This is a genomic window from Cellulosimicrobium sp. NPDC030954, from assembly GCF_055571305.1.
The window spans coordinates 113428-574800 of the sequence record NZ_JBVIFN010000002.1 but is presented as its reverse complement, the minus strand read 5'-3'; the positions used below and the strand labels follow the sequence as shown (position 1 = coordinate 574800).

At 73.7% G+C, this 461373-nt stretch carries 397 protein-coding genes, 6 tRNA genes, 1 other RNA gene and 5 pseudogenes (2 of these 409 cut by a window edge); 165 read left to right on the top strand and 244 right to left on the bottom strand.

Annotated elements, in window-relative coordinates; genetic code table 11:
- On the bottom strand, positions 1 to 98 hold the start of the coding sequence (locus ACZ402_RS07570) for a hypothetical protein (protein WP_375824937.1). Its footprint begins 139 nt before the window's first position; only the first 98 of its 237 coding nucleotides appear in the window; its start codon is at positions 96 to 98; the stop codon falls past the left edge of the window.
- Positions 99 to 137: 39 nt separating this feature from the next.
- On the opposite strand from ACZ402_RS07570, the gene ACZ402_RS07565 reads away from it, so the two are divergent.
- The 7 genes and pseudogenes from ACZ402_RS07565 (at position 138) to ACZ402_RS07535 (ending at position 8746) form a co-directional block, all read left to right on the top strand.
- Positions 138 to 926: an MHYT domain-containing protein gene (locus ACZ402_RS07565; RefSeq protein ID WP_375824936.1), complete on the top strand. Its 789-nt coding sequence runs from the start codon at positions 138 to 140 to the stop codon at positions 924 to 926.
- Positions 927 to 1261: 335 nt separating this feature from the next.
- Positions 1262 to 2005 (top strand): annotated as a pseudogene (locus ACZ402_RS07560) (ABC transporter ATP-binding protein); the annotation flags it as partial.
- Between the two features lie 11 nt (positions 2006 to 2016).
- Positions 2017 to 2886: a hypothetical protein gene (locus tag ACZ402_RS07555; protein ID WP_375824935.1), complete on the top strand. Its 870-nt coding sequence runs from the start codon at positions 2017 to 2019 to the stop codon at positions 2884 to 2886.
- A gap of 64 nt (positions 2887 to 2950) precedes the next feature.
- Positions 2951 to 3724 carry a hypothetical protein gene (locus tag ACZ402_RS07550; RefSeq protein WP_375824934.1) on the top strand — a complete coding sequence of 258 codons (774 nt, stop codon included), beginning with the start codon at positions 2951 to 2953 and terminating at the stop codon, positions 3722 to 3724.
- Positions 3725 to 3755: 31 nt separating this feature from the next.
- The gene (locus ACZ402_RS07545) at positions 3756 to 5216 is read left to right on the top strand and encodes a sensor histidine kinase (protein ID WP_375824933.1); all 1461 of its coding nucleotides are present in this window, start codon (positions 3756 to 3758) and stop codon (positions 5214 to 5216) included.
- Positions 5213 to 5902, top strand: coding sequence for a response regulator transcription factor (locus tag ACZ402_RS07540; RefSeq protein ID WP_375824932.1), 690 nt, complete (start codon positions 5213 to 5215; stop codon positions 5900 to 5902). Before ACZ402_RS07545 ends, ACZ402_RS07540 begins: the two co-directional genes overlap by 4 nt.
- An 84-nt stretch (positions 5903 to 5986) precedes the next feature.
- A complete protein-coding gene (locus ACZ402_RS07535; protein WP_375824931.1) occupies positions 5987 to 8746 on the top strand; it encodes a cation-translocating P-type ATPase in 2760 nt (919 codons plus the stop codon).
- 10 nt (positions 8747 to 8756) lie between these two features.
- On the opposite strand, the gene ACZ402_RS07530 is transcribed toward ACZ402_RS07535, so the two are convergent.
- The 3 genes from ACZ402_RS07530 to ACZ402_RS07520 form a co-directional block, all read right to left on the bottom strand.
- A complete protein-coding gene (locus ACZ402_RS07530) occupies positions 8757 to 11417 on the bottom strand; it encodes a winged helix-turn-helix domain-containing protein (protein ID WP_375824930.1) in 2661 nt (886 codons plus the stop codon).
- A 99-nt stretch (positions 11418 to 11516) separates the two neighbouring features.
- The gene (locus ACZ402_RS07525) at positions 11517 to 12935 is read right to left on the bottom strand and encodes a hypothetical protein (RefSeq protein ID WP_375824929.1); all 1419 of its coding nucleotides are present in this window, start codon (positions 12933 to 12935) and stop codon (positions 11517 to 11519) included.
- Between the two features lie 10 nt (positions 12936 to 12945).
- Positions 12946 to 13329, bottom strand: coding sequence for an SHOCT domain-containing protein (locus ACZ402_RS07520; RefSeq protein ID WP_375824928.1), 384 nt, complete (start codon positions 13327 to 13329; stop codon positions 12946 to 12948).
- Between the two features lie 183 nt (positions 13330 to 13512).
- Between ACZ402_RS07520 and ACZ402_RS07515 the strand changes: the two genes are divergently transcribed.
- Positions 13513 to 14106 carry an SHOCT domain-containing protein gene (locus tag ACZ402_RS07515; protein ID WP_375824927.1) on the top strand — a complete coding sequence of 198 codons (594 nt, stop codon included), beginning with the start codon at positions 13513 to 13515 and terminating at the stop codon, positions 14104 to 14106.
- Between the two features lie 317 nt (positions 14107 to 14423).
- Positions 14424 to 18320 carry a PQQ-dependent sugar dehydrogenase gene (locus tag ACZ402_RS07510; protein ID WP_375824926.1) on the top strand — a complete coding sequence of 1299 codons (3897 nt, stop codon included), beginning with the start codon at positions 14424 to 14426 and terminating at the stop codon, positions 18318 to 18320.
- Between the two features lie 133 nt (positions 18321 to 18453).
- On the opposite strand, the gene ACZ402_RS07505 is transcribed toward ACZ402_RS07510, so the two are convergent.
- The gene (locus tag ACZ402_RS07505; RefSeq protein WP_375824925.1) at positions 18454 to 19599 is read right to left on the bottom strand and encodes an FUSC family protein; all 1146 of its coding nucleotides are present in this window, start codon (positions 19597 to 19599) and stop codon (positions 18454 to 18456) included.
- A gap of 165 nt (positions 19600 to 19764) precedes the next feature.
- Between ACZ402_RS07505 and ACZ402_RS07500 the strand changes: the two genes are divergently transcribed.
- Together ACZ402_RS07500 and ACZ402_RS07495 are read left to right on the top strand one after the other, a co-directional pair.
- On the top strand, positions 19765 to 21048 hold the full coding sequence (locus ACZ402_RS07500; RefSeq protein WP_375824924.1) for an amino acid permease: 1284 nt from the start codon (positions 19765 to 19767) through the stop codon (positions 21046 to 21048).
- A 94-nt stretch (positions 21049 to 21142) separates the two neighbouring features.
- Positions 21143 to 21724, top strand: coding sequence for a CueP family metal-binding protein (locus ACZ402_RS07495; protein WP_375824923.1), 582 nt, complete (start codon positions 21143 to 21145; stop codon positions 21722 to 21724).
- Positions 21725 to 21832: 108 nt separating this feature from the next.
- Here the strand turns inward: ACZ402_RS07495 and ACZ402_RS07490 are convergent, their stop codons facing one another.
- Positions 21833 to 23278: a ThuA domain-containing protein gene (locus tag ACZ402_RS07490; RefSeq protein ID WP_375824922.1), complete on the bottom strand. Its 1446-nt coding sequence runs from the start codon at positions 23276 to 23278 to the stop codon at positions 21833 to 21835.
- Positions 23279 to 23575: 297 nt separating this feature from the next.
- Here ACZ402_RS07490 and ACZ402_RS07485 point away from each other — a divergent pair, with 297 nt between their 5' ends.
- The gene (locus ACZ402_RS07485; RefSeq protein WP_375824921.1) at positions 23576 to 24346 is read left to right on the top strand and encodes a response regulator transcription factor; all 771 of its coding nucleotides are present in this window, start codon (positions 23576 to 23578) and stop codon (positions 24344 to 24346) included.
- A complete protein-coding gene (locus tag ACZ402_RS07480) occupies positions 24339 to 26033 on the top strand; it encodes a sensor histidine kinase (protein ID WP_375824920.1) in 1695 nt (564 codons plus the stop codon). Before ACZ402_RS07485 ends, ACZ402_RS07480 begins: the two co-directional genes overlap by 8 nt.
- A gap of 141 nt (positions 26034 to 26174) precedes the next feature.
- On the opposite strand, the gene ACZ402_RS07475 is transcribed toward ACZ402_RS07480, so the two are convergent.
- The 4 genes from ACZ402_RS07475 to ACZ402_RS07460 all read right to left on the bottom strand — a co-directional run bounded on the left by ACZ402_RS07475 (position 26175) and on the right by ACZ402_RS07460 (position 27944).
- A complete protein-coding gene (locus ACZ402_RS07475) occupies positions 26175 to 27347 on the bottom strand; it encodes an RtcB family protein (protein WP_375824958.1) in 1173 nt (390 codons plus the stop codon).
- A 118-nt stretch (positions 27348 to 27465) separates the two neighbouring features.
- Positions 27466 to 27541: transfer RNA gene (locus tag ACZ402_RS07470), tRNA-Arg, on the bottom strand.
- Between the two features lie 44 nt (positions 27542 to 27585).
- Positions 27586 to 27657 (bottom strand) — tRNA-Arg (locus ACZ402_RS07465).
- A gap of 155 nt (positions 27658 to 27812) precedes the next feature.
- Positions 27813 to 27944, bottom strand: coding sequence for a hypothetical protein (locus tag ACZ402_RS07460; protein WP_375824919.1), 132 nt, complete (start codon positions 27942 to 27944; stop codon positions 27813 to 27815).
- A 325-nt stretch (positions 27945 to 28269) separates the two neighbouring features.
- Here ACZ402_RS07460 and ACZ402_RS07455 point away from each other — a divergent pair, with 325 nt between their 5' ends.
- The 3 genes from ACZ402_RS07455 (at position 28270) to ACZ402_RS07445 (ending at position 30789) form a co-directional block, all read left to right on the top strand.
- Positions 28270 to 29097, top strand: coding sequence for a metal-dependent hydrolase (locus ACZ402_RS07455; RefSeq protein ID WP_375824918.1), 828 nt, complete (start codon positions 28270 to 28272; stop codon positions 29095 to 29097).
- 286 nt (positions 29098 to 29383) lie between these two features.
- Positions 29384 to 30325: a serine protein kinase RIO gene (locus tag ACZ402_RS07450; RefSeq protein ID WP_375824917.1), complete on the top strand. Its 942-nt coding sequence runs from the start codon at positions 29384 to 29386 to the stop codon at positions 30323 to 30325.
- A gap of 62 nt (positions 30326 to 30387) precedes the next feature.
- The gene (locus ACZ402_RS07445) at positions 30388 to 30789 is read left to right on the top strand and encodes a hypothetical protein (RefSeq protein ID WP_375824916.1); all 402 of its coding nucleotides are present in this window, start codon (positions 30388 to 30390) and stop codon (positions 30787 to 30789) included.
- A gap of 62 nt (positions 30790 to 30851) precedes the next feature.
- On the opposite strand, the gene ACZ402_RS07440 is transcribed toward ACZ402_RS07445, so the two are convergent.
- The 4 genes from ACZ402_RS07440 to ACZ402_RS07425 form a co-directional block, all read right to left on the bottom strand.
- On the bottom strand, positions 30852 to 31133 hold the full coding sequence (locus tag ACZ402_RS07440) for a hypothetical protein (RefSeq protein WP_375824915.1): 282 nt from the start codon (positions 31131 to 31133) through the stop codon (positions 30852 to 30854).
- Between the two features lie 166 nt (positions 31134 to 31299).
- Positions 31300 to 34992, bottom strand: coding sequence for an error-prone DNA polymerase (locus tag ACZ402_RS07435; protein ID WP_375824914.1), 3693 nt, complete (start codon positions 34990 to 34992; stop codon positions 31300 to 31302).
- Positions 34985 to 36724, bottom strand: a complete 1740-nt coding sequence (locus ACZ402_RS07430) for a DNA polymerase Y family protein (protein ID WP_375824913.1) — start codon at positions 36722 to 36724, stop codon at positions 34985 to 34987. Before ACZ402_RS07430 ends, ACZ402_RS07435 begins: the two co-directional genes overlap by 8 nt.
- Positions 36721 to 37770 (bottom strand): hypothetical protein, encoded by a 1050-nt coding sequence (locus ACZ402_RS07425; RefSeq protein WP_375824912.1) that lies wholly within the window; start codon positions 37768 to 37770, stop codon positions 36721 to 36723. Before ACZ402_RS07425 ends, ACZ402_RS07430 begins: the two co-directional genes overlap by 4 nt.
- Positions 37771 to 38118: 348 nt before the next feature.
- Here ACZ402_RS07425 and ACZ402_RS07420 point away from each other — a divergent pair, with 348 nt between their 5' ends.
- Complete coding sequence (locus tag ACZ402_RS07420; RefSeq protein ID WP_375824911.1) at positions 38119 to 38700, top strand: YbaK/EbsC family protein; 582 nt, start codon at positions 38119 to 38121, stop codon at positions 38698 to 38700.
- 80 nt (positions 38701 to 38780) lie between these two features.
- Here the strand turns inward: ACZ402_RS07420 and helR are convergent, their stop codons facing one another.
- From helR to ACZ402_RS07390, 6 genes are all read right to left on the bottom strand, one after another.
- A complete protein-coding gene (helR, locus tag ACZ402_RS07415; RefSeq protein ID WP_375824910.1) occupies positions 38781 to 41102 on the bottom strand; it encodes an RNA polymerase recycling motor ATPase HelR in 2322 nt (773 codons plus the stop codon).
- 209 nt (positions 41103 to 41311) lie between these two features.
- Positions 41312 to 42313, bottom strand: coding sequence for a siderophore-interacting protein (locus tag ACZ402_RS07410; protein WP_375824909.1), 1002 nt, complete (start codon positions 42311 to 42313; stop codon positions 41312 to 41314).
- An 80-nt stretch (positions 42314 to 42393) separates the two neighbouring features.
- Positions 42394 to 44598: an iron ABC transporter permease gene (locus tag ACZ402_RS07405; protein WP_375824908.1), complete on the bottom strand. Its 2205-nt coding sequence runs from the start codon at positions 44596 to 44598 to the stop codon at positions 42394 to 42396.
- Positions 44599 to 44681: 83 nt separating this feature from the next.
- Positions 44682 to 45680, bottom strand: a complete 999-nt coding sequence (locus ACZ402_RS07400; RefSeq protein WP_375824907.1) for an ABC transporter substrate-binding protein — start codon at positions 45678 to 45680, stop codon at positions 44682 to 44684.
- 128 nt (positions 45681 to 45808) lie between these two features.
- A complete protein-coding gene (locus ACZ402_RS07395) occupies positions 45809 to 46669 on the bottom strand; it encodes an ABC transporter ATP-binding protein (RefSeq protein WP_375824906.1) in 861 nt (286 codons plus the stop codon).
- An 80-nt stretch (positions 46670 to 46749) separates the two neighbouring features.
- Entirely contained in the window at positions 46750 to 47634 is an 885-nt protein-coding gene (locus tag ACZ402_RS07390) for an endonuclease/exonuclease/phosphatase family protein (RefSeq protein ID WP_375824905.1), read from the bottom strand.
- A gap of 116 nt (positions 47635 to 47750) precedes the next feature.
- On the opposite strand from ACZ402_RS07390, the gene ACZ402_RS07385 reads away from it, so the two are divergent.
- The 3 genes from ACZ402_RS07385 (at position 47751) to ACZ402_RS07375 (ending at position 49822) form a co-directional block, all read left to right on the top strand.
- Positions 47751 to 48383, top strand: a complete 633-nt coding sequence (locus tag ACZ402_RS07385) for a nucleotidyltransferase family protein (RefSeq protein ID WP_375824904.1) — start codon at positions 47751 to 47753, stop codon at positions 48381 to 48383.
- Between the two features lie 82 nt (positions 48384 to 48465).
- Positions 48466 to 48915 (top strand): SRPBCC family protein, encoded by a 450-nt coding sequence (locus tag ACZ402_RS07380; RefSeq protein ID WP_375824903.1) that lies wholly within the window; start codon positions 48466 to 48468, stop codon positions 48913 to 48915.
- Between the two features lie 202 nt (positions 48916 to 49117).
- A complete protein-coding gene (locus ACZ402_RS07375; RefSeq protein WP_375824902.1) occupies positions 49118 to 49822 on the top strand; it encodes an esterase/lipase family protein in 705 nt (234 codons plus the stop codon).
- Between the two features lie 9 nt (positions 49823 to 49831).
- Here the strand turns inward: ACZ402_RS07375 and ACZ402_RS07370 are convergent, their stop codons facing one another.
- Together ACZ402_RS07370 and ACZ402_RS07365 are read right to left on the bottom strand one after the other, a co-directional pair.
- The gene (locus ACZ402_RS07370; RefSeq protein ID WP_375824901.1) at positions 49832 to 52060 is read right to left on the bottom strand and encodes a HelD family protein; all 2229 of its coding nucleotides are present in this window, start codon (positions 52058 to 52060) and stop codon (positions 49832 to 49834) included.
- 101 nt (positions 52061 to 52161) lie between these two features.
- Positions 52162 to 53043, bottom strand: a complete 882-nt coding sequence (locus ACZ402_RS07365) for a TrmH family RNA methyltransferase (protein WP_375824900.1) — start codon at positions 53041 to 53043, stop codon at positions 52162 to 52164.
- Positions 53044 to 53133: 90 nt separating this feature from the next.
- Here ACZ402_RS07365 and ACZ402_RS07360 point away from each other — a divergent pair, with 90 nt between their 5' ends.
- The 3 genes from ACZ402_RS07360 (at position 53134) to ACZ402_RS07350 (ending at position 56795) form a co-directional block, all read left to right on the top strand.
- On the top strand, positions 53134 to 53385 hold the full coding sequence (locus ACZ402_RS07360) for a type II toxin-antitoxin system Phd/YefM family antitoxin (RefSeq protein ID WP_087472263.1): 252 nt from the start codon (positions 53134 to 53136) through the stop codon (positions 53383 to 53385).
- Positions 53382 to 53795, top strand: a complete 414-nt coding sequence (locus tag ACZ402_RS07355) for a type II toxin-antitoxin system VapC family toxin (RefSeq protein WP_375824899.1) — start codon at positions 53382 to 53384, stop codon at positions 53793 to 53795. The genes ACZ402_RS07360 and ACZ402_RS07355 overlap by 4 nt, the downstream gene beginning before the upstream one ends.
- 84 nt (positions 53796 to 53879) lie before the next feature.
- A complete protein-coding gene (locus ACZ402_RS07350) occupies positions 53880 to 56795 on the top strand; it encodes a cation-translocating P-type ATPase (protein ID WP_375824898.1) in 2916 nt (971 codons plus the stop codon).
- Here the strand turns inward: ACZ402_RS07350 and ACZ402_RS07345 are convergent.
- Entirely contained in the window at positions 56704 to 57867 is a 1164-nt protein-coding gene (locus ACZ402_RS07345) for a glycosyltransferase (protein WP_375824897.1), read from the bottom strand. The two genes, ACZ402_RS07350 and ACZ402_RS07345, sit on opposite strands and share 92 nt — an antisense overlap.
- Entirely contained in the window at positions 57867 to 58940 is a 1074-nt protein-coding gene (locus tag ACZ402_RS07340; RefSeq protein WP_375824896.1) for a phosphodiester glycosidase family protein, read from the bottom strand. Before ACZ402_RS07340 ends, ACZ402_RS07345 begins: the two co-directional genes overlap by 1 nt.
- 152 nt (positions 58941 to 59092) lie before the next feature.
- On the opposite strand from ACZ402_RS07340, the gene ACZ402_RS07335 reads away from it, so the two are divergent.
- The 3 genes from ACZ402_RS07335 (at position 59093) to ACZ402_RS07325 (ending at position 61817) form a co-directional block, all read left to right on the top strand.
- Complete coding sequence (locus ACZ402_RS07335) at positions 59093 to 60859, top strand: FAD-dependent oxidoreductase (protein ID WP_375824895.1); 1767 nt, start codon at positions 59093 to 59095, stop codon at positions 60857 to 60859.
- Complete coding sequence (locus tag ACZ402_RS07330; protein WP_375824894.1) at positions 60856 to 61215, top strand: rhodanese-like domain-containing protein; 360 nt, start codon at positions 60856 to 60858, stop codon at positions 61213 to 61215. The genes ACZ402_RS07335 and ACZ402_RS07330 overlap by 4 nt, the downstream gene beginning before the upstream one ends.
- A 329-nt stretch (positions 61216 to 61544) precedes the next feature.
- On the top strand, positions 61545 to 61817 hold the full coding sequence (locus ACZ402_RS07325) for a metal-sensitive transcriptional regulator (RefSeq protein ID WP_087472270.1): 273 nt from the start codon (positions 61545 to 61547) through the stop codon (positions 61815 to 61817).
- 87 nt (positions 61818 to 61904) lie between these two features.
- Here the strand turns inward: ACZ402_RS07325 and ACZ402_RS07320 are convergent, their stop codons facing one another.
- The 6 genes from ACZ402_RS07320 to ACZ402_RS07295 form a co-directional block, all read right to left on the bottom strand.
- Positions 61905 to 64025, bottom strand: a complete 2121-nt coding sequence (locus ACZ402_RS07320) for an ABC transporter ATP-binding protein (RefSeq protein ID WP_375824893.1) — start codon at positions 64023 to 64025, stop codon at positions 61905 to 61907.
- Positions 64022 to 65755, bottom strand: a complete 1734-nt coding sequence (locus ACZ402_RS07315; RefSeq protein ID WP_375824892.1) for an ABC transporter ATP-binding protein — start codon at positions 65753 to 65755, stop codon at positions 64022 to 64024. Before ACZ402_RS07315 ends, ACZ402_RS07320 begins: the two co-directional genes overlap by 4 nt.
- Before the next feature lie 126 nt (positions 65756 to 65881).
- Complete coding sequence (locus ACZ402_RS07310) at positions 65882 to 66694, bottom strand: TetR/AcrR family transcriptional regulator (RefSeq protein WP_375824891.1); 813 nt, start codon at positions 66692 to 66694, stop codon at positions 65882 to 65884.
- Between the two features lie 234 nt (positions 66695 to 66928).
- The gene (locus ACZ402_RS07305; protein ID WP_375824890.1) at positions 66929 to 68239 is read right to left on the bottom strand and encodes an SPFH domain-containing protein; all 1311 of its coding nucleotides are present in this window, start codon (positions 68237 to 68239) and stop codon (positions 66929 to 66931) included.
- Positions 68240 to 68304: 65 nt separating this feature from the next.
- Positions 68305 to 68775, bottom strand: coding sequence for an NfeD family protein (locus tag ACZ402_RS07300; RefSeq protein WP_375824889.1), 471 nt, complete (start codon positions 68773 to 68775; stop codon positions 68305 to 68307).
- 79 nt (positions 68776 to 68854) lie between these two features.
- Positions 68855 to 69643, bottom strand: a complete 789-nt coding sequence (locus tag ACZ402_RS07295; protein ID WP_375824888.1) for an ABC transporter ATP-binding protein — start codon at positions 69641 to 69643, stop codon at positions 68855 to 68857.
- Between the two features lie 27 nt (positions 69644 to 69670).
- Between ACZ402_RS07295 and ACZ402_RS07290 the strand changes: the two genes are divergently transcribed.
- Positions 69671 to 70507 (top strand): hypothetical protein, encoded by an 837-nt coding sequence (locus ACZ402_RS07290; protein ID WP_375824887.1) that lies wholly within the window; start codon positions 69671 to 69673, stop codon positions 70505 to 70507.
- A gap of 259 nt (positions 70508 to 70766) precedes the next feature.
- Here the strand turns inward: ACZ402_RS07290 and ACZ402_RS07285 are convergent, their stop codons facing one another.
- From ACZ402_RS07285 to glgA, 4 genes are all read right to left on the bottom strand, one after another.
- Entirely contained in the window at positions 70767 to 71321 is a 555-nt protein-coding gene (locus ACZ402_RS07285; protein WP_375824886.1) for a hypothetical protein, read from the bottom strand.
- Positions 71322 to 71674: 353 nt separating this feature from the next.
- Entirely contained in the window at positions 71675 to 72253 is a 579-nt protein-coding gene (locus tag ACZ402_RS07280; RefSeq protein WP_465272263.1) for a DUF6318 family protein, read from the bottom strand.
- Positions 72254 to 72599: 346 nt separating this feature from the next.
- Positions 72600 to 73082 carry an SRPBCC domain-containing protein gene (locus tag ACZ402_RS07275; RefSeq protein WP_375824884.1) on the bottom strand — a complete coding sequence of 161 codons (483 nt, stop codon included), beginning with the start codon at positions 73080 to 73082 and terminating at the stop codon, positions 72600 to 72602.
- Positions 73079 to 74290, bottom strand: a complete 1212-nt coding sequence (gene glgA / locus ACZ402_RS07270; protein ID WP_375824883.1) for a glycogen synthase — start codon at positions 74288 to 74290, stop codon at positions 73079 to 73081. Before glgA ends, ACZ402_RS07275 begins: the two co-directional genes overlap by 4 nt.
- A 130-nt stretch (positions 74291 to 74420) precedes the next feature.
- Here glgA and glgC point away from each other — a divergent pair, with 130 nt between their 5' ends.
- Both glgC and serB read left to right on the top strand, forming a co-directional pair.
- The gene (gene glgC / locus ACZ402_RS07265; RefSeq protein ID WP_253049960.1) at positions 74421 to 75662 is read left to right on the top strand and encodes a glucose-1-phosphate adenylyltransferase; all 1242 of its coding nucleotides are present in this window, start codon (positions 74421 to 74423) and stop codon (positions 75660 to 75662) included.
- Between the two features lie 116 nt (positions 75663 to 75778).
- Complete coding sequence (serB, locus tag ACZ402_RS07260; protein WP_375824957.1) at positions 75779 to 76447, top strand: phosphoserine phosphatase SerB; 669 nt, start codon at positions 75779 to 75781, stop codon at positions 76445 to 76447.
- A 75-nt stretch (positions 76448 to 76522) separates the two neighbouring features.
- Here the strand turns inward: serB and ACZ402_RS07255 are convergent, their stop codons facing one another.
- From ACZ402_RS07255 to fabG, 3 genes are all read right to left on the bottom strand, one after another.
- The gene (locus tag ACZ402_RS07255) at positions 76523 to 77059 is read right to left on the bottom strand and encodes a SixA phosphatase family protein (protein WP_375824882.1); all 537 of its coding nucleotides are present in this window, start codon (positions 77057 to 77059) and stop codon (positions 76523 to 76525) included.
- A gap of 14 nt (positions 77060 to 77073) precedes the next feature.
- On the bottom strand, positions 77074 to 77841 hold the full coding sequence (gene fabI / locus ACZ402_RS07250) for an enoyl-ACP reductase FabI (RefSeq protein WP_375824881.1): 768 nt from the start codon (positions 77839 to 77841) through the stop codon (positions 77074 to 77076).
- 142 nt (positions 77842 to 77983) lie between these two features.
- Positions 77984 to 78709, bottom strand: coding sequence for a 3-oxoacyl-ACP reductase FabG (fabG, locus tag ACZ402_RS07245; RefSeq protein WP_047233142.1), 726 nt, complete (start codon positions 78707 to 78709; stop codon positions 77984 to 77986).
- Positions 78710 to 78919: 210 nt separating this feature from the next.
- Here fabG and ACZ402_RS07240 point away from each other — a divergent pair, with 210 nt between their 5' ends.
- Genes ACZ402_RS07240 through ACZ402_RS07230 form a run of 3 tightly spaced genes read left to right on the top strand, consistent with a single transcriptional unit; the run spans position 78920 to position 80579 of the window.
- Positions 78920 to 79291 carry a DUF3099 domain-containing protein gene (locus ACZ402_RS07240; RefSeq protein ID WP_375824880.1) on the top strand — a complete coding sequence of 124 codons (372 nt, stop codon included), beginning with the start codon at positions 78920 to 78922 and terminating at the stop codon, positions 79289 to 79291.
- Positions 79288 to 79536: a hypothetical protein gene (locus tag ACZ402_RS07235; RefSeq protein ID WP_237842974.1), complete on the top strand. Its 249-nt coding sequence runs from the start codon at positions 79288 to 79290 to the stop codon at positions 79534 to 79536. Before ACZ402_RS07240 ends, ACZ402_RS07235 begins: the two co-directional genes overlap by 4 nt.
- 35 nt (positions 79537 to 79571) lie before the next feature.
- Positions 79572 to 80579, top strand: coding sequence for an SURF1 family cytochrome oxidase biogenesis protein (locus ACZ402_RS07230; RefSeq protein WP_375824879.1), 1008 nt, complete (start codon positions 79572 to 79574; stop codon positions 80577 to 80579).
- Here the strand turns inward: ACZ402_RS07230 and ACZ402_RS07225 are convergent.
- Positions 80552 to 82150, bottom strand: coding sequence for an ABC-F family ATP-binding cassette domain-containing protein (locus ACZ402_RS07225; RefSeq protein ID WP_375824878.1), 1599 nt, complete (start codon positions 82148 to 82150; stop codon positions 80552 to 80554). The two genes, ACZ402_RS07230 and ACZ402_RS07225, sit on opposite strands and share 28 nt — an antisense overlap.
- A gap of 259 nt (positions 82151 to 82409) precedes the next feature.
- Here ACZ402_RS07225 and ypfJ point away from each other — a divergent pair, with 259 nt between their 5' ends.
- The gene (ypfJ, locus tag ACZ402_RS07220) at positions 82410 to 83312 is read left to right on the top strand and encodes a KPN_02809 family neutral zinc metallopeptidase (RefSeq protein ID WP_375824877.1); all 903 of its coding nucleotides are present in this window, start codon (positions 82410 to 82412) and stop codon (positions 83310 to 83312) included.
- Positions 83313 to 83318: 6 nt separating this feature from the next.
- Here ypfJ and ACZ402_RS07215 read toward each other — a convergent pair whose 3' ends face one another.
- Both ACZ402_RS07215 and ACZ402_RS07210 read right to left on the bottom strand, forming a co-directional pair.
- On the bottom strand, positions 83319 to 83735 hold the full coding sequence (locus ACZ402_RS07215; protein ID WP_375824876.1) for an SRPBCC family protein: 417 nt from the start codon (positions 83733 to 83735) through the stop codon (positions 83319 to 83321).
- A 54-nt stretch (positions 83736 to 83789) separates the two neighbouring features.
- Complete coding sequence (locus ACZ402_RS07210; protein WP_375824875.1) at positions 83790 to 84923, bottom strand: GNAT family N-acetyltransferase; 1134 nt, start codon at positions 84921 to 84923, stop codon at positions 83790 to 83792.
- A gap of 204 nt (positions 84924 to 85127) precedes the next feature.
- Between ACZ402_RS07210 and metH the strand changes: the two genes are divergently transcribed.
- Positions 85128 to 88721 carry a methionine synthase gene (metH, locus tag ACZ402_RS07205; RefSeq protein WP_375824874.1) on the top strand — a complete coding sequence of 1198 codons (3594 nt, stop codon included), beginning with the start codon at positions 85128 to 85130 and terminating at the stop codon, positions 88719 to 88721.
- A gap of 54 nt (positions 88722 to 88775) precedes the next feature.
- On the opposite strand, the gene ACZ402_RS07200 is transcribed toward metH, so the two are convergent.
- Positions 88776 to 89525 (bottom strand): hypothetical protein, encoded by a 750-nt coding sequence (locus ACZ402_RS07200; protein WP_375824873.1) that lies wholly within the window; start codon positions 89523 to 89525, stop codon positions 88776 to 88778.
- 169 nt (positions 89526 to 89694) lie between these two features.
- Between ACZ402_RS07200 and ACZ402_RS07195 the strand changes: the two genes are divergently transcribed.
- A complete protein-coding gene (locus tag ACZ402_RS07195) occupies positions 89695 to 90342 on the top strand; it encodes a dihydrofolate reductase family protein (protein ID WP_375824872.1) in 648 nt (215 codons plus the stop codon).
- A 111-nt stretch (positions 90343 to 90453) separates the two neighbouring features.
- Positions 90454 to 90894 carry a VOC family protein gene (locus tag ACZ402_RS07190; protein WP_375824871.1) on the top strand — a complete coding sequence of 147 codons (441 nt, stop codon included), beginning with the start codon at positions 90454 to 90456 and terminating at the stop codon, positions 90892 to 90894.
- Positions 90895 to 90907: 13 nt separating this feature from the next.
- Here the strand turns inward: ACZ402_RS07190 and ACZ402_RS07185 are convergent, their stop codons facing one another.
- The 5 genes from ACZ402_RS07185 to ACZ402_RS07165 all read right to left on the bottom strand — a co-directional run bounded on the left by ACZ402_RS07185 (position 90908) and on the right by ACZ402_RS07165 (position 95249).
- Positions 90908 to 91276, bottom strand: a complete 369-nt coding sequence (locus tag ACZ402_RS07185; RefSeq protein ID WP_375824870.1) for a DUF2200 domain-containing protein — start codon at positions 91274 to 91276, stop codon at positions 90908 to 90910.
- A gap of 83 nt (positions 91277 to 91359) precedes the next feature.
- Positions 91360 to 91938, bottom strand: a complete 579-nt coding sequence (locus ACZ402_RS07180) for a DUF6580 family putative transport protein (protein ID WP_375824869.1) — start codon at positions 91936 to 91938, stop codon at positions 91360 to 91362.
- On the bottom strand, positions 91935 to 92408 hold the full coding sequence (locus ACZ402_RS07175; protein WP_375824868.1) for a DUF4430 domain-containing protein: 474 nt from the start codon (positions 92406 to 92408) through the stop codon (positions 91935 to 91937). Before ACZ402_RS07175 ends, ACZ402_RS07180 begins: the two co-directional genes overlap by 4 nt.
- 64 nt (positions 92409 to 92472) lie before the next feature.
- Positions 92473 to 93117 (bottom strand): cation efflux transmembrane domain-containing protein, encoded by a 645-nt coding sequence (locus ACZ402_RS07170; RefSeq protein ID WP_375824867.1) that lies wholly within the window; start codon positions 93115 to 93117, stop codon positions 92473 to 92475.
- A 2-nt stretch (positions 93118 to 93119) separates the two neighbouring features.
- A complete protein-coding gene (locus tag ACZ402_RS07165) occupies positions 93120 to 95249 on the bottom strand; it encodes a DNA gyrase/topoisomerase IV subunit B (RefSeq protein WP_375824866.1) in 2130 nt (709 codons plus the stop codon).
- 197 nt (positions 95250 to 95446) lie between these two features.
- Here ACZ402_RS07165 and ACZ402_RS07160 point away from each other — a divergent pair, with 197 nt between their 5' ends.
- The gene (locus tag ACZ402_RS07160) at positions 95447 to 95650 is read left to right on the top strand and encodes a DUF7455 domain-containing protein (protein WP_375824865.1); all 204 of its coding nucleotides are present in this window, start codon (positions 95447 to 95449) and stop codon (positions 95648 to 95650) included.
- A 161-nt stretch (positions 95651 to 95811) separates the two neighbouring features.
- On the opposite strand, the pseudogene ACZ402_RS07155 reads toward ACZ402_RS07160, so the two are convergent.
- The 4 genes and pseudogenes from ACZ402_RS07155 to ACZ402_RS07140 form a co-directional block, all read right to left on the bottom strand.
- Positions 95812 to 96990 (bottom strand): annotated as a pseudogene (locus ACZ402_RS07155) (IS30 family transposase).
- A gap of 352 nt (positions 96991 to 97342) precedes the next feature.
- Complete coding sequence (locus ACZ402_RS07150; protein WP_375824864.1) at positions 97343 to 98908, bottom strand: RNA polymerase sigma factor; 1566 nt, start codon at positions 98906 to 98908, stop codon at positions 97343 to 97345.
- 271 nt (positions 98909 to 99179) lie between these two features.
- Positions 99180 to 99578: a universal stress protein gene (locus tag ACZ402_RS07145; RefSeq protein ID WP_375824863.1), complete on the bottom strand. Its 399-nt coding sequence runs from the start codon at positions 99576 to 99578 to the stop codon at positions 99180 to 99182.
- Positions 99579 to 99673: 95 nt separating this feature from the next.
- Positions 99674 to 100855: a DUF4192 domain-containing protein gene (locus ACZ402_RS07140; RefSeq protein WP_375824862.1), complete on the bottom strand. Its 1182-nt coding sequence runs from the start codon at positions 100853 to 100855 to the stop codon at positions 99674 to 99676.
- A 152-nt stretch (positions 100856 to 101007) separates the two neighbouring features.
- Between ACZ402_RS07140 and ACZ402_RS07135 the strand changes: the two genes are divergently transcribed.
- Entirely contained in the window at positions 101008 to 101580 is a 573-nt protein-coding gene (locus tag ACZ402_RS07135; RefSeq protein ID WP_375824861.1) for a hypothetical protein, read from the top strand.
- 55 nt (positions 101581 to 101635) lie between these two features.
- Positions 101636 to 102814, top strand: coding sequence for a polyprenyl synthetase family protein (locus tag ACZ402_RS07130; protein ID WP_375824860.1), 1179 nt, complete (start codon positions 101636 to 101638; stop codon positions 102812 to 102814).
- Positions 102815 to 102835: 21 nt separating this feature from the next.
- Here the strand turns inward: ACZ402_RS07130 and ACZ402_RS07125 are convergent, their stop codons facing one another.
- Positions 102836 to 103261 (bottom strand): Rv2175c family DNA-binding protein, encoded by a 426-nt coding sequence (locus ACZ402_RS07125; RefSeq protein WP_375824859.1) that lies wholly within the window; start codon positions 103259 to 103261, stop codon positions 102836 to 102838.
- Positions 103262 to 103354: 93 nt separating this feature from the next.
- On the opposite strand from ACZ402_RS07125, the gene ACZ402_RS07120 reads away from it, so the two are divergent.
- Complete coding sequence (locus tag ACZ402_RS07120; protein ID WP_375824858.1) at positions 103355 to 105385, top strand: Stk1 family PASTA domain-containing Ser/Thr kinase; 2031 nt, start codon at positions 103355 to 103357, stop codon at positions 105383 to 105385.
- Between the two features lie 23 nt (positions 105386 to 105408).
- Here the strand turns inward: ACZ402_RS07120 and ACZ402_RS07115 are convergent, their stop codons facing one another.
- From ACZ402_RS07115 to ACZ402_RS07105, 3 genes are all read right to left on the bottom strand, one after another.
- Entirely contained in the window at positions 105409 to 106758 is a 1350-nt protein-coding gene (locus tag ACZ402_RS07115) for a class II 3-deoxy-7-phosphoheptulonate synthase (RefSeq protein WP_375824857.1), read from the bottom strand.
- Positions 106759 to 106771: 13 nt separating this feature from the next.
- Positions 106772 to 107998 carry a pyrophosphate--fructose-6-phosphate 1-phosphotransferase gene (locus tag ACZ402_RS07110; RefSeq protein WP_375824856.1) on the bottom strand — a complete coding sequence of 409 codons (1227 nt, stop codon included), beginning with the start codon at positions 107996 to 107998 and terminating at the stop codon, positions 106772 to 106774.
- 125 nt (positions 107999 to 108123) lie between these two features.
- Complete coding sequence (locus ACZ402_RS07105) at positions 108124 to 108909, bottom strand: lysophospholipid acyltransferase family protein (RefSeq protein WP_375824855.1); 786 nt, start codon at positions 108907 to 108909, stop codon at positions 108124 to 108126.
- Positions 108910 to 108966: 57 nt separating this feature from the next.
- Here ACZ402_RS07105 and ACZ402_RS07100 point away from each other — a divergent pair, with 57 nt between their 5' ends.
- On the top strand, positions 108967 to 109596 hold the full coding sequence (locus tag ACZ402_RS07100) for a hypothetical protein (RefSeq protein WP_375824854.1): 630 nt from the start codon (positions 108967 to 108969) through the stop codon (positions 109594 to 109596).
- Between the two features lie 55 nt (positions 109597 to 109651).
- Here ACZ402_RS07100 and ACZ402_RS07095 read toward each other — a convergent pair whose 3' ends face one another.
- Positions 109652 to 110599 carry an ROK family glucokinase gene (locus ACZ402_RS07095; RefSeq protein WP_253050031.1) on the bottom strand — a complete coding sequence of 316 codons (948 nt, stop codon included), beginning with the start codon at positions 110597 to 110599 and terminating at the stop codon, positions 109652 to 109654.
- Positions 110600 to 110859: 260 nt separating this feature from the next.
- Between ACZ402_RS07095 and ACZ402_RS07090 the strand changes: the two genes are divergently transcribed.
- Positions 110860 to 112677, top strand: coding sequence for an AMP-dependent synthetase/ligase (locus tag ACZ402_RS07090; RefSeq protein WP_375824853.1), 1818 nt, complete (start codon positions 110860 to 110862; stop codon positions 112675 to 112677).
- A gap of 87 nt (positions 112678 to 112764) precedes the next feature.
- On the opposite strand, the gene ACZ402_RS07085 is transcribed toward ACZ402_RS07090, so the two are convergent.
- Positions 112765 to 114168 carry an NYN domain-containing protein gene (locus ACZ402_RS07085; protein ID WP_375824852.1) on the bottom strand — a complete coding sequence of 468 codons (1404 nt, stop codon included), beginning with the start codon at positions 114166 to 114168 and terminating at the stop codon, positions 112765 to 112767.
- Between the two features lie 148 nt (positions 114169 to 114316).
- Here ACZ402_RS07085 and ACZ402_RS07080 point away from each other — a divergent pair, with 148 nt between their 5' ends.
- Together ACZ402_RS07080 and ACZ402_RS07075 are read left to right on the top strand one after the other, a co-directional pair.
- The gene (locus ACZ402_RS07080; protein WP_375824851.1) at positions 114317 to 116161 is read left to right on the top strand and encodes a DEDD exonuclease domain-containing protein; all 1845 of its coding nucleotides are present in this window, start codon (positions 114317 to 114319) and stop codon (positions 116159 to 116161) included.
- On the top strand, positions 116155 to 116436 hold the full coding sequence (locus ACZ402_RS07075) for an Lrp/AsnC family transcriptional regulator (protein ID WP_087472312.1): 282 nt from the start codon (positions 116155 to 116157) through the stop codon (positions 116434 to 116436). Before ACZ402_RS07080 ends, ACZ402_RS07075 begins: the two co-directional genes overlap by 7 nt.
- Positions 116437 to 116476: 40 nt before the next feature.
- Here the strand turns inward: ACZ402_RS07075 and trpD are convergent, their stop codons facing one another.
- Positions 116477 to 117574, bottom strand: a complete 1098-nt coding sequence (gene trpD, locus ACZ402_RS07070) for an anthranilate phosphoribosyltransferase (protein ID WP_375824850.1) — start codon at positions 117572 to 117574, stop codon at positions 116477 to 116479.
- Positions 117575 to 117607: 33 nt separating this feature from the next.
- The gene (locus ACZ402_RS07065) at positions 117608 to 118045 is read right to left on the bottom strand and encodes a response regulator (RefSeq protein ID WP_375824849.1); all 438 of its coding nucleotides are present in this window, start codon (positions 118043 to 118045) and stop codon (positions 117608 to 117610) included.
- A gap of 319 nt (positions 118046 to 118364) precedes the next feature.
- On the opposite strand from ACZ402_RS07065, the gene ctaE reads away from it, so the two are divergent.
- The 5 genes from ctaE to ACZ402_RS07040 all read left to right on the top strand — a co-directional run bounded on the left by ctaE (position 118365) and on the right by ACZ402_RS07040 (position 123503).
- On the top strand, positions 118365 to 119015 hold the full coding sequence (gene ctaE, locus ACZ402_RS07060) for an aa3-type cytochrome oxidase subunit III (RefSeq protein WP_087472315.1): 651 nt from the start codon (positions 118365 to 118367) through the stop codon (positions 119013 to 119015).
- A 73-nt stretch (positions 119016 to 119088) separates the two neighbouring features.
- Positions 119089 to 119868, top strand: a complete 780-nt coding sequence (gene qcrC / locus ACZ402_RS07055) for a cytochrome bc1 complex diheme cytochrome c subunit (RefSeq protein ID WP_375824848.1) — start codon at positions 119089 to 119091, stop codon at positions 119866 to 119868.
- Positions 119865 to 120926, top strand: a complete 1062-nt coding sequence (gene qcrA, locus ACZ402_RS07050) for a cytochrome bc1 complex Rieske iron-sulfur subunit (protein ID WP_375824847.1) — start codon at positions 119865 to 119867, stop codon at positions 120924 to 120926. The genes qcrC and qcrA overlap by 4 nt, the downstream gene beginning before the upstream one ends.
- On the top strand, positions 120923 to 122686 hold the full coding sequence (gene qcrB, locus ACZ402_RS07045; protein ID WP_375824846.1) for a cytochrome bc1 complex cytochrome b subunit: 1764 nt from the start codon (positions 120923 to 120925) through the stop codon (positions 122684 to 122686). Before qcrA ends, qcrB begins: the two co-directional genes overlap by 4 nt.
- A 190-nt stretch (positions 122687 to 122876) precedes the next feature.
- Positions 122877 to 123503 (top strand): superoxide dismutase, encoded by a 627-nt coding sequence (locus ACZ402_RS07040; protein WP_053369073.1) that lies wholly within the window; start codon positions 122877 to 122879, stop codon positions 123501 to 123503.
- A gap of 253 nt (positions 123504 to 123756) precedes the next feature.
- Here ACZ402_RS07040 and ACZ402_RS07035 read toward each other — a convergent pair whose 3' ends face one another.
- Genes ACZ402_RS07035 through ctaC form a run of 3 tightly spaced genes read right to left on the bottom strand, consistent with a single transcriptional unit; the run spans position 123757 to position 126895 of the window.
- A complete protein-coding gene (locus tag ACZ402_RS07035; RefSeq protein ID WP_375824845.1) occupies positions 123757 to 124155 on the bottom strand; it encodes a cytochrome c oxidase subunit 4 in 399 nt (132 codons plus the stop codon).
- On the bottom strand, positions 124152 to 125975 hold the full coding sequence (gene ctaD, locus ACZ402_RS07030; protein WP_375824844.1) for an aa3-type cytochrome oxidase subunit I: 1824 nt from the start codon (positions 125973 to 125975) through the stop codon (positions 124152 to 124154). Before ctaD ends, ACZ402_RS07035 begins: the two co-directional genes overlap by 4 nt.
- The gene (gene ctaC / locus ACZ402_RS07025; RefSeq protein ID WP_375824843.1) at positions 125975 to 126895 is read right to left on the bottom strand and encodes an aa3-type cytochrome oxidase subunit II; all 921 of its coding nucleotides are present in this window, start codon (positions 126893 to 126895) and stop codon (positions 125975 to 125977) included. Before ctaC ends, ctaD begins: the two co-directional genes overlap by 1 nt.
- Positions 126896 to 127295: 400 nt before the next feature.
- On the opposite strand from ctaC, the gene ACZ402_RS07020 reads away from it, so the two are divergent.
- Positions 127296 to 128441: a cysteine desulfurase family protein gene (locus ACZ402_RS07020; protein ID WP_375824842.1), complete on the top strand. Its 1146-nt coding sequence runs from the start codon at positions 127296 to 127298 to the stop codon at positions 128439 to 128441.
- Positions 128442 to 128458: 17 nt separating this feature from the next.
- Positions 128459 to 128701: a sulfurtransferase TusA family protein gene (locus ACZ402_RS07015; RefSeq protein WP_375824841.1), complete on the top strand. Its 243-nt coding sequence runs from the start codon at positions 128459 to 128461 to the stop codon at positions 128699 to 128701.
- A 105-nt stretch (positions 128702 to 128806) separates the two neighbouring features.
- On the opposite strand, the gene erpA is transcribed toward ACZ402_RS07015, so the two are convergent.
- Positions 128807 to 129157 carry an iron-sulfur cluster insertion protein ErpA gene (gene erpA / locus ACZ402_RS07010; protein WP_047234275.1) on the bottom strand — a complete coding sequence of 117 codons (351 nt, stop codon included), beginning with the start codon at positions 129155 to 129157 and terminating at the stop codon, positions 128807 to 128809.
- Between the two features lie 191 nt (positions 129158 to 129348).
- Between erpA and ACZ402_RS07005 the strand changes: the two genes are divergently transcribed.
- Positions 129349 to 129777 carry a VOC family protein gene (locus tag ACZ402_RS07005; protein WP_375824840.1) on the top strand — a complete coding sequence of 143 codons (429 nt, stop codon included), beginning with the start codon at positions 129349 to 129351 and terminating at the stop codon, positions 129775 to 129777.
- Between the two features lie 13 nt (positions 129778 to 129790).
- On the opposite strand, the gene ACZ402_RS07000 is transcribed toward ACZ402_RS07005, so the two are convergent.
- Positions 129791 to 131008: a glycerate kinase gene (locus ACZ402_RS07000; RefSeq protein ID WP_375824839.1), complete on the bottom strand. Its 1218-nt coding sequence runs from the start codon at positions 131006 to 131008 to the stop codon at positions 129791 to 129793.
- Between the two features lie 114 nt (positions 131009 to 131122).
- On the opposite strand from ACZ402_RS07000, the gene nadA reads away from it, so the two are divergent.
- Both nadA and ACZ402_RS06990 read left to right on the top strand, forming a co-directional pair.
- Positions 131123 to 132331: a quinolinate synthase NadA gene (gene nadA, locus ACZ402_RS06995; protein WP_375824956.1), complete on the top strand. Its 1209-nt coding sequence runs from the start codon at positions 131123 to 131125 to the stop codon at positions 132329 to 132331.
- Positions 132332 to 132383: 52 nt separating this feature from the next.
- Positions 132384 to 132983, top strand: a complete 600-nt coding sequence (locus ACZ402_RS06990) for a DJ-1/PfpI family protein (protein ID WP_064316583.1) — start codon at positions 132384 to 132386, stop codon at positions 132981 to 132983.
- Positions 132984 to 133011: 28 nt separating this feature from the next.
- Here ACZ402_RS06990 and ACZ402_RS06985 read toward each other — a convergent pair whose 3' ends face one another.
- Positions 133012 to 133407, bottom strand: a complete 396-nt coding sequence (locus ACZ402_RS06985; RefSeq protein WP_375824838.1) for a DUF3817 domain-containing protein — start codon at positions 133405 to 133407, stop codon at positions 133012 to 133014.
- A 95-nt stretch (positions 133408 to 133502) separates the two neighbouring features.
- Here ACZ402_RS06985 and ACZ402_RS06980 point away from each other — a divergent pair, with 95 nt between their 5' ends.
- Together ACZ402_RS06980 and ACZ402_RS06975 are read left to right on the top strand one after the other, a co-directional pair.
- Positions 133503 to 134033, top strand: a complete 531-nt coding sequence (locus tag ACZ402_RS06980) for an acyl-CoA thioesterase (protein ID WP_375824837.1) — start codon at positions 133503 to 133505, stop codon at positions 134031 to 134033.
- A 49-nt stretch (positions 134034 to 134082) separates the two neighbouring features.
- Complete coding sequence (locus ACZ402_RS06975) at positions 134083 to 134904, top strand: VOC family protein (protein WP_375824836.1); 822 nt, start codon at positions 134083 to 134085, stop codon at positions 134902 to 134904.
- 40 nt (positions 134905 to 134944) lie between these two features.
- Here ACZ402_RS06975 and ACZ402_RS06970 read toward each other — a convergent pair whose 3' ends face one another.
- Positions 134945 to 136360: a dipeptidase gene (locus ACZ402_RS06970; protein WP_375824955.1), complete on the bottom strand. Its 1416-nt coding sequence runs from the start codon at positions 136358 to 136360 to the stop codon at positions 134945 to 134947.
- A gap of 113 nt (positions 136361 to 136473) precedes the next feature.
- Here ACZ402_RS06970 and ACZ402_RS06965 point away from each other — a divergent pair, with 113 nt between their 5' ends.
- The 3 genes and pseudogenes from ACZ402_RS06965 to ACZ402_RS06955 all read left to right on the top strand — a co-directional run bounded on the left by ACZ402_RS06965 (position 136474) and on the right by ACZ402_RS06955 (position 138039).
- Complete coding sequence (locus tag ACZ402_RS06965; RefSeq protein WP_375824835.1) at positions 136474 to 137064, top strand: DUF3043 domain-containing protein; 591 nt, start codon at positions 136474 to 136476, stop codon at positions 137062 to 137064.
- A gap of 46 nt (positions 137065 to 137110) precedes the next feature.
- Positions 137111 to 137572, top strand: a pseudogene (locus tag ACZ402_RS06960) (aldo/keto reductase); the annotation flags it as partial.
- 269 nt (positions 137573 to 137841) lie between these two features.
- Positions 137842 to 138039, top strand: coding sequence for a hypothetical protein (locus ACZ402_RS06955; protein WP_375824834.1), 198 nt, complete (start codon positions 137842 to 137844; stop codon positions 138037 to 138039).
- Positions 138040 to 138270: 231 nt separating this feature from the next.
- Here the strand turns inward: ACZ402_RS06955 and ACZ402_RS06950 are convergent, their stop codons facing one another.
- The 9 genes from ACZ402_RS06950 to ACZ402_RS06910 form a co-directional block, all read right to left on the bottom strand.
- Positions 138271 to 138816: a hypothetical protein gene (locus tag ACZ402_RS06950; RefSeq protein ID WP_375824833.1), complete on the bottom strand. Its 546-nt coding sequence runs from the start codon at positions 138814 to 138816 to the stop codon at positions 138271 to 138273.
- Positions 138817 to 138868: 52 nt separating this feature from the next.
- Complete coding sequence (locus ACZ402_RS06945; protein ID WP_375824832.1) at positions 138869 to 139465, bottom strand: hypothetical protein; 597 nt, start codon at positions 139463 to 139465, stop codon at positions 138869 to 138871.
- 32 nt (positions 139466 to 139497) lie between these two features.
- Complete coding sequence (locus ACZ402_RS06940) at positions 139498 to 140322, bottom strand: HK97 family phage prohead protease (RefSeq protein WP_375824831.1); 825 nt, start codon at positions 140320 to 140322, stop codon at positions 139498 to 139500.
- 84 nt (positions 140323 to 140406) lie between these two features.
- Positions 140407 to 140919: a hypothetical protein gene (locus ACZ402_RS06935; RefSeq protein ID WP_375824830.1), complete on the bottom strand. Its 513-nt coding sequence runs from the start codon at positions 140917 to 140919 to the stop codon at positions 140407 to 140409.
- A gap of 47 nt (positions 140920 to 140966) precedes the next feature.
- Positions 140967 to 141158, bottom strand: a complete 192-nt coding sequence (locus ACZ402_RS06930; protein WP_375824829.1) for a hypothetical protein — start codon at positions 141156 to 141158, stop codon at positions 140967 to 140969.
- A 135-nt stretch (positions 141159 to 141293) separates the two neighbouring features.
- The gene (locus ACZ402_RS06925; RefSeq protein ID WP_375824828.1) at positions 141294 to 142568 is read right to left on the bottom strand and encodes an AAA family ATPase; all 1275 of its coding nucleotides are present in this window, start codon (positions 142566 to 142568) and stop codon (positions 141294 to 141296) included.
- A gap of 7 nt (positions 142569 to 142575) precedes the next feature.
- Positions 142576 to 142974, bottom strand: a complete 399-nt coding sequence (locus ACZ402_RS06920; RefSeq protein ID WP_375824827.1) for a hypothetical protein — start codon at positions 142972 to 142974, stop codon at positions 142576 to 142578.
- A gap of 490 nt (positions 142975 to 143464) precedes the next feature.
- Complete coding sequence (locus tag ACZ402_RS06915; RefSeq protein ID WP_375824826.1) at positions 143465 to 143902, bottom strand: helix-turn-helix transcriptional regulator; 438 nt, start codon at positions 143900 to 143902, stop codon at positions 143465 to 143467.
- 295 nt (positions 143903 to 144197) lie between these two features.
- Positions 144198 to 145592 (bottom strand): recombinase family protein, encoded by a 1395-nt coding sequence (locus ACZ402_RS06910; protein WP_375824825.1) that lies wholly within the window; start codon positions 145590 to 145592, stop codon positions 144198 to 144200.
- Between the two features lie 26 nt (positions 145593 to 145618).
- Between ACZ402_RS06910 and ACZ402_RS06905 the strand changes: the two are divergent.
- Positions 145619 to 146182, top strand: a pseudogene (locus tag ACZ402_RS06905) (aldo/keto reductase); the annotation flags it as partial.
- Between the two features lie 61 nt (positions 146183 to 146243).
- Here the strand turns inward: ACZ402_RS06905 and yczE are convergent.
- Positions 146244 to 146963, bottom strand: a complete 720-nt coding sequence (gene yczE, locus ACZ402_RS06900; RefSeq protein ID WP_375824690.1) for a membrane protein YczE — start codon at positions 146961 to 146963, stop codon at positions 146244 to 146246.
- A gap of 62 nt (positions 146964 to 147025) precedes the next feature.
- On the opposite strand from yczE, the gene yczR reads away from it, so the two are divergent.
- Positions 147026 to 148537 (top strand): MocR-like transcription factor YczR, encoded by a 1512-nt coding sequence (yczR, locus tag ACZ402_RS06895; RefSeq protein ID WP_375824691.1) that lies wholly within the window; start codon positions 147026 to 147028, stop codon positions 148535 to 148537.
- A 36-nt stretch (positions 148538 to 148573) separates the two neighbouring features.
- Here the strand turns inward: yczR and ACZ402_RS06890 are convergent, their stop codons facing one another.
- The 4 genes from ACZ402_RS06890 to ACZ402_RS06875 are packed head-to-tail and all read right to left on the bottom strand — an operon-like array spanning position 148574 to position 150774.
- Complete coding sequence (locus tag ACZ402_RS06890) at positions 148574 to 148783, bottom strand: hypothetical protein (protein WP_375824692.1); 210 nt, start codon at positions 148781 to 148783, stop codon at positions 148574 to 148576.
- A complete protein-coding gene (locus ACZ402_RS06885; protein ID WP_375824693.1) occupies positions 148780 to 149892 on the bottom strand; it encodes a quinone-dependent dihydroorotate dehydrogenase in 1113 nt (370 codons plus the stop codon). The genes ACZ402_RS06890 and ACZ402_RS06885 overlap by 4 nt, the downstream gene beginning before the upstream one ends.
- Positions 149889 to 150401 carry a hypothetical protein gene (locus tag ACZ402_RS06880; RefSeq protein ID WP_375824694.1) on the bottom strand — a complete coding sequence of 171 codons (513 nt, stop codon included), beginning with the start codon at positions 150399 to 150401 and terminating at the stop codon, positions 149889 to 149891. Before ACZ402_RS06880 ends, ACZ402_RS06885 begins: the two co-directional genes overlap by 4 nt.
- A gap of 16 nt (positions 150402 to 150417) precedes the next feature.
- Positions 150418 to 150774, bottom strand: a complete 357-nt coding sequence (locus ACZ402_RS06875) for a hypothetical protein (protein WP_375824695.1) — start codon at positions 150772 to 150774, stop codon at positions 150418 to 150420.
- 103 nt (positions 150775 to 150877) lie between these two features.
- On the opposite strand from ACZ402_RS06875, the gene ACZ402_RS06870 reads away from it, so the two are divergent.
- The gene (locus ACZ402_RS06870) at positions 150878 to 152383 is read left to right on the top strand and encodes a leucyl aminopeptidase (protein ID WP_375824696.1); all 1506 of its coding nucleotides are present in this window, start codon (positions 150878 to 150880) and stop codon (positions 152381 to 152383) included.
- 93 nt (positions 152384 to 152476) lie between these two features.
- Here ACZ402_RS06870 and ACZ402_RS06865 read toward each other — a convergent pair whose 3' ends face one another.
- Positions 152477 to 152839 (bottom strand): oxidoreductase, encoded by a 363-nt coding sequence (locus tag ACZ402_RS06865; protein WP_375824697.1) that lies wholly within the window; start codon positions 152837 to 152839, stop codon positions 152477 to 152479.
- 216 nt (positions 152840 to 153055) lie between these two features.
- Between ACZ402_RS06865 and lpdA the strand changes: the two genes are divergently transcribed.
- The 3 genes from lpdA (at position 153056) to ACZ402_RS06850 (ending at position 157320) form a co-directional block, all read left to right on the top strand.
- On the top strand, positions 153056 to 154438 hold the full coding sequence (gene lpdA, locus ACZ402_RS06860; RefSeq protein ID WP_375824698.1) for a dihydrolipoyl dehydrogenase: 1383 nt from the start codon (positions 153056 to 153058) through the stop codon (positions 154436 to 154438).
- 30 nt (positions 154439 to 154468) lie between these two features.
- Positions 154469 to 156280 carry a 2-oxoglutarate dehydrogenase, E2 component, dihydrolipoamide succinyltransferase gene (gene sucB, locus ACZ402_RS06855; RefSeq protein ID WP_375824699.1) on the top strand — a complete coding sequence of 604 codons (1812 nt, stop codon included), beginning with the start codon at positions 154469 to 154471 and terminating at the stop codon, positions 156278 to 156280.
- A gap of 146 nt (positions 156281 to 156426) precedes the next feature.
- Positions 156427 to 157320, top strand: coding sequence for a TIGR01777 family oxidoreductase (locus ACZ402_RS06850; RefSeq protein ID WP_375824700.1), 894 nt, complete (start codon positions 156427 to 156429; stop codon positions 157318 to 157320).
- 63 nt (positions 157321 to 157383) lie between these two features.
- Here ACZ402_RS06850 and ACZ402_RS06845 read toward each other — a convergent pair whose 3' ends face one another.
- Together ACZ402_RS06845 and ACZ402_RS06840 are read right to left on the bottom strand one after the other, a co-directional pair.
- Entirely contained in the window at positions 157384 to 158835 is a 1452-nt protein-coding gene (locus ACZ402_RS06845) for a serine/threonine-protein kinase (RefSeq protein ID WP_375824701.1), read from the bottom strand.
- Between the two features lie 139 nt (positions 158836 to 158974).
- On the bottom strand, positions 158975 to 160015 hold the full coding sequence (locus ACZ402_RS06840; protein WP_375824702.1) for a Gfo/Idh/MocA family protein: 1041 nt from the start codon (positions 160013 to 160015) through the stop codon (positions 158975 to 158977).
- 163 nt (positions 160016 to 160178) lie between these two features.
- On the opposite strand from ACZ402_RS06840, the gene ACZ402_RS06835 reads away from it, so the two are divergent.
- On the top strand, positions 160179 to 160892 hold the full coding sequence (locus tag ACZ402_RS06835) for an HNH endonuclease family protein (protein WP_375824703.1): 714 nt from the start codon (positions 160179 to 160181) through the stop codon (positions 160890 to 160892).
- On the opposite strand, the gene ACZ402_RS06830 is transcribed toward ACZ402_RS06835, so the two are convergent.
- Entirely contained in the window at positions 160805 to 163174 is a 2370-nt protein-coding gene (locus ACZ402_RS06830; RefSeq protein WP_375824704.1) for an MMPL family transporter, read from the bottom strand. The genes ACZ402_RS06835 and ACZ402_RS06830 overlap by 88 nt on opposite strands.
- 38 nt (positions 163175 to 163212) lie before the next feature.
- Between ACZ402_RS06830 and ACZ402_RS06825 the strand changes: the two genes are divergently transcribed.
- From ACZ402_RS06825 to ACZ402_RS06805, 5 genes are all read left to right on the top strand, one after another.
- Positions 163213 to 163719 (top strand): MarR family winged helix-turn-helix transcriptional regulator, encoded by a 507-nt coding sequence (locus ACZ402_RS06825; RefSeq protein WP_375824705.1) that lies wholly within the window; start codon positions 163213 to 163215, stop codon positions 163717 to 163719.
- A gap of 9 nt (positions 163720 to 163728) precedes the next feature.
- Complete coding sequence (gene lipB / locus ACZ402_RS06820; RefSeq protein ID WP_375824706.1) at positions 163729 to 164415, top strand: lipoyl(octanoyl) transferase LipB; 687 nt, start codon at positions 163729 to 163731, stop codon at positions 164413 to 164415.
- An 83-nt stretch (positions 164416 to 164498) separates the two neighbouring features.
- Entirely contained in the window at positions 164499 to 165854 is a 1356-nt protein-coding gene (locus tag ACZ402_RS06815; RefSeq protein ID WP_375824707.1) for an MFS transporter, read from the top strand.
- Positions 165855 to 165962: 108 nt separating this feature from the next.
- Complete coding sequence (gene lipA, locus ACZ402_RS06810) at positions 165963 to 166973, top strand: lipoyl synthase (protein WP_375824708.1); 1011 nt, start codon at positions 165963 to 165965, stop codon at positions 166971 to 166973.
- Between the two features lie 10 nt (positions 166974 to 166983).
- A complete protein-coding gene (locus tag ACZ402_RS06805) occupies positions 166984 to 167727 on the top strand; it encodes a DUF4191 domain-containing protein (RefSeq protein WP_047233940.1) in 744 nt (247 codons plus the stop codon).
- A gap of 127 nt (positions 167728 to 167854) precedes the next feature.
- On the opposite strand, the gene ACZ402_RS06800 is transcribed toward ACZ402_RS06805, so the two are convergent.
- Complete coding sequence (locus tag ACZ402_RS06800; RefSeq protein ID WP_253050147.1) at positions 167855 to 168331, bottom strand: RDD family protein; 477 nt, start codon at positions 168329 to 168331, stop codon at positions 167855 to 167857.
- A 261-nt stretch (positions 168332 to 168592) separates the two neighbouring features.
- On the opposite strand from ACZ402_RS06800, the gene glnA (ACZ402_RS06795) reads away from it, so the two are divergent.
- Positions 168593 to 170017 (top strand): type I glutamate--ammonia ligase, encoded by a 1425-nt coding sequence (glnA, locus tag ACZ402_RS06795; RefSeq protein WP_375824710.1) that lies wholly within the window; start codon positions 168593 to 168595, stop codon positions 170015 to 170017.
- Positions 170018 to 170138: 121 nt separating this feature from the next.
- Here the strand turns inward: glnA (ACZ402_RS06795) and ACZ402_RS06790 are convergent, their stop codons facing one another.
- From ACZ402_RS06790 to ACZ402_RS06780, 3 genes are read right to left on the bottom strand one after another with little or no spacing between them, the layout of a single operon-like run.
- Positions 170139 to 170834: a DUF3885 domain-containing protein gene (locus tag ACZ402_RS06790; RefSeq protein ID WP_375824711.1), complete on the bottom strand. Its 696-nt coding sequence runs from the start codon at positions 170832 to 170834 to the stop codon at positions 170139 to 170141.
- Positions 170831 to 171274, bottom strand: a complete 444-nt coding sequence (locus ACZ402_RS06785; RefSeq protein WP_375824712.1) for a hypothetical protein — start codon at positions 171272 to 171274, stop codon at positions 170831 to 170833. Before ACZ402_RS06785 ends, ACZ402_RS06790 begins: the two co-directional genes overlap by 4 nt.
- A 41-nt stretch (positions 171275 to 171315) precedes the next feature.
- Positions 171316 to 171510, bottom strand: coding sequence for a hypothetical protein (locus tag ACZ402_RS06780; protein WP_375824713.1), 195 nt, complete (start codon positions 171508 to 171510; stop codon positions 171316 to 171318).
- 171 nt (positions 171511 to 171681) lie between these two features.
- On the opposite strand from ACZ402_RS06780, the gene ACZ402_RS06775 reads away from it, so the two are divergent.
- Complete coding sequence (locus ACZ402_RS06775) at positions 171682 to 172590, top strand: glycoside hydrolase family 19 protein (RefSeq protein ID WP_375824714.1); 909 nt, start codon at positions 171682 to 171684, stop codon at positions 172588 to 172590.
- 64 nt (positions 172591 to 172654) lie between these two features.
- Here ACZ402_RS06775 and ACZ402_RS06770 read toward each other — a convergent pair whose 3' ends face one another.
- Complete coding sequence (locus ACZ402_RS06770) at positions 172655 to 174361, bottom strand: flavin-containing monooxygenase (RefSeq protein WP_375824715.1); 1707 nt, start codon at positions 174359 to 174361, stop codon at positions 172655 to 172657.
- 121 nt (positions 174362 to 174482) lie between these two features.
- The gene (locus tag ACZ402_RS06765) at positions 174483 to 176078 is read right to left on the bottom strand and encodes an SLC13 family permease (protein ID WP_375824716.1); all 1596 of its coding nucleotides are present in this window, start codon (positions 176076 to 176078) and stop codon (positions 174483 to 174485) included.
- A gap of 82 nt (positions 176079 to 176160) precedes the next feature.
- Here ACZ402_RS06765 and ACZ402_RS06760 point away from each other — a divergent pair, with 82 nt between their 5' ends.
- On the top strand, positions 176161 to 176808 hold the full coding sequence (locus ACZ402_RS06760) for an NADPH-dependent F420 reductase (protein ID WP_375824717.1): 648 nt from the start codon (positions 176161 to 176163) through the stop codon (positions 176806 to 176808).
- A gap of 20 nt (positions 176809 to 176828) precedes the next feature.
- Here ACZ402_RS06760 and ACZ402_RS06755 read toward each other — a convergent pair whose 3' ends face one another.
- From ACZ402_RS06755 to glnA (ACZ402_RS06745), 3 genes are read right to left on the bottom strand one after another with little or no spacing between them, the layout of a single operon-like run.
- Positions 176829 to 177263: a hypothetical protein gene (locus ACZ402_RS06755; protein WP_375824718.1), complete on the bottom strand. Its 435-nt coding sequence runs from the start codon at positions 177261 to 177263 to the stop codon at positions 176829 to 176831.
- 4 nt (positions 177264 to 177267) lie between these two features.
- Complete coding sequence (locus ACZ402_RS06750; protein ID WP_375824719.1) at positions 177268 to 180426, bottom strand: bifunctional [glutamine synthetase] adenylyltransferase/[glutamine synthetase]-adenylyl-L-tyrosine phosphorylase; 3159 nt, start codon at positions 180424 to 180426, stop codon at positions 177268 to 177270.
- Positions 180423 to 181760 carry a type I glutamate--ammonia ligase gene (gene glnA / locus ACZ402_RS06745; protein WP_375824720.1) on the bottom strand — a complete coding sequence of 446 codons (1338 nt, stop codon included), beginning with the start codon at positions 181758 to 181760 and terminating at the stop codon, positions 180423 to 180425. Before glnA (ACZ402_RS06745) ends, ACZ402_RS06750 begins: the two co-directional genes overlap by 4 nt.
- 116 nt (positions 181761 to 181876) lie before the next feature.
- Here glnA (ACZ402_RS06745) and ACZ402_RS06740 point away from each other — a divergent pair, with 116 nt between their 5' ends.
- Both ACZ402_RS06740 and panB read left to right on the top strand, forming a co-directional pair.
- Positions 181877 to 183583, top strand: coding sequence for an NAD+ synthase (locus tag ACZ402_RS06740; RefSeq protein ID WP_375824721.1), 1707 nt, complete (start codon positions 181877 to 181879; stop codon positions 183581 to 183583).
- A 58-nt stretch (positions 183584 to 183641) separates the two neighbouring features.
- On the top strand, positions 183642 to 184490 hold the full coding sequence (gene panB / locus ACZ402_RS06735) for a 3-methyl-2-oxobutanoate hydroxymethyltransferase (RefSeq protein WP_375824722.1): 849 nt from the start codon (positions 183642 to 183644) through the stop codon (positions 184488 to 184490).
- 44 nt (positions 184491 to 184534) lie between these two features.
- On the opposite strand, the gene ACZ402_RS06730 is transcribed toward panB, so the two are convergent.
- Positions 184535 to 185452, bottom strand: a complete 918-nt coding sequence (locus ACZ402_RS06730; RefSeq protein ID WP_375824724.1) for an N-acetylmuramoyl-L-alanine amidase — start codon at positions 185450 to 185452, stop codon at positions 184535 to 184537.
- Complete coding sequence (locus ACZ402_RS06725; RefSeq protein ID WP_375824725.1) at positions 185449 to 185670, bottom strand: SPOR domain-containing protein; 222 nt, start codon at positions 185668 to 185670, stop codon at positions 185449 to 185451. The genes ACZ402_RS06730 and ACZ402_RS06725 overlap by 4 nt, the downstream gene beginning before the upstream one ends.
- Before the next feature lie 68 nt (positions 185671 to 185738).
- Here ACZ402_RS06725 and map point away from each other — a divergent pair, with 68 nt between their 5' ends.
- Positions 185739 to 186650 carry a type I methionyl aminopeptidase gene (map, locus tag ACZ402_RS06720; protein WP_375824726.1) on the top strand — a complete coding sequence of 304 codons (912 nt, stop codon included), beginning with the start codon at positions 185739 to 185741 and terminating at the stop codon, positions 186648 to 186650.
- Positions 186647 to 187447, top strand: coding sequence for a polyphosphate--glucose phosphotransferase (ppgK, locus tag ACZ402_RS06715; protein ID WP_375824727.1), 801 nt, complete (start codon positions 186647 to 186649; stop codon positions 187445 to 187447). The genes map and ppgK overlap by 4 nt, the downstream gene beginning before the upstream one ends.
- Positions 187448 to 187453: 6 nt before the next feature.
- On the opposite strand, the gene ACZ402_RS06710 is transcribed toward ppgK, so the two are convergent.
- From ACZ402_RS06710 to thiD, 3 genes are all read right to left on the bottom strand, one after another.
- Complete coding sequence (locus tag ACZ402_RS06710) at positions 187454 to 187819, bottom strand: STAS domain-containing protein (protein WP_375824728.1); 366 nt, start codon at positions 187817 to 187819, stop codon at positions 187454 to 187456.
- A gap of 328 nt (positions 187820 to 188147) precedes the next feature.
- A complete protein-coding gene (locus ACZ402_RS06705; protein ID WP_375824823.1) occupies positions 188148 to 190769 on the bottom strand; it encodes a phosphoenolpyruvate carboxylase in 2622 nt (873 codons plus the stop codon).
- Positions 190770 to 190975: 206 nt separating this feature from the next.
- The gene (gene thiD, locus ACZ402_RS06700; protein WP_375824729.1) at positions 190976 to 191794 is read right to left on the bottom strand and encodes a bifunctional hydroxymethylpyrimidine kinase/phosphomethylpyrimidine kinase; all 819 of its coding nucleotides are present in this window, start codon (positions 191792 to 191794) and stop codon (positions 190976 to 190978) included.
- Positions 191795 to 192057: 263 nt separating this feature from the next.
- Here thiD and ACZ402_RS06695 point away from each other — a divergent pair, with 263 nt between their 5' ends.
- Positions 192058 to 192297, top strand: coding sequence for a ribbon-helix-helix domain-containing protein (locus tag ACZ402_RS06695; protein ID WP_375824730.1), 240 nt, complete (start codon positions 192058 to 192060; stop codon positions 192295 to 192297).
- A gap of 354 nt (positions 192298 to 192651) precedes the next feature.
- Here the strand turns inward: ACZ402_RS06695 and ACZ402_RS06690 are convergent, their stop codons facing one another.
- The 3 genes from ACZ402_RS06690 to rnpB form a co-directional block, all read right to left on the bottom strand.
- Positions 192652 to 192990 carry a hypothetical protein gene (locus tag ACZ402_RS06690; RefSeq protein ID WP_375824731.1) on the bottom strand — a complete coding sequence of 113 codons (339 nt, stop codon included), beginning with the start codon at positions 192988 to 192990 and terminating at the stop codon, positions 192652 to 192654.
- 38 nt (positions 192991 to 193028) lie between these two features.
- Positions 193029 to 193286 carry a hypothetical protein gene (locus tag ACZ402_RS06685; RefSeq protein ID WP_375824732.1) on the bottom strand — a complete coding sequence of 86 codons (258 nt, stop codon included), beginning with the start codon at positions 193284 to 193286 and terminating at the stop codon, positions 193029 to 193031.
- 469 nt (positions 193287 to 193755) lie between these two features.
- Positions 193756 to 194168, bottom strand: an RNA gene (rnpB, locus tag ACZ402_RS06680) — RNase P RNA component class A.
- A 119-nt stretch (positions 194169 to 194287) separates the two neighbouring features.
- Here rnpB and ACZ402_RS06675 point away from each other — a divergent pair.
- A complete protein-coding gene (locus tag ACZ402_RS06675; RefSeq protein WP_375824733.1) occupies positions 194288 to 196366 on the top strand; it encodes a HelD family protein in 2079 nt (692 codons plus the stop codon).
- Between the two features lie 71 nt (positions 196367 to 196437).
- Positions 196438 to 198267 (top strand): DNA helicase RecQ, encoded by a 1830-nt coding sequence (gene recQ / locus ACZ402_RS06670; RefSeq protein WP_375824734.1) that lies wholly within the window; start codon positions 196438 to 196440, stop codon positions 198265 to 198267.
- Positions 198268 to 198331: 64 nt separating this feature from the next.
- Here the strand turns inward: recQ and ACZ402_RS06665 are convergent, their stop codons facing one another.
- Positions 198332 to 198715 carry a tautomerase family protein gene (locus ACZ402_RS06665; RefSeq protein ID WP_375824735.1) on the bottom strand — a complete coding sequence of 128 codons (384 nt, stop codon included), beginning with the start codon at positions 198713 to 198715 and terminating at the stop codon, positions 198332 to 198334.
- Positions 198716 to 198801: 86 nt separating this feature from the next.
- Between ACZ402_RS06665 and ACZ402_RS06660 the strand changes: the two genes are divergently transcribed.
- Both ACZ402_RS06660 and ACZ402_RS06655 read left to right on the top strand, forming a co-directional pair.
- Positions 198802 to 199644 carry a YaaA family protein gene (locus ACZ402_RS06660; RefSeq protein WP_375824736.1) on the top strand — a complete coding sequence of 281 codons (843 nt, stop codon included), beginning with the start codon at positions 198802 to 198804 and terminating at the stop codon, positions 199642 to 199644.
- Between the two features lie 65 nt (positions 199645 to 199709).
- A complete protein-coding gene (locus ACZ402_RS06655) occupies positions 199710 to 200057 on the top strand; it encodes a TfoX/Sxy family protein (protein WP_375824737.1) in 348 nt (115 codons plus the stop codon).
- 112 nt (positions 200058 to 200169) lie between these two features.
- Here ACZ402_RS06655 and ACZ402_RS06650 read toward each other — a convergent pair whose 3' ends face one another.
- Genes ACZ402_RS06650 through ACZ402_RS06640 form a run of 3 tightly spaced genes read right to left on the bottom strand, consistent with a single transcriptional unit; the run spans position 200170 to position 203241 of the window.
- Positions 200170 to 201405 carry a bifunctional RNase H/acid phosphatase gene (locus tag ACZ402_RS06650; RefSeq protein ID WP_375824738.1) on the bottom strand — a complete coding sequence of 412 codons (1236 nt, stop codon included), beginning with the start codon at positions 201403 to 201405 and terminating at the stop codon, positions 200170 to 200172.
- Positions 201402 to 202145, bottom strand: a complete 744-nt coding sequence (locus ACZ402_RS06645; RefSeq protein ID WP_375824739.1) for a zinc ribbon domain-containing protein — start codon at positions 202143 to 202145, stop codon at positions 201402 to 201404. The genes ACZ402_RS06650 and ACZ402_RS06645 overlap by 4 nt, the downstream gene beginning before the upstream one ends.
- Positions 202146 to 202197: 52 nt before the next feature.
- Positions 202198 to 203241, bottom strand: a complete 1044-nt coding sequence (locus tag ACZ402_RS06640) for a Nif3-like dinuclear metal center hexameric protein (protein WP_375824740.1) — start codon at positions 203239 to 203241, stop codon at positions 202198 to 202200.
- A gap of 92 nt (positions 203242 to 203333) precedes the next feature.
- Between ACZ402_RS06640 and ACZ402_RS06635 the strand changes: the two genes are divergently transcribed.
- From ACZ402_RS06635 to ACZ402_RS06615, 5 genes are read left to right on the top strand one after another with little or no spacing between them, the layout of a single operon-like run.
- The gene (locus ACZ402_RS06635; RefSeq protein ID WP_375824742.1) at positions 203334 to 203816 is read left to right on the top strand and encodes an ArsR/SmtB family transcription factor; all 483 of its coding nucleotides are present in this window, start codon (positions 203334 to 203336) and stop codon (positions 203814 to 203816) included.
- Positions 203813 to 205525 (top strand): SulP family inorganic anion transporter, encoded by a 1713-nt coding sequence (locus ACZ402_RS06630; RefSeq protein WP_375824743.1) that lies wholly within the window; start codon positions 203813 to 203815, stop codon positions 205523 to 205525. Before ACZ402_RS06635 ends, ACZ402_RS06630 begins: the two co-directional genes overlap by 4 nt.
- Before the next feature lie 19 nt (positions 205526 to 205544).
- Positions 205545 to 205934, top strand: a complete 390-nt coding sequence (locus tag ACZ402_RS06625) for a hypothetical protein (RefSeq protein ID WP_375824744.1) — start codon at positions 205545 to 205547, stop codon at positions 205932 to 205934.
- Between the two features lie 29 nt (positions 205935 to 205963).
- Positions 205964 to 206872: a helix-turn-helix domain-containing protein gene (locus tag ACZ402_RS06620; protein ID WP_375824745.1), complete on the top strand. Its 909-nt coding sequence runs from the start codon at positions 205964 to 205966 to the stop codon at positions 206870 to 206872.
- Positions 206838 to 207323: a VOC family protein gene (locus tag ACZ402_RS06615; RefSeq protein WP_375824746.1), complete on the top strand. Its 486-nt coding sequence runs from the start codon at positions 206838 to 206840 to the stop codon at positions 207321 to 207323. Before ACZ402_RS06620 ends, ACZ402_RS06615 begins: the two co-directional genes overlap by 35 nt.
- 58 nt (positions 207324 to 207381) lie before the next feature.
- Here the strand turns inward: ACZ402_RS06615 and ACZ402_RS06610 are convergent, their stop codons facing one another.
- The 8 genes from ACZ402_RS06610 to ACZ402_RS06575 all read right to left on the bottom strand — a co-directional run bounded on the left by ACZ402_RS06610 (position 207382) and on the right by ACZ402_RS06575 (position 221834).
- Entirely contained in the window at positions 207382 to 209076 is a 1695-nt protein-coding gene (locus ACZ402_RS06610; RefSeq protein WP_375824747.1) for a bifunctional 3'-5' exonuclease/DNA polymerase, read from the bottom strand.
- Positions 209073 to 211361, bottom strand: coding sequence for a hypothetical protein (locus ACZ402_RS06605; RefSeq protein WP_375824748.1), 2289 nt, complete (start codon positions 211359 to 211361; stop codon positions 209073 to 209075). The genes ACZ402_RS06610 and ACZ402_RS06605 overlap by 4 nt, the downstream gene beginning before the upstream one ends.
- Positions 211358 to 212614 carry a VWA domain-containing protein gene (locus tag ACZ402_RS06600; protein ID WP_375824749.1) on the bottom strand — a complete coding sequence of 419 codons (1257 nt, stop codon included), beginning with the start codon at positions 212612 to 212614 and terminating at the stop codon, positions 211358 to 211360. Before ACZ402_RS06600 ends, ACZ402_RS06605 begins: the two co-directional genes overlap by 4 nt.
- On the bottom strand, positions 212611 to 215115 hold the full coding sequence (locus ACZ402_RS06595; protein WP_375824750.1) for a DUF5682 family protein: 2505 nt from the start codon (positions 215113 to 215115) through the stop codon (positions 212611 to 212613). Before ACZ402_RS06595 ends, ACZ402_RS06600 begins: the two co-directional genes overlap by 4 nt.
- On the bottom strand, positions 215106 to 216239 hold the full coding sequence (locus tag ACZ402_RS06590) for an ATP-binding protein (protein WP_375824751.1): 1134 nt from the start codon (positions 216237 to 216239) through the stop codon (positions 215106 to 215108). The genes ACZ402_RS06595 and ACZ402_RS06590 overlap by 10 nt, the downstream gene beginning before the upstream one ends.
- Positions 216236 to 217657, bottom strand: a complete 1422-nt coding sequence (locus tag ACZ402_RS06585) for a YihY/virulence factor BrkB family protein (RefSeq protein ID WP_375824752.1) — start codon at positions 217655 to 217657, stop codon at positions 216236 to 216238. Before ACZ402_RS06585 ends, ACZ402_RS06590 begins: the two co-directional genes overlap by 4 nt.
- Before the next feature lie 36 nt (positions 217658 to 217693).
- A complete protein-coding gene (locus tag ACZ402_RS06580) occupies positions 217694 to 221428 on the bottom strand; it encodes a DUF4132 domain-containing protein (protein WP_375824753.1) in 3735 nt (1244 codons plus the stop codon).
- A 76-nt stretch (positions 221429 to 221504) separates the two neighbouring features.
- The gene (locus tag ACZ402_RS06575; RefSeq protein ID WP_375824754.1) at positions 221505 to 221834 is read right to left on the bottom strand and encodes a hypothetical protein; all 330 of its coding nucleotides are present in this window, start codon (positions 221832 to 221834) and stop codon (positions 221505 to 221507) included.
- 499 nt (positions 221835 to 222333) lie between these two features.
- Here ACZ402_RS06575 and dcm point away from each other — a divergent pair, with 499 nt between their 5' ends.
- Together dcm and ACZ402_RS06565 are read left to right on the top strand one after the other, a co-directional pair.
- Entirely contained in the window at positions 222334 to 224025 is a 1692-nt protein-coding gene (gene dcm, locus ACZ402_RS06570; RefSeq protein WP_375824755.1) for a DNA (cytosine-5-)-methyltransferase, read from the top strand.
- On the top strand, positions 224025 to 224474 hold the full coding sequence (locus tag ACZ402_RS06565; protein WP_375824756.1) for a very short patch repair endonuclease: 450 nt from the start codon (positions 224025 to 224027) through the stop codon (positions 224472 to 224474). The genes dcm and ACZ402_RS06565 overlap by 1 nt, the downstream gene beginning before the upstream one ends.
- Here the strand turns inward: ACZ402_RS06565 and ACZ402_RS06560 are convergent.
- The 7 genes and pseudogenes from ACZ402_RS06560 to ACZ402_RS06530 all read right to left on the bottom strand — a co-directional run bounded on the left by ACZ402_RS06560 (position 224464) and on the right by ACZ402_RS06530 (position 233148).
- A complete protein-coding gene (locus tag ACZ402_RS06560; protein WP_375824757.1) occupies positions 224464 to 225513 on the bottom strand; it encodes a PD-(D/E)XK motif protein in 1050 nt (349 codons plus the stop codon). The two genes, ACZ402_RS06565 and ACZ402_RS06560, sit on opposite strands and share 11 nt — an antisense overlap.
- Entirely contained in the window at positions 225510 to 228290 is a 2781-nt protein-coding gene (locus tag ACZ402_RS06555; protein ID WP_375824758.1) for a Z1 domain-containing protein, read from the bottom strand. Before ACZ402_RS06555 ends, ACZ402_RS06560 begins: the two co-directional genes overlap by 4 nt.
- Positions 228287 to 230557 (bottom strand): DUF262 domain-containing protein, encoded by a 2271-nt coding sequence (locus ACZ402_RS06550; protein WP_375824759.1) that lies wholly within the window; start codon positions 230555 to 230557, stop codon positions 228287 to 228289. Before ACZ402_RS06550 ends, ACZ402_RS06555 begins: the two co-directional genes overlap by 4 nt.
- Before the next feature lie 86 nt (positions 230558 to 230643).
- Positions 230644 to 231536 (bottom strand): annotated as a pseudogene (locus ACZ402_RS06545) (IS5 family transposase).
- Positions 231537 to 232054: 518 nt separating this feature from the next.
- Positions 232055 to 232131, bottom strand: a tRNA-Val gene (locus ACZ402_RS06540).
- Between the two features lie 122 nt (positions 232132 to 232253).
- Complete coding sequence (locus tag ACZ402_RS06535; protein ID WP_375824760.1) at positions 232254 to 232751, bottom strand: peroxiredoxin; 498 nt, start codon at positions 232749 to 232751, stop codon at positions 232254 to 232256.
- Positions 232735 to 233148: a DUF3052 domain-containing protein gene (locus tag ACZ402_RS06530; RefSeq protein ID WP_237843083.1), complete on the bottom strand. Its 414-nt coding sequence runs from the start codon at positions 233146 to 233148 to the stop codon at positions 232735 to 232737. The genes ACZ402_RS06535 and ACZ402_RS06530 overlap by 17 nt, the downstream gene beginning before the upstream one ends.
- Before the next feature lie 444 nt (positions 233149 to 233592).
- Here ACZ402_RS06530 and aceE point away from each other — a divergent pair, with 444 nt between their 5' ends.
- A complete protein-coding gene (gene aceE / locus ACZ402_RS06525) occupies positions 233593 to 236355 on the top strand; it encodes a pyruvate dehydrogenase (acetyl-transferring), homodimeric type (protein WP_375824761.1) in 2763 nt (920 codons plus the stop codon).
- Positions 236356 to 236479: 124 nt separating this feature from the next.
- Here the strand turns inward: aceE and ACZ402_RS06520 are convergent, their stop codons facing one another.
- Positions 236480 to 237166: a hypothetical protein gene (locus ACZ402_RS06520; RefSeq protein WP_375824762.1), complete on the bottom strand. Its 687-nt coding sequence runs from the start codon at positions 237164 to 237166 to the stop codon at positions 236480 to 236482.
- A 132-nt stretch (positions 237167 to 237298) separates the two neighbouring features.
- Between ACZ402_RS06520 and ACZ402_RS06515 the strand changes: the two genes are divergently transcribed.
- The 6 genes from ACZ402_RS06515 (at position 237299) to ACZ402_RS06490 (ending at position 245588) form a co-directional block, all read left to right on the top strand.
- Positions 237299 to 238498 (top strand): PucR family transcriptional regulator, encoded by a 1200-nt coding sequence (locus ACZ402_RS06515; protein ID WP_374059044.1) that lies wholly within the window; start codon positions 237299 to 237301, stop codon positions 238496 to 238498.
- Between the two features lie 133 nt (positions 238499 to 238631).
- Positions 238632 to 239621, top strand: a complete 990-nt coding sequence (locus ACZ402_RS06510; protein ID WP_375824763.1) for an ACP S-malonyltransferase — start codon at positions 238632 to 238634, stop codon at positions 239619 to 239621.
- On the top strand, positions 239618 to 240625 hold the full coding sequence (locus tag ACZ402_RS06505; protein ID WP_375824764.1) for a beta-ketoacyl-ACP synthase III: 1008 nt from the start codon (positions 239618 to 239620) through the stop codon (positions 240623 to 240625). Before ACZ402_RS06510 ends, ACZ402_RS06505 begins: the two co-directional genes overlap by 4 nt.
- Positions 240626 to 240789: 164 nt before the next feature.
- Positions 240790 to 241038, top strand: coding sequence for an acyl carrier protein (locus tag ACZ402_RS06500; protein WP_021482065.1), 249 nt, complete (start codon positions 240790 to 240792; stop codon positions 241036 to 241038).
- A 96-nt stretch (positions 241039 to 241134) separates the two neighbouring features.
- Positions 241135 to 242379 carry a beta-ketoacyl-[acyl-carrier-protein] synthase family protein gene (locus tag ACZ402_RS06495; RefSeq protein WP_375824765.1) on the top strand — a complete coding sequence of 415 codons (1245 nt, stop codon included), beginning with the start codon at positions 241135 to 241137 and terminating at the stop codon, positions 242377 to 242379.
- A gap of 386 nt (positions 242380 to 242765) precedes the next feature.
- A complete protein-coding gene (locus tag ACZ402_RS06490) occupies positions 242766 to 245588 on the top strand; it encodes a choice-of-anchor G family protein (RefSeq protein WP_375824766.1) in 2823 nt (940 codons plus the stop codon).
- Between the two features lie 78 nt (positions 245589 to 245666).
- Here the strand turns inward: ACZ402_RS06490 and ACZ402_RS06485 are convergent, their stop codons facing one another.
- The 3 genes from ACZ402_RS06485 to ACZ402_RS06475 all read right to left on the bottom strand — a co-directional run bounded on the left by ACZ402_RS06485 (position 245667) and on the right by ACZ402_RS06475 (position 247699).
- A complete protein-coding gene (locus tag ACZ402_RS06485; protein ID WP_047233028.1) occupies positions 245667 to 246167 on the bottom strand; it encodes a DUF3145 domain-containing protein in 501 nt (166 codons plus the stop codon).
- A gap of 171 nt (positions 246168 to 246338) precedes the next feature.
- Positions 246339 to 246824 (bottom strand): peptide deformylase, encoded by a 486-nt coding sequence (gene def / locus ACZ402_RS06480; protein ID WP_047233027.1) that lies wholly within the window; start codon positions 246822 to 246824, stop codon positions 246339 to 246341.
- 68 nt (positions 246825 to 246892) lie between these two features.
- A complete protein-coding gene (locus ACZ402_RS06475) occupies positions 246893 to 247699 on the bottom strand; it encodes a DUF1206 domain-containing protein (protein WP_375824767.1) in 807 nt (268 codons plus the stop codon).
- Positions 247700 to 247841: 142 nt separating this feature from the next.
- Here ACZ402_RS06475 and ACZ402_RS06470 point away from each other — a divergent pair, with 142 nt between their 5' ends.
- Positions 247842 to 248954, top strand: a complete 1113-nt coding sequence (locus tag ACZ402_RS06470; RefSeq protein ID WP_375824768.1) for an acyltransferase family protein — start codon at positions 247842 to 247844, stop codon at positions 248952 to 248954.
- Here ACZ402_RS06470 and ACZ402_RS06465 read toward each other — a convergent pair.
- On the bottom strand, positions 248927 to 249286 hold the full coding sequence (locus tag ACZ402_RS06465; RefSeq protein ID WP_375824769.1) for a DUF488 domain-containing protein: 360 nt from the start codon (positions 249284 to 249286) through the stop codon (positions 248927 to 248929). The two genes, ACZ402_RS06470 and ACZ402_RS06465, sit on opposite strands and share 28 nt — an antisense overlap.
- A gap of 80 nt (positions 249287 to 249366) precedes the next feature.
- On the opposite strand from ACZ402_RS06465, the gene ACZ402_RS06460 reads away from it, so the two are divergent.
- Positions 249367 to 249440 (top strand) — tRNA-Ile (locus ACZ402_RS06460).
- A 36-nt stretch (positions 249441 to 249476) separates the two neighbouring features.
- Here ACZ402_RS06460 and ACZ402_RS06455 read toward each other — a convergent pair.
- Entirely contained in the window at positions 249477 to 250325 is an 849-nt protein-coding gene (locus tag ACZ402_RS06455) for a chymotrypsin family serine protease (RefSeq protein ID WP_375824770.1), read from the bottom strand.
- 136 nt (positions 250326 to 250461) lie between these two features.
- Between ACZ402_RS06455 and ACZ402_RS06450 the strand changes: the two genes are divergently transcribed.
- From ACZ402_RS06450 to ACZ402_RS06440, 3 genes are all read left to right on the top strand, one after another.
- Positions 250462 to 250977, top strand: coding sequence for a hypothetical protein (locus ACZ402_RS06450; RefSeq protein ID WP_375824771.1), 516 nt, complete (start codon positions 250462 to 250464; stop codon positions 250975 to 250977).
- Between the two features lie 55 nt (positions 250978 to 251032).
- Positions 251033 to 251105 (top strand) — tRNA-Asn (locus ACZ402_RS06445).
- Between the two features lie 131 nt (positions 251106 to 251236).
- Positions 251237 to 252700, top strand: a complete 1464-nt coding sequence (locus ACZ402_RS06440) for an MDR family MFS transporter (protein WP_375824772.1) — start codon at positions 251237 to 251239, stop codon at positions 252698 to 252700.
- 13 nt (positions 252701 to 252713) lie between these two features.
- Here the strand turns inward: ACZ402_RS06440 and dnaG are convergent, their stop codons facing one another.
- Both dnaG and ACZ402_RS06430 read right to left on the bottom strand, forming a co-directional pair.
- Complete coding sequence (gene dnaG / locus ACZ402_RS06435; protein ID WP_375824773.1) at positions 252714 to 254660, bottom strand: DNA primase; 1947 nt, start codon at positions 254658 to 254660, stop codon at positions 252714 to 252716.
- Between the two features lie 56 nt (positions 254661 to 254716).
- Entirely contained in the window at positions 254717 to 255637 is a 921-nt protein-coding gene (locus ACZ402_RS06430) for an AraC family transcriptional regulator (protein WP_375824774.1), read from the bottom strand.
- A gap of 92 nt (positions 255638 to 255729) precedes the next feature.
- Here ACZ402_RS06430 and ACZ402_RS06425 point away from each other — a divergent pair, with 92 nt between their 5' ends.
- On the top strand, positions 255730 to 256182 hold the full coding sequence (locus tag ACZ402_RS06425) for a VOC family protein (RefSeq protein ID WP_375824775.1): 453 nt from the start codon (positions 255730 to 255732) through the stop codon (positions 256180 to 256182).
- A gap of 43 nt (positions 256183 to 256225) precedes the next feature.
- Here ACZ402_RS06425 and ACZ402_RS06420 read toward each other — a convergent pair whose 3' ends face one another.
- Both ACZ402_RS06420 and ACZ402_RS06415 read right to left on the bottom strand, forming a co-directional pair.
- Positions 256226 to 257518 carry a deoxyguanosinetriphosphate triphosphohydrolase gene (locus ACZ402_RS06420; RefSeq protein ID WP_375824824.1) on the bottom strand — a complete coding sequence of 431 codons (1293 nt, stop codon included), beginning with the start codon at positions 257516 to 257518 and terminating at the stop codon, positions 256226 to 256228.
- Between the two features lie 62 nt (positions 257519 to 257580).
- Positions 257581 to 258342, bottom strand: a complete 762-nt coding sequence (locus ACZ402_RS06415) for a metallophosphoesterase family protein (RefSeq protein WP_375824776.1) — start codon at positions 258340 to 258342, stop codon at positions 257581 to 257583.
- Between the two features lie 124 nt (positions 258343 to 258466).
- Here ACZ402_RS06415 and ACZ402_RS06410 point away from each other — a divergent pair, with 124 nt between their 5' ends.
- Positions 258467 to 258904 carry a hypothetical protein gene (locus ACZ402_RS06410; RefSeq protein WP_375824777.1) on the top strand — a complete coding sequence of 146 codons (438 nt, stop codon included), beginning with the start codon at positions 258467 to 258469 and terminating at the stop codon, positions 258902 to 258904.
- 67 nt (positions 258905 to 258971) lie between these two features.
- Here the strand turns inward: ACZ402_RS06410 and ACZ402_RS06405 are convergent, their stop codons facing one another.
- From ACZ402_RS06405 to ACZ402_RS06390, 4 genes are all read right to left on the bottom strand, one after another.
- A complete protein-coding gene (locus tag ACZ402_RS06405) occupies positions 258972 to 260813 on the bottom strand; it encodes a glycoside hydrolase family 13 protein (protein ID WP_375824778.1) in 1842 nt (613 codons plus the stop codon).
- A 4-nt stretch (positions 260814 to 260817) separates the two neighbouring features.
- Positions 260818 to 261735 carry a sugar ABC transporter permease gene (locus tag ACZ402_RS06400; RefSeq protein WP_375824779.1) on the bottom strand — a complete coding sequence of 306 codons (918 nt, stop codon included), beginning with the start codon at positions 261733 to 261735 and terminating at the stop codon, positions 260818 to 260820.
- Between the two features lies 1 nt (position 261736).
- Entirely contained in the window at positions 261737 to 263380 is a 1644-nt protein-coding gene (locus ACZ402_RS06395; protein WP_375824780.1) for an ABC transporter permease subunit, read from the bottom strand.
- Positions 263381 to 263532: 152 nt separating this feature from the next.
- Positions 263533 to 264765, bottom strand: coding sequence for a sugar ABC transporter substrate-binding protein (locus ACZ402_RS06390; protein WP_375824781.1), 1233 nt, complete (start codon positions 264763 to 264765; stop codon positions 263533 to 263535).
- Between the two features lie 266 nt (positions 264766 to 265031).
- Between ACZ402_RS06390 and ACZ402_RS06385 the strand changes: the two genes are divergently transcribed.
- Together ACZ402_RS06385 and ACZ402_RS06380 are read left to right on the top strand one after the other, a co-directional pair.
- Complete coding sequence (locus tag ACZ402_RS06385) at positions 265032 to 266069, top strand: LacI family DNA-binding transcriptional regulator (RefSeq protein ID WP_375824782.1); 1038 nt, start codon at positions 265032 to 265034, stop codon at positions 266067 to 266069.
- Between the two features lie 222 nt (positions 266070 to 266291).
- Positions 266292 to 268109 (top strand): glycoside hydrolase family 13 protein, encoded by a 1818-nt coding sequence (locus tag ACZ402_RS06380; RefSeq protein WP_375824783.1) that lies wholly within the window; start codon positions 266292 to 266294, stop codon positions 268107 to 268109.
- 78 nt (positions 268110 to 268187) lie between these two features.
- Here the strand turns inward: ACZ402_RS06380 and ACZ402_RS06375 are convergent, their stop codons facing one another.
- Positions 268188 to 268865, bottom strand: coding sequence for a hypothetical protein (locus ACZ402_RS06375; RefSeq protein ID WP_375824784.1), 678 nt, complete (start codon positions 268863 to 268865; stop codon positions 268188 to 268190).
- A gap of 42 nt (positions 268866 to 268907) precedes the next feature.
- Positions 268908 to 270140, bottom strand: coding sequence for a tRNA dihydrouridine synthase DusB (gene dusB / locus ACZ402_RS06370; RefSeq protein ID WP_375824785.1), 1233 nt, complete (start codon positions 270138 to 270140; stop codon positions 268908 to 268910).
- 115 nt (positions 270141 to 270255) lie between these two features.
- Here dusB and ACZ402_RS06365 point away from each other — a divergent pair, with 115 nt between their 5' ends.
- Positions 270256 to 270414: a hypothetical protein gene (locus tag ACZ402_RS06365; RefSeq protein ID WP_157759413.1), complete on the top strand. Its 159-nt coding sequence runs from the start codon at positions 270256 to 270258 to the stop codon at positions 270412 to 270414.
- A gap of 117 nt (positions 270415 to 270531) precedes the next feature.
- On the opposite strand, the gene ACZ402_RS06360 is transcribed toward ACZ402_RS06365, so the two are convergent.
- A complete protein-coding gene (locus ACZ402_RS06360; protein ID WP_353708947.1) occupies positions 270532 to 271935 on the bottom strand; it encodes a glycine--tRNA ligase in 1404 nt (467 codons plus the stop codon).
- Positions 271936 to 272090: 155 nt separating this feature from the next.
- Here ACZ402_RS06360 and ACZ402_RS06355 point away from each other — a divergent pair, with 155 nt between their 5' ends.
- The 6 genes from ACZ402_RS06355 to ACZ402_RS06330 are packed head-to-tail and all read left to right on the top strand — an operon-like array spanning position 272091 to position 276584.
- On the top strand, positions 272091 to 273086 hold the full coding sequence (locus tag ACZ402_RS06355; protein WP_375824786.1) for a metal ABC transporter substrate-binding protein: 996 nt from the start codon (positions 272091 to 272093) through the stop codon (positions 273084 to 273086).
- Positions 273083 to 273913 carry a metal ABC transporter ATP-binding protein gene (locus ACZ402_RS06350; protein WP_353708945.1) on the top strand — a complete coding sequence of 277 codons (831 nt, stop codon included), beginning with the start codon at positions 273083 to 273085 and terminating at the stop codon, positions 273911 to 273913. The genes ACZ402_RS06355 and ACZ402_RS06350 overlap by 4 nt, the downstream gene beginning before the upstream one ends.
- A complete protein-coding gene (locus tag ACZ402_RS06345; RefSeq protein ID WP_375824787.1) occupies positions 273910 to 274878 on the top strand; it encodes a metal ABC transporter permease in 969 nt (322 codons plus the stop codon). Before ACZ402_RS06350 ends, ACZ402_RS06345 begins: the two co-directional genes overlap by 4 nt.
- Positions 274875 to 275264, top strand: a complete 390-nt coding sequence (locus tag ACZ402_RS06340; protein ID WP_253050294.1) for a Fur family transcriptional regulator — start codon at positions 274875 to 274877, stop codon at positions 275262 to 275264. The genes ACZ402_RS06345 and ACZ402_RS06340 overlap by 4 nt, the downstream gene beginning before the upstream one ends.
- Before the next feature lie 3 nt (positions 275265 to 275267).
- Entirely contained in the window at positions 275268 to 275876 is a 609-nt protein-coding gene (locus tag ACZ402_RS06335) for a DedA family protein (protein WP_375824788.1), read from the top strand.
- A 30-nt stretch (positions 275877 to 275906) separates the two neighbouring features.
- Positions 275907 to 276584 carry an alpha/beta hydrolase gene (locus ACZ402_RS06330; protein ID WP_375824789.1) on the top strand — a complete coding sequence of 226 codons (678 nt, stop codon included), beginning with the start codon at positions 275907 to 275909 and terminating at the stop codon, positions 276582 to 276584.
- 22 nt (positions 276585 to 276606) lie between these two features.
- Here the strand turns inward: ACZ402_RS06330 and ACZ402_RS06325 are convergent, their stop codons facing one another.
- The 19 genes from ACZ402_RS06325 to ACZ402_RS06235 form a co-directional block, all read right to left on the bottom strand.
- Positions 276607 to 276984, bottom strand: coding sequence for a VOC family protein (locus ACZ402_RS06325; RefSeq protein WP_375824790.1), 378 nt, complete (start codon positions 276982 to 276984; stop codon positions 276607 to 276609).
- Between the two features lie 75 nt (positions 276985 to 277059).
- A complete protein-coding gene (locus ACZ402_RS06320; RefSeq protein ID WP_375824791.1) occupies positions 277060 to 277851 on the bottom strand; it encodes an isoprenyl transferase in 792 nt (263 codons plus the stop codon).
- Positions 277851 to 278663, bottom strand: a complete 813-nt coding sequence (gene recO / locus ACZ402_RS06315; RefSeq protein WP_375824792.1) for a DNA repair protein RecO — start codon at positions 278661 to 278663, stop codon at positions 277851 to 277853. Before recO ends, ACZ402_RS06320 begins: the two co-directional genes overlap by 1 nt.
- A 54-nt stretch (positions 278664 to 278717) precedes the next feature.
- Positions 278718 to 279290 (bottom strand): TetR/AcrR family transcriptional regulator, encoded by a 573-nt coding sequence (locus ACZ402_RS06310; protein WP_375824793.1) that lies wholly within the window; start codon positions 279288 to 279290, stop codon positions 278718 to 278720.
- A gap of 109 nt (positions 279291 to 279399) precedes the next feature.
- Positions 279400 to 280110, bottom strand: a complete 711-nt coding sequence (locus ACZ402_RS06305) for an ABC transporter ATP-binding protein (RefSeq protein WP_375824794.1) — start codon at positions 280108 to 280110, stop codon at positions 279400 to 279402.
- Positions 280107 to 281228, bottom strand: coding sequence for an ABC transporter permease (locus ACZ402_RS06300; RefSeq protein ID WP_375824795.1), 1122 nt, complete (start codon positions 281226 to 281228; stop codon positions 280107 to 280109). Before ACZ402_RS06300 ends, ACZ402_RS06305 begins: the two co-directional genes overlap by 4 nt.
- Before the next feature lie 120 nt (positions 281229 to 281348).
- Positions 281349 to 283130 (bottom strand): 2-isopropylmalate synthase, encoded by a 1782-nt coding sequence (leuA, locus tag ACZ402_RS06295; protein WP_375824796.1) that lies wholly within the window; start codon positions 283128 to 283130, stop codon positions 281349 to 281351.
- 274 nt (positions 283131 to 283404) lie between these two features.
- Positions 283405 to 285546, bottom strand: a complete 2142-nt coding sequence (locus ACZ402_RS06290) for a DUF7937 domain-containing protein (protein WP_375824797.1) — start codon at positions 285544 to 285546, stop codon at positions 283405 to 283407.
- A 132-nt stretch (positions 285547 to 285678) separates the two neighbouring features.
- Complete coding sequence (locus ACZ402_RS06285) at positions 285679 to 287277, bottom strand: outer membrane protein assembly factor BamB family protein (RefSeq protein WP_375824798.1); 1599 nt, start codon at positions 287275 to 287277, stop codon at positions 285679 to 285681.
- A gap of 45 nt (positions 287278 to 287322) precedes the next feature.
- The gene (locus ACZ402_RS06280) at positions 287323 to 288921 is read right to left on the bottom strand and encodes an alpha/beta hydrolase family protein (protein ID WP_375824799.1); all 1599 of its coding nucleotides are present in this window, start codon (positions 288919 to 288921) and stop codon (positions 287323 to 287325) included.
- A gap of 94 nt (positions 288922 to 289015) precedes the next feature.
- The gene (gene era / locus ACZ402_RS06275) at positions 289016 to 289966 is read right to left on the bottom strand and encodes a GTPase Era (RefSeq protein ID WP_375824800.1); all 951 of its coding nucleotides are present in this window, start codon (positions 289964 to 289966) and stop codon (positions 289016 to 289018) included.
- Complete coding sequence (locus ACZ402_RS06270; protein WP_375824801.1) at positions 289963 to 291300, bottom strand: hemolysin family protein; 1338 nt, start codon at positions 291298 to 291300, stop codon at positions 289963 to 289965. The genes era and ACZ402_RS06270 overlap by 4 nt, the downstream gene beginning before the upstream one ends.
- Positions 291297 to 291749: an rRNA maturation RNase YbeY gene (gene ybeY / locus ACZ402_RS06265; RefSeq protein ID WP_141390808.1), complete on the bottom strand. Its 453-nt coding sequence runs from the start codon at positions 291747 to 291749 to the stop codon at positions 291297 to 291299. The genes ACZ402_RS06270 and ybeY overlap by 4 nt, the downstream gene beginning before the upstream one ends.
- Positions 291746 to 292843 (bottom strand): PhoH family protein, encoded by a 1098-nt coding sequence (locus tag ACZ402_RS06260; RefSeq protein ID WP_375824802.1) that lies wholly within the window; start codon positions 292841 to 292843, stop codon positions 291746 to 291748. The genes ybeY and ACZ402_RS06260 overlap by 4 nt, the downstream gene beginning before the upstream one ends.
- A gap of 121 nt (positions 292844 to 292964) precedes the next feature.
- On the bottom strand, positions 292965 to 293327 hold the full coding sequence (locus tag ACZ402_RS06255) for an HIT domain-containing protein (RefSeq protein ID WP_047232993.1): 363 nt from the start codon (positions 293325 to 293327) through the stop codon (positions 292965 to 292967).
- Positions 293324 to 294136, bottom strand: a complete 813-nt coding sequence (locus tag ACZ402_RS06250) for a 16S rRNA (uracil(1498)-N(3))-methyltransferase (RefSeq protein ID WP_375824803.1) — start codon at positions 294134 to 294136, stop codon at positions 293324 to 293326. Before ACZ402_RS06250 ends, ACZ402_RS06255 begins: the two co-directional genes overlap by 4 nt.
- Positions 294137 to 294149: 13 nt before the next feature.
- The gene (gene dnaJ / locus ACZ402_RS06245) at positions 294150 to 295271 is read right to left on the bottom strand and encodes a molecular chaperone DnaJ (RefSeq protein WP_375824804.1); all 1122 of its coding nucleotides are present in this window, start codon (positions 295269 to 295271) and stop codon (positions 294150 to 294152) included.
- Between the two features lie 133 nt (positions 295272 to 295404).
- On the bottom strand, positions 295405 to 296421 hold the full coding sequence (hrcA, locus tag ACZ402_RS06240; RefSeq protein WP_375824805.1) for a heat-inducible transcriptional repressor HrcA: 1017 nt from the start codon (positions 296419 to 296421) through the stop codon (positions 295405 to 295407).
- Positions 296422 to 296500: 79 nt separating this feature from the next.
- The gene (locus ACZ402_RS06235; protein WP_375824806.1) at positions 296501 to 297964 is read right to left on the bottom strand and encodes an MFS transporter; all 1464 of its coding nucleotides are present in this window, start codon (positions 297962 to 297964) and stop codon (positions 296501 to 296503) included.
- A 155-nt stretch (positions 297965 to 298119) separates the two neighbouring features.
- Here ACZ402_RS06235 and ACZ402_RS06230 point away from each other — a divergent pair, with 155 nt between their 5' ends.
- Entirely contained in the window at positions 298120 to 298986 is an 867-nt protein-coding gene (locus tag ACZ402_RS06230; RefSeq protein WP_375824807.1) for a DUF3097 domain-containing protein, read from the top strand.
- 78 nt (positions 298987 to 299064) lie between these two features.
- On the opposite strand, the gene ACZ402_RS06225 is transcribed toward ACZ402_RS06230, so the two are convergent.
- The 5 genes from ACZ402_RS06225 to lepA all read right to left on the bottom strand — a co-directional run bounded on the left by ACZ402_RS06225 (position 299065) and on the right by lepA (position 306889).
- A complete protein-coding gene (locus tag ACZ402_RS06225) occupies positions 299065 to 300186 on the bottom strand; it encodes a DUF2189 domain-containing protein (RefSeq protein WP_375824808.1) in 1122 nt (373 codons plus the stop codon).
- 116 nt (positions 300187 to 300302) lie between these two features.
- On the bottom strand, positions 300303 to 301325 hold the full coding sequence (locus tag ACZ402_RS06220; RefSeq protein ID WP_375824809.1) for a DUF2189 domain-containing protein: 1023 nt from the start codon (positions 301323 to 301325) through the stop codon (positions 300303 to 300305).
- A 208-nt stretch (positions 301326 to 301533) separates the two neighbouring features.
- Positions 301534 to 303651 carry an acyltransferase family protein gene (locus ACZ402_RS06215; RefSeq protein ID WP_375824810.1) on the bottom strand — a complete coding sequence of 706 codons (2118 nt, stop codon included), beginning with the start codon at positions 303649 to 303651 and terminating at the stop codon, positions 301534 to 301536.
- Positions 303648 to 305000 (bottom strand): radical SAM family heme chaperone HemW, encoded by a 1353-nt coding sequence (gene hemW / locus ACZ402_RS06210; protein WP_375824811.1) that lies wholly within the window; start codon positions 304998 to 305000, stop codon positions 303648 to 303650. Before hemW ends, ACZ402_RS06215 begins: the two co-directional genes overlap by 4 nt.
- Complete coding sequence (lepA, locus tag ACZ402_RS06205) at positions 304997 to 306889, bottom strand: translation elongation factor 4 (protein WP_375824812.1); 1893 nt, start codon at positions 306887 to 306889, stop codon at positions 304997 to 304999. The genes hemW and lepA overlap by 4 nt, the downstream gene beginning before the upstream one ends.
- A 205-nt stretch (positions 306890 to 307094) precedes the next feature.
- On the opposite strand from lepA, the gene ACZ402_RS06200 reads away from it, so the two are divergent.
- From ACZ402_RS06200 to rpsT, 3 genes are all read left to right on the top strand, one after another.
- Positions 307095 to 307673, top strand: coding sequence for a type 1 glutamine amidotransferase domain-containing protein (locus ACZ402_RS06200; RefSeq protein WP_375824813.1), 579 nt, complete (start codon positions 307095 to 307097; stop codon positions 307671 to 307673).
- Positions 307674 to 307736: 63 nt separating this feature from the next.
- A complete protein-coding gene (locus ACZ402_RS06195) occupies positions 307737 to 308387 on the top strand; it encodes a type II toxin-antitoxin system PemK/MazF family toxin (RefSeq protein WP_375824814.1) in 651 nt (216 codons plus the stop codon).
- Between the two features lie 238 nt (positions 308388 to 308625).
- Positions 308626 to 308886 carry a 30S ribosomal protein S20 gene (gene rpsT, locus ACZ402_RS06190; RefSeq protein WP_047232984.1) on the top strand — a complete coding sequence of 87 codons (261 nt, stop codon included), beginning with the start codon at positions 308626 to 308628 and terminating at the stop codon, positions 308884 to 308886.
- Positions 308887 to 309107: 221 nt separating this feature from the next.
- Here rpsT and holA read toward each other — a convergent pair whose 3' ends face one another.
- From holA to ACZ402_RS06170, 4 genes are all read right to left on the bottom strand, one after another.
- Positions 309108 to 310118: a DNA polymerase III subunit delta gene (gene holA / locus ACZ402_RS06185; protein ID WP_375824815.1), complete on the bottom strand. Its 1011-nt coding sequence runs from the start codon at positions 310116 to 310118 to the stop codon at positions 309108 to 309110.
- 198 nt (positions 310119 to 310316) lie between these two features.
- Positions 310317 to 313007 (bottom strand): ComEC/Rec2 family competence protein, encoded by a 2691-nt coding sequence (locus ACZ402_RS06180; RefSeq protein ID WP_375824816.1) that lies wholly within the window; start codon positions 313005 to 313007, stop codon positions 310317 to 310319.
- Complete coding sequence (locus ACZ402_RS06175; protein WP_375824817.1) at positions 313004 to 314275, bottom strand: ComEA family DNA-binding protein; 1272 nt, start codon at positions 314273 to 314275, stop codon at positions 313004 to 313006. Before ACZ402_RS06175 ends, ACZ402_RS06180 begins: the two co-directional genes overlap by 4 nt.
- Positions 314276 to 314443: 168 nt before the next feature.
- Positions 314444 to 315325 carry a DegV family protein gene (locus ACZ402_RS06170; RefSeq protein ID WP_375824818.1) on the bottom strand — a complete coding sequence of 294 codons (882 nt, stop codon included), beginning with the start codon at positions 315323 to 315325 and terminating at the stop codon, positions 314444 to 314446.
- Between the two features lie 84 nt (positions 315326 to 315409).
- On the opposite strand from ACZ402_RS06170, the gene ACZ402_RS06165 reads away from it, so the two are divergent.
- On the top strand, positions 315410 to 317389 hold the full coding sequence (locus ACZ402_RS06165; RefSeq protein WP_375824819.1) for a helicase HerA-like domain-containing protein: 1980 nt from the start codon (positions 315410 to 315412) through the stop codon (positions 317387 to 317389).
- Positions 317390 to 317447: 58 nt separating this feature from the next.
- On the opposite strand, the gene ACZ402_RS06160 is transcribed toward ACZ402_RS06165, so the two are convergent.
- Both ACZ402_RS06160 and leuS read right to left on the bottom strand, forming a co-directional pair.
- Entirely contained in the window at positions 317448 to 318275 is an 828-nt protein-coding gene (locus tag ACZ402_RS06160) for an endonuclease domain-containing protein (RefSeq protein WP_375824820.1), read from the bottom strand.
- A gap of 223 nt (positions 318276 to 318498) precedes the next feature.
- Positions 318499 to 321498: a leucine--tRNA ligase gene (leuS, locus tag ACZ402_RS06155; protein ID WP_375824821.1), complete on the bottom strand. Its 3000-nt coding sequence runs from the start codon at positions 321496 to 321498 to the stop codon at positions 318499 to 318501.
- 67 nt (positions 321499 to 321565) lie between these two features.
- Between leuS and ACZ402_RS06150 the strand changes: the two genes are divergently transcribed.
- Entirely contained in the window at positions 321566 to 322012 is a 447-nt protein-coding gene (locus tag ACZ402_RS06150) for a YbjQ family protein (protein WP_253050354.1), read from the top strand.
- Between the two features lie 52 nt (positions 322013 to 322064).
- Here ACZ402_RS06150 and ACZ402_RS06145 read toward each other — a convergent pair whose 3' ends face one another.
- From ACZ402_RS06145 to ACZ402_RS06120, 6 genes are all read right to left on the bottom strand, one after another.
- A complete protein-coding gene (locus ACZ402_RS06145) occupies positions 322065 to 322721 on the bottom strand; it encodes a vitamin K epoxide reductase family protein (RefSeq protein WP_375824822.1) in 657 nt (218 codons plus the stop codon).
- A gap of 368 nt (positions 322722 to 323089) precedes the next feature.
- Positions 323090 to 324379, bottom strand: a complete 1290-nt coding sequence (locus ACZ402_RS06140) for an MFS transporter (protein ID WP_375825956.1) — start codon at positions 324377 to 324379, stop codon at positions 323090 to 323092.
- Between the two features lie 120 nt (positions 324380 to 324499).
- Entirely contained in the window at positions 324500 to 325243 is a 744-nt protein-coding gene (locus tag ACZ402_RS06135; protein WP_375825955.1) for a metal-dependent transcriptional regulator, read from the bottom strand.
- 34 nt (positions 325244 to 325277) lie between these two features.
- Positions 325278 to 325982 (bottom strand): YceI family protein, encoded by a 705-nt coding sequence (locus ACZ402_RS06130; RefSeq protein ID WP_375825954.1) that lies wholly within the window; start codon positions 325980 to 325982, stop codon positions 325278 to 325280.
- A 54-nt stretch (positions 325983 to 326036) separates the two neighbouring features.
- Entirely contained in the window at positions 326037 to 327896 is a 1860-nt protein-coding gene (locus ACZ402_RS06125; protein ID WP_375825953.1) for a metallophosphoesterase family protein, read from the bottom strand.
- Positions 327897 to 327993: 97 nt separating this feature from the next.
- A complete protein-coding gene (locus ACZ402_RS06120) occupies positions 327994 to 329556 on the bottom strand; it encodes an MFS transporter (RefSeq protein ID WP_375825952.1) in 1563 nt (520 codons plus the stop codon).
- A gap of 203 nt (positions 329557 to 329759) precedes the next feature.
- Between ACZ402_RS06120 and ACZ402_RS06115 the strand changes: the two genes are divergently transcribed.
- Complete coding sequence (locus ACZ402_RS06115) at positions 329760 to 330389, top strand: TetR/AcrR family transcriptional regulator (RefSeq protein ID WP_375825951.1); 630 nt, start codon at positions 329760 to 329762, stop codon at positions 330387 to 330389.
- Between the two features lie 88 nt (positions 330390 to 330477).
- Here the strand turns inward: ACZ402_RS06115 and ACZ402_RS06110 are convergent, their stop codons facing one another.
- From ACZ402_RS06110 to ku, 3 genes are all read right to left on the bottom strand, one after another.
- Positions 330478 to 331959, bottom strand: a complete 1482-nt coding sequence (locus tag ACZ402_RS06110; protein WP_375825950.1) for a hypothetical protein — start codon at positions 331957 to 331959, stop codon at positions 330478 to 330480.
- A gap of 134 nt (positions 331960 to 332093) precedes the next feature.
- Positions 332094 to 332546: a VOC family protein gene (locus tag ACZ402_RS06105; protein ID WP_375825949.1), complete on the bottom strand. Its 453-nt coding sequence runs from the start codon at positions 332544 to 332546 to the stop codon at positions 332094 to 332096.
- 128 nt (positions 332547 to 332674) lie between these two features.
- The gene (gene ku / locus ACZ402_RS06100) at positions 332675 to 333685 is read right to left on the bottom strand and encodes a non-homologous end joining protein Ku (protein WP_375825948.1); all 1011 of its coding nucleotides are present in this window, start codon (positions 333683 to 333685) and stop codon (positions 332675 to 332677) included.
- A gap of 140 nt (positions 333686 to 333825) precedes the next feature.
- Between ku and ACZ402_RS06095 the strand changes: the two genes are divergently transcribed.
- Positions 333826 to 334128 carry a DUF1905 domain-containing protein gene (locus tag ACZ402_RS06095; RefSeq protein WP_047233722.1) on the top strand — a complete coding sequence of 101 codons (303 nt, stop codon included), beginning with the start codon at positions 333826 to 333828 and terminating at the stop codon, positions 334126 to 334128.
- A gap of 6 nt (positions 334129 to 334134) precedes the next feature.
- Here the strand turns inward: ACZ402_RS06095 and ACZ402_RS06090 are convergent, their stop codons facing one another.
- Positions 334135 to 334803, bottom strand: coding sequence for a response regulator (locus tag ACZ402_RS06090; RefSeq protein WP_375825947.1), 669 nt, complete (start codon positions 334801 to 334803; stop codon positions 334135 to 334137).
- A complete protein-coding gene (locus ACZ402_RS06085; protein WP_375825946.1) occupies positions 334800 to 335999 on the bottom strand; it encodes a histidine kinase in 1200 nt (399 codons plus the stop codon). The genes ACZ402_RS06090 and ACZ402_RS06085 overlap by 4 nt, the downstream gene beginning before the upstream one ends.
- 175 nt (positions 336000 to 336174) lie before the next feature.
- Between ACZ402_RS06085 and ACZ402_RS06080 the strand changes: the two genes are divergently transcribed.
- A complete protein-coding gene (locus ACZ402_RS06080; RefSeq protein WP_375825945.1) occupies positions 336175 to 337146 on the top strand; it encodes an ABC transporter ATP-binding protein in 972 nt (323 codons plus the stop codon).
- Positions 337143 to 337949, top strand: a complete 807-nt coding sequence (locus ACZ402_RS06075) for an ABC transporter permease (protein ID WP_375825944.1) — start codon at positions 337143 to 337145, stop codon at positions 337947 to 337949. Before ACZ402_RS06080 ends, ACZ402_RS06075 begins: the two co-directional genes overlap by 4 nt.
- Before the next feature lie 51 nt (positions 337950 to 338000).
- On the opposite strand, the gene ACZ402_RS06070 is transcribed toward ACZ402_RS06075, so the two are convergent.
- The gene (locus tag ACZ402_RS06070) at positions 338001 to 338699 is read right to left on the bottom strand and encodes a GTP pyrophosphokinase (RefSeq protein WP_375825958.1); all 699 of its coding nucleotides are present in this window, start codon (positions 338697 to 338699) and stop codon (positions 338001 to 338003) included.
- A 255-nt stretch (positions 338700 to 338954) separates the two neighbouring features.
- On the opposite strand from ACZ402_RS06070, the gene ACZ402_RS06065 reads away from it, so the two are divergent.
- From ACZ402_RS06065 to ACZ402_RS06040, 6 genes are all read left to right on the top strand, one after another.
- The gene (locus ACZ402_RS06065) at positions 338955 to 341645 is read left to right on the top strand and encodes an ATP-dependent DNA ligase (protein WP_375825943.1); all 2691 of its coding nucleotides are present in this window, start codon (positions 338955 to 338957) and stop codon (positions 341643 to 341645) included.
- A gap of 94 nt (positions 341646 to 341739) precedes the next feature.
- Positions 341740 to 342249 carry a nitroreductase/quinone reductase family protein gene (locus ACZ402_RS06060; RefSeq protein ID WP_375825942.1) on the top strand — a complete coding sequence of 170 codons (510 nt, stop codon included), beginning with the start codon at positions 341740 to 341742 and terminating at the stop codon, positions 342247 to 342249.
- 113 nt (positions 342250 to 342362) lie between these two features.
- Complete coding sequence (locus ACZ402_RS06055; protein WP_375825941.1) at positions 342363 to 343619, top strand: hypothetical protein; 1257 nt, start codon at positions 342363 to 342365, stop codon at positions 343617 to 343619.
- Positions 343616 to 344845: an amidohydrolase gene (locus ACZ402_RS06050; RefSeq protein ID WP_375825940.1), complete on the top strand. Its 1230-nt coding sequence runs from the start codon at positions 343616 to 343618 to the stop codon at positions 344843 to 344845. Before ACZ402_RS06055 ends, ACZ402_RS06050 begins: the two co-directional genes overlap by 4 nt.
- Positions 344846 to 344975: 130 nt before the next feature.
- Positions 344976 to 345383, top strand: coding sequence for a VOC family protein (locus tag ACZ402_RS06045; protein WP_375825939.1), 408 nt, complete (start codon positions 344976 to 344978; stop codon positions 345381 to 345383).
- Between the two features lie 128 nt (positions 345384 to 345511).
- Positions 345512 to 346447, top strand: a complete 936-nt coding sequence (locus ACZ402_RS06040) for an NADP-dependent oxidoreductase (RefSeq protein WP_375825938.1) — start codon at positions 345512 to 345514, stop codon at positions 346445 to 346447.
- A gap of 20 nt (positions 346448 to 346467) precedes the next feature.
- On the opposite strand, the gene ACZ402_RS06035 is transcribed toward ACZ402_RS06040, so the two are convergent.
- On the bottom strand, positions 346468 to 346848 hold the full coding sequence (locus ACZ402_RS06035) for a cupin domain-containing protein (RefSeq protein ID WP_375825937.1): 381 nt from the start codon (positions 346846 to 346848) through the stop codon (positions 346468 to 346470).
- Positions 346849 to 346973: 125 nt separating this feature from the next.
- On the opposite strand from ACZ402_RS06035, the gene ACZ402_RS06030 reads away from it, so the two are divergent.
- Positions 346974 to 348152: a M24 family metallopeptidase gene (locus ACZ402_RS06030; protein ID WP_375825936.1), complete on the top strand. Its 1179-nt coding sequence runs from the start codon at positions 346974 to 346976 to the stop codon at positions 348150 to 348152.
- Positions 348149 to 348754 (top strand): class I SAM-dependent methyltransferase, encoded by a 606-nt coding sequence (locus ACZ402_RS06025; protein ID WP_375825935.1) that lies wholly within the window; start codon positions 348149 to 348151, stop codon positions 348752 to 348754. Before ACZ402_RS06030 ends, ACZ402_RS06025 begins: the two co-directional genes overlap by 4 nt.
- Before the next feature lie 11 nt (positions 348755 to 348765).
- On the opposite strand, the gene ACZ402_RS06020 is transcribed toward ACZ402_RS06025, so the two are convergent.
- On the bottom strand, positions 348766 to 350169 hold the full coding sequence (locus ACZ402_RS06020; protein ID WP_375825934.1) for an MFS transporter: 1404 nt from the start codon (positions 350167 to 350169) through the stop codon (positions 348766 to 348768).
- 121 nt (positions 350170 to 350290) lie between these two features.
- Between ACZ402_RS06020 and ACZ402_RS06015 the strand changes: the two genes are divergently transcribed.
- From ACZ402_RS06015 to mqo, 4 genes are all read left to right on the top strand, one after another.
- A complete protein-coding gene (locus tag ACZ402_RS06015) occupies positions 350291 to 350866 on the top strand; it encodes a TetR/AcrR family transcriptional regulator (RefSeq protein WP_375825933.1) in 576 nt (191 codons plus the stop codon).
- The gene (locus ACZ402_RS06010; RefSeq protein WP_375825932.1) at positions 350863 to 351552 is read left to right on the top strand and encodes a pyridoxine/pyridoxamine 5'-phosphate oxidase; all 690 of its coding nucleotides are present in this window, start codon (positions 350863 to 350865) and stop codon (positions 351550 to 351552) included. Before ACZ402_RS06015 ends, ACZ402_RS06010 begins: the two co-directional genes overlap by 4 nt.
- Positions 351543 to 352376, top strand: coding sequence for a maleylpyruvate isomerase family mycothiol-dependent enzyme (locus ACZ402_RS06005; protein WP_375825931.1), 834 nt, complete (start codon positions 351543 to 351545; stop codon positions 352374 to 352376). Before ACZ402_RS06010 ends, ACZ402_RS06005 begins: the two co-directional genes overlap by 10 nt.
- A 235-nt stretch (positions 352377 to 352611) precedes the next feature.
- On the top strand, positions 352612 to 354132 hold the full coding sequence (gene mqo, locus ACZ402_RS06000; RefSeq protein ID WP_375825930.1) for a malate dehydrogenase (quinone): 1521 nt from the start codon (positions 352612 to 352614) through the stop codon (positions 354130 to 354132).
- Between the two features lie 193 nt (positions 354133 to 354325).
- Here mqo and ACZ402_RS05995 read toward each other — a convergent pair whose 3' ends face one another.
- Complete coding sequence (locus ACZ402_RS05995; RefSeq protein WP_375825929.1) at positions 354326 to 354757, bottom strand: hypothetical protein; 432 nt, start codon at positions 354755 to 354757, stop codon at positions 354326 to 354328.
- 90 nt (positions 354758 to 354847) lie between these two features.
- Between ACZ402_RS05995 and ACZ402_RS05990 the strand changes: the two genes are divergently transcribed.
- Entirely contained in the window at positions 354848 to 355801 is a 954-nt protein-coding gene (locus tag ACZ402_RS05990; RefSeq protein WP_375825928.1) for a helix-turn-helix domain-containing protein, read from the top strand.
- 150 nt (positions 355802 to 355951) lie between these two features.
- Positions 355952 to 357061: a fatty acid desaturase family protein gene (locus ACZ402_RS05985; RefSeq protein ID WP_375825927.1), complete on the top strand. Its 1110-nt coding sequence runs from the start codon at positions 355952 to 355954 to the stop codon at positions 357059 to 357061.
- A 52-nt stretch (positions 357062 to 357113) separates the two neighbouring features.
- Here the strand turns inward: ACZ402_RS05985 and ACZ402_RS05980 are convergent, their stop codons facing one another.
- A complete protein-coding gene (locus ACZ402_RS05980) occupies positions 357114 to 357944 on the bottom strand; it encodes a siderophore-interacting protein (RefSeq protein WP_375825926.1) in 831 nt (276 codons plus the stop codon).
- Positions 357945 to 358118: 174 nt separating this feature from the next.
- On the opposite strand from ACZ402_RS05980, the gene ACZ402_RS05975 reads away from it, so the two are divergent.
- Positions 358119 to 358337 carry an SCO4848 family membrane protein gene (locus ACZ402_RS05975; protein WP_375825925.1) on the top strand — a complete coding sequence of 73 codons (219 nt, stop codon included), beginning with the start codon at positions 358119 to 358121 and terminating at the stop codon, positions 358335 to 358337.
- On the opposite strand, the gene ACZ402_RS05970 is transcribed toward ACZ402_RS05975, so the two are convergent.
- From ACZ402_RS05970 to ACZ402_RS05950, 5 genes are all read right to left on the bottom strand, one after another.
- Positions 358324 to 359244, bottom strand: a complete 921-nt coding sequence (locus ACZ402_RS05970) for an RNA polymerase sigma-70 factor (protein ID WP_375825924.1) — start codon at positions 359242 to 359244, stop codon at positions 358324 to 358326. The two genes, ACZ402_RS05975 and ACZ402_RS05970, sit on opposite strands and share 14 nt — an antisense overlap.
- Positions 359241 to 359834, bottom strand: a complete 594-nt coding sequence (locus ACZ402_RS05965) for a carboxymuconolactone decarboxylase family protein (protein WP_375825923.1) — start codon at positions 359832 to 359834, stop codon at positions 359241 to 359243. Before ACZ402_RS05965 ends, ACZ402_RS05970 begins: the two co-directional genes overlap by 4 nt.
- A gap of 107 nt (positions 359835 to 359941) precedes the next feature.
- On the bottom strand, positions 359942 to 360193 hold the full coding sequence (locus tag ACZ402_RS05960) for a hypothetical protein (protein WP_375825922.1): 252 nt from the start codon (positions 360191 to 360193) through the stop codon (positions 359942 to 359944).
- A gap of 9 nt (positions 360194 to 360202) precedes the next feature.
- Positions 360203 to 361483: an MFS transporter gene (locus tag ACZ402_RS05955; protein ID WP_375825921.1), complete on the bottom strand. Its 1281-nt coding sequence runs from the start codon at positions 361481 to 361483 to the stop codon at positions 360203 to 360205.
- The gene (locus ACZ402_RS05950) at positions 361480 to 362433 is read right to left on the bottom strand and encodes a LysR family transcriptional regulator (RefSeq protein WP_375825920.1); all 954 of its coding nucleotides are present in this window, start codon (positions 362431 to 362433) and stop codon (positions 361480 to 361482) included. The genes ACZ402_RS05955 and ACZ402_RS05950 overlap by 4 nt, the downstream gene beginning before the upstream one ends.
- 162 nt (positions 362434 to 362595) lie before the next feature.
- Between ACZ402_RS05950 and ACZ402_RS05945 the strand changes: the two genes are divergently transcribed.
- The 3 genes from ACZ402_RS05945 (at position 362596) to ACZ402_RS05935 (ending at position 364974) form a co-directional block, all read left to right on the top strand.
- Complete coding sequence (locus tag ACZ402_RS05945) at positions 362596 to 363456, top strand: aldo/keto reductase (RefSeq protein ID WP_375825919.1); 861 nt, start codon at positions 362596 to 362598, stop codon at positions 363454 to 363456.
- 43 nt (positions 363457 to 363499) lie between these two features.
- Complete coding sequence (locus ACZ402_RS05940; protein ID WP_375825918.1) at positions 363500 to 364432, top strand: aldo/keto reductase; 933 nt, start codon at positions 363500 to 363502, stop codon at positions 364430 to 364432.
- A gap of 92 nt (positions 364433 to 364524) precedes the next feature.
- Positions 364525 to 364974 carry a ScoMcrA-related endonuclease gene (locus ACZ402_RS05935; protein ID WP_375825917.1) on the top strand — a complete coding sequence of 150 codons (450 nt, stop codon included), beginning with the start codon at positions 364525 to 364527 and terminating at the stop codon, positions 364972 to 364974.
- Positions 364975 to 365054: 80 nt separating this feature from the next.
- Here the strand turns inward: ACZ402_RS05935 and ACZ402_RS05930 are convergent, their stop codons facing one another.
- The gene (locus tag ACZ402_RS05930) at positions 365055 to 365900 is read right to left on the bottom strand and encodes an aldo/keto reductase (RefSeq protein ID WP_375825916.1); all 846 of its coding nucleotides are present in this window, start codon (positions 365898 to 365900) and stop codon (positions 365055 to 365057) included.
- Positions 365901 to 366071: 171 nt separating this feature from the next.
- Between ACZ402_RS05930 and ACZ402_RS05925 the strand changes: the two genes are divergently transcribed.
- Positions 366072 to 367046 carry a VldE C-terminal domain-containing protein gene (locus ACZ402_RS05925; protein WP_375825915.1) on the top strand — a complete coding sequence of 325 codons (975 nt, stop codon included), beginning with the start codon at positions 366072 to 366074 and terminating at the stop codon, positions 367044 to 367046.
- A gap of 16 nt (positions 367047 to 367062) precedes the next feature.
- Here ACZ402_RS05925 and ACZ402_RS05920 read toward each other — a convergent pair whose 3' ends face one another.
- From ACZ402_RS05920 to ACZ402_RS05850, 15 genes are all read right to left on the bottom strand, one after another.
- Entirely contained in the window at positions 367063 to 368400 is a 1338-nt protein-coding gene (locus ACZ402_RS05920) for a hypothetical protein (protein WP_375825914.1), read from the bottom strand.
- A 156-nt stretch (positions 368401 to 368556) separates the two neighbouring features.
- Entirely contained in the window at positions 368557 to 369333 is a 777-nt protein-coding gene (locus ACZ402_RS05915) for a MerR family DNA-binding transcriptional regulator (RefSeq protein ID WP_465272262.1), read from the bottom strand.
- A gap of 41 nt (positions 369334 to 369374) precedes the next feature.
- Positions 369375 to 370181 (bottom strand): hypothetical protein, encoded by an 807-nt coding sequence (locus tag ACZ402_RS05910; RefSeq protein ID WP_375825912.1) that lies wholly within the window; start codon positions 370179 to 370181, stop codon positions 369375 to 369377.
- Between the two features lie 222 nt (positions 370182 to 370403).
- Positions 370404 to 370476: transfer RNA gene (locus ACZ402_RS05905), tRNA-Ala, on the bottom strand.
- A gap of 79 nt (positions 370477 to 370555) precedes the next feature.
- Positions 370556 to 371236, bottom strand: coding sequence for a histidine phosphatase family protein (locus ACZ402_RS05900; RefSeq protein ID WP_375825911.1), 681 nt, complete (start codon positions 371234 to 371236; stop codon positions 370556 to 370558).
- Positions 371233 to 371679, bottom strand: a complete 447-nt coding sequence (gene rsfS / locus ACZ402_RS05895) for a ribosome silencing factor (RefSeq protein ID WP_375825910.1) — start codon at positions 371677 to 371679, stop codon at positions 371233 to 371235. Before rsfS ends, ACZ402_RS05900 begins: the two co-directional genes overlap by 4 nt.
- A 25-nt stretch (positions 371680 to 371704) precedes the next feature.
- Entirely contained in the window at positions 371705 to 372814 is a 1110-nt protein-coding gene (locus tag ACZ402_RS05890; protein ID WP_375825909.1) for a hypothetical protein, read from the bottom strand.
- A complete protein-coding gene (gene nadD, locus ACZ402_RS05885) occupies positions 372807 to 373412 on the bottom strand; it encodes a nicotinate-nucleotide adenylyltransferase (protein WP_253050436.1) in 606 nt (201 codons plus the stop codon). The genes ACZ402_RS05890 and nadD overlap by 8 nt, the downstream gene beginning before the upstream one ends.
- Positions 373413 to 373455: 43 nt before the next feature.
- On the bottom strand, positions 373456 to 373611 hold the full coding sequence (locus tag ACZ402_RS05880; RefSeq protein ID WP_021483496.1) for a hypothetical protein: 156 nt from the start codon (positions 373609 to 373611) through the stop codon (positions 373456 to 373458).
- Positions 373612 to 373802: 191 nt separating this feature from the next.
- A complete protein-coding gene (locus ACZ402_RS05875; protein ID WP_375825908.1) occupies positions 373803 to 375149 on the bottom strand; it encodes a glutamate-5-semialdehyde dehydrogenase in 1347 nt (448 codons plus the stop codon).
- 53 nt (positions 375150 to 375202) lie between these two features.
- Entirely contained in the window at positions 375203 to 376348 is a 1146-nt protein-coding gene (gene proB / locus ACZ402_RS05870; protein WP_375825957.1) for a glutamate 5-kinase, read from the bottom strand.
- Positions 376349 to 376480: 132 nt separating this feature from the next.
- Positions 376481 to 378001 (bottom strand): GTPase ObgE, encoded by a 1521-nt coding sequence (gene obgE / locus ACZ402_RS05865; protein WP_264030657.1) that lies wholly within the window; start codon positions 377999 to 378001, stop codon positions 376481 to 376483.
- Positions 378002 to 378094: 93 nt separating this feature from the next.
- A complete protein-coding gene (rpmA, locus tag ACZ402_RS05860) occupies positions 378095 to 378352 on the bottom strand; it encodes a 50S ribosomal protein L27 (protein WP_047234735.1) in 258 nt (85 codons plus the stop codon).
- Between the two features lie 86 nt (positions 378353 to 378438).
- On the bottom strand, positions 378439 to 378759 hold the full coding sequence (gene rplU / locus ACZ402_RS05855) for a 50S ribosomal protein L21 (RefSeq protein ID WP_047234734.1): 321 nt from the start codon (positions 378757 to 378759) through the stop codon (positions 378439 to 378441).
- A 227-nt stretch (positions 378760 to 378986) separates the two neighbouring features.
- Positions 378987 to 379193, bottom strand: coding sequence for a dodecin family protein (locus ACZ402_RS05850; RefSeq protein WP_375824532.1), 207 nt, complete (start codon positions 379191 to 379193; stop codon positions 378987 to 378989).
- Between the two features lie 183 nt (positions 379194 to 379376).
- Between ACZ402_RS05850 and ACZ402_RS05845 the strand changes: the two genes are divergently transcribed.
- Positions 379377 to 380027, top strand: a complete 651-nt coding sequence (locus ACZ402_RS05845) for a protein-L-isoaspartate O-methyltransferase family protein (protein ID WP_375824533.1) — start codon at positions 379377 to 379379, stop codon at positions 380025 to 380027.
- Here ACZ402_RS05845 and ACZ402_RS05840 read toward each other — a convergent pair.
- From ACZ402_RS05840 to ACZ402_RS05825, 4 genes are all read right to left on the bottom strand, one after another.
- Positions 379988 to 380659 (bottom strand): thymidine kinase, encoded by a 672-nt coding sequence (locus ACZ402_RS05840; RefSeq protein WP_375824534.1) that lies wholly within the window; start codon positions 380657 to 380659, stop codon positions 379988 to 379990. The two genes, ACZ402_RS05845 and ACZ402_RS05840, sit on opposite strands and share 40 nt — an antisense overlap.
- Before the next feature lie 57 nt (positions 380660 to 380716).
- Positions 380717 to 382234 carry a 5'-nucleotidase gene (locus ACZ402_RS05835; RefSeq protein ID WP_375824535.1) on the bottom strand — a complete coding sequence of 506 codons (1518 nt, stop codon included), beginning with the start codon at positions 382232 to 382234 and terminating at the stop codon, positions 380717 to 380719.
- A gap of 63 nt (positions 382235 to 382297) precedes the next feature.
- Positions 382298 to 382909 (bottom strand): GNAT family N-acetyltransferase, encoded by a 612-nt coding sequence (locus tag ACZ402_RS05830; RefSeq protein ID WP_375824536.1) that lies wholly within the window; start codon positions 382907 to 382909, stop codon positions 382298 to 382300.
- Positions 382906 to 386493, bottom strand: a complete 3588-nt coding sequence (locus ACZ402_RS05825; RefSeq protein ID WP_375824537.1) for an Rne/Rng family ribonuclease — start codon at positions 386491 to 386493, stop codon at positions 382906 to 382908. Before ACZ402_RS05825 ends, ACZ402_RS05830 begins: the two co-directional genes overlap by 4 nt.
- A gap of 530 nt (positions 386494 to 387023) precedes the next feature.
- On the opposite strand from ACZ402_RS05825, the gene ACZ402_RS05820 reads away from it, so the two are divergent.
- Genes ACZ402_RS05820 through cydC form a run of 4 tightly spaced genes read left to right on the top strand, consistent with a single transcriptional unit; the run spans position 387024 to position 393303 of the window.
- Positions 387024 to 388538 carry a cytochrome ubiquinol oxidase subunit I gene (locus ACZ402_RS05820; RefSeq protein ID WP_375824538.1) on the top strand — a complete coding sequence of 505 codons (1515 nt, stop codon included), beginning with the start codon at positions 387024 to 387026 and terminating at the stop codon, positions 388536 to 388538.
- Positions 388539 to 388577: 39 nt separating this feature from the next.
- Positions 388578 to 389690, top strand: a complete 1113-nt coding sequence (gene cydB / locus ACZ402_RS05815; protein WP_375824539.1) for a cytochrome d ubiquinol oxidase subunit II — start codon at positions 388578 to 388580, stop codon at positions 389688 to 389690.
- Positions 389687 to 391477 (top strand): thiol reductant ABC exporter subunit CydD, encoded by a 1791-nt coding sequence (cydD, locus tag ACZ402_RS05810; RefSeq protein WP_375824540.1) that lies wholly within the window; start codon positions 389687 to 389689, stop codon positions 391475 to 391477. The genes cydB and cydD overlap by 4 nt, the downstream gene beginning before the upstream one ends.
- Positions 391474 to 393303 (top strand): thiol reductant ABC exporter subunit CydC, encoded by a 1830-nt coding sequence (cydC, locus tag ACZ402_RS05805; protein ID WP_375824541.1) that lies wholly within the window; start codon positions 391474 to 391476, stop codon positions 393301 to 393303. The genes cydD and cydC overlap by 4 nt, the downstream gene beginning before the upstream one ends.
- 86 nt (positions 393304 to 393389) lie before the next feature.
- On the opposite strand, the gene ACZ402_RS05800 is transcribed toward cydC, so the two are convergent.
- From ACZ402_RS05800 to ACZ402_RS05790, 3 genes are read right to left on the bottom strand one after another with little or no spacing between them, the layout of a single operon-like run.
- A complete protein-coding gene (locus ACZ402_RS05800; RefSeq protein WP_375824542.1) occupies positions 393390 to 394793 on the bottom strand; it encodes a dipeptidase in 1404 nt (467 codons plus the stop codon).
- Positions 394790 to 395323 carry a hypothetical protein gene (locus ACZ402_RS05795; protein WP_375824543.1) on the bottom strand — a complete coding sequence of 178 codons (534 nt, stop codon included), beginning with the start codon at positions 395321 to 395323 and terminating at the stop codon, positions 394790 to 394792. The genes ACZ402_RS05800 and ACZ402_RS05795 overlap by 4 nt, the downstream gene beginning before the upstream one ends.
- A complete protein-coding gene (locus tag ACZ402_RS05790; protein ID WP_375824544.1) occupies positions 395320 to 396807 on the bottom strand; it encodes a glutamate/gamma-aminobutyrate antiporter GadC in 1488 nt (495 codons plus the stop codon). The genes ACZ402_RS05795 and ACZ402_RS05790 overlap by 4 nt, the downstream gene beginning before the upstream one ends.
- A 273-nt stretch (positions 396808 to 397080) precedes the next feature.
- On the opposite strand from ACZ402_RS05790, the gene ACZ402_RS05785 reads away from it, so the two are divergent.
- Positions 397081 to 398022 (top strand): NAD(P)-dependent oxidoreductase, encoded by a 942-nt coding sequence (locus tag ACZ402_RS05785; protein WP_375824545.1) that lies wholly within the window; start codon positions 397081 to 397083, stop codon positions 398020 to 398022.
- Positions 398023 to 398069: 47 nt separating this feature from the next.
- Here ACZ402_RS05785 and mutM read toward each other — a convergent pair whose 3' ends face one another.
- The 6 genes from mutM to coaD all read right to left on the bottom strand — a co-directional run bounded on the left by mutM (position 398070) and on the right by coaD (position 401921).
- Positions 398070 to 399023: a bifunctional DNA-formamidopyrimidine glycosylase/DNA-(apurinic or apyrimidinic site) lyase gene (gene mutM, locus ACZ402_RS05780; RefSeq protein WP_375824546.1), complete on the bottom strand. Its 954-nt coding sequence runs from the start codon at positions 399021 to 399023 to the stop codon at positions 398070 to 398072.
- A complete protein-coding gene (gene rnc, locus ACZ402_RS05775; RefSeq protein ID WP_375824547.1) occupies positions 399016 to 399774 on the bottom strand; it encodes a ribonuclease III in 759 nt (252 codons plus the stop codon). The genes mutM and rnc overlap by 8 nt, the downstream gene beginning before the upstream one ends.
- 5 nt (positions 399775 to 399779) lie before the next feature.
- Positions 399780 to 399974, bottom strand: a complete 195-nt coding sequence (rpmF, locus tag ACZ402_RS05770) for a 50S ribosomal protein L32 (protein WP_021482203.1) — start codon at positions 399972 to 399974, stop codon at positions 399780 to 399782.
- A 2-nt stretch (positions 399975 to 399976) separates the two neighbouring features.
- A complete protein-coding gene (locus tag ACZ402_RS05765; RefSeq protein WP_375824548.1) occupies positions 399977 to 400534 on the bottom strand; it encodes a YceD family protein in 558 nt (185 codons plus the stop codon).
- A gap of 278 nt (positions 400535 to 400812) precedes the next feature.
- Positions 400813 to 401397, bottom strand: coding sequence for an ATP synthase subunit B family protein (locus ACZ402_RS05760; RefSeq protein ID WP_375824549.1), 585 nt, complete (start codon positions 401395 to 401397; stop codon positions 400813 to 400815).
- A gap of 23 nt (positions 401398 to 401420) precedes the next feature.
- The gene (gene coaD / locus ACZ402_RS05755; protein WP_375824550.1) at positions 401421 to 401921 is read right to left on the bottom strand and encodes a pantetheine-phosphate adenylyltransferase; all 501 of its coding nucleotides are present in this window, start codon (positions 401919 to 401921) and stop codon (positions 401421 to 401423) included.
- 87 nt (positions 401922 to 402008) lie between these two features.
- Between coaD and ACZ402_RS05750 the strand changes: the two genes are divergently transcribed.
- Positions 402009 to 402749, top strand: a complete 741-nt coding sequence (locus ACZ402_RS05750; protein ID WP_375824551.1) for a GNAT family N-acetyltransferase — start codon at positions 402009 to 402011, stop codon at positions 402747 to 402749.
- A gap of 115 nt (positions 402750 to 402864) precedes the next feature.
- Here the strand turns inward: ACZ402_RS05750 and rsmD are convergent, their stop codons facing one another.
- The 3 genes from rsmD to ACZ402_RS05735 form a co-directional block, all read right to left on the bottom strand.
- Positions 402865 to 403497, bottom strand: coding sequence for a 16S rRNA (guanine(966)-N(2))-methyltransferase RsmD (gene rsmD / locus ACZ402_RS05745; RefSeq protein WP_375824552.1), 633 nt, complete (start codon positions 403495 to 403497; stop codon positions 402865 to 402867).
- A gap of 154 nt (positions 403498 to 403651) precedes the next feature.
- Complete coding sequence (locus ACZ402_RS05740; protein WP_375824553.1) at positions 403652 to 405910, bottom strand: ATP-dependent DNA helicase RecG; 2259 nt, start codon at positions 405908 to 405910, stop codon at positions 403652 to 403654.
- On the bottom strand, positions 405907 to 407802 hold the full coding sequence (locus ACZ402_RS05735; RefSeq protein ID WP_375824555.1) for a DAK2 domain-containing protein: 1896 nt from the start codon (positions 407800 to 407802) through the stop codon (positions 405907 to 405909). Before ACZ402_RS05735 ends, ACZ402_RS05740 begins: the two co-directional genes overlap by 4 nt.
- A 322-nt stretch (positions 407803 to 408124) precedes the next feature.
- Between ACZ402_RS05735 and rpmB the strand changes: the two genes are divergently transcribed.
- Complete coding sequence (gene rpmB / locus ACZ402_RS05730; RefSeq protein ID WP_024840757.1) at positions 408125 to 408316, top strand: 50S ribosomal protein L28; 192 nt, start codon at positions 408125 to 408127, stop codon at positions 408314 to 408316.
- Positions 408317 to 408522: 206 nt separating this feature from the next.
- Entirely contained in the window at positions 408523 to 409038 is a 516-nt protein-coding gene (locus tag ACZ402_RS05725) for a GNAT family N-acetyltransferase (protein ID WP_053371462.1), read from the top strand.
- Positions 409039 to 409047: 9 nt separating this feature from the next.
- Here ACZ402_RS05725 and ACZ402_RS05720 read toward each other — a convergent pair whose 3' ends face one another.
- A complete protein-coding gene (locus tag ACZ402_RS05720; protein ID WP_375824556.1) occupies positions 409048 to 410058 on the bottom strand; it encodes a thiamine-phosphate kinase in 1011 nt (336 codons plus the stop codon).
- Positions 410059 to 410122: 64 nt separating this feature from the next.
- On the opposite strand from ACZ402_RS05720, the gene ACZ402_RS05715 reads away from it, so the two are divergent.
- Positions 410123 to 410677, top strand: coding sequence for a DUF3515 family protein (locus ACZ402_RS05715; protein ID WP_375824557.1), 555 nt, complete (start codon positions 410123 to 410125; stop codon positions 410675 to 410677).
- Between the two features lie 24 nt (positions 410678 to 410701).
- Here ACZ402_RS05715 and ACZ402_RS05710 read toward each other — a convergent pair whose 3' ends face one another.
- Positions 410702 to 411871 (bottom strand): D-alanine--D-alanine ligase family protein, encoded by a 1170-nt coding sequence (locus ACZ402_RS05710; RefSeq protein ID WP_375824558.1) that lies wholly within the window; start codon positions 411869 to 411871, stop codon positions 410702 to 410704.
- Positions 411872 to 412111: 240 nt separating this feature from the next.
- Here ACZ402_RS05710 and ACZ402_RS05705 point away from each other — a divergent pair, with 240 nt between their 5' ends.
- The 4 genes from ACZ402_RS05705 (at position 412112) to ACZ402_RS05690 (ending at position 417094) form a co-directional block, all read left to right on the top strand.
- Positions 412112 to 413542: a hemolysin family protein gene (locus ACZ402_RS05705; protein WP_375824559.1), complete on the top strand. Its 1431-nt coding sequence runs from the start codon at positions 412112 to 412114 to the stop codon at positions 413540 to 413542.
- Positions 413539 to 414570 carry a hemolysin family protein gene (locus ACZ402_RS05700; protein WP_375824560.1) on the top strand — a complete coding sequence of 344 codons (1032 nt, stop codon included), beginning with the start codon at positions 413539 to 413541 and terminating at the stop codon, positions 414568 to 414570. Before ACZ402_RS05705 ends, ACZ402_RS05700 begins: the two co-directional genes overlap by 4 nt.
- An 81-nt stretch (positions 414571 to 414651) precedes the next feature.
- A complete protein-coding gene (locus ACZ402_RS05695) occupies positions 414652 to 415857 on the top strand; it encodes an acyl-CoA dehydrogenase family protein (RefSeq protein WP_375824561.1) in 1206 nt (401 codons plus the stop codon).
- Positions 415858 to 415942: 85 nt separating this feature from the next.
- Positions 415943 to 417094 (top strand): trans-sulfuration enzyme family protein, encoded by a 1152-nt coding sequence (locus tag ACZ402_RS05690; RefSeq protein WP_375824562.1) that lies wholly within the window; start codon positions 415943 to 415945, stop codon positions 417092 to 417094.
- Positions 417095 to 417110: 16 nt separating this feature from the next.
- Here ACZ402_RS05690 and ACZ402_RS05685 read toward each other — a convergent pair whose 3' ends face one another.
- Positions 417111 to 417479 carry a DUF6191 domain-containing protein gene (locus tag ACZ402_RS05685; protein ID WP_375824563.1) on the bottom strand — a complete coding sequence of 123 codons (369 nt, stop codon included), beginning with the start codon at positions 417477 to 417479 and terminating at the stop codon, positions 417111 to 417113.
- Between the two features lie 171 nt (positions 417480 to 417650).
- Here ACZ402_RS05685 and ACZ402_RS05680 point away from each other — a divergent pair, with 171 nt between their 5' ends.
- Positions 417651 to 418373, top strand: coding sequence for an AMIN-like domain-containing (lipo)protein (locus ACZ402_RS05680; RefSeq protein WP_375824564.1), 723 nt, complete (start codon positions 417651 to 417653; stop codon positions 418371 to 418373).
- Between the two features lie 27 nt (positions 418374 to 418400).
- On the opposite strand, the gene ACZ402_RS05675 is transcribed toward ACZ402_RS05680, so the two are convergent.
- From ACZ402_RS05675 to ACZ402_RS05650, 6 genes are all read right to left on the bottom strand, one after another.
- Complete coding sequence (locus tag ACZ402_RS05675; RefSeq protein ID WP_375824687.1) at positions 418401 to 419450, bottom strand: NAD(P)H-dependent glycerol-3-phosphate dehydrogenase; 1050 nt, start codon at positions 419448 to 419450, stop codon at positions 418401 to 418403.
- 29 nt (positions 419451 to 419479) lie between these two features.
- A complete protein-coding gene (locus tag ACZ402_RS05670) occupies positions 419480 to 420205 on the bottom strand; it encodes a lysophospholipid acyltransferase family protein (RefSeq protein WP_375824565.1) in 726 nt (241 codons plus the stop codon).
- 32 nt (positions 420206 to 420237) lie between these two features.
- Positions 420238 to 420843, bottom strand: coding sequence for a response regulator transcription factor (locus ACZ402_RS05665; protein ID WP_375824566.1), 606 nt, complete (start codon positions 420841 to 420843; stop codon positions 420238 to 420240).
- Positions 420840 to 422144, bottom strand: coding sequence for a sensor histidine kinase (locus ACZ402_RS05660; RefSeq protein WP_375824567.1), 1305 nt, complete (start codon positions 422142 to 422144; stop codon positions 420840 to 420842). Before ACZ402_RS05660 ends, ACZ402_RS05665 begins: the two co-directional genes overlap by 4 nt.
- A 76-nt stretch (positions 422145 to 422220) precedes the next feature.
- On the bottom strand, positions 422221 to 423537 hold the full coding sequence (gene murA / locus ACZ402_RS05655) for a UDP-N-acetylglucosamine 1-carboxyvinyltransferase (RefSeq protein ID WP_375824568.1): 1317 nt from the start codon (positions 423535 to 423537) through the stop codon (positions 422221 to 422223).
- A gap of 325 nt (positions 423538 to 423862) precedes the next feature.
- Positions 423863 to 424903, bottom strand: coding sequence for an adenosine deaminase (locus tag ACZ402_RS05650; RefSeq protein WP_375824570.1), 1041 nt, complete (start codon positions 424901 to 424903; stop codon positions 423863 to 423865).
- 193 nt (positions 424904 to 425096) lie between these two features.
- Between ACZ402_RS05650 and ACZ402_RS05645 the strand changes: the two genes are divergently transcribed.
- Entirely contained in the window at positions 425097 to 426461 is a 1365-nt protein-coding gene (locus ACZ402_RS05645) for a lytic polysaccharide monooxygenase (protein WP_375824571.1), read from the top strand.
- 63 nt (positions 426462 to 426524) lie between these two features.
- Here the strand turns inward: ACZ402_RS05645 and ACZ402_RS05640 are convergent, their stop codons facing one another.
- The 5 genes from ACZ402_RS05640 to ACZ402_RS05620 all read right to left on the bottom strand — a co-directional run bounded on the left by ACZ402_RS05640 (position 426525) and on the right by ACZ402_RS05620 (position 430706).
- A complete protein-coding gene (locus ACZ402_RS05640; RefSeq protein ID WP_375824572.1) occupies positions 426525 to 427229 on the bottom strand; it encodes a response regulator in 705 nt (234 codons plus the stop codon).
- Complete coding sequence (locus ACZ402_RS05635; protein WP_375824573.1) at positions 427226 to 428518, bottom strand: sensor histidine kinase; 1293 nt, start codon at positions 428516 to 428518, stop codon at positions 427226 to 427228. The genes ACZ402_RS05640 and ACZ402_RS05635 overlap by 4 nt, the downstream gene beginning before the upstream one ends.
- A 9-nt stretch (positions 428519 to 428527) precedes the next feature.
- Complete coding sequence (locus ACZ402_RS05630; RefSeq protein WP_375824574.1) at positions 428528 to 429397, bottom strand: CPBP family intramembrane glutamic endopeptidase; 870 nt, start codon at positions 429395 to 429397, stop codon at positions 428528 to 428530.
- Positions 429398 to 429601: 204 nt separating this feature from the next.
- Positions 429602 to 430414, bottom strand: coding sequence for a GIY-YIG nuclease family protein (locus tag ACZ402_RS05625; RefSeq protein WP_375824575.1), 813 nt, complete (start codon positions 430412 to 430414; stop codon positions 429602 to 429604).
- Positions 430415 to 430514: 100 nt separating this feature from the next.
- Positions 430515 to 430706, bottom strand: a complete 192-nt coding sequence (locus ACZ402_RS05620; protein ID WP_375824576.1) for a hypothetical protein — start codon at positions 430704 to 430706, stop codon at positions 430515 to 430517.
- Positions 430707 to 430781: 75 nt separating this feature from the next.
- Between ACZ402_RS05620 and ACZ402_RS05615 the strand changes: the two genes are divergently transcribed.
- On the top strand, positions 430782 to 431726 hold the full coding sequence (locus tag ACZ402_RS05615; RefSeq protein ID WP_375824577.1) for an alpha/beta hydrolase family protein: 945 nt from the start codon (positions 430782 to 430784) through the stop codon (positions 431724 to 431726).
- Positions 431723 to 432166 carry a MarR family winged helix-turn-helix transcriptional regulator gene (locus ACZ402_RS05610; protein WP_375824578.1) on the top strand — a complete coding sequence of 148 codons (444 nt, stop codon included), beginning with the start codon at positions 431723 to 431725 and terminating at the stop codon, positions 432164 to 432166. Before ACZ402_RS05615 ends, ACZ402_RS05610 begins: the two co-directional genes overlap by 4 nt.
- Positions 432167 to 432317: 151 nt before the next feature.
- On the opposite strand, the gene ACZ402_RS05605 is transcribed toward ACZ402_RS05610, so the two are convergent.
- On the bottom strand, positions 432318 to 433325 hold the full coding sequence (locus ACZ402_RS05605) for an IS481 family transposase (protein ID WP_375824688.1): 1008 nt from the start codon (positions 433323 to 433325) through the stop codon (positions 432318 to 432320).
- A 325-nt stretch (positions 433326 to 433650) separates the two neighbouring features.
- Here ACZ402_RS05605 and ACZ402_RS05600 point away from each other — a divergent pair, with 325 nt between their 5' ends.
- Complete coding sequence (locus tag ACZ402_RS05600; RefSeq protein ID WP_375824579.1) at positions 433651 to 434916, top strand: hypothetical protein; 1266 nt, start codon at positions 433651 to 433653, stop codon at positions 434914 to 434916.
- Positions 434917 to 435177: 261 nt separating this feature from the next.
- Here the strand turns inward: ACZ402_RS05600 and ACZ402_RS05595 are convergent, their stop codons facing one another.
- From ACZ402_RS05595 to ACZ402_RS05570, 6 genes are all read right to left on the bottom strand, one after another.
- Positions 435178 to 435933 carry a CFI-box-CTERM domain-containing protein gene (locus tag ACZ402_RS05595; protein WP_375824580.1) on the bottom strand — a complete coding sequence of 252 codons (756 nt, stop codon included), beginning with the start codon at positions 435931 to 435933 and terminating at the stop codon, positions 435178 to 435180.
- Positions 435934 to 436700: 767 nt separating this feature from the next.
- Positions 436701 to 440060 (bottom strand): Swt1 family HEPN domain-containing protein, encoded by a 3360-nt coding sequence (locus ACZ402_RS05590; RefSeq protein ID WP_375824581.1) that lies wholly within the window; start codon positions 440058 to 440060, stop codon positions 436701 to 436703.
- Between the two features lies 1 nt (position 440061).
- Positions 440062 to 441735 carry a DUF262 domain-containing protein gene (locus tag ACZ402_RS05585; protein WP_375824582.1) on the bottom strand — a complete coding sequence of 558 codons (1674 nt, stop codon included), beginning with the start codon at positions 441733 to 441735 and terminating at the stop codon, positions 440062 to 440064.
- 2 nt (positions 441736 to 441737) lie between these two features.
- Complete coding sequence (locus ACZ402_RS05580; protein ID WP_375824583.1) at positions 441738 to 444509, bottom strand: DUF1156 domain-containing protein; 2772 nt, start codon at positions 444507 to 444509, stop codon at positions 441738 to 441740.
- Between the two features lie 126 nt (positions 444510 to 444635).
- Positions 444636 to 446714, bottom strand: coding sequence for a hypothetical protein (locus ACZ402_RS05575; RefSeq protein ID WP_375824584.1), 2079 nt, complete (start codon positions 446712 to 446714; stop codon positions 444636 to 444638).
- A gap of 60 nt (positions 446715 to 446774) precedes the next feature.
- The gene (locus tag ACZ402_RS05570; RefSeq protein ID WP_375824585.1) at positions 446775 to 450188 is read right to left on the bottom strand and encodes a helicase-related protein; all 3414 of its coding nucleotides are present in this window, start codon (positions 450186 to 450188) and stop codon (positions 446775 to 446777) included.
- Positions 450189 to 450340: 152 nt separating this feature from the next.
- Here ACZ402_RS05570 and ACZ402_RS05565 point away from each other — a divergent pair, with 152 nt between their 5' ends.
- Entirely contained in the window at positions 450341 to 452977 is a 2637-nt protein-coding gene (locus ACZ402_RS05565; RefSeq protein WP_375824586.1) for a DEAD/DEAH box helicase, read from the top strand.
- 380 nt (positions 452978 to 453357) lie between these two features.
- Here ACZ402_RS05565 and mobF read toward each other — a convergent pair whose 3' ends face one another.
- From mobF to ACZ402_RS05550, 3 genes are all read right to left on the bottom strand, one after another.
- Positions 453358 to 456669, bottom strand: a complete 3312-nt coding sequence (gene mobF / locus ACZ402_RS05560) for a MobF family relaxase (RefSeq protein ID WP_375824587.1) — start codon at positions 456667 to 456669, stop codon at positions 453358 to 453360.
- A gap of 98 nt (positions 456670 to 456767) precedes the next feature.
- Complete coding sequence (locus ACZ402_RS05555; protein ID WP_375824588.1) at positions 456768 to 457229, bottom strand: hypothetical protein; 462 nt, start codon at positions 457227 to 457229, stop codon at positions 456768 to 456770.
- 136 nt (positions 457230 to 457365) lie between these two features.
- The gene (locus ACZ402_RS05550; protein ID WP_375824589.1) at positions 457366 to 457581 is read right to left on the bottom strand and encodes a hypothetical protein; all 216 of its coding nucleotides are present in this window, start codon (positions 457579 to 457581) and stop codon (positions 457366 to 457368) included.
- 464 nt (positions 457582 to 458045) lie between these two features.
- Here ACZ402_RS05550 and ACZ402_RS05545 point away from each other — a divergent pair, with 464 nt between their 5' ends.
- The 3 genes from ACZ402_RS05545 to ACZ402_RS05535 all read left to right on the top strand — a co-directional run bounded on the left by ACZ402_RS05545 (position 458046) and on the right by ACZ402_RS05535 (position 460932).
- A complete protein-coding gene (locus ACZ402_RS05545; RefSeq protein ID WP_375824590.1) occupies positions 458046 to 458990 on the top strand; it encodes an alpha/beta hydrolase family protein in 945 nt (314 codons plus the stop codon).
- Positions 458987 to 459430, top strand: a complete 444-nt coding sequence (locus tag ACZ402_RS05540; RefSeq protein ID WP_375824591.1) for a MarR family winged helix-turn-helix transcriptional regulator — start codon at positions 458987 to 458989, stop codon at positions 459428 to 459430. The genes ACZ402_RS05545 and ACZ402_RS05540 overlap by 4 nt, the downstream gene beginning before the upstream one ends.
- Positions 459431 to 459528: 98 nt before the next feature.
- A complete protein-coding gene (locus ACZ402_RS05535) occupies positions 459529 to 460932 on the top strand; it encodes an ATP-binding protein (protein WP_375824592.1) in 1404 nt (467 codons plus the stop codon).
- An 8-nt stretch (positions 460933 to 460940) separates the two neighbouring features.
- Here the strand turns inward: ACZ402_RS05535 and ACZ402_RS05530 are convergent, their stop codons facing one another.
- On the bottom strand, positions 460941 to 461373 hold the 3' portion of the coding sequence (locus tag ACZ402_RS05530) for a hypothetical protein (RefSeq protein WP_375824593.1). 824 nt of this gene lie beyond the right edge of the window; only the last 433 of its 1257 coding nucleotides appear in the window; the start codon falls outside the window, past its right edge — the gene reads right to left on this strand; its stop codon occupies positions 460941 to 460943.

The following is a 461373-nucleotide window of genomic DNA, read 5'->3' as shown; positions in this document are numbered from 1 at the left end:
CCGCCGGGGCTGGCGACGGCGCGCCCGGCCCGCGGATCTCCTCGTCGCGAGGCGCCGTTCGCGTGCCCCGAGATGCGGGGTCGGACGTCCCGCTTCACGACGGTCTGTCCTTTCTGATGCTTTTGAGGCGGCATGCAATGCTTGACGTCCATCACTTCACCTACGGTGCCGTGACCCCGCTCATCTCCTACGCGGCCGCGGTCTCCGGGTCCGCCTGCGGCCTGGCCGCGGTGTCCCGGTCCCGTGTCGACGCGCCGTGGCCCGTGCGCTCGGCGTGGCTGTGGCTGGGGGCCGCGGCCATCGGGGGCACGGGCATCTGGGTGATGCACTTCGTGGCGATGCTCGGGTTCACGGTCACCGGCATGCCGATCCACTACGACGTGCCGCTCACGGTCGTCTCGGCGCTGGTCGCCGTGGTGGTCGTGGCAGCTGGCCTGCACCTGGTCATGATGTTCGGCTACCGGCCCCTGCTGCTGGTCGTGGGAGGCGCCGTGGCCGGGCTCGGCGTCGCCGGGATGCACTACATGGGCATGGCGGCGATGCGCATGCACGGCACGATGCACTACAGCGCGATCTCCGTCGCCCTGGCGGTGCTCGTCGCGGTCGCCGCCGCGACGGCGGCGCTCTGGCTCTGCGTGCCAGCGCGGGGCGGGCTGTCCATGACCGTGTCGGCTCTCGTCATGGGGGTCGCGGTCGCGGGGATGCACTACACCGGCATGTGGGGCGTCTCGGTGACCGGTCAGCCGGGCGCACCGGACGGCGGCGTCCCGATGCTGGACCTCCTCGGTGCCCTCCTCGTCGGGGGCGGCGGCTCCGTCCTGCTGCTGGTGTTCGTCGTCGTCGGCTCCCGGACCGAGAGCGAGAGGCGGCGGCACGAGGCATTCCGGGACCGCATGGCGCAGGAGACCGTCTCGGTCGGCAAGTAGCGGCAGGCCAGAGTGCCGTCGCACCGGCACGCCCGTGCCCGGTATCCCGTTCAGGTTCATCTCAGCAGCGAGAAGCCCCGCCGTGTGGAGCGGCGGGGCTTCTCGATCCGCTGTCTCATTCGGATCCCGCCGGCGCTCTCACGCCGGAAGCATGCGGCCAGTCTAGAGCGTCCCGGCGACCGCCTCCCACCCCGGCACGACCTCCTCCTCCCCGAGGAGGAGGTCGCTCCCCCGGCGATCTCGGCCGACGGCGGGAGCCGACGGCCCCGCGCCCGTCCGTAGCGTCGACGACGGCGGTGCCCGAGGACCGGGCGCCGGTGACGACGGGAGGACGCATGATCCAGGTGGAGGGGCTCACCAAGCGCTACGGGCCGACGACGGCGGTGGACGCGCTGACGTTCACGGCGCGTCCGGGCACCGTGACGGGCTTCCTCGGCCCGAACGGGGCGGGGAAGTCGACGACGATGCGTGTGGTGGTCGGGCTCGAGCGGCCCACGTCGGGCACGGCGACCGTCGACGGCCGCCGGTACGCCGACCTCCCGGCGCCGCTCCACGCCGTCGGGTGCATGCTCGACGCGCGGTCCGTGCACCCGGGGCGCACGGCGTTCCGGCACCTGCGGGCCCTCGCGCGGACCCACGGGATCGGCCGCGCCCGCGTGGACGAGGTCATCGGGATGACCGGGCTCGAGAGCGTCGCCGGACGGCGCGCCGGGACCTTCTCGCTCGGGATGGGGCAGCGCCTCGGCATCGCGGGGGCGCTGCTCGGCGACCCCGGGACGCTCATCCTCGACGAGCCCGTCAACGGCCTGGACCCCGACGGCGTCCTGTGGGTGCGCCGGCTCGTCCGCGGCCTCGCGGCCGAGGGACGGACCGTGCTCCTCTCCTCGCACCTCATGCACGAGCTCGCGCTCTGCGCCGACCGGGTCGTCGTCATCGGCCGGGGCCGCCTCCTTGCCGACGCACCGGTGCAGGAGCTCGCCGCGGACGCGGGCTCGCTCGAGGACGCGTACCTGCGGCTCACGGCAGGCGCCGTCGAGTACCAGGGGCGCGCCGCCCGGGAGACCGGCCGCGCTGCGGCGGGAGGCGCCCGATGACCGCCACGACCCCCGCCCCGGTGCGCACTCCCCCGGACCCTGCGCGATCGACGCCCCGAGGCCCGACGTTCGCGCGCGTCGTCGGCTCCGAGTGGACCAAGCTCACGAGCCTGCGCTCGTCCTGGTGGGCGGCCGCGCTCACGGTCGCGGTCTCGGCCACGCTGACCTCCCTCTCTGCCCAGGCATCGTCCGTGGACCCGGGGTTCGACCCGCTGGGCTCCCTCACGTCCGGGCTGCTCCTCGCCCAGGTGCCCCCGCTCGTCCTGGGCGTCCTCGTCGGGACGGGCGAGCACAGCACGGGGACGTTCCGCACGACGTTCGTCGCCGTCCCGAGGCGCTGGCCCGTGCTCGCCGCGCAGACCGTCGTCACCGCCGCGTTCGCGCTGCTCACCGCCGTGCTCGCCGTCGGCGCCGCCGTGCTCGCGCTGCTTCCCTCGGCCCGGGCCCGCGGCATCGCCCTCGATCTCGCGAGCGACGGCACACCCCGGGTGCTCGGCGGCATGGTGCTCCTGCTCGTCGCGATGGCCCTGCTCGGCCTCGCGCTCGGCGCGCTGCTCCGGCGGCCCGTGCCCGCCCTGACGGTCGCCGTCCTCGTCGTCCTCGTCCTGCCCGTCGCGCTCGTGCTCGCGGCGGACCTGGCGGGCGACCCGCTCGCCGCGTCCGCGGGCGTCCCGCCCGCCCAGGCCGCCGTCAACACCGCGGTGACGTTCCTCCCCGCCGGCGCGGGGTCCCTGCTGACGGCCGAGGGCGCCGTCGAGGGAGCACCCGACCTCGGCGCGTGGGGCGGTGGACTCGTCCTGGCGGCGTGGGTCGCCGTCCCCCTGGCCCTGGCGGGCGTCCGCCTCCGCGCGCGGGACGTGGTGTGACGTGGCCGCGACGACGCAGACCCCCGCCACCCGGCCCGCCACCCGGCCCGCCGACCGTTCGCCGGTGACCCTCCGCCGAGTCCTCGCGGCCGAGTGGGACAAGCTCACGAGCCTGCGCGCGACGGGCTGGCTCGCCCTCGCGACGGTCGCGGCGTCGGCCGCGAGCGCCTGGGTGCTCGGCCTGTTCGCCCGGCCCGACGACGGCGCGTCCGGCGCGCCCGTGGCCGTCGCCGGGTACGTGCTCGCCCAGCTCGGGTTCCTCGTGCTGGGCGCGACGACGGGCGCGGGCGAGTTCCGCACGGGCACGGCGCGCGTCACCTTCGTCGCGGTGCCCCGGCGGGTCCCGGTGCTCGTGGCCCAGGTGCTCGTCACGACGGCGGTCGCGGCCCTCACGGCCGCGGTCGCGCTCGGCGCGGCGCTCGGGGCGACCGCCGGGCAGCGCGCGGCGACCGGGCTGGTGCTGGACGTCGCGGACCCGGAGACGGTGCGCCTCCTCGGGGGGTTCGTGCTCTACCAGACCGGGGTCGCGCTCGTCGGGCTGGGGCTCGGGGCACTGCTGCGCCGGCCCGACGCCGCGCTCGTCGCCGGGGTGGTCCTGGTCGTCGTGCTCGACCACCTCCTCGCCACGAACCCCGGCCGGGTCGCCGACACGGCACGTGCCCTCCTCCCGGGCGCCGGGGCGCGGCTCCTCCAGGGCGACGAGCGGCTCGCCGCCCTCGACGCGACGACGCTGGGCCCGCACGTCGGTCCGTGGGCGGCCGGCCTCGTGCTCGCCGCGTGGGCCGTCGTGCTCCTCGTCGCGGCCGGGTACCGCCTCCGGCGCCATGACGTCACCTGACGTGGACCGGCACGGATGGGAGAGTGGGCCCATGCCCCTGCCGTCCCCCGCCACGCCCGCGCGCGGGACGACCGACGGTGGCGCGCTCACCGAGACCGACGTCCAGCGGCGCGGGCCGCTCGGCCGGCTGGTCGAGGAGCACCCCCGCGCCGCGGACGCCGCGCTCGTCACGGGCATCGTGGTGCTCGGGCTCGTCACCGCGGTCCTCGGGCTCGCGACGGTCGAGGGGTCCACCGGCATCGGCTACTTCCGGCCCGACGAGCCCGTCGCCCAGGTGGTCGTCACGGCCTGGCTCGTCGGGGCCGTCCTCGGGGCGGTGCTCCTCCTCGCCCGCCGCGCGCGACCGCTCGTCGTCGCGGCCGCGCTCACGGTGCTGGCCGTCGCCTCGCTCGCGTCCGCGGGCGTGCTGGGGGTGCTCGGGGTGTGCCTCGCGTGCGCGGTGCACGCCGTGGCGGCCTCGCGCCCCCCGCGCACGGCGTGGCTGACGTGCGCGGCGGTGCTCGCCGTCGTCACGGTGGCGACGTGGTGGTGGCAGGACATCGGCCTCGCCGAGATCCTGCTCTGGAGCGACCCGGTCGTGTCGCCGGACGGCGACCCCGTGCGGGACCTCGCCGAGCCGCCCTTCTCCCCCGGCCGCCGGTCCGCGTCCGTCTCGCTGCTCCTCGCGCTCCTGCTCCTCGGCATGGCCACGGGCTCCGGCGCGCGTGCCCGCCGGCTCCACGCGGAGGACCTCACGGAGCGCTACCGGGCCATGGCCCGGGACCGCGACCAGAGCGCCGCGCTGGCCCGTGCGGCCGAGCGCGCCCGCATCGCCCGCGAGATGCACGACGTCGTCGCCCACAGCGTCTCGGTGATGGTCGCGCTGTCCGACGGCGCGGGCGCCGCGCTCGACCGTGCACCCGACCGCTCGCGCGAGGCCCTGCGGGAGCTCTCCCGGACGGGACGCGAGGCGTTGACCGACATGCAGCGCGTGCTCGGCGCGCTCGACCCCGGCGACGAGGAGCCCGTGGCGCCGGACGGTCGGCCCGGGCCGACCGGGACGGACCTCGCGGCCGTCGTCGCGCGCTTCCGCGCCGCGGGCGTGCCCGTGACGGCGACCGGCCTCGAGGTCCCGCTCCCGGACGACACGTCGCTCCGGCTCGCGGTCGTGCGGGTCGTGCAGGAGGCGCTGACGAACGTCCTGCGGCACGCGCCCGGCACGCCGACGGCCGAGGTCGCGGTCCGTCGTGCCGCGGACGTCGTCGAGGTCGAGGTCCGTGACGCCGGCGGCACCCGGCCGGGCGCAGGCGGCGGTACCGGTCGCGGCATCGTCGGCATGCGCGAGCGCGCGGTGCTGCTCGGCGGCAGCGTCGAGGCCGGCCCGCGCCCGGAGGGCGGGTGGGTCGTGCGCGTCGTCCTCCCGTGGCCCGGGCCGCGGGACGTGCCGTGGGACGGGCCGCAGGACCGGCCGAACGACCGGCCGTACGACGAGGACGACGGAGGGCTCCCGTGACGACCGTGCTGCTCGTGGACGACCAGGCGCTCCTGCGGATGGGCTTCCGGCTCGTGATCGAGTCGGAGCCCGACCTCGAGGTGGTCGGCGAGGCGTCCGACGGCCGGGTGGCGCTCGACCAGGTCGCGGCGCTCGCCCCGGACGTCGTCGTCATGGACGTCCGGATGCCCGGCATGGACGGCATCGAGGCGACGCGGCGCGTCGTCGCGGGGCACCCCGGGACGCGCGTGCTCGTGCTGACGACGTTCGACGTCGACGAGTACGCGTTCGCCGCGCTGCGCGCGGGCGCGAGCGGGTTCCTGCTGAAGAACGCCCGCCCGCACGACCTCGTCGAGGCGATCCGCACCGTCGCGGCGGGGAGCTCGGTCGTCGCGCCCCGGGTGCTGCGCCGCATGCTCGACCTCTTCGCCCCGCACCTGCCGACCGGCGACCCGTCGGCAGGCGACCGGTCGGCGGGCGACGACGGCCTCGACCCGCGCCTCCGGTCCCTCACGCCCCGTGAGCTCGACGTGCTCCGGTGCGTGGCCGACGGCCTGTCCAACGCCGAGATCGCCGAGCGCCTCGTGCTGTCGTCGACGACGGTCAAGACGCACATGGGCAACCTCCTCGCCAAGCTCGGCGTCCGGGACCGCGTCCAGGCCGTGATCGTCGCGTACGAGAGCGGGCTGGTCGGCTCCGGCCGCTGAGAGCTCGCCGCTCACCCCCGGCGGGTGAGGTCCGCGGCGCGCGGGGCTGCGACGGTGGTGACGAGCGCCGGAGAGGAGCCCACGATGACGGCTGCGCAGATCCCCCGACAGCAGGTCCCTGCCGCCACGGGCCCGTGGCACACCGCGACGACGCAGGCCGTGTGCGCGGCACTGGACGTCGACCCGGCGGTCGGGCTGACGACGGCGCAGGTCGCCGAGCGGCGCGCCCGGTACGGGCCCAACGCGCTCGCGGAGGAGCGCAAGGAGAGGCCGTGGCAGGCGTTCGGGCGCCAGTACCGCGATCTCATGCAGCTCGTCCTCGTCGGGGCGGCGGTCGTGAGCATCATCGCGCTCGGCGACGTCACGACGGGCGTCGTCGTCCTCGGCCTCACCGTGCTCAACGCCCTCATGGGCCTGCACCAGGAGGGCAAGGCCGCCCAGAGTGTCGCGGCGCTGCAGCAGATGCTGGTCATGACGGCCACGGTGCGCCGCGACGGACGCCAGGAGCAGGTGCCCGCGGAGGAGCTGGTGCCGGGCGACGTCGTCGGCTTCGAGGCCGGGAGCAAGATCCCCGCGGACGGGCGGCTGCTCGTCGCCGCGTCGCTGGAGATCGAGGAGGCGGGGCTGACCGGCGAGAGCACCCCGGTCGCCAAGGGCGTCGAGACGGTCGTCGCGGACGACGCGCCGCTCGGCGACCGCACCGACATGGCGTACATGAACTCGCAGGTGACGCGCGGGCGCGGCGAGATGGTCGTCACGGCGACGGGCATGACGACCGAGGTGGGCCGCATCTCCGGGATGCTCTCCGGCGTCGAGCAGGACAGGACGCCGCTCACGCGCCAGCTCGACCGCATCACCGTGATCATCACGGTCATGGCGGCGATCGCCCTCGTCGTCGTCGTGGTCCTGGGCCTGGTGCGCGGCGAGGACTTCGACAGCCTGTTCGTGGTCGGGATCAGCCTGGCCATCGCCGCGATCCCGACGGGTCTCCCGGCCGTGGTGACGATGCTGCTGTCGCTCGGCACGCGCCGGCTCGCCGAGGAGGGCGCGATCGTCAAGCGCCTCAAGTCGGTCGAGACGCTCGGGTCGACCTCCGCGATCTGCTCGGACAAGACCGGGACCCTCACGCTCAACCAGATGACGGCGCGCCGCCTCGTCCTCGCGGGGCGCCGGTTCTCCGTCGACGGCGAGGGCTACTCCACGACCGGCCGCATCCTCGCGGCCGCCGGCTCGACCGACGTGCCGCTCGAGCCCGTCGCGCTGCCGCTGGCGCTCGCGAGCGACGCCGTCGTGCGCGACGGCGAGTGCATCGGCGACCCCACCGAGGGCGCCGTCGTGGTCCTGGCCGCGAAGGCCGGGCTGGACGTCGAGGAGACGCGCGCCGAGCACCCGCGCGTCGCCGAGGTCCCGTTCGACGCCGCGTACAAGTTCATGGCGACGTTCCACGAGATCGACGGCGCGCTGACGTGCTTCGTCAAGGGTGCCCCGGACGTGCTGCTCGCCCGGTCGAGCCGGTACCTCGCCGCCGACGGCGGGACGGCGCCGCTCGACGACGACGCGCGGGCGCGCGTCACGGCCGAGAACGACGCCCTCGCGGGCGAGGGCATGCGCGTGCTCGCGGTGGCACGACGGGCCGTGGGCCGCGACGAGCTCGCGGGCGAGCTCCTCGACGCGGTGCGCGACCTCGAGCTGGTCGCCCTCGTCGGGATCGTCGACCCGCCGCGCCGGGAGGCGCGCGACGCCATCGCGGAGTGCCGCGACGCGGGCATCCGCGTGCGGATGATCACGGGCGACCACGTCACCACCGCGGCGGCGATCGCCGGGCAGCTCGGCATCGAGGGCCGCGCGCTGACCGGTGCCGAGTTCGCCGCGATGTCCGACGCCCGGCTCGAGGCGGAGGTCGGCGAGATCGGGGTGGTCGCGCGCGTCGCGCCCGAGGACAAGGTGCGCCTCGTCGACGTGCTCAAGCGCACGGGCGACGTGGTCGCCATGACGGGCGACGGCGTCAACGACGCCCCCGCGCTCACCCGTGCCGACATCGGCGTCGCGATGGGCATCACCGGCACCGAGGTGACCAAGGACGCCGCGGAGATGATCCTCACCGACGACAACTTCGCGACGATCGTGGCGGCCGTCGAGGGTGGTCGCGGGCTCTACGACAACCTCATGAAGTACATCCGCTTCCAGATGGTCGTGCTCGTCGGGTTCATCCTCACGTTCGTGGGCGCCGGGATCTTCACGGTCGCGGGCGGCACGCCGCTCACGCCGCTGCAGATCCTCTGGGTGAACTTCGCGATCGACGTGCTGCTGGCGATCGGCCTCGGGTTCGACGCCGCGACGCCCGGCCTCATGCGCCGGCGTCCGCGACCGCCGACCGAGCCGGTCATCGGGCGCGGGCTCGGGGTCCGGCTCGCGGTCGGCGGCGTCCTCATCGCCGTCGGCTCGCTCGTCGCCGTGGCGTGGGGCGAGGCCGACGCCGACCTGGCGGTCGCGACGACGATGGGCCTGACCGCGATGTCGCTCCTGCACGTCGTGGCCGCGCTGGAGTGGCGCGACCCGCGGGCGAGCATCCTCTCGTTCGAGACGCTCGCGAACGGCCGCTTCGTCGTGCTGCTGCTCGCGTCACTGGGGCTGACGTTCCTCGTCACGACCCTCGACGGCCTGCAGCGGATCTTCGGCACGGTCGACCTCGACGGGGGGCAGTGGGGCGTGTGCGGGCTGGTCGCGCTCGGGTTCCTCGTCCTGGCCGAGCTCGGCAAGCTCGTGCTGCGGCAGGTGGACCGGCACCGTGGCGCGCCCGCCGACGCCGGCGCCCCCGCCCAGGTCTCGCCCGCCCAGGTCTGAGGGCGGCGGCTCAGGGCACGACGCCGAGCTCGCGGCCGCGGCGGACCGCGTCGCGGCGCGAGCTCACGCCGAGCTTGCGGTAGACCGACTTGAGGTGCGCCTTGACGGTGTTCACCGAGACGAAGAAGTCCTCGGCGATCTCGACGTTGCTGGCCATCGACGGGAGCACGGCGAGGATCGCCAGCTCGCGCTCGGTGAGGGGCTCGACGAGCGGGGCCGGCTCCGGCCCCCGGTCCGCCGGGTCGAGGTGGGCGCGCAGCCGGTCGGCGAGCGCGTCGCCGCGCGCCGCGACCGCGCGGGCGAGCGCCGGGCGCAGCTCCCGCACGACGGTGAGGAACGGGCGCGCGACCCGCTCGACGGCGGCGAGGTCCAGGGCGTGGGCCAGCGGGACGTCCACGCGACGGGTGCCGGCCCGGGCCAGCGCCGACGCCTCGACGAGCGCCGCCTCGACCCGGACGACCACGTCGACCTCGCCCTCCCCCGCGTCCACGAGCCCCGCGACGGCGCGCAGGGCGGCCCCGGTCCGCCCCGTGGCGAGCAGCTCGCGGGCGCCGCACACCGCGACGACGGCGGCCGTGCCCAGGCCCTCGCGCCGGACGCGCACCGGCAGCGCGGGCTGCGTGCCGTCGTCGAGCAGGCGGACCGCGGCGGTCGCCCGGACCCACAGGTCGGCGAGCACCGGGGGCGTCGCGACGGGCCCGAGCGCGCGGTCGGCCGCGACCAGCGCGTGCCGCGCCGCACCGACGTGACCGCGGTCCGCCGCCACCAGGGCCTGGAGGAGCCGGACCGCCGCCTCGGACGCCGGCTCGCGGCCCCCGGCGTCGGCCGCCAGCGCGTGCGCGAGCTCGCGGTCGAGGGCGTCGTCCGACGCGCGCAGGTACAGCACCCACGCCCGGGCCGCGTGCGCGGGGCGCGCGTGGGCGTACCCGTCCCAGCCCCGGGGCTCGGCCTCCGCGACGACCGCGCGCGCGGCCGCCTCCCCCTCGTCGAGCCGTCCCTCCGCGACCGCGAGGAGCGACGCCACGGCCCGCGCCCCGAGGACGAAGAGCTGGGGCGCCCGCCAGTCGCGACCGGGCGGCGGCACGAGCGGGAACGAGGCCGTCGTCGGCTCAGGGCCCACCGAGCACCAGGCGAGCCCGGCCGCGCGGTGGGCCTGCGCGAGGCTGCGGTAGGTGTCGAGCGCGGGGAACGGGTACGGCGCCGCGTCCGCGGTGGCGAGGGCGGCGCCGGCCGCCGTCGCGACGCCGCGCACGTCGCCCGTCGCGCGCGCGATCGAGGCGTCGAGCAGCTCCAGGAGCACGGCCGCGGCGGGCTGCTCGGCGGGGTCGAGGAGGTCGCGCGCCGTCGCGACGTGCCGGCGGGCGGCGTCGAACCGCTCGTCGACGTACGCCAGAGCGCCGGCGCACAGGTGCAGCCGGGCGTCGACCCCGATCGTCGCGTAGGGCACGCGTCGCAGGACGTCCGCGACGGTCTCGCGGTGCGGTCCCGCGAGCTGGGCGGCCGTGCCCTCGACGAAGACCTCGCCCACGAGGGGCCAGTCCTCCGCGGCGGCCGCGTGCTCGAGGGCCCGCACGGCCTCGCCGTCCCGCGCGAACCAGCGGGCCGCCGCACGGTGGGCGTCGCGGAGCCGGGCCGGGTCCTCGACCCGGAGCTGGCTCAGGAGCATCTCGCGCAGGAGCGGGTGGTAGCGGTACCAGGTGTGGCGCTCGCCCGTCGTCATGACGAAGCCGTCGGTCGCGGCGAGGCCCGGGAGCAGCCGCTCGGCCGGCGCCCCCGGGTCGAGGGCGGACGCGAGGTCGGGGCACACGGCCGAGGTCACGCTCGTGCGGAGGAGGAAGCTCCGGGTCGTCGGCTCCTGGCGGTCGAGGACCTCGGCCAGGAGGAACTCCGCCGCCGAGCGGTCGGCGCGCGCACGGCTCGCGGCGTCGTCGGCCTCGACCCGCAGGCGGACGCCGACCGCCCAGCCGCCCGTCTCGTCGAGGACGCGGCCAGCCGCGGCCGGGGACAGCGGTCGCCGGTGGGACGCCGCGAGCGTCGCGACGGACGCGGCGTCGAACGCGAGGTCTGCGGCCCCGACCTCGGCGACCTCGCCCTGCGCGCGCAGCCGCTGCAGCCGCACCAGCGGGTCGACGCGCGTGAGCACGACGAGGTGGAGGGGCAGCGGGTAGCGCAGGAGGTCGTCGACGGTCGCCGCGACGTCGGGGCGCGCCGCGTGGTGGAAGTCGTCGAGCACGAGGACGACGGGCTCGGGCAGCTGCTCGACCGCGGAGAGGACCCGCCGCAGGAGCGCCGGCGAGAGCCGCGGCGGGACGACGAGCGTCTCGAGCGGGTGCCCCGGGGGGACCGCGCCCGCGGCGCGGAGCGCGGTGAGGACGTCGGCCCAGAACGCCGCGGGCTTGTCGTCGAACGGCTCCAGCGTGAGCCACGCGACCCGCGGCCCGCTGCCGCCGCGCGCCCACCGTGCGACGGCGGTGGTCTTGCCCCAGCCCGGGCCGGCGGACACGAGCGTCAGCCGTCGCGCCACCGCGGCACCGACGAGCGCCTCGACCGCGGGTCGGGGGACCGTCGAGGCGGGGAGCGCCGGGACCGAGGTCCGGGCGCGCAGCGTCTCGAAGGTGTCGGCGGCCCGCGCGACGTCCTCCTGCCCGGCACGTGGCTCGACCGAGGTCATGAGGGCAGGCTATTCCCGGGGCCCGGGAGGCGCAGGGCGAGCGTCGGGTGGAAGACTCTCAGGCCGGTCGGGCCCCGGACCGCGGGGCGAGAGCGCCGTTCACGCCGAGCTCGCCGGGCTCGCCGGACCCGTGACGGCGGGCGGTCGGGCGAGGATCTCGACCACGACGAGCACGAGTCCCGCGACGAGCGCGACACCGACCACGAGCCCCGGCGTGAGCGAGCCGGCGAGCAGGAGGACGAGCGCGGCGAGGCCGACGACGACGACGCGCACGAACGTCTTGTGCCGCCCGAGCCAGTCGCCCACGGGACCCGCCGAGACCCCGCGCCCCTCGCCCCAGCCGCGCACCGTGGCGCCCAGGCGTCCCAGCCCCGCGCGCAGGCTGCGCGCCGACTCGCTCGGGCCGCCGAGGTACGCGGCGAGCGCGACGACGAGGCCGAGCACCCCCACGGTCCGCAGCGTGAGGCGCAGGTACCCCACCGCCTGGTCGAACACCACCTCGGCCGCGTCGAGCCGCAGCACCTGCCCGGAGAGCGCCCCGAGGTACAGGCCGCGCGCGACCGCGAGCCCGACCCCGAGGCCGACCATCGCCCCCGTCAGCGCGAGCCCGGCCACGACCAGCGCACGCGACCGCCGGTTCGCGACGAGGACCCCGGCGGCGAGCAGCCCGAGCACGACCCACGGCAGCCACGTCGTCAGGGTGACGATCTGCGCGTACCGGTTCTGGAGCATGACGAGCTCGGCGGACTGCGCGATGGTGAACGTCGCGTCGACCGACGGGATGCGGGCGGCCACGCTCAGGCCGCGGTCGACGAGCCGCTCCTTGAGCAGGTCGATCAGGCCGGAGAGCTGGATGTTGAGGCTGCCGTCGTCGACCTGGAGGATGTCGCCGTCCTCGCCGCGCATGACCGAGACGAGCTGTTGGTGCGCCACGCGGTTCGCCTGGAGCCAGGCACCCTCGAACGCGTCGCTCTCCACGAGGCGCGTCGCGGTCTCGTGGACGAGCGACTCGACGCCGCTCTGGAGCGGCGCCTCGAGCGCGGCGAGCGCCTGGGTGGCACGGGGCGGGACGTCCCGCTCCTCCAGCCCTCCGACGAGGTCGTCGACGAGCGCCCCGACGTCGATGCGGGACATGACGACCTCGGTCAGCCGGCCCGCGACGGCCGACTGCACGACCGGGTCCGCGGCGAGCGGACCGACCGTCGCGACGTACCGGTCGGTGTCGGTCAGCTCGCGCTGCGCCCACGCCGAGACCGCGCCCAGGGGCGCGAGGAGCGCGCCCAGGGTGATGAGCACGGCGCACGCCACGGCCCGCAGTCGGCGCCGGGGACGTCGCGCGGCAGCGGGCGACTCGGTGCCGGTGCTCTGGCCCGCCCCGTCGCCGCCCGGCGACGGCCGTTCCTCGAGCCGGCGCCGCAGCTCCGCGTTCTCCCGCTCCAGGGCGGCGAGCCGCGCCGCCACCTCGTCGGTCGCGGTCCCCGTCCCGGCCCCCGGCGCGGGCTTGGTCTCGTCGGTCATCGCCGGCCCCTCAGGCGAGCGCCCGCGCCTTGAGCCGGGCGAACTCGTCCGCGTCGATCGTCCCGGCGTCGTACAGCGCCTTCGCGTCCGCGATCTCGCTCGCCGGCGAGCGGCCGGTGCTCGCGGTCGCCCGGACGTAGTCGTCCATCACCTGCCGTCGCGCGCGGTCCTCCTCGGCGTGCCGCTCGGCCATGCCACGCCCTCGGGCGATGACGTAGACCAGCGCCGACACGTACGGGACGACGATCAGCGCGACGACCCACAGCGCCTTCCACCAGCCGCTGAGCGCCTTGTCGCGGAACAGGTCGGCCACGATCTGGAACAGCACGACCAGGTAGGCGATGAAGAAGAACCACCACACCATGAGCCAGAACCAGTCCCAGAAGCCGTCCATCGGGCACTCCTCGTCTCAGGTCGCGAACGTTCGCGATGCTCCCACTGTGGGTCGCGGGGCGCCACCGGTACTCACCCGCCGGGGGTAGTCGCCCGTGCGCCTCCCGGGTGCCACCCGCACCGGGTGATCCGCGCCGCCCGGCGCGCGCGCATCCTGGTGCGACGGGCGAGCCGGGAGAGGCGCATGGACGGCACGACGATGGTCGAGGTGACGGTGCTGGGTCCCGTGGTGCTCCCCGTCGCCGACCTGGCCGAGCTCGGCGTGCGGCGGACCGCCGAGTGCACGCTGCTCGAGGCGACGGTGCGCGACCAGGCCGCGCTCTACGGGCTGCTCCAGCGCCTCGCCGCGCTCGGTCTCGAGCTCCTCGAGCTGCGCACCGCGGCGCCCGGGCAGCGGGCCGACGTGGAGGTCGTCGTCCGCGGCCCCGTGGGCGCGCTGGTCCAGGAGATGCTGCGCGACGTCGGCCAGGCGCTCCCGGGGTCCCTGACCTCCTACCGGCTCCGGGACACCGACCTGGCGGGCCTCCTCGCGGTCGTGACGGGCCTGCGCTCGCCCACGGCCGACGACGAGCCCGCGTCGGCCGCACCCCCGGACGCCCCCGCGACGCCGGCCCGGGGACGGACGCCGGGCACCGGCACCGGCACCGACCCGGACCCCGCGACCTCGGCGATGGACGCGAAGATCGCGCAGCTCCGCGAGCTCGCGGCGCTGCGCGACCAGGGCGTTCTCACGGACGCCGAGCTCGCGGAGCAGAAGGCGCGCATCCTCGGGCGCTGACCCGTCGGACGATGCGGTCGCGGCCGCGCGACCGTGCTCCGGCGTGTATCCCTTGACACTCGGAAAGCGCCTTCCCTACGCTGCGAGGGTCGCGCTCGCGGACGTGCAGCTCGAACCGGACAGGAGAGCAGGACGGGGCGGTCCAGTGGCCGCCACGACCGTGCGCGCGACCCGTGCGGACCCCGCCGCGACGATGCGGCCGCGGGACCCGCCGGCGTGCAGGAACCCGACCCGGCGACGGACGGCCGGCGGGTCGGAGACATGACAGCGCTAACCAGTGCGTCGTGCCAGCACCATCCGACGAAGTGGAGCAGACGATGACGTCTACGCATTCGAGCCGACGAGGGAGGACGGCGCTCGCCGTCACCCTCGCGGCGGTCCTGGGAGGGACCCTCCTCGTGCCACCCGCGGCCGCAGAGGTCGCCGAGGACGAGTTCACCGAGATCCTCAGCTTCGAGGGCTATCAGCGCACCGCCCTGAACGGCCAGGACGGCTGGTCCGCCTCGACCGCGGCCCGGGTCGTCGCGGACCCGCTCAACGGCAACAACCAGGTCCTCGAGATGGTCGGCGGTACCCAGCGCGCCCACCGCGCGGTCCCCGGGATCGCCGACGGCACGACCGGGACCGTGTTCTTCCGCTTCATGCGGTCGGGCAGCGTCGACACGTCGTTCGGCATCACGGACAACGACGCGCCGTCCGACTACGCGCACAGCCGCGCGTACGTGAACAACCAGAACAACGACGTGATGCTCGTGCGCGACGGCGGCGCCTTCAAGCCCGCCGGCGTCTGGTCGCGGGACACGTGGCAGTGCGTGTGGATCGTCGCAGACAACGCGACGGACAAGGTCAGCGTCTACAGCCAGGGCGGGCCGTACGAGGAGATCACCCGGCTGCCCGAGGGCACGGAGCAGCAGTTCGGCTTCCGCCAGGGCGTCACCTCGGCGCTCGACCGGTTCTTCTGGATCAACGGCGCCAGCAGCGCGGGCCGCCTCATGCTCGACGACGTCGCGGTCGACACGGCCGGGCAGAACCTCGCGATCCCGACGGGCAACCCGGCCGACTGCGCCGCGGGCGGCACGACGCCGAACGAGCCGCTGCTCAACCCGCTGCCCGACCCGACGCCCTCGACGCTCGGGATCGAGGTGACGGAGCTGGCCCAGCTCCCGGCGTCGCAGACGACCCCGGCGACGCAGGACCCGCGCCTCGTGCGCCACAACCGCATCACGCACCTCGACGAGATCCCGGACGGCTCGGGCCGCCTCATGGTGCCGGACAACAACGCGGTCCTCTACACCGTCGACAAGGACACGGGCGCGTACGTGCCCTACCTCGACGTGCGCCAGCAGTTCCTCGACAACTTCCACAACAGCGCAGGCCTCGGCACCGGGCTCGGCTCCGCCGAGTTCCACCCCGACTTCGCCGAGAACGGGCTCTTCTACACGGTGCACACCGAGGGCGGCACGGCGCTGACGGAGGACACCCCCGACTACCCGGCGTACGGGAACACCCAGTTCCACAGCGTCGTCACCGAGTGGAAGGCGACCGACCCGTCCGCACCGGTCTTCGCGGGGACGAGCCGCGAGGTCCTGCGCGTGCCGTTCGCGGGCCGCGTGCACACGGTGCAGCAGATCGCGTTCAACCCCACGGTCGCCGAGGGCGACGCCGACTACGGCAACCTCTACGTCCTCGTGGGCGACGGCGGCAACGGCGTCGGCAACGGCAACCCGCAGGACCTCGCGACGCCGCAGGGCAAGATCTTCCGCATCGACCCGCTGGGCGACGACAGCGCCAACGGCCGGTACGGGATCCCGGCGGACAACCCGTTCGTCGGGACGGCCGGCGCGCTGCCGGAGATCTACGCCGTCGGCATGCGCGACCCGCACCGGATCAGCTGGGACCCCGAGGGCGACCACACGATGTACCTGGGGCACATCGGCGAGTGGCAGGTCGAGTCCGTGTACGCCGTCGAGCCGGGCGACAACTTCGGCTGGTCCGTGCGCGAGGGGTCGTTCCTCGCCGACAACCGGCAGATCTACCCGCTGCCCGCGAACGACGCCGAGAACGGCTTCACGTACCCAGTGGCCGCCTACGACCACAACCGCGACCCCGGCCAGACCGGCGACGCGGGCGTCGCGCTCAACGGCGGGTTCGTCTACCGCGGCGACATCCCCGAGCTGCGCGGGCGCTACCTCTTCACCGACCTCGTGCGCGGCTGGGTGCTGGGCACCGAGGCGGACGAGATGGTGCGGAACGACGGCGCCCTCGAGGACCTGGCCGAGATCGAGCACCTGCGCGTGTTCGCCGACGGCGCGGAGACGACGTTCCAGGAGCTCGTCGGCGACCAGCGCGTCGACCTGCGCTTCGGGTCCGACGCCGACGGCGAGCTGTACCTGATCTCGAAGGCCGACGGGAAGATCTGGCAGGTCACCGGGGCGCGGCGTGTCGGGGCGTCCTCGCCCGTCGTGCTCCCCGAGCTCGCCGGGAACGTCGCGGCGCACTACGACTTCGACCACCCCGTCGCGGGCTCGACGACGTGGGAGGCGGACCAGGGCTGGTCCGGGACGAACATCCAGCTCGTCAACGGCGGGGTGGAGATGCGCGTGGCCGACCGGGCCTACCCGGGCGCGGGCGAGGCGCTGCAGACGCAGCAGATGAGCCCGCTCGCGTCGTCGAACGACGACTGGAAGGCCGGCGTCTACGACCCCGCCGGCGTGGACTCGCTCGGGGCCTTCGCGGACGCCGACGAGATCTCGGTCATGGGCTGGTTCAAGCCGACCGGCGAGCACCCCGCCCTCAACTCGGGCACGACGAACCCCGACGACCGCTACAACGCGATCGGCCTCGCCGGTGTGCTGACCGGGGACTCCGACGGCCACGCGGTGCGCGCGCTGCTCGAGGTCATCACCGTCGGCGACGAGCTCAAGCTCGTGGCCCTGGGGCGTCGGGTCGACGGCGGCGGCTCGTGGACGTTCGCGGCCGACCTCCCGTGGGACCAGATCCTCGAGCGCGACCGCTGGGTCCACCTCGCGGCGACGTTCGACTTCGCGGGCGGCGAGATGAAGCTCTACATGAACGGCGAGGAGCTCGAGGGCCGGTACACGGCCTCGAACCCCTGGGGCGCCGGCGCCACCTCCCCGACCGACCCGCGCGGGATCAAGATCGGCGGCAGCTTCCCGCAGGACACGCGCGAGGCCAACCCGTTCCACGGCCGCATGGACGACCTCATGTTCCTCGACACCGTCCCGACGCCGGAGCAGGTCGCGGCGCAGTACGCCCGGTTCGGCGCGCAGCCGGTCGAGCCCCCGGCGCCGCCGTCGTGCGCCCCGGCGGGCGAGCCGATCACGGACGTCATGGCCGGTGAGAACTGGGCGCCGCGCACGCCGTCCAAGTGGCAGTTCCCGGGCGACCGGATCGTGCTCGCGCAGGCCGGCACCGACCCGGCGGACGGCATCCGCCGCCCGTTCGAGTACGCCGTCCTCACCGAAGGTCCCGAGCTCGGCTCGTTCGCGCTCGACGCCGAGGTGAAGCTCGACGCCCCGGCGTCGGTGAACAACCGGGACGTGATCGTGGTGTTCGGCTGGCAGTCGGACACGCAGTACTACTACGCCCACCTGTCGCAGGACAACACGATCTACGCCCACAACGGCATCTTCAAGGTCGACGGCAAGGACCGGGAGCGGATCGACGACCAGTGGGACGGCGCGGTGGGCGCTCCCCCGGCGGTCACCGACGAGGAGTGGCACGACGTGCGCGTCGTGCGCTGCGCGGACAGCGGCGACGTCGCCGTGTACCTCGACGGCCTCGACACCCCGCTGCTCACGGCGAACGACACGACGTTCACCGAGGGACGGGCCGGCTTCGGGTCGTTCGACAACACCGGCAGCCTGCGCGGCCTCGTGGTCACGCCGGCCGTGGAGCAGGCCGACGTCGAGCTCGACGTGGCGGTCTCGCCGCGCTGCCTCGCCGGCAAGGCGTACCTCGCCGTCGCGGCGACGAACGCGTCCGGCGTGGCGGCCGACGTGACCCTGACGACCGTCTTCGGGTCGCGCACGGTCGCGGACGTCCAGCCCGGCCGGGCCGCGTACCAGTCGTTCGCGTCGCGGGCGACCGCTCTCGACGCGGGCTCGGTCACGGTCTCCGCCACGGCCACGGTCGACGGCGAGGAGGTGTCGAGCGAGGTGGTCGTCGAGCACGCGGCGCACACCTGCGGGTGACGCCCGCCTCCTGGCCCGGGGGTCCTGACCCCCGGGCCTGACCGCACGAACCGCCCCGGACCCGTCCAGGCTGCGTCCGACCAGCCGCGGGACCGGGGCGGTCCGTGCGTGCGCGGGCCGCGCCCGCCGGCGGTCACCCGGCCGCGAGCGCCGCCCCGCCGCGCCGGAGCGCGAGGACGAGCGAGCCGGCGACGAAGTAGTCCTCGTCGACCTCGCGCCGCGCCTCCCGGACCGCCCTGCGCAGGTCCTCCGCGCGGGCGGCGAGGGTGCGCAGCGCCTCCTGGTCGGCGGGCTCGGCGGAGACGGAGCGCAGCGCGGCGGCGTAGGCGTCGAGCGCACGGGCCGCGAGCGGTCGCAGCCGGCCCCCGAGTGCCAGGTCGTCGCGCCCCTCGCGCTCCCACTCGACGAGGAGCCGGACGAGCGACCCCACGACGTCCGCCGACACCTCCAGCTCCTGCGAGCGCCGCACCTGCGAAGCCGCCCAGTCGCGGTGCCGGCGCAGGCGGAGGTTCGCCCGCGCGGCCTCGCGGGTGCGCGAGACGGCGTCGCGCGCACGGACGAGCGTCGGGTCCACCTCGCGGCGGCGTTCCTCCCACTCCTCCGCGGACGGCGGCCGGTCGCCGTCGAGGCCGTCCGCGAGCGCCTCGACCTGGTCCGCGAGCGTGTCGCGCAGCCCGTCGAGCGCCTCTTCCGTGGGGGTGAGCGGCAACGGGGGGACGAGGAGGTTGATCCCCACGCCGATCGCGGCGCCGACGACGACGAGACCGGCGTAGGCACCCACGAACTCGACCTTGGCCGCGTTGCCGATGATGAGGACGAACAGCGCCGACGTCACCGCCCACGTGCCCATCTCGCCGAAGCGGCGCCACCCCGCGCACAGGAGCGCGAGCCCCACGACGAGCGCGACGGACAGCGCGCTCGGGGAGAGGACGAGGTCGACCCCGCGCGCGATGGCTGCGCCGACGAGGATCGCGAGGATCGCCTGGACGGACTCGCGGACCGAGCGGGCGAGCGTGCTCGTCGTCGCGACGACGGCGCCCAGCGGCGCGTAGTACGGGTAGTCGGAGAACGGCTCGGGCGCGAGCACGCCGACGAACCAGGCGAGCGCGGCCGCGACGGCCCCCTTGACCGCGAGCGACCAGCGGGGGTGCCGCACCCAGCGCCGCGCCGCGGCGGCGACCGCACGGCGCGCCCAGGTCGGCCCCTCCCCGTCCGGCCCGTGCGGAGCCACCCGGTCGCCCGTCGTCACGAGCACGAGGATCGCCCGTCGTGCCCGCACCCGCACGTCGCCTCGCCCGCGGTGGCCCGGGGTGTGAGCGGGACCTGCCGGTGCTTCACTGGCGGCGTCGGTGCAGAGTCCCGCCGACGCCGTCGGGCACGGTGGCGTCTCGGGCGTGCTGACGCCGCCGCGGTCGGCACGACGACCACGGAAGGACGACGACCCATGCGAGCACTGACCTGGCAGGGACGCGAGAAGGTGGGCGTCGAGGACGTGCCGGACCCGCGCATCGAGGAGCCGACGGACGCCGTCGTGCGCGTGACGTCGACCGCGATCTGCGGCTCCGACCTGCACCTGTACGGGGTGCTCGGGATGCTCCTCGACGCGGGCGACGTCCTGGGGCACGAGGCGATGGGCGTCGTCGAGGAGGTCGGCCCGGAGGCCGGGAGCCTGCAGGTCGGCGACCGCGTCGTGGTCCCGTTCAACATCGCGTGCGGTCGCTGCTGGATGTGCGAGCGCGGCCTGCAGACCCAGTGCGAGACGACGCAGGTGCGCTCCCAGGACAAGGGCGCCGCCCTCTTCGGGTACACCCGGCTCTACGGCCAGGTGCCGGGCGGCCAGGCGCAGTACCTGCGCGTGCCGCAGGCGCAGTACGGGCCGGTGGTCGTGCCCGACGACGGGACGCCCGACGAGCGCTACCTCTACCTCTCCGACGTGGTCCCCACCGCGTGGCAGGCCGTCGAGTACGCCGACGTCCCGCCGGGCGGCACGGTCGTGGTCCTCGGCCTCGGCCCGATCGGCCAGATGTCCGCGCGCATCGCCCTGCACCGCGGCGCCGCACGCGTGGTGGGCGTCGACCTCGTCCCCGAGCGGCGCGCGATGGCCGAGCGGCACGGCGTCGAGACGCTCGACCCGACGGCGGTCGGCGTGGCCGCCGTCGCGGTCGTCGACCCGCAGACGCTCGCCGGGTCCACGGGCCCGCTGCTCGAGGTCGTCGAGGCCGAGGGGTCCGTGCCCGCCTGGGTGTTCTCGCTCGTGGCCCTGATCGCCGTGGCCAACGGCGCGCTGCTGACCATGATCATGTCGAGCCGCCTCGCCTACGGCATGGCGGAGCAGGGCCTCCTCCCGCCCGTCCTCGGCCGCGTGCTCCCGCGGCGCCGCACCCCGTGGGTCGCGATCGTCGTGACGACGGTGGTCGCCATGGGGCTCGTCTTCACGGGCGACGTGGCCGGGCTCGCCGAGACGGTCGTGCTGCTCCTGCTGCTCGTCTTCGCCTCGACCAACGTCGCGGTCCTCGTGCTGCGGCGCGACCCGGTCGACGCGCCGCACTTCCGCGTCACGACGGTCGTGCCGGTGCTCAGTGTCGCGTCCTGCGTGCTGCTGCTCACCCAGCAGGACGCGGTGACGTGGCTGCGCGCGGGTATCCTGCTCGCCGTCGGCGCGGTCCTCTACGGCGTCATGCGCTGGACGGGCCGGACGCGCGCCGCACGACCCGCGCGCGAGGAGTGACCGCGCCATGGTTGCGGCGATCGGTCCCGGCCGCGGCTGTGCTCGCCGGACCTCCGGCCCTGGTCGGTGCGCCGCGCTCTGAGAGGATCGGCGCATGAGACGACGTGCCCTTCCGACCTTCGCGACCGCCGCCGCCGGAACCGCCCTCGCCCTCGCGCTCGCCGGCTGCACCGCCGGCGCGCCCGAGCCCAGCGCGCTGGACGCTCTGCTCGACCGGCACGACCTCGCGGGCCTTACGGGCCAGGAGGTCGTGGACCACCTGGAGGGGCTCGAGACGGCGGAGCGCCCCACGGACCTCGTCGCCTCGGTCCGCGCGTCGGAGCTCGTGCTCGCCGACGCGTCGTACGAGACGACCGTCCCGCTGCCGGACGACACTTTCTACCTGTCCGTCGCGCCCTTCGTGGACGGGACGCACGAGTGCTTCTACCACTCGCTCACGACGTGCCAGGGCGAGCTCGCGGGCGAGCCGGTGTCCGTCACGGTCGTCGACGCCGCGACCGGCGACGTCCTCGTCGAAGAGGACACGACGCTCGGCGCCAACGGGTTCGTCGGCTACTGGCTCCCCCGCGACGTCGACGCGGAGCTGCGCGTCGAGCACGAGGGCCGGGTCGGCACCACGGTCGTCTCCACGGGCGACGACGACCCGACCTGCCTCACGACGCTGCAGCTCGCGTGACCGGGTAGGCCCGGTCGTGGCGTCGACGCCGCGGCCGTGCCCGAGACGCACGACGGCGCCCGTCGCACGAGGGTGCGACGGGCGCCGTCGGGTGCGCGGAGAGAGGCGTCAGGCCGTGGCGGCGTAGGCGAGCACGATCTCCTCGGTGACGGTCTCGCCGTCGCGCTCGACGGTGGCCGTCACGGTCACCTCCCCGGCCGGGGCCTCGACGAGCCGGGTCGCGAACGCCTGGTAGGCGTTCTTCCCGGGCGCCACGTCGGCGTACTCCTTGCTGCCGTACGGGGTCGCGAGGGTGATGTCGACGGCGGTGTCGTCCTCGTTGAGCACGCGCACGGCGACGTACTGCTTGCCACCCATGGTCCGCAGCTCGGCCTCGGCCGCGAGGTCGATCGCCGGGCCGTCGTCGACGAGCCCGGTCTGCCACACGACGAGGTCGTCGATCTTCGACGCCAGCAGTTCCCGGTCTCCCGCGGCCGCGGACAGGTGGTCGACGAGCGACCGCGCGCCGCCGAGCACCTGGACCGCGGTCGCGGGGTCGCCCGCCTCGGCCGCGGAGCGCGCGCTGCCGAGCAGCGAGCTGATCGCGCCCGCGATCACGCTGTCGCCCACCGCGGAGGTGTCCAGGCCGGCCACGACGCCGTCGACCTCGGGGAACGTCACGCAGTTGCCGCCGCCCTCGACGACGCCCGCGGTCCACTCGACCCCCTTGAGCACGTGCTCGCGGAAGACCGGGTCCGTCCACGACTCGTCGGTGTGCCCGGCGCCCTCGTACCAGGACCGGCCGCCCTCGAAGTTCTGGCACCACGAGAGCGGGTGGTCCTCGCCCATCGCGCCGTTGCCGGGCGAGTAGGTCGACTCGTCGAGCGTGACGAGCACGTGCACCTCCGCGCGAGGGTTGACCGAGTAGTTGTACCACTCGTCGAACCGCTCCCAGACGGCCGGCAGGTGCGCGGTCGAGGGGTGCGTCGGGCTCTCGACGCGCATCGTCGCCGTCTGCTGCTGCGGGTGGGAGACGAAGCGCGCGCCGCCGCCCGTCAGCTCGCTGTACCAGGGCACGGTGTGCATCGTGTCGGTCGCGGCGTGCAGCCCGACGAACCCGCCGCCGTCGTGGATGTAGCCCTGGAGCGCCGCGAGCTCGGTGTCGTCGAGCAGGCGCGGCGTCGCCGGGTCGAGCGAGTTGGTGTTGTCGACGGGCGAGACGAAGACCAGGGTCGCGTACTGCGACAGGTCCTCGGCGCTCGTGAACGGCGTCGAGTCCATCGTGAGGTCGGGCTGGCCCGGCGAGCCGTTCCCCCACCAGCCGGCGGAGTCGTTCGGCGGGTCCCACACGTCGACCGTGAAACCGTTGTCCTCACCGAGCTCGATCAGCGCGCGCGTCGTGTCGTCGATGTGCGAGTGCCGGAACCCGAGCGTCTTGCCGACGACGAGGATCTTGTAGTCCTCCTCGTCGGCGGCCGCCGGCCCCGCGGCAACGAGCGTCGCCCCTCCGGCGAGGGGCAGCGCGACCGCCGCCGCCACCGCCCGTCTGGCCGTCGTACCGCTGAACAAATCCATGCGTGCTTCTCCCTCGTCGTCGAGAGCGCGGGCCGGGCGCCGGTTCCCGGCGGACCGCCGGTCGGGCTCCAGGGACTTCTCCAGGCCCGGCGGCGCGCGCACTCCTGCGTGCGTGGACGTCGGCTGCTGCCGATGTCGCGAGTTTTGACGGCGACCGATCAAAAGTCAAGGATTCAACGACCGTGGCGTGCCGATCTCACCCGGTCCCGCCGCGGGGCGCGCAGCACCACCGCCAGGCACAGCGCGCGCACAGGGTCACCACAGGCACGACCACGCGCGCCGCGGGACGCTGGGGCCATGACCGCATCCCCCGCCCCCGTCGGCCGTCCCGACCAGCCGCGCCTCACGCGCCCGGACGGCTCGCCCGTCCGCGTGCTCGTGGTCGACGACGAGCCCAACCTCGCCGAGCTGCTCACCTCGGCGCTGCGCTACGAGGGCTGGGACGTGTCCACCGCGCTCGACGGGGGCTCCGCGATCCGCACCGCGCGCGAGACCGGGCCCGACGTCGTCGTGCTCGACGTCATGCTCCCCGACATGGACGGCCTCACCGTGCTGCGCCGGCTGCGCGAGCGCGACACCGACGTCCCCGTCCTCTTCCTCACCGCGCGCGACGCCGTCGAGGACCGCGTCGCCGGGCTCACCGCGGGCGGCGACGACTACGTGACCAAGCCGTTCAGCCTCGAGGAGGTCGTCGCGCGCCTGCGCGGGCTGCTGCGCCGGGGCGGCGCCACCGCGCAGCGCGAGGACTCCGTGCTCGTCGTCGGCGACCTCGAGCTCGACGAGGACGCGCACGAGGTGCGCCGCGCGGGCGCGGAGGTCCGACTCACGGCCACCGAGTTCGAGCTGCTGCGCTACCTCATGCGCAACCCGCGCCGCGTGCTGTCCAAGGCGCAGATCCTCGACCGCGTCTGGAACTACGACTTCGGCGGCCAGGCGAACATCGTCGAGCTCTACATCTCCTACCTGCGCCGCAAGATCGACAGGGGCCGCGAGCCCATGATCCACACGCTGCGCGGGGTCGGGTACGTGCTCAAGCCCGCGAACGGCGCGGACGACGCCCGTGGCTGAGGCGCGCGCCGTTCCCGACCCCGCGCGTCACGGGTCCGCCGACGGTGTCCCCGCGCGACGGCCGACGGCGCTGCGCCGCCGGCTCGTCCTCGTGCTCGCCGGGGTCGTGCTCCTCGTCACCGTCGGCCTTGCCGCCGCGTCCGCGCTCGCGCTGCGCGACCAGCTCGTCGAACAGCTCGACCACGAGCTCGAGCAGGCGAGCTCGCGGCTCGCGCAGGGCTTCGGGGAGCGTCCCGGCGACGGCCCCGGGCAGCCGCCGGACGACACCGGTGGCACCCCCAGCCCCAGCCCCAGCGACCTGCCCGACGACCCGTCCCGATTCCCCGCGGGCACCGGCCCCGGCAGCGCCGTGCTCCGCTACGTCGATGGCGAGGTCGTGCTCGCCGAGTACGTGACGCCCACGCTCGAGCGCGTCGTGCTCGACGAGGCGCAGATCGCCGCGCTCGAGGACGTGCCCGCCGACGGCGCCCCGCACGACGCCGACCTGCCCGACCTCGGGTCGTTCCGTGCCGTGCACCGCACCACGGACGACGGCCAGACCGTCGTCGTCGCGTCGAGCACCACCACCGTCGACGCGACGGTCGAGAAGTACGTGCTCATCGAGGTCGCGCTCGGCGCCGCGGGCCTGCTCGCCGCCGTGCTCCTCGGGACGTGGCTCGTGCGGCGCTCGCTCCGGCCGCTCGACGACGTCGCCGCCGCGGCGGGGCGCGTCTCCGAGCTGGAGCTCGCGCAGGGCGAGATCGACGCGATCCCGCGCGTCCCGGTCGACCTCACCGACGAGCGCACCGAGGTCGGGCAGGTGGGTGCCGCGCTGAACCGCATGCTCGAGAACGTCGAGACCTCGCTCCAGGCGCGCCACGACTCCGAGACCCAGGTGCGGCGGTTCGTCGCCGACGCGAGCCACGAGCTCCGCACCCCGCTCGCCTCCATCCGGGGGTACGCCGAGCTCGTGCGCCGCTCCCCCGACGAGGTCCCGCCCGCCACCGCGCGCTCGCTCGACCGCATCGAGTCCGAGGCCGTGCGCATGACGGGTCTCGTCGAGGACCTCCTGCTCCTCGCGCGGCTCGACGCCGGCCGCCCGCTCGACCGCGCGCCCGTCGACCTCGCCGGCCTCGCCGTGGACGCGGTCATGGACGCCCACGCCGCCGGTCCCGACCACGACTGGGCCCTCGACCTTCCCGGCGAGGACCTCGACGTCGACCTCCCGACCGACCCGCCCGACGGGGTCGACGGGGTCGACGACGCGACGGACGACCTGGATCGCACCCGCGCGGCGCATGACTCCGGCGAGCAGGACCCGGACGAGGACGTCGACCTCGAGATCACGGGCGACGAGGCGAGCCTGCGCCAGGTGCTCGCGAACCTCCTCGCGAACGCCCGCACGCACACCCCGCCTGGCACCCACGTCGAGGTGCGGCTCGCGAGCGACGGCGACGACGTCGTGCTCACCGTCGCCGACGACGGCCCCGGCATCCCGGCGGCCCTGCGCCCGACGCTCTTCCGCCGCTTCACGCGCGGCGACGACGCGCGCAACCGCACCGGCGGCTCCACCGGCCTCGGCCTCGCCATCGCCCAGGCGATCGTCACCGCCCACCACGGCACGATCACCGTGTCGTCCGCCACCCCCGACGAGCCCGGCCCCACCGGCACCACCTTCACCGTCCGCCTCCCCCGCGACCGCCCCTAACGACCCGAGACCCCGGTCGGCGGCCGCCCCGTCGCCGCCGAGCAGGTGGTCCTGGCTCGTCCGGACAGCCGGACCAGCCAGGACCACCTGGTCGGCTCGCCGGGACCACCTGGTCGCGGCGCGCGGTGGGGCTTCCTGTGGTCAGCCCTTGACGCAGAGGAGCGTCGTGAGGCGGGCGACGACCTCGACGAGGTTGGACTGCGCGCGGACGACCTCGTCGAGATCCTTGTACGCGCCCGGGATCTCGTCGAGCACCCCCGCGTCCTTGCGGCACTCCACGCCGGCCGTCTGGGCGGCGAGGTCGTCCAGCGTGAAGGTCTTCTTCGCCTGGGTCCGGGACATGCGACGGCCCGCGCCGTGCGACGCCGACCAGTAGGAGTCCGGGTTCCCGAGCCCGCGCACGATGTACGAACCGGTGCCCATCGACCCGGGGATCAGGCCGAGGTCGCCCTTCCCGGCCCGGATCGCGCCCTTGCGGGTCACGACGAGCTCCTGCTCGTCGACGTGCTCGACCGCCACGTAGTTGTGGTGGACGTTCACGGCCTCGTCGAACGCGATCTCCCGACCCGGGAACGAGGTACGCATGGCGTCGACGACGAGCGTCATCATGACCGCGCGTGACCGCGCCGCGTACTCCTGCGCCCACCACAGGTCGGCAAGGTACGCGTCCATCTCCGGAGTGCCGCCGAGGAACACCGCGAGCTCGCGGTCGACGAGGCCCTGGTTGTGCTCGAGGCGCTTCGCGACGGCGACGTGCTGCTCCGCGAGCGTCTTGCCGATGTTGCGCGACCCTGAGTGCAGCTGAAGCCACACAGAACCAGACTCATCCACACACAACTCAACAAAGTGATTGCCCGAGCCAAGCGTTCCGAGCTGACGGCGGGCGCGACCCTCGATGTCCGAGACGCGGCCGTGCAGCCCCGAGAACCGCGACCAGAACGCGTCCGCGCCGCGCGCGACCTCCGCCGGGCCGCGCCCGGAGATCGAGCGCAGCCGATGCGGGTCGACCGCCTCGTCGTGCGCGTGGAACCCGACGGGGATCGCGGCCTCGATACGCGCGCGGACCGGCCCGAGGTCGTCGGGCAGGTCCTCGGCCGTGAGCGACGTGCGGACGCCGATCATGCCGCAGCCGATGTCGACGCCGACCGCGTTGGGCGACACCGCGTCGCGCATGGCGATGACCGAGCCGACGGTCGCGCCCTTGCCGAGGTGGACGTCGGGCATGACGCGCACACCCTCGACCCACGGCAGCGCGGCGATGTTGCGCAGCTGCTGCAGGGCGGCGGGCTCGACGGCGTGCTCGTGCGCCCACATGAGGGTCGGCGCCTTCGCGCCGGACAGCGGGACGGGGAACGCGTGGGCCTCGGTGCTCACGGTGCTGACCTCCTCGGGTCGTCCTGACGATCATGACGCCGCCCCGGCGGGGCGGCGCTGGTGCGCGCGGGAGGACTCGAACCCCCGCCGCCCGGCTCCGGAAGCCGGCGCTCTGTCCGCTGAGCTACGCGCGCTGGTGCTCCTTAACGTCGAGCAGACGGGACGCGAGGCGTCCAGGTGCCCTCGGAGGGAGTCGAACCCCCGTCTCCGCTTCCGTAGAGCGGCGTCGTGTCCGTTGGACCACGAAGGCAGCGCCATTTCACCGACGACGCACGACAAATGCACGCCGACGGAGAATGGGCGAAATGGCAGCACGACGAATGCGCCCCGTCACGGGCACATTCACGCACAAGAAAAAAGCCGCCCCGGCGATGTCCCGGGACGGCCTGTCGTGCGACGCCGAGGTCAGACGACAGGACCGCCGGAGTCGCCGGCGAAGGACGAGGACACGCTGAGATACGCCACGGGCAGCGCGACACGAGGTCGCTCGCAGGGCAGCACGGGACGTCGCCGGTCCTGCTGGACGAGTTCGCGCACGGCACTGCTCCTCTCGGTCATGTCGGGTGGCCCACGCACCGGAATGTCGTCGACCGAGGAAGACCGTACGCGCCTTTTCCGCTCGACACAACCCTATTTCCAGAATTCCTCAGAAATACTCCGCGGGCCCCGCCGTCACGGGCCGGGCCGGCGACCTCCTCCGGCATACGTCGCCGCTTGGCACACTTTTCTTCCCGGCCGCACCTGCGCCCGGACGGCCCTCCGGCGCTGTCGGCGGCACCCGGTAGGGTTCCGGACGTTCCGGACACACCTCCCGACGCCGACGAACCACCCGGCCGGGCCCGACGACAGGAGACCCGCCGCCATGATGGGCGCCCACCACGCCGCGACCGGAGCCGCCGCCTGGGTGGCGGTGACGTCCACCGCCCCGTTCGCGCTCGGGTGGCACCCCGTGTCGTCGGTCGGGGTCATGACGGGCGCCGTCGTGTGCGCCGGCGCCGCGCTTCTCCCCGACGCCGACCACCACAACGGCACGTTCGCGCACTCGCTCCCGCCCGTGAGCGAGTGGGTGTCCGACGCGGTCGAGACAATCTCCGGCGGCCACCGGCAGGGCACGCACTCGTTCCTCGGCATCGCGGTGTTCACCGCGCTCGCGTGGCTCGTGGGTCTGGTCACGGTCGAGACGGAGAGCTTCGGCACGGTCTACGTGGGCGGCGGCCTCCTCGCGGTCCTCCTCGTCGCGCTCGCGCTCAAGGCGCTCAAGCTCACGCGGCGCGGCAAGCTCATGCCGTGGGTCACGTCGCTCACCGTCGCCGTGCTCGTCGCACTCTTCTCCCCCGAGGAGTGGAACTGGCTCCCGGTCGCGGTCGGCATCGGCGTCACCGTGCACATCCTGGGCGACGTGCTCACGACCAACGGCGCACCGCTGCTGTGGCCGGTGAAGATCCGCTCCCCACGCTGGGTGCGCAGGTCCCTGGTGGTCGACGACGTCTGGCGCCCCGGCGGCAGCTTCGCGCTCCCGCTGCTCGGCGACACCGGGTCGGTGCGCGAGTGGATCCTCGCGACGGCGGTGGGCCTCTACGCGACGGTCGGGTTCGTGTGGTCCGCGCTCGACCAGATGGGCTACGACACGTACGGGACGTACGAGCGCGTCGCGTCGGCGATCCAGGCGCTGGCGGCCGGCGCCGCGTGAGCCGCCCCGGTCGCCGGCCACGACCGACGACCGGCGACCGGCGGTAATTCGCTTGCCCCGGGCCGCGCCCGGGTGGGACGGTCACGGGACGTCGCCCGCGCCGTCGGGCACCGGAGGAAGGAGGAACGCCATGAGCTGGACGACCCACGCTCGCGTGTCCACCACCCCCGGGAGCACCGACCGCCGCTAGACGGTCCAGGGCCCGTCCCCCGAGACGGCCCGCGCCCGCCGCTCGCCCCCGAGGCGACGGCAGCGCCGTGCGCTCCCCGCCCGAAGGAGCCCACCCGTGCCCGAGCACGACCTGCTGTACCCCGACCCGTACCTCCCACCGACGTTCGCGGGAGACCCCCGCACTCCCCCGCCCCGCCGCCTGCGGCGCAGCGACGACACCGCGGACCTCGACGACGCCGGTGCCGCCGCGGGCGTCCTCGACGCCGCGCTCGGCGCCGACCAGCGCTGGTCCACGTGGTCCGCCGTGGAGAAGGGGCAGCGCGGACCCGAGCCGCGCCCCGACTGGGTCGTGACCGCCGACGCGGCCGTCGACACCGAGCTGGGCGTGCTCAAGACCGGCAAGGAGGCGGACGTCTTCCTCGTCGAGCGCGCCGTCCCCGACGACGCCGCCCGGCGCACGCTGCTCGCCGCCAAGCGCTACCGGGACCTCGATCACCGCGCGTTCCGGCGCGACACGGTCTACACCGAGGACCGCCGCGTGCGCCGCACGCGCGACCGGCGCGCGCTCGACCGCAAGTCCCGCTACGGCCGCCAGGTCGCGGCCGGGCAGTGGGCGGCGGCGGAGTTCGCCGCGCTGGGCGAGCTGTGGTCCGCGGGCGCCCCCGTGCCCTACCCGGTCCAGATCGACGGCAACGAGATCCTCATGGAGTTCGTCGGGACGTCGGACGGCGTCGCGCACGAGGCCGCGCCCCGGCTCGCCCGCACCCGGCCCGACCCGGACCTCCTCGCGTCGTGGTGGGACCAGCTCCGCGACGGGATGGCGGTGCTGGCCCGCCTCGGCTTCGCGCACGGCGACCTCTCCCCGTACAACGTCCTCGCGGACGGCGACCGGCTCGTCATCATCGACCTGCCGCAGGTGGTCGACCTCGTGGCCAACCCGTTCGGCACCGAGCTGCTGCTGCGCGACTGCCGCACGATGTCCGCGTGGTTCGCCGCACGCGGCCTGGAGACCGACGCCGACGAGCTCTTCGCGCTCCTGCTCGCCGAGGCGTGGTGACCGCACGGCACCCGGGGCGCCGCGACCGCGCCGACGCCGGACGGACGCGGTAGAACGGGAGCATGGAACCCACCACCGAGTCCTTCGACGCCGACGACGTCCGGACGTTCCTCACGACCTACGGGGTCGCGCTCTCGACGGGCGACCTCGACACGATCGGCGAGAGCTACGCGTTCCCCGCGCTCGTCGTCGGGGCGACCGGGTCGGTGCTCCTCGCCGACCCGGAGGCCGTGCGGGAGTCGACGGCCGAGCTCGCCCGTGGGTTCCGCGAGCGCGGGCTCGTGGGCGTCGTGGCGCAGCTCGTCGGCGTCGAGGAGGTGGGCGACGCGCTCGTGTGGGCGCACGCGCGCTGGAGCTACCGCGACGAGTACGCCAACGAGCAGGAGGCGCAGGAGGTCCGCTACCTGCTGCGTCGCGCCCGCGACACGTTCGAGGTCTGCGTCACCGCACCGGTCGCGCCGTAGCGCCGACGACCTGTCGGCGCGTCACGGGTCCAGGGATCCGTGGCGCGACGACAGGTCACCGGTCAGGTCAGCCGGTTGTCGCGGTCCTCCCACGGGGTCGGGGTCGCCTCCTTGCGCGGGGTGTCGTCGGGCTGCAGCGCCCGCACGACGAACGCGCCGGCGGCGAGCACGATGCCGCCGGTGAACACGACGTGCAGCAGCACCAAGGCGGCCTCGAGGACGCCCAGCGGCACGGGCACGCTGAACATCACGCGCGGGAGGAGGACGCTGCGGAACAGCTCGCCGACGACTGCGAGCGCCAGCCCGGTCCAGAGCATCGTGCGGGGCGTCAGACGGGGTGGCATTCGCAGGGTCCTCTCGTCGGTGAGCCGGTGCGCGGGTGCCGACCCGTCGTCGCGCGCGGCGACCGGGCCTGCGTCCGGTCCGTTCCTACCACGGGACCGCGCTCCGGACCGCGGCGACGCCGACGTCCGGTCCCGGGGTGTCGGGCCGCGCGCCCTGGGCTCGGCGTCAGCGGAAGTCGCGGGACGTCGTCGCGACCTGCAGCGACAGCGGGGCGAGGTGCTCCGCGACGAGGTTCGTGGCGCCGTCGGCCCGCTCGAGCCGCCCGCGCACGACGAGCGCCGCGGAGCCGCGCGCGACCTTCCGGAACCGCTGCCACAGCCCGGGCGAGCACACGACGTTGAGGATCCCCGTCTCGTCCTCGAGCGACAGGAACGTCACGCCCCCGGCGGTCCCGGGACGCTGACGGTGCGTGACGACGCCACCCACCGCGACGCGCGACGACGGGTGCGGGCGCGTCCCCGGCACTTCGCCCGCGACGCGCTCGGCCTCGTCGACCTGCTCGATCTGCCGCGACACCTCGACCGCGCCGACGACGGTGAGCACGCCCGCCGCCGTCAGGCCGTCGCGGACGTACTGCGTCGGGTAGGAGTCGGCGGACACGCCCGTGGCCCACACGTCGGCGACGGCGGTCTCGACGTCGGTCATGCCGGGCAGCGCCGGGGCCTCGACCCCGACGCTCACGCCGGGCAGCGTCCCCGGGCCCTCCTGCGCGAGCGCGCCGGCCGCCCACAGCGCCTCGCGCCGGGTCACGCCGAGGCCGTCCGTCGCGCCGGCGGTCGCGAGCCCCTCGAGCTGGGCGGTCGTGAGGTCGACGCGCCGCACGAGGTCGCGCAGGTCGCTGAACGGCCGCCCCTCCCCCGGCGCCCCGCGCGCCGCGACGACCCGTTCGGCCGCGTCCTTGCCGAGCCCCCGCACGCTCGCGAGCCCGAGCCGCACCGCGAGCTCGAGATCGGGCTCCGGCCCGAACGCGGTGTCGACCCGCACCCCTCCGCCGACCACGTGGTTGCTGCCCGTCCGAGCGCCCTGATGGTCGCCACCCGCATGGTCGGCGGGCAGCCGCTCGACCGTCGCCTCGACGTCGGACGCGTTGACGTCGGGGCGCAGGACGGTGACGCCGTGGCGGCGTGCGTCCGCCACGAGAGACTGCGGCGAGTAGAACCCCATGGGCTGCGCCGCGAGCAGGCCGGCGTAGAACGCGGCGGGGTGGTGCACCTTGAGCCACGAGCTCGCGTAGACGAGGAACGCGAACGAGTACGCGTGCGACTCGGGGAACCCGAAGTCGGCGAACGCCTTGAGCTTGTCGTAGATCGCCTCGCGCACGGCCGGGTCCGTGACCCCCTTCTTGCGCATCCCGTCCATGAGCCGCCCGCGCAGCTCCTCCATGCGCTCGACCGACCGCTTGGACCCCATCGCGCGCCGGAGCTGGTCGGAGTCCTGGGGCGAGAAGCCCGCGACGTCGATCGCCATCTGCATGAGCTGCTCCTGGAACAGCGGCACACCGAGGGTCTTGCCGAGCGACTTCTCCAGCAGCGGGTGCAGGAACGTCACCTCCTCGCGCCCCCGCGCGCGGTTGATGTACGGGTGCACGGACCCGCCCTGGATGGGCCCGGGGCGGATGAGCGCGACCTCGATGACGATGTCGTAGAACTTTCGGGGGCGCAGCCGCGGCAACGTCGCCATCTGCGCGCGCGACTCGACCTGGAACACGCCGACGGTGTCGGCCGCGCACAGCAGGTCGTACACCGCCGGGTCGTCCTCGGGCAGCGTGTGCAGCGCGAGGCGCGGGCCGCCCTCGTGCCGCTCGACCAGGTCGAACCCGATGCGCAGCGCCGTGAGCATCCCGAGGCCCAGCAGGTCGAACTTCACGAGCCCCGCGTCCGCGCAGTCCTCCTTGTCCCACTGCAGGACGGTGCGCCCCTCCATGCGCGCCCACTCGACGGGGCACACCTCGATGACGGGGCGGTCGCACATGACCATCCCGCCCGAGTGGATGCCCAGGTGCCGCGGGAGGCGCAGCATCCGGTCGGCGAGGTCGAGCACGGCGTCCGGGATCTCGCCCTCCTGCGCGGCCGACGGCGGACGGTGCGCGGGCACGACGTCGTGCGTGTCGTCCGCGCGCAGGACCTCGCCCTCGTCCACGGCGAGCGGGTCGACGACGCGCGGTCGCCGCGCGCCCCGGCCGCTCAGGTCGGGCGACCAGTCGCCACGATGCCCGGTGTGCGGACGTTCGTCGCGAGAGGCTACGGCGCGGGAGGTGCCGGTGCGCGACGACCCCACCTCCCTCCCTGCCGAACCCACGTCGCCCGACCCCCACAGGCGAGCCTTCTCGGCGTCCTTCTCGGCGGTCTTCGTCGCGATGGCGACCTCCTTGGCCTTCCGGTCCGCCGCGGGCGACGACGGGTCGGGGCCGCGCAGCGACCCCCAGCGCTCGATGGACTTGCTCCACGCGTCGGCCTGCCCGACGTCGTACCCGAGCGCCCGGGCCGCGTCGCGCACGGCCGACTTGGGCCGGTAGGAGATGACGTTCGCGACCTGCGCGGCGTGCGTGCGCCCGAACGTCGCGTAGACGTGCTGGATGACCTCCTCGCGCCGCGCCGACTCGATGTCGATGTCGATGTCCGGCGGCCCGTCGCGCTCGGGCGCGAGGAAGCGCTCGAACAGCAGCCCGTGCTTCACCGCGTCGACGGCCGTGATGCCGAGCGCGTAGCAGACCGCGGAGTTCGCGGCCGACCCGCGGCCCTGGGCGAGGATCCCGTTGACCCGGCAGAACTCGACGAGGTCGTAGACGACGAGGAAGTACCCGGGGAAGTGCAGGTCCTCGATGACCTCCAGCTCGTGGTCGATCTGCGCCCACGAGCCCGCGACGGTCTCCCGCCCGCGCGGGCCGTACCGGTCCTCGCCGCCGCGCCGCACGAGCTCGCGCAGCCAGGTCGCCTCGGTGTGCCCGGCCGGAACGGGGTACGGCGGGAGGTCGGGCGCGACGAGGTGCAGGTCGAACGCGCACTCGTCCCCGAGCGCGGCCGCGGTCGCGACGGCCTGCGGGTGCCGGTGGTGGCGCGCGAGCATCTCCGTCGCGGTCCGCAGGTGCGTCGTCGGGGCACCGGGCAGCCACCCGTCGAGGTCGTCGAGCGACGAGCGGGCGCGCACCGCGGCGAGCGCCCCCGCGAGGTCGGCGTCGCGCGGCGACGCGTAGTGGGCGGCGGTCGTCGCGACGAGCGGCAGCCGGGCCTCGGCGGCGAGATCGGCGAGCGCCGCGTGCAGGTCGGCGTCGCGCGGGTCGTCGGTCGCGGTGATCTCGACGGCCACGTTGTCCGCGCCGAAGACGGCGACGAGCCGGTCGAGCTCGCGGCGCGCCGCGGCGCGGCCGGACGTGACGAGCGCGCGGCGCACCGAACCCTTGCGACAGCCGGTGAGCACGAGCCACTGGCCCGCGGCCTCCTCGCCGAGCCGGTCGAGGCGGTAGTCGGCGGCCCCCTTGGTCCCGGTCGCGAGGTGCGCGGTGGCGATGGCGCGCGACAGGTTGCGGTAGCCCTGCGTGCCGCGCGCGAGGACGAGCAGGTGGGTCGAGCGCGGGTCGGGCACGCCGGTGGGCGGGTCGAGCACGGGCGCGCCCGTGGCCGTGGGCGCCGGCAGGTGCAGCTCGGCGCCGAAGACCGTGGGGAGCCCGACCTTGCGCGCCGCCTCGGCGAAGCGCACGACGCCGTACAGGCCGTCGTGGTCGGTGATCGCGAGCGCCGACAGCCCGAGCCGCGCGCCCTCGGCGGCGAGCTCCTCGGGGTGGGACGCGCCGTCGAGGAAGCTGAACGCGGAGTGGGCATGGAGCTCGGCGTACCGCGGCCCTGCCGTCCGGTCAGTCATAGAGGCCCTCCACGGTCCAGCGCCCGCGGGTGCTCGCGAGGAGGAGCCCGCGGCCGTCGTCGAGCAGGACCTGCACGTGCACCCGGCGCCGCGACGCGGGTGCCCACCAGCGCTCGGCGAGCGGCCACGGCCCGGCCCAGTCCACGACGGCGCGCCCGGCCCCGGCCCCGGGGCCAGTGCCGGGGCGCAGCGCCTCCCGTCCGGAGGCCCCCGCGCGGCGCGCCTCCTCCTCGGGTGCCGGGGCGACCCACCGCACGGTCGCGGGCTCGCCGCTCATCGCGAGCCGGGCGTCGACGACGACGGGCCGCCCGGCGGCGTCGAGCACGACGACGTCCTGCGGCTCGACGGGCACGACCGCCGGCGCGGGGCTCGGCAGCGCGCCGGGCCACGGCAGGGCCGGGTCGCGCGGGCGGGCGACGTCCTCCCCGAACGGCACGAGGTGCACGCGGTCGGTCGCGTCGCGCCCGCCCTGGACCTGGACGCGCAGGACGGCGTCGCCGCCGAGGATGCCCTGCACGCGCCCGAGCGCGCGGTGGGCGCGCGCGTCCTCGCCGCTCGACGCACCCCACAGGCGCGGTTGCTCGGCCCCCGCGGGGACGACCTCCTCGGCCGTGAGGGACAGGCGGGTCAGCGGCGCGACGTCGGGCACGACGTCGGCGCCGCCGGGCGAGCCGCCTCGCTCGCCACCACGCCTGCCACCGCGCGCGGACCGGGCCGCGCGCGCGGAGCGGATGCTCGTCGTGGTGAGCCAGCCCTCGAGCTGCCACCGGACCTTGTCCGTGAGGCGCGCGGGGCTCATCGCACCCGGCCCGTCGAGCCGCCAGGTGCGCTCGAGGTCGTCCCCCTCCGTGGTCCGCGCGGTGATGCGCAGGCGCCCGGCGACGAGCGAGCGCGCGACGAGCTGGTCGTGCAGGTCCTCGGAGAGCCGCCGCGCGGCGAAGGTCGCGACGTCGACGCGCTCGGCGGGCGGGTCGAGGTCGGCGCCCACCGCGACGTCGGGCTCGACGCGGCGCCGCGCGGGCGGGCGCAGGTCCTCGCCGCGCGCGAGCCGGTGCGCCCACGCGCCGAGGTCGCCGAACCGCCCCTCGACGGTCGCGGGCGGCAGTGCCGCGAGCGCCCCGAGGGTGCGCACGCCGAGCCGGCCCAGGAGGTCGACGAGCTCGTCGACCGCGACGGCGGCGTCGGGGCGGGCGGCGACGTGCGCGAGGTCGCGCGCGGGCCGCGGGGCGAGGAACGCGGCGGAGCCGCCGGGCGCGACGACGGCGGCGTCCCGCGCTGCGAGCACGGCCGCGAGGATGCCGTCGGCGACGCCCACCTGGCTCTCGTGCCCGGTGCGCTCGGCGACGCGCGCGACGAGCGCCTCCGCGAGCGCGACGTCCGACCCGTGATAGCGGCTCGCCCCGGCGGCCGGCAGGAGCAGGAGGCCGGGCCGGGTGATCTCCAGCCCCGCGACGACGGTCTCGGCCGCGAGGGCGACGGGCTCGAACTCGCGGGCGTCGCGCGCGTCGTCGACGTCGAGCAGCTCGAGCTCCGGGCAGCACTCCCGGGCCCGACGGCGGCGCATGCCCCGGCGCACGCCGTGGGCCCGCGCGGTCGCGGAGACGGCGACGACGCGACGGCCGTCGTGCGTCGCGGCGGGGACGTGCGCGGGGACGTCGCGCACCGCCATCGCCGCGAGCACCGGCCAGTCCGGCACCCACAGGGCGGCCGTGCGGGTCGGGCTCGTGCTCATCCGACGAGCCGGAGCCGGGAGGGCCGGTCGGGGTCGTCGACCCGGGCGGGGCCGACGGCGGTCCCGTGGGCGGTCTCATGGGCGGTCGCGGCGGTCTCGGCCACGGTGGCGCCGGTCCCGGCCGCGGGCCGGGTGCCGCGGGCGTCCTCGGCGAGGAACGCGGGCCAGTCCTCGTGGGCGAACGGGAGCTCGACCTCGACCCGCACGGGGCGCGCGGCGCCCCCGCGACCCGCCCGCTCGACGACGAGCGTGCGCCGGCGCAGCCAGCCCGCCCCGCGGTCGGCCCCGGACCAGCCGCCGCCCGTCACGGTGAGCACGACGTGCGCGCCCGGCCACGCCGTGGCCGCGACGAGCAGCGCCCCGCGCTCGCGCGCCCGGGCGGTGAGGCGACGCCGGTCGGTGTCGGTGAGGGCGGCGTCGGGCCCGACGACCACGACGTCCAGGCCGTCGACGAGCGCCGAGATCGCGAGCGCCGCGTCGGGGCCGGGGCGCGGGACGAGCACGACGCGGTCGAGGTCCGCGCCGACGTCGGCGGCCGCGAGCAGCCCGACCGCGGGGAACCCGACCGCTGCGGTCCATGCCCCGGACCGGGAGGGCCGCGCGACGAGCGCGAGCAGGAGGCTCGTCGAGCCGCGCACCGCCAGCGCGGTGCCACGCTGCAGGGCGCCGAGCGGGAGGAGCGGCGCGAGCGCGTCGTGCACCGGCCACACCCGCTCGTCCGTGCCCGCGTCCCGGCTCGGGTCCCGCATCGCGACGTGGCGGCCGCGGGCGCGCGCCGGGCGCTCGGCCGGCACGACAGGGGTCGGCCGGGCGACCGTCGGCGAGGAGACGTCGGCGAGCGGGACGTCGGCGCGCGGGACGTCGGCGCGCGGGACGGCGGCCGGTGCTGCCGGGACCGCGGGGGCGGCGACCGTGCGGTGTCGGCGGACGCCCGTACGCTCCTCCGCACGGCGCAGGACGGCGCGGGCGCGCTCGGCCTTGTCGACGGCCGCGACCGTCGGGTCTGGTGCCCCCGCCCGTTCGGCGGGGTCGGCGAGAAGGGTCATCTCGCCTCCCGGGATGCTGCTCGGACGGGACGCGCACCGCGCGTCGACTGCTGGGGGCGTCGTTCTGCACCCACCATCGTTCGAACAGGCGTTCGAACACTTCCAGTGAACGACCGCCGTCGCGGGGTGTCAACTCCGCAGGTGAGAGCCGTCGGCTTCGTCCGAGATGCCCGCCGCAACCCTCGACCGTCGCTCGAGGGTTGACCCGAACCCTCGACCTCTACCTGAACCTCTTCCTCCCGCCGAGCACGGAGTCGCAGCCCGTGCGGCGTGCAGAGCGAGCCACGACCGCATGCTCGGCAGCCGGTCCTCGCCGCACGATGCCCCGCCGGATGGCAGGCTGGCGCCATGGACGCCCGCACGACCCTGCCCACGCTCGGCTCGCTCACCTGGGAGCCCGCGCTCGACCACCTCGACCTCGTCGCCCCCGTGACCGCCGACGCGCTGCGCCGGTGGGCCGAGGCCGACCCGGACGTCGCGGCGCTCGTCGCCGTGACGGAGATCGACCCCGACCTCGCGGACACCGCGACGCTCAACGCCGCGTTCGACCTGCCCGTCGAGGCGTCGGCGAACTGCGTCGTCGTGGGCGGCGCGCGGGCGGGCGACGAGCGGGTCGCCGCCGCCGTGGTGCGCGCGCACACGCGCGCCGACGTCAACACGCGCGTCCGCAAGCTGCTCGACGTGCGCAAGGCGTCGTTCCTGCCGACCGACCGTGCGACGGCCGAGTCCGGCATGGAGTACGGCGGCATCACGCCCGTCGGGCTCCCGGACGGGTGGCGCGTCCTCGTGGACTCGCGCATCGTGACCGACGGCGCGCACGCGCTGATCGGCAGCGGCGTGCGGCGCTCGAAGCTGCTGCTTCCCGGCGACCTGCTGGGCCGCCTGCCCGGTGTCGAGGTCGTCGAGGACCTGGCCGTCCCGGTCGCCTGACCCGCCCAACCCGCCGAGCACGACATGAAGGTCGCCACAAGCTCCTTGGCGACCTCCATGTCGTGTTCGGCGGGCGATCGTCAGCGATCCAGGACGACGAGGCGCTGCGTCGCGCGCGTCATCGCGACGTAGCGGTCGACCGCGCCCTCGACGCCGTCGCCGAACGTCTGCGGGTCCACGAGGACGACGAGGTCGAACTCGAGTCCCTTCGCCGTCTCCGGCGTGAGCACCTGCACGCGCGACGCCCCGTCCTCCCCGAGCCGCGCCGCGACCGACTCGGTCGACGCCGCGACGGACCCCGCGCCGCCGATCACGCAGGCCGTGCCCTCGGCGTGCTCGGCGAGCCACGCGTCGAGGATCCCGTCGAGGTCCGCGACCGCCCCGTGGGCGACCGGCACGCCCGTGCTGCGCACCGACGTCGGGACGTTGGCGTCCGGGAGCGCCGCCCGGATGACGGGCTCCGCCGCCGCCATGACCTCCTGCGGCGTGCGGTAGTTGACGCTCAGCGACGCCTCCGCGACCCGGTCGAACCCGACGCGCCCGAGCCGCTCGCGCCAGCCCTCCGCGAACCCGTGGCGGGCCTGCGCGCGGTCCCCGACGACCGTGACGCTGCGTGACGGGCAGCGCCTCAGCACCATCTGCCACTCGGCGTCGGTGAGCTCCTGCGCCTCGTCGACGACGACGTGCGCGAACGGACCCGCGAGCCGGTCGGGCGTGGCCGTGACCAGCGCGCCGTCGTCGACGAGCGCGTCGCGCAGGTCCTGCCCCTTGAGCATCGTCATGACCATGAGCTCGCTGTCGTCGGACGCCACGAGGTGGTCGACGACGTCGTCCATCCGGGCCCGCTCGGCCGCCGCGGCGGCCTCGTTGCGGCGACGGCGTCGCGACGCCTCCGGGTCGCCCAGGCGCTGCCGCGCGGCGTCGAGCAGCGGCAGGTCCGCCGTCGTCCAGGCCTGCGCGTCCGCGCGCTGGAGCGCGCGCACCTCCGCGGGCGTGAGCGACGGCGCGCACAGGCGCAGGTAGGCGGGCACCGACCACAGGTCGGCCACGAGGTCCGTCGCCTCGACGAGCGGCCACGCGCGGTCGAACGCGGCGCCGAGCGCGCGGTGGCTGCGCAGGGCGCGGCGCACGTCGTCGGCCGACAGGTCCCCGGCGTCCTCCGCGGTCTCCTCGCCCACCGTCTTGTCCACGAGGATCTCGACCAGCGCTGCCCAGACGTCGTCACGCGCCTCGTTGTGCGGGGTGCCGGGGTCCACGGACTCGAACGCCTCCGCCCAGTCGGCGGTGGAGAGCCAGACGTCGGCCCACGGCGTCTCGACCTCCATGCCCTCGGTGGGCGGGCGCTCGGAGAACCGCACGGCCGGCTCGATCGCCGCGACGAGGTCGGCAGACGCCTTGAGCCGGGCGACCTCGGGGTCGGTCTCCGCGCGCGCCGTCGCGCCCTCGGGGACGAGGTCGCGCAGCGTGCAGGTCTGCACGCCGTCCTCGCCGAGCCCGGGCAGCACGTCGGCGACGTAGGAGAGGTACGGGCGGCTCGGCCCGACGACGAGCACGCCCCCGTGCCCCGCGCCCACCTGGGGGTCGGCGTACAGGAGGTAGGCGGCGCGGTGCAGCGCCACGACGGTCTTGCCCGTGCCGGGGCCCCCGTCGACGACGAGCGCGCCGCGCGAGCCCGCGCGCACGATCGCGTCCTGGTCCGCCTGGATCGTGCCGAGCACGTCGCGCATGCGCGGCGACCGGCTCGCGCCGAGGCTCGCGACGAACGCCGACTGGTCGTCGAGCGCCGCACCCGACCCGGCGCCGTCGGGCACGAGCTCCTCGTCCCAGTAGTCCGTGACGCGACCACGCGCCCACCGGTACCGACGGCGCGCCGCGAGGCCGAGCGGGTGCGCGGGCGTCGCGGCGAAGTACGGCTCCGCGGCGGGCGAGCGCCAGTCGACGAGCAGCCGCTCCCCCGCCGGGTCCGTGAGGCCCACGCGCCCCACGTAGACCGGGGCGGAGCCGTCGGCGAACGTCATGCGGCCCAGGCACAGGTCGACGCCGTAGCGCTGCAGGAGGTGCAGCCGCCCGCTGAGCCGGTGGATCTCCTGGTCACGCTCGAGCGCCTCCGTCCCGCTCCCGCCGGGCGCGCGGCGCGCCGCGTCGAGGCGCTGCGCGAGGTCCGCGACGGAGTGCTCGAGGCTCGCCGCGATCGCGGCGAGGTGCCGCTCGTCGGCGGCGACGAGCGCGGGGTCGGCCTTCGCTGCCAGGCGGTCGGGGAGGTCGAAGATCCGGGCGCCGCCCGGGGTCGGACGGGCGGTCGGGTCGGTCGTGCGGTCGGCGGTCACGGGGGCGTCGGGCAACGTCATCAGCTCCGGTCCGAGGTCGAGCGGGACGGCGCGGACCGACGACGGCCCGCGCACGAACGGAGATTCTGCGCCCCCAGGGGGCTCTTGCCGCAAGACCCCCCGTGCGCTATACCTTGGAAAGGGAGGCCGCTAGACCTCCTTTTCCGTTCCCCGCCGTCGACGGGCGGTGGCCCGGCCCGTGCGGCCGCGCCCACCAGCCGAGATGCGAGAAGTGGCCCGTCACCGCGCTCGGCGAGGGGCCACTTCTCTCGTCTCGTGGAACGTCAGCTCTCGGCGCGGCCCTCGCGCCAGTAGCCCATGAACGCGACGGCGCGTCGGTCGACGCCGAGGTCGGTGACGAGGTGGCGGCGCAGCGTCTTGATCGCGCTCGCCTCGCCCGCGAGCCAGGCATAGAGGACGGTGTCCTCCTCGAGCAGGCCGGGGACCTCCCAGAGGATCGACGCGTCGACGTCGACGTCCTCGAGGTCCTCGGCGGTGCGGCACTGGGCGGGCGGGTCGGTCCCGAGGACCCCCGCACCGAGGATGCGCGCGGCGGCCTCCTGGACGGCGGGCACGAGGCGCGCGCCGTGCGCGTCGTGCGCGTCGTGCGGACCGCCGGGGACGTCGTCGCGCGCGAGGAACGTCACGCGCACCCCCGGCGGCGTGACGAGGTCGCGCGCGTCGCCCACGTGCGGCACCTCGACGTAGACCTCGCCCCACGCGTCGGCGGGCAGGTCCTCGCAGATCGCGGCGATCGCGGGCAGCGCGGTCTCGTCGCCGGCGAGCAGGAGCGCGTGCGGGCGCGTCGGCGGGCGGAACTCGATGCCGCCGACGGGACCGTCGAACGACGCGTCCGGGCCGAGCAGGACGAGCGGCGTGCCGACCTCGGCGGCCAGGGCCCAGCGCGAGGCGGGACCGGCGTCGCCGTGCAGCACGACGTCCACGACGACCTCGCGCGCCTCGGGGCGCACCGCGACGGTCGTGTAGGTGCGCAGCGGGTTGCGGCGCTCCTCGGGCTGGTCGCGCCACGCGGCGTACCAGGACTCGGCGTCGCGCACGAGGTGCTCGTAGCCGCCGTCGGGCGCGGGCAGGACGAACTTGATCCGCACGTCGAGGCCGGGGTCGCCGAAGAGGTCGAGCTCCGGGCCGGTGAACGTGAACCGGCGGAAGCTGGGCGTGAGCTGCTCGACGCGCGCCACCTCGACGTCGAAGAAGCGCCACGGCGCGGTGGCGCGGGCGACGGGACGACGAGCGCGGGTGCGGGGTGCGGCGACGGTCTGGCTCACACAGGTGAGGCTAACCTACGCACCCTCGCCGGGGTCAACCCGTCCGGACCTCGGATCGTGCCCCGGCACGGTGAGACGCGTCACGCTCCCCGGCCGCGGCTGCGCCACAGCAGGTAGACGAAGTACGGCGCGCCCAGGAGCGCCGTGCCGAGGCCCGCGGGGATCTGCTCGGGGGCGATGACGACCCGCCCGAGCGTGTCCGCGACGGACACCAGGAGGGCGCCGAGCAGCATCGCGACGGGGACGACCCGGCCGTGCCGCGCCCCGACCAGCGCCCGGGCGGCGTGCGGCGCGACGAGCCCCACGAACGCGAGCGCCCCGATGGCGCACACGGCGGCGGCCGTGAGCAGCGCGGCGGCCGCGAGCAGGAGCAGGCGCGTGCGGTCGAGCGCGACGCCGAGGACGCGCGGGGTGTCGTCGTCGAGCGCCAGGACGTCGAGGTCGCGGCGGTAGACGGCGGCGAGCGGCGTGAGCACGAGCAGCGCGAGCGCGACGGGGATCAGCTGCTCGAGCGTGCGCCCGTACGTGGAGCCGGAGAGCCACGTGAGCGCGAGGTTCACGTCCCACGGCGCGACGACGACCACGAGGAGCGTGATGAGGGCCATGACCCCGGCCTGGGCGCCGATGCCGATGAGCACGAGCCGGTCCGAGCTGAGCCCGCCGCGGTAGGAGAGCCCGTAGACGAGCCCGAACACCGCGAACGCCCCGATCGCCGCGGCGGCGGACATGGGCCAGATCCCGACGCCGGGGACGAGGAGGATCATCGTCACGGCCCCGAGCCCGGCGCCCGACGTGACGCCGAGCAGGCTCGGCTCGGCGAGCGGGTTGCGGCACACGGCCTGCACGATCGTGCCGGCGAGCGCGAGCGCCGCGCCGGCGAGCAGCGCGGCGAGGACGCGCGGGAAGCGCTGGTCGAGGACGAACGTCACGTGGCGTCCGGCGAGGCCGTTCCACCAGTTCGCCACGTCGCCCAGCAGCACGACCCGGTCCCCGAGCAGCAGGCCCGCGACGGCGGCCGCGACGACGGCGAGCGCCAGCACGGCGACGACCACGAGCACGGCGCGCGACGAGCGCGGGCGGCTCAGCGCGCCGTGCGCGCCGCGCGACGACGCCGGCCCGGAGTCGCGCAGGCGCCGCGCGAGCCAGATGAGCAGGACCGCGCCGAGGACGGTCGTGACGATGCCGGTCGGCACGGCGATGGACAGCGTGCCCGGCAGCAGCAGGCGGAGCAGGACGTCGGCGCCGAGGACCACGATCACGCCGACGATCGCCGCGAACGGCAGGAGCAGCACGTGCCGGCCGAGCCCGGGCACCCGGCGCGCGACGAGCCGCGCGACGACCGGCGCCGCGAGGCCGACGAAGCCGACCGGTCCCGCGACCGTCACCGCGATCGAGGCCAGGAGGACGGCGACGAGGACGGACAGCACGCGCGTGCGGCGCACGTCGACGCCGAGCACGGTCGCGGCATCGTCGCCGAGGCCGAGGAGGTCGAGGCGGCGCGAGAGGAGCAGTGCGGCGATGACGCCGACCACGACGACGGGAGTCGCCAGCGAGACGGTGCGCGTGCCCGACTGGACGATGGACCCGCTCCCCCACGCGAACAGGCCCATCGTCTCCTGCTCGAACAGCACGAGGAGGACCATCGTCAGCGAGTGCAGCGCGAGCATGATCGCCGACCCGGCGAGCACGAGGCGCGTCGGGCCGTCGGCGCCGCCGCGCGCGAGGACGAGCACGAGCCCGGCCGCGGCGAGGCCGCCGAGGAACGCGAGCCCGCCCTGGAGGTAGAACGGGATCGAGATGCCGAACGCGGCGACGACCACGACCGTCAGGTACGCGCCCGCGTTGACCGCGAGCGTGTCGGGCGACGCGAGGGGGTTGCGCGCGACCGACTGCAGCACGGCGCCGGCGACGCCGAGCGCGACGCCGAGCAGGAGGCCCGCGAGCAGCCGGGGCACGCGCGAGGCGACGAGGACGGCGACGGTCTGGTCGACGCCGTCGCCGCCCGTGGCCAGGCGCAGCAGGTCGAGCGGGCCGACGTCGGCCGTGCCCTGGGTGAGGTGCACGGCGGCGAGCACCGCCGCGACCACGACCGCGACGACGAACACCCCCACGATCCCGAGGCGCGACGTCCGCACGCGGGGCGCGACCGCCGTCAGGCCCGCGGGCGCGCCGTCCCCCGCACCGGCGTCGCCGGTACCGCCCGGTCCCGGGACGACGGCCGGAGCCGGGTCCTCCAGGAGGAGGGTGTCCGGCTCCGCCGTCGTGCGCTGCTCCGGCCGCGTCACGATGTCCTCGTCAGCACTGTGGTTCTCGTCAGCCTTCTCGTCGGCCCGGGCGCAACCGCGCCCGGTGGTGGTGCGGACCGGTGTCAGGCCGCGGTGAGCGCCTCGACGACCGCGTCGGCGTAGGCCGCCGCGGACAGCGGGCCGCCGAACATCCAGATGCCGTCGGGCAGGCGGTGCACGTTCCCGGCCGTGACGAACGGGAGCTGCTCCCACACCGCGTTGCCGGCGAGGCCGTCCGTGAACGGGTCGGCCTCGGAGTCGCTCGCGACGTAGAGGAACTGCACGTCGCCGAGCTGGGTCAGGCCCTCGACGTCGGTCTGGGCGAGCCCGTAGTCGGGGTCCCCGCCCTCGGTCCACGCGTTGACGAGCCCGATCTCCTCGCCGATCGCGCCGAAGAACGAGCCCGGCGTGTACATGCGGACCGAGACGGCACCGTTGGTGACCCAGCCGTCCGCCATCGTGAAGTCGGCGCCGGCGAGCCCGGCCTCGTCGAGCGCCGCCGTGGCGTCGGCGATCTTCGCGTCGTAGGTCTCGAGCGCGGCGGCCGCCTCGTCCTCGTGACCGGTCACGGTGCCGAGCGTCTCCACCGTGGAGCGCATGTAGCCGATCGGGTCCTCGCCGTCGGAGCCGCGCAGCGCGAGCACCGGCGCGACCTCCTCGATCTGCGCGATGACGTTCTCCGGCAGGTCCGTCGTCGTGACGACGAGGTCCGGCTCGAGCGCGGAGATCGCGTCGAGGCTGGGCTCGCCGCGCGTGCCGACGTCCGGCGTGCTCGCGTCGATCGGCGCGACGGTGTCCCATGTGTTGTAGCCCTCGACGTCCGCCTGCCCGACGGGCTCGATGCCGAGCGCGACGAGGTTCTCCGTGAGACCCCACTCGAGCGAGACGATGTCGGTCGCCGGGGCGTCGAGCGTGACCTCGCCGCGCTCGTCGGTGACGGTGACCGGGCCGGACGCCGTGTCGGTCGTCGCCTCGGCGTCGTCGGCGGCCGCGGGGTCCTCGGTCGTGCCGCACGCGGTGAGCGCGAGCGCCGTGGCGAGCGCGAGGGCGCCCGCGGCGAGGGAACGGGTGGTCGAGCGCATGGGTGTCCTTCGGGGTCGGTCGGTGCCCGGGCCGTGCTCCGTCGGGCGGGCCGGTGGGCCGCGCGTCGGGGCCGGGCGGTGGGTCGGTGCGGAGTACGTCGTGGGGTGGTGCGTCGGGTGGTACGGGGTCAGACGAGGACGGCCGCGTCGAGCCGCGCGGCGTGCCGCCCGAGCGGCTCGCAGCACGTGCGCCCGGTGAGGGGGTGCGTGTAGACGTCGACGTGGATGCCGTAGACCTCGGTGAGCAGCTCGGACGTCAGGACCTCGTCGGCAGGCCCGGTGGCGCGCACGACGCCCGAGTGGAGCAGGACGACGCGGTCGGCGACGGCGGCCGCCTGGTTGAGGTCGTGCAGCACGACGCCGACGGCCACGCCGTGCTCCGCCGCGAGGTCGCGCACGAGGTCGAGCAGCTCGACCTGGTAGCGCAGGTCGAGGTACGTCGTCGGCTCGTCGAGCAGGAGCACCTGCGTGTCCTGCGCGAGGCACGTCGCGAGCCACACGCGCTGCAGCTCGCCGCCGGAGAGCTCGTCGACGCCGCGGTCGGCCATCGTCGTGATGCCCGTGACGTCCATGGCGTGCGCGATCGCGCGCGGGCCGTCGGGGTCGTTGGCGCGGAACCGGCCGCGGTAGGGGTGGCGCCCGTAGGCGACGACGTCGCGCACGCTCACGCCCGACGGCGTGGGCCGGCTCTGCGACAGGAGCGTCACCCGCCGCGCGAAGTCCTTGGGGTGGAGCGCGAGCGCGTCGGGCGCATCGTCGAGCGCGACCGTCCCGGCGTCGGGACGGTGCAGGCGCGCGAGCGAGCGCAGGAGCGTCGACTTGCCCGAGCCGTTGGGCCCGATCAGCGCCGTGACGGCTCCGGGCGCGAGCTCGAGCGCGGCGCCGTGGACGACCGTGCGCGCGTCGTAGGACAGCCGCAGGTCGTGCCCGGCGAGCGCCGGGGCGCCGGGCGCTCCGGCCGGGCTCGGGACAACTGAGGTTCCACTCACATAGGTGAGGCTAATCTATGCCGCCGGGTCCGAACCAGACCCTGCCACCCGTGTGACGCGGTTCACGAGGGGGCGCCGCGTCACCCCTCGGTCGTCGGTGCGGCGCGCCGGTGCCGGTCCCCCGCACCCGTCGTCGGGGGCGCGTGGTCCTCGTCCGCCGCGTGCGCCCGGGTCGGGGACGCGTGGCGCTCCCCGCCCAGAGCCACGGGGACGACCAGCGCGCGGTGGTCGGACAGGCCTGTGTCGACCGCCACCGCGGGCTCCGTCGCCCGGACCGCCCCGTGCGCGAGCACGTGGTCGAGCTGACGCGCGGGCTCGCCGACCGGGAACGTCGCGGCCGACGCGAGCGCCCGCCACCCGCTCGTCCAAGCCGCCTGGGGCGCGTCGACGTTGAGGTCGCCGAGCAGCACGACCGGTTCGCCGTCGGGGGTCTGGGCGACGAGCGACCGGGTCAGCCGCACGAGCTGGGTCAGGTTGCGCCCGGGCACGAAGGTCAGGTGCGTGCACGCGACGGTCAGGGGACCGCCGGGGGACTCGACCCGTGCCACGAGCGCCGCGCGCGGCTCGTCGCGCACGAGCGTCGGCAGCCGGCTGCCGGGGAACCGGACCGGGACGCGCGTGCGGGGGGCGGGGAGGAGGACGGTGCGCCAGTCCGTGACGGGGTACCGGCTCACGACCGCGATCCCGTAGGCGGCCCGGCCCGGCTGGTTCTCCCCGGTCGGCGCGGTCCACACGCCCGGCTCGCCGACGAGCGTCGCGACGAACCGGTGCTCGACGGCGCCCGCCGCCTCCGCCGCGACCGCCGTGAGGTCGGCGCGGTGCGAGCGCGGCTGGTCCCGGTCCACCTCCTGGAGCGCGAGGACGTCCGCGTCGAGGTCGCGGACGGCGCCGGCGAAGCGGTCGACGTCGACCCGGTCGTCGACGAGCGACCGCCCGTGCAGGATGTTGAACGTCGCGAGGCGCACCCTCCCGATTCTGGGTACGCGGGCTCCGGGTCGCACGCGCTCGACCACCGGCGACCCGTGCGACCGGGCCCGCGCGGTGACGTGCCAGCGCACCGGGGGTGGTGTAGACCCTGGGCATGGTGGACGACAGGGACGCGCTGCACGACGGCCTCCGCATGACCGCCGCGGCGCTCGCCGAGGCCGACATCCCCCACGCCCTGGTCGGCGGGTACGCCGCGTGGGCGCGCGGCGCGCCGGAGCCGAGCCACGACGCCGACTTCGCGATCCGCGAGGTCGACGTGGACCGCGCGCGCGAGGTGCTGCGGGCCGCCGGGCTCGAGATCACGGAGCCGACGGAGAACTGGCTCTTCAAGGCCCACCACGGCGGAGAGCTCATCGACGTCCTCTACCGGATGGTCGGCGAGCCGATCGACGACGACCTCCTCGCCCGCACCGACGAGATCGAGGTGCTCGCGGTCCGCATGCCCGTCCTGTCCGCGACCGAGATCATGACGTCGAAGCTCCGTGTCGTCGGCGAGCACTACTGCGACTTCTCGCGGCTGCTGCCGGTCGCGCGCGCGATGCGCGAGCAGATCGACTGGCCCGAGGTCCGTGCGCGGGTCGAGGACAACCCGTACGCGCGCGCGTTCCTCTTCCTCCTCGACGAGCTCGGTGTCGTGGACGCGGAGCAGATGGCGGACACCTCGCTCGGCGGGCGCCGGGCGTCGGCGGAGCCGGCGTCCGGGGACCCGTCGAACGCCCTCGAGTGAGCGGGGCGCGTTCGACGCGCGAGCGAACCAGACCCCCGACAGGGTGAAGAGGTACCGCCCGCTACCTCAGGAGGTCACACCGATGAGCACGGTCACCCAGTCGATCGACGTCGACGTCCCCGTCCGCAGGGCCTACGACCAGTGGACGCAGTTCGAGGAGTTCCCCCGCTTCATGGAGGGCGTGGAGGAGATCCGACAGCTCGACGCGACGCACACGCACTGGAGGACGAAGATCGGCGGCGTGGAGCGCGAGTTCGACGCGGAGATCACGGAGCAGCACCCCGACGAGCGCGTCGCGTGGAACAGCACGTCGGGCCCGGACCACGCGGGCGTCGTCACGTTCCACCGGCTGAATGACGCGCAGACCCGCGTGACCGTCCAGCTCGACTGGTCGCCCGAGGGTGTCGTGGAGAAGGTCGGCGACGTCCTCCAGCTCGACGAGCGCCGCGTCAAGGGCGACCTCGCGCGGTTCAAGGAGTTCATCGAGTCGCGCGGGACCGAGACGGGTGCCTGGCGCGGGGACGTCGGCTGACGTCCCGACGTGCAGCCCCGCCGGCCACCGGCGACGCCACGGAGCGGGTCCGGGTTCCCGGGCCCGCTCCGTCACGTGCGGCGGCGTCCGACGCGCGCGAGGCGGACTCCCCACGCCATCCTGGTGCGATGACCGCGCACGCCCCGGCCCGCCCGGGACCGGACACCGTCGACGCGGCCGTCCTGGCCGCGGGAGGGAGCGCGTGAGGGCGCCCCGGTGGGTGGGGACGCTGCGGCTGCGCGACCGCGCGGCGGACTACGCGTACGTGGCGGCACGCCAGGTCGCGGGCCTCGTCCGGTCGCGACGTCCCGTCCCACGCGGCCCGGGCGGCCGCGACCCCGTCGTGCTGCTGCCGGGCGTCTACGAGACGTGGCAGCTCCTGGCGCCGGTGGCGACGGCGCTGGCGCGGGCCGGGCACCCGGTGCACGCCGTGCCCGACCTCGGGTACAACCGGCGCCCGTTCGCCGAGGCGGCCGACCGCACCGCCGCCTTCCTCGTGGAGGCGGACCTGCACGACGTCGTCCTCGTCGCGCACAGCAAGGGCGGTCTCGTGGGCAAGCGCGTCATGCTCTCGCCCGCCGGGTCGCGCGTGGCCGGCATGGTGGCCGTCGCGACGCCGTTCAACGGCTCCAGCTACGCGCGCTACCTCCTGGGCCGCACGCTGCGCGCGTTCTCGCCGCGGGACGCGGCGCTGCTCGCGCTCGCCGCGGAGCGCGGCGTGGACGCCCGCATCACGGCCGTCTACCCGCGCTTCGACCCGCACATCCCCGAGACCGGGCGGCTCGAGGGCGGCCGGAACGTCGAGCTGCCCCTCGCGGGGCACTTCCTCCCGCTCGGCGACCCGGCGCTCGTCGAGGTCGTGGTGCGGGAGGTCGAACGGCTCGCCCGGTCGACCTCCCGCGACTGAGCGCGGTCCTCAGACCGAGCCGGACGACGCGCCCACCATGACGCGCGCGAGCTCCTGCGTGCACCGGGTCATCGCGACGTACAGGCCGTTCCAGCCGCGCGGCTCCGCGGCGATGCCCTCGGGGTCGACGACGACCACCGCGTCCCACTCGAGCCCCTTCGCCTCCGAGGTGCTGAGGACGGGGACGGCACCGACGGCCACGCCGAGGTGCCCCAGCCGGTCGCGCGGCGCCACGACGCCGACGGAACCGCCGTCGTACCGCTCCGCGAGGCGCGCGACCTCGGTCGCGACCGCCGCACCCAGGGTCACGTCCGACGCGCCTGCGGGCACGACGACGTCGCGCGGCGCGACCCCGGCGTCGCGCACCGCACGGGGCGGCACGTTGCGGCTGCCCGCCGCGCGCAGCACGGGCCCGACGAGCTCCATGACCTCGCGGGGCGTGCGGTAGCAGATCGTCAGGTTCGCGCGGTGCCAGCGCTCGCCGAAGACCGGGCCGACGACGTCCGCCCAGTCCGTGTGGCGGTGCGGCGCCTCGGTCTGGTCGACGTCCCCGACGGCGGTCACCGAACGCGTCGGGCAGCGACGCAGCACCATGTGCCACTGCATGGGCGAGAGCTCCTGCGCCTCGTCGACCACGACGTGCCCGTAGGCCCAGTCGCGGTGCGTCGCGGCCCGCTGCGCGAGGAACTCGCCCTGCTCGCCGGGGGCGTCCGGGGTGCCGAGCGCGTCGGCGAGCGCGTCGAGGAGCGGGACGTCGCTCGGCGCGAGCGCGGCAGGCTCGCGCGCCACGAGGGCGACCTCCGCGGCCGAGAGCTCCGGCGCGTGCCGCGCGAGGAGCACGGCGTCGCCCAGCAGGCCCGCGAGCGCCGCGCGCGCGTCGACGACGGGCCACCACGCGTCGAGGACCGCCGTGAACCCGGCGTCGCGCGCGAGCTCGCCGCGGAGCCGGTCGAGGTCGTCGTCCGTGAGCTCGCCGTCGACGTCGCCGCCGCGCGCGCCGGTCGTCGGGGCGCGGTCGTCGCGCGCGGCGAGACCGGCGTCGAGCTTCCCGAGCGCGTCCTCGAACCCCTCCTCGACCCGTTCGAGCATCTGCGCGTGCCGCGCCGCGGCCTCGTCGACGAGCGCGTCGAGCAGGAGGTCCACGGCCCGGCGCCGCGCGGCGCGCACGCTCCGGTCGCCCGCGCGGGCGGCCCGCAGGACCTGGGCGACCCGGTCCGCGCCGAGCGGGAGCGGCTCGCCGTCGAGGCGCACCGTCAGCGCCCGCGCGTCCGGGACGAGGGAGTCGGCGTAGCGGGCGACGACGTCCTGCCACAGCGCGCGGCCCTTGAGCTCGGCGATCTCGCGCACCTCGTCGCGCTCGGGCGCGACGCCGGGCACGAGCGTGTCGCACGTCGCCGACACGACCGCCGTCTCCCCGAGCGCGGGCAGCACCTGGGCCACGTACTCGAGGAACCGCGACGACGGGCCGAGCAGGAGCACGCCGCGCTCCGCGAGGTGCGGGTGCGTGAAGAGCAGGTACGCCACGCGGTGCAGCGCGACGACCGTCTTGCCCGTCCCCGGGCCGCCTTGCACGACGAGCGTCTGCTCCGCCGGGGCGCGCACGATCGCGTCCTGCTCGACCTGGAGCGTCGCGACCGCGGTGCCCATGCGGCCCGTGCGGCGCTCGGACAGCGCCGCGAGCAGCGCGCCCTCGCCGACGAGGCCGTCCTCGTCGTCCGCCCCGGTCGCCGACCCGTCGAGCGGCTCGTCGTCCACGCCCGTGACCCGCTCCCCCGCGGTCCGCACGTGCCGGCGCCGCGCGAGGCCCTGCGGCTCGCGCGCGGTCGCGGTGTAGAAGGCGCGGGCGCCGTCGGCGCGCCAGTCGAGCACGAGCGGGTCGGCGTCGGCGTCGGACGCCGCGATCCCGACGCGCCCGACGTGGCGCGTCACGCCTTCGACGGTGTCGACGCGGCCGAACACGAGCCCGCTCTCCGCGCGCTCGAGCTCGGTACGCCGACGGCGCAGCCCGGCCCGCCGGGAGCGCTCGACGACGGCCTCGGCGCCGGGGCGGTCCGGGTCGGTCGGCACGGCGAGCTGCGCGTCGAGCTCCGCGAGGAGCCGGGTGCGGCGCGCGAGCGCGACGTCGAGGTGCCGCTGCTCCTCGGCGACGGCGTGCGCGAAGGGGTCGCGGTGGCCGCGATGATCGCGGTGATCGCGGTGATCGGTGGCGGGCAGGGACGGAGAGGGCTGGACCGGCACGGAACCTCTTCTCGTACGACGTACGGACACGGGCCCAACGCACCGTCCCGCCCGATTGTTCCCGGCGGCGGGGCGTCGTCTCGAAGGAGGGCTCGCCGAGGTCAGGGCACGCGCGTCGCCCAGAACGCGACGGCCGACGCCGCAGCGACGTTGAGCGAGTCCACTCCCCCGGCCATGGGGATCGTCACGACCCGGTCCGCCGCCGCGATCGCGCCGCGCGAGAGCCCGTCGCCCTCCGTGCCGAGCACGAGCGCGAGCCGCTCGGGCGGGTCGGCCACGACGTCGTCGAGGCTCACCGCGTCGTCGGCGAGCGCGAGCGCGGCGACGGTGAAACCCTCCTCCCGCAGCAGGTCGAGCCCGCCCGGCCAGGTCTCGAACCGCGTCCACGGCACCTGGAACACCGTGCCCATGCTCACGCGCACCGAGCGGCGGTAGAGCGGGTCCGCGCACCGCGGGGAGACGAGCACGGCGTCCACGCCCAGCGCGGCGGCGGAGCGGAAGATCGCGCCGACGTTCGTGTGGTCGACGACGTCCTCCAGCACGGCGACGCGCCGGGCCCCCGTGCCGCCGCGGGCCGCCGAGAGCAGGTCGTGGACGGTCGCGAGCGGCGGACGGTGCATCGCCGCGAGCGCCCCCCGGTGCAGGTGGAACCCGGTGATCGCCTCCAGCACGTCGGGGGCGCCGACATAGACCGGGACCTGTTCACCAGTCCCGCCGGGGGCGTCGTCGACCGGAAGGGCGGCGATGTCGTCGGCCAGGTCGTCGAGCCAGCGCTCGGCCATGAGGAACGACCGCGGCCGGTGCCCCGCGGCGAGCGCGCGCCGGATGACGGTCGAGCTCTCCGCGATGTAGAGGCCCTTCTCCGGCTCGTGCTTGGACCGTAGCGCGACGTCGGTCAGTCGGTTGTAGTCCGCGAGGCGGTCGTCGGTGGGGTCGGTGACGTGCACGACCCGCAGGTCGGGCCGAGTGCTGGTGTCGCTCACGCGTCGATTCTTCCAGCACCGCCACGCGCCTTGGCTCCGCCGAGAACGTCCGTCTAGACTGTCCAGACAGAACGAGGTGGGGAGGTTCGTGTGAGCTGGCAGGTGCAAGACGCGAAGCAACGCCTCAGCGAAGTCCTGCGAGAGGCCGAGAACGGCCCGCAGGTCATCACACGGCACGGCAAGGAGATCGCCGTCGTCGTCGGGATCGACCTCTACCACGAGCTCGCCGGGGTCCGCGTGGAGCTCGCCGACTACCTCCTCCAGGCGCCCACGACGGACGACCTCGAGATCGTCCGCGACCGGACTCCGATGCGTGAGCTCGATCTCGGGATCGACGCGTGAGGTACCTGCTCGACACGAACGTCGTCTCCGAGCTCGTACGGCCCCGCGCGGACCAACAGGTCGTCGCGTGGCTCCGCGGGCTCCGGACCCATCAGATCTACCTCTCGGTGCTGACCATCGGCGAGATCCGCACAGGTGTCCAGCGCCTCATGTCTCGCGACGCCGCGCGGGCGACCGCGCTCGAGACGTGGGTCCACGGTCTCGAGGAGACGTACGGGGACCGCATCCTCCCCGTCACGCTCGAGATCGCGCAGCGATGGCCGGCCGTGCACGCGGCGCGCCCGCTGCCCGTCGTCGACTCCCTGCTCGCGGCGACCGCGCTCGCCCACGGGCTCACGGTGGCGACACGGAACACCCGGGACTTCGTCGACAGCGGCGTCCCCGTCGTCAACCCGTTCTCCTCACCCTGACCGCTGACCGCCGGCCGCTGGCGTGTCGCGGGTCACGGTCCTTCGCCCCTCGCGCGATCCGGGCATCGGGGGTCGAATAGGGGCATGGGATCCGCGCCGGACGCTGCACCGACCCCCGCCACGGCGGCCTCCTCGACCTCGGCGAGCACGACCGAACGGTCGCTCGACGCGCCGTGGTCGCGCCCGCCCGACGCCGTCCTCGCCGAGCTCGGGACGGATGCGGGCGGCCTCTCCAGCGCCGACGCCGCGACGCGGCTCGCAGAGGTGGGGCCCAACCGGCTGCCGCCGCCGCAGCGCGACCCGCTGTGGAAGCGGATCCTCGTCCACTTCGACGACGTCCTCATCTACATCCTGCTCGTCTCGGCGGTGCTCAAGGCGATCCTCGGCGACTGGGTCGACTTCACGGTGATCCTCGCGGTCGCGGTGATCAACGCGGCGATCGGGTTCATCCAGGAGGGGCGCGCGGAGAGCGCGCTCGAAGGCATCCGGAACATGCTGTCCGTCAACGCCGAGGTGCGACGCGACGGTGCGTGGGCCCGCGTGGACGCCGACGACGTGGTGCCCGGCGACGTCGTGCGCGTGCGCTCGGGCGACCGTGTGCCCGCGGACGTGCGGCTGATCCAGGCGACGAACCTACGCGTCGAGGAGTCGGCGCTCACGGGCGAGTCCGTCGCGGCGGCCAAGAAGGTCGACGCGGTCGCTGCGGACGCGGGCGTGGGCGACCGGTCGAGCATGCTCTTCTCGAGCACGCTCGTAGCGGCGGGACAGGGCGTCGGGGTCGTCACCGCGACGGGCACGGCGACGGAGATCGGCCGCATCCAGACGATGATCTCCGAGGTCCGCAGCCTCGCGACGCCGCTGACGCGCCAGCTCGACCGGTTCGGCAAGCTCCTCGCGGTGCTCATCCTCGCGATGGCCGTCGTCATGGTCATCATCGGCCGGGTCTTCCACGACTTCACCGTCCCGGAGCTGATCTCGGCGTCCATCGGCTTCGCGGTCGCCGCAGTGCCGGAGGGTCTGCCCGCGCTCGTGACGATCACGCTCGCGCTCGGGGTGCAGCAGATGGCCCGCCGCCGCGCGATCACGCGCAAGCTGCCCGCGGTCGAGACCCTCGGGTCCGTCACGACGATCTGCTCGGACAAGACGGGGACGCTCACCAAGAACGAGATGACGGCGCGCACGGTCCGAACGAGCGGGCGGACGTTCACCGTCGCCGGAGCGGGGTACGCGCCCGTCGGAGACGTGACCGTGCCCGACGACGCGTCTCGCCCCGGGGCGACCGGCGCACCGGGCGAGGTGGACGGCTCGGGCGACGCACCGGCGTCGGGCACGAGGCACGCCGACCTCGCCGACGACCGGGACCTCGCGGCCCTGGCGACCGTCATGATGCTCTGCAACGACGCGCGGATCGTCCCCGACGAGTCCGACGCCGACGGCTGGCGGCTCGTGGGCGAGCCGACCGAGGGCGCGCTGCGCACGCTCGGCATGAAGGCGGGCGTCGACCCCACGGGGTGGCGGCGCGTCGCCGTCGTGCCGTTCGAGTCCGAGAACAAGTTCATGGCGACGCTCGACGCCGACCCCGACGGCGGCCTGCACGTGCACGTCAAGGGTGCGCCGGACCGCGTGCTCGACCGCTGCGCGACCCAGGTGGCCGAGGACGGCGGCACCGACCCGCTCGACCGCGCGTTCTGGGACGCGCAGATCGACGCGCTCGGCGGTCGCGGGCTGCGCGTGCTCGCCGCCGCCCGGCGGACCGCCGCGGACGGCACGGCCGACCTGGACGTCGACGACGTCGCGGACGGGCTCGAGCTGTGCGGGCTCGTCGGCATCGTGGACCCGCCGCGGCCGGAGGCGATCGAGGCCATCGCCGAGTGCCGCGACGCGGGCATCCGCGTGAAGATGATCACGGGCGACCACGCGGGCACGGCCCTCGCGATCGGCCGCGAGATGGGCATCGTGGACCCGCACGACGAGACCGGGCAGGCCGCGGCGCCGGACGTGCTCACGGGCCCCGAGCTCGAGGAGATGAGCACGGAGCGGCTGCGGCAGGTGGTGCGCGACGTCGACGTGTACGCGCGCACGAGCCCCGAGCACAAGATCCGGATCGTCTCCGCGCTCCAGTCGCACGGCGAGGTCGTCGCCATGACGGGCGACGGCGTGAACGACGCCCCCGCCCTCACCCAGGCGGACGTCGGCGTCGCGATGGGCATCAAGGGCACGGAGGCGACCAAGGAGGCCGCGGAGGTCGTGCTCGCGGACGACAACTTCGCGACCATCGAGCGCGCGGTGAAGGAGGGGCGACGGATCTACGACAACATCCGCAAGTCCGTGCTCTTCCTCCTGCCGACCAACGGCGCGCAGTCGCTCGTCATCCTCGTCGCGGTCCTGTTCGGCCTCACGCTGCCGCTGCAGCCGGTCCAGGTCCTGTGGATCAACATGATCACCGCCGTCACGCTGTCCCTCGCGCTCGCGTACGAGAAGGCGGAGCCCGACGTCATGCGCCGCGCCCCGCGCGACCCCAAGGCGTCGATCCTCGACGGTGCCTACGTGCGGCGCATCCTGCTCGTCTCGCTCCTCATCGGCGGCGCGACGATCCTGCTGTTCTACGTCGAGCGGGCCCAGGGCGTCCCGATCGCCGAGGCCCAGACGACCGCCGTGACGATGCTCGCGCTCGGCCAGCTCGCGTACCTGTTCAACTGCCGGTTCCTCGACCGGTCGAGCCTCACGCTCGACGTGCTCCGCGGCAACCGGGTGATCTGGATCTCGGCCGTGACGCTCCTCGCCCTCCAGGCCGTGTTCGTCTACGCGCCGTTCATGCACTCCTGGTTCGACTCGGCCCCCATCGACGTCGTCGAGTGGGGCAAGACGCTCGGGCTCGCGCTCGTCGTCTTCCTGCTCGTCGAGGTCGTCAAGTGGGTCGGCCGGCGCTGGACCGCGCGCGACCACGTGCCCGCCCTCGTCGAGCGGCACGACCCCGGTCAGCGCGCCGTCCAGGGGTGAGGCGAGCGAACACCACCCGCCGCTGCACCTCGTAGCTCGTCGCGAACAGCGCGGCGTCGGTGCCGACCTTCGCCGCGAGGAGCGGGACGCCGAGACCGGTCAGCAGCGCGAGCAGCCCGTAGCTCGCCGCGAGCAGGACGGCCGCGAGCGCCGCGTAGCGCACGACGGCGGCGCGCAGCGGGACGTCGCGCCCGCCGGCGAAGACGACGCGACGGTTCACGGCGAAGTTCACGCCCGCGCTGAGCAGGCGCGCGCCCACCACGCCCGCGAGGAGCGACCCGGTGAGCGCGTGCAGCACGAGCAGCGCGACGACGTCGACCGCGGCCGACCCGAGCGACGACGCGGCGAACCGCAGCAGCGGCGCCCACACGCGCAGGGAGTCCGCGACGGGCCGGAAGTGCGAGGACGCGTTGTCGTCGAGGTAGACCGTCGCGACGTCCACCTCGACGATCCGGCGGCCCGTGCGGGTCGCGTCGAGGAGCGCGCGCAGCTCGTACTCGTACCGGTCGCCCCGCACGGCGAGCAGGGCGTCGAGCAGGCCCGGCCCGTAGGCGCGCAGCCCGGTCTGGGTGTCGCGCACGCGCGTCCCCGTCGCGGCCGTGAACGCCCAGCGTGTCGCGGCGTTGCCCACGCGGCTGCGCAGCGGGACGACACCGGCGAAGCGGCGCGCGCCGAGCACGACCGCGTCGGGTTCGGCCTGCGACCGCGCCGCCACGCGCAGCACGTCGAGGACCGTGTGCTGCCCGTCCGCGTCGGCGCACACGACGCCGTGGCCGGGCAGGCGGTCGCGCACCCACCGGATCCCCGTGCGCAGCGCGTGGCCCTTCCCGCGGTTGACCGGCACCGCGAGCACGACCGCGCCCAGCGCGCGCACCGCGCGGAACACTCCCCCGCACCGCCGGTCGCTGCCGTCGTCGACGATCACGACCGGCAGCCCGGGGACCGCGACGCGCAGCGCGTCCACGAGGGCGACGAGGCGCGCGTCGGGCTGGTACGCGGGGACGACGACGGCGGTCCGGGCGGCGCCCGCGCCGGGCAGCGCTGCGGGGGCGTGCGTGGTCGCGGCGGCCATCACGCACCGTCGGCGACGTAGAGGACGTCGGACGTGCCGCGCTCGCGTCCCTGCGACGGGCTGTTGACGACCTCGCCGTCGAAGTACAGCGTCGAGGACCCTCCGCCGTCGAGGTTATACGCGGTCGTCGCGCCGAGGTCCTGCAGGATCTCCGCGAGCCCGGTCATGGTCACGCCCCGCGAGTAGCCCTCCTGACGGCCGTCCACGACGACGAGGACGAGGTGGTTCTCGTCGACCACGCCGATCGCGGTGCGCGGCTGCTCCCCCTGGATCGAGTGGTTCCCGACGTTCGTGTCGACCTCGACGTCCTCGATCCCGGCCACGACCTCGCCGTCCTCGACGAGCGCGGGCCCGAACGACAGCGTGTTCCACACGCCGGCGTCGACGAGGCTCTGCGCGTCGGTCGTCGTCTCGTCGTAGACCTCGACGTGGCCGTCGCGGTAGAGCGCGAGGCCCTCGCGCGCGCCCTCGTCCCGGTACACGACGCCGTTGCGGATGACGGTGCCCGTGTCGCGGAACCCGTAGTAGTCGCCGTTGATCGCGAGGACCGCGTCGTGGTCGGCGGCGATGTCGGACGTCGTCTCGGTGATGTTCGTGCCGAACGCGTCCTGCGCGAACGCGGAGCGCAGGTCCGTCATGTCGGAGAGCACGACGTCGGCCACGTAGTACGTCACGGTGTCGTCGCCCGAGCCGGTGGTCACCCGGGAGACCGTGATGCTCGTGCCGTCGGACGTGTACGTGTCGCCGTCGATGCTCGCGCCGCTGTCCGAGGTGCCGGTCGAGCCGCCGTCCGGTGCGCCCGCGCTGCCGTCCGCCGTCGTGCCCTGCTCCGACGTCCCGTCGGCGTCGGCACCCTGCGACGCCTCGTACGCCGACACGTCGGCGATCTCGACGTGCTCGACGACGAACCGGTCCAGCGCCCACGCCGTCGCGCCTCCCAGCGGGAGCACCACGGCGAGGGCCGCGACGAGCGCGACGCGCCACCGTCGTCGGCGTCGGGCGGCGGGCGGGTCGTGCGGGGTCGGGTCCTGCGGGGTCGGGGCCGGGGTGCTCGTCGAGGTCGGGGTGCTCATGGTCCGTGTCTACGGAGCGGGTGTGTGCCACTCGGATGGCGTGGCTGTTCGTCGGCTGTGAGCGGCCGCACCCGCCGCCCAGGACGTCCCGTGACGGACCTCTCAGCCCGTCGGTTTGCGTCGAACGATACCCCCGGGGGTATCGTGGAGCCATGATCACCTCGACTCCTGCTTCGACGACCCGTCCGTCCGACACCCACGGCGCACGCCGTGTCGTGATCGTCGGGGGCGTCGCGGGCGGCATGAGCGCCGCCGCGCGCGCCCGGCGCCTCGACGAGCACGCGTCGATCGTGGTGCTCGAGCAGTCCGACCACGTCTCGTTCGCGGGCTGCGGGCTCCCGTACCAGGTGTCCGGCGAGATCGCGGACCGCGACGCCCTCCTGCTGCACTCCCCCGCGTCGCTGCGCGCCAGCCTGGACCTCGACGTGCGCACCCGGCACCGCGTCACCGCGATCGACCGCGCCGCGCGCACCGTCACCGTCGCCACCGAGGACGGGACGTACGAGCTCGGCTACGACGCGCTCCTCCTGGCGCCCGGCGCGACCACCGTGCTCCCGCCGGTCCGGGGGATCGACCACCCGGCCGTGCACACGCTGCGGACGATCACGGACCTCGACGCGCTCGCCGAGCGGCTCGCGCACCTCGAGGCCGACGTCGCCGCCGGCCGCACCGCACCGGTGCGGGCCGCCGTCGTGGGCGCGGGGTTCATCGGCCTGGAGGCGGTGGAGGCGCTCGTCGCGCGCGGGCTCGTGGTCGACGTCGTCGAGCGCGCCGAGCAGGTCCTCCCGCCGCTCGAGCCCGACCTCGCACCGCTGCTCGCGGACGAGCTGCGCGACCACGGCGTCGGGCTGCACCTCGGGACCTCCGCGACCGCCGTCGTGCCGCAACCGACCGGCGCCGCCCACGCCGTCACGCTCGAGCTCGAGGACGGCACCGCGCTCGACGCGGACGTCGTGCTCGTGAGCGTGGGCGTCCGGCCCGCGAGCGACCTCGCCGCGGCTGCCGGGCTCGCCCTCGGGGAGCGCGGCGCGATCCGCGTCGACGCCGACCAGCGCACGTCCGACCCGCACGTGTGGGCCGTCGGCGACGCCGTCGAGGTCGTGCACGCGGTCACCGGCGCGACTGGCCCCGTCCCCCTCGCCGGACCGGCCAACCGCCAGGGCCGACGCGCGGCGGACGCCATGCTCGGCCACCGGACGACGCCGCAGGCACCCGTGCTCGGCACCGCCGTCGTGCGCGTGTTCGGCCTCACGGCCACGGTCACCGGGCCGAGCCACGCGACCCTGACGTCGGTCGGCGTCGCGCACGAGCAGGTGCGCGTCCACGCGGCCCACCACGCGGGCTGGTTCCCCGGGGCGGAGCCCGTGCACGTGACGGCGAGCTTCGCGCCCGACGGCCGCCTGCTCGGCGCCCAGGCCGTCGGCCGTGCCGGGGTGGACAAGCGCATCGACGTGCTCGCGACGGCGCTGCGCGCCGGGCTCACGGCCGACGACCTCGCGGAGCTCGAGCTCGCGTACGCCCCGCCCTACGGCGCCGCCAAGGACGTCGTCAACATGCTGGGGTTCGTCGCGCAGAACGTGCTCGACGGCACCATGCCGCAGTGGCACGCGGCCGACCTCGACGAGGTCGTCGCGTCGTCGCTCGTGCTCGACGTCCGGTCGCGCGCCGAGCACGCCGGCGGCCACCTCGACGGCGCCCTCAACGTGCCGCACACCGAGCTGCGCGAGCGGCTCGACGAGGTGCGCGTCGCCGCGGCGGGGCGCCCCGTCGCCGTGCACTGCGCGAGCGGCGTGCGGTCCTACCTCGCCACCCGTGTCCTGCTCGCCGCCGGGCTCGACGCGCGCAACCTCTCCGGCGGCTGGCTCACCCTGACCACCACGCCGCGCGCCGCGCGCACCCTCGAAGGAGTCCCCGCATGATCGACCGCCTCCGCCGCCTCTTCTCCCGCTCGCCCGACGACGGCGGTGTCCGCCCGACGATCGACGCCGCCACGGCGGTGCAGCTCGTCCGGGACGGCGCGACGCTCCTGGACGTGCGCGAGCGCGACGAGTGGCGCGCCGGGCACGCGCCCCAGGCCGTGCACGTGCCGCTCGCCGACGTCCCGTCGGCCGCGCCGCGGCGCCTGCAGGACGGCGCGACCGTCGTCGTGGTGTGCGCGTCCGGGATGCGCTCGCGCACCGCCGCCCGCCAGCTCCGCTCGCTCGGCTACGCCGCGACGAGCCTGTCCGGCGGGCTCGGCGCGTGGCAGGCCGCGGGCGGAGCCGTGCGACGCTGATCCTGCACCACCCGACCGAGCCCCCGCCCCCGAGGGCGGCCCCGACACCCGCACCCAAACCTCCGAAACCCCCGAACCCCCGAACCCCCGAAACGAGGAGACACACCGTGTGCAGTCCCGCCCTGTGCCGCACGTGCGGCAAGACCACCTGGACCGGCTGCGGCATGCACGCCGACGAGGTCATGGCCGAGGTGCCGCCCGAGCAGCGCTGCACCTGCGCCTGACGCAGGCCCGCCGACCCCGGCCCTGACGCGGGCCGTCCGGCAGACGCCGGCCCTCCGGCAGCACGCTCGCTGCCACCCTTCCGAGACGAACGCAGGAGAACACCCGTGGAGCTCGACCGCACCGACATGGACAAGGTCGTCAACCGGCTCAAGCGCGCCCAGGGCCAGCTCGCGGCCGTCGTGCGCATGATCGACGAGGGGCGGGACTGCGAGGACATCGTCACGCAGCTCTCCGCCGTGTCGCGCGCGCTCGACCGCGCGGGCTTCGCGATCATCGCGTCCGGCATGCGCCAGTGCCTCACCGAGCCGGCCGAGGATGGCGAGGACCCCACGCTCGACGTGGCGAAGCTCGAGAAGCTGTTCCTCTCGCTCGCCTGAGCGCCGGGCGGGTCGCCGGCCCTGGTCGCCCCCGCACGCGGCCCGCGGCGGTCCGCCCTCCGGTGGACCGCCGCGGGCCGAGCCGTGTCAGGCGCCGGCCGGCCGGCCGGCAGGGGCCGCGGCCGCGTCCACCGCGTCGTCCTCCGCCTCGGCGCCGACGGGCGCCGCGAACTGGCTCTCGTACAGCCGCGCGTACGCGCCGCCGGCCGCGAGCAGCTCGTCGTGCGAGCCCTGCTCGACGATCGAGCCGTGCTCCATGACGAGGATGGTGTCCGCGTCGCGGATCGTGGACAGACGGTGCGCGATGACGAACGACGTGCGGCCCTCGCGCAGCGCGTTCATCGCCTGCTGCACGAGCACCTCCGTGCGCGTGTCGACGGAGCTCGTCGCCTCGTCGAGGACGAGGATCGCCGGGTCGGCGAGGAACGCGCGCGCGATCGTGAGGAGCTGCTTCTCCCCCGCGCTCACGCTCGACCCCTCGTCGTCGATCACCGTCGCGTAGCCGTCGGGCAGCGTGCGCACGAACGGGTCGACGTGCGTCGCGCGCGTCGCCGCGAGGAACTCCTCCTCGCCCACGTCGCGCCCGTCGCGCACGCCGTAGCGCAGGTTCTCCTCGATCGTGCCCTTGAACAGCCACGTGTCCTGGAGCACCATCCCGATGTCGGAGCGCAGGTCGTCGCGCGTCATGGCGCGCGTGTCCACGCCGTCGAGCGTGATCCGGCCGGAGTCGACGTCGTAGAACCGCATGAGCAGGTTGACCAGCGTGGTCTTGCCCGCGCCCGTCGGCCCGACGATCGCGATCGTCTGGCCCGGCTCCACGACGAGGTCGAGGTGCTCGATGAGCGGCGTGTCGGGGCTGTAGGAGAACGACACGTCCTCGAACGCGACGCGGCCGCGCACCGGGTCGACCGTCTTCGCGGGCGACGGGTCCGGCGTCTGCTCCTCGGCGTCGAGCAGGTCGTAGACCCGCTCGGCCGACGCGACGCCCGACTGGAGCAGGTTCATCATCGACGCGATCTGCGTGATGGGCTGCGTGAACTGGCGCGAGTACTGGATGAACGCCTGCACGTCACCGAGCGTCATGGTGCCCGACGCGACGCGCAGACCGCCGACCACCGCGACGATCACGTAGTTGAGGTTCGCGATGAACCCCATCGCCGGCTGGATGGTGCCGGAGATGAACTGCGCCTTGAAGCTCGCGTCGTACAGGTCGGCGTTCTCACGCTCGAAGTCGTCGATCGCGGCCTGCTGGTGACCGTAGACCTTGACCAGCGTGTGCCCGGTGTACATCTCCTCGATGTGGGCGTTGAGGCGCCCCGTGGCGGCCCACTGCTGGATGAACTGCGGCTGCGAGCGCTTGGCGATCTGGGCCGTGACGATCACGGACAGCGGCACCGTCACGAGGGCGACCACCGCGAGCAGCGGCGAGATCCAGAACATCACGCCGAGCACGCCGAGCACGGTGAGGACCGACGTCACGAGCTGCGAGAGCGTCTGCGTCAGGGTCTGGGAGATGTTGTCGATGTCGTTCGTCACGCGCGAGAGGATGTCGCCGCGCGGGTTTCGGTCGAAGTACGACAGCGGGAGGCGTCCGAGCTTGGCCTGCACCTCGCCGCGGAGCCGGTAGACGGTGCGCTGCACGACGATCGCCGTGATGCGCCCCTGCAGCCAGCCGAACAGGAACGAGCCGACGTAGACCGCGAGCACCCACGCCAGCACGGTCGCGAGCGCCGTGAAGTCGATGCCCTCGCCCGGGACGAGGCCGGGGACGCCCGAGACGAGGTCCGCGATCTGGTCCTGCCCCTGGGCGCGCAGCGCGTCGACGGCCTGGGCCTGCGTCACGCCCGCGGGGAGCTGGGACCCGACGACGCCCGCGAAGATGATGTTCGTCGCGTTCCCGAGGAGCTTGGGTCCGGCGACGGCGAGCGCCACCGAGACGACGCCGAGGATCACGACCGCGACGATCGGCACGCGCTCGGGCCGCAGCGAGGCCGCGAACCGGCGCAGGGAGCCCTTGAAGTCGAGCGCCTTCTCCCCGGGCACGCCCATGCCGCCCATGGGGCCGTGCCCACCGCCGCCGCGGGGACGTCCGGCGAGCCGGGTGCGGGCGACGTCGCCACCCTTCGCGGTGGGCGTGTCGGAGCCGGGCGCGGGAGCGTCCCGGCCCGACGGCGCGGGCGTGCGCGAGGCGTCCTGCTCGCCGCTCATGCTGCCTCCTCGATCGAGAGCTGGGAGTAGACGATCTCCTGGTACGTCTCGTTGGACTCGAGGAGCTCGGCGTGCGTGCCGCGACCGACGATGCGGCCGTGGTCGAGCACGAGGATCTGGTCGGCGCCACGGATCGTCGCGACGCGCTGCGCGACGACGATCACCGTGGAGTGCCGGGTGCGGGGCGCGAGGGCCGCGCGCAGGCGCGCGTCGGTCGCGTAGTCGAGCGCGGAGAACGAGTCGTCGAACAGGTAGACCGCGGGGTCGCGCACGATCGCGCGGGCGATCGCCAGCCGCTGACGCTGTCCGCCCGAGAAGTTCGTCCCGCCCTGTGCGACGGGCGCGTCGAGCCCGCCGTCCAGCGCCTCGACGAACTCGCGGGCCTGGGCGACGTCGAGCGCCGCCCACATCTGCTCCTCGGTCGCGTCGGGGCGGCCGTAGCGGAGGTTGTCCGCGACGGTGCCGGAGAACAGGTACGCCTTCTGCGGCACGAGGCCGAGGAGCGAGCCGAGGTCCGCGCCGGTGAGGTCGCGCACGTCGGTGCCGTCGATGCGCACGGACCCGCCCGTGACGTCGAACAGCCGCGGCACGAGGTTGAGCAGCGTCGTCTTGCCGGACCCCGTCGAGCCGATGATCGCGGTCGTCTGCCCCGGCTCCGCGACGAACGAGACGTCGTGCAGCACCGGGTCCTCCGCCCCCGGGTAGCGGAACTCGACGCCGTCGAGCTCGACGCGCCCGGTCCGGGAGGTGAGGGCGACGGGACGCTCCGGCTCGACGACCGTGGCGGTCGTGCGCAGGACGTCCGTGATGCGCTCGGCGGAGACCGCGGCGCGCGGCACCATCATGAACATCATCGTCGACATCATCACGGCCATGAGGATGTACATGAGGTAGGACAGGAACGCGGTGAGCGCCCCGACCTCCATGTCGCCCGCGTCGATCTGGCGCCCGCCGAACCACAGCACCGCGACGCTCGACGCGTTCATGACGAGCATGACGGTCGGGAACATGAGCGCCATGAGCTTGCCCGCCTTGAGCGAGACGTCGAACAGGGCGTCGTTCGCGACGTCGAACCGCTCGGCCTCGCGCCGCTCGCGGACGAACGCGCGGATCACGCGGATGCCCGTGATCTGCTCGCGCAGGACGGCGTTGATGCCGTCGATCTTCTTCTGCATCTGCCGGAAGTACGGGACCATCCGCCAGATGATCAGCCCGACGCTCACGCCGAGCACGGGCACGATGACGAGGAGCAGGCCGGAGAGCTCGACGTTCTCCTGCAGGGCCATGACCACGCCGCCGACCAGCATGATCGGCGCCATGACCATGATCGTCAGGGAGAGCAGCACGAGCATCTGCACCTGCTGCACGTCGTTCGTCGTGCGCGTGATGAGCGACGGCGCGCCGAACTGGCCCATCTCCTGCGCGGAGAAGCGCTGCACGTTGGTGAACAGCCCGGCGCGCACGTCGCGGCCGAACGACATCGCGACCCGGGCGCCGAAGTAGACGGCCCCGACCGCGCACACGACCTGCCCGAGGCTCACGAGGAGCATCAGGCCGCCGGTGCGCATGATGTAGGCGGTGTCGCCCTGCGTGACGCCCTGGTCGATGATGTCGGCGTTGAGGCTCGGGAGGTACAGCGACGCGAGCGTCGCCACGAGCTGGAGGCCGAGGAGGATGAGGATCGGTGTCAGGTAGGGACGCAACCGCGTCTTCAGGAGGCTGACGAGCATGGGTTTCCTGTCCGGGTGGGGGCTACGGGACGGACGGTCGAGGCCGTGGACGCCCCCGGCGTGCGGGGGGCTCGAACCGGGGCGGGGCCGGGCGAGGGCTGCCGCGGGGCATGGGCGGAGCGCCCCTCAGGGCGAGGGGTCGGTGGGGACGTCCGCCCCGATGCCGCCCAGGATCAGGTCGGCGAGCTGCACGGCGTCGAGCCTGTCACCGCCCGACAGGTGCGGCAAGGCGTTTCCGAAGACGAGGGAGAAGACGGCGCGGGCCGCGAGCCCGGGCTCCACGCGCAGCTCCGCGCGGTGGGCGGCGAGCTTGTGCTCGATCGCCGCGACGATCTCGCGTGCGGAGCGCTCGCGCGCGTCGAACCCCGCCCGGCGCGCGTCCGGGCCGTGCCCGGCGCGTATCCGCCGCACGGTGTCGGCCCGGTCCTGCCGCTCCGTGCGCGGGTCGTCGGCGCCGGCCGCGCGCGTGGCGCCCCGGTGCGGGTCGAGCACCTGGTGCGCCGCGGCGAAGATCCGCATCCCGACGCGCTGGGCCTCCAGCAGGAACTCGACGATGCTCACCACGAGCGGGCGCAGGCCGTCGTCGTCGGGGAGGCAGTCGATCGCGGCGACCGCGGGCGCCGGGTCGAGCGAGCGCACCACGGCGGCGTGCAGGATCTCGTCCTTGTCGGCGAAGGCGCGGAACAGCGTCCCCTCGGCCACCCCGGCGGCGTCCGCGATCTGCCGGGTCGTCACGGCCGCGCCGTGCTGGACGAGCAGCGGGATGGTCGCGGCCGCGATCGCGTCGCGCCGCTCCTCGCGCGAGAGCGGGCGGGCGCGCGTGCGCTCGGGAGCGGGCACGCCCGGGGGCGCCTCGGGCACCACGTCGGGCATCGCGTCCGACATCGAGTCGGACGGCGTGTCGGGCGGTGCGTCCGACGGGACGGGGAGCGGTGTCACGAGGGCGACGCTAACTGAGTGAGCACTCACTCGCAATGCCGTCCGCTCGTGGCGAAACCCTCGCGCGACCGACGACGCGTCCCCCGACGGGACGCGCGAGAGCCCCGCACCCGGGAGGTGCGGGGCTCTGCGGTGCGGCCTGGCGTCCGCCGCGCGTCACCAGGACGGTGCGGACGACGCGGGCGTCAGCGCCGCGATGCCGTCGGCGTCGACCGCGTGTCGTCGACCAGGGGGTCAGCGGTGCGGCGGGAACGACGGCGGCTGCTCGTCTGCGGGCGGCTCGTCCGCCCCGGGCGCGTCCTCCACGGGCGTCGGCGGCGGTGCGTACTGCGAGGGGCCGCCCAGCGGGCGCGGCGTCGCAGCACCCGGCTCCGGCGGGCCCGCGCGGTGCTCGCCCGCACCGCCCGGGTGCTGGCCGCGCTCGGTCTGCGGGTCGAACGGGAGACCTGAGCGCGTGCCCGCGCTCGTGGCGTCCGCCGTGGCCGCCTCGGCCTGACGGCGCGCCTCGGCCAGCGCCTCCGACGGGTCGGTAAGCGACGGCACGCCGAACTTCACGCGGTCGCGCTCGCGCTCGCGGCGCGCCTCGGCGCTCGCCTCGGCCGCCTCCGCGTCCTCGGCGGGCGTCGCGCTCGGCACGCCCCCGCCGTCGATCCCCGGCACGCCGCCGAAGCCCTTGGCGATGGACCCGAGCGCGGCCGTGAACTCCGTCGGCACGACCCACAGCTTGCTGGCGCTGCCGTTCGCGATCTGCGGGAGCATCTGCAGGTACTGGTATGCGAGCAGCTTCGGGTCGGCGTCGCCCTCGTGGATGGCGTCGAACACCTGGAGGATCGCGCGGGCCTCGCCCTCCGCGGTGAGGATCTTCGACTGCGCGTCACCCTCGGCCCGCAGGATCGCCGCCTGCTTCTCGCCCTCGGCCGTGAGGATCTGCGACTGCTTGACGCCCTCGGCCGTGAGGATGGCCGCACGGCGGTCACGCTCGGCGCGCATCTGCTGCTCCATCGAGCCCTGCACGCTGGGCGGCGGGTCGATCGACTTGAGCTCGACCCGGTTCACGCGGATGCCCCAGCGGCCGGTCGCCTCGTCGAGCACGCCGCGGAGCTGGCCGTTGATCTGGTCGCGGCTCGTGAGCGTCTGCTCGAGGTCCATCGAACCGATGACGTTGCGCAGGGTCGTCACGGTGAGCTGCTCGATCGCCGTGATGTAGTTCGCGATCTCGTAGACCGCCGACTTGGGCTCGGTGACCTGGAAGTAGATCACCGTGTCGATGCTGACCACGAGGTTGTCGGACGTGATCACGGGCTGCGGCGGGAACGAGACGACCTGCTCGCGCAGGTCGACCGACGCGCGCACGCGGTCGATGAACGGCACCAGCAGGTGCAGGCCCGGCTCGAGCGTGCGCGAGTACCGGCCCAGGCGCTCGACGATGATCGCGACCGCCTGCGGCACGATGCGCACCGCCTTGACGAGCGCGACGACCACGAAGATCAGGATCAGCGCGAGGACGACGTACGCGAGGATCGTTCCGGGACTGGGGTCGTTCATCGACTACCTCCTGGTCGTCGGCGCGACCGGTCGCCCGGCGGCGCGGTGCGGGTCGTGCCGGTCGGTCACGACCCGGTCGGGTGCTGCGCGGGCAGCGGCGCGACGACGGCCGTCGCGCCATCGATCCGGACGACGCGCACCTCCGTCCCCACGGGGATCTGGGGGGCGTCGGGCTCGGTCCGCGCGGTCCAGACCTCGCCGACGAGCTTCACGCGGCCGCCGAACTCGCTCACGCGGTCGACGGCGAGCGCCGTGCGGCCGACGTGGGCGGCGACGTTCGTCTCCGTGAGCGGCACCCGCGAGCGCAGGTGGCGCAGGAGCCACGGCCGCAGGGTGAGCAGCAGGATGGCGCTCACGACCGCGAATGCCACGATCTGCAGCCACAGGGGCCCGCCGGCGGCGTTGACGCCGGCCGCGGCGAGCGAGCCGCCGGCCAGCATGATGAGCACGAGGTCGAGCGAGATGATCTCCACGAGTGCGAGGAGAAGCGCCGCTCCGACCCACCACAGCCAGTCCATCTCGACCCCCGTTCCCACGTGCGCGCTTTACGTGTACTTTACCGAATTTCCGCCCGCGGTGCACGCGTCCTGGCGCACCCGGTGCGAGACGGGTGCGTCACACCCGCGCGGCGCGCGCCATCCAGCGTCCCCCACCGTGCGCGACGAGGAGCGGCAGGCCGAACGCGTCGCTGAGGTTCTCGGCCGTGAGGACCTCCTCGACCGGGCCGGCCGTGTGCACGACGCCGTCCTTGAGCAGCAGCAGGTGCGTGAACCCCGGCGGGATCTCCTCGACGTGGTGCGTGACGAGCACGAGCACGGGAGACGCCGGGTCGCCCGCGAGCTCGGACAACGCGCCGACCAGCTCCTCGCGCCCGCCGAGGTCGAGCCCGGCGGCCGGCTCGTCGAGGAGCAGGAGCTCGGGGTCGGTCATGAGCGACCGCGCGATCTGGGTGCGCTTGCGCTCGCCCTCCGAGAGGGTGCCGAACAGGCGGTCCGCCAGGTGGTCCACGCCGAACGCCGCGAGCAGGTCGCTCGCGCGCTCCGCGTCGAACTCCTCGTACTCCTCGCGCCAGCGGCCGGTGACGCCGTACGCGGCCGTCAGGACGACGTCGCGCACCGTCTCGCCGCCCGGGATCCGCTCCGCCAGCGCCGCGGACGCGAGGCCGATGCGCGGGCGCAGCTCGAAGACGTCGACGCGGCCGAGCCGCTCGCCGAGGATGTCCGCCGTGCCCGCGGTGGGGTGCATGCGTGCGGACGCGATCTGCAGCAGCGTCGTCTTGCCGGCGCCGTTGCGGCCCAGCACGACCCACCGCTCGCCCTCGTTCACCTGCCAGTCCACCGCGTCGAGGATGGTCTTGGTGTCACGGCGGACCGTGACGCCCTTCAGGTCGAGAACCGCGCTCATGGTCACCGACCCTATAGGTTGGCCGACGTGGTCTCACACTCGTCCGAGGGCCCGCACGACGCGACCGGCCCCGCCTCCGGTCCCGGCTCTGCGTCGAGCGCGGGCGCCCTCCCCCGCAGCGCGCTCCTCGCGCTCTGGCTGCGCGCGGCGCGCCTGGGCGACGACGACGGGCTGGCCCGCCTGCTCCGCGCGGTGCAGCGCGACGACGAGCCGCACGTCGTGTCGGGGGCGCTGGGCGACCTCCGCCTGGAGGACCTGGCCGGGGCGTGGGCCGGCGACGCGCGCGAGGTCGTCGCGCTGGCACCGGTCCCCGGCGACGTCGCGGGCGTCCCGCCCGAGGCCGCCGCGCGCGCGACCGACGCCGGGGAGTGCGTCGTGGTCACCACGTCGTCCGGGTCGTGGGCGCTCGTGCCGGAGGTCACCGAGTTCGGCAGCGACCTCGAGCCGGGCCACCTCGTGACGTGGCACGTGACGTCGGTCGGTCCGTGGAGCACGCGCGTCCTCGGCGCGCTCGGCTCGCTCGCGGAGGCCGAGCGCGACCTGCGCACCGCGCTGCTCCTCGCGACCCGCGCCCTCGACGAGCTCGACGTCGCGCGCTGGCGCGACGACGCGGCCGGCGCCCTCGCAGACCTCCGCGCGGGCGGTGTCCCCGCCTGGCAGCTCCCCGCGTCCGTCCCCCCGCGCGCCGTCCAGGTCCTCACCCAGGCAGCCCGCCTCCGCGCCATCGTCGACCTCGCCACCGCCGACGACGGCGGGTCCGTCAACCTCTGGCAGGCCGACCAGCGCTCCACCGCCCTGCGCGAGGTCGACCGCGCCTCCCGCCACGCCCTCGGCGCCGCCACCCTCTGGATCGCCGCCTCCTGACCCTCCGCGAGATCGACCCGCACGTCGCGAGATCGGCCTTCTGAGGGTCGATCTCGACCGTTCGGGTCGATCTCGCGGGGGGTCCGCTGCGCGGAGGGCCGAGGTGTGGATCGGCGCGACGGTGTCGGAGTGCCGGCGTGCGGTGCGCGACGGTGTCGGAGTGCCGGCGTGCGGTGCGCGACGCCGTCCCGCGTCCGGCGGTGAGCAGCCCGTGGGGGGCGGGGTGCCCGACGCCGGTCGCACGTCTGGCGTGCGGGTGTCAGTCGGGCAGGTTGTCGGTGACGAGGCGTGATCGGGCTTCGTAGACGCGTAGCGGGTCGGCGGTGCTGGTGGTGGTGGCGGTGCCGGTGACGTCGGTCCAGGTGGTGGTGCCGGTGATGCGGAACTGTCCGGACCAGGTCGTGGTGAGCGTGATCTGGACCTGCTCGGCGGGCTGGTCGTAGGTGTGCGCGACGGTGTGGTGCGGGTAGGCCGCTCCCGGGTCGGTCGTGGAGACCGGGGCGGTGCCGTCGCCGTAGTCCCACGCGTACGTGCGCGGGGTGGCGCGGATCTGCACGGGGATGCCGAGCAGGGTCGTGTCCAGGACCTGCTCCCCGGGCTGGGTGTAGGTGATGGTGGGGACGTTGACCAGGGTCCACCCGTCCGGGGGCTGCACGATCACCGGGGACGGGGAGATGGTCAGGGTGCGGAACGCGGACTCGGCCTCCGCGGCCAGGTCGACGGCGCCGAGGCAGGAACCGTCGGCGACGAGCTCCCAGGCCGAGACCGCGGTCCGGGTGCCGTCCGGGGTGTTGGTCCAGGTCTGGCGGAACAACGGCTCCAACGCGACCTGGTCCGCGGTGCAGGCGGGGTCGAACCCGGCCGGGCTCTGCCCGTCCGGGCACGCAGGTACGAGCCCGGGCAGCGTCGTGGCGTGGTCGCCGTCGTAGCACCGGTACGCCGGCCCGCGCCGGTACGCCTCCGACGCCGGACCACCACCCGACGCCGTTGAAGTGGCGTCACCGCCGTCACTGGGGCTCGAGTCGGTGGCTCGTGTCGTGATCCGATCACCGCTTGCCTCCGTCGTGATGCCCACGTCAGGCGGCGGGGTCCCGTTCGCTGCCGCACGATCGCCAAGGAAGCCCGTCACGGAGAGGCAAACGCTCAGGAGAAGCCTCGTCGCGCCGCTCACGACTCTTCTCCTGTACCACCGACTTCGATCACCGACCAGTGAGCATCCGACCAGACAAGCCCGAGCTCGAAGACTCCGGACTGTGCTTCGTACTCGGCGACCGTGACCCCAGAAGCGTCCGCCAGGCTAGCTTTCAGTTGGTCGTAACTGACATCGATCGGAAAAGCTCCGACGAGGTCGTCGAACGGCCATACCTTCGCGACCTCGGTGGTGATCTCGCCGCCCGAGTACTGATATCCCGACGAGCGTAACTCTTGCGCTTTCGTTGAGTTCGCTGTGCAGAAGGTGCACGTGTCCGTCCAGGTCATCGCGTCCCACTCGGCTGTATCGCCGGTGGACATGATGTATGGGTACAGGGACACGAAGTACTTCGCCGCCGCGGCGGCACCCTCGGCGTCGTCGCGGTCCATCGCCGCGGGACGTTCCGGCTTCACCGGTCCGGTCTCGGTCGGCGACGGCACGGGCGACTCCGACGGCGACGGCACGACCGGCTCGTCGACCGACGGCGAGGGGCCGGGGCCGCTGCCACCGGTGCACCCGGCGACAACCCACCCGACCGCGACGACGACGCCCACGACGAGCGACCGCCGTCGGGCACGGAACAGCACACGAGAACGACGCACGAGACCCCCTGCAGATCGATGCGAACCACCCCGCACGCCACCTCGACGAGGCGTGCGGGCTGTCCAGCAACCTAGCGAAACCGCCCGGCCGACGGAACCGCACGTCCCGCCCTGTGGACGACGAGGGCGCGTCGACCCGCTCCGCGCGAGCGGGCGAGGCGGACCGGCGGGTCACGGGCGACGTCACCTCCGTCGCGGGGTGAGAAGCGAGACGTGGCCCCTCGTAGGGCGACCCGGAGGGCCACTTCTCACGGCTCGCCGGCTGCTCGGCTCCCCGACGCCCCGCGCGACCCCGCCGTCAGGTGCGCGACGTCACGTGCGCGTCGAGGTGCGCGAGGGAGGACGCCAGCCCGGTGGCGTGGTCCTCCGGGGAGATGCCCGACGGCACGCCCGTCGCCCGGACGGTGACGCGCGCGCCGTCCCCGGCGGGCTCGACGGTCCAGGTCATCGTCATGGTCCCGGCGAACGCCGGGTCGTCGGACTCGAAGTCGACCTGCTGCACGACCCTCCGGCCCGGGACCAGGTCGACGATCGCGACGTCGACGACGTCGGTCCCCGCGCCGGTCTTGCCGGGGTCGGCCTGCGGGTCGTCGTAGGCGAGGACCATGCGGTAGCCGCCTCCGGGGCGCAGGTCGAAGCGCTCGAAGCGGCCCGTCATGCCGTCGGGGGGCAGCCACGCGGCGAGCGCGTCCTGGTCGACGAGGGCCTGGTAGACGTCGCGGGGCGCGGCGGCGACGAGGCGCGACGCCTCGTCGACCCGGCCGGCTCCCGCGCTGGTCACGACTGCCCCAGCACCGTCCGGTAGACCTCGAGGGTGCGCTCCCCGATCGCGTCCCACGCGAAGTGGTCCTCGACGCGCTGCCGCGAGGCGCGGCCCATCTCGGCGGCGCGCTCGGGGTCGCTGACGACCTGCGTGAGCGCGCCCGCGAGGTCCGCGACGAACCGGTCGGGGTCGAGCGGGGTGCCCGTGCCGTCGTCCGCCTGGTCGATGGGCACGAGGAGGCCGGTGACGCCGTCGTCCACGACCTCGGGGATGCCGCCCGTGGCGGTCCCGACGACGGGCAGCCCGACGGCCATGGCCTCGAGGTTGACGATGCCGAGCGGCTCGTACACGGACGGGCACACGAACACCGTGGACGCGGCGAGCACCGCGACGAGCTCGGCACGCGGGAGCATCTGCTCGATCCAGACGACGCCGCTGCGCTCCTTCTGCAGCTCGGCGACGGCGCCGCTCACCTCGGCGGCGATCTCCGAGGTGTCGGGCGCGCCGGCGCACAGGACGAGCTGGACGTCGTCGGGCAGCGAGCGCGCGGCGCGCAGCAGGTAGGGCAGACCCTTCTGCCGCGTGATCCGGCCGACGAACACGACGGCCGGGCGGTCGGGGTCGATGCCGAGGCCGCGGACGACGCCGTCGGCGCCACCACGCTGCGTCTCGGACTCCGGGCGCCGCCAGCCGGCGAGGTCGATCCCGTTGTGCACGACGTGGACCTTCGCCGGGTCGACCTGCGGGTAGACGCGCAGGATGTCGTCGCGCATGCCGCCCGAGACGGCGATGATCCCGGCCGCGCCCTCGTACGCGGTGCGCTCGGCCCAGGACGACAGCGCGTACCCGCCGCCGAGCTGCTCGGCCTTCCACGGGCGCAGCGGCTCGAGCGAGTGCGCGGAGAGCACGTGCGGGACGCCGTGCAGCAGGCCCGCCAGGTGGCCGCCGAGGTTCGCGTACCAGGTGTGGGAGTGCACGAGGTCGGCGCCCGCGACGTCGTCGGCCATCTGCAGGTCGACGCCGAACGTGCCGAGCGCGGCGTTCGCGCCAGACAGCACGCCCGGGACGGAGTAGCCGGTCACGCCGTCCTCGCCGCGCGGGCCGTCGAAGCAGCGCACGCGCACGTCGACGTGGCGGCGCAGGACCGCGGACAGCTCGGCGACGTGCACGCCGGCCCCGCCGTAGACGTGCGGCGGGTACTCACGGGTCAGCAGATCCACTCTCACGCGCCACACCGTAGCCGAGTCGCCCGCCGCGGTCCCGCGATGGCCGACGGTGCGGGACGCCTCGGACGCGCCGCGCCCAGGATGCGGGTCCCTGCTGCGCGGTGCCGCCCCGAGGGGCTACCGTCTGGGCATGGCCGCCGCACCACGAGTCCTCGCCATCGTCCTCGCCGGGGGCGAGGGCAAGCGCCTCATGCCGCTCACCGCGTCCCGGGCCAAGCCCGCGGTGCCGTTCGGGGGCATCTACCGCCTCGTGGACTTCGCGCTGTCCAACCTGGTGAACTCGCACTACCTGCACATCATCGTGCTCACGCAGTACAAGTCCCACAGCCTCGACCGGCACATCACCAAGACGTGGCGCATGTCGTCGCTCCTGGGCAACTACGTGGCGCCGGTGCCCGCGCAGCAGCGCGTCGGCAAGCACTGGTACCTCGGCAGCGCGGACGCGATCTACCAGTGCCTCAACATCATCGACGACGAGCGGCCGGACATCGTCGTCGTGGTCGGCGCGGACCACGTGTACCGCATGGACTTCTCCCAGATGGTCGACGCGCACGTCGAGTCGGGCGCACAGCTCACCGTCGCGGGCATCCGCCAGCCGATCTCGATGGCGGACCAGTTCGGCGTCATCGAGACCGACCCGAAGGACCCGACCAAGATCGCGGCGTTCCGCGAGAAGCCCAAGGACCCGGTCGGCCTCGCGGACTCGCCCGACGAGGTGCTCGCGTCGATGGGCAACTACGTCATCGACACGGACGCGCTCGTCGAGGCCGTGACGTCGGACGCCGCGAACGCGGACTCGCGCCACGACATGGGCGGCGACATCGTGCCCGCGTTCGTCGAGAAGGGCACCGCGGCGGTCTACGACTTCATCCGCAACGACGTCCCGGGCTCGACGGACCGCGACCGCGACTACTGGCGCGACGTGGGGACGATCGACTCGTACTACGACGCCAACAAGGACCTCATCGCGGTCACCCCGGTCTTCAACCTCTACAACGAGGAGTGGCCGCTGCACACGGGCTACACGGGCCTGCCGCCCGCGAAGTTCGTGCACGCGGGCCGGGGGCGCCTCGGGCACGCCGCGGACTCGATCGTCTCCCCCGGCGTGATCATCTCGGGCGCGACGGCGGTCGGCTCGGTCCTCTCCCCCGGCACCTACCTGCACTCGTGGTCGTCCGTGTCGGACTCCGTGCTCATGGACGGGGTGCAGGTGCACCGCCACGCGCAGGTCCACCGCGCGATCATCGACAAGAACGTCGTCGTGGGCGAGCAGGCGCGCATCGGTCTGGACCCGGAGCAGGACCGCGCCCGCGGGTTCACGGTCACCGAGTCCGGCATCACCGTCGTCCCCAAGGGGACGGTCGTCGAGTGACGCCCTCCCCCGCCGGCGTCGTGCCCGACGCCGTCCGCGTCGCGCTGCCCGTCGACGCGCCCGCCGAGGTGCCCGCCCCGGGCGCCGACGAGACCGACACCGCGAGGAGCCCCCGCGTGACCCCCGACCCCACGAGCGGCCCCGTCCGGCTCCTCGTCATGGACGTGGACTCGACGCTCATCGAGCAGGAGGTCATCGAGCTCCTCGCCGACCACGCGGGCACGCGCGCCGAGGTCACCGAGGTGACCGAGCGCGCGATGCGCGGCGAGATCGACTTCGGGGCGTCGCTGCGCGAGCGCGTCGCGACCCTCGCCGGGGTGCCCGTCGAGGCGTTCGCCGACGTCCGCGCCCGCGCGACGTTCACGCCGGGCGTGCGGGAGCTCGTCGCGGAGGCCCACCGCCGCGGCTGGGAGGTGGGGCTCGTGTCGGGCGGCTTCGAGGAGATCGTGGCCGACCTCGCCGCCGAGCTGGGGATCACGCGCTTCCGCGCGAACCGGCTCGAGGTCTCCGGCGGCCGGCTCACCGGCCGCACGACCGGCCCGGTGATCGACCGCGCCGCGAAGGAGGTCGCGCTGCGCGAGTTCGCGGCAGAGCTCGGCCTGCCGATGACCGCGACGATCGCCGTGGGCGACGGCGCGAACGACCTCGACATGATCGGCGCCGCCGGCATCGGCGTCGCGTTCGCCGCGAAGCCGGTCGTGCGGGCCCAGGCCCCCTACGGCGTCGACGGCCCCCGCATCGACGCCGTCCTCGACGTCGTCGACCAGGTGGACGCCGCGCGCTGAGCCGCGTCCCGCACGTGGAAGAGCCCTGGTCCGGACGGACCAGGGCTCTCTCGCCTCACGAGCCGGACGCGGCCGTCAGGACGGGCGGCCCACGTAGGTGAGCAGGGCCCCGCGGGGCACCCAGGCGTCCCAGGCCGTCGCCGACTCCAGCACGGAGTACGTCGCGGTCGGCACACCGACGCGCACCTGGGCGAGCGCGCCGCCGTCGGACGCGGGGTCGGCCAGGTGCGACGCCGTCGCCGCCATCGTGGGCTCGTGCCCGACGACGAGCAGCGTGCGCACGCGCGAGTCCGTCGTCCGGACGAGGTCCAGCACGTCAGTCACGTCCGCCGCGTAGAGGTCGTCGCTCACCAGGACCTCCGGGTCCACGTCGCCCAGGTGGGCGGCGAGCAGATCCCAGGTCTGGCGCGTGCGCAGCGCCGACGAGCACAGGACGCGCTCGGGGACGAGCCCCGTCTCGCGCAGTGCGCCGCCGACGCGGACCGCCTGCCGCCGCCCGTTGAGGGCGAGAGGACGCAGCACGTCGTCGACGCTCCCGCCGCCGGGCTCCGCCTTGGCGTGGCGCAGGAGGACGAGGCGGCGCACGCCGCCGTCGATGGTCTCCGCGCCCATGCTCTCCTCCTGAGTCACTGCCCCATGGCGTGCACGCCGCCGTCGACGTGCACGATCTCACCGGTCGTCGCCGGGAACCAGTCGGACAGGAGCGCGACGACCGCGCGCGCGGCGGGCTCCGCCGTCGTCTGGTCCCAGCCGAGGGGGGCGCGCTTGGGCCAGCCGTCCTCCATCTGCTCGAACCCGGGGATCGACTTGGCGGCCGTCGTGCGGATCGGGCCCGCGGAGACGAGGTTGGCGCGGATGCCGTCGGGGCCGAGGTCGCGCGCGAGGTAGCGGTTCGCGGACTCGAGGCCCGCCTTCGCGACGCCCATCCAGTCGTAGACCGGCCAGGCGAACTGCGCGTCGAACGTGAGGCCGACCACGGCACCACCGTCCGTCATGAGCGGCTTCGCGGCGACCGCGAGGGACTTGTACGAGAACGTGGAGACCTGGAGCGCGGTGGCCACGTCCTCCCACGTCGCGGAGAGGAAGTTGCCGCCCATGACGCTCTGCGGGGCGAAGCCGATGGAGTGCACGACGCCGTCGAGCCGATCCGTGTGCTCGCGCACCGCGTCGGCGAGGCCGGCGAGGTCGTCGTCGTCCGTCACGTCGAGCTGCACGACGGGCGCCTCGACGGGCAGGCGCTTGGCGAAGGCCTGCGTGAGCTTCATCTGGCGGCCGAACGAGGAGAGCACGACCTCGGCCCCCTCCTCCTGCGCGAGGCGCGCCGCGTGGAATGCGATCGAGGAGTCGGTGAGCACTCCGGTGATGAGGAGCTTCTTGCCGTCGAGCAGACCCATCGGTTTCCTTCCGTCGTGCACCCGCCGTGCGGGCGCGCTGAGGCTGAGCGTACTGAAAGAGAGGGGGTGCGGGCGCGCGGGTGACCCGTGGGCGTGACCGTCACCATGAGGAGCCCACGTGCGGGCCCGGTCGCGGGTCCGCTCAGTGACCCATGCCGAGGCCGCCGTCGACGGGGATGACCGCCCCGGAGACGTACGCGGCGTCGTCGGACGCGAGGAACTGCACGACCCCGGCGACCTCGTCGGCCTGGGCGAAGCGCCCGGCGGGGATCGCGGCCTTGTAGGCGGCCTGGCGCTCCTCGGGCAGCTCGGCCGTCATCGCGGTGTCGATGAAGCCGGGCGCCACGACGTTCGCCGTGATGTTGCGCGACCCGAGCTCGCGCGTGATGGAGCGCGCCATGCCGACGAGCGCGGCCTTGGACGACGCGTAGTTGACCTGACCGGCGCCGCCGTAGAGGCCGATCACGGACGACACGAGCACGATGCGACCACGGCGCAGGCGGATCATGCCCTTGCTCACGCGCCGCACGCAGCGGAACGTGCCGGTGAGGTTGACGTCGATCACGGACTCGAAGTCCTCGTCGGTCATGCGCAGCAGGAGCTGGTCGTGCGTGACGCCCGCGTTCGCGACGAGCACCTCGACCGGCCCGAGCTCCTTCTCGATCTCGGTGAACGCGGCGTCGACGGCCGCGGTGTCGGTGATGTCCGCCACGGCGCCGAACACGCCCTCGGGCAGGTCGCCACCGCGGTAGACGGTCGCGACCCGGTCGCCGTTCGCCACGAACCGCTCGGCGATCGCGCGGCCGATCCCCCGGTTCGCGCCGGTGACGACGACGGTGCGCGGGGCGGGTGCGGTGGCTTCGGACACGGTGCGGCTCCTCGGGACGGTCGGGTGGGTCGGCGGCCGGGGACGGGTCCCGCACGGCCGGTGCCGGGTGGGCCTGGCGCGGGCTCGTGACAGGCCCGCGCGAGCACGCCGCACCGACCGTACCGTGCGCCGACGCCGTCGTGCGCGGTGCGCCACGGTCACAGCGCTCCCCCACACTTTGTGGGGTCCCGACAAACGTAGACTGGAGGGGTGAGCACACGACGCACGGCCCGGAGGTCGGCCGAGGCGGTCCCGAGCATCACGTCAGCCCCGGAGCCGCTGGCCGCCGACCAGTCGCGCCGCGAGCGCAAGTACCTCATCCAGATGGGCATCCGCATCGCGTGCTTCGTGGCCGCGATCCTCGTCGCGCCAAGCTGGCTGACCTGGGTGTTCGCCGCCGCGGCGATCGTCCTGCCGTACAGCGCGGTGCTCATCGCCAACGCCGGGCGCGACCAGGCCCACTACGACACCTCGCCGATGGAGCACCGCGCGCTGCCCGCGGCCGGGGTGCCGGGATCCCACGGGATCGCCGGCGCAGGACCGCGCGACGACGAGCAGGACCACGAGGAGGACGACCGGTGACCGATGTGCTGGGCCTCGCCGACCCCGTCGGCGAGGAGGACCTGGTGTGCAGCGCCAAGGGCTGCCGTGAGGCGGCCGTGTGGGGGCTGCTGTGGAACAATCCCAAGATCCACACGCCCGAGCGGCGCAAGGTCTGGCTCGCGTGCGACGCGCACCGCGAGCACCTGGAGACGTTCCTCGGTGCCCGCTCGTTCTGGCGCTCGACCGTGCCGGTCGACGAGCTCGAGCGCCGGGCGGCCCCGTGACGCAGGCCACGCCCCCGGGGAGACCGGGGGGCCTGGTGGGAGGCGACCCCGGCGGCCCGACGCCGGAGCGCGCCACCGCGGAGGCCCACCAGCCGCGCACGCCGCGCCAGTGGGTGACCCTCGCGGTCGGGGTCGTCGTCCTCGTCGCGCTGTGCCTCGTGGCGGGGCGCTGGCAGTGGAACCGGTACGTCTCGCGCGAGGCGGAGATCGACCGCATCGAGACGAACTACACGTCCGAGCCCGTCCCGGTCGACGACGTCCTGGACGGTCCGGGCGCCACGCTCGACGAGGCCGACCTCTGGCGCCCCGTGACGCTCGTCGGCCGCTACGAGACCGACGCGACCGTCCTCCTGCGCAACCGCCCCGTCGGCGGCAGCCCCGGGTTCCACGTGCTCGTCCCGTTCGTGACGGACCCCACGCCGTCCGCGCCCGACGGGCTCGTCGTGGTCGTCGACCGGGGGTTCGTGCCGCTCGGCAGCGACGCCGTCACGCCGGGTGACGTCCCCGTGCCCCCGGAGGGCGAGGTCGAGGCGACCGTCACGCTGCGGGGCGACGAGCCGCCGTCGGGCCGGGACGCTCCCGACGGGCAGGTCCAGGCGATCGCGACCGACCAGGTGCTCGCCGCCGGGCCCGACGGCACCGCGTGGGCCGAGGGCCGGACCGTCGGCGCGTACGGCCAGCTCCGCACCGAGGTGCCGCCCGCGGCCGAGGCGCTGGAGGCGCTGCCCAAGCCCGACACCGACCCGGGGTCGCACCTGTCGTACGCGTTCCAGTGGGGCGTGTTCGCGATCGGCGCGGTCGCCGGGTTCTGGCTCCTGGTCCGCCGCGACCGCCGCGACGCGCGCGGCGAGGAGACGACGCTCACGGCAGGCGACCTGCTCGCCGCCCAGGACCCCGCCGGCACCCGCGCACGTCGCGAGCCGCGCAGCCGCCGGCCAAGCGCCGAGGACGAGGAGGACGCCCTCGTCGACGCCCAGCTCGGCGCGGGCCGCGAGACCGCGCAGGACCGGCCCGCTCAGGCCAGCGAGACGAGCTCCGCGTAGTCGTCGCTCCACAGGTCCTCGTCGCCGTCCGGCAGCAGCAGGACGCGCTCGGGCTCGAGCGCCTCGACCGCGCCGTCGTCGTGCGTGACCATGACGACCGCGCCCTCGTACGTCTTGAGCGCCCCGAGGATCTCGGCGCGCGAAGCCGGGTCGAGGTTGTTCGTCGGCTCGTCGAGGAGCAGCACGTTCGCCGCCGAGACGACGAGCGTCGCGAGCGCGAGGCGCGTCTTCTCCCCGCCGGACAGCACGTTCGTCGGCTTGTCCGCGTCGTCGCCGGAGAACAGGAACGACCCGAGCACGGAGCGCACCTGCGTGTCGGTGAGGTCGGGCGCGGCGTGGCGCAAGTTCTCGACGACGGTCGCGTCCATGTCGAGCGTGTCGTGCTCCTGGGCGTAGTAGCCGATCTTCAGACCGTGCCCAGGGTGGACCTCGCCCGTGTCCGGCTTCTCGACGCCGCCGAGGATCCGCAGGAGCGTCGTCTTGCCGGCGCCGTTGAGGCCGAGCACGACGACGCGGCTGCCGCGGTCGATCGCGAGGTCGACGCCCGCGAACACCTCCTGCGACCCGTACGCCTTGGACAGCCCGCTCGCGGTGAGCGGCGTGCGTCCGCACGGGGCCGGCTTGGGGAACCGCAGCTTGGCGACCTTGTCGGTCTGACGCTCGCCCTCGATGCCCGCGAGCATCTTCTCGGCGCGGCGCATCATCTGCTGCGCGGCCACAGCCTTGGTGGCCTTGGCGCGCATCTTCTCGCCCTGGGCGAGCAGCGCGCCCGCCTTCTTCTCGGCGTTCTGCCGCTCGCGACGGCGGCGGCGCTCGTCGGACTCGCGCTGCGCCAGGTACGCGTCCCACCCGAGGTTGTACTGGTCGAGCTCCCCGCGGTTCGCGTCGAGGTGGAAGACCTTGTTCACGGTGGCGCGCAGCAGCTCGACGTCGTGGGAGATCACGACGAACCCGCCGCCGTACGACTTGAGGTAGTCGCGCAGCCAGATGATCGAGTCCGCGTCGAGGTGGTTGGTCGGCTCGTCGAGGAGCAGCGTCTCGACCCCGGAGAACAGGATGCGCGCGAGCTCGATGCGGCGGCGCTGACCGCCGGACAGCGTGCTCAGCGGCTGCCCGAGCACCCGGTCGTCGAGGCCGAGGTTGCTCGTGATGCGGTGCGCCTCGCTCTCGGCCGCGTAGCCGCCCGCGGCGAGGAAGCGCGCCTCGAGCTTCGGGTAGCGCTCCATCGCGGCCTCGTGCGTCTCGACATCGGCGCTCGCCATCGCGCCCTCGGTCTCGCGCATCTGGCGCACGATCTTGTCGAGGTTGCGGGCCGAGAGCACGCGGTCCATCGCGATGACGTCGAGGTCTCCCGTGCGCGGGTCCTGCGGCAGATAGCCGATGTCGTTGCCGCGCGTGATCTTCCCGGCCGTCGGCTGGGTCTCCCCCGCGAGCGTCTTGGTCAGGGTCGTCTTGCCGGCGCCGTTGCGCCCGACGAGTCCGATCCGGTCGCCCGAGGCGATCTGAAAGTTCGCCTCGTGCAGCAGGACGCGGGCGCCGACGCGCAGCTCGACGCCGTGAGCGGTGATCACGGGAGGGTCCTCTCGGGTGGTGCGGGTGCCCGACGACGGCCCTCTCCCGGCCGGTCGGCCGGCGGCTCGTCGTGGGGCCGGGGCGCGTGCGCCCCGGCGTCCGGGCCTCGTCGATTCTACGGGGGCCCGGCGTCGCGTCCCACCCCATTCCGCCAGGGGCCCGTGCGAGAGCGGTGCTCGGCACCGGGATCGTGCTCGCGCGCCGGCCGGGCACCCGCACCAGGACGCCTGGCGCACGGCCCGGCGGTAGCGTTGACCTGTGACTTTCCAGGAGGGTGGCTCGTTCGAGGGCGGACGGGTCCGCAAGGGCGGCGGTCGGCGCGGCACGATGATCGCGGGCGGCGGGATCGGGGCCGTGCTCGTCGCGCTGCTCATCGCGTTCGTCGGCAACCAGACCGGTGTCGACCTCAGCGCGCTCACGGGCGGCGACGGGTCCGACTCGGGCGCGTACGGCGAGGGCCAGCAGGAGTACATCGACGCGTGCACGGCCGAGGAGGCGAACACGACGCGCGAGTGCCGCCTCAACGGCACCGTGCAGTCGCTCGACGCGTACTGGACCGACGCGCTCCCCGAGCAGGCGGGCGTCACGTACGACCTGCCCGAGGTCGTGAGCTTCACCGGGCAGGTCTCGACCGGCTGCGGCGCGGCGACGAGCGCCGTCGGGCCGTTCTACTGCCCGCCCGACCAGACCGTCTACATCGACCTCGGCTTCTACGACGACCTCACGAGCCGGTTCGGCGCCAACGACGGCGGCCTCGCGGAGATGTACGTCGTCGCGCACGAGTTCGGCCACCACATCGAGCAGCTCGTCGGCGCGATGGACGCGGCGAACCGGCAGGGCACCGGCCCCGAGTCCGACTCCGTGCGCATCGAGCTCATGGCCGACTGCCTCGCCGGCATGTGGGCCGGCCACGCCGCCAGCACCCCCGACCCGGACACCGACGTCATGTTCCTCGCCCCCATCACCGAGCAGGAGCTGAACGACGCCCTGTCGGCTGCGTCCGCCGTCGGCGACGACCGCATCCAGGAGGCCGCGACCGGCCAGGTGAATCCCGAGGGCTGGACCCACGGGTCGAGCGAGCAGCGCCAGCGCTGGTTCACCATCGGCTACAACGGCGGCACGCTCCAGGACTGCAACGCGCTGTCCGCGTCGACCCTCTGACCTCGGTCAGGATCCGTCGACCAGCGTCCCCAGCCGTGCGAGGCAGTCGCGCCAGCCCTCGGCGTAGGGGTCCCGGTTCTCCTCTGCCGTCTCGTGGACGACGCGCACGAGCGTCCTCGTGCCCGACGGCTCGAACGTCACGGTGACGGGGTCGGGACCGCCGTCGTCGGCGCCGTGGTCGAGCCACGTCCAGGTGAGCACGAGGCGGTCCGGGCGGTCGGCCGCGACGACGTCACCGCGAGCGCCGAACCCGCCGGTCGCCGTCTCGAAGCGGTAGCTGCCGCCGGGGCGGGGGTCGAGGTCGTAGACCGTGTCCGGGAACATGGGCCACCACCAGGTCGCGAGCCGGTCGGGCCGCGTCCAGGCCTCCCACGCCCCGTCCGGGCCGAGCGGCACGAGCGTCTCCACGGCCACCTCGGGCATCGTCGCCACCTCCTCCGGCGTCGCACGCCGGTCCCGGAGCCCGGCCGGGGCTCGCTAGAGCTCGATCGAGTACATGCGCGAGCCTGTCACCTTCTCGTAGCCCAGGCTCGCGTAGAGGCCGTGCGCGCCGGACGGGTTCTCGGTGTCGACGTCGAGCGCGGCGTACTGCATGCCGTCCGCGGCGAAGGCGCGCATCCCGGCCGCGAGCGCCGCGACGGCGACGCGACGCCCCCGGTACGCGCTGCGCACGCCGAGGATCTCGGTGTAGCCGAACGTGTAGCCGCGCACGGGGAAGTCCTCGTCGTAGCGGCCGGCCATCTCGTAGCCGACGACGAGCGGCTCGCCGGCGCGCAGGGCCGCGGCGGTCTCGGCGTCCGTCGTCGGGTCGGCGAGGAGCGCGTCGACGTCGGGCGCATCGTCGACCACGAGGAAGGACCACTGGGGCGCGAACTCGCTGCGCCCGTGCGTCCACGCCTCGGCGGTGCGGGGCTCGCTCCCCCAGTGGTCGCGGAACGCGTCGTTGTGCGCGAGCCTGGTCGCCTCGTCGAGCTCGTCCGACCACGGCACGAGGCGCAGCGACCCGTCGAGCGGCACGTCGGGGAGGGGCGCGGACAGGTCGCGGCGCAGGTCGGAGTAGAAGCGGCGGGTCTCGAGCCCGAAGCGCGCGTAGAGCCGCGCCTTCGCCGGCGGGTCGGTGTCCTCGCCGTAGGTGAGCAGGCGCCCGGGCAGCTCCTTGCCGCTCGCTGCGAGCAGCTGGCGCCCGCGCGCGATCTCCCACGCGAACAGCTCGCGCCCGACCCCGCGCCCGCGATGGGTGGGATGGACGCCGCCCCAGAGGAACGCGCGCACGGTGTTCGCGTCCCCCGGGTTGGTGTCGACCAGCGCGTACGCGCGCAGCGTGCCGTCGGCGTCGACCCCGACGAGCGAGTCGGTCGCGAGGTCGCGCCACGGCGCGGTGAACAGCTCCTCGACCTCGCCGATCGTCTCGCGGTACGGCTCCTGGTCCGCCGCGGCGATGCCGTTGCGCAGGACGAGCAGCGCGGGCGCGTCGGCCGGCACGGCATGCCGCCAGGTCAGGTCGCCCGCCGTGACGGCCGGGAGGGTCGACGGCGCGGCGGCGCGCTCCGCGATCGGAGCGAGCGTCGCGGGGGCCGGGTTCTCGACCTGGTCGGTCGCGGGAGAGGACATGCCGACCACGGTAGGTGCGTCCGCGCCGTCGGGCACGCGCTTTTCGTGTTCCCCGTCACCCGGTCACCCGGTGAGGGATGCACCGCCGCGCGAAGGACGCACGTCGAGGTGCGACTCTCGATCGGGAGTGCATCCCTCGCCGAGCACGGCGGTCCGCTGAGACGGCTCCCCACGACCGGGCGGGCGCGATCTACGCTGCGTAGCATGCCGATCGTCGTACCCCAGGACCTCGCCGACGCCCGTTCCCGGGCCCTTGCCGACGCGCTGCGCACGCGCGTCGTCGTCGCCGACGGCGCGATGGGAACGATGATCCAGGAGCAGGACCCGACGCTCGAGGACTACCAAGGGCTCGAGGGCTGCAACGAGATCCTCAACGTCTCGCGGCCCGACATCATCGCCGCGGTGCACGACGCCTACCTCGAGGTCGGCGTCGACGCGATCGAGACGAACACGTTCGGCGCCAACTGGTCGAACCTGTCGGACTACGACATCGACGACCGGATCCGCGAGCTCGCCGCGGCCGGGGCGAGGATCGCGCGCGAACGGGCCGACGCGTTCGCGACCGACGAGCAGCCGCGCTGGGTGCTGGGCTCGATGGGGCCGGGGACCAAGCTGCCGAGCCTCGGGCACACGACGTACGCGCACCTGCGCGACACGTTCGCCGAGCAGGCCGCGGGGCTGCTGGAGGGCGGGGTCGACGCGATCCTGGTCGAGACGAGCCAGGACCTGCTCCAGGCGAAGGCCGCCGTGACGGGCTCCCGGAACGCGATGCGCGACGTCGGGCGCGAGGTCCCCGTCATCGTCCAGGTCACGGTCGAGACCACGGGCACGATGCTCATGGGCTCGGAGATCGGGGCCGCGCTCACGACGCTCCAGGCGCTCGACGTCGACGCGATCGGGCTCAACTGCGCGACCGGCCCGGCGGAGATGAGCGAGCACCTGCGCCACCTGTCGCGGCACGCCGAGATCCCCGTGACGTGCATGCCGAACGCCGGGCTGCCCGTGCTGGGCCCGAACGGCGCGACGTACCCGCTCACGCCCGACGAGCTCGCAGCCGCGCACACGCAGTTCGTCACCGAGTTCGGCCTGGGGCTCGTCGGAGGCTGCTGCGGCACCACGCCCGAGCACCTGCGCCGCGTCGTCGAGGCGGTGCGTGCGCGGCCCGTCGTCGAGCGGCACCCGGAGCGGGAGAACGGCGTCGCGAGCCTGTACTCGCACACGGACCTGCACCAGGACGCGTCGTTCCTCGCGATCGGCGAGCGGACGAACGCCAACGGGTCGAAGGCGTTCCGCGAGGCGATGCTCGCGGAGAACTGGGACGAGTGCGTCGAGATCGCGCGGGCGCAGACGCGCGACGGCGCGCACCTGCTCGACGTGTGCATCGACTACGTGGGCCGCGACGGCGTCGCGGACGTGAAGCAGGTCGTCTCGCGCCTCGCGAGCGCGTCGACGCTCCCGCTCGTCATCGACTCGACCGAGCCCGAGGTGATCGCGGCGGGGCTCGAGCTCGTCGGCGGGCGCGCCGTCGTGAACTCGGTGAACTTCGAGGACGGCGACGGCCCGACGTCGCGGTTCGCGCGGATCATGCCGCACGTCGTCGAGCACGGCGCGGCCGTCGTCGCGCTGACGATCGACGAGGAGGGCCAGGCGCGCACCGCGTCGGGAAAGGTGGAGATCGCGACCCGGCTCGTCGAGACGCTCACGCGCGACTGGGGCATGCGCGTGGACGACATCATCGTCGACGCCCTGACGTTCCCCATCGCCACGGGCCAGGAGGAGACGCGCCGCGACGCGATCGAGACGATCGAGGCGATCCGCGAGATCACGCGCCGCTACCCCGGCATCCACACGACGCTCGGGGTGTCGAACGTGTCGTTCGGGCTCAACCCCGCGGCGCGCACCGTGCTCAACTCCGTGTTCCTCCACGAGGCCGTCGAGGCCGGCCTGGACTCCGCGATCGTGCACGCCGCGAAGATCCTCCCCCTCGCGCAGATCCCCGCCGAGCAGCGCGAGGCCGCGCTCGACCTCGTGTGGGACCGGCGGCGGTACGACGACGAGGGGAACCTCGTGCACGACCCGCTCGCTCGGCTCCTGGAGCTGTTCGAGGGCGTGGACTCGGCGGCGCTCAAGGACCAGCGCGCCGCGGAGCTCGCCGCGCTGCCGGTCGGCGAGCGGCTCGAGCGCCGGATCGTCGACGGCGCACGGAAGGGCCTCGAGGAGGACCTCGACACCGCGATGGCGTCCGGGCTCAAGGCCCTCGACATCGTCAACGACCACCTGCTCGAGGGCATGAAGGTCGTGGGCGACCTCTTCGGGCGCGGCGAGATGCAGCTCCCGTTCGTGCTCCAGTCCGCCGAGGTCATGAAGACGGCCGTCGCCTACCTCGAGCCGCACATGGAGAAGATCGAGGGCTCGACCGGGTCCAAGGGCACGATCGTCCTCGCGACCGTGCGCGGCGACGTGCACGACATCGGCAAGAACCTCGTCGACATCATCCTCACGAACAACGGCTACACCGTCGTCAACATCGGCATCAAGCAGCCGATCTCGGCCATGATCGAGGCCGCGGAGCAGCACGACGCCGACGTGATCGGCATGTCCGGCCTCCTCGTGAAGTCGACGGTCGTCATGAAGGAGAACCTCGAGGAGCTCGCGTCGCGCGGGCTCGCCGGGCGCTGGCCCGTGCTCCTCGGCGGCGCCGCGCTCACGCGCACCTACGTCGAGGACGACCTCGCGGGCCAGTTCCCCGGCGTCGTCCGGTACGCGCGCGACGCGTTCGAGGGCCTGCGCCTCATGGAGCCGCTCGTCCGCGTGGCGCGCGGCGAGTCGCCCGACGCCGTCGGGCTGCCCGCGCTCAAGACGCGCCGCCACGCCGTGGTCACCGTGACCGAGACGCCCGTCGAGGACCTGCCCGCGCGGTCCGACGTCGCGGCCGACAACCCGGTGCCCGCTCCCCCGTTCTGGGGCACGCGCCTCGTCAAGGGCGTGCAGCTCGCCGAGTACGCGGCGTTCCTCGACGAGCGCGCGACGTTCATGGGCCAGTGGGGCCTGAAGCCGGGGCGCGGCGACGAGGGCGCGTCGTACGAGGAGCTCGTCGAGACCGAGGGCCGCCCCCGGCTCAAGTCCTGGTACGAGCGCATCCGCACCGACGGCGTCGTGAACCCGTCGGTCGTGTACGGGTACTTCCCGGTCTGGTCGGAGGGCGACGACGTCGTCGTCGCGCACCACGGCGCCGGGCTCGCAGGGATCGGTGCGCCCGACGGCGGGTCGGGCGGCGAGCCGGGGACCGAGCGGCTGCGCTTCACGTTCCCGCGCCAGCGCCGCGACCGGCACCTGTGCCTCGCCGACTTCGTCAAGCCGCGGTCGTGGGTCGAGGAGACCGGCCGGTACGACGTGCTGCCCGTCCAGCTCGTCACGATGGGTGCGACCGTCGAGCCCTACACCGCGAAGCTCTTCGCCGCGAACCAGTACCGCGAGTACATGGAGCTCCACGGCCTGTCCGTGCAGCTGACCGAGGCCCTGGCGGAGATGTGGCACACCCGCGTCCGCGACGAGCTCGGGTTCGCCGACGAGGACCCCACCGAGGTCGAGGGCATGTTCAAGCTCGAGTACCGCGGCGCCCGCTTCTCCCTCGGCTACCCCGCCTGCCCGGACATGGAGGACCGCACCAAGGTCGTCGAGCTCCTGCGCCCCGAGCGCGTGGGGGTCGAGCTCTCGGCGGAGCTCCAGCTCCACCCGGAGCAGTCGACCGACGCGTTCGTGTTCCACCACCCCGAGGCGAAGTACTTCAGCGTCTGACAGCCTCAGGGTTCTGGAGCTCACGGGCAGGAGGTCAGGCCCACCTCCAGGTACTCACGACCTGCTCGATGAGTTCGTCGCCGTTGTCGTAGGGGGTGCGATCCCGATCACGAAGAACTGGACCGCGTCGTCGCCCGGCGTGAACGGCTCTGGTGCGAACGCGGTGATGAAGGCCTTCGTCCGCGTCTCCGCGAAGGTGCCTTCGACCCGCGTGATGTTCGCCGGGACACCGCCGAGGGTGGTCGGTTCGTGCAGACTGAGGATCGTGCCGTTCTCCGCGAAGTACGAGTCCGCGAGGGCGTCGACGGCGCGGTCGAGGTCGGTCCCGACTCCCCACGCGTCGGACGTCGAGACGCGCACTGGTTCGACCTTCACCCGACCGTAGACCGCTCCGACTCCCGTCGGCACCACTGCGCCATCGGTGACCTCTCCCCAGAGCTCGAGTGCGCCCAGGCACAGGTTCTCGTCGTCGGACGAGATGTTGTTCACGAACGTCCGCGGGCCCTCGTAGGACCAGCACGGCGTCGCGATCGGCTGGCCCGAGACGATCGAGAAGTCCTGGTCCGTAGGAAGTGCGGAGGTCGTCGGCGCACCCTCGCTCTGTGCCGGCACCGCATCACCCGAGTCGTCGTGGGTCGCGATGTCGTGGGGGAAGGCGCAGCCGCTCAGCGCAAGGAGCAGGCCGACGAGGGCGAGGCCCGCGATCCCGTGGCCGACGGATGTCGTCCGGCCGGGCGCAGCCGGCTCGCCGGAACGGTGCCGCGCGACATCGGTCGTGGTCGTGTGCTCGTGCAGGGTGTGCAAGTTGATCCTCCAGGCCGTGTGTGCTCCTGGCTCGAACGCTAGACGGCACGGCGGCGTGAGCACGGGTTGTCCACAGGTTTGGAGATGATCGACCGGGCGAGCGCGATGAGTTCTTCGACGGCCACCGGTCTACCCCTCGACCCAGACGACGAGCACACCGGAGCGGGCCATGGGATCGATCGAGATCGAGCTGTTCACGACTCTCGACCTCGTCGGGCAGGCGCCCGGCGGGCCGGAGGAGGACCCGGAGGGCGGGTTCGCGTTCGGCGGCTGGCAGGCGCCGCTGATCGACGACGTCGCGGGCGCGCAGATCGCCGCGGCGTACGAGGGCACGGACGCGCTGCTGCTCGGACGGCGCACGTACGACATCTTCGCGTCGTACTGGCCGTTCCAGGAGGGCGGGCAGGACGACGACTTCGCGGCACTGTTCAACCGCGTCCCCAAGTACGTCGCGTCGCACGGCACGCCTGACCTGCCGTGGGACGGGTCGACGTTGCTCGGCCCGGACCTGCCTGCCGCGGTGCGCGAGGTGCGCGACCGGCACGAGCACGTCAAGGTCGTCGGCAGCCTCGACCTGGTGCAGACGCTGCTGCACGAGAGGCTTTTCGACCGGCTCGACCTGTGGGTGCACCCCATCGTGCTCGGCACGGGCAAGTCGGTGTTCGACGGCGGCGCCGTCCCCACGAACCTCACCCTCCTCGAACCACCGGCACCCAGCCCCCACGGGACCGTCCTGCTGCGCTACGGCCTCGCCGCCGGCACCCCAGGGACGGGTGACATGAGCGAGCCGGGACGCGGCGTCGGGCAGGACGCCTGATCCAGGAGCGCCATCGGGCACGAGAGCCCGTCGGCGCCCGGCGGCTCGGAGCCCATGCACCCCGGACCCACGAGTCCGCACCCCAGGAAACCGACCTCAGGAGACGTGCCCATGACGATCCAGCGACTCGACAACGTGGCGGTCGTCGTCGACGACCTCGACGCGGCCGTCGCGTTCTTCGCCGAGCTCGGGATGGAGCTCGAGAACCGGATGACGATCGAAGGCCGGTGGGCCGAGCGCGTCGTCGGGCTCGACGGCCTGCGGTCGGAGATCGCGATGATGCGCGTCCCCGACGGGCACGGGCGCCTCGAGCTCACCCGGTACCACGCGCCAGCGCCGCTCGACCTCGCCCTGAGCACGGCCCCGCCGAACGTGCTGGGCCTGCACCGGGTGATGTTCGCCGTCGACGACATCGACGACACGGTGCGGCGCCTCGGGCCCCACGGCGGCGTGGTGATGGGGGAGATCGTCGAGTACGAGGGCGTCTACCGGCTCTGCTACCTCCGCGGACCCGGCGGCGTCATCGTGGGGATCGCGGAGCAGCTCGGCTGAGACCTCGCCGGCGCTACGAGGCGGCCGCCGGCTCGCCGCGCAGGATCGACGTCATCTTCTTGCCGCGCGCGACCTCGTCGACGAGCTTGTCGAGGTAGCGGATCTTCTGCATGAGCGGGTCGTCGATGTCCTCGACCCGGACGCCGCAGATCACCCCGGTGATGAGCGAGGCGTTCGGGTTCATCGCCGGTGCCCGGTCGAAGAACTCCTCGAGCGTGATCTCGTCCGCGATCGCCTGCGCCAGGCCGGCGTCGTCGTAGCCGGTGAGCCAGCGGACGACCTGGTCGAGCTCGTCCGTCGAGCGCCCCTTGCGCTCCACCTTGGTCACGTAGAGCGGGTAGATGCTCGCGAAGCTCGTCCCGAAGATCCGGTGTCCCGCCATGGGTGTCCTCCTCCTGCCGCGAACGAGCCGGTCGCCGGTTCGGCACATGCGGCTGTCCGGCACGGACCACGCTACCGCGCGGGTCAGGCGGGCCGGGCTGCGGCCATCCCGTGCGCCGTCTCGAGCCGGTCCACGAGCAGCGTGCCCGCCGCGACGAGCGGCACGAGCACCAGGTTGCCCAGCAGCATCGTGCGCAGGAACGGCAGGCCCGCGACGTAGCTCGCGACGAGCCCGTCCACGGAGGCCGGGTACCAGACGCCACGGCCCTGGAACCAGACGCCGAAGTTGGTCCACGCGAAGAACCACAGCGAGCCCGCGACGCCGAACGCGGCGCCCGCGCCGACCCGGCGCCACCCGGTCGTGTTCCGCGCGAGCAGCGAGCCCAGCCCGACCACGAGCCAGGCGCTCCACGTGAAGAGCGCGATCGCCGTGTTGCCGAGCACGACGTCGGACACGACCGTCACGGCCAGCGGCACGACGAACGCCCAGCGCGAGCGCAGCAGGAACGTCGCCGCGAACGTCGCGGCCGTGACGAGCTCGAGGTTGGCGGGCGCGCCCAGGTCGGCGCGCACGAGCCGCCAGACGACGGCGAGCGCCGCGAGCGCCACGACGAGCGCCGGGCGCCACCAACGGGTCACCATCGAGGCCTGCGAACCCGTCACGAGGTGAACGTCTCGAGCTTCCACGTGATCTCGTCCCCGTCCTTGGTCTCGAGGGATCCTGCTCCCACGGTAGCCATCTCGTCGTTCACGTACAGCGCCCAGAACTCGCTGTCCGGGTCGGCCGCGACGCCGTCGATCGCCGTGACGAACGCGTTCTCGCCCTCGCCGGTCACCTGGGCGGACGGGTCCGCCTCGAGCAGCAGGTCGAGCGCGGTGGCGCCGGCGCGCCCCTCGTACGAGAACTCGGGGGCGTCCTCGGCGTCGTCCGACTCGTCGTCGGACGCCTCGTCCGTCGCGTCGTCGGCCGGGGCGCTCGACTCCTCGCTCGCGGTCGACGTGGACGGCGACGCGGCGTCGGCGGCCGGCTCGTCGGTAGAGGAGCACCCGGCCAGCAGCCCCGCGGCGAGCAGGACGGCGGTCAGGGCGGTGAGCGGGCGCGCGGAGGCGTCGCGGAGAGTTCGGAGGGTCACGACGACAGCGTACGGAGCGTGCGCGGACGCGCGCCCGGACGCCCGCCAGTCGGACGACGCACCGTCATCCGATCTCCTCCCCCGCGACGGCCTTGGCGGCCAGCCGCTCCTCCTCGCTGACCTCCCAGACCTCGTAGGCGGAGTGGAGCGCGAGGAGGATGATCCCGCACCCGAGCACGAGGTCCGGCCAGCCGGAGCCGGTCCACGCGGTCACGAGCCCCATCGCGATGACGGCGACGTTGACGAGCACGTCGTTGCGCGCCGACAGGAACGCCGCCCGGCTGAGCGACCCGCCGTGGTGCCGTACCCGCACCAGGAGCCACGCGCACACGCCGTTGACGACGATCGCCCCGAGCGAGGCGAGGACGAGCGGCACGACGTGGGGCGCCGTCGGGTCGCCGAAGCGCTGCACGGCCTCCCACGCCGCGAAGAGGGCGGGACCGAGGATGAGCAGCGCCATGACCTTGCCCAGGGCCGCGCGCCGCGCGAGCGGGAAGCCCAGCGCGACGGCGATGAGCAGGTTGATCGCCGTGTCCTCGAGGAAGTCGACGCTGTCGGCGAGCAGCGACACCGACCCCGCCGCGAGCGCGACGGTCAGCTCGACGACGAAGTACGCCAGGTTGAGCGCCGCGACGACCAGGACGACACGACGCAGGCGGCGCGCGACGTCGGCCTCGTCGGACCGGCGCGCGTCCTGTCCGGCGGTCACCGTCAGACGTCGATGCGGGCGTGGTCCAGCTCGGCCGCCCCCGCGACGATGAACTCCTTGCGCGGCGCGACGTCGCTGCCCATGAGCAGCTCGAACACGCGCTCCGCCGCCTCGGCGTGCTCGGCCGTGACGCGACGCAGGGTGCGGTGGCGTGGGTCCATCGTCGTCTCGGCGAGCTGGTCGGCGTCCATCTCCCCCAGGCCCTTGTACCGCTGGATGTCGTCCTTGTAGCGGCGCCCGGCCTTGTCGAGCTTCTTGAGGGTCGCGGCGAGCTCGGCCTCGGAGTACGTGTAGATGTACTCGTTCTTGCGACGGCCAGCACCGATGACCTCGATCCGGTGCAGCGGCGGCACGGCCGCGAACACGCGGCCCGCCTCGACGAGCGGCTTCATGTACCGGTAGAAGAGCGTGAGCAGCAGGGTGCGGATGTGGGCGCCGTCGACGTCCGCGTCCGTCATGAGCACGATCTTGCCGTAGCGCGCGGCCTCGAGGTCGAACGACCGCCCGGAGCCGGCACCGAGGACCTGGATGATCGCGGTGCACTCGGCGTTGCGGAGCATGTCGCTCACGGACGCCTTCTGCACGTTGAGGATCTTGCCGCGGATGGGCAGCAGCGCCTGGAAGTCGGAGCTGCGCGCGAGGCGCGCGGTGCCGAGCGCGCTGTCGCCCTCGACGATGAACAGCTCGCTGCGCTCGACGTCGTCGCTGCGGCAGTCGACGAGCTTGGCCGGCAGGGACGACGTCTCGAGCGCGTTCTTGCGCCGCGAGATCTCCTTCTGCTTGCGTGCCGTGATGCGCGCGCGCATCTCCGCCACGACCTTGTCGAGCAGCAGCGCGGCCTGCGTCTTCTCGTCGCGCTTGGTCGACGTGAGGAGGGCGTTCAGCTCCTTCTCCACCACGCGCGACACGATGCCGCGCACGGGCGCGGTGCCGAGCACTTCCTTGGTCTGGCCCTCGAACTGCGGCTCCGCGAGGCGGACGGTCACGACGGCGGTCAGGCCCGCGAGGACGTCGTCCTTCTCGATGCGCTCGGAGGCGTCCTTCGTCGAGACCTTGAGGCGGCGCGCGTTGGTCTCGACGGACTTGCGCAGCACCTTGAGCAGGCCCTGCTCGAACCCGCCGAGGTGGGAGCCGCCCTTGGGCGTGGCGATGATGTTGACGAAGCTGCGGACCTCGGTCTCGTAGCCCGTGCCCCAGCGGAGCGCGACGTCGACCTCGCAGTCGCGCTGGACGGCCTGCGGCGTCATGTGGCCGCGGTCGTCGAGCACCGGGACGGTCTCGCTGAAGGACCCGGAGCCGGTGAGGTGCCAGGTCGCGGTGACGGGCGTGTCCGGCGCGAGGAAGTCGACGAAGTCGACCGACCCGCCGGTGTGCACGAACGTCTCCTCGTGCGGCCCGGACTCCCCCGGCGTCCCGGGGACGCCGCGCTCGTCGCGCACGGTGATCTCGAGGCCCGGGACGAGGAACGTCGTCTGGCGCACGCGCGTGACGAGCTCGTCGTAGGAGAAGACGGCGGTCTTGAGGAAGATCTGACGGTCGGCCCAGTAGCGCACGCGCGTACCCGTGACGCCGCGCTTCGTCTTCCCGACGACGGCGAGCTCCGACCCGGAGACGAACGGCTCGAACGGGGCGTCGGGAGTCGGGCCCGACTTCGGGTCCGTGAAGACGCCGGGCTCGCCGCGGTGGAACGTCATGCGGTGCGTCTTGCCGCCGCGGTCGACCTCGACGTCCAGGCGCGAGGACAGCGCGTTGACGACGGACGCGCCGACGCCGTGCAGACCGCCCGACGCGGTGTACGACCCACCGCCGAACTTGCCGCCCGCGTGCAGCTTGGTGAACACCACCTCGACGCCGGACAGGCCGGTCTTGGGCTCGATGTCGACGGGGATGCCGCGGCCGTCGTCCTCGACCGTCACGGACGAGTCGGCGTGCAGCACGACGAGGATCTTGGAGCAGTTCCCGGCGAGCGCCTCGTCGACGGAGTTGTCGATGATCTCCCACAGGCAGTGCATGAGGCCGCGCGAGTCGGTGGTCCCGATGTACATGCCCGGGCGCTTGCGCACGGCCTCGAGGCCCTCGAGCACGGACAGGTGCCGAGCGGTGTAGCTGGACTCAGCGGAGGTGGTCGTCACGGCGGCAAGCCTAGACGAGCGCGCCCACACCGTTGCGCTCCCCCGCCGCGGGCCCGCCCGGCTCCGGCCTCGGCACGCGACCCGGTACGGCTCGGCACGGACCTCGCACGGACCCGAGACGCTTCGCGGGTAGCGAACCCGGTGCCCCCACGGGACGAATCCTGAGGACCGGATGGTTTGATGTTCATGTGACTGCTATGACGACCACCACCGAACCGCTGACCGCGGCCGACCGCTGCGACCGCTGCGGGGCCCAGGCGTACGTCCGCGTGGTCCTGCCGAGCGGTGAGCTGCTGTTCTGCGGCCACCACGCGCGGGCGCACGCCGACGCCTACACCGACCTCGCGACGTCCATCCAGGACGAGACCGACAAGCTGCTCGCGGAGCACGGCGCGCGCTGACCCGCCGCTCGCACCGCCCGGCGCCGCGCCACGAGCGCGAGGCTGCCGGGAGCGCCGCGAGGACCGGCTCCACCGCCCGGTCCGGCGGCCCACGACCGACGACACGACGAAGGCCCCGAGGAGATCGGTGGTTTCTAGGGGTCCTCGCAACACCTGATGGTCTATGTGGCCGTCAGTAGATCACGCAGACGCTCGGCTGGGGTATCCCAGTCGAGCGTCTTGCGTGGTCGTCCGTTGAGCTCTTGGGCGACGTGGCTCGAGGTCCTCGGGGCCGAAGACCTTGAGGTCGGTGCCCTTGGGGAAGTACTGGCGTAGTAGTCCGTTGGTGTTCTCGTTGCTGCCGCGCTGCCAAGGTGAGTGCGGGTCGCAGAAGTAGACCGGCACGTCCGTGGCGATCGTGAACTGCTTGTGCGCGGCCATCTCGCAGCCCTGGTCCCAGGTCAGCGAGCCGCGTAGGTGCGCCGGCAGGGTCCCGATCAGCGAGACGAGCACGTCTCGCACCTCCTCGGCGGTGTGTGTGCCGGGCAGGTGACCCAGCATCACGTAGCGAGTGGTGCGCTCGACCAGGGTCACGATCGCGGACCGTGTCCCGGTCCCGACGATCAGGTCGCCTTCCCAGTGACCGGGCACCGCCCGGTCTTCGACCTCGGGCGGGCGTTCGGAGATCATCACCATCTCGTCCACGAACCGGGGCGTGCGCTGGCCGGGGCTGCGGTGGGGCTTGCGTCGGGTGCGTCCCGTGCGCAACGCGGTCGCGACCTCACGCTTCAGACCGCCGCGGGCCTGGACGTAGAGCGCCTGGTAGATCGTCTCTGTATCACCCGCATGCTCTCGTCGTCCGGATGCTCCGTGACCAGAGCGTGACAGATCTGCTCGGGCGACCACCGCATCGCGAGCTTCGCGGTCACGTACTCGCGCAACGGTCCAGGCCGGACGAGCTTGGATTCCTTGGGGCGCGGGCGGGACGCGACCCAAGCCCGCTGCGCCGTATACGGGCGATAGACGCCCTCCACGGACCGCGCATCGATCTCCCGCTTGATCGTCGAGGCCGGGCGACCCAACGCCCGCCCGATCGCCCGCAACGACGCACCCTCCCGGCGCAGGTCCGCGATCAGCTCCCGCTCGGTCAACGTCAAGAATCGTGGATCCAGTCCGGCTTCGAGGGCGGCCGCCGACAGCGCCTCGGACACATCGACATGAGTCGCCACCCCCGTGTTGTAGTCCACCCGACGACCATCGCGATACGTTCGCGAGCTGCGTGTCTTACGAACCCCGTGATCCCAGTCCCGCGCGGTGCGCTCGTTGACGCCGACCTGCTCGGCGGCACGCCGCCGAGACACACCAGCACGCCGAAGACGCGCGTACTCACCCCTGCCAGGATGCGGCCCATGACCGCCGACACCTGCCGAGCGGCGACCAGCCCTACGCACCCACCCCGCAGCGGTATGCCGGTTCACCCCGACCATGCGCGCCGCGACCGTCGTACTCCCGACGTCATCGAAGACCTCGAAGAATCTCGCCCTGAGCGCCCCACGCTCGTCCTGAAACGCCACGGTCCCCGCAACCCCCAGAAACTCTGGGTGTTGCGAGGACCGCTAGAACCGGCCGATCTCCTCGGGGCCTTCGTGCGTCTCGACGCTTCTCGCCGTCGGGCGGCCGGGCCGTGGGGGCCGGCCGCCCGAGGGCGGGACGTCAGTCGAGGTAGTCGCGCAGGACCTGCGAGCGGCTCGGGTGCCGCAGCTTCGACATCGTCTTGGACTCGATCTGGCGGATGCGCTCGCGCGTCACGCCGTAGACCTTGCCGATCTCGTCGAGCGTCTTGGGCTGCCCGTCGGACAGGCCGAACCGCATCGAGACGACGCCCGCCTCGCGCTCGCTGAGCGTGTCGAGCACCTGGTGGAGCTGCTCCTGCAGGAGCGTGAAGCTCACGGCGTCGGCCGGGACGATCGCCTCGGAGTCCTCGATGAGGTCGCCGAACTCGCTGTCGCCGTCCTCGCCGAGGGGCGTGTGCAGCGAGATGGGCTCGCGGCCGTACTTCTGGACCTCGACGACCTTCTCCGGGGTCATGTCGAGCTCCTTGGCGAGCTCCTCGGGCGTGGGCTCACGACCCAGGTCCTGCAGCATCTGCCGCTGCACGCGCGCGAGCTTGTTGATGACCTCGACCATGTGCACCGGGATACGGATGGTGCGTGCCTGGTCCGCCATCGCGCGCGTGATCGCCTGACGGATCCACCACGTCGCGTACGTCGAGAACTTGTAGCCCTTGGTGTAGTCGAACTTCTCGACCGCACGGATCAGACCGAGGTTGCCCTCCTGGATCAGGTCCAGGAACAGCATCCCGCGGCCCGTGTACCGCTTGGCCAGCGACACCACCAGACGCAGGTTCGCCTCCAGCAGGTGGTTCTTCGCCCGCTTGCCGTCGTGCGCGATCCACTGCAGCTCACGCTTGAGCTTGCGGTCCAGGTCGTCGCCCTCGGCCGCGAGCTTCTCCTCCGCGAACAGGCCGGCCTCGATCCGCTTCGCGAGCTCGACCTCCTGCTCCGCGTTCAGCAGCGCGACCTTGCCGATCTGCTTGAGGTAGTCCTTGACGGGGTCCGCGGTCGCACCCGCGGTCACGACCTGCTGGACCGGCGCGTCGTCCTCGTCGGCGTCCGACACGACGAAGCCCGTCTCCTCGGGCTCCTCGGTCGCGGCACCGGCGGCGGGCTTCTTCGTGCCCGTGTCCGCGGCCGCGTCCTCGTCGTCCTCGGTCACGTCGATCTCGAGGTCCTCGACCTCGACCTCGGCGTCGTCCTCGTCGTCGTCCTTCTTCTTGGCGCGCGCGGGCGTCGCCTTCGCCTTGGCCGGCGCCTTGGCCGCGGTCTTGCGCGCGGCGGGCTTCGCGGGGCCGGTGGACGGAGCGGCCTCGGCCGCGTCGCCCTCGGCGGCCGGGGCGGCCTTGGTGGCGGTCGTCGTGCGCTTGGTCGCCGACGCGGACTTCGCCGCCGCGGGCTTGGTGCGCGCCGTCGTCGTGCTGCGCGGCGACGCCGCCGCGGCGACCTTCGTCGTGGTCGGGATGTCGACCTCGACGCCGGCGCCTGCGAGCGCGCGGAAGACCGCCTTCAGCCGCTTGGCGTCGTTGACGGCGGCCTGCTCGCACGCGGTGCGGAAGCTCTCGGCGTCGACGCGACCGTTCGCGCTGCCGCGCCGCAGGAGCTCCTGCAGGGCGGGGTGCTCGAACTCTCGCGGGAGTGCGGAAATCGGGGTTGAGGGCGCCACAAACCGACCTTTCGGCAATCATGGGGGGCGGTAGGGCCGCCGGAGCGGGGACGTGAACCGTGAAGTGCGGGCTTCTCGTGGACTCTCACGGTGAGTCGTCGGGCTCTAGCGGATACCTATATTGTACCGGCGATCCGTGCACCGGACGCCGCGACACGAGGTGAGGTCGGACCTGACCGCCTCGCGGCCGGCCCGCGCACCACGTCTCGGCGACGTCCGACACCCGGGTCCTGGCCTGTACAACGGCCGGGCACCCGCGAAGATTCCCTGCTCAGGCCCCCGCACGCTCGGGCTTGACGGCGAGCACCGGGCAGGGCGCGTCGAGCAGGATGCGCTGCGCGTTCGACCCGAGGATGAGCTTGCCGACCGGGCTGCGACGGCGCAGGCCGATGACGATGAGGTCCGCCGAGGACCGCTCGGCGGCGCTCACGAGGTCCTCGGCGAGGTCGGACGTCCCCCGCTCGCGGCGCAGCGTCGTCCCCGTCCCCTCGAGCCGCTCCTCGACCCGGCGCAGGTCGTCCTCGTGCGCGGCGACGAGCTCGGGCGTCGAGGTCGACGCCTCCGTGACGACGACCACGAGCTCGGTGCCGCGGCGGACGGCCTCGGTAGCCGCGCTGTCGAGGGCCTCACGACCCTCGGGCGTGCTCAGGTGCGCGACGACGACGCTCATGTGTCCTCCGGGAACGGATCGTGGGCGCGGTCGGCCGCGGGCGGCGACCGCAGGTCGTGTTGCGGTCGAACCTACCCGAACCCGCGCGCCGCGGCTCACACGTCGGCGCGGATCCAGCCCGGCGCGACCCCCGCGTCGAGCGCGCTCGACAGCAGGAGGGCGAGCCGGTACGTCGGGTCCTCCGCGAGGGCCTCCTCGAGCCGCCGTCCCGCCCTGCCGCCGTCCCCGTGCCACCAGGCGACGAGCGCGAGGAGCGTGAGCGCCGGGGCGGTGCTCCCGCGCGGCGCGTGGGCCACGACCGCCTCGAGCACGGCGCGGGCGGGGCCGGTCACGTCCGGGTCCGGCGCCAGCCCCGCCGCCGGGTCGACGATCGACGCGATCGCGTGCGCCGTCCCGGCGTCGACGTCGCCGCCACGGACCGTGCGGTCGGCGAGGTCGCCCGTCCCGGGCACGAGCGAGACGAGCACCGCGTCGCGCACCGGGACCGCCTCGAGCCCGGCCGCGAGCCTGCCGAGGACCGTGGCGGGAGGCAGCCCGGTACCGGTCCCCGCGCCCAGGGCCTCACCCCCGGCGCGGTCCTGCTCGTGCGCGACCGCGCGGGCGACCGCCGCGCGCCACTCGGCCAGGCTCTCGACACGTCGGGCGACGGCGCCGGCGTCCGGGTCGGCCCAGGTGCCGGGAGCACCACCCTCGCGAGCGCGGTCCCGCACGCGGCGTGCGGCGCGCGCCGCACGCCGCCGCGCGTCGGCGCCCGCGCGCGGGATGCGCAGCGCCTCCTCGCGCGAGTCCGCGAGCGCGGCCCCCGCGAGCACCATGTGCGCGCCCACCTCGCTCGACTCGAGCTCGCGCAGCGGACGACCGCCCGGCGGGCAGCACTCGTCCTCGGCGCAGTCGAGCGCGTACCAGCCGCTCGGCGACACGACCCAGACGTCCACGGGACCGTGGTGCGGCTCGACCGCCTCCCGGCAGTGCTCGACGGCGGCCCGCGCGACGGCGGTCCCGACCCCGCCGGACCGCAGCGGCGCGTCCGTGTACACGACGAGGACGACGCGCTGCGCGCCGTCGGCGGCGAGGTGCCCGACGACGGAGCGCGCGAGCTGCGGGCCGTGCTCGAGGTCGGCGACGTCAGCCACGTCCACCCGGACGACGAGGCCGACCCGACCGCGCGGCGGTCGCAGCCCGACGAGGACGACGCTGTCCTGGGGACGGTAGCCGAGCCGGTAGGGGACGTAGGCGAGGAGCTCGCGCGGGCCCTGGGCCCGGATCAGCGTGGTCATGAGGCCCATCCCAGCCCGTCCCGGCGGCTCGCGGGGCGAGCGCGCGAACGCCTGTGGACGCCCGGTGCCCGGTCCCGACCCGTCGCTCCGCCTGTGGTCCACCCCCGAGGCAGGTGGTGGCTCGCGGACGCCCGGGTGGCTACGGTGTGCGCGTGCCACCACGAACCCGAGCCCGCGCGCGGCGAGCGGACACGTCCGCCCACGCGTCCGCCGTCGTCCTCGCCGTGGCGCTGCTCGGCACGACGCTCGCGGGCTGCCAGGCGGGCCCGGACGACGTCCAGGGGGCCACCGGGCCCCGTGACACGCCTGCGTCCCCCGCCGAGGAGGCTGCCGGCGCCCCCGGCACGCCGCTGCCCGACTACGACGCGGACTCCGCCGTCGGGGACCTCGTGGAGGGCTTCCCGGCAGAGCTCGTCACGGTCCCCGCGGGCGCCCAGGTGCTCGCGAGCTCGGCCCGGCCGTCCGGGGACGGCACGCTGGTCGACGTCACCCTCAACCTGCGCTCGGACGAGCCCGTCGACGCGCTCACCGCCTACTACACGGAGGCGCTCGGCGCCGCCGGGTTCGCGGTGTCGCCCTCGAGCGTCCCGAGCGCGCTCACCTCCCTCACGACGTTCGTCCGGACGCCGGCCCCCGAGTCCCCCACCGAGTCGCTGGCCGTCGGCGTGTTCGACGACGAGACCGAGCGACTGGTGACGATCAGCGGGCAGGTCGCGGCCGGCTGACGGGTCCTCCCGTGGGACGACGCCGCCGAGGCGCCGCACCGCATAGGCTGCCCCCGTGCCGAACCCGTCGCTGCCGACCTCGTCCTCGCCCGAGCCCCACGTCCCGGGGGCCTCTCGGAGCGTCACCGACCCGAGCCCGAGCGCGCTCGTCGACCGGGAGGGCGTGCGCGCCGGGGTCGACGAGGCCCTGCACGTCTCGACCGCCGCGCTGCGCGAGGAGCTCTCCTCCACGCACCCCGACGCCGACCCCCTCGCCGACGCGACGGACGAGCTGCTCGCCGGTGGCAAGCGCCTGCGGGCGGCCTTCTGCTACTGGTCATGGCGCGCGCACGGCGGCGACCCGGACGGCCCGCACCGCGCCGTCGCGCTCCGCGCGGGCGCGGCGCTCGAGCTGTTCCAGGCCGCTGCGCTCTTCCACGACGACGTCATGGACGCCTCCGACACCCGGCGCGGGCGTCCGACCGCGCACCGCGCGTTCGGGGCGCGGCACCGCGGGCTCGGCTGGTCGGGCGACGCGGACCGCTACGGAGAGAACACGGCGATCCTGCTCGGCGACCTCGCGCTCATCGCGAGCCACCGCGAGCTCGGCGACGCGCTCGACGCCCTCCCCGCCGACGTCGCGACCCGGTCGCGCGTCGTCTTCGGTCGCATGCAGACCGAGGTGATCGTCGGGCAGTACCTCGACGTGCAGGCGCAGGTGCTCCCCTGGGGCGACGACCCCGCGGCCGACGAGGAGCGCGCACGGGCCGTGATCCGGTCGAAGTCCGCGCGGTACAGCGTCGAGCACCCCATCGCGCTCGGTGCGGCGCTCGCCGGGGCCGACGAGGACGCCGTGGCGGCGACGAGCGCGTTCGGTCTGCCCGTGGGCGAGGCGTTCCAGCTGCGCGACGACGTGCTCGGCGTGTTCGGGGACGCGCGTGTCACGGGCAAGCCCGCGGGCGACGACCTGCGCGAGGGCAAGCGCACGGTGCTCGTCGTGCGTGCGCTCGCCGCCGCGACGCCCGCGCAGCGCGACCTCCTGCTCACGCACCTGGGCGACCCGGACCTCGACGCGAGCACGGTCGAGGACCTGCGCGCCGTGCTCGTCGACACCGGCGCGCGCGACGCCGTGGAGTCCCTCATCGCCGAGCTCACCGACCGCGCGTCGTCGGCCCTCGCCGACGCCGGGCTCGCCGAGCCCGGGGCCACGATGCTCGGGCTGCTCGCGCAGGCCGCGGTCGAGCGCACCGCCTGACGCCGCCGCCTCGGGACCGGGTCAGAGCTCGGACTGCGCGACGCGGCGCACCCGCGCCTTGTGCCCGCTCAGGAGCGTGTCGAACGGGGGCTCGCCCAGCTCGTCGTTCGGGCTGAACAGCCACTCGAGGATCCCGGCGTCGTCGAACCCGGCGTCGGTGAGCACCACGATCGTGCCCTGCAGGCTCGACAGGACGCCCACCCGGCCGCTCTCGTCCGGACGGCCGGCGTTCGCCGGGTCGACGAGGTGCAGCGGCACGAGGAAGCGGGCCGGGATCTGGAACGTCGTGCGCTCGCCGCGCTTCACGCCGACGACGCGGCGCTCCTGCACGATGCGGCGCACCTTGCCGACGTCGGTACCGAGCGCCTCGGCGACGTCGGGGAGGGTCAGCCACTCGCCGACCAGGTCGTCGAGGGTCGGGCGGGGGCTGGGGTCGCGGTCGGTCACCGGGCAAGCCTACGGCGTGCCTCCACACGACACCCACGCCGTGCGCGCCCGCGCTCACCGGATCGCGACGTCGGGCCACCTAGACTCTCTCCCGTGGCCACCGTGACGACCGATCCCCTCGTCGGCCGCCTGGTCGACGGGCGGTACGAGGTCGTCTCGCGCATCGCGCGAGGCGGCATGGCGACGGTGTACCTGGCCGTCGACCGGCGGCTCGAGCGCGAGGTCGCGCTCAAGGTCATGCACGCCCACCTCGCCGAGGGCGCGTCCGGCGCCGACTTCGTCTCGCGCTTCCGCCGCGAGGCGCGCGCGGCGGCCCGCCTCACGCACCCCGGCCTCGTCGCCGTGTACGACCAGGGGCTCGACGGCGACACGAGCTACCTCACGATGGAGTACGTGGCGGGCTCGAACCTGCGCCGCGCGATGCTCACCGAGCGCACCCTGCCGCTGGGCCGCACGCTCGACGTGCTCGAGGACGTCCTCGACGCGCTCGCCGCCGCCCACCGCGCCGGGCTCGTGCACCGCGACATCAAGCCGGAGAACGTGCTCCTCGACACCGAGGGCCGGCTCAAGGTCACCGACTTCGGGCTCGCGCGCGCGGTCAACGAGGTCACGGCGACGACGACCGGCACCATCCTCGGGACCGTCGCCTACCTCTCCCCCGAGCTCATCGCGACGGGCGCGTGCGACGCGCGGACCGACGTCTACGCCGTGGGCATCCTCGCGTACGAGATGCTGCTGGGCACGGTCCCGCACACCGGCACGACTCCCATCCAGGTCGCGTTCCAGCACGTCAACAACGACGTACCGCCGCCCTCGGACGTCGCCCCGTGGATCCCGCCGGAGGTCGACGACCTGCTGTGCGCGCTCGCCGCGCGCGACCCCGCCGACCGCCCCGCCGACGCCGGCGCTGCGCTCGCGCTCGTGCGCTCGGTCCGCGCGGCGCTCGACCCGGCCGACCTCGAGCGGCGCGTCGACCCGCCCGCGGGCGCGACCGTCGACGGACCCCCGGCCGAGGGCCCCGGGCCCGGCCCGACGACGGAGCACCGGTCCGCGGCGACCGCACCCCTCGCCGCGCTCAGCCTGCAGGACCGCGAGGCCGCCGGCCTCACCGAGCCGCTCGCCGTAGGGCACGTCGTCGTCCCGACGACGCGGCCGGGCCCGCCGCCACCTCCCGCTCCCCCGGTCACGGCGCGACGCCGCGGGCGAGGCCGGGCGGTCGTCTGGTCGCTCGTCGTCCTGCTCGTCCTCGCGGGGGCCGGCGGCGGCGCGGCCTGGTGGTTCTCCTCCGGGCCGGGCGCGTACACGCAGGTCCCCGGCGGGCTCGTCGAGGCGTCCCGGACCGAGGCCGCCGCGATCCTGGACGGGGCGGGCCTCGACCACACGGTCGAGGAGCGTTACGACGACGCCGTGCCGGAGGGCGCCGTCGTGGCGACCGACCCGGCGTCCGGCGAGGACGTACGCAAGGACGGCAGCGTGCAGCTCGTCGTGTCGAAGGGCGTGCGGATGCTCACGGTGCCGACCGGCCTGGTGGGCGCGACGCAGGAGGAGGCGACCGCCGCGATCGAGGGCGCCGACCTGACCCTCGGCGACCCCGTCCCCACGCCGCACGACGAGGTGCCGTCGGGCCAGGTCATGGCCGTGAAGGACCCCGACGGCAACGTCATCGAGGAGGGCGCCACGATCCGGCACGACGTCCCGGTCGTGCTCACGGTCTCGTCGGGCCCGGCGCCCGTCGTCGTGCCGCAGGTCACGGGCTCCGAGAAGGACGCCGCGGTCCAGGCGCTGGAGGACCAGGGCCTCGTCGCCGCGGTGACGGAGGAGTACTCCGAGTCCGTCGCCGCGGGCCTCGTGGTCCGCCAGGACCCCGAGCAGGGCACCGACGCGCACCGGACGGACACGGTGAACGTCGTGGTGTCGCTCGGTCCCCCGCTCGTCGAGGTGCCCAACACCTACTCGATGAACGTCAAGGCCGCCGAGAAGGCGCTCACCGACGCGGGGTTCACGGTCGAGGTCCGGCACCCCCAGGGCATCAGCCCGCTCAACATCGTCTACGCCCAGGACCCTCCGGGCGGCGACGGTCGCACCGCCCCGAAGGGCTCGACGATCGTCATCAACGTCTTCTGACGTCGACTCCCGAGCAGTGCCGCTCAGCGGCGAAGCATCTCCGCGACCTGGAACGCCATCTCCAGCGACTGCTGGTGGTTGAGGCGCGGGTCGACGAGGGTCTCGTAGCGCAGGGCCAGGCCCGCGTCGTCGATCTCCTCGCTGCCGCCGAGCACCTCGGTCACGTCGTCGCCCGTGAGCTCGACGTGCAGCCCGCCCGGGACGGTCCCCGCGGCGCGGTGCACCTCGAAGAAGCCGCGCACCTCGTCGAGGACGTCGTCGAACCGGCGCGTCTTGTAGCCGCTCGCCGACGTGATGGTGTTGCCGTGCATCGGGTCGGTGACCCACGTGACGGGCACGCCGGCCCGGGACACGGCCTCGACGAGCGGGGGCAGCGCGTCACGGACGTTCCCCGCGCCCATGCGCGTGACGAACGTCAGGCGGCCCTCGACGTCGTCCGGGTTGAGCCGGCGCGCGAGCTCCAGCGCGACCTCGGGCGTCGTGGTCGGCCCGAGCTTGACGCCGATCGGGTTCGCGACGCGCGACAGGAAGTCGACGTGCGCACCGTCCAGCTGGCGCGTGCGCTCGCCGATCCACAGGAAGTGGGCCGACGTGTCGTACGCGTCGCCCGTGCGCGTGTCGCGGCGCGTGAGCGCGCGCTCGTAGTCCAGGACGAGGGCCTCGTGGCTGACGAAGAACTCCACCGTGCGCAGGGCGTCGAAGTCGGCGCCGCACGCGTCCATGAAGCGGATCGCGCGGTCGATCTCCGACGCCGTCTGCTCGTAGCGCGCGTAGGCCGGGTTCCGCATGAAGCCGCGGTTCCACTCGTGCACCTGGCGCAGGTCGGCGAAGCCCCCGCTCGTGAAGGCCCGCACGACGTTCCACGTCGCCGACGAGATCTGGTACGCCTGGACGAGGCGCTCCGGGTCGGGCACGCGCGCCTCGGGCGTGAACGCGTGGCCGTTGATCATGTCGCCGCGGTAGGCGGGCAGCGTCACGCCGTCGCGCGTCTCCGAGTCGGAGCTGCGCGGCTTCGCGTACTGCCCGGCCATCCGGCCCATCTTCACGACGGGCATGCTCGCGCCGTGCGTGAGGATGACCGCCATCTGGAGGATGGTGCGGATCTTGTTGCGGATGCGGTCGGCGTTCGCCTCGGCGAACGTCTCGGCGCAGTCGCCCCCCTGCAGGAGGAACGCCTCGCCCCGCCCGGCCGCGGCCAGGCGGGAGCGCAGCGTGTCGGCCGCGGCGGGCACCACGAGCGGCGCGGAGGCCGCCAGCCGGTCCCGGACGGCGTCGAGCGCCGCCTCGTCCGGCCACGTCGGCTGCTGGAGCGCGACGAGCGTGCGGAAGTGGTCGAGCCCGGCGTCGGTCCCCGGCTCGCTCGTGGTGGTCATCCCGCTCCCCGGATCAGTGCGCGGCGGGTGCCGCGGCGACGAGCGGCTGGCCGATGCCGCCGAGCAGCTCGCCGAACCACTGCTGCGTGACGTCGAACGCCTTGCCGCCGGCGATGCGCGGGAACTCGATCGCGCGCAGGCGGTCGCCGTTCTCCTCGTCGTGCCCGATGACGCCCGACTCGCCGCGCAGCGCGCACTCGACCGCGAGGTCGGTCATCGACTTGATGAGGCGCAGGTCCTCGGCGTTCGCGGCCGCGGCGCGCGAGTAGTAGCCGGACTTCTGGACCATGACCTTCTCGGCGCCCAGCTTGTCGGCGAACTGCTTGGCGAACCACTGGCCGGGGTTGACGGTGTCGAGCTTGACGTGGCCGAACGGGTCGCGCTGGACCTCCTCGCCCGCCGCCTCGAGCTGCGCGACGATCTCGTGCATGCCGGCGCCCTCGGACAGGAAGATGTTGACGTTGCCCTGCTCGTCCATGATCGCCTTGAGGCGCTCGGCCTCGGCGTCGATGTCGAGCGCGAGCTCGGGCAGGAACACCGCGTGCACGTCCCAGCGCTCGCGTGTCAGGCCGAGGGCCGGGGCCCACTCCTGCGCGTCGAGCCACTTGCGGTACTCCGCCGCGGACGCGGCGGTGAGCCACCCGCAGTGGCGGCCCATGACCTCGTGCACGATGAGCATGCGCGGGCCCGAGCGGTGCTCGCCGATGACGTTCGCGGCGAAGCCCGCCGCCTCCTCGGCCGCGGTCCAGGCGCCGAGCGACTGACGGATCGGGATCACGTCGTTGTCGATCGTCTTGGGCAGGCCCACGACGGTGAGCTCGTAGCCGTTGTCGTGCAGGTACGCGGCGAGGTCGGCCGCCGTCGTGTTGGTGTCGTCGCCACCGATGGTGTGCAGGACGTCGACGCCGTCCGCCTTGAGCTGCTCCGCCGCGACCTGCAGCGGGTCCTGGCCCTCCTGGACGAGGCCGCGCTTGACGCAGTCGGCCGCGTTCGTCAGCTTGACGCGCGAGTTGCCGATCGGCGAGCCGCCGAAGCGGTGCAGGATGCCCGCCTGCTTGCGGCCCTCCTCGTCCACGACGATCTTCGTGCCCGTCAGGAGGCCGTGGTAGCCGTACTGGTAGGCGATGATCTCGATCTCCGGGTCGAGCTCCGTGTACCGCTCGATGAGGCCCCCGACGGCGGAGGACAGGCACGGGGCGAAACCGCCCGCGGTGAGGAGGGCGACGCGACGAACCGACATGTGAACTCAGAACCTCTCGTAGGACGGATCCTGGCCGGACGGACGCGGTCCGGCGGGGTGGCGGCGACGGCGGCGGGCACGTGCCCCGCGAGGGGCACCGTGAGCGAAGTGCGACCGGCCGTCGCTCAGTCTACTGACGCCGCGCCGGGCTCCGGCGGCGGTTCCGGGACCTGGACGTCGGGGGCCGGACGGCCGCCGGGCGCCCCGCCCGCCTCCTCGGACTCGGTGTGCCCCGCGGCGAGGCGCGCCTTGGCCGTCGCGGCGTAGATGTCGACGTACTCCTGGCCGGACAGCCGCATGATCGCGTACTGGATCTCGTCGGCGACGGCGCGCAGGATGAAGCGGTCGTTCTCCATGCCCCGGTAGCGGGAGAAGTCGAGCGGCTCGCCGACGACGACCCCGATGCGCATGGGCTTGGGGATGACCTTGCCGATCGGCTGGGCGATGTTCGTGCCGACCATCGCGACCGGGACGACGGGGGCGCCCGACTCGAGCGCGAGGCGCGCGACGCCCGTCTTGCCGCGGTACAGCCGCCCGTCGGGGCTGCGCGTCCCCTCGGGGTAGATGCCGAACAGGTCGCCCTCGCGCAGGACGCGCAGACCGGTCTCGAGCGCGGCCTCGCTCGCCTTGCCGCCCGACCGGTCGACGGGGATCGTGCCGACCCCGCGCATGAACCCGGCCGTCAGGCGCCCCTTGACCCCCGTGCCCGTGAAGTAGTCGGACTTCCCGAGGAACTGGACCTTGCGGTCGAGCACGAGCGGCAGGATGAAGGAGTCGATCACCGCGAGGTGGTTGCTCGCGAGGATCGCCCCGCCCTCGTCCGGCACGTGCTCGACGCCCCGCGTCCAGGGACGGTACAGGAGCCGCAGGATCGGGCCGACCATCACCTGCTTCATGAACCAGTAGAACAACGTTCCTCCTCGCGGGGTCCCGGCGCGGGACGTGCATCCGACTCTAGAGTGATTCCTATGGCCGCACCGAACGCCCAGCCGGACTCCCCGCAGCCCGACGACGGACCCGAGCCCACGCCCGACGACGCGTCGCGGGGTCCGGAGCACCCCGAGCCCGACGACGAGAGCGCCCGGCAGGGCGACGCGCCGCGCGAGCCGGCGCTCGACGTCGAGGCGCAGTGGGCCGGCATCGTGGCCGAGCTCTCCGACCTGTCCGACCTTGACGACGACGCGCGCGGGCCCGAGGACGGCGGCGGGCCCACGGACGGCACCGACGGGCCGTCGCCCGCGCCGCGCGAGGGCCGCGACGTGCTCGGGTCCGTGCCCGTCGCGCCCTGGGTCCGCACGAGCGGTCCCCGCGACTGGCCGACGACGCCGGAGGTCGAGGACCTCGAGGAGGCGGAGAGCCACTTCGTGCCGCCGGACCCGCCGCTCGTCCTGGGCCGCGACCCGCTCCTCACCATGGCGTGGGCCCTGGTCGTCGGCGTGCCGGTGCTGCTGCTCGTCGTGCTCGTCGTGGTGCGCCCGTACCCGGTGATCGTCGCGCAGGTGGGCGGCGGGGCGTTCCTCGCCGGGCTCGCGATCCTCCTCTGGCGCATGCCGCACCGCCGCGAGGACGACGACGAGGGCCCGGGCGCCGTCGTCTGACGCCCGGGCCCCGTCAGGACCAGGTGGTCGCCGGTCCGCGTCCGAGTACGGATGCTCAGCGGCGCGCGAGGTCCGCCGCGCCGACGATCCCGGCCTCGTTGCCGTGCTCGGCGAGCTCGATGCGCGCCTCGGGGCGATGCCCGCGCGCCGAGAGCTGGTCCGCGAACGCGCGGCGCACCGGCTGGAGCAGCAGGTCGCCTGCTGCGCCGACGCCACCGCCGATGACGATGAGCTCCGGGTCGAGCAGCGCCGTCACCGAGGCCGCGCCCTCGCCGATCCAGCGGCCGAGGTTCGCGAGCAGCTCGACCGCGAGGTCGTCGCCCTCCTGGGCGGCCTGCGTGATCTGGGGGCCGTTGAGCTTCTCCGGGTCGCCGCCGCAGATCTCCAGGAGGCGGGTCGCGCGGTCGGGCTGGGCGATGAGCGCGTTCTGCCCGTCGCGCACCAGGGCGCGGCCGGACGCGTACTGCTCCCAGCAGCCCTCGTGGCCGCAGCCGCAGTAGTGCCCGCCCGGCACGACGCGCATGTGCCCCACCTCGGCTGCGACGCCCCACTTGCCGCGCACGAGCTCGCGGTCGACGACGATCGCGCCCCCGAGCCCGGTCCCGACCGTGAGCATGAGCATGTCGGTCGCGTCGCGCGCGACGCCGAACTGGAACTCCGCCCAGCCCGCCGCGTTGGCGTCGTTCTCGACGACGATCGGCACGTCGGTGCCCCCGATGAGCTCGCGCACGTTGCGCGCGAGCGGGTACTCGCGCCACGCGATGTTCGGGGCGAAGAGCACCGACGTCCGGTCGGGGCTGACGAAGCCCGCCGCGGCGAGGCCCATCGCGCCGACCTCGTGCTCGGCGGTCAGCTCGGCATACACGTCGGCGATGGCACGGTCGATGCTCGCGACGTCGTCGGGCTCGGTGTCGCGGCGCGTCTGGACGAGGATCTCGCCCTTCTCGTCGACGACCCCGGCCGCGATCTTCGTCCCGCCGATGTCCACACCGATGGCGTGCATGTCCCGTCCTCACTCGCTCGGTAACCGCTGACTAACCGCTGGCTGGAAGCCTCACGCTGCAGGTGCTGCCCGTCGCCGGGCGACGCACGACCACGGCTCGCGACCCCGCGCCCGGGTGGTCCTGCCGGAACTCCGCGCCCGCGCGAAACGTTGCGCAAGCAGCGCACAGCACCTGAAGCCTACCGACATCGGCAGGTCCCGGGCACACACCGCCACTGGGTAGGGTTCTCCCACCGTCGACTACTGCCACTGGAGCCAGAATGGACGAGATCAGCGCCCCACGGATCGTCGAAGTCGATCCGTCGAAGAACCTCAACGACCTGCTCGCGAGCCGAGTCGCGGCCGACCCGGCCGCGCCGCTGGTCGAGCGCCGCGCCGGCGCCGACGGCACGTGGCAGGCGCTCAGCGCACGGGACTTCGACGCCGAGGTCGTCGCCGTGGCGAAGGGGCTCGTCGCGCGCGGGATCCAGCCGGGCGACCACGTGGGCATCATGTCGCGCACGCGCTACGAGTGGACGCTCCTGGACTGGGCCACGTGGGCGGCCGGCGCGGTGCCGGTGCCGCTGTACGAGACGTCGAGCGCGGAGCAGGTCCAGTGGATCCTGTCGGACGCCGACGTCCGGCTGCTCGTCGTCGAGACGGAGGCGCACGCGGCGACCGTGGGCGAGGTGCGCGACCAGGTCCCGGCGCTCGGCGACGTCCTCGTGATCGACTCGGGCGCCGTGGCGACCCTGACGGCCGACGGGGCCGACGTGGAGGACGCCGAGATCGCGCGGCGCCGCGGCCTGGCGAACCTCGCCGACGTCGCGACGATCATCTACACGTCGGGCACGACCGGGCGCCCCAAGGGCGCGGAGCTCACGCACCAGAACTTCTACTCGCTCACCGTGAACGCGGTGGCCGCGGTGCCGGAGGTGTTCGGCGAGCCGGGCGGTCGCACGCTGCTGTTCATGCCGCTCGCGCACGTGTTCGCGCGGTTCATCGGCGTGCTGGTCGTGGCCGGCGGGACGGTCCTGGGCCACACGCCGGACACCAAGACGCTGCTCGACGACCTCGGCACCTTCAAGCCGACGTACATCCTCTCGGTGCCGCGCGTGTTCGAGAAGGTCTACAACTCGTCCGAGCAGAAGGCCGCCGCGGGCGGCAAGCTCAAGATCTTCCACTGGGCGGCGGCCACGGCGATCGCCTACTCGCGCGCCCTGGACGAGCCGTCGGGCCCGGGCATCGGGCTGCGCCTGCAGCACAAGGTCGCCGACGCGCTCGTGTTCAAGAAGCTGCGCCACGCGCTCGGCGGCCGCGCGAAGTACGCGGTGTCCGGCGGCGCGCCGCTCGGCGACCGGCTGGGGCACTTCTACCGCGGCATCGGCGTGCGCATCCTCGAGGGCTACGGGCTCACCGAGTCGACGGCGCCGACGAGCGTCAACCGCCCCGCGACCACGAAGATCGGGACGGTGGGCGAGCAGCTCCCGGGCTGCGGGGCGCGCATCGCCGAGGACGGCGAGATCCTGCTGAAGGGCGACCACATCTTCCGCGGCTACCACAACAACGAGCAGGCCACGGCGGACGCGTTCGTCGACGGCTGGTTCCGCACGGGCGACCTCGGCTCGCTCGACGCGGACGGGTTCCTGCGCATCACGGGCCGCAAGAAGGAGATCATCGTGACCGCGGGCGGCAAGAACGTCGCCCCCGCCGTCCTCGAGGACCGCATCCGCGCCCACGCGCTCGTCTCGCAGTGCGTCGTCGTCGGCGACCAGAAGCCGTTCATCGGCGCGCTCGTCACGCTCGACCCCGAGGGGCTGCCGGGCTGGGCGAGCATGCACGGCAAGGAGGCCATGTCGATCGAGGACGCGGCCAAGGACCCGGACGTCCTCGCCGCGCTCGACGCCGCCGTGACGCGCGCCAACCAGGCCGTGTCGCGCGCGGAGTCCATCCGCAAGTTCACCGTGCTCACCACCGACTTCACGGTCGAGAACGGCTACCTCACGCCGTCGCTCAAGGTGAAGCGGAGCGAGGTGCTCAAGGACTTCGCGGCCGACGTCGAGGCGATCTACGTCGACGGTCCCGCCCCGGTCCGCTGACGTCCGTCTCCCCGGGACCACCCGCACGGCGGGTCCATCCGCACGGCCCTCCACGGCAACCCGCCGGGAGGGCCGTGCGGCGCCGCGTCAGCGGCGGGCGAGCCGCGCGAGGAGCGCCTGCGCCGGGACGCACACGGCACCCATCGCCTGCACGTCGTCGGACACCGCACGATCGCTCGTCACGACGACGACCGGACGGCCCGCGGGCTCGGCGGCGACCAGGCGCCGGATGAGGTCGTCGGCGATCTCTCCCGACGAGAACAGCACGCGCACGCCGCGCGGGGCGTGCACGGGGCGGACGGCGGTGTCCGCCCCGTCGAAGCAGACCGTGACCTCGGTTCCCCCGGCCGCTACGCGCAGGAGCCCGCTGAGGAGCCGGTCGCGCTGCTCGGCGAGCGTGAGCTCCCCGAAGCCGGTCTTGGTCACGTTGTAGCCGTCGACGACGAGGTGGGTGCGCGGGACCGACAGGAGGTCGCCGAGCAGCGCGGGGTCGTCCGCCGCGCGCCCGCGCGACCCGGGCCTCGGCCGTAGGGTCGCGTCCGGCAGGGCAGCGGCGACGTCGTCGGCCGGGGTCGTCGTGGCAGGCCCCAGCGCGAGCTCGCGCCGGAGCCCGGCCGCCGCGTCGACCACCGTGTCGAGCAGGAGCCGCGCGCGTGCCGTCGCGACGTCGGCCGCCGACGTCCGCGCCCGACGCGCCTCGTCCCTCTCCGCACGCGCCCGGGCGAGCTCGACCCCCGCGGCGCGACGCTCCTCGCGCGCGTCGCGCAGCGCCCCCTCCGCCTCCGCGCGCTCGGCCGCCGCCGTCTCGCGGGCCGCCCGGGCCTCCGCCCGCGCGCGGTCGGCGTCCGCCCGCAGCCGCCGCTCGGCGCGCCGCGCGCCCGCGAGCTCCGCCGTCGCCGAGTCAGCGCGTGCCACGGCGTCGCGCGTCTGCGCCCGCAGCTCCTCGACCTGCGCGGCCAACCGGTCGCGGTCGCGGCGCAACCGGGCGACCTCGCTGCGCTCCGAGCGCTCGGTCCGCAGCGTCGTGTCGAGCGCGCGGGCGCTCTCGACGGTCGCCTCCCAGCCGTCCGGGCGCAGCAGGAAGGCTCCGGCGGCACGCTCGCGGACGAGGGCGGGCGAGGTGGCCTCCGCGTCGGCCCGTGCCGCGACGACGTCGTCGCCCGCCGCCGCCGCGCGAGCCTCGGGCGGTCCCTGGTCGTCGAGGACCGGCACCTCCGGCGGTGCGCCCGTCCCGCTCCCGTGCTCGCGCGACCAGGCGGCGGCGACCGCGTGCCGGAACCCGGCGTCGTCGACCAGGGCGCGCCACAACGGCGCCGCCCCGGCCGACGCGCGCCGGCGCGGGGCGAAGGCCTTGACCCGCTGCAGGGCCACGGGGACGAGGACCGGGTCGAGCGTGCCGAGCACGTCCGCGGCGGCCTCGACGAGCAGCGCGCGCACCGCCGGCGGGACGCCGCCGTCAGGTCCCTCCTCGTCCGACCTCTCGGCCACCATCCCCGCCTCCTGCATGTCTGCCGTCGGAGCACCGTCGGACATTTCGTCCCCGATCGTCCCGATTCCCGAGCACCACCCTATGCCGTGCCGAGGGCGTCGCCGCGGGACACGACGAACGGTGTCGGTGGCCGTCGCTAACCTCGCCGCCATGTCGTCCGGACCCCTCCTCACCTCCTCCCGCGAGGGGTCCGTGCCGCGGGGCGTGCCCGTCCAGCCCACGCTCGACGACCTGGGGACGCCCCTGCGCGACGTGACGTTCGTCGTCGTCGACCTGGAGACCACGGGCGGGTCGCCCGCGGGCGCCGGCATCACGGAGATCGGCGCCGTGAAGGTGCGCGGCGGCGAGGTGCTCGGCGAGTTCCAGACGCTCGTCGACCCCGGCGTGCCCGTCCCCGCCTTCGTCGCCCGGCTCACGGGGATCACCTCGTCCATGGTCGCGACGGCGCCGCGCATCGAGGCCGTGCTGCCGAGCTTCCTGGAGTTCGCCCGCGACGCCGTGCTCGTCGCGCACAACGCCCCGTTCGACATCTCGTTCCTCAAGGCCGCGTGCCGGGCCGCGGAGTACGAGTGGCCCGGGAACCAGGTGCTCGACACCGTCCCGCTCGCGCGCCGCGTCGTGACGCGCGACGAGGCCCCCAACCACAAGCTCGCGACCCTCGCCGCCCTGTTCCGGGCCACGGTGACGCCCGAGCACCGCGCGCTCGCCGACGCGCGCGCCACGGTGGACGTCCTGCACGCGCTCCTGGCGCGGCTCGGGCCGCTGGGCGTCACCCACCTCGAGGACCTGGCGGGCGCGACGGACCCCGTCCCCCAGGACGTCCGGCGCAAGCGGCACCTCGCGGACGGACTCCCGGACGCGCCGGGCGTCTACCTCTTCCGCGGGCCCGGGGACGAGGTCCTCTACGTCGGCACGTCGACGTCGATCCGGCGCCGCGTCCGGTCCTACTTCACCCGCTCGGAGAAGCGCAGCCGCATCACCGAGATGGTGCGCGTCGCGCACGCCGTCACCCCGGTCGTGTGCGCGACGCCGCTCGAGGCGCAGGTGCGCGAGCTGCGCCTCATCGCGGAGCACGCGCCACGCTACAACCGGCGGTCGCGCCACCCCGAGCGCATGACCTGGGTCCGGCTCACGGACGAGACGTACCCGCGCCTGTCCGTCGTGCGCGACGTGCGGGCCCCGGCCGCCCACATCGGGCCGTTCGCGTCCAAGCACCAGGCCCAGGCCGCCGTCGACGCCCTCCACGACGCGTTCCCGCTGCGCCAGTGCACGCGCCGGCTCCCCGTCGTCGCCTCGCCGGGGGCCACGGCGTGCGTCCTCGCCGAGATGGGACGGTGCTCGGCCCCGTGCACGACCGCCGAGCGCGACACCGGCTACGCGGCCGTCGCCGACGGCGTGCGGGAGGCGTTCGAGTCGGACCCGTCCCACGTCGTCGCGGAGCTCGGGCGCCGGATCGTCGCGCTCTCGCGCGACGAACGGTTCGAGCAGGCAGGAGAGCTCACGCACCGGCTGCGAGCCTTCCTCACGGGCGCCGCGCGAGCCCAGCGGCTCGCCCCGCTCGCGGCGTGCGCCGAGCTCGTCGCCGCCCGCGCGACAGACGCGGGCGGGTGGGAGATCGTCGTGGTGCGGCACGCGCGCCTGGCCGCGACCGGGGTGAGCGAGCCCGGCGTCGACCCGTGGCCGCTCGTCGACGCCCTCGTCGCGACGGCGGAGACCGTCGCGCCGCCCGTGCCGCCCGCCCCGGCGAGCCACCCCCACGAGGCCGAGATCCTGCTGTCCTGGCTCCAGGAGCCGGGTGTGCGGATCGTCGACGTCACCGGCCCGTGGGCGTGCCCGGTCCGGTCCGCGGGGTCGCACGTGGACCTCGCCGCCACGGCGCGCGACGTCGCGCGCCACGCCGACCCGGGCGACCGCCCCGACCTGTCGCACGCGGTGCCCGGCGTGACCGTAGAGTGGTCGCCAGTCGACGACCCGACCCCGGAGGAACCATGCTGACCGCCATCGTCCTGATCGACACCGAGCCCGACCGCATCCCCGAGGTCGCGTCCGAGGTCGCGGACCTCCGCGGCGTCAGCGAGGTCTACTCGGTCACGGGCAAGGCGGACCTGGTCGCGATGGTGCGCGTCCAGGAGCACGACCAGCTCGCCGACGTCATCGCGGACCGCATCAGCAAGGTCCCCGGGGTCGTGCGCACGGAGACGTTCATCGCGTTCCGCGCCTACTCGAACGTCGACCTCGAGCAGGCGTTCGCGCTCGGCCTCGACGACTGACGGGCCGCCCGGCACCGCCGGCCGGCCCGCCGTCGCGGGGTCAGTCCCGCGCCGCCGCCTCGGCCCAGCGCGCGAGGACCTCACGGGCCGCGCCCGTGTCCACGCTGCGCGCCGCGATCTCGTAGGCGGCGCGGAGCCGCTCGGCGAGCGTCCCCTCCGCGGTCCCGGGCAGCGTGCCGTCCGCGACGAGCCCGGCGGCCGCGTTGAGCAGCACCGTCTCGCGCACCGGCCCGGCCTCGCCCGCCAGGAAGCGACGCGCGACGTCGGCGTTGTGCGCCGCCTCGCCACCGCGCAGCTCGGCGATCGTCACCGGCGCGAGGCCCAGGTCCGCGACCGGGTCGAGCCGCTGCTCGGTCACGACGCCGTCGCGCACCTCCCAGACCGTCGCCCCGCCCGTCGCCGCGAGCTCGTCGAGCCCGTCGTCGCCGCGGAACACGAGCGCCGAGGTCCCGCGCCCCGCCAGCACCCCGGCGATGAGCGGCGCCATGCGCGCGTCCGCGACACCGATGGCGGCCGCACGCGGCTGCGCGGGGTTCGTGAGCGGGCCGAGGACGTTGAACGCCGTCGGGATGCCGAGCTCCTTGCGCGCGACGCCCGCGTGGCGCATGGACGGGTGGAAGACCATCGCGAAGCAGAACGTGATGCCCGCCTCCTGCACGATGCGGGCCACGCGCTCGGGGCCGTGGTCGAGCCGGATGCCCAGCTCCTCGAGCACGTCCGCCGCGCCCGACGACGAGGTCGCGGCACGGTTGCCGTGCTTGACGACCCGCACGCCCGCGCCCGCGATGACGAGCGAGGCCATGGTCGAGATGTTGACCGTGTGCGCGCGGTCGCCGCCCGTGCCGACGATGTCGACCGCCGGACCGTCCACGGAGAACCGGCTCGCGTGGGCCAGCATCGCGTCCGCGAGGCCCGTCAGCTCGGCGACGGTCTCACCCTTCGCGCGCAGCGCCACGAGGAAGCTCGCGAGCCGCACGGGCGACACCTCGCCCGACATCACCTGGTCCATCGCCCAGCCGGTCGAGTCGGCGTCGAGGTCGTGCCCCGCGACGAGCTCGGTCAGCAGGCCGGGCCACGTGAGCCCCGTGCCCGTCGAGTCGCTCGTGGTCGAGGCGGCGGGGTGCGGGGTGGCGGTCACGGGTGGCCCTTCGGCTGGACGGTCTCCTGTCGGCTACCGCGTGCCGGCGGCACGCAGCAGGTCGGCGACGGCGCGCTGGAGGGCGACCGCGTCGAACGGCCGGGGCACCGCGTCGTCGGCGAGCGACCACGATGCTAGCCAACCGTCCTGCGGCCTGCCGGTGAGGACCAGGACGGGCGGGCAGCGGTAGACCTCGTTCTTGAGCTGGCGGCACAGACCCATGCCGCCGGCCTTGTCGGCCTCCCCGTCGAGGACGAGCAGGTCCCAGCCGCCCGCGTCCGCCGCGGTCACGACGGTCGTCGGCGTCGCGACCTCGAGCCACTCGATGTCCGGCTGACCCGCACCCAGCCGCCGACCGACGGCGAGACGCACCTGCTCGCGCACCGTCACGTCGTCGCTGTAGAGGAGGATGCGCGGCGCGCGCGGGGTCACGCTCGTGTCCCCGTGCGTCGTCGTCACGGTCGTCGTCATCGTCGTCACCGTCGCCTTCGTGGTTTCCCTCAGGGTGGTCCGGGAGGGGCGCGCCACGGCACCGCGGCGCGCACGTCCCGACTGGCATCTTGGCACGTCGGAGCGGATCGCAGCACCCCCTCGCGCGGTACCCGCGCCGACCGGCGCGGGACCCGGGACCAAGGGCCCTGGCCGCCCTCGGGCGCATGCCAGTTTCATGGCACTTAGCAGCGATCCGTCACCAAGTGCAGGTCTCCGTGGGAAGATCTGGAGACATTGTGAGATTCACCGCCTCCGGGCGGCCGTCTGCGTGCCGCGAAGCGGCCGTTCGTCGGCCATAATGGCTCCTGTGTCGACCGCAACGGCTGCCCCCCACGCCCATCAGCACGTGAGCGTCAACCGACCGAACCCCGTCTCGGTCGGGACGATCGTGTGGCTGGCCAGCGAGCTCATGTTCTTCGCCGGCCTCTTCGCTATGTACTTCACGGTCCGCGCCGTGATGCCCGCCGACGAGTGGGCCCTGCAAGCGGACAAGCTCAACCTGACCTTCGCGGCGATCAACACGACCGTCCTGGTGCTGTCGTCGGTGACGTGCCAGATGGGCGTGTGGGCCGCCGAGCGCTTCCAGCCCGTGCGCACCGGCTCGATCTTCCAGGTGAACCGCTGGGGGATGAACGAGTGGATGACGCTCACGTTCCTCATGGGCGCGTTCTTCATCGGTGGTCAGATCTTCGAGTACGCCGAGCTCGTCGAGCACGGCGTCTCGATCTCCTCGACGCCCTACGGGTCCGTCTTCTACATCACGACCGGCTTCCACGGCCTCCACGTCGTCGGCGGCCTGATCGCCTTCCTGTTCCTTCTCGGCCGCTCGTTCTCGGCCAAGAACTTCGGGCACCACGAGGCCACGACGGCCATCGTGACGTCCTACTACTGGCACTTCGTCGACGTCGTGTGGATCGCGCTGTTCTTCGTGATCTACATCTTGCGCTGACGACACGCCCGGGGTCCGCCCCGGCCCGCCCACCCGCCCCCTGCTCCCCCACCTGCGAGACGAGGATCATTTCGTGAAGGCACTCGCCGCCCGCAGACACCACCGCCTCGCGCCGGTCGTGCTGCTGCTGCTGGCGCTGCTGGTCACCGGTGGCGTCTACGCCGCCTTTGCACCGACTCCGGCCAACGCCGAGACCGCCAGCACCGAGGACATCGAGACCGGCCAGAAGCTGTTCCAGGCCAACTGCGCCACGTGCCACGGCCCGAACGCCGAGGGCTCGGACACGGCTCCGTCGCTCGTCGGCGTCGGCGCCGCGTCGGTCGACTTCCAGGTGTCCACCGGCCGCATGCCCATGCAGATGGACGGTCCGCAGGCCATCCAGAAGCCTCGCCAGTTCGACGAGGAGCAGACGGCGCAGCTCGCCGCCTACGTCGCCTCGCTCGGCGCCGGCCCGGCGATCCCGACGGACGAGCAGGTCGACGCCTCGCTCGGCGACGTCGCGAACGGCGCCGCGATCTTCCGCACCAACTGCGCGATGTGCCACAACGCCGTCGGCGCCGGCGGCGCCCTCTCCGAGGGCAAGTTCGCGCCCCCGCTGTGGGAGACGTCGGAGCGCAACATCTACCAGGCGATGCTCACCGGCCCGCAGTCGATGCCGGTCTTCAACGACGCGACCGTCACGCCCGAGGAGAAGCGCGACGTCATCGCGTTCCTCGAGTCCCAGCGCGAGGGCTCGGCCGGTGGCCTGTCGCTCGGCTCGCTCGGCCCCGTCAGCGAGGGTCTGTGGGCCTGGATCGTCGGAATGGGCCTCCTCATCGGGGCCGCAGTGTGGATCGGAGCGAAGTCCTCGTGAGCGACTACCAGAGCCCCCGGTCGCCCGAGTCCTCGCACCGCGAGGTCGGGCACCGCGAGGAGCACGGCACCCTCGAGACGTTCCCGGACCCGGGTCTGCCGGAGCACAAGAGCCGCATGGCCGACCGCGACCCGAAGGCGTCCAAGCGCGGCGAGCGCCAGGTCGCGACGCTCTTCGGCCTCTCGGTGATCGGCACGATCGCCGCGCTCGTCGTGTACTTCGTCATCCCGCCGGACGGGACCACGGCCGGCGTGCGCCTGTCGACGCTCTCGCTCGGCGTGGCCATCGCCTTCGCGCTGCTCGGCATCGGCCTGGGTGCCGTGCACTGGGCGAAGGTGCTCATGTCCGACCACGAGAAGGTCGACGAGCGCCACCCGATCGCGAGCGACGCGGAGACCCGCGCCGGTGCGATCGCCGAGCTCGAGGCCGGCGCCAAGGACTCGGGCATCGCCCGTCGCGGCGTCCTCAAGGGCGCGGTGATCTCCGCGCTCGCGCTGTTCCCGCTCACCATCGCCGTCCCGCTCGTCGGGAGCGTCGGCGGCGACTGGAACGTCTCCAAGTTCAAGCACACGCTCTGGAAGCCCGGGACGCGCCTCGCGATCGACCCCTCGGGTCGGCCCATCAAGGCGGCGGACGTGACGATCGGCTCGGTCGTGCACATCATCCCCGAGGCCTCCCAGGAGGAGATGCAGTCCCACGAGTGGATCACGGAAAAGGCCAAGGCCGTCGTCCTGCTGGTCCGTCTCGACCCGCGCGACATCGTGTCCGAGCAGTCCCCTCCCGGAGAGAGCTGGTCGTACGACGGCATCGTCGCGTTCTCCAAGATCTGCACGCACGTCGGCTGCCCCGTGGCGCTCTACGAGCAGCAGACGCACCACCTGCTGTGCCCGTGCCACCAGTCGACGTTCGACGTGGCCGACAGCGCGAAGGTGGTCTTCGGGCCCGCGAAGCGGCCCCTGCCGCAGCTGCCGATCACCGTTGATGACGAGGGCTACCTGGTCGCCCAGAGCGACTTCCACGAGCCCATCGGCCCGAGCTTCTGGGAGCGTCTGAAGTGACCACCAGCACCGGAACCGCCGCACCCAAGGCGGCCGCACCGAAGGCAGCCGCGCCGACGACCCCCGCCGGCAAGGCCGCCGACTACCTGGACCAGCGCACCGGCATCGGCGTCGCCGTCAAGGAGTTCGCGCGCAAGGTCTTCCCCGACCACTGGTCGTTCCTCCTCGGCGAGATCGCGCTGTACTCGTTCGTCGTCCTGATCCTCACGGGCATCTTCCTCACCATGTTCTTCGTGCCGAGCATGTCGCTCGTCACGTACCACGGCGAGCCCGCGTCGATGAACGGCGTGCTCATGTCGGACGCGTTCGCGTCGACGCTGCACATGTCGTTCGAGGTCCGTGGCGGCCTGCTCATGCGGCAGATCCACCACTGGGCCGCGCTGATCTTCCTCGCCGCGATCGTCACGCACATGATGCGCGTGTTCTTCACCGGCGCCTTCCGCAAGCCGCGCGAGGTCAACTGGCTCGTGGGCATGCTGCTCATGATCATGGGTCTCGCCGCCGGGTTCTCGGGCTACTCCCTCCCCGACGACGTCCTGTCCGGCAACGGCCTGCGCATCACCGACGGTGTCGTGAAGTCGATCCCGCTCATCGGGTCGTACCTCTCGTACTTCATCTTCGGCGGCGAGTTCCCGGGCGAGCACATCATCCCGAGGCTCTTCACGGTGCACATCCTGCTGGTGCCGGGCCTGATCCTCGCGCTCGTCGCGCTCCACCTCTTCTTCGTCGTGCTGCACAAGCACACGCAGTACCCCGGTGGCGGCCGCACGGACACGAACGTGGTCGGCTACCCGCTGTTCCCGGTGTACGTGGCCAAGGCCGGCGGCTTCTTCTTCGTCGTGTTCGGCATCCTCGCCCTCATGGGCGGCACGATGGCGATCAACAACGTGTGGAACTACGGTCCGTTCGACCCGTCACCGGTGTCCGCGGGAGCCCAGCCCGACTGGTACATGCTGTTCCTCGAGGGCTCGCTACGACTCATGCCCGGCCAGGCGGAGTTCGTGACGTGGGGCGACTACACCGTGCCCCTCAACGTCCTGATCCCGGCCGTGGTAGTCCCGGGCCTGCTGTTCACGTTCCTGTTCGTCTACCCGTTCCTCGAGGCCGCGGTGACGAAGGACAAGCGTGAGCACCACGTCCTCGACCGTCCGCGCAACGTCCCGGTCCGCACCGGTCTGGGCGTCGCCTTCCTCACGGCGTTCATCATCCTGGCGCTCGCCGGGTCGAACGACCTCATCGCCACGCACTTCCACATGTCGATCAACACGATCACGTGGGCGTTCCGGATCCTCTTCTTCGTCGGCCCGTGGTTCGCGTTCTGGATCACCAAGCGCATCTGCCTCGGCCTGCAGCGCAAGGACCGCGAGCTCGTGCTCCACGGTCACGAGACGGGCCGGATCGTGCGGTTCGCGCACGGCGAGTACATCGAGGTCCACCGCCCGCTCGACGAGCAGGAGCGCTGGCTCCGGGTCAACTACCAGGCCCACGAGCCGCTCGAGATCGAGCCGGCGACGGACTCCCGCGGGGTGCGCCGCAAGGGCTACAAGAAGGACAAGCGCCTCCAGCGCCTGTCGCGGTTCTTCTACGAGGACCGGATCGAGCCCGTGACGCCCGCCGAGCTCGCGGCCGCGCACTCGCACGGTGAGCACGACGCGCTCGAGGGCGAGAGCCACGAGCAGATCGAAGCCGGTGCCGCCACCGTCGGTGGTGGGCGCGACTTCGTGGAGCCGGAGAAGGGCGCCGACGAGCGTCGACCCTGAGGTTCCTGCACAGTAGGACGATGACCCGCGACCAGTCCCCTCATCGAGGTGGACAGGTCGCGGGTCGTCGTCGTCTCGGCACCCGGGCGCGGACGCCCGCGTCCGCCTGAGAGTGCCGAGACACCGCCAGTTCACCGCACAGCGGCCGCTGGACCCCTTCCGGCGGCCCCGGTACCAGGAGGTCCTCCGGATGCCCGTCTACACCCTGCCCGAGCTGTCCTACGACTACGGTGCGCTCGAGCCGCACATCTCCGGGCGGATCATGGAGCTGCACCACTCCAAGCACCACCAGGCCTACGTCACCGGCGCGAACACCGCCCTGGAGAAGCTCGCCGAGGCCCGCGAGACCGGCGACTTCGCCGCGATCAACCTCCACGAGAAGAACCTCGCGTTCAACCTCGGCGGCCACGTCAACCACTCCGCCTTCTGGACCAACCTCTCCCCCGAGGGCGGCGGCGAGCCCACCGGCGAGATCGGCGCCGCGATCGACGAGCACTTCGGCTCCTTCGACGCCTTCAAGAAGCAGTTCGCCGCCGTCGCCGCCGGCGTCCAGGGCTCGGGCTGGGCCATCCTCGCCTGGGACTCCATCGGCTCCAAGCTCGTCACCGTCCAGCTCTACGACCAGCAGGGCAACCTCACCCTCGGCCTCACGCCGATCGTGCTGCTCGACGTCTGGGAGCACGCCTACTACCTCGACTACCAGAACGTGCGCGCCGACTACGTCACCGCCTGGTGGAACCTCGTCAACTGGTCCGACGCCGAGGCCCGCCTCCAGCGCGCCAAGACCCAGACCGCCGGGCTCATCGTCCCCGCCTGACGACACCCACCCGGGGCCTAGGCCCCGGGGGCGAGCACGACCCTGCCCGCCCGCGAACACGACATGAGGGCCGTTATCCGGTGGATAACGACCCTCATGTCGTGTTCGGCAGCCTGACGGCGGCGGCGTCGGGCTCAGTCCGGGGTCACGCAGAGGTGTCGTCCGACGTTGTCCGGAAGGTCGACGAACGACGAACGGCCCGGTCCCTGTGGGGACCGGGCCGTTCGGACGTCCCGAGGGGACGTGGAGTCGATCAGTGGGCGTGCTGGCCGCGAGAGAACTCGAAGACCCAGCCGACGAGGGCGACGGCGCTGAGCGCGAACCCGACGTAGACGAGCCACCAGCCGACGGCGAGGCCGAGGAAGACGATCGCGGCCGAGCCGGCGATCGCGAGCGGCCACCAGCTCCACGGGGCGTAGACGCCCTGGTCGCCGGCACCCTGCTCGATGAGGCCCTCGGGGTCATCCTCGGGCCGGGCGTCGATGCGCTTCGCGGTCAGCGCCAGGTAGGCACCGATCATCCCGGCCAGGCCGGCAGTGAGCAGCAGCGCGGCGCTGCCGACGGGCTCCCAGTGGCTCCAGAAGCCGTAGACGAGCCCCACCACCGCGAAGAACGGCGCCAGCAGGATGAACAGCTTGTACTCGACCTTCACTTCCCGGCCTCCTCGTCGGTCGTGCCAGTGCGCGGTTCGTCGACGATCGTGGTCGTCGTGGAGTCGCTCGCGGTCTCCGCACCGCTCAGGCGGTCGAGCGCGACGCTCTTCTCACCGCGGCGGTCCGCCTCGCCGTAGACCTGCTCGAGGACGTTCGGGTTCGGCTCCGCGTGGTCCATCGCCGCGACCTCGGGGTGGTGCAGGTCGAACGCGGGCGACTCGGAGCGGATGCGCGGTAGCGACGTGAAGTTGTGGCGCGGGGGCGGGCAGGACGTCGCCCACTCGAGCGAGCGGCCGTAGCCCCACGGGTCGTCGACCTCGACCTTGGGCGCGTTGCGCCAGGTCGTGTAGACGTTCCAGAGGAACGGCAGCGTCGACGCGGCGAGGATGAACGCACCGACCGTCGAGACCTGGTTCTCCCACGTGAAGCCGTCCGACGGCGCGTAGTCCGCGTAGCGGCGCGGCATGCCCTCGACGCCCAGCCAGTGCTGGATGAGGAACGTCATGTGGAAGCCGATGAACAGCAGCCAGAAGTGCAGCTTGCCGAGGCGCTCGTTGAGCATCCGGCCGGTGAACTTGGGCCACCAGAAGTAGAAGCCCGCGAACATCGCGAACACCACGGTGCCGAACACGACGTAGTGGAAGTGCGCCACCACGAAGTAGGAGTCGGAGATGTGGAAGTCCATGGCCGGGCTCGACAGGATGACGCCCGTCAGACCGCCGAAGAGGAAGGTCACGAGGAAGCCGATCGACCAGAGCATCGGTGTCTCGAACGTGAGCTTGCCTCGCCACAGCGTGCCGATCCAGTTGAAGAACTTCACGCCGGTCGGGACGGCGATGAGCATCGTCATGAACGCGAAGAACGGCAGCAGGACCGCGCCGGTCACGTACATGTGGTGGGCCCACACCGTGACGGACAGCGCCGCGATGGCGATCGTCGCGTAGACGAGGCCCTTGTAGCCGAAGATCGGCTTGCGGGCGAAGACCGGGAAGATCTCGGACACGATGCCGAAGAACGGCAGCGCGATGATGTACACCTCAGGGTGCCCGAAGAACCAGAACAGGTGCTGCCAGAGGATCGCTCCCCCGTTCTCGGGGTTGAAGATCTGGGCACCGAGGCGCCGGTCGGCGCCGAGCGCGAAGAGCGCGGCGGCCAGCGGCGGGAACGCCATGAGCACGAGGAGGCTCGTGATGAGCGTGTTCCACGTGAAGATCGGCATGCGGAACATCGTCATGCCGGGCGCGCGCATGGTGATGATCGTGGTGATGAAGTTGACGGCACCGAGGATGGTGCCGAAGCCGGCGAGCGCGAGGCCGAACACCCACAGGTCTCCCCCGAGACCCGGACTGAACGTCGTGTTCGACAGCGGCGCGTAGGCGAACCACCCGAACGAGGCCGCGCCCTGCGGCGTGAAGAAGCCGGCCGAGGCGATGAGCCCGCCGAAGAGGTAGAGCCAGTACGCGAACATGTTCAGTCGCGGGAACGCGACGTCCGGCGCACCGATCTGCAGCGGCATGATGACGTTGGCGAACCCGGCGAACAGCGGGGTCGCGAACAGCAGCAGCATGATCGTGCCGTGCATCGTGAAGAGCTGGTTGTACTGCTCCTTGCTCTGCACGAGCTGGATCCCGGGCTCGAAGAGCTCCGCGCGGATCACGAGGGCCATGAGGCCGCCGATGCAGAAGAAGATGAACGACGTGATCAGGTACATGTACCCGATCGTCTTGTGGTCGGTGGACGTGACCCACTTGATCACGGTCCGACCGAGGGTCTGGCGCCGAGGGGCGAGACCGGGGATGACTTCGGCCTGCGCGACCATCAGTGCTCACCCTCCGTGCTAGCGGGGACGGGGTTCGGGTCCTGGAGGCGGCTGAATCCCTCGACCGGGATCTGGCCCTCCTGCCCCTTCTCGCGGAGCGCCTCCATCTGCGCGTCGAACTCGGCGCGGTCGACGATCTCGACGTTGAAGAGCATCCCCGAGTGGTGCTCGCCGCAGAGCTCGGCGCACTTGCCGGCGTAGACGCCCTCGCGCTGCGGGGTGACCACGAACTCGTTGGTGCGGTGCGGGATCATGTCGAGCTTGTAGAGGAACGCGGGGATCCAGAACGAGTGGATCACGTCGCGCGAGTCCAGGACGAAGCGGACGCTCTCCCCCGCCGGCAGGTACAGCGTCGGCAGGGCCTCCGACGTGCCGGGCGCGCCGTCGATCTCCGCGTCCACCGTCATGGTGCCGCCGACGTCGGCGAGGTGCTGGCCGGTCTCGTAGACGTCCTCGTCCACGTAGTTGAAGTCCCAGCTCCACTGCTTGCCGATGACCTGGACGGTCATGTCCGTCTCGACGTCCTTGTCCACGATCGCGGTCATGTCGCGGTCCGTGTAGAAGAACAGGACGAGCACCATGATGATCGGCACGGCCGTGTACATGATCTCGAGCGGCAGGTGGTACCGCGTCTGGACCGGGAGCCGGTGGTCGTCCTTGCGCTTGCGGTAGGCCGCGACGCACCACAGCATGAGGCCCCACGTGATGACGCCGACGATGAGGGCGGCGATCCACGAGCCGGTCCACAGCGACGTGATCCGGGCGGTCTGGTTGGTCACCTCCCCGTCCTCGTAACCGGGCAGGAACCCGCGCTGGACCGTGTCGCTGGCGCAGCCGGACGCCACCGCAGCGACGGCGACGGCGAGGGCCGTCGCCCGCAGGATGGTGCGCCGTGTGCGGCTAGGGGGTTGCGAGTGCAAGGGGGGCCTTTCACGTCACGTCCTGCCCGAACCCGTCTTTACGAGCCCAGCACAGGACCTTCGTCCTCGACACACGAAGCCTAGCGCGGGATTCCGCCCTTCGTGGCCCGGAACGCGCGACGGGCGGGCGAGATGCGGCACACGTCGTCGCCGGTCAGGGTGGGTTCACCACACCCGCGCCGGGTCTGTCAGATCCTTGCCACACCGACGCTCCGCCCGGCAGGGCGGTACCGTGCCGGTGGAGCGTCCGGGCTCGCACCGACGCCCCGTCGCGGTCCGCGCGAGCGCAACGATCCGACGCCCCGCGGGAGGCCCGCGACGCGCCACCCTGGCGCGGTCGACCGGATCCCCGGCCCGCGCCGCGCCATCGCGGCCCGACCGCCAGCGCCCTGGAGACCATGTGACACACACCACCCCCGCCCGGCGGGCCCGGCTCGACAACGGCGGGCGCGCGCCCTGGCACCCGCTCGCGCGCGAGGCCTTCGACCGTGCGCTCGACGACGGCTGGGCCGACCCCCGCCGCCTGCACGCGGAGGGTCGTCGTGCCGCCGCGCTGCTCGACGGCGCGCGCGAGGCGGTCGGTGCCGCGCTCGGCGCTCGGACGGAGGAGGTGCACTTCACGCACACCCACACGGCGTCGCTGCACGCCGCCGTCGCCGCGCTGGCCGGGGCACGCGCACGCACCGGCCGACGGGTCGTCGTCGGCGCCGTCGAGCGTGCCGCCGTGCTGCACGCGGCCGAGCACGGCGGGCTCGAGCGCGAGGTCGTCGGGGTGGACCGCACCGGCCGGGTCGACGCGGCCGCGATGTCCGACGCCGTCGCGCGCCCGGGCGTCGCGCTCGCCGCGCTCCAGCTCGCCAACGGCGAGGTCGGCACGCGCCAGCCCGTCGGGGCGGTGCACGACGCCGCGCGCGCGGCCGGGGTCCCGCTCCTCGTCGACGCGGGGGCGAGCGTCGGTCACGACGAGGTCCCCGCGTCGTGGGACGCGCTCGCCGCCGACCCGGCCGACTGGGGTGGGGGTCCCGGGGTCGGGGTGCTCGCGGTCCGCTCCCGCGTCCGACGGCGCAGCCCCTCCCCGGAGGACCCCGACCCGTGGGCCCCCGGCGGGGTGTCCGTGCCCGCGGCGTTCGCGGCCGCCGTCGCGCTCCAGGCGGTGCTGGCGGACCGGGAGGCCGAGGACGCGCGCCGCCGCGCGCTCGTCGACCGGGTCCGCGCGCGCGTCGCCGAGATCCCCGACGTCGAGGTGGTCGGCGACGCCGCCGACCGCCTGCCGCACGTGGCGACGTTCTCGTTCCTCTACGTGGACGGCGAGGCGCTGCTCACCGACCTCGACCGCGAGGGCGTCGCCGTCGGGTCGGGGTCCGCGTGCACGTCGAGCACGCTCGAGCCGTCGCACGTCCTCGCCGCGATGGGCGTGCTCACGCACGGGAACGTGCGCATCGCGCTCGACCGGTCGACGACCGAGGCAGACGTCGACCGGCTGCTCGACGCGCTGCCCGGGGCCGTCGCGCGCGTGCGCGCGACGCTGGGGGTGCAGGGCCTGTGACGGGCGACGCTCCCGACGTGGTCGACGCGCGCGGGCTGCGCTGCCCGCTGCCGGTGATCCGGCTCGCCGCGGCGGCGCGCGACCGGCACGCGGGCACGCGCCTCACGGTGTGGTCGACCGATCCCGCCGCGCGCCTCGACGTCCCGGCCTGGGCTCGGATGCGCGGGCACACGCTCGTCGGCGAGGAGGCGCTCCCTCACGCGCGCGACGACCACGACGAGGACGACGCCTGGGCGATCACGGTCGAGCTCGGCGCCTGACGTGTCGTCGGGCTCGCGGCCGGGACGACGCGAGCCCGGCCACCCGCGGTGCGGGTGGCCGGGCTCGTGCGGTCCAGGACGGCGTGCGCGGGGCACGCCGCGCGGTCAGCTGAAGGAGCCGCCGCAGGCGCAGGCGCTGCCCGCGTTGGGGTTGTCGATCGTGAAGCCCTGCTTCTCGATCGTGTCCGCGAAGTCGATCGTCGCGCCCTCGAGGTACGGGACGCTCATCTTGTCGACCACGACCTCGACGCCGTCGTAGTCGCGCAGCGCGTCGCCGTCGAGCACGCGCTCGTCGAAGTAGAGCTGGTAGATCAGGCCGGAGCAGCCGCCGGGCTGCACCGCGACACGCAGGCGCAGGTCGTCGCGACCCTCCTGCTCGAGGAGGGTGCGGACCTTGTCCGCGGCCCCGTCGGTCAGGTTGACGCCGTGCGTGGCAATGTCGGTGGTCTCGCTCATCTCGTCTCCGCGCTGTCGGGGGCAGTGCTGCCCCGGTGGTGGCCGGCTTCTACGGACCTCTCGAGAGAGATCCCGTCAGGTCCTCAACACCACTCGTGCCGGTCGTGTTCCCGAGTCTACGACCACCCGGCGGCGTACGGTCGAACGGAGCCCGCGCCGCACCGGTGGCGCGGCCCGCCGACGGGAGACGCATGGACCAGTCGTTGCACTTCGTGACGGTCGCGACGCGCGACCTGGATGCCGCGCGGGCCTTCTACGGCGCGCTCGGCTGGACCGCGCAGCTCGACGTGCCCGGCGAGATCGTCTTCTATCGCTCGGCGGCGGGCCAGCTCCTCGGCTTCTTCGAGGCGTCGGCCTTCGCGCGCGACGCCGGCACCCCGGACGCTACCCCGGCCACGACGGGCCTCACGCTGTCGCACAACGTGGGGTCCCGGTCCGCGGTCGTCGAGCTCGTGCAGGCGATGGTCGCCGCGGGCGGGACCGTCCGCAAGGAGCCGCAGGAGGGCGAGTTCGGCGGGGTCTTCCACGCTCACGTCGCCGACCCCAACGGCCTGGTGTGGGAGGTCGCGCACAACCCGGCCTGGTCCGTCCGCGCGGACGGGAGCGTCGACCTCGGCTGAGGAGCCGCTGGCGTCAGCGGTGCGACCAGGTGCGCGCGACGCGCTCCACGAGGGCGCGCGCGTCACCGTCGCCCCACGCGTACGCGCCGCTGAGCCCCGCGGCGGCCTGCTCGCGGCGCCCGGCGACGACCGCGCGCGCCACCACGACGACGGGGAGCGCGTGCTGGGCCGCGCGGGAGGCGACCTCGTGCACCGTCCCGTCCCCCAGCTCGTGGGCCCCGAGCTCGTCCGCGAGCACGACGACGACGTCCGCGCCCGCGAGGCGCGCGTCGAGCCCCAGGTCGTCGGCGACGACGCGCCGCCCGGGCACGAGCCGCCCGCCCAGGGCCGCGACCGCGTAGGCGAGCCCGCCGCCGCTCCCCGCCCCCGGCAGACCCACCAGGCGACGGCCCGCCGTCGACGCGGCGAGGAGGTCGCGACCCGCGAGCGCGCGGCCGGCTCCCCCGGCCTCCGCCGCATGGTCGACGGCGGACGCCACGCCGTGCGCGACCGCGCCGAGCGCGCGCTCCAGGTGCTGGGCCACCACGGGGTCCACGCCTCGGGCGTCGAGCGCCGCGCTCGCCCCGTGCAGGCCGAGCAGCGGGACGTCGGACGCGACGGCCGCCACGAGGTCGGCGCCGCCGAGCGCGGCCCGCGCGGCGCGCACGACGTCGGTCGGGACGACGGTCCGCGGGTCGCGGGCGAGCGACGGCGCCCCCGCGAGCGCCAGCAGCGCCCCGAGCCCGGCGTCGTGGCTCGTGCTCCCGCCGGTGGCGAGGACGACCCGCCCGGGCTCCCCGTCGGGTCCGCGCGCGGCGTCGGCCGCGAGCGCCAGGAGGTGCCCGACGGCGGTCGAGGACCGGGCGGGCACGGTCGCCGCTCCCGCGTCTCCCTCGAGCACCTCGCCGGGGCCCGTGGCGGGCACCTGGGAGGCGTCGACGTAGACGGTCCGGCGCGTGCCCGTGCCGTCCCCGCTCGGCGTCCGACGGCGGACCGCGACCGGGACGTCGTCCCCGTCCGGCCCCGGGACCGCTCCGGCGAGGACCTCGGGCGCGACGGGCGCGACCGCCTCGAGGAACGCGGGCCCGGACGCGGCGAGCGCCACCGTCTCGACCTGGGCGTGCGGCGCCCACCGACCGGCGACGTCGTCGAGCGTCGGCCCGGCGGGACCGGGTGGCGACGGGGCGTCCGCGGCCGGCCAGGCGCCGTCGGGCGCGGGGGGGACGGCGGACCCGGTGAGCAGCACGCGCATGCCCGGATTGTGCCAGGGCGGGCGCCCGTCCGGCCCCCGCGGGACGCCCGCTCGGCCGCGGCGGCGCTGTGCGACGATGGTGCCGTGAGCACTGGTAGCACCTTGCTGTCGTCCGTGGACGAGCCGAACACCTCGCGCCAGGGCGGGTTCGCCGAACCCAGCCCTTCCGCCCTGCTCCTGCTGGGGCAGGGCCGTGACCTCGCGTCCGAGCGCGGGGTCGAGTGCGTGGGCGAGCTGCCCGCGCCGAGCGACCCGGACCTCGTGGAGCGCGCCCGGGTCGCGCGTGCCGCGCTGGGCGAGCGGGCGTTCGTGCTCGGTCACCACTACCAGCGCGACGAGGTCATCGACTTCGCCGACGTGACGGGCGACTCGTTCAAGCTCGCGCGCGAGGCCGCGGCGCGGCCCGAGGCGGAGTTCATCCTCTTCTGCGGCGTGCACTTCATGGCGGAGAGCGCGGACATCCTCACGTCCGACGCGCAGCAGGTCGTGCTGCCGGACCTCGCGGCCGGCTGCTCGATGGCGGACATGGCGGCGATCGACCAGGTCGAGGACGCGTGGGACGTGCTCGAGGAGGTCGGCATCGCCGACTCGACGATCCCCGTGACGTACATGAACTCCTCGGCCGCGATCAAGGCGTTCACGGGTCGGCACGGCGGCACGGTGTGCACGTCGTCGAACGCGGAGGTCGCGCTCCGCTGGGCGTTCGACCAGGTGGGCGGGGTGGACGGCACGGGCAAGGTGCTGTTCCTGCCCGACCAGCACCTGGGCCGCAACACGGCCGTGCTCAAGCTCGCGATGTCGCTCGACGACTGCGTCGTGTTCGACCCGCGCAAGCCGAACGGCGGCCTCACGGACGCCGAGCTGCGCGACGCGCGGATGATCCTGTGGCGCGGGCACTGCTCGGTGCACGGGCGGTTCTCCGCGAAGAACGTGAGCGACATGCGCGCCGCGGTCCCGGACGTCAACGTGCTGGTGCACCCCGAGTGCAAGCACGAGGTCGTCACGGCGGCGGACTTCGTCGGGTCGACGGAGTACATCATCAAGATGCTCGACGCCGCGGAGCCGGGCTCGTCGTGGGCGATCGGGACCGAGCTCAACCTGGTGCGCCGCGTCGCGCGCGCCCACCCGGACAAGCAGGTGCACTACCTCGACTCGACGGTGTGCTTCTGCTCGACGATGAACCGGATCGACCTGCCGCACCTCGTGTGGGCGATGGAGTCGCTCGTCGCGGGGCGCGTGGTGAACCGGATCGTCGTGGACGCCGACGACGCGCACTGGGCGCGCGTCGCGCTCGACCAGATGCTCGCCCTGCCGGGCATCTAGCGCCGGACGGGGGCGAGGTCCCTCGAGCAGCCGGGGGCACGCGGAGGTAGGCATGAGCACCGGGAACGGCATGAACGTCGGCATCTTCGTGTTCGACGAGGCGGAGGAGCTCGACGTCGCCGGGCCGTTCGAGGTGCTGTCCGCGTGGGCCGAGCACTCGGCGCTCAAGCCGCACGTGTCCACGTTCTCGTGGGACGGCGGCGGCGTGCGGCTCGCCAAGGGCCTGCGGCTGCTCCCCGACCGCTCAGCGGACGACGTCGGGCCCCTGCACCTGCTCGTCTACCCCGGCGGCTGGGGGACGCGCTCGCTCCTCGCGGACCGCGTGCACCTCGAGTGGCTGCGCGCGATGCGCGCCCAGACCCCGGTCATCGCGAGCGTGTGCACGGGCTCGCTCGTGCTCGCCGCGGCGGGGCTGCTCGCGGGGCGGCCCGCGACGACCCACTGGGAGCACTACGACGAGCTCGCCGAGATCGACCCGAGCATCGTGGTCGACACCGAGGCGCGGTTCGTGGACGACGGCGACGTCGTCACGTCCGCCGGCGTGTCCGCGGGGATCGACATGGCGCTGCACCTGGTCGCGCGCCTGGAGAGCGACGACGTCGCGCGCGCCGTGCGCCGCGGCATCCAGTACGACCCCGACCCGCCGGTCTGAGGCGCGCGTCGTCGCGACGCCCGCGGGATCAGGCTCCGGCGACCTCGGTCCGGCTCGCCGGGTGCGTGTAGCGGCCCGAGCGGTGCGCCCAGACGTCGAAGACGACGGTGCAGAACGGCGGGATCGTCGCGGCCAGGGCGAGGAACGTCGTCCAGAGCGACCAGCGGACGCGCACGGCGACGAGCAGGGCGAGCGCCACGTAGACGAGCACGAGGGCGCCGTGGACCGGGCCGAAGATCTCCACGCCGCGCTCCGTGGTCCCCGCGACCCACTTGAGGTACATCCCGACGAGCAGCCCGGCCCAGGAGAACGCCTCGGCGATCGCGACCGCGCGGAAGGCGCGGACCTGCCACGGGTGCGCCGGCGCGGGCGACCCGGTGTCGGCGGTGGCGGTGGGGCGAGGGGCGGGGCTCGTCGTCGTCACGGCGCGCATCCTCGCACACGCAGATGACAGGGCCGCCCGGGACTCCTGCGGCGGAGGTACCTGATACCGCTGGTGCGAGGTAGTAGCCTGCCCGGGTGACCCGCCAGATCCAGCTCCTCGTCGCCAGCACGCTGCCCCGCAAGGCCGTGCCGGGCCGCGGCGTCCTCGAGCCGTCCGTCACCCGCATGCGTGTGCACCCGGGCGACCTCGACTTCTACCTGCACGTCAACAACGGTGTCTACCTGCAGATGATGGACGTCGCGCGCAGCAACTTCATCGCCGACCTCGGCGGGTTCCCCCTGCTCAAGGACAAGGGCTGGTACCCCGTCGTCGCCGCGTCGACCATGAAGTACCGCCGCTCGCTCCAGCTGTGGGACCGCTTCGAGATCGCGACGCGCGTCCTGGGCTGGGACGAGCGCGTCGTCTACCTGGAGCAGGTGTTCTCGCGCGGCGGCGACCTGTGCGCGCGCGGCCTCGTCGCGGGCAGGTTCCTCGCGCGCGGGTCCGGCGACCGGATCGCCGCGCCCGACGTCGTCGGGCTCCTGGGCGGCGACGTCGTCTCTCCCGAGCTCCCGGACGACGTCGCCCGGTGGTCCCGGGCGGTCGACGTCGCGCACCGCGGCTGACCACCCGGCACCCTGGTCCCGCGCGGGGGTCGGGTGCTTCGATGGCTCGGTGACCGACCGAGCACCTGACCCCGATCCGCACCCGGACCGCCCCGCCACCGACCCGTTCGACGCGACCATGGTCCCGGCCCTGCCCTGCCGGGACATCGACGAGCTGCGCGACTTCTGGACCGCGCTCGGCTTCGACGTGACCTACCGCCAGCTCCGGCCCAACCCGTACCTCGCGGTGCGCCGCGGCGGCGTGGACATCCACTACTTCGGGCTCGACGGGATCGAGCCGCAGGACAGCTACAGCACGTGCATCGTCGTCGTGGAGGACACGGCGCCGGTCTTCGAGGCGTTCGCCGCGGGGCTGCGCGCGCGCTACGGGCGGCTGCCGCTCACGGGCTTCCCGCGGATCACCCGCCCACGGCGGCGCGCGAACGCGGGCGGCACGACGGGCTTCAGCCTCGTGGACCCCGCCGGCAACTGGGTCCGCGTGATGCGCCGCTCCCCCGCCGCGGCGGCGCCGACCACGGACGCGGCCGGGGCGTCCGCCGTCGACGCCTACGCCGCCCGCCCCGCGGGGCGGCTCGCGCGGGCGCTGGACGACGCCGTCGTGCAGGCCGACTCGCACGGCGACCCCGTCCAGGCGCGCAAGATCCTCGCGGGCGCGCTGCGGCGCGCCGGGGACGACGCCGACGCCGCCGACCGCGTGCGCGCGCTCACCTACCTGGCCGAGCTCGCCGTCCGCGCGGGCGACCCCGACGCGGCCCGCACGCACCTCGACGACCTCGACGCGCTGGTGGGCGCCCTCGCCCCGGCGGTGCGCGACGCCGTCGGGACGACCCTCGCCGAGGCCGCCGACCTGCGGGCGGCGCTCCCCGGCTGACCGGGCGAGCGCCGCCGCGCGCGGACCGCGCGGTCCCGGGTCAGGCGGCCGCGCCGCCGAGCCGGGCGAGCAGGAGCGCCTCGGCGAGCACGACCTTCTCGAGCTCGCCGAGGTGCACCGACTCGTTGGCGCCGTGCGCGCGCGAGTCCGGGTCCTCGACGCCCGTCACGAGGATCGCCGCGTCGGGGAAGACCTCGAGCAGGTCGGCGATGAACGGGATCGACCCGCCCACGCCGATGTCGACCGGGTCGGTGCCCCACGACGTCGCGAACGCCCACCGCGCCGCCCGCATCGCGTCGGAGTCGCCGGGGGCGAGGAACGGCTTGCCCTGCTCGCCGTCGCGCACGGTGACCCGGGCGCCGAGGGGCGCGTTCGTCTCGAGGTGCGTGCGGAGCGCGGCCATCGCGGCGGCCGGGTCCTGCCCCGGTGCGAGCCGCACCGAGAGCTTCGCGGTCGCGCGGGGCGTCAGGGTGTTGGACGCGTGCGCGACGCTCGGCGCGTCGAGACCGATGACGGCGATCGCGGGCTTGGTCCAGAGCCGCCCGGCGATGCTGCCCTCCCCCGCGAGGACCGTGCCGTCGAGGAGCGACGAGTCGGCGCGGAAGTCGGCCTCGGCGTAGTCGACCGTCGGCTCGGCCGCCGTGACCAGCCCGGGCACGGCGACGTTGCCCGCGTCGTCGTGCAGCGTCGCGACGAGCCGCGCGAGCAGCGTCACGGCGTCGAGCACGGGACCGCCGAACATGCCCGAGTGCACCGCGTGGTCGAGCACGGCGACCTCGACCTCGCAGTCGACGAGGCCGCGCAGCGACGTCGTGAGCGCCGGCACACCGATCTTCCAGTTCGACGAGTCCGCGACGACGATGACGTCCGCCGCGAGCAGGTCGCGGTACTGCGTGAGGAAGGGCAGGAACGTCGGCGAGCCGACCTCCTCCTCGCCCTCGACGAACACCGTCACGCCCACCGGCAGCTCGCCCAGCTCGGCGAACGCCCGGAGCGCGCCGAGGTGCGCCACGACGCCCGCCTTGTCGTCCGCCGCGCCGCGTCCGTACAGGCGCCCGTCGCGCTCGGTCGGCTCGAACGGGTCGGACTCCCACGCGGCGGCGTCGCCCGGGGGCTGCACGTCGTGGTGCGCGTACAGGAGGACGGTCGGGGCGCCGTCGGGCGCAGGACGGCGCGCGACGACGGCGGGCGCACCCTCCGTACCGTCGGCGGCCCGGGCGCGCAGCACCTGGACCTCGGGCAGGCCGGCGTCGCGCAGGAGCGCTGCGACGGCGTCGGCGCTCGCCGCGACGTGCGCCTGGTCGAACGCGGCGTTCGACACGCTCGGCACGCGCACCAGGGACTCGAGGTCCGCACGCAGGGCGGGGAACAGGCGCGCGACGGTCTCGCGGAGCGTGGTCGCGAGATCGGGGCCGGGCGCGGTACCGGGCGTCGTGCCCGGCGCGGTGCCGGGCACAGGGACGGTGGGTTCGGGTGAGTTCGTCACGACGAGCACCGTACGACACCGCGCGCGGGCCGGTCCTGGGGGGGCGGCGTCCGGCACTGCCGCGGCTCGACTACGCTGGTGGGGTGTTCTCCCGCAACAAGCCCGCCGCGACGCCCGCCCCCGACCCTGTCGAGCAGGCGGCCGAGATCGAGCAGGCCGGCAAGGGCCGCCCGACGCCCAAGCGCAAGGTCTCCGAGGCCGCGAACAAGCGACCCCTCGTGCCGAACGACCGTCGCGCCGCCGCCAAGTCCGCGCGGGAGAAGCAGCGCGAGATGCGCGACCGCCAGTACCAGGCGATGCAGACGGGCGACGAGCGCTACCTGCCGCCGCGCGACAAGGGCCCGGTCAAGCGCTACGTGCGCGAGTTCGTCGACGCGCGCTGGAACCTCGGCGAGTTCTTCCTCCCCGTCGCGCTGGTGTTCATCGTCTTCTCGTTCCTCACCGCGCAGAACCAGGACCTCGCGTTCCTCACGGTGATGACGCTCTACGTCATCGTGCTGCTGACGGTCGTGGACGGCTTCATCATGTGGCGCCGGCTGCGCAAGCGCCTGCTCGCGAAGTTCGGCGAGATCCCCAAGGGCACGACGATGTACGCCGTCATGCGGGCGTTCCAGCTGCGCCGGGCGCGCCTGCCCAAGCCGACGCACAAGAAGCACGGCGTCTTCCCGGAGTGACCCGGAGCGGTTCCTGAGGCAACCGTCCGGCGGTTAGGTTGAGCCCATGGTCGACTACCGCTACCTCGGCAACTCGGGTCTCAAGATCTCCGAGATCACCTACGGCAACTGGCTCACCCACGGCTCCCAGGTCGAGAACGACGTCGCGACGGCGTGCGTCCACGCGGCGCTCGACGCCGGCATCTCGACGTTCGACACCGCAGACGTCTACGCGAACACGAAGGCCGAGCAGGTCCTCGGCGACGCGCTCAAGGGACAGCGTCGCGAGTCGCTGGAGATCTTCACGAAGGTCTACTGGCCGACCGGCCCCGGCGGCCCCAACGACACGGGCCTGTCCCGCAAGCACGTCATGGAGTCGATCAACGGCTCGCTCCAGCGCCTCGGCACCGACTACGTCGACCTCTACCAGGCGCACCGGTACGACACGGAGACGCCGCTCGAGGAGACGATGCAGGCGTTCGCGGACATCGTCCGGCAGGGCAAGGCCCTGTACATCGGCGTCACGAAGGGTTGTTAGGCGCCTTACGCCTACGAACGGTCCTATACGCCCGTGAGCAGCGGTGACACGGTATGCGCGGATCGTTGGAGTTCCAGCACTTCGGTCGCGACAGGCGACCGCCCTCGACGAGGGAGCATGCCGAAGATGCCCACACTCTCCGTGACCGAGGTCACGCGCGGCTGAGCCGACGAAAGAGCTAGCAACTCCCCCGGCCCCAGAAACGCCCCCAGCAGACCCGCCTACCGTGACGCGCTCACGACCGACCACGGAGGCATCCCATGGACACGATCACCACGACACAGGCGGACCGCATCGCAGCCCGCCGCGCACGCATCGTCGCGAAGCACCGCGCCGACGCCAACGCCGCCGAACAGTCCGGCGACCACGAGGGCGCAGCAGCACTCCGCACGCTCGCAGACTCCGCACACCGCGCCTACACGCGCGCACGCGTCGACGCCAGGATCGGACGCGCATAGCGTCAACCCCTGCGAGGCGTCACACGGCGCCACTTCTCGATATCCCGCGATCACATCGGCGTAGATCGCGGGATTCGTCATGTTCGGGAGGGGTTCGACGCAAAACCCGAACACAAACGGGAAACAGATGCTCTGGCAGACGGCGATCTCAACTCAAAAAACTAGCAAGTCTTGAAATCCGTTTGCGGTCGTCGAAATGACATCGCGAGATAGATCCGTAATTCTGGTCGACTACGCGCCGTCGGAGGAGAGGTCCTCCTGCATGTGGTAAACGAGCAACTCGTATGTGGCTTGAAGGTCGGACAGTCGTTGTGGAGTTGATTTCGACCAGCCGTCGCCCGCGTCGAGCGCCCGGAGTTCCGTTTCGAGAGCTTGTGCCTCATAGCCGATTTGCGCGCGCCCGACGACTCGAACCGTTGCGAATGCCGCAGCGCTGTCGTGCCACAGGGTGTCGGAGCGACCGATCGGTCCAAGGTGAGACAGCGAACGGTCCAGTGTTAGCTCGTCCTCGTTGGTCCCTCGCCTGATGAGTTTGTCCACCCAGCGACCCGCAACCGTCGCTAGTTCGGCATACGCGACGCGGCGTTCGTCGAGCAGGTGGGCTCGGCGCGCGGCTTCGATGTCACGGTCTGCCTGCTCGCTTCGTTCTGCCGCTGCTCGCTTGTCGCGTCGGTCCTGGGCGCGCAGGTTGGCGAGCGTGCCCCAGAGACCGGCGATGATGCCTGCGAGGCCGAGCACGCCCGAGACGACGAGGGGCAACCACTCGCGTAGTTCCATGGTGCGGAGCGTAACCGTCTGCTCCACCGGCATCCATCCATGCGGTCGCGCCTCAAACTGGGATGTCGAAGCCGAGGTCACGACGCATCATCGCGAATAGGTCGCGCTGAATCTCAAGCCTTCGCGTTTCGCGTACGCTAAATTCCTCGTCGCTCAACCTCTTCGGAGCATTGTGAATAATTGCCCCAGCTTTCGGGTTCTCGCTGAAGAGTATGTCCATGGAAGACGTCTCCTCGTACGTACGCCAAACATGACGCGTGTACTCGCGAGCGAGGTCGGTAATGGCCTCTGGAGCGAGGAACTCCAACTCTCGAAGCGCAGACCTCATCCCGTCACGCGCCGCGAGCGCTCGATCGACGCTCTCGAAAATACGCTTGGACGTCTTGTTCCACGGCAATTGAGTCATGCGCCAGTAGAGTTCGTCGAAGTCATCCATTGCTCCGCGTAGTTTCGTATACGCTTCCCGCTTTAGGTCGAGCCAGTGTTCCTTCCGTCGATCCTGCCTGCTCCTCCCCTCATAATCCAGTGCGTCGAGGCGTCGTTGACTCTCACGCTCATCCTCGCGGCGACCAGATGTGCGGACGACGTAGATGCTCACAAGCGGGCTGACGATCACGGCGACCAACGCAATCCAGTTCGCAGCGTTCATGACGGGGAGCGTACCCGCCGACGGACCGGCCGCTACCGCCAGGGCAGATCGTCGGTGTGGAGGTCCCAGACCTGCCGCTGCTCTGCGATGCTTGCGCCCTTGCGTCGTGCGCGCTCGACCATGACACGCGCCTTGGCGTTCCATCGCCCGTGCAGCATGGCTTCCATCTTGACGTCTCGCTGGAGCTTGGCGTCTTCGTCGGCTCTGATCTGGGCCGGGGTGCGTGGCGGGATTAGGAGTTGGTCGCGGCTGGGTGTGACGCGCGGGGCCGTGTGTCGTGGCCGGGTCGTCTTCGTCGCGGTAGCGGCGCGCAGGGGAAGGACCATGCGTGGCGTGGTCGTGAGGGGGACGTCGTTGCCGTTCTCGGTCATGCCGATGATGACGGCGCCGTCATAGGCGGGCAGGTCGACCAGTGAGACGTGCGCGAGGTCGGCGCGCGTGACTTCGCGGATACTGCCCGGCAGGTCGCGGAATTGGCCGTTGAAGAATCCGATGGAGACGCCGCCGTAGGTTCCTTCGCGCGTGTTTTCGAATGCGGACCGCCCTTCGGGCGTGTTGAAGAATCGGAAGGTGCCGAAGAGTCCCGCCTCGGTTTCGGTGAAGAATGTGGCGCGCGCGACGGGGCGGCGCTTCTCACCGTCGAGGTGGGAGTCTGTGAGGCGGATTCTTCCCCAGTGCGCGGGTCCGGCGTTGACGAGGTGCGCGAACGCGTCGTCTGCGAACTGTTCGCCCTTGTGGCCGGGAATGTCGACGGCGTACGTGACTTCGCCGTACGGGACGCACAGGACGTCGAGGGTGCGGACGGGCGGGGTCGTGCTCGTGCCGGTGGCGGGTGGCCGGTCCAGGGTGACGGTCATGATGCTTCGCCTCTCGTGACGGTCGGGCATTGCCGGTCTGTTCGGTTGTTCCCTGGTCCAGAGAATGCGTCCCGTCACGTGGAGCTAGGCGACGACGCCGACGATGTCGCGGTTCGCCCAGTCGTCGGCGAACGCGGCAGCCGCGGCGGCGCGTGTACGGCCGTCGGGTAGCACGGTCGCGCCGAGCATCGCGACGGTGAGGACGGGCGCACAGTCCGCGCACGCGTGCACGACCTCAGGCACGGCCCGGGATACGCGAGTGTCGTAGCGGCGACCTGTTCGGACCTTGACCATCTGGTACGACTCGAGACGCTGCCCGCACACGGGACACGGGGTCTTGCGTGCTTCGTCCTGGGCGGCGCGGAGCTTGCTCGTCTGGTGTTGGTGCGCGGCGCGGAGCCGGTGCATGTGCGCCCACTTTGTGTAGGGCGCGACGCCGACGCCGCGGGGAATGGCCGTGGCGTGCATTTCCTCGGTCGCTTCGGTTGCGGCGTAGACCGCGCGCAGATGCGGGGGTACCCAGAACGGGTCGTGCTCGTCGGCGCGCCATTCGGTGCCCGGGTATCCAGCCGGTGGGGTAATCGTCTTTGTGCTCATGAGTGAATCTTCTCCTCATTCTCCGGATTGGGCGAGGGTCGGGTTTTCTATTCCGCGAGTCCGTGCGCGCGGAGTATGGCGAGAGTCGGGCAGGATTCTTCGTGCCTGATCCAGACGTCGAGAATTCCCGAGTCGTTCGGGTTCTCGGTGACGATGTCGTGCGAGTTGCAGTCGGGGCAGCCGGTGATACCGGCTTCGAGTGCGCGCCGGGTGGCGTCGTCGTGACTGCTCGTGCTCATGGGATGAGTCCTGTTCGTCGTCGGGAGTGTAGGAGCTTCGGGTGCTTTCTGATCCGCCCTGCACCCCTAGGGGGGTGTTGTTTCTGTCGTTTTGTAGTTTTCGGGAGACAACAAAACAACACTTACAACACACCCCTAGGGGGGTGGGGGCGGTGCGGCGTAGAGTCCGCGCTCCGCGTGCGTGAGTACCTCGCGCTCGACGGCGCGTCGTAGATACGTCCCGGCGGTCTTGGCGTCGATCCCAACTGCTGCTGCGACCTCGGCGGGTGTCACAGGCCCGTCGGCGGCGAGCACGTGAGCGATGACGTCGCGTGACCGTGAACCGACCCCGGCTGTCGCTCGGACTGCGGCTGCGGCTGCGGCGGCGTCTGCGAGGTCGCCGTCTCGCAGCGTCCACCGGCCCTGGTCGATGTCGACGGCGTACTCGTGTTCGGGCACGTCTCGGCCGGTGACTTTCAGCAGCGCGGCGGTCTCGTTGCGCTTGCGGTCCAGAACGACGATGAAGTCGGCTGCCCCGGCCAGGCCGTGCGTGCCGGACACGGCGTCCACGAAATCCTCGCTCGACGCCTTGCGGTCGTGGTGAACGATGATGACGGCCGAGCCGGGGTGCTCGTCGGCTAGCCGCTTGAACGTCCCAACCACTCGGTAGTCACGTTCATAGGCGGACTCGCCGCCCAGGGCGGGCGGCATGACCTTACCTAGCGTGTCGATGATGACGACGCCGCGCGGGTACTGGTCGAGCCAGGTCGCGACGAGGCCGCGCACGTCGGCGGGCGGGGGCGGGATCGTCACGTAGTCGAATCCGTCGGGGATGGGTTGTCCGTCGAGCAGGCGTCTGCACCGGTCTTGGATGCGCCGGTCGCTGTCCTCCATCGCGAGGTAGAGGACACGGCCTTGCTCGACGCGGACGCCGCCGAGCGCGGTGCCGCCGTAGGCGATGGCGAGCGCGATGCCGAGCGCGGCCCATGACTTGCCTGCCTTGGGGGCGCCGATGAGCAGGCCCAGCCCTTCCGGCATGATGCCGTCCACGACGAACCGTAGCGGCGGGAACTTCCTTCCGTTGAGGTCGGCGCCGTGCTTGACGAGGCTGAGCAGGCGGTCCCGTTCCGCTGCTGGCAGGCTCGCGGCGTACGTCTCGACGGTGGAGGTCTCGGTCTCGACGGTGGTTTGGGCGGCGGTCGGTGCGGACGCCGCCACCCTGTCCCGGGTAACCGACTGAACCGTCAGAACCGACGAACCGGCAGCCTCGGTGCTCGCCGGGACGGGTACGCGCACGAGGGGTTCGCCGGCCTGTCGGGGTTGACCGTCGACCGGTACGGGTCCGGGATCGGACCACGGGTCGTCGTCGCGTCGTCGCGGCAAGCTCCCGATCGGTGTTCCGTACGGGAGGGGTGACGTCTGGTCGTTCATGGGCTGCTCACCTGGTCTCGTCGTCGGTGCTCGGGGAGCGTGGCCCTGGTCCGGACAGGAACGGCGGCAGGCTGGACGCGATGCGTAGGACGCGTCCGATCCCGGCCGCGGTCGAGCAGCGCAGCACGGCCAGGCGCAGGTCCGCGCTCTCGGGTTCGGGCAGGGTGTCGGCCTCGTCGAGCGCCGCCGTGAGCGTGTCGAGCACGAGCAGCCGCGCGCTGCCGGTCGTGTCGGGCAGGAACGTTCCGTGTTGCCGGACGTGCCAGCCCTGCCCGGGGATGAACCGCAGCCGGTCGCCGTGCTGGTCGAGCAGCCGGTACGCGATCCGGTCCGCGCCGGTGCGTCCGGTGTCGTGCGCGCGCCAGACGTCCTCACGCGTCCGTTCCGCTTTCTTCCGGGGCGTCACGACCTGCTCCGTCGCCGTGCCTGCGTCGTCGCAGCGTGCGCCCGCATCGATGCCTCGATGGGCGCGAGGACCTGACGACCACGGGCCGCACGCTCGCGGTCGCCCCGGCGCTCGCAGACCTCAACCCAGGACGGCCCAGAGGCGATCTGGGCGACCCTACGGCCCGTCTCGTACATCGTGACTTGCCGGGGCGTGAACAAGTCTGTAGCGGCGATCCACGGCGCCCTGGGGCGGTCCTCGCGGTCGTGCTTCCCGACGCCCAACAGCCGGTTTAGCTCCTGGTGCGCGCGTCGCCGGTCGTCGATGCGCCGCGCCTTCGCGCTCGCCCGTGCGGCCGCCCGGTCCCTCTCCGTCCGTGAGGCACGGATCGCGGCTACCGTGACAGGCGGAGCGTCGCGACCGCTCATCGCGCGCTCAACGGGAATGATGTCCTGGGTTCGGCGGGCCGGAACTTTCTCAGCCGGTGAGTTCCGGTCCGCCGTCCCGCCTGTCACGACGCACCGCCCGTCGACTCGTCAAAGTTGAAGCCAGCCATTCGCAGCGCCGCAATCTGACTCGGGTTGAGCGGCGGGGCCTCCGCGACGGTCTCCCGGAGCCATTCTTGATACTTCGGCGACGAGCGCCACGCTTCGATTTCTCGGTCCTGCTTGCTCATTTTTTCGACGGGCGCGAAGGCGTCGCCCGACGCGATGGCAGCCGAACGCGTCTCGACATTCACGGGCGTTTTCGTGTGTGCGTCGAGCCACGCCGAAACGCTGGCCCGGGAGTACAGCGGGCGACCTCCTACACGGACGACGGGAGGGCCACTGCCCTCGCGCTCCCAACGGGCGACGGTGCCCGGAGACTTGCGGACGAGCGCGGCGAACTCCGCCCGCGTCATCATCACCTCTTGCGAGATATCGGCTACGTCGAGTCGCGTCGCTCCCATGACTTCCCCTCCGCTTTCGTAATGGCTATCGCACGGATTTGCGCTGGGTCGATCATGCGCGTCCGGCGACGACCATTCAAGAGTGGGAGATTCGATGCTCGGGGTCCCCGAGAGCCGACGCGAACGTAAACGACGTCATACGACGTTCGGTAGCGTCAATTGGAGTGCCAGGAGGTGCCAGAGGGCGTCAGCCATCACGCTTCGTTCACGAAACATTCACACACGCAGCCGCGATCTGACGGGAGACGCCGCGCGCGCTCGACCGTCCCGCGGTTGTGGATATGTGGATAACCCGTCAGATCGTCCAGTCAATGTCGACGTGACGTCGCGGATCGTCATTCGCCGCGCCACCCTTGACGCTCCCCCGGCCGATCACGACCACGCGCGGCACCATCACCGACCGCACCGCGTCACGCCGCTGGGCGAGGTCCATGCTGTTCCACACGGCGGACGCGTCCCCGCCCGTGAGCGCGAACGCTGGGTGCGTCCCCGTCGTTGCGCTCACCCGGCGAGCGATGTCGTCCATCTCCGCCGTCAACCGCTCCGACTGCTCGCGCACGGCGTCCGCGCCCAACAGCCCTTCCGCGAGCAGCGCCGCGAGGTCATCGCGGCGATGACGACGCTCGTCGTAGTCGGCGCGCAACGCGTCCACGTCCACTCCCACGGGAGCGAGCAGCGCGGCCGCGTCGGGTGCGCTCATACGCGCCAGCAGGGCATCCGTGACCGCGACGTCGACCACAGCACACTTACGCGTCAGGTGATACTCGGGGCACCTGTAGACCGACCAGCGCCTCTCCCCGGACGACGCACCCGCCCCCTTCAGCGGAGCGTCGCACACTCCACACCGCGCGATGCCCGAGAGCAGGTGCTTAGCGGCGTTCGACCTCGTGCTACGTCGCGACGGGTCCGTCAGCAACTCCACCAACCGCTGGTGCGTCTCGTCGTCGAGAATCGCCGTCCAGTCACCCTCTCCGACATCGTCCCCGAGATACACGTTCCGTCCCGCGTGACGAGGATTGAGGAAAACGCGCCGCACATACCCGTTACGCCACGGCACCCCGCCCGTCGTCAGTAGCCCGCGCTCATTCCAGTCACGAGCGACCGACGCGAGCGACGCGCCCCCAAGGACCGCCGCCGCGCCCTCCCGGATCGCTTGCGCTTCCGCATCCACGATGACGACCGCGCCGTCCGCGCCCCGGTCGTACCCGAACGGGCGACGAAGCCACCGCGCCACCCCCTGCGACGCACGCTGACGGTTCGCCGCTCGCTGGCGGGCACTCTTCCGCTCGACTTCGGCGCGGGCGAACGACGCCATGACTCGTGCCATCAGTCGTCCCGTGTCGGTCGAGAGGTCGACGTCGCCCGTCACGGTCGCGAACTTGATACCCGACGTCTCCGTCACGGCGATGACGTCTTCCAGGTCGATGATGCGACGCGTCAGACGGTCCATGTGCCACACGATGACGTAGTCCGTCGCGCCCGACCGGATGCGGTCCAGGAGCGTTGAGTACGCGGGACGAGCGACCCCGGTCGATGCGCTCACGTCGTTGTCGATCAGCTCCTCGACGACGTCCCAGCCCCGCGCCTCGGCGAGCGCGCGGCACTCTGCGATCTGACGAGCCACAGCCGCGCCCTCTCCTGCACGATCGAGCGACTGTCTGGCGTAGATGACTGCACGATTCCTCTTCATAAACGTAAGGCTACTAGTGACCATTCGGCGTGTCCGAGTGGACCGCCGACCAGATCCGCGCCGGCGCCGCGCTCGCGAAGGAGCTGGGCTTCCAGCTCATCTCCTCCCAGCCGCAGTACTCGATGCTGTGGCGCGTCATCGAGGACGAGGTCGTGCCGACCTCGCGCGAGCTGGGGCTGTCCCAGATCGTCTGGTCCCCGATGGCCCAGGGGGTGCTCTCGGGCAAGTACCTGCCCGGCCAGGCGGCCCCTGCGGGGTCGCGCGCGGCCGACGAGAAGGCAGGCCGCGGCGGCATCAGCCAGTTCATGTCGGACGACGTCCTCACGCGCGTGCAGGGCCTCAAGCCGGTCGCGGACGAGCTGGGGCTCACCATGCCGCAGCTCGCCGTCGCGTGGGTCCTGCAGAACGACAACGTCGCGGCGGCCCTCGTCGGCGCGTCGCGGCCCGAGCAGGTCGCCGAGAACGTCAAGGCGTCGGGCGTCACGATCCCCGCCGAGCTCCTGGCGCGCATCGACGACGTCCTCGGGGACGCCGTCGAGCGCGACCCGGGCAAGACCGCCGAGAACGCGCCGCAGACGCGCGTCGTCTGAGTCCGGCGCCCGCGCGCGGCGACGGCCCCGGCGGTGGTCCGCCGGGGCCGTCGCCGTCTCCTCACCGGCCGGGCTCGGGCATGCCTCCCTCGCCCGGCCGGAGGCCCGTGGTCGCGGGGACCGGCTCCCGCGGTCCCGTCCTGGCGTGCGCCCGACGGCGCGCCCGGGCGCGTGCGGGGCGCGGCGTGACGAGCCCCCGCGGGGCGAACCAGCGCCCGGTGAGCTGGACGATCGGCCCGACGCCCAGCGCGTAGGCGACGGTCGCCCAGCCCAGCGTGCCGCCGAGCGCCCAGCCCACCGACACGACGACGACCTCGATGAGCGTGCGTACGAGGCGCACCGACCACCCCGTGCGCGCGACCAGGCCGGTCATGAGCCCGTCGCGCGGGCCGGGGCCGAGGCGCACCCCGAGGTACGCCGACGTCGCGAGCCCGTTGAGCACGATCCCGCCGACGGCGAGCGCGACGCTCGCCGCGACGCCGGGGTCGGGCACGAGGCGCGTCACGAGCGCGATCGCGGGGTCGATGGTCAGCGTGATGACGACGACGTTCGCGACGGTGCCGACACCGGGGCGCTGGCGCAGCGGGATCCACGCGAGCAGCGCCAGCACGCTGAGCGAGCCGACGACGACGCCGAACGGCAGCCCGGTGCGGAGCACGACGCCCTGGTGCAGGACGTCCCACGGCATCCCGCCCTGGCCCGCGTGGAGCAGCATCGCCATGGAGAGCGCGTAGGCGAGGAGGCCGAGGAGGAGCTGGACGGCACGACGGGCGGGGCTCATGCGAGCCATCCTGACGACCAAGTGGCATCGACATCCATAGCCAATCGCGAGAGAGTGGCCCCATGAGCCTCGCCCCGCCCGGGTCCGTCGACGTCCACCGCCACCTCTCCCCCGCCGCCGCGGCGCGGCTCCTGGGCCGCTGGCACGCGGGCGGCCCCGCGTACACGGCGCTGGCCGACGGCCTGCGTGCCGCCGTCCTGGCCGGCACGCTCGCCCCGCACACGCGGCTCCCCTCCGAGCGCGACCTCGCCGCCGCGCTCGGCGTCTCCCGCACCACCACGGCGGCCGCGTACGGGCGGCTGCGCGAGCTCGGCTTCGCGCGCTCGCGCACCGGGTCGGGGACCGTCGTCGTGCTCCCCCGCGCGACCCGGCCCCGGTCCGCGCCCCGCGCCCACGGGGGCGACGCCCCGCCCGCGCCCGCGCCCCACGTCGCGCCGATCGACCTCGCCGACCTCTCCCAGGCGACCTCCGCCGCCCCGAGCGGGCTGCACGGCGCGTACTCGCGCGCGCTCGAGCGCCTCCCCGAGTACCTGTCCGGGGGCGGGTACGAGCCGTACGGCGTCGGCGTCCTGCGGGAGGCGATCGCCGACCACCACACCCGGCGCGGCACGCCGACGACGCCCGACGAGGTCCTCGTCACGACCGGCGCCCAGCACGCGATCACCACGCTCGCGGGCACGCTCCTCGGCGGCGGCGACCGCGCCGTCGTGCAGTCGCCCACCTACTACCACGCGATGGAGGCGCTGCGGCGCGCCGGGGCACGGCTCGTGCCCGTCCCGGTCGGGCGCGGCGACCGGGAGCCGCACCCCGGCCGCGACCGGGACGCACCCGGGTTCGACGTCGACCTCTTCGGCTCGACGCTGCGCCAGGTCTCGCCGCGGCTGGTGTACCTCGTGCCCGACTTCCACAACCCGACCGCGTACACGCTCACCCCCGAGGAGCGGGCGGGGGTGCGCGACGCCGCCGCGCGCCACCGCGTGACCGTCGTCGGGGACGAGACCCTCACCGACCTCGACCTCGACGGCGACCCCGACGCCGTCGGCCCCGTCGCCGAACCGCTCGCCGGGGACGGGACGTCGCCGTACGTCGTCACCGTGGGGTCGGCGTCCAAGTCGTTCTGGGGCGGGCTGCGCGTCGGGTGGGTCCGCGCGCACCCCGACCTCGTCGCGCGGCTCGCGCGCACCCGGCAGTCCGCCGACATCGCGACCGCGGTGCTCGAGCAGCTCGCCGTCGTCGAGCTGCTCGACGACGCGGGCAGCGTGCTCGCCGAGCGCCGCAGGATGCTGCGCACGCAGCGCGACCAGCTGTGCGGGCTCCTGGGCGCGGCGCTCCCCGACTGGCGCGTGCACGTCCCGGAGGGCGGGCTGTCCCTGTGGGTCGACGTCGGCGCACCCGTCGCCCAGGCGTTCGCCGCCGCGGCGGCCGCGGAGGGCGTCCTCGTCAACGCCGGCCCCACCTTCACCCCTGACGGCAGCGCCACGGACCGGCTGCGCCTCACGTTCTCGCGCCCGCCCGAGGAGCTGGAGCGGGCGGTGTCCCGGCTCGCCGCGGCGTGGGCGCGCGTGGCGGGCTGACGACGCCCTGGGCCGTCCGCGAGCGGGCGTCCGCGGTCAGCGCGCGCGGAGCTCCACGGGCGCGGTCGCCTGCGTCCCGTCGTGCAGGAGCCGCGCGACCGCGGCGCCCTCGGCCGCCAGGGTGCGCCAGGTCTCGCCGAGCCACTGCTCCGCGTCGTACTGCGTCGTGAAGACGGGGCTCACGGGCGTGGCGAGGACGCCGCCCTCGGCGTCGTCGAGCTCCCAGACCCACTGCGGCCGGATCATCGTGCCTCCCTCGCCTCGGCGCCGCGCACGTGCTCGCCCGGCTCCGGGTGGCGTGCGAGCGACCGGTTGATGCGCGCCGCCCAGAGCGGGCCCTGGTAGAGGAACCCGGTGTACCCCTGGACGAGGTCGGCACCCGCGTGCAGATAGTCGCGGGCGTCGTGCGCGGTCGTGATGCCCCCGACGCCGATGATCGCGCGACGCGCGCCGAGGCGCTCGCGCAGGCGCGCGACCACGGCGAGGCCCCGGGCACGGACGGGCGGGCCGGAGAGCCCGCCGGGCCCGCGGTCGTGCCCGATCGTCGTGTTGACGGCGACGACGCCGTCGAGGTCGAGCTCGTCGACGAGGTCGGCGACCGCGTCCACGTCCTCGTCCGCGAGGTCGGGCGCGATCTTGACGAGCAGCGGCACCCGGGCGACGCCCGCGTCCGTGGTCGCGGCGTCGGCCGCCTCGCGCACCGCCACGAGGATCGGGCGCAGCGACTCGACCTCCTGGAGGTCGCGCAGGCCCGGGGTGTTGGGCGAGGAGACGTTGACGACGAGGTAGTCGGCGTACGGCGCGAGCAGCCCCGCGCTCGTCGCGTAGTCCGCCGCGGCCTCGGCCGCGGGCGTGACCTTCGTCTTGCCGATGTTGGCGCCCACGAGCACGGCGCGCCCCGACCTCGTCGAGCGCAGCGCCTCGAGCCGGCGGGCGGCCGCCGCGGCCCCCTCGTTGTTGAAGCCCATGCGGTTGCGCACGCCCATGACGTCGAGCTCGCGCCACAGCCGCGGCTTCTCGTTGCCCGGCTGCGCGTGCGCGGTGACCGTGCCGATCTCGACGAACGCGAAGCCGAGCATCGTCAGCCCGCGCACGGCGCGCGCGTCCTTGTCGAACCCGCCCGCGAGACCGAAGGGCGCGGGGAAGACCTTGCCCAGGACCTCGACGCTGCCCCGGCCCCCGGCCCCGCGGCCCAGGTAGGGCGCGAGCGCCCCCTGCACGACGTCGCGCAGCACCGGCACGCGGCCGACGGCGCCGATGAGGTCGAACGCGACGTGGTGCGCGCGCTCGGGGTCCATGCGGCGGAAGACGGTGTCGAAGAGCAGTCCGTAGAGGAGCGGGCGGCGGCGGGTCATGCGGCGTCCTCCGGGGCGTCGGTGTCGGTGCGGGTGCTGGTGGTGCTCGGGCTGGCGCTCGGGGTGGCGCCGGCCGACGACGCGGCGCCCGGGCGGGTGCGCCAGAGCCACCACAGGCCGACGAACGGCAGGACGAGCGGCACGTAGCCGTAGCCCTGTCCGAAGCCGGACCAGACGGTCGCGCGCGGGAAGGCCGCGGCGTCGGCGAGGGAGAACGCGCCGACGGCGAGCACGCCGACGAGCTCGACGCCCACCGCGACCCACGCGACGCGGCGCGCGACCTCACCGCCCCGCGCGAGCGCGACCGTCGCGACGACGTACACGGCCGCGGCGAGCGCCGACAGCGCGTACGCGAGGGGCGCCTCGTGCCAGTCGCGCAGGAGCTGCACGGCGGCGCGTGCCGAGGCTGCGAGCGCGAAGATCCCGTACACGGCGACGAGGACCCGGCCGAAGCCGGTGTTCGTGCGGCGCGGGTGCGGCGTCCCGGCCGGGGCGGCGGGTGCGCTCATGGCGAGGTCCTCCAGGTCAGACGTTCCAGATCTGCCACAGGCGCCACTCGAGGAACGCGACGGTGAGCGCGGCGACCGCGAGCACGACGGAGCTCCAGCGCGAGCGCTCCGCGAAGGCCCACAGGGCGGCGACGGGCAGGATGAAGAGGGTGGTCACGAGGTAGCCCCACAGCAGCACGGGGTCGCTCGGCGCGGTGCCGGTGGCGCCGAGCACGCCCACCACGACCGCCTGCACGAGGATCAGCCCCTCGATCACCGCCGCTCCCCAGAGCTGGCGCAGGATCACCGCGCGGTCGCGCGCGACGAACACGAGCGCCCAGCCGGCGAGCGCGACGCACGCCGCGACCACGAGCAGCAGGAGGGGAAGGACCACGCGGCCGAGCGTACCGGGGGCGGCCCGCGGCCACGGAATCGGTCCACAGGTGCCGCGGGCCTCGCGGGGGCAGAGGTGGCGCGCCCGGAGATAGCATCGCGGGGTGGCTGAACTGACCGTCTCCAGCAAGAATCCCGCCGGTGCCAAGGTCGACGCACTCGTCGTCGGCACCCACACGACGTCCGACGGCGTCGCGATCGTCGGGGGCGACCTGCCCCGTCCGGTGGTCGCCGCGCTCGAGGACCTCGCACCCGCGCTCGGCATCACGGGCGCGGCCGACGAGGTCCGCAAGGTGCCCGCCGGGCCCGAGCTCAAGGCCGACGTGCTCGTGCTCGTGGGCCTCGGCGCGCGGCGCGCGGACGGCACGTTCAGCGCCGAGGCGCTGCGCCGCGCCGCCGGTGCCGCGCTGCGCGCGCTCGCCGGGACGGCGTCGGTCGCCGTCGCGCTCCCCGTCGAGGACGAGGCCGAGCTCGGCGCCGTCGCCGAGGGCGCGCTGCTCGGCGCCTACGCGTTCGCGCGCTACCGCACGGGCGAGGCCGCGTCGTCGGCCGCGAGCCGCCCGCCGGCGACCGTCGAGGTCCTCGCCGGGAGCACGCGCAGCTCCGCGGCCAAGGCCGCGGTCGAGCGGGCGAAGGTCGTCGCGGCGGCCGTGAACGCGACACGCGACCTCGTCAACGCCGCGCCCAACGACCTCTTCCCCGCCGCGTTCGCCGACGTCGCGAAGCAGGCCGTGAAGGACTCGGGCGCCAAGGGCCTCAAGGTCACGGTGCTCGACGACAAGGCGCTCGCCGCGGGCGGCTACGGCGGTCTGGTCGGCGTGGGCCAGGGCTCGGCGCGCGGGCCGCGCCTGGTCAAGGTCGCCTACGCGCCGTCGCGGCCCGCCGCGAAGGTCGCGCTCGTGGGCAAGGGCATCACGTTCGACTCGGGCGGCATCTCGATCAAGCCCGCCAAGGGCATGGAGGCGATGAAGTCGGACATGGCCGGCGCTGCCGCCGTGCTGCAGACGGTCGTCGCCGCCGCGCGCCTCGGGCTGCCCGTGGCCGTGACCGGCTGGCTGTGCCTCGCGGAGAACATGCCGTCGGGCACCGCGCAGCGCCCGTCCGACGTCATCACGATCCGTGGCGGCAAGACCGTCGAGGTGCTCAACACCGACGCCGAGGGCCGTCTCGTCATGGCCGACGGCCTGGTCGCCGCGGTCGAGGAGAAGCCGGACGTCGTGCTCGACGTCGCGACGCTCACCGGCGCGCAGATGGTCGCGCTCGGCAACCGCGTCTCCGCCGTCATGGGCGCCGACGACGTGCGCGCCGAGGTCGTCGCGGCAGCCGACGCCGCGGGCGAGCAGTTCTGGCCGATGCCGCTGCCCGAGGAGCTGGGCGCGTCGCTGAAGTCGAAGGTCGCGGACCTCGCGAACATCGGCGACCGGTTCGGCGGCATGCTCGTCGCGGGCCTGTTCCTCCAGGAGTTCGTCGGGGAGACGCCGTGGGCGCACCTCGACATCGCCGGCCCGGCGTTCAACGAGGGCTCCGCGCACGGCTACACCCCGGTGGGCGGGACGGGCGTCGCCGTCCGCACCCTGCTCGGCCTCGTCGAGGGTCGCGCCCGCCGCTGACCCCGGCCTCGTCGAGCAGGTGGTCCTGGTCCGTCCGGGCGACCGGACCAGGGCCACCTGCTCGACGCCGGAAGGTCGCCTGGTCGGGCGGTGTCAGGAGGTCCGGCGACGGCGTTGGCGCGAGTTCCAGTCGCGCATGCGCTGCGGGTAGCCGGTGAAGCGGACGTTGTAGACCGGCACGCCCAGCGAGCCGGCGACGTCGAACGCCGTCTTCTCGTCCGGGACGCGCCGCCGCGTCCACTCGCCCGTCGTCGCGATGAGCAGGAGCGTCGCCCCCGTGTCCTGCGTGGGCGGCTCGACGTACGCCTCGACCCCGACGCGCGTGCGCACGAAGTCCTGGAGGTGCGCGAGCGTCGCGCGGCGGGCGTCCGACGGCGCGGCGGCGGCGCCGCTCGCGGACGGGGTCGGCGCGGGGCGGCGGGAGAACAGGCTGGACAGCTTGGGCAGCCGGGGCACAAGCGGCAGGGTACAGCGTGACCCTGGTCATACGGTGGGCCCGCTGTCTGCAGCGTCACAGCCGCGAGGCCCTGGTTTCGATTGGGGAGCCCGTCCCCGAGGTGCCAAGATGGCACCCGGAGAACGTTCACGCACCGTGGGCCAGCGGTTCCCGTCCGGCCCGTCGACGTGCCGTGCACGTCCGCCCTCGCTCTCCCCTCGCTGAAGGAGTCGCACGTGGCCGAACCCGGCACACCATTCGACGTCGTCGTCCTGGGCGGAGGCAGCGCCGGCTACGCCACCGCGCTGCGCGCCGCCCAGCTCGGCCTCTCCGTCGCGCTCGTCGAGTCGGGCAAGCTCGGTGGGACCTGCCTGCACAACGGGTGCATCCCGACCAAGGCCCTGCTCCACGCGGCCGAGCTGGCCGACGGCGCCCGGGAGGGCGCGAGGTTCGGCGTCCGCAGCACGCTCGAGGGCATCGACATGGCGGGCGTCAACGGCTACAAGGACGGCGTCGTCGCCGGGCTCTACAAGGGACTCCAGGGGCTCGTCGCCTCGCGCGGCATCACGTTCGTCGAGGGGCACGGCCGGCTCGTGTCGCAGGACACCGTCGAGGTCGACGGCACCCGCTACACCGGCCGCCACGTCGTGCTCGCGACCGGCTCGTACTCGCGCTCGCTCCCGGGCCTCGAGATCGCCGGCCGCGTCATCACGTCCGACCAGGCGCTGGGGCTCGACCGCGTGCCCACGTCGGTGGTCGTGCTCGGCGGCGGCGTCATCGGCGTCGAGTTCGCGAGCGTGTGGAAGTCGTTCGGCGCCGACGTCCAGATCGTCGAGGCGCTGCCCCACCTCGTGCCCAACGAGGACGAGGCGCTCTCCAAGTCGCTCGAGCGGGCTTTCCGCAAGCGCGGCATCAAGTTCTCGCTCGGCGACCGGTTCGCGGGCGTCAAGGAGACCGACTCGGGCGTCACCGTCACGCTCGAGTCCGGCAAGACGTTCGAGGCCGAGCTGCTGCTGGTCGCCGTGGGGCGCGGGCCGCGCACCGCGGACCTCGGGTTCGAGGCGCAGGGCATCACGCTCGACCGCGGGTTCGTGATCGTCGACGAGCGCCTGCACACGGGCGTCGGGAACATCTGGGCCGCCGGCGACATCGTGCCCGGCCTCCAGCTCGCGCACCGCGGGTTCGCGCAGGGCATCTTCCTCGCGGAGCAGATCGCCGGGCTCGACCCGACGCCGATCGTCGAGTCGTCGATCCCGCGCGTCACGTACTGCGAGCCCGAGGTGGCGTCCGTCGGCGTCACGGAGGCCGCGGCGATCGAGACGTGGGGGGCCGACCAGGTCGAGTCCCTCGAGTACAACCTCGCCGGCAACGGCAAGAGCAAGATCCTCGCGACCAGCGGCTTCGTCAAGCTCGTGCGCCGCAAGGACGGGCCCGTCGTCGGCGTGCACATGATCGGCGCGCGCGTCGGCGAGCTCGTCGGCGAAGGGCAGCTCATCGTGGGCTGGGAGGCGTACCCCGAGGACGTCGCCGCCCTGGTCCACGCCCACCCCACCCAGAACGAGGCACTCGGAGAGGCGCACCTGGCCCTGGCCGGCAAGCCTCTGCACGCCCACAACTGACCCCAACGATCGAAGGAGACCAGGCAGGTCATGTCTGAGAACGTGCAGATGCCGGCCCTCGGCGAGTCCGTCACCGAAGGCACCGTCACCCGTTGGCTCAAGTCGGTCGGCGACACCGTCGCCGTCGACGAGCCGCTGCTCGAGGTCTCGACCGACAAGGTCGACACCGAGATCCCCTCGCCCGTCGCGGGCGTGCTCGAGCAGATCCTCGTCCAGGAGGACGAGACCGTGGAGGTCGGTACCGACCTCGCCGTGATCGGCGACGGTTCCGGCGGCGGCGACGCCGCGCCCGCCCCCGCCGCGGCCGAGGAGCCCGCCCCCCAGGCCGAGCCCGAGCCCGCGCCGGCCCAGCAGGAGGCCCCGGCCGCCGCCCCCGCGGAGCAGCCCGCCCCCGCCGCGGAGGCCGCTCCCGCCCAGGCGTCGGGCGGCGAGGAGATCACGCTCCCCGCGCTCGGCGAGTCCGTCACCGAGGGCACCGTGACCCGGTGGCTCAAGTCGGTCGGCGACACCGTCGAGGTCGACGAGCCGCTGCTCGAGGTCTCGACCGACAAGGTCGACACCGAGGTCCCCTCCCCCGTCGCCGGCACCGTCCAGCAGATCCTCGTCCAGGAGGACGAGACGGTCGAGGTCGGCACCGTGCTCGCGATCGTCGGCTCGGGCGCCGCACCGGCCGCCGCCCCCGCGGCCCCGGCCGAGCCCGCCCAGGAGGCCCCGAAGCAGGAGGCTGCCCCCGCCCAGGCTCCGACCGAGGCGCGCACCCCGGCGAGCGAGGCGGACGTCCCCGCCCAGGCCGCGCAGGAGGAGACGCCGGCCCCGGCCACGAGCGCCCCTGCTCCCGCGGCCGAGAAGCCCGCCGCGCCGTCCGCCCCGGGTGCGACCCCGGCCCCGGCCGCGAAGGCCGGCGGCACGTACCTCACCCCGCTCGTGCGCAAGCTCGCGGCGGACAAGGGCGTCGACCTGTCGACCCTCTCGGGCACGGGCGTCGGCGGCCGCATCCGCAAGGAGGACGTGCTCGAGGCCGCCCGCAAGGCCGAGGAGGCCAAGGCCGCGCCGGCAGCCGCCGCTCCCGCGGCACCTGCGGCCGGTGGTGCCCCGAAGAAGGCCTCCGTCCCGGCGGTCTCGCCGCTGCGCGGCACGACCGAGAAGACGAGCCGCCTGCGCAAGCTCGTGGCGAGCCGCATGGTCGAGGCGCTGACCACCCAGGCCCAGCTCACGACGGCCGTCGAGGTCGACGTCACGCGCGTCGCCGCCCTGCGCAACCGCGCCAAGGCGGACTTCAAGGCGCGCGAGGGTGCCAACCTCACGTTCCTGCCGTTCTTCACGCTCGCCGCGGTCGAGGCGCTCAAGGCCTACCCGAAGATCAACGCGACCTTCGCCGAGGACGAGATCACCTACCACGGCCAGGAGAACGTCGGCATCGCGGTCGACACCGAGCGCGGCCTCGTCGTCCCCGTGATCAAGGACGCGGGCGACCTCAACCTCGCCGGCATCGCGCGCAAGATCGCCGACCTCGGCGCGCGCACGCGTGCCAACAAGGTCGGGCCGGACGAGCTCGCGGGCGGCACGTTCACGATCACCAACACCGGCTCGGGCGGCGCCGTCTTCGACACGCCGATCGTCCCGGTCGGCCAGGTGGCGATCCTCGGCACGGGGACCATCACCAAGCGCGCGGTCGTCGTGACGGACGCGGACGGGAACGACACGATCGGCATCCGCTCGACGTGCTTCATCTTCCTGTCCTACGACCACCGCCTGGTCGACGGAGCGGACGCCGCGCGCTTCCTCACCACGATCAAGAACCGCATCGAGGAGGGCGCGTTCGAGGCCGAGGTCGGCCTCTGACGCTCCGCGCTCCCGACGCACGCCGCGAGGCCCCGACCACTACGGTCGGGGCCTCGCGGCGTTCCCGTGACCTGGCGCGGGCCGGGTGGCGGAGAAGTTCCCGGTCACGGGTGCGCGGGACGGTCGCGGCCCCGTAGCGTGGCCCCATGGACATCGTCGTGGCGGGCTCGCACGGATTCATCGGCGGCGAGCTGCTCGAGCGGCTGCGCGAGGACGGCCACCACGTGCGCCGGCTCGTGCGGCGTGCCCCGCAGACGTCCGACGAGCACGAGTGGGACCCGGACGCCGGCGTCCTGGACCCCGGCGTGGTCGAGGGGGCCGACGCCGTCGTGAACCTCGCGGGCGCAGGGATCGGCGACCACCGGTGGACGACCGAGTACAAGCGCACGCTGGTCACGTCCCGGACCCGGACCACCGGCCTCCTGGCCCGGACCATGGCCGGTCTCGACGCGCCGCCGCCGGTCTGGGTCCAGGGCTCCGCGATCGGCTACTACGGCGACCGGGGCGCGCAGGTGCTCACCGAGACGTCGGCGTCGGGTGACGGGTTCCTCGCCCGGCTGGTCCGGGAGTGGGAGGCCGCGACGGCGCCGGCCGAGCAGGCGGGCGTCCGCGTGGTGCACGCCCGGACGGGCATCGTGCTCTCCTCCGAGGGCGGCGCGCTCGGCCGGCTCCTCCCGCTGCTGCGGCTCGGCGTCGGCGGACGCCTCGGCCCGGGCACCCAGTACTGGAGCTGGATCACGCTGCGCGACGAGGTCGACGCGCTGCGCCACCTGCTCACCGCCCCCGTGCACGGGCCGGTCAACCTCTGCTCCCCCCACCCGGCGACCAACGCGGAGATCACCCGCGCGCTCGCGCGGGAGCTCCACCGCCCGGCCGCGCTGGCCGTCCCGTCCGTCGCGCTGCGCGTGGTGCTGGGCGAGCTGGCGTCCGACATCCTCGGCTCCCAGCGCGCCCTCCCGACCGTGCTCGAGGCGAGCGGGTTCACGTTCTCCGACCCCCTCCTCGACGACGCCGCCCGGCGGGTCGCGGAGCGTCGCTGACCTCCTGTCCCGACGGCCGGGCCGGGCCGAGACGAGCCGGACCGGGGCCCGCGACGGTGCGCGTCACCGCACCTCGGCGACACGCCACCCGTCGTCGGTCCAGCGGAGCACGAGCACGACGGTGGTCCGCGGCGTCGCGGGCACGTGCAGCTCGCCGTCGACCGTGCGCTGCCGGTGCGCGCTGACGGCGTAGTCGACCTCGACGACCGCGTCGGCGGGCTGCGTGCCCGTCCCGGCCGTCGCGGGTGACCGGTCGTCGGCGGGCCGGGCGTCGAAGACCTCCGCCCGCGCGTCGAGCACGTCCACGCCCTCGAGCGCCGCCAGCACCGCGGCGTCGCGCGCCTCCGCCGACGAGCCCGCGACCACCACCGACGACAGGTCGCCCGTGCCCTCGGTGAGCAGCGCGAGCCGGCGCGCCGTGAGCGCACGTGCGGCGCCGCCCGGATCGTCCGGGTCGAGCACCGCGCTCGCGGCGCCGTCCGGCTCGACGGCGGTCGTGACCGTGCCCGGCGCCTGCTCGCCACCGTCGGGCGCGGCCGTCCGCGACGGCCCCAGGTGCACCAGGAGCACCACGAGCGCCGCGCACCCGGTGAGGATCGCGAGGCTCGTGCCGACGGCGCGGACCGCCCGTCGCCGTCGTGCCCGGGCGCCGCGCCCACGGGACCGGGTCCCGCCACGCGCGGCGCTCCCGGCCGCCGTCGGCCCCTCGACGCCGGGCCGCACGGTCCGCCGACCACCGAACGCACCCGCCACGAGACGCGCGGCGTCGGGCATCACGACCGGTCGCGGCTCCACGGCGTCGTAGCAGCGCGCGGCGAAGGTCCCCGCCGCGGGACGCGCGGACGGCTCGTCGCGCAGCGCGACCGCGAGCTCGGCGTGCAGCGCCGCGAGGTCGCGCGCCTCGTCCGGGTCGCCGGTCGCGCGGTAGGACGGGTGGCTCGACGCGGGGGGCGGCACGAGGTCGAGCACGAGCCGGGCGAGGTCACGCACGTCGTCCGCGGCGGTCCCCCGCGCGGGCGCCAGCGCCGGGCGCAGGACCGCCCGCCCGCTCGGCGTGACGACCACCGACGCCGCCTCGAGGCTCCCGTGCGCACGCCCGTCCCGATGGAGCCGTGCGAGGCCCTGCGCGACCGGGACCAGCACCGTGACCGCCTCGGCGGCCCGGAAGGGCTCGCGGGCCGCCGCCAGCTCGTCGAGGCGCAGGCCGTCGACGTGGTCGGTGAGCACCACGAGCGACGACTCCCCCGCCTCGACGACACCACGCACCGCCACGACGTGCTCGTGCTCCTCGGCGAGGGCGTGCAGGTGCTCGACCAGCGCCGCACGAGCCCCCGGCTCCTCGGGGACCGCCAGCCGCGCGACCTCGCACACCGCGCCGACGTCGTCGTACGCGACGAACCCGCCGGTCGCGCCGGGCTCCCGCCGCACCGACCACCCCGCTGCCGCGAGCACGGGAACCAGGTCCGCGACGGACTCCACGGGCGGTCGCGCACGGCGCGACGTCGACGACGTCATGCCTCCATCACACCGCGTGCCGGACCTCGCCGTGCCGTTGTCCACAGGCCGGATCGCGGTGCGTCCTCGGCCGTGCGCGCCCGGTCCGGGCCCGGGCGCGCGGCTGACCGGGCCTGCGCCCGCCCCCGCCCGAGTGCGGTCAGACGTCGAGGAGGCGGCCCTCGCGGGCGCTGCGGCGGGCGGCGTCGAGGACCTCGGCGGTGCGGACGGCGTCGCGCGGGTCGACGGGGACGGGACCGCCGTCGAGGATCCAGGCCGCGACGGCGCGGTAGAAGTCGGCGTGACCGCCCGGTGCCTGCGCGACCGGCTCGCGCTCGCGACCGCGCGTGACCCAGCCGAGCGTGCCCTCGGGGGCGGCGTCGTCGAAGACCTCGAACGGCGACGCGTCGTTCTCGAACGTCGTGACGACGTACGCCCCGGCCGTCCCGAGCACGCGCGTGCGGGGACCGGGGGCACCGACGACGGAGCCGGCCCAGAGGCGGCTCACGACCGCGTTCCCGTCGGCGTCGGGCTCGTGGTGGAGCACGAGGAAGACGTCGTCCTCGGTGGGGGTGGTGTGCGAGCGCAGCTCCGCCCACACGCCGGTGACGCGCCCGAAGAGCTGGGTCGCGGAGTCGACGAGGTGCGGCCCGAGGTCGAGGAGCAGGCCGCCGCCGACGGGGTCGTTCTCCTTCCATCGCTGCTGCGGCACGGGGCGCCACCGCTCCCACCGCCGCTCGAACGTGTGCACGCGCCCGATCTCGCCGCGGTCGAGCACGGAGCGCAGGGTGAGCTGCTCGGGGTCCCAGCGGCGGTTCTGGAAGACGGTGAGGGGTGTGCCCGCCTCCTCGGCCGCGGTGACGACGGCGCCCGCGGCCGCGGCGCCGAGCGCGAGCGGCTTGTCGACGACGACGGGGACGCCCGCCCGGGCGAGCGCGGTGGCGTGGTCGGCGTGCAGGGCCGACGGGCTCGCGACGACGACCACGTCGTACGCGGCACGGTCGGCGAGGAGCGCGTCGAGGTCGTCGTGCAGGTGCACGTCCGGCCACTCCTCGACGGCGGCGGCGCGGCGCTCGGGCGACCGGACGACGACCGCCGTGACGACGTGCCCGGCCTCGCGGACGAGGCGCGCGTGGATGCCCCGCCCTGCTCCCCCGTACCCGACGATCCCGACCCTGAGCGTGCGTGCGGCGGTGTCCATGCCGACCAATCTAGCCGTGAGCGCGACCGGTGCCGGAGGCATCCGCCGGTGTGGTCCGAGCACCCCCGCAGACCTGGCAGAATGTGCGCGTTGGTCCGGTATGGAGCGCTGCGTACCGTCTCGCGCGGGTCGGGCCGAGAATCGGTTTCGGGAAGGTCGTCCCTTGAGCACCACGAGCCGCCGCGTCCCTCGTCGGAGCGTCCTGCGCTACGTCCTGATCGCCCTGGCGGTCGCCATCGTGGTCGCGAACGTGATCAACCAGCAGTCGGTCGCCGCCGACGACGAGCCGGCCCCGACCCCGGGCAGCGCGCTCGAGGCGCTGGCGGGGCTCGAGGTGAAGGGGCCCGGTCCGGACACGGGCTACGAGCGGGGGCTCTTCGGTCCCGCGTGGGCGGACGTCGACGGCAACGGCTGCGACACCCGCAACGACATCCTCGCGCGCGACCTCACCGACCTCACGTTCTCGACCCGGGGCGAGGTCTGCGAGGTGCGTACGGGCACGTTCCAGGACCCGTACACCGGCGAGACCATCGACTTCCGCCGCGGCAACGCGACCAGCATGGCGGTCCAGATCGACCACGTGGTCCCGCTGCTCGACGCGTGGCGCAAGGGTGCCCGCGCGTGGGACGAGGAGACGCGCCGGCAGTTCGCCAACGACCCGCTCAACCTCCTCGCGGCCGACGGCCCGGCGAACCAGTCCAAGGGCGCGCGCGACGCGTCCGCGTGGCTGCCCCCGAACCACGCGTTCCGCTGCCCGTACGTCGCGCGGCAGGTCGCGGTGAAGACCGCCTACGAGCTCGCGGTGACGCCGTCGGAGTCCGAGGCGATGGCGCGCGTGCTCGAGGACTGCCCGGCCGAGCCGCTCCCCGCGGGCTGACCCGGCTCCCCCGGGCCCCGGTCCGTGCGCCCGAGCGCGCTCGGCCACCAGGCCCGCCGGCCGACGTCGTGCACGAGCGCGGGCACGAGCAGCGACCGCACCACGAGCGTGTCGACGAGGACGCCGAACGCGACGATGAACGCGAGCTGGGCGAGGAACAGCAGCGGGATGATGCCGAGCGCGGCGAACGTCGTCGCGAGCACCACGCCCGCCGACGTGATGACCGACCCCGTGACCGCGAGCCCCCGCAGGACGCCGCGTCGCGTCCCGACCCGCAGGCTCTCCTCCCGCACGCGCGTCATGAGGAAGATCGAGTAGTCGACCCCGAGCGCGACGAGGAAGCAGAACGCGTAGAGGGGGACGGCCGGGTCGGCGCCCGGGAAGTCGAGCACGTGGTCGAACACGATCGCGGCGACGCCGAGCGCGGCGCCGAACGACAGCACGTTGGCGAGCATGAGCAGGACCGGCGCGACGACCGACCGCAGCAGCAGGATCAGGATCAGCAGGATCACGGCGAGGACGACCGGCACGATGACCCGCAGGTCGCGCTGGCCCGCGAGCTGCGTGTCGAGGCGCTCGGCGGCGGCGCCCCCGACCACCGCCTCGGGCGAGACCTCGTGCACGGCGTCACGGAGCGCCGAGACGGTCTCGACGACCTCCTGGCTGTCCGACGGCGCGGCGGTCGTGACGTCGACCCGCACCTGTCCGTCGACGACGAGCGGGTCGCCTTGCGCGGGTGCACCCGGCGCGGGGGCAGGCTGGTCGGTGACCGGCGTGGCCGTGGAGACGCCCTCGGTGCCCTCGGCGGCCGCGACGACCGCGTCGAGGTCCTCCTCGGGGGCGACCACGATCGCGGGCTGCGCGGAGACGCCCTCGAAGTGCTCCGTGAGCGCCGCCTCGCCGGCGACGGAGTCGACGTCCGCGAGGAACACCTCCGAGTCGCCGGTGCCGTCGGCGTCGAGGGTCGGGACGAACGCCGCGCACGCGGCGAGGACCAGCGCCGTGACGACCCACACGCGCCGGTCGTGCCGGCCGACGAAGCTCGCGACGCGCGACCACACGCCGTGGCCGTCGACGCGCACCGCGTCGTCGCTCTCGACCGTCGTGGGCCGGGCGCCCGCCGCGGCGCCGTCGTGCTGCGCGTGCGCGCCCTCGTACCGCGGCATGCGCGGCCAGAAGAGGCCGCGCGACCGCTGGCCCGCGACGAGCAGGAGCGCCGGGAGGAGCGTGAGGGCCGCGACGAACGCTGCGGCGATGCCGATCGCGGCGACCGGGCCGAGGCTGCGGTTGGACGACAGGTCGGACAGGAGCAGGCACAGCAGGCCCGCGATGACGGTCCCCGCGCTCGCCGCGATCGGCTCGACGGACGCGCGCACGGCGCGGCGCAGCGCCGTCGTGGTCGAGCGGACGAGGCGCAGCTCCTCCCGGTACCGCGCGACGACGAGCAACGAGTAGTCGACCGCCGCGCCGACGACGAGGATCGAGAGGATGCCCTGCGACTGCCCGTTGAGCGTGAGGACGTCTGCCGCGGCGAGGTGGTAGACGACGAGGCCCGCGAGCGTCAGCGCGAGCACGGCCGTGAGGATCACGAGGAACGGCAGGATCGGCGACCGGTAGACGATCGCGAGGATGACGAGCACGGCGCCCAGCGCGACGAGCAGGAGGACGGTGTCGATCCCCCCGAACGCGGTGACGAGGTCGGCGACGAACCCGGCCGGGCCGGTGACCCAGACGTCGAGCGAGGTGCCCGCGAGCCCGCCCTCGGACGCTCCCGCGGCGGCGAGGTCGCGCAGCGCGCCGACCGCGAGCTCGCTCACGCTGTCCTCGTCGGCGCCGATCCGGTCGGACGCGACGGACGCGTCGAGCGAGACGACGACGAGCGCCGCCTCGCCGTCCTCGGACGGCACGACGACGGGGTCGGCCACGGAGACGTCGCCGACGGTCGCCGGCTCGTCGCCCGACGTCCCGGCGAGCGGGGCGTCCGGGACCGCCTGGGCGTACGCGTCCAGCGCGGCGAGGTCCTCGGGCGTCAGGGCGCTGCCGTCGCCCGTCGTGGCGACGACGAGCGCGGGGAGGGTCTCGGAGTCGGTGAACTCCTGGGCGACCTCGGCCGCGCGCGTCGACTCGGCGCTCGCGGGGAGGAACGCGGCGGCGTCGTTGGTCTGCACGCTGCTCAGGCGACCCTGGGCCTGCCCGCCCAGCGCGCCGATCGCCATCCACAGACCGATGACTGCGACAATGATCAGCCCGCGGAGGAACCCGCCCGTCCTATTGCTCAGCATGCTGAGGAATGGTGCCATGGCGGAGGGAGGAATGCACGGTGGAGCACGCGTCGAGCAACGGCAGCACCGGGCGGTACGCCGGCCCGGACGTCGGCGACCCCACACCCACCGACCCCCAGGAGTGGGCCACCGGCCGCCTCCTGTTCGCCGTCGCGCGTCGCATCGAGAAGGAGTGGAACGCCCACCTCGGGCAGTGGGACCTCAACCATGCGGGCTTCCCCGTGCTCATGCACCTGCTCGCCGGACCTCGCTCGCAACGGGTCCTCGCCGAGGAGTCGGGCGTGACCGAGCAGACCATGAGCCGGGTCGTCGCGCGGCTCGAGCGCTCCGGGTACGTGACCCGCACCGACGACCCCGCCGACCGCCGCCGCCGCGCCGTCGCGATCACCGCGGCCGGGCGCGAGGCGGGCCTGGCCGCCGCACGACGTCGTCCCGCCGAGGAGCTCGCGACCCGCGGTCTCGACGACGCGCAGGTCGCGGCGCTGCGGGACGCCCTCCTCGCCCTGCTCGAGACCCTGCCCCGCGCACCCCACGACGAGGGCTAACCTGAGCCGATGGACCTGCTCGCGCTGCCCGGGATCACGGAGTACCACGAGGCCTGGGACCTCCAGCGCGCGGTGCACGACGACGTCGTCGCGACCACCCGCCCGGACACCCTGATCCTCGTCGAGCACCCCTCCGTCTACACCGCCGGCCGCCGCACGCGCCGTGACGAGCGGCCCGACGACGGCACCCCCGTCGTCGACGTGGACCGCGGCGGGAAGATCACGTGGCACGGCCCGGGCCAGCAGGTCGCCTACCCGATCGTGCGCCTCGCCGAGCCGGTCGACGTCGTCGCGTACGTACGCGCGCTCGAGGAGGCCGTCATGGGCGTGTGCGCGCGGCTCGGCCTCGCGACGATGCGCGTCGAGGGGCGCAGCGGGGTCTGGGTCGCTGCCGACGCGACGCGCCGCGAGCGCAAGGTCTGCGCGATCGGCGTGCGCGTCGCGAAGGGCGTGACGATGCACGGCCTCGCCCTCAACTGCGTCCCCGACCTCTCCCGCTTCGACCGGATCGTCCCCTGCGGCATCGAGGACGCCGACGTGACGTCGCTCACCGCCGAGCTCGGGCGCGACGTCACGCTCGCGGAGGTCGCGCCGCTGCTCGTCGCCGCGCTGGAGGACGCGCTCGTGCCGCTGCTCGCCGCGAGCGTGCCCGACGACGCGCGCCTCGCCTCCCCGCAGGACGCGCTCGCGGGCTAGGCTGGGGGCTCCAGGGAATCCTCGCGCGCCGGAGTACGGGTGGGTCGGCGCGCGGTAGGACGTACCCCGAGGACCTGGACCGCATGACCGCCACCGCGCGCCCGACGGCGCGCACCCGCACGACCCCACCCCTCCCGGAGCCGCCCCGCTCGGCACCACCCGGCTCGGGCGCGCCGGCGCGCAGCGGCTACGCCCGCCTGCCGCAGCTCGCCGGGCGCGCGTTCCTCCCCGTGGCGTTCCTCGCCCGGCTCCCGTTCTCGATGCTCACCATCGGGACCCTGCTCCTCGTGTCGTCGACGACCGGGTCCGTCGCGCTCGGCGGGCTCGCCTCGGCGGCGACGGCGCTCGGCACGGCCCTCGGCGGCCCGGCCCAGGGCGCTCTCGCCGACCGCGTCGGTCAGCGCCGGGTCCTGCTCGTCGCCGTCCCCGTCGCGACGCTCGCCGTGCTCGGTCTCGTGCTCTCCGCTGCGGCGCCCGGGGCGACGGCCGCCGTCCTCGCCGCGGCGGCGGTGACGGGGGCGAGCGCACCGCAGGTCGGTCCGCTCGCGCGCGTGCGCTGGCTCCGGCTCGCCGCCGACGAGCCGCGCACCGTCGAGGCCGCGATGAGCTACGAGAGCACCGCCGACGAGGTGAGCTTCGTGCTCGGCCCCGCGCTCGTCGGCGTCCTCGCGTCGGCCGGCTCGCCGCAGGTCGCGGTCCTCGTCGCCGCGGGCGGCATCGCCGTCTTCGGGACCGCGTTCGCTCTCCACCCGACGGCCCGCGCGACCCTCCACGCCTCCCCCACCTCGTCCGACGCGGGCACGGGCACGACGAGCGCGGCAACCGCCGTCGGGACGGTCGCGCTCGTGCGGCGCGAGGCCGTCGTGCTCGTCGGGATGCTCGCGATGGGCCTCCTGTTCGGCGGGACGCAGGCCGCGCTCACCGCGCTCACCCGCGACGCGGGCGTCCCCGGGAGCGCGGGCCTCGTCTACGCCGTGATGGGCGTGGGCTCCGCCGTCACCGCGCTGTCAGTCGTCGCGCTCCCCCGCCGGTGGGGTCTGCGCAGCCGGTGGATCACGTTCGCCGCCGGCCTCGTGGCCGGCACGCTCGCCCTGCTCCTCGCCGCCGCGAGCAGCTCGCTGACGGCCGTCGTCGTCGCGGTCGCCGCGACCGGCCTGTTCGTCGGGCCCGTCATGGTCACGGTGTTCACCGTCGCGGGCGACCGCGCGCCCGCCGGGCGGACGGCGTCGGCCATGACGCTCGTGGCGAGCGCCAACGTCGTCGGCGTCGCGATCGGCGCGTCCGGCGGCGGCGCGCTCGCCGACGCGGTGTCGACGACGAGCGCCTTCGCGCTGCCGGTGGTCGCGGCGGTCCTGCTCGTCGTGACCGGGGTGTCGCTGACGTCACGTCCACAGGGTGGTCCGCGAGCGGGAGACGCCGCAGGCGAGCGCGTAGTCTGACCGGAGTCCGGCGTCGTACCCGGGCGCGCGCACCCGAACGGTGCGCCGCCCACCTGCCTGCTCGGCGCGACGTCGGCGCTCACTCGCCACGACGACCGGGAGACACCCGTGACGATCGCACCTGAAGGACGGCGCATGCTGCGGGTCGAGGCCCGCAACGCCGCGACGCCGATCGAGAAGAAGCCCGAGTGGATCAAGACCCGCGCGACGATGGGTCCTGAGTACTCCGAGCTCAAGGGCCTCGTGAAGCGCGAGGGCCTGCACACGGTCTGCGAGGAGGCGGGCTGTCCCAACATCTTCGAGTGCTGGGAGGACCGCGAGGCGACGTTCCTCATCGGCGGCGACCAGTGCACGCGGCGCTGCGACTTCTGCCAGATCGACACGGGCAAGCCGGCCGACTTCGACGCGGACGAGCCGCGCCGCGTCGCGGAGTCCGTCCAGGCGATGGGCCTGCGCTACTCGACGATCACGGGCGTCGCGCGTGACGACCTGCCCGACGGCGGCGCCTGGCTCTACGCGGAGACCGTCCGCCAGATCCACCAGCTCAACCCGGGCACCGGCGTCGAGCTGCTCATCCCCGACTTCAACGCGATCCCCGAGCTGCTCGACGAGGTGAACGACTCGCGGCCCGAGGTGCTCGCGCACAACCTCGAGACCGTGCCGCGCATCTTCAAGCAGATCCGTCCCGGCTTCCGCTACGAGCGCTCGCTGTCGGTGCTCACGCGGGCGCGCGAGGCGGGCCTGGTGACCAAGTCGAACATCATCCTCGGCATGGGCGAGACGATCGACGAGGCCAAGGACGCGCTGCAGGACCTGCACGACGCCGGCTGCGACCTCGTGACGATCACGCAGTACCTGCGCCCGTCGCTGCGGCACCACCCCGTGGACCGCTGGGTCAAGCCCGAGGAGTTCGTCGAGCTGTCCGACGCCGCGGAGAAGATCGGCTTCCTCGGCGTCATGTCGGGCCCGCTCGTGCGGTCGTCGTACCGTGCGGGGCGTCTGTGGGGCCAGGCCATGACGCGCCGCGGCATGGAGATCCCGGCGGCGCTCGCGCACCTCGCCGAGCCGACGACGTCCCGCCAGGAGGCCGCGAGCCTGCTGGCCCGCTCGCCCCACTAGACTGACCGGCATGGCCCGCAAGAACTCGGACAGCACCGGCGCGCCCGCCGCCGGCGAGCAGGTCGCGAAGCAGAAGAAGCCCAAGAAGCAGCGCTGGTACCACCAGGTGTGGGCCGCGTACCAGATGACGCGCAAGCAGGACCCCGCGGTCACGTGGGTCATGCTCGGCGTGTTCGTCGGCATCCTCGCCGTCGCGCTCGGCATCGGCCTGTGGTGGGGCCAGTGGGTCTACACGCTCATCGTCGGCATCCCGTTCGCCGCGCTGGGCGCGATGTTCGTCCTCACCCGCCGTGCGGAGCGCGCGGCGTACCAGCAGATCGAGGGCCAGCCCGGCGCGGCGCGCGCCGCGCTCGGGACGATCCGTCGTGGCTGGACGTTCGACGAGGAGCCCGTCGCGATCGACCCGCGCACGCAGGACCTGGTGTTCCGCGGAGTCGGTCGCGCCGGCGTCGTCCTCGTGAGCGAGGGCCCGGCGCACCGCGCGAAGCGTCAGCTCGACGCCGAGCGCAAGCGCGTCGCGCGTGTGCTGCCGAACGTGCCGATCACGACGATCCAGGTCGGCGACGAGGAGGGCCAGGTCGCCCTCCCCAAGCTCCCGCGCGCCGTCCAGAAGCTCAAGCCGTCGCTCACCAAGCCGGAGACGGCGGAGGTGTCCAAGCGCCTGCGCGCCCTCGGGGTCTCGCGCCTGCCGATCCCCAAGGGCATCGACCCGACGCGCGCCCGCCCCGATCGCAAGGGCCTCAAGGGTCGCTGACGGACCTCCTCCTGCACGACGACGCCCGGCCGGGCGAGGCTCGCTCCTCACCGGCCGGGCGTCGTCGTCCCGGGTGACCTGCTGGTGCCGGGCGACCCGCTGAGCGGGACGCGGGTCGGAGCCGCCGTCAGGTGCGGACCAGGACGGTGCCCGCCGCGCGGTCGTGGAGCCCGCGCCCGTCGGCGTCCCACACGACCGCGGGGATGACGAGGCACAGGAGCACGGTGCGCAGCGCCCCGCGGCCGATGCCGACCATGCGGGCCGGCTCGGCGAGACGGCGGACCCGCATGCCCATCACGCGGTGCCCGACCGTGAAGCCCAGCGTGCTCACGAGCAGGACGTTCTCGATCGCGAACACCAGCGGCTGCGACCACACCGGCAGCGCGGAGATGCCCTCGAAGAAGCCCGGCACGGCGGGCCGGAAGAAGAGGAACGCGACGAGCGTCGCGAGCACCCAGTCGATGACCAGCGCGACGACGCGCCGTCCCAGGGTCGCGAGCGAGCCCGGTCCGTCGGGCGGGAGGCCGAGCCGCGCGCCGCGACCGCCCTGCTGACCGCCCGGGGTGCCCTCGAGCCACGAACCCATGTCCTCGCGTGAAACCACGGGACCAGGGTACGTGCCGGTCGGTGGACGACCTCGACGGTTCCGGCACCCACGGCGGTATCGTGCCGAACGGCACACCGCCCGCCGGCGGCTGCCGCGTGCCCTCGTGTAGCACGAACGTCACACGGGGACGCGGGACGTAACACGACCGAAACAATGGGTACACGGCGGGGAAACCGCCTCGGCCTAGGTTCGTGGGCGCCACGTCAGCGGCAGGTTCGCCGCGCAGCCCGACGGCACCACCCGATCAAGGAGCAACGGATGTTCAACAACGCGGAGGAGGCAATCGCCTTCACGCGGAACGAGGGCGTCGAGTTCGTCGACGTCCGGTTCTGCGACCTGCCCGGCATCATGCAGCACTTCAACATCCCCGTCTCGCAGTTCGACGAGTCGGCGTTCGAGGACGGCCTGATGTTTGACGGGTCGTCGATCCGCGGCTTCCAGGCGATCCACGAGTCGGACATGAAGCTCGTGCCGGACGTCAAGACCGCGTTCGTGGACCCGTACCGCAAGCGCAAGACGCTCGTCGTGAACTTCTCGATCGTCGACCCGTTCACGGGTGAGCCGTACTCGCGCGACCCCCGCAACATCGCGGCAAAGGCCGAGGCGTACCTGCGCTCCACCGGCATCGCCGACACCGCGTTCTTCGCGCCCGAGGCCGAGTTCTACCTCTTCGACGAGGCCCGCTTCGCGACGAACCAGCACTCCAGCTTCTACTACCTCGACTCGATCGAGGCGGCGTGGAACACGGGCCGCGAGGAGGAGGGTGGCAACCTCGCGTACAAGACGCGCTACAAGGGCGGCTACTTCCCCGTCTCCCCGTCCGACCGCTTCGCGGACCTGCGCGACGACATGTGCGCGACGCTGGAGCAGGTCGGCCTCGAGGTCGAGCGCGCGCACCACGAGGTGGGCACCGCCGGCCAGCAGGAGATCAACTACCGCTTCAACACGCTGCTGCACGCGGCCGACGACCTGATGAAGTTCAAGTACGTCATCCGCAACGAGGCGTTCGAGGCCGGCAAGTCCGTCACGTTCATGCCGAAGCCGATCTTTGGCGACAACGGCTCGGGCATGCACTCGCACCAGTCCCTGTGGAAGGACGGCAAGCCGCTGTTCTTCGACGAGAAGGGCTACGGCGGTCTCTCCGACCTCGCGCGCTGGTACATCGGCGGCCTGCTCAAGCACGCCCCCTCGCTGCTCGCGTTCACCAACCCGTCGGTGAACTCCTACCACCGCCTGGTCCCCGGCTACGAGGCCCCGGTCAACCTGGTCTACTCGGCCCGCAACCGCTCCGCGTGCATCCGCATCCCGGTGACCGGCTCGTCCGCCGCCGCGAAGCGCGTCGAGTTCCGCGTCCCGGACCCGTCGGCCAACCCGTACCTCGCGTTCGCCGCGCAGCTCCTCGCCGGCATCGACGGCATCAAGAACCGCATCGAGCCGCCGGAGCCGATCGACAAGGACCTCTACGAGCTGCCGCCCGAGGAGCACGCGCAGATCGCCCAGGTTCCCGCGTCCCTCGGCGAGGCCCTCGACGCGCTCGAGGCCGACCAGGAGTACCTCACCGAGGGTGGCGTCTTCACGCCCGACCTCATCCAGACGTGGATCGACTACAAGCGCACCAACGAGATCGACCCGATCCGCCTGCGCCCGCACCCGCACGAGTTCGAGCTCTACTACGACATCTGATCGGCGGGCCTGACGGTCCTCCGGAGGATGACCGTGAACGGCGTCCGACCTGCACCTCTCCAGTGCCGGCCGGGCGCCGTTCCGCCGTGCGCCCGCAAGTGTGACGACGACGTGCCAGCGCTCAGAGCCCGTCCGTGCGAGGCGAGAGCCACGCGGAGAACCGCTCGCGCAGAGCGTCCCGTGCCTCGACCGTGGGTGCGATCACATCCGCACCGCCGTCGTACGGCGCGTACACCCAGTCGACGGCGTCGTCGGTGATCACGAACACGTCGGTGTCTTCTGGTGCTCGCCGGAACCACGGGTCGAGCTCCGCACGCGTAGCAGGGAGACGGCGGACGAACGCCGATGCCGTGATCGCTTCGTTCTCCTCGTCGGCGGTCGTGTCGTCGACGAACGCTCGCCAGAAGGGCCAGGTGCTCGAGATCCTGCGGAACTCGCGCGACGCGCGGAACCTCCCCTGCCCGTCCCACCTCAGCAGGACGACGACGACCTCGTCGCTCGATCCGCGGAGTGCCGCGAGCACGTGGTGGTGACGATCGAGCAGGATCCTTGCCTCTTCCTCGCTGTCGGCATATCGCTTCGAGTAGGGAAGGCTGTGGAACCGCACCCAGCGCTCGGCGAGATGCTCCCGAAGGGACCACGACGCGGGAATCGCCCTTCCAGCCCGACGCTCCCAGGCGTTCCCGAGCGCTTCCCAGGACGGATCGGGCTCGGGCATCCGGAACCCGAGCAAACCGGCGACGGCTTCCTCACACCTCCCGAGCAGGAAGCGGACCGTGCCGTGCAGGTGCGCGGCCCGAGCGATGGAGCGCTTCACTCCCCCGCCCTCCACCGACCCGCGCGACGTTCCCTCGCCACGTGCCGGACCTTTCTCGACATCCCGTGCTCGGCGAGGTCGTCGAGGACGACGTCAGCAGGGACGCGCTCGACCAGCTGTCGCTGGCACCACAGAGTGAGGTCGGGAAGGTCGCCGACGATCGACCGGGGTCGAGCGACGAGGTCACGGATCAGCGCCCATTCCCGGAGTCGCCGTTCTGCGAATGCTCTTCCAGGCGATGCCCCGAGACCGTCGACCCAGGAGCGGCCCTCGGCGATGTCGACGTGCTGGAGGACGTCCACGACGACGACCCGGGCCATCTCGTCGCCCTCGACGACCGCCTCCTTGAGCAGCGGGCGGAGGCCCTCACGCGGGACGGCGCCGGCGTAGACGTGCCACCGGCCGTGCTCGTCGTCGGGGTCGACGTCGCTCGTGCCCAATCCCTCGGCAAGGAGACGGAGAAGGTCTCGGCCACGCGGAGTCACTCCCGGTCCTCCGGTTGTCTGAGGAGCTCGTCGCCTTCGTCGCTGCTCAGAACCCAATGCGCCTCGCCACGCACCGCCCTGTCCGGAAGGGCCCGGTCTTCAGCGGTCCCCTCGGTGTCGGCGAACTCGGGGAAGTCGCCCACGACGAAGAGCTTCTCGGCGGCTGCGCTTCTTCCTGTCTCGGACGTCACGGTGCCCAACCTAGCCGCGGCTCGGCGGCACACCGAGTGCTTTCGCCCGTCGCCCCTGTGATCTTCTGCCCGGGTCAAGAGGCCCCCAGAAGTCCTGGTTGTCAGGCACACACGTCGCGCGCTAGTTTGTGAGCGGCGGTAACGATGCCGCCCACAGGAGCAGGGGGATTCATGACCACACCCTTCCGGCGCGCCCTCACGGCCGTCGCGTCCGCGCTGGTGTCGACCGTCGTGGCGGCGTCGCTCGCCGCTCCGGCGAGCGCGTCCGCGGCGTCCGCGACCGCCGACCCGTCCGCGAGCGCCGCGTGCGCCGCGACCTGGTCGGCCACGACGGCGTACTCGGGCGGCCAGACGGCGTCGCACCACGGTCGGAACTGGACGGCCCGCTGGTGGACCCAGCGCGAGACGCCGGGGTCGACGAGCGTCTGGATCGACGCGGGTCGGTGCACCGGGGGCGGGGACGACTTCGTCGTGAGCCGCGAGGAGTTCGACGCGATCTTCCCGAACCGGCACCCGTTCTACACGTACGACGGGTTCGTCGACGCGCTGGGCGCCTACCCCGCGTTCGCGAGCACGGGCACGCCCGAGACGCGGACGCGCGAGGTCGCCGCGTTCCTCACGCACGCCGACTTCGAGTCGGTCGGGCTGCGGTACGTGAAGGAGATCAACGAGGCGAACTACTGGATCAAGTGTGACTACTCCCAGCCGTTCGGCTGCCCCGCCGGCCAGACGGCGTACTACGGTCGCGGGCCGATCATGTTCAGCTGGAACTTCAACTACAAGGCCGCGGGCGACGCGCTCGGGATCGACCTGCTGAACGACCCGTGGCTGGTCGAGGAGGACCCGTCCGTCGCGTGGCAGACGGCGCTCTGGTACTGGAACACGCAGAACGGCCCCGGGGTGATGACGTCGCACCAGGCGATGGTCTCGGGTTCCGGGTTCGGCCAGACCATCAACTCGCTCAACGGTGCGCTCGAGTGCGACGGCGGCAATCCCGCCTCCGTGCAGTCCCGGGTGGACCGGTACGTGCGCATCACCGAGGTCCTGGGCGTCGCCCCGGGCTCGGGTCTGTACTGCTGACCGGGTCGTCCCGCGAGCGGTGAGGCGGGTGCGGTGCGCGCAGGGGGCGCACCGCACCCGCCTGTCAGTGTGCGGCAGGGACCGCTGCGGTCTCCGCGACGGTCGCGAGCACGTGGGCCGTCGGCAGCCCGGAGCGCGGGCGGAACCCGGCGTACTGCTCGGCCGCGGCCCGCGCGCACTCGTCCTGGTAGGCAGGTCCGCCGCCGAGGTACACCGCCATCTCGGCGCGCTTGCCGGGGACGTTGCCGCCGACGAACCAGGCGCCGGCCTTCTTGCCCTCCTCGTACATGACCGTGGCCCGGCCCGCGCGCTCGGTCTCCTCGTACCACCACTCCTCGGCCTCGCGCGTGGCCTCGAGCTGCGCGACGCCGTTCTCCCGCGCGTACGCGAGCGCACGCTGGAGCCACTGGGCGCCGCGCTGCACCGGCACGGTGAGGTTGGACAGCGGCGTCTGCGGCCCGAGCGACAGGAAGAGGTTGGGGAACCCGTGGACGGAGATCCCCAGGTAGGTCCGCAGGCCGTCCCGCTCCCACCGCTCGCGCAGCGTGACGCCCTCGCGCCCCACGACGTCGAACGCGGTGAGCGCGCCGGTCATGGCGTCGAACCCGGTCGCGAGCACGAGCACGTCGAGCTCGTGCTCGACCTCTCGCGACCCGTCCACCGAGCCGACGACGACGCCGCGCGGCGTGACCCGCGCGATCGGGTTCGCGAGGACGTCGACGAGCTCGACGTTCTCCCGGTTGTACGCGGCGTAGTAGCCGTGCCCGGTGGGCGGGCGCTTGCCCATGAACGTGTAGGTGGAGGGGCTGAGCGCCTCGGCGGTCCGGGGGTCGGTGACGATCTCGCGGATCTTGCCGCGCAGGAACTCGGACGCGAGCGCGCTCGCCTCGGGGCTGGAGACGAGGTCGGTGAAGCACTCGTTGGCGAACCGGAAGCCCCCGGCCTCCCACCGTGACTCGAAGACCCGACGGCGTTCCTCGGCGTCGACCTCGAGCGCGGACCGCGTCGGGATCTCCATCGGCACACCGAACGGGTGCTGGGCCGCGCGCTCGAAGACGGCGTCGTAGTCCGCCCGCAGCGCGGCGAGCTCGTCGGCGGTCACGGCGGGGCTCGTCGTCTCCAGGACGTAGTTCGGGGTGCGCTGGAAGACCGTGACGTGGGCCGCCTGAGCGGCGAGCTCCGGGAGCATCTGGATCCCGGAGGCGCCGACGCCGATCAGCCCGACGCGCTTGCCGGACAGGTCCACCCCCTCGTGCGGCCACCTCGCCGAGTGGTACGCGGGCCCGGCGAAGGTGTCCAGCCCAGGGATGTCGGGGTACACGGGGCGGGACAGCAGCCCGGTCGCCGACACGAGGTAGGTGGCCCGGAGCGTCGACCCGTCGGCGAGGGTGAGCGTCCACAGGTTCGTGGCGTCCGAGTGCTCGGCCCGCTCGACGGTCGTGCTCAGCCGGATGTCGCGCCGCAGGTCGAGCCGGTCGGCGACGAAGTCCAGGTAGGCGCGGATCTCCTCGCCGCGCGGGTAGCGCTCGCTCCAGTCCCACTCGTCCCGTACCTCGCGGGAGAACGAGAACGCGTACGCGAGGTACTCCGAGTCGGTGCGCACGCCCGGGTACCGGTTGGCCCACCACGTCCCGCCGACTCCTCCGGCGGCGTCGACCACGAGGACGGAGAGCCCGACCTCCCGCAGATGGTGGAGCATCGCCAGCCCCGAGAAGCCCGCCCCGATCACGACCGCGTCGTAGGTCCCGCCGCCGCTCGCCACATCGCCCATGCACCGCTCCCCTGTCTCAGGTCCGTCCGGACACCGCCGGGCTGACGGCCCGCGCGATGCGGTATACCGTCCCACGCACGGGGGCTTCCTGCCACGGCGGGCCGGCCTCCGACCAGACTGGTCAGAACGGCCAGACGAGCGGCACGTAGAGGACCGCGGCGGCGAGGAACACGACCGCGAGGGGGAGGCCCAGACGCCAGTAGTCGCCGAACCGGTAGCCGCCCGGCTGCAGGACCATGAGGTTGACCGGTGTGGCGATCGGGGTGAGGAAGGCTGCGGCGCCGGCGACCGTGAGCGCCATCATGAACGGCTGCACGCTCACCCCGAGCGTCTGGGCGAACGACACCGCGACCGGCGCCATCACGAGGACGGTCGCGACGTTGGAGATGAACTGGCCGAGCACGAGGGTGAGCACGCACACGACGAGCAGCGCGAGGTGCGGGGAGCCGCCGCCGGTGACGCGGAGCACGACGTCCGCGATCGCGTCGGCCGCGCCCGACGAGACGAACGCCGCGGACAGCGGGATGAGGGCCGCGATGAGGACGACGGTGTCCCACGAGATCGCGCGGAACGACTGGGGCACGGTGACCACCCGCAGGAGCACGAGCGCCCCGGCCGCGAGCAGGCCCGCGATCACCGGCGGGACGACCCCGGTCGCGAGGAGCACGATCGTCACGACCAGCACCGCGAGGCAGCGCCGCCAGCCGCGTCCCAGCGGGACGCCGCGCTGCAGGCTCCGCGGGGAGTCGACGGCGATCACGTCGGGCGACTGGGTGTACCGGTGGAGCGCGTCCCACGGTCCGCGCACGAGCACGGCGTCCCCGGGCTGGAGGATCATCGGCCCTGCGGGGGCCTCGGACTCGGGGCCCGTGGTGCTGCCGTCGCCGCGGCGGATGGCGAGCACGACGAGGCCCTCGTCCCGCGTCGTCATGCCGGGGCTCACCCGCCGCCCGGCCAGGGACGAGCGCGGCGCGATGAGCACCTCGACCACTCCCGTGCCGCCGGTGAAGAGGCGGCCGGTGTCGAGCTCCGCGGGGTAGCTCTCGCGCCACGAGCGCACCCGATCGCGCGGGTCGGCCGTCGTCTCGGCCAGGTGCTCGGGGACGCGCTCCGGCAGCAGGCGGTCCCCGAGGGTCACGACGAGGACGGCCGTCGCGAGGACGAGCGGGATCCCGACCAGCGCGAACTCGAAGTAGCCGAACTCCTGACCGCCCGCCTCGGCCGCGGCCTCGGAGACGATGATGTTCACCGGCGTCCCGGTCAGCGTGAGGAGCGAGCCCGCGCCCGCGGCGAACGCGAGCGGGACGAGCATGCGCGAGGGGACGATGCCGGCCCGGGCGGCGGCCACCACCGCGACCGGGAGCAGCGCCGCGACGGCGCCGTTGATGCTGATGACCGCCGCGAGGAGCGCAGCGACGCCCACCATCAGCGCGAGCAGCCCGGCCCGCCCCAGGGACGCGCGCCGCTCGAGCCACTGCCCGATCCATGCGGTGATGCCGGTGGAGTCCAGCGCGTCGCTCAGCACGAACAACGTCGCGATGAAGAGCACGATCGGGTCGCTGAAGCCGCTCAGCGCGGCGTCGAGCGGGAGCACGCCCGTCGCCCAGAGCGCGACGGGCACGAACAGCGCGACGACGACGAGAGGGAGCCGGTTGGTCATGAAGCCCACGACCGCCAGCGCCAGGATCACGAACGTCGCGACCAGCGGATCGATCATGGGCACCCCCTGGGACGTCAGGATGCCACACGACCCTCGTCCCGGAGACCACCGAAATAGCGGACGCGCCGGTGCGTTGTCGATGACCATGACGACACTCGGGATCATCGGCGCAGGCAACATCGGCTCACAGGTCGCGCGGGCCGCGATCGCCCACGGCTACGACGTGGTCATCGCGAACTCGCGGGACCCCCGCACCCTGGACGACCTCGTCGCCGAGCTCGGTCCGCGGGCACGGTCGGCGACGGCGGAGGAGGCGGCGCGCGCGGCGGACGTCGCGGTCGTCGCGGTGCCCTTCGGGGCGTACCGCGAGGTCCCGGTCGAGCCGCTCGACGGGAAGATCGTGCTCGACGCCAACAACTACTACTGGGAGCGCGACGGCCACGTCGACGCGCTCGACCGGGGCGAGGTCACGTCGTCGGGCCTGCTCCAGGAGCACCTGGCGGGGTCCCGGGTGGCCAAGGCGTTCAACCACATCCGGTCGACGGAGATCACGACCGACGGGACCCCCGCGGGCACGCCGGGACGCCGCGCCCTGGCGACCGCGAGCGACTTCCCCGAGGCCGCGGCCTGGGTCGAGCGCTTCTACGACGAGATCGGGTTCGACGCGGTCGACACGAGCCCGCTCGCGGAGTCGTGGCGGGTCGAGCGGGACCGGCCGGCCTACGTCGCGCGCCAGGACGCCGACGAGCTGCGCGAGAACCTCGCCCGGGCGCCCCGCACGATCTGACCCGGACCCGGGCGGGCTCGTCAGGCAGGCTCGCCCCGGGCCACGAAGGCCGCGCCCGCGAGCAGCAGGACGAGAGCCAGCGCCACGAGGCCGAGGAGCGCGAGCCCGCGGGCGGGGCCGAGCGGCCCCTCGACGAGGCGGGCGCACCGCCGGCACAGGACGCCGGCCGCTCCCCACAGCGCCACGGCGGCCAGCGGCTCGGCGCGCTGCCAGACGACCGCGAGGACGACGGCGAACGCCGCGAGCCCCCACGCGATCCACCCGGCCCCGCGCAGCCGCCACCCGAAGAACGACCCGCCGGGCGCCCCACGCCCGTGCTCGGTCCCGCCCGCCGCGGCCGCCCCGGGCTCGGTCCCGCCCGCCGTAGCCGCCCCGCGGCGGCGCGCGTCGCCGGGCACGCGCGGCTCCCGCCGGGAGAGCAGGCCGGGGACGGGACGCTCGTCGCGCCGGGGCACGCCCTCAGTCCTCGCCGTAGAAGACGCGCTCCATGACGGTCCGGGCGCGCCGCGCGGTGCGCAGGAAGTGCTCCTCGAGCTCGGCGCCCGTGTCGACGTCCGGGAGGTCGAGCACGCGCGCGAGCCCGGTGAGCGCGAACCGGTCGTGCGGCAGCACGTCGACCGTCGTCCCCGTCGTCCGGCCGGACCACAGCACGAGCGCGCTGCGCAGGCGCGAGGCGAGGTGCCAGGCCTCGCCGAGCACCGCGGCGTCCTCGGCGTCGACGAGGTTCGCGGCCACGGCGGCCTCGAGCGCGTCGACGGTCGAGGTCGTCCGCAGCCCGGGCACGTCGTGGGCGTGCTGGAGCTGGAGGAGCTGGACGGTCCACTCGACGTCGGACACTCCCCCGCGCCCGAGCTTGAGGTGGCGCGACGCCTCGACGCCCCGCGGGAGCCGCTCGGACTCGACGCGCGCCTTGATGCGCCGCACCTCGCGCACCTCCGCCAGGTCGAGGCCGCCCTGCGGGTACCGACGGCCGTCGACGACGCGGGTGAACGCCGCGCCCAGCCCGTCGAGGTCGCCCGCGACCGGGCGCGCGCGCAGCAGCGCCTGCGCCTCCCAGACGCTCGACCACCGCTCGTAGTACTCGGTGTACGACGCGAGCGAGCGCACGAGCGGGCCGTTGCGCCCCTCGGGCCGCAGGTCGGCGTCGACCGGGAGCGCGGGCTCCGGGCCGACGGCGGACAGGAGCTGGCGCAGCCGCGTCGCCACGGCGAGCGCGTACGCCTGGGCGTCGCTGCTCTCCGCGCCGGGCACCGGGTCGTGCACGAACATCACGTCGGCGTCCGACCCGTAGCCCATCTCGCGACCGCCGAGTCGGCCCATCGCGACGACGATCAGGCGCGCGGGAGCGGACCCCGGGTCCTGGGCGTCGTACCCGAGCTCGCCGCGCGCGACGAACTCCGCGACGCGGAGCGCACCCGCGAGCACGACGTCCGCGGCGTCGGAGATGCTGCGGGCCGCGGCGACGGCGTCGACCACGCCCAGCAGCTCGGCGGCGCCGGTGCGCGCGAGCTCGCGGCGGCGGACGGCGCGCAGGCTCACCGTCGCCGGCTCGACCTCGTCGGCGCGCGTGAGGATGGCGTCCGTCTCGGCCGTGAGCCGCCCGATCCCGCGCGGGGCGAGGTCCGCGTCCTCGGCGAGCCAGCGGACCGACTCGGGCGAGCGAGCCAGCGCGTCGGCCATGTAGCGCGAGTTCGCCAGGAGGTGCGCGAGCCGCTGCGCCGCGGAGCCGGAGTCGCGCAGGAGCTTGAGGTACCAGTGCGTCGCCCCGAGCGTCTCCGAGAGCGTGCGGAACGCGAGCAGCCCGGCGTCGGGGTCGGCGCCCTCGGCGAACCAGCCGAGCATGACGGGCAGGAGCTGGCGCTGGATCGCCGCACGACGGCTCACGCCCTCGGTGAGCGCGGTGACGTGGCGCATCGCGCCCGCCGGGTCGCGGTAGCCGATCGCCGCGAAGCGTGCCTTCGCCGCCTCGGGGGCCAGGCTCACCTCGTCCGGGGAGAGCTGGGCGACGACGGGCAGCAGCGGGCGGTAGAAGATCTCCTCGTGCAGCCCGCGCACCTCGCGGCGCGTCGCGCGCCACCGCTCGGTGAGCCCGTCGGCGCCCTCGGCGCGCATCCCGAGCGACCGGGCGAGACGGCGCAGCTCGTCCTCGGCGGTCGGCACCAGGTGCGTGCGCCGGAGCCGGACGAGCTGGATGCGGTGCTCGAGCGAGCGCAGGAACCGGTAGCAGACCCCGAGCCGGGCCGCGTGCTCGCGGCCGACGTACCCCGCGGCGGCGAGCTCGGCGAGCGCCGTGAGCGTGCCGCGGCTGCGGATCGACTCGTCCGCGCGCCCGTGCACGAGCTGCAGGAGCTGCACGGTGAACTCGACGTCGCGCAGGCCGCCCTTGCCGAGCTTGAGCTGGCGGTCGGCCTCGGCCGCGGGCACGTGGTCCTCGACGCGCCGGCGCATCGCCTGCGAGTCCTCGACGAAGTTCTCCCGGCCCGCCGCCGACCACACGAACGGCGCGATCGCCTCCTCGTACGCGCGACCCAGGTCCCGGTCCCCCGCGACCGTGCGCGCCTTGAGCAGCGCCTGGAACTCCCAGGTCTTGGCCCAGCGCTCGTAGTACGCGACGTGGCTCTCGAGCGTGCGCACCAGCGGGCCCTGCGCGCCCTCGGGACGCAGCGCGGCGTCGACCTGCCACAGCGCGGGCTCCCCCGACGTGCCCCAGCACACGCGCGCGAGCCCCGTCGCGAGCCGCGCCCCGACGCTCGTCGCGTACGCCTCGTCGTAGCCCTCGGCGGGCTCGACGACGTAGACGACGTCGACGTCGGAGACGTAGTTGAGCTCGCGTGCCCCGCACTTGCCCATGCCGATGACGGCGAGGCGCACGCCCGCACCGTGGTCGTCGAGCTCGGCGCGGGCGATCGCGAGCGCGCCCTCGAGCGCCGCCGCGGCGAGGTCCGCGAGCGCCGCGCCGACGGCGGGCATGCGCGTGAGCGGGTCGGGCACGGTGAGGTCGGTGGCGGCGACGCGCAGGATCCGCTCGCGGTAGGCGCGGCGCAGGGCGTCCACCCGCTCCGGGCCGGGCCGGTCGGCGACGGGCACCGCCGCGTCCGGGTCGGCACCCGCCGCGCGCAGGAGCTCGGCGCGCACGTCGCGCACGTCCACCCCGGTCCCGGGGGTCGGGTCCGCGAGGACCTCGAGCAGCGCGGGACGACGCACGACGTCGTCGCCGAGCGCGACCGAGGCGCCGAGCACCGCGAGCAGGCGGTCACGTGCCTCGCCGGGCCGCAGGACGCGCCGGGCGAGGTCCGCGAGCGGCGTGTGCGCCTCGACGTCGGGCCGCAGCGCGCCGGCCAGCCGCACGACCTGCAGGAGCGCGAGGTCCGGGTCGGCCGCCCCGCCGAACGCGGCGAGCAGCTCGTCGTCCACCGCGGACGCCGGGTCCGCGATCTCCCCGTCCGCGCCGTCCGTTCCCGGTGCGCGCCCGCCGTCGAGCAGGAGCGCGAGGTCCGGGTCCGCGAGCAGGCCCGCCGAGCGCGAGATGTCGGCGAAGCCGACGCGCGCGAGGCGACCCGTGAGCGTCGGCCGGCGGGAGCCGCCGGACCGACCTGACGTCGTCGTGGGCCCGCTCACAGGACCTGGAGGAACCGCTTCAGCTCGAACGGCGTGACCTGCGCGCGGTAGCCGTCCCACTCCTGCCGCTTGTTGCGCAGCACGAAGTCGAAGACGTGCTCGCCCAGCGTCTCCGCCACGAGCTCCGACTTCTCCATGACCGCGATGGCCTCGTCGAGGGACTGCGGGAGCGGCTTGATGCCCAGGGCACGACGCTCGGCGTCCGTGAGCTCCCAGACGTCGTCCTCGGTCTCCTCGGGAAGCTCGTACCCCTCCTCGATGCCCTTGAGACCGGCGGCGAGCATGACGGCGAACGCCAGGTACGGGTTGGTGGCCGAGTCGAGCGCGCGGTACTCCACGCGGCTCGAGTTGCCCTTGCCCGGCTTGTACATCGGCACGCGCACGAGCGCGGAGCGGTTGTTGTGGCCCCAGCACACGTAGCTCGGCGCCTCGGCGCCGCCCCACAGACGCTTGTACGAGTTCACGTACTGGTTGGTGATCGCGGTGATCTCCGCCGCGTGGACCAGGAGCCCCGCGATGAACTGGCGCGCCGTCTTGGACAGCTCGAACTGGGCGCCGGGCTCGTGGAACGCGTTGCGGTCGCCCTCGAAGAGCGACAGGTGCGTGTGCATGCCCGAGCCGGGGTGCTCGGCCATCGGCTTGGGCATGAACGACGCGAACACGCCCTGCTCGAGCGCGACCTCCTTGACGACCGTGCGGAACGTCATGAGGTTGTCCGCCGTGGTGAGGGCGTCGGCGTAGCGCAGGTCGATCTCGTTCTGCCCCGGCCCGGCCTCGTGGTGGGAGAACTCGACCGAGATGCCCATGGACTCGAGCATCGTGATCGCGGCGCGCCGGAAGTCGTGCGTGCTCCCGCGCGCGAGGTGGTCGAAGTACCCGCCCTGGTCGACGGGGACGAGCGGCGACCCGGCGTCCGCCGGCTGGTTGAAGAGGTAGAACTCGACCTCGGGGTGCGTGTAGAACGTGAACCCCTTGTCGCTCGCCCGGGCGAGCGCACGCTTGAGGACGTTGCGGCTGTCCGCGAGGGACGGCTCGCCGTCGGGCGTGAGGATGTCGCAGAACATGCGGGCGGTACCGTGCCGCTCGCCGCGCCACGGCAGCACCTGGAACGTGGTCGGGTCCGGCTTGGCGATCATGTCGGCCTCGTACACGCGCGTGAGGCCCTCGATCGAGCTGCCGTCGAACCCGATCCCCTCGGCGAACGCCGACTCCAGCTCCGCCGGCGCGATCGCCACCGACTTGAGCATGCCGAGCACGTCGGTGAACCAGAGCCGGATGAAGCGGATGTCGCGCTCCTCGACCGTGCGGAGCACGAACTCCTGCTGCCTGTCCATGCGGTACATCCTGCCTGATCCGTGTGACGAACGGGTGACACGGTCGTGTCCTGGACGTCGTGCCGCGGGGCAGTTCCCCGGACGAGCCGTCCGCCCTGCTCGTCTAGGGTGGACGCATGGCTGATCTGCGCGTCGCGCTGGCACAGGTCGACACGTGCGTGGGGGACCTCGACGGCAACGCCGCCCTGGTCCTCGCGCGCACCCGGGAGGCCGCGGCCGCGGGCGCGCAGCTCGTCGCCTTCCCGGAGATGACCCTCACCGGCTACCCGATCGAGGACCTCGCGCTGCGGGCGTCGTTCCGGCGCGCGGCGTGGGACGCCGCGGCGGACATCGCGGCGCGGCTCGACGCCGAGGGACTGGGCGCGGTCACCGTCGTGCTCGGCACCGTGGGAACCTCGGGCGCGCCGCGCGGTGCGGGCGCCGCGGAGCGCGAGGCCTCGGGCTCCCCCGCCGACCTGCCGACCAACCGCGCCGTCGTGCTGCGCGACGGCGCCGTGCAGGCCGCGTACGACAAGCACCACCTGCCCAACTACGGCGTGTTCGACGAGTTCCGCATCTTCGCGCCCGGCGAGACGACGACGGTCGTCGAGGTCGAGGGGCGCCGCGTCGGCATCGCGATCTGCGAGGACATCTGGCAGGACGGCGGCCCCGTCGCGGAGATGGCGACGCTCGACGAGGCGGGCAACGGGCTCGACCTGCTGCTCGTGCTCAACGGCTCGCCGTACGAGGAGGGCAAGGGGCACGTCCGCACGGACCTCGCCGCGCGCCGCGCGCGCGAGGTGAGCGCCCCCGTCGCGTACGTGAACCTCGTGGGCGGCCAGGACGACCTCGTGTTCGACGGCGGCTCGTTCGTCACCGACGCCGCGGGCGCGGTCGTCGCGTCCTCGCCGCAGTTCGCCGAGGACCTGCTGGTGTGGGAGCTGCCCGACGACGGCCGTGCCCCGCGCGGGCCCCTCGCCCCGGAGCTGCACCCCGACGAGGAGGTCTACCGTGCCTGCGTCACCGGGCTCGCGGGCTACGTCCGCAAGAACGGCTTCCGCTCGGTCGTGCTCGGCGCGTCGGGCGGCATCGACTCCGCGCTCACCGCGGCGATCGCCGCCGACGCGATCGGCGGGCAGAACGTCGTCGGCGTCTCCATGCCGTCGCAGTACTCGTCCGAGCACAGCAAGGACGACGCCGCGGACCTCCTGAAGCGTCTCGGCGGCGACTACCGCGTCCAGCCCATCGCGCCGATGGTCGACGCGTTCCAGGGCGAGCTCGCGCTCGAGGGCGTCGCCGAGGAGAACCTCCAGGCGCGCGTGCGCGGCGTGATCCTCATGGCGATCTCCAACCGCGAGGGTCACCTCGTCATCGCGCCGGGCAACAAGTCCGAGCTCGCGACCGGGTACGCGACGATCTACGACGCCGGCAGCATCGGCGGCTTCGCCCCGCTCAAGGACGTCGACAAGTCGCGCGTGTGGCAGCTCGCGCGCTGGCGGAACAACCAGGCGGTCGACCGGGGCGAGATCCCGCCGATCCCCGAGTCGTCCATCACCAAGCCCCCGTCGGCGGAGCTGCGCCCCGGCCAGACCGACCAGGACTCGCTGCCGCCGTACGACCTCCTCGACGAGGTGCTCGACGCCTACATCGAGCACGCCGAGGGCCGCGCCGAGCTGCTCGCGCGCGGGTTCGACCCCGAGGTCGTCGACAAGGTCGTCACGCTCGTCGACCGCGCCGAGTGGAAGCGGCGCCAGTACCCGCCGGGCCCCAAGGTCACCGCGCTCGCGTTCGGCCGCGACCGTCGCCTGCCCATCACCAACCGCTGGCGCGAGCCGCTCGACTGACGGCGCCGGCCACCCCGCGCGCCGTCCGCCCCGTACCCCGCACCCAGGAAAGGCCGTCATGTCTGCTCACACCGCCCCCGAGCCCGCCGCGACCGGCGGCACGGGACCGCGCCGCGTCCGCGTGCACCACCTCGCCGAGGCGAAGGCGCGCGGCGAGAAGATCACGATGCTCACCGCGTACGACGCCGTGACGGCGCGCATCTTCGACGACGCGGGGATCGACATGCTGCTGGTCGGCGACTCGATCGGCAACACCATGCACGGGCACACGACGACCCTGCCCGTCACGGTCGACGACCTGATCCCCCCGGCCCGCGCCGTCGCGCGCGCCGCGCGCCGCGCGTTCACGGTCGTCGACCTGCCGTTCGGCTCCTACGAGGCGGGCGCCGAGCAGGCGCTCGCGACGGGCGTGCGGTTCCTCAAGGAGACCGGCGTGAACGCGGTCAAGCTCGAGGGCGGACGCCGGATCGCGGCGCAGATCCGCGCGCTCACCGACGCGGGCATCCCCGTCGTGGGGCACCTCGGCTTCACGCCGCAGTCCGAGAACGCGCTCGGCGGGCCGCGGGTCCAGGGCCGGGGTGACGACGCGGCGGAGCGGCTCAGCGAGGACGCCCTCGCCGTGGCCGAGGCGGGCGCCGTCGCCGTCGTGCTCGAGATGGTCCCGGTCGAGGTCGCCGCGCGGATCACCGAGATCCTGCGCATCCCGACGATCGGCATCGGCGCGGGTGCGGCGTGCGACGGCCAGGTGCTCGTCTGGACGGACATGGCGGGCATGACGGACTGGTCGCCGCGCTTCGCCAAGCGGTACGCCGAGATCGGCGCCGCGCTCGGCCAGGCGGCGGCCGACTACGCCGCCGACGTGCGGGGCGGCACCTTCCCCGACGACGCGCACAGCTTCGCGCGCTGACCCACGGGGCGCCGCGGCGGGGACGACGACGGGCACGACGGCGCTCAGCCGGCGTCGGCGCCGCCGTCGGCCACCCACGCCACGAGCCCCGCGGCGAGCGCGTCGGCGTAGCGCTGGCGCCCCTCCTCGGACTCCATGACCGCGGCCTCGTCGGGGTTGCGCATCTCCCCCAGCTCGAGCATGACCGCGGGGCGCTCGGCGTGGTTGAGGGTCCCGAGGTCGGCACGCCGCTGGATCGGGCCGTCGTCCGCGGCGACCGAGGACGACGGCGCGAACCCGGCCTCGCCGAGCGCCGCGACGAGCTCGTGCGCGAGCGCGACGCTCGGTGCTCCCTGCTCCTCGTCGACGGGCGGGTCCGCGACGATCGCGAAGAAGCCGTGCGCGCGGCGGTCCTCCGTGCCGTTGGCGTGGACCGAGACGAGCACGTCGGCGTCGTTCTCCTGCGGGAAGCGGCCCCGCGCGTCGACGCACGGGCCCACGCCCGCGTCGTCGGGCCGGGTGAGGACGACGACCGCACCGAGCCCGGTGAGCTGCTCGGCGAGGCGGCTGCTCACGTCCCACGTGAACGCGTGCTCCGGGTAGCCGGCGTCCGTGGACGCGCCGACGGTGTTGCACGCCTTGGTGCCGCCCCGCCCGTCGGGGACGGGTGCGTTGACCGTGAGCGGGTCCGCCCCGTTGCCGCCGTTGTGCCCGGGGTCGACGGCGACCGTGAGACCGGCGAGCAGGGGCGGCGGCCCGGTCTTCGCGCCCGTCGGGTCGGGGGAGGCGGTCGTCGGCTCGGGCGCCGGGGCCGAGGCGACCACGTCGCCGGACGGGCGGACCGTCGTCGGCCCTCCCGCGGAACCGGCCCGGACCTGCAGCGCGACGAGGAACGTCAGCGCGCCGACCGCGAGCCCCGCGAGGAGCAGCCCGAGGCGCCCCGACCAGACGCGCCGCGGGCCGGGTGGTGGCGCGTGGGTCACTCGCCGCGCTCGCGGCGCTCTTCCTCGTCCCAGGCGTCGGACCGCTCGCGGGCGGTCTCCAGCGCCCTCTCCGCGGCCTCGCGCGTCGGGTACGGCCCCATGCGGTGCGTCCACGACCCGCTCGGTCCGCGGTGCACCTCGCCGGTGCGGGTGTCGTAGTAGTACTCGCCCTCGGAGGCGGGCTCGCCGTCGTCGGTGAAGCGTGATCCGGTGCTCATGCCTCGATCCTCCCCCATTCCGGGCCGCCTGTCCGTCCGCGCCCACGGACCTTCGTAGACTGGCCGCCATGAGCCCCGCCCCGTCCCCGACCTCTCCCGACGCCGTCGCACCGCCCGGCCCGACGCGGCGCGGGCCGCTCGTCCCGGGCGTCGTGGGACCGCTGCGCGCGGTGCCCGCGTCGATCGAGCGTCCCGAGTACGTCGGGCGGCCCGGACCGCGGCCGTTCACCGGCAGCGAGGTCAACGACACCGAGACGATCGAGCGGATCCGTGCCGCGTCCCGGATCGCGGCGCAGGCGCTCGTCGAGGTCGGGCGCCACGTCGCCCCCGGCGTCACGACCGACGAGCTCGACCGCGTCGGGCACGAGTTCCTCCTCGACCACGGCGCCTACCCGTCGACCCTCGGGTACCGCGGGTTCCCCAAGTCGCTGTGCACGTCCCTCAACGAGGTCGTGTGCCACGGCATCCCCGACTCGACGGCGCTCGTCGAGGGCGACATCGTCAACGTCGACATCACCGCGTACGTCGGCGGGGTGCACGGCGACACCAACGCGACGTTCACCGTCGGTACGGTCGACGAGGAGTCCGCGCTGCTCGTCGAGCGCACGCGCGAGGCGCTCGCCCGCGGGATCAAGGCCGTCGCACCGGGACGCCAGATCAACGTCGTGGGGCGCGTCATCGAGCGCTACGCGGCCCGGTTCGGGTACGGGGTCGTGCGCGAGTACACGGGGCACGGCGTGGGGCGCGCGTTCCACTCGGGCCTCGTCGTGCCGCACTACGACGCCGCGCCCGACCACGCGACCGTCATCGAGCCCGGCATGGTCTTCACGATCGAGCCGATGCTCACGCTCGGCACGTCCGAGTGGCGGATGTGGGACGACGGGTGGACGGTAGTCACCGCGGACGTCTCACGGACCGCGCAGTTCGAGCACACGCTGCTGGTGACCGACGACGGAGCGGAGATCCTCACACTGCCATGAACGCGCACCACGACTCTCACGCTGCTCCCCCCGCCCCCACGACGGACCGCCCCCGCACCGCCTTCGGCATCGACATCGGCGGCAGCGGCATCAAGGGCGCGCCGGTCGACCTGACCACCGGCGAGTTCGCGCAGGAGCGCCACCGCATCCCGACGCCCCAGCCCTCGACCCCGCAGGCCGTCGCCGAGGTGATCGCCGAGCTCGTGGGCGAGTACGACCTCCCGCAGGACGTGCCGATCGGCGTCGCGTTCCCGGCGCCGCTGCAGCACGGGGTGGTGCGCTTCATCGCGAACCTCGACCAGTCGTGGACCGGCGTCGACCTACCTGCGCTCGTCGCGCGCGAGACCGGGCGCCACGTCGTCGCGGTCAACGACGCGGACGCCGCCGGCCTCGGCGAGGTGCGGTACGGCGCGGCGCGCGACGCGGACGGGGTCGTGCTCGTCGCGACGCTCGGCACCGGGATCGGCAGCGCCATCGTCGTCGACGGGCACCTGCTCCCGAACACCGAGCTCGGGCACCTCGAGATCGACGGGTACGACGCGGAGACGCGCGCCTCCGACGCGGCGCGCGACCGTGAGGACCTGGACTGGGCGCAGTGGGCCGAGCGGCTGCAGCGCTACTTCGGCGTCGTGGAGGACCTGTTCTCGCCCGACCTCATCGTCGTGGGCGGGGGCGTGAGCAAGAAGCACGAGCACTTCCTGCCGCTGCTGCACCTGCGGGCACCCATCGTCCCGGCGCAGCTCCGCAACGCGGCCGGCATCGTGGGCGCGGCGTCGCTCGCGGCGGACGCGCGCTGACCGGAGTCAGCTCGTCGTGACCTCGTGGCGCTCCGTGCCGAAGATGTCGATGACGCCGAGCATCTCGAGGACGTCGGTCACGACCGTCGGCGGGTTGCGCAACGTGACGGACAGCCCCTCCTCGGAGCCGATCGTGTAGAACTGCACGAGGAACGCGATGCCCGTGGAGTCCATGAACGTCACCTTGGACGTGTCGATCACCACGGGGACGTCCCGTTCGAGCGCGTTCGCGAGCGCGGCGCTCGCCTCGCTGCGGAGGGCGACGTCGATCTCGCCCCACATGTCCACGACGCTCGCCTCGGGCTCCTCGAGCAGCCGGATGCCGCCCGTCCCCGCCTCGGCGTCGCTCCGCTCCAGCTCCTGCACCAACACTGCCCCGCCCTTCGTCCCGCCCTGCCTCGCCCACCCCGACGAGTACCGCGCCTCCTGCCTGACGCACCGATCGGTCGATACCTGGTGTCGTACGTCGTCGGGCGACAACGAGGCTCCGGCGTGATCGGTCGTCGCTAGCGTACCCCACGGATGCCGCTGGCTGGTAGGCCTCTGGCGAAGACTTTACCCAGGACGCCGTCGATATCGTTCCTCGGCCCGGTCGTTGAGGATTCATTCAACAGTTGGACGGGTGTCCAGACGGCGACGGCCGCCACCCGACCCGGAGCCGGGTCGGCGTGGCGGCCGCCGTGCGCGGGGCGCTGCGGGGTCAGCCCGTGTTCTGCAGGCCGGCGGCGACGCCGTTCACGGTGAGCAGCAGGAGGTGCTGCAGCTCGTCCTTGACCGGCCCCTCCGCGCCCGAGCGCAGGCCGCGCAGGGCGCGGACCTGGAGCAGCGAGAGCGCGTCGACGTACGGGCTGCGGAGCTGGACCGCGCGGCCCAGGACCCGGCGCCCGGCGAGCGGCCACGCGTTCTCCGTGACGGCGAGGACCTGCTCGCGCGTGAGCCGCAGCTCGTCGAGGATCGCCTGCGCGAGGTCGTCGCGCTCGCCGAGCGCGAGGTAGCGCTCCGCGATCCGCTCGTCCGTCTTGGCGAGGGACATCTCGACGTTGTCGAGGAGCGTCGCGAACAGCGGCCACTCGCGATGCGCCTCGCGGAGCAGCTCGAGGTCGCCGAACTCCTTCAGCGCCGTCCCGAGCCCGTACCAGCCCGCGAGGTTGATGCGGGCCTGCGACCACGAGAACACCCACGGGATGGCCCGCAGGTCGTCGAGCGAGGAGACGGACAGGCCGCGGCGGGCCGGGCGCGAGCCGATCGGCAGGAGGCCGACCTCCTCGAGCGGCGTCACCTGGGAGAACCACTGCGGGAAGCCGTCCGCACGGACCAGCTCGTGGAACCGGCGGCGCGACGACACGTCGAGCGCCGCGGCCAGGTCGCGGTACCGCTCGGTCGCCTCGGCGTTGCGCTTCTCCGTCGACGGCGCCGACGCGAGCAGCGTCGCCGCGGCGACCTGCTCGATGTGGCGAGACGCGATGGTCGGGTCGCCGTAGCGCGCGAGGATGACCTCGCCCTGCTCCGTGAGCTTGAACCGGCCGTCGACCGAGCCCGGCGGCTGGGCGAGCACGGCACGGTTCGCGGGACCGCCCCCGCGGCCGAGCGCCCCGCCGCGGCCGTGGAACAGCGTCAGCGTGATGTCGTGCCGCTCGGCCCACTGCGCGATGCGGCTCTGCGCGTCGTGCAGCGCGAGCGTCGCGGAGACCGGGCCGACGTCCTTCGACGAGTCCGAGTAGCCGAGCATGACCTCGACGCGGCGCCCGTTCTCGGCGAGCCGGCGCTGCACCTGGGGCAGCGTGAGCATCGACTCGAGGATGTCGACGCTCGCCCGGAGGTCCGCGAAGGTCTCGAACAGCGGGATCGCGTCGACGACCGGCACCTCGTCGGCGCCCTCGAACGCGAGCTCCGCGAGCTGGTACACCGCCGCGAGGTGCTCGGGCTTCTGGGTGAACGACACGATGTAGCGGCGCGCGGCGCGGACGCCGTAGCGCTCCTGGACCGCGCCGAGCGCGCGGAACGTGTCGAGCACCTCGCGCGTGCGGTCGGACAGGTCGCCGCGCAGGCCCTTCTCCGCGATCTCCGCGAGCGCCGACTCGTGGACCTGCGAGTGCTGACGCACCTCGAGCTCCGCGAGGTGGAAGCCGAACGTCTCCACCTGCCACACGAGCTGCTGCAGGTCCCCGTACGCCGCGCGGGGAGCGCCCGCCGCGACGAGCGACTCCTGGACGACGCGCAGGTCGGACTCGAGCTGCTCCGCCGTCGCGTACGCGAGGTCCGCGTTGCGGGCGCGCGTCGCGGCGATCCGGTCCGCCACGACGAGCAGGACCGCGCGGTGCGGCTCGCGCGGGGACGCCGCCGACGCGGCGGAGGTCACGGCCTCCGAGAGGCGGCGCTGCCGCTCCCAGAGCGCCCGCAGCCCGTCCGAGGGCGGCGTGCCGTCCTGGTCGAGCGTGAGCTTGCGGCCGACGGCACGCGTCTGCTGCTCGAGCGCCGCGAGCGCGTGGTCCGCCGCGATCGCCGCGGCCTGGCGCGTGACCTCGGCCGTCACGTTGGGGTTGCCGTCGCGGTCGCCGCCGATCCACGTGCCGAGGCTGACGAACGGCCGCACGAGCGGCTCCTCGCGCCCCGCCTCGTCGCCGAGGAGCCAGTCGTCCAGGCGCCGGTAGACCGTGGGGAACGTGTCGAACATCGTCGCGTCGAACACGCCGAGCGCCGTCTTCACCTCGTCGAGGACGGACGGCTTGTGCTCGCGGATCGGCGCGGTGCGCCACATCGTGTCGATCTCGGCGAGCAGACGGCGCTCGTTCTCCGCGAGCGACGTGCCGCCGAGGCGCTGCGCGTCCCGCTCGTCGAGCAGGGTCGCGATGCGGCGGACCGCGCCGGACACCGCACGACGGCGGGCCTCGGTCGGGTGCGCCGTGAGCACCGGGCGGAACTCGAGCCGGCGGAGGCGGCGCAGCGCCTCGTCGCGACCGACCTCGCCGACGAGCTGCTCGAACGCCTCCGGGAGGGAGTCGTCGGGCGTCGTCGCGCGGGTCGCGAACTCGGCCTCGCGCTCGCGCAGGACGCGCACGCGGTGGTACTCCTCCGCGAGGTTCGCGAGGTGGAAGTAGCACGTGAAGGCGCGGGCGACCTGCTCGGCGCGCGCCATGGAGAGACCCTCGACGAGGGTCTCCGCCTCGGCCAGCACCGCGCCGGACGAGTCGTCGTACGCGCGGATGGACAGCTCGCGCAGGCGCTCGACGTCGTCGAGCAGGTCCTGCCCGCCCGTCTCGCGGAGCACGGTGCCGAGCAGACCGCCGAGCAGGCGGACGTCGTCGCGCAGCGGGGCGGGCACGTCGTGGCGGGCGAGGCCGCGCCCTGCGTGCCCGGTGTCGTCGGAGACGTCGGCGGCGACCCGGTCAGGGGCGTCGGCAGCACCCGGCGACGGGGACAGTTCCGAAGGGGAGAGGTCGTTCACGGTGACGAGAGTATTCCTTGACCGTCAGGGGACGTGAAGGCGTCCGAGGGGTGATCGTCGGTCGAGCGCCGGTCGCGCGGTTGTCAGCGACGCGCGCCGACGCGCACGGCGTCGAACGGCGCGTTCGACGCCACGCGGTCCTCGATCGAGGCGGTGACGACGTCCTTGGCGACGCGCGCGGCGTCGAGCACCGAGGCGCCCTTCGCGAGCTCGGCGGTGATCGCGGCCGCGAACGTGCAGCCCGCGCCGCTGACGCGCTCCTCGCCGATCTTCGGCGTGCGCAGCACGTGCACCTCGTCGCCGTCGACCAGCACGTCGACCGCGTCCGGGCCGGGCAGCTCGACGCCGCCCTTCGCGACGACGGCGCGCGGTCCGAGCGCCTGGACCTTGCGCGCCGCCTCGACGAGCTCCTCGACCGTCTCGATCGACTCCACGCCCGCGAGCGTGCGCGTCTCGAAGAGGTTGGGCGTCACGACGGTCGCGAGCGGGAGGACCTGCGCACGCAGCGCGGTGTCCGTGTCGAGCGCCGCGCCCGGCTCCTGGCCCTTGCAGATGAGCACCGGGTCGAGCACGACGTGCTCCCACGAGCGCGAGCGCAGCGACTGCGCGACGACGTCGATCGTCGCGGGCGTGCCGAGCATGCCGATCTTCACGACCGACGGCTCGTGCGCGACCGTCGCCGCCTCGAACTGGTCGGCGATCACCTGCGGGTCGACCGGGACGAACCGGTGACCCCAGTCGTTCTTCGGGTCGAACGAGACGATGCACGTCAGCGTGCCGACGCCGTACGTGCCCAGCTCCTGGAACGTCTTGAGGTCGGCCTGGATGCCGGCACCGCCCGTCGCCTCCGACCCGGCGATGACGTAGGCGAGCGGGGGCGTGCGGGGGTCGTCGTGCGACATGGGTTCTCCTCGGTCGGAGGTGGTCGGAGATCGTCGCCGGGGAGCCGGACGACGGGCGGAGCGGGCGGCGCGCCGCAAGTGGTCGATCGTCGGCCCGGGCCTCCACGCCTGACATGGTACGCGCCGCGCTCGTGGCAACACGGCCGCCTTCCGCAGCCTGTTCTTCCCCATCCAGATCGACGGAGCGCCATCACTCGAGTAATTTCGTGTACATTATTTTGATGGGTGATGGGGACACGCACGAGACGATCCACGGTCGACCGGTGACCGACGAGCAGATACAGGCATGGGCCGACGAGGCCGAGGCAGGGTACGACCTCCCCGCTCTCCGGCGCCGCGGTCGCGGTCGGCCGACCGTGGGCGCCGGGCCGGGAAAGCCGGTGACAGTACGTCTCGACGGACCGACGCTGGCCGCGCTCAAGGCGCGCGCCGAGGCCGAAGGGTTGAGCAGCGAGTCGGAGGCGATACGCGCCGCGGTGCGCGCCTGGGCCCACGTGGCGTGAAGGTTCACCGTTCCGCTCGCAAGCACTACGCGCGCGACCGGCTCGACCATATCGACGCGCGGCGGGACGAGGAGTGAGGACGAGCCGGTCTGCACGCCGGGTTCTACCGGCGGGGTCGTCGACTGTCCGCGGGTGTCACGTTTGCGTCGGGAACGTCGGGGATCCGCGGCTCGACGCGTTGGGAGGGTCGAAGGACTCGGGGGCTCGTGGCGCTCTTGCGGACCATCTGCGGACTGCCCGCCACGCGCCCAACTCGCGCGGCTGGGAGCACAAGAACATCCAGTGACCGCCCCACAGCGCGAAGGGCCCCGCACCCATGTCGGGTGCGGAGCCTTTCGCGTTGTGCGTCACGAACTATGCGTCCAGCAGCTGGGATACCCGCTGGTGTGACAGATCGACCAAGGTGGCGGAGTCGCGAACGCTCACGCCTGCCTGGTGTAGCAATCGGACGGTTGCCTTGCGATCCTCTTCGAACTTTCGGCGCCGCGCGTTGAGCTCTTCACGCTCTCGCATGTACGCCTCCCACATCGCCTGGCCTTCGTCTCCGAGGACGGCGGTGAGATCCCAAGACAGTTCGAAGGAGTCTTCGTCCTCGTCGAGCAGTCCGGCGAGGAGGTCACGGACCTCGCCCTCAAGGTCCGCCAGGCGTTGCGTCTCGGTTGCGCCGCCAGGCACTCCCTCGACAACTGCCACCCACCAACGCCCTTCGCGAGTGACACGTACCTTGCGCTTCACTTGTCTAGCCATCCCTTCCCGAAGAGCGGTTCGAGTGCATCTTCGTTGGAGCGAGTCACCGTCTGCGACATCTGCCCCGCGTGGCCGGTGAGGCCGATGCGACCGACCTCCGTGCCCTCCTTGTCCAGGACAACCCAGATTGTGTGTGAGCCCTTCCCGCGCTTGGGGAGTTGCTCTACCGTGCAGCCGAGGCTCTTGGCGTGCTTGCGTGCCGCCTTGAGTACCTGCGACGCGGAGCGGGTGCCTTGGACCATGAGCGTAAGTCTAACCGAATAGACACGCAAGCGTCTATTCGGCTAGACACCTGCGCACCGGCCGACAACGGGTTCAGGAGCCGACTGGGCCACTTCCCGTCTCGCGCTCGGGAGCCTGGCGTGCGGCCTCCCGGAAGCAGCGGCTTGGCCGGGGCAGGACCACTCAAGAGGGACGCGAGTCGACCGCACGGTCCCGCTCCCGCAGGTCGCCGTGGACGCGCTCACGGACCATCTGGACGCCTACCCCGCCGTCCCGACCGCGCTCGTGTTCCGCAACGTGGCACGCCTCGGTCACGCGAGCGCGTCGGAGACGCTCGACACGTACTCACGCTGTTCCCCGAGTCGGACGACCGGACGCGCGACGTCATCGAGAACGCGCTAGGTAGCGCCGTCTCGTGCGGCCACTTCGCGGCCACTGGGCGTCGAAGCGGTCTGATTCCCTGCGTTTCCGCAGGTCAAAGCGTTGAAGCGGACGAGCCGGTCTGTACGCCGGGTTCTGTTCCCGCGCGAGGTCACCCTCGCGCGGGCGACGGTCATCCATCTAGGCCCTGCGTCGCCGCAGGGCTCGAGCGGTCTACCCGACTGTGCTTCTCCGGAGAGAATCGGGCGGGCAGCCCTCCGACACAGTCTGTCTGACCTTGCTCCAGGTGGGGTTTACCGAGCCGGGCCGGTCACCCGGCCCGCTGGTGGTCTCTTACACCACCGTTTCACCCTTACCGCGCCGGGCGAAGCCGAAGCCTGCCTGACGCGGCGGTCTGTTCTCTGTGGCACTGTCCCGCGGGTCACCCCGGGTGGGCGTTACCCACCACCTTGCCCTTCGGAGCCCGGACGTTCCTCGGCGAGGAGCACGAGGCCCCTCGACGCGACCGTCCGACCGACTCGTCCGCACGGGCAAGATTACCGGTCCCGGGCGGATCGTCGAACCAGCGACCGGCCCACCGGAGGGGCGGCGCCCCCGTAGGATGGCCCGCCCCCTCACACCCGGATCCCGGAGGTCTGACGTGCCCGCCCCCGCCGTACCGTCCGGCCCCGACGCACCGACCCGCGCACCTGCCGGGGACGCGTCCGGCGAGCTCGCTCGGGAGCAGGAGTTCCTGGCCGCCGCCCGCACGCAGCTGGCCCGCATGCGCGAGCAGGCCCGGTCGCTCCACGCCCTCGCCGGGGACCGGGTCAGCGCCGAGTATCTCGAGGCGGCGCTCGCCCGCCGGCTCGCCCAGCTCGCTGACGACCCGGAGGTCCCGCTCTTCTTCGGACGCATCGACCTCGACGCCGTGGACCGCGCGCCCGCCGAGGTCTTCCACATCGGCCGTCGCCACGTCTCCGACCCCGAGGGCGACCCGCTCGTCGTCGACTGGCGCGCCCCCGTGAGCACGCCCTTCTACCGCGCCACCCGCACCGAGCCGATGGGCGTCGCCGTCCGCCGCCGCTACGGCTTCCAGCGCGGTGCCCTCACCGGCTTCGAGGACGAGTCGCTCACCGCCCCGGGTCCCGGTGCGGAGTCCTCCGCGATCCTCGAGGCCGAGATCGAGCGGCCCCGTACCGGCCCGATGCGCGACATCGTCGCCACCATCCAGCCCGAGCAGGACGTCATCGTGCGCAGCGGGCTCGACCGGACCGTCGTCGTGCAGGGCGCGCCCGGCACCGGCAAGACCGCCGTCGGGCTGCACCGCGCCGCGTACCTGCTGTACTCCCACCGGGAGCGGGTGAGCCGCGCCGGCATGACCGTCGTGGGGCCCAACGCGAGCTTCCTGCGGTACATCCGCGACGTGCTGCCCGCCCTCGGCGAGGTCGACGCGGCCCAGACCACCGTCGAGGAGATCGTCGCGACGCACGGGCGTCTGCGCGGGACGGAGCCGCCGGACGTCGCCCGGCTCAAGGGCGACGCACGCATGGCCGAGGTGCTCCGTCGCGCCGTGTGGTCCCACGTGGCGGAGCCGTCCGAGGCCCTGGTGCTGCCGCGCGGCGCACGCCGCTGGCGCGTCGCCGCGCACGAGGCGCGCGAGTGCGTCGCGCAGGTGGTCGGCCGGGAGCCACGCTTCGACGCCGGTCGCGACCACCTGCGGCACGCGCTCGCGCACCGGGTCCTCGTGCAGATCGAGGAGTCCGGCGAGGCGCTCGACGAGCGGGCCTGGGACACGCTCGCGCGCACCCGACCGGTCCGGGACTACACCGCCGCGGTGTGGCCGAAGGTCACGCCGACGGCGCTGCTGCACCGGCTCCTCGTCGACCCTGCGTTCCTCGCCACGAGCGCCGACGGCGTCCTCACCGCGGCCGAGCAGGAGCTGCTGCGCCCGGCCCGACCGTCCCGGACGCCGGGCACGGCCCGCTGGACGCTGGCCGACCTCGTCCTGCTCGACGAGGTCGCCGACCTGCTGGCCCGCGGCGCGTCGGTCGCGCACGTCGTGGTGGACGAGGCGCAGGACCTGTCGCCGATGATGCTGCGCGCTCTCGGGCGCCGGGCGCGCACCGGCTCGCTGACGGTGCTGGGCGACCTGGCGCAGGCGACGACGCCGTGGGGGGTCTCCTCGTGGACCGACGCACTGACGCACCTCGGCAAGCCCGACGGCCACGTGGAGCAGCTCACCGCGGGCTTCCGCGTCCCCGGCGACGTCATCGAGTACGCGGCCCGCCTGCTGCCCTCGATCGCGCCGGATCTCGCTCCCCCGGTCGCCGTCCGTCGCGCCCGGGGCGAGCTGGTCCTCACCACGGAGCCGCTGGTGGACCTGGTCCGCACGGCGCTCGCCCGGGAGGGGTCGGTCGGTCTGATCGTGCCCGACGGCGGCGCGGAGGCCGCGCGCAGGGCGCTCACCCAGGCCGGCCTCGCCTTCGCGGTCGTCGGCGAGGCGTCGGACGACGACGGCGCGGTCGAGTTCGACGCGCGCCTCGACCTCGTGCCCGCGTCGCTCGCGAAGGGGCTGGAGTTCGACCACGTCGTGCTGGACGACCCGGAGGGCGTCGTCCGGGGCGAGGCCGACCGGGTCACGGGGCTGCGGCGCCTGTACGTCTGCCTGACCCGCGCGGTGACCTCCCTCGCCGTCCGCCACCGCGACGACCTGCCCGCCGAGCTCCGCCGTCCGTGACGGGCGCCCCGGTGCGCGGGACGGTCGCGCGCCGGGACCGTCGTGTCGGACCTCGTCGGTAGGGTGCCCTGGTGGCCACAGCGACTGCGACCGAACCGGCTCTCGACGTGCTCCGGCGGGTCTTCGGGTACGACTCGTTCCGGGGCGAGCAGGCCGCCATCATCGACACCGTCGTCGGCGGCGGCGACGCCCTGGTACTCATGCCCACCGGCGGGGGCAAGTCGCTGTGCTACCAGATCCCCGCCCTGGTCCGCGCGGGGACCGGCGTCGTGGTGTCCCCGCTCATCGCCCTCATGCAGGACCAGGTGGACGCCCTCGCCGCGCTCGGCGTGCGCGCGGCGTTCCTCAACTCCACGCTGTCCGTCGAGGACCGCCGCGCCGTGGAGCGTGAACTCGTAGCGGGCGAGCTCGACCTGCTCTACGTGGCACCGGAAGGGCTCCGCAGCCGCGCCACCCTCGACCTGCTCGACAGGACCCCGATCGCGCTCTTCGCGATCGACGAGGCGCACTGCGTGTCACAGTGGGGGCACGACTTCCGGCCCGACTATCTCGAGCTGTCGGTGCTGCACCAGCGCTGGCCGTCCGTCCCGCGCATCGCGCTGACGGCGACGGCGACGGCGGCCACGCGGGCCGAGATCGCCCAGCGCCTCGACCTGGAGGGCGCGCGGCACTTCGTGTCCAGCTTCGACCGGCCCAACATCACCTACCGGATCGTGCCCAAGGACCGTCCGGAGAAGCAGCTGCTCGACCTGCTGCGCACCGAGCACGCCGGGGACGCGGGGATCGTCTACTGCCTCTCGCGCGCGTCGGTGGAGAAGACCGCCGCGACGCTCGTCGAGAACGGGATCGAGGCGCTGCCCTACCACGCAGGGCTGCCCGCGTCGGTGCGCTCCGCGAACCAGGCCCGGTTCCTGCGCGAGGACGGCCTCGTCATGGTGGCGACGATCGCGTTCGGCATGGGCATCGACAAGCCCGACGTCCGGTTCGTCGCGCACCTCGACCTGCCCAAGTCGGTCGAGGGGTACTACCAGGAGACGGGGCGCGCCGGGCGTGACGGGCTGCCGTCCACCGCCTGGCTGGCCTACGGCCTCGCCGACGTCGTGCAGCAGCGCAAGCTGATCGCGACGTCCGACGGCGACGCCGCGCACCGGCGCAACCTGGGCCTGCACCTCAACGCGATGCTCGCCCTCTGCGAGACCGTCGAGTGCCGCCGGGCCCAGCTCCTCGCCTACTTCGGGCAGGACCACCCGGGGGGCTGCGGATCCTGCGACACGTGTCAGGCCCCGCCCGAGGCCTGGGACGGGACGGTCGCCGCACAGAAGGTGCTCTCGACCGTGTTCCGCCTGGACCGCGAGCGCGGGCAGAGCTTCGGCGTCGGGCAGGTCGTCGACATCCTCCTCGGCCGGGACACGGAGAAGGTCCGACGGTTCCGGCACCAGGAGCTGTCGGTGTTCGGGGTCGGGAACGACCTGTCCGAGCACGAGTGGCGGGCCGTGGTGCGTCAGCTCCTCGCCCAGGGGCTGCTCACGGTCGAGGGCGTGCACGGGACGCTCGTGCTCACCGAGGGGAGCGGGGAGGTCCTGGCCCGGCGTCGCGAGGTCCGGATGCGCCACGAGCCGGCGCGCCCGGCGCGTGCGGCGAAGGCACGGAAGGGGGCGGCCGCCGCCGAGCTGGCCGAGGCCGACGTCCCGCTCTTCGAGGCGCTGCGCGCCTGGCGGGCGGGGGAAGCGAAGGCCCAGGGCGTGCCCGCCTACATCGTGTTCGGGGACGCGACGCTCCGGGGGATCGCGACCGCCCGGCCCGGCTCGCTCGACGGGCTCGCGCTGGTGAGCGGCGTCGGTGAGAACAAGCTCGCCCGGTACGGCGACGCGGTGCTGGCGGTCGTCGCCGAGGGAGGATGAGCCGGCCCACACCGGGCTCAGGGCCGTCCCCCGTCGCCTGAACGGGGGCCGTCCGCGGGATCGGTCACACGTCGACGCGGTACGACAGCGCGAGCTCGTCGCCGCTGACCCCACGGATGCCCCAGCTCTCGCGCGGGCTCTCGAGGATCACGAGCTCGACGTCGTCCGGGGTCAGGCCGAGGGCGGGCACGACGTCGTCGTACAGCGCCGCGATGAGCGACCGCTTGGCCTCGCGCGTGCGGCCCGTGAAGCACACGACCTCGACGACGAGGTACGCGTCCGAGCGCGGGGCGACCAGGTCGTCGTCATCCAGGAGCAGGAAGCGGTGGAACCGCTTGTCCGGCGGGAGCTGCCAGGTGCGCACGAGCGCATCGTGCAGCGCGTCGGACACCTCCGCCCGCCGCTCGCCCCACACGCTGCGCCGTCCGTAGATCTTCACCTGGGCCATCGGGCGAGCCTAGCCGTGACGCACCCCACGCCGTCGTCCCTGGTCACCCGCCGCGACGACGCGGCGTCCGCTCGTAGAGTGGCCGCGTGCTCGTGCTGCTCCCCCCGTCCGAGGGCAAGACCCCCGCGCCCGACGGCGCCGCGCCGGTCGACCTCGCTGCGCTCACCTCTCCCGCCCTCACTGCGCACCGCGTGCAGGTCCTCGACGCGCTCGCCGCGGCGAGCGCGCGCCCGGACGCGCACGACGTCCTCGGTACGACGCCGGGGCTCGTCGACGAGGTGCGCCGCAACACGGCCCTGCGCACCGCGCCCGCGGGGTCCGCGGCCGACATCTACACGGGCGTGCTCTACGGCGCCGCCGACCTCGCGGGCGCGCTCGCGTCGGGCGGCGAGACCGCGCGCCGGGCGCGCGAGGACGTCCGCGTCGTGTCGGCGCTGTGGGGCGCCCTCTCCCCCGCCGACCGCGTCCCCGCCTACCGGCTCTCCATGGCCGTCGACCTGCCGGGGGTCGGGAAGCTCGCGGCCGCGTGGCGACCGCACCTCGCCCCGGTGCTCGACGAGCGTGCGGCCGGGGACGTCGTCGTCGACTGCCGGTCCGCGACGTACGTGGGCGCGTGGAAGCCCGCGACGACCGGTCCGCGGTCGGCCGACTGGGTCGCCGTGCGGGTGGTGCGCGAGCACGCCGGGAAGCGCACCGTCGTCTCGCACAACGCCAAGCACACCCGCGGCGTGCTCGCCGGGCACCTGCTGCGCCGGACTGCGGCGTCGCCGTCGTCGGCCGCAGAGCTGCTCGACGCCGCGGGCGAGCTCGTCGGCACGGTGATCGGCACCGAGGTGGGCTCGGGCCTGAGCTACAGCCTCCTGGAGGCGACGCTCCACGACGCCACGACCCGCACCGGCCCGCGGACGCTCGAGCTCGTCATCGCCTGAGCGATCGACCGGGTCCCAGGCCCGCACCCGCTGCGGCCCGGCGCGGCGAGGTCCACAGTGGACGCATGGTCTACAGCGAGGACCTCGCCGAGCGGATCCGCGGCGCTCTGGGGCCGCGCGCTCCGTTCGACGAGCGGAAGATGTTCGGCGGCATCGCGTTCCTCGTCAACACGCACATGGCGCTCGGCGTGACCCGGGACGACCTCATGGTGCGGGTCGGCAAGGACGGCACGGGCGCCGCGCTCGAACGTGGCGGCACGGTCATGGAGATGGGCGGTCGCCCGATGACGGGCATGATCCTCGTCGACGGCGCACGGGTCGCCGACCCGGACGATCTCGACGCGTGGGTCGCGACGGCCGTCGAGCACGCCCTCACGGAACCCGCCAAGGCAAAAAACCCCGGAGAAGTGTGAACGCGCCGCGGCGGCGCCGGACTCCGCCGGCGAGGTAGAACCCGCCGCCTCGGGGTAGAACGCGCGGAGCTCTACCTCGCGACCGGAGGCTCTATCTCGCGGAGGACGGACGTCAGAGGTCGCTCAGGACGCCCTGGGCGGTGAGCTCGCTCGTGCCGTCGGCCCACAGGCGCAGGATGCTCACCGACGCGGGGGGCACGCGCACGCGCGACCACTGCGACGGCGGCGCGCCGAGCGCGGTGCCGATCGCGGCGCGCACCTGCACCGCGTGGCCCACGACGACCGTCGTCCGGCCCGCCGGTCCCGCACCCGGCAGGAGCGTGTCGACGAGGTCCTGGAGCCCGTGCCAGACGCGCGCGCCGACGTCGGCGTAGGACTCGCCGCCCGGGGCCGCGGTCGTGCCCGTCGTGTGCCACGCGTGCAGGCGGCCCGGCCACGCGGCGTCGATCTCCGCGGCGGTGAGCCCCTCCCACTCCCCGAAGTCGACCTCGGCGAACCGGTCGTCGGTCGTGACGTGGACGCCGAGCCGGCGGCCGACCGCGCGCGCCGTCTCCTGCGCGCGCACCATGGGCGAGGCGACGATCGCGGTCGGGCGTGGCAGGTCGGGCCAGGCCTGGCGTCCAATTCGGAACACCAGGTCGGCCGCCTGCGCGGCCTGCGTGCGCCCCCGCGCCGTCAGCGACGGGCCGGGGACCGACGACCCGCTGAACGCGCCCGCGACCGTGAGCGGCGTCTGCCCGTGCCGCACCAGCACGACGGTAAGGGCGGGCGCGTCGTCGAACCGGACCGCGGCGCCGGACGGGCGGGCGGGGGTGTCGAACGCGGCCGACTCCCCCGGGACCTCGGCGGGCGCGCCGGCGGCGGCGGGTTCGGGCTCGTCGTCGCCGCCACCCGGCGCGGCGGCGGGCGGGTAGTCGCGCGCGACCGTCCCCGCCGTGTCCATCGCCTCGTTCGCGAGGGCGTCCGCCGCGGAGTTCTGCGCGCGTGGCACCCACTCGTACGCGACCTGGCCCGCCGGCAGCACCGCGGCGGCCTCGGCGGCGAGGCGGCGCATGTCGTCGTGCTTGATCTGCCACCGCCCGGACATCTGCTCGACGACGAGCCGCGAGTCCATCCGCACGGTCACCCGCGCGTCCGGGTCGATCTCCGCGGCGGCGCGCAGCCCCGCGACGAGGCCGGAGTACTCGGCGACGTTGTTCGTCGTCGTCCCGAGGAACGCGGCGCGCTCGGCGAGGACCTGCCCGCTCGCGCCGTCGCGCACGAGCGCGCCGAAGCCCGCCGGGCCCGGGTTGCCCCGGGACCCGCCGTCGGCCTCGACGACGAGGTGCCGCCGACCGTCCGCGCTCACGCGCCGGCGCCCTCCGGCCGCACCACGATGTGGCCGTAGTCCTCGAGCCGCACGACCTGGTCGGGCGCGGCGGACGTGATCGCTGCGAGCTCGGCCGGGCTCAGGGACACGTTCAGCCCGTCGACGTGCTGGCCGCGCAGCGCGACGACGCCCCGGCCGCCGTTCTGGTCGCGCACGCGCTCGTACAGGGCGAGGAGCCCGGCGTCGAGGCCCGCGACGGCGTCGGTCCGTTTGCCCGCGACCTGGCCGGCCTCGGCGTCGAGCTCGGCGAAGCGCGCGTCGCGCACGGCCACGACCTCGGCCTTCGCGGCCTCGAGCTCGGCGTTCGCGGACTCGAGCCTGGCGAGCGCCTCCTCGTGCGCCTCGAGCCGCTCCATGACGTCGAGCTCGACCTCCTCCAGCACGCCCTGGCGGCGCGCGAGGGACTCGAGCTCGGCGACGAGCGCCTGCGCGTCCTTGGCCCCGACCTGCCCCGAGTCGAGCCGCGACTGGTCGCGCGCCGCGCGGGTGCGCACCTGCTCGACGTCGGTCTCGGCCTTGGTGAGCTCGCGCTTGAGGTCGCTCACCGCCGTGCGGGACTCGACGAGCTTGCCCCGCAGGTCCGCCATCTGGGCGTCGAGCTCGGCGATGCGCGCGTGCTCGGGCAGGTTCTTGCGCTGGTGCGCGAGCTGCTGCGCCCGCGTGTCGAGCTCCTGGACGTCGAGCAGGCGGAGCTGGTCGGCGGGCGGTGCGGTGGCCACAGGTGGTTCCTTTCGTGGGCCCCGTGCGGGGCCGGCGTGCGGGGTCGGGGCGTCAGGCGTGCGGGGCGTCGGGATCGGCGGGCAGGTCGGCCGGCACGGACGCGACCCGTGCGGTCCACGGGTCCGTGACGAGCGTGCTCACGCGCGTCTCGACGGCGGTCCCGGGCTGCTCGCGCGCGAGGGTGCGCGCGAGGTCCTCGGCAGCGTAGCGGAGCCACGGCCACTCGGAGGCGTAGTGCGGCACGTCCACGAGGAACGGCGTCCCCGCCTCGCCGCCGCCCTCGAGCCGCGCGCGCTCGCGCAGCTCGGAGACCGGGTGGTGGCGCAGGTCCGACGTGAGGTAGACGTCGGCGCCGCTCGCCCGGACGGCGTCGAACAGCGAGTCGCCCGACCCGCCGACCACGGCGACGGACTCCACGGGGGCGTCGAGGTCGCCCGCGACGCGCACGCCCTGGACCGTGGGCGGGAGCACCTCGGCGACGCGCTGCGCGAAGCCGCGCAGCGTCGTCGGCTCCGCGAGGCGCCCGACCCGGCCCGTCCCGGTCGACGCCGCCTCGTGCGGCGACGGCGCCGGGTGCGCGACGAGGGGAACGCGGTGCAGCAGGTCGAGGGCGTCTGCGAGCGCGTCGGCGACGCCGCGCTCCGCCGCGTCGGCGTTCGTGTGCGCGACGTACAGGCCGCAGCCGCCCCGGATGAGCCGGTGCACGAGCGAGCCCTTGAACGTCGTCGCGGCGACCGAGTGCACGGGCCGCAGGAACAGGGGGTGGTGCGTGACCAGGAGGTCCGCGCCCCAGGCGAGCGCCTCGTCCGCGACCTCCTCGACCGGGTCGACGGCGAACAGCACCCTGCGCACGGGCGCGCCCGGGTCCCCGGCCACGAGCCCGACGGCGTCCCACGCCTCGACCGTCGACGGCGGGTACAGCTCGTCCAGCGTCCGCACGACGCGACCGAGCGTCGGGTGCACGGCGGCGTCGGCCACGGGGACGGCGGACGAGGGGTCGGCGCTCGTCGTCGCGGTGCCCGTCTCGGCGCCCGTCGTCGCGGTGCCCGTCTCGGGGCTCGTCGTCTCGGTGCTCGGGTCGGGCGCGACGGTCATGGCGGCAGGCTATCCCGCGCGGGGCGCCCGGGTGCCGCCGGACGTGGTTTGATGGATTGCGCAAACCATCATCCCGCTGCACCGGAGGACCCGTGCCCCGCACACCTCGCCCCGACCGACCCGACGACGGCGCCCGCGGCGACGGCGTCCGCGGCACCGACGAGGCCGCTCCCCTCTACCGCATCAAGGCCGAGCTCTTCCGGTGCCTCGCGCACCCCACCCGCATCCAGGTGCTCGAGGTCCTGGCGGCCGACGCCGACCACACCGCACCCGTGTCCGACCTCCTGGACGTCACCGGGTGCGAGCCCTCCCAGCTCTCCCAGCACCTCGCCGTGCTGCGCCGGGCCGGGGTCGTCACCTCGACCCGCAGCGGCAACGCGGTCGAGTACCGCCTCGCCGAGCCCCTCGTCGCCGAGCTCCTCGTCGTCGCGCGCGCGTTCCTCCTTTCGAGCCTCGCGGGCGCGTCCGGCCAGCTCGAGGCCGCGCGACGGCTCCCCGCCCTGCCGGGCGCGTCGGCGCGCGCCGTGCTCGACGCGACCGCGTCGGACGCCACCACGTCGACCGTCTCCGCATGAGCCGCCTCGCCGCCGTCCGCGACCTGCTCCCGCGCCGCTCCGACTACGACCTGCGACCCCGGACCCTGCGCGCCGACCTGCTCGCCGGCGTCACCGTGGGCGTCGTCGCCCTCCCGCTCGCGCTCGCGTTCGGCGTCAGCTCCGGCGTCGGGGCGGCGGCCGGTCTCGTCACCGCCGTCATCGCCGGCGTCGTCGCCGCCGTGCTCGGCGGGTCGAACCACCAGGTCTCCGGCCCGACCGGGGCGATGGCCGTCGTGCTCGCGCCGATCGTCGTCACCCACGGGCTGGGCTCCGTCGCGCTCGTCACCGTCCTCGGCGGGCTCGTGGTCCTCGTCGCGGGGCTCGCCCGGCTCGGGCGGGTCGTCACATACATCCCCTGGCCGGTCGTCGAGGGCTTCACGCTCGGGATCGCCTGCATCATCTTCCTCCAGCAGGTCCCGGCCGCGGTCGGGGTCGACGCGGACCCCGGCCACAACACGTTCGTGACCGCCGTCGGGGCCGTGCGCACCGCCGTGACCGACGTCCCGCCCGCCCCGGTCCTGTGGACGCTCGGGTCCGTCGCGCTCGTCGCCGCGACCATGCTGCTGCTCCCCCGCGCCCACGCGGCGATCCCCGCGTCGCTCGTCGCGGTCGTGCTGGCCACCGTCCTCGTCGAGGTGCTCGGCGCGCCCGTCCCGCGCATCGGCGCCCTGCCGTCGTCCCTGCCCGCGCCCGTCCTGCCGACGTTCACCCCCGGCGCGCTGCGCGACCTCGGCGGCGCCGCCCTCGCGATCGCCGCGCTCGCGGCCATCGAGTCGCTGCTGTCCGCCCGCGTCGCCGCGTCCATGGTGCAGACCGGGTCGCCCGGGGGCTCCGTCTACCAGCCCGACCGCGAGCTCGTCGGGCAAGGCCTCGCGTCCGTGGCGAGCGGCCTCTTCGGCGGCATGCCCGCCACGGGAGCCATCGCCCGCACCGCCGTCAACGTGCGCTCCGGCGCCCGCACGCGGCTCGCCGCCGTCGTGCACGCCGTCGTGATCCTCGCCGTCATCTACCTCGCCACCGGCCCGGTCTCCCGGATCCCGCTCGCCGCGCTCGCCGGGGTGCTCATGGTGACGAGCTTCCGGATGATCGGCGCCCGCACGATCCGCTCGGTGGTCGGCGCCGGACGGTCCAGCGCGGCGACCTTCGTCGTGACCGCCGTCGTCACCGTCGCGTTCGACCTCGTGCAGGCCATCGAGATCGGCATCCTCGTCGCCGCGTTCTTCGCGCTGCGGACCGTCGCCCGCGCCTCGGCCGTGCACCGCGACCCGCTCCCCGGGCCCGCCCAGCCGGGCGACGAGCACGTCGCGCTCTTCCGTCTCGAGGGCTCCATGTTCTTCGGCGCCGCGGACCGCGTGCTCACCGAGGTGACCGACGCCTCGGCGCACGACGACGTCGCGGTCGTGGTCCTGCGGCTCTCCCAGCTCCGCATGGTCGACGCGACCGGCGCCAAGGCGCTCGGCGAGCTCGTCGAGGGGCTCGAGGCGCGCGGCGTGACCGTGCTCGTCAAGGGCGTCCAGGAACGGCACCGGTCTCTCCTCACGAACGTCGGGGCGCTCGCCGAGCTCCGCCACGAGAACCACCTCTTCGACACGCTCGACGACGCGATCGAGCACGCGCGCTCCCACGTGCGTCGCGCCGCCCGGGGCACGGACGTCCCCCAGGTGCGCGGGCTGCGCCCGTCGACCTGACCCTCGGTACGATGCGGCGGTGCAGCGCAGGGTGGGCCGTCGCGCCGGGGCCGCTGGTGCGGCCGCCGGGCTGGTCCTCCTGGTCGTGTGGCTGGTCGGTCCCGTGCTCCGGGTCGAGCTCGACGAGGCGGGCACGCCCCCGCTCCCGACGTTCCCCGACGGCGTCCAGGTCGTCGACGAGGGGATCGGCTGCGGCTCGGGCGGCTGCTGGCGCGAGCTGACGCTCTCGTGGCCCGGGCACGACCGCGACGCCGTCCGTGCGCGGGTCGGCCTGGACGAGGCGGGGCGGCGGTGCGACGCGATGTCGGTCCTCGACCGGCGGGTCCGGTGCGTGGGGGAGGTCGACGACGAGGCGTCCGGCCCCACGCTCCGCGTCGACGTCGGATGGCACCGACCGCTCGGGCTGTGAGCGGTGCGCGGGCCGTCTAGCGTGGTCGGATGCACGAGTTCGTGCGAGCCCCGTCCCGCGCGCTGCCGCCCGGCGTCGTGTCGATGGTCGGCTACCGGCTCCGGACCCCGCCCACCGAGGGCGCGCCGCCCGTCCACCGTGGCCTGCCCTCGCCGTGGCTCACGCTCGTGGTGAGCACCGCCGGGGTCGTCCCGACCTCGCCCGGGCCGGACGACGTCCCGGTGCGGTACGAGTCGCTGGTCGGCGGCCTGCACACCCGGCCGGCCCTCATCCACCAGCCGCAGGAGCAGGCGGGCGTGCAGCTCGCGCTCGACCCCCTCGCCTGCCGGGCGCTGCTGGGCGTGCGCGCGGGCGACCTCGGCCTCGTCGAGGACGGCGACGCCGTCCTCGGCCCCGCCGCCGCGCGGCTGCGCGAGCAGGCCGCCGAGGCGGGCTCGTGGCCCGCCGCGTTCGAGCCCGTCCTCGCGACCTTCGCCGGCCGCGACGGACCGCCGGGCGGCCCCGGTGCCCCACCGGTCCGCACCGAGGTGCGCGCCGAGGTCGCGGAGGCGTGGCGCCTGCTCGTCCGCAGCCGGGGTCGGGCGCGCGTCCGCGACGTCGCGCGGCACGTCGCCCTCGGCGAGCGACAGCTCGAGACGCTGTTCCGGGCCGAGCTCGGCGTCACGCCCCGGGCCGCGCGCGGTCTCGTGCGGTTCGACGCCGCACGCCGCCAGGTGCAGCGCCTCGCCCTCGGCCGGGGCGCCTGGACGCTCGCCGACGTCGCCGCGCAGACCGGGTACGCCGACCACTCCCACCTGGTGCGCGACTTCCGCCGGTTCGCCGGCACGAGCCCGACCGCCTGGGTGCGCGAAGAGCTCGGGAACATCCAAGCCGGCGGCCACACCGACGGGCCAGGGTGGGGACATGAGCATCCACGAGAGCACCCGCACGACCGCTGACACCTCCCCCACCGCCGCGGCGCCGACCCCGGTGCCCGACGCGCCGCCGCCGACGGTCTGGCCCACCCTCCAGGCGCACGACGCCCGCGACCTCGTCGCGTTCCTCACCGACGTCGTCGGGTTCGTCGCGACGGCCGTCATGGCGGGCGACGACCGCGACGTCGCCCACGCCCAGCTCGACTGGCCGCACGGCGGCGGGGTCATGCTCGGCAGCCACTCCCCCGACCGCGAGTGGTCGCGCGAGCCCGGGACCTGCGGCACGTACGTCGTCGTCCCCGACAGCGAGATCGAGGCGCTCGACGCGCGGCTCCGCGAGCGCGCGCCGGGGGCCGGAGGTCGCGTCGTCATCCCCCTCCGGGACACGGACTACGGGAGCCGAGAGCTCGTCCTCCAGGACCCCGAGGGCAACCTGTGGTCGTTCGGCACCTACCGCGGCGAGCCGCGGCGCTGACGCCGCCGGGCGACGGCACCACCGGGCGACGGGTCCGCCGCGGCCCGCCGCTCGTCCCTCACTTCGCCTCGGCGTAGTGGTCGACGACCGCGACGGTGAGCGGGAAGTCGACCGGGAACTCCCCGAAGAGGAGGCGCCCCGCCTCCGCCGCCGCCGCGCGCACCTCGTCGGCCACCGCCTCGGCGAGCTCGGCCGGCGCGTGCACGACGACCTCGTCGTGGAGGAAGAACACAAGATGCGCCCGGTCGGCGAACGGCGCGGGCGCGGCCCCCGGGGTCACGGCGAGGGGCAGCTCCCACAGCCGGCGCCGGATCGAGGCGAGCCAGCACAGCGCCCACTCGGCGGCCGTGCCCTGCACGACGAAGTTCCGGGTGAAGCGGCCCCACGCCCGGGTGTACGACCGGGCGCGGGCCTGCGCGTCCGCGCCCGTCCGGCCGCTCCCGACGTCCTCCGCGCCGTCCTCGACCGCGTACGCGCCCTCCTGGGCGGCCTGCCACGACTCGCCGGGGCGCGGCGAGCTGCGGCCCAGGAGGGTCGACACGACCTCGCCGCGCTCGCCCGCCTGCGCGGCGCGCTCCACGAGCCCGATCGCGTCGGGGAACGCCTTCGCGAGGCGCGGCAGGACGAGCGCGCTGTCGCCGGTCGTACCCCCGTACATCGCCCCGAGCATCCCGACCTTCGCGTGGTCGCGCGTCGCGACCGCCCCCGACGCGACGATGCCGGCGTACATGTCGCCCCCGCGCCCGGCCGCCGCCATGCGCTCGTCGTGCGCGAGCCCGGCCAGCACGCGCGGCTCGAGCTGCGCGGCGTCCGCGACCACGAGCTTCCAGCCCGGGTCGGCGACGACCGCGCGGCGCACCTGCTGAGGGAGCTGCAGCGCCCCGCCGCCGCTCGACGCCCACCGGCCAGTGACGACGCCGCCCACGACGTACTCGGTGCGGAACCGGCCGTCGTGGACCCACGTGGCGAGCCAGGACCAGCCGTTCGCGGTGAAGAGCCGCGAGAGCTTCTTGTACTCGAGCAGCGGCTCGACGACGGGGTGGTCGGCGCGCTCGAGCTCCCACTTGCGCAGCGACCGCACGCCGACGCCCGCGTACTGCAGGGCCTTGAGCAGGTCCGGGTGCGAGTCCGGGTTGAGGGTCGGTGGTGCGTCGAGGGCGGCGCGGATGCGCGCGACCAGGTCCTCCATGCGGGCGGGCCGCTCGCCCGGTCGCGGACGCGGGCCCAGCGCGTCCGTGAGGATCGCGTCGTGCACGTCGGCGCGCCACGGGACGCCCGCGTGGTGCATCTCCGCCGCGACGAGCGCACCCGCCGACTCGGCGGCGAGCAGCATCCGCAGGCGCCCCGGTCCGCCCGGGCCGTCGGCCCCCCCGACCGCGGCGAGCTGGTCGCGCAGCTCCGCGACCGGGTCGAGCTCGACGCGCGGCGCGTCCTGCGGCCCGAGCTCGAACAGGCCCACGGGCCGCGGCTCCGCCGTCGGCTCACGCCCCGCGGAGACCGCGGCGAGCACGTCCCACGGACCCGGTTCGCGCCGCGCGAGCGCCGAGCCCGCAGCGAGCTGCGAGCGTCGCAGCACGACGTGCGACAGGCGCAGGTCGTGCGACCGCTCCACGCGCCGGCCCTCCGCGAGGAGCCGCGGGTACCACCGGTTCGTGTCGTCCCACGTCTCGCGGACCAGGTCCGCCGGGCCGTCGACGACGTGCTCGACCCTGGCCCGGTCGAGCGGCCCGACGTGGACGGCGTACGTGCTCATGCGCGCGCCGCCCGGTCGGTCGTGCCGCCGGGAGCCGTCACGGCGCGCGCGAGGGCGCGACCGCGCGACGCGACGAGCGCCGCGCGCAGGAGCCGCGCGGCGTCGGGCTCGCCGGCGACGAGCGCCACCGCGCCGGACAGCGTCGGCGCCCCCACGTCGTCCGCGGTGCGCGCCGCGCGCGCGAGCGCGGCCTCCTGCTGGGGGCTCAGGTGCCGACGGCCGGTCGCGGCGAGCGCCACGGCGGCGTCGAGCACGGTGGCGCAGACGTCCTCGACGGGGGCCGGTGCCGTGACCTCGTGCACCTGGGTCGTGGCGCGCCCGCGCAGCGCCCGGACGCGTGCGCGCAGCCGGGTCCACGTGCTCGACCAGGCGCGGTGGTCGTAGGCGGGCGTCAGCGTCGGCACGACGAGCCCGAGCCCGCCGCCGGGACGCTCGACGAACAGGCCGACCGCCTCGACCCCGCCGGAGTCGAGGTCGTGCTCGACCGCGACGGCGACGAGGCGACGGTTCCCCGCCGCGACCCCGAGGAGGGTGTCGCAGGCCGGCTCGTCCGCGGCGTCGACGCGCACGACGGTCGGGGCGCCGTCGGCGGCCACGAGGTGCCACGTGAGCTCCTGCGCGACCTCGTCGACGCCGATACGGCCCGCGTCCCGGACCATGACGACACGCACCACGACCGGTCTCCGCCCGAACCCGACCTCGGTCCGCGCGTCGAGCGACACCGTCCGCTCCGCGACGTCCCGCAGCGCGTCGGCAGTCAGCGGCCCGAGCGGCTCGACGACAGGCTCCTCGCCCGCGCGCAGCGTCCCCGCGCGCTCGGTCGCGCCGCGCAGGGCGAACGGGCCGCGGCACAGCGACTCCACCGAGCGTCCCCACACGAGCGGGAGGTCCCAGGAGCGGCGGAACGTGGGGTCGGCACCGGGCGGCCGACCGGTGGTGACCGCCCGCGTCCTGCCCTCGACGGCGTCCCACAGGTGGACGGTCACCCCGCGCGCCCCCGAGGGGGCGACCCACCAGCGCGCGCCGAGCGGGAGGAGGTGCGGCAGGTCGGTCACGCGCTCGTCCGGAGCCGTGGCGTCCGGCGCGGGCTCGGCCCGCACGAACGCCCAGAGCTCGGCCAGGGCGAGCAGGCATTCCTCCTCGTCGACGGCGTCCCGGCGGTCCGCGAGCGCCTCGAGCCGCCCGACCGCGGACGTGACGAGCCGCTGCACCGCGGGCCGGCGCCCGAGCCGCGCGAGCACACCGGCGCCGCGCAGCTCCTCCAGGTCGTCGCGGCCGAGGTGCGAGAGCCCGACGTCGAGCACCCGCTCGACGGCGCGCGCGACCTCGTCCGCGACCGCGCGCGCATCGGGGACCCCCGCGGAGCGCGGTGTGGCGGTGGCTGTCTCCTCGGGCCACGGCCAGGCACGGCCGTGCGCGCGCCAGGCGCGGGCGAGCGCCTCGAGCCGCCACCGACGGTCGTCCGGCCGGGCCGCCGAGGACGCCTGGCCGGGGCGTTCGCGCTCCACGAGCATCCCCGCGAACCCGGCGCCCGCGACGTAGGTGACGCGCGGCGCGCCGGGCCAGGCGATCACCACGCGGGGACCGTCCACCGTCACGTCCGTGGAGCCGCCGGGCATCGGCGTGTCCGCCCGTTCCCGCAGCTCCTGGGCGACCGCGCGCACGACGGCGGCCCCGGCCGCGCGGTGCACCGCCCGCGGGTCGAGCGCGAGGACCTCGCCCAGCGGGTCGGCCCCCGACGCGGCACGAGGACCAGCGTCTGGCTGCGGTGGCGCGCCCGCCCCGGCGCGCTGCGCCGTCGGACCCGCCGAACCGGCGTCGGCTCGACCGAGACGCGCGCGGACGGCCCCGGGTTCGGTACCGGCGTAGGAGTCGGCGTCGGCGTCGGCGTCAGCGTCGGAGGGAGCGTCGGCGGTCGGTCGCGCCACCGCCGCGTCGTCACGGGCCGCGGTGACCGGCTCCAGGTGCTCGGCCGCCGCGTCGGCCACCGGCTCGGCGGCTGCGTCGCGCGCCCACAGGCACGCGGCCACGACGTGCTGGCACGCACCCGGCGTCGGGCACGCGCACCGCGCGCCCGCGGGACCGCGCGCGTCGAGCTCGACGCGCGCGCCCGCGACCGACAGCGCGGCCCCGTCCGCGCGCAGCTCGATCACCTCCACCTTGCCCGCGGCGACGTCCTTGCGGGCGCGGCGCACCAGGCCCGTGCTGGCGAGGGTCGCGAGCGCGGCGTCGTCGTACCCGGCGTACACCGTCGCCCACGGGACGGGACCGGTGGTGCCGCTCACGGGAGCACCTCGCCCAGCCACTCGGCGAACCGCTCCGGGGTGAGCGCCGCGATCTCCATGCCCTGCTCCGCGAGCCGCCGGGCGACACCGCGGTCGTACGCGGGGTTCGCCTGGCCGTCGAGCGCGGCCAGGCCGAGCAGCCGCACGCCGGACGCGTGCAGCCGCCCGACGCTCGCCACGAGCTGTGACACGGAGCCGCCCTCCTCGAAGTCGCTCACGAGCGCCACGACGGTCCGGCGCGGGTCGCGCACGTGCTGCTCCGCGTAGCGCACCGCGCGCGCGATGTCCGTGCCGCCGCCGAGCTGCGCCGTGAGGAGCACCGTCACCGGGTCGTGCGCGAGGTGCGACATGTCGACGACGGACGTGTCGAACAGCACGAGCCGCACCGTGACGCCGGGCAGGCCCGCGAGGATGCCCGCGCTCACCGCGCTGTACAGCACCGACGCGGCCATCGATCCGGACTGGTCGACGAGCAGCACCACGTCGTACGACAGTGCGCGACGGCGCCGCGCCGAGAAGCGCAGGTCCGTGACGAGCAGGCGCCGCCGCTCCGGGTCCCAGCGCCCGAGGTTCGCGCGCACGGTCGCGGCCGCGTCGAACGTGCGGCTGGAGCGCACGAACGAGCGGCGCGACCGGTCGCGCCGTCCGTCCACCGCGGTCTCGAAGCGCGGCCGCAGGCGCTGCACGACGTCCTCCACCACGCGCGCGACGAGCCGCTTCAGACCGTCCTGCACCCCGGCCCCGAGCCGGCCCCGGGCGCGCAGCAGCGCGGACGCGAGCTCCGTGCTGGGCTCCACCGCGTCGACGGCGCGCGGGTCGGCGAGCAGCTCCGTCATCCCGTACCGGCCCACGGCCTCGACCTGCATGCGCTCGAACGTCTCGCGCGGGAACAGCTCGCGCGCGGACTCGAGCCAGTCCAGCCCCGCGACGACGGAGCCCCCGCGCCCGCCCGCGCCCCGTCCGTCGCCTCGCCTGTCACCGGGTCCGTCACCGCTGCCGTGCCGGTGCCCGCGGGCCGTGTACTCGCGGTCGTACAGGTGGCCGAGCGTCCGGTCGAGGCCCTGGTCCGCCGCCGGGACGGACAATGCGTCGCCCGCGTACCGGCCCAGCACGAGCCGCCACCGGCGCGCGGCCTCGTGGTCGTCCGCGCGGCCCTCGGCGCGCCCTCCCGCCACGGGACCGGGGCCGTCCGGCGAGGTCCCGGTCGACGTCGCCCCCGGCACGTCCGCCGTGCCCGGACCCGCGGCCGTCACCGCGCACCCCCGGCGACCCACGCGCCGAGGCCGTCGCGCTCCAGGACCGCGACGAGCTCGCGCTCGACGAGCAGGCCCGCGCGCAGGTCGTCCTCCGTCACGTCGACGTGCCGGTCCAGCGCGGCGGCGCTCGTCCCGGTCCGCGCCGCGACGCGCTCCGCGAGCCGGTGCGTCTCGGTGGGCCGCAGCCAGGTGAACGCCCGGCGCAGGTCCGGCAGCACCGCCCGGAACGCGTCCTCGTCCAGGCCGCGCAGCCCTTCGTCGACCGCGTCGAACATCTCCGGGGTGTGGAGCAGGAGGTCGGGGGCGGCGCGCATCACGCCGCCGAGGAAGGCCGTCGCCGCCACCGGGTCGGCGCCGGGCGCGAGCTGCGCCCGGACGCGCGTGACGAGGCCGTCGCCGCCGGGTTCGTCGTCCAGCTCGTCGTCGACGGCGGCGAACGCCGTGAGCGCGCCGCGCACCGCCGGAGACGCGTCGTCGTCCTCCCGCACGTGCATGAGCGCCCGGGCGACGGACCCCGCGGCCGAGCCGGTGCCGTCGCGGCCGGCGGCGCGGAGGTCCCGGACCAGGGAGCGCAGCGCGACGAGGCTCGCCAGCGCGTCGTCCTGCGTCGCCTCGTCCGCGGAGGCGAGGTCCGGGACGAGGTAGGCGGCCGTGGCGAGCCCCTGCTCCGCGAGGTCGAGCAGCGCCTCGGCGTGCTCACCGAGCTCGAGCTCGATGCGCGCGCGCCACAGCCCGACGAGGCGGCGCATACCCGCGACCACCGAGGCGAGCGACGGGTCGACGTCGAGCGTCGCACGCACGAGCGCGACCAGCGGGGGCAGCCGGTCGGGCAGACCCACCACGACGCACTGCGCGACGAGTCGCGCCACCGCGTCGCTCGACCGCTCCTCGCGTGCCCGCTCGTGCGCGTCGTCGAGCAGCGCGACGGCGACGGCGTCGAGCGTCGCCCCGCGGTGCGAGAGCTCGACGAGCCGCGCCTCGACGAGGGGCGTCCACGCGTACTCCCACTCCTCGAGCACGAGGCCGAGCCCTCGTCCGGCGACGTGGTCGGGGCCGGAGACCCGGCGCGCGAACCCGAGCTCGAGGAACGCGCACAGCGCGAGGAACCGGCGCCGGTCGCGGTGCGTGGCACGACGGCGCGCGTCGAGCCGGACGGTGCGCGGCACGGAGTCGGACACGTCGAGGCGCAGCGCCCGCGCGCGTGCGCGTGCCTCCTCCACGAGGGGCGGCGACGCACCCCCGGGCGGCACGTCGCCGAGCGCGCGCCCGGCGAACACCTCCGCGACCGCGAGCCCGAGCGGCCGGTCGCCCGCCGCGTCGAGGTCGTCGGGGTCCTTGACGTAGCAGGACGTGATCGCGTCGAGCAGGTCGGTGCGGCAGGGCCACGGCCGCTCGCGCAGGGCCGCGAGCCGGTGCGCGTGCTCGACCGCGGCCTGGGACTGCGCCACGCTCACGAGCGCGCCTCGCTCGCTCGCTCCGCGCCCGACGTCGACGAGGACGCCGTTCGCCGCGCCCGCAGGACCGCCCGCGTCGTGGTGCGCGGCCCAGAGCCGGTCGTAGTACCCGGGCGTCGGCATGCCGGCGCCGTACCCGCGCAGCGCGTCGAGCCGTTCGTCGTCGTACCGCACGAGCCACGCGGGCGCGTCGGCCAGGTCGCCGTACCCGCCCGCCGGGCGGCGCGCGACGACGGCCTCGCCGTGCGCGCTCCCCGTCAGCGCCTCGACGAGGGCGAGCGTGTGGAACGCACCCGTCACGACGACGACCGGTCCGTCCGCACGCGCCGCGTGCTCGGCGACGCGCGCCGACATCCGCGCCTCCCGGTCGAGCGACCCGTCGGCCACGAGCGCCTCGACCTCGTAGTCGAGGCGGGCGAGGGCCGCCCAGGCGAACACGTCGTCGGCGAGCTCGCGCCAGTCGCGCAGGCGCGCGGTGTCGCGCGCCTCGAACAGGTGGTCCCAGAGCTCGTCGTGGTCGCGGCACCCGAGTCGCTCGGCGAGCCGCGCGACGGTGCGCGAGTGCGCGAGGTGCCGCTCCGCGAGGACGGTGCGGGCGGCCGGGCCCTCGTCGCCGTCCTCCGCCTGCCGCGAGCCCCACGGGGAGTCGACGAACGCGAGCCGCGCGTCGAGGGCGTGCCCGGCTCGGAGCGCGACCCACTCGGGCGAGTACCGCGCGAGCGGGTAGAACCCCGCGCCGCGCGTGCCGCCTCCCGCCGCGTCCGCGGGATCGCCGGCGAGGCTGAGGACGGCGACCGGCGGGACCGTCCGCTCGTCGAGCAGCGCGGGCAGGAGCCGCGTGTACTCCTCCGGCCCCTCGACGAGCACGACCGCGGGCCGGACCTCCTCGATCAGCGCGGCGACGGCGACCGCGCACGCCGGGCTGTGGTGGCGCACGCCGAACAGGTGCACGCCGTCGCGCTCGCGCAGGGTCACCAGGTCCTGCGCCGCCTGCCGCAGCCGGGGCGGCGCGGCGTCCCACGCCGCGCGCAGGCCTACCGCCACAGGTCGCCCGCCGCGGTGAGGAAGTCCTTCCACCGCGCGTCCGAGCGCGCGCGCTCGCGCACCACGTTGTCCACGTAGTGCCGCAGGCGGCGCGCGTCCTCCTCGTCGCCCTTGAGCGCGACGCCGCCCACCTGGCGCGCGACCTGGCCCGCGGTCACCGTGCCGTCGCCGAGGTACCGGGCCTCGAGCGACGCCGCGACCGCGACGTTCACGGCCTCGGCGGTCGACATCACCGTCTCGGGCCGCTTGACCGGGGCGCCGCTCGCCGTCGTGCCCGTGCGCAGGTCTTGGAAGACCGTGACGAGCACCTCGAGCACGTCGCGGTCGAGCCGCGGACGCTCCGGGGCCGGGCCGAGCTCGGCCGTCAGTCGGCTCTCGACGAGCTCCATCTCGAACGCGCGGTCCCGGATGGGCGCGACGGTCTCGAAGTTGAAGCGGCGCTTGAGCGCCGCCGACATCTCGTGGACGCCGCGGTCGCGCAGGTTCGCCGTCGCGAGGACGTTGAACCCGGGCCGCGCCGCGACGCGGGCGTCGGCGCCGAGCTCGGGGACCATGAGCTGCTTCTCGGACAGCACGGAGACGAGCGTGTCCTGGATCTCCGGGGCGCAGCGCGTGATCTCCTCGAACCGCGCGACGCGCCCGCTCTCCATCGCGCGGTAGACGGGCGACGGCACGATCGAGCGCTCGCTCGGCCCCTCCGCGATGAGGAGCGCGTAGTTCCACGAGTACCGCACGTGGTCCTCGCTCGTGCCCGCGGTGCCCTGCACCGTGAGGGTCGACGTGCCGCTCGCGGCCGCCGCGAGCAGCTCGGACAGCAGAGACTTGGCGGTGCCGGGCTCGCCGACGAGCATGAGCCCCTGGCGGCCCAGCAGCGACACGACCGCACGGTCCACGAGCGGGTCGTCGCCGAAGAACTTGCGGCTCACGCCGAGCTCGGCGTCGCCCACGACGAACGCACGCACGGCACGCGGGCTCAGGCGCCATCCGGGCGGGACGTCGGCACCGCGCCGCGCGTCCGCCGCGGCGAGCGCCGCGAGCTCGTCGGCGTACCGGACCTCTGCCGGCGGTCGCAGCTCCGCGAGCGCCGGGGGCGCCTGCTCGTCACCGGTCGTCGTGCTCGTCACCCGGGCTCCTCCTCGGTCCGGTCGCGGGCACCGTGCCCGTGGTCCTGCAGGTCAGCGTAGGAGCCGCGTCCCACACGGCCGGCGCCCGTGCGCCGGGGACGGTCGTCGACGGGTCCGGCGGGCGCGGCGGTCGTCGTGGCGCCCTGCCCGCCGGCCCACGACCCGCCCGAGGCCCGACCCGCCGGGACCACGCGGTGCGGGTCGGCCTCCGCGTTCACGACACCGCCCACGAGCACGACGATGCTCGTGAGCCAGCCCCAGAGGACCCCAGCGAGGACGAGGCCGAGCATCTGCCCGGCTGCCTGGACGACCGCCGTCGTCGCGGCCTCCGCGCCCGGTGCCGCCGGTCCCGCGAGCCGGACGTAGAGCCCGAACCCCCAGGACACGAGGAGGACGCCGCCGGTACCGACGGCCGCGCCCGGCAGGCATCGCCGCCACGACGTGTCGACGTTCGGTGCGTACCGGTAGAGCAGCGTGAGGTACGCGCCGCAGACGAGCACCACCGTCGGCCAGCGCAGCACGTCCCACGTCTGCCGGAAGGCGGCGTCGAGACCGAGCCGCTCGGCCAGGTCGGTCCCGTCCCCCAGGAGCGGGCCGACCACGACGAGCGCCACGACGGACACCGCTGTGACGATCGCGCCGAGGGCGAGCGCGACCCCCAGGACGTACTGCGCCACGACCCCGCGGCGCCGCTCGACGCCGTACGCGTCGTCCAGGGCGCGGACCGCAGCGCGGAAGACGCGGCTCGCGAGCCAGAGCGCGACGAGGAACGACCCGACGGCGAACCCGGTGCGCTGCTCGTCGAGGAGGCTGTCGACGAGCGGCGCGACGACCGAGGTCGACACGTGCTCGGCGAACACCGTGGTGAGCCCGCCGACGATCGACGAGCGGATCGAGTCGACGGTGTCGTCGCCGAGGAGCGGGCGCAGGAAGCCGAGGCTCGACCCGATCGCGGTCGTCAGCGGGATGAGAGAGATGAGGCCGTAGTACGACATCTCGGCGGCGAGGCCCGTGACGCGGACCCCGGCGACGCGGAACGCCGAGCGGGCGGCGACGTCGGCGACGCGCACGCCCCGCACGCGTGGCCCGGTGCGCGCCGCGGCGGCGAGCACGCGGTCCTGCCACGGGACCCGGCCCGCCGCGCGCCCGCGCCGCCGCACCGTCCACGGGCGGACCACCGCTCGCGCGCACCACGTCCCGGCGGCGACCACGCCGGCCGCGACGGGCACGCTCGCGAGCGCGGCGAGCGCCCGCGTCCCGCCGTCGTCCGCGGCGACGGCCACCACGACGACGACCGCCGCGACGCCCGCGAGGGCGAGCAGCGTCGACGTCGCCGTGCTCACGGCAGACCGGACTGCGGGCGACCGGCGCGCGAGCACGGCCACGAGCAGCCAGGCGAGCGTCGCGACGACGATCACGGGTCGGCGCCGCCGCTCACGGGAGCGTCCACCGGGTCACCACTGGCTCTTCCGCTCCCAGTCGGGGTCGAACGCCCCCGCCTCGGCCACCGCCACGTAGTCGCGGTACGCCTCCGCGACGAGGACGGGCGGCAGGTCCGCGATCCGTGCGGTCCCCCGCCCGGAGCCGCGGGCCGTCCGCTCGAACGTCAGCGCCGTCACCGCAGCCGCGATGTTCTCCTCCGGGACGAACGACCCCGTGAACTCGATCTGCACCACGACCCCCGCGCTCGCGAACGACTTGGTGTACGCGCTGAACCACCCGGCGTCCTCGGCCTGCGAGCGCGTGTAGCCGCGCTTGGTCGCGCGCCCGCGGATGGAGAAGCTGTCGGAGAACCAGCCCCTGTGGTCGTCGATCGCCGTCGCGCCGGCGGGGACGTCGGGCGTCGCGACGTCGAGCTGCGCGAAGAGCGGCGTGACCTCGTAGTCCGCCAGGTGCGCCGACCACGCGGCCGTGACGTCCGGGCCGAGCAGCACAGCGTGCGCGAGCCCGACCGTCGACCCCTCGCCGAGCACGACGTCCTCGTCGTCCGCGTCGAGGAGCGCGCCGCCGTCGGGACGGAACGGGCGCGCCCCGTCCGTGCCGGGGTTCTCGACCCACACGAGCCGCTCGACGAGCCGGGACATCACCGGGTGGCCGAGGAGGTACTCCTGCCACTCCTGCGCCGTCCACGTGCGGCCCACGCACATCGCCTCGTAGAGCCGCTGGGTCTGGAGCGCGACGACCGCCTTGAGCTCCTTGCGGCTCGCGGTGAGCTGCTTCTTCGCGGCCGAGACGAGCTCCGGGTCGTCCTGCGCCCGCGCGGCCGGGAGCGCCTTGACGACCTTCCCGGCGTCGCTCGTGAGCTCGAGGGTGAACGCGGGCGTGATGCGCCCGAGGTACTCGCGCGACCCGAGGTCGAGGTGGAGCAGGCCGTCGTCCTCGAAGCCCGCCGTCTGGACCGTCCGGTCCGCGAGCTGGTCCGCCGTCCAGCCGCGCCGGTCCGCGAGCTCGGCGGCGAGCCGCTGCGCCGTCTCCTGCACGGTCGCTTGCCGGAAGCGGCGCGAGACCGCGAGCAGCTCCTGGATCGCGGCCGGCTGACCGTTCGCGGCGAGCGCCTGGACCAGCGCCTCGGTCTGCGCCCGGCGCCCGATGTGCGCCTTGGCGTAGCGCTGGAACGTCGCGGCGAGCTCGCCGCCCGGCATCGCGACCGTGAGCGCGAGCATCCCCTTGTCCTTGACCGCCGAGCCGAGGTACGTCGCCTGGTGCTCCCGGTACAGGTCGCGATGGTGGTCCTCGACCGACTTGGACGCCTCGACCGAGTAGTACTCGGGCGAACGCTTGGCCCACGCCTGGTACTGGTCGTACCGCTGTTGCGCGCCCGCCGTCGCGTGCGCGTCGCTCTCCTGCGCCGACGGGTTGCGCGTGTCCTGCGCGACCCACGCGGCCAGCACGTGGCTGCCGAGGCGTGCGCGGTCCCCCTCCTGCAGGAGGGACAGGTATCGCTCGAGCAGCCCCGCGCCGCTCGGGTCCTTGAGCTTGACCGCGAGCACGACCCACCAGCGCAGGATCGTCGGGTCCACCGGCGTGCCGTCCGCCGCCCAGCGCGCGTCCGGCAGGGTGCCCAGGTCGAACCAGGACATGCTCACCGGCGTCTTGCCGCGCAGTCCCTTGGTCGCCTCCGCGAGCAGCACCTCCGGCGCGAGGTCGACCGAGATGTCCTCCCCCAGGCCCTCGAGCGACGTGAGGATCGCCGCCCGGACGACCTCGCTGCGCTCCTTCGCGAGCGCGGCCCGCAGGGCGGGCACCGCGGCGGCGTCGCCGAGCCGGGCCAGCCACTCCGCGGCGGTGCGGCGCACCTCGGACCGGCCGTTCCCGAGCCCCTGCTCAGCCAGGCCCCGCACGCCGGGGTGCGTGCTCAGCGCCTCCTGCGCCGTCGCCCGGTACGTGCGGCCCTCGCCGAGCGCGAGCTCGGTGAGGCGCGGCAGGAACGTGCGCGGGACGTGCGGGAGCTGCGCGAGCACGGCGAGCGCCCGGGCAGGCTTCGTCGTGCCGTAGGTGCGCTCGCGGTCGTCGAGCGCCGCGGCGAGCCGGTCGAACCGGCCTGCGTAGTACGGCCACGCGTTCTCGGGGGTCACCGTGTCCATGGCCCACCACGTGGAGAAGTACAGCTCGTCGATCAGCGCCTCGGCGTCGTCGCGACCGATGCGCCGCAGCGCCTCGTCGAGGACGCGCAGGTCGACGTCGAGCAGGTCGCCGTCGTTCAGGCGGTACCAGCCGAACCGGGCGCTCTGCCCGCGCGCCTCGTTGGCCTGCAGGCGCAGCCGGTGCAGGAGGGTGATGCCGGGCAGGCGCGAGAAAACGCCCGGGGCGGACAGCCGGCGCATCGCGACACCGCCCGGGCGACGCGTGCTCGTCCCGGACAGGAACGCCGCGAAGACCCGGAGGTCCTCGTCGGAGATGCCGGGCAGCTCCTTGAGGTCCTGCTCGACGGCCTGGCGACGCCACCGCGGCCACCCGTCGTCGTCGCCCTTGCCCTTGCCGGGGCGCGCCGCCTGCTCGGCGCGGGCGCGCTCGAGGGCGGTGTCGATGGCGGCCCGCGCGGCCTGCACGAACTCGTCGCCGAGCACCGTCTCCGGCAGTGGCTCGAACGGCGGAACGTCGATCTCGGACTCGTCGTCCCGCGCGGCGTCGAGCACGCGGGCGCGCTCGACAGTGTCGCGCAGGAGCGTCGCGCGCGCCCCGGTCGACTGCTCGGCGGCCTGCTCGAGGTCGGCCAGCCCGCCGTCGACCTGCGCGAGGCGCGTCACGACCGTCCCGAGCCGGGACGGCGCGAGTGCCGTGAGGAGCGGGGAGAGGATCTCCTGCTGACGTTCGCCGGGGAGCTGCGCGACGGCGGCCACCGCCGCCTCGCGGACGCCCTTGCTCGTGTCCGCCGCGAGCCGAGCCAGGAGCGGGGCGAGCGCGTCCGTCGCCGCCGGGTCGGACGCCACGAGCTCGACCAGCTCCGTCCGGCCCGCGGCGCTCACGCCCGGCACCGCCTGCGTCGCCACGTCGACGTGCGCGACCACGAAGTCGCGCGCCGGGGAGCCGAGCAGCGCCGGGCCGAGGTGCCGCGAGGCCCAGCCCGACGACGTCGGGCGCTCGAAGAGCTCACGCAGCACGACCGCCGTCGCCTCGGCCTCCGGCACGCCGCCCTCGACCGCGAGCGCCACCAGCAGGTCCGGCGTCCAGCGGTCGGGCGCCTGCTTGCCGTTCTTGCCCTTGCGGCGGTCGTTCGCGCGCCGCGACATGTCGTTGACCAGCACCGTGAGCCAGCGCGGGTCGGTGGGGCGCTCGCGGTCGACCTCCGACGACACGGCGCTGAGCACCCGGCCGAGGCGAACGAGCTCGGGGATCGTCACGGAGTCGGTCAGCGTGTAGAGGTTGGACCGGGCCGTGACGGCCTTCGCCGACGTCCAGCCCGGCACCGCGGCCTTGAGCCGCTCGTCCTGCGCGGGCGTCGTCCACGAATAGATCCCCGACTGGCCTGGCCGCCCCAGCAGCACCTCGACGTCACCGCCTCGCAGCGCCTCGAGCTCCAGCAGCACCTCGGGGCCCTCGCCCCGGTGCACGTACGCGACCGCGCGGTCCGCGAGACCCGGCGACTCGACGGCGAGCACCTTCAGCGCGTCGACGAGCCGAGCGCTCGGACGGCCACCTCCCGCCTGCTCCTCGTCCCGCCGGAACAGACCCTTGACCTTCTCGAGCACCTCTACCTCACCGTCACGTCGTCGCTGCTGGTGCGGCAGATGCTAGGGGCGGGCGCCGACACGCCGCCCGGGGCGCTCAGGGACAGGTCACCCGGCGGAAGGCGTCCGGGTCGTCCAGGGAGAACCGGTAGCACACCTCCTGCCCCACGTTCCCGGTGTCGACGCCGAAGAAGTCGAGCTCCGGTCGCGTGTACCGCACCACCACCACGTCGTCGTCGACCCTGACGACCTCACCGTCCTCGACGTCCTCGACCCCGCCGAGGTGCAGCTCGTTCCGGTCCAGGTCCGCGAGCTTCCACGCCCAGCGCGGACCGCTCTGCCAGATGCCGCGGGCGAGACCTGCCGCCGCCGCCACCGCGACGACCACCACCACGATCACGACGCCGTACCGCTTCATGTGGGCCACCGCGTCAGACTGCCATCGCAAGGCGCCGGACGACCAGTGCCCGGCGCCAGCAGGTAGTGCAACGTTGGGTGTTCGCCGGCGGTGCACGAGGGCGAAGAAGCCCTAGCACGGGCCACTCTTGCCCCCGGACGGGTGGGCCCGGCAGGACTCGACCCCCCGCGATCCACGATCACCTGGTGAAAGTGGTCTGACCTGCGTGTGCGCACCGGAATCGTGGGCCGCTGCCGTTTCGCGGGCCGGAGCCTCTGCGGCGGATCATGCGTGTTCCAGATTGGGACGGACCGACGACCCGGCGTCAGCCGAACTGCTACTGCTGCCCCGCCTTTCCAACACAGCGCGCAGACGCGGCGCGCTGGTATCGTGCACCCGGTCGGCCGTGCGGCCATCGCTAGCCGCTTCGCACGCTTGTTCGAATGGGCGGTCAGCTGGTAGCCTCGCTCGAGCTACGAACCAGCTGCGACGACCAACGCAGACTCGCACGTCCGCACCCAGGAGTCCCGTGTCCGACCAGTTCACGTTCATCGACCTCTTCGCTGGCATCGGCGGCTTTCACGCAGCGCTGGCCGGGCTGGGAGGGCGATGCGTCTACGTCGCCGAGAAGGACTCCTTCGCTCAGGCCGTCTACAGCAAGGCCTGGCTCAGGGACGAGGACGTACACGTCACCGACGACATCAACGATGACGTCCCGGTCGATACGGCGCACACCGTCGAGGAGCTCCTGCGCCGCGCCAGGGCTGGCGAGATCGTGGTCAAGAACATCCCAGAGAAGTTCGACGTCCTCGCCGCGGGATTTCCCTGCCAGGCCTTCAGCAAGTCAGGGAAGCAACTCGGCGTCTTGGACACGATGCGGGGCACGTTGTTCTACAACATCCTAGTCATCGTCGCGGCACGCCGACCCAAGGTCGTCTTCCTCGAGAACGTAAAAAATCTGATCGGCCCCGAGCACCGCGAGACGACGTTCAAGACGATCGTCGACTCCCTGAGAGCGTTGAAGTACGTGGTGAACGATGAACCCACCGTCTTCTCGCCACACCTGATAGCACCGGGGGAGGGTGGTGGCCCCCAGGGCCGGGAGCGGGTCTACATCCTGGCCGTCAGCGAGGAGGTTCTTGGTGGCCGCGATGGTGGGTCACGAGATCTGACCCCCTTCGACGGACCCACGAAGTCCACAGGTTGGTCACCCGATCGTTGGGAGATCGGCGGGACCGAACTGCGAGACGGTGCCCCTGCCGCGATCACGACCGACTGGCTGCATGACGTCGCCGCGAGCGGTGATAGTGCACGCGCGGCGCGTGCGGCGCAGGCTGAGGAGTACCTTGGAAACCTCGCCGAGTACGAGCTCGATGAGGATGACGCGTGGTATGACGTCTATGAACGGCTTCTCCGTACCGTGGTCGCTCAGCGCGAGAAGAACCAGCGTGGCTCATGGCTTCCGGGTCACCCGATCTGGTTCCAGGTCGAGGACCGGCTCTGGCTCGCGCTCCAGCGCGCTGACGCAACCTCTCACCGCGGTCGCGGGCGAAAGTCCCGTGACTGGAAAGATGAGTTTCTCGACAAGTCGCGAGCATTCATCGAGGCGTACTCTCCCCAGCTCACAGGCACAGCGAGCGGTGACCTGCTCTCGGAGATCTTGAGCCTGAAGAACCTGGCGTGGCGCAAGCTTGAGTGGCAGGCGTCAGACGCAGAGTCTCTGGCGCAATGTTTGATCCAGCTCCGACCCTCAGGAGTCCGAGTGAAGAAGGCGACCTACACGCCGGCACTCGTCGCGATCAACCAGGTACCGATTCTCGGCAGCGAGAAGCGTCGTCTCACTCCGTACGAGGCGGGCAGGCTCCAGCTCTTCCCGGACAACGTCTATGAGGCGATGGTCGAGTTGAAGCAGCCCCAGAAGCAGTCCTACAAGCAGTTCGGCAACGCGGTGCACGTCGGCACGGTCCAGTTCGCGCTCACGCAGTTCATGCTGCACCACTTCGGTGCGGACGACAACGGCTGTGACGCTGCTGACGTCGGCAGCCTGGAAGGGCTGCTCCGATCCTGCCGGGCGCTCGCTGCCCTGTGGACCCACGCCTCGGCGGAGAACACGGCTTCGGAGACAGCCGAGACCGTCGAGGAGGTTCCGCAACACGCAACCCCCGAGCAGACGGCGCGAACGGCCCGCCGACAGAGTCGCCCGCTTACGCGCGCGAGCTAATGCAGCCGCAGCACGTCCCAGCGCACCCGGGAGCGTCGTCGACTCAGGTCAGCCTCCGCATGTCGATCGCACGGCGGAAGGACACAGAGCCAGAGCTCGCACTGCGCAGAGAACTCCATGCGCGCGGTCTGCGCTACCGGGTGACGTACCCAGTCCCCGGGCAGCGCCGACGGACGATCGACATCGCGTTCACGCGTGCCAAAGTGGCGGTCTTCGTCGACGGATGCTTCTGGCACGGCTGCCCGGAGCACGGCACGATGCCGCGTTCGAACTCCGCGTGGTGGCAAGGCAAGCTCGCTGCGAACCGAGCGAGGGATGATGACACCGACGCAACCTTGCGCAGCCTGGGCTGGGCGGTGCTGCGGATCTGGGAGCACGAACCCGCCGTCGAGGCTGCAGCGCGAATCAAGGCGATGGTCGACGCGGCCGGAACCTCTCTCAGGACGTGAGCTTCCGGGCGATCTGCTCGAGGCCGGAGACTGGGTTGAGGACTCCATCGACCTGCTCGGGCAGCCTGATCTGGAACGTCACCGAGGCGGGGTCAATGTGCGTGATGCCTTGAAGGTCGTCGCTGCGCAAGACGCGGATCCGCTCGTCTGTCATGTCGTAGAGCCGCTCGAAAGTTGCGAACCACGGTCGTGTGAAGCGTGGATTCTCACGGTCCCGCACGTGGTCGTAGCCGGTGCCGGCGTCGCCGCCGTATTGGAGCAACCGTGCAAGGAAGCGGCTGGCCGCGCCAGCAGAGAGTCGTGCGCGGATCAAGTCCACCAACGATGGGATCGTACGGCCGACGGAACTACCGCCTTCGAGCCATCGGATCCCGACGCTCAAGACATACAGCTTGGTCTCGGGCTCACCGCTCACGGGATGCCCGACTTCGATCTGGTGGAACCCCTGGACCATGTGCGTCGACGACGATCCCGTCCCGGTCTTCACCTCGACGCCCACAGTCCCCAGCTGGAGATCGCGTGCCGAGGGTCCGTAGCCGAACCAGGAATCGGCCACATGGTCGGGGGTCGGCGAGTGCCGTGTCAGCGCCTCTAGTGCGAGCAGTTCGCCGACGAGCCCGGTGAGGACCTGATTTCTCCCCGCCGTTTCTCGCAGGAGCAACATGATCACAGGTTCGGTCGCGGTGAAGGCCCTTTGCGGTTCCGCCTCGAGACCGTTGGCGAGCAGCTCAGCACAAACGAAGGCAGCCACGCCGGGCAGGTTTGCATCACCTGGTAGCACGAGGCGGCTTGCCTCAAGATCCGTACCATCAGAGGTCGTCCAGATCTGATGAGTCAGGCACCCACTGACCTCCGTCCTGCCTGCGTGCAGCTCCGGCCCTACGACGAAGAGCTCGATTGAGCCACTCTGGTCGCGGGACAGACCTAGAGACTTGCGTCCATTCGCCCAGATGACTGTGCGTCCGCTCTTCTCCGTCGACGAAGGTTGCTGCTCGATCGCCGCACGAAGCCACTCGAAGGACTGGTTGGTTCCCGTCATGCGCCTGCCTCACCGAGTGTGGCCTTGATGTGGTCGGGACCGCCAAGCGGCAGGGAGACGCCGACGACGATGCTTTGGCTACCGTCTTCCCGGCCGATGACGTGGAACAGAAGCAGTCCGTCGGACCCCGGCGCACGCGCGCCATCGAGGGTGAGGTCCGCGTGGAGGGAGTCAGGCAGGACGGTGCTCTCGAACAGTTCGTCGCCACGCACCTGATCGCCGACATAGTTGCGTGATCCCCAGGAAGCCTTGAGGCCTGAGGTCCCATCGACGACCGAACGCTGCATCGGACGGACCGTCCACGGGAGACTCGCAAGCGGACCGGCGGTAACGGGATCGCCGGAGCCGAAACGAAGGCCGACCCACAACCGCGGCCGGCGCCGTTCAAGCGTCTCCTTCTCGACAAGGTCCCACGGTACGGGCCGGTCGTCCGTCGTCATGAGACCCGGCACGAGGCGAGGGATCGCAGCGTGCCACAGCCGTAGGTAGGCGGCGATCTCGTACGGTGAGGTGCTCCCGAGGTCGACCGAAGCCTCCACGCGAGGGGCCCGGTACAGCGGGGAGGCCAGGTCGTCCGCGGGAAGCTTGGCGTGGTGCGCGACCGAGGACCACCTAGACGCCTCGCGGCTGACCGGACCGGGACCGTGGTCCGTGTAAGCAAGTCGATCTAGGAGGTCCGCAGCGTCGAGCAGGGCGACAGGCTCGTCGAGCAGAAGACCTTGGCTCGCCGTACTGTCGGGGACTGGCGTGACGGCGTGGGAGAAGAGCTGACTCACGAAGCGCAGGTTCTCGTCGTCGAGCCCCGGTGGGTTCATGTGCCGGACGAATGGCTTCGGCCCCGGGAAGAGCGGTTGCGCCTGGACGTTCGTGATCTTCCCTGTCGCGCGGAAAGACCTGCCCTGCAGAATCGTCAGGTCGGGAACCGTCTCGGACTCCATCGCGTGCAAGACGTCGCGGCGCAGTGCCTCGTCGTTCTCGTGGTATCTCGTGAACAGATCGATCTGATCCTGCGGCATCAGCACGCGGCACAGGTCGACGTACCCACCCCGGTAACCGAACCAACGCTGCATCTGCATCTGTGTGTCGGCTAGCGGCGTTGACGCGCTCCGGGTAAACAGGGTCGTGGTGAGACCCTCGAGTGTGAGGCCGCGAGACATCACGTTCCCCGAGACGAAGATCGTCGAGCAGTTTGCCGGTGCCCCCCACGACCCGTCGACACGCTCATGAGGGGAGAACTCGGGGCGATCATCTGCGTTTTCGTCGCTGTTGATAACAGCGACGCCGGTACCGGGCACAACCTCGTCGAGGATCGTCCGACGGACCAGGTCCCAGTCGTCGACAACCGTGGGCACAGCTTCCAAGGCAAGCACCGTCGCAGTCTTCGCTGCCCCCTCACGATAGGTCTCAAGCCAGGCTGTCCAGCGCTCGACATGCTCTTCCATGTCCGTTGCAATGCCGACGGTCCCGAGCGGCCGACCGCGAGATCCCGTCTCTGCGTACGAGTGATGGTCGGTGTCGGTTCCGTGCGACCAGTCGAGAATCTTCTTGGCGAGGTCGAAATGAGAATCCTTCGTCGCGGCCGGGTTAACCAACATCGACATCGGAGGCAGGACGTGATCACGTACCTCAGCGCGGCTCGCGAACGTCCGGCTCTCAGCCTGAACCGGGCCGAGGCGTGACGGGTTCCGAAGGGCCCTTAGCGCCGATGCAACCAGATAGGCGCGGACGCCGTCGGCGACGAGGTCGTCGGGGTCCACCTCGTCGGTCGGGACGCAGATCGGCACGTCAGCGAGGGTGTGGTAGTAAACCTCGCCTCCCGTGTACCACCCCCTGATGCCGTCGGGGATGCGGTATGAGGAGGAACGGACCGCGGGGTCGCCCACGGCACCTGGAGTGCGCAGGCTGGCGACGAACTCGGTGGGTGCGAGCGGGTTCCTGGCATCCTGCAGGAAGTTGGCCTGAGGAGTGGCCGTGTACGCGAGGTAGGTTGCGTATACGTGCGGGAAGGCCGTCTGACCAGGTCGGTTCCGGGCTTCCCAGAGGTCCAGGATGCGGCGAGGGACCTGCTTGTACCGGACGTCGAGCGTGTCGCTGGCATCGGCTGAGACATCCACCACCGACGAGTCGTCCGCCTCGTCGTCAATCACGAGAAGGTGGAACGGACGGTCCCGTTTCGCGGAGGCTGGGTAGACGGCGTCGTGCAGGGCCCGCCCGAGCCGCTCGAGGTGCGCGGTGTTCTTCATCGCGACGACCAGGAGCGGGCGGTTCTTCTTGATGGCTTGTTCGGCCGCGCCGTGCGAGATCGAGTACACGAGGTCCAGGTCGGATCCCTCGAGTTCCGACGCTCGGCCTCGCGGGAGTCGTAGGCGCCGCTTGTGCGAGTCCGGCAAGGTATCGAGCTGCTCCAGGACTCTCTCCAGAGTCTGCACCCAGAGCGTCGTGCGGGTACCGCCAAGGATGACGAGCCCATCAACGCCGCGGTCCAATGCTAGTGCCGCGACAGCCATCATTGAGGCGGTTTTACCGGACTGGACGGCACCCATCACCAGGCCACGCCGCTCACGGGACGACATCCAACCCTTGGAGCCTGGCTCGCCGTCCCCGAAGATCCCGCGCTCGACGATAAACCGGGCGTCGTCCTCGATGACGTCTCGACTCGTCTCCCCGATCCCTGATGCCGCCAGGCGTTCCGCATAGGCGGACCACCAGGTGGCGGCTAGGTGGGCCTTGGCCACGACATGGTCGACGCCGTGCCGAGGCGGGACTGGCTCGTTCATCGGACGACGTAGCCGCTCGGAGTCTCAGCGTTCGCAACGAGAGCCCTCAGGCCGGAGTAGCCGAACTGTGCCTTCAACGCGTCGTGAGCCTCCTCAGAGTCGACCTCGAGGAGGCGCAGGATCTCGCCGACGACGAACCCAATCCACCGCCACTGCTCCTTTGACTGGCTCTGGCTTGGCTTCTGCCATCGTTCGGACGCATTCCGGATCGACGGCGCGGCGTCCTCAAAGGCGTCGACCAGATCGTCTCCGAGCACGGCACCTGCCGCGGACAGGCCGATCAGGCTCGCGACGAGACGCAGTTCCTGCCACTTTCCCGCGCCCTTCGCAGTCCCGCTGCGGAACGTCTTCGACCAGACGTCGTCCGGTGTCGCGTGGGCGTCCAGCGCATGATCCATCAGCAGCATCGCCTGCCGGATCTTTTCCGTGTCGCGCAGCGGGTCGTGCCTGTCGCCGGCGACCCGCTGCAACAGGGCGTCGATGTGCGCGGCGGTCGATCGCGTCACGCTGTCGCCGTCCTTGTCTTCGAGGAGCAACGCCGCCGCAACCCAGGAGAGGACCTTCGTGCGCTTATAGCCGACCGAGCCGAACGCGTACTCGGTAAGATTCGCACCAGTCGATGTCAAGTCGTCCCAGTCGTCGAGGAGGAAGTCCGCAACCTCGTCGACGGCTGACGAGTCGCCTGCGGTGACGAGCAGCGCGCGCATGAGATCAAGCCGGTGGTACAGCGCGTTTCGGATCTCTTCGGCGTTCAGGCGCTTGCCCTGCTTGTTGTACAGAGCAAACACCTCGTGCACCTGAGCCGTCGTGACCTGCTTGTAGACGATCACGGGGATCTTGTAGGACGCGTCGGCCTTCTCGAAGATGTAACTGACCTTGCGCGGCTTGCCCTGGACGGAGATCTGGGTGTCGCGCACTTCGTAGTAGTACTTACCCTGCAGCGGTTCCAGGTCACCGGTGAGCGGCTTCCTGCTGTCGACCGTTGTGCTGGAACGAAGCGGGAACGGGAATTGGTTCGCCCTTGCGACTTCGGCGGTCAACTGCTCCGTCTCGTGCTGCTTCCAGAGGCTACGGAATTTTTTGTAGTCCGTGCGGAAGATCTCCGCAAGATTCGATACACCCCAGATGACGCTCTTCTCTTCGACAACTCTCAAGGCCCGCGGATGGGCACCGATGAACCGCAGGATCGAGGTAAGTCGCTGCTTGCCGTCGACCACCTCGTACTCCGTCCCCCTCTCGGAGTCTCGCTCGAGGATGATGACCGAGGGGAGGGGGATCCCTCGGACGATCGATTCGATGAGTTTCTGTGCGTAACCCGTCGGCCAGACATCCGCGCGTTGATACGAAGGACTGAGGTTCAGCTCATCGTCGGACGCGTATCCCACGAAGCTGGCAATCGGCCAAGTGCTTGCCTCCGCGTCAATCGGACCGCCCTGCTCTGCCAAGTCGTCGTCTTCTTCGTCCTCCCACGAGTCGACCCAGGCGAGCGAGGCGCTCGTCAACGTCGCGGTGCCCTCGACCGCCTCCTCCATCCTCGCCCGGAACTCGTCGCGCAGGGCCAACGTCCGCCCGAGCCGCTGCTCGAGAGCGCGCAGGAGGTCAAGCCCTGATGCGTATCCTTCGAGACCTAATCCGGCCGAGAGGCTGCGGTCGAAGGCTTCAGAGTCCGAGTCATCGATCGAGGCGCTCAGGTTCAGCCAGTACCGCACGTCAAGAAGCCGCTGTCGCCACGAACCGTCGTCGAAGCGGACGTCCTTGGCCGAGAAGGGCAGCGGCGGTTCACCAAAGTCCTCCGGCACGGGACCGGGCTCGCTCAGGCGGGCAAGGTAGTCGGCAACATTCTGCTCGACCTCATCGACCGGAGTGGTCTCGGACATCGGCACATCCTCTTCTTGCGTACTCGGGCGGGAAGGAAAACGAGGGTCGAGCAGTCGCTCGACGAGGTCGCTCGCCTCGGACGGGGTGGCCCTTGCGAGCCGCGCGCGGGCCGCAGCATCCACGAGGAGGTTCATGCCTTTGAGGGTGATCGTGTCGCCGGCGGACTGGCACTCGTCGTCCCAGACCACATCAAGCGCGTCCGCGATCGCCCTGGCACAACGGTGCTTCGAACGGAGGTCCTGAAGCTCCAGGCCCAGCAAGGCACCAAGGGTCACCAGCGACGCCTTCTTCTCCTTGCTTCCTCGGCCGAGCGGCTCGGGCGGGGTGCCCGCGAGCACGTAGATCCGGGCAACCGCAGCAGCCTTCGAGGTCGCACTCGTGTAGTCCAACGGGTCCCCTTGACATTCGGCTGATCTGCAGGTGTCACAGTACACAGATCAGCCCAAACGGGCGGCGGATCGCGGTGCGAGCCGACCTAGGCCGTGTCCGGTGAATCGCGGAGCCAGAGGATGATCGCGGCGATGGTGAGTTCGGAGCGGTAGTAGGCGGCGCGTTTGGTGAAGCGGGTGGCCAGCGCGCGGAACTGCTTGAGTCGGTTGAAGCAGCGCTCGACGACGTTGCGGCCTTTGTAGATCTCGGTGTCGAACGCGGGCGGGCGCCCGCCTCGGCTGCCCCGACGTAGCCGGTGGCCGGCGTGGTCGGCCTTCTCGGGACTGGTGAACGCGATGCCCCGGGCGCGCATCGCTCGTCGGGTCGATGGGCTGGAGTACGCCCTGTCGGCGAGCACCCGGTCCGGACGCTTGCGCGGGCGCCCCGGCCCGTCGCGCTTCACGGCGACCTGGTCGAGCAATGGCACCAGCTGCGGGTTGTCACCGGCCTGGCCGGGCGTGAGGATCACGCTCATAGGTAGGCCGCGCCCGTCCGTGGCGAGGTGGATCTTGGACGTCAGTCCGCCGCGCGAGCGGCCGAGTGCCTCGCCCTCGAGGGCGAGGTCGTTGACCCACCCTGTCTGACAGCCCCCTTTTTGCGGGCTCCCGCCGCGTGGTGGTGGGCCCGCACGTGCGTGGAGTCGACCGAGAACACCCACTCGACCTTCCCGACCGCGTCGTCCTTGACCTGCACGTGGTCCAAGATCTTGTCCCAGGTACCGTCCGCGGTCCACAACCGCAACCGCTCGTGCGCCGTCTTCCATGGGCCGTACTTGGCCGGCACGTCCCGCCACGGCGCCCCGGTGCGCAGCCGCCACAAGATCGCGTTGATCACCTGCCGGTGATCACGCCACCGCCCACCACGCCCGGTCGCGACCGGCAGCAGCGGCTCGATCCGCGCCCACGCCGTGTCAGTCAGCTCACCACGCCCTACACCCACAACCCGGACATTACCGGACACATGCAAAGAACATTCGCAGGACAGGCCCTAGGTCTGATGGAGGCGCTGGTCCCTTGATCTCGAACTTGGCCCTTGATACCTGGTGGGCAAGCCAGGCACCGTTCGCGAGCTCAGTGTGCGCGACTTCCCCGAGGCAGTCGAAGAGGCATTCAGGGCTGTCCAGTGGATCCAGCCGAGGGTTCCCCGACGCCCTTGACGGCCTTCCCTGGGCCGGATGGTCGATTCAGAGGACCTGCGGTCGGCGTGCTGGTTCGACCCGAACAGGGGATCGTGCTTCGAGACGACGCCAGGATCGGCGCCGTCTCCGCGATCTGCGCGAACTCGGTTTCGGTGCGGATCCGACCAGGACAGACCAAACGGTCAGCGATCGCTCCATCAGGTGTGCGATGGATGTCGCAAGCTATGCCAGCGCTGTAGAGCCCGCGAAGGTCCTTCTCGGTCGTGAGGTCGATGAAGCCGGTTAGCGAACGTCCAGATAGGTAACGCAAGACGCCTGGTGGTGGGCCCGGAGGGACTCGAACCCCCGACATCCACGGTGTAAGCGTGGCGCTCTAACCAGCTGAGCTACAGGCCCCGGAACAGCGGAGCACAGCCTACCGGGTGCGCACCCCGCCACCGGCCACGCCGTGTCGTGACGGCCCGCGCGAGGACCGCCGTGGGCCACTCCGCCGTGCTCGTCGACGCGGTGCGCCCGCGTCAGAGCTGTTCGAGCGCCCGTCGGTAGCCGTCGAGGTCGCGGCGCTGCCCGCGCGGGTTGACGACGGACCAGCGCACGATCCCGTCGGCGTCGAGCAGGAACGAGCCGCGCAGGGCGAGGCCGTTCTCCTCATCGAGCACGCCGTAGGCCCGGGCGACGTCGCCGTGGGGCCAGAAGTCGGAGAGGAGGTCGAACTCGAAGCCCTCCTGGGCCGCCCACGCCTTCTGCGTGAACACCGAGTCGCAGGAGATGCCCAGCAGGGTCACGCCGGCGGCCTCGAAGTCCTCGAGGTTGTCCCGCAGCTCGCAGAGCTCGCCCGTGCAGATGCCGGAGAACGCGAACGGGTAGAACACGAGGAGCACCGGCCCGCCGCGCAGGTCGGCGAGGTGGACGGGCGTGCCGTGCGTGTCGGGCAGCGTGAAGTCGGGCGCCGGGTCTCCCGGCGCGGGCGGCACGGCCCGCAGGGCCGTCGCGCCCCCGTCAGCGACCGCGGCCACGGGTCCCGAGCTTCGTCGCGGACCAGTCGGGCGCGATGGCGAACGTGCTCGTCGCGTGCAGCCCGGCCGTGGTCGCGGCCTCCTGGATGTCGTTGTGGCCCACGTGCCCGGACCGGCCCGGCTTGGGCGTGAGCACCCAGATGAGGCCGCCGTCGTCGAGCACGGTCTGGACGTCCACGAGCAGGTCGGTGAGGTCGCCGTCGTCCTCGCGGAACCAGACGATCACGCCGTCGGTGACGTCGTCGTAGTCCTCGTCGACGAGCTCGCCGCCGACGAGCTGCTCGAGCTCACCGCGCAGGTCGTCGTCGACGTCCTCCGACCAGCCGAACTCCTGCACCACGTTGCCGGGCGCGAACCCCAGGCGGTCCGCCCCGAGGGGTCCTGCGGTGTCGGTCACTGTCGTGTCGTTCCTTTCCTCGTCCTGTGCGTCCGTGCGGCGGGCCGTCCGACGCGCGGGCGGACGCCCGCGCGCACGACGACCTGCCGTGTCTGGCAAAGGTAGCCCACCGGAGGATCCGTTGCTTGGCAAGGTGCCTCCCACGGACACCCGGTCCGGCACGTGGTGCCCGGACCGTCGTCGGGCCGTCGTCGGGCACCGCGCCCGCACGACGCCGGGACACCTCCCCTCCGGGCCGTGTCGCCGAAATCACGCCCTCTTGACCACCCGATGGTGTGACTTACGCGCGCGTTGTGAACACAATGGGTAGACCACCCTGGTCTCGTGAAGAGGCGCGGTCGCCACCAGCGGCCGCGGCCGCGCGCCCGGAGTGGCCCCGAGACGGGTGTCGGCCGTGTACCGCGCGGCCGTGCGCCCGGCATCCGACGAGATATGAGGTTGCTGGTGGCTTCGTACGACGAGACCGGACCGCTGATCAACGGTCTGCTCAGCCAGGTTCCGGACTTCGACCCCGCCGAGACCGGCGAGTGGGTCGAGGCCCTCGACGGCCTGATCGACGACCGCGGGGGCCCTCGCGCCCGCTACGTCCTGCTGAACCTGCTCAAGAGGGCCCGGGAGCGCAACGTCGCCGTCCCGACCTCCTTCACCACTCCGTACGTGAACACGATCGGTGTGCACGAGGAGCCCTACTTCCCCGGCGACGAGGCGCTCGAGCGCCGCTACCGCTCGTGGATCCGCTGGAATGCGGCCGTCATGGTGACGCGCGCGCAGCGGCCCGGCATCGGCGTCGGCGGCCACATCTCCTCCTACGCGTCGGTGGCGACGCTGTACGAGGTGGGCCTCAACCACTTCTTCCGCGGCAAGGACCACCCCGGCGGCGGCGACCAGGTCTACTTCCAGGGCCACGCCTCCCCCGGCGTGTACGCGCGCGCGTTCCTCGAGGGCCGCCTCTCGGCGGACCAGCTCGACGGGTTCCGCCAGGAGAAGTCGCACGCGGGCGGCGGCCTGCCGTCGTACCCGCACCCCCGCCTCATGCCGGACTTCTGGGAGTACCCCACCGTCTCCATGGGCCTCGGCCCGGCGAGCGCGATCTACCAGGCGTGGACGGACAAGTACCTGCACAACCGCGGGATCCGCGACACGGACCAGCAGGACGTGTGGGCGTTCCTCGGCGACGGCGAGATGGACGAGCCCGAGTCGCGCGGCATGCTCCAGCTCGCGGCGCAGCAGCAGCTCGACAACCTGACGTTCGTCGTGAACTGCAACCTGCAGCGCCTCGACGGCCCGGTGCGCGGCAACGGCAAGATCATCCAGGAGCTCGAGGCGCAGTTCCGCGGCGCGGGCTGGAACGTCATCAAGGTCATCTGGGGCCGCGAGTGGGACGTCCTGCTCAACGCGGACAAGGACCGCGCCCTGGTGAACCTCATGAACGCCACGCCCGACGGCGACTACCAGACGTACCGTGCGGAGTCCGGCGCGTTCATCCGCGAGCACTTCTTCGGCCGCGACCCGCGGACCAAGCAGCTCGTCCAGAACATGACCGACGACGACATCTGGAACCTCAAGCGCGGCGGCCACGACTACCGCAAGATCTACGCGGCGTACGCGGCGGCTCGCGCCCACACGGGCCAGCCGACGGTCATCCTCGCGCACACGGTCAAGGGCTACGCGCTCGGCCCGACGTTCGCCGGCCGCAACTCGACGCACCAGATGAAGAAGGTCGGCCTGGCCGACCTCAAGTCGCTGCGCGACTCGCTGCGCATCCCGATCACGGACGCCGAGCTGGACGCGAACCCGTACGAGCCCCCGTACTACCACCCGGGCCCGGACGCGCCGGAGATCCAGTACCTCCTGGGCCGTCGTCAGCAGCTCGGCGGGTTCGTCCCGGAGCGCCGCTCGTCGCCCAAGCCGGTCACGCTGCCGGGCGACAAGGCGTACGAGGTCCTCAAGCGGGGCTCGGGCCAGCAGGAGATCGCCTCCACGATGGCCTTCGTCCGGCTCCTCAAGGACCTCATCAAGGACAAGGAGTTCGGCAAGCGCATCGTGCCGATCATCCCGGACGAGGCTCGCACGTTCGGCCTGGACTCGATCTTCCCGTCGGCGAAGATCTTCAACACCCAGGGCCAGCACTACCTCGCCGTGGACCGCGAGCTCATGCTCAGCTACAAGGAGTCCGAGGCCGGGCAGATCATGCACACCGGCATCAACGAGGCCGGTTCCGCGGCCGCGTTCCAGTCGGTCGGCACGTCCTACGCCACGCAGGGCGAGGTCATGGTGCCGTTCTACATCTTCTACTCGATGTTCGGCTTCCAGCGCACCGGCGACCAGTTCTGGGCGGCGGGCGACCAGCTCACGCGCGGGTTCATCATCGGCGCGACCGCGGGCCGCACGACGCTCACGGGCGAGGGCCTGCAGCACGCCGACGGCCACTCGCCGATCCTCGCGGGCACGAACACGGCCATGGTCCAGTACGACCCGGCCTACGGGTACGAGATCCGCCACATCGTGCGCGACGGCATCGAGCGCATGTACGGCCCCGGCGAGCACGGGGTCGGCGCGGACGGGCGCGACCAGAACGTCATGTACTACCTGACGGTGTACAACGAGCCGATGGTCCAGCCGGCCGAGCCGGAGGACGTGGACGTCGAGGGCATCCTCAAGGGCATCCACCGCATCTCCGTCGGCGAGGGCGACGGGCCGCGTGCCCAACTCCTCGCCTCGGGCGTGGGCGTGCCGTGGGCGCTGGAGGCGCAGCAGCTCCTCCACGACGACTGGGGCGTGGCGGCCGACGTGTGGAGCGTGACGAGCTGGAACGAGCTGCGCCGCGACGGCCTCGCTGCCGACCAGGCCGCGTTCCTCGACCCGGGCGCCGAGCCGCGCGTCGCGTACGTCACGGCCAAGCTGTCCGGCGCCGAGGGCCCGTTCGTCGCGACGAGCGACTACGACCACCTCGTGCCCGACCAGATCCGCAAGTGGGTCCCGGGCGACTACGAGGTGCTCGGGGCCGACGGCTTCGGGTTCTCGGACACCCGCGCGGCGGCCCGCCGGCACTTCAAGATCGACGGCCCGTCCGTCGTCGTGCGCACGCTGCAGGCGCTCGCCAAGCAGGGCAAGATCCCTGCGGACGCGTCCGCCCAGGCGATCGAGAAGTACCGCCTGATGGACGTCACCGCCGGCACGTCCGGCAACGCGGGCGGCGAGTCCTGACGCTCCCCGCCCGGTAGCACGACGACGGCCGGTCACCCCGCGGGGTGGCCGGCCGTCGTCGTACGGGCAGGCGGGTGGCCCGACGGCGGGCGGCGGTCCCGCCTCGTCCCGCCCGGGCGGGTGGTCAGGTCCCGGCGCGGTGCTGCTCGGCCTGCGCGACGGTGCGCTCGAGGTCCGCGCGCAGGGACGCCACGCCCTGAGGGTCGCCGTACTCGACCAGCGACTCCAGGTGGTGCCGTGCCTCGAGGGGACGGTCGGCCTCGATCGCGGCGAGGACGAGCTGGCGCCCGACCTCGGGCTCGTGCTCGCGCGCGCGCCAGTGCCCGACGCCCAGGCCCAGCGCCTCGACGGGCAGACCCGCGGTGCGCAGCACCTCCATCGACTGCGCGAGCGCGCGGCCGGACGGGTCGCGCTCGGCGGCGGTCGCGAACCGGCGCAGCGCGGCCTCCTGGTCGTCGTCGAGGGACAGCCGCCCGAGCTCGACGAGCGGGTACCACCCCTTGGGGTGCCCGGCGAGCTCCTCCGCGAGCGCCCAGACCGCGAGGTCGGCGGCGCGCTGCTTCTCCGTCTCGTCCGCGGGGGCGGCGAGCGGGTCGTCCGTGGCCGGCCCCTCGGCGGCGCGGCGCCGGACCAGCTCGGCGAGCGCCCGGAACGCGCGCTCGTCGTTGGGGTCGTCGACGAGCATGGCCCGCAGGGCGTCCTCGTGGACCGTGTCCCCGCGCTTCTCCCCGGACCGTGGGCGGCGCGTGCCGACGGTCGACGCGGACGTCGGCCGACGCATGAGCTGTCGGAGTCGGGGCATGAGGGCCATGTCCCGACCCTAGCGGGTCGTCCGGACGCTCACCCAGCGGCCCGGGTCGGACGCCGTCGGGCTCGGTGCGGGCCTCGGTGCGGGCGCGGCCCTTTGTGGACTGTCCACAAGCCCGGACCGTATGCTCGGCGCGTGACGGCCACCCCCAGGACGCCCGCGAGCGCGTCCGCCCCGAGCGGCCCGACGGGCAACGCGGACAACCTCCAGCGCCTGCGCGACGGGAGCGGCCTGCTCATGTCCGCGGCCCTGCGCCGCCTGGACGACGAGATCCCGTGGTACCGCGAGCTGCCCGCCGAGGACCGCTCGTACGTCGGGCTCGTGGCGCAGTCCGGCATCACCGCGTTCGTCACCTGGTACGCGGACCCGCTGGCCCCGCCGCACGGCGTGAGCGACATCTTCGCGGCGGCGCCGCCGGAGCTGACACGCTCGATCTCGCTGCAGAACACGCTCCAGCTGGTCCGCATCGTCGTCGAGGTCGTGGAGGCGTACTCCGACCAGCTCGCCGCCCCCGGGGGCGAGCGCGACCTGCGCGAGGCGGTCCTGCGCTACTCGCGCGAGGTCGCGTTCTCCGCGGCCGAGGTCTACGCGCGCGCCGCCGAGGTGCGGGGCGCGTGGGACGCGCGCCTCGAGGCCCTCGTCGTCGACGCGCTGATCCGCGGCGACGGGGACGACTCGCTGCGCTCGCGGGTCTCGGCGCTCGGCTGGGGCGGCCACGGCCCGACCCTGGTCATGGCGGGGACGATCGCCTCGACGCTCGACGAGGTGCGCACGGCCGAGCTGCGCCGCGCGACGCGCCGCGCGGCGGGCGACGCGCTCGTGGGCATCCACGGCGACCGCCTCGTCCTCGTGCTCGGCGGGGAGGGCGACCTGCAGGCCGCGGCCGCGTCGCTCCTGCCGCGGTTCGGCCCCGGCCCGGTCGTCATCGGCCCGACGGTCCCCGGCCTGGAGGAGGCGGCGCGCTCGGCCCAGGCCGCGCTCGCGGGCCTGCGCGCCGCGCCGGCGTGGCCCCAGGCGCCGCGACCGGTCCTCGCCGACGACCTGCTCCCGGAGCGGGTGCTCACGGGCGACACGACGGCGCGCCGCACGCTCGTCGCGCAGGCGTACCGGCCGCTCGCGGAGGCGACGGGGTCGGTGCTGGAGACGTTGTCGGCCTACCTGGGCACGGGTCGGTCGCTCGAGGCGGCCGCCCGCTCGCTGTACGTGCACCCCAACACGGTGCGCTACCGCCTGCGCAAGGTCTCCGAGATCACCGGGTGGGACCCGCTCGACGCGCGCGAGTCGTTCGTGCTGCAGGTCGCGCTCGCGCTCGGGCAGCTCTCCACCACGCGCTGAGCCCGGCCGGGCGCCGGGTCGCCCGCAGGACGCGGCTGTCCGGACCGCCTTGTAGGTTCGGCACAATCACCCTCCGCAAGGTTGGTGCGGGTCGTGACGTGGCGCGAGAGCCGCGGGTTGGCACAGTTGACGGGTGCTCGCCGTCTTGTGCCCTGGACAGGGCTCCCAGTCCCCCGGAATGCTCGCCCCCTGGCTCGAGCTGCCCGGCGTCGCCGACCAGGTCGCCACGTTCGGCGAGGCCGCGAGCCTCGACCTGCGCGCGCACGGGACGGAGTCCGACGCCGACACGATCCGTGACACCGCGGTCGCCCAGCCGCTCATCGTCGCGTCGTCGCTCGTCGCCCTGCGGGTGATCCTCGACGGCCGGGACACCGCGGACGTCGTCGACGTCACCGCGGGCCACTCGGTCGGCGAGCTCGCCGCCGCCGCGGTCGCGGGTGCGCTGACCGACGTCGGCGCGGTCGGGCTCGTCGCGCACCGTGCGCGCGCCATGGCCGCGGCCGCCGCCGCGACGCCCACGGGCATGAGCGCGGTCGTCGGGGGCGACGCCGAGGAGGTCCTCGCCGCGATCGAGGCCGCGCACCTGTGGCCGGCGAACGTCAACGGCGGCGGCCAGGTCGTCGCCGCCGGGGCGCTCGACCACCTCGCCGCGCTCGCGGAGAACCCGCCCGCCAAGGCGCGCGTCATCCCGCTCCAGGTCGCCGGGGCGTTCCACACGCCGTTCATGCAGCCCGCGCTCGAGGAGTTCGAGCCGGTCGCCGCGTCGTGGGACGTCACCGACCCGCGCCTGCCGTTCCTCTCGAACGCCGACGGTGAGTCGTACGCGACCATCGACATCGAGGGCAGCACGTCCGGCAAGGCGCGCGACGTCGTCCGGCGCCTCACCGCGCAGATCGCCGCCCCCGTGCGCTGGGACCTGTGCCAGGAGACGCTCGCCGAGCTGGGCGTGACCGCGATCCTCGAGCTCGCGCCGGGCGGCGTCCTCACGGGCCTCGCACGCCGCACGCTCAAGGGCGTCGAGTCGGTGGCCGTGAAGTCGCCCGACGACGTCGAGGCGGCCCGCGACCTGATCGCCCGCCACTCCGTCGTGGGTGGCGCCCCCGCCCCGGGCGACGACGCGTGAGCGGCGTGACGCTGCGCCAGGCCACCGGGCCGGCGTTCTCGCGGATCCTCGCGATCGGGGGCGTCCGCGGCGAGAACGTCGTCACGAACGACGACATCGCCGGGCCGATCGACTCGTCCGACGAGTGGATCCGCCAGCGCACGGGGATCGTGACGCGCCGTCGCGCCGGGGCCGACGTCGACGTGCTCGACCTGTCCGAGGCGGCGGCGCGCGACGCGCTCGCCCGCGCGGGCCTGCAGGGCGCCGACATCGACGCCGTCATCGTCTCGACGGTCACGTACTTCCACCAGACGCCCGCGGCCGCCGCCGTGCTCGCCGAGCGCCTGGGCGCCACGCCCGCCGCCGCGTTCGACGTCTCCGCCGCGTGCGCCGGGTACGCGTACGCCATCGCGCAGGCCGACGCGCTCGTGCGCGCCGGCACCGCGACGCACGTGCTCGTCGTGGGCGCCGAGAAGATGAGCGACTTCATCGACCCGACGGACCGCTCGATCTCGTTCCTCCTGGGCGACGGCGCGGGCGCCGCGATCGTCGGCCCGTCGGACACCCCGGGCATCGGCCCCACGGTGTGGGGGTCCGACGGTGGCAAGGCCCAGGCGATCCGCCAGACCCACGCCTGGTCGGACCTGCGCGAGGACCCCTCGCTCGGGTGGCCCACGCTGCGCCAGGACGGGCAGAGCGTGTTCAAGTGGGCCGCGTTCCAGATGGCGCCCGTCGCGGCCAAGGCCATGGCGGAGGCCGGGGTCGCCCCCGGCGACATCGGCGCCTTCGTGCCGCACCAGGCGAACATGCGCATCATCGACCAGATGATCAAGCAGCTCCAGCTCCCCGACACCGTCGCGGTCGCCCGCGACATCGCGGAGACCGGCAACACGTCGGCCGCCTCGATCCCGCTCGCGACGCGTCGTCTGCTCGACGAGGGCCAGGTCCGCTCCGGAGACCTCGCGCTCCAGATCGGGTTCGGCGCCGGGCTCGTCTACGCGGCGCAGGTGGTCGTCCTGCCGTAGGGGAGAATCACCCTGGACGGACGGCCGCCCTCCCCCGCGGGAGGACCCACGCCGTCGGCGGACCCGTCCGTCGCACGCACCGTCTATCGCTGTACCGCCCGGGACACCCACCCGGGCACCGCCACCGGGACCGGTCGCCGCCGGCCCCACGACAAGGAGAAACCATGGCTTACACCGAGCAGGAAGTCCTCGCCGGCCTCGCGGAGATCGTCGCCGAGGAGACGGGTCTGCCGACCGACGCCGTCGCGCTCGAGAAGTCCTTCACCGACGACCTCGACATCGACTCGCTGTCGATGATGACGATCGTCACGCACGCCGAGGACAAGTTCGGGGTCCGCATCCCGGACGACGAGGTCAAGAACCTCACGACGGTCGGCGACGCCGTGTCCTTCATCACGGGCGCCCAGGCCTGAGCACGCCCCGCCTGCCCCGCAGGCCTGCGGGCGGGTCGGCGTCACCCGCGCCGACCCGCTCGTCCTCCCGCCCCAGAACCCCACCCGAGGAGCACCATGTCCGCCGCTACTGAAGTCGTCGTCACCGGCCTCGGCGCCACCACGCCGCTCGGCGGCGACGTGCCCTCGACCTGGGCCGCGGCGCTCGCCGGCGAGTCCGGCGCCCGCACCCTCGACAACGACTGGGCGGAGCGCTACGAGATCCCGGTGACGTTCGCCGCGACCCTCAAGGTGGACCCCGCCGAGGTCCTGGCGCGGCCCGAGATCAAGCGCATGGACCCCTCCACGCAGTACGCCATCATCGCCGCGCGCGAGGCGTGGGCCGACGCGGGCAGCCCCGAGGTCGACGGCGACCGGCTCGGCACGGTCGTGTCGTCCGGGATCGGCGGCATCTGGACCACGCTGGACGGCTGGGACACGCTGCGCGAGCGCGGCGCCCGCCGCATGCTCCCGATGACCGTGCCGATGCTCATGCCCAACTCCCCCACCGCCTACGTGTCGCTCGAGCTCGGTGCCCGCGCGGGCGCCCACGCGCTCGTCTCGGCCTGCGCGTCCGGGGCCGAGGCGATCGGCTACGGCGTCGACATGATCCGCGCCGGCCGCGCCGACGTCGTCGTCGCGGGCGGCACCGAGGCCACGATCCACCCCATGCCGATCGCGGCCTTCGCCGCCTCGCGCACGCTCTCGCTGCGCAACGACGACCCGCAGGGCGCGTCGCGCCCCTACGACGTCGACCGCGACGGCTTCGTCATCGGCGAGGGCTCGGGCGTCGTCGTCCTCGAGAGCGCCGAGCACGCCGCCGCGCGCGGCGCCCGCGTGTACGCGCGGCTCGCCGGCGTCGGCCTGTCGTCCGACGCCTACCACATCACCTCTCCCGACCCGGACGGGCGCGGTCAGGTCGCCGCGATGCGCCGCGCGATCGAGGAGGCCGGGGTGACCGGCCGCGACGTCGTGCACGTCAACGCGCACGCGACCTCGACCAAGGTGGGCGACCTCACCGAGACCCGGTCGATCCGCTCCCTCCTCGGCTCCGACACGGACCACGTGCTGCTGTCGGCGACCAAGTCGATGACGGGCCACCTCCTCGGTGGCGCGGGGGCGCTGGAGTCGATCTTCACGATCAAGGCGGTCGCCGAGCGCCTCGCTCCCCCGACGATCAACGTCGCGAACCCCGACCCCGAGCTCCAGGTGCCGCTCGTGCGCGACACCCCGGCTCCGTTGCCGTCGGGCGACATCGTCGCGGTGAACAACTCGTTCGGGTTCGGCGGCCACAACGTCGCGCTCGCGGTCGCGAGCGTCTGACCGACTCTCCACGGGCCCCGGCGCGAGGGCCTCAACAGCCGTCGCACCGGGGCTCGCGTGCGTCCAGTGCCAGCGGTCTGGATGCCGGGTTCTCGGCCCCTGAGATGGACGTCCGTCCAGTTCGTTGCGTTTTCACCCATCCGGTTTGTCCGGACAAGACCGTCCAAAGCCGGACGCAGATCCCCGGGCGACCGCACCGCCCGGGGATTCACCCCGCTCCTCTCGTCACCCGCCGAGCGCGCCCGCGTCCCATCGCCGACCCTGTGGGCGTGATGTGGCGTCTGCCGCATCACGACCTCGAGGCAGGCGAGCTGACCCGAACGGCGAGACACCTCTCCACCCAGGCACCACCTCCCCTCTGGAGGCGAGCGACGGCGCTCGCCGCGGTGGGAGGTGTCGTCGGCGCCCTGACCTTCGCGGGAGGGATCGCCGCGACGGCCGCCCCCACCGACGACTCGGAGGCCAGCGGGCAGTTCCTCAGCGGCAGCGTCGCCGGGTTCGACCTCGCGACGATCGCTGCCCTCGACGGGGCCGTGGCCGAGAACCCCTCCGGGGCGCACCCCGTCGTCACGAACCCCCTGGCCGCCTCGGTCTTCCAGTCGCTCGGGATCGACCTGACGGGCACCCTCCAGCTGTTGGGCCCCAACGGGATCCTGCAGCTCGGCGCGGTCAACCAGTACGGCGAGGCGAATGACGACGGCTCGGCCCGCGCCGCGTCCGGCGCCGTCTCCGACCAGGGCGCGATCTCCGTCGGCGGCAGCGAGGAGTTCCCGTCCGACGCGCAGCTCAACCTCACGCAGCTCCTCGGCCCCGGCTTCGAGTCGGTCGTCGCAGACCTCGACCTGTCGCTCGGCGCGCTGTCCGCGACGGCGGAGGCGACCGGCGGCACGGCACCGACCGGCGACTACCAGATCGCCGGTGCGACCCTCACGCTCGACAGCCCCGCCGTCTCGGGCATCGCCACGACGGTCGACGACGAGGTCGTCCCGCTCGTGGACGGCGCCGTCGGACAGCTCGTCGGGACCGACGGGCTGCTCGCCCAGGCGCTGAACGGGATCGGAGCGCTCGCCCAGGTTCTGACCGTCCTCGGCGGGGACCTCGAACCCACGGTCGCGATCGACGTCGACCTCGACGGCGCCCTGGCGCCCGTGCTCGACCAGGACTTCGGCGACGAAGGCGTCGTGATCAACGTCGGCGACGGGACCGTCACGGTCGACCTCGACACGATCCTCGGTGGCACCGGGTCGCTGAACGGGTTCGACCCCAACACCGAGGTCCTCGACGACGCCGCGATCAACGCGATCCTCGACGGGCTCGGCGCGGCCCTCGACGACCTCACGACCGCGCTCGTCGGCGCGGTCGACACGGCCCTGCACGCCGCGAGCCTGACGCTGTCGGTCGAGGCCGTCGTCGACAACCCGATCCCCCTCGCGCCCGACCTGCTGAACCTCGACATCAACCTCGACACGACCGTCGGAGACGTGGTCGACGGCACCGTGGCCCCCGGCGACGCGACCATCACCATCGCGCTCTCCGGCCTGCCGGTCACGCTCCCGCTGGGCGACCTCGTCAGTGCGCTGGCCGTTCCGCTCAACACCGTGCTGTTCGCCGACGGGACCGGACTGGTGAGCACGCTCGCCGGGACGATCACGTCGGAGGTCACCGGTCCCGTGCTCACCGCGCTCTCGCCGGTGTTCGAGATCCTCACGGAGGTCGTGAGCCTCGTCGTCAACGTCCAGGAGCCCGAGCCGTCCGTCGCGGACGCGACGTTCACGCAGCGCGCACTGACCCTGTCGCTCCTCGAGGTCGGCACAGGGACGGGCCTCGCCGAGCTCCACCTCGCCTCGGCGACCGTCCGTGGTTCGACGGTCGCAGCGATCACGCCTGCGGTCACCGTCGACCCGTCGACCGTGCCCGCGGGCACCCCGACGACCGTCACCGGCACCGGCTACACGCCGGACTCCACCGTGACCGTCGAGGTCCGGGACACGGCCGGCACCGTCGTCGCCACCCTGAGCGACGTCCCGACCGACGGCGACGGCGGCTTCACGACGCCCATCACCGTCCCGGCGGACGCCACCCCGGGTGAGTACGCCGTCGTCGGCATCGACGACACGACCTCGACCGAGGCCGAGACGCCCCTGACGGTGGAGGCAGCCGCGATCGAGCCGACGATCACCGTCGACCCGACCACCGCCAACCCCGGTGACGACGTCACCGTCGACGGCACGGGCTACACCCCCGACGCCACGGTCACAGTCGAGATCCGCGACGGCTCCGGCGCGGTGGTCACCAGCCTGGGCGACGTCCCGACCGACGGCGACGGGAGCTTCACCACCCCGATCACCGTCCCTGAGGACACCACCCCCGGCGACTACACCGTCGTCGGCATCGACGACACCACCTCGACCGAGGCGGAGACCCCGCTCGGCGTCGGTGGCGTCGGGGTGTCCGAGCCGACCGTCACGGTCGACCCGACCACGGCGAACCCCGGCGACGAGGTCACCGTGACGGGTGAGGGCTGGCCGCCGAGCACGACCGTCACCGTCGACCTGCTCGACGAGGACGGCGACGTCGTCGCGACGGTCGACGTGGAGACCGACGACACGGGGAGCTTCACCACCCCGATCACCGTCCCCGAGGACGCGACGCCGGGCGACAACACCGTGCACGCGTCCGACGAGACCGGGAACGAGGCGGAGACGCCGCTCACGGTCGTCGCGGCCGGTGACCGCGCCCTGGTCTCGTCGTTCGCCACGCCTCGCGTGCTGCGCGGCGCGGAGCAGACGTTCGTCGCGTCCGGCTTCCAGCCGGGCGAGTCGGTCCAGGCGGTCATCAACTCGGAGCCGCTGATCCTGCCGGTGGCGACCGCCGACGCGAGCGGCCAGGTCAGCTGGACGTTCGTCGTCCCGGCCGACTTCGAGGTCGGCCCGCACACGGGCACGGCGACGAGCGTCACCGTCGGCGACTCCACGGTCGCGTCGTTCGAGGTCTACCTCACGGCCTCGGGCGGCGACGGACCGGGCGGCTCCGGTCCCGGCTCGGGCTCGGGCTCGGGCTCGAACAACGCCGGCAACGGCACCGGGTCGGACTACCTCGCCCGGACCGGCACCGACGACCTGGCGCTGGTCCTGGTCGCCGCGCTCCTGCTGGTGACCACCGGCGCCGTCGTGCGCGTGCGCGCGCACCGCGCGCGCCGGGCGAGCTAGGCGCACCACGACCGAGGGCGCCTGCCGGGATCTCCCGGCAGGCGCCCTCGGTCGTGTCGTGGAGGCGGACGCCCGGCGTCAGCCGACGCGGTGGAGCCAGCGCACCGGGGCGCCGGCACCGGCGTAGCGGAACGGCTCGAGCTCGTCGTCCCACGCCTTGCCGAGCGCGAGGTGCAGGGCGTCACGCATGGCCCAGGGCTCGCTCACCTGCTCCAGCGCGGCACGGATCCGGTCCTCCGGGACGACGATGTTGCCGTGCACGTCCGTCTGGGCGTAGAAGATGCCGAGGTCGGGCGTGTGGGACCACCGCCCGCCGTCGACCCCGTGGCTGGGCTCCTCGGTGACCTCGTAGCGCAGGTGGGACCAGCCGCGCAGCGCGGAGGCCAGCTTGGCGCCCGTCCCCTGCGGGCCCTGCCACGAGTACTCGGCCCGGTAGAGGCCGCGCGCGGCGGGCTGCTCGGTCCAGTCGAGCGACACGCGCACGCCGAGGACGTTGCCCGCGGCCCACTCCATGTGCGGGCACAGAGCACGCGGTGCTGAGTGCACGTAAAGAACACCGCGGGTGATGGCACCGGCCATGTCTGCCTCCCTAGGTCGAGGTTGCGTCTTCCCCAACGTCCTCACCAAGGGTGGTGTCACAGCACGTCACAGGTATCGCGCGGCGTGTCTCGTGCCCATCTTGCACGAGATCACGCGTTCGCGCGAGAGATTCGCCGGGTGTGCCCGGCCGCGGTCGGCCGACGCGGGCCGTCACAGGTGGGCGCGCAGCTCCCGCATCGCCTTCTTGCGGACGGACCGGTCCAGACGGTCGAGGTAGAGCATGCCGTCCAGGTGGTCGCACTCGTGCTGGAGGCAGCGGGCCATGAGCTCGGTGCCCTCGACGACGACCTCGTTGCCGTCGAGGTCCGTCCCCACGACGCGCGCGTACCAGGCGCGGCGCGTCGGGTACCAGAGGTTGGGGACGGAGAGGCAGCCCTCGTCGCCGTCCTGGTAGTCGTCGGAGAGCTCGACGATGCGCGGGTTGAGCACGTACCCGATCTCGTCGTCGATGTTCCACGAGAACGCCCGCAGGTTCACGCCGATCTGGTTGGCGGCGAGGCCGGCGCGTCCCTCGTGGTCGACGGTCTCGACGAGGTCCGCGACGAGCGAGCGCACGCGGTCGTCGATGGTGGTGATCTCGTCGCAGGGGGTGCGGAGCACGGGGTCCGGGATGGTCCGGATCTCTCTCATCGCCATGGACGCCATTCTTCCATGCGCACGACGACGGGCGGCCGGGTCTCCGACCCGCGCGCCTGGGGCCCGCGTCACATGCGGGCGTACCGGGCGCGGGCGAAGGAGTAGAGCCCGTACGCGGCGAAGCCGAGCCCGACGGCGACGAGCAGCACCGCGCCGAACGGCTGGGCCGCGAGGGTCGCGAACGCGGCGTCGAGACCGCCCGCCTGCTCGGGGTCGTGCTGCACGGCGGCCACGACGAAGAGCGCGCCGAGCACGCCGAGCGCGACCCCCTTGGCGACGTAGCCCACCCGCCCGAGCGTCACGACGGCACGTCCGACGTTCCCGCCCGTGCCGCCCTCCAGGTCCTCCAGGAACTTCTTCCGCCACCCCTTGACCACGTGGTACACGCCCGCGGCGACGATCCCGACGCCGACGGCACCCACCAGGAGCACGCCACCCGGCTTCTGCATGAGCGTCGCCGTCATGCTCTCCTCCTGGCCGGAGCCGCCCGCGGACCCGTTCACGACCTGCACGGCGAGCACGCCGAGCGCCAGGTAGAGCACCGCCTTGCCGGCGGCCTTGAGCCGGTCGGACGTCTCGGCGGCGCCGCTGATCGCCACGGTGAGCTGCCACAGCGCGAGCGCGGCGAACGCCACGACCGCGAACCAGAGCAGGACGGTCCCGCCCGGCGTCTGCGCGATCGCGGTGAGCGCGCCGGTCTGGTCCGCCTGCTCGCTCGACGTCGAACCGGTGGCCACCTGCACGGCGAGCACCCCGACCACGAGGTGGAGCAGGCCGCTCACGGCGTACCCGGCGCGGGCGAGGATCTCGAGCGGCCTGCTGCCCCGCGCCCCGCGCGCCGCCGTCTTGCCCGTCGAGCTGATGCTCGGTGCCACTGGACCTCCTCGGTCGTCGGGACGCCGCCCCCAGCGCGCCGCCGGGTTCTCCGGCCCGGACACCGTGCCAGCCCCGCGCCCCGCACGCACGCCGAGCGCCGTCCCCAGGAAGCTCAGATCACGGTTTGGTAACGTGCCTCGGATGCCCACGACGAACCCGCGCCTCGCGGTGCTCGACGGACTCCGGTTCGCCGCCGCGTCGGCAGTGCTCGTGTACCACTTCGTCGCCGTCAACCACCACGCGTGGGGCGAGCGGACGAGCGACTCCCTGCCGGGCGTGCAGGGCGTCGCCGCCTACGGCTCGTTCGGCGTCCAGCTCTTCTTCGTGGTCAGCGGCTACGTCATCCTCATGACGGCGTGGGGCCGCGACGTCCGCGGCTTCGTCGCCTCGCGAGCCGGCCGGCTGTTCCCCGCGTACTGGGCCGCCGTGCTCCTCACGCTCGCCCTGCTCGTCCTCGTGATCCCGGGCCGGCGCGACGTCGACCTCCCGCAGGCTGCCGCCAACCTCACCATGGTCCAGCGAGCGTTCGGCATCCCCGACCTCGAGGCGGTCTACTGGACGCTCTGGTCGGAGCTGCGGTTCTACGTCCTCGTCGGCGTGCTCGTCGCCGTCGGCCTCACCCGGGCGCGGGTGATCGCGTTCGCCGTGCTGTGGCCCGTCGCGGGAGAGATCGCGACACGGACGGGCTCAGACCTCGTCGCGACCGCCCTCGTCGCACCCGACGCCCCGCTCTTCGCCGGCGGGATGGTGCTCTACCTCCTCACGCGGGAGCGCCGGTCGCCGGTGCTCTGGCTCGCGCTCGCCCTCGACGTCGCCCTCGCGGCCGCCGTCTCGGGCCGGATCCAGGCGGCCCGCATCGAGAACAGCACCGACGTCGTCGTGCCCCCCGCCGTCTGGTGGGTCGCGATCGTCCTGTGCTTCGCCGTCGTCGCCGTCGCGACGCTGACCCCGCTCGCGCGGGTCTCGTGGGGGTGGCTCACCGCCCTGGGTGCGCTCACGTACCCGCTCTACCTCGTGCACGCGTCGTGGGGGCGGTGGGTGATCGAGTCGGTGCACCCGTACCTTCCCCAGGCTGCGACGCTCACCGTCGCGGTCGCCGCGTGCCTCCTGCTCGCCTGGGCGGTCCACCGCGCCGTCGAGCTCCCGCTCGGCCCGCGGCTGCGCCGCGCGCTCGACCGCGACCTCCGGCGCGACCCCGGCCGCCCGGGCCGGCGCGCCCCGGCGCGTCAGGACGAGCCCGTCGCGGCCAGGTAGTCCCGCAGCACGACCGCCTGGTTGTGCTCCTCGTCCCGCGCCCCGTACACGAGCGTCACCACGGGATGCTGCCCGACGACGTCCCGCAGCTCTCCCACGACCTCGCCGTTCGCGTCCAGCTCGGCCCGGTACCGCTCCGCGAACTCGTCGAACAGCCGCTCCTCGTGGTGGAACCACTGTCGCAGCTCCGTGGACGGCGCGACCTCCTTGAGCCAGAGGTCCACGTGCGCCTTCTCCTTGCTCTCACCGCGCGGCCACAGCCGGTCGACGAGCACGCGGTACCCGTCGTCCTCGTCGACCGACTCGTACACGCGCTTGATCCGGATCGTCATGACGCCATGACACCCCCGCGCCGCGCGCACCGCATCCGCAGCGCCGGACCGACCGTCCGCGGCGGTATGCTCACCGGCGCGCCCCGTTAGCTCAGCTGGTCAGAGCAGGAGACTCATAATCTCTCGGTCGCGGGTTCAAGTCCTGCACGGGGCACGAGGACCGGAAGCCCTCCGAGGGCTCGACTCCGCGTCAGTAGGTCACGACCACGGTCGGCGCGTCCTGGTGTGGTGTATCGGTGGTGGCGCCGGGACTCGGTGCCGACCGGGCGGACGCGCCCCCCAGCGTCAGGTTGACGAAGGGCAGGCTGCCGGGCACGGAGAGCGTCGCCTCGGAGTACGTCACCGAACCGCTCGGGAAGACGTTCAGGCGTGCCCCCCAGGCCTTCAGGACGTGGTCGATCGGGTGGTAGCAGCCCCCCGAACCGTCCGCCAGCCGCAGGACGGTGATCCCGACCGCGCGCAGCCCGAACTCGTCCATGCGCCACACGGGCCCTCCGGAGTCCCCGGCGAGAGTCGTCGCCGTGTGACAGACGAGGACCCCGCCGTACTGGGGGTGGTACCCCCAGAACGTGATACGCCCCTCCTGCCAGCCGCTCGTCACGCCCATCTTGCCGACGAGCGCGTCCCGGCTCTGCGCGCTCGTCCGCATGATCCCCGTCACCCTGCCGTCACCCGGCGTCGCGCCCGTGCGCGGGTCGACGACCATCTGGTACAGCCCCACGCCGCCGGAGGCGCGGACCAGCGCTGTATCCGTGTTCGGGTATGTCTTCGCATAGGCGACCGCACCCCAGGGCGCGTCGGTGCCGAACACCGTGGTCCCCGGCGCGGCGCAGTGCGCGGCCGTCACCGGGAACGAGCCGCTGGTCCCGGTGATGGTGTAGGAGCCGGTGCACAGGACGCCCGAGCGGGGACCGCTGAAGTACATCGGATGACCTGCACGGTAGGCGTACGAGAGCGCCGCGCTCGGCATCGCGGCGAGCACGATGCACACCACCGCGACGACCGCCATCACCAGTCCTGCAGCCGTCCTCATGATCATGGTCCGTCCCCCTCGCCCGTGAAGCTCGCCTCCTCGGATGCTCGCTGCCTTCCGGCGGATCGGCCAGCGGAGAGCCACCGGGGCTCTTCGACCGACCTGCGTACAGCCCTGACCTTCGAGCGGCTACGGTGGGGACGTGTCCTGGTTCCGCCGCCCCAGCCTGCCCGACCCGGTCCGCCGATCGCTCGACGTCCCGGCGAGCGACCGCGTGCTCGCCTCGGCGGAGCTGGCCGACGGCTCGTGGGCGGTCGCGACCCGCACCGAGCTCCTCACGAGCGACCCGACCGGCGGGGTCATCGCACGACGCCCGTGGTCGGACGTCGACCGGGCGGGGTACGTACCGGAGACCGCCACGATCACGGTCTCGTGGGTCGACGGCGCACCTCCGCTGGCCCTCACGCTCGCCGACGCGCGCCGTACGTCGCTCGCCCAGACGCTGCGGGAGCGCGTCCAGTCGTCGGTGGTGCTGTCGGAGACCGTGACGTTCGCCCCCGGGCTCACCGCACGGGTCGCGGTGCGCCGGGACGGAGACGGCGAGCTCTTCTCGCAGGTCGTCGCCGACCCCGGCGTCGACCTGACGGACCCCGAGGTGACGGCCCGCGTGGACGCCGCCGAGGGCCGGGTCCGGTCCGCGTCCGGACTACCCCTCTGAGCCTGCTAGAGTTTTCCCCGGTCGCTGCGGTGCACACCGTGACGGCCACGATCGATCCCGCGTAGCTCAGCTGGCAGAGCATCCGACTGTTAATCGGACGGTCGTAGGTTCAAGTCCTACCGCGGGAGCCTCGAGAGCTCGGCCCCGGACCGCACAGCGGTCCGGGGCCGAGCCGTTTCTCCGCCCCCGCCGGTGCGTCGACCTGGCACGGTCGGCACGTCCGGGAATACGCGACCGTTGCCCCGGGCTTGCGTCTGTCGTGACCACGACGTCCTCCGCAGGGATCGGCCTGCGCTCCGAGCGCGGCCCCGTCCTCCTCGCGCTCATGCTGTCCACGGCCCTCGTCGCGCTCGACGCGACGATCATCGCGACGGCGTCGGCCACGATCGCGCGCGAGCTCGGCGGGTTCGAGCAGCTCCCCTGGCTCTTCTCGAGCTATCCGCTCGCGCAGGCGGTCGGGACGCCGGTCTTCGGCAGGCTGTCCGACGTGCTCGGCCGCAAGCGGCTCATGCTGGCGGGGGTCGCCCTGTTCTTCCTCGGGTCCGTGCTGTGCGGGTTCGCGTGGTCGATGCCCGCGCTCGTCGCGGGCCGCGTGCTCCAGGGTCTGGGCGCCGGTGCGGTGATGCCCGTCTCCCAGACGATCGCCGCCGACATCTACACGCTCGAGGAGCGCGCGAAGGCGCAGGGCTACCTCGCGTCGGTGTGGGCGATCTCGTCCGTCGTCGGCCCGACGCTCGGCGGCGTCTTCTCCGAGTTCGTGAGCTGGCGCTGGATCTTCTTCGTCAACGTGCCGCTGTGCGCCCTGGCGGCGTGGATGCTGCACCGCCGGTACCACGAGTCCCCGCGCGAGGGAGCGCGCGAGCCCATCGACTACGTGGGCGCGACGCTGCTCACGGCGGGCAGCACGCTGCTCCTGCTCGGGCTTCTCGAGGGCGGGTCCACGTGGGCCTGGGCATCCCCCGCGTCGGTCGCCGTCCTGGGTGCCGCGCTCCTCCTGCTCGGCGTCTTCGCGGTGCACGCGCGCCGCACGCGCTACCCCGTGGTCGACCTCGCGATCCTGCGGCGGCGCGTCGTCGGCGTCTCGACGGCCGTCTCGCTCCTCGTCGGGGTCATCGTCCTCGCGCTCTCCACGTACGTGCCGATCTACGCCCAGGGCGTCCTCGGCGTCGGGCCGCTCGTCGCGGGCTTCGCGCTCGCGGCGATGACGGTCGGCTGGCCGATCTCCGCCTCGAACGCCGGGCGCCTCTACCTGCGGATCGGCTTCCGCTGGACCGCCGTCATCGGGTCGGCGCTCGTCCTCGCCGGCACGTCGCTCACGCTGCTGCTGGGCGCGTCGTCGTCGGTCGTCGCCGTCGCCGCGACGACGTTCGTCGTCGGCGTCGGGATGGGTCTGACCGCCGTCCCGACGCTCATCGCCGCCCAGTCGTCGGCCGTCTTCACGGAGCGCGGCGCCGTGACGGGCACCAACATGTTCGCGCGGTCGCTGGGCTCGGCCGTCGGCGTCGCGGTCTGCGGCGCGATCATCAACGCCCGCACGACGCTCGGCGCCGACGGCACGCCCGAGGGCCCCGGCCTCATGAGCGCGATCCACGTCGTGTTCGTCCTGCTCACCGCGAGCGCCGCGGTCCTCGTCGTCCTCGCGGCCCTCATGCCCGCGGACCGGCAGGCGGCGCGCGACCGTCGGGCTGCGACGGCCGCCGCGACCGCGGACGCGACGGCCTGACCTCCCGGACGGCTCAGGCGATCTCGCCCTCGCGCAGCGTGCGGCGCTCGGCCTCGACCGCGAGGAGCGTGGCGAACGCCTCCTGGTACGCGGCGAGGTCGGCCGCGGGGTCGAGGCGCTGCAGGCGGCTCTTCGCGTCGGCGACGCGGCGGGTGAGGCCGAGGTCGACGAGGCCCCGCACGACGCCGGCGACGTAGCCGCCGACGACGTTCTCGCGGTCCTCGGGGAGCGGTGCGACGGCGAGCTCGGTCACGAGGCCGCGCACGGGCTCGGCGGCCTGCTCGACGACGGCCTCGACCCAGTGCCCGGCGCCGAGCGTCGCGCCCTCGCGCACCCCGCCCGCGGCGCGGATCGCGGCGTGGACGGCGCGCCAGGCCGGGACGGCGAACGCGTCCTCGCCGAGGTCGTCGAAGACCGGCGGCACGTGCTGGGGGTACTGCAGGACGGCGACGAGCGCGAGGCGCTCGCGGCGCGCCACCGGGTCGCGCGGGTCGGGTGCGGGGAGCGCCGGGACCGTGGGCTCGGGCTCGGTCGCCTCGCCGCCGGGGCGGGCGCCGTCGGGCCGCGACGTGCGGACCGGGCCGGGCGCGCTGCCGCGCTTGGCGGCCGCCGCGACCTCGCGCCGGACGCGCTCGGCGTCCATGCCGATCCAGCCCGCGAGCATGCGGGCGTACTCGGGGCGCAGCGCGGCGTCGCGGATCCCGGCGACGACCGGGGCGGCGGCGCGCAGCGCACCGACGCGGCCCTCGGCGGTGTCGAGGTCGAACGTCGCGAGGGTCGTGCGGATGACGAACTCGAAGAGGGGCTGGCGCCCGTCGACGAGGGCGCGCACCGCGTCGGGGCCGCGCGCCATGCGCAGCTCGCACGGGTCCATGCCGCTCGGCTCGACGGCCACGAACGTCTGGGCGTAGAAGCGCTGGTCCTCGCCGAACGCGCGCACGGCGGCCTTCTGGCCCGCGGCGTCGCCGTCGAACGTGAACACGACCTCACCCCCGACGGAGGCGCCCGAGGCGAGCTGCATGCCGCCCCCGGCCGTCGTGTCGCCGAGGAGCCGGCGCACGATGCGCGCGTGGTCGGACCCGAACGCCGTGCCGCACGTCGCGACGGCGGTCGTCACGCCGGAGAGGTGCGCGGCCATGACGTCCGTGTACCCCTCGACGACGACGACGCGCTTCTGCTTGGCGATCTCGCGCTTGGCGAGGTCGATGCCGTAGAGCACGTGCGACTTCTTGTAGAGCGAGGTCTCGGGGGTGTTGAGGTACTTCGGCCCCTGGTCCTCGTCGTAGAGGCGCCGCGCGCCGAACCCGACGATCTCGCCCGTGACGTCGCGGATGGGCCACACGAGGCGTCCGCGGAACCGGTCGTAGATGCCGCGCTGGCCCTGGCTCATGAGGCCGGACGCGATCAGCTCGGGCTGCGTGAAGCCGCGCCCCTGGAGGTGCCGCTGCAGGTTGTCCCAACCGGTGGGCGCGTACCCGACGCCGAAGTGCTCGGCGTCCGCGCGGTCGAAGCTGCGCTCGGCGAGGAACGCGCGGGCCGCCTGCGCGCCGGACGCGAAGAGCTGCTCGGAGAAGTACTGCGCGGCGACACGGTGCGCCTCGAGCAGCCGCTGGCGCCGTCCCGGCTCCTCGCGCGGGCGCTGCGGCCCGCCCGAGTCCTCGTAGCGGAGCTGGATCCCGACGCGGTCGGCGAGGTACTCGACCGCCTCGACGAAGGTCAGGCCGTCGATCTTCTGGACGAACGAGATGACGTCGCCGCCCTCGCCGCACCCGAAGCAGTGCCAGCGCCCCACGCCGGGTCGCACGTGGAAGGACGGCGAGCGCTCGTCGTGGAAGGGGCACAACCCCTTGAGCGAGCCGACGCCCGCGGTCTTGAGGGTGACGTGCGCGGAGACGATCTCGTCGATCCGTGCGCGGTCGCGGACGGCTTCCACGTCCTCGCGTCGAATCAGGCCGGCCACGGAGCGAGTCTATGCGCCCGGGCGATGCCTCGGGGGTGGCTCGACGGCGTCGTCGGTCACCCCGGGTGCACCGTCGCGCCCGCCCCGACGAGCGCGTCGCGCGACGCGGCGCAGCGTCGCGCGTAGGCCCCGGGCGTGGACCCGGTCGCGCGCGCGAAGTCGGTGCCGAGGTGCGCCTGGTCGTAGTACCCGACGGCGCTCGCGAGCGCCGCGAGGTCCTGGTCGGGGTCCGCGGCGAGCAGGTCGGCCGCGAGGTGCACGCGGTGGCGCTGCAGGGCCCACTTGGGGCTCACGCCGACGTAGGTGGCGAAGAGCCGCTGGAGCGAGCGTGCGGAGGTCCCGACGACGGCGGCGAGGTCGGCGACGCCCGCGCCGGGCCCCAGGTCCCCGGCCACGAGGGCGGCGAACGCGCGGGCGACGCGGTCGAGGTCGCGTGCCGCCCGCGCGTCGCGGACGCGGTCGGCCCGCGCCCGCAGCAGCGGCTCGACGCCGCGCGCGGCCTCCTCGTCCCGGCCGGCGACGGCGAGGGCGAGCGCGGCGTCGCCGGTGCGCTCCGCCGTCGGGCCGAGGAACGCGGCGGCGGGCACCTGCACGCCCGCGCGCACGGCGTCCGCGTGCCCCAGCAGCACGCGGAACGCGCCCGGCCGCAGCTTGGTCCCCACGACGGCACCCGACCCGGCCAGGGTGCGCTCGAACAGACCCGGCGGGACGCCGTGCGCGACGTACCCCGCCGCCTGGGCGACCACGTTGGCGACCGGGTGCGGAACCACGACCTGCGTGAACGACTCCCCTCGCGGCAGGTCCCAGCGCACGACCCAGTGCCGCTCGACGAGGTCCGCGAGGTCCGGCGCCGGATCGACGCGCACGAGCTCGAACCCGCGCCGCGCAGCGGCGGGGTCGACGAGCCCCCGCAGGGACGTCGTCGGGCCGCGCCGGGACGCCGCCCTCGCGTCGGCGCGGTCCTGGGGTTCGAACACCTGTCGCATTCCTCCAAGACTGGCACGGCCCGCCGACACGAGCATGGTGGTACGGCCCGCACCCCGCGGGCGACCACGACGAGGAGGACCCCATGGAGATGTCGGCACTGCACCCCAACGTCACGGTGAACGGCGCGCGCGAGGCCATCGCGTTCTACGAGGCCGCGCTCGGCGCCGAGGTGGTCGACACGATCACGGCGGGCGACGCCGTCATCCACTCCGACCTGCGCCTCGACTCCCCCGCGGGGACGAGCACGTTCACCGTCGCGGAGGCGTTCCCGCCCGACTCGGTCGCGCCGGAGCCGGGTGCGCCGACGCACGCGTCGTTCACCGTCCCCGTCGAGGACACGGACGCCGCGTACGCGCGGGCGCTCGCGGCCGGCGCGACGAGCCTCGCCGAACCCGCCGACTGGTTCGAGGGGTTCCGCCAGGCCGCCGTCCGCGACCCCTTCGGGCACCGCTGGTACTTCGCGACCGTCGCGGACTCGGTGACGGCCGAGGACGTCCAGCGCGCGAGCGACGCCTGGGTCTCCGAGCGCGGCTGACCCCGGGGCGCCCAGCCAGACGGCGGTGCCGCTCGCCGGTCGCTCAGACCGGCGGGCGCACGAGGCGTGCGTGGAGCTGCATGGCCGAGACGTCGGTCAGCGAGGCGACCTGGTCGACGACGACGCGCAACCGGGCGGCGTCGTCGGGCGCGGCCTCCCAGTCCGCCGCGAAGGACGGCTCGAGCGCGACGGGCGCGCGGTCGGAGAAGACGTGCACGAGATCGGCGATGACCTCGCGCTGGCGCTGGTAGAGCGGCTCCTGCTCGCGCGGCGCCATGACGTAGGCGACCGCGACACCCTTGAGCACGAGGATCTCCGCCACCGTCTCGTCCGGCACGACGAGCCGTGCGGCGTACCGGGTGAGCGGCCCGTCCCCGTAGAGGGCGCGGGTCGCGTCCTGCGCCGCGCCGGTGAACCGGCCGATGAGCTGGCTCGTCGCGTCCTTGAGCGCGGCGAGCGCGCGCCGCGACCCGTCGAACCCGGTGACCAGGTGCCCGGTGCCCTGCAGACGCGTGATCGCGGCGTCGAGCGCCGCCTCGTCGTACGCGGTGCCGTACCAGGAGTGGACGGCGCGCACGACCCGGGCCCGCTCGTCGGGGTCGTCGAGCACCGCGAGCTCGATGCGCCCGCCCACGATCGCGTCCTCGACGTCGTGCACCGAGTACGACACGTCGTCCGCGAGGTCCATGACCTGCGCCTCGAGGCACTTCACCTGGCTCGGCGCGCCCGCGCGCAGCCAGTCGAACACGGGTCGGTCGTCCTCGTAGACGCCGAACTTGTGGGTCGGGCGGCCGTCCGCGCGCAGCGGCGCCTCGCCCGCGCCCCACGGGTACTTGACGCTCGCGTCGAGGCTCGCGCGCGTGAGGTTGAGCCCGTACGACCGCCCGTCCGCGTCGACGACCTTGGGGTCGAGACGCGTGAGCAGGCGCAGGGTCTGCGCGTTGCCCTCGAACCCGCCGACGTCGACCGCGAGGTCCGCGAGCGCCCGCTCCCCGTTGTGCCCGAACGGCGGGTGCCCCAGGTCGTGCGCGAGGCACGCCGTGTCGACGATGTCCGGGTCGCACCCGAGCGCCTTCCCGATCTCGCGGCCCACCTGCGCCACCTCGAGCGTGTGCGTCAGCCGGGTCCGGACGAAGTCGTCGCTGCCCGGCCCGAGCACCTGCGTCTTCGCGCCGAGGCGGCGCAGCGCCGACGAGTGGACGATGCGCGCGCGGTCGCGCTCGAACGGCGTGCGCGCGCGGGACTTCGCGGACTCGACGAACCACCGTTCGGTGTCGGCGTCCGAGTACGACGCCGTGCCCTCCTCACCGCGCGCCGGGCGCGGCCCGGTCCCCACGACCGCGGGGTCGAACGCCTCCTGCTCGAACGTCTGCACGGGCCCCAGCGTAACGACGCCGGTCAGGGCGTGGCGGGAGCCGGGTCCGCGAGGCCGCGGTAGACCCCGGTGCGCAGCTCGCCCGCCCACGCGTCGGCCTCGGGCATGCCGAGGTCGTACGCGACGGCGATCTCCGCCTCGGCGTCGTACGGCACGCGCACGTGCTGGATCGCGAACGGCGCCGGGTCGGGCGAGCCGGGCACGCCCTCGAGAATCGCGTAGACGGGCGTCGGCTCGTCGAGCGGGTTCCCGACGCTGCCGACGTTGGCGAGGGTCCGCCCCCGGGACGTCTCGACGTACGCGTCGTGGGTGTCGCCGTAGACGACGACGGTCGGCTCGGGGCCGGCACCGGTGAGAGCGGTCGCCGCGAACATGCCGGCGAACTCCCCCGGGGAGTGGTCGCGGAAGACCTTGACGTGCACCGACGCGGCCGACGCGTGGAGGAGACGGACCCGGCGGCCGCTGAGCAGCAGGTCGTGGCTCAGCGGGAGCGTACCGAACCAGGCGTGCTGGTCCGCGCGCAGCTCGTCGCGCCACCAGACGTGCTCCGGGACCCCGTCGTCAGGCGTCCGGGGCAGGAAGTCCTCCCAGTTGCCCCGGACGGTGACCGCGCACGCGTCACGGCACCGGTCGACGACGGCCTGCCCCCGAGGACCCTTGCCGACCATGTCCCCGAGGTTGAGGATCGTCGTCACGCCGCGGGACCGCGCGTCGGCGAGCACCGCCTCCAGCGCGGACAGGTTGCCGTGGACGTCCGAGAGGATCGCGAGGCGCTCGACGGTCACGTCGCGATCCTGCCACGAGCGCGCCGGGCCGAGAAGGGAGTTCTCGCCCTCGGTCCGCGCTTCTCGGGGGCGAGAACTCCCTTCTCGGCGGCGCGCTGCCGGGCGGGGGCGTAGCCTCGCGCACATGGGTGCAGCGCACGCGCTCGAGCTGCGGGTGGTCCGGGAGGACGAGGTCGTCGAAGTGGTCCCGTACCTCGACGGCCGCTCGCTCGTGAGCATCGTCAGCGCGTTCGAGTCGGCACGTCGGTACACGCCGTCGGGCGGGTACGGCGGCATTGTGCCCGAGGTGTTCCGGTACGGCAGGGCGTCACGCCAGTGGTACGGCCACGGTCGCCTCCCCGGACGCCGCAGGCACGCGTGGGTGCTCGCGTGCGATGGCTGCCACGAGGCGGGCTGCTGGCCGTTCGAGGTGGCGATCGACGTCGACGCGACGACGGTCACGTGGCACGACCTCGCGCAGCCTTTCCATCCCGAGTGGGACTACTCCGCCCTTGGCGCGTTCACGTTCGACCGCGCGCAGTACGACGACGCCGTGCGCCAGGTCGCGCACCTCTTCGACTGACCGCCCAGCGGGTTTCGACTGACCGTCGCTCGCCGGGCAGCCCTGCGGGACTGCCCGAACGGGCGGATCAGCCCAGGCGCCACACCCCGACAGCCGGGCCGTCGCCCGCGAGCCGGGCGCCGCCGTCGTGCCTGGTGAGGTCCAGCGTGCCGTGCAGCCGCTCTGCCTCGCCCGACCCCACGAGCGCCGGGTGCAGCGTGACGCCGTCCCACGGCGCGCGGGCGAGCGTGACGAGCACGCGTTCCTCCGGCGTCTCGCGCAGGTAGACGAGGGCGTCGTCGTCCACGTGCACCCACCGCAGGCCGCCGTGCCGCAGCGCGTCCGAGCTGCGCCGGACGGCGATCAGGTCGCGGTACAGGTCGAACGTCGCGGCGTCCCAGCGACCCGAACCCGTCGACGCGTCGTCCCACGGCATGGTCGCGCGCCCGTGCTCGCCGTTGAGGCCCGTGAGCCCCACCTCGTCGCCCGCGAACACGACCGGCGTGCCGGGGTAGGTGAGCAGGAGCGTCGCCGCGACCTCGACCATCTCGCGCGAGCCGACGATCGAGCGCAGGCGCGGGGTGTCGTGCGACCCGAGCATGTTCCACTGCGACGCCGTGACGCGCCACGGCAGCACGGCGTCGAACTCGCGCATCGTCGCGACGACGTCGCGGCCGCCGCGCCGCGGCGTGCGCACCGGGAGGCCGAGGTAGGGCACCGGCGAGTCCGCGGGCGACAGCCACGTCCAGGCCGGGCGTGTGAACGCCGAGTAGTTCATGTTCGCGTGCCAGCCATCGCCCGCCAGGTCACCCGAGGCGTCGTGGAAGTGCTCCGCCACGAGCGCCGCCTCGGGGTTCGCGGCCCGCATCGTCGCGCGCAGGCGCCGCGCGACCTCGAGCGTGCGGTCTTCGGCACCGAACCGGCCGGTCATGTTCGCGACGTCGATGCGCCAGCCGTCGAGGCCGAACGGCTCGCCCAGGTAGCGCCCGACGACGGACCCGGGCCCGTCGATCATCCGCGCCCCGAGCTCGGCCGAGCCGTACGACAGCTTGGGCAGCGACGCGTGCTCGAGCCAGCCCACGTACCCGGGCTCGCCGTCGGTCCAGTAGTAGAAGTCGCGCTCCGGCGCGGCGGGATCCGCGAGCGCCCGCGCGAACCACTCGTGCCCGGCGCCCGTGTGGTTGGTCGTGAGGTCGCCCATGACGCGCAGCCCGCGCGCGTGCGCGGCGCGGACCAGCGACGCGTACGCCGCGTCACCGCCGAGCAGCGGGTCGACATGGTCGAACGTGCTCGCGTCGTAGCGGTGGTTGGACCGGCCCGGGAAGACGGGCGTCGTGTACAGCGTCGTGACGCCGAGCGCGACGAGGTGGTCGAGCCGCTCCTCGACGCCGGCGAGGTCGCCCCCGTAGAACTGCGTCCCGACGTCGGGCCCCGACCCGTGCGGCTCGTCGCCCCAGGCCGCCGGGACGGCCCACTCGGGCAGCGGGCGCCCGTCGGCCGCCGCCGACCGGGCGAACCGGTCCGGGAAGACCTGGTAGACGACGCCGTCGCGCATCCACGCGGGCGCGCCCTCGTGGACGGTGAGGCGGAAGTCCGCGGCGTCGGGCACGTCGCGGTCCCACACCCCGCGGCCGTTGAGCCAGCGGTACCCGGCCGCGCCCTCGTCGAGGAAGAACCGGTACCCCGTCGCGGGGTTGTGCACGAGCACCTCGGCGACGTACCAGTCCTCGTGCTCGTCCGAGCGGTCGAGCCGCGCGGGGGCGAGCCGGGGCTCGCCGTCGCGCACGGTGCGCAGCCACACGTCGCGCACGCCCGCCGACCGGGGCACGCGCACGCGGACGGGGACCGTTTCCCCGAGGGCGGGGACGCCCTCGGGGACGTACAGCGCCGAGCCGTCGTGGTGCGGGACGGGGCTCGCGACGTCGCGCACGCCGTCAGCCCTTCACGGACCCGGCGGTGAGCCCGCCGACGATGTACTTCTGCAGGTAGAGGAACAGCGCGAGCACAGGCAGCGCGGAGATCACGGCGCCGGCCGTGAACAGGCCCCAGTTCGCCTCCTTGAGCGACGACACCCAGCCGTAGAGCCCGACGGCGAGCGTCCAGTTGCGCTCCGACGTGAGGACGATGCGCGCGATGATGAACTCGCCGAACGTGCTGATGAACGACAGCAGCGCGACGACCGCGAGGATCGGGGCGACCAGGCGCAGGATGATCGTCCAGTAGATCTGCGAGTGCGTGGCGCCGTCGATCTTGGCGGCCTCGTCGAGCTCGCGCGGGACCGTGTTGAAGAACCCGTACATGAGGAACGTGTTCACGCCGAGCGCGCCGCCCAGGTACACGGCGATGAGTGCGATCTTGCTGTTCAGGCCCAGGATCGGGACGACGTTCCCGAGCCCGATGAGCAGCAGGAAGATCGCCACGAACGCGAGCATCTGCGGGAACATCTGGACGATGAGCAGCGACGTGAGTCCCATGCGGCGCCCGGCGAACCGGAAGCGCGAGAACGCGTAGGCGGCGGCCGCGCCCATGAGCACCGTGCCGACGGACGTCGCGACCGCGATCACCAGCGTGTTGCCCATCCACGTCCAGAACATCGTGGTGCCGAGCTCGGCGTAGTTCGCGCCGCTCACGTCGGAGAAGAGCGTGTTGGAGCCGGTGAGGGTGCCGTTCTCCGACAGGGACGCCGAGAGGACGTAGACGAGCGGGAAGGCCGCGTAGACGACGGCGATGACACCGACGAGGTGCCGCCAGCCGAGCTCGGAGAACCAGCGGCCCGGCTTCATCCGGGTCCGCGAGACCGCGGACGGGGCGGGCCGACCGCCGACGACGGGGGGTGCCTGGGTGGTCGCCATGTCAGCTGATCTCCTCGAACTTGCGCGTGCTGCGGAAGGCGATGGCCGAGATCGTCCCCACGATGACGAAGATGACGATCGACAGCGCGCTCGCGAGACCGAAGTCCTTCTGGGCGGACCCGTCGACACCCGAGATCGAGTAGACCATCGAGATGAGGATGTCGGTGTGGCCGAGCGGGACGGACGCGTCGGCGAACCGTGGACCGCCGCCGGTGAGCATGTAGATGAGCGTGAAGTTGTTGAAGTTGAAGGCGAACGACGAGATGAGCAGCGGCGCGGTCGCGATGAGCAGGAGCGGGAGCGTGATCGCCCGCCACGTCCGCCAGCGCCCGGCGCCGTCGATCTTGGCCGCCTCCATGACGTCGCCCGGCAGCGACTGCAGCGCGCCCGTGCAGATGAGGAACATGTAGGGGAAGCCCAGCCACAGGTTCACGCCGAGCACCGAGAGCTTCGCGAGCCACGGGTCCGTGAGCCACGGGATGTGCGCGCCGCCGAGGATCACCTCGTTGATGAAACCGAACCGCGTATTGAGCAGGCCGGACCAGAGCAGCGCGGCGAGGAACCCCGGGATCGCGTACGGCAGGATCATGAGCGTGCGGTACACCTTGCGCCCGCGCATCCGCGTGTCGTTGAAGACGATCGCGAGGAAGAGGCCGAGCAGGAACGTCGTGACGACCGAGCCGATCGCGAAGACGAACGTCCACACGAGGATCTTGACGAACGGCTGCGCGTAGCGGGCGTCGGAGAACGCGGTGACGAAGTTGTCGAAGCCGACGGGCACGCGCCACCCGACCGCGAGGGTCGAGCCGTCGGGGGCCTGGAACTGGCCCTCGTCGTTCGGGGTGTAGACGGTCCCGGTCGTCGTGTCGGTCATGGTGTCCGCCGCGGCGTCCCACTCGAGCGCCGACGTGTAGACGTAGCCGGTCCGCGCGTCCGTGGTGCGGATCGACCCGTCCTCGGGGTCGTCCGAGACCGGCACGCGGAGCTCGGTCACCTCGGCCTGGCGCTGGAGCACCTGGTCACGGGGCAGCACGGTGAAGCCGGGGACGTCGGTCGCGCGACCGTCCTCGACCGTCGCGCCGTCCACGACGGCGAGCGGCCGGTCCGCCGTCCCGGCCTCGACCTCGCCGTCCTCGGTGACGACCGCGAAGCCGAGCGCGTCGCCGTCCTCGACCACGGTCAGGGCCGACGAGGCAGAGCCCTCGACGCGGCGCTCGTTCTGGATGAGCAGCGCGGAGACCGCCTGCTCCTTGGTCGCGTTGTGCCCGGTGCCGTAGTTGGTGAAGGCGACGTACCCGGTGTAGCCGACCACGAAGATCTGGTAGACGAGGAGGAAGAGCAGCCCGGGAAGGATGTACTTGAGCGGCAGCGCGCGCTTGGAGAAGTACACCCAGTTCGCGACGACGAGCATCGCCAGGGACGCCGCGAGGATCCCGTACGAGCCCTCGGTCCACGCGGACCAGACCACGTACACGCCGAGCGCGTCGACGACGGCCATGAGCGCGAGCTTGACGAAGAACCCGGGGCTGTAGTCCCGTGCGTGCGAGGCGTCGGCCCCGCGCGACCGGAGGGTGTGCCGAGGCGGGGGGCCGTCGGTTCCGGGCGAGCCGACTCCCGCGTCGGTCGTGGTCTGTGGGGCGGACATCGTGGTGCCTCCGAGGTCGTCGGACGCGGTGCGTCCCGCGTCTTCCCGAGTGTCGTCGTGCTGCGTCGCAGCCGGTGCCGGGTCGGTGGTGCCGACGCGCCGTCGCGGTGCGCAGGGACGTCCTGCGCACCGCGACGGCGACCGGGACCAGGTCAGGAGTCGATCGCGCCCTGGATGTCGGCGATCATCTTGTCCCAGGTCGGGACGGGGTCGGCACCGCTGACGATCGCGGCCTCCGTGACGCCCCAGAAGCTCCAGACGGACGCCATCTCGGGGATCGAGGGCATCGGCACGGCCTCGGCGCCGACGGCCCGGAAGCCCGCGACGATCGGGTCGCCCGCCGAGGCGGAGTCGGCCGCGACCGTCAGCGCCGGCGGACGGTTGCCTGCCTGGTAGAGGGCGAGCTGGGCCTCCTCCGTGGACAGGAAGTTCACGAGGAAGTCGTTCGCGACGATCGCGTTCTTGCTCTCGGCGCTGAGGTAGAAGCCCTGGACACCGACGAACGGCTGGGCGGGCTGCCCGCCCGCGGTCGGGATCGGGTCGATCGACAGCTCCATGCCCTCGAACGACTCGATCATCCACGGGCCGCCGACGATGAACGGGGACTGGCCGTTCTTGAACGCCTCGACGGCGATGTCGTACGTCGTGTCCTGGCTCAGCACGCCCGCGGCGCCCTGGGCGCCGAGCCACTGCGCGTACGCCTGGCCCTCGGGGCCGCCCATCGCGAGCTCGGACGTGTAGCTGCCGTCCTCGTTCTGCGTAAACACCGGGGCGCCGAACGACGTCTGGAACGGGTAGTGGGTGTACGGGTCGCCCTTGTCGCCGTCGGACTGCACGAGGATCGGGAACTGGGTGCCCGCGGCCTGGCCGGCGGCGACGGCCTCGTCCCACGTCGCCGGAGCGGTCGGCGCGAGGAGGGTGTTGCGGATCAGGGCGATGTTCTCGATCGCGTAGGGCAGGCCGTAGACCTGGCCGTCCTGCGTGAACGCCTGGATCGAGACGTTCTCGAAGTCGGCCGCCTTGTCGCCGAGCTCGAGCGGCGCCACGACACCGTTCGTCGTGAGCTCGCCGAGCCAGTCGTGCGCGCCGACCGTGATGTCGGGGCCCTCGCCCGTCGGGACCTGCGCGAGGAAGTCCGCGCGGATGTCCTCGAAGTTCTTGAGGACGACCTCGACGGTCGTGCCCGTCTCGGCCTCGAACGACTCGGCCGCCGCGGTCACGGCGTCCTGGCGGGTCTCGTCGACCCAGACGGTGAGCGTGCCGCCGGCGGAGGTGTCCTCGGCGCTCGGCTCGTCGGTGCTCTCGTCTCCCGAGCCGCCGGACGAGCAGGCGGCCAGCGCCAACGTCGTGGTCAGCGCGGCGGCAAGAAGGATGCTCCGTCGCATCAGTGGTCACTCCCAGCATGTTGCAGTGCGGTGGCGGCCGACGTCGGTTTCGCACCGACCGTGGCCCTGATGCGACGACGGTAGAGCGCGAGGTGGCACCGATGCAAGTCGTTGCGGTAACTTTCATGCAACGCTTTGCAGGGCGTCGACCGGCGCCCGCCCCGCCTCCCCCGGCCGACGGGTCCGCGCGCCTCCCCACGGAGGCGCACGGCCCACCGACCGGACGACCAGGACGAGGAGGTCCGGTGTCCCCTACGCTTCCCCATGTGCGCACCCGTCTCAGCGATCTCGCCGCCCAGGCCGGCGTCTCCACCGCGACGGTCTCGCGCGTCCTCAACGGGAAGCCCGGCGTCGCGAGCGAGACCCGCCAGGCGGTCCTCGCCGCTCTCGACGTGCTGGGCTACGAACGCCCCTCCACGCTGCGCACCCGCTCGGCCGGCCTCGTGGGCCTCGTCGTCCCGGAGCTGACGAACCCGGTCTTCCCCGCGTTCGCCCAGACGATCGAGTCGCTGCTGTCGGAGCACGGGTACACCCCGCTGCTGTGCACGCAGTCTCCCGGCGGCACGACCGAGGACGACTACGTCGAGATGCTCATGGACCACGCGGTCGACGGCATCGTCTTCGTCTCCGGCCTGCACGCCGACACCCAGGCGAGCCACGAGCGCTACGAGCGCCTGCGCAGCCGCGGCATCCCGATCGTGCTGGTCAACGGGTTCGCCGAGGGCATCGACGCGCCCTTCGTCTCGCCCGACGACGTCGCGAGCGTCGAGCTGTCGGTGCGCCACCTGGTCTCGCTCGGGCACCGGAGCGTCGGGCTCGCGATCGGGCCCGACCGCTTCGTGCCCGCCCAGCGCAAGCTCGCGAGCTTCGCCGACTCCCTCGTGCGCCACGGCCTCGTGGCCGACGAGTCCGAGGCGGCGCAGCACGTCGTCGTCACGCTGTACACCGTCGAGGGCGGGCAGGCGGCGGCCGGCGACCTCATCGACTCCGGGCACACCGCGATCGTCTGCGGCTCCGACCTCATGGCGCTCGGCGCGATCCGCGCGGCCCGCTCACGCGGCCTGCGCGTGCCCCAGGACGTCTCGGTCGTGGGCTACGACGACTCGCCGCTCATCGCCTTCACCGACCCGCCCCTGACCACGGTGCGCCAGCCCGTGAACGCGATGGCGCACGCCGCGGTGAGCGCGCTGCTCACCGAGATCGCGGGCGAGCGCGCCCCGCGCTCGGAGCTGCTGTTCCAGCCGGAGCTCATCGTCCGCGACTCCACGGGCGCCGCCCCGGCAACCGGCGGACCCACCGCCTGACGACGGCACGCCGCGGCAGCACGACCCGAGGCACGACTCACGCTGCGGCGTCGACGACCTGCCCGCCAGCCTGTCGGGACGGACGCCGTCGACCCGTCACCGCAAGCGCTTACACTCGACGGAGGGTCGGCGTCACCCCGCTCCGCCTGCCGAGTGATCCCCCTGAAGAACCCCGACACCACGCACGTGAGGACCGACAGCTCGATGACTCGTATCGATTCGATGCCGACCGCCAGCACCACCGCGCCGGCCGCCGCGCCCGCACCCTTCAGCACCGGGGCGCTCGTGCACGCCGGCCCCGGCGAGGCGCCCGAGTGGTGGCGCGACGCCGTGATCTACCAGGTCTACCCCCGCTCCTTCGCGGACGGCGACGGCGACGGCGTCGGCGACCTGCCCGGCATCACGTCGAAGCTCGACCACCTCGCCGAGCTCGGGGTCGACGCGGTGTGGCTGAGCCCGTTCTACCGCTCGCCCCAGAAGGACGCCGGCTACGACGTCGCCGACTACCGCGACGTCGACCCGCTGTTCGGCACGCTCGCCGACTTCGACGAGCTGCTCGCCCAGGCCCACGCCCGCGGCATCCGCGTGATCGTCGACCTCGTGCCGAACCACACGTCCGACCAGCACGCGTGGTTCCAGGCCGCGCTGGCCGCGCCCGAGGGCTCGACCGAGCGCGCTCGCTACGTGTTCCGCGAGGGTGAGGGCGAGCACGGCGAGCTGCCCCCGAACAACTGGCAGTCGATCTTCGGCGGCCCCGCGTGGACCCGCGTGACCGCGGGCCCGGGCGCCCGCCCCGTCACCGGCGCCGAGGACGAGACCCCCGGCCAGTGGTACCTGCACCTGTTCGACTCGACCCAGCCCGACCTCGCGTGGGACAACCCGGAGGTCCGCGAGGAGTTCGAGCAGGTCCTGCGCTTCTGGCTCGACAAGGGCGTGGACGGGTTCCGCGTCGACGTCGCGCACGGCATGATCAAGGCCGACGGCCTGCCCGACTGGGACGGCACCGTGTCCATGGTGGAGGGCACCGCCGAGGAGGAGACCGACCCGGGCGCGCCCGAGGACGGGTCCACGGGCGCCGGCAACTCCGGCCCGATGTTCGACCAGGAGGGCGTCCACGAGATCTACCGTGCGTGGCACCGCGTCCTCGCGGGGTACGACGGCGACCGCGCCCTCGTCGCCGAGGCGTGGGTCGAGCCGCTCTCGCGCCTCGCGCGCTACGTCCGCCCGGACGAGATGCACCAGGCGTTCAACTTCTCCTTCCTCACCACCGCGTGGTCGGCGGCGCCGCTGCGCACCGTGATCGCGGCGTCGCTGCGCGCGAACGACGAGGTCGGCGCTCCCACGACGTGGGTCCTGTCGAACCACGACGTCGTGCGGCACGCGTCGCGCCTCGGCCTCGCCGACCCGGGTCTGCGCCCCAACGGGATCTTCGCGCACGACCCGCAGCCCGACGAGGAGCTCGGCCTGCGCCGCGCGCGCGCCGCGTCGCTGCTCATGCTCGGACTGCCCGGGTCGTCGTACCTCTACCAGGGCGAGGAGCTCGGGCTGCCCGAGCACACCGCGCTGCCCGACGACGTGCGCGAGGACCCCGCCTTCTTCCGCACCCAGGGCGCCGAGGCGGGCCGCGACGGCTGCCGCATCCCGATCCCCTGGCACGCGGACGCCGACGGCTTCGGCTTCGGTCCGTCCGGGAAGACGTGGCTGCCCCAGCCCGCGTCCTACGGCCGCTACGCCGCCGACGCCCAGCGCGGCGTCGAGGGCTCGACCTACGAGACCTACCGCACCGCGCTCGCGACGCGCCGCGCCGAGCGGCTCGGCTCCGGCACGCTCGCGTGGGTCGAGGACTTCGCGGGCTCCGCGGACGTCGTCGCGCTCCGCAACCGCGACGTCGTCGTCCTCGCCAACCTCGGCACGGAGCCCGTCGTGCTGCCGCGCGGCACGGAGGTGCTCGTCGCGTCGGGCCCGGTGCTCACCGACCGCTCGGCCGACCCGCAGGTCCGCGTCCCGTCCGACACGACGGTCTGGCTGCGCGCGCACTGACCTGCGCGCTCGTCGGGGCCGACAAGGGGCGGCGACACCCCCGGGCACGGCCGGGGCCCCCAGGGGCCCCGGCCGTCGTCATGCCCGCAGCCCGGACTCGAACGCGGCCCGGACGACCACCGCGGCAAGCGCCGCGTCGTCGCCGTCGTCCGGGGAGCACGCCACGACGCCCGGGCCGACGAGCCGCCACCAGGGCCCCTCCACGGCGACGACGAGCACGGCGCCGCGCACCGCCCCGATCCCGACGCCGTGCGCACGGGCCACGTCGTCGGCGAGCGCGGCCAGCCCGCGGTGGTCGCCCGCCGTCGCACGCCGGGGCAGCTCCCCCGCGCGGGCCGCCTCACGCGCCGAGAGGTCGCGCCACGCCTCCGGGAAGAGGCGCACGACGGCGTCGCGCAGCGCGGGCACGTCGCCCAGCGCGGCGAAGCCGGGTGGCGCCCCGATCGCCTCGTGCACGACGGCGCGCTCGCGCACCCACGAGAGGAACGGCCCCTCTCCCGCGGGCGGCTCCGCCACCTGGCCTTCGCCCGCGAACGCGAGGGCGGCCCGCCACCACGCGGCCCACCGGCCGGAGGCCGCCACCCGCTCGTCGTCCGCCAGCAGACCCGACCGGTCCGGCGGCCGCGGGACCGCGCGGGGAGGCACGTCGTCGCCAAGGACGACGAGCCCGAGCGCGTCGCGGAACCAGAGCAGGAGGTCCAGGTCGTGCCCGTCCGCCACGGACAGGCGCCACGACGGCTCGCCCGTTCGCTGCATCGCCGCGTCCCCGCTCGCCCGCCGAGCTGCCGTCAGCCGCCGTCAGCCGCCGGAGACGCTCAGCTCGGCCTCGCGCAGGCGCTCCTCGTGCTCGGCGTCGAGCTCGCGCGAGTCGAGCCAGCCGTAGGGCAGGTGCGGCGTCTTGGGCGACCCTGCGCGGCCGCGCTGACCCTCGGCGGCCTCGCCGGGGTAGGGCGCGTCCTGGTCGAGCGCGTCGAGGTACTCCCGCAGCTCGTCGAGCGTCGAGACCATCGCGAGGGCGCGGCGCGCGTCGCCGCCGACCGCGTAGCCCTTGAGGTACCAGGCCATGTGCTTGCGCAGGTCGCGCATGCCCTTGCCCTCGTCGCCGTCGAAGTACTCGATCATGAGCTCGCCGTGGCGGTAGATCGTGTCGGCCACCTCGCGCAGCCCGGGACGCACGCGCTCGGGGCGCCCCGCGAACGCGGCGGCGAGGTCGGCGAACAGCCATGGCCGCCCCTGGCAGCCGCGGCCGACGACGACGCCGTCGCAGCCCGTCTCCCGCACCATGCGGACGGCGTCCTCGGCGGACCAGATGTCGCCGTTGCCGAGCACCGGGACGCTCGTCACGGCCTCCTTGAGGCGGGCGATCGCGGTCCAGTCGGCGGTGCCGGAGTAGTGCTCGGCGGCCGTGCGCGCGTGGAGCGCGACCGCGGCGACGCCCAGGCCCTCGGCGATCCGGCCCGCCTCGAGGTAGGTGAGGTGGTCGTCGTCGATGCCCTTGCGCATCTTCACGGTGACCGGCACACCGTACGGGCGCGCCGCCTCGACCGCGCCTCGCACGATCGCCGTGAACAGGTCCCGCTTCCAGGGCAGGGCCGCTCCCCCGCCCTTGCGCGTCACCTTGGGCACGGGGCAGCCGAAGTTGAGGTCGACGTGGTCGGCACGGTCCTCGGCGACGATGATGCGCACCGCCTCGCGCACGGTCGCCGGGTCGACGCCGTACACCTGGGCGGAGCGCGGCGTCTCGTCCGCGCCGAACGTCACGATGCGCAGCGCCTCGGTGTTGCGCTCCACGAGCGCACGGCTCGTCACCATCTCGGCCACGTAGAGACCGGGGTCGTCACCGCCGCTCGCGCCCGCCTCGCGGCACAGGGTGCGGAACGCCCGGTTCGTGACGCCCGCCATCGGCGCGAGCACGACCGGCGTGTCGACGACGATCGGACCGATCTGCAGCGGCGCGAGCAGCCGACCCGCGCCGGGGTCGGCGGCGGTCGTCGTGCTGAGGACGGTGGCGGGAGCAGTCACGCGCTCCATTGTCCCATCCGGTCGGAGCCCCGCCGCGATCGCCTCTCAGCGAGCGAGTGGACGTGACCTGTGTGACGGTGGGGAGGTCCGGCAATCCAGGTCGGACACGGACGAAAGGGACGACATGCCTCTCTGGCTCATCCTGGTCATCGTCGGCGCCGTGCTGCTCATCCTCGGTGTCGCCATCGAAGCCGCGAAGATCCTCATCTGGATCGGCATCATCGTGCTGGTCGTGAGCCTCGTGGTCGGCCTGCTCAACCGGGCGAAGGGGGCGGCCCGCTAGCGCGAGGCCGCAGGGGGCGACGCGTCCCGGACGACGCGACGGAGGGGCGGGACCACGAGGTCCCGCCCCTCCTGCGTGCCCGGCGCGCGCGGGCTCCCCGCGCGGCCGGGCGGAAAGTCAGGCGCCGAGCAGGTGCCCGGCGAGGTACTCGGTGACCTTGTCGAGCGCCACGCGCTCCTGGGCCATCGAGTCGCGGTGCCGGATCGTCACGGCCTGGTCGTCGAGCGTGTCGAAGTCGACCGTGATGCAGAACGGCGTGCCGATCTCGTCCTGACGGCGGTACCGGCGGCCGATGGCGCCGGCGTCGTCGAAGTCGACGTTCCAGTACTTGCGCAGCTCGGTGGCCAGGTCCTTCGCCTTGGGCGAGAGCTGCTCGTTGCGGCTCAGCGGGAGCACGGCGGCCTTGACCGGCGCGAGGCGGTGGTCGAGGCGCAGGACCGTGCGCGTGTCCACGCCGCCCTTCGCGTTCGGCGCCTCGTCCTCGGTGTACGCCTCGACGAGGAACGCCATGAGCGAGCGCGTGAGGCCCGCGGCCGGCTCGATGACGTAGGGGACCCAGCGCTCGTTCTTCGTCTGGTCGAAGTACGACAGGTCCTTGCCGGAGTGCTCGGCGTGGGTCTTGAGGTCGAAGTCGGTGCGGTTGGCGATGCCCTCGAGCTCACCCCACTCCGAGCCGGAGAAGCCGAAGCGGTACTCGATGTCGACCGTGCGGGTCGAGTAGTGCGAGAGCTTCTCCTGCGGGTGCTCGTACAGACGCAGGTTGTCGCGCGCGATGCCCAGGTCGACGTACCAGTCGGTGCGCGTGTCGATCCAGTACTGGTGCCACTCGGCGTCCGTGCCCGGCTCGACGAAGAACTCCATCTCCATCTGCTCGAACTCGCGCGTGCGGAAGATGAAGTTGCCGGGCGTGATCTCGTTGCGGAACGACTTGCCGATCTGGCCGATGCCGAACGGCGGCTTCTTGCGGCTCGCGCCCATGACGTTCGCGAAGTTCACGAAGATGCCCTGTGCCGTCTCGGGGCGCAGGTAGTGGAGGCCGGACTCGTCCTCGACGGGGCCGAGGTAGGTCTTGAGCATCATGTTGAAGTCGCGCGGCTCGGTCCACTGCCCGCGGGTGCCGCAGTTGGGGCACACGATCTCGGCGAGGCCGCCCTCGGGCGCGCGGCCCTTCTTCTCCTCGAACTCCTCGATCATCTGGTCCTCACGGAACCGCTTGTGGCAGTGCAGGCACTCCGTGAGCGGGTCGGTGAAGACGCCGACGTGACCCGAGGCGACCCAGACCTGGCGCGGGAGGATGACGGACGAGTCGAGGCCGACGACGTCGTCGCGGCTGGTGACCATGGCGCGCCACCACTGCTTCTTGATGTTCTCCTTGAGCTCGGTGCCGAGCGGCCCGTAGTCCCAGGCGGAGCGGGTACCACCGTAGATCTCGCCCGAGGGGAAGACGAACCCGCGCCGCTTGGCGAGGGAGACGACGGCGTCGAGACGGGCGGTGGGTGAGGGCGCTGCGGCCACGGACATCACTCCTGGTGCTCACGGCCCCGCACGTGGCTCGTGGGGGCTGGACGGGTGGGCGACGCCCGCTCGGGCGCCGACCGACCAGCGTACCCGGCCGTGACCGGCCTCACCGGGATCGGTTTTGACATTCATTCTCAAGAAGGCGGACACTGGTGGTCATGCACCGCTCCTCCGCCCCGCGCCGCCGCGCCCTCGCCACCACCGCAGTCCTCGCCACGGCCGCGCTCGTCGCGGCGTGCTCCCCCGGCGACGGCGGCTCCGGAGGCTCCGATGGCAGCGACGACGGGCGGCTCCAGGTGCTCGCGTCGTTCTACCCGCTGCAGTACGTCGTCGAGCAGGTCGGTGGCGACCACGTCGACGTCTCCAACCTCACGCCGCCCGCGGCCGAGCCCCACGACCTCGAGCTCGCGCCCGCCCAGGTGCGCGCGATCGGCGACGCCGACCTCGTGGTCTACCTCTCGGGCTTCCAGCCCGCCGTCGACGAGGGCATCGAGCAGCGAGCCCCGGAGCACGTCGTCGACGCGGCCGAGTCCGCCGGGCTCGAGGAGCACCCGGGCGGCGAGGGCGAGCACGCCGACGAGAGCGCGGAGGAGCACGCCGAGCACGCGGACGAGTCCGGCGACGGCCACGACCACGGCGCGACCGACCCGCACTTCTGGCTCGACCCGACGCGCCTCGCCGCCGTCGGCGACGCCGTCGCCGACGAGCTCTCCGCGATCGACCCCGACCACGCGGACGACTACGCCGCCGGCGCCGCCGCCCTCACCGCGGACCTCGACGACCTCGACACCGAGCTCGCCGAGGCGCTCGCGCCGTGCGCCGGCGCGACGCTCGTGACGTCGCACGAGGCGTTCGGCTACCTCGCGGAGCGCTACGGCCTCCACCAGGTCGGCATCTCGGGCATCGACCCCGAGGCCGAGCCGTCGCCCGCGCGACTGCGCGAGGTCGGCGAGATCGTCCGCGAGAACGGCGTGACCACGATCTTCTTCGAGACGCTCGTGAGCCCCAAGGTGACCCAGACGCTCGCCGACGACCTCGGCGTGCAGACCGCCCTCCTCGACCCGATCGAGAGCCTCGCCGACGGTGCGACGGACTACCGTGAGGTCATGGAGTCCAACCTCGAGGCGCTCACCTCCGGTCTCGTCTGCTCATGACGGGCGCAGCGGAGCTCGTCGCCGCGCGCGACGTCCACGTGACCCTCGGCGGGAGCGAGATCCTGCGCGGGATCGACCTGACCGTCGGCGCCGGCGAGGTCGTCGCGGTCCTCGGCGCCAACGGGTCGGGCAAGTCGACGCTCGTGCGGGCGCTCGTCGGGATCGTCCCGCTCTCCCGTGGCTCCGTCGACCTGTTCGGCGCACCGCTCGGTCCCCGCCTGCCCTGGCGGCGGCTCGGGTACGTGCCGCAGCGCGTCGCCGCGCCGTCGGGCATGCCGTCCACCGCGTCCGAGGTCGTCGCCTCCGGCCTCCTCGGCGGCGGCCGCCTCCGGCTCCCCCGCGGCTGGCGGGCGCGCACGGTCGAGGCGCTCGACCTCGTGGGGCTCGCCGACCGCGCGGACGACTCCACCGCCGAGCTGTCGGGCGGCCAGCAGCAGCGCGTGCTCATCGCCCGCGCCCTGGTCCGCCGGCCCGACCTGCTCGTCCTCGACGAGCCCGTGGCGGGCGTCGACAAGCCCAGCCAGGAGGCCTTCGCCGCGACCATGACGCGGCTCGTCGGCGACGGGCTCACCGTGCTCGTCGTCCTCCACGAGCTCGGGGCGCTCGCCCCGCTCATCGAGCGCGCCGTCGTGCTGCGCCACGGCCGCGTCGTGCACGACGGCGCCCCGCCCCGCGCGTCGTCGACCCACGCGGGCGCCACGCACCAGCACCTGCACCCGCACGAGCCCGCGGACACCGACAACCGCACCGCCGGACCGGAGACGGGCCTCACCGACACCCTGAACCCGGACCTCGCCGCGGGCCACGCACCCAGGACGGCCTCATGACCACGTTGCTCTCCGAGATCTCCCTGATGCTCACCGACCCGCTCATGCAGCGTGCCCTCCTCGCCGCGCTCCTGGTCGGCGTCAGCGCGCCCGTCGTGGGCACCTACCTCGTGCAGCGCAAGCTCTCGCTCCTCGGCGACGGCATCGGGCACGTCGCCCTCACCGGCGTCGCGCTCGGCTGGCTCGTCGGGGCGGCGATGGGCGTCGTGCCGAACGACGCGCTCGCGATCCCCGGCGCGGTGGTCGCCGCCGTGCTCGGTGCGGTCGCCATCGAGGTCGTGCGCGAGCGCGGCCGCACGAGCGGCGACCTCGCGCTCGCGCTGCTCTTCTACGGCGGCATCGCGGGCGGCGTCCTGCTCATCGGCCTCGCGGGCGGCTCGTCCGGCAGCCTCATGCAGTACCTGTTCGGCTCGATCTCGACGGTGACGTCGTCGGACCTCGTCCTCACCGTCGTGCTCAGCGCGGTGATCCTGCTCGTCGGGGTCGGGCTGCGCGCGGCCCTGTTCTCCGTGAGCCACGACGAGGAGTTCGCGCGCGCGTCGGGCCTGCCCGTGCGCACGCTCAACATCGCCGTCGCCGTCGTCGCGGCGCTCACCGTGACGGTGTCGATGCGGGTCGTCGGGCTGCTGCTCGTCAGCGCGCTGATGATCGTGCCCGTCGCGGTCGCCCAGCTCGTCACGCGCTCGTTCCGCCGCACCATGCTCGTCGCGTCCGTCGTGGGCGTCGTCGTGTGCGTCGCGGGCCTGTCCTTCACGTACTGGAACAACGTCTCGCCGGGTGCGACCATCGTGGTCCTCGCGATCGCGGCCTACCTGCTCGTCGCCGTCCTGCGGCCCCTGTGGGTCCGGCGACGCCCGCGCGTGGCGCGCGACCCGCACCCGGACATCCCCGACGACGTCGAGCTGGACCTCGTACCCTCGGGGGCGTCGGACCGCACACCCGGAGGTGACACGTGCAGCGCATGACCCGGCAGCGCGCCGCCGTCTCGGACGCGCTCGAGGACCTCGACGACTTCCGCAGCGCCCAGCAGCTCCACGAGATCCTGCGCACCCGCGGGGACAACGTGGGGCTCGCGACCGTCTACCGCACGCTCCAGAGCCTCGCGGACGGCGGCGACGTCGACGTGCTGCGCACCGAAGAGGGGGAGAACCTCTACCGCCGGTGCGAGCGCCGCGAGCACCACCACCACCTCGTGTGCCGCACGTGCGGCCGCACGGTCGAGATTGACGGCCCGACCGTCGAGACGTGGGCCAACCAGGTGGGCACGTCGCACGGGTTCGTCGACATCCAGCACACGATCGAGCTGTTCGGCACGTGCGCGGGGTGCGCCCGCGCCTCCGCGCGGGACTGAGCCGTGCCCGACGCGCTGGACGGTGCCCCGTTCGCCGCGCTGTTCGCGTTCTTCTTCGCGATCGCGTTCGTGCGGACGCAGGCGACGTACTGGATCGCGCGGCTCGTCACGACGTGGACGCTCGACCGCACGCGGCCCGTGAGGCCGTGGGTCGCGCGCGTCCACGCCTGGCTGTCCGGACGCTCGGCGGCGCGCGGGATCGAGACCGTCCGCCGCTGGGGCGTCCTCGCCGTCCCCGTGTCCTTCCTCGCGACCGGCACCAAGACCGTCGTGAACGCCGCCGCCGGGGTCGTCCGGATGCCGTTCGGCCGCTACCTCGCCGCGATGACGCTCGGGTGCGCGGTCCACGCGACCATCTACGCGACCGTCGGCTGGGCCGTGTGGACGGCCGCCTTCGCCGCGGCGACCGGGTCGCCGTGGGGTGTCGCGGCGCTCGTCGCGCTCGTCCTCGCCGTGGCCGTCGGGGTGGTCGTCCTGGTCCGCCGCCGCGCCGCCCGGGAGCCCGGCGTCGCGGAGAGCGCGACGGTCGCCCTCGACATGGACGGCCTCGTCCGCGACGGCGCGGACGCGCACGTCCTGGACGGGACGGACGCGCCGCGCCTCGACCGATGAGACGGCGCGCGCTCGACCGTCCGAACGTGCATGACGACCTTTCTCCTGCTCCCCGGCGCCGGCGGCGACCCCGCGTACTGGGACCTGCTCGCGCCCGAGCTCGACCGGCTCGGCCATCTGCCGGTGCCCGTCGACCTGCCCCAGCACGACGAGGCCTACGGCTGGGCCGACCTCACCGACATCGCCGTCGCGACCCTGCACCGCGCGGCCGGGCCCGCTGAGCGGGGCGACCTCGTCGTCGTGGCCCAGTCCATGGGTGCGTACGTGGGCCCGCTCGTGTGCGAGCGCGAGCCGGTCCGCCTGCTCGTGCTGCTCAACCCGATGATCCCGCTGCCGGGCGAGTCGGGCGCCGACTGGTGGCGCGCGACGGACCACGCCGCGCGGCGTGCCGCGACGGGCCTCGGGCCGTTCGACCCGGTGGACGACTTCTTCCACGACGTGCCCGACCCGGTCGCGGCCGCCGTGCAGAGCAGCGACCGGCAGCCGTCCGACCGCTCGTTCGCCGAGCCGTGGCCTGCCCGCTCGTGGCCCGACGTGCCGACCGTCGTGTTCCAGGGCGCCGACGACCGGCTCTTCCCCCTGCCCTTCCAGCGCGCCGTCGCCCGCGAGCGCCTCGGTACCGAGGTCGAGACGCTGCCCGGCGGCCACCTCGTCGCGCTCAGCCGACCGGTCGAGCTCGCCGCCCGGCTCGCCGCCCTCGCCGGCTGACGGACGGGCGTTCCCCGGCGCCTCAGCCGACGGTCGTCGCCGAGCCGTCGGCCGCGCCGACGCAGAACTGGTTGCCCTGCGGGTCCGCGAGCACGGCCCAGCGGTAGCCCGGGATCGTGTGCTCCGCGACGAACGTCGCGCCGTCCGCCACGAGCGCGGCGACGTCCGCCTCGCGGTCGGACGCCCCGAGGTCCAGGTGCAGCCGGTTCTTCCCGGGCGTCGGGTCCTCGACGCGCTGGAAGCCGAGCACCGGGGCGGTCACCCCCTCGGCGGGCACGACCTCGAGGAACCACCCGTCCGACTCGTCGACGACCCGCCCGCCGAGCTGGCGCGCCCACCACTGCGCGAGCGGTCGCGGGTCGGTGGAGTCGACGGTCACCATGCCGATGCTCAGAGCCATGCCGCGCACGCTACCGGTCGGCACCCACGGCGTCTCGACGACGACCTGCGCGACCCGCACGCCGGGCGCACGGCGTCAGGCCGTGCCGCCCACGGCGTCCACCGCGCCGCCGTAGCGACGGTCGCGCCGCGCGTACTCCTCGACCGCGCGCCACAGCGACCGGCGGTCGACGTCGGGCCACGGCTCGGGGAGGAACACGAGCTCCGCGTAGGCGGCCTGCCAGATCATGAAGTTGGACGTGCGCTGCTCGCCCGAGCTGCGCAGGAAGAGGTCGACGTCCGGCAGGTCGGGCTCGTCGAGGTGCTGCTGGATCGTCCGCTCGGTGACCTTGCCCGGGTCGAGCCGCCCGGCGGCGACCTCGCGCGCGATGGCGGCCGCGGCGTCGGCGATCTCGGCGCGCCCGCCGTAGTTGACGCACATCGTCAGGGTGCAGACGTCGTTCTGCCTCGTCTGCTCCTCCGCGATCTCGAGCTCCTTGATGACGGAGGTCCACAGGCGCGGCCGGCGCCCCGCCCACCGCACCCGCACGCCCCACGAGTCCATCTCGTCGCGGCGACGCCGGATGACGTCGCGGTTGAAGCCCATGAGGAACCGCACCTCGTCGGGCGAGCGCTTCCAGTTCTCCGTCGAGAACGCGTACGCCGACACGTGCTTGACGCCGATCTCGATCGCCCCCGCGACGACGTCGAGCAGCGCCGCCTCGCCCGCCTCGTGGCCCGCGGTGCGGGGCAGACCGCGCGCGTTGGCCCAGCGGCCGTTGCCGTCCATGACGACGGCCACGTGGTTCGGCACGAACTGCGCCGGGATCGCCGGCGGTCGCGCACCGCTGGGGTGCGGGAACGGCGGAGCGTAGGTCCGCTTCGCCATCAGGCGTCCGCCCCCGTGCCTCGACGGTCGGCGGCGGCGCCGACCGGCCCCGCGGGCGAGGCGGCAGACGGGGCGACGGGCGCGTCCCGCTCGACCATGCGCAGTGATCGCAACGTTCTCTCCAGGTGGTATTGGCTGTAGGCGGCCACGAGGCCGCTCGCTTCCTTGCGGTGCCGGGCGTCCGAGGCGTCGGCGGTCTCCCACTCCCCCGCGAGCAGCGCGGCGAGGAGCGCGAAGGTCTCAGACGCGGGCGCCGTCGACCCGGGCGGGCGGCAGCGCGAGCAGACCGCACCCCCCTGCGCGACGGCGAACGCGTGGTGCGGGCCCGGCTCGCCGCAGCGCGCGCAGTCGACGAACGACGGCGCCCAGCCCGCGACGGCCAGCGCGCGCAGGAGGTAGGAGTCGAGCACCAGGCTCGGCGCGTGCGCCTGCTCGGACAGCGCCCGGAGCGCCCCCGCGAGCAGCCAGTACTGCTGCACGGCGGGCTCGCGCTCGTCGGCCACGAGCCGCTCCGCCGTCTCGAGCATCGCCGCCCCCGCGGTGTACAGGCCGTAGTCCTCGCAGATCCGCCGCGCGTACGGGCCGATCGTCTCCGCCTGCGTCACCGTGTCCAGGGACCGTCCCGCGTAGAGCTGGACGTCCACGACCATGAACGGCTCCAGCCGCGCACCGAACCGGGACGACGTGCGCCGCACGCCCTTGCCCACGGCGCGCACCTTCCCGTGCTCGCGCGTCAGGAGGGTGACGATGCGATCCGCCTCGCCCAGCTTCTGGGCGCGCAGCACGATCGCGTCGTCTCGGTACAGCACCACGCCCCTATTGTCCGTCACGCCGCCGACACGGCGCGCACCACCCGCCGACGGCGCTCAGGCCGGCGCGAGGCACCCGAGGACGGCCCGCACGCGGTCCAGCGTCGTCTCCGGGTCCTCGCCGGCCTCCACCTGGCGCGCCGCGGCGAGGACGACCGCGTTGACGAGCTCCGCGGAGCGCGCGGCGTCCGGGACGCCGCGCTGCTCCAGGGCCTCCACGAGCGGGACGAGGATCGTCGCGTGCATCGCGGCGCTCTGCTGCGCGAGCGCCTCGCGGCCCGCCTCGGCGCGCAGCGCCGCGACGACGGCGTGCTCGCCCTCGGCGACCAGGAGCAGGTTCTCGCGCGCGTAGGCGACGATCGCGTCCTCCGGGGAGGCAGCGCCGCCCACCGCGCTCGTGATACGCGCCGACCAGCGCGGCACGACGTCGGCGACGACGGCGTCGAGCAGCTCCTCCCGCGACCCGAAATACTGGTAGACGCTCGACCGGGCGAGCCCGGCGCGCGCCGCGACCGCCGCGAGCGTGAGCCCGCTCCCGTCCTCGCGGATGAGCTCGCGCGCGGCGTCGAGCAGGGTCCGCAGCTGCGCGGCGCGGTGCTCCGCCACCGTCGGAGCGGCGATCTTCGGCACGGTGCCTCCTCCTCCCCGGGCACGACGACCCGGCCGGACCATCATGCCCGAGGACCGGGCGCGGGGCGGCGCCGTCCTCGCGGGGCCGCCCCGGCCAGTCACCCGGTGGTCACCCGGCGACGGCGGGGAGCCCAAGGCGCCCGTCGACCATCTCGACGACGCGGTGGCAGTGCTCGAGAACGTCGTGGTCGTGCGTGACCATGAGCGCGGCGGCACCGAACGCCTCGACCTCACGGGCCAGGAGGCTCACGACCTCGTGGCTGCGCGCCCGGTCGAGCGCCGCCGTCGGCTCGTCGACGAGGAGCAGCGCGGGGCTCGCGACGAGCGCTCGGGCGATGCCCACGCGCTGCCGCTCGCCGCCGGAGAGCTGGTCCGGGCGACGGTCCGCTCGGTGGCTCATGGACACGGACTCCAGGAGCTGGCGGGGGTCGCGGGCGCGGGGGTCGCGCTCGTCGACCCGGGCGATCCGCAGCGCGAGCCGGAGCTGGTCGACGCTCGTGAGCGCCGGGAGGAGGTTGCCGGACTGGAAGACGAAGCCGATGCGCTCGCGCCGGAGCCGCGCGCGCTCGCGCTCGCCCGCCGCACCGAGGTCGACGCCTTCGAGGCGGACGGTCCCGGACTCCGGCGCCGTGAGCGCGCCGGCGACGGCGAGCAGGCTCGACTTGCCGGACCCCGAGGGCCCGACGACACCGACGAGCTCGCCCGCGGCGACGCTCAGGCTGACCTCGTCGAGTGCGACGACCGTGGTGTCGCCGTCGCCGTGGCGGACGGTGACCCGCTCGATCTCGAGCACGGCCGTGGCGGGGGTGGTGGTGCTCATCGCTGCCCTCCCAGGGCGGTCAGGGGGTCGACGGAGGTGATGCGCGCGACGGCGACGGCCGCTCCGGCCATGCCGAGGACGAAGAGCAGGACGCCGGCCAGCACGAGGTCGGGTGCCTGGAGCGCGAACGGCATCGGAGACGCGCCGAGACCCGCGCCCGCCGCGACGCCGAGAGCGAAGCCCACGCCGATCGAGGCGAGCAGGAGCACGGCGGCCTGGCCGAGGGAGTCGGCGAGCAGGAAGCGGCGCCGCGCCCCCATGGCGCGCATGACGGCGATCTCGTGCCGGCGCTGGATGACCCACACTGTGAAGAACGCCCCGACGACGAGCGCGGAGATGGCGTAGAGGAACACCTGGATGAGCAGGAGGGTCGCGGTCTCGGCCGTGTACCCGGGCGAGGCGTCGAAGGACTCGGTGAGCGTGCGCGTCACCGTGCCCGACGCCGCGTCGGCGGCCTCGCGGTCGAACGACCCGGGGTCGGTCCGCAGCGCGACGGCGGTCGCGACGTCCGGGACGTCGGTGCCCGGGTCCACCGCACCGGCGAGCAGCTCCTGCCACGTGCCGAGCGGGAGGTACGCGACGTCGACGTGGCCGAACGTGTGCTGGTCCTCGAGGACGCCCACGACGGTGAGGGTGCGCTCCGGGCGTGCGAGAGCCACGGTGTCCCCGACGGAGAGGCCGTCGTCGGCGGCGGTCGCCGAGACGACGATCCCGTCCGCCGCCCCGACCGGGTCGCCCTCCGCGAGGGCGGTGGGGGCGACGAACGAACCGGGCTCGACACCCACGAGGGTGAGGTCCACGGGCGAGCCGTCCTCCTGGTGCGCGTTCGCCAGGAGCAGCCCGTACGGGGCGGCGTCGAGCACGCCCGACTGCGCGGCCATGGTGCCGACCTGGTCCGTCTCGATGACGGACCGTGTGAACGCGGCGTCGGTCCCGGTGCCCTCGGCGAAGGCGAAGTCGGTCACGGGCGTGCGCTTGAGGCCGGAGACGCCGTCGTTGACGAGTCCGGCCGACAGCCCGGAGAGCAGGACGACGAGGACCGCGACCAGCGCGACGACACCGCCCATGAGCAGGAAGCGGGTGCGCGCGAAGACGAGCTCGCGCAACGCGAGGAACATGAGGGACCTTCCGATGTTGTCGACAGTGCGTCGGCATCTTACCAACAGCGCGTCGGCAAAACGCCGACGGCCCGGACGACGAGGTCGTCCGGGCCGTCGGGAGATCGGCGTGGCGGGCGGTCAGCCCTGGGCGCGCTCCGCGCGGTTCACGGCGGACACGATGGCCTTGAGCGAGGCGGTCGTGATCGACGGGTCGATCCCGACGCCCCACAGGACGTCGTCGCCCACCTGGCACTCCACGTACGCGGCGGCCGTGGCGTCCCCGCCCTCCGAGAGCGCGTGCTCCGCGTAGTCCAGGACGCGGACGTCGACCCCTACCTGCGCGATCGCGTCGACGAACGCCGCGACGGGGCCGTTGCCGGTGCCCTCGAGCGTGAGCTGCTCGCCGCGGTCGACGACGTCGACGCTCAGGGTGTCCGGCCCGTCCTCGCTCGACGACGCGCGCGTGGAGCGCAGCTTGAGCCGACCCCACGGCTCCAGGCCGGAGTCGGGCTCGACGGGCAGGTACTCGTCGGAGAAGATCCGCCAGATGTCGTCGCCCGTGACCTCGGTGCCCTGCTGGTCGGTGTGGTGCTGCACCGCCTGGCTGAACTCGATCTGCAGGCGCCGCGGCAGGTCGAGGTGGCGCTCCGACTTCAGCAGGTAGGAGATGCCGCCCTTGCCGGACTGCGAGTTGACGCGGATGACGGCCTCGTAGGAGCGGCCGACGTCCTTGGGGTCGATCGGCAGGTACGGGACGGCCCAGACGAGGTCGTCGACGGTCTTGCCCTCCGCCTCGGCGTGGGCGGCCATCGCGTCGAAGCCCTTCTTGATGGCGTCCTGGTGCGAGCCGGAGAACGCCGTGAAGACGAGGTCGCCGGCGTACGGGTGGCGCTCGGGCACGCCGAGCTGGTTGCAGTACTCGACGGTGCGGCGCACGTGGTCGATGTCGGAGAAGTCGATCTGCGGGTCGACGCCCTGGCTGAACAGGTTCATCCCCAGCGTCACGAGGCACACGTTGCCGGTGCGCTCGCCGTTGCCGAACAGGCAGCCCTCGATGCGGTCGGCGCCCGCCTGGTAGCCCAGCTCGGCGGCGGCGACGGCGGTGCCGCGGTCGTTGTGCGGGTGCAGCGACAGGACGACGTTCTCGCGGTGGTTCAGGTGCCGGTTCATCCACTCGATCGAGTCGGCGTAGACGTTGGGCGTCGCCATCTCGACCGTCGCGGGCAGGTTGATGATGACCTTGCGGTCGGGGCGGGGCTCGAAGACGTCGAGCACCTCGTTGCAGATCCGGGCGGCGAACTCGAGCTCGGTGCCGGTGTACGACTCGGGCGAGTACTCGTAGTAGACCGTGGTCTCGGGGACCGTCTCCTCGAACTTCTTGCACAGCCGCGCGCCGTCGACGGCGATCGCGATGATGCCCTCGGGGTCGGAACGGAAGACGACCTCGCGCTGGAGCACCGACGTCGAGTTGTACAGGTGGACGATCGCCTGCTTGGCGCCCTTGATGGCCTCGTAGGTCCGGGCGATGAGGTGCTCGCGCGACTGCGTCAGGACCTGGATGACGACGTCGTCGGGGATGCGGTCCTCCTCGATGAGCATCCGGACGAAGTCGAAGTCGGTCTGCGAGGCGGAGGGGAAGCCGACCTCGATCTCCTTGTAGCCCATCTCGACGAGCAGCTCGAACATGCGCAGCTTGCGCTCCGCGTTCATGGGCTCGATGAGGGCCTGGTTGCCGTCGCGCAGGTCCACCGCGCACCAGCGGGGGGCGGTCTCGATGCGCTTGTCGGGCCACGTGCGGTCGGGCACCGACACGTCGATCTGCCGGTGGAACGGCAGGTACTTGTGGATCGGCATTCCCGACGGCTGCTGCGGGTTCGCGTCCGTGGCGGCGGGCGTCGAGGAGGGGGCTGAGGCGTTCATCATGGGTCCTTCGGGTCGTCTGATGGGTGTCAGCCGGCACACCGACCACCGCGACGAGGGACCGGCTAGAGAGCCTCGCCGCGGCAACGAAGGAGGAGCTGCCGCATCAGGTGCACGTCGCCCACTGTACTCCTCCGCCGTCCGTGCCCCGCGGACGTCCGCTCCTCGGGCACGTCGCGCGACGGTGCGCCACGGCGGCCCGCGCGCGCCCCTCGTGCACGGCACGACGACGCCCGGCCGCCTCCGAGGAGGTCGGCCGGGCGTCGTCGGTCGGTCAGCGGCGCGAGCGCAGCGCGGCGTCGACGGCGGGGTCGCCGAGGTTGCCGAGCCATTCCAGCAGCGCGGGGTAGGTGGACGGGTTGGCCGCCACCTGGGGCCGCAGGTGCGGCGCGTCCTGGACGATCTGCGCGAGCACCTCGAGCGGCGTGCTCGGGTCGAGCGCCTGGGCGGCCGTGAACCCCGGGGCCTGGGCGGGCTGCGCCGGCGGGGAGTACGACGGCTGCGGCTGCGCCGCGGGCTGCTGCCCGTACCCGGCGCCGTAGCCCTGCTGGCCGTGCTGCTGGCCGTACCCCTGCCCGTAACCCCGCGCGGGGTACCCGGCGCCGGGCTGCGCGGTCGGCTGCGGGCCGGTGCCCGGCTGTCCCTCCTGGTACGCCGGCATGACGGCGGTCGAGGGGCCCTGGTCGGGGTCCAGCCCCGGGCGCGCCGCGTACCCGCTGCGCTCGGGCTCGACCTGCTGGACCGGGAGGACCTCGGTCGCGTCGCCGCCCGCGGGCGCCCAGCGGTCCTGCCCGGGCTGCTGCGTGGCGACCGGTCCGGTGTGCGCGGCACCCGGGTACGCGGTGGCGCCGTGCGGTGCCCCGGTGTAGGCGCCGGTCGGCGGCTGTGCCGCCACCGGCCCGGCCGGCGCCACGGGCGCCGGACGGACCGGCTTGGGCGCGGGCGGCTGCCAGACGTACGCCTGCGCCGCCTCCCCGGCGGCAGCGGCGGGCACCGGACGGTGCTCGGCGAAGTACGCGCGCACCTCGCGCGGGACCGTCAGGGCGCCGACGACGAGCAACGGCAGCCCGAAGGCGAGGAGCACGTGCTCGACGCCGCCGCCGAGCACGACCCGGTTGGACGTCACGACGAGCAGGACGATGCCCAGCAGGGCCACGGCGCCGGCGCCACCGAGGGCGAGCGGACGGCCCGTCGTCGCGTCGCGGGCGAGCGAGCGGCGCGCGACGAACGCGACGGCCGCCGCGAGCACGCCCACCACGACGGCGAGCACGACGGGCACGCCCCGGGCGCCGTCGGCCAGCGTGAGCACGGCGCTCACGGCGACGTACCCCGCGACGACGAGCGCGAGGTCGAGGGCGTTCACGGCGACGCGGACCCAGGTCGTCACGGGGTCGGCCGCGGTCATCGCCCGGTGCACGGCGGGCGCCGCGGCGATCGCCGCGAGCGCCGGGACGAGCACGAGCCCGAACCGGCCGCCGTGCGTGCTCTCGATCGTGACGAGGCCGTTGTTGCCCGAGCCGAGCACGAACGCCACCGCGAGGATGACGCCCAGCCCGACGAGCGTGAGGCGCGCCGCCTCGGACCGGCGCCACGTCCCGTACGTCGGCAGGCCGACGAGCGCGAGGACGAACAGCGCGGAGACGAGCACGAGCAGGACGAAGAGCGCGCCGCCGAGGCGGGTCCCCGTGACGGTGAGGATGATCGTGAGCAGGACGGTCACCGCCAGGACGGCGGCCCCCACGAGGAGCGCCTGGAGCCAGCGGTTCGAGACCGCGCGGTCCTGGTCCTCGGGGCCCAGCTCGCTCTCGCGCGGCTGCGCCGCGAGGAGCGCGCCCGCGAGACCGAGCGCGGCCGCGGAGCCGACGCCGCCCCAGCCGTCGCCGAAGTCCCCACCCCCGACGACGTCGACGACGAGGTAGACGCCCACGAGCAGGACGTACGGGGCGTTGGCGAGCAGGCGGACGGTGCGCGTCGTGTGCACGGTCCACGTCGCGGGCAGCACCCCGGTGCGGGCCAGGTACGGCAGCGCCAGGGTGAGCAGGGAGAGGATCGTCAGCAGGACGACCTCGATCTTGTCGGACGCGCGGCTCGCGACGTCCCACGGCAGCGCGAGGGACACGAGCAGCAGGAGCGCCGCGACGCCGTCGCGCACGTAGTCGCTCACGGGCATCCCGGCGAAGGGCGAGACCGGACCCGGTGCGGCGGCTGCGGCCGCCTGCTCGGCGGGAGCCTCGGCCCCCTCCGCGCCGCCCGGTCGGCCGTCGTCCCCGGCGCTCGGCTCGGCAGGTGCCCCGCCGGGTGCGCGCTCGGCCGAGGAGTCCCCGTCACCCACCGCGACGCCGTCGGGCGCCGTGGTCGGCCCGGTGCCCGCAGCGCGCGGCTGCGGGTCCTCGGCCGGCTCTGTCTGGTTGGTCATCGTGCACTCCCTACGCTGTCGCGCCGTGCCGTACGCACGCACGCCGGCCCGACGGGCCCCGACCGTTTCTACCGGTTCATCACGTGCGTCTTCAAGCGCCCACGCGGCGCGGACCCCGATCCGACGGACGGCTCAGGACACGGCCGTCAGCCGGTCGACGCCGAGCAGGAAGAGCCGGCCCTCGACGGCGACCACGTGGTACGTGTCCTCGGGCAGGGCCCAGCGCCACTCGACGGCACCGTCGTCGAGCGCGAGCGACACGAGCGCCTGACCCTCGCGGCCGCGCTCGGTCACGAAGAGCGACCGTCCGTCCGTGAGCACCGGCCACGGCCCGCTGTCGTCGACGTCCACGGCCCAGACCTCCTCGCCGGTGCGCGCGTCGACGCTGCGATAGGCCGAGTCCGTCTGGACGACGACGCGCCCGTCGACGCGAGCGACGGCCCGCAGGCCGGTCCCCGGGAGGGACCAGAGCTCCGAGCCGGTCGCTGCGTCGACCCCCACGATGCTCCCGAACGTGTTCGTGACGATCACGCCCGGTGCGGACCCGTCCGAGAGGGGCGCCTCGAGGACGCGGCCCTTGATCCGGAAGTCCGGCTCGCCCGCCGCCGTGAACACCGTCGCCGTGCCGCGCCCGTACTCGTTCCCGACGTAGCGGCCGTCCTGGAGCCGCACGATCGTCCACACGTCGTCCTCGACGAGCGCGCGGCCGTCCTCCGTGAGCGCCGCGGCGACGCCCGGCGCCAGGACGTCGACCACCCCGCGGCGGACGTCGAGCACGACGTCGCCCCCGCGCCCGAGCCCGTCGTGCGGGAGCGACCGGTCCCAGCGGACCTCTCCGGTCGCCGCGTCCTCGCGCACGAGCGCGACCTCGCCGCCCCGCCACCACGCGCGCACGACGTCGGTGGCGCCGACCGGCACGACCGACAGGCGGCCGGCGGTCTCGACCGTGCGGTCGCCGACGACCTCGCCCGTCGCGGACCGGACGGTGACCAGCCGGGCGACCTGCTCGCGCCACCCCGACGGCACGGCGCACACCACCACCTCCCGGGCGGGCTCGCCCTGGGCCGGCAGGCACGTGGCGCGGTCCCCGAGGCGCTCGGACCGCCAGATCTCCGAGCCGTCGTCGACCGAGTACGCGGTGAGGCCGTCGTCGACCGTCACGACGGCGCCCAGCGCCGGGACGACCTCGGAGCCCGGCGCGACCGGGACGGACCAGCGCGGCTCGGGCGGCTCCTCGAGCGGGCGCAGCCCGCCGGCGAGCGCGGTGACGTCGACGGGCCGCGCGTCCTCCATCGAGGCCGTGAAGGCGACCGAGCCCGCGAACGCGGCGGCGACCGCGACGGCGACCCACGGGACGGGGTGCGCGTACCAGGCGCGGCGCGGCGCGTCCGTGCCACCGCTCCCCCGGGACCGTCCTCGCCCGCGCGCGGTCCGGGCGGATCCCGCCGGGGGCGTCGAGGGTCGCGACGCGCGCCCCGCGCCCCGGGGGCGCGGGCCACGACGCCCCTCGCTCGGGGTGCCCGGGTCCGTGCACCCCGACCGGTCGCCGTCGCGCGCGGCCTCCGGCTCGCCGTCGAACACGGCGTCGAAGCGCTCGTCCGTGCGCAGCTCGGGAGGCAGGAGCTCGAAGCGGACGGCGCCCGCCGACGCGCTGGCACCGTCCGTCGTCGGCTCGTGGGTGGCGTGCCCGGCACGAGCCGCCCGGTCCTGCGCGAGCCGACGGCGCCTCACCTGTCCACGATACGCACGCGGTGGCGCCCGCGCCCGGGCGGGCGGTCAGATGCCGAGCTGGTACACGCCCCAGTACGCGACGATCACGAGGAGGATCGCGGCACCCGCGACGACGCACCACAGCATGACGCGCGTCGTCAGGCCGCGCGCGACCCGCAGCACCCCGGCACGGCCCTCCTCGACGACGCCCGGGCCGGCCGCGTCGGCGAGGTCCGCCGCGGCGCGCCGAGCCGTCCGGACCTCGGCGGAGCGGTTGATCAGGAGGGCCGCGGCGACGAGCGTCGCGAGCCCGACGAGGCGCACCCCGATCCAGCCGCCCTGCACGACCCAGGCGTCCTTCTCGTAGTCCAGGGCGAGCCGGGCGACGGCGACCAGGTAGACCACGAGGGCCACCGTCGTCCCGAGGGCTCCCACCCCGAGCCCGGCGAGCGGCGCGCGGAAGCCGGGCGCGAGACCGGCGGGCGCGCTCGGGCGCCCGGCGACGCGGCGCAGACGGCGCACGAGCCCCCCGGCGAGCCCGACGAGCGGCCCGAGCACGAGGAGGCCCACCGCGCCGAGCACGAGCCCGACCAGGAGGTCGCCGTTGCCGAGCCAGCGCGGGGTCGGGACGGGCCCGGCGAGGTACTGCTGGTTCGGCTCGGCGCCGGCCACCTGCGGCTGCGCGGTCGCGCTGTCCGGGAGGGACGTGATCCAGGCGCCGAGGTCGCGCGGGAAGTCGGGAACGAGCACCTCGTCGATCTTGATCCCGTGGTTCGCGTCCTCGTAGAACCGGACGGTGACGTCGGCGCCGCCCGACGCCGACGACGGCCCCGTCGCGTCGAGGATCTGCCGCGCCCCCTGCTCGACCGGCATCGACGGGTCCGCGGTGCCGTAGACCACGAGGACGGGCTGGGTGAGCCGCTCGAGGAACGGCTCGACGTCGAAGTCGGCGTACTCGAACCCGCCCCCGGGGATCGCCATGCCGACCGCGCGCGGGATCGCCCGGAACACCCCGTGCGGGACGTCCGTGTTGCGCAGGTAGCTGTCGACCGCGAACGCGGCCTGCTGCCGCGGCGGCACGACCGGGGCGGACACGAGCACGGAGAACGCGATCGTCGGGTCCGCCACCGCCATGACCGGCACGATCCACGTGCCCTCCGACTCGCCGTACAGTCCCACCTGCTCCGGGTCGACCCCGGGCCGCGCGCGCAGCAGGTCGACCGAGTGCTCGTAGTCGCGCGCCATCGCCTCGTAGTCGCGGTGACGCGTCGTGTACGTGTCGAGGCGCTTGTCGGGCACGAGGGTGACGACGCCGGCGCTCGCGAGGTCGGTCGCGACGTCCACGAAGGCCTCCGTCGCCAGGCCCGTGCCCGCGCCGTGCACGAACACCACGCCCGGGAGGTCGTCCCCCGCGTCGACGGGCTCGCGCAGGATGCCGCCGACCGTCGCGCCGTCGAGCCGGATCGTCACGTCCGTCTCGCGCACGTCGTACGTGCCGACGGGGTCGGCGCCGCCGGGGGGCTGGCCGCCGATCGTCGTGTCGGGCGTCGCGGGCTCCAGGTGCTCGGTCACGGGCACCGGGTCCCACTGCGGTCCCGTGATCGCCCCGACGATCGCGAGGACGATCGCGAGGGCGGCGGTGGTCGCGGCGGTCCGGAAGATCACCGGGGAATCGTACGTCGCACCCCGGACGCCGGTCCCTGGTGACGCCCCGACGACCGGGCGGGGGCCATCCCCCCGACCGGTCGCCCGCGGAGCCTCAGAAGCCGAGGCGGTGGAGCTGCTTCGGGTCGCGCTGCCAGTCCTTGGCGACCTTCACGTGCAGGTCGAGGAAGACGCGGGTCCCGAGGAGCGCCTCGACGCCGTGCCGGGCGCGCGTGCCGACGTCGCGCAGCCGCGAGCCGCCCCGGCCGATGACGATCGCCTTCTGCGAGTCGCGCTCGACGAAGAGGTTGACCCGCACGTCGAGCAAGGGCGGGCGACCGGTCGCCTCGTCGCCGCTGCCCTCGCGGGGCACGATCTCCTCGACCTGGACGGCGAGCGAGTGCGGCAGCTCGTCGCGCACGCCCTCGAGCGCGGCCTCGCGCACGAGCTCGGCGACCATGACGGCCTCGGGCTCGTCGGTGAGCTCGCCGCCCGGGTAGAGCTCCGGGCCTTCCGGCAGGTGGGACACGAGGACGTCGGTGAGGACGTCGACCTGGTACCCGTCCTGCGCGGAGACCGGGACGATGTCCGCCCAGCCGCCCGCGATCTCCCCGAGCCGGTCGACGGCGAGCAGGTGCGCGGCCAGCGTGCCGCGGTCCACGAGGTCGGCCTTCGTCACGACGGCGACCACCGGCGTGCCGCGGCGCCCGCGCATGAGCTCGGCGAGCTCGTTCGCGATGAACCGGTCGCCCGGCCCGATCTTCTGGTCCGCCGGCAGGCAGAACGCGATGACGTCGACCTCCGTCAACGTCTCGCGCACGAGGTCGTTGAGGCGCTCCCCGAGCAGCGTGCGGGGCCGGTGCAGGCCGGGGGTGTCGACGAGCACGAGCTGCGCGTCGGGGCGGTGCACGATCCCGCGGATCGTGTGCCGGGTCGTCTGCGGCCGCCCGGACGTGATGGCGACCTTCTGGCCCACGAGGGCGTTGGTCAGGGTCGACTTGCCGGCGTTGGGCCGCCCGACCAGGCAGGCGAATCCGGAGCGGTGCTCGGGGGTGGTCGTGCTCACGGGGTGTCCTTCACGGTCGGGAGGGAGGGTCGGGTGTCGGCCGGGGTCTCCGGCTCGTGGGGCGCCGCGGGCGGCGCCACGGACGGTGCGGCGGCGTGGGAGACGAGGACGGTCGCGAGCTGCTTGCGCCGGCCCTCGACCCGGTCGGCCTCGATCCGCAGGCCGTGGACGTCGGCCACGGAGCCGGGCAGCGGGACCTTGCCGAGGGTCTTGGCGAGCAGGCCGCCGACGGTGTCCACGTCGTCGTCGTCCAGGTCGAGCCCGAAGAGCTCGCCGAGCTCGTCCACGCCGAGGCGCGCGGGCACGCGCAGCACGCCCTCGCCGAGGTCCTCGACCTCGGGCTCGGGCCGGTCGTGCTCGTCGGTCAGCTCGCCGACGATCTCCTCGAGCGCGTCCTCGATCGTCACGAGGCCCGCGATCCCGCCGTACTCGTCGACGACCATCGCGATGTGCGACGACGACGCCTGCATCTCGCGCAGGAGGTCGTCGACGGGCTTGGACTCGGGCACGAAGATCGCGGCGCGCGCGACGTCGCCGACCGGCCGGGCGTCCGCCCCCGGGCCGCCGTGCAGCACGCGCACGACGTCCTTGAAGTAGGCGACGCCCACGAGGTCGTCCGCGGACGTCCCGGTCACGGGGATGCGGGAGAAGCCCGAGCGCAGGAACAGGGACAGCGTCTTGCGCAGCGGCGTGTCCCGCGAGGTCGTGACCATGTCCGTGCGCGGCACCATGACCTCGCGCGTGAGCGTGCTGCCCAGCTCGAAGACGGAGCGGATGAGCTCGCGCTCCTCCTCCTCGATGACGTCGGACTCGTTCACCCGGTCCACCATGTCCTGGAGCTCGCGCTCGTGCGCGCCCGAGTCGGGCGCGGGCGCGAGGCGCGTGAGCCAGCGGGTCGCGGCGACGATCCCCGTGAGCAGGCCGGAGAGCGCGAGCAGGACGCGGACGGCGTGCCGGCGGCCCAGCGACCGGGGGCTGACGCGCACCACGAGGAGACCGACGACGACGCTCACCGCGAGCGCGACGAGCAGGACCTGCCACCACGGCTCGAGCCACGCCGCGACCAGCAGCGTGAGGCACGTGATCGCGGCGACCTCGGCGACGACGCGCACGAAGCCGACGGATCGGGCCGTCGCCGCCGGGTCGACGAGCAGGGCCAGCGCACGGCGCCCCGAGGGCCGCGGCGGGGTCGTCAGGTCGTCGCCGAGCGCGGCCTCGCTCACCGCCGCGCGCGTGACGCGCAGCACCGCCGCCTCGCCGGCGCTCAGCGCCGCGGCGAGCACGACCGTCAGGACGGTCAGGACCGCCAGGAGCGCGACGGGTTCGCCGCTCACCGGCCCGCGAGGAAGGTCAGGAGCAGCTTGCGCTGCAGCGCGAACATCTCCTTCTCCTCCTCCGGCTCGGCGTGGTCGTAGCCGAGCAGGTGCAGGATGCCGTGCGTCGTGAGCAGCAGCATCTCCTCCGCCGTCGAGTGGCCCGCGGTCACCGCCTGCTGCGCGGCGACCTCCGGGCACAGCACGACGTCGCCGAGCTGGCCGGGGCCGGACACCTCGCCGTCGCGGCCGGGCCGCAGCTCGTCCATGGGGAACGAGAGCACGTCCGTCGGGCCCGGCTCGTCCATCCAGCGCACGTGCAGCTCGGTCATGACGTCCGTGTCGACGAAGAGGATCGACAGCTCGCTCTGCGGGTGCACGCGCATCGCGTCGAGCACGTAGCGCGCGAGCGCCGCGAACTCGGCCTCGTCGACCTCGGTCTCCGTCTCGTTGTTGACCTCGATGCTCACGCGTCGTCCCTCGTCCGTCGGTCCCTGCCCGCGGGGCGTCCGCGGCGCTCGTTGTCGCGGCGACGCGGTCCGCCGCCCGTCCCCTGTCGTGCCCCGGCGCCGGACGTGAGGTCCCACCGCGCGTACGCGTCGATGATCTCGCTCACCAGCCGGTGGCGCACCACGTCCGACGAGGTGAGGCGGCAGAACTCGACGTCGTCCACGCCCGTGAGGACGTCCTCGATCACGCGCAGCCCCGACTGGGTGCCGCCGGGCAGGTCCACCTGCGTCGCGTCGCCCGTGATGACCATGCGCGACCCGAACCCGAGGCGCGTGAGGAACATCTTCATCTGCTCGGTCGTCGTGTTCTGCGCCTCGTCGAGGATGATGAAGGAGTCGTTCAACGAGCGACCCCTCATGAACGCCAGCGGCGCGACCTCGATCGTGCCCGCCTCGATGAGCTTGGGGATCGAGTCGGGGTCGATCATGTCGTGCAGCGCGTCGTACAGCGGGCGCAGGTACGGGTCGATCTTCTCCGTGAGCGAGCCGGGCAGGAACCCGAGCCGCTCCCCCGCCTCGACCGCCGGGCGCGTGAGGATGATCCGGTTGACCTGCTTGGACTGCAGCGCCTGCACGGCCTTGGCCATCGCGAGGTACGTCTTGCCCGTGCCCGCGGGCCCGATGCCGAACGTGATGGTGCTCGCGTCGATCGCCTCGACGTAGCGCTTCTGCCCCACGGTCTTGGGCCGGATCGTGCGCCCGCGGCTCGACAGGATGTTGAGCGTCAGCACCTCGGCCGGTCGCGACGCCGTCGCGGCCGTGAGCATCGAGATGGAGCGCGACACGACGTCGGCCGTGAGCTGCGTGCCGGCCTCCACGACCTCGACGAGCTCGTCGAGCAGGCGCGAGGCGAGCGCGACGTCCCCCGGAGGACCGGAGACCGCGATCTCGTTGCCGCGCACGTGCACGTCGACCGAGCCGAACCCCTCCTCGACGGCCCGGAGCACGGAGTCGCGGCTGCCGAGGAGCGCCACCATCGGCACGTGGTTCGGGATGACGATGCGGTGCTCGACCCGGTGCGGCTGAGGGTCGGGTTCTCGGGACAGAGAGGTCATGAGCCGGCTTGCGCCGCTGCGCTCCTTCGGTCGGACGGTGGGTCCGGGGCCGCCACGGCCCCGCAGATCGCCTCCATCGTACCGAGCGCGCCCGGGCGTCACACGTCCTTTCGCGCAGGGCTCAGGCGGGCGTCCAGCCGAGCTCCGCGCCGGCGATGACGTGCCCGTGCACGTGGAACACGCTCTGCCCGGCGCGCGGACCCGAGTTGAAGATGAGGCGGAACTGGCCGTCGGCCTGGTCGCCCGCGACCTCGTCGGCGAGCGCGACGACGTCGCTCAGCAGCTCCGGGTCGGCGGCCGCGAGCTGGGCGATGTCGCCGTGGTGGTCGCGCGGCACGACGAGCACGTGCACGGGTGCCTGGGGGTCGATGTCCCGGAAGGCGATCGAGCGCTCGCTCGTCGCCACGACGTCGGCGGGCAGCTCGCCCGCGACGATGCGGCAGAAGAGGCAGTCCGGGTCCGTGCGCGCGTCGGTGCTCGTCATGACCCCGAGGCTAGTCCAGGCGCGGCCGCCACGCCCCAGCGGCCGAGCCGCTCGGCGAGGAGGGCAACGGCGACGGGACCGGCGGTCGACGTGCGCAGCACGTGCGGGCCCAGCCGGGCCGCGACCGCGCCGGCCGCCGTGAGGTCGGCGACCTCGCGGTCGGAGATCCCGCCCTCGGGGCCGACGACGACCAGCACCTCGGGCGCCGCCCCGCCGTCGGCGGTCGGGCCGTCGGGCAGCGCGACGTCCGCGAGCGGCGTCACGGCCTCCTCGTGCAGCACGATCGCCCGCCCGCCGGCCGCGACGACGTCGCTCACGCGCGCCGCGAGGCCGCGCGAGTCGACGGCCACCTCGACCTGCGGCAGGCGCGCGCGCCGCGCCTGCTTGGTCGCCGTGCGGACGGTCGCGAGCCAACGCGCACGGGACTTCGCGGCGCGCTCGCCCCGCCACACCACGACGGAGCGCTCCGCCTGCCAGGGGACCACGACGTCGACCCCGATCTCGGTCGCCGCCTCGATCGCCATCTCGTCCCGGTCGCCCTTGGCCAGGGCCTGCACGAGCGTCACGACGACCGCGGGCGCGGGCTCCCGGTCGACCTCCTGGACGAGCAGGGTCACGCGGCCCGCGTCGGCGTGCTCGACGACGCAGAGCAGGCGCAGGCCGTCCCCGTCCACGACGTCGACCCGCTCGCCCGCCCCGCGGCGCTGGACGACGCCCGCGTGGCGGCCCTCCGCCCCGTCGAGGACGTAACGGTCGCCGGGCGCGACGGCATCGAGCCCGGTCTCGGCGAGGAACACCGGAGCACTCACGCGCCCGCTCCCCTCAGCGTCCGGAGAGCTTGTCGCGCAGGCGCGAGAACACGCCGGGGTGCGCCGCGGACAGACGCGGCTCGGGCCGCTCCTCGCCACGCATCGCGGCGAGCGAGCGCAGGAGCTGCTCCTGCTCCTCGCTGAGCTCGCGCGGCACCTGGACCTCGATGTGGACGTTGAGGTCCCCGCGGCCGCTGCCGTGCAGGTGCCCCACGCCGAGGTTCTTCAGCGTGACGATCTGCCCCGGCTGCGTGCCCGGGCGCAGGTCGATCTCCTGCGCCCCGTCGAGCGTCTCGAGCTCGAGCACCGTGCCGAGCGCCGCCGCCGTCATGGGCACCTGGAGGGTGCAGTGCAGGTCGTCGCCGCGGCGCACGAACGTGTCGTGGTTGCGCTCGCGGATCTCGACGTAGAGGTCGCCCGCCGGGCCGCCGGCCGGGCCGACCTCGCCCTGCGCGGTGAGCTTGATGCGCGTGCCGGTGTCGACGCCCGCGGGGACGTTGACCGTGAGGCTGCGGCGGCTGCGCACGCGGCCCTCGCCCGAGCACTCGGCGCACGGCTCGGGGATGACGGTGCCGAAGCCCTGGCACGCGGCGCACGGGGCGCTCGTCATGACCTGGCCGAGGAACGAGCGCGCGACGCGCTGGACCGTGCCGCGGCCGTGGCAGACGTCGCACGTGCGCGGCGAGGTGCCCGGGCGACAGCACGAGCCGCCGCACGTCCCGCACACGACCGCCGTGTCCACCTGGAGCTCGCGCTGCGCGCCGAACGTGGCCTCGGACAGGTCGATGTCGAGCCGCACGAGCGCGTCCTGGCCGCGCCGGGCGCGCGGGATGGGACCCTGCTGCGCCTGGCCGCCGCCGAAGAACGTCTCGAAGATGTCCTGGAAGCCGAACCCGCCGCCCATGGGGCCGGCACCCCCGCCGGGGGCGCTCGGGTCGACGCCGAGGTCGTACTGCTGGCGCTTCTCCGGGTTGGAGAGCACCTCGTACGCGCGCGCCACGTCCTTGAAGCGGTCGCCCGCCTCCTCGCCCGCGACGTCCGGGTGCAGCTCGCGCGCGAGCTTGCGGTACGCCTTCTTGATCTGGTCCTGGCTGGCGTCGCGCGCCACGCCCAGGATCTCGTAGTAGTCGCTCACACGTCACTCTCTGCTGGTGCGGGTCGTGAGGCCGGCACGGGGCCGGTCGTGAAGGGTCTGGTGCGGGTCGTGAGGCCGGCACGGGGCGGGTCGTCGAGGGTGCCTGCCGCGTGCGGGGAGGCCGCGGCGGGGCTCACGTGCCGAGCACCCGAGACAGGTAGCGCGCGACGGCGCGCACCGCCGCGATGGTCCCGGGGTAGTCCATGCGGGTCGGCCCGATCGAGCCGACGAGGGCGACCGTGTCACCGTCGTTACCGTAACCGGTCGTCACGACGGAGGTCTCCACGAGGCCCTCGAGCTGGGTCTCGTGCCCGATCCGCACGCTCACGCCGGACTCGGCGGCCATCTCCGTGAGCAGGCCCAGGAGGACGACCTGCTCCTCGAGCGCCTCGAGGACCGGGCGCAGCGCGTGCTCGAACCGCATGCCCGCCCGGGCCAGGTTCGCCGTGCCCGCGAGCACGAGGCGCTCCTCGCTCTCCTCGGCGAGCGTCTGGGCGACGAGGTCGCCCACCGCGCGCACGAGCGGGGCGTCGTCGGGGTGGAAGCTCTCCGTCACCGCGGCGAGGCCCGTCGCGAGGTCCGTGAGGCGCTTGCCGGCCGCGGCGGCGTTGAGCCGCGCACGGACCTCGACGAGGGTGCCCTCGTCCGGCACGTTCGCGACCTCGAGCGTGCGCTGCTCGACGCGCCCGGTGTCGGTGATGATCACGACGAGCAGGCGCGACTCCCCGACCGGCACGAGCTCGAGGTGACGCAGCCCGGACCGGCTCAGCGACGGGTACTGCACGACCGCGACCTGGCCCGTGAGCTGCGCCAGCAGCCGGCCGGCGCGCGCGATGACGTCGTCGAGGTCCACGCCCTCGGACAGGAACGTCTCGATGGCGCGCTTCTCCGGCGCGGACAGCGGCTTGACGCCCGAGAGGCGGTCGACGAAGAGGCGGTAGCCCTTGTCCGTGGGGATGCGGCCCGCGGACGTGTGCGGCTGCGCGATGTACCCGGCGTCCTCGAGAGCCGCCATGTCGTTGCGGATCGTCGCGGGCGACACGCCGAGGCCGTGCCGCTCGGTGAGCACGCGCGACCCCACGGGCTCGCGCGTGAGGACGTAGTCCTCGACGATCGCCCGCAGCACCTCGAGCCGGCGCTCCTCGCTCACGTCCACCTCCGTGTGCCGCACCGTCGCCGCCCCGGGCGGGCGCGCGGGCGTCGGCACTCTCGACCTCCGAGTGCCAATCCTACGCGTCCGCGCGGCCCGTCCCGCGGTCCTCCGCTCGCCGCGAACGCAGGTCGGCGAGCCCGACGACGAGCGCGAGCGCGACGAGCACGATCGTCACGAGCAGCGCCCTCCCCGTCGCGTGCGCCGCCGTGTCGCCGCCCGCGAGGCCCCCGTAGTACACGGAGAGCACGATCGAGATGCCGACCGCCGACCCGATGCGCTGCCCGAGCTGCAGCATGCTCCCCGCGACGCCCGCGCGGCTCACGGGCACCTCGGACAGCGTGAGGGTCTGGTTCGGGGCGATGACCGTCCCGCTGCCCGCCCCGGCGACCAGCAGGGCGCCCGCGAGCGCCGGCCCGACGGCGGCGGGGTCGTCCCCGAGCAGCCGCACGACGGCGTCGGCCACGACGACCCCGACGAGGACGAGCGCCAGCCCGCCGACGACGAGCTGCCGGCCCCAGCGCGCGACCCACCGCCCCGAGAACCACGCCGACACCCCGGACGCCACGGCGAACGGCGTCCCGACGAGCCCCGCCTGCAGCGGCGTGTAGCCGAGCTCGTCCTGCAGGTAGAGGGTGACCACGAGGAAGATGCCCGTGAAGCCCGCGAAGTAGGCGAGGCCGAGCAGCGCGCCGTTGCGGAACGATCCGAGCCCGACGACCTGCGGGTCGAGCACCGCCTCGCCGGTGCGCCGCTGGTACCGGCGCTCCCAGACGACGGCAGCGAGCCCCGCCGCGGCGGCGACAACCAGCCACCACCAGCGCGAGGCGTCGTCGCCGCGGCCGGTCGTCGTGACGAACGGCATCATGACGCCGAGCGTCGCCGCGCCGAGCAGCGCCAGCCCGACGAGGTCGAGGCGGCGCGGGCCCCGCGCGGTGCGTGCGGCGCCGGGCGGTGGGGCGGGCACGAGGCGCCAGGCGAAGGGCAGCAGGACGGCGACGACGGGCAGGTTGACGAGGAAGACCCACCGCCACCCGGACGCAGAGCCGGCCGCCGCGATGATGAGGCCGCCGAGCAGGGGGCCGAGCGCCGTCGAGACCCCGATCGTCGCGCCGAACATGCCGAACGCGCGGCCGCGCTCGAACCCGGAGAACTGCTGCTGGATGAGCCCGACGACCTGCGGGTTGAGGACGCCCGCGCTCACGCCCTGCAGCAGCCGCGCGACGGCGAGCCACCCGTCCGTCGGCGCGAGCCCGCACGCGAGGCTCATGAGCGCGAACCCGACCAGCCCGGCGATGAACAGGGACCGTCGGGCGCCGGCGTCACCGAGCCGGCCGGCGGGCACGAGCGCGAGCCCGAACGCGAGCGTGTAGCCCGCGACGACGAGCTGGAGCTGCGTCGGCCCCGCGTCCAGCGACGACTCGATCGACGGGAGGGCGACGTTGACGATCGACACGTCGAGCGTCGTGATGAAGCCGACCGCGAGGCAGACGGGCAGCACGCGCCAGCGGTTCGGGTCCGGCTCGGCGCGCTGCGGGCTCACCGCTCCGTCGTACCACCCGCCGCTGGTCCCGCGCGCGTCGGACGCCGGTACCGAGATCGGCCCGAGCGTCCGAGATCGACCCTCGGGAGGTCGATCTCGCGACGCACGGGCCGATCTCGCCGGGGTGCGGCCGGCGCTCACCTAGGGTGACCGGCGTGGCTTTCGATCGTTATGGGTCCGACGTCCTCGGCGGCGGCACGCCCGCCCCCGTCCATCATCGTGCGCGGGCGGTGTCCCGGCCGCAGGCCGCCGAGCGGGGGCTCGTGGTCGAGGAGGTGCAGACCGGGTGGGTCGGCGCGGTCGTCCGAGTCGAGAAGTCGGGCGGGATGCACGTCGTCGTGCTCGAGGACCGCGCCGGCCGGACGCGCACGTTCCCGCTCGGGCCCGGGTTCTGGGTCGACGGCGAGCCGGTCGAGCTCACCGCGCCCGTCACCTCCCGGGCCCCCGCCGCGCCCACGCGGACCGCGTCCGGGTCCCGGGCCGTCGTCGGGCAGCGGGCGCGCGTGGCCCGCGGCAGCCGCATCTGGGTCGAGGGCAAGCACGACGCCGAGCTCGTCGAGAAGGTCTGGGGCGACGACCTGCGGGTCGAGGGCGTCGTCGTCGAGCCCCTGCACGGCGTCGACGACCTCGCGGCGGCGCTCGCGGACTTCGGCCCGACGCCGCAGCGCCGCGTCGGCGTGCTCGTGGACCACCTCGTGCCCGGGAGCAAGGAGCGCCGCATCGCCGACGACGCGATCCGCCGCTCCCCCGCGGGCACGGTGCTCGTGCTCGGGCACCCGTACGTCGACGTGTGGCAGGCCGTGAAGCCCGCGCGCGTCGGCCTGGACCGCTGGCCGGTGATCGAGCGGGGCACCGAGTGGAAGCGCGGCATCCTGCGCGAGCTCGGCTGGCCCGCGGACACCGCCGAGGACGTGGGTCGCGCGTGGCAGCGCATCCTCGGCACCGTCCGCACGTACGCGGACCTCGAGCCGTCCCTGCTCGGCCGCGTCGAGGAGCTCATCGACTTCGTCACGGCGTCCTGACCCCGCCCTCGGGGTCCGGACGCACCGCGCCCCGGCACCGACGGGCGGCACCGGGGCGTGGTGGACGACGACCGGCCGTCAGGCGGCCGGCACGCCCCCGGTGAGGCGGCGGTAGGCGAAGCCCACGGCCACGTAGCTCAGCGGGATCGTGACGAACAGGCCGAGACCGCACGGGATCGCGCCGAGGATGTTGATGCCGAACAGCGCGAGCAGGAGCAGGAACACCTGACCGAAGTTCTTGGCGACGAGCGAGAAGCTCGTCCGGACTGCCGTGATCGCGTCGACCCGCTGGTCGAGCGCGACGTAGTAGACGAACGCGGAGAAGAGCAGCACCGCGAGGCCGGGCAGGATGCACAGGAAGAGCCCGATGTAGGTCAGGATGCCGACGATCAGCGCCGCGAGCAGGACGTTGACGACGTTGCCGATGCGGAAGAACGCCGCGACGTCCGGGCGCCGCCCGTCCACCTCGTCGAGCGCCCCGCGCGTGAAGAACGCGGTGATGAGGTAGCCGATGACGGCGCCGACGAGCCCGAGCAGGACGCTCGTGAACGTGATGCCGCTGAGGGCAGCGAAGTTGGTGTCCGTGTAGTCGAACTGGTCCTGGAACTGGTCGAACCCGCCGGTGATGAAGCTCCACGCCACGTTCACCGCGATGAAGATCAGCGCGACGAGGATCCACGGCCCGAGGTTCGAGGTGACCTTGCGCCACCCGTAGGAGATCGCCTCACCCACCGCGAACGCGGGCCCGGTGTACCCGGGCTGGGCGTAGCCACCCGCCGAGGGCGGGTACGTCCCCGGCGGCGGCGGGTAGGCGCCGGACGGGGGCGGGTACGCGCCCGGCGGCGGGGCGGTCGGCCCCGGGGCCGTGGGGTCGCCCGGTGCGCCCGCGGGAGCGCCGTACGCCCCGGGCGCGCCGTAGACGGGCGGGCCCGACGGCGAGGAGGCCGGGTCCTGCGGCGCGCCCCACGCGGGCGGGCCCGACGGCGGGGTGGCCGGGTCCTGCGGCGTCGCCCCGCCCGGGCCGTACGGCGAGGCCGGCGGGACGTCGGCGTCAGGGGCCGGGGCCGGCGGGCCGGCGGGCCCGTCGGGGTCCGGACCGGTCGGCGGTTCGGCCGGCTGCTGCGGGGTGCCGGAACCGTCCGGCGGCGTCGGCTCGTCGTCGCGGGGCGGCTGACCGCCCGGGTTCGTGGGGTCCGTCATCGTGCACCTCGTTCCTCGTCGTCACGTGCTGCGGGCAGCACGCGTCCTCGACGTGCTCGGTCCTATCCTGGCTGCTCAGGGGCCTGGGCGCGCGGGGAGCCGCGCCGCCCTCCGGCTCAGACGGGCTGCTCGGCGTTGAGGCGGCGGTACACGTACGCCGTCGCGATCTGGGCGACGGGCAGCGCCACGAGCAGGCCGACGTAGCACAGGAGCGTCCCGACGAGCTCGGCCAGGTACACGCCCAGGAACAGCAGCACGACCGTGCCGAGGTTCCTGCTCACGACGGTGAAGCTCGCCTTGAACGCGTCGAGGACGCCGAGCTTCTTGTCGATGACGTAGAACAGCGTGAACTGGGCGAAGAACACGAACACGATCGGTCCCACGATCGTGATCGCGAGCACGCCCGTCGCGAGACCGATCAGCAGCGCCACGAGGATCACGGTGCCGAGGTTCGGGTACCGGAAGAAGTCCGCGTACTCGAGCGTCTTCCCTCGGGTGACCAGCAGCGACACGTTGACCACCGCGGCCTGGACGAGGAACCCGAGCACGACGAGGACCGCGACGAACAGGAACGTCCCGAACCCGAACGCGAACCCGCCCGCCGTGCTGATCTCGCCCGTCTGCGGGTCGATCGTCGTCGTCGCCGTCCCGACGAGGAGCGCCCAGAACGCGACCGACAGACCGGCGAGCACCACGACGTACGTGAGGACGCCGCCGAGGATGACCCCGGCGTTCTGCGTGAACTTGTTCCAGCCGTAGGAGAACGCGTCCTGGACCTGGATCGGCTGACCCGGGTACCCCGGCTGCCCGTACGGCCCGGCCGACGGCGGGTAGCCGGGCTGCGCGCCGTAGGGCGGCTGCCCGGGCTGCTGCTGGCCGTACGGCTGCCCGGGCGGCGGTCCCGCCGGGGGCGGGTACGCACCCGCCGCCGGAGCGCCGGAGGGCGAGGCCGGGGACGGTGACGCGGGCTGCGCCGGTGCGGGGGGCGCCTGCGGGGCGGGCGGCTCCTGCGCGACGGGCTCCTGGGGCGGGACCGGTGGCTCGGCCGCCGCGTACGGGTTCTCGGGCGCCGGGGCGTCCGACGGAAGCTGCGCCTCGTTCTCGTCGCGCGGCGGGCCGCCGGCGGTGCTCTCGCTCATGGGTCTCCTCGGTCGGTCGACGGGCCGCGACGGTGCTGCCGCCACGCGACAGGATGTGGACGTCGTGTGTCGATCGCACATTTCGCGGTCGTGATACAGCCTGTCGGGATTCCGACGACGGCGCGAGAGGAAACGCCGGGCGGACCGGCCGCGCGGCAGAAGTCACCCGGTGTCCCGGGCGGGACGCGGCACGGCGGCCGTGGAGGGGTCAGCTCGTCGCGGCGCCCAGCGCCGCCGCACGGGCCAGGCCGTCGACGACGACCGTCGTGTACGTCGTCGCTCCCGCGTCCGTGGGGTGCACGCCGTCCGGGCCGAGCACGGACGGGTCCGCGACCACCGCGGCCGACCAGTCCGCGACGACCACGCCGGGGTGCCGGCCCGCGGCGGCGACGATCTCGGCGTTCGTGCCCGGGACCCACGGCCGGTCGGCGTACCCGGTGACGAGGACGACGCGGTGGCCGGGCCCGACCGCCGCGAGCAGCTCGTCCATCGCCGCGGCGCTCGCGGTGCTGTTGGTGCCGAGGGAGAGGACGACGTAGGGCCGCAGCGCGCCCGCGTCGCGCGCGGCGGCGAGCGCCGCCGGTCCGTCCTTGACCTGGCGCGAGACCGCGCCGTCGACGTACGCGCCCGGGAGCGCGCCGGTGAGCGCGGGCGCGCTCGCGAGCGTCACGGAGTCCCCCACGACGGTCACCTGGTCGCCCGTCGGTGCCGCGACCGGTACCGCCGCCTCGTCGGGCGCTGCCTCGGCGGGCGCCGCCTCGGGGCTCGCGGTGGGCGGGGCCGGCTCGGCGCCGTCGGCCGGAGCCGCCGCCTCGGGGCCGGCCGCGGGCGTCGCCGCGCCCGGCGCGGCCTGCGTCGCCCGCGCGACCTGCTCCCCCGCCGCGATCTGCTGCTCGACGCTCGTCGTGGCGGGTGCGTTGACGACCCCGGCGGCGGAGAGGCCGACGACGAGCGCGCACGACGCCGCCAGGGCCCAGCCGCGGCGGGTCAGGACGCGCGGCCCCGCCTCGCCCGGCGTGGGCTGGAGGCGACGAGCGAGGTCGCGCGCCGCACCGCGCAGCCCGCGGCGCAGGACGGGCCGCTCGACGTACCGGAAGGACAGCGCCGCCGCGACGACCGTCACGGCGAGCGTCACGACGACGACGAGCGGGTGCACCGTGCCCGGGGTCACGGGACCCACCACGGTCCCGAGCGCGGCGGCGGCGAGCACGAGCACGGGCCAGTGCCACAGGTAGAGCCCGTACGACCGCCGTCCGACCCAGCCGAGCGGGCCGCGGTCGAGCTGCGCACCGAGGCCGGGCAGGCACACGACGGCGTTGAGCACCGCGGTCGCGGCGACCGCGCACACGAGCAGGCCGCCGCGGTACGCGAGCGCGCCGTCCCAGCGCATCGTCACGACGGCGACCACGAGCACGGCGGCCCCGAGGGCCCCGGCGACGAGGACGGCGAGCCGACCGCGCGGCGTGCGCACGCGGGGCCCGCCCGGCAGGAGGGCGTGCGCGTCGGCGCCGGCCCGGGCGTCGCCGTCGGGCCGCTGGACCGGGCGCACGTGCCAGAGCGCGAGCGCCGCACCGGCCATGAGCGCGAAGAGGTGGGTGTCGGTGCCGACGTAGACGCGCGTCGGGTCGGAGCCGGGCGAGTAGAGCAGCGCCATGAGCGCCGCCGACGCCAGCCCGAGGCCGGCGACGATCCACGGCGCCCGGCGGTGCAGGGGTCGCACGACGCACAGGAGCACGACGACGAGCGGCCACAGGAGGTAGAACTGCTCCTCGACCGCGAGCGACCACAGGTTGCCGAAGAGGTGCGGGAGCAGCGCTCCCGAGTAGGTGGCCCCGCTCGCGACGTCGACCCAGTTGCTCGTGAAGGTGGCGGCGCCGAGGAGCTGGGGCCCGATGCCGACGAGGACGTCGCCCCCGACGACGGCTGCCGCGGCCGTGCACACCGCGACGACCAGCCCGAGCGCGGGGAGCAGGCGGCGGGCACGTCGCGCCCAGAAGGAGCGCAGCCCCACGTGGTGCCGGTCGCGGTGCTCGCGCACGAGGAGGGTCGTGATGAGGAAGCCCGAGAGCACGAAGAAGACGTCGACCCCGACGTACCCGCCGGGGAACGTCGCCGGGGCGAGGTGGAACGCGACCACCACGACGACGGCCAGAGCCCGCAGCCCGTCCAGTCCGGGCATCCGGCGGTAGCGCACGGTCGGCCGGCCCGGCCGTCGGCCGGCGCCGGGCGCGCGCACGTGCCCGACGACGCGAGGCTCCTCGAGCGTCGGGCGACCGACCCCCGCAGGGGTCGTCCCGGGTCGAGGTGCCTCGTAGGTCGTCGTCACTCGTCCGTGATCTCCCGTACCACCGTGTCCGCCAGCAACCGCCCCCGCAGGGTGAGCACCGCACGCCCGGCGACCGCCGCGCGGCCGTCGAGCAGCCCGTTCGCGACGAGCCCGGCGACGGCGCGCCGTCCGGCCGGGGACAGGACCGCGAGGTCGAGACCCTCGTGCAGCCGCACGCCGAGCATGGCCTGCTCGAGCCGTCCCTCGTCCCGCGTGAGGAGCTCGCGCCCCGCCGCGGGGCTCGTGCCCGCCTCGAGCAGCGCCGCGTACCGGCGCGGGTGCTTCACGTTCCACCATCGCACGCCGACCCGCGGCTCCTGGACCGACGCGCCCGTGTCGTCGGTCACGGGCGCGGGCTGGGCCGTCGCGTGCACGGGGACGGCCGACGGCGCCGCGACGTACGAGTGCGCGCCAGGACCGATCCCCCACCAGTCGTCGCCCCGCCAGTACGCGAGGTTGTGGCGGCAGCGGTCGCCGTCGGTGCGGGCCCAGTTGCTCACCTCGTACCAGGTGAGCCCGGCGGCGGTGAGGAGCTCGTCGGCGAGCTCGTACTTCGTCGCCTGGTCGTCCTCGCTCGGCAGCGCGACCTCGCCGCGCCGCACCTGGGCGGCCATCTTGGTGCCCTGCTCGACGACGAGGGCATAGGCCGACACGTGGTCGACGCCGGTCGCGAGGGCCGCGTCGAGGCTCGCCCTCCAGTCGTCGAGGCTCTCCCCCGGCGTGCCGTAGATGAGATCGAGCGAGACCTGCAGGCCCGCGTCGCGCGTCCAGCGCACGACGTCGGGGATGCGGCGCGGGTCGTGCGTGCGCTCGAGGGTCGCGAGGACGTGCGGGACCGCCGACTGCATGCCGAACGAGACGCGCGTGAACCCGGCGTCCGCGAGCTCCGCGAGCGACTCCGGCGTCACCGAGTCCGGGTTGGCCTCGGTCGTGACCTCCGCGCCCGGTGCCAGTCCCCACGCGTCGCGCACCCCGCGGAGCAGGCGTGCGAGGTCCCCGGCGGGCAGGAGCGTGGGCGTGCCGCCGCCGACGAAGACGGTCGACACCGGCCGCTCCGGCAGCCCGGCGTCGCGCAGGACGCGCGCCGCGAGGTCGATCTCGAGGAGCGCCGTGCTCGCGTACGACGCCTGGCTCGCGCCCCCGCCGAGCTCGGACGCCGTGTACGTGTTGAAGTCGCAGTACCCGCACCGCACCGAGCAGAACGGGACGTGCAGGTACACGCCGAACCCGCGCCGCGCCGTCGGGCCCGACGGGTCGCGGCCCTCCGGGGACGGCCCGCCCGCCGCGACCCACGCGGGGAGCGAGCCGTCGGGCGGGACCGGCTCGCCGTCGGGCAGGGCCGGGCTCACTTCTTGGACTTGTCCTTGGCGTCCTTGCCGCCCGCGGCGTCGGAGGAGAGCGCGGCGATGAAGGCGTCCTTCGGGACCTCGACGGACCCGATGTTCTTCATGCGCTTCTTGCCCTCCTTCTGCTTCTCGAGCAGCTTGCGCTTGCGGCTGATGTCGCCGCCGTAGCACTTGGCGAGGACGTCCTTGCGCATCGCGCGCACGGTCTCGCGCGCGATGACGCGCGCGCCGACCGCCGCCTGGATCGGCACCTCGAACTGCTGGCGCGGGATGATCTCCTTGAGCTTCGCCGTCATCATGACGCCGTAGTCGTACGCCTTGTCCTTGTGCACGATCGCGCTGAACGCGTCCACCTGCTCGCCCTGGAGCAGGATGTCGACCTTGACGAGGTCGGCGACCTGGTCGCCCGAGGGCTCGTAGTCGAGCGACGCGTAGCCGCGCGTGCGTGACTTGAGCTGGTCGAAGAAGTCGAACACGATCTCGGCGAGCGGCAGGGTGAAGCGCAGCTCCACGCGGTCCTCGGACAGGTAGTCCATGCCGAGCATCTGGCCGCGGCGGTCGTTGCACAGGCCCATGACGGTGCCGACGAACTCGCTCGGCGCGAGGATCGTCGCGCGCACGACGGGCTCGCTCACCTGCTTGATCTTGCCGCCCGGGAACTCCGACGGGTTCGTCACGTTGACGAGCGTCCCGTCCTCGAGCGTCACGTCGTAGACGACGTTCGGCGCGGTCGAGATGAGGTCGAGGTCGAACTCGCGCTCCAGGCGCTCGCGCACGATCTCCAGGTGCAGCAGGCCGAGGAACCCGACGCGGAAGCCGAAGCCGAGCGCGACCGACGTCTCGGGCTCGTAGTTGAGCGCGGCGTCGTTGAGCTTGAGCTTGTCGAGCGCGTCGCGCAGCACCGGGTAGTCGGTCCCGTCGATCGGGTACAGGCCCGAGAAGACCATGGGCTTCGGGTCCGAGTAGCCGCCGAGCGCGTCGGCGGCGGGCTTGGCCGCGTTCGTCACCGTGTCGCCGACCTTGGACTGGCGCACGTCCTTCACTCCCGTGATGAGGTAGCCGACCTCGCCGACGCCCAGGCCCTTCGTGACGATCGGCTCGGGCGAGATGACGCCGATCTCGAGCAGCTCGTGCGTCGCGCGCGTCGACATCATGACGATGCGCTCGCGCGGGTTGAGGTTGCCGTCGACGACGCGCACGTACGTCACGACGCCGCGGTAGGTGTCGTACACCGAGTCGAAGATCATGGCGCGCGCGGGGGCGTCGGCGTCGCCGACCGGCGCCGGCACGCGCTCGACGATGCGGTCGAGCAGCACCTCGACGCCCGCGCCCGTCTTGCCGGAGACCTTGAGCACGTCGTCCGGGTCGCCGCCCACGAGGTTCGCGAGCTCCTCCGCGTACTTCTCGGGCTGCGCCGCCGGCAGGTCGATCTTGTTGAGCACCGGGATGATCTCGAGCTCGTTCTCCATCGCGAGGTACAGGTTCGCGAGGGTCTGCGCCTCGATGCCCTGCGCCGCGTCGACGAGCAGCACCGCGCCCTCGCACGCGGCGAGCGACCGCGAGACCTCGTACGTGAAGTCGACGTGGCCCGGGGTGTCGATCATGTTCAGCGCGTGCGGGGTCTCGACCCCGTCCTCGACGACCGCCCACGGCATGCGGACGGCCTGCGACTTGATCGTGATGCCGCGCTCGCGCTCGATGTCCATGCGGTCGAGGTACTGGGCGCGCATGGCACGCGGCTCGACGACACCGGTGAGCTGCAGCATGCGGTCGGCCAGGGTCGACTTGCCGTGGTCGATGTGCGCGATGATGCAGAAGTTCCGGATCAGCTCGGGCGGCGTGGCCGCGGGCTGGATGCGGGTGCTCAGCTGGGCGCTGGGGATCGGGGACAACGCGGGTGCGCTCCTGGGAGTGGCGTGCGGGTCGGGCCGCGCGCTCGGGGGCGGGCGCGCCGACGGTCGCTCTCGGGCGGGCGGGAGCCTCCATTGTCCCACGTCCGGCGTCGGGCACCCGCCCGCCCTGCGGGGCGGCGCGAGCCGACCTAGCGTGGAGGACCGGCCGGCCGCACCGGGCCGACCGGTGACGAGAGGAGCGCTCATGGCCCAGGACACCGCGCACCGGACCTCCGGCCGTCACCGCGGCCGTCGCGTGCTGGCGATCGTGACGAACTACGGCGTCGAGCAGGACGAGCTCGTCGTGCCGCTCGAGCACCTGCGCGGCGAGGGGGTGGAGGTCGACGTCGCCGCGGTGTCCGCGGACGACGTGCAGACCCTGGTGGACGACAAGGACCCCGGCCGCACCGTCACGCCGACGCTCACGCACGCCGACGCCGACCCTGCCGAGTACGACCTGCTGCTCGTGCCCGGAGGCACGATCAACGCGGACGCGCTGCGCCTGCAGGACGACGCCGTGAGCCTCGTCCGCGCGTTCACGACCGCGGGCAAGCCCGTCGCGGCGATCTGCCACGGCCCCTGGGCGCTCGTCGAGGCCGCGGCGGTCGAGGGCAAGACCCTCACGAGCTACCCCTCGCTCGAGACCGACGTGCTCAACGCGGGCGGGGCCTGGGTCGACCGGTCGGTCGTGCGGGACGACGAGGGCTACACGCTCGTCACGTCGCGCAACCCCGGCGACCTCGACGCCTTCCTGCGCGAGGTGGACGCCGTCCTCGCCGGCTGAGCCCCCCCGGGGCGCGACGGCGTTCACCCTCGCCGCGCGCCGCCCGGCCGGTAGGGTGCGCGCGTGGCACGCAACCGATGGCTGGGACTACTCACCGACGCGGCACGCGCCGTCGTCTCCGGGCTCACGCGCTCGTCGCAGGGCGGCTCGGGCACGGGCACCGCGGCGACGCGCGCGCCCATGAGGGAGCGGAGGCCCGCGAGCCGGACGCCCTCCCCGCACCCCGGCCCGCGGCCGGCTCCCCCGGCGCGGCCCGGCCCTGCGCGGACCGGAGCCCCGGCCCGGCCCGCGGCGAGCGGCAGCCGGGCCAGCACGTACCCCGGCGACTACGAGGGCCGGGTGCGCGCGCAGTACGCGCCACGGCTCGACGGCGACCCGGACCCCGGCGAGATCGTCTGGACCTGGGTGCCCTTCGAGGAGGACCACACACAGGGCAAGGACCGGCCGGTCCTGCTCGTCGGGTCGGACGGCGCGTGGCTGCTCGGCGTCATGCTCACGAGCAAGGACCACTCGCGCGACGCCGGCGACGAGGCGCGCTGGGGCCGCTACTGGCTCGACATCGGGTCCGGCCCGTGGGACGCGAAGGGCCGCGACAGCGAGGTCCGGCTCGACCGCGTGCTCCGCGTCGACCCGGCCGCCGTCCGGCGCGAGGGCGCCGTCGTCGGCCGCGACGTCTTCGACCGCGTGGTGGCGGGCATCTCGCAGCACCGCTGAGCCGGAGGCCCACGAGAGCTTGGCGCCTCGTTGCGCGACCAGCACCGGTGGGCAATCCGTCCACTGCGATTGGTATTCTCACCAGTGTCACTGGTAGTCTCGTTGGTCGCGTGTCCGCCCAGGTCGGCGGGCACAGCCCCAGCACCTCTCCACGGGTTCCCCACCCCAGTCCCGGAGCTGGAGCCGCCCTCTACGACCTATCCGCTCGCTCCGGCGAACAGAACCAGAGAGTCCACACGTGGCAAACATCAAGTCCCAGATCAAGCGCATCCGTACGAACGAGAAGGCTCGCCTGCGCAACAAGGCGGTCAAGTCCGAGCTCAAGACGTACGTGCGCCGCGTGCGCGAGGCCGTCGCCGCGGGCGACAAGGACGCGGCGAGCACCGCGCTCCAGGCTGCTTCGCGCAAGCTCGACAAGGCGGTCTCGAAGGGCGTCATCCACGCGAACCAGGCCGCGAACCGCAAGTCGGCCATCGCGAAGGCCGTCAACGCTCTCTGAGCGCACGGTTCGCCCGCGTCCGCGTGACACGCTGAACGTCACGACGGCCGCACAGGCTTCCCACGGAGGGGCGCCGACCCGCACGGGTCGGCGCCCCTCCGTGCGTGCAACGGAAGAACACCGGAGTCCGACGAAGTAGAGCCGTGGTCCGGCGCGGTAGAGCCGTGGACCGGCGACAGAGAGCCGTGGACCGCCGCTGAAGACCTCGACGGAGGGCGCGCTCAGCGACCGTGGGCGCGGGCGATGGTGAGGACCGCACGCTCGACGGCGAACACCGGGTCACGCCCGGCGCCCTTGACCTCCGCGTCGGCCTGGGCGACGGCGCTGATCGCCGTGGCGAGCCCCTCCGGTGTCCAGCCCGCGAGCTCGCGGCGCGCCCGGTCGACCTGCCAGGGGGCGAGACCGAGGTCCTTCGCCGTGATCCCCCCGCGGCCGCGCATCGCGCCGACCTTCGCGAGCGCACGGAGCTTCATCGCGAGCGCCGCGACGAGCGGCACCGGGTCGGCGCCGGTCGCGAGCGCGTGGCGCAGGAGCGCGACGGCCTCTCCCGCGTTCCCGGCGACGGCGGCGTCGGCGACGCGGAACCCGGTCGCCTCGACCCGCCCTCCGTAGTACCGGTCCACGACGGCCTCGCTCACGGTGCCGTCCGTGTCCGTGACGAGCTGGCTGCAGGCCGCGGCGAGCTCGCGGAGGTCGTTGCCGACCGCCTCGACGAGGGCGCGCACCCCCGACGCGTCGATGCGTCGGCGGGCGCGGCGGAACTCGGCGGTGACGAACGCGGTCTTGTCGGAGTCCTTCTTGATCGCCTCGACCGCGACGACGGGCGCTCCGCTCGCCTTGATCGCGTCGAGCATGCGCTTGCCGCGCACCCCGCCCCCGTGCACGACGACGACGGTCGTCTCCGGGTCGGCGGTCGGGACGTAGTCCACGACGTCGGCGACGAGCGCGTCCGTCGCCGCCTCCGCGCCCTCGACCACGACGACCTTCGCCTCGCCGAACAACGACGGGCTCGCCGCGACGGTGAGCATCCCCGCCTGGTACGTGGCGCCCTCCATCGTGACCTTCTCGACCTCGGGGTCGCGCTCGCGCGCGAGCCCGACGATCGCGTCCACGGCCCGCTCGGCGAGGAGGGACTCGGGGCCCTGCACCAGCACGACCGGCGCGAGCCGGACGTCGTCCCACGCGAGCGACGGGCCGGCGGACGGGCGGGCGGTGCGGGTCGGCGCGGGCATGGCACCAGCCTCCCACGAGCCACCCACCGCGCGAGAACGCCGCCGCGTGTCCGGACGCCCCGGGCTCGCCGTCCCCGGCCTCGCGGGCTGTGGGCTGTGGGCTCCGGGCTCCGGGCTCCGGGCTCCGGGCTCCGGGCTCCGGGGACCGTCCACCACGGTCCCGGCCGCAGGCTTCCAGGGCGGGGAAGCCCGCGCCGTTCAGCCGCAGCCCGCGGCGGCGAGGACGCCGTCGCGCACGACGAGTGCGAACGTGCCGCAGGTGTCGGTCCGCAGCACCGTCGCGCCGACGCCCCGGTAGAGGTCGAGGGCTCTGTCGGTCGGGTGCCCGTAGGTGTTCTCCCCCGAGCTGACGAGCGCGACCGTCGGGGAGAGCAGCCCGGCGAGGCGGTCGGACTGCGTCGCCGAGCCGTGGTGCGCGACCTTGACGACGTCGACCGGCCCGGAGCCGCGCTGCGCGAGGGTCCGCGCGAGGGCTGCCTGGCCGGCGTCCTCCAGGTCGCCGAGGGCGACGACGTCCATCCCCGCCACGTGCAGGAGGAGCGCCACGCTCGCGTCGTTCGCGCCGCCGTCGGACTCCGTGGCGGCTCCGCCTCGAGAGGGGGCACGGGACGCCGCCGACGACGTGCCCGGTCCTGGTCCGGCGTCCGACGGTCCGCCGCCCACCCCGGCCTGGAGCACCTCCCACCCGACGCCGGCGGCGGTGCCGTCACCACCCGCGCTGCCGACGGTCCCCGCCGTCGCCACCTGGACCGGCACGTCCGCCTCCGTGAGCGCGGCGAGCGCCCGCTCGGCCTGCTCCGGGGGATCCGTCGTGGCGGTCACGAGGGCGCGCTCGACCGTCCGGCCGCGGAGGACGGCGTCGAGACCGCCCACGTGGTCGGCGTGGAAGTGGCTGAGGACGAGCAGGTCGACCCGGTCGACGCCCAGCCGGTCGAGGCACCCGCCCGCCGCGGTCCCCGGTGGCCCCACGTCGACGACGACCGCCGACCGGGGCCCGGATCGCAGCACGAGGGCGTCGCCCTGCCCGACGTCGCAGGCGACCGCGGCCCAGTCCGGCGGCACCGGTCCGGCTGTCACGACGAGCGGGCGCACGAGCGCGACGACGAGCACCACCAGGACCACGCCGGCGACCCCGCCCGCGAGGACCTGACCCGGGCTCCGGCGAGGGCGTCTCGGCGCCGCGACCGGCCACGCCGGACGTCCGCGCTCGGCCGACACCCGCCGTCGGGCGACGCGGGCCGCCCGCGCGACGCGGTCGCGCAGGGGTGGCGACGACGCGCGCCGGACGGCACGACGCTCCCCGGCCTCGTGCAGCGCGCGCCACCGCAGCACGACGGCTCGCAGCACGACGGTCCCGAGCGCGAGCAGGACCAGCCCGCCGACGCCTCCGGGCCACGGCAGCCGCGCGCCGGGCAGGCCTGCGAACGCCGCGGCGACGCCCGCGATCCACCCCGTGAAGAGCCCGGCGGCCCACGCGAGCGCGGTCGCCGCGCCCGGCCACCACGGCGCGACGAGGGTGGCGAGGACTCCCAGGACGGTCGCGGGACCGAGAGCCGGGGCCGCGAGCAGGTTGGCGGGGACGGACCACGTGCTCACGCTCGGGTCGAGCAGGACGAGCACCGGGGCGCACGCGGCCTGGGCGGCGACGGGAACCGCGACGACGTGCGCGGCGGCCCGCCCGCACCACGGCGCCATCCGGCGGGCGAGCGGCGTCGTGAGGAGCGCGAGCCCGGCCGTCGCCGCGACCGAGAGGACGAACCCGTACGAGCGGGCGAGCCCGGGATCGAGGACGAGCAGCACGACGACGCCCGCCGCGAGCGCGGCGACGGCGCGCGACGGCCTGCCGAGCGCGATGCCGAGCACCCCGACGGCGCCCATCGCCGCGGCCCGCAGCACGCTGGGCTCCGGGTGGACGAGCACGACGAAGCCGACCATGGCCGCACCCGTGACGACCACGCGCACCCCGCGGGGCGCGCGGGCGAGGACGCACAGGCCGGCCACGCAGGCGACGACGATCGCGAAGTGCCCGCCGGACACGGCCGTGACGTGCGTGAGCGACGTCGTGCGCATCGCCTCGTCCAGGGCGGGTTCGAGCCGCGAGATGTCGCCGACCGCCACGCCCGGGACGAGGCCCCGCGCCTGCGGGCTCAGCCCGTCCGTCGCGTCGAGGAGCCCCCGCCGCATGGCGTGCACGCCACGCAGGAACGCGCCCGGCGGCTCGACGACGCGCGGCGGCCCCTCGGTCCGGAGCATCGTCCGGTCGCCCTGGACGGCGAGCCGGCCCGTCACCACGACGGACGCCCCGTACGCGAGGTCGTCCCAGCCGTCGCCGGGTCCCGTCACGACGACGGTGCCCGCCGCTGCGGTCGTCACGCCGCGCGCGGTGAGCTCGCGCAGGGAGACGCGCACCTCGTGACGGTCGGTGGCGCCCGACCACGGGTTCGTCCGCGGCACGACGGCGGAGCGCACGACCGCGGTGACCCTCGCCGTCGCGCCCTGGCCGGCCAGGTCGGCGAGCGCCTGCCGATCGGCGAGCTGCGCCCCTGCGGACAGGAGCACCGCCGCCACGCACGCGACCACCAGTGCGCCCTGCGCCAGCACGTTCCTGGCCCGACCCGACCGGGCGGGCCGCCTGGGGCTCCCCGGACGTCGTCGGTCTCCCGGCCCCGACGGCGTGCGCGCGACGCCCGGTGAGGTGGCGGTCCGCGGAGCCGTCGGCGTCCCGCGGCGGCCACGTCGTCCTCCGGGCAGCAGCACCCCGAGCGCGACGCCCAGCAGCACGACGGCGAGCGACGCGCCGCGCAGGGCTGCCGTCGGCGTCGTGCCGACCGCGAGGAACGCCGTCCCCCAGGCCGCGAGCGCCGCCGGGACGAGCCGCAGGTCGGTCACACCCGGACGAGGTCGCGCACGTCCGCGAGGACGGCGGGCCCGATCCCGCTCACCTCGCCGAGCTCGTCGACCGTCGTGAACGGACCGTTCTCCTCCCGCCACGCGACGATGCGCTCGGCGAGCACGGGCCCGATCCCGGGCAGCGCGTCGAGCGCCGCGGCGTCGGCCGTGTTGAGGTCGACCGTGCCGTCCGCGGCGGTCCCCGCCGCAGGTGGTGCCGACGCCGCCTCGGGCACCGCCTCACCGGGGCGCGGGACGACGATCTGCTCGCCGTCGGTCACCGTCCGCGCGAGGTTCAGTGCCGCGAGGTCGGCCTCGGCCGTCGCCCCGCCCGCCGCGTCGAGCGCGTCGGCGACCCGTGCGTCGGCGGCGACGGTCACGAGGCCCGGCGTGACGACCTGGCCCACGACGTGCACGACCACCCCGCCCGACGCGCCCTCGGCCCCGGTGCCCGCTCCCCCGCCACCCGCGTCGGCTGCCTCCGCGGCCGCACCGCCGGCCGTCTCGTCGGTGTCCGACGAGGTCGCGGGTCCGGCGTCCGCGCCCGTCGCCGCGCCACCGGTGGGCGCCGCGTCGAGCGGCGCGACCGGGGTGACACCGTCGGACGGGGACCGGAGCAGCACGACCCCGGCCGCGAGGAGGAGCACGACGACGAGCGCCGCGACCGCCACCCGGGGCCGCAGCGCCCACCGGCGGCGCCCCTCCTCGCCGAGCCCGGCGAACCCCGCGTGCGACGTGGGGTGCCCGTACGCCGCCGTGTACGCCGTCGACGCGGTCTGGGCGGCCCTGGACCGCAGGCGGTCGACCGCCTCGGCGTCCGCGCCCCCGAGGGCGGCGGGCTCGCCGTCCCCCGTCCCGGGTTCTCCCGCGAGGTCGGTACGCCGGCCCTCGTCCACGTCCGGACGCGGCGGGAGCCAACCGCCCCCCTGGTCGCCCGAACTCCGCGCCCGACCGCGTCGGTGGCGCTCCGCGCCGTCTGGCGCGGCCGGTATTCCCCGGCGACCGGGAGCCTCTCCGCCGAGCGCGGGTCCCGCGCCGTCGTCCGCGGGCCCGAGCGCCGGCGTCCCGATACCGCCCGGCCACGGACCGACGTCGGGGTCGTCGGGCGGCCCGACCTGCGGGAGCGTCGCGGTCGCCGGGTGCCAGGCGAGCGCGGGTCGCGCGGTCCCGGTCACCGCGCGCAGGCGCTGTCGGACGACCGCACCCTCTCGGGCGGGGTCGCGACCGGGACGGGCGTGCTGACGCGGCTCGGGTCGTGGGGTGCTCACGCCGCGACCGTACGGAGCGTCGGTCGGGAGGATCCCGCTCGTCGAAGGCTCCTGGGGACGGGACGCTCCGTCGACGGCCCTGTGCACGGCCACGACGGGCACGACCTCGCCGCGTACGGAGGACCGACGATTCTCGGCGCGTGTCGAGCCGTCCGCGACGCCCGGGTCTCAGCGCGCGGTCGAGCGGCCCTCGACGCCCGAGCCGCGGTCCGCGAGCTCCGCGACGACGACCGCCAGCACGCCCGGTCCGACGTGAGCGCCCAGCACCGCGCTCACCGGGGTCACCACGACGTCCAGGCCCGTGCGGGAGGTCAGCTCGGACGCGAGCCGGTGGGCGCCGGGCTCGTCCCCGACGTGGTGGACCGCGAGCGCGGGCCGTGTCCGACGCGCCGCGGACTCCACGGCGACCGTCGTCAGCCGCTCGACCGCCGCGGCCTTGGTCCGGACCTTCTGCACCACCTCGATCTTCCCGTCCCGCACGGCCAGCAGCGGCCGTACGCCGAGCACCGTCCCCAGCGCCGCGGACGCCGCGCTGAGGCGGCCGCCGCGGCGGAGGTGGTCGAGGGAGTCGACGAGGAACACGGCGCGGCTCGCGTCGGCGACCTCGATGGCGCGCCGCGCGACGACGTCCGTGCTCTCCCCTGCCGCCGCGGCCCGGGCGGCGGCCTGCGCCGCGAAGCCCAGCCCCATCGCGACGGTCCGGGAGTCCACGACCCGCACCGGGACCGGCGCGTCCGCCGCGGCGAGCGCGGCCGCGTGCACCGTGCCCGAGAGCTCGCCCGAGAGGTGGACGGAGACGATCTCGCGCGCCCCCGCGGCGGCGGCCGCGGCGTACGCCTCGGCGAAGGCGCGCGGCGTCGGCTGCGAGGTCGTGACCCGGCGACCGGCCTGGAGGTGCGCCGCCACGTCCTCGGCGGTGAGGCCCACCCCCTCGAGCGAGGACTCGTCGTCGACGATCACGTGCAGCGGGACTGAGCGGAGCCGCTCGTCGGGGACGGGCGGGAGGGACGCCGTCGAGTCGGTGACGACGTGCACGCGGTGGTCGGTCATGGCCGCGCCACCTTACGGCGCGCGCGGGCCGTCGCGCATCCCGGCCCGGCTGCGCCCCCGCGGTGCCGCCCCTACGATCCGAGCATGGCCGACGACGCCGCACAGTCCCCGACCGAGCTCGCCGCCCTGCGCGCGGCCGCCGCGCAGGCCGCCGCCGAGGCCGCCGAGGCCAGGGCCGCCGCCGCGCAGGCGGCCCTCGAGGCCGCGGAGGCGGCCGCGCAGGCAGGCACGGCTCCCGAGGCCGCGGCTCCCGAGAGCTCCGGCGCGCCGGCGACCGGCGCTTCCGCCGACGCCACGGACCCTGCCGACAGCCCCGAGGCGAGCGGCCCCCGCGAGGGGGCCGCGTCGTCGGGCACCGGACCGAGCGCGGGGGCGGACGCGCCTGCCGAGGAGGCTGCGCCGTCGGGCACCGGACCGCTCGAGGGCTACGCGGCCGAGGTGGCGGCCGGCTACGCGTACCGGGGCGGCACGCTCGCGCTCGGCGCGCTCCTCGAGGGCGAGCCGGGCACCGAGCCGACGCCGCGCGCCGACGTGCAGGTGGGGTTCGCGCTCAGCATGCTCAACCGGCACGGGCTCGTCGCGGGCGCGACCGGGACCGGCAAGACGAAGACGCTGCAAGGCATGGCCGAGGGGCTGTCCGCCGCGGGCGTGCCCGTGTTCCTCGCGGACGTCAAGGGCGACCTGTCCGGGCTCGCCGTGCCCGGCGAGTCGAACGAGAAGATCGTGGAGCGCTCCGCGTCGATCGGGCAGGACTGGGACCCGACGACCTTCCCCGTCGAGTTCTACTCGCTCGGCGGGCTCGGGACCGGTGTACCGATCCGCACGACCGTCACGGACTTCGGCCCGCTGCTGCTGTCCAAGGTCCTCGGGCTCAACGAGACGCAGGAGTCGAGCCTCGGGCTGATCTTCCACTGGGCCGACTCCCAGGGGCTCGCGCTGCTCGACCTCAAGGACCTGCAGTCGACGATCGCCTACCTCACGTCGGACGAGGGCAAGGCGGAGCTCAAGGGCATCGGCGGGGTGTCGAGCGCGACGGCGGGCGTCATCCTCCGCGAGATCGTCGCCCTGCAGGCGCAGGGGGCGGACGTGTTCTTCGGCGAGCCCGCGTTCGCGACGTCCGACCTGCTGCGCACCGCCCCCGACGGCCGCGGCGTCATCTCCGCGCTCGAGCTGCCCGCGGTGCAGGACCGCCCCGCGCTGTTCTCGACGTTCCTCATGTGGCTGCTGGCCGACCTGTTCCAGGAGCTGCCCGAGGTCGGGGACGCGGAGAAGCCGAAGCTCGTCTTCTTCTTCGACGAGGCGCACCTGCTGTTCACGGGCGCGTCGAAGGAGTTCCTCCAGCAAGTGGTGCAGACCGTCCGGCTCGTGCGGTCGAAGGGCGTCGGCGTGTTCTTCGTGACGCAGAGCCCCAAGGACGTCCCCGCCGACGTGCTCGCCCAGCTCGGCAACCGCGTCCAGCACGCGCTGCGCGCCTTCACGCCCGACGACGCCGCGGCCCTCCGCGCGGCCGTGCGCACCTACCCGACGTCCCCCTACGACCTCGAACGCCTGCTGCAGTCGCTCGGCACGGGCGAGGCCGTCGTCACGGTGCTCACGGAGAAGGGCGCGCCGACCCCCGTCGCGTGGACCCGCGTGCGGGCGCCGCAGTCGTCGATGGAGCCGGCACCCGCCACCGTGCTCGAAGGCGTCGTGGCCGCGTCGCCCGGGTTCGCGCGCTACGGCACGGCGGTCGACAACGAGTCCGCGTTCGAGCTGCTGCAGGTCCGGGTGCAGGAGCAGGCCGCGGCCCGCGCCGCCGCCGAGGCGGCGGAGGTCGAGGCCGCAGCGCAGGAGAAGGCGGCGAAGGAAGCCGCCAAGGAGGCCGAGCGCGCGGCCAAGAAGGAGCAGGCCGAGCTGGAGAAGATGCGCGCGAAGCTCGAGCGCGACGCGGCGAAGAGTCGCTCGGGGTCGGGCGGGTCGTCCCGGTCGCGGTCGTCGAGCCCGCTCGACTCGTTCCTCCGCTCCGCCGGCACCCAGCTCGGCCGCGAGCTCACCCGCACCATCTTCGGCACCCGCCGCCGCTGACCCCCACGTGTTGTGGGCGTGAAATGGGCTCGATGTCGACCCCGAAACCCGGCCCATTTCATGCCCGCAAGCGTCTCCCGGCGGTCAGGGCCTGGCGGCGGGCCTCCGCCACCCGGGCGACGAGGTCGTCGGGGAAGCGCAGGACGTCGTCCGCCGTCACGACGAGCACACGCCAGCCGAGAGCCTCCAACGCCTGCTTGCGTCGGATGTCGCGGCGCCAGGTGGCCCGGTCGGTGCGGTGGACGTCGCCGTCGTACTCGATGGCGATGCGGAGCCGTGGATAGGACAGGTCGGGCAGCGCGACGAACCGCCCGACGTCGTCGTGCACCGGGCGGTTCACCTCCGGGCACGGAAGCCCCGACTGGACCAGGAGGAGCCGGGTCCGGCTCTCCATCGTGGAGTCCGTCCCTGGCCTGACGAAGTCGAGCGCCTCCCGGCACGCGACGATCCCCTTCGCCTTGCGCGTCGTCCGGGCGATCTCGCGCAGGGAGCCGACGTCGGTCACGGGCTCCTGGCGCCGCGTCATCGCGTCAGCGAGGACCACGAGCTCGTCGCGGCGCAGGACGCGGGCGAGGTGGACCCAGGTCTGCGGGGCCGTCGTCGTGAGAAGCCCGTCGAGGTTCGTCGTGCGCAGACCGTTCCCCGTGGCATGGTGCGCGACGACGTCCCCTCGCTGCGGACGGGCGGCTCGCCCTGGGGACACGACGTGCACGCGGTCGTCGTCCGCGAGCCGCCACGGAACCTCCACGCCGAGCAGACGGAGCGCGGTGACGTGCCCGAACGCGACGCCGGGGCCGAGGATCAGCGCTGCGGCACGGCACCGCTCGACGATGTCGTCCCGACCGGCCGGGGCCCGTACGCCGTGGTGAGGCGAGACCAGCTTCACTGATCGGAATCGTCGGCGCGACGGCGTCTCCTGCCGATCCCGAACACGAAACGGCACACCGGCGGGCGATCTGTTCGTCATGTGCGCCAGGCTCGCGGGGCCGGTGCACCCCCCACCAGCCCTCGCTGACGATCTGTGGACAACCCCTCGGTTGTGGGCATGAAATGGGCCCGGTTTCGGAGTCGAAACCGAGCCCATCTCATGCCCACAACCGGGTTGGGGGTCAGACGACGATGTTGACCAGCTTCGGGGCGCGGACGATGACCTTGCGGACCTCGGCGCCGTCGATCGCTCGCACGACGTTCGGCTCCGAGAGCGCGGCGGCGGTGAGGTCCTCCTCCGTGATCGACGGCGGCACCTCCAGGCGCGCGCGCACCTTGCCCTTCACCTGGACGACGCACGTCACGGTGTCCTCGACGAGGTAGCGCTCGTCCGCCGTCGGGAAGGGTTCGTGCGCGAGCGAGCGGTCGTGGCCCAGGCGCTCCCACAACTCCTCGGCGATGTGCGGCGCGACGGGAGCGGTCATGAGCACGAGCGGCTCGACGGCCTCGCGCGGCACGCGGTCGAGCGACGTGAGGTGGTTGTTGAGCGTGATGAGCTTCGCGATCGCCGTGTTGGGGCGCATGTGCTCCATCTCGACGCGCACGTCGGCGATGGCGCGGTGCACCGCCCGCAGGGTCGCGGCGTCGGCCGGCTCGTCGACGACCGTCAGCTCGCCGGTCTCCTCCGAGACGACGTTGCGCCACAGCCGCTGCAGGAACCGCTGCGACCCGACGACGGCGCGCGTCTCCCACGGGCGCGACAGGTCGAGCGGACCCATCGACATCTCGTAGACGCGGAACGTGTCGGCGCCGTACTCGGCGTACATCTCGTCGGGCGTGACGACGTTCTTGAGGGACTTGCCCATCTTGCCGTACTCGCGCTGCACGACCTCGCCGTTCCAGCGGTACACGACCTCGCCCGAGCCGTCGGACGCGGGCTCCTCCGTGACCTCGGCGGCCGGCACGTACTGGCCGCGCGCGTCGGTGAACGCGTACGCCTGGACGTAGCCCTGGTTGAAGAGCTTGTGGAACGGCTCGACGCTCGTCACGTGGCCCAGGTCGTAGAGGACCTTGTGCCAGAAGCGCGCGTAGAGCAGGTGCAGCACAGCGTGCTCGACGCCGCCGACGTACAGGTCCACTCCCCCGGCGCGGCCCGCGCTCGGGTTGTGCTCCGGGCCCATCCAGTACCGCTCGAGGCTCGCGTCGACCACGACGTCCTCCGCGCCGCCGTCCCACCGCGGGTCGAGGTAGCGCAGGTAGTACCAGCACGACCCCGCCCAGTTGGGCATGGTGTTCGTGTCGCGGCGGTACCGCTTGGGCCCGTCGCCGAGGTCGAGCGTGACGTTGACCCACTCGTCGTTGCGGCCCAGCGGCGCCTCGGGCGACGAGTCGGCGTCGTCCGCGTCGAAGGTGCGGGGCGCGTAGTCCGGGACGTCCGGCAGGTCGACGGGCAGCAGCGCGTCGGGGATCGCGACGGGCTGGTCGTTCTCGTCCCAGACGATCGGGAACGGCTCGCCCCAGTAGCGCTGGCGACTGAACAGCCAGTCGCGCAGGCGGTACGTCGTGGTCCCCTCGCCGAGGCCCTTGCCGACCAGCCACTCGGTGATGCGACGCTTGGCCTCCGCCACGTCGAGCCCGTCGAGCGACACCTCGTCGTTCGACGACCCGACGGCGACGCCGTCACCCGTGTACGGGCCGGTGAAGTCCTCCGGCAGCCCGCCCTCGGGCTCGACCGTGCGCACGACCGGCAGCCCGAACGCCTCGGCGAACGCGAAGTCGCGCTCGTCGCCGCCGGGGACCGCCATGATCGCGCCCGTGCCGTAGCCCATGAGGACGTAGTCGGCGGTGAAGACCGGGATCGTCTGCCCGTTCACCGGGTTCACCGCGAGGTGCCCGGTGAACACGCCCGTCTTCTTGCCCGCGTCGGCCTGGCGCTCGACCGCCGTCTTCGCGGCCGCCTCCCGACGGTAGGCGGCGACCGCCTCGACCGGCGAGCGGTGCCCGCCGGTCCACGCGCTCGACGTGCCGTCGGGCCAGTGTGCCGGGACCTCGTCGAGCAGCGGGTGCTCGGGCGAGACGACCATGAACGTGGCGCCGAACAGCGTGTCCGGGCGGGTCGTGAAGACCTCGATCTCGCCACCGGACTCCGCCGCGGCGTCGTTCGCGCCGTCGGGCGTGCCGAGCACGGCGAACCGCACCAGCGCGCCCTCGCTGCGCCCGATCCAGTTGCGCTGCATCGCCGTGACCTTCTCCGGCCAGTCGATGAGGTCGAGATCGTCGGCGAGGCGGTCGGCGTACGCCGTGATGCGCATCTTCCACTGGCGCAGGCTGCGCTGGAACACCGGGAAGTTGCCGCGCTCGGAGCGGCCGTCGGCCGTGACCTCCTCGTTCGCGAGGACGGTGCCCAGGCCCGGGGCCCAGTTCACCGGCGACTCGTCCACGTACGCGAGGCGCTGGGAGTCGACGACGGCGCGGCGCTGGGTCGGCGTGAGCGTCGCCCAGTCCGCGCCCTCCTCGACACCGTCCACCCCGCCCGGCACCGAGCGAGCACCGGAGGCGAGCTCGGCCTCGAGCTCCGCGATGCGTCGGGCACGGCCACGGCCGCCGTCGGGGCGCAGCGCGTCCGCGTCGTACCAGGAGTCGAAGATCTGCAGGAAGATCCACTGCGTCCAGCGCACGTAGTCGGGGTCGATCGTCGCGAACGTGCGGCGCGAGTCGTGCGCCAGGCCGAGGCGACGCAGCTGACGACGCATGTTCGCGATGTTCGCCTCGGTCGTCACGCGCGGGTGCTGCCCCGTCTGCACGGCGTACTGCTCGGCCGGCAGGCCGAAAGCGTCGTAGCCGAGCGCGTGCAGCACGTTCTCGCCGCGCATGCGCCGGAAGCGCCCGACGACGTCCGTCGCGATGTACCCGAGGGGGTGCCCCACGTGCAGGCCCGCGCCCGACGGGTACGGGAACATGTCCATGATGAAGTACGGGCTCGCGCCCTCGGGGCCCTGGCCGTCGCCGTCCGTGAGCTCGCCCGTGGGGTTGGCGGCCCAGAAGGTGCCGCGCTGCTCCCAGAGCTCCTGCCACTTGAGCTCGATCTGCTCCGCGAGCGCCGGCGTGTAGCGGTGTGCGGGGCCGCCCGCGGCGGGGGCGTCCGAGGCGTGCGGGATCGAGGCGGTGTCAGGCGTGGTCACCCGGCCGAGTTTACCGGCCGACGGGAGGCACGACGGCGGCCGTCCGGCCCGTGCGAGGATGTGCGCCGTGATCATCGTGACGACCAACGAGGTGCCCGGCTACCGCATCGACGCGGTGCTCGGCGAGGTGATGGGCATGACCGTGCGCAGCGCGAACATCGGCGCGAACTTCGTCGCGTCGTTCCGCTCGATCGGCGGCGGCGAGGTGACGGAGTACACGAAGCTCGTCTACGAGTCCCGCCAGGAGGTCATGCACCGCATGGTCCAGGAGGCGCAGCGCCGCGGCGGGAACGCCGTCGTCGGGATGCGCTTCGACACGGGCGAGATCGCGGCGTCGTTCTCGGAGGTGTGCGCGTACGGCACCGCCGTCGTCGTCACGCCGATCCCGGCGGGCCAGCCCGGCGCGACGGCGCAGTCCGCCCACCAGGCCCAAGGTGCGCCGTCTGCTCCCCCGCAGCCGGGCGGTCACGGATACCCGCAGGACGCCGCGCCGGACCAGCCGGCCTGGCGCTGACGCCGCCCGCACGGACGCGCGTCGCCGAGCCCTCGCCCGGCGGCGGCGTCCGTCAGAACAGCGTCATGATGATGGGGCCCTTGACCAGCAGGATCCACGCGACGAGCGCGACGTAGCCGATCGCCAGGAACAGGTGCCGGTTGCCCACGAGCGTGCGACGCACGCCGTCGCCCGCGGGAAGGTACCCCTCCTGGACGGCGTGGACCACCTGGTACCAGAAGAGCGGCAGCATGGCGAACCACACGACCATGCAGTAGGGGCACATCGCCGAGATCGCGTACATCGTCGTCCAGACGAGGAAGACGATCAGGCCCATGCCGACGGTCGTGCCGCCGAGGAGGGCCAGCCAGTACCAGCGCGGGAGCCGCGCCCCGGCGAGCAGCACGACACCCGTCGTGATGACGACGGGGAAGGCCGCGATGCCCAGCAGCGGGTTCGGGAACCCGAGGAGCGCGCCCTGCCACGAGTCCATCGCGTCGCCGCAGTCGAGCAGCGCGTTGAGGCTGCACGACGGCACGTGGTTCGGGTCCGCGAGCTTGAGGAACTTCTCGACGGCCAGCGCCGCCGAGCCCGCCAGACCGATCGCGCCGGCCACGACGAGCAACCAGCCCATCGCGCGCACGCTGATCGGACGGGGACCGGACGACGGCTGCAGCTCGTCGTCGTGGTCGGCGGACACGCTCGCACCGGCGGTGGCGCTCTTGCTCACGGGGACGCTCCTCGTGGGTCACCGGCTCGCGCCGGACGTGACGGGGCGCACGGCGGTGCGCGCCGGGCACAACCTACCGCGCGCCGCTGGGTCCCGGCTGGGAGTCCGCCGAGGTAAGGCGTGGTCGATCGAGGTAGAGGCGTGGTCGCGTTTCCCGACGGCGTGTGGTCACCCTGGGTGGTCGGGGTGGGTGGTGGTGCCGCGTCTACCATCCGCGCCGCTCGTTCCTCGCGTCGCTCCCGCCGGGCCCGACCACGACGCGGCACCACCACCCACCCCGACCCGGTGTCGACTCACCCGGGTCGGTGCTCACCACGACCAGGGCTCTACCTCGGCCGACCAGGGCTCTACCTCGGCGGACCTGGGCTCTACCTCGGTAGGCTGACCGGCTCCGTCGCAGGCGAGCGGGCGTCGTCGGGCGGGGTGGCGCCGGCGACGCCGACGACGTCGGCGGGGCGGCGGCCGACGAGGAGGATGATCCCCAGGCCGGCGGCCGTGAGCACGACGCCGGTCCAGGCCGGGGCGAGGTAGCCCCAGCCGGCGGCGATGACGAGGCCGCCGAGGAACGCGCCGTTGGCGTTGCCGACGTTGAGCGCCGAGTGGCACAGGGCCGCGCCGAGCGACGGCGCGGCGGGCGACAGGTCCATGAGGCGCGTCTGCAGCGCGAGACCGAGGACCTGGGAGGTGACGCCGAGCAGGAAGAGCGACAGCACGGCGGGGACGGGGTGGCGGCCCGTGAGGGCGAACAGCGCGAGCGTCACGCCCGTGGAGACGAACCCGAGGTAGACGGTGCGCATGACGGAACGGTCGGCGAGCCGGCCGCCGAGGACGGTGCCGACGGTCATGCCGACGCCGAAGATCGCGAGCACGAGCGGTACCGCGGCGGACGAGAGGCCGGTGACGCGCGTGATGGTCGGCTCGACGTAGGAGTAGACGGCGAACATGCCGCCGAACCCGACCGCGGCCCCGACGAACCCGAGCCAGAGCGGACCGTTGCGCAGGGCGCCGAGCTCGCGGCGCACGCTCGAGTCCTCGTTCCCCGCGCCGGCCGGGATCAGCCACCAGAGGGCGGCGAGCGTGACGAGACCGAGCGCGCCGACCACGACGAACGCGGCGCGCCAGCCGAGCTGCTGCCCCGCGAACGTCGAGAGCGGGACGCCGACGACGTTCGCGATGGTCAGCCCGGCCATCATGGTCGCGACGGCGCGCCCCCGGCGCCCGGGGCCCGCGACGGCGGCGCCGACCGCAGCCCCGACGCCGAAGAACGCGCCGTGCGGCAGCCCCGCGAGGAACCGCCCGGCGACGAGCGTCTCGATGCTCCCGGCGGTCGCGGAGAACAGGTTGCCGAGCGTGTAGAACGCCATGAGCGCGACGAGCAGCGTCTTGCGGGGCAGGCGCGCCGCCACGACGGTGAGCAGCGGCGCCCCGACGACCACGCCCACGGCGTAGGCGGTGATGGCGTGGCCCGCCGTGGGGATGGAGACGTCGAGGTCGGTCGCGATGTCGGAGAGCAGGCCCATCGTCGCGAACTCGGTCGTGCCGATGGTGAAGCCGCCCATCGCGAGCGCGAGGAGCGCGGGCCCGGCCCCGCGCAGGCGTCCGGCGCGTGTGGGAGGGACGTCCGCGGGGGGCGCGGGCGTGGCGGTGCTGTCGGTCATCGTGTCCTCGGGGCGTCGTGGCAGGGCGGCGGTGGAGACCTCGGACCGAAACACCGGCGATCGAATCGATTCGAGGATCGTCGACGACGTCGGCGACGAGAACAGGGGCAGGCGGCCAGTCTAGGCGGGGACCGGCTCCGCGCGCACGACCCACACGTGGTCCGCGGCGCGCAGGCCGAGCTGCGCGGGCGGCGTCGGGCGCGCGCCCGACGCGGCGTCGGGACCGACGCCCGCTTCGTTACCGTCCGGCGGCGACCACACGACGGAGAGGATGCCCGCGTACTCGCGGCGCTCGCGCACCTCCACGCCCGTGTCGAGGCCGACACCGATCTCCGCGAGGTAGCGCAGGACGTCCGGGTCGGCGTCGGAGATCCGCACCACGGTCCCCCGGTCCCCCACGACGAGGTCGGCGAGCGGGACGGCGGGCGGGCGGACGACGGTCCCGTCGGCACCGGGGATCGGGTCGCCGTGCGGGTCGCGCGTCGGGTGCCCGAGGCGCGCGTCGATCCGCTCCACGAGCAGGTCGGAGACGGCGTGCTCGAGCACCTCGGCCTCGTCGTGCACCTCGTCCCAGCCGTAGCCGAGCTCGGACACGAGGTAGGTCTCGAGGAGGCGGTGGCGTCGCACCATGGCGAGCGCGAGGCTGCGCCCGCGCTCGGTGAGCGTGATCGCCCCGTAGGGCGCGTGCTCGAGGAGCCCCTGGGCGCTGAGCCGGCGGACCGTCTCCGACACCGTCGAGGCGCCGACGCCGATGCGCTCGGCGAGGAGCTTGGTCGTCACCTTCTCGTCCGACCACTCCTGGGCGGCCCAGACGACCTTGAGGTAGTCCTGGGCGACGGGCGTCAGGTCGGTCGGGTGGTCCACCCGACCACCCTAGGTCACGGGCCCGTCGAGGCCCTCAGGGGCTCGCGGGCCGGACGAGCTGGAGCCGCACCTCGACCGTGCCCTCGTCCCGCACCTGGACGGGGGCGCCGGGCGGCACCGCGATGCCGTAGTCGGAGAAGCGCACGCCGATCGCCCCCGTCGCGAGCACCCCGTCGCCCGACCGGCGGGCCTCGAGCGCCACCGTCACGGCCTCGGTCTCGTCGCGGATCGTCAGCGCACCCGACGCCTCGAGGCGCACCGGCGCCGTCGTGGACGCCAGCTCGCTCACGTCGAGCGGCGAGGTGAGCGAGAACAGCGTGGTCGGGTAGAGGTCGGTCTCGAGGGCCTGCTGGAGCTGGCGGTCCGCCACGGAGGACCCGGTGCGGAGCGTCGTCGTCTGGACCGTCACCGTCGCGGTCTGCAGCGAGCCCGACCGCACGTGGAACGCTCCCGTGACGTCCGGGGTGACGCCCAGGAGCACGGCCTCGTCCGCCGGGACGTCCAGGACGTCGGCGCGGAAGCCCGCCTCGGACCCGGCGCCGACGACCCACTCGCCGTCCACGTCGAACGGGCCGGGGACGACCGGGGCGGCCGACGCCGTCTCCTCCCCCGGCGACTGCAGGCCCAGCGGCGGCGGGGTGCGGCCCTCGCGCACCTCCGAGTACACGAACGGCGCGAGGAGCACCACGACGAGCGCGAGGACCACCGACACGACGATCCAGCGCGTGGACCTGCTCATACGGCACATCCTGCCGTGTCCGGCCGCGCGCGGCGAGGACCGACGCGCGCCGTCTCAGCCCTCGGTGGCGGGCGCGCCGTCGGTCGGCTCGTCGGCGGGGACGTCCCCGCCCTCGACGCCCTCCTCGCCGCCGTCGTCACCCGCGGGCTCCTCGACCACCGGCACGCCCGACGGCGTGGGCCAGGCGATGCGCGGCCAGACCTTGGCGGACTCGTCGGTCCCGATCTGCACCAGCTGCCAGTCGACGATGCGGCGCCGCTCGGGGTCGAAGCGGAGCACCGTCATCTCGGCCGTGCCCTTGAGCGGGCCGATCCGGAGCTGGTCCTTGACGGCCCCCGCGGTGCTGCCGCTCACGTACCGGACGCCGCCGCCCATCCGCGCCGGCCCGGAGCGGGTGTGCATGTGACCGGAGATCTGGTTCGGGACGCAGCCCGAGTCGAGCGCCTCGTTCCCCATGCGCGGCGTGTGGATCAGGAGGAGGTCGATGCCGTCGCCGTCCTCCTGCTCCGCGCACGCGACCTCGGTCAGGCGCGCGGCGTACTCCTCGGGCGTCTCCTCGCGGGGCGGCTGGCTGCCGAGGCCGAGGCGCGTCTCGAGCGGGTCGCGGTCGCCGAGGATGCGGATCCCCTCGACCTCGACGACCTTCCCGTCCAGCACGGTCTGTCCGTTGGCGCGCTCCTGCGCCGAGGTCTCGACGCTGTCGTGGTTGCCGTCGGAGACGACCATGGTCGCGCCCTTCGGCACCGCGGACGCGAACGAGTCGACGCAGAACGACTCGACCGCCGTGCCGTTCATCGTCGTGTCCCCGGCGTTGAGCACGATGGACGCGCCCGACCGCTCGGCCGCGGTCCGGATGAGCGGCGCCATGCCCGTGTTGCAGTGCAGGTCGCTCACGACCAGGAGCGTGACGAGGTCCTCCTCGGCCGCGGGCTCCGGAGCGGGCTCCTCCGTCGCCTCGGCGTCGGCCGAGCCCTCCGCGCCGGAGACCTCGCCGCCCGCGTCCTCGTCGCCGGTGCCCGACGGCGGGGCGTCGGTCGCCCCGTCCTCGTCCCCCGTGGCGCGGGTCCCCTCGGGCGACGTCGCGTCGTCGGGCGACGGCTCGTCGTCGGACGTCGCGGTGGCCGCGGGGCGCGGCGCGGTGAGGCGCTGGATGCGGTCGCGTCGGTCCCAGGCCGCGACGAGGTTGGCGTCCGCGCGCGCGTAGAAGTCCTCGTTCTCGCGGTACAGGTCGATGAGCATCGCGCCGTAGGTGTCGACGACGCCCGCGAGCCGGCCGGTGATGCGCGCGCCCTCGAGCGGCGTCCCGTCGAACACGGCGGACGCACGCTGGGACGGGCCGGTCGTCGTGCCGGGGTCGCTCGCGACGAGCGACCCGGCGACGAGGGACACGAGGACGACGCCCGCCGTGATCTCGTACGTGCGCGGCGCGACCCGCTCGGTGAGCTCGCGGCGGCGCGGCGGGCCGAGCAGCAGGTAGAGCCCCGCACCGACGGCCGCGACGACGAGGATCGCGAAGCCCGTCCGGCGCAGCGCGTCGACGACGAGGGCTCGCGCGACGGAGCCGATCGTCTCCTGCGGGCCGCCGAAGAAGCGCAGGTAGTCCTCGAGGTCCTGCGACAGGCCCTCGAGCGTGTCCGCCTGCCCGACCGCGGTGAGGTCGGCGGGGATCTCCTCGACGGTGACGTCGGCGCCGAGGCCGAGCGGCAGCGGGGAGTCGATCTGGATGGTGCCGAGCGGGCCGAGGTCGACGGTGACGAGGCCGTTGGTCGTGACCTCGTAGAGCGCCTCGTGCGGGCCGAGGCTGCGCTCCGCGGTCGCGGTCGTGACCCCCCACACGACGCACGGCACGAGCGCGAGCAGGACGGCGAGGGTCCAGCGGACCCAGCGGGGCGGGGTGCGGTGCGGACGGCTCATCACCGCCCAGCCTCCCGGATCCGGGCTCCCGTCGCCAACCGCGAGCGCCGCGCGCCCCGCCGCGAGGGTGCGGCGGGACGCGCGGTGCGTGGCGTCGTCAGGACTTCGCGCCCCGCAGCGTGACGAGCGCCACGCCCGCGGCGACGAGCATGAGCACGACCCCGATGAGCGACGTCGTGCCCACGCCGCTGCCGAACGCGGCGTGCGCGGAGTCGAGCAGCGCCTGCGCCTGCCCGGCGGGCAGGGTGGACGCGACCTGGGTGGCGCCGCCGAGCGTCTCGGCCGCGGCGACGGCGTCGGCCGCGGGGACGCCCGCCGGGACGACGACGTTCGCGTGGTACGACGCGGTGAGGATGCTCCCGAGCACGGCGGTGCCGAGGACGGCGCCGACCTCGTACGCGGTCTCGGAGATCGCGGACGCCGCGCCCGCCTTGGCGGCGGGGACGGACGACACGATGAGGTCGTTCGACACGGTCTCCGCCGCACCGACGCCGAGCGACAGGACGACGAACGCCACGACCAGCAGCAGGAGGGTGCTCTCCCCCGCGCCCGCGGCGACGACCGCGTAACCGGCCGCGGAGAACAGCAGCGCGACGGCGACGACGTGCGCGGGTCGCACCCGGCGCACGACCCGCACGACGCCCAGGCCCGCCACGATCATGACCAGCAGGCCGGGCAGGAGCGCGACACCCGCCTGCATGGGGGTGAGCCCGAGCACGAGCTGCACGTCCTGGGAGACGAAGAACAGGAACCCGACGAGCGAGAACACCGACAGCAGGTTGACGAGCACGGCGCCGCTGAACGCGCCGTGGGTGAAGAGCCGCACGTCGATCATCGGGTCGGGCCGGCGCAGCTGGCGGCGCACGAACAGCGTCCCGGCGACCAGCCCGACGACGACGCTGCCGACCGCGAGGGTGCTCACCCCGGACTTGGCGAGCATCTTGATGCCGTAGACGACGGGGGTCATGGTCGCCATGACGAGCACGATCGACAGGACGTCGATGCGGCCCGGGGCGGGATCGCGCGACTCGGGCACGAAGAACGGTGCGAGCGCGAGCAGCAGCACGAGCACCGGGACGGCGAGGAGGAAGACCGAGCCCCACCAGAAGTGCTCGAGCAGGAACCCGCCGACGATCGGGCCGAGGGCCGACCCGGCGGCGAAACCGGCCGCCCAGATCGCGATGGCCAGACGTCGCTCCTCGCGGTCGACGAAGACGTTGCGCAGGAGCGAGAGCGTCGACGGCATGAGCATCGCGCCGAAGAAGCCGAGAGCGGCGCGGGACGCGACGAGCGCGCCGGCCGTCGGCGCGTAGGCGGCGACGACCGACACGGCCGCGAACCCCACGGCCCCGACGAGGAGCAGCCGGCGGCGGCCGACGCGGTCGGCGAAGGAGCCCATCGGCACGAGCAGGCCGGCGAGCACGAGCGGGTAGATGTCGATGATCCACAGGAGCTGCGTCCCGCTGGGGCGCAGCGACTCGGAGATCTGGGGCAGCGCGAAGCTCAGCACGGTGTTGTCGATCGACACGAGCAGCACCGGGAGCATCAGCACGGCGAGCGCGAACCAGCGGCCGGCTGCGCCGCGCACGGGCCCGCGCGTCGCGGGCGCGTGCTGGGCGGCCGGGGTGGCCGTCGGGGTCGTCGTCACGGGGGTCGTCACGGCGAGAGGTCCTTCCACGTTCTGCGGGCGGTCGGGGCGGCGCGGTGGCGCCGAACTTCCAAACCGTCCAGACGGTACAGTAACGATCTCGACGCTCGCCGTCATCCCGAGGACGGTGTGACGCTGCGCACCGCCGCCGTCCGAGCGAGCGCCGCTCCGTCCGGACGGCCGGTGCGCCGTGCCCTCCCACTACCCTCGGAACCATGCCACCGCCCCCCGCCGCCCGCGCCAAGGTCCTGCGCGCGTTCGCGTCCCTCCTCGTCGAGCAGGGTGAGCGCGCCGCCACGCTCGAGGCCGTCGCCGAGCGCGCCGGGGTGTCCAAGGGCGGGCTGCTCTACCACTTCGGCTCCAAGGACGCGCTCGCCGACGGTCTCACCGAGCACCTGCGCGAGCTCACCGCCGCCGACGTCGAGACGATGCGCGCCGCGCCCGCGGGCGCCGTCGACTACCTCATCCGCACCTCGACGCTCGTCGACACCGAGTTCGAGCTCGTCTACCTCGCCGTGTCCCGGCTCGCGCAGGGGTCGTACCCGCGCGCCCGCGCCGCGCTCGACGGCGCGCACGACGCCTGGACCCGCGCCGTCCTCGACGAGGTCGGCGACCCCGTCGTCGCGCGCGCGATCGTCCTGCTCAGCGACGGGCTCTACGCGCACGCCGCGCTGAGCAGCGACGTGCTCGGCCGTGTCACGGGCGGCACGGCCGAGACCGACGACGGCGACGGCGTCCCCGAGGAGGACCTCGCCTTCCGCGGGCCCCGACCCGGCGACGACGTCGACGACCTCCTCCGGCTCCTCGACGAGCTCGTCGCGCTGCGCCGCCCGTCGACCGCCTGAGCCGGGACCGTCCCGCGACGCCGGAGGCCCGGTGGCACGCCTGTCGACGCGCCACCGGGCCTCCGGATCCCGGGGGTGCTGCCTGCCGCTACCCGCCGAACGAGAACGCCACGGAACGCTCCCGCGTGACCTGCTCACCGTCGACGTCGGCGGCGAACGAGACGTCCACCTGGCCCTCGACCGGCTCCGTCGTGCGCACGGCGAACGCCTGGTAGGCGCTCGCCCCCGCCGCGACGCGCGGGAAGTGCTTGCGCCCGAACGGCGTCACGACGCTCACGTCCGCGGTGCTGTCACCCTCGTTGAGCACGCGCACGCTGAGATAGAGCTTGCCCGCGAGCCAGCGCGGGCTCACGTCGACGGAGAAGTGCGGCCCGGGGTCGTCGGCGCACGGGTCGGCCGTCGGTGCGTCCTCCCAGACAGCCCCGTAGGACCGTGAGTACGCCCACCCGTCGACCCACGCCGACGCGCCGAGCACCAGATCGATGTCGTCGAGCCTCCACGTCTCGTCGTAGGCCGGCGAGACCGTACCGTCGCCGTGCGTGACGAACCCCGGCCAGGGCTCACGGGTGACCCACGGGTGGCCGAAGCCGGCGTCTCCGTACACGACGTCGTACCCGGTGTTCGGCCCCTCCCACGAGATGAGGAACGAGCTCTCGTCCACTCCCGCCGGGGGGTCGACGGCGATGTCGACGAACGGCTCGCCGGCCTCGCACACCGGGGTCACCGAGACGACCTCGAGCGCACACCGCGGCCGCACGACGGAGTGCCACTCGAGGAGGAGCCGTCCGTCCCCGAGACCTCGCCACTCATCCGTCGTCCCGGCGCCGCCGGGGAACTCGTACCCGGCCGCCGCCGTCGCGACGATGCCGCCGTCGCCGCGCGTGTACGAGACCTGCGCGGTGTCGAGCGGGAGGTGCACGTCCTGCGGCGTCGCCGCGCAGTCCGTCAGGGCCGGGGGCGTCTCGGGCACGACGATCTCGCCGCCCGAACCGCAGGACGAGACGCCCGACTCGTCGCGGTCGAAGGCGTCGTCCTCCGCGTCGACGACGACCTGCCACGCCTGGCCCGACCACTCGTCGAGCCGGGTGCCGAACCAGTAGGAGCCGTACCCGTCGACGATGCCCTCGGTGACGACCTCGGCGTCCACCGCGACGGTGACCGCCGAGCCGGCAGGAAAGCCGCCGAGCGAGACGTTGAGGTTCCCGCAGTACGCGTCAGCGGAGAACCAGTCGCTGGGCGGCTCTCCGCACGGCGTCGTCGTACCGCCGTCCGAGAAGTCCTCGTCGACGTCACCAGGGGCGTCGACGACGACGCTCCAGTCGTGCGCGACCGAGCCGTCGACGTCGTACCAGAGAGTGTGATGCCCGTCGAAGACGACGTCGTCGACGGTCTCGCCGTCGACGGTCGCGACGAACGCCGTACCGTCCGGGTATCCGTCGAGCGTGACGTAGAGGGACGAGCAGCCGGCTTGGACGTCCGGGACGGCGGCGGCTGCGGGGGTTGCCGTGGCGACGGAGATGCCGCCGAGGGCCAGCACCGTCCCCACGGTGCCGGCAAGGAGCTTCTTCACTCGGTTCGTGGTCCTTCACGAGGGACGGCGGACGCCGTCGGCGGAGATGTCGAGCGCATTCAACCAGACCTGGGCACGACCTGGACATCCCCGACGAACCGCCTGTGCGGCCGGGACCGGGAGCGGCCGGTGGATCAGCCGTCGTAAGCCGCTCGCAGCGGTCCCAGGTCGAGCTTGGCCTGCGTCATCATCACGTCGACGACGCGCTGGGCACGGGCGGGGTCCGGGTCCTGCAGCATCGCGAGGAACTCGACGGGGACGACCTGCCACGACAGCCCGAACCGGTCCTTGAGCCAGCCGCACTGCGACTCCTGGCCGCCGTCGGTGAGCGCCGCCCAGTACTCGTCGACCTCGGCCTGCGACTCGCACTCGACGACGAACGACACCGCCTCGGTGAACGGGAACTGCGGGCCGCCGTTGATGGCGGCGAACCGGTGCCCCGCGAGCTCGAAGTCGGCCGACACCGCCGTGCCGTCGGGCTGGCGGAACACGTCGCCGACCTCCGCGTCGGGGAAGACGCTCGCGTAGAAGGTGATGGCCTCCTCGAGGTTGCCGTCGAACCACAGGCTCGGCACGATCGCGCGCATCGTCGTCTCGCTTCGTCGGTCTCGCGGGCGGCCGGACGACCACCCACCGGTTCCGACGCGTCCCGGGGGCCGAACTCATCGCGCGCCCCTGGCCCCGCGTCGGGTGGGCGGGGACGGCGGGGACCGACCTACGCGGACGCCTTCTTCCGCGTCGTCTTCGCCGTCGTCTTCTCCTTCGAGGACGACGAGCGGCCCGAGGTCTTCTTGGCCGCGGGCTTCGAGCCCTCGTCCTTCGCGCCACCGCCCTTGGCCCGGGAACCGGAGGAGCCCTTGCCCGACGACGAGGCGGCCTTGCGGCCCGAGCCGCCCTTCGCCGTCGACCCACCGGACGACCCCGACCCGCCGGCGCGGCTGCTCTTCGAGGACGCGACGGACTTGCGCAGCGCCTCCATGAGGTCGATCACCTCGGCGCCCTCGCCCTTCTCGGGCTGCTCGCCGAACGTCTCGGCGGTGTCGAGCGCGTCGCCCTGCTCGAGCTTGGCCTCGATGAGCTGGCGGAGCTGCACCTGGTAGTCGTCCTCGTACTCCTCGGGCGTGAAGTCCGCCTCGAAGCTCGCGACGAGCTGCGCGGACATGGCGAGCTCCTTGTCCGTCACCTTCGCCTCGTCGTCGAGCGAGGGGAACGCGGCCTCGCGCACCTCGTCGGCCCACAGCAGCGTCTGGAGGACGAGCACGTCGTCGCGCACGCGCATCGCGGCGAGCCGCGTGCGCTGGCGCAGCGCGAACTTCACGATCGCCGTCCGGTCGGTCTCCTCGAGCGTGCGCCGCATGAGCACGTACGCCTTGTTGGACTTCGAGTCGGGCTCCAGGTAGTAGCTGCGGTCGAGCAGCAGCGGGTCGATCTGCTCGCTCGGCACGAACTCGACGACCTCGATCTCGCGGCTGCGCTCGGCGGGCAGCGCGGCGAAGTCCTCCTTGGTCAGCACGACCGTGCTCTCGCCGTCGTCGTAGGCCTTGTCGATGTGCTCGTACGGCACGACCTCGCCGTCGATCTCGCACACGCGCCGGTAGCGGATGCGCCCGCCGTCCTTGTCGTGCACCTGGTGCAGCGGCACGTCGTGGTCCTCCGTCGCGGAGTACACCTTGACGGGGACGTTGACGAGGCCGAACGTGACGGCGCCCTTCCAGATGGCCCTCATCCGTCCATGGTGGCGCCCCGCCCGCGAGCCCGCGAGGGGTGGCGGCACGCGGGACGGCGCCCGGGCGGCGTCCGGGAGACGTCCGCGGCCCGCCGGACGACGGCGGCGCGCGTGTGGGTGGCTCGCGGCACCATGGTCTCGTGGCGGGGACGAGGTTCGAGTTCGAGGCAGAGCTGTGGCGGTGGGAGGCGCGCACCGACAGCTGGGTGTTCGCCGCGCTGCCGGAGGACGTAAGCGACGAGATCGCGGAGCTGCCGCTCCCGCCCGCGGGTTTCGGCTCGGTCAAGGTCGAGGTGACGCTCGGGGCGCAGCGCTGGTCGACGTCGGTGTTCCCCGACGCGCAGCGCAAGACGTTCGTCGTCCCCATCAAGGCCGCGGTACGCCGCGCCGAGGGCGTCGACGTCGGCGACCGCGTGACGATCGGCGTCGAGACGCTGCTCTGACCGGCGTCAGCCGAGCAGGCCGACGTGCAGCGCGCGCAGCACGGCGCGCGTGCGGTCGCGCGTCCCCAGCTTGAGCAGCACGGTCGACACGTGGTTCTTCACGGTCCCCTCGGCGAGGAAGAGCGCGTGCGCGATCTCGCGGTTGGAGAAGCCTGCGGCGACGAGACGGAGCACCTCGAGCTCGCGGTCGGTCAGCTCCTGCACCGGGCCGGTGCCGTCGTCCAGGTCGTCGGCGGGGAAGGTCCCGGCTCGCACCGCCCGGAGGAGCCGGTCGGTGATCGACGGCTGCACGAGGGTGCCGCCGGAGGCGAGCGTGCGGACGGCGCCCGTGAGCTGATCGAGCGTCACGTCCTTGAGCAGGTACCCCCGTGCCCCTGCCCGCAGGGCGCGGAGCACGAGCGCGTCGTCGTCGAAGGTCGTGAGCACGAGGACGGGGACGTCGTGCCCGCTCTCGGCCATCGCCTCGAGCGCCCAGATGCCGTCGTGGCGCGGCATGCGCAGGTCGAGCAGGACGACGTCGGGCTCGTGCTCGCGCACGGCCGCGAGCGCCGTCATCCCGTCCTCCGCCTCGGCGACGACGGCGATGTCCGGCGCGAGCTCGAGGAGGCTGCGGATCCCCTGCCGCACGAGCGTCTGGTCGTCGACGAGCAGGACGCGCACCACGGGTTCGCTCATGCTCCGGTCACGGTCGAGCCGACCGGTCCGGGGCCGTGCGCGAGGGCCCGGCCCTCGCCCTCGACGTGGCGGCGCTCGACGACGCTCCGCCGCACGGGGTCGAGCTCGACCTCGACCCGGAACCCGTTCCGCCCGTCGATTCGGACGGTCCCGCCGGCGGCGCGGACCCGCTCCTCGATCCCCCGCAGCCCGTTGCCCGGCTCCACGCGCGCGGCGCCCCACCCGTCGTCCTGGGCGACGAGCCGCACCCGACCCTCGTCGGCGCTGACGACGACGTCGAGCACGGTCGCCTCGGCGTGCCGGATCGCGTTGGTCAGCGCCTCCTGGACCACGCGCACGAGCACGACCGTCTGGTCCTCGTCGACCGTGACGTCGTCGTCGACGGCGACTCGCACGCGCGGCACGGTCACCCGCTCGACGAGCGCGCCGAGCGACTCCTGCAGGCTGGGCGCCTGCCGCCGCAGCTCGCCGACCGTGGCCCGGACGTCGCCGAGCAGCTCACGGGCGACGTCCTTGGCCCGCAGCACGTGCTCGCGCGCCCGGCCGCCGTCCTGGTGGCTCGCCGTCTCGAGCTCGAGGGCGAGGACGGTGAGCTGGTGGCCGAGGACGTCGTGCAGCTCGCGCGCGATCCGCAGGCGCTCGTCGGAGCGCGTCGACTCGTCCCGCAGCACGGCCGCCGCGCGCAGCTCGACGTGCGCGACGGCGAGCTGCTCGCGCATGCGCCGCTCGCGCTGGAAGGCGAGCGTCGAGCCGACGCTCGCGACCTGGAGCAGCAGGTAGATCATCGCGGTGAGCAGGGCGTCGGTCGCCGAGCCGCGCAGCCCGACGGCAGCACCGACGACCACGGCGTTCACCGCGACGACGACCGCGACGACCGGCACGGGCACCACGTACACGCTCAACGCCGCGACGACGACGAGCAGGATCGGGAGCCAGCCCGCGCCGGGCGCCGTGAGCACGAGCGTCCCCACGAGCACGACCTGCGCGCCCAGCAGCGTGTACGCGCGGGGCGTGGCGAAGCCCGACCCGAGGACGATCCCGACGGTGGCCAGGACGAACACCGCGAACACCGCGAGCCAGGCCACGACGGGGAGCGTCAGGGCGTCGGGGGCGGCGATCGGGACGAGCGCCCCGATGCCGAGGATCACGACGAGCATCGCGATGCCCGCCCACACCTCCGGGTCGGTCCGTCGCATCCCCCCACCCTACGGATCCCCTAGGCGGGTGCGACGTGCCGGAAGTCATGGGTGAGGTCGGTGACGACCGGCACGCGCGGGACGGTCCGTGCGGTCCCTAGCGTCGGAGGAGGCCGGCAGGTGCAGGACGCCCCGACCGGTCGCACGGACGCAGCGGACGAGCAGGAAGGACGACATGGACGCCGTCGACGCACGGAACCTCACGAAGCACTACCGCCGCAGGGGCGGGACCACGACGGTGGTGGACGACGTCAGCCTCGTCGCCGTCGAGGGCGAGGTCCTGGGGATCCTCGGTCCCAACGGGGCGGGGAAGACGACGACGGTCGAGATGGTCGCGGGCGTGCGCCGCCCCGACCACGGGTCCGTGCGGGTGCTCGGCCTCGACCCGTTCACGGACCGTGCCGCGGTGCGTCAGGTGCTCGGGGTGCAGCTCCAGTCGGGGTTCCTACACGGCGCGCTGACGGTGCGCGAGCTCGCGCACCTCTACCGCACGTTCTACCCCGCGGGCCGCGACCCCGACGAGCTGGTCGCGACGCTGGGGCTCGAGGAGCAGCGCGACGTGCGCTACGAGCGGCTCTCGGGGGGCCAGCAGCAGCGGGTCGCGATCGTCCTCGCGCTCGTCGGGGACCCGCGCGTCGTGATCCTCGACGAGCTCACGACCGGCCTCGACCCGCAGGCCCGCCGCCAGGTGTGGGGCGTCGTCGAGGGTCTGCGCGACGGCGGCGCGACCGTGCTCCTCGTCTCGCACCTCATGGAGGAGGTCGAGCGGCTGTGCGACCGCGTGACGCTCATCGAGAGCGGTCGCGTCGTCGCGCACGACACCCCGGCGGGCCTCGTCGCGAGCGCCGGGCTGGACCAGCGCGTGCGCTTCCGCGTCGCGGAACCGCTCCCGCCCGCCCTCCTGGACCGGGTCCCCGGCGTGGACGAGGTGGCGGTCCGCGGGGAGCAGGTCGTGGTGACCGGGCACGGCGACCTGCTCCAGGAGGTGAGCACCGCGCTCGTGCGCGCAGGCGTCGTCGCGACCGAGACCCGGCTCGAGCGCGCGACGCTCGACGACGCGTTCCTCGCGCTGACCGGACGCCCGCTCACCGAGGTCCCGACGGGCGATCCCCGCGCGACGACCGCCCCGACCGAGGAGGCCGCATGACCACCACCGCGCCCGCCGTCACGACGCCGTCCGGGCGGCGCACCCCGCACCGCCCCGGGCCGCGCGCGTGGGTCGCCCTCGTCGGCGCCGAGGCCCGGATGGTCGTGCGCGACACCGCCGGTCTCGTCATGCCGTTCGGCATGCCCGTGCTGATCCTCGTCATGTACGGCGTCAGCGACGCCACGACGATAGTCCTTCCGGGTTCGGGGGGAAGGACGGCGTTCGACGTCTTCGTGATCCCGGTCGTGCTCGCGATCGTCGTCGGCATCATCGGCGTCATCAACATGCCGAGCTTCCTCGCCTACTACCGGCGGTCCGGGGTGCTCAAGCGCTTGTCCGTCACGCCCGCGTCGCCCGCCATGGTGCTCGTCGCGCAGGTCGTGGTGAGCGTCGCCCAGACCGTCGGGGGCGTCGCGCTCGCGCTCGTCGTCGCGACGGTCGCCTTCGACGCGCGGCTCCCGGCGTCCCCGGGGGTCGCGCTCGCCGTGCTCGCCCTGGCGTCGGCGGCGATGTACGCGGTCGGGATGCTCGTGGCCGCCGTCGCGCCCACCCCCAACGCCGCGCTCGCGCTCGGTCTCGTCGCGTTCTTCGCGTTCGGGGCGACCGGGGGCATGTTCGGCGACGTGTCGAACCTTCCCGAGCCGGTGGCACGGCTCGGGGAGCTGCTGCCCTTCGGCGCCGCGGTGCAGGCGCTCGGTGACGCGTGGGCAGGGCAGCCCGTCGAGGTCTCCCACCTCGTCGCGCTCGGTGGCGCGGTCGTCGTCGGCACCGTCGGCGCCGCGCGCTGGTTCCGCTGGACCTGAGCCCGCACCCCCGCCGGCCGTCGCCGCTCGCCCCCGCTGGGGTGGGCGGCGTCAGCCGTCGCGGCGGCGCTCGTGGAACGCCTCGTCCGCGACCTGCACCGTGCGCATGAAGCTCTCGACCATCTCGCGCGGAGACACGAGAGCGTCCGTCGTCTCGACGGGCTCTCCCGCGCCGTCCAGCTCGCGGACCTCGTCGTGGATGCGCTCCATGGTCGTGTCGAGCGTCGCCGCGACGTCGGCCGCGAGCTTGAGGGCGTCGGTGAGGTGCTGGGGCACGTCGCGCTGGTACTTGTAGTAGATCTTGTGCTCGAGGCTCGCCCAGAAGTCCATCGCGATGGTGCGGAGCTGGATCTCCACGACGACGTCCTCGACCCGGTCCGAGAGGAAGACCGGTACCTTCACGATGAGGTGCAGGCTCTTGTAGCCGTTGCCCTTGGGGTGCGCGATGTAGTCGCGTTCCTCCAGCACGGTGAGGTCGCGCTGGCCGACGAGCATGTCGCGCACCCGGTAGATGTCGGAGACGAAGCTGCACGTCACGCGCACGCCCGCGACGTCGAACATGTTCTCCCGGACGCCCTCCGGGGTGAGCGGGATCCCCTTGCGCTGGGCCTTGGCGAAGATCGAGTCGATCGACTTCAGGCGTGAGCCGAGGTGCTCGATGGGGTTGTAGTCGTGGATGTGCCGGAACTCGTCGCGCAGGACGGTGATCTTGGTCATCACCTCGTCGATGCCGAACTTGTACGTCATCATCAGCCGGCGGAACTCGCGCACCCGCGGACGGATCTCCCCGGACGGTGGGACGTCGTCGGTCGTCAGGTGCGTCACGGTGGTCCTCTCGGTGCGGCCTCGTCCCAGCGGTCTCCCCGGATGGTCGGACCGCCTCCTCCAGTGTGCACGGTCGGGGACGCCGGGAAGTTCCCGCGTCGGCCCGCGGACAGGGCCCTTGGTCCCTCGTCCGGACCCGTCCCGCGGGCGGCGCCGCCCCGTGCGCGCCACGATGGGCCCATGGCCACCTCATCGAGCCGCGGCGCGGGCGAGACGGTGAGCGTCGGGGGCCACCGCCTGCGGCTCACGAACCTCGACAAGGTCCTCTACCCCGCCACCGGCACGACGAAGGCCGACGTCCTCGCGTACCTCGCGGCCGTCGCCGACGTCATGCTCCCCCACTGCGCCCACCGGCCCGCGACGCGCAAGCGCTGGCCGGACGGTGTCGACGGGCAGGTGTTCTTCCAGAAGAACGCGGGGCAGGGTGTGCCGTCGTGGGTGCGCACGCGCCGCATCCAGCACAAGAGCAGCACGAACGACTACGTGCTCGTCGACGACCTGGCCACGCTGACGTGGCTCGGCCAGACGGCGTCGCTCGAGCTGCACGTGCCGCAGTGGCAGTTCGGCCGCACCGGCGTCCACCTGAACCCGGACCGGCTCGTCCTCGACCTGGACCCCGGGCCGGGGGCCGGGCTGGCCGAGTGCGCGGAGGTCGCGCGCCTGGCCCGGCAGATCCTGCAGGGCATGGGGCTCGACCCCCTGCCCGTGACGAGCGGATCCAAGGGCATCCACCTGTACGCCGCGCTCGACGGCAAGCAGGACGCCGCGGCCGTCTCCGCCGTCGCGCACGAGCTCGCGCGCTACCTCGAGGCCGAGCACCCCGACCTCGTCGTGAGCGACATGAAGAAGTCGCTGCGCGGCGGCAAGGTGCTCGTCGACTGGAGCCAGAACAACGGCAACAAGACGACCATCGCGCCGTACTCGCTGCGCGGGCGCGAGCACCCCACCGTCGCGGCGCCTCGCACGTGGGAAGAACTCGACGACCCGGACCTGCGCCACCTCGACAAGGACGAGGTCGTCGAGCGCGTGCGGACGATCGGCGACCCGCTCGCCGCCCTCACCCTCGGTCACCTCTCCGCGCTCGAGCCCACACCCGAGCGCATGGCGACGTTCGAGCGCAAGGGCGCTGCGACGTCGGGCAGCGACGACGACCCCGGGACGAGCGACGCCGAGCGGCCCGACCGCCTGCACCGCTACCGGTCGATGCGTGACGCCCAGCGCACGCCCGAGCCGGTGCCGGACGACGCACCGCCCCCGAGCGCGGGCAACAGCTTCGTCATCCAGGAGCACCACGCCCGGCGGCTGCACTGGGACTTCCGGCTCGAGCACGACGGCGTCCTCGTGAGCTGGGCGCTGCCCCGCGGCGAGCCGACGGACCCGAAGAAGAACCACCTCGCCGTCCAGACCGAGGACCACCCGCTCGCGTACGGGTCGTTCGAGGGCACGATCCCGAAGGGCGAGTACGGCGCGGGCGAGGTGACGATCTGGGACGCCGGCACGTACGACCTGGAGAAGTGGCGGGACGGCAAGGAGGTCATCGTCACCCTGCACGGAGAGCAGCACGGCACGCGCCGTCTCGCGCTCATCCACACGGGCGGCCGCGACGGCCGCGAGGACGACAACTGGCTCATCCACCTCATGGCCCCGCGCGGCGGCACCCCGGGACCGGTGTCCGCGGGAGGCCGCGACCAGGGCGAGACGAAGAAGGCGGGTGGGGCGCTCGCGCCGGGTCGTGGCGGGTCTGGCGGGAGCGCCGAGGAACGAGGCGCGGATGGTAGACCCTGCGCGAGCGCCCCACCCGCCACCCAGCCCGACCACGATCACGATCACGATCACGACGAGCCGACGCCAGCGCGGACGGACTGGCGGCCCATGCTCGCCTCGCCCGCGTCGGCCGGCGACCTGCACGACGGCGACGACTGGGCCTTCGAGATGAAGTGGGACGGGTTCCGAGCTCTGGCGCACGTGTCGCACGGCCAGGTGCGGCTCGTGAGCCGCTCGGGCAAGGACATGACGGTGACGTACCCGGAGCTGCAGGCGCTCGCCGAGCAGGTCCCGGCCGAGGCGCTGCCGGTCGTGCTGGACGGCGAGATCGTCGCGCTCGACGCGCGAGGACGGCCGAGCTTCCGGCGCCTGCAGCAGCGCGCGAACATCGCCAAGCCGGGGGACGTGGCGGCGGCCCGGCGCAAGGTCAGCGTCGACCTCATGGTGTTCGACCTCCTGGAGACCGCGGGCCGGTCGCTCGCCAAGCGCCCGTACGACGAGCGGCGCGAGATCCTCGAGGACGTGCTGGGCGACGCGCGAGCCCCGGTCCACGTGCCGCCCGCGTTCGACGGCGACCTCGACGCGGCGATGGAGACGTCGCGGCGGCTCGGCCTGGAGGGGGTCGTCGCGAAGCGGCGCGACGGCACGTACTCGTCGGGCCGCCGCTCGGCGCTGTGGCTCAAGCTCAAGCACGCGCAGTCGCAGGAGGTCGTCGTCGTGGGATGGCGCCCGGGGCACGGCGACCGGACGCACCTCGTCGGGTCGCTCCTGCTCGCGGTGCCCGACGGCGACCGGCTGGTCTACGTGGGGCGCGTCGGGTCGGGCTTCACGGACGCGGAGCGGCGCGACCTCGTCGCCGAGCTCGGCCGGATCGAGCGCACGACGCCGCCCGCGACGGGCGTCCCGCGCGACGACGCGCGCGACGCGCGCTGGGTGTCGCCGCGCCGGGTCGCCGAGGTCGTCTACGCCGAGTGGACGGGGCCCGGCGAGGGCGAGGGCGACGACATCCCGTTCGGCAAGCTGCGGCACCCCGTGTGGAAGGGGTGGCGACGCGACAAGGCGCCGGCCGACGTCGTGCGCGAGGAGCCCGCGACGCTCGACCGCTGACGGCCGGGTGGCGGACCGTTGACGCCGGCTCTCGCCCCCGGGACCGTTGCTGCGTCGAGGTTCCTCGGCTCCCCTCCGACGCAGGACGGTGACCATGACCGACACGTCCTCCGCACCTCCCGCCCCCGAGCGCCCGCCCCGGCTCCCGCCGCGCTGGTTCGTCCGCACGGCGTGGGTCGTGCACCGCGCGTACTACCGGGTCACGGGGCACCGGCGCGGCCTGTGGCGCCCGCAGCCCGCGAAGTGGGGCACGCTCCTGCTCCGCACGGTCGGGCGACGCACCGGCCGCGAGCACGACGTCATCGTCGGCTACGTCGTGGACGGCCCGAACCTCGTCACGCTCGCGATGAACGGCTGGGCCGCGCCCGCGCCCGCGTGGTGGCTCAACCTCCAGGCGCACCCCGACACGACCGTCGAGCTGCACGGCGAGACGCGCGCGGTCCACGGTCGCGCGGCCGAGGGGGCGGAGCGCGCCCGGCTCTGGGAGCGGTGGCGCACGTTCGACCATGCGCTGGACGGCTTCGCCGCACGGCGCCCGACCGAGACGGCGGTCGTCGTGCTGGAGCCCCGGGCTGTGGAGGCGTCGGCCGACGACCGCGCGTGAGCCGGGCGCACCACCGACGCGTCCTCCCGGGCCGTCGTCCGGTCCTCGGCGAGCCCGGACGACGGTTCGGGTCCGCGAGGGGCACTCCGACGCAATTGGTATACCATTTTGCCATGGCTCCCCTCCCCGCTCCCGGTGGCGCCGCGCCCCGGCGCCGTCGCGCGCGCCGCACCCGGCACGTCGCCGCAGCGTGGGCGACGGCCGCCGTCGTCGCGCTGCTCGCCGCCTGCACCCCCGGCGCCGCAGGCGACACCGCCTCGTCCGCTCCCGTGCCGAGCCCCGACGTCACGTCCCCCACCCCGACCCCTGCGCCCGACCCGTCGGACGAGCCCGCCGTCCCCGAGGAGCCGGTGGGGGTGCCCGCGCGCTACCTGCTCGCGACAGAGGCCGAGTCCGACGGGCTCGCCGTCGTCGACCCGACGATCCGCGAGGGCAGCGCCGTCGTCGACCGCATCGAGGTCGGCGCAGCGCCGTGGGGCGTCGCCGTGCACGCCCCGACGATGCGCGCGTACGTCTCGACCGCCCAGGGCGTCGCCGTCGTCGACCTCGCCACGCGCGAGCGCATCGACCTGATCCCCTACCGGGACACGCCCGCCCGGGTCGGGTTCGGCGAGTACCGCCGCGGGGGCATGGGCATCGCGGTGTCGCCCGACGGCACCCGGGTCTACGTGGCCGTCCACCGCGGTGACTCGTCCACGCTCGAGACGATCGACGTCGCCGCGCGCGAGGTCCTCGCGAGCACGCCCGTGGGCCTGCGGCCGTTCGACGTGCTCGTCGCGGCCGACGGCAGCGAGGTCTACACGGTCGACCACGACCAGTTCTCGGTGCACGTCGTCGACACCACGACGTTCGTGGCGCGGCGCATCGAGGTCGCCCCCTTCGGGACCGAGGGTGGGCTCGCGTCGTTCGAGAAGCCGCACTACGCCGTGCTCGACGACGACGGGTCGCTCCTCCTCCCCTACCAGGGACGCGTCCTGGTCCGTCTGGACCCGGCCACCGGCACGACGACGACCGTGCCGTCCGCGGCCGACAGCCACCAGCACGGCGTCGCCCGCACGCCCGACGGCCGCGTCGTCGTCGTGGGCAACGGCCCGTTCGGCAACGCCGCGGGCGGGCCGAACGTGACGGTGCTCGACCCCGCGACCGGGGCCGAGCAGGTCGCGCCGCTGACGCGCCGGCACGAGACCGCGACCACGTGGACCGACCCTGCGACGGGGGCCCTCCGCGCCGTGCTCGCCGGCGGCTACACCCAGGCCGAGGCGTGGGACGGCGCGACCGTCGTCGACCTCGCCACCCTCGCCACGTACGAGATCCAGATCCCCGGACGGCCCCAGGTCGTCGTCCCGCTCCCGGAAGGACCCGCCGCATGACCAGCCCGAGCAGCCCCCAGACCGTCACCGTCCTGCGCGACGTCCGCCCTTGGGGCGGCGAGCGCGTCGACCTGCACGTCGCCGACGGGCACATCGCCGCCGTGACGCCGCACGACCCGGCTACGCCCGCGCCGTCGGGCACAGGGACCGAGGACGGCGTCGTGGACGGTCGGGGCCTGCTCGCACTGCCCGGCCTCGTCAACGCGCACGCGCACGTCGACAAGAGCTGGTGGGGCAAGCCGTGGGTCAGCTACGGCGGCGAGGCGACGACCCAGGGGCGCATCGCGCACGAGCGCGCGCACCGCGACGAGCTCGGGATCCCCGGCGTCGACGTCACGCTCGCCGTGCTGCGCGAGTTCGTCCGCCACGGCACGACGGCGATCCGCACCCACGTGGACGTCGACCTCGGCCTGGGCCTGCGCGGCATCGAGGTCGTGCGCGAGGCGCTCGCCGCGCTCGGCGGCGCCGTGCACGCCGAGATCGTCGCGTTCCCCCAGGACGGCGTGCTGCGTCGCCCGGGCGTGCTCGACCTGCTCGACGCGGCCGCCGCCGCGGGGGCCGAGCACGTCGGCGGGCTCGACCCCGCGTCGATCGACCGCGACCCGGTCGGCCAGCTCGACGGGCTCTTCGCGATCGCCGAGCGCCGCGGCGTCGGGATCGACGTGCACCTCCACGACGGCGGCGACCTCGGCGCGTTCCAGGTCGAGCTCATGATCGACCGCACGCTGCGCGCGGGGCTCCAGGGCAAGGTCAACGTCGCGCACGGCTTCGCGGTCGGCGACGTCCCGGCGTCGCGCCAGGCGGACCTCGTCGCCGCGATGGGCGAGGCCGGCATCACCATGACGACGGTCGCGCCGATCGGCGCCGCGCCCCTGCCCGTGCACGCGCTGCGCGCCGCGGGCGTCGCCGTCGGGCTCGGCACGGACGGCATCCGCGACCTGTGGTCCCCCTACGGGACCGGCGACCTCCTCGCCCTCACGACGCAGCTCGCGCGCCTGTCCCGGTTCCGGTACGACGAGGAGCTCGTCACCGCAGCACGCGTCGCGACCTCCGACGCCGCGCGGTTCGTCGGCCGCGACGTGCACGACCTCGTCGTGGGGGCGCCCGCGGACGTCGTGCTCGTGGACGCCGAGAACGTGCCCGACGCCGTCGTGCGCGCCCCGCGCCGCGCGCTCGTCGTCGCCGGCGGCCGGGTCGTCGCGCGCGACGGCGACGTGCTCGTCTGAGCCCTCCCCGGGGCGGTCCGTCGCCCGGCCGCGACGCGTGCGCGGCCGGGCGATGAGTTCATGAGGCACCGGTCGTCTACCCCACGACACACGTACCGGGCGAACCGCCCACGACGCCGGAGGCGCACCCATGAGCACGCAGATCTTCGTCAACCTGCCCGTCAAGGACCTCGACGCCGCCAAGGCGTTCTACACGGCCCTCGGGTACTCGGTGAACGAGCAGTTCACGGACGAGAACGCGTCCTCGATCGTCCTCAGCGACACGATCTACGTCATGCTCCTCACCGAGGAGTTCGCGACGCGGTTCACGAACAAGGCGATCGCCGACGCGACCGCCACGACCGAGGTCATCAACGCGCTGAGCGTCGGCACGCGCGAGGAGGTCGACCGCCTCGCCGACGCCGCGTTCGCCGCCGGCGCGACCCCGGTGAAGGACCCCCAGGAGGAGGGCGGGTTCATGTACTCCCGCAGCTTCGCCGACCTCGACGGCCACCAGTGGGAGGTCCTCTTCATGGACCCGACCGCGTTCGAGGGCTGACGCACCGCTCGAGGGAGAGCCTCCCGGCTCGAGGGAGAACCCCGCGTGTCCTCCCTCGAGACCGGAGGCTCGACCTCGTGCCGGTCGGCCTCGGGAATCGGGCGGGCGCGCGCGCCGTTGCCGCCATCATGCGAGCCATCACCTACTCCCGCTACGGCGGCCCCGACGTCCTCGAGACGACCGACCTCCCGACCCCCAAGGTCGGGCCCGACTCCGTGCTCGTGCGCGTGCGCGCCGCGAGCGTCAACCCGGTGGACTGGAAGGTCCGCGAGGGGTACCTCGACCAGATCATGGACGCCGTCTTCCCGGTCGTCCCCGGCTGGGACGTCGCGGGCGTCGTCGAGCGCGTCGGGCTCGACACCCCGGAGCTCCAGGTGGGCGACGAGGTGTACGGGTACGTGCGCAAGGACGTCGTCGGCGGCGAGGTGTCGGGCGGGACGTTCGCCGAGCTCGTCGCGGCCCCGGTCCGCACGCTCGCGCGCAAGCCCGCGGCGTGGTCGTTCGAGGAGGCCGCCGCCGTCCCGCTCGCGGGTCTGACGGCGTACCAGACGATCCGGCGCGCGGGCGTCGCCGCCGGGCAGACCGTCCTCGTGCACGCCGCGGCCGGCGGCGTCGGGTCGTTCGCCGCGCAGATCGCCCGGGCGCTCGGCGCGCGCGTGATCGGCACGGCGTCCGAGCGCAACCACGACTTCCTGCGCTCGCTCGGCGCCGAGCCGGTCACGTACGGCGACGGGCTCGCGGACCGCGTCCGGGCGCTCGCGCCCGAGGGCGTCGACGTCGTCCTCGACTACGTGGGCGGCGACGCGCTCGACACCGTGCCCCAGGTGCTGCGCGACGGCGGCACGGTCGCCTCGATCGTCGACGCCCGCGCGCGCGACGAGCTCGGCGGGCACTACGTCTGGGTGCGCCCCGACGCGGCCGACCTTGCGGAGCTCGCGCGCCTCGGCGAGGAGGGCGTCCTACGTCCGGAGGTCGCGGAGGTGTTCGACCTCGCCGACGCCGCCGACGCGCACCGCGCGAGCCAGTCCGGCCACGTGCGCGGCAAGGTCGTCGTCCGGGTCTGAACCCCGCGAGATCGACGCCGTCAGGCGTCCGGCAGCTCGCGCAGCGGCGACGTGAGGTCGCCGCCCGCGTCCCCCGTGTTCACGGTCCCCCGGCGCTCGACGAGCACCGCGGAGGTCTCGACGTCGGCCCGCGGGCGGTGCTCGACGCCGCGTGGCACGACGAACAGGTCGTGCGGCCCCAGCACGACCGCACGCTCGACGCCGTCCTCGCGCAGGTCGATCGTCAGCTCGCCCGCGAGCACGAGGAACAGCTCGTCGGTCTCGGGGTGGTCGTGCCAGACGAACTCGCCCAGCACCTTGACCACCTTGACGTCCTCGTCGTCGAGGCTCGCGACCCGGTGCGGCTGCCAGTGCCCGTCGAACGCGTCGAGGGCGGCGAAGAGGTTGCGCACGTCGGTCATGTGCCCACCCTGCCACTCCCCCCGCGCAGCGCGAGATCGACCCGCACGTCCGAGATCGACCTTCAGAGGGTCGACGTCGGAGCTCTCGGGTCGATCTCGCGGGTGGGCGGTGCCACGCTGGCACCATGAGCAGCACCGACGCCGCACGTCCGGGGGGCGCGTTCGGCCCCGAGGTCTACGCCGCCCGCCGCGAGCGCGCGGCTGCGCACGCCCGTGAGGCCGGCCTCGCGGGGCTGCTCGTCTCGCCCGGCCCGGACCTCGCCTACTTCACCGGCTACGCGCCGCCGGACACCGAGCGCCTCACGCTGCTCGTCCTCCCCACGGGCGAGCCGGGCGCACGGACCGGCGCGTCCGTCGTCGTGCCGCTGCTCGAGCGGGGCGACCTGGCCTCGGCCCCGGGCGCGGACGGGCTCGACGTCGTGACCTGGCGGGACGGCGACGACGAGCACGCCGCCGCCGCGCGGCTCCTCGACGGGACCGGCACCTACGCCGTCTCGGACTCGACGTGGGCCCTGCACGTGCTCGGTCTCCAGCGAGCCCTCCCGGACGCGCGGTTCACCGCGTTCACCGACGCCGTCCCGACGCTGCGCGCCGTCAAGGACGCGCAGGAGGTCGAGCGCCTCGCCGCGGCAGGCGCCGCCGCCGACGCGGCGTTCACCCAGGTCCGCGAGGTCGCGTTCGCGGGCCGGCGCGAGCGGGACGTCGCCGCCGACCTCGACCGGTTCCTGCGCGAGCACGGGCACGAGCAGGTCGACTTCACGCTCGTGTGCGCCGGCCCGAACGGCGCCGACCCGCACCACGACGCGGGCGACCGGGTCATCGAGCCGGGCGACCTCGTCGTGCTCGACTTCGGCGGGCTGCGCCACGGGTACGGCTCCGACACGACGCGCACGGTCCTCGTCGAGGGCGGCACCGACGACGCCCTGGCAGCACAGCAGCGCGAGGTCTACGACGTCGTCCGCCGCGCCCAGCAGGCGGGGGTCGACGCGGTGCGTCCGGGCGCGACGTGCCAGGACGTCGACCGCGCCGCGCGCGCCGTCATCACCGACGCGGGCTACGGCGAGTTCTTCGTGCACCGCACGGGGCACGGCATCGGCACCACGACCCACGAGCCGCCGTACATGGTCGAGGGCGAGGACCGGCCGATCGAGCCCGGCATGTGCTTCTCCGTCGAGCCGGGCGTCTACCTGCCCGGCCGCTTCGGCGTGCGGATCGAGGACATCGTCGTCGCGTTCCCGCCCGACGTGCCCGACGGCGCACGCCGCCTCAACACCTCGACGCACGACCTCCAGACCGTCCGGTGAGAGACCCGGCGCGCTGGCCCGCCTACAACGCGGCCCAGCGCGGGCGGCCCGTGCGTGACCTGTGCCGCCGGGTCCTCGACCTCGCGGGTCCGGGCGACCGGCGCCTCGCGCTCGACCTGGGCTGCGGGGCGGGCGTCGAGACGGCCGCGATGCTCGACGCCGGGTGGCGCGTCGTCGCGCTCGACCCGGCCCCGGGGACGGGAGACCTGGTGCGCGACGCCGTCCGGCCGGGCGACCGCACCCGGCTCGCCGTGCACGAGGCCGGCTTCGCAGACGTCTCCACCCTGGTCGACCCCGCGTCCGTAGGCCTCGTTCATGCGAGCTACTCGCTCCCGCACGTGCCCCGCCCGGCGTTCGACGACGCCTGGTGGCAGGTCCGCAGCGCACTCTCCCCGGGCGGGTGGCTCGCCGTCGACCTGTTCGGCGACCGCGACTCGTGGGCGGGCGCACCGGACGAGACCTTCCTGACCCGCGCCGAGGTGGGCGGCCTGCTCGCCGGGCTGGACGTCGTCGTGCTCGACGAGGTCGAGGAGGACGGCGAGGCGTTCAGCGGGCCCAAGCACTGGCACACGTACGCCGTGGTCGCCCGCGCACCCGGCTGAGCCCGCGTCGCTCAGCCGAGCGCGTCCGCGGTCGCGCGCACCTTCTCGTTGCGGATGCCGACCCAGCTCAGCGCGCCGCCGAGGACGAGCAGCGCGGCGGTGACGACGAGCGAGCGGTGGAAGCCATCGAGGTCGAGCACGCCGCCGACGATCACGCCCGCGAACGCGATGACGACGAGCCCTGCGACGCGGGACACCGCGTTGTTGACCGCCGAGCCGATGCCGGCGTCGGCCGCGGGGATCGAGCCGAGGATGGCGGACGTGAGGGGCGCGACGGTCATCGCAAGGCCGAGGCCGAAGAGCACGAGGCCGGGCAGGACCTGGGTGACGTAGACGGCGTCGTCGGTCGTCGTGAGCAGGAGCAGGTAGCCGGCCCCGCCGACGAGCGGCCCGACCGTCATGAACAGGCGCGGACCGTACCGGCCCGCGAGCGCCCCGAACCGCGTGGACAGCGCGAGGAGCACGAGGGTCACCGGGAGCTGCGCGAGCCCGGCGGCGGTCGCGCTGTACCCGCCGACCTGCTGGAGGAACAGCGTGACGACGAACCCGCCGAAGTAGAGCGCCCCGTAGATGGCGGCGGTCGCGAGGTTGCCCCAGGCGAAGTTGCGCACGCGGAACAGGCGCGGCGGGAGCATGGGGTCGGGGGCGCGCCGCTCCCACCAGACGAACACCACGAGGCACGCGACGCCGACGACGCACGGCCCCCACACCACCGGGCTCGCCCACCCGAACCGCCCCTGCTCGATGAGCGCGAACACGGTGCCCGCGAGCCCGACGGCGGCGAGCGTCGCCCCGGCGACGTCGATGTGCCGTCGCCCGTCTGGGCCACCCGCGGCGCCCGGCTCCTCCGCCGCCGACCGCGGCACGCCGCGCAGCAGCCACAGCGTCACCGCGACGGGGAGCACGTTGATCCAGAACACCCAGCGCCACGAGATGGTGTCGATGAGGATCCCGCCGAGCAGCGGCCCCACGAGCGACGCCGTGCTGGTCCACGCGGTCCAGGAGCCGATCGCGCGGGACTGCCGCTCGCCGTCGAACGTCGAGATGATCATGGCGAGCGAGCTGGGCACGAGCAGGGCGCCCGCGACGCCCTGGAGCCCGCGCGCCACCACGAGGAAGAGCCCGTCGGGGGCGAGCGCGCACGCGACCGACGTCACCGCGAAGCCGACGAGGCCGATCGCCATGACGCGGCGCCGGCCGTGGACGTCGGACAGCGAGCCCGCCAGGAGGATGAGCGCGCCGAGCGTGATCATGTAGGCGTCGACGACCCACTGCTGCAGCGCCAGACCCGTGACCGGGCCGGTGGTCAGCTCGGCGGAGATCGCGGGCAGCGCGACGTTGACCACCGAGCCGTCCAGGAACGACACGAACGACGCGAGGACCGCGACCACCAGCACCCGCTGCTGCACCGTCACCGACCCACCGTACGACTCCGCTCTCATGCCGTCCCGACCGAGCGGGGCGGCACGGCGTGACGCGTGGGGAGCAGCTGGCGACCGCTCGACACCATACCTAGAGGTAGGTATGGTACGGAGCATGACGACGACCACCGCCCGCGCGCGCCTCGTCGCCGCCGCGCAGGAGCTGTTCTGGGCCCAGGGCGTCGGCGCGACCAGCCCGCGCGAGGTCCTCGCCGCGAGCGGCGTGGGCCAGGGCAGCCTCTACCACCACTTCCCCACCAAGCACGACCTCGCGGCGGCCGCCGTGCACGCCACGACGACGGCCGGCCTCGACGCCGCGCACCGCGACCTCGACGCGGGCGGATCGGCCGTCGAACGCCTCGTCCGCTACCTCGAGCGGCCGCGGCCCGCGCTCGCCGGCTGCAAGGTCGGGCGGCTCGTGAGCGACCAGGCCGTCATGGACGACGCCACGCTGGCGGCGGAAGTCCGGGCCTACTTCCGCGGGCTCGTCGACCTGGCCGCCGCCGTCCTGGCGGACGACGGGGTGCCCGACGACGCCGCCCGCGACCGCGCGCTCGCGGCCGTCGCCGTCGTGCAGGGCGGGTACGTCCTCGCGCGCGCCCTCGACGACCCCGACGCGATGACCGCGGCGGCCCGCGGGTTCGTCGCGCTCCTGGACCCTCGACCCGCCGACCCGCCGGAGGACGCATGACTGCCGCACCCGACCGCCCGTCCCTGCGCGAGCGCCTGCGCGCGCTGCCGGTGCTCGGCGCCGAGCTCCCCGGCCTCGACGTCGACGCGGCGCCCGACGAGCCGAGCACGCTCTTCGTCGAGTGGCTCGAGGAGGCGATCGACGCCGGCCTGCCGGCACCGCACGCCGCGACCCTCTCGACCGCCGACGCGAGCGGCCGGGTCGACGCCCGGACGCTGATCCTCAAGGACGTCGACGGCGACGGCTGGCTCTTCGCCACCCGCGCCGACTCGCCCAAGGGCCTGGCGCTCGCGCAAAACCCGAACGCCGCGCTGACGTTCTTCTGGCGCGAGCTCGGCCGCCAGGTGCGGGTGCGCGGTCCGGTGGTCCCGCTCGGCCCCGACGCGTCCGCCGCCGACTTCCGCGCCCGCTCCGACTTCTCCCGTGCGACCGCGCTCGCCGGGCCGCAGAGCGCCCCGCTCGCGTCGCGGGACGCCTACCGGACCGCGTGGGACGCGGCGCTCGCGCGGGTCCGCGCCGAGCCCGACGTCGTCCTCGACGCCTGGACGGCGTACGCGCTGGAGCCCACGAGCGTCGAGTTCTGGGCGTCCTCGCCCGAGGGCCAGACCCGACTCCGCTACACCGCACGACCCGACGCCGGAACCGACGAACGCCTCCCCTGGACGAAGGAGCTCCTGTGGCCCTGACCGGAACCAGCCCGCTCGCCCTCCCCGACGTCGAGGACGTGCGCCACGACGCCCGGTCCGCGCTCGCCGCCGTCACCGCCGCGACGCGCGCCCTCGACGACGACGCCCTCGCCGGCTCCTCGGACCTCCCCGGCTGGTCGCGCAGCCACGTGCTCGCGCACGTCACGGCGATCGGCGAGGCGATGGCCCGCCAGGCGGAGCGCGCCGCGCGCGACGAGCTCGTCGAGGTGTACGACGGCGGAGCCGCCGGCCGCGAGGCCGGCATCCAGGCGGGTGCCCGCCGGTCCGTCGCCGAGCACGTCGCCGCGCTCGAGTCGCTCGCCGAGCGCCTCGACGCCGCGTGGCCCGCTCCCGGGTCGTCCGGGTGGGACGCCCCCGTGACCTACCGCGACGGGACCGTCGCCGACGCGCTCGTCGCATGGTGGCGCGAGTCCCGCATCCACGCCGTGGACCTCGACGCCGGGATCGGCCTCGACACCTGGCCGCGCGCGCTCGGCCTCCACCTCCTCGACTTCCTCGGGGTCCGCCTCACGGACGACGTCGTGGTCGAGGTCGCGAGCGAGCCCACCGCGCTCGGGGTGGGTCCGGGCGGCCTTCGCCTCGCCGCCGAACCCGGGGTCTCTCCCGACTCGGAGACTCCCGTGGGGAGCGACCCCGGGTTCGACGCGCGAGCCGGTGTCGTCGTCCGGGGTCGCCTCACCGACGTCGCCGCCTGGCTCGCGGGCCGCGCCCCCGACGCCGAACCCCTCGCCTTCCGCTCCGGCGAACGGGTCACCCTCCCCGACATCGGCCCCTGGCCCTCCCCGTACTCGCCGCCGCGGTAGACCCGCGGTGCGGTTCGGCGCGTGGTCTGGTCTCGGGCACGAGCCGAACCCGCCGCTCAGCCGTCGACGCTTCTGAGCACTCCGCGGCCTTGCTCTACCTCGGCGGACGGGGCCCCGGGGTGTGGGTGAGACGTCCGGCCTGTGCCGGTCGGGACGTTCGTCCCGGGAAAGTGTGACGCACGCCCGTGATGGAACGCACACTTAGTGCACTCTTTCACAAGCGTAGAATCGGAGCGTGTCGAGTCGAGCGAGCAACCCCGCAAGCAGCGCAGACCAGATCGACGTAGCACTCATCGGCGGTGGCATCATGAGCGCCACGCTGGGAGCCCTCCTCAAGGTCCTGGAACCCTCCTGGACCGTGCGCATCTACGAGCGTCTGGACGCCGTGGCGCAGGAGTCGTCGAACCCGTGGAACAACGCCGGGACCGGCCATGCCGCCCTGTGCGAGCTGAACTACACGCCGGAGAAGGCGGACGGCTCGATCGACATCACCAAGGCGGTGAAGATCAACGAGCAGTTCGAGGTGTCGCGCGAGTTCTGGCACCACCTGCTGACGACGGGCGCGCTCCCGCAGCCCGCGAGCTTCATCTCCCGCACGCCGCACATGACCTTCGTGCGCGGCGCGAAGAACGTCGACTACCTGCGCCGCCGGTTCGAGACGCTGCGCCAGCACCCGCTGTTCAGCGAGCTCGAGTTCAGCGACGACCCCGCCGTGATCGCCGAGTGGGCCCCGCTCCTCGTCGCCGAGCGCGACGGTGACGAGCCGGTCGCGGCGACGCGCGCGACGAGCGGCACGGACGTCGACTTTGGCGCCCTCACGCAGCAGCTCGTCGACCACCTCGTCTCGCAGGGCACGCAGCTCTACCTCGAGCACGAGGTCAAGAACCTCAAGAAGACGAAGGACGGTCGCTGGCGCCTGACGGTCAAGGACCGTTCGTGGAACGCCCCGAAGCGCCGCTCCACGGTCGAGGCCCGGTTCGTGTTCGTCGGCGCCGGAGGCGGCGCCCTGCCGCTGCTCCAGGCCGCGGGCATCCCGGAGGCCAAGGGCTACGGCGGCTTCCCCATCAGCGGCGAGTTCCTGCGCACCGACAGCCCCGAGTTCGTCGCGCAGCACCAGGCCAAGGTCTACGGCAAGGCAGACGTCGGCTCGCCGCCCATGTCCGTCCCGCACCTGGACACGCGCGTCGTCGACGGCAAGACGTACCTGATGTTCGGCCCGTACGCGGGGTTCAGCCCCAAGTTCCTCAAGAAGGGCAAGTACCTGGGCCTGCTCACGTCGCTGCGCCTGCACAACATCGGCTCGATGCTCGGCGCCGGGCTCAAGAACATGGACCTCACCCAGTACCTGGTGGGCCAGCTCCTGGCGAGCCCGGAGACCAAGTTCACCGCCCTCCAGGCCTTCATGCCGACGGCGCACCCCAAGGACTGGGAGACGATCACCGCGGGCCAGCGCGTCCAGGTGATCAAGAAGGACGAGGACGGCAAGGGTGTCCTGGAGTTCGGCACCGAGGTCATCGCCGCGGGCGACGGCTCCATCGCGGGCCTGCTCGGCGCCTCTCCGGGCGCGTCGACCGCGGTCCCCGCGATGATCGACCTGCTGGAGCGCTGCTTCCCCGCCCGCTTCACCAAGTGGCGCCCCGAGCTCGCGACGATGATCCCGAGCCTCGGCCACGCCCCTTGGGAGGCCGAGGAGCTCGAGGGTCTCGACCAGCTCACCGGCGGCGCGGACGTCGACGCGGTCGGCTCGCGCGCCTGACCTCGACCTGACGTCCCTCCCCCGACGACGGCCCGGACCTCCACGAGGTCCGGGCCGTCGCGTCTCTCTCGCCGCGTCTCGGTCGTCGCATCTCTGTCGCGGCGTCTCTGCAGCCGCCTCCCTGCCGTCCTGGCCGTCTCGCGTCCGCCGTCGTGCGTCCGCCGGCGTGCGTCCGCCGCGGGCACCGACCAGGTCAGCGCGGGAGCGGCACGCGCCGCGCCGCGCTCGGCGGACGCCGGGACGACGTCGGCGGCTCAGGGAGCGTCGCCGGCGCCGGGAGCGCACCCCGGACGCCGTCGCGCACGGCGGGGTTCGGGACGACGCGTCGCAGCACGAGCTCGGCCGCGACCTCGTGCGGGTCGACGGGCGCGCCCGACGCACCCTGCGCGCCTTGCGCCTCCGGGCGGGAGGCCGCTGCCCGCAGGTCGGCGTCGAGGCGCTCCGCGTCCCGGTCCCACCGCTCGCCCTGGACCGCCCGGTCGCCCCACGCGCCGGCACCCGGCCATGCGCCGTCGGACCCCGCGGGGAACCACGGCCACGCGCGGTCCTCGCGCCGCACCGCGAGCGCCCCGACGGTCGGGCCGACGACGAGGAGAAGAACCATCACACCCCAGAAGATGTCCATGCCCCCACCCTTCCGCCGGGCGGCACCGCCGACGAGTGGCAGGACTGACACCTCTCGACAAGATCCCGCCACGGGCGTAGCGTGCCGTGCATGGTGCACTCCGTCGCGACCGTCGTGTGCGACGGCCTGGCCCCGTTCGAGTTCGGCGTCGTGTGCGAGGTGTTCGGCCTCGACCGCAGCGAGGACGGCGTCCCGCCGTTCGACTTCCGCGTGTGCGGTCCGGTCGCCGGGTCGCCCGTCCGCACCTCGGTCGGCGCGCAGGTCGTCCCCGACCACGGGCTCGACGCGACGGACGACGCCGACCTCCTCATCGTCCCGGCGATCCGCATCGGCTCGCACTACCCGCCCGAGGTGCTGGACGCGGTCCGGCGCGCGTCCGAGCGCGGCGCGCTGCTGCTGAGCGTGTGCTCGGGGGTCTTCCTCCTCGCCGCGGCCGGGGTGATCGAGGGCCGGCGGGTCACGACCCACTGGATGCACGCCGACGAGCTGCGCCGCCGGTACCCGAGCCTCGACATCGACCCGGACGTCCTGTTCGTCGACGACGGCAACCTCGTCACGAGCGCCGGGACCGCCGCGGGGATCGACGCGTGCCTGCACCTCGTGCGGCGCGAGCTCGGGGCCAAGGCCGCGAACACGATCGCGCGGCGCATGGTCGTGCCGCCCCAGCGCGAGGGCGGGCAGCGGCAGTTCATCGAGCGCCCGGTCCCCGAGTGCGCGGAGGACTCGTTCGCCGAGCTGCTGGAGTGGATGACCGAGCACCTCGACGAGCCGCTCACGGTGCGGGACCTGGCGCTCCGGGCCCACACCTCGGAGCGCACGTTCGCGCGCTCGTTCGTCGCCCAGACGGGCACGACGCCGCTCGCGTGGCTCACGTCGCAGCGCGTGGGGCACGCGCAGTCCCTCCTCGAGGAGTCGACGCTGGACCTCGAGGAGGTCGCGCGGCGCTGCGGGTTCGGGTCGGCGGCGCTCCTGCGCCACCACTTCCGGCGCGCGGTCGGCATCACGCCCACGGAGTACCGCCAGACTTTCCGCTTCGCCGCCTGACCTCGCCGCGCCGGTCGGCTCCTTCGCGAGTCCTTCACCTGCCCTGCGTGTGCGAGCAACCTACGGTCCCGTAGGGTAGAGCCATCTGCACCACGAGCACCCGCTCACCTCCGCGGCTGGGAAGTCGACACCGACACCCCGCGAGGACACATGACCTCTGCCGCAGTGCGCCCGGGCTTCCGGGCCACCCGCCCCCGCACCGACGAGCCGGGCGCCGTCACCAGCACGTACAGCGCGCTGTCGCGCACCGTGCGCGACGCCGGTCTGCTCCACCGGACGCACGGCTACTACCTGTGGACCCTCGCCGTGCTGACGCTCGCGCTCGGCGGCGCCGTCGCCGGGTTCGTCCTCCTGGGCGACTCGTGGTTCCAGCTCCTGATCGCCGGCGCGCTCGGCCTGATCTTCACCCAGTTCGCGTTCGTCGCCCACGAGGCGTCGCACCGGCAGGTCTTCGCGTCGGGCCCCGCGAACGACCGCCTGGGGCGCATCCTCGCGAACGGCGTGGTGGGGATCAGCCACTCGTGGTGGATGAACAAGCACACGCGCCACCACGCGAACCCCAACCAGCGCGGCAAGGACCCGGACATCGCGCCCGACGTCGTCGTGTTCCTCGACGACGACGCCGCGGCCGCCAAGGGGCTCAACGCGCTCATCAACCGGTACCAGGGCTGGCTGTTCTTCCCGCTGCTCACGCTCGAGGGACTCAACCTGCACGTCCAGGCGTACCGCTCGCTCCTCGCGGGCGGCCGCACGCGCGGCAACCTCCGCGACCGGGTCCGTGAGCTCGTCATCCTCACGCTGCGCCTGTCGCTCTACGTGGGGGCGATCTTCTGGTTCCTGCCGCTCGGCATGGCGTTCGCGTTCCTCGGCGTGCAGCTCGCCGTGTTCGGGGTCTACATGGGGGCGTCGTTCGCGCCCAACCACAAGGGCATGGCGATCATCCCCGAGAACACCAAGATCGACTTCCTGTCCAAGCAGGTCCTCACGTCGCGGAACATCCGCGGCGGCTGGTGGATGAACGTCCTCATGGGCGGGCTCAACTTCCAGATCGAGCACCACCTCTTCCCGAGCATGCCGCGCCCGCACCTCGCGCGGGCGCGCGAGATCGTGCGCGAGCACTGCGCGAACCTCGGCCTGCCCTACACGGAGACGAGCCTCGTGCAGTCCTACGGCATCGTCGTGCGGTATCTCAACCGCGTCGGCCTCTCGGCGCGCGACCCGTTCGACTGCCCGATGTTCCGCCAGCTCCGCAAGGTCTGACGGGGCCGCGGCGCGCCGTCGGGTCCCGCGGGCCCGACGACGCGCGAGCCGGTCAGGCCGACGCCGCGTGCCCGTGCCGCCAGTACCCGACGAAGTCGACGTGCGTCTTGGGGACGCCGCGGTCGTTGACGAGGTGGCGGCGCACCCCGGTCGCGAGGGTCGACTCCCCGACCGCGTACGCGTAGACGGGACCGGACGGCAGGTCGGCCGACCGCACCGCCTCGAGCGCCAGCGCGCCGGGCAGGAGCGCGTGCGGGTCGGTGCCCTCAGGAGCGGAGTCCTCCCGCACGACCCAGCGCAGCTCGACCCCGGCCGGGACGCGGAAGTCCTGCGCGTCCGCCGCCTCGGGAATCTCGACGATCGCGAGGCCGCGCGCGTCGTCGGGCAGCGACTCGCAGATGCCCGCGACCGCGGGCAGCCCGGTCTCGTCGGCGACGACGAGGGTCCAGTCGTGCGGGACGCGCGGGTTGTACCCCACCCCCTGGTCGAGCACGCCGACACGGTCCCCCGCCTGGGCGGACAGCGCGAACGAGGACGCGGGCCCGGCGTCGCCATGCACGACGAAGTCCACGTCGATCTCGCGCAGATCGGGCCGCGCGGCGCGCACCGTGTAGTTGCGGACCCAGGGCCGGCGCGCCTTGGGTGTCGCGAGGTACTGGACGTACCACATGCCCGAGGTCCGGGTAGGCAGGCGCAGGGAGTCCTGGTCGTCGCGGGCGAGGAACATCCGGAACCACTGGTCGAAGCCCATGGGCGTGAAGAGGTCCATGTCCTCGCCGCCGAGGGTCACCCGCACGACGTTCGGGCTCACCCGCTTGCTGCCCACCACGCTCAGCGTGACGACGTGCGCGTCGGCGGGCTTGACCATCGTGAAGGTGGCCACCAGCGGCTCCTCGGGGTGCGGCCCGGGCCTCCCGGGCGGACGACGGCCCCGCGACCACGGCGACCCGTAGCAAGGTTAGCCTCACCTATGGGTCGCCGTCGATGTGGTCGATCCCACACCCCCCGCGGCGCTCCCCCGGCCGGAGACGCCGCGCGCCGCTGTCATGCTCGACGCGTGGAGCTCCCCGTCGCCTGGTCCGTCGTCCTGCTCGTCGCCGCCGCGTGGAACCTGCTCATCTGGCCGCGCTTCCTCCAGCGCATCGCCAAGGACCCGCGCTCGCGCGACGCCGACGGCCGCGCGACCCGCTTCCTCACCGTCCACGTCGTGCTCATCACGGTCTCGCTCGTGCTGGCCGCCGCGGTGGGGGCGCTCGGCGTCCTCACGCTCGTCTGAGCCCGGCGAGCCGCTCCGGGTTCCGGAAGAGCAGGACGCGCACGACGCGCTCGCCGTCGTACTCGACGGACGCCGCCATCGCCGGCACCCCGTCCCGGGTCCACACGCCGCCCAGCGCGCCGTTGACGAACGCCGGCTCGAACGCCATCGCGGTCGTCTCGGGCTTCGCCGAGAGGCCCACGAGCATCCGTGCCACCTTGTCCGCGCCCATGACCGGGCGCAGCGCCGCGCGCGCCTTGCCGCCGCCGTCGCTCACCACGACGACGTCCGGCGCGAGGACCTCGACGAGCGCGGTCGTGTCGCCCGTGGCGCACGCGGCCATGAACCGCTCGACGGCGGCGCGCTGCGCGTCGTCGGGCGGCGTGAACCGCGGGCGACGCGCCCGCACGTGCTCGCGCGCGCGGTGCGCGGTCTGGCGCACGGCCGCAGGCGAGCGGTCGAGGCCCTCGGCGATCTCGTCGTACGGGACGTCGAACACCTCGCGCAGCACGAACACGGCGCGCTCGAGCGGGCTCAGCGTCTCCAGCACGACGAGCAGCGCCATCGAGACGTCCTCCGCGCGCTCGACCTGCAGCGCGGCGTCCGGCATCGTGAGGAGCGGGTCGGGCAGCCACGATCCCACGTACGTCTCGCGCCGCGTCCGCAGCGTGCGCAGCCGGTCGAGCGCGAGCCGGGTCGTCACGCGCACGAGGTAGGCGCGCGGGTCCAGGACGTCGGACCGGTCCGCCGACGACCACCGCAGCCACGCCTCCTGGACCACGTCCTCGGCGTCGGCCGCGGAGCCCGTCATCTCGTACGCGACCGTGAAGAGGAGCCGGCGGTGCACGGCGAACGGCGCGAGGGCCGGGCCGGGTCCGCGAAGGTCCGCGACGTCGTCGGGCAGCCGGTGCTCTGGGCGGTCGCTCACCCGGCCAGCCTGCCCGCCGTGCCCTCCGCACGCAGCCCGCCGCCGAGCGGGACCTCGCACCGGTCGCTGAAGCCCTGGCTGGACAGGCCGAGGGCCGCGTTGATCCGGCTGCGCAGGTTCTCCAGCGCGACGACGGCGGTGAGCTCGACGAACGCGGGCTCGCCCAGGTCGTCGACCAGCGCGGCCGCGAGCTCGTCCGTCACCGTCGGCGGGGTCGCGGTGGCCGCCTCGGCGTACTCGAGCACGCGCCGCTCGACGGCGGTGTACACGTCGCTCTCGCGCCACGCGGGCACGTCGTGGAGCTTGCGGGGGTCGACGTCCCCGTGCTCCGACTCCCAGTAGCCGAAGTCGACGCACCACGAGCAGCCGATCCGCACCGCGGACGCCATGACCGCGAGCGCGGACAGCGTCGGGTCGAGCGTCCGCCACCGCGCGACGCCGGCCTCGAGGACGCAGTACGTCGTCGCGACGCGCGGGTGGTGCCCGACGGCGGCGAGCGGCTCGAGCACGGCGCCGTACCGGCGTCGCGAGAGCGCCGCGAGCGTGCGGTTGAGCAGGGTCCGGGGTGGGTCGAGCGAGATGCGGGCCACGAGGGTCTCCTTCCGTCAGCCGGCGCGGTGCGCGCCGGTCGAGCGCGGGGTCGACCATCCAGACGCGCGCCACGGGCCGCGCGTGACACGCCCGCGCGTGACCTGCGTCACGGCCGGTGGGCGCGCTTCTCGTTGCCCCGGCGGTAGTTCCCCGTCGCCCGGGCGAGCAGGAGCTGCACCTCGCCCTCGTCGTCGCGCGCCTCGGCCCGCTCCAGGGCCGCGACGAGCCGGTCGGCCGCCGCCCCCGCGACGGTGACGACGACGCGACCGCCACGTGCGACCCGGACGCGACCGTCCTTGGTCACCTGGTGGTCGAACGGGTCGGGAAACGGGTCGGGGGGCGTGCGGTCGCTCGTCATTCCGCCACGCTAGGGCGCGTCGGACGGCACGCGCACGGCCTTTTGCCCGGCGCGCGGCGGCACGAGGTTCGCGAGCGGCGAGTAGCGCGGCACCCAGCGCGCGAGGGCCGCCGCGGACCCCGCGCCGAGGAGCGACGTCGCCCAGACGCCCGCCGCGAGCGACCCCAGCGCGGCACCCGCCGAGAGCACGAGGGGGCCGAGCGCGTCGCCGGTGTCCTGGAAGAGCCGCCACACGCTGAGGAAGGTCGGGCGCACGGCCGCCGGGGCGACGTCGGCCCCGAGCGTCATGACGATGCCCGACCCCATCCCGTTGCCGATCCCGAGCACGGCCGCGACGACGGTCACCGCGCCCACCGTGTGGGCGAGGGGCAGGAGCGCGAGGCCGACGGCCATGGTGAGCATCGACGGCACGGCGACCCACAGTCGCCCGAACCGGTCCATGACCTTGCCCGCCGGGTAGAACAGCAGCATGTCGAGCGCGCCGGAGACGCCGAAGACCAACGACGTCACCTCCGCGTCCAGCCCGAGGTGCTCGCCCCAGAGCGGGATGACGGTCTGGCGCGCCCCGCGGACCGCGCTCACGAGGAGGATCGCGACGCCGAGCGTCGCGAAGAGACGCCGGTGCTCGCGCGCGACGGCGGCGATCGTGACGCGTGGTCCGCCCGCCGCACGGCCAGCCCGGGAGCGGGCCCGACCGTCGCGCTCGCTCGCGTCCGGGCGCACGACGGCGAGCACCGCCACCGCGGCGAGCGCCGCCCCCGCCCCGAGCCAGTAGGCGCCCCGCACGTCCGTCGCCGCGATGACCGCGGCCCCGGCGAACGGGCCGAGGAACAGGCCGATACGGTGCACGCCCGCGAGCGTGGACAGGACGCGAGCTCGCCGCAGGGGCGGGGTGATCTCCGTGAGGTACGCCTGCCGGGCGAGGTTGAAGACGGCGGTCGACGCCCCGAGCGCGAGCACGCCCGCGGCGAGGCCCCCCAGGCTCGGCGTGAGCGCGATCGTCGTGAAGGCGGATGCTGCGACGCCGCCCGCGAGGAGCATCGCCGCGCGGTCTCCGAGCCGCTGGGCGAGGGCTCCGGCCGGGAGGTCGAACAGGATCTTGCCGATCGGGACGAGCGCGGCGACGAGCCCGGCGACCGTGAGGCTCGCGCCGCGCCCGGTCGCGGTGACCGCGACCACGGGCAGCATCGCGCCGACGCCGATCTCGAGGACGAGCGTCGGGACGAACGCGCCGAGGACGACGCTGCGGAGCGGGAAGAGCGGCGCGTCGGTGCCCGCCGGGGCGGTCACCGCACCTCCGCCGCGACCTCGACGCCCACCGGCTCGCCGTCGGGTCGCGCCACCTCCACCCCGCGGCACGCGGGAGCGTCGGCGAGGAGCTCGAGGAGCTGGGGCGCGGCGGACGCGGTGCTGTCCCAGCGCCCGGTCACGACCGACACGACCCAGCTCGGCGCGCCGCCCTCCGGCAGCGCGAGCGTGACGAGGCGCTCGGCCTGCGGCTTCGCGGCGACGTGGCGGGGCACGAGCGCGATGCCGAGGCCGCGGTCGACGAGCTCGAGGAGCGTGTGCACGTCGTTGACCGAGCAGCGCACGCGCCGGTGGACGCCGTGCGCCGCGCACGTCGCGTCGTTGACGGGACGCGCGCCCCACGAGGGGTCGAAGTCGACGAACTCCTGGCCGGAGAGGTCGGCCCAGTCGACCCGGCCGCGCGCGGCGAGCGGGTGCTCGGGCGCGCACACGAGCACGAGCGGCTCGCTCCCCAGGACCGTCTGGGACAGCGACCCCAGGTGCTCGGTGGTCGCGACGAACGCGACGTCGAGGTCGCCCTCGCGCACGCGCGCGAGCAGGTCGTGGGAGCCCGCCTGGACGAAGTGGATCTCGACCTGGGGGTAGCGACGGTGGAAGCGTTCGAGCAGCGCGGTGACGTCGAGGACGCCGAGGCACTGCTCGGAGCCGACGCGCAGCGAGCCGGACAGGGCGCGCGTCGCTCGGACGACGGCGTCGCGACCGGCGGCCGCCTGCGCGAGCATGGAGCGTGCGTGGGGCAGCAGCGCCAGGCCCGCCTCGGTGGGCTCGACGCGGCGCGTCGTGCGCGTGAACAGGCTCGCGCCCAGCTCCTCCTCGAGGCTGCGGACCGCGGCGGACAGGCCCGACTGGGAGACCCCGACGAGCTGGGCGGCCCGGGTGAACTGGCGCTCGTCCGCGAGCGCGACGAGGTACTCCATCTGACGAAGATCCATTGACCACTCGCACTTCTCGATATGACAACTACTAGTTGTTGGACTTCTAGGTTATCGCTTCCTAGGCTCGAGCAGTCCCGGTCGGTCGTCTCGCACCGCCCGGCCTCCCGCCTCGCGGGCGGGCGACGTCCCTTCTACCTCTGACCCGTGAGGAAGTCCCCCATGCAGCAGCGCAGTCTCGGATCCCGGACGGTCTCCGCGATCGGTCTCGGCGGCATGCCGATGTCGATCGAGGGTCGCCCGGACGAGGCCCGGTCCGTCGCGACGATCCACGCCGCGCTCGACGCGGGCGTCACGCTGATCGACACGGCCGACGCCTACCACCTGCACGCCGACGAGGTCGGGCACAACGAGGAGCTCATCGCGCGCGCCCTGCGCTCCTCCGGCGCCGACACGTCCGGCGTCCTCGTCGCGACCAAGGGCGGTCACCTGCGCCCCGGCGACGGCACCTGGACCCGCGACGGCGACCCGGCCTACCTCAAGCGGGCCGCGAAGGAGTCCGCGCGCCGGCTCGGGGTCGACGCGATCGGCCTCTACCAGTTCCACCGCCCCGACCCGGCCGTCCCGTACGCCGACTCGGTCGGTGCGCTCGTCGAGCTGCTCGACGAGGGCGTGATCGAGCAGGCGGGGATCTCCAACGCCGACGTCGCGCAGATCGACCTCGCGCACGAGCTCCTCGGCGGCCGCCTCGCGTCGGTGCAGAACCAGTTCTCGCCCCGCTTCCGGTCCAGCCAGGGCGAGCTCGAGCACTGCGCGGCGCTCGGCGTCGCGTTCCTGCCCTGGAGCCCGCTGGGCGGCATCACGAACGCCGCCGAGCTCGGCGCGCGCCACGCCGTCTTCCAGGAGGTCGCCGACGCGCACGGCGTGAGCGTCTACCAGGTGACGCTCGCGTGGGAGCTCGCGCTCGCGCCCGTCGTGATCCCCATCCCCGGTGCCTCGCGGCCGGAGTCGATCCAGGACTCCGCCGCCGCCGCCGACCTCGTCCTGACCCCGGAGGAGGTCACGCGGCTCTCCGCCGCGTGACGACCCGCCGGAACCCGCCCACCCCCGCGAAGGAGCTCCACCGATGAAGACCTTCACCCTGCCCGGCACCGACCTCGTCGTGCCGAACGTCGTCCTCGGCCTCATGCGCATCCAGGAGAAGACCGACGACGAGGTCCGCACCCTCGTGCGCACGGCCCGCGACGCCGGCATCACGTTCCTCGACCACGCCGACGTCTACGGCACGGACCTGCACGGCTGCGAGCGCCGCTTCGCCGAGGCGCTCGACCTCTCCCCCGCCGAGCGCGCGGAGTGGGTGATCCAGTCCAAGGCCGGGATCGTGCGCGAGGGCCCGTACTTCGACTTCTCCTACGAGCACCTCGTCGCGTCCGTCGAGGGCTCGCTCGACGCGCTGCGGACGGACTACCTCGACGTCCTCCTGCTGCACCGGCCCGACGCCCTCGTCGAGCCCGAGGAGGTCGCGCGCGCGTTCTCCGACCTGCACGCCGCCGGCAAGGTGCGCGCGTTCGGGGTGTCCAACCACACGCCGGGCCAGATCGAGCTGCTGCGCCGGTACGTGGAGCAGCCGATCGTCGCGAACCAGCTCCAGCTCTCGATCACGCACGCGCCCGTCGTCGCGCAGGGCGTCGCGGCGAACATGCAGGGCCTCGACCAGTCGGTCAGCCGCGACGGCGGGATCCTCGACTACTGCCGCCTGCACGACATCACGGTCCAGGCGTGGTCGCCGTTCCAGGCGGGGTTCTTCACCGGCGTGTTCCTCGGCTCGGAGAAGTACCCCGAGCTCAACGCCGTGATCGACCGGCTCGCGGCACGGTACGACGTGCCGCCCATCGCGATCGCGACCGCCTGGATCACGCGGCACCCGGCACGGATGCAGGTCGTGCTCGGGACCACGAACCCGGAGCGCGTCGCAGGCGCGGCCCTCGGCTCCGACGTGCCGCTCACGCGCGCCGAGTGGTACGAGCTGTTCCGCGCCGCGGGCTACACCGTCCCCTGACGGTCGTGCGACGGCGAGCGCCCCGGACCCCCGTGCCGAAGGTCACGCACGGGCCGTCCGGGGCGCCCCGTACGGCGGTCTAGGCTCGTGCCGTGGCAACCTTCTCGGCAGTGACCCGGCAGCACATCCTCCAGGCGATCGCGGACTGGGACGACCGGGGCCGGGACGCGTTCCTCGGGGTCTACGGGTTCGCCGCGACCCCGGGCACGCCCCTCCTCCACGAGGACCGGGCGTACGACGCCCAGGCGATCCTCGGCGTCGCACACCGGTACGCGACCGGTCGCGTGGCGACGGCCGAGGAGTTCCGCAACAGCCCCGTCGGCGTCGCCGACCTGCTCCGCAAGCGTGGGTTCGACGTCCCCGGCGCCGCCCCGGCGGCGCCGGCGCCCACGCGTCGGACCGCGGCGAAGGCCCCGACCGCTCCCCGCACGCCGCGGCGCACGACGACGACCCGCGCGTCCGAGCCCGAGAAGCCGCCGGCCGTGTGCCCCACGTGCTTCACGGTCCTGCCCGCGACGGGCATCTGCGACGACTGCGGCTGACCGGGTCTCCCGAACGCACGACGAAGGGGCGCTGTCCTGTCGGACGGCGCCCCTTCGTCGTACGTTCGCTGCGGTACCGGTCAGTTGACCTCGGACGGGTGCGCGCTCACGCGACCCGAGCCGTCACCGGTGTCGAGGGCGTCGATCGCGGCGACCTCGTCGGCCGTGAGCTCGAAGCCGAAGAGGTCGAAGTTCTCCGCCATGCGCTCCTTGCGCGACGACTTGGGAAACACGATGAAGCCGCGCTGCAGGTGCCAGCGCAGGACCGCCTGCGCGGGCGTCACGCCGTGGGCGGTCGCGGCGTCGACGACGGCCTGCCGCTCGAACAGCGGGTACTTGCCCTGGCCGAGCGGGCCCCACGCCTCGATCTTCGTGCCGTGCGCGTCCGCCCACGCGAGCACGTCGCGCTGCTGGTACGCCGGGTGCAGCTCGATCTGGTCGACGGCGGGGACGACGCCCGTGTCCGCGACGATCCGGTCGAGGTGCTCCGGCAGGTGGTTCGAGACGCCGATCGAGCGCGCCAGGCCGGCGTCGCGGATCTCGACGAGCTTGGCCCAGGCGTTCGTGTACTGGTCCTGGGCGGGCGCCGGCCAGTGCGTGAGGTAGAGGTCGACGAACTCGAGGCCGAGCTTGTCGAGGCTCTCGCGGATCGCGTCGTGCGGCTGCTCGCCGGACTGGCGGTCGTTCCAGAGCTTGGTCGTGACGAAGAGCTCGTCGCGCGGGACGCCGCTCTTCGCGATCGCGGCGCCGACACCCTCCTCGTTACGGTAGATGGCGGCCGTGTCGATGTGGCGGTAGCCGACCTCGAGGGCGTCGCTCACGGCCTTCTCGGCCTCGTCCGGCGGTACGAGGAAGACGCCGAAGCCGAGCTGGGGGATGGTGTGCCCGGAGTTGAGCGTCACGGTCGGGACAGTGGGAGCGGTCATGCCCTCCAGCGTAGGAACCGGGTGTCCGGCCGTCCAACGACTGCCGGTCGTGCGACTCAGCGCTCCCGCTCATGAGTCCCTGACCTGCTGCGCGAGATCCGGGCTGGACTTTGTAGATCACGGTTTGGTTACATGGGCGCGGTCCTGACCACGAACGAACCGGAGCGCACCATGTCCCGAGGCCGCCACAGCGCCGCCCCCGCAGCGCCCGCGCGCTCGTTCCGGCTCCCTGCGCTGCCCCTCCCGACGCTCCCGGCGCGCGCGCTCAAGCTCCCGGCGATCGCGCTCGTCGGGCTGCTCGGCGCAGGTGTCGTCGGTGCGGGACCTCAGCCCGCCGAGGGCAACCCCGACCTCGCGCCGCTGAGCGTCGAGCCGACCGCAGGGGCGACCGTGGAGCGCGGGACCGGCGCTGCCAGCCGCTCGTCCGAGCGCGTCGCTCCCCCGGCGGCGACCCAGGAGTCGCCGCTCGTCGAGACCGCGGCGACGATCACCGTGGTCCCCGCCGCCGAGGTCGCCCCGCCGGCCCCGGTCGTCCCCGTCGCCACCGGCCAGCTCTGGACCACCGACGCCGTCAACGTCCGCACCGGGCCGTCGGCCGACGCCGGGCGCGTCGCGACCGCCGCGTTCGCCACCGCCGTCGACGTCACCGGCACGACCGAGGGCGAGTGGAGCCAGGTCGTCTGGGACGGCGCGGCAGCCTGGATCAAGTCCAGCTTCCTCGCGGACTCGCAGCCGGAGGCGCCGGCGGCGACCGCCGCGAGCGGCGGGTCGGGCGCGAGCGGGATCTCCGACGCCGCGTGCTCGGTGAGCTCCGGGATCGAGTCGTCGCTCCGGTCCAACGCCCGCGCGGTCTACCGGGCGGTGTGCGCGATCTTCCCGCAGGTGACCTCCTACGGCGGGATCCGGCCGGGCGACAGCGGCGACCACGGCACGGGCCGCGCCCTGGACATCATGATCACGGGCGAGACGGGCTGGGAGATCGCCCGCTACCTCCAGGCCAACGCCGGGGCGCTCGGGATCACCTACCTCATCTACCAGCAGCAGATCTGGATGGCCGGAGACCCCGCGAGCGCGTGGTCCGGCATGGAGGACCGCGGCGGCACGACCGCGAACCACTTCGACCACGTGCACGTCAGCACGTCGTAGGTCCACGACCGCCCGGTCACGGCACGCCGTTGGAGAACAGCCTCCTGCCCAGGGCGTCCACGTCCGACCCGTCACGGGTCAGCCCCACGTAGCCGCTGCGCTCGACGACGAAGACGTCGGACGGGGCCGCGGCTGTCAGCCGCGACACCCAGGAACGCTCGTGGCGGTAGACGACCACCTGGACGCCGTCGGAGACCAGCCGCAGCACCACGTCGACGAGCCCGGGGTGCGCGGGCAGCGGAGCAGGACCGTCCTCGTCGGCGTACCCGGCGTCCTCGGGGCCTGACCCGCCCGAGAGCTTGAGCGACCGCAGGTGCGGCACGTGCGTGAGGAACCCCCCGTCGGCGCCGTCGAGGCTCAGCGACAGCCGCTCGACGGCAGTGTGCCGCAGCACCGAGAGGTCCGCGCCCGCGGTCGCGCCGACCAGGTGCAGCTCGGTGAGCGCGGGCAGCTGCACCAGCGCCTCGAGCCCCGTGAGCCCTCCGCCGACGACGCTCACGTGGAGCCGCCGGAGGTCGGTGCACTCCGCCAGCGGCGCGAGGTCGGCGGGCCCGGTGAGGACCGCACCGAGTCCCGTGAGCCCTGGCACCGCACCGATGCCCTCGATCGTCGAGCACGCGCCGAGCTGGAGCACGGCACGCGCCGGACGGAACATCGTCGCGGAGAAGGTGCGCCGGTCGAACCTCCCCCACGCGCGGTGCAGCTCCGCTAGCTCCGCGTCGGGGTAGCTGTCGCGTGCGTACCCGGCGAGCACGTCGAGCGCCGCCGGGGTGGCCAAGGTCCCCAGCGCCCGGAGCGCGACCCGGCGCTCGGCCGCTCGCTGCCCCGGGCGCGCGGCGAACCACCGCGGGTCGGCACCGGGGTGCGCGGCGACCCAGGCCGCCACCTGCGCCACCTTCTCCGGGAGCGCGGGGACGTCGTCCCCGGCGGACGCAGGCGGCGAGGCGGGGGGAGCAGATGACGCAGGAGCGGACCCTGACGTCGCCGCGTGCTTCGCGACCGCCCGGCGGATCGACGCGACCTTCGGGGCGCCCCGCTCGGCCGCCTCGGCCGGGAGCCGGTCGAGGACGGTCACGTCCGCCCGGGCCGCGAGCGCGAGGAGCGCCCAGAGCGCCCGCGCGTCGAGCGCACCTGCGAGGCTCGACGCGGCGAGGCCGTCGGCCGCCCCGAGGTCCGGGTCCTCGAACACCCGCAGGGCAGCGCGCTCCAGCGCGGGATCGCTCGGGAGCCGCGAGGCGCCCCTGACCGCGTTGGGCTGGTTCGAGTACCGGTCGAACCGGGCCAGCAGCTGCTCCGCGCGCGCCGCGCCCACGGCACCAGAGAGCACGGCGAGGACGTCGGTCGGACCCGACATGTGGGACTCCGTTCACTGCACAGGGGTCAGGACGGCACCGGGGCTGCGACGGCGCCGACACCGCGAGCGGTGTCCTCGCGACCCTATCGGTCCCGTCCGAGGCCCGGGCGTTCGCCCGTCCGCGACGCCGTCGCGCACCCCCCGCTCACGCGCGGTTCAGCCATCTGGTGGTTCGTCACGGGCCTCCGTCAGCGAGGGACCGCCCGTCCATCGCTCCTCGATCACGGCCAGGAACGCGCTCCACACGTCGCGTTGCGCCGGGGCGAGCGCGCCGGCCTGCATCTGCTCGATCAGCGCCATGACGGGGTGCTCGTCGTCAGCGGGCGTGAACCCCGCGGCCTCCACGACCGTGTCCGCGAAGCTCACCATCTGTGCGACGAGCCGATCCACGGTCGCCGCATCGACGTGGGCCTGCGCTTCGAGCTGCTCGAACTCGGGGTACCAGGTCGCGACCTGCTCGGCCAGTCCGTCGCCGTGCAGCACGTCGAGCACCGCGGTGGCGGTGTCGGCGTCGACTCCGCCGGTCGCGGTGACCAGCGTCCAGACGTCGTGGTCGAGCTGTTGGGTCGCCGTCGGCTGCTCGGCGTTGCTGAACCGTCCGGTCTGGACCGAGAGTCTGCGCAGATCGGCAAGAGCCCTCCGTTGCGCGGCGATGCGTTCGGCCTGCTCCTCCAGCTCGTGGTCGAGGTCGGCCAAGAGACGATCCAGGTTCGTGGTGTCGTGCTCGAGGACGCTCCCGATCTTGCGCAGGGGCATTCCGCTCCCGGAAAGCTGCCGAATACGGAGCACCCTGACGAGATCGCCTGGGCCGTAACGCCGGTACCCGTTCGGGTCACGCGGCGCCTCGGGCAGCAGCCCGACCTTGTGGTAGTGCCGCAGGGCACGGGGAGTCGTCCCGGCAAGCTTCGCCAGATCGTGGCTGCGCAGCACCACCTCGCCATCAGTCCCGTCGCCTGGCGCCCTCCCTTCTGCGGTCATCTCGTCACCGCGGAGGGCGACGGTCGAAACGTCCGCAGGAGAGCCTCGGGGTCGTCGACGTACAGCTGCACCTCGGTGGCACGGAAGTCCGCCGGGAGGTGCTTCCTCGGCACGGGGGCTGACGCGGCGACCGGGTCCGCGAATCGGACGAGCACGTTCGTGCTCTGGAACTGCGTGAGGACCAGTCGCCCGCCCTCGATGACTGGTTGCGTGTGTGCGTGGTTGACGTGCGCAGTGACGGCGACGACGTTGGTCAAGGGCGTCGTGAGGACCACGTGACGCCCCCAGCGCATCTGGAGCGTCTCGTCGGTGACGAGATGCGGGTGCACGATGCGGGACGCGAAGTACCCGCAGACGAACAGCACTCCCCAGACCGTGAGGACGAGCATGACGAGCCGTAGCCACACCCAGGGCACCAGGAGGTGCGCGACCACCAGCTCCACGATGCTCACACCGATCATCACCGCAGGGAACGCCATCGTCCCTCGGGTGTAGCCGAACCAGGCGGCCCCCGGAGGAACCTTGCGCTTCCGGCGGGCGGCGAGCACCAGACTCCCGAACGCCCTGAGCTCGGCGACGGCAGGACGCAGCAGCGGCTCCTCGGCCACGAGCCTGTCGAGCACCCCCGTCTCGGACGTTCCGTCCTCGCGGCCACGACGCCGGAAGCGCAGCACCGAGACCGTCACGAGCGCGATGACCATCGGCAGCTCGATCATCAGGAACAGGCGCAGAGCCGTGCCGCCGCTGACCGCGCCGACGCGGTTCAGCACCAGCAACGTGAGAACGACCACGATCGTGAGCACGGCTTGCGCCCGATGTGTCGCTCTCCACCAGTCCCGTCTCTGCGCCACGCGTCCAGTCTCAACTATGACGCTGCGTCGTAGTCAAGATCCCGCCGAGAGCCGACCGCCTGCGGCGCCGGGACCCGCAGGGCGTCGTCGGACCGGTCATGGCTGGCGGCGGAACGACGAAGGCCACGTCCGATCCCTGTGCGGGATCTGACGTGGCCTTCGACCGTTGACGGGTGGAGCTGAGGGGACTCGAACCCCTGACCCCCTGCATGCCATGCAGGTGCGCTACCAGCTGCGCCACAGCCCCGTGGATCTGCGAAGATCCTGGTCAAACACTGGATGAACACTCCCCCGACCGGTTTCCCGTCCTGCGGAGCGTCGCTAGTCTACGCAGAAACCGGCTCCAGATTCCAATCCGGTCCCGCGTTCCACTCGTCGAGCGGGAACCCGGCGCCGACGTTGTGCGCCACGAGGCGCCACGCGGGCGTCGCGGCGGGGGCGGAGCGGTGCAGGTGGGACCAGTGGACGTTGTGCAGGCCGGAGATCCCGCGCCAGCCCTCGGGGTCCAGCCCGAGCAGCGCGGTGACGGCGAGCGTGATCGCGGCGCCGTGGGACACGACGACGAGCGTGTCGTCGTGCTCCAGGGCCTCGACGTGCTCGGTGACGGCCTCCACGAGGCGCGCCGCGACGGCGGCCTTGGTCTCGGCGCCCGCGCGCGTGGGCTCCTCGCCCCGGCGCCACGCCGCGTACTCCTCGGGCCACCGCTCGGCGATCTCCGGGCCCGTGAGCCCCTCCCACTCCCCGAAGCCGCGCTCGCGCAGTCGAGGGTCGAGCTGGACGTCCGCGCCGATCGCGCCCGCGTACGCGCGCGCGGTGTCGGTGGCGCGCACGAGGTCCGACGCCACGACGCGCGTCGCGCGGTGCGCGCTCGCGAGCGCCTTCGCGCCGTGCTCGGCCTGCCACTGCCCGACGCCGTCGAGCGGGATGTCGACCTGGCCCTGCAGGCGCATCGTGGCGTTGTACGCCGTCCGGCCGTGGCGCAGGAGGACGAGCGTGCCGGCGCTCACGCCAGGGGCTCCCCCGAGAGGCGGATGGCGCCGTCGCCGCGGGTCGTGTCGTCGGCATCGTCGGCCGCGCCGTCGCCGCCGCGCGCGTCCTCGGGGAGCTCGACGACGGGGCAGTCCTTCCACAGGCGCTCGAGCGCGTAGTAGACGCGGTCCTCCGAGTGCTGCACGTGCACGACGACGTCGCCGAAGTCGACGAGGACCCAGCGGGCCTCCTGCTTGCCCTCGCGGCGGATCGGCTTGGACCCCGCCTTGAACATCGCCTCCTCGACCGCGTCGACGATCGCCGAGACCTGGCGCTCGCTCGACCCGGACGCGATGAGGAACACGTCGGTGAGGACGAGCTGCTCGCTCACGTCGAGCGCGATGATCTCCTCGGCCTTGCGGTCGGACGCCGCCCGCGCCGCGATGACGGCGAGCTCTACGGCTCGTTCGGTGGCAGTCACGTGTCTCCGTTCGTGGTGCGGCCGCTCAGCGGCCGGTGTCGAGGGTGCCGGGGTCGTCCCACGTCGGCACGACGGTCGCCGAGGCGCTCGTGTCCTCGGTGGCGAGACCCGGGTCGTCGCGCGAGACGAGCGTCCACACGAGCAGGCCGAGGACGAACGCCACGGCGACGAGGATGAGGTAGTGCAGCCACGTGTACGAGGGACCGCGCGGCTCGTCGTCGAGGTCGTCGTCCGCCTCGTCGTCGATCTCGTCGGCGCGGCCGCGCACCCGGGGGAAGAGGTCGTCGGACGAGCCGCCCGCGGCGGCGGGTGCCGCGGCCGCCGTCTCGCGCACGCCGCCGAACGGAGACGCGGGCCCGCGGCCCGCGCCCGCCGGCTCGGGCGCCGACCCGGACGTGATCGCCGACCACGGGAGCGCGGCCCCCGGTGCCTCGGCAGGCGCGGCCGCAGCGGGCGGAGCCGCGGGTCGCGTGGCGGCCGGCGTGCGCTCGGGCGCGGGCGCCGCGGTCGCGCCCCACGGCGACGGGGCGGGTGCGGGAGCCGGCGTGGCGGGGGGCGCGGCAGGTGCTGCCGCGGGGGCCGAGAAGGCAGACAGCCGCTGCGGCTGGGCAGGCGGCGCCTCGGGCGCTCCGACCCGGCCGACCGGTGCGGCACCGAACCCACCCACGGGGGCGGACGGCGTCGCGGGACGGACGGGGCCGGTGGCACCCGGCGCGGCGGGCCGCGGCGTGCCCGCGGGCGGGCGGGAGCTCGTGCGCGTCGGCACCACGGGCGTCGGAGCCGGCGGGCGGATGGCGACCCGCTCCGCGGTCTCCTGGACCGGGGTGAGGCGGCCCGTCTCGTCGAGGCCCCGCATGCCGCCCGAGGCGGCCGGAGGACGGACGACGGACGGCTGCGACGGGTAGTCCGTCGGGCCGGTCGTCTCGCGCAGGGTGCGGCGCGACGGCGGCGGTGTCGCCGGAGCGGCGGGCCGCGCCGGGGCAGGCTGCTGCCACCCGCCGGCGCCGGGCGCCGGGGCGGGTGGAGGCGTGCCGGGCTGCGCGGACCGCTCGGCCGCGGCCGCCTGCTCGCGCTCGCGCATCTCGCGCCGCGTGAGGGGGCGGACGGGCTGCATGTTGCTGCCGTTGTCACTCATCGTGCTGACCTCGATACAAACCGTGCTTGGCGATGTACTGGACCACGCCGTCCGGAACCAGGTACCACACCGGCTGGCCCGCCTCCGCACGCCGACGGCAGTCCGTCGACGAGATGGCGAGGGCCGGGACCTCGAGCGTGGTGACCACGCCCGGCGGCAGACCCTCGACGCTCAGGCTGTGGCCCGGGCGGGAGACAGCCACGAAGTGTGCCATCTTCCACAGCTCGTCGGCATCCTTCCAGGTCAGGATCTGCTCGATCGCGTCCGCACCCGTGATGAAGAACAGCTCTGCGTCCGGTCGCGCGGCCCGCAGGTCGCGCAGCGTGTCGACCGTGTAGGTCAGTCCCGGCCGGTCGACGTCGACCCGGCTCACCGTGAACCGCGGGTTCGAGGCGGTCGCGATGACCGTCATGAGGTACCGGTGCTCGGCCGGGCTGACGCTCTGGTGCTGCTTGAACGACGGCTTGCCCGTGGGGACGAACACGACCTCGTCGAGGTCGAACCGCGCCGCGGCCTCGCTCGCCGCGACGAGGTGGCCGTGGTGGATGGGGTCGAACGTGCCACCCATCACCCCCAGTCGGGGACGGCGCGGGCTCATCGGGACGTCATCGGTCGCGGGCGCTTCCGTCGTTCGCTACCGGTCAGTGCCGCGTGCCGACGCTGCGGAACGCGTAGGTCACGAGCAGCAGGGCCACGAGCCCGCCGAACCCGAGCAGCCCGTAGGCGAGCGGCGGGATGGGCAGGTGCGACGCGGCCTCGGCGCCTTCCTCGGCGGCCAGCACGACGGCAGAGATCACGACGTCCTCCTCGAAGGTCGTCCCCGGGGCGGACGGTGTCGTGCCGCGGTCCGGGGTGGTGCGGTGGAACGGTACGCCCGCCGGGACCGGCCCGACGGCGGACCGGACGGGCTCCGGTCGCCGACCAGTCTCTCACGACCGCCCGGCGGCCCGGTCCGGCAGGTATCAGGTACTTGCCGACGAAGCACGCGTCACGGACGAACGTGACCGTCGCCGTGCACGACCCATTTCGTCGTCGTGAGCTCGGCCAGGCCCATGGGACCGCGCGCGTGGAGCTTCTGCGTCGAGATGCCGATCTCCGCACCGAGGCCGAACTGGCCGCCGTCGGTGAAGCGCGTCGAGGCGTTGACCATGATGGCGGCGGAGTCGAGCTCGGCGACGAACCGCTCCGAGGACGCGAGGTCGCGCGTGACGATCGCCTCGGTGTGCCCGGACGTCCACGTGCGGACGTGCTCGATCGCGGCGTCGAGGTCGTCGACGACGCGCACGGCGATCTCCGGCGCGAGGTACTCGGTCGCCCAGTCCTCGTCGGTGGCCGCGAGCACCTCGGTGCCCTCGGGCGCGAGACCGGCCGTGCGGTCGTCGCCGTGCAGGACGACGCCCGCCGCGGCGAGCGCCGCGAGGGCGGCGGGCAGGAAGTCGGGTGCGGCGTCCGCGTGGACCAGAAGGGTCTCGGCGGCGTTGCACACGCCCACGCGCTGGGTCTTGGCGTTGAGCAGGATCTCGAGCGCCATGGCGCGGTCGGCGCTCGCGTCGACGTACACGTGGACGTTGCCGACGCCGGTCTCGATGACGGGCACGGTCGACTCGCGCACCACCGTGCGGATGAGGGCGGCCCCGCCGCGCGGCACCAGCACGTCGACGAGCCCGCGCGCGTGCATGAGCGCGACGGCGCCCGGACGCCCGTGGCGGTCGATCGACTGCACGAGGTCGCCGGGCAGCCCCTGCGCCTCGAGCGCGCGGGCGAGCACGCCCACGATCACCTCGTTCGAGCTCGCCGCCGCGGACCCGCCGCGCAGGATCACGGCGTTGCCGCTCTTCAGCGCGAGCCCCGCGGCGTCGACCGTCACGTTCGGCCGCGCCTCGTAGATCATGCCGACCACGCCCATGGGCACGCGCAGCTGGCGCAGGCGCAGCCCGTTCGGCAGCGTCGAGCCGCGCACGACCTCCCCCACCGGGTCCGGCAGGCCGGCGAGCGCCCGCAGCGCGTCGGCGATCGCGACGATGCGCGGGCCGTCGAGCGCGAGCCGGTCGAGCAGGCCCTCGCTCATGCCGTTCGCGCGCTCGCGCGCGAGGTCGACCGCGTTCGCGGCCACGATCTCGTCCGTCGCCGCGACGAGCGCGTCGGCGAGTGCGAGGAGGGCGGCGTCCTTGGTCGCGCGCGTGGCGGTGGCCAGCGTGCGCGAGGCGACCTTGGCGCGGCGCGCGACGTCCTCGACGGCCGTCGCGACGTCGGTCCCGGTGCCGGCTGCGGCCGGACCGGCGGGCTGGGGCTCGGTGGCGCCCGCGACGACGGGCGCGTCCTCGGTGGTGGTCATGGACCGAGCCTACGTCGGTCGGCCTCGCGCCGGGGGCGCCGTCCGACGGCCGGTCAGCGGGCCCGCTTGCGCACCAGGACCAGGTCGTCGCGGTGCACGACCTCGCGGTCGTAGCCCTCGCCCAGCGCGGCGCGCAGCTCGCCCGTAGACCGACCGAGGAGGTCGGGGATGTCGCGGGACTCGAACGCGACGAGCCCGCGGGCGACCACGCGCCCGTCCGACGTCACGAGCTCGACCGGGTCCCCGGCGTCGAACTCCCCCTCGACGGCCGTGACGCCCGCGGGCAGGAGCGAAGCGCGCCCGCCCTGCACGGCCTTCACGGCGCCGTCGTCGAGGACGAGCCGGCCCCGCGTGCGCGCGGCGTGCGCGAGCCAGAGGCGCCTGCGCGTCGTCCGCTTGCCGGTCGCGGCGAACCACGTCCCGACGGCGTCGCCCGCGAGCGCGGCGGCGGCGTTCTGCGCCTTCGTGAGCACCACGGGGATGCCCGTGCCGGTCGCGATGGAGACGGACTCGAGCTTGGTGAGCATGCCGCCCGTCCCGACCGCGCTCCCCCGGCCCGTGACCTCGACACCCTCGATGTCGGCGGGAGAACGCACCTCGGCGATCCGGCGCGTGCCGGGGCGCGACGGCGGGCCGTCGTACAGGCCGTCGACGTCGGTGAGCAGCACCATCGCGTCGGCCCGCACGAGGTGGGAGACGAGCGCGGCGAGGCGGTCGTTGTCGCCGAACCGGATCTCGTCGGTCGCGACGGCGTCGTTCTCGTTGACGATGGGCACGACGCCGAGGTCGAGCAGCCGCTCGAGCGAGCGCTGGGCGTTGCGGTAGTGCCCGCGGCGCACGGTGTCCTCCGCGGTGAGCAGCACCTGTCCGACGCGCAGCCCGTGCCCCGCGAACGCCTCCGTGTAGCGGGCGACGAGCATGCCCTGGCCGACCGAGGCGGTCGCCTGCGCCGTCGCGAGGTCGCGCGGCCGGCTCGCGAGCCCCAGGGGCCCGATGCCGGCGGCGATCGCGCCGGACGTGACCAGGACGACCTGGCCGCCCGCCGCGCGTCGCGCCGCGAGGACGTCGACGAGCGCCCGCAGGGCCGTGAGGTCGAGGTGACCGTCCGCGCCGGTGAGCGAGGACGAGCCGATCTTCACCACCACGCGGTGGGCGGAGGCGATCTCGGAGCGGGAGGACAGCGCGTTCACGCGTCCCATCATCGCCGCCGGACGGTCGCGGGCGCGCAGGATTTCACGGACCAGGACGCCCCGGACCGGTTGTGGGCGGGAAATGGGCCCGGTCCCCTCGTGGGGACCGGGCCCATTTCCCGCCCACAACGGATATCCGCGTCAGTCGGCGTCGGGGTCCGTCCAGGTGCCGGCCTCGCGCTCGGTCCACAGCTCGCGACGCGCCTCGGCCTTGGCGTCCATGCGCTCGTGGTGCTCGCGACGCTTCTCCGAGCGCGTCGGGCGCAGGCGCTCGTCGAGGCGGTTGTCGGAGCCGCGCGGGCCGCCGAGCAGCTCGGAGCCGGTCATGAGCGTCGGCTCCCAGTCGAACACGACGGCGTTGGCGTCGGTGCCGATGCGCACCTCGTCGCCCCCGACCGCCCCGGCGGCGAAGAGCTTCTCCTCCACGCCCAGGCGGGCGAGGCGGTCGGCGAGGTAGCCGACGGCCTCGTCGTTGCTGAAGTCCGTCTGGCGCACCCACCGCTCGGGCTTGGCGCCGCGCACCTCGAACCAGTAGTCCGTGGCACCGCCCTTGCGCGTGACGGTGAAGCCGGCCTCGTCGACCGCCCGTGGGCGCAGCACGACGCGCGTCGGCTCGGGCGCGGGCGCCTCGGCCCGGGCCTTCTCGACGAGCTCGGCGAGCGCGTAGGTCAGCGGGCGCAGGCCCTCGTGGCTGGCCGTCGAGATCTCGAACACGCGCAGGCCGCGCGCCTCGAGGTCGGGCTTGACGAGGTCGGCCAGCTCGCGCGCCTCGGGCACGTCGATCTTGTTGAGCACGACGAGCCGCGGTCGCTCGGTGAGCGGCACGCGGCCGCCCTCGATGTCGAGGTCCTGCGCGTAGGCGGCGAGCTCCGCCTCGATGACGTCCAGGTCGCTGATCGGGTCGCGACCCGGCTCGAGCGTCGCGCAGTCCAGGACGTGCACGATCACGGCGGTGCGCTCGATGTGGCGCAGGAACTCGAGCCCGAGGCCCTTGCCCTCGCTCGCGCCCGGGATGAGGCCCGGGACGTCCGCGACGGTGAACCGGGCAGAACCCGCCTGCACGACGCCGAGGTTCGGCACGAGCGTCGTGAACGGGTAGTCGGCGATCTTGGGCCGCGCGGCCGAGATCGCGGCGACGAGCGACGACTTGCCGGCGCTCGGGTACCCGACGAGCGCGACGTCGGCGATCGTCTTCAGCTCGAGGACGACGTCCCGCTCCTCGCCCGGCTCCCCCAGCAGCGCGAAGCCGGGTGCCTTGCGGCGCGGCGACGACAGCGCGGCGTTGCCGAGCCCGCCGCGACCGCCCTCGGCGACGACGTACTCCGCGCCGTCGCCCACGAGGTCGGCGAGGACGGCGCCGTCCGCCGTCTTGACGACGGTGCCGTCCGGCACGCGCAGGACGAGGTCCTCGCCGTTCGCGCCGTCGCGGTCGTCGCCCATGCCCTGGGTGCCCGACGTCGCGTGCCGGTGCGGCGAGTGGTGGTACTCCAGCAGCGTGGTGGTCTGCGCGTCGACGACGAGGCGCACGGTCCCGCCGTCCCCGCCGTTGCCGCCGTCGGGGCCCGCGAGCGGCTTGAACTTCTCGCGGCGGACCGAGGCGCACCCGTTCCCGCCGTTGCCGCCGGAGACGTGCAGGACGACACGGTCGACGAAGCTGGCCATGGAACGATCCTCTCAGAGGTGGGTGTGCGAGAAACAGCAGGAGGGGCGCACCGCGTCGGTGCGCCCCTCCTGCTCGAAGCCTGTGGCTGTCGCTCAGCCCTCGACGGCGACGATGTCGATGACCTTGCGGCCACGACGCGTGCCGAACTGGACCGCACCGGCGGCCAGGGCGAACAGCGTGTCGTCCTTGCCGCGGCCGACGTTCTCACCGGGGTGGAAGTGCGTGCCGCGCTGGCGGACGATGATCTCGCCCGACTTGACGACCTGACCGCCGAAGCGCTTCACGCCGAGGCGCTGGGCGTTGGAGTCGCGACCGTTGCGCGAGGAGCTCGCGCCCTTCTTGTGTGCCATGACGAACCTGCTTTCGTGCTGGTTGCTGAGGGAGGGTGCCGGTCGGCGCGGGGCGGCCCGTGGCCGCTACCTCGCGCCGGGCGAGATCACTTGATGCCGGTGACCTTGAGGCGGGTCAGCTGCTGACGGTGACCCTGACGACGGCGGTAACCGGTCTTGTTCTTGTACCGCAGGATCGTGATCTTCGGACCCTTCTCGTCCCGCACGACCTCGGCGGTGACCTTGACCTTCGCGAGCTTCGCCGCGTCGGTGGTCACCTTCTCCCCGTCCACCAGCAGGAGAGCGGGCAGCTCGAGGGACTCACCGACCTTGGCGGACACCCGGTCCACCACGACGATGTCGCCGACGGAAACCTTCTCCTGACGGCCACCGGCCTTGACGATCGCGTACACCACGTTGCTGCTCATCTCTCTTAGTCTTGGCGTGCTCGTCACGGCGAGTTCGTCTTGGAGACTCCGGCCACGCCGCGGCGTGCGAGTGCGAGTCGTCCGTGGGCACACGGGACCGGCGCGCCTGGGCGCGCCGACGTTCAAGAGTACGGAAATCGGCTGGGCAGGTCAAATGGCGCGGGCGGCGACCGCGCGAACGATCCCCGCGCGCGACGGCCCCGTCCCGCGGTCTGCCGACCGCCGTCTCACTCGAGGACGAACGTGACCTCGAGGACGACCTGCCAGGTCGTGATGCGCCCGTCGACGACGTCGACCTTCTGCTCTTTGACCCACGCGCCCGAGACGTTACGCAGCGTGCTCGCCGCGCGCTCGACGCCGATCCTCACGGCGTCCTCGAAGCTCGTTTCCGACCGCGCGCTGATGTGCGTGATCCGTGCCACCGTGCCGCTCATGCCGGGCTCCCCCGTCCGGGGCGGGCGCACCGACGCGCCCGCGCACCCGTCGAGCATCCCGCCGCGTGCGGGCCCTCGCCACCGGGACGGCCTCGCGCGCGGGACGTCGTCCCGCGTCGCGACCGCCACGACGGGGGGCGGGCGGCGCGCGGGCGTGCCTACGCTGGCGGTGGAGGTGGTCGCATGCGCCCGGCACGCCCGCCCGACGGCACCCGCCGTCGCGGGCACGACGACGCCGTCGCCGCCGCGATGCGCGCCGTCGACCGCCGCGCGTTCCTCCCCCGCGCGCAGCGGCGCTGGGCGGGCCAGGACCGCCCGCTCGCCATCGGGCACGGCCAGACCAACTCGCAGCCCTCGACCGTCGCGGCGATGCTGCGGCTGCTCGACGTCGCGCGCGGGGCGCGGGTGCTCGACGTCGGTTCCGGCTCCGGGTGGACGACGGCGCTGCTCGCCGTCCTCGTGGGGCCCACGGGACACGTGCTGGGCGTCGAGCGCGACCCCGACCTCGCTGCGTGGGGCGCGGCGAACCTCGCGTCGACACGCACCCCGTGGGCCCGCATCGTGACCGCGTCGCGCGGCACGCTCGGCACGCCGGGCGAGCGCTACGACCGGATCCTCGTGTCCGCCGCGGCCGACGCGCTCCCCCAGGCGCTCGTCGAGCAGCTCGCGCCGGGCGGCCGGATGGTCGTCCCGGTCCGGCACACGATGGTGCTCGTCGAGGCCGAGCCCGGCACTCCTGGCGCGTCCGGCCCGGCCGGGGAGCCCGGCGGCGTCCGGCTCAGCGAGCACGGCTCCTACTCGTTCGTCCCGCTCGTCGAGGACCCGCCCGGCTGAGCGCGCCACGGGGGCGCCGGCAGGTGCGCGCGGCAGCGGGCCTCGTAGCTCTCCGCGCCGCCGACGTGGGCGGCGACGGGGACCAGCGGGTCCCGGGGTCCGTCGCCCGCCGCCGTCGCCTCCGGGGCCACCCGCACGTGGAACGCCGCGTCCTCGCCGCACACCGCGCACACCGCGGTGAGCTTGTCGACGCGCTCGGCCAGCGCCGCGAGAGTGGGCAGGGGTTCGAACGGGCGTGCGTCGAACGTCACGTCGAGACCGGCGACGACGACCACGAGCCCGTCGTCGGCGAAGCGCTGCACGACGTCGACCAGGTCGGGCCCGAAGAAGTGGGCCTCGTCGACCGCGACGAGGTCGAGCGGGCCGCCGTCGTGCACCAGGCGCGCGAGGTCGGCCGCGTCGCGGGCCGTCCGCGACGGGATCGCCAGACCGGAGTGCGAGCTCACCGTGCCCGTCCCGCGCCGGGTGTCGAGGACGTGGCCGACCACCTCGACCCGTCGCCCCGCGACCTCGGCGCGGCGGACCCGACGGAGCAGCTCCTCGGTCTTGCCCGCGAACATCGGGCCGCACACCACCTCGACCCGCCCGCCCGCGCGGGGCGAGGCGGCGGGGAGTCGCGCGGCGCCGCTCATGCGAGCAGTGAACCATCCCGACGCCGGCACCGCGCGACGCGGGCCGGCGCCCGCCGGTCAGCGGTGCCGGGCCGACCCGTTCGACGACGGACGGACGGGGAGCGGCTTGGGCTCCCCCGCCGGGCCGAGCACCGAGACGCGGTCGGGCGCACCCGGGCGCGCGACGTCGCGACGGCTGAGGAGCGTGGTCCCGGTGGACCCGGGGCTCTCGGCGTCGGAGGCACGGCCCGCGGGCTCCGCGCTCGTCGCCGCCGGGGGCGCGGCGTCTCCGGCGTCCGCCGGTGCGGCAGGGGCCACCGGGGCGGGGGCCGCGTCACGTCGCTCGGCCTCGCGCGCCGGCTCCGCGACCGGCGCGACCGCGGCGATCCCGGCGAGGCCTGCCCCGCCGACGCCCGGGACGGAGCGCACGAGCGGGAGCTCGCGCGTGCCGGTGCCCGCGGGGCGTGCCGGCTCCTGGGTCGGCGACGGGGGCCGCTCCTGGGCTCGCTCCTGGGCCCGCTCCCGTGCCGGCTCGTCCTCGGCGTCGCGCTCCCCCGCGGGCGCGGCGGGAGCCGGCGGGGTCGCGGTCTCGCGTCGTGCGGGCGCGGGCGGGACGACGTCGGCCGCCCGGGTGCGACGGGCACCGGGCGCCGGGTCCGCGGGCAGGATGCCGCGGTTGAGCTCGCCGTAGGGCACGTGGACCGACGGGGCGACGCGTCGCGCCGCCTCGACGACGGCGCGCTGGTCGTCGAAGAAGATGTGCGGGCGCAGCACCTCGAGCACGCCGTCCTTGTCCACGCCACCCAGGAAGAACGCGTCGTCGACGGTCACGCCCCAGGAGGACAGCGTCGCGACCGCGCGCTCGTGGGCCGGGGCCGAGCGCGCCGTGACGAGCGAGACGTGCACGCGCGGCTGGTACGACGCGTCGGCCGCGTGCCGCTCGCGCTCGACGACCTGGACGCGGTGGATGCCGACGAGGAGCTCGCGCAGCGGGCCGCGCCCGAGCGGGACGTCGGCGTTGAGCTCCTCGTGCTCGCGGAACGAGGCGAGGCCCCCGTCCTGGAAGTGGCGCTCGGACGAGTCGTCCGCGAGCACGCCGTCGAAGTCGAACGCGATGCGCAGCTCGTCGCCCGCCTCGTCCGCGAACGTCGGGTCCAGCACGTACCCCGCCGGGAGGCCGAGGTCGACCGCGTCGCGCACGGAGCGCTCGTCGGCCGAGAGGAACAGGTCGACGTGCAGCGGGCGGATGAACTCGTGCGGGCTGCGGCCCTGGCGGAAGACGGCGCGCGTGATGTCGAGGTCGTGGTGCCGGATCGAGCGCATGACCCGCAGGCCCGTCTCCGGCGAGTTGCGCGACATGACGATGACCTCGACGAGCGGGTCGTCCGCCGCCGGCGCCAGGTCGTTCAGCGCGAGCAGGCGGCGCACGAACCCGAAGGCGACGCCCGGGGCCAGCGCGTCGTCGCGGTGACGCTCCTGGAAGTCGCGGTACGCCGCCTCCCCCTGCGTGCGGAACACGCGGTCGGACTCGGTGAGGTCGAACAGTGCGGAGGAGGCGACGCCGACGACGAGGCGGCCCGAGAGGTCGTAACCCATGGCGGCATGATGCCAGGTGCAGGTGACGGGGGCGAAGACGCCGCCGAGCCGATCACGAGCCGGTCAGGCCCGGGCGGCCCACTCCCGGCGCAGGACGCCCAGGACGACGGCGTCGTACCGTACGCCGTCGACGACGCGCGCGTCGCGGAAGCGGCCCTCCTCGACGAGGCCGAGCGCCCGGCCGGCGCCGAGCATCGCGGCGTTCCCGGACCACGTGGCGAGGTCGAGGCGGACCCAGTCCGTCACCGAGAACAGGTAGGTGATCCACGCGCCGAGCGCGTCGCGGCCCAGGCCGCGGCCGCGCACCGCGGGGTCGTAGAGGCCGATGCCGACGCGCGCCCACTGCGTCTCGGCCGACTCCCAGTACCAGGAGCACGTCCCGACGAGCCGGTCCTCCTCGTCGGCGACGACGACGCGCCGCGGCGGGAGGCCGTCGTCGTCCAGCCCGCCCGGGCGGGCTGCCTGCGCGGCGGCGGCGTGCGCGAGCCGCGCGACCGCCGCGTCGGACGCGGCGTCGTCGGGCACGGGGTAGTACGGCCCGTCCCACCGGTGCCACTCGTGCTCCGGACGCAGCCACGCGCGGTACGCGGCGAGGTCCTCCGCGCGCCACCCGCGCAGGCGGGAGCGGGCCCCGGCGGCGTACAGCGGCACGCCGCCGGGTGCTGCCCGGGTCACTCCTCGCCGGGCTCCGCGTGCGCGTCGTCGCCGGGGGCCGGCGCGGGGTCCGCGCCGTCGTGGTCGTGCTCGTGGGCGTGCGCCGCGGCCGCGGCGATCGTCGCGAGCGTGGCCTTCACGGCCGCACGCGCCTCGGAGGTGACCTCCGGCAGCACCGGGACGGCCGCCTGCGGGAGCGTGATCGCGGTGTCCTTGGCCGCCGCGGCGCCGGAGCCCGACCCTCGCTTGCGGCGCGACCGGGAGCGACCGGCCTCGGCCGGCTCCTCGACGGCGGGGCTGCTGCCCGTGCCGCTGCCGCTGCCGTGGTCGTGACCCCCGCGACCGTTGCCGCCCGACTTCTCGATCGGGTCGGTGTGCACGATGAAGCCGCGCCCGTGGCAGTGCTCGCACGTCTCGCTGAACGCCTCGACCAGGCCCTGGCCGACGCGCTTGCGCGTCATCTGCACGAGCCCGAGCGACGTGACCTCGGCGACCTGGTGCTTGGTGCGGTCGCGACCCAGGCACTCGACGAGACGGCGCAGCACGAGGTCGCGGTTGGACTCGAGCACCATGTCGATGAAGTCGATGACGATGATGCCGCCGATGTCGCGCAGCCGGAGCTGGCGCACGATCTCCTCGGCCGCCTCCAGGTTGTTGCGCGTCACCGTCTCCTCGAGCGTGCCGCCCGAGCCCGTGAACTTGCCGGTGTTGACGTCGACCACGGTCATCGCCTCGGTGCGGTCGATGACGAGCGAGCCGCCGGAGGGCAGCCAGACCTTGCGGTCCATGCCCTTGGCGAGCTGCTCGTCGACACGGTGCACCGTGAAGACGTCCTGCGTGCCCGTCCACTTCGAGACGCGCTCGCGCAGGTCCGGGGCGAGCTCCTCGACGTACGTCGAGATCTCGCTCCACGCCCCGTCGCCCTCGACGACGAGCGAGCTGAAGTCGTCGTTGAAGATGTCGCGGACCACGCGGATCGCGAGGTCGGGCTCGCCCTGGAGCAGGGCGGGGGCCGACGCGGTCTTCGACTTCTTCTCGATGGCCTCCCACTGGCCGCGCAGGCGCTCGACGTCGGCGCGCAGCTCCTCCTCGCTCGCGCCCTCGGCCGCGGTGCGCACGATGACGCCCGCGCCGTCGGGCACGACCTCCTTGAGGATCTTCTTGAGGCGGTTGCGCTCGGTGTCGGGGAGCTTGCGGCTGATGCCCGTCATGCCGCCGCCCGGGACGAACACGAGGTAGCGGCCCGCGAGCGTGATCTGCGACGTGAGACGCGCGCCCTTGTGCCCGATCGGGTCCTTGGTCACCTGCACGAGCACGGAGTCGCCCGACTTGAGCGCCTGCTCGATGCGTCGCGGCTGGCCCTCGAGCCCGGCCGCGTCCCAGTTGACCTCGCCCGCGTACAGCACCGCGTTGCGGCCCTTGCCGACGTCGATGAACGCGGCCTCCATGCTGGGCAGCACGTTCTGGACCCGGCCCAGGTAGACGTTGCCCGCCATGGACGCCTGCGACTGCTGGGAGACGTAGTGCTCGACGAGCACGCCGTCCTCGAGCACCGCGATCTGCGTGCGGCCCGCGCGCTCGCGCACGACCATCGACCGCTCGACCGACTCGCGGCGCGCGAGGAACTCCGCCTCCGTGATGATCTGGCGGCGGCGACCGGCGTCGCGCCCCTCGCGGCGGCGCTGGCGCTTCGCCTCGAGGCGCGTCGAGCCCTTGAGCGCCGTGACCTCGTCGGCCAGGCTGCGCTCGCGCGGCCGCGAACGGGTCGAGGAGCTCTCGCCGCTCTCGCCCCGCCCACCGCGGCGGCGGCGACGCCGACGACGGCTGCCGCCCGCCTCGTCCTCGCCGGGCTCGGCGTCGGCAGACTCGTGCTCGGGCTCGTCGGCCTCGGCGGCCGCGCCGGAGTCGGCCGGCTCGTCACCCCCGGCGGGGGCCTCGTCGTTCTCGTCCTGCTCGCGACCGGTGTCCGGGCGACCGCGACGACCGCGGCCACCGCGGCGACGACGGCGACGGGGACCGGACTCCGCGTCGTCGGACGCGGCCTGGTCCTCGGCGGCGTCGGGCTCGGCCTCGTCCAGGTCGGCGAAGTCCTCCGGGCCGAACGCGTCGTCGGGGAGCTCGATCCCCTCGGCGACGAGCTCCGACTCGATGGCCTCGATCTCCTCGACGGCGGCAGCGTCCTCGCCCGTGAGGGCGACCTCGACCGTCACGTCCTCCGTGCGCTCCGCCGCCACCGGGGCGGCGGCGGACTCCTTCGGGGCCCGCTCGCGCGGCTCGGCCGCGACAGGGGCCGGCTCGGCCACGGGGGTCGGCTCGACGTGGCGCGGCGGACCCGCCGGGCTCTGGGCCCGGCGCGGACGACGCGGCGCGGCCGCGGGGTCGGGCGCCTGGAAGAGCAGGGCGGTCGTCGCGAGCCGCGGCGTGCTCGTGCCCGCGCCGGTGGCCGCGGGCGAGACGGGGGTCTCGGGTGCGGCCGTGGGCGCCGGAGCGTCGCTCGCCGCCGTCTCGACCGCCTGCTGCGGCTCGGTCGCGGCCTCGGCGGGGGCGGTCTTCGAGGTGGCGCGGCGCGAGCGGCGCGCGGGCTTCTTGGGCGTCTCCTCGGTGGCCGGCGCGTCCGGCTCGACGGGCGGCGCGGTGGCCTCGGCGACGGCGGGCGCGGCGTCGTCGGCCGTCGTGACCGGAGCCTGCGCGTCAGCGACCGTCGCGGCCGGGGTCGTCGCGGCCGGGGCCTTCGCGGTCGGGGTCTTCGCGGTCGGGGCGCCGGCCGCGGAGGTCGCGCGGCGCGAGCGGCGCGCGGGCTTCTTCTCCGCGGGAGCCTCGGACACGGCCTGCGCGGGCTCGGTCGGCCCGGCGGTGTCCACCGCGGACGCCTCGGGCGCGGCGGGGGCCTCGGGCGCGGCGTCCGCCGGGGCCACCTTGCGCGTCGTCCGGGTGCGCTTGGCCTTGCGCGGCGCGTCGGGGGCGCCGAGCAGCGCGTCCGCGTCCGGGCCGGTCGTCGCGGGCGCTGCCGGCTCCACGGCGGGCGGCGCGCTCAGCCCGAACTCGGAGAGCACGTCGAGCGGGGCGTCGGCGGGAGCCGGGGCGGCCTTCGTGGCGCCGCCCTGGGCGCGGCGCGCGGTGCGCGCGCGGCCCTTCGGCGCGGGCGTCCCCGGCGCGGTCTCGGCACCGGAGGACGCGGCGCCGGCGACCACCGGTGCGTCTGCGGGCACCGCCGTGTCTGCGAGCACCGCCGTGTCTGCGGGCACCGCTGCGTCAGCGACGGTCGCCGCGGGGGCCTCGGCCGCGTCCGTGGCAGGCTCGACGGGCGCGGACGTGGTCCGGGTCGCGCGGCGCGAACGGCGCGCGGGCTTCTTCTCGGCCGCCTCGGGACCGGGGGGCACGTCGGCCGCGGGAGCCGCGTCGGCGGGCGCCGCGGGGGTCTCGGCGGGGACGGTCGCGCCCTCGTCCGGCACGGCCGGCGTCTGGGGCGGGGCCGCGCTGCGCGTCGCGCGGCGGCGGGCGGGCTTGCGCCCGGTGGTGGTCGGGCTCTCTGCCCGGTCCTGGGTCGCGGCGGCGTCCGCCGTCGACTCTGAGGGGGTGCTGTCGGAGGTGCTGTCGAGCGTCACGCGTCGTGCTCCTGCTGCCACAGGGACCGCCCCGCACCGTGCGGCCCCTCGGGGCGGTCGGTCGTCGCTCGTGACGAGCGCACCGGAGCGCGTCGTCCGGCGACGGAAGTCGTCGGCCACGGCCGCGGTCCGCGTGCGCGGCGCGGGCGCCTGCCACCGGGCCCTTCGCCCCGGTCGGCGCTCCGACTGCCGCGGTCCGCTGGTGCCGCGATCTCGTGCTCGTCGGGAGGGCGATGCGGTGCCCACCCGGCTCCGCCCAGTATCGCACAGGGGCGCGAACGAACCTCGGCGACACGCACCGCCGACCGGGCCACCGGTCCCGCCCGGTCGGGACCATGGTCCCGATCGCTTGTGAACATAGTCACAAGCGGCGTGTTTTCAGTACTTCGCGTCATCTCCCGGCCCGTCGATGGGGCAGATTGGGACCAGCGCCGACCTGCGGCGGCCCTCCCCGGACCGCCGCGACCGGTGCCTCGCCCAGCACCTCCCCCTGAAGCCCGCCGACCCCGTCGGCCCCCCGAGGAGCGCACGTGGAAGCCCTGGATCTCGCCCGGTGGCAGTTCGCCATCACGACCGTCTACCACTTCATCTTCGTCCCGCTGACGATCGGGCTGGCGCCGCTCGTCGCGATCATGCAGACGGCCTGGGTGCGCACCGGCAACGAGCGGTGGCTGCGCCTGACCAAGTTCTTCGGCAAGCTCCTGCTCATCAACTTCGCCCTCGGCGTCGTCACCGGCATCGTGCAGGAGTTCCAGTTCGGCATGAACTGGAGCGAGTACTCGCGCTTCGTCGGCGACGTGTTCGGCGCGCCGCTCGCGATGGAGGCGCTCGCCGCGTTCTTCATCGAGTCGACGTTCCTCGGCCTGTGGATCTTCGGGTGGGACCGCCTCAACAAGAAGGTGCACCTCGCGTGCATCTGGGCCGTGGCGATCGCGACCAACCTCTCCGCGTTCTTCATCCTCGCCGCGAACTCGTGGATGCAGCACCCGGTCGGCGCGATCTTCAACCCCGAGACCGGGCGCGCGGAGATGAACGACATCGGCGCCGTCCTCACGAACAACACCCTCTGGGCCGCGTTCCCGCACCAGATCACGGCGACCTTCCTCACCGCGGGCACGTTCGTCACCGGCATCGCCGCGTGGTGGATGGTCCGGCTGGTCCGCACCAAGAAGGCGGAGAACGTCGAGCTCGCGCGGGACGTCTACCGCCCGGCCGTCACCCTCGGCGTCATCGCCATGCTCGTCGGCGGGCTCGGGGTCGCCGTCTCCGGCGACATCCAGGGCAAGATCATGTACGAGCAGCAGCCCGGCAAGATGTCCTCGGCCGAGGCGCTGTGCCAGGGGCAGGAGGGCGCCGCGTTCTCCATCCTCACGATCGGCGACCTGTCCAACTCGTGCGAGAACGTCACGCACCTCATCGAGATCCCCGGTCTCGCGTCGTACCTCGGCACCGGCCACTTCTCCGGTCCCGAGTCCTACCTGCCCGGCGTCGAGGACGTCCAGGAGCAGATGACCGAGCGCTACGGCGACGTCACCGCCGCCGGCGACCCGGTCACGTACACGCCGAACCTCGCGATGACCTACTGGTCCTTCCGGCTCATGATCGGCATGGCCGCCGGCTCCGTGCTCCTCGCGCTCATGGCGCTGTGGCTCACCCGCAAGGGCCGTGTCACCGACAACGTGTGGTTCGCGCGCGTCGGGCTCATCGCCATCCCCATGCCGTTCCTCGCGAACTCGTTCGGCTGGATCTTCACGGAGATGGGCCGCCAGCCGTGGGTCGTCGCCCCGAACCCCACGGGCATCGACCAGATCCGCCTGCTCACCGAGCGGGGCGTGTCCACGGTGGTGAGCCCCGGCGTCGTCCTCACGTCGATGATCGTCTTCACGCTCCTGTACGGCGCGCTCGCGGGCGTCTGGTTCACGCTCATGCGCCGCTACGCGATCGAGGGGGTACCGCTGGTGGTGCACGACGAGTCGCCCGAGGCGCAGGAGCCGCCCGACGACGGCACCGAGGCCGCAGACCGCCCGCTGTCCTTCGCGTACTGACGCGCCCGGACCCGTCCAGAATCTCAGGAGGACACCACCGTGGATCTCGCCGTCGTCTGGTTCGTGCTCATCGCGGTCCTGTGGACCGGCTACCTCGTGCTCGAGGGCTTCGACTTCGGGGTCGGCATGCTGCTGTCGATCCTCCCGCGCGGTGACAAGGAGCACCGCGAGAAGGAACGCCGCGTCCTCATCAACTCCATCGGCCCCGTGTGGGACGGGAACGAGGTCTGGCTGCTCACCGCGGGCGGCGCGACGTTCGCCGCGTTCCCCGAGTGGTACGCGACCCTCTTCTCCGGCTTCTACCTGCCGCTCCTGCTCATCCTCGTCGCGCTCATCGTGCGCGGCGTGGCGTTCGAGTACCGCGGCAAGATCCGCGACGAGGGCTGGGCGCGCCGCTGCGACGTCGCGATCCAGGTCGGGTCGTGGGTGCCCGCCGTGCTGTGGGGCGTCGCGTTCGCCAACCTCGTGCGCGGCGTGCAGCTCGACGCCGACCACCAGTTCGTCGGCGGGTTCTTCTCGCTCCTGTCGCCGTTCGCGCTGCTCGGCGGCCTCGTCACGCTCAGCCTGTTCCTGCTGCACGGCTCGGTGTTCGTCGCGCTCAAGACCGACGGCGAGATCCGCGCCCGGGCCCGGCAGCACGCCTCGGTCTTCGGCGTCGCGGCGCTCGTGCTCGCGGGCGGCTGGGCCGTGTGGGCCCAGGTCGCCTACTCCGTCCCGTGGACGTGGGCCGCCGTCGTGCTCGCCGCGGGCGGCCTCGTGGCGGCGCTCGTCGCCAACCGCCGGGGCGCCGAGGGCTGGGCGTTCACCGCCTCCGCGGTGACGATCGTCGCCGCCGTCGTGCTGATCTTCGGGTCGATGTACCCCGACGTGATGCCCGCCGTCGACCCGGCGAACTCGCTGACGGTGCACGACGCGTCGTCGACCGACTACACGCTCACGGTGATGACCTGGGTCGCGGTGATCCTCACGCCGCTCGTCATCGCCTACCAGTCGTGGACGTACTGGGTGTTCCGCCGCCGCCTGTCGACGAAGGACATCCCGGCGCCCGCGGGCCTCTCGCTCAAGAAGGTCCGCGAGGCGGCGTTCGGCGGGGCGTCGTCGGGCGGCTCGGCCGGTCGCGGCCTCGGGGCCGGCGGGTCGGAAGACGCGTGAAGCCGCTCGACCCGCGGCTCCTGCGCCACGCGCGGGCCGCGCGAGGGTACGTCGTCCTGACGGCGGTGCTCGGGTTCGCCACGGCGGCCCTGGTCGTCGCCCAGGCGGTCGTCCTCGCGTCGGTCCTCGCGCCGGCGATCCAGGGGACGGCCGACCTGGCCGACCTCGGGCCGCGGGTCGGGCTCCTCGCCGCCGTCGTCGCGGCCCGGGCGGCGACGTCCTGGGCCCAGGAGCGGTTCGCGCTGCGTGCCGCGACCCGGACCGTGGCCGAGCTGCGCGAGCAGGTCGTCACGCACGCCGTGGCCCTCGGGCCGCGCTGGCTCGCGTCCGGGCGCGGTCCCGAGGTCGCGACGCTCGCGACGCGCGGGCTCGACGCCCTCGAGCCGTACATGGTGCGCTACCTGCCCCAGCTCCTGCTCGCCGCGACCGTCACGCCCGCGACGCTCGCCGTCGTGCTGGGCCTCGACTGGGTCTCGGCGGTGATCGTCGCCGTGACCATCCCGCTCGTCCCGCTCTTCATGGTCCTCGTCGGGCGCCTCACCGCGGGGACGTCGGAGCGGCGCCTCGTCGTCATGCAGCGGCTCGGCGCGCAGGTGCTCGACCTGCTCGCCGGGCTGCCCACCCTCCTCGCGTTCGGGCGGGCCCGGGGCCCCGAGCGGCGCGTCCGGGCGCTCGGCGAGGCCAACCGGCGCGCGACCATGGGCACGCTCCGGATCGCGTTCCTCTCCGGCATGGTCCTCGAGCTCCTCACGACGCTGTCCGTCGCCGTCGTGGCGGTGGGCGTCGGCCTGCGCCTCGTGCACGGGGGCATGGAGCTCGAGCCCGCGCTCGCGGTGCTCGTGCTCGCACCCGAGGTGTACCTGCCGCTGCGCCAGGTCGGGCTGCACTTCCACGCGTCCACCGACGGCATCGCGGCCGCCGAGCAGGCGTTCGCCGTCCTCGACGAGGAGGCGCCCGAGCCCGGGACCGCGGCCGCCCCGTCCCTCGCGGGAGCCACGCTCGCCCTGCGCGGCGTCAGCGTCCGCGCGGGCGACCGCGACGTGCTCGCCCCGGCCGGCCTCGACCTCACGCTCCGGCTCGGCGGGCCGGGCCGCGTCGTCGCCCTCACCGGACCGAGCGGGGCGGGCAAGACGACGACGGCGCTCGTCCTCCTCGGCCTCGTCCGCCCCGACCGGGGCACGGTCGTCCTGACCGGTCCGGGCGCCGACCCGCTCGACCTCGCCGACGTCGACCCGGCGACGTTCTGGCCGCAGGTGGCCTGGCTCCCCCAGCGCCCGGTGCTCGCCCCGGGGCGTCTGCGCGACGTCGTCGCGGGCGGCCTGCCCGTGACCGACGCCGACCTCGACCGCGCCGCGCGCACCGCCGGCCTCGACGCCGTGCTCGCGACGCTGCCCGACGGCTGGGACGCCGAGGTCGGACGCGGCGGCGTCGGGCTGAGCGTGGGCCAGCGCCAGCGCGTCGCACTCGCCGCGGCCCTGCTCGGCGACCCCGCGCGCGTCCCGCTCGTCGTGCTCGACGAGCCGACGGCCCACCTCGACGCGCGCGGCGAGCAGGTCGTGCTCGACGCCGTGCGGGCGTTCCGCGACCAGGGCCGGACCGTCGTCGTCGTCGCGCACCGCGCCTCGCTCGTCCGCGCCGCGGACGACGTCGTCAAGGTCCGCTCGACGCCGCTCGACGATCCGCCGGCACCCCCGGACGGCGGGTCCGACGACGCGGCCGCGCTCGCCGCGGCCACAGCACCCACACCCGCATCCGCACACGCATCCGCCGAGAGGAGGCACCCGTGACAGGCCCCCGACACCGCCTCGCCGCCGACCCGCTGTGGCGCGCCGTCGCCCTGCTCGACGTGCGCTGGCGCCGCGTCGTGTGGGCCGTCGTTCTCGGCACGCTCTCGCTCGGGAGCGCCGTCGGCCTCGCGGCCGTCGCCGCGTGGCTCATCGCGCGCGCCTCGCAGATGCCGCCCGTCCTCACGCTGTCCGTCGCGGTCGTCGGCGTACGAGCCTTCGGCATCTCGCGCGGCGTGTTCCGCTACCTCGAGCGCCTCGCCTCGCACGACGTCGCGCTGCGCGGCATGGCGGCCCTGCGCGCCAACCTCTACACCGCGCTGGCGGAGGGCTCGCCCGGCGCGCTCGTCGGGCTGCGGCGCGGCGACCTGCTCGCCCGGGTCGGCGCGGACGTCGACGCGGTGGGCGACGTCGTCGTGCGCGCGCTCGTCCCGGCGGGCATCGCGCTGGCGATCTCCGTGGGGTCCGTCGTGCTCGTCGGGGCGTTCCTGCCCGCCGCGGGCGTCGCGCTCGCGCTGTGCCTGCTCCTCGCCGCGGTCGTCGCGCCGTGGCTCTCCGCCCGCTCGGCCCGCGAGGTCGAGGCGCGCGGCGCCGCGACGCGCGCGGCCATGACCGCGACGACGCTCGAGATCCTCGAGCAGTCCGGCCCGCTCGCCGTCTCCGGACGTCTGGGCGCGCGCCTGGACGACCTGCGCGCGACCGACCGCGCCCTCGCCCGGGTGACCGACGACGGCGCCCGGCCCGCCGGGGTCGCGGCCGGGATCGCGGCGCTCGCCGTCGGGCTCGCCGTGCTGGCGTCGCTCCTGCTCGGCATCCCCGCCGTCACGGCCGGGACGCTCGCCCCGGTCGAGCTGTCGGTGATCGTGCTCACGCCGCTCGCCGTGTTCGAGGCCGCCAACGCGCTGCCCGCCGCAGCCGTCCAGCTCCACCGCTCGCGCCAGGCGGCGGCACGCGTCGTCGCGCTCCTCGACGGGTCGGCACCGCGCGCGGCCGCGACGGCCCGCGACCCGGAAGCCCCCGGTGCGGCGGAGGCGTCGCTCGTGCTCGACGGCGCCGCGGCCGGGTGGCCGGGCACGACGCGCGTCGTCGTGGAGGGCGTGGACCTGGACCTTCGTCCGGGTCGCGCCCTCGCGGTCGTCGGGCCCTCCGGCGTCGGGAAGACGACGCTGCTCGCGACCGCCGCGGGGCTCGTCCCCGCGCTCGCGGGCCGGGTGGCGCTCGACGGCGCCGAGGCGAGCGCCCTCCCCCGCGAGGACGCAGCGCGCGGCGTCGTGCTGGTCGCGGAGGACGGGCACGTGTTCGACACGACGGTGCTCGAGAACCTGCGCGTCGCGCGGGGCGACGTGACGCCGGAGGACGCTGCGGCGGCGCTGCGCGACGTCGGGCTGGCCGCCTGGCTGGAGGCGCTTCCCGACGGCCTCGAGACGCTGCTCGGCCCGGACGCCACGACCGTGTCCGGGGGCGAGCGCCGTCGTCTGCTCGTCGCCCGCGCGCTGCTGTCGCCGGCGCCGCTGCTGCTGCTCGACGAGCCGGCCGAGCACCTCGACGCGGCCAGCGCCGACGCGCTCGTGCGGCACCTCGTCGCGACGACGCGCGGACCGGACGGCGGGTCGGCGGGCGAGCCACGACGCGGCGTCGTCCTCGCGACGCACCGGCTGAGTGCGCTCGAGGCGGTCGACGAGGTGCTGCTCCTCGGTGTCCCGGAGGCCACCTCGGGGGACACGGCGGACGCACCGGCGCGGGTCGTCGCGCGCGGGACGCACGCCGAGCTGCTCGGGCTCCCCGCCTACCGGTGGGCGCTCGACCAGGAGGCACCCGCACCGCGGTAGCCGCGAGATCGACCCGTACGGCCGAGATCGGCCCTCGGAGGGCCGATCTGGAGACCGACAGGTCGATCTCGAGGTGTGCGGGTGGCTCAGCCCTCGCCGAGGCGCGCGAGGAACAGCGCCTCGCCGACCGCGAGGTTCTCGATCTCGCTCGGCGCGACCGACTCGTTGGGCGCGTGGATGAGGCACGCGGGCTCCTCGACGCCGAGCAGCACGATCTCCGCGTCCGGGTACTGCCCGGCCAGCACGTTGCACAGCGGGATCGACCCGCCCTGCCCCGCCGTGACCGTCTCGCGCCCGTACGCGTCCGCGAGCGCCGCCGTGAGCGTGTCGAACACGTGGCCGCTCGTGCGGGCTGCGAACGGCTGCCCGACGGCGTCGCGCTCCACGCGCACGCGGACACCCCACGGGGCGTGGGCCTCCAGGTGCGCCACCAGCTTCTCCTGGAGCTCCTGGGCGTCCGAGCCCGGCGGGACGCGCAGGTTGAGCCGCGCCGAGGCGCGGGGCTGGATCGCGGCGGCCGACCCGACGACGCTCGGCGCGTCGATCCCGAGGATCGTCACCACGGGGCGCGCCCAGAGCCGATCGGCGACGCTGCCCGTCCCGACGAGGCGGACGCCGTCGAGCACGCCCGCGTCGTGACGGAACTGGTCCTCGTCGTACGCGACGCCGTCCCACGTCCCGTGCGCGACGGCGTCCGGCACGCCGTCGATCGTCGTGTCGCCGTGCTCGTCGCGCAGGCTCGCGAGCACGGCGACGAGCGCGGCGAGCGCGTCGGGCGCCGCGCCGCCGAACATGCCCGAGTGGATCTCGCCCTCGAGCGCCTCGACGTGCACGACGACGTTCGCCGCACCGCGCAGCGTCACGGTGAGCGTCGGCAGGCCGAGCTCGGCGTTGCCCGTGTCCTGGATGAGCATCGCGTCGGCCGCGAGCGCCCCCGGGTTCGCCTCGACCCACTGGTCGAGACCGCCGGTCCCCTGCTCCTCCGAGCCCTCGACCACGAGGCGGACCCCCACGGGGTAGTCCTCGCCGCCGAGCGCGCGCAGCGCCCGGAGCGCGGTGAGGTGGGTGACGACGTTCCCCTTGCAGTCGGCGGCGCCGCGGCCGTAGAGCCGGCCGTCGCGCTCGGTGAGCTCGAACGGCGGGGTCGTCCACGCGGCGTCGTCGAGGGGCGGCTGCACGTCGTAGTGCGCGTAGAGGAGCACCGTGGGCGCGCCGTCGGGGCCGGGGCGGTGCCCGAGCACGACCTGCGACCCGTCGGGCGTGACCTCGAGACGCGTGTCAATCCCCTCGGCGCGGAAGGCGTCGGCGACCCACTGCGCGGCGCGCTCGCACTCGGCGCGCGGGAAGAGGCGCTCGTCGGCGACGGACGGGATGGCGACGAGCGTGCGCAGGTCGTCGAGCGCGCGGGGCACGAGCTCCCGTACGGCGGCGCGCACCTCCTCGACGTGACCGGCGCCGTCGGGTCGTGCTCCGCTGCCCTGCTGGCTCATGCGTCCTCCTCGGTCGGGCCGCCGTCGGCGCCCTCGGTGGCGTCACTGCCGGGCTCGGTCGTGCGGCCGGGGTCGAGGTCGAGGGAGTCGACGTAGGCGTCGAACGCGTCGAGCTGCTCGGGGCAGTAGACCTCGATGACGAGCCGGTCGCCCGCGAGGCGGCGCTCGTCGAGCACGGACGGACGCAGCCCCGGACCCGCCGCCCCGTTCGCGGCACCGAGGTTCGCGGTCGCCTCGACGAGGGCGGCCGGGTCGGTGCAGAACCCGCCGCCGTCGTCGCCGAGCACGTCGGCGATGGTCTCCTCGCTGAAGGCCGTGATCCCGATCTCGGCGAAGCGGTCGTGCAGCTCCGCCGCCTTCTGCTCGGCCTCGCGCGCGTCGCGGGTGGACCGCACGTTGTCGAAGACGATCAGCATGACCGCGCCGAGCGCGACCAGGAGCAGCGCGGCGGCCGTGTACGTCACCCACCGCTTGGACGAGGCCGGCTCGGGCACGTGCACGGGGACGTGGTCGGGGCGCGTCGAGCTCATGCCGCCTCGCCCTCCCCCGCCTCGTCCGCCGCAGCGATGGCCGCCGCCTCCGGGTCCTTCCAGGACGGCTTGCGCAGCAGGTAGAACAGCGCCGGGACGAGCAGGCCGATGATGCCGAGGCCGCCTCCCACGATGAGCACGTACACCCCGACGTTCCCGCTCGAGAACTGGGCGGGCGGCACGAACCCGATGATCATCGCGGCCACCGACGCGCAGAACCCGACGACGCACAGGAGCGTCAGCGCGGGGGCGCGGTAGCCGCGCGGGTGGTCGGGCGCCCGACGGCGGAGCCGCACGGCCGCGACGAACAGCAGCAGGTACATGACGAGGTACACCTGCGTCGTGATGACGGACAGGATCCAGTAGGCGCTCGACACGTCCGGGATGAACGCGTAGAGGAGCGCGATCCCGGTCGTGATGACGCCCTGCGTGACGAGGATGTTCTGCTGCACGCCGTGCTTGTTGAGGCGCTGGAGGAACGGCGGCAGGTAGCCCTCCTCGCGCGCGACGGTGAGCAGGCCCTTGGACGGCCCGGCCAGCCACGTGAGCATCCCCCCGAGGGACGCCGCGATGAGCATGAGACCGAGGATCGGCGTCAGCCAGCTCACGCCGAAGTTGGCGAAGAACGCGTCGAACGCCTGCATGACGCCCGCGGTGAGGCTGAGCTGGTCGGCCGGGATGACCCAGCTGATGGCGACGGCCGGCAGGATGAAGATGAGGAGCACGAGCCCGATCGCGAGGAACATCGACCGCGGGAACTCCGACGCGGGCTTGCGCAGGCTTGTCACGTGCACCGCGTTCATCTCCATGCCCGCGTAGGACAGGAAGTTGTTGACGATGAGCACGAGGGACGCGAGGCCCGTCCAGGCCGGCAGCAGGTGCTGCGCGTCCATCGGCGCGGCCGACGGGTTGCCCTGACCGAGGAACACGATGCCGAGCACGACGAGGATCGCGGCCGGGATGAGCGTCCCGATGATCAGGCCCCAGCTCGACAGCCCCGCGACCGTCTTGGTGCCCTGCGAGGAGAGCCACACGCCCGTCCAGAAGAGCACGACGATGACGATCGCCACGTACAGCCCGTTGCTCGCGAGGCTCGGGTTGATGACGTACGCGAACGTGCTGGCGACGTACCCGAGCAGGCTCGGGTAGTAGAAGATCGTCATCGCGAACTGGCACCAGATGGCGAGGAAGCCGAGCGGCTTCGACACGCCGTCCGCGACCCAGCGGTACACCCCGCCGGACCAGCCGGACGCCAGCTCGGCGGACACGAGCGACGTCGGCAGCAGGAACACGAGCGCCGGCACGACGTAGAGGAACACGGCCGCGAGGCCGTAGACCGCCATCGTCGGCGCCGCGCGCAGGCTCGCGACCGACGACGTGATCATGAACGCGAGCGTGAGCCAGGTGATGTAGTTCTTCGGCGTCCGTGCCGTGATCGCCGCGCGCACCTCTGCGTGCGTCGGCGCGCCCGTGGACGAGCCCATCCCCACCCCCGAAGCCGTGACCCCGCGGGGCCGACCGGGACGGCGCGCGGAGGGCGCGTCGTCGGAACATCGCGAACATATCCCCGGGGGCGGGGTCGCGCCTGCGGAAGCGCAGGTGGGAGCGCCGAGCGGCGCCAGGCCGGCGCCAGGCCGGCGCCGGGCCGCTACGGGACGGCACCGGGACGGCACCGAGACGGCACGGTGATACGTTCGCGGGGCGGCCCCGTCCCGCGCAGGGAGGCCGCGACCTCGACGGACCACCCGGGAGCAGCGTTGAAGATCCTCGTGCCCAGCACCATCGCCCTCGACGTGCGCGGCGGCCCGGGGGACGTCGTCGTCCGCTACGACGCCGCGGCGCCGCTGAGCCCCGAGGACGCCGACGCCGAGGTGCTCGTGGCGTGGGCGAACACGCCCGCGAACCTCGCGGACGCCGCCGCGCGGCTCACGCGCCTGCGCTGGGTCCAGACGCTCGCGGCGGGCCCGGACGCGGTGCTGGCCGCCGGGTTCGGCCCGGACGTGACGATCACGTCCGGGCGGTCGCTGCACGACGGCCCCGTCGCCGAGCACGCGCTCGCGCTCGTCCTCGCGGCGGTACGGCGCCTCGACGTGCTCGCGACGGCGCAGCGCGAGCACCGGTGGGACGCCGCCGTGAACCGGGCGCAGGCCGACCCCGCGACCGCCGGTCGGTACACGCTCGACGGCGCGCGCGTGACGATCTGGGGGTTCGGCTCGATCGCCGCGCGGCTCGCCCCGCTGCTCGCCGCGCTGGGCGCCGACGTGACCGGCGTCGCGAGCAGCCGCGGCGAGCGCCACGGGTTCCCCGTCGTGACCGACGACGACCTGCCGGACGTCCTCGCGACGACCGACGTCCTGGTCTCCCTGCTGCCCGCCCTCGACGCGACGCGGCACGCGTTCGACGCGGTCCGGATCGACCAGCTCCCCGACCACGCGGTCTTCGTCAACGTCGGCCGCGGCGCCACGGTGGACGAGGACGCGCTCGTCGCGGCGCTGCGCGACGGCCGCCTCGGCGGAGCCGCGCTCGACGTCGCCGAGACTGAGCCCCTGCCGGAGGCGTCACCCCTGTGGGACGCGCCGCGGCTGATCCTCACGCCGCACGTCGCGGGCAACCGCCCCCAGCGCGCGTCGGACCTCGTGAACGCCAACCTCGACGCGCTCCGCGCGGGCCGCGAGTTCCGCAACGTCGTCCCCCGCTGACCCCTGCGACGACACCGAGAGGGACGGAGCGCCGACGGCCGGACGAGCTACCAGCGACCGTTGCGGGGGCGCGACTGGCAGCGCGGGCAGGTGTACGACGAGCGGTTCATGAACTCGTCGCGGCGCACCGGCGTCCCGCAGCGCGGGCACGGCTCGCCCTCCTGCCCGTACACCGCGAGCGAGCGCGAGAAGTAGCCGGACTGGCCGTTGACGTTGACGTAGAGCGCGTCGAAGCTCGTGCCGCCCTGCACGAGCGCCTCCGTCATCACCTCGGCGGCGGCGTCGAGCAGGCGGTGCGCCTCCGGGCGGCGCAGCGTGTCCGTGGCACGCGCGAAGTGCAGGCGGGCGCGCCACAGCGCCTCGTCGGCGTAGATGTTGCCGACCCCGGAGACGACCGTCTGGTCGAGCAGGGCGCGCTTCACGCCGGTCCGACGACGGCGGATCGCGTCGACGACGTCGTCGCGCCGGAGCGCGGGGTCGAGGAGGTCGCGGCCGATGTGCACGACCGGGCCGGGCACCGCGGCGAGGTCCGAGCCGAGACCGCCCGGGGCACCGTCGGGCGTGGGCACGAGGTCCTGGACGGACAGGTGCCCGAACGTGCGCTGGTCGACGAAGTCGAGCGCGAGCGCGCCCGCCGGGCCGGCGCCGTCGGGCTCGAGCACGAGGCGCACACGCAGGTGCGGCGACCGTTCCCCGAGGCCCGGCCCCGAGCGCACCAGGAGCTGGCCCGACATCCCGAGGTGGGCCAGCAGCGCGGCCGCGGGGCCGTCGTCGGGCCCGTCCGTCGGTCCGCCCGGGACGAGCGGGAGCCAGAGGAACTTGCCGCGGCGCACGGCGGCGTCGAGCCGCTGGCCGAGGAGCTGGTCCCGGAAGTCGGCCGGGCCGCCGTCATGGCGCCGCACGCTGTAGTCGCGCAGCACCTCGACGTCGACGACCCGGGAGCCCAGCACGTGGCGGTCGAGGCCGTCGCGGACGGTCTCGACCTCGGGCAGCTCAGGCACCGGCGTCCTCGGCCGCCTCCACCGCCGTGGTCACGCGCCCGTCGGACGGCTCCGGCTCCGCGCGCTCGGCCGCCAGGGCGCGGTAGGCGCGCTCGGCGGCCTCCTGCTCGGCGTACTTCTTGGCGGTGCCGCTGCCGGTCCCGTAGAGCCGGCCGTCGAGGTGCACGTACGAGGTGAAGACGCGCGCGTGGTCCGGCCCGACGGCGTCGCTCGAGTAGGAGGGGGCGCTCAGCCCTGCGGCGGCGGCGGCCTCCTGGAGCGACGTCTTCCAGTCGAGCCCCGCGCCGAGCCCCGCCGCGGCCGACAGCGTCGGCTCCACGAGCCGGAGCACGAGACCGCGTGCGGGCTCGAGCCCGTGGCTCAGGTAGACCGCGCCGATGATCGCCTCGACCGTGTCCGACAGGATCGAGTCCTTGTCGTTGCCGCGCGTGCGGATCTCGCCCTTGCCGAGCAGCACGTACTGGCCCAGGCCGAGCCGGCGCGCGATCGCGGCGAGCGACTTCTGCGAGACGGTCGCGGCCCGCATCTTGGCGAGCTCACCCTCGGACAGGTCGGGGTGGCGGCGGTAGAGGGTCTCCGTGACGACGAGGCCCAGGACGGTGTCACCAAGGAACTCGAGACGCTCGTTCGTGGGGATGCCGCCGTTCTCGTGCGCGAACGACCGGTGCGTGAGCGCAAGCACGAGAAGCTCGGGGTCCAGATGGACCCCGAGCTTCTCGAGAAGACCGGATGCCGGTGCAGCCGGTGCCACGCGCCTCAGCCTGCGTGCTCGGTGCGCAGCGCCTCGGCGTACTGGCGGCCCTTGTAGGTACCGCACGTCGGGCACGCCGCGTGCGACAGCTTGTCGCCCTTGCACTGCGGGCAGGTGGTGAGGTTCGCGGCGGTCGTCTTCCACTGCGAACGACGCGCACGGGTGTTGCTGCGCGACATCTTGCGCTTCGGAACAGCCACGGCTAGCTCTCTTTCGTCTCGTCGGACACGTTCGAGGTGTCGAACATGCTCTCCAGCGCCGACCACCGAGGGTCGACAAGGTCGTGCGTGTGCCCCGGGTCGTCCGCCAGACGCGCTCCGCACTCGGAGCACAGCCCCGGGCAGTCCGCTCGGCACACCGGACTGAATGGTAGTGCAGTGACGACCGAATCCCGTAGCGCGGGCTCGATGTCCGCGAGGTCGCCGTCGAGGTCGTACACGTCCTCGGCGTCCTCCAGGTCGTCGCCCGACTCCTCCGCGGCCTTCGCCCGCTCGGGGTAGGCGAAGAGCTCCGCGAGCTCGACCGTGACGTCCTCGTGGACCGTGTCGAGGCAGCGCACGCACTCCCCGACCGCGCGGCCGGTCACCGTCCCGGAGACCAGCACGCCCTCCATGACCGCCTCGAGGCGCAGGTCGAGCTCGAGCTCGCTGCCCTCGGGGATGCCGATGACCGCGGTACCGAGGTCGGCGGGCGCGGGGACGGTCGCGACGACCGTCCGCATGCTCCCGGGTCGCCGACCGAGCTCGTGCGTGTCGAGCACGAGCGGCGACGTCTTCTCGGCGGTGATGGCGCGCTCCAGGATCGGAGCCCACGGGCGTGGGAGCCCGCGGACGGATGGTCAACGATGGTCGGGGGCCGACGGCCGCTCGACGGCGACTGCCAGGCACAGGCCGACGCGCGACGCGCCGAGCCGAACATCGATCTTACGTCACCGGACGGCACGGCCGCCACCTGCCGACGACCCGCGGCCGCGGCCCACCACCGGACGGCCGACGGTCGTCCGCGCCGCGGTCGCCCGGCACCGGCCCGGCGAGGACCTCAGCGCCCCGCGCGGTCGTTCGTGCGCTCGCGCATCGTCGCCGGGAACGGCGACTCCTCCGGCTCACCCGCACGCTCCCCGAGGCGGTCCGCGAGCTTCGCCCGCCCGCCCTGGACCTGCGCGAGCAGCTTGCCGAGGTCGACCTCGAAGTCCGCGAGCCGGCGGTCGCAGTAGTCGTCGGCGTCGCGCCGGAGCACGGCCGCGGCCTCGTCGGCCTCGTCGACGATCTCCCGGGCGCGCGACTCCGCCTGGACCACGACCTGCTCCGCCTGCACGAGCTCGATCGCCCGCGCCCGCGCCGTCGTGAGGATCTCCTCCGCCTGCCGGTGCGCGTCCTCGAGCACGGCGTCCGCCTGGGCGAGCACCTCGTCCGCGTGCGCGAGCTGCTCGGGCAGCGCGCCGCGCAGCTCGTCCAGGAGCGCGACCGCGTCGCCCTTGTGCACCAGCACCGACGACGACATGGGCATGGCGCGCGCCGTCTCCACGAGGTGCGTCAGGTCGTCGAGGATCGCGTTCAGCCCGACCTGCGCCTCCTCCGTCGCGCGGTCCTCGTGCGTCACCCGCCGGTCCTGCTGCTCGCTCACGTACCCGGTCCTTCCCGTCGTGCTCACCTGCTGCTCCCCTGCACCCGTGCCAGCGCCGCACGGACGGCCTCGCCCACCCCCGGCGGGACGAGGTCGTCCACCGGTCCCCCGTACCGCGCGATGTCCTTCACGAGCGACGACGCGACGTGCTGGAGCGCGGCGTCGCCCGCGACGAACACGGTCTCGACGCCGGCCAGGTGCCGGTTCATGAGCGCCATCGGCAGCTCGGCGTCGAAGTCCGCGCCACCGCGCAGGCCCTTGACCACGGCGCCCGCTCCGATCTCGCGGCAGAAGTCCACCAGGAGCCCGGGCACGACCTCGACGCGGACCCCGTCCAGCCCGGCGTCGTCGACGGCCGCGCGGGCCAGCGCGACCCGCTCGTCGGCGCTCAGCAGCGCCGACTTCGACGCGTTCCGCGCGACGCCGACGACGACCTCGTCGAAGAGCGCACGGGCACGTCGGACGATGTCGAGGTGGCCCAGGGTGATCGGGTCGAACGACCCGGGACAGACGGCTGTGGTCACGTCGTCACGGTAGTACACGGGGTCGCGCCGACGGCGGCGGCACGGCCGGGCGGGCGCGGATCACCGTCGCGCGCGACGATGGTGCGCGTGACCGCCCCGGAGGAGACCGTCGTCGTCCCGCTCACGACGCCCGAGCTCGTGCGCTCGCTCCACCGCGACGTGCTCGCGCCGTCGTTCCCGCCCGCCGAGCTCGTGGACGAGGCCGAGCTCCTCGACGACCACGCGACCGGGCGCCTGCGCAGCCTCGGCGTGGTGGAGGACGGGCGCGTCGTCGCCGGCGTCGTCGGCGAGTGGTTCCCCGACGCGCGCGTCCTCCTCGTCCTCTACCTCGCGATCGCCCCCGGCCGGCGCGGCGGCGGGGTCGGCGGCCGGCTCGTCGCCGCCGCGCTCGCCGACTGGCGCGCGCTCGACCCGCTCCTCGTCGTCGGGGAGGTCGAGCACCCGGCCCACCACGCCGGCAGCGAGGCGCACGGCGACCCCGTCGCGCGGCTGCGGTTCTACGCGCGCCTCGGCGCGCGCGTCCTCGCGCTCCCCTACTTCCAGCCCGGCGACGGCCCCGGCGGCGAGCGCGTCCCGGCGCTCCTGCTCGTCTCGTTCCCGCTGGGCCCGGGCACGCCCGACGACGCCCCGGCAGCGCCGCTGCGCGCGTTCCTCGCGGAGAACCTCCGCGCGAGCGAGGGCACGCTGGCCGACGACGCCGCGACCCGCCGCCTGCTCGACGCCGCGTCCGGGGACCGCGTCCCGCTCGTCGACCCGGCCGACCCCGCCGCCCTCGCGACCGTCCCCGTCGGTCTCCTCGCCCCGGACGAGGCCCACGCGCCGTCCTGAGGCCCGTCGACCGGACCGTCCCCACACGCAGAGCAGGCGATCCGGGCGTGTCAGACGGCCCGGACGCGCCGGAACCGCCTGCTCGGCAGGGCGGGGCACCGGCGGAACCCGGGCGCTATGTCTCGTCGGATAGCTCGGGACCGACGAAGTACACCGTCGTCTCGCCGTAGTCCTTGCGCGCGACGACCTCCCAGCCCGTCGGCCAGGTCGGCTCGGGCGTGCGCGTCGAGCGCTCGACGACGACGACGGCGGCCGGGTCGAGGACGCCGGGCACGGCGAGGTGGGCGAGGACGCGCTCCAGCGCCTCGGTGGTGACGTCGTACGGCGGGTCGACGAGCACGAGGTGGTACGGGCCGCGAGACGCGCGACCAGTCGGCGTCCCGTCCGCCCCGCCGACCGCCGCCCGCTGCGCCACGTCCGCGGCCACGCCGGCGACGAACGTCTCGGCGGGTTGCGCGACGACGCGCACGGTCGACAGGCCGAGGGCCGCGACGTTGCGGCGCGCGACGTCGGCCGCGATCCGGGCCGAGTCGACGAGCGTCACGTCGGCGGCGCCGCGGCTCGCGGCCTCCAGGCCGAGCGCGCCCGAGCCCGCGTAGAGGTCGAGGACGTGCGCGTCGTCGACCACGCCCAGGTGCTCGAGGCGCGAGAAGATCGCCTCGCGGACGCGCTCGCTCGTCGGCCGCGTCCCGCGCGGCGGGACCTGCAGCGTGCGTCCCCCTACCGTCCCCGCCACGATCCTCGTCACGCGCCCAGCCTAGAGCCTGTCGAACGACCGCCCGGGGTCGAGGTGGCGCAGCAGGGGCGCGGTCCGGGGCACCGTCGCGAGCGTGCGCGCACGGCCCGCGGCGCCGCGGCCTCGACGACCGGGTGGACGACGGGGACGGCGGACGACGACCGCCTCACGCCCGCTCGAGGAACTCCTCGCGCTCCGGGTCGAGCTGGTCGCGGATCGCGTCGGCGAGCACCGGGTGGTCGGTCAGGTCGGGGTCCTCCGCCACGACGGCGGCCGCGTCGGCGCGTGCGGTCGCGATGACGTCCGCGTCCTTGACGACGCGCAGGAGCCGCAGGGAGCTCGCGCGCCCCGACTGCGCGGCGCCGAGGACGTCGCCCTCGCTGCGCAGCTCGAGGTCCACGGTCGCGAGCTCGAAACCGTCGGTCGTGCGCGCGAGGGTCTCGACACGGGTCGCGGCGGGCGTGCCGGGCTGCGCGGTCGAGACGAGCAGGCACAGCCCCGCCGCGGAGCCGCGGCCGACGCGCCCACGGAGCTGGTGGAGCTGGGAGATGCCGAACCGGTCCGCGTCGAGCACGACCATCGCGGTCGCCTCGGGGACGTCGACCCCGACCTCGACGACGGTCGTCGAGACGAGCACCTGGACGGCACCCGACGCGAAGTCGGCCATCACCGCGTCCTTGTCCGCCGGGGGCATCTGCCCGTGCAGCACCCCGACGTCGAGCCCCGCGAGGCGCGGGTGGCCGCGCAGCTCCTCGGCGACCTCCAGCACGGCCCGCAGGGGTGCGCGGTCCGAGGCGTCCGAGGCGTCGGGGTCGAGGAGGAAGTCGGGCACCTCGTCGAAGTCGTCGGTCCGCCTCGACGGCGCGTCCGCGTCCGGCTCGTCCGGGTGGATGCGCGCGCACACCACGTACGCGCGGTGCCCGGCGTCGACCTCCTCGCGCACGCGCGCCCAGGTGCGCTCCATCCAGGCCTCGTTGCCGGCGGGCACGACGTGGGTCGTGATGCCGGCGCGACCCGCCGGGATCTCGGTGAGCGAGGACGTCTCGAGGTCGCCGAACACGGTCATCGCGACGGTCCGCGGGATGGGGGTCGCGGTCATGACGAGCAGGTGCGGGCTCGTGCGGGCCTTCGCGCGCAGCGCGTCACGCTGCTCGACCCCGAACCGGTGCTGCTCGTCCACGACCACGAGGCCGAGGTCGGCGAACCGCACGTTCTCGGACAGCAGCGCGTGCGTGCCGACGACGATCCCCGCCGCGCCGCTCGCCGCGTCCAGCAGGGCCTCCTTGCGCGCGGCGGCGCCGAGCGACCCCGTGAGCAGCGCCACACGCGTCCCGTGCTCGGCACCCCCGAGGAACCCGCCCTCCGCGAGCGGCCCGAGCAGCGCGCGCAGGGTGCGCGCGTGCTGCGCGGCGAGCACCTCGGTCGGGGCGAGGAGCGCCGCCTGACCGCCGGCGTCGATCACCTGGAGCATGGCGCGCAGCGCGACGACCGTCTTGCCGGAGCCCACCTCGCCCTGCAGGAGGCGCTGCATCGGCCGTGCGAGCGCCAGGTCCGCCGCGATCTCCTCCCCGACCTCCCGCTGACCCGTCGTCAGCGTGAACGGGAGGGCGGCGTCGAAGTCGGCGAGGATGCTCGGCTCCCCCGAGCCGCAGGGCGGGCGGGCCGTCGCCGGCTCGGCCGCGGCCCGGGCCCGGCGCTGGGCGAGCGCCGCCTGCAGGACGAACGCCTCCTCGTACCGCAGCCGGTCGCGGCCGCGTCGCCACTGCTTCTCGTCGTAGGGCTCGTGCACGTCGCGCAGCGCCTCGAGCCGCGTCCCGAGCCCGTGCCGCTCGCGCACGGCGTCCGGGAGCGGGTCGGGGACGTCCTCCTCGCGGAGCGGGTCGAGCACGGTGCGCACCGCGGGCTGAATCTTCCAGCTCGGGATGCTCGCGCTCGCGGGGTAGATCGGGATGGGCCGGCTCGCCTCGAGCACGGCGCTCTCCGCGTCCTCGGCGTCGTCGTCGACCCCGATGATCTTGTAGTCGGGGTGCGTGAGCTGCCGGGTGCCGCGGTACAGCCCGACCACCCCCGTGAAGAGCCCGTGCCGCCCCGGGGCCAGCCGCTGCTCGTGGTAGCGCAAGACGTTGGGGCTCTTGGCGAAGAACGTGAGCGAGAGCTGCTGCGGGCCGTCGGTCACGACCGCCTCGAGGATCGCGCCCGCGCGGTTGCGCATGCGCCGGACGGTCGCGCTGCGGACCTGCGCGACGATCGTCACGTGCTCGCCGAGCGCGAGGCCCCCGAGGTCGGTGAGGCGCCCCGGGTCCCCGTACCGCCGCGGGTAGTGCCGCAGGAGGTCCCCGACGGTCTCGAGGCCCAGCTTCGCGAGCGGGCCCGCGCTGCGCGTGCCGACCGCGCGGGTCAGCGGCTCGGACAGACGGTCGCTCATCCCTCGGCCTCCACGGCGGCCTCGATGTCGTCGGCCGCGGCCTCCGGTCCCTCGACCGCGAGCGTGACGGCGCCGCCGTCGCGCCCGGAGCGCAGGTGCACGACCTCGGCGCCGGACCCGGCCGCGTCGGTCGCGAGCGCCTCCAGAGCCGCGCCCGGGACGTCGTCGTCGGCGAGCACGGTGACGAGCGCACCGGGGTGCACGCGCAGGGGGTCGAGCCGGTCCGCGAGCCGCCGCGCCAGCTCCGGCGCGGGCCTGCCCGCGGCGTCGAGCCGGGCCCACCGGACGGCGCCGAGCGCCGACCGTGCCGCCTCGAGCCGCTGCGCGGCACCGGGCTCCACGAGCTGTGCCGCGGCGAGAGCCACCGCGACGTGCAGGTCCGTCGCCGCGGGCAGCACCTCGAGCGTCCGGACCCCGTCGTCGCGCAGGGTCGCACGCAGGGTCGCGACGTCGTCCTCCGCGAGCTGCGCGCCGGGCAGGAGCGCGACGTGCGACGCGCGGGCGTCGATCGCGACGCGGTGCAGGGCGGACAGGTCGAGGGGGCCGGAGGCGTCCCGCAGCAGCACGACGGCGCCCGCCCGGGCGAGGTCCGCGACGAGACCGGGCGCCGTGGTCACCGCGACCAGCCCCGGGGCGTCCGCCGCCACGGCCGCGGCGTCGTGCGCCCCGCGGGCAGCGGCGTCCAGGACGTGGCCCTCCTCGTGGGGCCCCGGGAGGTGCCGGACCCGCACCTGGCGCAGCGCGGCGTCGTCCCCCGCCGCGGCCGGCGCGGCCTCCTCGCCGTCGGCCTGCGCGGACCGCAGGGTCGCGAGCGCGGCGCGCCCGACGGCGACCGCGGCCATCGGGTCGTCGGTGTGGACGTGCGCCTGCCAGAGGCCCGAGCCGTGCTCCCCCGGCCCGCCCACCACGACGACGGAGTCGCCGATCCGCGCGAGCTCGGCACGGAGCAGCTCGGCCGGGTCCTCGACGGGCCCGCGAGCAGGGTGCGCCGCCCCCGCCGCGGGGACGTCGACCACGTACATCACCTCGAACTCGCCCCCCTCGTGCCCGGCCTGCGGTCCGGCGCCCGTCTCCCCGGGCGAGCCCGGCACCGGCACCATGCCGGCCATCATGCCGAGCACCTCCGACACGCCCGCCCCGGCCGTCCCGACGACGTCGCGCGCGCGGACCGGTGCCGAGGCCGCGTCGCTGCGGTCGGCCACCGGGCCGGCCCCGGCGTCGGCCCCCGGGGCCCGGGCGTCGTCGAGCGCCGCGACGAGCGCCCCGAGGACCAGCACCAGGCCGAGGGCTCCGGCGTCCAGGACCTGCGCCCGGGCGAGCGCGTCGAGCTCGCCGGTGCTGCGCAGCGCCGCGGCCCGCGCCCCGTCCCTGGCGGCGGCCGCGACGACCGCGGGCGAGGAGGCGCCGGGACCCTCCGACGCGGTCGCGGCCGCGCGCGCCGCGGCGTCGGCCGCCGTGAGGATCGTGCCGGGTGCCGGGCGGGCCACCGCGCCGCGGGCGGTGCGGGCGGCGCGGTCGAGGCCGCCCGCGAGCGCGGCACCGGTCACGGTCCGGTGCTCCGCGAGAGCGAGCGCCAGCCCGCGGAGGTACTCGCTGAGGATGACGCCCGAGTTGCCTCGTGCCCCCACGAGCGCGCCGCGGGCCAGGCGGACCAGCAGGTCGCCGGCGCCGCCGACCGCGCCCTCCCGCCCGGCCGCCGCCGTGTCGCGCGCGGGCAGCGCACGGACCGCGTCGAGGAGGGTGAGGTACATGTTGGTGCCCGTGTCCGCGTCCGCGACCGGGAAGACGTTCACACGGTCGAGCGACTCGCGTGCGGCCGCGAGCGCGCGGACGCCACCGTGGCCCCACGCGACGACGACGGCGGCGTCGACCACGTCGGCTGCGGGGCTCACGTCGGTCCGGCTCCTCGCGCTCGGGGGACGACCGCGCCGGACGCCCGGGCGGTCGGACGGCACCGCGGGCCGTCGGGACCACGGTAGTCAACCGTGCGCGCCGTCGGTGCGCACGAGCGGCGTCCCGGGGCACCCGCGGGTGTGACGAGCGCCCGGTTTGAGCTCGGGCCCTCGGATCGGCTACCCTGACGAGGTTGCCCGGGTGCTTCGCGCGCCCTCGACACCGTCGAGGAGCCGCCGAGGAACACCGGGCGCGACACCCTACAGACCATTCAGGACGTCGCCGCTGCGTGCGCGACGTGCACGACGATCAGGAGAAACCGTGGCTGCCAACTGCGACGTCTGCGGCAAGGGCCCGGGCTTCGGGCACAGCATCTCGCACTCCCACATCCGGACGAAGCGCCGCTGGAACCCGAACATCCAGCGCGTGCGCGCCGTGGTCGCGGGGACGCCCAAGCGTCTCAACGTGTGCACCTCCTGCCTCAAGGCCGGGAAGGTCACCCGTCCCGCCTGAGCATCGCGAGACCCTGACGAGAGCGTCTGCCGGATCCCGGCAGGCGCTCTCGTCGTCTCTGCGCCGCGACCGACCCTCGACCAGCCGCCGACCAGCCTCTCGACCAGCCCTCGACCACGGGCGACGACCCGCCGAGATGCGGAGATCTCCTGAAGATCAGGACAAACCGGTTTGGCGGATCCGGGCCGCGGTGGCAGTCTTTGTGCATGGTGACGGAACTGAGCGAGGTAACCATCCGCCCGGCCGCTCCCGCAGACGCGAGCGCCATCGCGGCCGTGCACATCGCGTCCTGGAGGGGCGCGTACGCGGGCATCGTGCCCGACGAGTACCTAGCCTCGCTGGACCACGACCAGCGCGAGCAGCACTGGGTCCAGAGCCTCGCCACGCCCGGCGCGCGCACCTGGCTCGCCGACGCCGACGGGCGCACGATCGGCTTCGCCACCCTCGGCCCCAGCCGCGACGAGGACGCCGAGCCCGGCGACCTCGAGATCTTCGCCATCTACCTCGACCCCGAGTCCTGGGGGCGCGGCGTCGCCCGCGACCTCATGCGCACCATGCTCGGCGAGGTGCGACCCGGCACGACCGTCACGCTCTGGGTCCTCGAGGACGCGGAGCGCGCGCGCCGCTTCTACCGTCGGCACGGCTTCACGCCGGACGGCGTGGAGCGCCGGGACGACATCGGCGGCAAGGACCTCACCGCCGTCCGCTACCGCCGGGGCTGACCGCCGCGCTCAGGCGCGGAAGTGGTCCCAGCCCGTCGCGCGGTGCGCGACGGCACCGTCGACCCGCGCTCCGGCGCCGTCGCCGTCCGCGGTGCGCACCGTGCCGACCGCCCGGAACCCGGCGGGCAGGTCGGCGTCGGCGGGGAACGCCGCGAGCAGCGCGTGGTCCTCGCCTCCCGACAGCACCCACCCGTCGGCGCGGTCGCCGGCGTCCTCCCAGGGAACGTCCCCGCCGGACCCGCCGAGCGCGGAGGCCGCCGTCAGCAGCCGGTCGCGGTCCGCTCCGAGGGCGGCGAGCTCCAGGTCCACGACGACGCCGCTCGCCCGCGCCATCCGGCCCGCGTCCCGCAGGAGCCCGTCGGACACGTCCATCATCGCCGTCGCGCCCGCGTCGGCGGCCACGGGCCCCGCGGTGAGCGGGGGGTCGGGGCGCAGGTGCGCGGCGACGAGCGCGTCGTCGACGTCCGCACGTCCGGCGTCGAGCAGCGCGAGCCCCGCCGCGGACCGGCCGAGGCTCCCCGCGAGCGCGACGACGTCGCCCGGCCGGGCGCCGGAGCGCAGCACGGGCTCGCGGCCCTCGAGGTCGCCGTGGACGGTGACCGCGACGACGACCTGGTCCCCTCCCGAGAGGTCCCCGCCGACGACCGCGGCACCGAGGGGCGTGCACGCGTCGGCGAGCCCGCGCGCGAGGCCCGTGACCCAGTCGACGGGCAGGTCGCCCGGCATGACGAGCGAGACGACGAGCGCCGCGGGGCGCGCGCCCATCGACACCACGTCGGCGAGGTTCTGCACCGCGGCCCGCCACCCGACGTCGTACCCGGACGACCAGCGCCGGCGGAAGTGCCGGTCCTCGACGAGGACGTCGGTCGACACGACGTAGCGGCCGTCGGGCGCCGCGACGACGGCGCAGTCGTCCCCCGGCCCGACGAGGGTGGTCGGCGCGGTGGGCAGCAGGGGGAAGATCCGGGCGAGGAGCGCCTCCTCGGGCACGTCGCGGACCAGCAGGGGCGTCTCGCTCACGCCGCCACCCTAGCCGCCGCCCGGGCGGTCACGGGCACCCTCCGCGGGCCGCTACGGTGGTCGCGTGCTCGACGCCGTCCCTCCCGCCTCACCATCCTCCCGCCCCGGCCCGTCCCGGCCTCGCCGGTCGCGCCCCCTCGCCCAGGTGCTCGCCGTGCCCGCGCTCCTCGGCGTCGTCGCGGCGACCGCCGCGTGCGCGCCGAGCATCGGCGTCCCCGTGGCGGACGACGCCCAGAACCCGCTGTGCGCGGACGTCGTCCTCGCGCTGCCCGAGACCCTCGGCGAGGACCTGCCGAAGGTCGGGACGACGAGCCAGGCCACCGCGGCCTGGGGCGAGCCGGGTGCCGCGGTGACGCTGCGGTGCGGCGTCGAGGTGCCCGGGCCGACGACGACCGCGTGCCAGAGCGTCGAGTCCGCCGGCGGCACCGTGGACTGGCTCGTCGTCGAGGACGAGGGCACGTGGACGTTCACGACCTACGGGCGCGACCCCGCGGTGCAGGTCGTCGTGCCGCCGGCCGTGACCGAGAGCCACTCCACGTCGTTCATCGCGGACCTGGGCCGCGCGGTCATGGAGGTCCCGCAGACGCGCGCGTGCGTCGGCACGGGCGACGTGGGCTGAGCCCGGCGGGTCGGCGCGGAGGGCTCAGCGCAGGCCGGTGGGCCGCTCGAGCGCGAGCGCGACGAGCTCGTCGATGAGCTCGGGGTAGCTCAGCCCCGACTTCTCCCACATGCGCGGGTACATCGAGAACGGCGTGAAGCCGGGCATCGTGTTGATCTCGTTGACGACGACCTGCTCGTCGGGCGTGACGAAGACGTCGACCCGCGAGAGGCCCTCGGCGCCGACGGCCTCGAACGTCCGGATCGCGATCTCGCGCACGCGCTCCACGAGGTGCTCGGGGAGGTCGGCGGGGCACGAGAGCTCGACCCCGGCCTCGTCGAGGTACTTGGCCTCGAAGTCGTAGAAGTCGTGCGCCTCGCCCATGACGACGATCTCGCCGGGCAGCGACGCGCGCGGGCGCGCGCCCCCACGGCCCCCGAGGACGGCGCACTCGATCTCACGACCGACGACGCCCGCCTCGACGATCACCTTCGGGTCGTGCTCCTGCGCGGCGGCGATGGCGGCGGGCAGGTCCGCGAGGTCGTCGACCTTGGAGATGCCGAGGCTCGACCCGGCGCGCGCCGGCTTGACGAACACGGGCAGGCCGAGGGCCGCAACGGTCTGCGTCCATCCCTCGGGGTCGCGCTCGAACGCGCCCGGGCGGATCACGGTGTACGGGGAGACGGGCAGCCCCTCGCCCGCGAGCACGAGCTTCATGAAGTGCTTGTCCATGCCGACGGCGGACGCCAGGACTCCCGCGCCGACGTAGCGGACGTCGGCGAGCTCGAGCATCCCCTGGAGCGTGCCGTCCTCGCCGTAGGGCCCGTGGAGCAGCGGGAAGACGACGTCCACCTCGCCGAGCACGCGCGGCACGTCGCCCGGGGTGAGCACGCGCAGCTCCCGGCGCCCGGTCGACAGCGGCAGGATGACCTCCTCGCCGGTCGGCTCGACCTGCGGCAGGCGCCCTTCCGTGATCTCCCAGCGCGCGGGCTCGTCGGCCGCGAGGACCCACTCCCCCGTCGGCGTGATCCCGACCGGGACGACGTCGTACCGCGACCGGTCGATCGCGCGCAGCACGCCCGCGGCGGTCGCGGCGGAGATGGCGTGCTCGCCGGAGCGGCCGCCGAACAGCACGAGGACGCGGGGCTTGCGGGGCGCGCCGGTGGGGTGCTCGTCGGTGGACGGCACGGACCGGTCGGGGCTCTGGCTGGACATCGCGGACGACCCTACCGGACGCCCGCTCGCGCCCCGACGCGCACGGCTCCCTCCCCCAGGGCTCCCCGAAACTTCCCCCGGGAACGATCCGGGGCCGTCCTGCGTTGGGAGTGCCGTGGAAGACACGACTCTCGAGGCCCCCGCGGCCGACGACCCCGACCATAGTCCCGGCCGCACCGGCCCCGGCAGCGAGCGGACGCGCGAACGCGTCCCCGACGACCGGAGGGCGGTGCGGGCACGATGACGACCTTCCTCCCCCTCCTGCTCGGGCTCCTCGTGGTTCTCGCGATCACGGCGGCGACGGCGTACTTCGTCGCCCAGGAGTTCGCCTACATGACCGTCGACCGCTCCCGCCTGGGGGCCAAGGCGGAGGCCGGCGACGAGCCGGCCCGGCGCGCGCTCGCCGTCACCCGGCGCACGTCCTTCGTCCTGTCCGGGGCCCAGCTCGGGATCACCGTGACGGGCCTGCTCGTCGGCTACGTGGCCGAGCCCCTCATCGGCGAGTCGCTGGGCACGATGCTCGGCGGCGTGGGCGTCCCCCAGGGTGTCGGCGTGGCGGTGGGCACCGTCCTCGCCCTCGTGCTGTCGACGATCATCCAGATGCTCTTCGGCGAGCTGTTCCCCAAGAACCTCGCCATCGCGCGGCCCGAGCCGCTCGCGAAGGGCCTGGCCCGGTCCACGACCGCCTACCTCACGGTGTTCGGCTGGCTCATCGCGGTGTTCGACAAGGCGTCCAACGCCCTGCTGCGCCTGCTCAAGATCGAGCCGGTGCACGACGTCGACAACACCGCGACCGCGCGCGACCTCGAGCACATCGTGGCCGACTCGCGCGAGAGCGGGGACCTGCCCGACGAGCTCTCCGTGCTGCTCGACCGCATCCTCGACTTCCCCCAGCGGGACGTCGAGCACGCGATGATCCCCCGCTCTCGCGTCGGGACGGTCCGCCCCGAGGCGACCGTCACCGAGGTCCGCGAGCTCATGGCCCGTGCCCACACCCGCTACCCCGTGGTCGACGAGACGGACCAGCCGCTCGGCGTCGTCCAGCTCGCCGACGTCCTGGCGACCGACCTGCCCGACGACGCGCCCGTCACCGCGCTCATGCGCCCGGCGGTCGTGCTGCCCACGGCCATGACGCTGCCCGACGCGCTCGGTCAGCTCAACTCCACGCGCAACCAGCTGGCGTGCGTCATCGACGAGTACGGCGGGTTCACCGGCGTGCTCACGGTCGAGGACCTCGCCGAGGAGCTCGTGGGCGAGATCACCGACGAGCACGACCCGGAGCAGCCCGTCACCGTCACGGCCGAGGACGACGGCGTGTGGGTCATGGGCGGCGACGTCCACGTCGACGAGGCGGAGCGCGCCCTCGGGCACGACCTGCCGCGCGGCGACCACGAGACGGTCTCCGGCCTCCTCATCGCCCAGCACGGCGCCCTGCCGCGCGCGGGCGACACGATCGAGGTGCCGCTGCCGGACGACCCGGCCGACCTCGTCCACGACGAGCCCGTGCACCGCACGCTCGTCGTCGACGTCCTGTCGGTCGAGCGGCACGTGCCGCGCCTCGTGCGCGTCCGGCTCGTGGAGCAGCGGGGCGACGCCCCCGCCACCGACGAGACGGACGAGAGCGCCCGACCGACCACACGCCCGACGACCGCTGCGGAGGAGTCCCGATGAGCAACCCCTGGGTCGTCGTCGCGGCGACCGTCGCGATCATCACGCTGAGCGCGTTCTTCGTCGCCGTGGAGTTCGCGCTCCTCGGCGCCAAGCGGCACCGCCTCGAGGACGCCGCTCCCACGAGCCGGGCGGCGCGCGCCGCGCTGCGCAGCTCGAACGAGCTGACCCTGCTCATGGCGGGCGCGCAGCTCGGCATCACGGCGTGCACCCTCGCGCTCGGCGCCATCACCAAGCCCGCGGTGCACCACTGGCTCACCCCGGTCTTCGAGACCTGGGGCGCGCCGCTGTGGGCCGCCGACGTCGCGGGCTTCGTGCTCGCGCTGATCGTCGTGACGTTCCTGCATCTCGTCATCGGGGAGATGGCGCCCAAGTCGTGGGCGATCGCCCACCCGGAGCGCTCGGCCACCCTGCTGGCGCTCCCGATGCGCGGGTTCATGTGGGCGTTCCGTCCGCTCCTGCGCTGGCTCAACGCGCTCGCGAACCGCTGCGTGCGGGCCGTGGGCGTCGAGCCTGTCGAGCACGTCGAGGGCGGCGGGCAGGACCCCGCGACCCTGCGGCACCTCGTCGAGCACTCGGCGAACGTCGGCGCGCTCGAGGCGTCGTACCGCGTCCAGATCTCCGGTGTCATCGAGCTGGAGACCCTCACCGTCGACGCTCTCGTGCCCGCGGAGGGCCGACCCACGTCGGTCCCGGCGACCGCCACGGCCGCGGACGTGCGCGCCGCGTCCGCCCGGTCGGGGCACCTGCGCATCCTCGTCGAGAACGGGAGCGTCGTGCCGAAGGTCGTGCACGTGCGCGACACGCTGCTGGAGCCCGACGACCGGCCCGCCGGGGAGCTCGCGCGCCCCGGGTTCGTCCTCGCGTCCGGGACGACCGTGCACGCCGCGCTCGCACGCATGCGCGAGTCGAGCGAGCAGCTCGCGGTCGTCATGGACGGCGAGCGGTTCGTCGGCGTCGTGACGCTCGCCGACGTGCTGCGCCGGATCCTGCCGGCCCCGGAAGATCCGGTGCCCGCGCTCGTCGGCTGACCGGCCCGGCGTACGGTGGAGGGGCCTCGGCGACGCACGTCGCCGGGGCCCCTCGCCGTCCGCCCCGACCGAAGGCAGGCCATGCCCACGCCCGTCGCCCCGTCGTCCTCCCCCTCCCCCTTCGCTCCCCCGTTCCCCGAGCCCCGCACCCTCCTGTCCGACGACCTGCTCGCCGCTGTCCGCGACCGCGCGGCCGGCTACGACCGCGACAACGCGTTCTTCGACGAGGACCTGGCGGCGCTCACCGACGCGGGGTACCTGCGCGCGCTCGTCCCCGCGTCCTTCGGCGGCGCCGGGCTCGGCCTGCGCGAGGTCGCGCACGAGCAGGCGCGCCTCGCGGGCGCGGCCCCCGCGACGGCGCTCGCGGTGAACATGCACCACGTGTGGACCGGCGTCGCGCGCTACCTGCACGAGCGCGGAGACTCCTCGCTCGACTGGCTGCTCGAGGAGGCGAGCCGGGGCGAGGTGTTCGGCTTCGGCTACTCCGAGGGCGGCAACGACCTCGTCCTCCTGGGCTCGCGCACCGAGGCACGGCCCGACGGCGCGGGCGGCTACACGTTCCACGGCCGCAAGATCTTCACGTCGAACTCGCCCGCCTGGACCCGACTCGGGGTCCTCGGGCTCGACACGACGTCCGACGACGCACCCCGCCTCGTGCACGCGTTCGTCGCCCGGGACGCGGGCGTCGAGGTGCTCGACGACTGGGACACGATGGGCATGCGCGCGTCGCAGTCCCGCTCGACCGTGCTCGACGGCGCGCACGCGCCCGCCGACCGCGTCGTGCGCCGCCTCGCGCCCGGTCCCACGCTCGACCCGCTCGTCGTCGGGATCTTCACCACGTTCGAGACGCTGCTCGCCTCCGTGTACACCGGGATCGCGGAGCGCGCGCTCGAGCTCGGCGTCGCGGCCGCGCGCCGCCGCACGTCGATGAAGAACGACGGCGCCTCGCTGGCCCAGGACCCTGACGTCCGGTGGCGCCTCGCCGACGCCGCGCTCGCGCTCGACGCGGTCTGGCCGCAGATCGACACCGTCGCGGGCGAGATCGACGCGCTCGTGGACCGCGGTGCCGGCTGGTTCCGCGCGACCGCCGGCCTCAAGGTGCGTGCCACGGAGACGGCGAAGACGGTCGTCGACCAGATGGTGCGCGTCGCGGGCGGGTCGAGCTACTTCGCCGGCAACGAGCTGGGCCGCCTGTACCGCGACGTTCTCGCGGGGATCTTCCACCCCTCCGACGACGAGTCGGCCCACTCGACGGTCGCCCAGTCCCTCCTGGGCACGCTCGCCTGATCCCCTCTCGTCCACCCGCCGAGTCGGGTGGTCAGGGGGTGGTTGTTCGGGGCAGCCGTCGCGCAGGCGGGCGTACGCTGCGGCCATGAGCGACCCGCACGTGCCCGCCGCCCTCTCCCCCGCGACCGTCGCCGTCGCCGCCGGACGGCCCGAGCGCGCGCAGGGCGCGCCCGTGAACCCGCCGATCGTCTTGTCCTCGACATACGTCTCGCAGGGTGTACAGCAACCCGGCGAGCTCCTGTACACGCGCATGGACACCGAGACGTGGCACCCGTTCGAGGAGGCGCTCGCCGCGCTCGAGGGTGCCGCGGAACCGGGCGTGGTGTTCGCCTCGGGGATGGCCGCGGTCGCGGCCGTCTTCTCCTTCGTGCCGGCCGGCGGCAAGGTCGTGCTCCCGCGGCACGCCTACCAGGTGACGCTCGGCTTCGCGGACGACCTCGCCGCGCGCGCGGGCGTGGAGGTCGTCCGCGTCGACGTCGCGGACACCGAGCAGGTGCTCGACGCGCTCGACGGCGCCTCGCTCCTGCTCGTCGAGTCGCCGACGAACCCCATGCTCGAGGTCGCGGACCTGCCGGTGCTCCTCGCCGCCGCGCGCGAGCGTGGCGTCCTCACCGCCGTCGACAACACGTTCGCGACCCCGCTCGGGCAGCAGCCGCTCGCGCACGGCGCCGACGTCGTCGTGCACTCGGTGACCAAGTACCTCGCCGGGCACTCCGACGTCGTCCTCGGCGCCGCGGTGGCCCGGACGCCCGAGCTCGTCGCGGCGCTGCGCGCGTACCGGACCCTGCACGGCTCGATCCCCGGGCCGTTCGAGGTGTGGCTCGCGCTGCGCGGCCTGCGCACCCTCGCCCTGCGTGTCGAGCGCGCCCAGGCGAACGCGGCCGAGCTGGCCAGGAGGCTCGCCGACCACCCCGACGTCGTCGAGGTGCGCCACCCGAGCCTGCCGACGGACCCCGGTCACGAGCGTGCGTCGCGCCTCATGACCGGCTACGGGTCGATCCTCGGGGTCCGGCCGCGCGGCGGGGCACCGGGTGCCGACGCGGTCGTCGCGGCCGTGCGCCTGTGGGTGCCGGCGACGAGCCTCGGCGGCGTGGAGTCGAGCCTCGAGCGTCGGCGCCGGTTCGCGACCGAGTCCCGCACGGTCCCCGAGGACCTGCTGCGGCTCTCCGTGGGCATCGAGGACGTCGAGGACCTCTGGCGGGACCTCGACCGAGCGCTGCGGGCTCCCGCCGGCTGACCTCCTCCGAGGTGCGCTACCGCGCCTCGACGTCCGGGCGCCCGGGCGGCGACGGGTGGGGCGTGTCCGCCGGGTCGGTCGGGTCCGTCGGGACGTAGAAGACGCCGTCGTCGAGGTCGACGTCGAACGGACGCCCCTCCGCGGGGCGCTGCACGATGTCGAGGCGCTGGCGCTCCTTCTCCTCGGTGAGGTGCGTGCGGCTCGGCTGGAAGATCTCGACGATCTCGCCGAACATGCCCGACGACGCGCTCTCGCCCCCGCCCGCGTCGCGGCGGGCGCGCGCCTCGGCGCCGGAGGTGAAGCGCGTGATCCCGACGACGAGCAGCACCGTGAGTGCGACCACGACGAGCAGGCCCGCCACGTCTGCGCCGATCCCCTGCAGCATCCTCCGAGACTAACGTCGACCACCCGGACCGGACCACTGCGGCGAGGGCCCGCGCGCGCACGACCCCGGGACGGCGTCGAGGGCGCGCCGAGACACCGCCGTGACCCGACCGGCACCGGACCGTGCTCTGCCCGCCGCGCGGGCGTGACCTGCGCTTTCTACGATCGAGTCATGAGGACACGACGAGCGGTGCAGACCGGAAGCCGACGAGGACGACGCGCCCTGGCGAGGTCGCGGCGACGCCCCGCGGCAGCGGCCGCGGCGGCGGGGCTGGTCCTGGTCCTCGCCGCGTGCACGCCGGGCGGCACGGACGACTCCCCGTCGCCGTCGGGCACCGCGACGAGCGACTCGCCCAGCCCCACGGGCTCGCCGTCCGACGAGCCGGGCGAGAGCCCGACGGACGACTCGTGGACGCCCGCCGACGACGCGACCGAGGCACCGCTCCCGTTCCCTGCGAACACCGATCCCGACATCCAGGACCCCTCCGCGGACGCGGCGCTCACCGTGACGGACGTCCGGGTCGGGCACCACGACGGGTTCGACCGCGTCGTCTTCGAGCTCGGCGGCACCGGGACGCCGGGCTGGCGCGTCGAGTACGTCGACCAGCCCGTCGACGACGGCAAGGGCGACGTCGTCGCGGTCGACGGCGACGCCTACCTCCAGGTCATGATCTCCGGCTCGGGGTACCCCATGGACACCGGCGTCGACGAGTACGCGGGACCCAACCCGGTGCGCGCGGGGGACGACGGCGAGGTCGAGGAGGTCCTGCTGCGCGGGGTCTTCGAGGGCTACACGCAGGCGTTCGTCGGGGTCGACGACGAGCAGCGCCCGTTCCGGGTGTTCTCGCTCGAGGACCCGACGCGCGTGGTCGTCGACGTCCGCGACGACGACTGACGTCCGCAGCGGTCGCCGCGGTCGGCGTCAGCGCTCTGCCGAGATCCCCTCCGCCTTCTGCGGTCGCGCGAGGAGGCCGCGCGCCATCTCGTCGACCGGCATGCCCTCATGCAGCACCGCGACGACCCCCGCCGTGATCGGCATCTCGACGCCCACCTTCCGCGCGAGCTCGAGGACCGACCGGCAGGACTTGACGCCCTCGGCCGTGCCGCCGGTCGCGGCGATCGCGTCGTCGAGGCTCAGCCCCTGGCCGATGTGCTTGCCGAGCGTGTGGTTGCGCGAGAGCGGCGACGAGCACGTCGCGACGAGGTCGCCCATGCCCGCGAGGCCGGCGAACGTCGCCGCGTCGGCACCGAGCACGAGGCCCAGGCGCGTGATCTCGACGAGGCCACGGGTGATGACGGTGGCCGTGGTGTTCCAGCCGAAGCCCCGGCCCTGCGCGATGCCCACGGCGAGCGCGATGACGTTCTTGACCGCCCCGCAGAGCTCGACCCCGACGACGTCGCGGTTGGTGTAGGGACGGAAGTACGACGACGAGCACGCCCGCGCCACGTACCGCGCCACGTCCTCGTCGACGCACGACACGACGGTCGCCGTCGGCTGACGGTGCGCGATCTCCCGCGCCAGGTTGGGGCCCGAGACCACGGCGACGCGCTCGGGCGGCAGCCCGAGGGACTCCGCGACCACCTCGCTCATGCGGCGGTCCGTGCTCAGCTCGACGCCCTTCATGAGCGAGACCGCGACGGCGTCGGGCTCCAGGTGCGGGCGCAGCTCGGCGAGCGTCGTGCGCGCGACCTGCGAGGGGATCGCGACGACCACCAGGCCCGCCCCGGCGAGCGCGTCGCGCGCGTCGGTCGTGGCCCGGATCCCCGCGGGCAGCTCGATGCCCGGCAACCGCTTCTCGTTGCGGCGCGAGAAGTTCACCTGCGCGGCGACCTCGGGGTCGCGGCCCCACAGGCGGACCTCGCAGCCGGCGTCGGCGAGCACCGCGGCGAACGTCGTGCCCCAGCTCCCCGAGCCGAGGACCGCCGCGACGACGCGTTCCGCGGCAGGGGCGTCGTCCGTGCCGGACGGGATCGGGCTGATCTCGACGGTCTGGTCCCCGGTCACCGGCGGCGCTCCGAACCCGGGTGCTGACGCACGTCGAAGCGCTCCGCGGGCGCCTTCGCGCCACGGATCTCCTCGAGCTGGCGCGTGATCGCCGCCATGATGCGCTCCGTCGCCTCGCGCAGCGTCGCGGTGTCCTGCGGACGGTCGTAGAGGTCGGACAGGTCGACGGGCGGGCCCGCGTGCACGGCGACCCGCTTGGGCGGGATCGGCTTGAACACCTTGCCGTACGGAGCGAGGAGCTGCTCGGCGCCCCACTGCGCGATGGGCACGACGGGGGCGCGGCTCGTCAGGGCGAGGCGCGCGACGCCCGTCTTGCCGACCATGGGCCAGCCGTCGGGGTCGCGCGTCAGCGTCCCCTCGGGGAAGAACACGACGCACTCCCCCTCGTCGAGGCGCGCGGTGGAGTCGACGAGGGACTGCGCGGCGCCCGACGTGCCGCGGTGCACCGGGATCATGCCCGTGCGGCGCAGGATGCCGCCCAGGACCGGCACGGTGAACAGCGACGCCTTGGCCGTGATCTTGGGGGCGCGTCCCTGGTCGTAGAGGAAGTGCGCGAGCGTCAACGGGTCGAACTCCGTGACGTGGTTCGCCGCGGCGATGAAGCCGGTCGGGGGCAGGTTCTCCGCACCGCGCCAGTCACGGCGGGTGATCGCGAAGAGGATCGGGCGCAGCAAGAACGCGAGGTTCTTGTACGCGCGCGGGGTCTCGGGCAGGCTCGGCACGGTCACCGAGCCTACCGGGCGCGGCACTCCGCTCAGATCCAGCCGTGCCGCCGCGCCACGTGCGCCGCCTCGTGGCGGTTCGCCGCCCCGAGCTTCGCGGCGGCCGACGACAGGTAGTTGCGCACCGTCCCGGGGGCGAGGTGGGCGCGCGTCGCGATCTCCTCGACGGGCGCCCCGTCGGCGGCGAGCTCGAGCACGTCCGCCTCGCGCGCGGTGAGCGGGCTGGCGCCCGCGGCGATCGCCTCCGCGGCGAGCTCGGGGTCGACGTAGCGGCCGCCGTCGCGCACCTGCCGCACGACGTCCGCGAGGACGCGCGACGAGACCGTCTTGGGCAGGAACCCGCGCGCACCTGCCTCCAGCGCCCGCTTGAGGTACCCGGGCCGCCCGTGGCTCGTGACGATCACCACACCGCACGACGGCAGGTCGTGGGCGAGGCGCTGCGCGACCTCGACCCCGTCGAGTCCTGGCATCTGGAGGTCGAGCACCGCGACGTCGGGCTGGAGCTTGAGCGCGGCGGCGACGGCCTCGGGGCCGGAGGCCGCCTGCGCCACGACCTCCAGGTCGTCCTCGAGCGCCAGGAGCGACGCGACGGCGTCGCGGATGAGGTTCTCGTCGTCGGCGAGCAGGATGCGGATCACGCGCGCGTGGTCCTCTCGGTGGTGGGGGCGGGAAGGACGGGGGCGGGGCCCCGCGCCGGCTCCCCCCGCGCGGCGCCGTCGTCGGGCACGCGCGCGACGAGGCCGTACCGACCGCCGTCGGACCACGTCTGCAGGCTCCCGCCCGCACCCTCCAGCCGCTCCCGGAGCCCCACCAGCCCCGAGCCGCGCCCGTCGCCCGACCCCGCGGGCGCGCCGTCGTTGACGATCTCCACCACGCTCGACACCCGGTCCCGGTGCACCGTGATCGTGCACGCGCGAGCCGTGGAGTGCCGCACGACGTTCGTGACGCCCTCGCGCACGGCCCACGCGAGCGCCTCCTGCGCCGCGGTCCCGACCGGCGTCTCGTCGCCGTGCACGGTCGTCTCGATGCCCGCCGAGCGCAGCACGGAGCGCGCGCCCACGAGCTCGGCGCCGAGGTCCGCGGTGCGGTACCCGGCGACGACGGCGCGCACCTCGCGCAGCGCGTCCTGCGCGATCCGGCGCACCTCGAGCATCTGCTCCTCCGCGCCGGGACGACCCCGGGCCGCCAGCTCGGCGGCGAGCTCGCTCTTCACGGCGACGACGGACAGCGTCCGGCCGAAGACGTCGTGCAGGTCGCGGGAGAACCGCAGCCGCTCCTCCGCGACGGCGAGCCGCGCGTGGAGCACGCGCGTGCGCTCCTGCTCCCACACGATGCCGAGCATCCACACGGAGACGCGGTACGACCCGAACACCGCGACGAGCATGATCGTGCCCGACAGGCCGAGGCCGAACGCCAGGCCCGCGGTCGTCGACGTGACCGGCCCGGTCCCGACCCACACGGAGCACCCCGTGACCGCGCCGAACAGGAGACCGAGGAGGGCGAGGCGCCGGAAGGTCAGCAGGGGCACGACCGCGAGCGTGCCGAACCCGAACCCGAGCAGGAGCGCGTAGTACCGGGCGCTCCCGGCGACGTCCTCCGCCGACCCGACGGGGAAGGTCCAGAACCCGACCACCGCGACCGCGACGGACGCGGCACCGTGGAGGGCGAGCAGCCACGGCCTCACCGCGGGTCCCCCGAGGAAGTGCACCACGCCCGCGCGCAGCACGGCGATGCTCGTCGTCGTGTGCACCAGCACGAGCAGCAACCACGCCCCGACGACTCCCGGCCGGAACGTCTGGTCGGTGCCGACGAGCGCGAGCGCGAGGAACGGCTCGAACAGCGAGAGCAGGTAGAGCGACCAGCGCGTGTAGGCGTCGAACCGCTCGGGCGCGGTCCGACGGCTCCACACGTCGAGGAACGTGCGTGGTCGGGTGATCACGTCGACCAGCGTCCCACGCGCGCCCGTCGCACCGCCGTGACAGGCGTCATGACCTGCGGCGACGGACGCTGCCGGGTCAGCCGCGACGGACGTCGGCGCCGAGCGCGACCAGCTTGTCCTGGAAGTTCTCGTAGCCGCGGTCGATGAGGCTGATGCCGCGCACGGTGGAGGTGCCCTTCGCCGCGAGGGCCGCGATGAGGTGGGAGAAGCCGCCGCGCAGGTCGGGGACCTCGATGTCGGCCGCGGCCAGCGGCGTCGGGCCGGAGATCACCGCGGAGTGGTGGAAGTTGCGCTGGCCGAACCGGCAGTCGCGCCCGCCGAGGCACTCCTTGTAGACCTGGATCGTGGCGCCCATGCCGCGCAGCGCGTCGGTGAAGCCGAACCGGTTCTCGTACACCGTCTCGTGCACGATCGACAGGCCCTTGGCCTGGGTGAGCGCGACGACGAGCGGCTGCTGCCAGTCGGTCATGAACCCGGGGTGCACGTCGGTCTCGAGCACGATCGGGTTCAGGTCGCCGCCCGGGTGCCAGAACCGGATGCCGTCGTCCTGCACGTCGAACCGGCCGCCGACCTTGCGGAACGTGTTGAGGAACGTCATCATCTCGGGCTGCGTCGCGCCCTTGACCGTGATGTCGCCGCCCGTGGCGAGCGCGGCCGACGCCCAGGACGCCGCCTCGATGCGGTCGCCGAGCGCGGTGTGCGTGTACCCGTCGAGGCGGTCCACGCCCTCGATGCGGATCACGCGGTCGGTGTCGACCGAGATGATCGCGCCCATCTTCTGCAGGACGGCGATGAGGTCCATGATCTCGGGCTCGATCGCGGCGTTCGCCAGCTCCGTGATGCCCTCGGCGCGCACGGCCGTGAGCAGGAGCTGCTCGGTCGCACCCACCGACGGGTACGGCAGCGCGATCTTGGTGCCCTGGAGGCGGCGCGGGGCGCGGATGTGGATCCCGTTCTCGCGCTTGTCCACGACCGCGCCGAACTGGCGCAGGATGTCCAGGTGGTAGTTGATCGGCCGGTCGCCGATCCGGCACCCGCCCAGGTCGGGGATGAACGCCTCGCCCAGGCGGTGCAGCAGCGGGCCGCAGAACAGGATCGGGATGCGGCTCGAGCCCGCGTGCGCGTCGATGTCCGCGACGTGCGCCGACTCGACGTTGGAGGGGTCCAGGTCGAGGATCCCCGCGTCCGGGTCGGACTTGACCGCCACGCCGTGCAGCTCCAGCAGCCCCGTCACGACGCCGACGTCGCGGATCTGCGGCACGTTGCGCAGCACGCTCGGCGACTCCCCCAGCAACGACGCCACCATCGCCTTGGACACGAAGTTCTTCGCGCCCCGCACGGTGATCGTCCCGTCCAGCGGGGTCCCGCCGTTGACGTACAGCACATCCTTCATGAGCTCTGGTCGCCCTCTCGCCAAGCCTGTGGTCGTGGTGCTCCTGCGGGCAGGGGCCCGCGTGCGGGGCCGCGGACGGCCGTTCCGCGCGCGGTCCCGTGCGTGCCAACGTGCGGCACCCGGAGATTATTCACCCCCTGCGGGGGTGCTCGCCGCCGAGCCGACGGCGGCGGCGGTCCCCGACACGTTACTCCCCGGTACGTCTGCGCGGGACGAGCGCCCAGAACCGCGAGGCAGAGCCCCGGTCCCGCGAGGGAGAGGCGTGGTCATGACCACGCCTCTCCCTCGGCGGACCGGGGCTCTCCCTCGGTGCGGCGGGCGCGGGTCAGACTGCGGTCGCGTCGTACGCGGCGACGTACCGGTCGATCTCGGCGAGGAAGGCGGCCCGCTGGGAGTCGCCCAGCCACGACGCCTCGAACGAGTTGCGCGCGAGCTGCACGACCTCCTCCGTTGTCAGGTCCGCCGCGTCCGCGAGCGCCAGGTAGTTGTCGGCGACGTAGCCGCCGAAGTACGCGGGGTCGTCCGAGTTCACCGTGACGCGCACGCCCGACCGCAGCAGGCCCGCGATCTCGGTCGCCTTCATGTCGTCGGTGACGAACGAGTTCGAGACGGGGCAGCACGTGAGCCCGAGGCCGCGCTCGCGCACGACGTCGACGAGCGCCGGGTCCTCGACGACGTTCGTGCCGTGGTCCACGCGGTCGACGCCGATCTCGTCGAGCACGGTGCGGATGTTGTCGATGCTGCCCACCTGGTCGATGTCGCAGTGCATCGTCAGCCGGTAGCCGAGCTCGCGGGCGCGCGCGAACACCTCGGCGAACTTCTGCGGCGGGTTGTCGCGCTCGTCGGAGTCGAGCCCGACGCCCAGGATCTTGTCCCGGAACGGCACCGACGCCTCGAGCGTCTCGGCCGCGCTCTGCGCCGAGTGGTCGCGCAGGAAGCACAGGATGAGGTGCGCGTCGACGCCGTGCCGGGCCGGCGCCTCGGCCGCGGCACGGTGGTAGCCCGTCACGACCGCCTCGAACGGCACCCCGCGCGACGTGTGCGCCTGCGGGTCGAAGAACATCTCGGCGTGCTTGACGCCGTCGGCGGCCGCGCGGGCGAGGTACGCGTCCGCGAGCTCGTAGAAGTCGTCCGCCGTCTGCAGCACCTCCATCGCCGGGTAGTACACGGCGAGGAAGCTCGTCAGGGAGTCGAAGGCGTACGTCGCGCGCACCTCCTCGACCGTCGTCTGGCCGATGTCGATCCCGTTCTTCTGCGCGAGCCGCAGCTTGAGGTCGGGCTCGAGCGTGCCCTCCAGGTGCAGGTGCAGCTCCGCCTTGGGCAGGCCGGTGACGAACTCACGGGTGGGCGTCGTGGGCGCGGGCATGGGTCTCCTTCTCGGGTCGGTGTCCCCCGCCCCCATCCTCCCCCGTGCCCGACGCCGGGGCGCACCCTCCCACCGGACGGCCGCACCGGCGTCGGGTCGGCGCCGGTCCGAATCGATTAGGCGGCTGCCCCCGAGGGTGGGGTGCGAGGCATGGTCGTCGTGTTCGACATCCGAGAGCGAAGGAGCTGGAGAGATGCGACGCATTGCAGCGTGGGCCGCCGCGGCGGTCCTCGGCGCGGCCGGCCTCGTGGCGGCCTCGCCACCCGCCCCGGCGGCCGCGCACGGGGCGGAGGTGTTCCCGGGGAGCCGCCAGTACCTGTGCTGGGTGGACGGCCAGACGGGCAACGGCCAGGTCGACCCGCAGAACGAGGCGTGCGCGAACGCCTACGCGGTCAGCGGGACCTCGGCGTACTACAACTGGTTCGGCAACCTGGACTCGAACGGCGCGGGCCGGACGGTCGGCTACATACCCGACGGCCAGATCTGCGACGGCGGGGGACGCGGCCCGTACGACTTCAGCGGGTTCAACGCCGTGCGGGACGACTGGCCCCGGACGCACCTGACCGCCGGGGAGACGTACCAGTTCCAGCACAACAACTGGGCCGAGCACCCCGGGCGCTTCGACGTGTACGTGACGCGCGAGGGCTGGGACCCGTCCGGCCCGCTCGCCTGGAGCGACCTCGAGCTGGTCGACTCCATGACCGACCCGCCCGACACCGGCGGGCCCGGTGCTCTGAACTACTACTACTGGGACGTCACCCTCCCGGCCGACCGCACCGGCGACCACATGGTCTTCACCCACTGGGTCCGCTCGGACAGCAACGAGAACTTCTACTCGTGCTCGGACGTCGCGTTCGACGGCGGAGACGGCGAGGTCACGGGGATCGGCGACGACCGCGGCGAGCCGACCGAACCCGCGTGCCCCGACGAGGCGCCGGGCGCCCCGGGGACGGTGATGGCCATGTCCGTCACCGCGACCGGTGCGCACGTCATGTGGGGAGCCGCCGAGTCCGGGTGCGTCACCGGGTACGACGTCCTCGACCCCGGCACCGGACAGGTGGTCGCGAGCACCGACGGGTCACCCATGGTCGACCTCGACGGGCTCGAGCCCGACACCGCGTACACCCTGGAGGTCCGGTCCCGGAACGACCACACCGGGGCGGTCTCCGGGACCCGGACGGTCACGTTCACCACGCTGGACGACGGCGGCACCCCCGAGCAGCCCACGGGCGCGTGCACCGTCGACTACTCCGCGGCCGCCTGGGGCGGCGCCAGCACCGGGTACACCGCGTCGGTCACGGTGACCAACACGTCCGCGGCGACCGTGGACGACTGGGTCGTCACGTTCGACTACCCCGGGGGCCAGCGGGTCGACGCACCGGGATGGAGCGCGACCGTCGCCCAGTCGGGCACCACGGTCACGGCGACCCACCCGGCGTGGCAGTCGAGCATCGCGCCGGGGCAGTCGGTCACGTTCGGCTACAACGGCGCGACCACGACGGCCGGAGCGCACCCCGACCCCACCGGGTTCACGCTCGACGGGGCCGCCTGCGACTGACGCGCGCGACGACGGTGGGCCGGCGGTGGGCCGACGGGGACCGACCCGTCGGCCCACCCACGTTCAGCCCGTCGCCGAGACCAGGCCCACCCGGTAGGCGAGCACGACCGCCTGCACCCGGTCGCGCAGGCCGAGCTTGGCCAGGATCCGGGACACGTACGTCTTGACGGTCTCCGGCGTGATGACGAGCACGCTCGCGATCTCCGCGTTGGACAGCCCGGCGGCGAGCTGCTCGAGCACCTCGAGCTCGCGCCGGGTCAGGGCGCGCACGACCTCGTCCCGCTCGGGGCGGGAGGCGTCGGTCGGCCGCACGCGCTCGGCGTAGCGGCCGATGAGGGCGCGGGTGACGGTCGGGGCGAGCAGGGACTCGCCCCGGGCGATCGTCCGGATGCCGTCGACCAGCTCGCCGGGAGGGGCGTCCTTGAGCAGGAACCCGCTCGCCCCGGCGCGCAGCGCCTCGTAGACGTACTCGTCGACGTTGAACGTGGTCACCATGAGCACCTTGGTCGGCGTCCCGACGTCGGGGCCGGCGATCTGCCGCGTCGCCTCGATGCCGTCGAGCACGGGCATCCGGACGTCCATGACCACGACGTCGGGTCGCAGCCGTCGCGCGGCCTCGACGGCTGCCCGGCCGTCCTGCGCCTCACCGACGACCTCCATGTCGGCCTGCGCGGAGAAGATGGTGACGTAGCCGACCCGCACCAGCTCCTGGTCCTCGCAGACCAGGACGCGGATCGGGGGCCGTGGCTCCGGCGGCGGGAGGGTCATGGGCTGCTCCTGGTCGGGGCGGTGGTCGGGGCGGTGGGGATCCGGGCCCGCACGCGGAACCCTCCGCCGGGCGTCGGTCCGGCCTCCAGGTCCCCGTCGAGGACCCGGACGCGCTCGCGCAGGCCGGCGAGCCCGCGACCGGCCGACGGTGCTGACGGTGCCGGTGGTGACTGTGGTGCCGGTGGTGCCGCGCCCACGGTGGCGGGCCGGTCCGGCGACGGAGGTCCCGGCCTGGTGACCGACGAGTCGGGTCCGCCGGTGCTCACCTCGGCCTCGACGTGGTCGGCGCCGTGCCGCACGCGGACCGTGGTCGGGCGCCCAGGAGCGTGCTTGAGCGCGTTGGTCAAGCCCTCCTGCACCACCCGGTAGGCGGCGAGCCCGACGGCGTCGGGCAGGTCGCGCCGTCCGCCCTCCTCGGTCCACTCCACCGGTTGGCCGGACCGGCGGGCCTGGTCGACGAGGTCGCCCACGCGGCCGAGGACGGGCGCCCGCTCCGCCGGCGTCGGCTCGCCCGTGGCCTCGAGCACGCCCAGCAGGTGCCGGAGCTCCGTCAGGGCGCGTCGCCCGGTGCCGCTGATCGCGACGAGCCCCTCGGCGGCGCGGTCGGGCGCCGCGGGCAGGAGGTACTGCGCGGCGTCGGCCTGTACGACCATCGCGGTCACGTGGTGCGTCACGACGTCGTGCAGGTCCCTCGCGATCCGCGCGCGCTCCTGGGCCGTCGCGACGGTGGCCGCGAGACGCCGACGCTCGACCTCCTCGGCCCGCCGACGACGCACCTCGGCACCGGCCGACCAGACCACCACCAGGACGAGGTAGAACGCGAGGAACACGGGCAGCCGGTTGGGCGAGCCGAGGCCGGACAGCGTGGCCGCGAGGACGACGTAGCCCCCGGTCACCGCGGCGGCGACGCTCCGGCGGAACCGCGCCAGGTGGGCCCCGGCGGTGTACAGCGCCACGTAGAGGCCGACGCTCGCGAACGTCGGCGGGCAGGCCAGCACCTGCGCCGCGGCGAAGGCGGCGCCGACGACGGCGAGGCAGACCCCGGGTACGCGGCGGCGGAACGCGAGCGGCAGGCACTGCGCGAGGGCGAGCGTCACCGTCAGCGCGTCCGTCGTCCGCTCGGGCAGGTCGCCGAGCTCGACCCCGATCGTCGAGAGCGTCGGGACGAACCCGAGCACCGCGAGGGCGACCGCGAGCGACGTGTCCAGCGCGACCTGCCGTCCCGGTCGCCACCGTCGACGCGGCTCACCGGGGCGTGACGCCCGGTCGAGGACGGGGTTGTCGGGCACGGCCCGAGCCTACGGGCGACGACGGCGGGCCGGGACCCACGTCCCACGCCGGTGCGCGAGCACGAGCATCGGGACGGCGATCAGCGCGCCGAGCACCACGGTCACCACCGATCCCTCGATGCCGAACGCTCCGCCCGTCAGCAGGCTCGGCCCCGAGACGTCGGCGACCAGCAGGCCCGCGGAGGCGTGCCCCGAGACGGGGATGCCGAGCAACGCGATCGTGGCGTTCCAGGCGAGGTGCAGGCCGATGGCGAACCACAGGTTCCGCCGCCAGAGGAACGCGGCGCCGAGCAGTCCGCCCGCCTCGATCGCGATCGCCAGCGCGCTCCACGCGGTCGCGGCGGGGTTGAACAGGTGCGTCAGACCGAAGAACAGGGCAGTGATCCCCAGCGCGACCCAGCTCCCGAGCAGACGCTCGAGCGCCTGGAGCGCGAAGCCACGGAACATGAGCTCCTCGGTGACGGCGGCGCCGACGGTCACTGCGACGATCGGTGCCACCACCGCGAGGAGGTCGCCGTCGGCGACGCGGAACGTGTAGCCGCCGAGGACCGTGACGACGGCCGCGGACACCGCGACGAAGCCGAGCCCGACCGCGGCGCCCAGCAGCGCCTCCGGCACCGCGCGGCGGCCGGCGAGCTCGGGCGTGCGGCGGTGGGCGACGAACCGCATGACCACCCGGTAGACGACGACCGCGAGCGCCGCGCCCAGCACGGGGAGCAGCAGGAACTGTTCGGCCGACGCCGTCAGACCTCCGACGAGGGCGACGCCGACCACGCCGATCAGCATCCACGTCAGGGGGTGCCGCAGGAAGCGGGACGCCGGTCCGGGGCCGTCGTCCTCCCCGGTCCGGGGGCGGGGTGTCGTGGTCGTCGTGCTCATGCGGGCCTCCGTCGCTGTGCCTGACCGCCCAGCTGGGCGACCACCAGCAACGCTAGGAATCCGGGCGCTCCGGCGAATCACCCCCGGGTGAGCAGTCGGGGTAGCTCTCACGGGGGACCGGCGCCGCGGCAGGCTCGTGTCGCGACGACCCGGGCTGCCGGCGCCGCGGGCGGCCGCGGCGGCTCGCCACGCCACACCCGGATCTCAGTTCCGGTTCAGGCCGTGCCTCCGCGAGTCCAGGGCGACCTTGAAGTGGCTCTCGGCCTCGTCGATCACCCGCGTCGGTGTCGACGGGTCGAACACCCGCAGCAGCGAGAAGCGGAAGTAGGTCGGGTCGACGGTGCGCAGCTCGACGTTGCCACCGTGGCCGTTGGTCGCGTACGCGGTCCAGCGCTGCCGGATGCTCTCCGCACCGTCGGCCTTGCCCACGTAGTGCCGACCGTCGCGGGTGTCGGTGATCAGGTAGACACCGACGACGGAGGCCAGCGCCGTGCGCCACGCGGCATAGCGGTGCTCGCGCATCACCGCCTGCAGCTGCGCATGGTCCAGCACGAGCCGGTCGAACCCCGGGAACGGCACGGGCCGCACGTCGGCGATCTCCATGACCGGATATCCCGCCGCGGTCGGGCCGTTGAGCCGCCACGTGCGCGGCGACCGCCAACCGATCACCAACCGGTCCCTCAGGTCCGCGAGCCGCTCGGACCTGACCAGGTCGAACGTGCGGAGGGCCCCGTCGTTCGAGACCTCACCGCGGTTCTCCAGCACCGACCACAGCCGCGCCCGGTCTCCGCCCTCGCGGACGAACACGACCCAGATGCCCGGCGGAGCAGCCGGGAAGATCCGCGGCGACGCCGACTGCCGGCGTGTGTACGCCAGGATCTCGTCGTCGGTCGAGTCCGCGTGGATGCCCGGCAGGCCCGTGTCCTCGTGCTCCTTGACGAAGGCGTGCCGGATCACGAGGGCCTCCGCGGGGTCGATGAGCCCGCTGCGCAGGATCGGTTCAAGCGTCAGTGTCATGGATGGTCGGTCTCCCCTGTCGTCGTCATGGCGTACCGCTCGCCGTCGTCGAGGCCGTCCTGCGCGGTCGAAGGCGGGCTCTCGGCCCGAGTGCGGGCCGTCACCAGTCGACGACACGCGCCACGACGCTTCCCACGCCCCGGACGAGCCAGACGATGCCGCGCCCGACGTTCACGACGACGCCGACGAGGTCGACGAGCTCGAGGACTCTGGCGATGCCGCGCCCGAGGGCTCGGAACGGTCGCCACACCTGGTACCAGAAGCCCCGTCGCGGCCGGTTCGGCGGATTCACGACCGAAGCGTGCCACACACGACCCGTTCTCGGCCGCTCGTCCACGTGCTTCGCACGCCCGCTAGGGTACTTCGCATGCGAAACGACGACCTGGCGACGGTGGACTCCGAGGAGCTGCGGATCCAGATCCCGGCGGGCGGCTGGGTCGTCGGCACGGTGCGCAGGCCCGCCGCGGAGCCGCCCCGCGGCGTCGTGGTGATCCACCCCGCGACGGCGGTCCCCGAGCGCCTGTACACGGGGTTCGCGGAGTTCCTCGCCGCCCACGGGTACGTGGCCGTCACCTACGACTACCGTGGCACCGGCCGGTCCGGCAGCCCGCGCGCCCACCGCGGCCTGCGCATGCGCGACTGGATGGCCGACGACGTCCCCGCGGTCGCCGCGTGGGCCCGCCCGCGGTTCGGCGACGTGCCGCAGCTCGCCGTCGGGCACAGCATCGGCGGGCACGCGCTCGCGCTCGGACGGGGCTCCCGAGGCCTGGCCGGGTTCGTCACGGTCGCGTCCCACGTCGCCGCGACGTCCACCGTCCCCGACCGCGCCGAGCGGGCGCGCGTCCGACTGATCCTGCGGGTGCTCGGCCCCGCGACGGCCCGGATGCTCGGCTACGTCCCCGGCCGCCGCCTGAGCCTCGGGGAGGACATGCCCGCCGCCGCGATGCTCGAGTGGGGCCGCTGGTCGACCCTGCCGGGCTACTTCTTCGACGACCCGACCATGCACGCCGCCGCGGACGCGGCCCGCGTCACCGGCGACGTCCTCGCCGTCGGGTTCACCGACGACCCGTGGGCCACCCCCACCCAGATCGACGCGATCACCGACCGCCTCACGGCCGCTCGCGTCGAGCGACGGACGTGGAGCCCCACCGACGGCGGCGTGGAGAGGATCGGCCACATGGGCTTCTTCCGCCGGGGCCTGCGCGACACGCTCTGGCCCGAGCTCCTCGCCTGGCTCGACGCCCGCGCGGGGGCCGCCCCGGCGCAGGAGGACGGCAACGTCCGCTTCCCTGCCAGGAAGCCGCGAGGATGACGCGTCGACCGCCACGGCTGGTGTTCCTCACCACCGCGGCGGAGCGTCAGATGCGGCGCTGGATCGCGCGACGCGGCAGCGCGCACGGCACCGGGAACGGCGGCCAGGGATTCGGCGCCCCCGCCGCCGGCGTGCTCCTGCACCTCGCCGACCACCCCGGCGCGACGATCGGCGAGGTCACGACCGCCCTGCAGGCCTCCCCCGCCGGCACCAGCGGCCTGCTTGCCCGCATGGAGCGCGCCGACCTCGTGCGACGTCGCGCCGACCCCGACGACCGACGCACCGTCCGCCTGGACCTCACGCCCACCGGCACCGCGGCGCTCGACGACGTCCGCGCCGCGCTCGCCGAGCTCAACGACCGCCTCACCGAGGGCTTCACCCCCGACGAGCTGGCCACCGTCGCCCGCTGGCTCGAGCACGTCACGCGCGCACTCCCGTAGTTCGCGGGCGCAGTCGTGCGCGCCCTCTCAACCTCCTGGTTCCGTGCCCGCGCTTCCCTCCGAGCCGCACGCGGGTCACGGCGGCCGTCAGGGACGCACGGCCCTCCGAACAGGAAGAGACCATCGGACGGTGTCCCGCCTGACCCAACGCCTAGATGTTGCTGGCCATGACGTTGGTGACGCCTGAGCGGAGTTGTGCTGCTGGGGGCTGGTTCCCGGCGGCGGTGTGGGGTCGATGGTAGTTGTAGTGGATGTTCCAGGTGCTGATCGCCTGCGCGCGTTCGTCTTCGCTGTTCCAGGCGCGGGCGTAGAGGACCTCGTCGGTCAGGATGCGTTGGTAGCGCTCGACCTTGCCGTTGTGTCGCGGGGTGTAGGGGCGGGTGCGCTGGTGGCGTGAGGCGAGGGCGGTGACGGTGCGGGCGAAGGTGGCGGCGCGGTAGTTCGCACCGTTGTCGGTCACGACGCGCACGATGCGGTGGATGGCGTGGGCGGCGAAGAAGGCCCGGGCGCGGTGGAAGAAGCCGATCGTGGTCGAGGCCTTCTCGTCGGGCAGGTGCTCGGTGTAGGCCAGGCGGGAGTACCCGTCGATGATGGAGTGCAGGTAGACGTATCCGGCCCGGGCACCGCGGGTCTTGGCGCGCTGGGCGGTCTTGTCCTGGGCCGAGCCGCGCCCGTGGACGCGCCATCCGCCACCGTCGGGGATGCGCCCGACCTTCTTGACGTCGATGTGGACCATGTGACCCGGGTAGCGGGCCACGATCGTGCCTGGGCGACGGTTTGAGGAGCCGTCGGGGTCCAGGTACCGGCGGCGGTTGATCCCCAGGCGTTCCAGCCACCGGCCCACGGTCCGTTCGCTGACCCGGTGCCCTTCGCCGACGAGCTCGAGCGCAATCCGCCGCGCGGACCACTTGCGCTGGCGGCGCAGTGTCTCGATCCGGTTCACGACTTCGTCCGGGAGCTGGGTCGGCGACCTGTGCGGGACGCTCGCCCGGTCGTGCAGGCCGGCCTCCCCGAGCCGGTCGTAGCGGTGCTTCCACTTCGACAGGCAAGCGCGCGAGATGCCCGCTTCAGCAGCGACGTGAGCGATCGGACGACTCCGGCAGCGCTCGATCAGGCGCAGGCGTCCGGCAGGGGTCAACGGGGCGTTAGCGTGAGTCATGAAGGGGTAGGTCTTCCTCGGCAAGGACGGTTGGTCGCACTTCCATCCTGCCGCCAGGCCTACCCCTTCCTCACGCCCAACCCCGCGTCACCAACGTCATGACCCGCAACACCTAGAAGTTGATCATCTTCAGCGGGTGGCTGCTGCTCGCCTATTCGAGGTGCGGAGTCGGTGGACTCCGTGCCGGTTTGCAGGACGTGGGCGTTGAACGTGACTCGGTCGACGATCGCGGAGACGAGTCGGGGGCCGGGGAACACGGTTCAGCGGTCGCTCCCGGAGCCACCTCGTGTGTTGCAGCAGGCACCGATCGTGTACCAATAGGCCCATGGATCTGCCAACGGCGATCGTCATGATGAACTCCACGGTGTCCCTCGACGGCCGAAGCGACGCCGCGCTTGCAGCGGAGGTCGATCGGGCCGCCCGGGCCGATCATCCGGGAAGTCCCGTAAAGGGTGTGGTCACGCCAGCTGCGGGGCTTGGCGGCGCGATCCGGGTACGCCCAGTGGATGCAATGCTCCGCCTTTCACGCCTTACGGCTCCGCTCATCCCCAGCGACGTCACGAGTCAATACGAGCATTGGGGCCGGCTGCGCTACCTAGGTGTCTTCGACCGAGGCAGTGCAGGCGAGCTACGCCTTGGCACCGCGGGAAGGCAGGTGCGAGGCAACCAACGGCGAGTGATGTCCGAGGAGCTCGGCGTGGGTTTCGGAGCGTTGCTGGCTGAACACTGGTGCCGCGCCCAGGGCTTTACCGGCGCCATTCGGTTCGCCGACGTTGACCAAGTCCTTCAGGGAGCGTACCCAGGCATCTATGCCCGCATGGTCGCGGGCCGGCAGCCGGACTACCTGATTCAGCTCCCCTCCCCACGCCAGCCACGCCGGGTCTCGCATCGGCTGCTCGAGTGCAAAGGCACGACGAGCAGCCGATACGCGGTCAACCAGCTAGCTCGAGCTGTGACTCAATTGGCGTCGCTCAGCGTGAACGGGACCACGCCCACGGGTATCGCCGTATCGACCGTCTCGGCAGGCGACTCGGTGAGGTACCTGGCAGTCGATCCTGGCGACGACGAAGTGGGGTGGATGACTGACCGTTTTGGGGTCGCCCGGGGCCGCTCTGAGAAGCGCTCGGCGCAAATGCTTGGCGACGTCCTACACGCCGACGCGGATGACTTCTTCAGTTCGGTCACGGCGGTAGCGATGGGGTCGTTGGCGGACTACGCAGGGAGTGCAGCGGCCGTGGACTGGCTCCCGACGCGGGTCTCTGAAAGGCTCGGACGGCGAGCTGTGCGTGGCCGTGTCGAGGAGAACGAGTTGGGGGTGTTCGAGGGGCAGGAGCTGTTCTTCCCAGCCCCGGGTTCGCGCGGTCTGCTCCGCATCTTCCAGGGCGTCGACAAGGGCGTACTCGACGGCATACGGCACCACGACATCGCCGAGGTCGAGGAGTCCCAAGTCCGCGTAACCACCATGTTGCCGGAGTACAGTGGCGGCCGCTTCGCTGACTCACAGGACATCGAGCGCGCCACGAGTGCCGTGTCGCCGGAGGGCGCCATGCTTTCCCTGACGTTGGTCAACGGGCGCACGGCCGGCCTGTAGATGCGCGGCAGACCGCAACGCGGTCGCACCGACACTCCCACAGCGCTCCGGCAAAGTCAGTTGTCACCTATCCGTGCAGCAGACCCTGCTCGGAAGGGTGTCGCTACGGGGCAGGTTCCTCGTAGCGCGTGGCAATGAGCCGGGCAGCCAGTTCGGCGGACTCACGTTCAGTCGTGCGCGCCAAGATCCCCGCAGCGCCAATCGCATGAACGAGGAGGGAGTGCGACTACCGAGCGCCATTAGGAGACTGTTGAGTGCCGTTCAGCGGCTCGTCACGTTGGTGGGATCGGCGTAGGGGCGGCCCTCGAACCCGCGGTCCTGAAGGCGAACAACCCAGCGGTCCAGAACTGCCCGGATCGGTACCTGGACTCCGCGGAAGCGAGCCAGAGTGCGGACGAAGGTCGGGCTAAGGGCGTAGTAGATGCGGATGAACGCCCGCCCAGACATCGTCAGCGCTAGCCGCTCATCGCGATACCGGCGCAGGGTCCAGAGGGGCTCGCAGTCGTACGTGCCATACACCGCTGTTGCGACGTAGCACCCCGAACCCTTGGACTGCCCAGAACTTGTCGCCAGTGCCCGCCCTGTCGAGGTCGGTAGCGATGAGAGTTCCTCGTCGACGTGGGCGATGTTGGACGCGTACGAACCCATGTACGTCGCGATTCGCGGTGGCATCGTGCGATCGAGTCGGGTGAGGAGCTCCTTGAGTTCACGAAGCCGGCGCGTGAACTCGTCGCGTGTCATCTCCTGCGCCCCAGGACGCTGCAGTGCATCGACCGTGAGCAACTTGACCATCGCCTTGTTGTGGTCGCGCAAGAACTCGGACTCCGTGTTTGTTGCGACGGCGTAGCCGTCCGCATAGTGCAGCCAGTCACCCGTGAAGCCATCGATCTGATCCAGTGCTTGCTTCTCGTAGTCGCGGATCTCCGCCGGCGTCATGGAGGGGTCGCGCTCTGCGCGCCTGAGCCGCATGGTGCACATACGCATCTCGCCGTAGAAATCGTTGAAGTCCGTGGCCACTTGCGGGATCACTCCTCGTGTTGCCTGAGCGGGGGCGGCAGTCTCGGGCAAGACGCTACAGCGTGTTGTCGCCTCCACCTCGGCAGGGGCACGCGCTCACCAAGGACTTGGGCAGGTCGTGCTCGTCACTCCATGGGCCGTGCCATCTGAGCGTGTGCGGACACCGCGGAAGTCGGTGCTTCTAGCTTCCGTGGGCTCGCATGTGGTCATGGATCGGGCCCCGAGCCCAAAAAGAGGCCCGGACCTGCGGAAATCCGCAGATCCGGGCCTCCGACCATGTGTGACTGAGTTCACATCAGAGTGGCAATCTCAGAAGTTGATCGTCAAGTCAGGGGTCTCAGAATCGTTGAATTTCCGCGGTTTCTGCAGTTGCTCCGAGCGCTCGTGCAACTCGCGTGCCATTCGAAACGGAGCTGCGGACGCATCGCGAACATGTGTTCCTTGGAGAGTACGACACGCCTAGTCACGGCATCTTCTTGCCTCACCCGTCGGTACGCCCGCAAAGACGGTCAGCTGCGCCGTACGTCGCACGGGCGGTTGGCGCCGGAGCACGGTGAGGTCGCGGTCTTCCCGCTCAAAGTGGATCCTCGGCGACCAACTCCTCGCCGAGGCACAGTCACCGGCAGCCGCAGGACCGTGGCCTGGGAGACCCGGTGACCGTCATTACGCTCCATCGTCGCGCTGACAAGCGCGTCGGCGCACTGGATGAAGTGGGTCGCCGTGAACGGCTCGAACCTCGACAGCCGAGCCGACCTCTCGAGGCGCCCTCACGACTTTTCGAATCCCGACTGTTCAAACTTCAAGGTTTTCGCGTTCTCCGACACCGTGCGGATCGTGCTTTCACCGAAACCGTCGTGCTTCGTCGCCTCAATCTCGATCCGAACCGTCATCTGCGCCCCGACATCACGAAGGTTGGCGATGACCTCTTCAGCGATGTTCCTGAACTCCAGTGCATAGCGGTCCGGATTGAGCTCCTTCACGCCGAAGAATCGTTTGGCGAGCTCGACGACGATGGGCGGGTCGACGGGAGCCGGCCATACAACTGGCTCCACGGTAGTCTCGCCATTGTCGCCGGGCACCTGGCCGACCGATTCCGGCGCTGGACTCACAGCCGCAGCCTCCCGCTCGCGCTGGACGACGGCAACGTCCGGGCGGACGAGAAGGACCGAGTCGTTCGCAGCAGGCGCAGACTCCTTGTCCTCCGGCGTCCAGAGCCCGATATAGCGCGTCTGGTCCGCGTCGTATCCGGTCGCGAGCGCGAACGCATCGGTCGACCAGAGCAGCGGGAGGTCGACGATGCCGGACGCGAGCACCGACTCGTCTCGCAAGCGCGGCATGTACGGGTACTGCGAGTACAGCCCCCACAGCGTGCCGAGCGAGACATGGCCGCTCGCCCAGATCTGCGGCACCTTGCCAATGGAGAGCCGGATGTTCGACGCCGCCTGCCGTGTCGATAGGTCGCCGTCAGACCCGAGGCGCTTCGAGACACGCTCCGCCAACGACGGGGCCTGCCCTTCGACCTTCACCTCGCGGATCCCGAAAGGCGCCGCCGGGTCCGGCTGGGCCGGTACCAGCGTCCAGGTGAAGGTCTGCAGCAGCCGCGCCTCAACGGTCTGGTCGGCCTGGGCCTTGCGCTGCATCGCCTGGTTTCGCTGGTTCGCAGTCAGGTCGAGGTCGGCCTCGTTGACCAGGACGTGGCTCCACCCGAGGTAGTCGCGCGTGGCCGTGACGAGCTCCTCGAGGCGCGCCTCGTCCGCGGCGAGGAATACCACCATGTTGCGATGAGTCCGGTTCGCCGTCCCCCGCTGCTCGGTCGCCTTGAACGCGAACGCCTTGGCAGGCGAGTCGGTCTTCGACTTATGCGCGACCTTCGGGTGCAGGATGACGAGCCGAGCCTCGTCAATGTCCGGGATGTCGGCGTTCGAGTCCGGGCACACGTGCACGCCCGCAAAGTCACCGCTGGTACGCGCCTGGCCCTGGAGGCGCCGCACGATCTCGACCCACACGTCCTCGATGTGTAGCCGTTCGGCCTGATCCTTAGCCGTGCGGGTAATGTTCGCCTGGAGGTCATACCAGTACTTGCCCGACCCGGCGTAGAAATACGTCGCCCGGTCCGCGAGCTGGGTCAGCGCCGAGTGGAAGTTGCCTGGCACGTCTCCGGGGATCGCCGTCCCGAGGAAGACCCGCTGGGTCTCCAGGCCCTTGTGCGCAGAGCCGATCGTCGGGGCGGCGCCGAAGAAGACCGTGCGCGCGAGCCGCTTCGTCAGCGCCCGCTGCCCGAAGACCGGCTTTGCCTGGTCAATCCGGGCCGGCTCCGAGTTCGGGCCATCGACGTCGGCGTCGATGATCGCCTTCCACGAGTCCTGCAGGTACTGCGTCAGCTCAGCGTTCACGGACGCGGTCGCGAGCGGAACCGACCCGGGCATGATTATCGGCGAGGCGTCCTCCCCGACCCACAGGGCATGGATCACCGTCGACATCAGGCGCAATACGCCACGTGTGCGCTGGAAACGCTCGAGCGACGACCACTCCTCGTAGAGCCGGTCGAAGAGCTCCGGGTGGATCGGGTAGGTCCGCCGGATCCGGTCCTCGTATGCGATGTCACGGGCCTCGCGCGGGAAGTCGTCGGTGTAATTGCGATACATCTCCATGTACGACTTCGCCGTCGCATTGATCGCCGCCAGCGCGGCCGCATCGGGCTGCTTGAAGAGGCGTTGCTTGACGATCTGGTACGCCTCGACCGGCGACGCCTGCCGCCACTGGTCGGCTACACGCCGCACCACGTTTTGCAGTCTCTTGAGCGCCTCCAGGCCGTTGGACCCGCCGACCTCCTCGGCGTTCCCCGCCACTTCCTTCTCGACGTCGTCGCCCGTCGACGACGCCGGGATCGAGATGGCCAGCAGCACACCCTTAGTCCCCTTGGCCGCCTCGGTCAGCGTCTGCGCAAAGGTGAACTGGTCGTCGAACGTGCCACCCGCGAGGTCGTCACGGCCGACGAGCGAGCGGGCGTAGGCGACCCACTCGTCGATGAGGATGATGGCAGGGGCGTAGCGCGCGAGCACCTCGTGGAGCGCCTGGCCGGGGTGGGTGCGGTCGATGTCGGACTTCGCGACGATCGCGTACGCCTCGGCCCCACCGAGCTGCCATGCCAGCTCGCCCCACATTGTGTTGACGCGAGTGCCGTCGGCCTTCGTGACGCCCGACGGCGAGAAGTGGTTGCCGACGATCGCAACCCGGTTCACTTTCGTGCCCGAGTACCCGTTCGCCTGCAGCAACTCCTGCGTCTCCTGCGGGTACACGCCCAGCGGCAGACCAGCCGCCACGTGCCACAGCGACAGCATCGAGTGAGTCTTTCCGCCGCCGAAGTTCGTCTGAAGGTTGATCACGGGGGGTGCGTTGTCGTCGCCCGAGATACGTCGCACCGCCCGCCCGATGAGCTGCGAGAGACCTTCGGTCAAGTAGGTCCGCTGGAAGAACGTCGCCGGGTCCGCGTAGCCCGAGTCCTTCTCGTCGCCCGTCGCGACCTTGTACAGGTCTGCCGCGAACTCAGACGCCGCGAAGTTGTTGGTCGCGACGTCGTCATGCGGCTGCAACACCTCACGCCATGGATGCAGACCCGACGCCGTCGGCAGGTCCACCGCCGCCTTGAGGACCTTCTTGTCCTCCTTGTCCGCCGCCACCCGGCGCAGGTCCTGCCGCGTAGCCGCCACCTTGTCTGCCTCGGATGGCGCCCCGACCAGGCGGAGTAGCCGCTCCCCCGTGTCGAGAGCGCGGTAGGCGTCGTCGTCGGAGAACGACCCGTTGTGTGCCCACGTGTTGCGCACTTCGCGCAGCTCGCTCGCGTAGAACTGACCTGCGCGACCGAGCGCCTCATCGAACGGGAACCATCCGGGCTTGACCGCGGCAGTGATGTTGCCCTCGGTCAAGATGCGGAGCTGGACCTGCGGGTCGAGCGGGTCGTACTGCTTGTCGACTCCCTTCTTCGCGTCCTTCGCTGCCACGAGCTTGGCCCACTGCGCGCCGAGCTGCGGGTTTGCCCGCCCGACGACGCCGGAGATGAAGTCGTCGAGCGCGGGCGCCATGACCTCGAACATCCGGTTGACGCGGTCGCGGTTACTCAGTGCCATCTCAGGACAACTCCCACTCGTTGGTCAGCAGGGCCGAAAGCTCCTGCTGTCGTGCCGCCACGACTGTCGGGTTCCACACGTCGTGCCCGAGCACCTGCGTCGTCAGGGCGAACACCGCGGACCCGGTCGACGTCGTGAAGTACTTCGCCTTCTTTGTCGCGAAGTCGTAGTTTCGCGCCTGGCTGTTCTTCCGCGCGTTGAGGAGTAGCAAGTTGCCCAGCCGATGCGTCCAGTAGGCCCTGTCGTCCTCGGTGAAAGCGACCAGCCACTCGCTGTCCGCCGCGGGCGTCTGCGGGAGAACGTGCTCGATGCTGATGATGCTGTGCGAGTAGCTCGCGCCCGGCTCCTTGGCGAGCAGCTCGTCGAGCCGCAGCAGCACGTACCGGGCCCGCTGCGTCTGCATGCGGTAGACCTCGCCGTTGATCGCGTCCCGCGACTCCTCCTTCTCCTGCGCCGAGAGGTCAAAGGCCGGCGCGTCGAGCCCGTCTCCGTCCTTGAGCTGCTTGAGCAGGTCCAGGTAGCGGGTGATGCGCGGCGTCGTGTACTCGCGCCGCAGCAAGAAGCTCGCCGCGAGCCGCTCCAGCTTTCGGAGGAACTCCGCAAGGAAGGGCGCGTCGTCGGGGTGGTGCTTCAACGCCCAGAGCGCGCACGCGCGCCAGTCCTTGTTGTCGATCAGAGCGAGGCGCTTGAGCCAGTCGTTGACCGTCTGCCATTCATAGCCCGGGCCGAAGTCTCGCGCGACCGTGCGCTCGAACGCCTTCGCATAAGGCAGCAACAACTCGTCGATGAACTCGGCGGAGCGACCGTCGTCCAGGTACTGATCCAGAACCTGCTCAGGAAACTCGCGAAGCAGCTCGCGTCGGGCGCGGTCTCCGTTTACCACGGTTCGGAGGTCTCGGAACAGCTCGGTGAAGTCGTCGCTGCCGAGTGCCTCCTCTGCAGCTTCCCACTGCTTCGCATAGTCCGACTCGTCGTCCAACGATCCGATGACCTTGGACTTGAAGATGTCGGCAGGCGCGAGATCGAGGCCTCGCGCGTTCATAACGCTGAAGATCCGGTAGGCGCTGTTGAGATCGGGCGTGCTCACCACAACGAGGAAGGTCCGGGTGCTCGCGAGCGTCGCGAGCAGGCGACGCTTCGACTCGTCCCACGTGAGGAGGCGCTTGTATAGCACGGACGCGTTGTTGCGGATGGCTCGCTGCGGCTCACTCCCCGCCGCGCTGTCCGTCACCTCGATGAGCGCACCGATGTTGCCCGGAGTCTGTACGTACTTCGAGAAGAACGAGCGGTCCTGCTTGCGCAGTGCGAGGCGAGGCTTCGGCGCGATACCGGCAAGCTCGGAGCCAGGTTCCAGCACGAGGTCGGCTAACTCGCCTGCGAACTTCCCGGAGCTCAGGTCCCGAAGGATGCTGAAGAGCAGGCTCAACGTCGTCAGCCGCTGCTGGCCATCGATGACGTCGAACTGCGTCTCCGATCGCTGCACGAGCACCAGCGACCCAAGGAAGTACGGGTCGTCCGGGTCGCGCTCAAGGCTCTCCTCAAGGTCGTCGAGCAGCTGAAGCGCCTGGTCCGTGCCCCACCGGTACGGCCGCTGGTAGTCGGGGATCTCGAACTCGTAGTCGCTGGAAAACACCTTCCGCAGCGGATGCTCCTGCGCCGTGAGGGTCTTCTGCACGACTAGTCCTCCTCGTCGAAGCTGAACGCGCCCTGCGTCGAGCCGGTGCCGGCCGGGGTCGAGCGGGCCACCTCGATGATCTCCGGCCAGGTCGTCACGAGCGTGTTGAAACTCAGTGCGTCCGCAGTGCGGCCGCTCGTCTCTGCGATGTGGAACAGTAGGTGCGCCAACTCCTTGAGCTCGTCGGGATGGACGTCTCCCGCCGGGCGCGCCAATGATAACCGCAAGAGTTCGCCTGCGGGGCCAATTCCGTCCACTTCCAGGGCCCTAATCAGGTGGTGGAGCACCTCCCACGCCGAGATGTACTGGTCGGTCGTTGGGTCATACGAGGAAGCGAACTCACGCGGCCGCAGCAACTGCACCTTCCCTGCACGGCTAGCAAGAACGCCACCTCGATCCATTACTTGGACGGAAGTGTTGCGGGCGCGAGCTAGATCATCAGCATCGCCGAACAACCCGGGATCGTACCCGCTGAACCGGTACCATTGAACACAGAACCTAGTGGGTGCATCCAGGTCGCCTTCTTGCTCATTAATTAGGCCATCGAGTTCATCATTGATGCGCAGGAGTGCGGCCGAGACCGACATCGCAGTCCCATCCGGCTGGAGCACGGCGCCAAATCGGCTAAACACTTCAATACCCGGGCCGATCGCTGACTGCTGCAAGTCGACAGGTGCAACGCCCGCCGCCTCCAGATTTGCGAGTGATTGCGCGAGGTGCGTACGCAGTGCGCCGAGAAACTCCTGCACCGTGACTTTTGGAGCGTCCTTTGGTCGCGGCCTGAGAACAAGTACACTCGACGTCGACATAGAGTTGGCGCCAATCGCAACGCGTCGACTCGCGTTCTCCGTGCGGATTGGCCACGTACGGACGACAGACCAACCCTCATCCACCATCGATTGCAGAATCGTGGACCAGCGACTGTTGCCTTCACCAAGGGCCTCGGCTTGCTTTGATGCATAGTAGACAACCACCGGATAGTCCTCCGCTACAGAGTCGCGGAACCTGGCGAAAACTTCCCGGAATCCGGCCATGAACTCAAGGGCGGCGGCATCGTTGCCTCCAGCACGGTGAGCATTCGCAACCAACTCTTCGCCCTTGGGCACAAGAATTGTCCTAAAGAGACCAGGGAAGACCCCCGAAAGCATTCTGCGCTGCCAAACATAGAAGAAATCGGAAAGGTCGGAATAGTCGATGTTGTCGAAGTACGGCGGATCGGTTGCAACTACCAATCCCGCCAACGTCGCGTTCCGCGCGTCTTCCATAATGACTCGATGTTCGCCGCGAAGGCTGGACATCTTCAATGGGCCCACGATATTCCGAAGACATGCCAAGAACGAACCGCTATTGCCTTCACCAAGCACATTCGCCTCAGAGACATCCCACGCCATGCCCATCGCTTGGCCCGAGTACATCTGCTGCGAGACCTCACCAGTTGACTCCCAGGAACACTGATTGTTTGACCAGTTTGCGAGGCGACTTACGGCGAGCGCTAAGTAGAGGGAAACCGCCTCGCTGTATGCAGTTGCACCAACGCCACCTTCCGCCAGAGGATCACCCGCAGGGACGCCGGCGGCGAGTGCATCCTCGTACACCTTCGAGCGGGCCTCGACGACAAGATCGCTAAAGGTTGTCAGGGCAAGTAGCTGACGGTCGGTGAATAGGTCACTGAAGTCGGTCATCCCGTAGAGCGGCGGCGAGAACCACCGGGGGTTCGTTGAGATCGCACCGCCAACCGAATCCTCGGGGCGCTGGACTCGCGCGGCTCTGACCTGCTCGTCGGACGGGCTGAAATATTCCCGTGATCGACCTCCATCAGCGACGACGGCGGTCAGCGTCAGCCCCAAGCGTCCCGCTTGGGCTTCGTGGCGAACGTGCGCGATGGGAACTGCCGTGCCACAGCTAAGGCACTCGGTGCCGAGCCGGCCGGACATCATGCCGCGAGATGGCTGGTCGCCTTTATCCCTGCTGACCGAGAAATCGAATCGTGACCCACCAGGAGCGGAAGAGTCCCTGACGATTCGCGGAACAATTACCGCCTCCTTTCCCTTCTTCTTTGCGAGCGTCCACTTGGAGACCAACGGAACCTGAATTCGGCAGCCTGGATTAGGACACTCGACTTGCCGAGCCCACACCCATGCGAGCGCCGGCCGGCCATTCACGTTCGGGTAGTGCGCATCGAGGCGGGATCGGGCCTCCGCGAGCACCCAAGCCCCGTATGCCTCCACGTCCGCGACGAGCCCGGACGACGCCGTCCATTCGGTTAGCCGGCCGCCTCCGACCCCTGGGAATACCGGATCGCGCCCGGTGAACTTCCCTGGAACCTCAACGAGAGCACGGGACAAGACAACCGCAACCGGGTTTAGGTCACTTGAGAGGGAGTCAATACCAAGCTGTGCGGCGGCGAGCGCAATCGATCCACCGCCAATGAAGGGATCGGTGATCGTCACATCGGGTAGCACCGCGCGAAGATCAGCTGCAAGATCCGGGCTGACGCGCATGATCTCGTCCCACTCGACAGCGCGCTCAATGAGCTTGTGCAGGCGCGCCCGCTCGTCGCGGACGGCGTCCTCGGTGGCGAACCTCTCAGGGTTGGACCCGGGATCATCTATGAGTTGGGCAAGCAACATCGCACGGGCCGCCGTCACCGGCTTCCGGGACCACCACTGATGTAGATTCTGCGGCTTTCCCACCTTCCGGTTCTTCTCCGCGAATGATGCACGGTTGATAGCCTCGAGGGGTAGGGCGACCTCGATGAGCTTTCGCTTCGTCACGACTTCGTTCTCTCCTTGCGTTCGCTGCCGGCGGCTTCGTCTGCGCTGGCCAGCGTCTCCAACTTACGTTGCCCCCGACACGAGCCCTGCACAACGCGAGGCTGGCGCGGTCCATCTCGCGTTTCCTTAATTCATTTTGGGCAGCGGGAGGTGTCTCCCGATGTACCCCACGTAGACCTTTCCGTCGGTCGCCGTTGCGTCGAGGTAGTGCATCCGCGGTGACACCATCGCGTAATTGGCGATTTTGAAGTGTGCCCAAAGATACATGCGGCCACTTGGGTCGATCGTCTCGGGCACGGGCAGCAGGCGTGGTGCCGCGTACTTGTCGTTACTGCGGACTCCCTCGCTCTCCGTCATCGCGTGCTTGTTGGCGGAGTAACCCTGACAGCCGGGCGGGGTCACACGTAGGAAGTCGTCCACGGACCCCTTGAATGACCCGTCTTTCGACACCCGGGCGTAGTCGTCGAGCGCCCGTAGGATCGTCCACGTCACGCCCGCCCACCCCGCGGCCGGCTCGTGCTCGTCAAGGTCCAGCATCGCTACGTTATCGCCCATCCACACGACCGAGGCTAGCGCGCCCTCCTCGTGCGCCGTCTGCCAGGCAACCAGGAGGTCGCCGAAGGACGTCGGGGTGAGGCTCTCGACGTCGTCGCCGAGCAGGTGGTCCGCCCAGGCCACCTCACCGTAGCCCGCCTCAGCCGTGGCCTTCTTGAGGGCCGTGAGCTCGGCGTCCAGGCGACGTGCCCGCTCCGCTTCCTCCTGCCATTCGAGGATGACGTCGTCTCGTTCGCGGATCGACGCCGCATGCTTCGCGCGCAAGCCGCCGATCGTGTCCTGGAGGGACAGCTCGGCCAGTTCCTTACGCTTCAACAGAGAGCGAAGCGGTCCGACCTGCGCGGCGCGGTCCCCTAGATCCTCGATGGCCTCGGGCGTCACGGTCTGCGTCCCGAAGACCCGGCGCAGGGCCGCCATCACGCGCGCAACGAGCCCGCTCTCGCGGACGGCCACCTCCGGCGACGCCGTGGGCTTCGACGTCGCCTTCAGTTCCGGTTCTGACGGAGTTACTGCCTCGTGCAGGGTCGCTTGGTGCGGGACCGGACCCGAGTTCCGAGGCTTGATGACCGGACGGCGGGACGTCGGGCTGTCGGGCCGCGCGCGCGTCGCCGGCGCATCGACCCCGATATCCAGCGTTCCCTGCTCGGCCTCCGCAGGAGTCTGCAGGTCGAGATCGAGCTCGTCCTCGGGCTCGGGCTCGAGGGCCTCTTCCGCCACGTCGGCTTGCTGGGCCGCGGTGGTTGCCTTGGGTGTGGATGCGATGCCGGCGGACTTGAGGAAGTCCTCGTCGGCCTGTCGGATGAGGCGGGCCTCGACCCGAGTGACGTTCCCAGGAAGAGGGAGCGTCAGCGTGTGCTCTCGCGCCACGCGCCCCAGGACGCGGAGCAGGTGTACGTCGCGATCCAGGGCGATGCGCTCCGTCGTGAGAGTCCTGTGACGCCTTCCATCGAGGGCGTCGTCGAAGTCGACGCCACTGACGAACGTTCGCAGCGTGCCCGGCGCGACGGCGTGAGATCCGCCGACCTGGCGCTCGAACTCTTCGGTCGCGGCCGGATCGAGCACGAAACCGGCAGCAAGGCCGGTCGTGTCCCGAAGGAGCCGCTCGATGAGTCTGCGCCATGCCTCCATCGGCAGGTCGCGACTGCTGCCCGCGACGAAGACAGGGCCACGGCGGTCCGCGGCGCGAAGTGCAGTGATGAGTGCTGGCACGTCCTCCTTGAACAGCGTTCGCACACTTGGGTCGAGGACCGCTCCGCCGTCGCGCGCGTCGACGAACTCGAGAACCATCTTGGCGAGGCGTGGCGTCCTGGCGACGGTCCGCTCGTCGGGACTGACGACGTCGATCCAAACCCACGGGTCATGGCGTCCGTCGCGCGGGTCATGGACGACCACCTGCGACGTCCATCCCGACGCCTCCGTAAGAAGAAACCGGGACGACGTGCTTCCCGACGCAGTCTCCTCAACCGAGAGCACCGCCTCGGCCCCCTGTCCAACGTCGGACACCGTCCCAGGTGTAACGGCGTCGGCGTTCAGACCCTTGCCGCGCAGCCATGCATGGAGCTGGCTTGCAATGAGCATCTCAACTTCGGCACCGTGCAGCGAGCCGCGAGCCACCGTGAAGAGCGAGCGATAGCCGAGCATGGTTCCCATCCGTTTGTTCTGCGTGGTGAGAGGCCTTGGTTGCCGACCGGAGCGCTGTCGACGTCGCCGTCAGAACGGCGCCTTGCCCTTGGTCCAGTTCTTCGTCCACTCGGCACGGACGCCGACGGCGTCGAAGTCGCCGAGGTCCACCGTCGAGAACGGGTCGTCGAGGTAGCGGACGTCGTCGTACTGCGGGCCCGCGGGTTCGACCTGCACGAGCGCAAGGCGATAGCGCGGGGCGGCGTTCTTGCCGGTCAGGATCTCGTTATGTGTGACGTAGAAGTCGTCCGAGCCCGCGATCCGTGCCTTGACCTCGATGCGGTACGTGTCGCCGTTGGGCGCCGTCGACAGGATGTCGAAGCCGGGGTTGTTAAACGCCTGCTCGACCGGCTTGCGGCCGAGCTCGCGTTCGCGGGCCATGACCAAGTCGACGCCGCGACGCTCGACCTCCTTGGTTGACTTCGCCCTCATCGGCGCAGTCGTCGGGACGCTGCCGTCCACCATGGCCAGTGGGAGCACGAGGGCCGAGGTGAGGATCTGCGGCGGCTTCGTCGACATCAGCGCCTGTTGGTCGATGAGCGCCAGTCGACCCTTGAGACGGATGTCGAGCTCGGTGGCCTTGCGGTTGAGCGACTCTGCGGACTCCTTGGGCTTCTTGCCATCGCGCTCCATCTGAGCGGCGACGGCGGCGTCGAGCAGGAGCCGCGTGCTCTCGTTCTCAAGCCGGGACTTGACCAGGTCGCGGGTCTTGGCGAGTTCGGCACCGCGACGTGGTTGCACGTCGGCCAAGTACTCAGGGAGTTGGTTAGCGATGATCCACGATGTCGCCTTGTCCTCCGCCTCGCCCAGCCACGACAGGCGGCGTGCCGCTGCCGTGGCTTCCGTCTCAGGCGCGGCGACGCAGTCGAGATACGGAGCGGGGCCGGCCGGCGTCACGGTGCCAAAGAAGTCGACGAACGCGTATCCGAACCGCTTGGAGACCGACGCCCCGGTCGCGTCCGCGACCTCCTCGACGACACCGACGAGCAGGTGTGGCTCTTCCAGGGACGCGGAGACAAGAAGGGTGCCGCTGTTGAGTACTCCTCCGAACTGACGGATCGCCTCATCCATGACTGCGTCGTGCAGCGGGTGCCCAGGGGCGAGTAGGTCTGCGCGGCTCAAGTTGTCGGGCTCTACGCGGGCGAGGTCGAACGTGACGCGGTCGTATCGCGTCGCGATCGGCCCGTACTTGGACGCTCGGATGTGCTGTGGGACGTTGCCGATCTCGTAGCGACCCTGCTCGCGGCGCGCAATGCGGCCGCCAAGGCGCCGAAACGCTGCCTTGAACGCCATCTCGATGTAGTGCGGTTGGAGGCGCCTCGCACGGGCCTCGTCCATCGCGGCACGTAGGGTCTCCAGGTCGGCGTCACCCAGGTGGTCCGACGCGAGGGCCCTCTCCTCGAGCAAGTCAATCAGGCCGTCACCGACGTTTTCATTGATGACCTCGTGCATCTTGGCGCGGACCTCGGGTCGCTCGCCATATTGGATCGCCTCTTTGAGGAGGTTGCGCAGTGGAGTTTCGGCAAACGCCTCGCCGAGCACGTCGAAGACCTTGCCACCGTACGCTAGGCGCATCTGGTCGATCTTCTCCAGAAGGCGTAGGAACACCTCGCCCTCGCGCGTATTCGCGGCGACCAAGTTCCACAGCCGGCAAACCTCGGTCTGGCCGATGCGGTGGATCCGGCCGAAGCGCTGCTCGATGCGGTTCGGGTTCCACGGCAAGTCGTAGTTCACCATCAAGTGAGCGGCCTGCAGGTTGAGGCCCTCACCGGCGGCATCGGTCGCGATGAGAATCTGCACGGTGGAGTTCTTGGTGAACTCTTCGGTGATCTGACGCCGCTCCTGACGGCGCACGCCACCATGGATCGCCTTCACTGCGTCGTGCTTCCCAATCAGCGTGCGGATCCGCGCCGTGAGGTAGTCGAGGGTGTCGCGATGCTCAGTGAAGATGATGAGCTTACGCGGCCAGCCCTTAGCGTCCGACTGCATCGCGTGCCCCTGGAGGATCTGCGAAAGCTCGGACCACTTCTTGTCCATGCCGGAGTCCCGCACCTGCTTCGCGGCCATGGTCAGTTCGGCGAGTTCGATGAGCTCCTTGTTGAACTCCTCGATCGTTTGAGCCGCGGTCGCAGCATCGAGGAACTCTTCCTCGATCGTCTCGATCTCGTCGGCGTTGTACTCGTCCTCATCGATACCAGAGACGTCGTAGGCGGCGTCGCGCTCCGTGTACTTGCCGGCCAAGATGTCGTCGCGACGTCGCGTCAGGCGCTCGGAGCGGCGAACCAGGGACTTGTAGATCGCCTCGGGGCTGGAGGCGAGGCGGCGCTGCAGCACAGTGAGGGCGAAGCCGACGGTGTTGCGACGTTTGCCGTCCAGGAGCTTCTCTGCGCGGTTCATGCCCTCGCGGACATAGTCGGTGACGAGGTCGTAGAGCTGCTTCTCGGCATGCGTGAGTTCGTACGGGACGGTCTCGGCGATGCGCTCCGGGAACAGACGGCGGCCGTCGAACGTAAGCAGGTCTTCCTTGACCATGCGACGCATGATCCCGGTAGTGTCAGCGGTCTTCTTGACCTTGCCTTCGAACCGGTCCTTGTCCAGCAGGGTCAAGAAGAGCTGGAAGTCCTCCTCCTTGCCCGAGTGCGGCGTCGCCGTCATCAACAGCAGGTGCCGGGTGATCGTGCCCAGTACCTCACCGAGCTGGAACCGCTTCGTCTTCTCCAGCTTGCCGCCGAAGTAGTGCGCGCCCATGCGGTGCGCCTCGTCGACGACGATCAAATCCCACTCCGTCTCCTTGAGCTGCGCCTGGAGCGCCTCGTTACGAGAGAGCTGGTCCATCCGCACGATCAGGAGCGGGTGCTTCTCGAACGGGTTGATGTTGATGTCCGCGTCGATGAGCGCGTTCGTCAGGATGTCGAACCGGAGACCGAACTTGAAGTAGAGCTCGTCCTGCCACTGCTCGACCAAACCTCCCGGGGCGACAATCAAGGCCTGCTTGACGTCGTCGCGCAGGATCAGCTCCTTGATGTACAGGCCAGCCATAATCGTCTTGCCCGCACCCGGATCGTCCGCGAGAAGGAACCGCAGCGGGGTGCGTGGGAGCAACTCACCGTAGACGGCCCGGATCTGGTGCGGGAGCGGCTGGACGTCACTGGTGGCGACGGCGAGCATCGGGTCAAACAGGCCCGCAAGGCGGATGCGCTGCGCCTCGGCAACCATCTTGAAGTCCGTCGCGTTCGCGTCAAACGCACGCGAGCCGGTGCGAGCGATCGACAACTTGGCCTCGTCCTTGCGGAACACGACCTGCTGCCCAAGACCGCCATCGGTCTTCTTGAAGGTGAGCTCGACAGCGGCCACGCCGTGCTGCTGGGCAAAGATCACCGTGATGACCTCGCCGGGGATCAGCCCATCGATGCGCAGCCCCGGCTTCAGTTCCTCGAGCAGCACCCGCGTGACCTCCTTCTACGCACGTCCCGCACGGTAGCCGCACCGTCGGACACTCCGGTTGCAGACACCGGGTGAAACCGGCGAATGTGGCACGCAGGTGTCTGTTGTCCTGGCTAATGTTCCCAGCAATCACCCACCACCACGAGGGCAGGATGAGCAAGGACGACCGTCAGAGGCTCACCGCGACGATCGAGCGCACCTACGGCTGGCACATCGCGACCACCCAGATGCAGGCCGAGCGCGCGGAGGTCGAGAAAGCCGGTGGTGTCGCGCTGCGCACGCTGACGCGGACGATCTCCGTCAAGCGCAACGGCCGCGTCACGTGGAATGTCGTCCCGCTCGGGCGGGGCGCCGCCCACGCGATCCGCGATCTCGCCGCGGCAACACAACTTCCACGGATCCGGGGCCTCGACGAGCGCGACCTCGCACCGCTCGCCGACCAGGTCCCGAAGGCGATCACCGATGCTCGCTCCCTCCTCGGCATGCGGCGGTTCTTCACGTCCCGGGAGGGCAAGAATGCGGGCTCTCTTGCGGCGGAGTACCTCACCCAGTTTGAGGCCTGGGCGACGAACCGGGGCCTCGATGGACTCATCTACAGTCTTCGCCCCACCGAGAACGGCGTCGCTGCCCTCGGCACTGCCGATTCCCTGTCCGATGTCGTCGGGCTACGACCCCACCTGAAGACCCTCGGACGCCTGGACCTCATCCGCGCGACGCCGATCGGACCGCTTCGCGATGCCATCGCTGCCATCGACAATGCGCTCAAGGGCGAGGAGACCTACCGCAAGGCGGCGGCGCAGGCCGGCGACACGCTCCGCCGTGCAGAAACCGACGCCATGCTCGCCACCATGCACGTCGACCGGCTGCGCGAGGCTACCGCAGAGCGGCTCGTCACCAAGCCGCTCATAGACTCGGGCCTCACCACGGTCAAGGAGGTCAAACTGGCCGCGCGGAGGCTGGAGACTCTGCCCGGGATCGGCGAGGCGTCCGCGCGACGCATCCGAGGCGCCGCAGTCACCATCGAACAGACCACGTTCGATGAGATGCCCGTCCGCATCGACATCAAGAAGCGAACCCGTGAGGCGACGGCATTCCTCAAAGCCCTCGGCGCGTGGGACGCCGCGCGGACGCTCCGCAACGCCACCTCGGATCTGGAACGCGCCGGCGAGCTCCGCGACCTCGTCGCTGCCGTCGACGGCGGCACGACACATCTGATCGTCGCTTCTGGGACCGCGCTCGACACTGCCGAGCTCCTCGTCGGCGTCAATGCTGTAGTCGCCCGCGGGACGGCACTCGCGGCCGGGAGGCCCGGCGGCGGCGCCGTCCCCGAGGACCCTTGGGACGACTTCCTCGCCCGACCCGCCGACTACTACGGCATGCTCCAAGAGCTCGGGTTCCTGACCGAGGACGAAGGCAAGGCCCACGGCGACCTGCCCGAAGAGATCGTCGAGGCCGTCCGCGCGCTCGCGCTCAACGCCGAGCACCTCACAGTCGGCACCCTGCGCGGATATCAGAGCTTCGGTGCGCGCTTCGCGCTCGTCCAGCGCAAGGTGATCATCGGCGACGAGATGGGCTTGGGAAAGACGGTCGAGGCGATCGCCGTGCTCGCGCACCTGCGCGGCGCACACGGGTACAACCACTTCGTCGTCGTGTGTCCCGCAGCCGTCGTCACCAACTGGATCCGCGAGATCCACTCGAAGTCGAAGCTGCGCGCCCACCGGATCCACGGCAAGAGCCGCGAGCAGTCGGCGCGCTCCTGGATCCGGTTCGGCGGCGTCGCCGTCACCACCTTCGAAACCCTCAACTGGTTCCAGCAGCACCATCCCGCCGTAGGCCACGTCGGCGCCGTCATCGTCGACGAAGCGCACTACATCAAGAACCCCAACGCCCAGCGATCCCGGAATACGGCAGCACTCCTAAATCGCAGCGACCGTGCCGTGCTGCTGACCGGCACACCTCTCGAGAACCGACTCGACGAGTTCGCCGCTCTCGTGAAGTACGTCCAGCCCTCGCTCGTCGTCTCGACCAACGGCCTGTCCCCGCGGACCTTCCGCAAGCAGGTCGCACCGGCATACTTGCGACGGAACCAAGAGGACGTGCTCCAGGAACTCCCCGAACTCGTCGAGGTAGACGAAGTCATGCCGATGTCCTCGGCCGACTCCGCCGCCTACCGCGCCGCCGTCCAGGCGGGCAACTTTATGGCCATGCGGCAAGCCGCCATGATCCACGGCCAGCAGTCCATGAAGGTCGAACGGCTCCGCTCCATCGTCGACGAGGCCGAGGCGAACGGACGACGCGTCATCGTCTTCTCCCACTTCCGAGAAGTGCTCGACCAAGTTGCCCGCGCCCTTCCCGGTCGCGTCTTCGGACCACTGACCGGCTCCGTCGCCGCCGTCGCACGCCAGCGCATGGTCGACGACTTTTCGAAGGCAAGCTACGGTGCGGTGCTCGTCTCCCAGATCGTCGCGGGCGGCGTCGGACTCAACATCCAGGCGGCGTCCGTCATCGTCATCTGCGAACCCCAACTCAAGCCGACGACCGAATGGCAGGCCATCGCTCGCGCCCACCGCATGGGCCAACTCGACACCGTCCAGGTCCACCGCCTGCTCTCCGAGGAAGGCGTCGACCAGCGGGTTACCGAGATTCTCGCCAGCAAGAAGACCCTCTTCGACGACTTCGCCCGCGTCAGCGCGACCGCCCACAGCGCCGAAGAGGCGTTCGACATCACCGAGGCCGAACTTGCGCGAGAGGTCGTCGAGGCGGAGCGGGAGCGACTCTTTGCGTCCTAGACACGCGGAGCCCAAGTAACGACTCCAATCACCGGCGTTCCGTCGGCAGCGAGTCGTGCCTCGCGCGAGCGAGCCTCCGCTGGGCGTTTTCTGCCGTGTCACGCCCACGTTCAGGCCGCGTCCGGCGTGCCTGCGATGGCGCAGCCCGGCCGGTCGCAGGCACGTGGGTTCCTTGCGCCTGGGCGTCGCTCGCCCCGGTCGCGTCCATGTCGACGTCCGCCAAGGCGACCTTGAGGATCGCCAGGGTCGGCGCACACTGATACAGAACTTGCGCCGACTTTCGACCTCTCGGATCGTAGGTGCGGGGGCTGACCCGCCACTCACGTACCGCACCACGGCCGGCCCGGGCTCGCGGCACCAGCGCGTTTCTTCACCCTCGTTCACCGGCTAAGGCCGTCGTCATCCGCCGGTCGCGGCCGGTGTGGGCCGCTCCTGGCAGGACGGCGCCTCCGGACACCTTGTCGCCGGCTCTCCCGCAGGTGAGTCTCGATGAGCGCGCGACGCTCGTCCAGGGCGCGGACCGCCTCGTCCGGCAACGGTCCGCGGGCGGCGGCGATGCGCCCACCGACAAGGTCGGGCTGCACCCCACGCAGAGGTCGAGCTGTCACGCGGGCCAGGCGCGCGGTCAGGACCGCGGCAACGTCGTCGGCATCAAGAAGGCTGCGCCGAGCGACGAGGCGCGGCATCAGCGCGTCGACGTCGTACCCATACGCCTCCGCACGCCGCAGTCCCGCCGCGAGGACCCCGAAGGCCTCCGACTGGACCGCTCGATCGGCGTCGTCGCGCCCGAGGCCGCCGGCGCTGCAGAGAGCGCCGTGCACGAGTCGACTCCAGCGATCACGTTGCGCGTCGGTGGCGATGGCCTCGTACTCGGCGGCGAGCTGGGCGATGCCGGCCCACCGGTTCTGCTCGGCCTCGGTCGCCTGGTGCGCCGAGATCTCGGCGCCGGTGTGGTGCAGGACTCCGAAGAGGACAGTGCGCGCGGTGACGTCCGGGTCGGGCGGGGTCGTATGCAGCGGGTCGGGCCGGTCGAGCGCCACGTAGGCGGTGTTCGCCTGGCGACCTCGCGTCATCGAGACGTAGAGGTTCTCGCGGGTGCTCGACGGCGAGACGACGACGTGCGCGGTGTCGACCGTCAGCCCTTGGGCGCGGTGGGCGGTGACGGAGTAGCCGAGGTCGACGTGCTCGGCGACGTAGCCCGCAGGCAGCACGACGCTCCCCCGCAGTCGGCCCTCGGGGCGGACCTCCAGCACGCCGTCGAGGCGCACGTGGGTCACCGTCCAGCGGTCGCCGTTGCGCACCCAGCCCGTTGGACCGGTGCGAAGCCGGCGGTCGTTGCGACGCGTGACGATCACGTCGCCCGCAGACGCGCGCGCGTCGTCGTGCAGGACGACGTCGCGACCAGCCGAGGTCAGGCCGGAGCGAATGCGTTCGGCGCGGGCACGGTCGTTGAGCTGTCGGACGGCCTCGGCCGACTCGGTCACAAGGATGCTCGCCCTGCCGGCCTCGGCGTCGCGGCGCCAGGCGGTGTAGGCGGCGTCAACCATCTCGTCGGTGCCGCCCTCACGGAGACGCCCGCGTGACTCGTACTGGTCGATGACCGTCGGGTCGCCGCCCCGCAGGCGCAGCGAGGCGATCTTCTCCCAGTCATGCGAGAACCGGTGCACCTCGGTCAGCCGCGGCACGCCCTCGCCGCGCGCCGAAACCAGCATGGCGAACGCGCCGCCGGCGCCCACGGACTGCAGCTGGGCCGGGTCGCCGACGAGGACGACCTTGGCGCCAACCCGCGCGGCACGGGCCGTGATCGTGTCCAAGGCCCGGGTGGAGGCGAGCGTGGCCTCGTCGACGATCACCAGCTGCCCCGGCGCGAAGTCCGCGCGCCCGGAGCGGCGGTCGTGGATCCACTTGGCCGTGTTGTCGCAGCGGATGCCGAGATCGTCGGACAAGACCTGGGCCGCTGCGGCCGACGGCGCCATCCCGACCACACTCCCGTGACCGTGCGCCGCGATCCACCCCGCCCCCAGGGCGCACATCGCCGTCGTCTTGCCCGTGCCGGCCGGGCCGACGAGCACATCCAGCCGCCGACCGGACGTGAGGAGCTGCGCGACGGCGCGAGCCTGCTCGGGGTCGAGTGTCACGCCGTCGGGCGTGCGTCCAGCAACGACGCGCGACGCCGTCGTTCGGTCGACAACCGGCCCTCCAGCGTCGTCCGCGAGGAGCAGGAGCCGGTCCTCCATGGCCAACAGCTCGTGGCTGGTGAACTTCTCGCTGTGCTGCGGGCGCAGGGTGCTCGACCCGTCGGCTCGGCGCATCGCCGCGGGAGTGCTGGCCAGCTCTCCGGGCGTGAGCTGTACCGAGCGTCGCGTCGCGGCGTCCACCACGAGCGCCACGACCTGCTCACGGTCGGCGGCGGTCGCCATCCGCCATCCCATCGTCTGTCGCGACGCCTCCGCCCACAGGTTCCAGTGCGTCCAGGTGGCGCGCTTCTGCGAGACGGCGTCGACAACCTGGGCGGCGACGCCGTCGACCAGGTCCGGTGGAACGGCGCCCGCGCTGAGCACCCGTACGGACCCGCCGAGCGCCACGCGCCGCGCCCAGGCCGCCGCCTCGCTGCCGAGCACGGGCTGGGCTCGACGCCGCCAGTCCGCGGTCAGCTCCGCTAGGGAGTGGATGGTCTTCTCGGGGCGCGTCTCGAGCGTGGCCTGCGCGCGTAGCTTGACGACCTGCCTCGCGGACGGCCGGCGCCCGTGCGACACGACGAACTCCTCGATGAGACGGTCCTTGACGACCTCGATGTCCCGGCTGCGGGAGGAGAACTCCGCCAGCAGCTCGTCCGGGACGCCGCCGATCTCCCACTGTGGCGACCTGTCCGCGCCGCGCTCGCGTCGCTCCCAGCCGATGCCGAACGTGTTGGTGAGGCGGTCGGCCAGGACAGCGTTGTAGTGCTCGGACAGCGCGACGACGGCGTGGTGCAGGGCGCGCGAGTCCAGGGTGCGCCACTGGCCGTCGTGGGCGGCCTTGACCTTGTTCGAGATCACCAGGTGGGTGTGTAGCTGCGGATCGTTCGCCCGCGAGTCCCAATGGTCGTACGCCGTCGCCGCCACCCCGACCACCGGGACCTGCGCCACTCCCCCATGCCCCGTGCGCGTGGCGGCAACCTCCCGCTCGAGGAAGTCCAGCACCTGCCCGACGGCGTCGTGGTGCGCAGCGACGATCAGCTCCTGGGTCGTCGCATCCGCCAAACCCCACAGCACCGACACCGACTTCGGCACCGAGAACGTCAGGTCGAACCCCGCCGTCGCCGTCTGGCTCCCGCGCGCCGCCTCCTGCGCCCGGATCCGCGCCACCTCGGCATCGAACGCCGCAGCCGGCAGCGACCGATCCACGCCGTGGATCCGACCCGCCGCTCGCTCCTTCGCCGTCGGATACTCGCGGAACGGCCGGCCCAGCGGCTCGCCTGTCACCGGGTCCGCGCCGTGGCCCAGCAGCGCCTGCAGCTGCGACGGCGTCACCGTCATCCCCGGTTCCAGTGCGCCCTCACCGAGGTGCTCGACCCCGCGGCCCATCCACACCCCGGGCGGCGTGCCCGCCTCTGTGAAGTACCTCGTGAACGCCGACGCCTGCGCCGCGTTCCCGTCGCCGGTCACGACTGACCGCAGCAGGTACGCGTACCCCTGCCCTGCCGAGATCACTCGTAGCGAGACCGTCACACCTGGGAGGTGTGCGGCGGACTCCACAAACGATCAGCGCCGGAATCACAGCGCCGATCGGGAGCGGTCGGTCGCCGACGTCAGTTGGTGTACGCCTTCGCGCTGGCCCAATGTATGCGGGGCTTCCACGGCAACTCGAGAAGCGAAGCAAGCACGCCCTTCGCGCTGTCCGCCATGACCGTCCCATCAGGCAGCGCGACCCGGTACGAGCGCACCTTCCGCCCAGTTCCGACCTCGGCCTTTCCTGCCACCACCGCATCGACGATCGCTCGGACCACGTCCACGCTCGACAGCGTCCGCGGCAGCTGCCACCCCGGGCATCCCTCAAGCCCGACGATGATGCCGTCCGCGTCGTGCATCAGCCAGACTTCCAGCGCGCCGTCAGTCGCAGGTCGCACGGAGAAGCCCTCGACGACGTCACCGTCGACGGTGGGCCGAGACACCTCAGCGCTGGTGGCCAAGTCGCTGCGCAGCGTGGATGCCAAGCGGCGAAGCTCGGTCGTCACGCGATCGTTGGGCAGTTCGCCACCGGCGCTCGTCATGGACGGAATGATGCCGCAACCGCGCCACCTCGCGGGCCTTCAGCGGACTCTGTCAGCCTCGGGTGCCAGACGTGTGAACGCCCGCGTTGCGCGTCCGCAACAGGTCGTGGCCGAGGGCCACAGGTCGCCATTCGGATCACGCCATGAAGGCCGTCGGGTAGTAGACCGTCGGCCACTTGCCGCCGTCGGGGTACTGGAGGCTCCGGCGCCGCACGTACACGCCGACACTCCACTTCGTCCCGCTCTCGTCGCGCGGCTCTCCCACTGCGATGTAGCCGCGGTACGGGGGCGTCCAGAACTGGTGGCTACCCCACCCCGCGCCGTCGTCAAGCCCGTCGATCGCGTCGACCAACCAGGAACGTAGCCATGGCTCGTCGAAACCGAAGTCCCTTCATGGCGTCGCCGAAGGTACGCGGTCCATGGTCATAGCGCGGGGTCGTGTCGGCGACCGAGTAGAGCACAGCGTTCATGGCGACATCGTCGCTGGGCTCTTCGCCGTCGTCATCAATGCAAGCGGGCGAAGTTCGGTCCGCGGGCAGGCCGTCACCAGTCGAAGACGCGCGCCGCGATGCTTCCCACGCCACGGACGAGCCAGACGATGGCTCGTCCGGCGTTCACGACGACGCTGATGAGGTCGAAGAATTCCAGGACTCGGGCAAACCCTCGCCCGAGGGCTCGGAAAGGTCGCCACACCTGGTACCAGAAGCCTCGTCGCGGCCGGCTCGGCTGATTCACGACCGCAGAGTGCCACACACGACCCGTCCTCAGGGCCGCTCGACCACGGGCCCCGTCGCGCGGGCCGCTAAGGTATTTCGCATGCGAAGTGACGACACGACGACGGTCGAGTCCGAGGATCTGCGGATCCAGATCCCGGCGGGCGGCTGGGTCGTCGGCACGGTGCGCAAGCCGGCCGACGAGTCGCCGCGCGGCGTCGTGGTGATCCACCCCGCGACGGCGGTGCCCGAGCGCCTGTACACGGGGTTCGCGGAGTTCCTCGCCGCCAGCGGGTACGTGGCCGTCACGTACGACTACCGCGGCACGGGCCGGTCCGGCAGCCCGCGCGAGCATCGCGGCCTGCGCATGCGGGACTGGATGGCCGACGACGTCCCCGCGGTCGCCGCGTGGGCCCGCCCGCGGTTCGGCGACGTGCCGCAGCTCGCCGTCGGGCACAGCATCGGCGGGCACGCGCTCGCGCTCGGACGGGGCTCCCGAGGCCTGGCCGGGTTCGTCACGGTCGCGTCCCACGTCGCCGCGACGACCACGATCCCCGACCGCGCCGAGCGGGCGCGCGTCCGACTGATCCTGCGGGTGCTCGGCCCCGCGACGGCCCGGATGCTCGGCTACGTCCCCGGCCGCCGCACGGGCCTCGGGGAGGACATGCCCGCCGCCGCGATGCTCGAGTGGAGCCGCTGGTCGACCCTGCCGCACTACTTCTTCGACGACCCGACCATGACCGCCACCGCGGACGCCGCGCGCGTTACCGGCGACGTCCTCGCCGTCGGGTTCACCGACGACCCGTGGGCCACGCCCGCGCAGATCGACGCGATCGCCGACCGCCTGACGGCCGCCCGCGTCGAGCGGCGCACGTGGAGCCCTGCCGACGGCGGCGTCGATCAGATCGGGCACCTGGGCTTCTTCCGCCGCGGCCTGCGCGACACGCTCTGGCCCGAGCTCCTCGCCTGGCTCGACGCCCGCGCCGGGGCCGCCCCGGCACAGGAGGACGGCAACGTCCGCTTCCCTGCCAGGAAGCCGCGACGATGACGCGCCGCCCGCCGCGGCTGGTGTTCCTCACCACCGCCGCGGAGCGTCAGATGCGGCGCTGGATCGCGCGACGCGGCAGCGCGCACGGCACCGGGAACGGCGGCCAGGGATTCGGCGCCCCCGCCGCCGGCGTCCTGCTGCACCTCGCCGACCACCCCGGCGCGACGATCGGCGAGGTCACGACCGCCCTGCAGGCCTCCCCCGCCGGCACCAGCGGCCTGCTTGCCCGCATGGAGCGCGCCGACCTCGTGCGACGTCGTACCGACCCCGACGACCGACGCACCGTCCGCCTGGACCTCACGCCCACCGGCACCGCGGCCCTCGCCGACGTCCGCACCGCGCTCGCCGAGCTCAACGACCGCCTCACCGACGGCTTCACCCCCGACGAGCTGGCCACCGTGAGTCGCTGGCTCGAGCACGTGACACGCACGCTCGCGTAACGGTCGCACCCTCCCGGCCCGGACGGGCGCCGTCACGTCGTGTACGTAACATCAGATGTAGGTAACATTTGATGCGACCTACATCGGAGGAAACCATGGTGACCGGCTTCGTCGGTCGGAAGCGCGAGCTCGCCGACCTCGACTACGTCCTGGAGCAGGTGCGCAATCCGACCTCCGACAGGCCGGGAAGGGCGATCGCCCTGCGTGGTCGTCGCAGGGTCGGCAAGTCCCGCCTCGTCACCGAGTTCGTCGCGCGCGCAGGATTGCCGTCGCTGTACTTCCTGGCGGACGGCTCGCGCCCCGAGCTCGAACAGCGCCGACTTCTCGAGACCGTCGCCGCCTCCGGCCTGCCCGGTGCAGACGCCGCCGGATACGCCGTCTCCGGTTCCTGGCAGGACGCCCTGACCGTCCTGGCACTCGCGCTGCCGACGGACCGCGTGTCGATCATCGTGCTGGACGAGGTCTCCTACCTGACCGGCGACCCAGGATTCGAGGGCGCGCTCCAGGGTGTGTGGGACACCCGGCTCTCGGCGCTGCCCGTGCTCCTCGTCCTCGTCGGGTCGAATCAGTCAGAGATGGAACGGCTCACCAGCCACGGGCGCCCGTTCTACGGCCGCAGCGTCGACAGGGAGATCCACCCGCTCACCCCGCAGGACGTGGCGACCATGACGGGCCTGGACGCAGCGCCAGCGATCGACGCCTACCTGGTGACAGGCGGCCTGCCCCCGCTCGTCACGGCGTGGAGACGTGGGCAGTCGGTCGCCGACTACCTCGCCGACGGCCTGTCCACCTCGATCAGCACGCTCGTCGTCTCGGGCGAACGGGTCCTTTCCTCCGAGTTCCCCTCCGAGACCCAGGCGAAGGACGTACTGCGTGCGATCGGCACGGACGCCCGCACGTTCACGGCGATCGGCCAGGCCGCCCAGGTCGACCAACGCGCTTCGCTCGCGCGTTCGCTCGACCAGCTGGTCGAGCGTCGCGTCGTCGCCGTCGACGAGCCCCTCTCGACCAAGCCTGCCCACCACAAGCAGTACCGGATCGACGACCCGTACATGCGCTTCTGGCTCGCGTTCCTGCACGACGCCGCGGACCTCATCGATGCAGGCCGTGGGGACATCGTGACGCGGCGCATCGAGCGCGGGTGGTCGACGTGGCGCGGGCGCGCCGTCGAGCCCGTCATCAGGCGACTCCTGTGGGAGCGCGCGCTCGACGACGACGTCGTGCCCGCGTCCGCCGTCGTCGGCGGCTGGTGGAACCGCAAGGGCGATGTCGAGGTCGACCTCGTCGGCGCCGACCGGCGTCCTGCGAAGACCGTCACCTTCGTCGGCTCGATCAAGTGGCGCGAGAGCGCACCCTTCGACATCCATGACGCCACCGGGCTGGTCAACCAGCGCAGCGTTGTCCCCGGGGCCGACCGGGACACCCCGCTGATCGCCGTGTCCCGCTCCGGAGGCAGCTTCGAGGGGATCACGACCCTCACCCCGGCCGACCTGCTCGGCTGAGCTCGCCGCTACGGCAGGTGGGCCCTGTCGAAGGCGTCGAGCAGGCTGGGACGCCGACGGTATCTCTCGCGAAGGTCGGCGATCGCCGCGTCGACGAGGCTGACGGCTCCTGGCCCGGCCTTGACCGCGATGCGGCGCAGCCGGGCGAGCTCGCGGGCCGCGGGCCGATAGGCGCGGGTGTTCGCCTCGACCAGGTTCGCGGCGACGGACCGCAGGTGGACCTCGATCGCGGCGGCCGGGTCGATCGTCTCGTACGCGGCGGCGAGACGGTCCCATGCGTGCCGGTCGTCCAGCCCGAGCCGGTGCGCGGCGTCCCACGCGCCTTCGACGTCGCCGACGGTGTCGACGAGGTAGTAGACCAGCGCCGACGGTGCGGTCTCCAACGCCGCGACGATCTCCTCGCGCGCCGCCGCGCCGACGGCCTTGTCGACCCGGGCGGCG

What these genes read in the sequence shown, in the direction of transcription:
- leuA (WP_375824796.1), bottom strand. Translation starts at nt 283,130, where the DNA reads ATGAACGCCTCAGCCCCCTCCTCGACGCCCGCCGCCACGGACGCGAAC.
- ACZ402_RS06015 (WP_375825933.1), top strand. Translation starts at nt 350,291, where the DNA reads ATGACGACGACCACCGCCCGCGCGCGCCTCGTCGCCGCCGCGCAGGAG.
- ACZ402_RS06040 (WP_375825938.1), top strand. Translation starts at nt 345,512, where the DNA reads ATGCGAGCCATCACCTACTCCCGCTACGGCGGCCCCGACGTCCTCGAG.
- ACZ402_RS06845 (WP_375824701.1), bottom strand. Translation starts at nt 158,835, where the DNA reads ATGACGTCGTCGACGTCGCGCCGTGCGCGACCGCCCGTGGAGTCCGTC.
- ACZ402_RS05700 (WP_375824560.1), top strand. Translation starts at nt 413,539, where the DNA reads ATGAGCAACCCCTGGGTCGTCGTCGCGGCGACCGTCGCGATCATCACG.
- ACZ402_RS05790 (WP_375824544.1), bottom strand. Translation starts at nt 396,807, where the DNA reads ATGGGCTCGTCCACGGGCGCGCCGACGCACGCAGAGGTGCGCGCGGCG.
- ACZ402_RS06380 (WP_375824783.1), top strand. Translation starts at nt 266,292, where the DNA reads ATGCCGACCGCCAGCACCACCGCGCCGGCCGCCGCGCCCGCACCCTTC.
- rpmA (WP_047234735.1), bottom strand. Translation starts at nt 378,352, where the DNA reads ATGGCACACAAGAAGGGCGCGAGCTCCTCGCGCAACGGTCGCGACTCC.
- ACZ402_RS06950 (WP_375824833.1), bottom strand. Translation starts at nt 138,816, where the DNA reads ATGGAACTACGCGAGTGGTTGCCCCTCGTCGTCTCGGGCGTGCTCGGC.
- ACZ402_RS06815 (WP_375824707.1), top strand. Translation starts at nt 164,499, where the DNA reads ATGACCGCCACCGCGCGCCCGACGGCGCGCACCCGCACGACCCCACCC.
- ACZ402_RS06260 (WP_375824802.1), bottom strand. Translation starts at nt 292,843, where the DNA reads ATGACCTCTCTGTCCCGAGAACCCGACCCTCAGCCGCACCGGGTCGAG.
- glgC (WP_253049960.1), top strand. Translation starts at nt 74,421, where the DNA reads ATGGCCGCCGCACCACGAGTCCTCGCCATCGTCCTCGCCGGGGGCGAG.
- ACZ402_RS06330 (WP_375824789.1), top strand. Translation starts at nt 275,907, where the DNA reads ATGACGACCTTTCTCCTGCTCCCCGGCGCCGGCGGCGACCCCGCGTAC.
- ACZ402_RS05615 (WP_375824577.1), top strand. Translation starts at nt 430,782, where the DNA reads ATGCGAAACGACGACCTGGCGACGGTGGACTCCGAGGAGCTGCGGATC.
- yczE (WP_375824690.1), bottom strand. Translation starts at nt 146,963, where the DNA reads ATGAGCCCCGCCCGTCGTGCCGTCCAGCTCCTCCTCGGCCTCCTCGCC.
- ACZ402_RS06805 (WP_047233940.1), top strand. Translation starts at nt 166,984, where the DNA reads ATGGCCCGCAAGAACTCGGACAGCACCGGCGCGCCCGCCGCCGGCGAG.
- ctaE (WP_087472315.1), top strand. Translation starts at nt 118,365, where the DNA reads ATGGCTCCTGTGTCGACCGCAACGGCTGCCCCCCACGCCCATCAGCAC.
- ACZ402_RS07340 (WP_375824896.1), bottom strand. Translation starts at nt 58,940, where the DNA reads ATGAGCACCCCGACCTCGACGAGCACCCCGGCCCCGACCCCGCAGGAC.
- ACZ402_RS06770 (WP_375824715.1), bottom strand. Translation starts at nt 174,361, where the DNA reads ATGGGCGATGTGGCGAGCGGCGGCGGGACCTACGACGCGGTCGTGATC.
- ACZ402_RS06935 (WP_375824830.1), bottom strand. Translation starts at nt 140,919, where the DNA reads ATGAGCACAAAGACGATTACCCCACCGGCTGGATACCCGGGCACCGAA.
- ACZ402_RS06035 (WP_375825937.1), bottom strand. Translation starts at nt 346,848, where the DNA reads ATGACCGACGTGCGCAACCTCTTCGCCGCCCTCGACGCGTTCGACGGG.
- ACZ402_RS06640 (WP_375824740.1), bottom strand. Translation starts at nt 203,241, where the DNA reads ATGACCGTCGCGCCCGACCCGAGCACCGAGACGACGAGCCCCGAGACG.
- ACZ402_RS06425 (WP_375824775.1), top strand. Translation starts at nt 255,730, where the DNA reads ATGGAGATGTCGGCACTGCACCCCAACGTCACGGTGAACGGCGCGCGC.
- ACZ402_RS07475 (WP_375824958.1), bottom strand. Translation starts at nt 27,347, where the DNA reads ATGTGGGCGCACGAGCACGCCGTCGAGCCCGCCGCCCTGCAGCAGCTG.
- ACZ402_RS06685 (WP_375824732.1), bottom strand. Translation starts at nt 193,286, where the DNA reads ATGGTCCAAGGCACCCGCTCCGCGTCGCAGGTACTCAAGGCGGCACGC.
- ACZ402_RS06495 (WP_375824765.1), top strand. Translation starts at nt 241,135, where the DNA reads ATGTCCGCCGCTACTGAAGTCGTCGTCACCGGCCTCGGCGCCACCACG.
- ACZ402_RS06775 (WP_375824714.1), top strand. Translation starts at nt 171,682, where the DNA reads ATGACCACACCCTTCCGGCGCGCCCTCACGGCCGTCGCGTCCGCGCTG.
- rplU (WP_047234734.1), bottom strand. Translation starts at nt 378,759, where the DNA reads ATGAGCAGCAACGTGGTGTACGCGATCGTCAAGGCCGGTGGCCGTCAG.
- ACZ402_RS05990 (WP_375825928.1), top strand. Translation starts at nt 354,848, where the DNA reads ATGGTGCACTCCGTCGCGACCGTCGTGTGCGACGGCCTGGCCCCGTTC.
- ppgK (WP_375824727.1), top strand. Translation starts at nt 186,647, where the DNA reads ATGAACGCGCACCACGACTCTCACGCTGCTCCCCCCGCCCCCACGACG.
- sucB (WP_375824699.1), top strand. Translation starts at nt 154,469, where the DNA reads ATGTCTGAGAACGTGCAGATGCCGGCCCTCGGCGAGTCCGTCACCGAA.
- def (WP_047233027.1), bottom strand. Translation starts at nt 246,824, where the DNA reads ATGGCGATGAGAGAGATCCGGACCATCCCGGACCCCGTGCTCCGCACC.
- ACZ402_RS07400 (WP_375824907.1), bottom strand. Translation starts at nt 45,680, where the DNA reads ATGCGCTCGACCACCCGTTCCCTCGCCGCGGGCGCCCTCGCGCTCGCC.
- erpA (WP_047234275.1), bottom strand. Translation starts at nt 129,157, where the DNA reads ATGAGCGAGACCACCGACATTGCCACGCACGGCGTCAACCTGACCGAC.
- ACZ402_RS07350 (WP_375824898.1), top strand. Translation starts at nt 53,880, where the DNA reads ATGGGATCCGCGCCGGACGCTGCACCGACCCCCGCCACGGCGGCCTCC.
- ACZ402_RS07080 (WP_375824851.1), top strand. Translation starts at nt 114,317, where the DNA reads ATGTCGTCCGGACCCCTCCTCACCTCCTCCCGCGAGGGGTCCGTGCCG.
- ACZ402_RS07210 (WP_375824875.1), bottom strand. Translation starts at nt 84,923, where the DNA reads ATGTCCTCTCCCGCGACCGACCAGGTCGAGAACCCGGCCCCCGCGACG.
- ACZ402_RS07065 (WP_375824849.1), bottom strand. Translation starts at nt 118,045, where the DNA reads ATGACGACGACCGTGACGACGACGCACGGGGACACGAGCGTGACCCCG.
- ACZ402_RS07100 (WP_375824854.1), top strand. Translation starts at nt 108,967, where the DNA reads ATGGCCGCACCGAACGCCCAGCCGGACTCCCCGCAGCCCGACGACGGA.
- ACZ402_RS05835 (WP_375824535.1), bottom strand. Translation starts at nt 382,234, where the DNA reads ATGGGTTACGACCTCTCGGGCCGCCTCGTCGTCGGCGTCGCCTCCTCC.
- ACZ402_RS05695 (WP_375824561.1), top strand. Translation starts at nt 414,652, where the DNA reads ATGCCCACGCCCGTCGCCCCGTCGTCCTCCCCCTCCCCCTTCGCTCCC.
- yczR (WP_375824691.1), top strand. Translation starts at nt 147,026, where the DNA reads ATGAGCCTCGCCCCGCCCGGGTCCGTCGACGTCCACCGCCACCTCTCC.
- ACZ402_RS06395 (WP_375824780.1), bottom strand. Translation starts at nt 263,380, where the DNA reads ATGTCCGCCCCACAGACCACGACCGACGCGGGAGTCGGCTCGCCCGGA.
- ACZ402_RS07330 (WP_375824894.1), top strand. Translation starts at nt 60,856, where the DNA reads ATGATCGACCGCCTCCGCCGCCTCTTCTCCCGCTCGCCCGACGACGGC.
- ACZ402_RS05930 (WP_375825916.1), bottom strand. Translation starts at nt 365,900, where the DNA reads ATGACCGCTCCCACTGTCCCGACCGTGACGCTCAACTCCGGGCACACC.
- ACZ402_RS07110 (WP_375824856.1), bottom strand. Translation starts at nt 107,998, where the DNA reads ATGTCGGTTCGTCGCGTCGCCCTCCTCACCGCGGGCGGTTTCGCCCCG.
- ACZ402_RS06890 (WP_375824692.1), bottom strand. Translation starts at nt 148,783, where the DNA reads ATGATCCGGCCGCAGTGGGTCTGGGAGCTCGACGACGCCGAGGGCGGC.
- ACZ402_RS06125 (WP_375825953.1), bottom strand. Translation starts at nt 327,896, where the DNA reads ATGAGCCGTCCGCACCGCACCCCGCCCCGCTGGGTCCGCTGGACCCTC.
- ACZ402_RS05590 (WP_375824581.1), bottom strand. Translation starts at nt 440,060, where the DNA reads ATGGCACTGAGTAACCGCGACCGCGTCAACCGGATGTTCGAGGTCATG.
- ACZ402_RS07195 (WP_375824872.1), top strand. Translation starts at nt 89,695, where the DNA reads ATGGGATCGATCGAGATCGAGCTGTTCACGACTCTCGACCTCGTCGGG.
- ACZ402_RS07090 (WP_375824853.1), top strand. Translation starts at nt 110,860, where the DNA reads ATGGACGAGATCAGCGCCCCACGGATCGTCGAAGTCGATCCGTCGAAG.
- lipB (WP_375824706.1), top strand. Translation starts at nt 163,729, where the DNA reads ATGGACCTGCTCGCGCTGCCCGGGATCACGGAGTACCACGAGGCCTGG.
- ACZ402_RS07320 (WP_375824893.1), bottom strand. Translation starts at nt 64,025, where the DNA reads ATGAGCGGCGAGCAGGACGCCTCGCGCACGCCCGCGCCGTCGGGCCGG.
- ACZ402_RS06410 (WP_375824777.1), top strand. Translation starts at nt 258,467, where the DNA reads ATGGGTGCAGCGCACGCGCTCGAGCTGCGGGTGGTCCGGGAGGACGAG.
- ACZ402_RS06470 (WP_375824768.1), top strand. Translation starts at nt 247,842, where the DNA reads ATGCCCACGACGAACCCGCGCCTCGCGGTGCTCGACGGACTCCGGTTC.
- ACZ402_RS06725 (WP_375824725.1), bottom strand. Translation starts at nt 185,670, where the DNA reads ATGAGCACCGGATCACGCTTCACCGACGACGGCGAGCCCGCCTCCGAG.
- ACZ402_RS06345 (WP_375824787.1), top strand. Translation starts at nt 273,910, where the DNA reads ATGACCACGTTGCTCTCCGAGATCTCCCTGATGCTCACCGACCCGCTC.
- ACZ402_RS06350 (WP_353708945.1), top strand. Translation starts at nt 273,083, where the DNA reads ATGACGGGCGCAGCGGAGCTCGTCGCCGCGCGCGACGTCCACGTGACC.
- ACZ402_RS05850 (WP_375824532.1), bottom strand. Translation starts at nt 379,193, where the DNA reads ATGAGCGGCACGGTGGCACGGATCACGCACATCAGCGCGCGGTCGGAA.
- nadD (WP_253050436.1), bottom strand. Translation starts at nt 373,412, where the DNA reads ATGAGCCCGCGCCGTCCCCGACTGGGGGTGATGGGTGGCACGTTCGAC.
- ACZ402_RS06615 (WP_375824746.1), top strand. Translation starts at nt 206,838, where the DNA reads ATGAGCATCCACGAGAGCACCCGCACGACCGCTGACACCTCCCCCACC.
- ACZ402_RS06305 (WP_375824794.1), bottom strand. Translation starts at nt 280,110, where the DNA reads ATGAGCACCACCACCCCCGCCACGGCCGTGCTCGAGATCGAGCGGGTC.
- ACZ402_RS05600 (WP_375824579.1), top strand. Translation starts at nt 433,651, where the DNA reads ATGGATCTGCCAACGGCGATCGTCATGATGAACTCCACGGTGTCCCTC.
- ACZ402_RS06055 (WP_375825941.1), top strand. Translation starts at nt 342,363, where the DNA reads ATGGCTCCCCTCCCCGCTCCCGGTGGCGCCGCGCCCCGGCGCCGTCGC.
- ACZ402_RS05800 (WP_375824542.1), bottom strand. Translation starts at nt 394,793, where the DNA reads ATGAGCCAGCAGGGCAGCGGAGCACGACCCGACGGCGCCGGTCACGTC.
- ACZ402_RS07075 (WP_087472312.1), top strand. Translation starts at nt 116,155, where the DNA reads ATGCTGACCGCCATCGTCCTGATCGACACCGAGCCCGACCGCATCCCC.
- ACZ402_RS05840 (WP_375824534.1), bottom strand. Translation starts at nt 380,659, where the DNA reads ATGAGCGGCGCCGCGCGACTCCCCGCCGCCTCGCCCCGCGCGGGCGGG.
- holA (WP_375824815.1), bottom strand. Translation starts at nt 310,118, where the DNA reads ATGCCCGCGCCGACCCGCACCGCCCGCCCGTCCGCCGGCCCGTCGCTC.
- ACZ402_RS06070 (WP_375825958.1), bottom strand. Translation starts at nt 338,699, where the DNA reads ATGATGACGTACAAGTTCGGCATCGACGAGGTGATGACCAAGATCACC.
- ACZ402_RS07530 (WP_375824930.1), bottom strand. Translation starts at nt 11,417, where the DNA reads ATGACCTCGGTCGAGCCACGTGCCGGGCAGGAGGACGTCGCGCGGGCC.
- ACZ402_RS07095 (WP_253050031.1), bottom strand. Translation starts at nt 110,599, where the DNA reads ATGCACGCCATCGGTGTGGACATCGGCGGGACGAAGATCGCGGCCGGG.
- ACZ402_RS07345 (WP_375824897.1), bottom strand. Translation starts at nt 57,867, where the DNA reads ATGGCCGCCGCGACCACGCACGCCCCCGCAGCGCTGCCCGGCGCGGGC.
- ACZ402_RS05705 (WP_375824559.1), top strand. Translation starts at nt 412,112, where the DNA reads ATGACGACCTTCCTCCCCCTCCTGCTCGGGCTCCTCGTGGTTCTCGCG.
- ACZ402_RS05625 (WP_375824575.1), bottom strand. Translation starts at nt 430,414, where the DNA reads ATGACACTGACGCTTGAACCGATCCTGCGCAGCGGGCTCATCGACCCC.
- ACZ402_RS07185 (WP_375824870.1), bottom strand. Translation starts at nt 91,276, where the DNA reads ATGGCGGGACACCGGATCTTCGGGACGAGCTTCGCGAGCATCTACCCG.
- ACZ402_RS06760 (WP_375824717.1), top strand. Translation starts at nt 176,161, where the DNA reads ATGACCATGACGACACTCGGGATCATCGGCGCAGGCAACATCGGCTCA.
- ACZ402_RS05575 (WP_375824584.1), bottom strand. Translation starts at nt 446,714, where the DNA reads ATGGGAACCATGCTCGGCTATCGCTCGCTCTTCACGGTGGCTCGCGGC.
- ACZ402_RS07385 (WP_375824904.1), top strand. Translation starts at nt 47,751, where the DNA reads ATGGTGGACGACAGGGACGCGCTGCACGACGGCCTCCGCATGACCGCC.
- fabI (WP_375824881.1), bottom strand. Translation starts at nt 77,841, where the DNA reads ATGGGTCTGCTCGACGGCAAGAAGCTCCTCATCACCGGAGTGCTCACC.
- ACZ402_RS06940 (WP_375824831.1), bottom strand. Translation starts at nt 140,322, where the DNA reads ATGACCGTCACCCTGGACCGGCCACCCGCCACCGGCACGAGCACGACC.
- ACZ402_RS06075 (WP_375825944.1), top strand. Translation starts at nt 337,143, where the DNA reads ATGACCACCACCGCGCCCGCCGTCACGACGCCGTCCGGGCGGCGCACC.
- ACZ402_RS06915 (WP_375824826.1), bottom strand. Translation starts at nt 143,902, where the DNA reads ATGGGAGCGACGCGACTCGACGTAGCCGATATCTCGCAAGAGGTGATG.
- ACZ402_RS05545 (WP_375824590.1), top strand. Translation starts at nt 458,046, where the DNA reads ATGCGAAGTGACGACACGACGACGGTCGAGTCCGAGGATCTGCGGATC.
- ACZ402_RS06325 (WP_375824790.1), bottom strand. Translation starts at nt 276,984, where the DNA reads ATGGCTCTGAGCATCGGCATGGTGACCGTCGACTCCACCGACCCGCGA.
- ACZ402_RS07445 (WP_375824916.1), top strand. Translation starts at nt 30,388, where the DNA reads ATGGAACCCACCACCGAGTCCTTCGACGCCGACGACGTCCGGACGTTC.
- ACZ402_RS06365 (WP_157759413.1), top strand. Translation starts at nt 270,256, where the DNA reads ATGCCTCTCTGGCTCATCCTGGTCATCGTCGGCGCCGTGCTGCTCATC.
- ACZ402_RS05845 (WP_375824533.1), top strand. Translation starts at nt 379,377, where the DNA reads ATGCGCCCGGCACGCCCGCCCGACGGCACCCGCCGTCGCGGGCACGAC.
- ACZ402_RS07305 (WP_375824890.1), bottom strand. Translation starts at nt 68,239, where the DNA reads ATGAACGACCCCAGTCCCGGAACGATCCTCGCGTACGTCGTCCTCGCG.
- ACZ402_RS06355 (WP_375824786.1), top strand. Translation starts at nt 272,091, where the DNA reads ATGCACCGCTCCTCCGCCCCGCGCCGCCGCGCCCTCGCCACCACCGCA.
- ACZ402_RS06030 (WP_375825936.1), top strand. Translation starts at nt 346,974, where the DNA reads ATGAGCAGCACCGACGCCGCACGTCCGGGGGGCGCGTTCGGCCCCGAG.
- ACZ402_RS07495 (WP_375824923.1), top strand. Translation starts at nt 21,143, where the DNA reads ATGAGACGACGTGCCCTTCCGACCTTCGCGACCGCCGCCGCCGGAACC.
- ACZ402_RS05640 (WP_375824572.1), bottom strand. Translation starts at nt 427,229, where the DNA reads ATGACCCTCCCGCCGCCGGAGCCACGGCCCCCGATCCGCGTCCTGGTC.
- ACZ402_RS06255 (WP_047232993.1), bottom strand. Translation starts at nt 293,327, where the DNA reads ATGACGAGCACCGACGCGCGCACGGACCCGGACTGCCTCTTCTGCCGC.
- ACZ402_RS07430 (WP_375824913.1), bottom strand. Translation starts at nt 36,724, where the DNA reads ATGAGCACGAGCCCGACCCGCACGGCCGCCCTGTGGGTGCCGGACTGG.
- ACZ402_RS07500 (WP_375824924.1), top strand. Translation starts at nt 19,765, where the DNA reads ATGCGAGCACTGACCTGGCAGGGACGCGAGAAGGTGGGCGTCGAGGAC.
- ACZ402_RS05960 (WP_375825922.1), bottom strand. Translation starts at nt 360,193, where the DNA reads ATGACGAGCGACCGCACGCCCCCCGACCCGTTTCCCGACCCGTTCGAC.
- ACZ402_RS06375 (WP_375824784.1), bottom strand. Translation starts at nt 268,865, where the DNA reads ATGCAGCGAACGGGCGAGCCGTCGTGGCGCCTGTCCGTGGCGGACGGG.
- ACZ402_RS06050 (WP_375825940.1), top strand. Translation starts at nt 343,616, where the DNA reads ATGACCAGCCCGAGCAGCCCCCAGACCGTCACCGTCCTGCGCGACGTC.
- ACZ402_RS05890 (WP_375825909.1), bottom strand. Translation starts at nt 372,814, where the DNA reads ATGAGTGACAACGGCAGCAACATGCAGCCCGTCCGCCCCCTCACGCGG.
- ACZ402_RS07000 (WP_375824839.1), bottom strand. Translation starts at nt 131,008, where the DNA reads ATGCGCGTGCTGCTCACCGGGTCCGCCGTCCCCCCCGCGCCCGACGGC.
- ACZ402_RS06105 (WP_375825949.1), bottom strand. Translation starts at nt 332,546, where the DNA reads ATGCGCGCGATCGTGCCGAGCCTGTGGTTCGACGGCAACCTCGAGGAG.
- ACZ402_RS06060 (WP_375825942.1), top strand. Translation starts at nt 341,740, where the DNA reads ATGACCGACACGTCCTCCGCACCTCCCGCCCCCGAGCGCCCGCCCCGG.
- ACZ402_RS06400 (WP_375824779.1), bottom strand. Translation starts at nt 261,735, where the DNA reads ATGGCGACCACCCAGGCACCCCCCGTCGTCGGCGGTCGGCCCGCCCCG.
- glnA (WP_375824710.1), top strand. Translation starts at nt 168,593, where the DNA reads ATGTTCAACAACGCGGAGGAGGCAATCGCCTTCACGCGGAACGAGGGC.
- ACZ402_RS05920 (WP_375825914.1), bottom strand. Translation starts at nt 368,400, where the DNA reads ATGTCGGGTCCGACCGACGTCCTCGCCGTGCTCTCTGGTGCCGTGGGC.
- ACZ402_RS05945 (WP_375825919.1), top strand. Translation starts at nt 362,596, where the DNA reads ATGCAGCAGCGCAGTCTCGGATCCCGGACGGTCTCCGCGATCGGTCTC.
- obgE (WP_264030657.1), bottom strand. Translation starts at nt 378,001, where the DNA reads ATGGCCAGCTTCGTCGACCGTGTCGTCCTGCACGTCTCCGGCGGCAAC.
- dusB (WP_375824785.1), bottom strand. Translation starts at nt 270,140, where the DNA reads ATGGAGCGCGTGACTGCTCCCGCCACCGTCCTCAGCACGACGACCGCC.
- ACZ402_RS07525 (WP_375824929.1), bottom strand. Translation starts at nt 12,935, where the DNA reads ATGACCGACGAGACCAAGCCCGCGCCGGGGGCCGGGACGGGGACCGCG.
- ACZ402_RS05650 (WP_375824570.1), bottom strand. Translation starts at nt 424,903, where the DNA reads ATGCCCGCGCCCACGACGCCCACCCGTGAGTTCGTCACCGGCCTGCCC.
- ACZ402_RS06655 (WP_375824737.1), top strand. Translation starts at nt 199,710, where the DNA reads ATGGTCTACAGCGAGGACCTCGCCGAGCGGATCCGCGGCGCTCTGGGG.
- ACZ402_RS07160 (WP_375824865.1), top strand. Translation starts at nt 95,447, where the DNA reads ATGACGACCACCACCGAACCGCTGACCGCGGCCGACCGCTGCGACCGC.
- ACZ402_RS06630 (WP_375824743.1), top strand. Translation starts at nt 203,813, where the DNA reads ATGAGCCGCCTCGCCGCCGTCCGCGACCTGCTCCCGCGCCGCTCCGAC.
- ACZ402_RS07335 (WP_375824895.1), top strand. Translation starts at nt 59,093, where the DNA reads ATGATCACCTCGACTCCTGCTTCGACGACCCGTCCGTCCGACACCCAC.
- ACZ402_RS05985 (WP_375825927.1), top strand. Translation starts at nt 355,952, where the DNA reads ATGACCTCTGCCGCAGTGCGCCCGGGCTTCCGGGCCACCCGCCCCCGC.
- ACZ402_RS07190 (WP_375824871.1), top strand. Translation starts at nt 90,454, where the DNA reads ATGACGATCCAGCGACTCGACAACGTGGCGGTCGTCGTCGACGACCTC.
- ACZ402_RS06620 (WP_375824745.1), top strand. Translation starts at nt 205,964, where the DNA reads ATGCACGAGTTCGTGCGAGCCCCGTCCCGCGCGCTGCCGCCCGGCGTC.
- ACZ402_RS05940 (WP_375825918.1), top strand. Translation starts at nt 363,500, where the DNA reads ATGAAGACCTTCACCCTGCCCGGCACCGACCTCGTCGTGCCGAACGTC.
- panB (WP_375824722.1), top strand. Translation starts at nt 183,642, where the DNA reads ATGTCTGCTCACACCGCCCCCGAGCCCGCCGCGACCGGCGGCACGGGA.
- ACZ402_RS05950 (WP_375825920.1), bottom strand. Translation starts at nt 362,433, where the DNA reads ATGGATCTTCGTCAGATGGAGTACCTCGTCGCGCTCGCGGACGAGCGC.
- ACZ402_RS07425 (WP_375824912.1), bottom strand. Translation starts at nt 37,770, where the DNA reads ATGACCCTTCTCGCCGACCCCGCCGAACGGGCGGGGGCACCAGACCCG.
- ACZ402_RS06300 (WP_375824795.1), bottom strand. Translation starts at nt 281,228, where the DNA reads ATGTTCCTCGCGTTGCGCGAGCTCGTCTTCGCGCGCACCCGCTTCCTG.
- ACZ402_RS07485 (WP_375824921.1), top strand. Translation starts at nt 23,576, where the DNA reads ATGACCGCATCCCCCGCCCCCGTCGGCCGTCCCGACCAGCCGCGCCTC.
- ACZ402_RS05690 (WP_375824562.1), top strand. Translation starts at nt 415,943, where the DNA reads ATGAGCGACCCGCACGTGCCCGCCGCCCTCTCCCCCGCGACCGTCGCC.
- ACZ402_RS05795 (WP_375824543.1), bottom strand. Translation starts at nt 395,323, where the DNA reads ATGAGCTCGACGCGCCCCGACCACGTCCCCGTGCACGTGCCCGAGCCG.
- ACZ402_RS06290 (WP_375824797.1), bottom strand. Translation starts at nt 285,546, where the DNA reads ATGACCAACCAGACAGAGCCGGCCGAGGACCCGCAGCCGCGCGCTGCG.
- ACZ402_RS05565 (WP_375824586.1), top strand. Translation starts at nt 450,341, where the DNA reads ATGAGCAAGGACGACCGTCAGAGGCTCACCGCGACGATCGAGCGCACC.
- ACZ402_RS06390 (WP_375824781.1), bottom strand. Translation starts at nt 264,765, where the DNA reads ATGCGACGGAGCATCCTTCTTGCCGCCGCGCTGACCACGACGTTGGCG.
- ACZ402_RS05605 (WP_375824688.1), bottom strand. Translation starts at nt 433,325, where the DNA reads ATGACTCACGCTAACGCCCCGTTGACCCCTGCCGGACGCCTGCGCCTG.
- ACZ402_RS07515 (WP_375824927.1), top strand. Translation starts at nt 13,513, where the DNA reads ATGGACGGCACGACGATGGTCGAGGTGACGGTGCTGGGTCCCGTGGTG.
- ACZ402_RS06200 (WP_375824813.1), top strand. Translation starts at nt 307,095, where the DNA reads ATGGCCCAGGACACCGCGCACCGGACCTCCGGCCGTCACCGCGGCCGT.
- ACZ402_RS05995 (WP_375825929.1), bottom strand. Translation starts at nt 354,757, where the DNA reads ATGGACATCTTCTGGGGTGTGATGGTTCTTCTCCTCGTCGTCGGCCCG.
- ACZ402_RS06520 (WP_375824762.1), bottom strand. Translation starts at nt 237,166, where the DNA reads ATGGCCCTCATGCCCCGACTCCGACAGCTCATGCGTCGGCCGACGTCC.
- ACZ402_RS06560 (WP_375824757.1), bottom strand. Translation starts at nt 225,513, where the DNA reads ATGACGGGAACCAACCAGTCCTTCGAGTGGCTTCGTGCGGCGATCGAG.
- murA (WP_375824568.1), bottom strand. Translation starts at nt 423,537, where the DNA reads ATGAAGGATGTGCTGTACGTCAACGGCGGGACCCCGCTGGACGGGACG.
- ACZ402_RS05555 (WP_375824588.1), bottom strand. Translation starts at nt 457,229, where the DNA reads ATGACGAGCGCCGGTGGCGAACTGCCCAACGATCGCGTGACGACCGAG.
- ACZ402_RS07435 (WP_375824914.1), bottom strand. Translation starts at nt 34,992, where the DNA reads ATGACTGACCGGACGGCAGGGCCGCGGTACGCCGAGCTCCATGCCCAC.
- ACZ402_RS05925 (WP_375825915.1), top strand. Translation starts at nt 366,072, where the DNA reads ATGTCCCGAGGCCGCCACAGCGCCGCCCCCGCAGCGCCCGCGCGCTCG.
- ACZ402_RS06045 (WP_375825939.1), top strand. Translation starts at nt 344,976, where the DNA reads ATGAGCACGCAGATCTTCGTCAACCTGCCCGTCAAGGACCTCGACGCC.
- ACZ402_RS06170 (WP_375824818.1), bottom strand. Translation starts at nt 315,325, where the DNA reads ATGACCGACCACCGCGTGCACGTCGTCACCGACTCGACGGCGTCCCTC.
- ACZ402_RS06555 (WP_375824758.1), bottom strand. Translation starts at nt 228,290, where the DNA reads ATGAACGAGCCAGTCCCGCCTCGGCACGGCGTCGACCATGTCGTGGCC.
- ACZ402_RS06455 (WP_375824770.1), bottom strand. Translation starts at nt 250,325, where the DNA reads ATGATCATGAGGACGGCTGCAGGACTGGTGATGGCGGTCGTCGCGGTG.
- ACZ402_RS07490 (WP_375824922.1), bottom strand. Translation starts at nt 23,278, where the DNA reads ATGGATTTGTTCAGCGGTACGACGGCCAGACGGGCGGTGGCGGCGGCG.
- ACZ402_RS06925 (WP_375824828.1), bottom strand. Translation starts at nt 142,568, where the DNA reads ATGAACGACCAGACGTCACCCCTCCCGTACGGAACACCGATCGGGAGC.
- ACZ402_RS06085 (WP_375825946.1), bottom strand. Translation starts at nt 335,999, where the DNA reads ATGCGACGGACCGACCCGGAGGTGTGGGCGGGCATCGCGATGCTCGTC.
- ACZ402_RS07315 (WP_375824892.1), bottom strand. Translation starts at nt 65,755, where the DNA reads ATGCTCGTCAGCCTCCTGAAGACGCGGTTGCGTCCCTACCTGACACCG.
- ACZ402_RS05685 (WP_375824563.1), bottom strand. Translation starts at nt 417,479, where the DNA reads ATGCTGCAGGGGATCGGCGCAGACGTGGCGGGCCTGCTCGTCGTGGTC.
- ACZ402_RS07545 (WP_375824933.1), top strand. Translation starts at nt 3,756, where the DNA reads ATGCCCCTGCCGTCCCCCGCCACGCCCGCGCGCGGGACGACCGACGGT.
- ACZ402_RS06945 (WP_375824832.1), bottom strand. Translation starts at nt 139,465, where the DNA reads ATGAACGCTGCGAACTGGATTGCGTTGGTCGCCGTGATCGTCAGCCCG.
- ACZ402_RS05740 (WP_375824553.1), bottom strand. Translation starts at nt 405,910, where the DNA reads ATGAGCGACCGTCTGTCCGAGCCGCTGACCCGCGCGGTCGGCACGCGC.
- ACZ402_RS07145 (WP_375824863.1), bottom strand. Translation starts at nt 99,578, where the DNA reads ATGAGCGTCGTCGTCGCGCACCTGAGCACGCCCGAGGGTCGTGAGGCC.
- glnA (WP_375824720.1), bottom strand. Translation starts at nt 181,760, where the DNA reads ATGGACAGGCAGCAGGAGTTCGTGCTCCGCACGGTCGAGGAGCGCGAC.
- ACZ402_RS07380 (WP_375824903.1), top strand. Translation starts at nt 48,466, where the DNA reads ATGAGCACGGTCACCCAGTCGATCGACGTCGACGTCCCCGTCCGCAGG.
- ACZ402_RS06500 (WP_021482065.1), top strand. Translation starts at nt 240,790, where the DNA reads ATGGCTTACACCGAGCAGGAAGTCCTCGCCGGCCTCGCGGAGATCGTC.
- ACZ402_RS06910 (WP_375824825.1), bottom strand. Translation starts at nt 145,592, where the DNA reads ATGAAGAGGAATCGTGCAGTCATCTACGCCAGACAGTCGCTCGATCGT.
- ACZ402_RS07555 (WP_375824935.1), top strand. Translation starts at nt 2,017, where the DNA reads ATGACCGCCACGACCCCCGCCCCGGTGCGCACTCCCCCGGACCCTGCG.
- ACZ402_RS06065 (WP_375825943.1), top strand. Translation starts at nt 338,955, where the DNA reads ATGGCCACCTCATCGAGCCGCGGCGCGGGCGAGACGGTGAGCGTCGGG.
- ACZ402_RS07295 (WP_375824888.1), bottom strand. Translation starts at nt 69,643, where the DNA reads ATGAGCGCGGTTCTCGACCTGAAGGGCGTCACGGTCCGCCGTGACACC.
- ACZ402_RS07115 (WP_375824857.1), bottom strand. Translation starts at nt 106,758, where the DNA reads ATGACCACCACGAGCGAGCCGGGGACCGACGCCGGGCTCGACCACTTC.
- ACZ402_RS05680 (WP_375824564.1), top strand. Translation starts at nt 417,651, where the DNA reads ATGAGGACACGACGAGCGGTGCAGACCGGAAGCCGACGAGGACGACGC.
- ACZ402_RS07520 (WP_375824928.1), bottom strand. Translation starts at nt 13,329, where the DNA reads ATGGACGGCTTCTGGGACTGGTTCTGGCTCATGGTGTGGTGGTTCTTC.
- ACZ402_RS06010 (WP_375825932.1), top strand. Translation starts at nt 350,863, where the DNA reads ATGACTGCCGCACCCGACCGCCCGTCCCTGCGCGAGCGCCTGCGCGCG.
- ACZ402_RS07215 (WP_375824876.1), bottom strand. Translation starts at nt 83,735, where the DNA reads ATGCCCGAGGTGGCCGTGGAGACGCTCGTGCCGCTCGGCCCGGACGGG.
- ACZ402_RS06340 (WP_253050294.1), top strand. Translation starts at nt 274,875, where the DNA reads ATGACCCGGCAGCGCGCCGCCGTCTCGGACGCGCTCGAGGACCTCGAC.
- ACZ402_RS06990 (WP_064316583.1), top strand. Translation starts at nt 132,384, where the DNA reads ATGAGCACCGGGAACGGCATGAACGTCGGCATCTTCGTGTTCGACGAG.
- ACZ402_RS05630 (WP_375824574.1), bottom strand. Translation starts at nt 429,397, where the DNA reads ATGAGCACGACGACCACGACACCCCGCCCCCGGACCGGGGAGGACGAC.
- ACZ402_RS06140 (WP_375825956.1), bottom strand. Translation starts at nt 324,379, where the DNA reads ATGACCGACAGCACCGCCACGCCCGCGCCCCCCGCGGACGTCCCTCCC.
- ACZ402_RS07565 (WP_375824936.1), top strand. Translation starts at nt 138, where the DNA reads ATGCTTGACGTCCATCACTTCACCTACGGTGCCGTGACCCCGCTCATC.
- ACZ402_RS07455 (WP_375824918.1), top strand. Translation starts at nt 28,270, where the DNA reads ATGATGGGCGCCCACCACGCCGCGACCGGAGCCGCCGCCTGGGTGGCG.
- ACZ402_RS06130 (WP_375825954.1), bottom strand. Translation starts at nt 325,982, where the DNA reads ATGAGCAGGTCCACGCGCTGGATCGTCGTGTCGGTGGTCCTCGCGCTC.
- ACZ402_RS07255 (WP_375824882.1), bottom strand. Translation starts at nt 77,059, where the DNA reads ATGGGCGCGGAGACCATCGACGGCGGCGTGCGCCGCCTCGTCCTCCTG.
- ACZ402_RS06955 (WP_375824834.1), top strand. Translation starts at nt 137,842, where the DNA reads ATGGACACGATCACCACGACACAGGCGGACCGCATCGCAGCCCGCCGC.
- ACZ402_RS06360 (WP_353708947.1), bottom strand. Translation starts at nt 271,935, where the DNA reads ATGTCCGTGGCCGCAGCGCCCTCACCCACCGCCCGTCTCGACGCCGTC.
- ACZ402_RS06220 (WP_375824809.1), bottom strand. Translation starts at nt 301,325, where the DNA reads ATGAGCGAGAGCACCGCCGGCGGCCCGCCGCGCGACGAGAACGAGGCG.
- ACZ402_RS07535 (WP_375824931.1), top strand. Translation starts at nt 5,987, where the DNA reads ATGACGGCTGCGCAGATCCCCCGACAGCAGGTCCCTGCCGCCACGGGC.
- ACZ402_RS06885 (WP_375824693.1), bottom strand. Translation starts at nt 149,892, where the DNA reads ATGACCCGCCGCCGCCCGCTCCTCTACGGACTGCTCTTCGACACCGTC.
- ACZ402_RS07440 (WP_375824915.1), bottom strand. Translation starts at nt 31,133, where the DNA reads ATGCCACCCCGTCTGACGCCCCGCACGATGCTCTGGACCGGGCTGGCG.
- ACZ402_RS06165 (WP_375824819.1), top strand. Translation starts at nt 315,410, where the DNA reads ATGGCCGACGACGCCGCACAGTCCCCGACCGAGCTCGCCGCCCTGCGC.
- ACZ402_RS07040 (WP_053369073.1), top strand. Translation starts at nt 122,877, where the DNA reads ATGCCCGTCTACACCCTGCCCGAGCTGTCCTACGACTACGGTGCGCTC.
- ACZ402_RS06830 (WP_375824704.1), bottom strand. Translation starts at nt 163,174, where the DNA reads ATGCTGAGCAATAGGACGGGCGGGTTCCTCCGCGGGCTGATCATTGTC.
- ACZ402_RS06765 (WP_375824716.1), bottom strand. Translation starts at nt 176,078, where the DNA reads ATGATCGATCCGCTGGTCGCGACGTTCGTGATCCTGGCGCTGGCGGTC.
- ctaD (WP_375824844.1), bottom strand. Translation starts at nt 125,975, where the DNA reads ATGGTCGCGCAGGCCGAAGTCATCCCCGGTCTCGCCCCTCGGCGCCAG.
- ACZ402_RS07140 (WP_375824862.1), bottom strand. Translation starts at nt 100,855, where the DNA reads ATGACCACGCTGATCCGGGCCCAGGGCCCGCGCGAGCTCCTCGCCTAC.
- ACZ402_RS06565 (WP_375824756.1), top strand. Translation starts at nt 224,025, where the DNA reads ATGCAGCCGCAGCACGTCCCAGCGCACCCGGGAGCGTCGTCGACTCAG.
- ACZ402_RS07420 (WP_375824911.1), top strand. Translation starts at nt 38,119, where the DNA reads ATGGACGCCCGCACGACCCTGCCCACGCTCGGCTCGCTCACCTGGGAG.
- ACZ402_RS06115 (WP_375825951.1), top strand. Translation starts at nt 329,760, where the DNA reads ATGCCACCGCCCCCCGCCGCCCGCGCCAAGGTCCTGCGCGCGTTCGCG.
- proB (WP_375825957.1), bottom strand. Translation starts at nt 376,348, where the DNA reads ATGGGACGCGTGAACGCGCTGTCCTCCCGCTCCGAGATCGCCTCCGCC.
- ACZ402_RS05875 (WP_375825908.1), bottom strand. Translation starts at nt 375,149, where the DNA reads ATGACCACCACCGAGGACGCGCCCGTCGTCGCGGGCGCCACCGAGCCC.
- ACZ402_RS07085 (WP_375824852.1), bottom strand. Translation starts at nt 114,168, where the DNA reads ATGGTGGCCGAGAGGTCGGACGAGGAGGGACCTGACGGCGGCGTCCCG.
- ACZ402_RS05540 (WP_375824591.1), top strand. Translation starts at nt 458,987, where the DNA reads ATGACGCGCCGCCCGCCGCGGCTGGTGTTCCTCACCACCGCCGCGGAG.
- ACZ402_RS06225 (WP_375824808.1), bottom strand. Translation starts at nt 300,186, where the DNA reads ATGACGGACCCCACGAACCCGGGCGGTCAGCCGCCCCGCGACGACGAG.
- metH (WP_375824874.1), top strand. Translation starts at nt 85,128, where the DNA reads ATGCCGATCGTCGTACCCCAGGACCTCGCCGACGCCCGTTCCCGGGCC.
- ACZ402_RS06080 (WP_375825945.1), top strand. Translation starts at nt 336,175, where the DNA reads ATGGACGCCGTCGACGCACGGAACCTCACGAAGCACTACCGCCGCAGG.
- ACZ402_RS05725 (WP_053371462.1), top strand. Translation starts at nt 408,523, where the DNA reads ATGGTGACGGAACTGAGCGAGGTAACCATCCGCCCGGCCGCTCCCGCA.
- ACZ402_RS05710 (WP_375824558.1), bottom strand. Translation starts at nt 411,871, where the DNA reads ATGTCCAGCCAGAGCCCCGACCGGTCCGTGCCGTCCACCGACGAGCAC.
- map (WP_375824726.1), top strand. Translation starts at nt 185,739, where the DNA reads ATGAGCCCCGCCCCGTCCCCGACCTCTCCCGACGCCGTCGCACCGCCC.
- ACZ402_RS07005 (WP_375824840.1), top strand. Translation starts at nt 129,349, where the DNA reads ATGGACCAGTCGTTGCACTTCGTGACGGTCGCGACGCGCGACCTGGAT.
- ACZ402_RS06320 (WP_375824791.1), bottom strand. Translation starts at nt 277,851, where the DNA reads ATGGCGAAGCGGACCTACGCTCCGCCGTTCCCGCACCCCAGCGGTGCG.
- thiD (WP_375824729.1), bottom strand. Translation starts at nt 191,794, where the DNA reads ATGTCGCACGACGACCCCCGCACGCCCCCGCTCGCCTACGTCATCGCC.
- ACZ402_RS06665 (WP_375824735.1), bottom strand. Translation starts at nt 198,715, where the DNA reads ATGGCCCAGGTGAAGATCTACGGACGGCGCAGCGTGTGGGGCGAGCGG.
- ACZ402_RS07510 (WP_375824926.1), top strand. Translation starts at nt 14,424, where the DNA reads ATGACGTCTACGCATTCGAGCCGACGAGGGAGGACGGCGCTCGCCGTC.
- ku (WP_375825948.1), bottom strand. Translation starts at nt 333,685, where the DNA reads ATGAGGGCCATCTGGAAGGGCGCCGTCACGTTCGGCCTCGTCAACGTC.
- ACZ402_RS06850 (WP_375824700.1), top strand. Translation starts at nt 156,427, where the DNA reads ATGGACATCGTCGTGGCGGGCTCGCACGGATTCATCGGCGGCGAGCTG.
- ACZ402_RS05645 (WP_375824571.1), top strand. Translation starts at nt 425,097, where the DNA reads ATGCGACGCATTGCAGCGTGGGCCGCCGCGGCGGTCCTCGGCGCGGCC.
- ACZ402_RS06740 (WP_375824721.1), top strand. Translation starts at nt 181,877, where the DNA reads ATGGCTGATCTGCGCGTCGCGCTGGCACAGGTCGACACGTGCGTGGGG.
- ACZ402_RS06880 (WP_375824694.1), bottom strand. Translation starts at nt 150,401, where the DNA reads ATGAGCGCACCCGCCGCCCCGGCCGGGACGCCGCACCCGCGCCGCACG.
- ACZ402_RS06090 (WP_375825947.1), bottom strand. Translation starts at nt 334,803, where the DNA reads ATGAGCGAACCCGTGGTGCGCGTCCTGCTCGTCGACGACCAGACGCTC.
- ACZ402_RS06485 (WP_047233028.1), bottom strand. Translation starts at nt 246,167, where the DNA reads ATGGCCGGTGCCATCACCCGCGGTGTTCTTTACGTGCACTCAGCACCG.
- ACZ402_RS06465 (WP_375824769.1), bottom strand. Translation starts at nt 249,286, where the DNA reads ATGACGATCCGGATCAAGCGCGTGTACGAGTCGGTCGACGAGGACGAC.
- ACZ402_RS06610 (WP_375824747.1), bottom strand. Translation starts at nt 209,076, where the DNA reads ATGAGCACGTACGCCGTCCACGTCGGGCCGCTCGACCGGGCCAGGGTC.
- ACZ402_RS05610 (WP_375824578.1), top strand. Translation starts at nt 431,723, where the DNA reads ATGACGCGTCGACCGCCACGGCTGGTGTTCCTCACCACCGCGGCGGAG.
- ACZ402_RS06930 (WP_375824829.1), bottom strand. Translation starts at nt 141,158, where the DNA reads ATGAGCACGAGCAGTCACGACGACGCCACCCGGCGCGCACTCGAAGCC.
- ACZ402_RS06840 (WP_375824702.1), bottom strand. Translation starts at nt 160,015, where the DNA reads ATGGACACCGCCGCACGCACGCTCAGGGTCGGGATCGTCGGGTACGGG.